At 58.1% G+C, this 460,053-nt stretch carries 419 protein-coding genes, 8 tRNA genes and 11 pseudogenes (2 of these 438 only partly in view); 253 read left to right on the forward strand and 185 right to left on the reverse strand.

Going from position 1 to position 460,053, the window contains the following annotated elements; translation table 11 throughout:
* The 10 genes from rsgA to ACSQ13_RS03785 form a co-directional block, all read right to left on the reverse strand.
* Positions 1–476, reverse strand: partial view of a ribosome small subunit-dependent GTPase A gene (gene rsgA / locus ACSQ13_RS03740; RefSeq protein ID WP_435988151.1) — the 5' end (the start) only. It extends 538 nt beyond the left edge of the window; the window shows 476 of its 1,014 coding nt (coding positions 1–476); its start codon is at positions 474–476; its stop codon lies off the left edge, out of view.
* 135 nt (positions 477–611) lie between these two features.
* Positions 612–1,085 (reverse strand): CIA30 family protein, encoded by a 474-nt coding sequence (locus ACSQ13_RS03745; RefSeq protein WP_295512555.1) that lies wholly within the window; start codon positions 1,083–1,085, stop codon positions 612–614.
* A complete protein-coding gene (locus ACSQ13_RS03750; RefSeq protein WP_176248365.1) occupies positions 1,082–1,717 on the reverse strand; it encodes a glutathione S-transferase in 636 nt (211 codons plus the stop codon). Before ACSQ13_RS03750 ends, ACSQ13_RS03745 begins: the two co-directional genes overlap by 4 nt.
* The gene (locus tag ACSQ13_RS03755; protein WP_176248364.1) at positions 1,714–2,643 is read right to left on the reverse strand and encodes an AEC family transporter; all 930 of its coding nucleotides are present in this window, start codon (positions 2,641–2,643) and stop codon (positions 1,714–1,716) included. Before ACSQ13_RS03755 ends, ACSQ13_RS03750 begins: the two co-directional genes overlap by 4 nt.
* Positions 2,644–2,725: 82 nt before the next feature.
* Positions 2,726–3,523, reverse strand: a complete 798-nt coding sequence (locus tag ACSQ13_RS03760; protein ID WP_176248363.1) for an MBL fold metallo-hydrolase — start codon at positions 3,521–3,523, stop codon at positions 2,726–2,728.
* Positions 3,523–4,329: a TatD family hydrolase gene (locus ACSQ13_RS03765; RefSeq protein WP_295512557.1), complete on the reverse strand. Its 807-nt coding sequence runs from the start codon at positions 4,327–4,329 to the stop codon at positions 3,523–3,525. Before ACSQ13_RS03765 ends, ACSQ13_RS03760 begins: the two co-directional genes overlap by 1 nt.
* A gap of 18 nt (positions 4,330–4,347) precedes the next feature.
* Positions 4,348–5,463, reverse strand: a complete 1,116-nt coding sequence (locus tag ACSQ13_RS03770; protein ID WP_176248361.1) for a DNA polymerase III subunit delta' — start codon at positions 5,461–5,463, stop codon at positions 4,348–4,350.
* Positions 5,464–5,545: 82 nt separating this feature from the next.
* Positions 5,546–6,172 (reverse strand): dTMP kinase, encoded by a 627-nt coding sequence (gene tmk, locus ACSQ13_RS03775; protein ID WP_176248360.1) that lies wholly within the window; start codon positions 6,170–6,172, stop codon positions 5,546–5,548.
* Positions 6,169–7,338 (reverse strand): D-alanyl-D-alanine carboxypeptidase family protein, encoded by a 1,170-nt coding sequence (locus ACSQ13_RS03780; protein WP_176248359.1) that lies wholly within the window; start codon positions 7,336–7,338, stop codon positions 6,169–6,171. The genes tmk and ACSQ13_RS03780 overlap by 4 nt, the downstream gene beginning before the upstream one ends.
* A gap of 23 nt (positions 7,339–7,361) precedes the next feature.
* A complete protein-coding gene (locus ACSQ13_RS03785; protein ID WP_176248358.1) occupies positions 7,362–8,219 on the reverse strand; it encodes an SPOR domain-containing protein in 858 nt (285 codons plus the stop codon).
* Between the two features lie 231 nt (positions 8,220–8,450).
* On the opposite strand from ACSQ13_RS03785, the gene ACSQ13_RS03790 reads away from it, so the two are divergent.
* The 5 genes and pseudogenes from ACSQ13_RS03790 to ACSQ13_RS03810 form a co-directional block, all read left to right on the forward strand.
* Positions 8,451–8,540 (forward strand) — tRNA-Ser (locus ACSQ13_RS03790).
* A 318-nt stretch (positions 8,541–8,858) separates the two neighbouring features.
* Positions 8,859–9,074, forward strand: coding sequence for a DUF2805 domain-containing protein (locus ACSQ13_RS03795; protein ID WP_435988243.1), 216 nt, complete (start codon positions 8,859–8,861; stop codon positions 9,072–9,074).
* A 44-nt stretch (positions 9,075–9,118) separates the two neighbouring features.
* On the forward strand, positions 9,119–9,313 hold the full coding sequence (locus ACSQ13_RS03800) for a deoxyribodipyrimidine photo-lyase (protein ID WP_435988244.1): 195 nt from the start codon (positions 9,119–9,121) through the stop codon (positions 9,311–9,313).
* Between the two features lie 63 nt (positions 9,314–9,376).
* Positions 9,377–9,515, forward strand: a pseudogene (locus ACSQ13_RS03805) (transposase); the annotation flags it as partial.
* 242 nt (positions 9,516–9,757) lie between these two features.
* Positions 9,758–10,024, forward strand: a pseudogene (locus tag ACSQ13_RS03810) (IS256 family transposase); the annotation flags it as partial.
* A 346-nt stretch (positions 10,025–10,370) separates the two neighbouring features.
* Here ACSQ13_RS03810 and ACSQ13_RS03815 read toward each other — a convergent pair.
* The 4 genes from ACSQ13_RS03815 to ACSQ13_RS03830 all read right to left on the reverse strand — a co-directional run bounded on the left by ACSQ13_RS03815 (position 10,371) and on the right by ACSQ13_RS03830 (position 13,301).
* The gene (locus ACSQ13_RS03815) at positions 10,371–11,942 is read right to left on the reverse strand and encodes a GMC family oxidoreductase (protein ID WP_435988152.1); all 1,572 of its coding nucleotides are present in this window, start codon (positions 11,940–11,942) and stop codon (positions 10,371–10,373) included.
* Positions 11,943–11,956: 14 nt separating this feature from the next.
* Positions 11,957–12,481: a twin-arginine translocation signal domain-containing protein gene (locus tag ACSQ13_RS03820; protein WP_435988153.1), complete on the reverse strand. Its 525-nt coding sequence runs from the start codon at positions 12,479–12,481 to the stop codon at positions 11,957–11,959.
* Between the two features lie 20 nt (positions 12,482–12,501).
* The gene (locus ACSQ13_RS03825; protein WP_435988154.1) at positions 12,502–12,897 is read right to left on the reverse strand and encodes a VOC family protein; all 396 of its coding nucleotides are present in this window, start codon (positions 12,895–12,897) and stop codon (positions 12,502–12,504) included.
* 110 nt (positions 12,898–13,007) lie between these two features.
* Entirely contained in the window at positions 13,008–13,301 is a 294-nt protein-coding gene (locus ACSQ13_RS03830; protein ID WP_435988155.1) for a ribbon-helix-helix domain-containing protein, read from the reverse strand.
* A gap of 114 nt (positions 13,302–13,415) precedes the next feature.
* On the opposite strand from ACSQ13_RS03830, the gene ACSQ13_RS03835 reads away from it, so the two are divergent.
* Positions 13,416–14,075 (forward strand): GntR family transcriptional regulator, encoded by a 660-nt coding sequence (locus ACSQ13_RS03835; protein WP_435988156.1) that lies wholly within the window; start codon positions 13,416–13,418, stop codon positions 14,073–14,075.
* Positions 14,076–14,174: 99 nt separating this feature from the next.
* On the opposite strand, the gene ACSQ13_RS03840 is transcribed toward ACSQ13_RS03835, so the two are convergent.
* The 4 genes from ACSQ13_RS03840 to ACSQ13_RS03855 all read right to left on the reverse strand — a co-directional run bounded on the left by ACSQ13_RS03840 (position 14,175) and on the right by ACSQ13_RS03855 (position 17,361).
* Entirely contained in the window at positions 14,175–14,573 is a 399-nt protein-coding gene (locus tag ACSQ13_RS03840) for a hypothetical protein (protein ID WP_435988157.1), read from the reverse strand.
* Positions 14,573–15,895, reverse strand: a complete 1,323-nt coding sequence (locus ACSQ13_RS03845) for a recombinase family protein (protein ID WP_435988158.1) — start codon at positions 15,893–15,895, stop codon at positions 14,573–14,575. The genes ACSQ13_RS03840 and ACSQ13_RS03845 overlap by 1 nt, the downstream gene beginning before the upstream one ends.
* On the reverse strand, positions 15,892–16,347 hold the full coding sequence (locus ACSQ13_RS03850; protein ID WP_435988159.1) for a DUF2924 domain-containing protein: 456 nt from the start codon (positions 16,345–16,347) through the stop codon (positions 15,892–15,894). Before ACSQ13_RS03850 ends, ACSQ13_RS03845 begins: the two co-directional genes overlap by 4 nt.
* Before the next feature lie 339 nt (positions 16,348–16,686).
* Positions 16,687–17,361, reverse strand: a complete 675-nt coding sequence (locus ACSQ13_RS03855) for an XRE family transcriptional regulator (protein WP_435988160.1) — start codon at positions 17,359–17,361, stop codon at positions 16,687–16,689.
* A 101-nt stretch (positions 17,362–17,462) separates the two neighbouring features.
* On the opposite strand from ACSQ13_RS03855, the gene ACSQ13_RS03860 reads away from it, so the two are divergent.
* The 18 genes from ACSQ13_RS03860 to ACSQ13_RS03945 all read left to right on the forward strand — a co-directional run bounded on the left by ACSQ13_RS03860 (position 17,463) and on the right by ACSQ13_RS03945 (position 31,580).
* On the forward strand, positions 17,463–18,134 hold the full coding sequence (locus ACSQ13_RS03860; protein WP_435988161.1) for a hypothetical protein: 672 nt from the start codon (positions 17,463–17,465) through the stop codon (positions 18,132–18,134).
* A 279-nt stretch (positions 18,135–18,413) separates the two neighbouring features.
* Positions 18,414–18,638 carry a helix-turn-helix transcriptional regulator gene (locus tag ACSQ13_RS03865; protein WP_435988162.1) on the forward strand — a complete coding sequence of 75 codons (225 nt, stop codon included), beginning with the start codon at positions 18,414–18,416 and terminating at the stop codon, positions 18,636–18,638.
* Entirely contained in the window at positions 18,635–18,964 is a 330-nt protein-coding gene (locus ACSQ13_RS03870; protein WP_435988163.1) for a hypothetical protein, read from the forward strand. Before ACSQ13_RS03865 ends, ACSQ13_RS03870 begins: the two co-directional genes overlap by 4 nt.
* 35 nt (positions 18,965–18,999) lie before the next feature.
* Positions 19,000–19,488: a hypothetical protein gene (locus ACSQ13_RS03875; RefSeq protein WP_435988164.1), complete on the forward strand. Its 489-nt coding sequence runs from the start codon at positions 19,000–19,002 to the stop codon at positions 19,486–19,488.
* A complete protein-coding gene (locus ACSQ13_RS03880) occupies positions 19,485–20,318 on the forward strand; it encodes a hypothetical protein (RefSeq protein ID WP_435988165.1) in 834 nt (277 codons plus the stop codon). Before ACSQ13_RS03875 ends, ACSQ13_RS03880 begins: the two co-directional genes overlap by 4 nt.
* Positions 20,296–20,793 (forward strand): hypothetical protein, encoded by a 498-nt coding sequence (locus ACSQ13_RS03885; RefSeq protein ID WP_435988166.1) that lies wholly within the window; start codon positions 20,296–20,298, stop codon positions 20,791–20,793. Before ACSQ13_RS03880 ends, ACSQ13_RS03885 begins: the two co-directional genes overlap by 23 nt.
* Positions 20,790–21,686: an ATP-binding protein gene (locus ACSQ13_RS03890; RefSeq protein ID WP_435988167.1), complete on the forward strand. Its 897-nt coding sequence runs from the start codon at positions 20,790–20,792 to the stop codon at positions 21,684–21,686. The genes ACSQ13_RS03885 and ACSQ13_RS03890 overlap by 4 nt, the downstream gene beginning before the upstream one ends.
* Positions 21,687–21,699: 13 nt before the next feature.
* On the forward strand, positions 21,700–22,365 hold the full coding sequence (locus tag ACSQ13_RS03895; RefSeq protein WP_435988168.1) for a hypothetical protein: 666 nt from the start codon (positions 21,700–21,702) through the stop codon (positions 22,363–22,365).
* Positions 22,366–22,376: 11 nt separating this feature from the next.
* The gene (locus tag ACSQ13_RS03900) at positions 22,377–24,068 is read left to right on the forward strand and encodes a DEAD/DEAH box helicase family protein (protein ID WP_435988169.1); all 1,692 of its coding nucleotides are present in this window, start codon (positions 22,377–22,379) and stop codon (positions 24,066–24,068) included.
* Complete coding sequence (locus tag ACSQ13_RS03905) at positions 24,065–24,493, forward strand: DUF6511 domain-containing protein (protein WP_435988170.1); 429 nt, start codon at positions 24,065–24,067, stop codon at positions 24,491–24,493. Before ACSQ13_RS03900 ends, ACSQ13_RS03905 begins: the two co-directional genes overlap by 4 nt.
* Positions 24,490–25,260 carry a hypothetical protein gene (locus ACSQ13_RS03910; RefSeq protein WP_435988171.1) on the forward strand — a complete coding sequence of 257 codons (771 nt, stop codon included), beginning with the start codon at positions 24,490–24,492 and terminating at the stop codon, positions 25,258–25,260. The genes ACSQ13_RS03905 and ACSQ13_RS03910 overlap by 4 nt, the downstream gene beginning before the upstream one ends.
* Complete coding sequence (locus tag ACSQ13_RS03915) at positions 25,257–27,674, forward strand: AAA family ATPase (RefSeq protein WP_435988172.1); 2,418 nt, start codon at positions 25,257–25,259, stop codon at positions 27,672–27,674. The genes ACSQ13_RS03910 and ACSQ13_RS03915 overlap by 4 nt, the downstream gene beginning before the upstream one ends.
* A 410-nt stretch (positions 27,675–28,084) precedes the next feature.
* A complete protein-coding gene (locus tag ACSQ13_RS03920; RefSeq protein ID WP_435988173.1) occupies positions 28,085–28,624 on the forward strand; it encodes a crossover junction endodeoxyribonuclease RuvC in 540 nt (179 codons plus the stop codon).
* Complete coding sequence (locus tag ACSQ13_RS03925; protein WP_435988174.1) at positions 28,621–29,052, forward strand: hypothetical protein; 432 nt, start codon at positions 28,621–28,623, stop codon at positions 29,050–29,052. Before ACSQ13_RS03920 ends, ACSQ13_RS03925 begins: the two co-directional genes overlap by 4 nt.
* A complete protein-coding gene (locus tag ACSQ13_RS03930) occupies positions 29,049–29,261 on the forward strand; it encodes a hypothetical protein (protein ID WP_435988175.1) in 213 nt (70 codons plus the stop codon). The genes ACSQ13_RS03925 and ACSQ13_RS03930 overlap by 4 nt, the downstream gene beginning before the upstream one ends.
* Positions 29,251–29,676 carry a DUF6362 family protein gene (locus tag ACSQ13_RS03935; protein ID WP_435988176.1) on the forward strand — a complete coding sequence of 142 codons (426 nt, stop codon included), beginning with the start codon at positions 29,251–29,253 and terminating at the stop codon, positions 29,674–29,676. Before ACSQ13_RS03930 ends, ACSQ13_RS03935 begins: the two co-directional genes overlap by 11 nt.
* A 468-nt stretch (positions 29,677–30,144) precedes the next feature.
* Positions 30,145–31,377, forward strand: a complete 1,233-nt coding sequence (locus ACSQ13_RS03940) for a DNA modification methylase (RefSeq protein WP_435988177.1) — start codon at positions 30,145–30,147, stop codon at positions 31,375–31,377.
* Positions 31,374–31,580, forward strand: coding sequence for a DUF7220 family protein (locus tag ACSQ13_RS03945; RefSeq protein ID WP_435988178.1), 207 nt, complete (start codon positions 31,374–31,376; stop codon positions 31,578–31,580). The genes ACSQ13_RS03940 and ACSQ13_RS03945 overlap by 4 nt, the downstream gene beginning before the upstream one ends.
* Positions 31,581–32,252: 672 nt before the next feature.
* Here the strand turns inward: ACSQ13_RS03945 and ACSQ13_RS03950 are convergent.
* The gene (locus tag ACSQ13_RS03950) at positions 32,253–32,471 is read right to left on the reverse strand and encodes a hypothetical protein (protein WP_435988179.1); all 219 of its coding nucleotides are present in this window, start codon (positions 32,469–32,471) and stop codon (positions 32,253–32,255) included.
* A gap of 172 nt (positions 32,472–32,643) precedes the next feature.
* On the opposite strand from ACSQ13_RS03950, the gene ACSQ13_RS03955 reads away from it, so the two are divergent.
* Both ACSQ13_RS03955 and ACSQ13_RS03960 read left to right on the forward strand, forming a co-directional pair.
* Positions 32,644–33,207: a terminase small subunit, Nu1 gene (locus tag ACSQ13_RS03955; protein WP_435988180.1), complete on the forward strand. Its 564-nt coding sequence runs from the start codon at positions 32,644–32,646 to the stop codon at positions 33,205–33,207.
* Positions 33,208–33,298: 91 nt separating this feature from the next.
* Positions 33,299–35,062 carry a phage terminase large subunit family protein gene (locus ACSQ13_RS03960; RefSeq protein WP_435988181.1) on the forward strand — a complete coding sequence of 588 codons (1,764 nt, stop codon included), beginning with the start codon at positions 33,299–33,301 and terminating at the stop codon, positions 35,060–35,062.
* Between the two features lie 38 nt (positions 35,063–35,100).
* Here ACSQ13_RS03960 and ACSQ13_RS03965 read toward each other — a convergent pair whose 3' ends face one another.
* Complete coding sequence (locus tag ACSQ13_RS03965) at positions 35,101–36,069, reverse strand: DUF1186 domain-containing protein (protein WP_435988182.1); 969 nt, start codon at positions 36,067–36,069, stop codon at positions 35,101–35,103.
* On the opposite strand from ACSQ13_RS03965, the gene ACSQ13_RS03970 reads away from it, so the two are divergent.
* From ACSQ13_RS03970 to ACSQ13_RS04015, 10 genes are all read left to right on the forward strand, one after another.
* Positions 36,060–36,275, forward strand: coding sequence for a phage head-tail joining protein (locus ACSQ13_RS03970; protein ID WP_435988183.1), 216 nt, complete (start codon positions 36,060–36,062; stop codon positions 36,273–36,275). The two genes, ACSQ13_RS03965 and ACSQ13_RS03970, sit on opposite strands and share 10 nt — an antisense overlap.
* A gap of 3 nt (positions 36,276–36,278) precedes the next feature.
* Positions 36,279–37,811 carry a phage portal protein gene (locus ACSQ13_RS03975; RefSeq protein ID WP_435988184.1) on the forward strand — a complete coding sequence of 511 codons (1,533 nt, stop codon included), beginning with the start codon at positions 36,279–36,281 and terminating at the stop codon, positions 37,809–37,811.
* Positions 37,812–37,815: 4 nt separating this feature from the next.
* On the forward strand, positions 37,816–38,904 hold the full coding sequence (locus ACSQ13_RS03980) for a head maturation protease, ClpP-related (RefSeq protein ID WP_435988185.1): 1,089 nt from the start codon (positions 37,816–37,818) through the stop codon (positions 38,902–38,904).
* Positions 38,905–38,910: 6 nt separating this feature from the next.
* Positions 38,911–39,282, forward strand: a complete 372-nt coding sequence (locus tag ACSQ13_RS03985; protein ID WP_435988186.1) for a head decoration protein — start codon at positions 38,911–38,913, stop codon at positions 39,280–39,282.
* 44 nt (positions 39,283–39,326) lie between these two features.
* Positions 39,327–40,340, forward strand: coding sequence for a major capsid protein (locus ACSQ13_RS03990; protein WP_435988187.1), 1,014 nt, complete (start codon positions 39,327–39,329; stop codon positions 40,338–40,340).
* Positions 40,340–40,651: a head-tail joining protein gene (locus tag ACSQ13_RS03995; protein WP_435988188.1), complete on the forward strand. Its 312-nt coding sequence runs from the start codon at positions 40,340–40,342 to the stop codon at positions 40,649–40,651. The genes ACSQ13_RS03990 and ACSQ13_RS03995 overlap by 1 nt, the downstream gene beginning before the upstream one ends.
* On the forward strand, positions 40,648–41,283 hold the full coding sequence (locus tag ACSQ13_RS04000) for a DUF6441 family protein (protein WP_435988189.1): 636 nt from the start codon (positions 40,648–40,650) through the stop codon (positions 41,281–41,283). The genes ACSQ13_RS03995 and ACSQ13_RS04000 overlap by 4 nt, the downstream gene beginning before the upstream one ends.
* A 594-nt stretch (positions 41,284–41,877) precedes the next feature.
* A complete protein-coding gene (locus ACSQ13_RS04005) occupies positions 41,878–42,357 on the forward strand; it encodes a hypothetical protein (RefSeq protein ID WP_435988190.1) in 480 nt (159 codons plus the stop codon).
* Positions 42,358–42,392: 35 nt separating this feature from the next.
* Positions 42,393–42,812: an acyl-CoA transferase gene (locus tag ACSQ13_RS04010; RefSeq protein ID WP_435988191.1), complete on the forward strand. Its 420-nt coding sequence runs from the start codon at positions 42,393–42,395 to the stop codon at positions 42,810–42,812.
* A 24-nt stretch (positions 42,813–42,836) separates the two neighbouring features.
* A complete protein-coding gene (locus tag ACSQ13_RS04015; RefSeq protein ID WP_435988192.1) occupies positions 42,837–43,778 on the forward strand; it encodes a phage tail tube protein in 942 nt (313 codons plus the stop codon).
* On the opposite strand, the gene ACSQ13_RS04020 is transcribed toward ACSQ13_RS04015, so the two are convergent.
* Positions 43,772–44,092, reverse strand: a complete 321-nt coding sequence (locus ACSQ13_RS04020) for a hypothetical protein (protein ID WP_435988193.1) — start codon at positions 44,090–44,092, stop codon at positions 43,772–43,774. The two genes, ACSQ13_RS04015 and ACSQ13_RS04020, sit on opposite strands and share 7 nt — an antisense overlap.
* A gap of 98 nt (positions 44,093–44,190) precedes the next feature.
* Here ACSQ13_RS04020 and ACSQ13_RS04025 point away from each other — a divergent pair, with 98 nt between their 5' ends.
* From ACSQ13_RS04025 to ACSQ13_RS04130, 22 genes and pseudogenes are all read left to right on the forward strand, one after another.
* On the forward strand, positions 44,191–44,559 hold the full coding sequence (locus tag ACSQ13_RS04025) for a hypothetical protein (RefSeq protein ID WP_435988194.1): 369 nt from the start codon (positions 44,191–44,193) through the stop codon (positions 44,557–44,559).
* A 149-nt stretch (positions 44,560–44,708) separates the two neighbouring features.
* Positions 44,709–44,885 (forward strand): DUF7697 family protein, encoded by a 177-nt coding sequence (locus ACSQ13_RS04030; RefSeq protein WP_435988195.1) that lies wholly within the window; start codon positions 44,709–44,711, stop codon positions 44,883–44,885.
* Positions 44,878–47,340 carry a phage tail tape measure C-terminal domain-containing protein gene (locus ACSQ13_RS04035; protein ID WP_435988196.1) on the forward strand — a complete coding sequence of 821 codons (2,463 nt, stop codon included), beginning with the start codon at positions 44,878–44,880 and terminating at the stop codon, positions 47,338–47,340. The genes ACSQ13_RS04030 and ACSQ13_RS04035 overlap by 8 nt, the downstream gene beginning before the upstream one ends.
* Before the next feature lie 26 nt (positions 47,341–47,366).
* Entirely contained in the window at positions 47,367–47,927 is a 561-nt protein-coding gene (locus ACSQ13_RS04040) for a hypothetical protein (protein ID WP_435988197.1), read from the forward strand.
* A 1-nt stretch (position 47,928) separates the two neighbouring features.
* Entirely contained in the window at positions 47,929–48,489 is a 561-nt protein-coding gene (locus ACSQ13_RS04045; RefSeq protein WP_435988198.1) for a hypothetical protein, read from the forward strand.
* A 311-nt stretch (positions 48,490–48,800) separates the two neighbouring features.
* Positions 48,801–49,208 carry a DUF6950 family protein gene (locus tag ACSQ13_RS04050; RefSeq protein ID WP_435988199.1) on the forward strand — a complete coding sequence of 136 codons (408 nt, stop codon included), beginning with the start codon at positions 48,801–48,803 and terminating at the stop codon, positions 49,206–49,208.
* 15 nt (positions 49,209–49,223) lie between these two features.
* The gene (locus tag ACSQ13_RS04055) at positions 49,224–51,767 is read left to right on the forward strand and encodes a phage tail protein (protein ID WP_435988200.1); all 2,544 of its coding nucleotides are present in this window, start codon (positions 49,224–49,226) and stop codon (positions 51,765–51,767) included.
* Complete coding sequence (locus tag ACSQ13_RS04060; protein WP_435988201.1) at positions 51,767–52,423, forward strand: tail fiber domain-containing protein; 657 nt, start codon at positions 51,767–51,769, stop codon at positions 52,421–52,423. The genes ACSQ13_RS04055 and ACSQ13_RS04060 overlap by 1 nt, the downstream gene beginning before the upstream one ends.
* Complete coding sequence (locus ACSQ13_RS04065) at positions 52,420–52,731, forward strand: phage holin family protein (protein WP_295513127.1); 312 nt, start codon at positions 52,420–52,422, stop codon at positions 52,729–52,731. Before ACSQ13_RS04060 ends, ACSQ13_RS04065 begins: the two co-directional genes overlap by 4 nt.
* A 75-nt stretch (positions 52,732–52,806) precedes the next feature.
* The gene (locus ACSQ13_RS04070; RefSeq protein WP_435988202.1) at positions 52,807–53,739 is read left to right on the forward strand and encodes a TIGR02594 family protein; all 933 of its coding nucleotides are present in this window, start codon (positions 52,807–52,809) and stop codon (positions 53,737–53,739) included.
* Positions 53,736–53,990: a hypothetical protein gene (locus ACSQ13_RS04075; protein WP_435988203.1), complete on the forward strand. Its 255-nt coding sequence runs from the start codon at positions 53,736–53,738 to the stop codon at positions 53,988–53,990. Before ACSQ13_RS04070 ends, ACSQ13_RS04075 begins: the two co-directional genes overlap by 4 nt.
* Positions 53,991–54,122: 132 nt before the next feature.
* Entirely contained in the window at positions 54,123–54,470 is a 348-nt protein-coding gene (locus ACSQ13_RS04080; RefSeq protein WP_435988204.1) for a hypothetical protein, read from the forward strand.
* A gap of 3 nt (positions 54,471–54,473) precedes the next feature.
* Entirely contained in the window at positions 54,474–54,701 is a 228-nt protein-coding gene (locus ACSQ13_RS04085) for a hypothetical protein (RefSeq protein WP_435988205.1), read from the forward strand.
* Positions 54,701–55,945 carry a head decoration protein gene (locus tag ACSQ13_RS04090; RefSeq protein ID WP_435988206.1) on the forward strand — a complete coding sequence of 415 codons (1,245 nt, stop codon included), beginning with the start codon at positions 54,701–54,703 and terminating at the stop codon, positions 55,943–55,945. The genes ACSQ13_RS04085 and ACSQ13_RS04090 overlap by 1 nt, the downstream gene beginning before the upstream one ends.
* A 2-nt stretch (positions 55,946–55,947) precedes the next feature.
* Positions 55,948–56,541 (forward strand): tail fiber domain-containing protein, encoded by a 594-nt coding sequence (locus tag ACSQ13_RS04095; protein WP_435988207.1) that lies wholly within the window; start codon positions 55,948–55,950, stop codon positions 56,539–56,541.
* Positions 56,538–57,440 (forward strand): hypothetical protein, encoded by a 903-nt coding sequence (locus ACSQ13_RS04100; RefSeq protein ID WP_435988208.1) that lies wholly within the window; start codon positions 56,538–56,540, stop codon positions 57,438–57,440. Before ACSQ13_RS04095 ends, ACSQ13_RS04100 begins: the two co-directional genes overlap by 4 nt.
* Positions 57,440–58,180: a hypothetical protein gene (locus ACSQ13_RS04105; RefSeq protein ID WP_295510004.1), complete on the forward strand. Its 741-nt coding sequence runs from the start codon at positions 57,440–57,442 to the stop codon at positions 58,178–58,180. Before ACSQ13_RS04100 ends, ACSQ13_RS04105 begins: the two co-directional genes overlap by 1 nt.
* Positions 58,170–58,433: a hypothetical protein gene (locus tag ACSQ13_RS04110; RefSeq protein WP_295510003.1), complete on the forward strand. Its 264-nt coding sequence runs from the start codon at positions 58,170–58,172 to the stop codon at positions 58,431–58,433. Before ACSQ13_RS04105 ends, ACSQ13_RS04110 begins: the two co-directional genes overlap by 11 nt.
* Before the next feature lie 2 nt (positions 58,434–58,435).
* Positions 58,436–59,068, forward strand: coding sequence for a hypothetical protein (locus ACSQ13_RS04115; RefSeq protein WP_435988209.1), 633 nt, complete (start codon positions 58,436–58,438; stop codon positions 59,066–59,068).
* The gene (locus tag ACSQ13_RS04120; RefSeq protein ID WP_435988210.1) at positions 59,068–60,345 is read left to right on the forward strand and encodes a radical SAM protein; all 1,278 of its coding nucleotides are present in this window, start codon (positions 59,068–59,070) and stop codon (positions 60,343–60,345) included. The genes ACSQ13_RS04115 and ACSQ13_RS04120 overlap by 1 nt, the downstream gene beginning before the upstream one ends.
* Before the next feature lie 125 nt (positions 60,346–60,470).
* Positions 60,471–60,920 (forward strand): annotated as a pseudogene (locus tag ACSQ13_RS04125) (YcbK family protein); the annotation flags it as partial.
* Complete coding sequence (locus tag ACSQ13_RS04130) at positions 60,917–61,174, forward strand: hypothetical protein (RefSeq protein WP_435988211.1); 258 nt, start codon at positions 60,917–60,919, stop codon at positions 61,172–61,174. The pseudogene ACSQ13_RS04125 and the gene ACSQ13_RS04130, both read left to right, overlap by 4 nt.
* A 341-nt stretch (positions 61,175–61,515) precedes the next feature.
* Here the strand turns inward: ACSQ13_RS04130 and ACSQ13_RS04135 are convergent, their stop codons facing one another.
* The gene (locus ACSQ13_RS04135) at positions 61,516–61,809 is read right to left on the reverse strand and encodes a very short patch repair endonuclease (RefSeq protein ID WP_435988245.1); all 294 of its coding nucleotides are present in this window, start codon (positions 61,807–61,809) and stop codon (positions 61,516–61,518) included.
* Between the two features lie 103 nt (positions 61,810–61,912).
* Here ACSQ13_RS04135 and ACSQ13_RS04140 point away from each other — a divergent pair, with 103 nt between their 5' ends.
* Entirely contained in the window at positions 61,913–63,457 is a 1,545-nt protein-coding gene (locus tag ACSQ13_RS04140; RefSeq protein ID WP_435988212.1) for a DNA cytosine methyltransferase, read from the forward strand.
* Here ACSQ13_RS04140 and ACSQ13_RS04145 read toward each other — a convergent pair.
* Genes ACSQ13_RS04145 through ACSQ13_RS04175 form a run of 7 tightly spaced genes read right to left on the reverse strand, consistent with a single transcriptional unit; the run spans position 63,454 to position 75,467 of the window.
* Positions 63,454–64,695: a hypothetical protein gene (locus ACSQ13_RS04145; RefSeq protein ID WP_435988213.1), complete on the reverse strand. Its 1,242-nt coding sequence runs from the start codon at positions 64,693–64,695 to the stop codon at positions 63,454–63,456. The genes ACSQ13_RS04140 and ACSQ13_RS04145 overlap by 4 nt on opposite strands.
* Positions 64,696–64,708: 13 nt before the next feature.
* The gene (locus ACSQ13_RS04150; protein ID WP_435988214.1) at positions 64,709–66,517 is read right to left on the reverse strand and encodes an AIPR family protein; all 1,809 of its coding nucleotides are present in this window, start codon (positions 66,515–66,517) and stop codon (positions 64,709–64,711) included.
* Between the two features lies 1 nt (position 66,518).
* On the reverse strand, positions 66,519–67,523 hold the full coding sequence (locus ACSQ13_RS04155) for a PD-(D/E)XK motif protein (RefSeq protein ID WP_435988215.1): 1,005 nt from the start codon (positions 67,521–67,523) through the stop codon (positions 66,519–66,521).
* The gene (locus ACSQ13_RS04160) at positions 67,507–70,395 is read right to left on the reverse strand and encodes a Z1 domain-containing protein (RefSeq protein WP_435988216.1); all 2,889 of its coding nucleotides are present in this window, start codon (positions 70,393–70,395) and stop codon (positions 67,507–67,509) included. Before ACSQ13_RS04160 ends, ACSQ13_RS04155 begins: the two co-directional genes overlap by 17 nt.
* On the reverse strand, positions 70,392–71,894 hold the full coding sequence (locus ACSQ13_RS04165; protein WP_435988217.1) for an ATP-binding protein: 1,503 nt from the start codon (positions 71,892–71,894) through the stop codon (positions 70,392–70,394). Before ACSQ13_RS04165 ends, ACSQ13_RS04160 begins: the two co-directional genes overlap by 4 nt.
* Positions 71,891–74,623 (reverse strand): sigma-70 family RNA polymerase sigma factor, encoded by a 2,733-nt coding sequence (locus ACSQ13_RS04170; RefSeq protein ID WP_435988218.1) that lies wholly within the window; start codon positions 74,621–74,623, stop codon positions 71,891–71,893. The genes ACSQ13_RS04165 and ACSQ13_RS04170 overlap by 4 nt, the downstream gene beginning before the upstream one ends.
* Entirely contained in the window at positions 74,607–75,467 is an 861-nt protein-coding gene (locus ACSQ13_RS04175; protein WP_435988219.1) for a WYL domain-containing protein, read from the reverse strand. The genes ACSQ13_RS04170 and ACSQ13_RS04175 overlap by 17 nt, the downstream gene beginning before the upstream one ends.
* A 345-nt stretch (positions 75,468–75,812) precedes the next feature.
* On the opposite strand from ACSQ13_RS04175, the gene ACSQ13_RS04180 reads away from it, so the two are divergent.
* The 4 genes and pseudogenes from ACSQ13_RS04180 to ACSQ13_RS04195 all read left to right on the forward strand — a co-directional run bounded on the left by ACSQ13_RS04180 (position 75,813) and on the right by ACSQ13_RS04195 (position 81,166).
* On the forward strand, positions 75,813–77,285 hold the full coding sequence (locus tag ACSQ13_RS04180) for a DUF2779 domain-containing protein (protein WP_435988220.1): 1,473 nt from the start codon (positions 75,813–75,815) through the stop codon (positions 77,283–77,285).
* A 61-nt stretch (positions 77,286–77,346) separates the two neighbouring features.
* On the forward strand, positions 77,347–77,571 hold the full coding sequence (locus ACSQ13_RS04185) for a hypothetical protein (RefSeq protein WP_435988221.1): 225 nt from the start codon (positions 77,347–77,349) through the stop codon (positions 77,569–77,571).
* A gap of 31 nt (positions 77,572–77,602) precedes the next feature.
* A pseudogene (locus ACSQ13_RS04190) lies at positions 77,603–77,851 on the forward strand (IS6 family transposase); the annotation flags it as partial.
* Between the two features lie 828 nt (positions 77,852–78,679).
* Positions 78,680–81,166, forward strand: coding sequence for a cation-translocating P-type ATPase (locus ACSQ13_RS04195; RefSeq protein WP_295512766.1), 2,487 nt, complete (start codon positions 78,680–78,682; stop codon positions 81,164–81,166).
* 167 nt (positions 81,167–81,333) lie between these two features.
* Here ACSQ13_RS04195 and ACSQ13_RS04200 read toward each other — a convergent pair whose 3' ends face one another.
* The gene (locus ACSQ13_RS04200) at positions 81,334–81,492 is read right to left on the reverse strand and encodes a hypothetical protein (RefSeq protein WP_295512765.1); all 159 of its coding nucleotides are present in this window, start codon (positions 81,490–81,492) and stop codon (positions 81,334–81,336) included.
* 160 nt (positions 81,493–81,652) lie between these two features.
* Here ACSQ13_RS04200 and ACSQ13_RS04205 point away from each other — a divergent pair, with 160 nt between their 5' ends.
* The 3 genes from ACSQ13_RS04205 to ACSQ13_RS04215 are packed head-to-tail and all read left to right on the forward strand — an operon-like array spanning position 81,653 to position 83,945.
* Positions 81,653–81,832 carry a hypothetical protein gene (locus tag ACSQ13_RS04205; protein ID WP_295512763.1) on the forward strand — a complete coding sequence of 60 codons (180 nt, stop codon included), beginning with the start codon at positions 81,653–81,655 and terminating at the stop codon, positions 81,830–81,832.
* A 17-nt stretch (positions 81,833–81,849) separates the two neighbouring features.
* Positions 81,850–82,953 carry a radical SAM protein gene (locus ACSQ13_RS04210; protein WP_295512762.1) on the forward strand — a complete coding sequence of 368 codons (1,104 nt, stop codon included), beginning with the start codon at positions 81,850–81,852 and terminating at the stop codon, positions 82,951–82,953.
* Positions 82,950–83,945, forward strand: coding sequence for a 2OG-Fe(II) oxygenase family protein (locus tag ACSQ13_RS04215; RefSeq protein WP_295512761.1), 996 nt, complete (start codon positions 82,950–82,952; stop codon positions 83,943–83,945). Before ACSQ13_RS04210 ends, ACSQ13_RS04215 begins: the two co-directional genes overlap by 4 nt.
* 110 nt (positions 83,946–84,055) lie before the next feature.
* Here the strand turns inward: ACSQ13_RS04215 and ACSQ13_RS04220 are convergent, their stop codons facing one another.
* A complete protein-coding gene (locus tag ACSQ13_RS04220; RefSeq protein WP_295512759.1) occupies positions 84,056–85,288 on the reverse strand; it encodes a hypothetical protein in 1,233 nt (410 codons plus the stop codon).
* Between the two features lie 350 nt (positions 85,289–85,638).
* Between ACSQ13_RS04220 and ACSQ13_RS04225 the strand changes: the two genes are divergently transcribed.
* Together ACSQ13_RS04225 and ACSQ13_RS04230 are read left to right on the forward strand one after the other, a co-directional pair.
* Positions 85,639–86,768 (forward strand): IS3 family transposase gene (locus ACSQ13_RS04225; protein WP_295513100.1). Its coding sequence is split into 2 segments (ribosomal slippage): positions 85,639–85,885 and positions 85,885–86,768, totalling 1,131 coding nucleotides; the frame shifts between segments, so codons are not numbered across the junction.
* A gap of 26 nt (positions 86,769–86,794) precedes the next feature.
* Positions 86,795–87,346, forward strand: a complete 552-nt coding sequence (locus ACSQ13_RS04230) for a hypothetical protein (protein ID WP_435988222.1) — start codon at positions 86,795–86,797, stop codon at positions 87,344–87,346.
* Positions 87,347–87,471: 125 nt separating this feature from the next.
* Here the strand turns inward: ACSQ13_RS04230 and ACSQ13_RS04235 are convergent.
* Positions 87,472–87,915, reverse strand: a pseudogene (locus ACSQ13_RS04235) (IS110 family transposase); the annotation flags it as partial.
* A 137-nt stretch (positions 87,916–88,052) separates the two neighbouring features.
* Here ACSQ13_RS04235 and ACSQ13_RS04240 point away from each other — a divergent pair.
* Positions 88,053–88,343, forward strand: a pseudogene (locus ACSQ13_RS04240) (integrase core domain-containing protein); the annotation flags it as partial.
* 67 nt (positions 88,344–88,410) lie between these two features.
* A pseudogene (locus ACSQ13_RS04245) lies at positions 88,411–88,809 on the forward strand (DDE-type integrase/transposase/recombinase); the annotation flags it as partial.
* A gap of 72 nt (positions 88,810–88,881) precedes the next feature.
* Here ACSQ13_RS04245 and ACSQ13_RS04250 read toward each other — a convergent pair.
* From ACSQ13_RS04250 to ACSQ13_RS04270, 5 genes are read right to left on the reverse strand one after another with little or no spacing between them, the layout of a single operon-like run.
* Positions 88,882–90,519 carry a caspase family protein gene (locus ACSQ13_RS04250; RefSeq protein ID WP_295512783.1) on the reverse strand — a complete coding sequence of 546 codons (1,638 nt, stop codon included), beginning with the start codon at positions 90,517–90,519 and terminating at the stop codon, positions 88,882–88,884.
* A 2-nt stretch (positions 90,520–90,521) separates the two neighbouring features.
* Positions 90,522–92,099 (reverse strand): caspase family protein, encoded by a 1,578-nt coding sequence (locus ACSQ13_RS04255; protein WP_295512781.1) that lies wholly within the window; start codon positions 92,097–92,099, stop codon positions 90,522–90,524.
* Positions 92,092–93,111 (reverse strand): OmpA family protein, encoded by a 1,020-nt coding sequence (locus ACSQ13_RS04260; RefSeq protein ID WP_295512780.1) that lies wholly within the window; start codon positions 93,109–93,111, stop codon positions 92,092–92,094. The genes ACSQ13_RS04255 and ACSQ13_RS04260 overlap by 8 nt, the downstream gene beginning before the upstream one ends.
* A gap of 10 nt (positions 93,112–93,121) precedes the next feature.
* Positions 93,122–96,562 (reverse strand): c-type cytochrome, encoded by a 3,441-nt coding sequence (locus tag ACSQ13_RS04265; RefSeq protein ID WP_435988223.1) that lies wholly within the window; start codon positions 96,560–96,562, stop codon positions 93,122–93,124.
* A 42-nt stretch (positions 96,563–96,604) separates the two neighbouring features.
* Positions 96,605–97,843 carry a ferredoxin reductase family protein gene (locus tag ACSQ13_RS04270; protein ID WP_295512777.1) on the reverse strand — a complete coding sequence of 413 codons (1,239 nt, stop codon included), beginning with the start codon at positions 97,841–97,843 and terminating at the stop codon, positions 96,605–96,607.
* A gap of 349 nt (positions 97,844–98,192) precedes the next feature.
* Here ACSQ13_RS04270 and ACSQ13_RS04275 point away from each other — a divergent pair, with 349 nt between their 5' ends.
* On the forward strand, positions 98,193–99,605 hold the full coding sequence (locus ACSQ13_RS04275) for a hypothetical protein (protein WP_435988224.1): 1,413 nt from the start codon (positions 98,193–98,195) through the stop codon (positions 99,603–99,605).
* A 26-nt stretch (positions 99,606–99,631) separates the two neighbouring features.
* Positions 99,632–100,843 carry a caspase family protein gene (locus tag ACSQ13_RS04280; RefSeq protein ID WP_295512775.1) on the forward strand — a complete coding sequence of 404 codons (1,212 nt, stop codon included), beginning with the start codon at positions 99,632–99,634 and terminating at the stop codon, positions 100,841–100,843.
* 13 nt (positions 100,844–100,856) lie between these two features.
* Here the strand turns inward: ACSQ13_RS04280 and ACSQ13_RS04285 are convergent, their stop codons facing one another.
* The 3 genes from ACSQ13_RS04285 to ACSQ13_RS04295 are packed head-to-tail and all read right to left on the reverse strand — an operon-like array spanning position 100,857 to position 104,464.
* Positions 100,857–102,314 (reverse strand): SH3 domain-containing protein, encoded by a 1,458-nt coding sequence (locus ACSQ13_RS04285; protein WP_295512773.1) that lies wholly within the window; start codon positions 102,312–102,314, stop codon positions 100,857–100,859.
* A 31-nt stretch (positions 102,315–102,345) separates the two neighbouring features.
* On the reverse strand, positions 102,346–102,990 hold the full coding sequence (locus ACSQ13_RS04290; protein WP_295512771.1) for an OmpA family protein: 645 nt from the start codon (positions 102,988–102,990) through the stop codon (positions 102,346–102,348).
* A 46-nt stretch (positions 102,991–103,036) separates the two neighbouring features.
* On the reverse strand, positions 103,037–104,464 hold the full coding sequence (locus ACSQ13_RS04295) for a hypothetical protein (protein WP_295512769.1): 1,428 nt from the start codon (positions 104,462–104,464) through the stop codon (positions 103,037–103,039).
* A 37-nt stretch (positions 104,465–104,501) separates the two neighbouring features.
* Here ACSQ13_RS04295 and ACSQ13_RS04300 point away from each other — a divergent pair, with 37 nt between their 5' ends.
* From ACSQ13_RS04300 to ACSQ13_RS04315, 4 genes and pseudogenes are all read left to right on the forward strand, one after another.
* Positions 104,502–104,693, forward strand: coding sequence for a hypothetical protein (locus ACSQ13_RS04300; protein WP_295512768.1), 192 nt, complete (start codon positions 104,502–104,504; stop codon positions 104,691–104,693).
* Positions 104,694–104,800: 107 nt separating this feature from the next.
* Positions 104,801–105,546: pseudogene (locus tag ACSQ13_RS04305) on the forward strand (IS6 family transposase).
* Between the two features lie 229 nt (positions 105,547–105,775).
* The gene (locus tag ACSQ13_RS04310) at positions 105,776–108,202 is read left to right on the forward strand and encodes a sulfatase-like hydrolase/transferase (protein WP_176251182.1); all 2,427 of its coding nucleotides are present in this window, start codon (positions 105,776–105,778) and stop codon (positions 108,200–108,202) included.
* Positions 108,203–108,592: 390 nt separating this feature from the next.
* Positions 108,593–109,300: pseudogene (locus ACSQ13_RS04315) on the forward strand (IS6 family transposase).
* A 55-nt stretch (positions 109,301–109,355) separates the two neighbouring features.
* Here ACSQ13_RS04315 and ACSQ13_RS04320 read toward each other — a convergent pair.
* Genes ACSQ13_RS04320 through ACSQ13_RS04360 form a run of 9 tightly spaced genes read right to left on the reverse strand, consistent with a single transcriptional unit; the run spans position 109,356 to position 119,570 of the window.
* A complete protein-coding gene (locus tag ACSQ13_RS04320) occupies positions 109,356–110,918 on the reverse strand; it encodes a flotillin family protein (protein ID WP_295512977.1) in 1,563 nt (520 codons plus the stop codon).
* 13 nt (positions 110,919–110,931) lie between these two features.
* Complete coding sequence (locus ACSQ13_RS04325; protein ID WP_295512976.1) at positions 110,932–111,738, reverse strand: coniferyl-alcohol dehydrogenase; 807 nt, start codon at positions 111,736–111,738, stop codon at positions 110,932–110,934.
* 1 nt (position 111,739) lies between these two features.
* Positions 111,740–113,206: an aldehyde dehydrogenase family protein gene (locus tag ACSQ13_RS04330; protein ID WP_176251116.1), complete on the reverse strand. Its 1,467-nt coding sequence runs from the start codon at positions 113,204–113,206 to the stop codon at positions 111,740–111,742.
* A 1-nt stretch (position 113,207) separates the two neighbouring features.
* Positions 113,208–114,353, reverse strand: coding sequence for an ABC transporter ATP-binding protein (locus ACSQ13_RS04335; protein ID WP_176251117.1), 1,146 nt, complete (start codon positions 114,351–114,353; stop codon positions 113,208–113,210).
* Positions 114,346–115,077, reverse strand: coding sequence for an ABC transporter ATP-binding protein (locus ACSQ13_RS04340; protein WP_176251118.1), 732 nt, complete (start codon positions 115,075–115,077; stop codon positions 114,346–114,348). The genes ACSQ13_RS04335 and ACSQ13_RS04340 overlap by 8 nt, the downstream gene beginning before the upstream one ends.
* A 1-nt stretch (position 115,078) precedes the next feature.
* Positions 115,079–116,014: a branched-chain amino acid ABC transporter permease gene (locus ACSQ13_RS04345; RefSeq protein ID WP_176251119.1), complete on the reverse strand. Its 936-nt coding sequence runs from the start codon at positions 116,012–116,014 to the stop codon at positions 115,079–115,081.
* Complete coding sequence (locus ACSQ13_RS04350) at positions 116,011–116,877, reverse strand: branched-chain amino acid ABC transporter permease (RefSeq protein WP_176251120.1); 867 nt, start codon at positions 116,875–116,877, stop codon at positions 116,011–116,013. The genes ACSQ13_RS04345 and ACSQ13_RS04350 overlap by 4 nt, the downstream gene beginning before the upstream one ends.
* Before the next feature lie 57 nt (positions 116,878–116,934).
* Complete coding sequence (locus tag ACSQ13_RS04355; RefSeq protein ID WP_176251121.1) at positions 116,935–118,134, reverse strand: amino acid ABC transporter substrate-binding protein; 1,200 nt, start codon at positions 118,132–118,134, stop codon at positions 116,935–116,937.
* A 50-nt stretch (positions 118,135–118,184) separates the two neighbouring features.
* Positions 118,185–119,570 (reverse strand): aldehyde dehydrogenase, encoded by a 1,386-nt coding sequence (locus ACSQ13_RS04360; protein ID WP_295512975.1) that lies wholly within the window; start codon positions 119,568–119,570, stop codon positions 118,185–118,187.
* Between the two features lie 281 nt (positions 119,571–119,851).
* On the opposite strand from ACSQ13_RS04360, the gene ACSQ13_RS04365 reads away from it, so the two are divergent.
* On the forward strand, positions 119,852–120,634 hold the full coding sequence (locus ACSQ13_RS04365; protein ID WP_295512974.1) for a helix-turn-helix domain-containing protein: 783 nt from the start codon (positions 119,852–119,854) through the stop codon (positions 120,632–120,634).
* A gap of 287 nt (positions 120,635–120,921) precedes the next feature.
* On the opposite strand, the gene rlmF is transcribed toward ACSQ13_RS04365, so the two are convergent.
* The gene (rlmF, locus tag ACSQ13_RS04370) at positions 120,922–121,848 is read right to left on the reverse strand and encodes a 23S rRNA (adenine(1618)-N(6))-methyltransferase RlmF (RefSeq protein WP_295512972.1); all 927 of its coding nucleotides are present in this window, start codon (positions 121,846–121,848) and stop codon (positions 120,922–120,924) included.
* Between the two features lie 188 nt (positions 121,849–122,036).
* Complete coding sequence (locus ACSQ13_RS04375; RefSeq protein WP_295512970.1) at positions 122,037–123,716, reverse strand: adenylate/guanylate cyclase domain-containing protein; 1,680 nt, start codon at positions 123,714–123,716, stop codon at positions 122,037–122,039.
* 233 nt (positions 123,717–123,949) lie between these two features.
* Here ACSQ13_RS04375 and ACSQ13_RS04380 point away from each other — a divergent pair, with 233 nt between their 5' ends.
* Positions 123,950–124,855 (forward strand): peptidoglycan-binding protein, encoded by a 906-nt coding sequence (locus ACSQ13_RS04380; RefSeq protein ID WP_295512969.1) that lies wholly within the window; start codon positions 123,950–123,952, stop codon positions 124,853–124,855.
* Positions 124,856–124,926: 71 nt separating this feature from the next.
* On the opposite strand, the gene ACSQ13_RS04385 is transcribed toward ACSQ13_RS04380, so the two are convergent.
* The 3 genes from ACSQ13_RS04385 to ACSQ13_RS04395 form a co-directional block, all read right to left on the reverse strand.
* A complete protein-coding gene (locus ACSQ13_RS04385; RefSeq protein WP_295512965.1) occupies positions 124,927–125,574 on the reverse strand; it encodes a pentapeptide repeat-containing protein in 648 nt (215 codons plus the stop codon).
* A gap of 134 nt (positions 125,575–125,708) precedes the next feature.
* A complete protein-coding gene (locus ACSQ13_RS04390) occupies positions 125,709–128,654 on the reverse strand; it encodes an ABC transporter transmembrane domain-containing protein (RefSeq protein WP_295512964.1) in 2,946 nt (981 codons plus the stop codon).
* 659 nt (positions 128,655–129,313) lie between these two features.
* Entirely contained in the window at positions 129,314–130,003 is a 690-nt protein-coding gene (locus tag ACSQ13_RS04395) for a response regulator (RefSeq protein WP_295512962.1), read from the reverse strand.
* 200 nt (positions 130,004–130,203) lie between these two features.
* Between ACSQ13_RS04395 and ACSQ13_RS04400 the strand changes: the two genes are divergently transcribed.
* Positions 130,204–130,896 carry a sensor histidine kinase gene (locus ACSQ13_RS04400; RefSeq protein WP_176251131.1) on the forward strand — a complete coding sequence of 231 codons (693 nt, stop codon included), beginning with the start codon at positions 130,204–130,206 and terminating at the stop codon, positions 130,894–130,896.
* Positions 130,897–131,165: 269 nt separating this feature from the next.
* On the opposite strand, the gene ACSQ13_RS04405 is transcribed toward ACSQ13_RS04400, so the two are convergent.
* Positions 131,166–132,068: a 2-dehydro-3-deoxygalactonokinase gene (locus ACSQ13_RS04405; protein WP_176251132.1), complete on the reverse strand. Its 903-nt coding sequence runs from the start codon at positions 132,066–132,068 to the stop codon at positions 131,166–131,168.
* Between the two features lie 211 nt (positions 132,069–132,279).
* On the opposite strand from ACSQ13_RS04405, the gene choX reads away from it, so the two are divergent.
* The 6 genes from choX to ACSQ13_RS04435 all read left to right on the forward strand — a co-directional run bounded on the left by choX (position 132,280) and on the right by ACSQ13_RS04435 (position 139,835).
* Positions 132,280–133,203, forward strand: coding sequence for a choline ABC transporter substrate-binding protein (gene choX, locus ACSQ13_RS04410; protein ID WP_176251133.1), 924 nt, complete (start codon positions 132,280–132,282; stop codon positions 133,201–133,203).
* 82 nt (positions 133,204–133,285) lie between these two features.
* Positions 133,286–134,119 (forward strand): choline ABC transporter permease subunit, encoded by an 834-nt coding sequence (gene choW / locus ACSQ13_RS04415; RefSeq protein WP_176251134.1) that lies wholly within the window; start codon positions 133,286–133,288, stop codon positions 134,117–134,119.
* A gap of 8 nt (positions 134,120–134,127) precedes the next feature.
* Complete coding sequence (choV, locus tag ACSQ13_RS04420) at positions 134,128–135,159, forward strand: choline ABC transporter ATP-binding protein (protein WP_295512960.1); 1,032 nt, start codon at positions 134,128–134,130, stop codon at positions 135,157–135,159.
* 196 nt (positions 135,160–135,355) lie between these two features.
* Positions 135,356–137,608 carry a pyridoxal-dependent decarboxylase gene (locus tag ACSQ13_RS04425; RefSeq protein ID WP_176251136.1) on the forward strand — a complete coding sequence of 751 codons (2,253 nt, stop codon included), beginning with the start codon at positions 135,356–135,358 and terminating at the stop codon, positions 137,606–137,608.
* Between the two features lie 211 nt (positions 137,609–137,819).
* Positions 137,820–138,974 carry an FIST signal transduction protein gene (locus ACSQ13_RS04430; RefSeq protein ID WP_176251137.1) on the forward strand — a complete coding sequence of 385 codons (1,155 nt, stop codon included), beginning with the start codon at positions 137,820–137,822 and terminating at the stop codon, positions 138,972–138,974.
* Positions 138,975–138,983: 9 nt separating this feature from the next.
* Entirely contained in the window at positions 138,984–139,835 is an 852-nt protein-coding gene (locus ACSQ13_RS04435) for an adenylate/guanylate cyclase domain-containing protein (RefSeq protein WP_176251138.1), read from the forward strand.
* On the opposite strand, the gene ACSQ13_RS04440 is transcribed toward ACSQ13_RS04435, so the two are convergent.
* Together ACSQ13_RS04440 and ACSQ13_RS04445 are read right to left on the reverse strand one after the other, a co-directional pair.
* The gene (locus tag ACSQ13_RS04440; RefSeq protein WP_295512958.1) at positions 139,825–141,036 is read right to left on the reverse strand and encodes a DUF4331 family protein; all 1,212 of its coding nucleotides are present in this window, start codon (positions 141,034–141,036) and stop codon (positions 139,825–139,827) included. The two genes, ACSQ13_RS04435 and ACSQ13_RS04440, sit on opposite strands and share 11 nt — an antisense overlap.
* Before the next feature lie 184 nt (positions 141,037–141,220).
* Positions 141,221–142,096 carry a hypothetical protein gene (locus ACSQ13_RS04445; RefSeq protein ID WP_176251140.1) on the reverse strand — a complete coding sequence of 292 codons (876 nt, stop codon included), beginning with the start codon at positions 142,094–142,096 and terminating at the stop codon, positions 141,221–141,223.
* A 129-nt stretch (positions 142,097–142,225) separates the two neighbouring features.
* On the opposite strand from ACSQ13_RS04445, the gene ACSQ13_RS04450 reads away from it, so the two are divergent.
* The 5 genes from ACSQ13_RS04450 to ACSQ13_RS04470 all read left to right on the forward strand — a co-directional run bounded on the left by ACSQ13_RS04450 (position 142,226) and on the right by ACSQ13_RS04470 (position 147,639).
* A tRNA-Thr gene (locus tag ACSQ13_RS04450) sits at positions 142,226–142,301 on the forward strand.
* A gap of 81 nt (positions 142,302–142,382) precedes the next feature.
* Complete coding sequence (locus tag ACSQ13_RS04455) at positions 142,383–143,801, forward strand: DUF6538 domain-containing protein (RefSeq protein ID WP_295512957.1); 1,419 nt, start codon at positions 142,383–142,385, stop codon at positions 143,799–143,801.
* Positions 143,791–145,104 (forward strand): hypothetical protein, encoded by a 1,314-nt coding sequence (locus ACSQ13_RS04460; protein WP_295512956.1) that lies wholly within the window; start codon positions 143,791–143,793, stop codon positions 145,102–145,104. Before ACSQ13_RS04455 ends, ACSQ13_RS04460 begins: the two co-directional genes overlap by 11 nt.
* Before the next feature lie 588 nt (positions 145,105–145,692).
* Positions 145,693–146,616 (forward strand): hypothetical protein, encoded by a 924-nt coding sequence (locus ACSQ13_RS04465; protein WP_295512955.1) that lies wholly within the window; start codon positions 145,693–145,695, stop codon positions 146,614–146,616.
* Between the two features lie 474 nt (positions 146,617–147,090).
* Complete coding sequence (locus ACSQ13_RS04470) at positions 147,091–147,639, forward strand: recombinase family protein (RefSeq protein ID WP_295512954.1); 549 nt, start codon at positions 147,091–147,093, stop codon at positions 147,637–147,639.
* A 161-nt stretch (positions 147,640–147,800) separates the two neighbouring features.
* Here ACSQ13_RS04470 and ACSQ13_RS04475 read toward each other — a convergent pair whose 3' ends face one another.
* Entirely contained in the window at positions 147,801–149,141 is a 1,341-nt protein-coding gene (locus tag ACSQ13_RS04475) for a reverse transcriptase domain-containing protein (RefSeq protein WP_295512953.1), read from the reverse strand.
* Positions 149,142–149,436: 295 nt separating this feature from the next.
* Between ACSQ13_RS04475 and ACSQ13_RS04480 the strand changes: the two genes are divergently transcribed.
* Entirely contained in the window at positions 149,437–150,369 is a 933-nt protein-coding gene (locus tag ACSQ13_RS04480) for an IS5 family transposase (RefSeq protein ID WP_435988115.1), read from the forward strand.
* Here the strand turns inward: ACSQ13_RS04480 and ACSQ13_RS04485 are convergent.
* On the reverse strand, positions 150,350–150,808 hold the full coding sequence (locus ACSQ13_RS04485; protein WP_367268345.1) for an SLATT domain-containing protein: 459 nt from the start codon (positions 150,806–150,808) through the stop codon (positions 150,350–150,352). The two genes, ACSQ13_RS04480 and ACSQ13_RS04485, sit on opposite strands and share 20 nt — an antisense overlap.
* A 615-nt stretch (positions 150,809–151,423) precedes the next feature.
* Between ACSQ13_RS04485 and ACSQ13_RS04490 the strand changes: the two genes are divergently transcribed.
* The 14 genes from ACSQ13_RS04490 (at position 151,424) to ACSQ13_RS04555 (ending at position 165,649) form a co-directional block, all read left to right on the forward strand.
* Positions 151,424–153,718: a bifunctional salicylyl-CoA 5-hydroxylase/oxidoreductase gene (locus tag ACSQ13_RS04490; protein ID WP_295510395.1), complete on the forward strand. Its 2,295-nt coding sequence runs from the start codon at positions 151,424–151,426 to the stop codon at positions 153,716–153,718.
* Positions 153,718–154,437 carry an SDR family NAD(P)-dependent oxidoreductase gene (locus tag ACSQ13_RS04495; protein ID WP_295510392.1) on the forward strand — a complete coding sequence of 240 codons (720 nt, stop codon included), beginning with the start codon at positions 153,718–153,720 and terminating at the stop codon, positions 154,435–154,437. The genes ACSQ13_RS04490 and ACSQ13_RS04495 overlap by 1 nt, the downstream gene beginning before the upstream one ends.
* Positions 154,434–154,904, forward strand: coding sequence for a MarR family winged helix-turn-helix transcriptional regulator (locus ACSQ13_RS04500; protein ID WP_176250204.1), 471 nt, complete (start codon positions 154,434–154,436; stop codon positions 154,902–154,904). The genes ACSQ13_RS04495 and ACSQ13_RS04500 overlap by 4 nt, the downstream gene beginning before the upstream one ends.
* Entirely contained in the window at positions 154,897–155,697 is an 801-nt protein-coding gene (locus tag ACSQ13_RS04505; RefSeq protein WP_176250237.1) for an enoyl-CoA hydratase family protein, read from the forward strand. The genes ACSQ13_RS04500 and ACSQ13_RS04505 overlap by 8 nt, the downstream gene beginning before the upstream one ends.
* 76 nt (positions 155,698–155,773) lie before the next feature.
* A complete protein-coding gene (locus ACSQ13_RS04510; protein WP_176250203.1) occupies positions 155,774–156,922 on the forward strand; it encodes an acyl-CoA dehydrogenase family protein in 1,149 nt (382 codons plus the stop codon).
* Positions 156,923–156,934: 12 nt separating this feature from the next.
* Positions 156,935–158,551, forward strand: a complete 1,617-nt coding sequence (locus ACSQ13_RS04515) for an AMP-binding protein (protein WP_295510388.1) — start codon at positions 156,935–156,937, stop codon at positions 158,549–158,551.
* Entirely contained in the window at positions 158,548–159,375 is an 828-nt protein-coding gene (locus tag ACSQ13_RS04520) for a tryptophan 2,3-dioxygenase (protein WP_295510386.1), read from the forward strand. Before ACSQ13_RS04515 ends, ACSQ13_RS04520 begins: the two co-directional genes overlap by 4 nt.
* The gene (gene kynU / locus ACSQ13_RS04525) at positions 159,376–160,566 is read left to right on the forward strand and encodes a kynureninase (RefSeq protein ID WP_295510383.1); all 1,191 of its coding nucleotides are present in this window, start codon (positions 159,376–159,378) and stop codon (positions 160,564–160,566) included. It begins immediately after the preceding gene.
* Positions 160,567–160,659: 93 nt separating this feature from the next.
* On the forward strand, positions 160,660–161,805 hold the full coding sequence (locus ACSQ13_RS04530; RefSeq protein ID WP_176250198.1) for an ABC transporter substrate-binding protein: 1,146 nt from the start codon (positions 160,660–160,662) through the stop codon (positions 161,803–161,805).
* A gap of 81 nt (positions 161,806–161,886) precedes the next feature.
* Entirely contained in the window at positions 161,887–162,804 is a 918-nt protein-coding gene (locus tag ACSQ13_RS04535) for a branched-chain amino acid ABC transporter permease (protein ID WP_295510381.1), read from the forward strand.
* Position 162,805: 1 nt separating this feature from the next.
* The gene (locus tag ACSQ13_RS04540) at positions 162,806–163,789 is read left to right on the forward strand and encodes a branched-chain amino acid ABC transporter permease (RefSeq protein WP_176250196.1); all 984 of its coding nucleotides are present in this window, start codon (positions 162,806–162,808) and stop codon (positions 163,787–163,789) included.
* Positions 163,782–164,537, forward strand: coding sequence for an ABC transporter ATP-binding protein (locus ACSQ13_RS04545; RefSeq protein ID WP_295510377.1), 756 nt, complete (start codon positions 163,782–163,784; stop codon positions 164,535–164,537). The genes ACSQ13_RS04540 and ACSQ13_RS04545 overlap by 8 nt, the downstream gene beginning before the upstream one ends.
* Positions 164,534–165,223: an ABC transporter ATP-binding protein gene (locus ACSQ13_RS04550; RefSeq protein ID WP_295510375.1), complete on the forward strand. Its 690-nt coding sequence runs from the start codon at positions 164,534–164,536 to the stop codon at positions 165,221–165,223. Before ACSQ13_RS04545 ends, ACSQ13_RS04550 begins: the two co-directional genes overlap by 4 nt.
* A gap of 24 nt (positions 165,224–165,247) precedes the next feature.
* Positions 165,248–165,649 carry a RidA family protein gene (locus ACSQ13_RS04555; RefSeq protein WP_176250193.1) on the forward strand — a complete coding sequence of 134 codons (402 nt, stop codon included), beginning with the start codon at positions 165,248–165,250 and terminating at the stop codon, positions 165,647–165,649.
* Here the strand turns inward: ACSQ13_RS04555 and ACSQ13_RS04560 are convergent.
* From ACSQ13_RS04560 to ACSQ13_RS04570, 3 genes are read right to left on the reverse strand one after another with little or no spacing between them, the layout of a single operon-like run.
* Entirely contained in the window at positions 165,646–166,437 is a 792-nt protein-coding gene (locus ACSQ13_RS04560; RefSeq protein ID WP_176250192.1) for an iron chelate uptake ABC transporter family permease subunit, read from the reverse strand. The two genes, ACSQ13_RS04555 and ACSQ13_RS04560, sit on opposite strands and share 4 nt — an antisense overlap.
* Positions 166,437–167,183 carry a metal ABC transporter ATP-binding protein gene (locus ACSQ13_RS04565; RefSeq protein ID WP_295510370.1) on the reverse strand — a complete coding sequence of 249 codons (747 nt, stop codon included), beginning with the start codon at positions 167,181–167,183 and terminating at the stop codon, positions 166,437–166,439. Before ACSQ13_RS04565 ends, ACSQ13_RS04560 begins: the two co-directional genes overlap by 1 nt.
* Positions 167,180–167,662 (reverse strand): transcriptional repressor, encoded by a 483-nt coding sequence (locus tag ACSQ13_RS04570; RefSeq protein ID WP_176250190.1) that lies wholly within the window; start codon positions 167,660–167,662, stop codon positions 167,180–167,182. The genes ACSQ13_RS04565 and ACSQ13_RS04570 overlap by 4 nt, the downstream gene beginning before the upstream one ends.
* An 84-nt stretch (positions 167,663–167,746) precedes the next feature.
* Between ACSQ13_RS04570 and ACSQ13_RS04575 the strand changes: the two genes are divergently transcribed.
* Entirely contained in the window at positions 167,747–168,745 is a 999-nt protein-coding gene (locus ACSQ13_RS04575) for a zinc ABC transporter substrate-binding protein (RefSeq protein WP_295510367.1), read from the forward strand.
* A 5-nt stretch (positions 168,746–168,750) separates the two neighbouring features.
* Here the strand turns inward: ACSQ13_RS04575 and ACSQ13_RS04580 are convergent, their stop codons facing one another.
* The 3 genes from ACSQ13_RS04580 to ACSQ13_RS04590 all read right to left on the reverse strand — a co-directional run bounded on the left by ACSQ13_RS04580 (position 168,751) and on the right by ACSQ13_RS04590 (position 172,294).
* Positions 168,751–169,803 (reverse strand): permease, encoded by a 1,053-nt coding sequence (locus ACSQ13_RS04580; protein ID WP_295510365.1) that lies wholly within the window; start codon positions 169,801–169,803, stop codon positions 168,751–168,753.
* The gene (locus ACSQ13_RS04585; RefSeq protein ID WP_176250187.1) at positions 169,800–170,114 is read right to left on the reverse strand and encodes an ArsR/SmtB family transcription factor; all 315 of its coding nucleotides are present in this window, start codon (positions 170,112–170,114) and stop codon (positions 169,800–169,802) included. Before ACSQ13_RS04585 ends, ACSQ13_RS04580 begins: the two co-directional genes overlap by 4 nt.
* Before the next feature lie 149 nt (positions 170,115–170,263).
* The gene (locus ACSQ13_RS04590; protein WP_295510361.1) at positions 170,264–172,294 is read right to left on the reverse strand and encodes a PhoX family protein; all 2,031 of its coding nucleotides are present in this window, start codon (positions 172,292–172,294) and stop codon (positions 170,264–170,266) included.
* 535 nt (positions 172,295–172,829) lie between these two features.
* On the opposite strand from ACSQ13_RS04590, the gene ACSQ13_RS04595 reads away from it, so the two are divergent.
* From ACSQ13_RS04595 to ACSQ13_RS04605, 3 genes are all read left to right on the forward strand, one after another.
* Entirely contained in the window at positions 172,830–173,477 is a 648-nt protein-coding gene (locus tag ACSQ13_RS04595; RefSeq protein ID WP_176250185.1) for an ATP-dependent Clp protease proteolytic subunit, read from the forward strand.
* 131 nt (positions 173,478–173,608) lie between these two features.
* On the forward strand, positions 173,609–174,874 hold the full coding sequence (gene clpX / locus ACSQ13_RS04600) for an ATP-dependent Clp protease ATP-binding subunit ClpX (RefSeq protein ID WP_176250184.1): 1,266 nt from the start codon (positions 173,609–173,611) through the stop codon (positions 174,872–174,874).
* A gap of 164 nt (positions 174,875–175,038) precedes the next feature.
* Positions 175,039–175,401 (forward strand): RidA family protein, encoded by a 363-nt coding sequence (locus ACSQ13_RS04605; RefSeq protein WP_295510356.1) that lies wholly within the window; start codon positions 175,039–175,041, stop codon positions 175,399–175,401.
* Here ACSQ13_RS04605 and ACSQ13_RS04610 read toward each other — a convergent pair.
* Positions 175,398–176,132, reverse strand: a complete 735-nt coding sequence (locus ACSQ13_RS04610) for a DUF4760 domain-containing protein (RefSeq protein ID WP_295510353.1) — start codon at positions 176,130–176,132, stop codon at positions 175,398–175,400. The two genes, ACSQ13_RS04605 and ACSQ13_RS04610, sit on opposite strands and share 4 nt — an antisense overlap.
* 283 nt (positions 176,133–176,415) lie before the next feature.
* Here ACSQ13_RS04610 and ACSQ13_RS04615 point away from each other — a divergent pair, with 283 nt between their 5' ends.
* A complete protein-coding gene (locus ACSQ13_RS04615) occupies positions 176,416–176,799 on the forward strand; it encodes an NADH:ubiquinone oxidoreductase subunit NDUFA12 (protein WP_176250181.1) in 384 nt (127 codons plus the stop codon).
* A gap of 3 nt (positions 176,800–176,802) precedes the next feature.
* Complete coding sequence (locus ACSQ13_RS04620; protein WP_176250180.1) at positions 176,803–177,156, forward strand: DUF2155 domain-containing protein; 354 nt, start codon at positions 176,803–176,805, stop codon at positions 177,154–177,156.
* Here the strand turns inward: ACSQ13_RS04620 and aat are convergent.
* The 3 genes from aat to accB are packed head-to-tail and all read right to left on the reverse strand — an operon-like array spanning position 177,120 to position 179,612.
* A complete protein-coding gene (gene aat / locus ACSQ13_RS04625; RefSeq protein WP_295510398.1) occupies positions 177,120–177,755 on the reverse strand; it encodes a leucyl/phenylalanyl-tRNA--protein transferase in 636 nt (211 codons plus the stop codon). The genes ACSQ13_RS04620 and aat overlap by 37 nt on opposite strands.
* Positions 177,748–179,100, reverse strand: coding sequence for an acetyl-CoA carboxylase biotin carboxylase subunit (accC, locus tag ACSQ13_RS04630; protein WP_176250179.1), 1,353 nt, complete (start codon positions 179,098–179,100; stop codon positions 177,748–177,750). The genes aat and accC overlap by 8 nt, the downstream gene beginning before the upstream one ends.
* Before the next feature lie 11 nt (positions 179,101–179,111).
* A complete protein-coding gene (gene accB, locus ACSQ13_RS04635; RefSeq protein WP_176250178.1) occupies positions 179,112–179,612 on the reverse strand; it encodes an acetyl-CoA carboxylase biotin carboxyl carrier protein in 501 nt (166 codons plus the stop codon).
* A gap of 149 nt (positions 179,613–179,761) precedes the next feature.
* Here accB and ACSQ13_RS04640 point away from each other — a divergent pair, with 149 nt between their 5' ends.
* On the forward strand, positions 179,762–181,267 hold the full coding sequence (locus ACSQ13_RS04640; protein WP_295510348.1) for an AMP-binding protein: 1,506 nt from the start codon (positions 179,762–179,764) through the stop codon (positions 181,265–181,267).
* Positions 181,268–181,347: 80 nt separating this feature from the next.
* On the opposite strand, the gene ACSQ13_RS04645 is transcribed toward ACSQ13_RS04640, so the two are convergent.
* The 5 genes from ACSQ13_RS04645 to ACSQ13_RS04665 form a co-directional block, all read right to left on the reverse strand.
* Complete coding sequence (locus ACSQ13_RS04645) at positions 181,348–182,103, reverse strand: ABC transporter ATP-binding protein (RefSeq protein ID WP_176250176.1); 756 nt, start codon at positions 182,101–182,103, stop codon at positions 181,348–181,350.
* A gap of 44 nt (positions 182,104–182,147) precedes the next feature.
* Positions 182,148–182,912 carry an ABC transporter ATP-binding protein gene (locus tag ACSQ13_RS04650; RefSeq protein WP_176250175.1) on the reverse strand — a complete coding sequence of 255 codons (765 nt, stop codon included), beginning with the start codon at positions 182,910–182,912 and terminating at the stop codon, positions 182,148–182,150.
* Positions 182,913–182,924: 12 nt separating this feature from the next.
* A complete protein-coding gene (locus ACSQ13_RS04655; protein ID WP_176250174.1) occupies positions 182,925–184,115 on the reverse strand; it encodes a branched-chain amino acid ABC transporter permease in 1,191 nt (396 codons plus the stop codon).
* 3 nt (positions 184,116–184,118) lie between these two features.
* On the reverse strand, positions 184,119–185,150 hold the full coding sequence (locus ACSQ13_RS04660) for a branched-chain amino acid ABC transporter permease (protein WP_176250173.1): 1,032 nt from the start codon (positions 185,148–185,150) through the stop codon (positions 184,119–184,121).
* An 89-nt stretch (positions 185,151–185,239) separates the two neighbouring features.
* A complete protein-coding gene (locus ACSQ13_RS04665) occupies positions 185,240–186,604 on the reverse strand; it encodes a substrate-binding protein (RefSeq protein ID WP_176250172.1) in 1,365 nt (454 codons plus the stop codon).
* A gap of 229 nt (positions 186,605–186,833) precedes the next feature.
* Here ACSQ13_RS04665 and ACSQ13_RS04670 point away from each other — a divergent pair, with 229 nt between their 5' ends.
* The 5 genes from ACSQ13_RS04670 (at position 186,834) to ACSQ13_RS04690 (ending at position 193,061) form a co-directional block, all read left to right on the forward strand.
* Positions 186,834–188,132 (forward strand): helix-turn-helix transcriptional regulator, encoded by a 1,299-nt coding sequence (locus ACSQ13_RS04670; protein WP_295510342.1) that lies wholly within the window; start codon positions 186,834–186,836, stop codon positions 188,130–188,132.
* Positions 188,133–188,260: 128 nt separating this feature from the next.
* Entirely contained in the window at positions 188,261–188,644 is a 384-nt protein-coding gene (locus tag ACSQ13_RS04675; RefSeq protein WP_176250170.1) for a response regulator transcription factor, read from the forward strand.
* On the forward strand, positions 188,641–188,916 hold the full coding sequence (locus ACSQ13_RS04680) for a hypothetical protein (RefSeq protein WP_176250169.1): 276 nt from the start codon (positions 188,641–188,643) through the stop codon (positions 188,914–188,916). Before ACSQ13_RS04675 ends, ACSQ13_RS04680 begins: the two co-directional genes overlap by 4 nt.
* Positions 188,916–191,642 (forward strand): ATP-binding protein, encoded by a 2,727-nt coding sequence (locus ACSQ13_RS04685; RefSeq protein ID WP_295510338.1) that lies wholly within the window; start codon positions 188,916–188,918, stop codon positions 191,640–191,642. Before ACSQ13_RS04680 ends, ACSQ13_RS04685 begins: the two co-directional genes overlap by 1 nt.
* A 66-nt stretch (positions 191,643–191,708) precedes the next feature.
* A complete protein-coding gene (locus tag ACSQ13_RS04690) occupies positions 191,709–193,061 on the forward strand; it encodes a FliM/FliN family flagellar motor switch protein (RefSeq protein WP_435988225.1) in 1,353 nt (450 codons plus the stop codon).
* 25 nt (positions 193,062–193,086) lie between these two features.
* Here the strand turns inward: ACSQ13_RS04690 and ACSQ13_RS04695 are convergent, their stop codons facing one another.
* From ACSQ13_RS04695 to ACSQ13_RS04710, 4 genes are all read right to left on the reverse strand, one after another.
* Positions 193,087–193,509: a TIGR01244 family sulfur transferase gene (locus tag ACSQ13_RS04695; protein ID WP_176250166.1), complete on the reverse strand. Its 423-nt coding sequence runs from the start codon at positions 193,507–193,509 to the stop codon at positions 193,087–193,089.
* A gap of 17 nt (positions 193,510–193,526) precedes the next feature.
* The gene (locus tag ACSQ13_RS04700) at positions 193,527–193,949 is read right to left on the reverse strand and encodes a DUF6691 family protein (protein ID WP_176250165.1); all 423 of its coding nucleotides are present in this window, start codon (positions 193,947–193,949) and stop codon (positions 193,527–193,529) included.
* A 1-nt stretch (position 193,950) separates the two neighbouring features.
* Positions 193,951–194,382, reverse strand: coding sequence for a YeeE/YedE family protein (locus tag ACSQ13_RS04705; RefSeq protein ID WP_176250164.1), 432 nt, complete (start codon positions 194,380–194,382; stop codon positions 193,951–193,953).
* Between the two features lie 106 nt (positions 194,383–194,488).
* On the reverse strand, positions 194,489–194,728 hold the full coding sequence (locus ACSQ13_RS04710) for a hypothetical protein (RefSeq protein WP_176250163.1): 240 nt from the start codon (positions 194,726–194,728) through the stop codon (positions 194,489–194,491).
* A 106-nt stretch (positions 194,729–194,834) separates the two neighbouring features.
* On the opposite strand from ACSQ13_RS04710, the gene ACSQ13_RS04715 reads away from it, so the two are divergent.
* Positions 194,835–195,119 (forward strand): DUF2312 domain-containing protein, encoded by a 285-nt coding sequence (locus ACSQ13_RS04715; protein WP_176250162.1) that lies wholly within the window; start codon positions 194,835–194,837, stop codon positions 195,117–195,119.
* Between the two features lie 146 nt (positions 195,120–195,265).
* Positions 195,266–196,597, forward strand: a complete 1,332-nt coding sequence (gene tig, locus ACSQ13_RS04720) for a trigger factor (RefSeq protein WP_176250161.1) — start codon at positions 195,266–195,268, stop codon at positions 196,595–196,597.
* Between the two features lie 119 nt (positions 196,598–196,716).
* Here tig and ACSQ13_RS04725 read toward each other — a convergent pair whose 3' ends face one another.
* From ACSQ13_RS04725 to rpsF, 4 genes are all read right to left on the reverse strand, one after another.
* Positions 196,717–197,199 (reverse strand): transglycosylase SLT domain-containing protein, encoded by a 483-nt coding sequence (locus ACSQ13_RS04725; RefSeq protein ID WP_373027917.1) that lies wholly within the window; start codon positions 197,197–197,199, stop codon positions 196,717–196,719.
* Between the two features lie 220 nt (positions 197,200–197,419).
* Positions 197,420–198,040, reverse strand: a complete 621-nt coding sequence (rplI, locus tag ACSQ13_RS04730; protein WP_176250160.1) for a 50S ribosomal protein L9 — start codon at positions 198,038–198,040, stop codon at positions 197,420–197,422.
* A gap of 11 nt (positions 198,041–198,051) precedes the next feature.
* Positions 198,052–198,279 carry a 30S ribosomal protein S18 gene (gene rpsR, locus ACSQ13_RS04735; RefSeq protein ID WP_005852865.1) on the reverse strand — a complete coding sequence of 76 codons (228 nt, stop codon included), beginning with the start codon at positions 198,277–198,279 and terminating at the stop codon, positions 198,052–198,054.
* A gap of 29 nt (positions 198,280–198,308) precedes the next feature.
* Positions 198,309–198,671, reverse strand: coding sequence for a 30S ribosomal protein S6 (rpsF, locus tag ACSQ13_RS04740; RefSeq protein WP_008228007.1), 363 nt, complete (start codon positions 198,669–198,671; stop codon positions 198,309–198,311).
* Between the two features lie 296 nt (positions 198,672–198,967).
* Here rpsF and ACSQ13_RS04745 point away from each other — a divergent pair, with 296 nt between their 5' ends.
* The gene (locus tag ACSQ13_RS04745; RefSeq protein WP_176250159.1) at positions 198,968–199,462 is read left to right on the forward strand and encodes a hypothetical protein; all 495 of its coding nucleotides are present in this window, start codon (positions 198,968–198,970) and stop codon (positions 199,460–199,462) included.
* Between the two features lie 162 nt (positions 199,463–199,624).
* Positions 199,625–200,200, forward strand: coding sequence for a YceI family protein (locus ACSQ13_RS04750; RefSeq protein WP_176250158.1), 576 nt, complete (start codon positions 199,625–199,627; stop codon positions 200,198–200,200).
* Between the two features lie 76 nt (positions 200,201–200,276).
* Here the strand turns inward: ACSQ13_RS04750 and ACSQ13_RS04755 are convergent, their stop codons facing one another.
* On the reverse strand, positions 200,277–201,485 hold the full coding sequence (locus ACSQ13_RS04755) for a cytochrome b/b6 domain-containing protein (RefSeq protein ID WP_295511946.1): 1,209 nt from the start codon (positions 201,483–201,485) through the stop codon (positions 200,277–200,279).
* A 140-nt stretch (positions 201,486–201,625) separates the two neighbouring features.
* On the opposite strand from ACSQ13_RS04755, the gene fabD reads away from it, so the two are divergent.
* The 8 genes from fabD (at position 201,626) to cysE (ending at position 210,856) form a co-directional block, all read left to right on the forward strand.
* Complete coding sequence (fabD, locus tag ACSQ13_RS04760; protein WP_176250156.1) at positions 201,626–202,558, forward strand: ACP S-malonyltransferase; 933 nt, start codon at positions 201,626–201,628, stop codon at positions 202,556–202,558.
* A gap of 11 nt (positions 202,559–202,569) precedes the next feature.
* The gene (gene fabG / locus ACSQ13_RS04765; RefSeq protein ID WP_295511943.1) at positions 202,570–203,307 is read left to right on the forward strand and encodes a 3-oxoacyl-[acyl-carrier-protein] reductase; all 738 of its coding nucleotides are present in this window, start codon (positions 202,570–202,572) and stop codon (positions 203,305–203,307) included.
* A gap of 201 nt (positions 203,308–203,508) precedes the next feature.
* Positions 203,509–203,742, forward strand: coding sequence for an acyl carrier protein (locus tag ACSQ13_RS04770; protein ID WP_005852881.1), 234 nt, complete (start codon positions 203,509–203,511; stop codon positions 203,740–203,742).
* 176 nt (positions 203,743–203,918) lie between these two features.
* Positions 203,919–204,452 carry a GNAT family N-acetyltransferase gene (locus ACSQ13_RS04775; RefSeq protein ID WP_176250154.1) on the forward strand — a complete coding sequence of 178 codons (534 nt, stop codon included), beginning with the start codon at positions 203,919–203,921 and terminating at the stop codon, positions 204,450–204,452.
* An 86-nt stretch (positions 204,453–204,538) separates the two neighbouring features.
* Positions 204,539–205,798: a beta-ketoacyl-ACP synthase II gene (gene fabF, locus ACSQ13_RS04780; protein ID WP_176250153.1), complete on the forward strand. Its 1,260-nt coding sequence runs from the start codon at positions 204,539–204,541 to the stop codon at positions 205,796–205,798.
* Complete coding sequence (mltG, locus tag ACSQ13_RS04785; protein WP_295511940.1) at positions 205,798–206,982, forward strand: endolytic transglycosylase MltG; 1,185 nt, start codon at positions 205,798–205,800, stop codon at positions 206,980–206,982. The genes fabF and mltG overlap by 1 nt, the downstream gene beginning before the upstream one ends.
* Before the next feature lie 725 nt (positions 206,983–207,707).
* Complete coding sequence (locus ACSQ13_RS04790; protein ID WP_435988246.1) at positions 207,708–209,927, forward strand: baseplate megatron protein TIM-barrel domain-containing protein; 2,220 nt, start codon at positions 207,708–207,710, stop codon at positions 209,925–209,927.
* 116 nt (positions 209,928–210,043) lie between these two features.
* The gene (gene cysE / locus ACSQ13_RS04795; RefSeq protein WP_176250137.1) at positions 210,044–210,856 is read left to right on the forward strand and encodes a serine O-acetyltransferase; all 813 of its coding nucleotides are present in this window, start codon (positions 210,044–210,046) and stop codon (positions 210,854–210,856) included.
* 167 nt (positions 210,857–211,023) lie between these two features.
* On the opposite strand, the gene ACSQ13_RS04800 is transcribed toward cysE, so the two are convergent.
* The 5 genes from ACSQ13_RS04800 to ACSQ13_RS04820 all read right to left on the reverse strand — a co-directional run bounded on the left by ACSQ13_RS04800 (position 211,024) and on the right by ACSQ13_RS04820 (position 216,546).
* Positions 211,024–212,328, reverse strand: a complete 1,305-nt coding sequence (locus ACSQ13_RS04800) for a pyruvate dehydrogenase complex dihydrolipoamide acetyltransferase (RefSeq protein WP_176250136.1) — start codon at positions 212,326–212,328, stop codon at positions 211,024–211,026.
* A 12-nt stretch (positions 212,329–212,340) separates the two neighbouring features.
* On the reverse strand, positions 212,341–213,708 hold the full coding sequence (locus tag ACSQ13_RS04805) for a pyruvate dehydrogenase complex E1 component subunit beta (protein ID WP_295511938.1): 1,368 nt from the start codon (positions 213,706–213,708) through the stop codon (positions 212,341–212,343).
* Positions 213,709–213,711: 3 nt separating this feature from the next.
* Positions 213,712–214,722: a pyruvate dehydrogenase (acetyl-transferring) E1 component subunit alpha gene (gene pdhA, locus ACSQ13_RS04810; protein WP_176250134.1), complete on the reverse strand. Its 1,011-nt coding sequence runs from the start codon at positions 214,720–214,722 to the stop codon at positions 213,712–213,714.
* Between the two features lie 171 nt (positions 214,723–214,893).
* On the reverse strand, positions 214,894–215,193 hold the full coding sequence (locus ACSQ13_RS04815; protein ID WP_295511937.1) for an FtsB family cell division protein: 300 nt from the start codon (positions 215,191–215,193) through the stop codon (positions 214,894–214,896).
* A gap of 159 nt (positions 215,194–215,352) precedes the next feature.
* Complete coding sequence (locus ACSQ13_RS04820) at positions 215,353–216,546, reverse strand: phosphoglycerate kinase (protein ID WP_176250132.1); 1,194 nt, start codon at positions 216,544–216,546, stop codon at positions 215,353–215,355.
* Positions 216,547–216,686: 140 nt separating this feature from the next.
* Between ACSQ13_RS04820 and ACSQ13_RS04825 the strand changes: the two genes are divergently transcribed.
* Both ACSQ13_RS04825 and ACSQ13_RS04830 read left to right on the forward strand, forming a co-directional pair.
* Entirely contained in the window at positions 216,687–217,193 is a 507-nt protein-coding gene (locus tag ACSQ13_RS04825; RefSeq protein ID WP_176250131.1) for a peptidylprolyl isomerase, read from the forward strand.
* Positions 217,186–217,740 (forward strand): peptidylprolyl isomerase, encoded by a 555-nt coding sequence (locus ACSQ13_RS04830; RefSeq protein ID WP_295511935.1) that lies wholly within the window; start codon positions 217,186–217,188, stop codon positions 217,738–217,740. The genes ACSQ13_RS04825 and ACSQ13_RS04830 overlap by 8 nt, the downstream gene beginning before the upstream one ends.
* Before the next feature lie 286 nt (positions 217,741–218,026).
* Here the strand turns inward: ACSQ13_RS04830 and ACSQ13_RS04835 are convergent, their stop codons facing one another.
* The 4 genes and pseudogenes from ACSQ13_RS04835 to ACSQ13_RS04850 all read right to left on the reverse strand — a co-directional run.
* Positions 218,027–219,052 carry a transketolase gene (locus ACSQ13_RS04835; protein WP_295511933.1) on the reverse strand — a complete coding sequence of 342 codons (1,026 nt, stop codon included), beginning with the start codon at positions 219,050–219,052 and terminating at the stop codon, positions 218,027–218,029.
* Between the two features lie 380 nt (positions 219,053–219,432).
* Complete coding sequence (locus ACSQ13_RS04840) at positions 219,433–219,939, reverse strand: bactofilin family protein (protein ID WP_176250129.1); 507 nt, start codon at positions 219,937–219,939, stop codon at positions 219,433–219,435.
* Positions 219,929–221,257: a M23 family metallopeptidase gene (locus ACSQ13_RS04845; RefSeq protein WP_295511932.1), complete on the reverse strand. Its 1,329-nt coding sequence runs from the start codon at positions 221,255–221,257 to the stop codon at positions 219,929–219,931. The genes ACSQ13_RS04840 and ACSQ13_RS04845 overlap by 11 nt, the downstream gene beginning before the upstream one ends.
* A gap of 212 nt (positions 221,258–221,469) precedes the next feature.
* A pseudogene (locus tag ACSQ13_RS04850) lies at positions 221,470–221,634 on the reverse strand (DUF455 family protein); the annotation flags it as partial.
* 161 nt (positions 221,635–221,795) lie between these two features.
* On the opposite strand from ACSQ13_RS04850, the gene ACSQ13_RS04855 reads away from it, so the two are divergent.
* Complete coding sequence (locus ACSQ13_RS04855; RefSeq protein WP_295511952.1) at positions 221,796–222,647, forward strand: hypothetical protein; 852 nt, start codon at positions 221,796–221,798, stop codon at positions 222,645–222,647.
* Here the strand turns inward: ACSQ13_RS04855 and ACSQ13_RS04860 are convergent.
* A protein-coding gene (locus ACSQ13_RS04860; protein ID WP_295513100.1) for an IS3 family transposase occupies positions 222,597–223,726 on the reverse strand; the annotation gives its coding sequence in 2 pieces (ribosomal slippage) (positions 222,597–223,480 and positions 223,480–223,726; 1,131 coding nt in all). The genes ACSQ13_RS04855 and ACSQ13_RS04860 overlap by 51 nt on opposite strands.
* Before the next feature lie 155 nt (positions 223,727–223,881).
* On the opposite strand from ACSQ13_RS04860, the gene ACSQ13_RS04865 reads away from it, so the two are divergent.
* The 6 genes from ACSQ13_RS04865 to ACSQ13_RS04890 are packed head-to-tail and all read left to right on the forward strand — an operon-like array spanning position 223,882 to position 231,490.
* Positions 223,882–224,457, forward strand: a complete 576-nt coding sequence (locus ACSQ13_RS04865; RefSeq protein ID WP_435988226.1) for a hypothetical protein — start codon at positions 223,882–223,884, stop codon at positions 224,455–224,457.
* Positions 224,454–226,325, forward strand: a complete 1,872-nt coding sequence (locus ACSQ13_RS04870) for a hypothetical protein (protein ID WP_295512858.1) — start codon at positions 224,454–224,456, stop codon at positions 226,323–226,325. Before ACSQ13_RS04865 ends, ACSQ13_RS04870 begins: the two co-directional genes overlap by 4 nt.
* 10 nt (positions 226,326–226,335) lie before the next feature.
* Positions 226,336–228,612 carry a hypothetical protein gene (locus ACSQ13_RS04875; protein WP_295512857.1) on the forward strand — a complete coding sequence of 759 codons (2,277 nt, stop codon included), beginning with the start codon at positions 226,336–226,338 and terminating at the stop codon, positions 228,610–228,612.
* On the forward strand, positions 228,605–229,117 hold the full coding sequence (locus tag ACSQ13_RS04880; RefSeq protein WP_295512856.1) for a hypothetical protein: 513 nt from the start codon (positions 228,605–228,607) through the stop codon (positions 229,115–229,117). Before ACSQ13_RS04875 ends, ACSQ13_RS04880 begins: the two co-directional genes overlap by 8 nt.
* On the forward strand, positions 229,077–229,565 hold the full coding sequence (locus ACSQ13_RS04885; RefSeq protein WP_295512855.1) for a hypothetical protein: 489 nt from the start codon (positions 229,077–229,079) through the stop codon (positions 229,563–229,565). The genes ACSQ13_RS04880 and ACSQ13_RS04885 overlap by 41 nt, the downstream gene beginning before the upstream one ends.
* Positions 229,562–231,490 carry an AAA family ATPase gene (locus tag ACSQ13_RS04890; protein WP_295512854.1) on the forward strand — a complete coding sequence of 643 codons (1,929 nt, stop codon included), beginning with the start codon at positions 229,562–229,564 and terminating at the stop codon, positions 231,488–231,490. The genes ACSQ13_RS04885 and ACSQ13_RS04890 overlap by 4 nt, the downstream gene beginning before the upstream one ends.
* 111 nt (positions 231,491–231,601) lie before the next feature.
* On the opposite strand, the gene ACSQ13_RS04895 is transcribed toward ACSQ13_RS04890, so the two are convergent.
* From ACSQ13_RS04895 to ACSQ13_RS04915, 5 genes are all read right to left on the reverse strand, one after another.
* Positions 231,602–234,268, reverse strand: coding sequence for a DEAD/DEAH box helicase family protein (locus tag ACSQ13_RS04895; RefSeq protein WP_295512853.1), 2,667 nt, complete (start codon positions 234,266–234,268; stop codon positions 231,602–231,604).
* Positions 234,261–236,156, reverse strand: coding sequence for a site-specific DNA-methyltransferase (locus tag ACSQ13_RS04900; protein ID WP_295512852.1), 1,896 nt, complete (start codon positions 236,154–236,156; stop codon positions 234,261–234,263). The genes ACSQ13_RS04895 and ACSQ13_RS04900 overlap by 8 nt, the downstream gene beginning before the upstream one ends.
* A 12-nt stretch (positions 236,157–236,168) precedes the next feature.
* Positions 236,169–239,057, reverse strand: a complete 2,889-nt coding sequence (locus ACSQ13_RS04905) for an ATP-dependent helicase (protein ID WP_295512851.1) — start codon at positions 239,055–239,057, stop codon at positions 236,169–236,171.
* A gap of 402 nt (positions 239,058–239,459) precedes the next feature.
* A complete protein-coding gene (locus ACSQ13_RS04910) occupies positions 239,460–241,247 on the reverse strand; it encodes an ATP-binding protein (protein ID WP_295512850.1) in 1,788 nt (595 codons plus the stop codon).
* 2 nt (positions 241,248–241,249) lie between these two features.
* On the reverse strand, positions 241,250–242,350 hold the full coding sequence (locus ACSQ13_RS04915; RefSeq protein WP_295512849.1) for an SIR2 family protein: 1,101 nt from the start codon (positions 242,348–242,350) through the stop codon (positions 241,250–241,252).
* Between the two features lie 165 nt (positions 242,351–242,515).
* Here ACSQ13_RS04915 and ACSQ13_RS04920 point away from each other — a divergent pair, with 165 nt between their 5' ends.
* Positions 242,516–242,641: a hypothetical protein gene (locus ACSQ13_RS04920; protein WP_295512848.1), complete on the forward strand. Its 126-nt coding sequence runs from the start codon at positions 242,516–242,518 to the stop codon at positions 242,639–242,641.
* A 327-nt stretch (positions 242,642–242,968) separates the two neighbouring features.
* On the opposite strand, the gene ACSQ13_RS04925 is transcribed toward ACSQ13_RS04920, so the two are convergent.
* Positions 242,969–243,226: a helix-turn-helix domain-containing protein gene (locus tag ACSQ13_RS04925; protein WP_295512847.1), complete on the reverse strand. Its 258-nt coding sequence runs from the start codon at positions 243,224–243,226 to the stop codon at positions 242,969–242,971.
* 80 nt (positions 243,227–243,306) lie between these two features.
* Between ACSQ13_RS04925 and ACSQ13_RS04930 the strand changes: the two genes are divergently transcribed.
* The 3 genes from ACSQ13_RS04930 (at position 243,307) to ACSQ13_RS04940 (ending at position 245,171) form a co-directional block, all read left to right on the forward strand.
* A complete protein-coding gene (locus tag ACSQ13_RS04930) occupies positions 243,307–243,924 on the forward strand; it encodes a hypothetical protein (RefSeq protein WP_295512846.1) in 618 nt (205 codons plus the stop codon).
* Positions 243,925–244,024: 100 nt separating this feature from the next.
* Positions 244,025–244,585, forward strand: a complete 561-nt coding sequence (locus ACSQ13_RS04935) for a hypothetical protein (protein WP_295512845.1) — start codon at positions 244,025–244,027, stop codon at positions 244,583–244,585.
* On the forward strand, positions 244,575–245,171 hold the full coding sequence (locus ACSQ13_RS04940; RefSeq protein WP_295512844.1) for a DUF433 domain-containing protein: 597 nt from the start codon (positions 244,575–244,577) through the stop codon (positions 245,169–245,171). Before ACSQ13_RS04935 ends, ACSQ13_RS04940 begins: the two co-directional genes overlap by 11 nt.
* Positions 245,172–245,758: 587 nt before the next feature.
* Here ACSQ13_RS04940 and ACSQ13_RS04945 read toward each other — a convergent pair.
* Together ACSQ13_RS04945 and ACSQ13_RS04950 are read right to left on the reverse strand one after the other, a co-directional pair.
* Positions 245,759–246,400 (reverse strand): annotated as a pseudogene (locus ACSQ13_RS04945) (ferritin-like domain-containing protein); the annotation flags it as partial.
* Positions 246,397–246,858 carry a peroxiredoxin gene (locus ACSQ13_RS04950; RefSeq protein WP_295512843.1) on the reverse strand — a complete coding sequence of 154 codons (462 nt, stop codon included), beginning with the start codon at positions 246,856–246,858 and terminating at the stop codon, positions 246,397–246,399. The pseudogene ACSQ13_RS04945 and the gene ACSQ13_RS04950, both read right to left, overlap by 4 nt.
* 97 nt (positions 246,859–246,955) lie before the next feature.
* Between ACSQ13_RS04950 and ACSQ13_RS04955 the strand changes: the two genes are divergently transcribed.
* From ACSQ13_RS04955 to uvrA, 8 genes are all read left to right on the forward strand, one after another.
* The gene (locus ACSQ13_RS04955) at positions 246,956–250,318 is read left to right on the forward strand and encodes an AsmA-like C-terminal region-containing protein (protein WP_295512842.1); all 3,363 of its coding nucleotides are present in this window, start codon (positions 246,956–246,958) and stop codon (positions 250,316–250,318) included.
* Positions 250,319–250,327: 9 nt separating this feature from the next.
* Positions 250,328–251,392 carry a tRNA preQ1(34) S-adenosylmethionine ribosyltransferase-isomerase QueA gene (queA, locus tag ACSQ13_RS04960; RefSeq protein ID WP_176250124.1) on the forward strand — a complete coding sequence of 355 codons (1,065 nt, stop codon included), beginning with the start codon at positions 250,328–250,330 and terminating at the stop codon, positions 251,390–251,392.
* A gap of 73 nt (positions 251,393–251,465) precedes the next feature.
* A complete protein-coding gene (locus ACSQ13_RS04965) occupies positions 251,466–252,725 on the forward strand; it encodes an MFS transporter (protein WP_295512841.1) in 1,260 nt (419 codons plus the stop codon).
* Between the two features lie 100 nt (positions 252,726–252,825).
* Entirely contained in the window at positions 252,826–253,404 is a 579-nt protein-coding gene (locus ACSQ13_RS04970) for a DUF924 family protein (RefSeq protein ID WP_176250122.1), read from the forward strand.
* A 99-nt stretch (positions 253,405–253,503) separates the two neighbouring features.
* Positions 253,504–254,898, forward strand: coding sequence for a dihydrolipoyl dehydrogenase (gene lpdA / locus ACSQ13_RS04975; protein ID WP_176250121.1), 1,395 nt, complete (start codon positions 253,504–253,506; stop codon positions 254,896–254,898).
* 58 nt (positions 254,899–254,956) lie between these two features.
* Positions 254,957–255,520: a class I SAM-dependent methyltransferase gene (locus tag ACSQ13_RS04980; RefSeq protein ID WP_176250120.1), complete on the forward strand. Its 564-nt coding sequence runs from the start codon at positions 254,957–254,959 to the stop codon at positions 255,518–255,520.
* Between the two features lie 18 nt (positions 255,521–255,538).
* Positions 255,539–256,693: an MFS transporter gene (locus tag ACSQ13_RS04985; protein WP_295512840.1), complete on the forward strand. Its 1,155-nt coding sequence runs from the start codon at positions 255,539–255,541 to the stop codon at positions 256,691–256,693.
* 79 nt (positions 256,694–256,772) lie between these two features.
* Positions 256,773–259,655 (forward strand): excinuclease ABC subunit UvrA, encoded by a 2,883-nt coding sequence (gene uvrA / locus ACSQ13_RS04990; RefSeq protein ID WP_435988227.1) that lies wholly within the window; start codon positions 256,773–256,775, stop codon positions 259,653–259,655.
* A gap of 75 nt (positions 259,656–259,730) precedes the next feature.
* On the opposite strand, the gene mmsB is transcribed toward uvrA, so the two are convergent.
* The 4 genes from mmsB to ACSQ13_RS05010 form a co-directional block, all read right to left on the reverse strand.
* Entirely contained in the window at positions 259,731–260,612 is an 882-nt protein-coding gene (gene mmsB, locus ACSQ13_RS04995; protein WP_295508927.1) for a 3-hydroxyisobutyrate dehydrogenase, read from the reverse strand.
* Complete coding sequence (locus ACSQ13_RS05000; protein WP_176250117.1) at positions 260,609–261,652, reverse strand: enoyl-CoA hydratase/isomerase family protein; 1,044 nt, start codon at positions 261,650–261,652, stop codon at positions 260,609–260,611. The genes mmsB and ACSQ13_RS05000 overlap by 4 nt, the downstream gene beginning before the upstream one ends.
* Entirely contained in the window at positions 261,649–262,791 is a 1,143-nt protein-coding gene (locus tag ACSQ13_RS05005; RefSeq protein WP_295508922.1) for an acyl-CoA dehydrogenase family protein, read from the reverse strand. Before ACSQ13_RS05005 ends, ACSQ13_RS05000 begins: the two co-directional genes overlap by 4 nt.
* A gap of 109 nt (positions 262,792–262,900) precedes the next feature.
* On the reverse strand, positions 262,901–264,400 hold the full coding sequence (locus tag ACSQ13_RS05010) for a CoA-acylating methylmalonate-semialdehyde dehydrogenase (RefSeq protein WP_176250115.1): 1,500 nt from the start codon (positions 264,398–264,400) through the stop codon (positions 262,901–262,903).
* Positions 264,401–264,588: 188 nt separating this feature from the next.
* Between ACSQ13_RS05010 and ACSQ13_RS05015 the strand changes: the two genes are divergently transcribed.
* From ACSQ13_RS05015 to coaD, 3 genes are all read left to right on the forward strand, one after another.
* Entirely contained in the window at positions 264,589–265,485 is an 897-nt protein-coding gene (locus ACSQ13_RS05015; RefSeq protein WP_176250114.1) for a LysR family transcriptional regulator, read from the forward strand.
* A gap of 61 nt (positions 265,486–265,546) precedes the next feature.
* Positions 265,547–265,981 carry a CBS domain-containing protein gene (locus ACSQ13_RS05020; protein ID WP_176250113.1) on the forward strand — a complete coding sequence of 145 codons (435 nt, stop codon included), beginning with the start codon at positions 265,547–265,549 and terminating at the stop codon, positions 265,979–265,981.
* A 102-nt stretch (positions 265,982–266,083) separates the two neighbouring features.
* Positions 266,084–266,581 (forward strand): pantetheine-phosphate adenylyltransferase, encoded by a 498-nt coding sequence (gene coaD, locus ACSQ13_RS05025; RefSeq protein WP_176250112.1) that lies wholly within the window; start codon positions 266,084–266,086, stop codon positions 266,579–266,581.
* 3 nt (positions 266,582–266,584) lie between these two features.
* On the opposite strand, the gene gap (ACSQ13_RS05030) is transcribed toward coaD, so the two are convergent.
* The 3 genes from gap (ACSQ13_RS05030) to gap (ACSQ13_RS05040) form a co-directional block, all read right to left on the reverse strand.
* Positions 266,585–267,586, reverse strand: a complete 1,002-nt coding sequence (gene gap, locus ACSQ13_RS05030) for a type I glyceraldehyde-3-phosphate dehydrogenase (RefSeq protein WP_176250111.1) — start codon at positions 267,584–267,586, stop codon at positions 266,585–266,587.
* A gap of 124 nt (positions 267,587–267,710) precedes the next feature.
* Positions 267,711–267,854, reverse strand: coding sequence for a hypothetical protein (locus ACSQ13_RS05035; RefSeq protein WP_176250110.1), 144 nt, complete (start codon positions 267,852–267,854; stop codon positions 267,711–267,713).
* Between the two features lie 80 nt (positions 267,855–267,934).
* Positions 267,935–268,936 carry a type I glyceraldehyde-3-phosphate dehydrogenase gene (gene gap / locus ACSQ13_RS05040; RefSeq protein ID WP_295508912.1) on the reverse strand — a complete coding sequence of 334 codons (1,002 nt, stop codon included), beginning with the start codon at positions 268,934–268,936 and terminating at the stop codon, positions 267,935–267,937.
* A 191-nt stretch (positions 268,937–269,127) separates the two neighbouring features.
* Here gap (ACSQ13_RS05040) and ACSQ13_RS05045 point away from each other — a divergent pair, with 191 nt between their 5' ends.
* Complete coding sequence (locus tag ACSQ13_RS05045) at positions 269,128–270,120, forward strand: DUF808 domain-containing protein (RefSeq protein ID WP_295508909.1); 993 nt, start codon at positions 269,128–269,130, stop codon at positions 270,118–270,120.
* 107 nt (positions 270,121–270,227) lie between these two features.
* Here the strand turns inward: ACSQ13_RS05045 and ACSQ13_RS05050 are convergent, their stop codons facing one another.
* Both ACSQ13_RS05050 and tkt read right to left on the reverse strand, forming a co-directional pair.
* Positions 270,228–270,770 carry a hypothetical protein gene (locus tag ACSQ13_RS05050; RefSeq protein WP_176250107.1) on the reverse strand — a complete coding sequence of 181 codons (543 nt, stop codon included), beginning with the start codon at positions 270,768–270,770 and terminating at the stop codon, positions 270,228–270,230.
* 384 nt (positions 270,771–271,154) lie between these two features.
* Entirely contained in the window at positions 271,155–273,170 is a 2,016-nt protein-coding gene (gene tkt / locus ACSQ13_RS05055; protein WP_176250106.1) for a transketolase, read from the reverse strand.
* Between the two features lie 236 nt (positions 273,171–273,406).
* Between tkt and ACSQ13_RS05060 the strand changes: the two genes are divergently transcribed.
* Both ACSQ13_RS05060 and ACSQ13_RS05065 read left to right on the forward strand, forming a co-directional pair.
* A complete protein-coding gene (locus ACSQ13_RS05060; protein ID WP_176250105.1) occupies positions 273,407–273,907 on the forward strand; it encodes a hypothetical protein in 501 nt (166 codons plus the stop codon).
* Positions 273,907–274,299: a cell division protein ZapA gene (locus tag ACSQ13_RS05065; RefSeq protein ID WP_176250104.1), complete on the forward strand. Its 393-nt coding sequence runs from the start codon at positions 273,907–273,909 to the stop codon at positions 274,297–274,299. The genes ACSQ13_RS05060 and ACSQ13_RS05065 overlap by 1 nt, the downstream gene beginning before the upstream one ends.
* Here the strand turns inward: ACSQ13_RS05065 and ACSQ13_RS05070 are convergent.
* From ACSQ13_RS05070 to ACSQ13_RS05085, 4 genes are all read right to left on the reverse strand, one after another.
* Positions 274,296–275,216 carry a calcium/sodium antiporter gene (locus ACSQ13_RS05070; RefSeq protein WP_176250103.1) on the reverse strand — a complete coding sequence of 307 codons (921 nt, stop codon included), beginning with the start codon at positions 275,214–275,216 and terminating at the stop codon, positions 274,296–274,298. The two genes, ACSQ13_RS05065 and ACSQ13_RS05070, sit on opposite strands and share 4 nt — an antisense overlap.
* A gap of 211 nt (positions 275,217–275,427) precedes the next feature.
* Positions 275,428–275,790, reverse strand: coding sequence for a Grx4 family monothiol glutaredoxin (grxD, locus tag ACSQ13_RS05075; RefSeq protein ID WP_176250102.1), 363 nt, complete (start codon positions 275,788–275,790; stop codon positions 275,428–275,430).
* Positions 275,787–276,035: a hypothetical protein gene (locus tag ACSQ13_RS05080; protein ID WP_176250101.1), complete on the reverse strand. Its 249-nt coding sequence runs from the start codon at positions 276,033–276,035 to the stop codon at positions 275,787–275,789. Before ACSQ13_RS05080 ends, grxD begins: the two co-directional genes overlap by 4 nt.
* 1 nt (position 276,036) lies before the next feature.
* Positions 276,037–276,273, reverse strand: coding sequence for a BolA family protein (locus tag ACSQ13_RS05085; protein WP_176250100.1), 237 nt, complete (start codon positions 276,271–276,273; stop codon positions 276,037–276,039).
* A gap of 137 nt (positions 276,274–276,410) precedes the next feature.
* Between ACSQ13_RS05085 and ACSQ13_RS05090 the strand changes: the two genes are divergently transcribed.
* The 6 genes from ACSQ13_RS05090 (at position 276,411) to ACSQ13_RS05115 (ending at position 284,388) form a co-directional block, all read left to right on the forward strand.
* Positions 276,411–277,379 carry an XdhC family protein gene (locus tag ACSQ13_RS05090; RefSeq protein ID WP_295508898.1) on the forward strand — a complete coding sequence of 323 codons (969 nt, stop codon included), beginning with the start codon at positions 276,411–276,413 and terminating at the stop codon, positions 277,377–277,379.
* Entirely contained in the window at positions 277,376–278,383 is a 1,008-nt protein-coding gene (locus ACSQ13_RS05095; RefSeq protein WP_295508896.1) for a molybdopterin-binding protein, read from the forward strand. The genes ACSQ13_RS05090 and ACSQ13_RS05095 overlap by 4 nt, the downstream gene beginning before the upstream one ends.
* A gap of 124 nt (positions 278,384–278,507) precedes the next feature.
* The gene (locus ACSQ13_RS05100) at positions 278,508–278,993 is read left to right on the forward strand and encodes a (2Fe-2S)-binding protein (RefSeq protein ID WP_176250097.1); all 486 of its coding nucleotides are present in this window, start codon (positions 278,508–278,510) and stop codon (positions 278,991–278,993) included.
* Between the two features lie 168 nt (positions 278,994–279,161).
* Positions 279,162–281,525, forward strand: a complete 2,364-nt coding sequence (locus tag ACSQ13_RS05105; RefSeq protein ID WP_295508893.1) for a xanthine dehydrogenase family protein molybdopterin-binding subunit — start codon at positions 279,162–279,164, stop codon at positions 281,523–281,525.
* 108 nt (positions 281,526–281,633) lie between these two features.
* Complete coding sequence (locus ACSQ13_RS05110) at positions 281,634–282,425, forward strand: FAD binding domain-containing protein (protein ID WP_295508890.1); 792 nt, start codon at positions 281,634–281,636, stop codon at positions 282,423–282,425.
* Positions 282,426–282,582: 157 nt separating this feature from the next.
* The gene (locus ACSQ13_RS05115; protein ID WP_295508888.1) at positions 282,583–284,388 is read left to right on the forward strand and encodes an OmpA family protein; all 1,806 of its coding nucleotides are present in this window, start codon (positions 282,583–282,585) and stop codon (positions 284,386–284,388) included.
* A gap of 75 nt (positions 284,389–284,463) precedes the next feature.
* On the opposite strand, the gene infC is transcribed toward ACSQ13_RS05115, so the two are convergent.
* Positions 284,464–285,087: a translation initiation factor IF-3 gene (gene infC, locus ACSQ13_RS05120; RefSeq protein WP_255200178.1), complete on the reverse strand. Its 624-nt coding sequence runs from the start codon at positions 285,085–285,087 to the stop codon at positions 284,464–284,466.
* Positions 285,088–285,219: 132 nt separating this feature from the next.
* Between infC and ACSQ13_RS05125 the strand changes: the two genes are divergently transcribed.
* Entirely contained in the window at positions 285,220–286,110 is an 891-nt protein-coding gene (locus ACSQ13_RS05125; RefSeq protein WP_295508884.1) for a hypothetical protein, read from the forward strand.
* Between the two features lie 82 nt (positions 286,111–286,192).
* Here ACSQ13_RS05125 and ACSQ13_RS05130 read toward each other — a convergent pair whose 3' ends face one another.
* The 6 genes from ACSQ13_RS05130 to cysG all read right to left on the reverse strand — a co-directional run bounded on the left by ACSQ13_RS05130 (position 286,193) and on the right by cysG (position 291,638).
* Positions 286,193–287,041, reverse strand: a complete 849-nt coding sequence (locus ACSQ13_RS05130) for a ferredoxin--NADP reductase (protein WP_176250229.1) — start codon at positions 287,039–287,041, stop codon at positions 286,193–286,195.
* A gap of 72 nt (positions 287,042–287,113) precedes the next feature.
* Positions 287,114–287,515: a DUF934 domain-containing protein gene (locus ACSQ13_RS05135; protein WP_295508881.1), complete on the reverse strand. Its 402-nt coding sequence runs from the start codon at positions 287,513–287,515 to the stop codon at positions 287,114–287,116.
* Complete coding sequence (locus ACSQ13_RS05140; RefSeq protein WP_176250091.1) at positions 287,512–288,297, reverse strand: phosphoadenylyl-sulfate reductase; 786 nt, start codon at positions 288,295–288,297, stop codon at positions 287,512–287,514. The genes ACSQ13_RS05135 and ACSQ13_RS05140 overlap by 4 nt, the downstream gene beginning before the upstream one ends.
* Complete coding sequence (locus ACSQ13_RS05145; protein WP_295508878.1) at positions 288,287–289,951, reverse strand: nitrite/sulfite reductase; 1,665 nt, start codon at positions 289,949–289,951, stop codon at positions 288,287–288,289. Before ACSQ13_RS05145 ends, ACSQ13_RS05140 begins: the two co-directional genes overlap by 11 nt.
* Positions 289,951–290,244, reverse strand: a complete 294-nt coding sequence (locus tag ACSQ13_RS05150; protein ID WP_295508876.1) for a DUF2849 domain-containing protein — start codon at positions 290,242–290,244, stop codon at positions 289,951–289,953. The genes ACSQ13_RS05145 and ACSQ13_RS05150 overlap by 1 nt, the downstream gene beginning before the upstream one ends.
* Positions 290,244–291,638 (reverse strand): siroheme synthase CysG, encoded by a 1,395-nt coding sequence (gene cysG / locus ACSQ13_RS05155; RefSeq protein WP_295508874.1) that lies wholly within the window; start codon positions 291,636–291,638, stop codon positions 290,244–290,246. The genes ACSQ13_RS05150 and cysG overlap by 1 nt, the downstream gene beginning before the upstream one ends.
* A 139-nt stretch (positions 291,639–291,777) precedes the next feature.
* On the opposite strand from cysG, the gene ACSQ13_RS05160 reads away from it, so the two are divergent.
* A complete protein-coding gene (locus tag ACSQ13_RS05160) occupies positions 291,778–292,239 on the forward strand; it encodes an Lrp/AsnC family transcriptional regulator (RefSeq protein WP_176250087.1) in 462 nt (153 codons plus the stop codon).
* 7 nt (positions 292,240–292,246) lie between these two features.
* Here the strand turns inward: ACSQ13_RS05160 and ACSQ13_RS05165 are convergent, their stop codons facing one another.
* A complete protein-coding gene (locus ACSQ13_RS05165) occupies positions 292,247–293,428 on the reverse strand; it encodes a cytochrome P450 (protein WP_295508871.1) in 1,182 nt (393 codons plus the stop codon).
* A gap of 60 nt (positions 293,429–293,488) precedes the next feature.
* Here ACSQ13_RS05165 and ACSQ13_RS05170 point away from each other — a divergent pair, with 60 nt between their 5' ends.
* The 5 genes from ACSQ13_RS05170 to ACSQ13_RS05190 all read left to right on the forward strand — a co-directional run bounded on the left by ACSQ13_RS05170 (position 293,489) and on the right by ACSQ13_RS05190 (position 299,885).
* Positions 293,489–295,243, forward strand: coding sequence for a sensor histidine kinase (locus ACSQ13_RS05170; RefSeq protein ID WP_176250085.1), 1,755 nt, complete (start codon positions 293,489–293,491; stop codon positions 295,241–295,243).
* Complete coding sequence (locus ACSQ13_RS05175; RefSeq protein WP_295508868.1) at positions 295,240–296,469, forward strand: sigma-54-dependent transcriptional regulator; 1,230 nt, start codon at positions 295,240–295,242, stop codon at positions 296,467–296,469. The genes ACSQ13_RS05170 and ACSQ13_RS05175 overlap by 4 nt, the downstream gene beginning before the upstream one ends.
* 247 nt (positions 296,470–296,716) lie before the next feature.
* Positions 296,717–297,718 carry a DctP family TRAP transporter solute-binding subunit gene (locus ACSQ13_RS05180; protein ID WP_176250083.1) on the forward strand — a complete coding sequence of 334 codons (1,002 nt, stop codon included), beginning with the start codon at positions 296,717–296,719 and terminating at the stop codon, positions 297,716–297,718.
* Between the two features lie 105 nt (positions 297,719–297,823).
* Complete coding sequence (locus ACSQ13_RS05185) at positions 297,824–298,504, forward strand: TRAP transporter small permease (protein WP_176250082.1); 681 nt, start codon at positions 297,824–297,826, stop codon at positions 298,502–298,504.
* 4 nt (positions 298,505–298,508) lie between these two features.
* Entirely contained in the window at positions 298,509–299,885 is a 1,377-nt protein-coding gene (locus tag ACSQ13_RS05190; RefSeq protein ID WP_176250081.1) for a TRAP transporter large permease, read from the forward strand.
* A gap of 97 nt (positions 299,886–299,982) precedes the next feature.
* Here the strand turns inward: ACSQ13_RS05190 and tpiA are convergent, their stop codons facing one another.
* The 6 genes from tpiA to ACSQ13_RS05220 form a co-directional block, all read right to left on the reverse strand.
* A complete protein-coding gene (gene tpiA / locus ACSQ13_RS05195; RefSeq protein ID WP_295508861.1) occupies positions 299,983–300,732 on the reverse strand; it encodes a triose-phosphate isomerase in 750 nt (249 codons plus the stop codon).
* A 106-nt stretch (positions 300,733–300,838) separates the two neighbouring features.
* Positions 300,839–301,183: a HesB/IscA family protein gene (locus tag ACSQ13_RS05200; RefSeq protein WP_176250228.1), complete on the reverse strand. Its 345-nt coding sequence runs from the start codon at positions 301,181–301,183 to the stop codon at positions 300,839–300,841.
* A 260-nt stretch (positions 301,184–301,443) separates the two neighbouring features.
* The gene (locus ACSQ13_RS05205; RefSeq protein WP_176250079.1) at positions 301,444–301,806 is read right to left on the reverse strand and encodes an SUF system Fe-S cluster assembly protein; all 363 of its coding nucleotides are present in this window, start codon (positions 301,804–301,806) and stop codon (positions 301,444–301,446) included.
* A gap of 75 nt (positions 301,807–301,881) precedes the next feature.
* Entirely contained in the window at positions 301,882–303,264 is a 1,383-nt protein-coding gene (gene rimK / locus ACSQ13_RS05210; protein WP_176250078.1) for a 30S ribosomal protein S6--L-glutamate ligase, read from the reverse strand.
* Between the two features lie 152 nt (positions 303,265–303,416).
* A complete protein-coding gene (locus ACSQ13_RS05215; RefSeq protein ID WP_176250077.1) occupies positions 303,417–303,695 on the reverse strand; it encodes a hypothetical protein in 279 nt (92 codons plus the stop codon).
* Positions 303,695–304,588 carry an SPFH domain-containing protein gene (locus ACSQ13_RS05220; RefSeq protein ID WP_176250076.1) on the reverse strand — a complete coding sequence of 298 codons (894 nt, stop codon included), beginning with the start codon at positions 304,586–304,588 and terminating at the stop codon, positions 303,695–303,697. Before ACSQ13_RS05220 ends, ACSQ13_RS05215 begins: the two co-directional genes overlap by 1 nt.
* Before the next feature lie 109 nt (positions 304,589–304,697).
* Here ACSQ13_RS05220 and tgt point away from each other — a divergent pair, with 109 nt between their 5' ends.
* The 4 genes from tgt to ACSQ13_RS05240 all read left to right on the forward strand — a co-directional run bounded on the left by tgt (position 304,698) and on the right by ACSQ13_RS05240 (position 310,334).
* Positions 304,698–305,825: a tRNA guanosine(34) transglycosylase Tgt gene (tgt, locus tag ACSQ13_RS05225; RefSeq protein WP_295508856.1), complete on the forward strand. Its 1,128-nt coding sequence runs from the start codon at positions 304,698–304,700 to the stop codon at positions 305,823–305,825.
* Between the two features lie 107 nt (positions 305,826–305,932).
* Positions 305,933–307,030, forward strand: coding sequence for an alkene reductase (locus tag ACSQ13_RS05230; protein ID WP_295508854.1), 1,098 nt, complete (start codon positions 305,933–305,935; stop codon positions 307,028–307,030).
* Positions 307,031–307,306: 276 nt separating this feature from the next.
* Positions 307,307–309,718, forward strand: a complete 2,412-nt coding sequence (lon, locus tag ACSQ13_RS05235) for an endopeptidase La (protein WP_176250073.1) — start codon at positions 307,307–307,309, stop codon at positions 309,716–309,718.
* Between the two features lie 178 nt (positions 309,719–309,896).
* Entirely contained in the window at positions 309,897–310,334 is a 438-nt protein-coding gene (locus ACSQ13_RS05240; protein ID WP_255200177.1) for an HU family DNA-binding protein, read from the forward strand.
* Between the two features lie 78 nt (positions 310,335–310,412).
* On the opposite strand, the gene ACSQ13_RS05245 is transcribed toward ACSQ13_RS05240, so the two are convergent.
* Positions 310,413–310,892: a hypothetical protein gene (locus ACSQ13_RS05245; RefSeq protein ID WP_255200176.1), complete on the reverse strand. Its 480-nt coding sequence runs from the start codon at positions 310,890–310,892 to the stop codon at positions 310,413–310,415.
* 209 nt (positions 310,893–311,101) lie between these two features.
* Positions 311,102–311,177 (reverse strand) — tRNA-Val (locus tag ACSQ13_RS05250).
* 269 nt (positions 311,178–311,446) lie between these two features.
* Here ACSQ13_RS05250 and ACSQ13_RS05255 point away from each other — a divergent pair.
* From ACSQ13_RS05255 to ACSQ13_RS05270, 4 genes are all read left to right on the forward strand, one after another.
* Positions 311,447–312,226, forward strand: a complete 780-nt coding sequence (locus ACSQ13_RS05255) for a transglutaminase-like domain-containing protein (RefSeq protein ID WP_176250072.1) — start codon at positions 311,447–311,449, stop codon at positions 312,224–312,226.
* Positions 312,227–312,359: 133 nt separating this feature from the next.
* The gene (locus tag ACSQ13_RS05260) at positions 312,360–313,064 is read left to right on the forward strand and encodes an ABC transporter permease (protein ID WP_295508850.1); all 705 of its coding nucleotides are present in this window, start codon (positions 312,360–312,362) and stop codon (positions 313,062–313,064) included.
* Positions 313,058–313,765 carry an ATP-binding cassette domain-containing protein gene (locus ACSQ13_RS05265; protein WP_295508847.1) on the forward strand — a complete coding sequence of 236 codons (708 nt, stop codon included), beginning with the start codon at positions 313,058–313,060 and terminating at the stop codon, positions 313,763–313,765. The genes ACSQ13_RS05260 and ACSQ13_RS05265 overlap by 7 nt, the downstream gene beginning before the upstream one ends.
* A complete protein-coding gene (locus ACSQ13_RS05270; RefSeq protein ID WP_295508844.1) occupies positions 313,762–314,562 on the forward strand; it encodes a substrate-binding domain-containing protein in 801 nt (266 codons plus the stop codon). Before ACSQ13_RS05265 ends, ACSQ13_RS05270 begins: the two co-directional genes overlap by 4 nt.
* Here the strand turns inward: ACSQ13_RS05270 and ACSQ13_RS05275 are convergent.
* From ACSQ13_RS05275 to ACSQ13_RS05290, 4 genes are read right to left on the reverse strand one after another with little or no spacing between them, the layout of a single operon-like run.
* The gene (locus ACSQ13_RS05275) at positions 314,559–315,095 is read right to left on the reverse strand and encodes a DUF6505 family protein (RefSeq protein WP_176250068.1); all 537 of its coding nucleotides are present in this window, start codon (positions 315,093–315,095) and stop codon (positions 314,559–314,561) included. The two genes, ACSQ13_RS05270 and ACSQ13_RS05275, sit on opposite strands and share 4 nt — an antisense overlap.
* Positions 315,092–315,796 carry a biotin/lipoate--protein ligase family protein gene (locus ACSQ13_RS05280; protein WP_295508842.1) on the reverse strand — a complete coding sequence of 235 codons (705 nt, stop codon included), beginning with the start codon at positions 315,794–315,796 and terminating at the stop codon, positions 315,092–315,094. Before ACSQ13_RS05280 ends, ACSQ13_RS05275 begins: the two co-directional genes overlap by 4 nt.
* Positions 315,793–316,860 (reverse strand): iron-sulfur cluster carrier protein ApbC, encoded by a 1,068-nt coding sequence (gene apbC / locus ACSQ13_RS05285; protein ID WP_176250066.1) that lies wholly within the window; start codon positions 316,858–316,860, stop codon positions 315,793–315,795. Before apbC ends, ACSQ13_RS05280 begins: the two co-directional genes overlap by 4 nt.
* Position 316,861: 1 nt before the next feature.
* Complete coding sequence (locus ACSQ13_RS05290; protein WP_176250065.1) at positions 316,862–317,056, reverse strand: DUF6494 family protein; 195 nt, start codon at positions 317,054–317,056, stop codon at positions 316,862–316,864.
* Positions 317,057–317,128: 72 nt separating this feature from the next.
* Between ACSQ13_RS05290 and ACSQ13_RS05295 the strand changes: the two genes are divergently transcribed.
* The gene (locus ACSQ13_RS05295) at positions 317,129–317,872 is read left to right on the forward strand and encodes a hypothetical protein (protein WP_295508837.1); all 744 of its coding nucleotides are present in this window, start codon (positions 317,129–317,131) and stop codon (positions 317,870–317,872) included.
* On the opposite strand, the gene ACSQ13_RS05300 is transcribed toward ACSQ13_RS05295, so the two are convergent.
* Positions 317,866–319,815: a 4Fe-4S dicluster domain-containing protein gene (locus ACSQ13_RS05300; protein WP_295508835.1), complete on the reverse strand. Its 1,950-nt coding sequence runs from the start codon at positions 319,813–319,815 to the stop codon at positions 317,866–317,868. The genes ACSQ13_RS05295 and ACSQ13_RS05300 overlap by 7 nt on opposite strands.
* 66 nt (positions 319,816–319,881) lie before the next feature.
* The gene (locus ACSQ13_RS05305; protein WP_176250062.1) at positions 319,882–320,076 is read right to left on the reverse strand and encodes a hypothetical protein; all 195 of its coding nucleotides are present in this window, start codon (positions 320,074–320,076) and stop codon (positions 319,882–319,884) included.
* A 26-nt stretch (positions 320,077–320,102) separates the two neighbouring features.
* Here ACSQ13_RS05305 and ACSQ13_RS05310 point away from each other — a divergent pair, with 26 nt between their 5' ends.
* From ACSQ13_RS05310 to ACSQ13_RS05395, 18 genes are all read left to right on the forward strand, one after another.
* Positions 320,103–320,669 carry a DUF3305 domain-containing protein gene (locus tag ACSQ13_RS05310; RefSeq protein ID WP_295508832.1) on the forward strand — a complete coding sequence of 189 codons (567 nt, stop codon included), beginning with the start codon at positions 320,103–320,105 and terminating at the stop codon, positions 320,667–320,669.
* Positions 320,666–321,301, forward strand: coding sequence for a DUF3306 domain-containing protein (locus tag ACSQ13_RS05315; RefSeq protein ID WP_295508829.1), 636 nt, complete (start codon positions 320,666–320,668; stop codon positions 321,299–321,301). Before ACSQ13_RS05310 ends, ACSQ13_RS05315 begins: the two co-directional genes overlap by 4 nt.
* The gene (locus ACSQ13_RS05320; protein ID WP_176250060.1) at positions 321,298–321,912 is read left to right on the forward strand and encodes a TorD/DmsD family molecular chaperone; all 615 of its coding nucleotides are present in this window, start codon (positions 321,298–321,300) and stop codon (positions 321,910–321,912) included. The genes ACSQ13_RS05315 and ACSQ13_RS05320 overlap by 4 nt, the downstream gene beginning before the upstream one ends.
* A 52-nt stretch (positions 321,913–321,964) precedes the next feature.
* A complete protein-coding gene (locus tag ACSQ13_RS05325; protein ID WP_176250059.1) occupies positions 321,965–322,156 on the forward strand; it encodes a twin-arginine translocation signal domain-containing protein in 192 nt (63 codons plus the stop codon).
* A gap of 90 nt (positions 322,157–322,246) precedes the next feature.
* Positions 322,247–325,252 carry a formate dehydrogenase subunit alpha gene (locus ACSQ13_RS05330; protein ID WP_176250058.1) on the forward strand — a complete coding sequence of 1,002 codons (3,006 nt, stop codon included), beginning with the start codon at positions 322,247–322,249 and terminating at the stop codon, positions 325,250–325,252.
* A gap of 12 nt (positions 325,253–325,264) precedes the next feature.
* Positions 325,265–325,858 (forward strand): formate dehydrogenase FDH3 subunit beta, encoded by a 594-nt coding sequence (fdh3B, locus tag ACSQ13_RS05335; protein ID WP_176250057.1) that lies wholly within the window; start codon positions 325,265–325,267, stop codon positions 325,856–325,858.
* Positions 325,859–325,948: 90 nt separating this feature from the next.
* A complete protein-coding gene (locus ACSQ13_RS05340; RefSeq protein WP_176250224.1) occupies positions 325,949–327,145 on the forward strand; it encodes a formate dehydrogenase subunit gamma in 1,197 nt (398 codons plus the stop codon).
* A 1-nt stretch (position 327,146) separates the two neighbouring features.
* Positions 327,147–327,278, forward strand: a complete 132-nt coding sequence (locus ACSQ13_RS05345; RefSeq protein WP_255200174.1) for a hypothetical protein — start codon at positions 327,147–327,149, stop codon at positions 327,276–327,278.
* A gap of 204 nt (positions 327,279–327,482) precedes the next feature.
* A complete protein-coding gene (locus ACSQ13_RS05350) occupies positions 327,483–327,731 on the forward strand; it encodes a hypothetical protein (RefSeq protein WP_176250056.1) in 249 nt (82 codons plus the stop codon).
* Positions 327,732–327,749: 18 nt separating this feature from the next.
* Positions 327,750–328,151: a DsbA family protein gene (locus ACSQ13_RS05355; protein WP_295508823.1), complete on the forward strand. Its 402-nt coding sequence runs from the start codon at positions 327,750–327,752 to the stop codon at positions 328,149–328,151.
* Between the two features lie 44 nt (positions 328,152–328,195).
* On the forward strand, positions 328,196–328,960 hold the full coding sequence (locus ACSQ13_RS05360) for a hypothetical protein (protein ID WP_176250054.1): 765 nt from the start codon (positions 328,196–328,198) through the stop codon (positions 328,958–328,960).
* A 286-nt stretch (positions 328,961–329,246) separates the two neighbouring features.
* A complete protein-coding gene (locus ACSQ13_RS05365) occupies positions 329,247–330,038 on the forward strand; it encodes a hypothetical protein (protein ID WP_295508818.1) in 792 nt (263 codons plus the stop codon).
* 96 nt (positions 330,039–330,134) lie between these two features.
* A complete protein-coding gene (locus tag ACSQ13_RS05370; RefSeq protein WP_295508816.1) occupies positions 330,135–330,950 on the forward strand; it encodes an outer membrane protein in 816 nt (271 codons plus the stop codon).
* A gap of 413 nt (positions 330,951–331,363) precedes the next feature.
* On the forward strand, positions 331,364–332,125 hold the full coding sequence (locus ACSQ13_RS05375) for a SapC family protein (RefSeq protein WP_295508814.1): 762 nt from the start codon (positions 331,364–331,366) through the stop codon (positions 332,123–332,125).
* Between the two features lie 200 nt (positions 332,126–332,325).
* The gene (locus ACSQ13_RS05380; RefSeq protein WP_176250050.1) at positions 332,326–332,946 is read left to right on the forward strand and encodes a hypothetical protein; all 621 of its coding nucleotides are present in this window, start codon (positions 332,326–332,328) and stop codon (positions 332,944–332,946) included.
* Positions 332,946–352,229, forward strand: a complete 19,284-nt coding sequence (locus tag ACSQ13_RS05385) for a leukotoxin LktA family filamentous adhesin (RefSeq protein WP_295508810.1) — start codon at positions 332,946–332,948, stop codon at positions 352,227–352,229. The genes ACSQ13_RS05380 and ACSQ13_RS05385 overlap by 1 nt, the downstream gene beginning before the upstream one ends.
* A 75-nt stretch (positions 352,230–352,304) precedes the next feature.
* The gene (locus ACSQ13_RS05390) at positions 352,305–353,966 is read left to right on the forward strand and encodes a ShlB/FhaC/HecB family hemolysin secretion/activation protein (protein ID WP_176250048.1); all 1,662 of its coding nucleotides are present in this window, start codon (positions 352,305–352,307) and stop codon (positions 353,964–353,966) included.
* A 215-nt stretch (positions 353,967–354,181) separates the two neighbouring features.
* Positions 354,182–354,889: a VIT1/CCC1 transporter family protein gene (locus ACSQ13_RS05395; RefSeq protein ID WP_176250047.1), complete on the forward strand. Its 708-nt coding sequence runs from the start codon at positions 354,182–354,184 to the stop codon at positions 354,887–354,889.
* Positions 354,890–354,931: 42 nt separating this feature from the next.
* Here the strand turns inward: ACSQ13_RS05395 and ACSQ13_RS05400 are convergent, their stop codons facing one another.
* The 7 genes from ACSQ13_RS05400 to ACSQ13_RS05430 all read right to left on the reverse strand — a co-directional run bounded on the left by ACSQ13_RS05400 (position 354,932) and on the right by ACSQ13_RS05430 (position 362,920).
* Positions 354,932–355,816, reverse strand: a complete 885-nt coding sequence (locus ACSQ13_RS05400; RefSeq protein ID WP_295508807.1) for a copper resistance D family protein — start codon at positions 355,814–355,816, stop codon at positions 354,932–354,934.
* Positions 355,817–355,822: 6 nt separating this feature from the next.
* On the reverse strand, positions 355,823–356,182 hold the full coding sequence (locus ACSQ13_RS05405) for a copper resistance CopC family protein (protein WP_295508805.1): 360 nt from the start codon (positions 356,180–356,182) through the stop codon (positions 355,823–355,825).
* 22 nt (positions 356,183–356,204) lie between these two features.
* The gene (locus ACSQ13_RS05410) at positions 356,205–356,630 is read right to left on the reverse strand and encodes a c-type cytochrome (RefSeq protein WP_295508803.1); all 426 of its coding nucleotides are present in this window, start codon (positions 356,628–356,630) and stop codon (positions 356,205–356,207) included.
* Positions 356,631–356,698: 68 nt separating this feature from the next.
* Positions 356,699–357,040 (reverse strand): copper-binding protein, encoded by a 342-nt coding sequence (locus ACSQ13_RS05415; protein ID WP_176250043.1) that lies wholly within the window; start codon positions 357,038–357,040, stop codon positions 356,699–356,701.
* Between the two features lie 24 nt (positions 357,041–357,064).
* A complete protein-coding gene (locus ACSQ13_RS05420) occupies positions 357,065–360,244 on the reverse strand; it encodes an efflux RND transporter permease subunit (RefSeq protein WP_295508800.1) in 3,180 nt (1,059 codons plus the stop codon).
* The gene (locus ACSQ13_RS05425; protein ID WP_308791275.1) at positions 360,241–362,472 is read right to left on the reverse strand and encodes an efflux RND transporter periplasmic adaptor subunit; all 2,232 of its coding nucleotides are present in this window, start codon (positions 362,470–362,472) and stop codon (positions 360,241–360,243) included. The genes ACSQ13_RS05420 and ACSQ13_RS05425 overlap by 4 nt, the downstream gene beginning before the upstream one ends.
* 46 nt (positions 362,473–362,518) lie before the next feature.
* Positions 362,519–362,920: a hypothetical protein gene (locus tag ACSQ13_RS05430; protein ID WP_295508798.1), complete on the reverse strand. Its 402-nt coding sequence runs from the start codon at positions 362,918–362,920 to the stop codon at positions 362,519–362,521.
* 241 nt (positions 362,921–363,161) lie between these two features.
* Here ACSQ13_RS05430 and ACSQ13_RS05435 point away from each other — a divergent pair, with 241 nt between their 5' ends.
* From ACSQ13_RS05435 to ACSQ13_RS05460, 6 genes are all read left to right on the forward strand, one after another.
* On the forward strand, positions 363,162–363,293 hold the full coding sequence (locus tag ACSQ13_RS05435; RefSeq protein WP_435988228.1) for a hypothetical protein: 132 nt from the start codon (positions 363,162–363,164) through the stop codon (positions 363,291–363,293).
* Positions 363,290–364,513, forward strand: a complete 1,224-nt coding sequence (locus ACSQ13_RS05440; RefSeq protein ID WP_295508795.1) for an HlyD family efflux transporter periplasmic adaptor subunit — start codon at positions 363,290–363,292, stop codon at positions 364,511–364,513. The genes ACSQ13_RS05435 and ACSQ13_RS05440 overlap by 4 nt, the downstream gene beginning before the upstream one ends.
* Positions 364,510–365,679 carry an FtsX-like permease family protein gene (locus ACSQ13_RS05445; protein ID WP_295508792.1) on the forward strand — a complete coding sequence of 390 codons (1,170 nt, stop codon included), beginning with the start codon at positions 364,510–364,512 and terminating at the stop codon, positions 365,677–365,679. Before ACSQ13_RS05440 ends, ACSQ13_RS05445 begins: the two co-directional genes overlap by 4 nt.
* A gap of 12 nt (positions 365,680–365,691) precedes the next feature.
* On the forward strand, positions 365,692–366,381 hold the full coding sequence (locus ACSQ13_RS05450; RefSeq protein ID WP_176250038.1) for an ATP-binding cassette domain-containing protein: 690 nt from the start codon (positions 365,692–365,694) through the stop codon (positions 366,379–366,381).
* Between the two features lie 147 nt (positions 366,382–366,528).
* Positions 366,529–367,014, forward strand: coding sequence for an Hsp20/alpha crystallin family protein (locus tag ACSQ13_RS05455; protein ID WP_176250037.1), 486 nt, complete (start codon positions 366,529–366,531; stop codon positions 367,012–367,014).
* Positions 367,015–367,195: 181 nt separating this feature from the next.
* Positions 367,196–367,723: a universal stress protein gene (locus ACSQ13_RS05460; protein ID WP_176250036.1), complete on the forward strand. Its 528-nt coding sequence runs from the start codon at positions 367,196–367,198 to the stop codon at positions 367,721–367,723.
* Positions 367,724–367,779: 56 nt separating this feature from the next.
* Here ACSQ13_RS05460 and ACSQ13_RS05465 read toward each other — a convergent pair whose 3' ends face one another.
* Positions 367,780–368,016 carry a hypothetical protein gene (locus tag ACSQ13_RS05465; protein WP_176250035.1) on the reverse strand — a complete coding sequence of 79 codons (237 nt, stop codon included), beginning with the start codon at positions 368,014–368,016 and terminating at the stop codon, positions 367,780–367,782.
* A 480-nt stretch (positions 368,017–368,496) separates the two neighbouring features.
* Between ACSQ13_RS05465 and ACSQ13_RS05470 the strand changes: the two genes are divergently transcribed.
* The gene (locus ACSQ13_RS05470; protein ID WP_295508786.1) at positions 368,497–372,969 is read left to right on the forward strand and encodes a chemotaxis protein CheB; all 4,473 of its coding nucleotides are present in this window, start codon (positions 368,497–368,499) and stop codon (positions 372,967–372,969) included.
* Positions 372,970–373,018: 49 nt separating this feature from the next.
* Here the strand turns inward: ACSQ13_RS05470 and ACSQ13_RS05475 are convergent, their stop codons facing one another.
* The 9 genes from ACSQ13_RS05475 to ACSQ13_RS05515 form a co-directional block, all read right to left on the reverse strand.
* Entirely contained in the window at positions 373,019–373,288 is a 270-nt protein-coding gene (locus ACSQ13_RS05475; RefSeq protein ID WP_295508784.1) for a hypothetical protein, read from the reverse strand.
* On the reverse strand, positions 373,261–373,830 hold the full coding sequence (locus ACSQ13_RS05480; protein ID WP_176250032.1) for a DUF2953 domain-containing protein: 570 nt from the start codon (positions 373,828–373,830) through the stop codon (positions 373,261–373,263). The genes ACSQ13_RS05475 and ACSQ13_RS05480 overlap by 28 nt, the downstream gene beginning before the upstream one ends.
* 6 nt (positions 373,831–373,836) lie before the next feature.
* The gene (locus ACSQ13_RS05485; protein WP_295508783.1) at positions 373,837–374,193 is read right to left on the reverse strand and encodes a GerW family sporulation protein; all 357 of its coding nucleotides are present in this window, start codon (positions 374,191–374,193) and stop codon (positions 373,837–373,839) included.
* Positions 374,194–374,216: 23 nt separating this feature from the next.
* Entirely contained in the window at positions 374,217–374,624 is a 408-nt protein-coding gene (locus ACSQ13_RS05490; RefSeq protein ID WP_295508781.1) for a c-type cytochrome, read from the reverse strand.
* 184 nt (positions 374,625–374,808) lie between these two features.
* On the reverse strand, positions 374,809–375,351 hold the full coding sequence (locus tag ACSQ13_RS05495) for a nucleotide exchange factor GrpE (RefSeq protein WP_295508778.1): 543 nt from the start codon (positions 375,349–375,351) through the stop codon (positions 374,809–374,811).
* A gap of 34 nt (positions 375,352–375,385) precedes the next feature.
* Positions 375,386–376,789, reverse strand: a complete 1,404-nt coding sequence (locus ACSQ13_RS05500; RefSeq protein WP_295508775.1) for a DegQ family serine endoprotease — start codon at positions 376,787–376,789, stop codon at positions 375,386–375,388.
* Between the two features lie 50 nt (positions 376,790–376,839).
* Positions 376,840–379,497: an erythromycin esterase family protein gene (locus ACSQ13_RS05505; protein ID WP_176250027.1), complete on the reverse strand. Its 2,658-nt coding sequence runs from the start codon at positions 379,495–379,497 to the stop codon at positions 376,840–376,842.
* 127 nt (positions 379,498–379,624) lie between these two features.
* The gene (locus ACSQ13_RS05510; protein WP_176250026.1) at positions 379,625–380,458 is read right to left on the reverse strand and encodes a hypothetical protein; all 834 of its coding nucleotides are present in this window, start codon (positions 380,456–380,458) and stop codon (positions 379,625–379,627) included.
* An 882-nt stretch (positions 380,459–381,340) separates the two neighbouring features.
* Positions 381,341–382,462 (reverse strand): plasmid recombination protein, encoded by a 1,122-nt coding sequence (locus ACSQ13_RS05515; RefSeq protein WP_295508772.1) that lies wholly within the window; start codon positions 382,460–382,462, stop codon positions 381,341–381,343.
* Between the two features lie 444 nt (positions 382,463–382,906).
* Here ACSQ13_RS05515 and htpX point away from each other — a divergent pair, with 444 nt between their 5' ends.
* Together htpX and ACSQ13_RS05525 are read left to right on the forward strand one after the other, a co-directional pair.
* On the forward strand, positions 382,907–383,830 hold the full coding sequence (gene htpX, locus ACSQ13_RS05520; RefSeq protein ID WP_295508769.1) for a zinc metalloprotease HtpX: 924 nt from the start codon (positions 382,907–382,909) through the stop codon (positions 383,828–383,830).
* 183 nt (positions 383,831–384,013) lie between these two features.
* Positions 384,014–384,178, forward strand: a complete 165-nt coding sequence (locus ACSQ13_RS05525; protein WP_008226708.1) for a hypothetical protein — start codon at positions 384,014–384,016, stop codon at positions 384,176–384,178.
* A gap of 323 nt (positions 384,179–384,501) precedes the next feature.
* On the opposite strand, the gene ACSQ13_RS05530 is transcribed toward ACSQ13_RS05525, so the two are convergent.
* Entirely contained in the window at positions 384,502–385,473 is a 972-nt protein-coding gene (locus ACSQ13_RS05530; protein WP_037227177.1) for an MBL fold metallo-hydrolase, read from the reverse strand.
* 359 nt (positions 385,474–385,832) lie between these two features.
* Here ACSQ13_RS05530 and ACSQ13_RS05535 point away from each other — a divergent pair, with 359 nt between their 5' ends.
* Positions 385,833–386,519: a hypothetical protein gene (locus tag ACSQ13_RS05535; protein ID WP_295508760.1), complete on the forward strand. Its 687-nt coding sequence runs from the start codon at positions 385,833–385,835 to the stop codon at positions 386,517–386,519.
* Between the two features lie 107 nt (positions 386,520–386,626).
* Here ACSQ13_RS05535 and ACSQ13_RS05540 read toward each other — a convergent pair whose 3' ends face one another.
* Positions 386,627–388,330: a site-specific integrase gene (locus tag ACSQ13_RS05540; protein ID WP_295508758.1), complete on the reverse strand. Its 1,704-nt coding sequence runs from the start codon at positions 388,328–388,330 to the stop codon at positions 386,627–386,629.
* 332 nt (positions 388,331–388,662) lie between these two features.
* Here ACSQ13_RS05540 and ACSQ13_RS05545 point away from each other — a divergent pair, with 332 nt between their 5' ends.
* The 10 genes from ACSQ13_RS05545 to ACSQ13_RS05590 all read left to right on the forward strand — a co-directional run bounded on the left by ACSQ13_RS05545 (position 388,663) and on the right by ACSQ13_RS05590 (position 396,348).
* The gene (locus ACSQ13_RS05545) at positions 388,663–389,823 is read left to right on the forward strand and encodes a tyrosine-type recombinase/integrase (protein WP_295508756.1); all 1,161 of its coding nucleotides are present in this window, start codon (positions 388,663–388,665) and stop codon (positions 389,821–389,823) included.
* Between the two features lie 187 nt (positions 389,824–390,010).
* Positions 390,011–390,256 carry a helix-turn-helix transcriptional regulator gene (locus ACSQ13_RS05550; protein ID WP_295508754.1) on the forward strand — a complete coding sequence of 82 codons (246 nt, stop codon included), beginning with the start codon at positions 390,011–390,013 and terminating at the stop codon, positions 390,254–390,256.
* Positions 390,256–391,467: a hypothetical protein gene (locus tag ACSQ13_RS05555; RefSeq protein WP_295508752.1), complete on the forward strand. Its 1,212-nt coding sequence runs from the start codon at positions 390,256–390,258 to the stop codon at positions 391,465–391,467. Before ACSQ13_RS05550 ends, ACSQ13_RS05555 begins: the two co-directional genes overlap by 1 nt.
* A gap of 1,111 nt (positions 391,468–392,578) precedes the next feature.
* On the forward strand, positions 392,579–392,842 hold the full coding sequence (locus ACSQ13_RS05560) for a hypothetical protein (RefSeq protein WP_295508750.1): 264 nt from the start codon (positions 392,579–392,581) through the stop codon (positions 392,840–392,842).
* Between the two features lie 9 nt (positions 392,843–392,851).
* Positions 392,852–393,226, forward strand: coding sequence for a hypothetical protein (locus ACSQ13_RS05565; protein ID WP_295508747.1), 375 nt, complete (start codon positions 392,852–392,854; stop codon positions 393,224–393,226).
* A gap of 169 nt (positions 393,227–393,395) precedes the next feature.
* Positions 393,396–394,031: a hypothetical protein gene (locus ACSQ13_RS05570; RefSeq protein WP_295508746.1), complete on the forward strand. Its 636-nt coding sequence runs from the start codon at positions 393,396–393,398 to the stop codon at positions 394,029–394,031.
* Between the two features lie 2 nt (positions 394,032–394,033).
* A complete protein-coding gene (locus tag ACSQ13_RS05575) occupies positions 394,034–394,612 on the forward strand; it encodes a hypothetical protein (protein ID WP_295508744.1) in 579 nt (192 codons plus the stop codon).
* On the forward strand, positions 394,609–394,851 hold the full coding sequence (locus ACSQ13_RS05580; protein WP_295508741.1) for a hypothetical protein: 243 nt from the start codon (positions 394,609–394,611) through the stop codon (positions 394,849–394,851). Before ACSQ13_RS05575 ends, ACSQ13_RS05580 begins: the two co-directional genes overlap by 4 nt.
* Positions 394,841–395,626: a terminase large subunit domain-containing protein gene (locus ACSQ13_RS05585; protein ID WP_295508738.1), complete on the forward strand. Its 786-nt coding sequence runs from the start codon at positions 394,841–394,843 to the stop codon at positions 395,624–395,626. Before ACSQ13_RS05580 ends, ACSQ13_RS05585 begins: the two co-directional genes overlap by 11 nt.
* Positions 395,611–396,348: a hypothetical protein gene (locus ACSQ13_RS05590; protein WP_295508736.1), complete on the forward strand. Its 738-nt coding sequence runs from the start codon at positions 395,611–395,613 to the stop codon at positions 396,346–396,348. The genes ACSQ13_RS05585 and ACSQ13_RS05590 overlap by 16 nt, the downstream gene beginning before the upstream one ends.
* A 147-nt stretch (positions 396,349–396,495) precedes the next feature.
* Here the strand turns inward: ACSQ13_RS05590 and ACSQ13_RS05595 are convergent, their stop codons facing one another.
* From ACSQ13_RS05595 to ACSQ13_RS05610, 4 genes are all read right to left on the reverse strand, one after another.
* Positions 396,496–397,776, reverse strand: a complete 1,281-nt coding sequence (locus ACSQ13_RS05595; RefSeq protein ID WP_295508735.1) for a glycosyltransferase family 2 protein — start codon at positions 397,774–397,776, stop codon at positions 396,496–396,498.
* Entirely contained in the window at positions 397,773–398,015 is a 243-nt protein-coding gene (locus ACSQ13_RS05600) for a hypothetical protein (RefSeq protein WP_295508733.1), read from the reverse strand. Before ACSQ13_RS05600 ends, ACSQ13_RS05595 begins: the two co-directional genes overlap by 4 nt.
* 65 nt (positions 398,016–398,080) lie before the next feature.
* Positions 398,081–398,476, reverse strand: coding sequence for a GIY-YIG nuclease family protein (locus ACSQ13_RS05605; protein WP_295508730.1), 396 nt, complete (start codon positions 398,474–398,476; stop codon positions 398,081–398,083).
* A complete protein-coding gene (locus ACSQ13_RS05610; RefSeq protein WP_295508728.1) occupies positions 398,473–399,246 on the reverse strand; it encodes a hypothetical protein in 774 nt (257 codons plus the stop codon). Before ACSQ13_RS05610 ends, ACSQ13_RS05605 begins: the two co-directional genes overlap by 4 nt.
* 189 nt (positions 399,247–399,435) lie before the next feature.
* Here ACSQ13_RS05610 and ACSQ13_RS05615 point away from each other — a divergent pair, with 189 nt between their 5' ends.
* On the forward strand, positions 399,436–400,419 hold the full coding sequence (locus ACSQ13_RS05615; RefSeq protein ID WP_295508726.1) for a BsuBI/PstI family type II restriction endonuclease: 984 nt from the start codon (positions 399,436–399,438) through the stop codon (positions 400,417–400,419).
* Here the strand turns inward: ACSQ13_RS05615 and ACSQ13_RS05620 are convergent.
* The 4 genes from ACSQ13_RS05620 to ACSQ13_RS05635 all read right to left on the reverse strand — a co-directional run bounded on the left by ACSQ13_RS05620 (position 400,416) and on the right by ACSQ13_RS05635 (position 403,608).
* Entirely contained in the window at positions 400,416–401,822 is a 1,407-nt protein-coding gene (locus tag ACSQ13_RS05620) for an Eco57I restriction-modification methylase domain-containing protein (protein ID WP_295508724.1), read from the reverse strand. The genes ACSQ13_RS05615 and ACSQ13_RS05620 overlap by 4 nt on opposite strands.
* A 104-nt stretch (positions 401,823–401,926) precedes the next feature.
* A complete protein-coding gene (locus tag ACSQ13_RS05625) occupies positions 401,927–402,160 on the reverse strand; it encodes a hypothetical protein (protein ID WP_295508722.1) in 234 nt (77 codons plus the stop codon).
* 381 nt (positions 402,161–402,541) lie between these two features.
* Positions 402,542–402,616, reverse strand: a tRNA-Asn gene (locus ACSQ13_RS05630).
* 80 nt (positions 402,617–402,696) lie between these two features.
* Positions 402,697–403,608 (reverse strand): MBL fold metallo-hydrolase, encoded by a 912-nt coding sequence (locus tag ACSQ13_RS05635; protein WP_295508720.1) that lies wholly within the window; start codon positions 403,606–403,608, stop codon positions 402,697–402,699.
* A 45-nt stretch (positions 403,609–403,653) separates the two neighbouring features.
* On the opposite strand from ACSQ13_RS05635, the gene ACSQ13_RS05640 reads away from it, so the two are divergent.
* Together ACSQ13_RS05640 and ACSQ13_RS05645 are read left to right on the forward strand one after the other, a co-directional pair.
* The gene (locus ACSQ13_RS05640; protein WP_176250024.1) at positions 403,654–404,979 is read left to right on the forward strand and encodes an ATP-binding protein; all 1,326 of its coding nucleotides are present in this window, start codon (positions 403,654–403,656) and stop codon (positions 404,977–404,979) included.
* Positions 404,980–405,370: 391 nt separating this feature from the next.
* Positions 405,371–407,431 (forward strand): ATP-binding protein, encoded by a 2,061-nt coding sequence (locus ACSQ13_RS05645; RefSeq protein ID WP_295508716.1) that lies wholly within the window; start codon positions 405,371–405,373, stop codon positions 407,429–407,431.
* Positions 407,432–407,499: 68 nt separating this feature from the next.
* Here the strand turns inward: ACSQ13_RS05645 and ACSQ13_RS05650 are convergent.
* The 4 genes from ACSQ13_RS05650 to speB all read right to left on the reverse strand — a co-directional run bounded on the left by ACSQ13_RS05650 (position 407,500) and on the right by speB (position 411,690).
* A tRNA-Gly gene (locus tag ACSQ13_RS05650) sits at positions 407,500–407,573 on the reverse strand.
* Between the two features lie 43 nt (positions 407,574–407,616).
* Positions 407,617–408,453 (reverse strand): class I SAM-dependent methyltransferase, encoded by an 837-nt coding sequence (locus ACSQ13_RS05655; RefSeq protein ID WP_295508714.1) that lies wholly within the window; start codon positions 408,451–408,453, stop codon positions 407,617–407,619.
* Between the two features lie 21 nt (positions 408,454–408,474).
* Complete coding sequence (locus ACSQ13_RS05660) at positions 408,475–410,520, reverse strand: ASKHA domain-containing protein (protein WP_176250022.1); 2,046 nt, start codon at positions 410,518–410,520, stop codon at positions 408,475–408,477.
* Between the two features lie 204 nt (positions 410,521–410,724).
* Entirely contained in the window at positions 410,725–411,690 is a 966-nt protein-coding gene (gene speB / locus ACSQ13_RS05665) for an agmatinase (protein ID WP_295508711.1), read from the reverse strand.
* A 149-nt stretch (positions 411,691–411,839) separates the two neighbouring features.
* On the opposite strand from speB, the gene guaB reads away from it, so the two are divergent.
* From guaB to ACSQ13_RS05680, 3 genes are all read left to right on the forward strand, one after another.
* Entirely contained in the window at positions 411,840–413,288 is a 1,449-nt protein-coding gene (gene guaB / locus ACSQ13_RS05670; protein WP_176250020.1) for an IMP dehydrogenase, read from the forward strand.
* A 46-nt stretch (positions 413,289–413,334) separates the two neighbouring features.
* Positions 413,335–414,492, forward strand: a complete 1,158-nt coding sequence (locus ACSQ13_RS05675) for an RsmB/NOP family class I SAM-dependent RNA methyltransferase (protein WP_295508708.1) — start codon at positions 413,335–413,337, stop codon at positions 414,490–414,492.
* 156 nt (positions 414,493–414,648) lie between these two features.
* A complete protein-coding gene (locus tag ACSQ13_RS05680; RefSeq protein WP_176250018.1) occupies positions 414,649–416,886 on the forward strand; it encodes an ATP-binding protein in 2,238 nt (745 codons plus the stop codon).
* A 14-nt stretch (positions 416,887–416,900) separates the two neighbouring features.
* On the opposite strand, the gene ACSQ13_RS05685 is transcribed toward ACSQ13_RS05680, so the two are convergent.
* Positions 416,901–417,494, reverse strand: coding sequence for a gamma-glutamyl kinase (locus ACSQ13_RS05685; protein WP_176250017.1), 594 nt, complete (start codon positions 417,492–417,494; stop codon positions 416,901–416,903).
* 206 nt (positions 417,495–417,700) lie between these two features.
* Here ACSQ13_RS05685 and recA point away from each other — a divergent pair, with 206 nt between their 5' ends.
* The 3 genes from recA (at position 417,701) to ACSQ13_RS05700 (ending at position 421,854) form a co-directional block, all read left to right on the forward strand.
* On the forward strand, positions 417,701–418,771 hold the full coding sequence (gene recA / locus ACSQ13_RS05690; protein ID WP_295508705.1) for a recombinase RecA: 1,071 nt from the start codon (positions 417,701–417,703) through the stop codon (positions 418,769–418,771).
* 133 nt (positions 418,772–418,904) lie between these two features.
* Positions 418,905–421,562: an alanine--tRNA ligase gene (gene alaS, locus ACSQ13_RS05695; protein WP_176250015.1), complete on the forward strand. Its 2,658-nt coding sequence runs from the start codon at positions 418,905–418,907 to the stop codon at positions 421,560–421,562.
* Between the two features lie 4 nt (positions 421,563–421,566).
* Positions 421,567–421,854: a DUF1330 domain-containing protein gene (locus tag ACSQ13_RS05700; protein WP_176250014.1), complete on the forward strand. Its 288-nt coding sequence runs from the start codon at positions 421,567–421,569 to the stop codon at positions 421,852–421,854.
* A 182-nt stretch (positions 421,855–422,036) separates the two neighbouring features.
* Here ACSQ13_RS05700 and typA read toward each other — a convergent pair whose 3' ends face one another.
* The 3 genes from typA to ACSQ13_RS05715 all read right to left on the reverse strand — a co-directional run bounded on the left by typA (position 422,037) and on the right by ACSQ13_RS05715 (position 424,789).
* Positions 422,037–423,857 carry a translational GTPase TypA gene (typA, locus tag ACSQ13_RS05705; protein WP_176250013.1) on the reverse strand — a complete coding sequence of 607 codons (1,821 nt, stop codon included), beginning with the start codon at positions 423,855–423,857 and terminating at the stop codon, positions 422,037–422,039.
* A gap of 128 nt (positions 423,858–423,985) precedes the next feature.
* A complete protein-coding gene (locus ACSQ13_RS05710) occupies positions 423,986–424,315 on the reverse strand; it encodes a DMT family transporter (protein ID WP_176250012.1) in 330 nt (109 codons plus the stop codon).
* Positions 424,316–424,330: 15 nt separating this feature from the next.
* Positions 424,331–424,789 carry an Lrp/AsnC family transcriptional regulator gene (locus ACSQ13_RS05715; protein WP_176250011.1) on the reverse strand — a complete coding sequence of 153 codons (459 nt, stop codon included), beginning with the start codon at positions 424,787–424,789 and terminating at the stop codon, positions 424,331–424,333.
* A gap of 120 nt (positions 424,790–424,909) precedes the next feature.
* On the opposite strand from ACSQ13_RS05715, the gene ACSQ13_RS05720 reads away from it, so the two are divergent.
* A complete protein-coding gene (locus ACSQ13_RS05720; protein ID WP_176250010.1) occupies positions 424,910–425,116 on the forward strand; it encodes a DUF6356 family protein in 207 nt (68 codons plus the stop codon).
* Positions 425,117–425,118: 2 nt separating this feature from the next.
* Here the strand turns inward: ACSQ13_RS05720 and ACSQ13_RS05725 are convergent, their stop codons facing one another.
* From ACSQ13_RS05725 to ACSQ13_RS05745, 5 genes are all read right to left on the reverse strand, one after another.
* The gene (locus tag ACSQ13_RS05725) at positions 425,119–425,727 is read right to left on the reverse strand and encodes a YitT family protein (RefSeq protein WP_176250009.1); all 609 of its coding nucleotides are present in this window, start codon (positions 425,725–425,727) and stop codon (positions 425,119–425,121) included.
* Between the two features lie 137 nt (positions 425,728–425,864).
* Positions 425,865–427,079: an NADP-dependent isocitrate dehydrogenase gene (locus ACSQ13_RS05730; protein WP_176250008.1), complete on the reverse strand. Its 1,215-nt coding sequence runs from the start codon at positions 427,077–427,079 to the stop codon at positions 425,865–425,867.
* A gap of 88 nt (positions 427,080–427,167) precedes the next feature.
* On the reverse strand, positions 427,168–427,749 hold the full coding sequence (locus ACSQ13_RS05735; RefSeq protein WP_176250007.1) for an HD domain-containing protein: 582 nt from the start codon (positions 427,747–427,749) through the stop codon (positions 427,168–427,170).
* On the reverse strand, positions 427,746–427,985 hold the full coding sequence (locus ACSQ13_RS05740) for a hypothetical protein (RefSeq protein ID WP_176250006.1): 240 nt from the start codon (positions 427,983–427,985) through the stop codon (positions 427,746–427,748). Before ACSQ13_RS05740 ends, ACSQ13_RS05735 begins: the two co-directional genes overlap by 4 nt.
* A complete protein-coding gene (locus ACSQ13_RS05745; RefSeq protein WP_176250005.1) occupies positions 427,985–428,638 on the reverse strand; it encodes an alpha/beta hydrolase in 654 nt (217 codons plus the stop codon). The genes ACSQ13_RS05740 and ACSQ13_RS05745 overlap by 1 nt, the downstream gene beginning before the upstream one ends.
* Before the next feature lie 177 nt (positions 428,639–428,815).
* Here ACSQ13_RS05745 and ACSQ13_RS05750 point away from each other — a divergent pair, with 177 nt between their 5' ends.
* The 12 genes from ACSQ13_RS05750 to ACSQ13_RS05805 all read left to right on the forward strand — a co-directional run bounded on the left by ACSQ13_RS05750 (position 428,816) and on the right by ACSQ13_RS05805 (position 437,865).
* Entirely contained in the window at positions 428,816–429,277 is a 462-nt protein-coding gene (locus ACSQ13_RS05750) for an Rrf2 family transcriptional regulator (RefSeq protein ID WP_176250004.1), read from the forward strand.
* Between the two features lie 94 nt (positions 429,278–429,371).
* Positions 429,372–430,436, forward strand: a complete 1,065-nt coding sequence (locus tag ACSQ13_RS05755; protein WP_295508692.1) for a cysteine desulfurase family protein — start codon at positions 429,372–429,374, stop codon at positions 430,434–430,436.
* 19 nt (positions 430,437–430,455) lie between these two features.
* Complete coding sequence (sufB, locus tag ACSQ13_RS05760; RefSeq protein ID WP_176250002.1) at positions 430,456–431,976, forward strand: Fe-S cluster assembly protein SufB; 1,521 nt, start codon at positions 430,456–430,458, stop codon at positions 431,974–431,976.
* 6 nt (positions 431,977–431,982) lie between these two features.
* Complete coding sequence (locus ACSQ13_RS05765) at positions 431,983–432,174, forward strand: hypothetical protein (RefSeq protein ID WP_295508690.1); 192 nt, start codon at positions 431,983–431,985, stop codon at positions 432,172–432,174.
* On the forward strand, positions 432,171–432,485 hold the full coding sequence (locus ACSQ13_RS05770; protein WP_176250000.1) for a heavy metal-binding domain-containing protein: 315 nt from the start codon (positions 432,171–432,173) through the stop codon (positions 432,483–432,485). Before ACSQ13_RS05765 ends, ACSQ13_RS05770 begins: the two co-directional genes overlap by 4 nt.
* Positions 432,485–433,291 carry a polysaccharide pyruvyl transferase family protein gene (locus tag ACSQ13_RS05775; RefSeq protein WP_295508687.1) on the forward strand — a complete coding sequence of 269 codons (807 nt, stop codon included), beginning with the start codon at positions 432,485–432,487 and terminating at the stop codon, positions 433,289–433,291. The genes ACSQ13_RS05770 and ACSQ13_RS05775 overlap by 1 nt, the downstream gene beginning before the upstream one ends.
* A gap of 91 nt (positions 433,292–433,382) precedes the next feature.
* Positions 433,383–434,138, forward strand: coding sequence for a Fe-S cluster assembly ATPase SufC (sufC, locus tag ACSQ13_RS05780; RefSeq protein ID WP_176249998.1), 756 nt, complete (start codon positions 433,383–433,385; stop codon positions 434,136–434,138).
* Positions 434,138–435,421, forward strand: coding sequence for a SufB/SufD family protein (locus ACSQ13_RS05785; RefSeq protein ID WP_176249997.1), 1,284 nt, complete (start codon positions 434,138–434,140; stop codon positions 435,419–435,421). Before sufC ends, ACSQ13_RS05785 begins: the two co-directional genes overlap by 1 nt.
* A complete protein-coding gene (locus ACSQ13_RS05790; RefSeq protein WP_295508684.1) occupies positions 435,421–435,906 on the forward strand; it encodes a YIP1 family protein in 486 nt (161 codons plus the stop codon). Before ACSQ13_RS05785 ends, ACSQ13_RS05790 begins: the two co-directional genes overlap by 1 nt.
* Positions 435,903–436,502 carry a Yip1 family protein gene (locus ACSQ13_RS05795; RefSeq protein ID WP_295508681.1) on the forward strand — a complete coding sequence of 200 codons (600 nt, stop codon included), beginning with the start codon at positions 435,903–435,905 and terminating at the stop codon, positions 436,500–436,502. The genes ACSQ13_RS05790 and ACSQ13_RS05795 overlap by 4 nt, the downstream gene beginning before the upstream one ends.
* Complete coding sequence (locus tag ACSQ13_RS05800; RefSeq protein ID WP_295508679.1) at positions 436,495–437,715, forward strand: cysteine desulfurase; 1,221 nt, start codon at positions 436,495–436,497, stop codon at positions 437,713–437,715. Before ACSQ13_RS05795 ends, ACSQ13_RS05800 begins: the two co-directional genes overlap by 8 nt.
* Positions 437,716–437,788: 73 nt before the next feature.
* Positions 437,789–437,865: transfer RNA gene (locus tag ACSQ13_RS05805), tRNA-Arg, on the forward strand.
* A 230-nt stretch (positions 437,866–438,095) separates the two neighbouring features.
* Here ACSQ13_RS05805 and ACSQ13_RS05810 read toward each other — a convergent pair.
* The 4 genes from ACSQ13_RS05810 to ACSQ13_RS05825 form a co-directional block, all read right to left on the reverse strand.
* Entirely contained in the window at positions 438,096–438,872 is a 777-nt protein-coding gene (locus tag ACSQ13_RS05810) for a hypothetical protein (RefSeq protein WP_295508677.1), read from the reverse strand.
* A 266-nt stretch (positions 438,873–439,138) separates the two neighbouring features.
* Positions 439,139–440,218 carry a dihydropteroate synthase gene (locus tag ACSQ13_RS05815; protein WP_176249992.1) on the reverse strand — a complete coding sequence of 360 codons (1,080 nt, stop codon included), beginning with the start codon at positions 440,216–440,218 and terminating at the stop codon, positions 439,139–439,141.
* A gap of 25 nt (positions 440,219–440,243) precedes the next feature.
* Positions 440,244–441,173 carry a methylenetetrahydrofolate reductase gene (locus ACSQ13_RS05820; RefSeq protein WP_295508673.1) on the reverse strand — a complete coding sequence of 310 codons (930 nt, stop codon included), beginning with the start codon at positions 441,171–441,173 and terminating at the stop codon, positions 440,244–440,246.
* A gap of 55 nt (positions 441,174–441,228) precedes the next feature.
* The gene (locus ACSQ13_RS05825; protein ID WP_176249990.1) at positions 441,229–441,525 is read right to left on the reverse strand and encodes a virulence factor; all 297 of its coding nucleotides are present in this window, start codon (positions 441,523–441,525) and stop codon (positions 441,229–441,231) included.
* Between the two features lie 263 nt (positions 441,526–441,788).
* Here ACSQ13_RS05825 and ACSQ13_RS05830 point away from each other — a divergent pair, with 263 nt between their 5' ends.
* From ACSQ13_RS05830 to ACSQ13_RS05875, 10 genes are all read left to right on the forward strand, one after another.
* A complete protein-coding gene (locus ACSQ13_RS05830) occupies positions 441,789–442,904 on the forward strand; it encodes a Ppx/GppA phosphatase family protein (RefSeq protein ID WP_176249989.1) in 1,116 nt (371 codons plus the stop codon).
* On the forward strand, positions 442,904–443,713 hold the full coding sequence (locus ACSQ13_RS05835) for an RlmE family RNA methyltransferase (protein ID WP_295508670.1): 810 nt from the start codon (positions 442,904–442,906) through the stop codon (positions 443,711–443,713). Before ACSQ13_RS05830 ends, ACSQ13_RS05835 begins: the two co-directional genes overlap by 1 nt.
* A gap of 256 nt (positions 443,714–443,969) precedes the next feature.
* Positions 443,970–446,831: a monovalent cation/H+ antiporter subunit A gene (locus tag ACSQ13_RS05840; RefSeq protein ID WP_295508668.1), complete on the forward strand. Its 2,862-nt coding sequence runs from the start codon at positions 443,970–443,972 to the stop codon at positions 446,829–446,831.
* Position 446,832: 1 nt separating this feature from the next.
* Positions 446,833–447,183, forward strand: coding sequence for a Na+/H+ antiporter subunit C (locus ACSQ13_RS05845; RefSeq protein ID WP_176249987.1), 351 nt, complete (start codon positions 446,833–446,835; stop codon positions 447,181–447,183).
* Complete coding sequence (locus tag ACSQ13_RS05850; protein WP_295508665.1) at positions 447,180–448,829, forward strand: monovalent cation/H+ antiporter subunit D; 1,650 nt, start codon at positions 447,180–447,182, stop codon at positions 448,827–448,829. Before ACSQ13_RS05845 ends, ACSQ13_RS05850 begins: the two co-directional genes overlap by 4 nt.
* A gap of 1 nt (position 448,830) precedes the next feature.
* Positions 448,831–449,322, forward strand: coding sequence for a Na+/H+ antiporter subunit E (locus ACSQ13_RS05855; RefSeq protein ID WP_176249985.1), 492 nt, complete (start codon positions 448,831–448,833; stop codon positions 449,320–449,322).
* Positions 449,319–449,588, forward strand: coding sequence for a K+/H+ antiporter subunit F (locus ACSQ13_RS05860; RefSeq protein ID WP_176249984.1), 270 nt, complete (start codon positions 449,319–449,321; stop codon positions 449,586–449,588). Before ACSQ13_RS05855 ends, ACSQ13_RS05860 begins: the two co-directional genes overlap by 4 nt.
* 7 nt (positions 449,589–449,595) lie before the next feature.
* A complete protein-coding gene (locus tag ACSQ13_RS05865) occupies positions 449,596–449,940 on the forward strand; it encodes a Na+/H+ antiporter subunit G (RefSeq protein WP_176249983.1) in 345 nt (114 codons plus the stop codon).
* Positions 449,941–450,126: 186 nt separating this feature from the next.
* Positions 450,127–450,203, forward strand: a tRNA-Asp gene (locus tag ACSQ13_RS05870).
* Between the two features lie 180 nt (positions 450,204–450,383).
* Positions 450,384–450,460, forward strand: a tRNA-Asp gene (locus ACSQ13_RS05875).
* 165 nt (positions 450,461–450,625) lie between these two features.
* On the opposite strand, the gene ACSQ13_RS05880 is transcribed toward ACSQ13_RS05875, so the two are convergent.
* The 4 genes from ACSQ13_RS05880 to ACSQ13_RS05895 form a co-directional block, all read right to left on the reverse strand.
* Positions 450,626–452,002 carry a M20/M25/M40 family metallo-hydrolase gene (locus ACSQ13_RS05880; protein ID WP_176249982.1) on the reverse strand — a complete coding sequence of 459 codons (1,377 nt, stop codon included), beginning with the start codon at positions 452,000–452,002 and terminating at the stop codon, positions 450,626–450,628.
* Between the two features lie 75 nt (positions 452,003–452,077).
* On the reverse strand, positions 452,078–452,719 hold the full coding sequence (locus tag ACSQ13_RS05885) for a TetR/AcrR family transcriptional regulator (RefSeq protein WP_255200171.1): 642 nt from the start codon (positions 452,717–452,719) through the stop codon (positions 452,078–452,080).
* A gap of 26 nt (positions 452,720–452,745) precedes the next feature.
* Complete coding sequence (locus ACSQ13_RS05890) at positions 452,746–453,546, reverse strand: DUF2145 domain-containing protein (RefSeq protein ID WP_295508656.1); 801 nt, start codon at positions 453,544–453,546, stop codon at positions 452,746–452,748.
* A complete protein-coding gene (locus ACSQ13_RS05895) occupies positions 453,543–453,887 on the reverse strand; it encodes a hypothetical protein (RefSeq protein ID WP_176249980.1) in 345 nt (114 codons plus the stop codon). The genes ACSQ13_RS05890 and ACSQ13_RS05895 overlap by 4 nt, the downstream gene beginning before the upstream one ends.
* Positions 453,888–454,191: 304 nt before the next feature.
* On the opposite strand from ACSQ13_RS05895, the gene hemA reads away from it, so the two are divergent.
* From hemA to ACSQ13_RS05920, 5 genes are all read left to right on the forward strand, one after another.
* On the forward strand, positions 454,192–455,415 hold the full coding sequence (gene hemA, locus ACSQ13_RS05900; protein WP_176249979.1) for a 5-aminolevulinate synthase: 1,224 nt from the start codon (positions 454,192–454,194) through the stop codon (positions 455,413–455,415).
* 120 nt (positions 455,416–455,535) lie between these two features.
* Entirely contained in the window at positions 455,536–456,759 is a 1,224-nt protein-coding gene (locus ACSQ13_RS05905) for a helix-turn-helix domain-containing protein (RefSeq protein ID WP_176249978.1), read from the forward strand.
* 76 nt (positions 456,760–456,835) lie between these two features.
* Complete coding sequence (ispG, locus tag ACSQ13_RS05910) at positions 456,836–457,957, forward strand: flavodoxin-dependent (E)-4-hydroxy-3-methylbut-2-enyl-diphosphate synthase (RefSeq protein WP_176249977.1); 1,122 nt, start codon at positions 456,836–456,838, stop codon at positions 457,955–457,957.
* 64 nt (positions 457,958–458,021) lie between these two features.
* Complete coding sequence (locus ACSQ13_RS05915) at positions 458,022–459,176, forward strand: DNA cytosine methyltransferase (protein WP_295508650.1); 1,155 nt, start codon at positions 458,022–458,024, stop codon at positions 459,174–459,176.
* Positions 459,173–459,712, forward strand: a complete 540-nt coding sequence (locus ACSQ13_RS05920; RefSeq protein ID WP_176249975.1) for a GIY-YIG nuclease family protein — start codon at positions 459,173–459,175, stop codon at positions 459,710–459,712. The genes ACSQ13_RS05915 and ACSQ13_RS05920 overlap by 4 nt, the downstream gene beginning before the upstream one ends.
* 1 nt (position 459,713) lies before the next feature.
* Here the strand turns inward: ACSQ13_RS05920 and ACSQ13_RS05925 are convergent, their stop codons facing one another.
* Positions 459,714–460,053, reverse strand: the 3' portion of a protein-coding gene (locus tag ACSQ13_RS05925; RefSeq protein WP_295508646.1) for a disulfide bond formation protein DsbA. Its footprint extends 143 nt past the window's final position; 340 of the gene's 483 nt are visible here — the last part of the coding sequence; its start codon lies off the right edge, out of view; the stop codon is at positions 459,714–459,716.

Here is a 460,053-nt window from a genome sequence, read left to right on the forward strand (position 1 = left end):
AGAAAACTGGCGGTATCATCGACCTTGTCGGCCTTGGTCAGAACGATCACCGGCTTGGTGCCTGCCTCGTTGGCAAGGGCAAGGTAACGTTCCAGTCGGGCTGGGTTGAAATCATCGTTGCACGAGGTGACGATAAACAAGGTATCGAGATTTGCCGCGATCAACTGTGGCACACGGCCGCCCTTGGCCGCCCGTTTCAACAGCGACTGCCGGTCGAGCCGGCGCACCAGCATGTTGTCATCGGCGGCCAGCAGCACCCAATCGCCGACCGCGAAATCGGTGGTGTTGGTTTTGGGCGGCAACAACAGCCGCACAGGCCCGTCGACAGTCTCGGCTGACATGCGCGACCGGTGCACGGTTGCAATACGCGCGGGGCGCAGGGCTGCCTCGGACGGGTCCAACTGGTCCGAGAAGAACGCGGACCAGCCTAGATCAGCCAAGCAGAGTGCGGAGGGAATATTGTTTTTCACACCCATTGGATGATCGCGCAGACGCGATGATGCAAGGGGGTCTGATCACACGGCAGAGGTTTTTCAACACGTTTCACGGATTAAAGCGCCGATACTGCTGCGCAAGGTGCGGTACTGTGGCGGTATTCGATGCCAAGCGATCTAGTAAAACCACAGATTACGCACAGCGACATCGACCTTGAACGCGCGGCCTACGGCGACGATGCCCAAGCGGCGCAACGCTTTGGGATCAAAATCCGCGTCGGTGCGGTGGGCTTCGAGATCGGCAAAGGCAAATTCCAAGGTCGTCCATTCAGCCGGTGCCGTAAATGCGCTGCGAAAGGACTGCCACGGTTTTTCCAGATCGGTGGTGCGCAGGCGCAGATCATAGCGTTCCCCGTTGCCGCAAACGTCAATCTTGATCCCTGTCCACGCGCTGGCATCAAACGCACCGCCACCTGCTGCAAAATCAAAGGCCATTTGCAAGAAACCGCCGTTGTTTTCCAATGATACTTCACCCGTCAGCCGCGTCGCGGGTGCGCCTTTGACCGGCTCTTGCGAGATTTGACCGCGCGACAGCCCGCCCATGACGGCATCGGGGACAAATTCCCAACCGGGCGTGATCTGTTGCGTCATGATCTGGGGTCTTTCACTGGAAATTGCGTGGGTGCGTCGCCGGGCACCCAAGCGGGGTACTTCATCATAGCTAGTCCGAATGCGTCAGAGGACAAGAACCGGTCGAGCCAGCCGTGCAGATCAGGCCAAGGCTGCGCATCAAACCACGGCTTGTCGATAAAGGCGAATTGACGGACGAAGGGCGCAATCGCCAGATCGGCCAGTAGGGGGCGATCAAACAGATGCGTGTCGATCCGCGCATCAAGATCAGACAGGAAACGGCAGGCATCGGCGCGGTGCCGGTCAGGATCTTGGTCGGGATAGCGGGTGGCGTATTTGGTCCGGTCCAGCGCATGTTTAAAAGGGCCGTCGCAGCGGGCAATCAAATCCCACCCCGCATCTGGCATGGCGTGCAGGCGCTGTGGATCAGACCGCAGAAACGCCCAGATCATGATATCAAGGCTTTCGTCGATCACGTGATCAGGAAGGACCAGACAGGGGACGGTCCCGCTGGGGGAGGCCTCCAGAAAAGCCTGCGGCTTGTCGCGCAAGACGATTTCGCGCAGCTCGACCTGAACGCCCGATGCCAAAAGCGCCAGCCGCGCGCGCATGGCGTAGGGGCAGCGGCGAAAGGAATAGAACGTCGGCATCATGGCAGGATCGACAGCCACATCCACGCGGTCAGAACCGAAGCCACGGTGGCGATCAGGACCGAACTGGCCGCCACACGGCGCGCACGGCCATACATATTGGCAAAGATATAGGCGTTGAACCCCGGTGCCATGGCAGCGGTCAGCACGCCCGAACGGAACAGGTCTTGGGGCAGGGCAAAGCTGGACCCCAGCAGCCAGACAATCGCCGGATGGACCAGCAAGGCAATGCCGCAGACCATTGCAATCGCCTTGAGGTCGCCTTCGGGTTTGTATTGGAACAGCACACAGCCAAGCGCGAAAAGCGCTGCCGGCAAGGCGGCGCGCACGATCAGCGACAGGGCGTCGTCAATCACGGCCGGTATAGCGACGCCGCTGAAATTGACCAAGAACCCCGCGATGATCCCGATGACCAGCGGGTTGTGGAACATCGCATTGGTGACGTTGCGCGCAAGGCTCAGCCCGGATTGCCCGCGGTTGCGCACGAATTCCATCACCGTGATGCCAAGACCGTAGCAAAACGGCGAGTGCATGGCGATGATCGCAAAGTTGCCTGTCAGCGCATCGGCCCCGTAAGCGCGTTCGGTGATCGGCAGGCCCAGCAGGACCGAGTTTGAAAAGAGGCAGCAAAACCCGATGGCCACGCAGTCTTCCCAGTCGCGTTTGAAGATGAACCTTGCGCCAAAGATACCAAGGGCAAAACAGATCGCGGCACCGGAGTAAAAGCTGAACAGAAGGCGCGGGTCGAAGGAGGCGGACAGATCAAGATTTGCGATGGACTGGAACAGCAGGCAGGGGACGGCAAAGCTTTGGGCAAAGCGCATGACGCCGTCGATGCCCGCGACCGGAAACACGCCCCGCCAGACAGAGACATATCCGAAGCCGATGACCAGAAAGACGGGGAGAATTACATCGAGGAGTGTCTGCACAACGAAAGCCTTGGGGGTTTTTGCGGATCGCTGGGGGTTTCACACCCCCAGACCCCCGTGGAGTTTATCTGGCAAAATGAAATCAGGCGGGAAAGGTCAGCGTCATGCCGTCATAGGCGGGTTGGATGTGATCGGGGGTTTCGGCGGCGACGGTGTCGTAATCCAGATCATTGTGCATATTGGTCAGCACGGCGGTTTGGGGGGCCATTTTTTCGATCCAGCCCAGGGTTTGTTCAAGGTGGCTGTGGGTCGGGTGCGGGTCGCGGCGCAGGGCGTCGACGATCCAGCAGGTGAGGTTTTCCAGATGCGGCCATGCGGCGTCGGGTATTCTGGCCACATCCGGCAGATAGGCGACATCGTTCATCCGGAAGCCAAGCGCGTCGATGCCGCCGTGGTTGACCAGAAACGGGGTGAAGTTGAGGGGGCCGCCGGGGCCGTCGATGGTGACGTCGCCGTCGATCAGGTTCATGTCCAGAATGGGCGGGTAGGACGACCCTTCGGGTTGGATGAAGACATAGCCAAAGCGGTCGAACAGGGCCTCGCGGGTAGGGATATCGGCCCAGACGGGCAGGCGTTTGCGCATGTTGATCACGATCATGCGCAGGTCGTCGACGCCGTGCACATGGTCGGCGTGCGAATGGGTATAGATCACCGCATCAAGCCGTCCGACATTGGCATCCAGCAACTGGCTGCGCATGTCGGGTGAGGTGTCGACCAGCACGGATGTGGTGCCCGTTTCGCTGATCCGTTCCACGAGGATGGAGCAGCGGCGGCGGGCATTTTTGGGGTTTGTCGGATCGCAAGCGCCCCATTGCCCGCCAAGGCGCGGCACCCCGCCCGACGAGCCGCAGCCCAGAATGGTGATCTTCATCGTTGCCATTATGCTGCCCCGGTGAAGGCCGCGACCTTGGTAAACAGGCGGTCGAAATTGGCTTGGGTCTGGGCCGCGAAATCGGCGTAGTCGAGGCCAAAGGTTTGCGCGCCGCGCCGGGCGGTATGTGCCGTATAGGCCGGTTCATTGCGTTTGCCACGGTGCGGGGGCGGGGCCAGATAGGGGCTGTCGGTCTCAACCAGTATCCGGTCGAGCGGTGCGGCCGCAAAGATGTCGCGCAAATCGCTGCTTTTGGGGAAGGCGGTGATGCCCGACATCGACAGATAGAACCCCAGATCAAGGGCGGCACGGCCCAGTTCAGCGGTGCTGGAGAAGCAATGCATCACGCAAGGAAATGCGCCGTTGCTGTATTCCTCGCGCAGGATACGGGCCATGTCGTCATCGGCGTCGCGCGAATGGATGATCAGGGGCAAGCGCGTATCGCGGGCCACGGCAATATGGGTGCGCAGCGAGGTTTGCTGGATGTCGGCCGATTCAGCGGTGTAGTGGTAATCAAGCCCGGTTTCGCCGATGCCCACCATCTTGGGATGACGGGTCAGCGCCAGCAGGTCGTCATAGCTGGCCATGGGTTCTGTTGCCACGCTCATCGGGTGGGTTCCGGCGGCGTAAAACACCGGCGCGTAGGTTTCGGCGATGGTGCGCACGGCGGGTTCGTTTTTCAGCTTGGTGCAGATGGTGACCATGCGCGTGACGCCGGCCTGCACGGCGCGGTCGATCACATCTGGCAATTCATCCTGAAAATCGGGAAAATCAAGGTGACAATGGCTGTCGGTAATGGGGTAAATGTCGCTCATGCCGGTCCCGTTTGTTGATCATCTGGGTGCGGTTTGACCCATCTTGAACAGGGTATCTAGGACCAGTGCAGCAGGGTCAAGGTTGACGGCCATCCCGTGACGCGCGCGGGTGCCGATCTCGTGGGCGGCTTCGGCCCATGCGCGGCCCTGCGCGGGGGTTGCGGACAGGCGCGCAAGCACTGCCCGCTCGTTCGGGGCGGCTTCGGTTTCGGGGGGCTGGCCTGTGGCACCGCTACGGGCAAGGCGCAGCATCAACAGGTCAATCAGGGTAAACAGCAGCGTCAGTTTTTCTTCGGCACCGCGGGTGGCGGCGGCTTCGGCCAGAGCCAGCGCGCGGGACCGGTCCATCTGGGGCAGGGTGCCCAGAATGCCGACCAGTTCGGCATACATCTTGAGGCCGCCCATCAAGGAAAGCCCGAGCGCGCCACCGACAGAGCCGCCCGACAGCGCCGCAAGGGCCGCGGGATCGCCTTGGACATCCACACCCGATTGAGCCAGCGCCTGCGCCATCTGGTCGGGCGACAAGGTGCCCAGTCGCAAGGTACGGCAGCGCGATTTGATGGTGGGCAGCAAGCCTGACGGGCGGTGGCTGATCAGCAGGATAATCGCGCGGGCAGGGGGTTCTTCAAGCATCTTGAGCAGCGCGTTGGCCGCGTTGGGGTTCATCAGGTCGGCGTCATCCACGATCACCACACGGCGGCCACCATCTGCCGCCGACATATGGAAAAAACCGTTCAGTTTGCGGATGTCATCCACAACGATCTGTTTGCGCAGACGTTTGGTTTTTTCATCCACGGTGCGGGTCACGGATTTAAGCGCCCCTTCGCCACCGGCGGCAATGCGATGCGCCACCGGGTGGTCGGGGTCGATATCCAGACTGGTCGGGGTTTCGGGGGCAAACATGCCGCCCTCATCGGGATCAGGGGTTGCCAGCAGAAATCTGGCGATGCGCCAGGCCAGGGTTGCCTTGCCCACACCCCGAGGGCCGGTCAACAGCCAGCCATGATGCAATTTACCGGAATTGAAGGCGTCCAGAAACGCGGCTTCGGCAGCCTCCTGACCGATCAGGCGGGGGGTGTCGCGCGGGTGGTGCGTGCCGTCAATGCGGTCTGGCTGGGGGGTATCGTCGCTCATGTATTGCGTTTAACACGGAATGCGTCCGTTGGAAGAGGGCGCACTGCATAATTCGCGGATGCCTGAGCGGGAAAGCGGTGGATTATGCCAGCCGCTGTCGGGTCGCGGCCAGAATATCCTGTGCAACGGCTTCGATCGCTTGCGCGCCGTCAATCACGACAAAGCGGTCGCTGAATTCCTGCGCGAGGGACAGGAACCCTTTGCGCATGGCCACTTGCAGGCTTTCGCCGAAATCCTCGAACCGTTCTTCGGCGGTGTTGCGCGACAGGGCGCGCGACAGCCCTTGGGCAGGGTCCATGTCGATCAGGATGGTCATGTCGGGTTCAATGCCGATCATCAAGTCGTGCAACTGGTCAACGGTGCTGCGCAGATCGCCACGGCTCAGCCCCTGATACATACGGGTGCTGTCGGCGAAACGGTCGCAGATCACCACCTTGCCCGCATCCAGCGCAGGCTGGATGGTGCGTTCCAGATGGTCGCGCCGGGCGGCGGTGAACAACAGGATTTCAGTATGCGCCGACCAGCGGTCCGGATCGCCCTGAAGCACCAGCGCGCGGATTTCCTCGGCCCCCGGAGACCCGCCGGGCTCGCGGGTCAGGATCACGTCATGGCCCGATGCCTCAAGCGCTTGTTTCAGCAGTTTGGTCTGGGTCGACTTGCCCGATCCGTCAATGCCCTCAAAGCTGATGAAAAACCCCTTTGCGGTCACGAAGCGTCCTCGGGGCCTTCGTTAAGGCGGTTCAGCAGATGTTGGGCGGCGGCGGTCAGTTTCACCATGAAACCACCGGGGGCCACGGCCTCGGAGGCGACAAGCTGGGCGCGGACTTCGGGCAGATCGCCACGGGTCAGAACCAGTTCGCCCACAGGGTCACCCTTGGCAACAGGGGCGCGCAACGGGCTTTTATAGACCACTTCGGCAACCACTTGGCTTCCGCCCGAAACAGGGATCAACACCGATAGATCCTTGGCCAGTTCCAACCCGACCGAGCTTGCCGATCCGATGGCAACAGGAGCCCGCGCGATTTCAGTACCCGCCGCCCCCATCGAGCGTTGCGAGAACTGCCGGAAGGCCCAGTTTACAATCGCCTCGGATTCCTGTGCACGCGCGGCGGCGGTTTCCAGCCCCGAGATCACAAAGATCACCCGGCGATTGCCCTGTTTGGCCGACCCCACCAGACCATATCCGGCCTCTTCGGTGTGGCCCGTTTTCAGACCATCGGCACCGATACCAAGACCCAGCAGCGGGTTGCGGTTGCTTTTGTTTTGCGGCGCGCGGCCGTCAAACAGAAACTCGCGTTGCGAAAACAGCGGATAATATTGCGGGTAGTCATTGATCAGGTGCATCGCCAGCAACCCCAGATCGCGCATCGACATACGCTGCCCGGCGGCGGGCCAGCCGTTTGAATTGGCAAAGGTTGAATTGGTCATCCCCATTTGCTGCGCGCGCTGTGTCATTAACCGCGCAAATCCCGCTTCGGTGCCATCAGGGCTGAGCGCTTCGGCGATCACGGCGCAGGCATCGTTGCCGGACAAGACGATAATGCCGCGCAACAGATCCTCCACCGACACGCGGTCGGTGGTATCCAGAAACATGGTCGACCCGCCATAGGACATCGCATGTTGGGACACCGGCAGCTTTTCGGTCAGATCAAGCCCGCCATTGCTTTTGCCCCGTTCGATCGCCTCGAACGCCATATAGAGCGTCATCAGCTTGGACATCGACGCGGGCGGCAAAGGCGTGTCCGCATCCTTTGCCATCAAGACGGTACCGGTGGTCTGGTCAACCACATAGGCCGCCGTCGCGCGGGTCTCGAAGGCCAGCGCGGGCAGGGATAGAAAGACCAGCGCCAGCGTGGCAGCGAAGATGCGGATCATGTTAAAGCTCCTTTGGCTTTGGATCAGTTGGACACGGCATATGCGTCCGAGAACCCTTCAGCTTTGATGGATTTCAGCAAGGCGGTCAGCTCCGTCTTGGTGGCGGCGGGGCCGACCAAAACGCGCCAGAAGGCTTTGCCGTTAATTTCACTACGTTTGATGGTGGGCAACATACCGGCGCTGCGCATCTGGTTGGCAGAGCGGTCGGCATTTGCCTCGACGCTGAAGATCCCGATCTGGACATAAGGTTTTGCCAGATTGGAGGGCTGCGTCGGCGCAGGGGCGGGGGTCGCGGGGGCGGGGGTCGCGGGGGCCGCTTCAATCGCGGCAGCCGCAGCAGTGGCCACAGGGGCAAGCGCGGTTTCGGTCACGGTTGCCGGTGCTTCGACCGTCGCCTCAGGGGCTGAATCCTCAGCCGGCGCACCCACCTCTTGGCGGCGCAATGCGGTGACATTCAGCGGGGCAGGGGCACCGGCCAGCACATTCAAGGCCGCCGCCGCATCAGATGATATTTGCAGATTTGGCCCCGGCAGATCGCGTTCACGGCGGAACAACGCACCGATCACGAATTTCCCGTTGGCCTCGTTGCGGATGATCACGCGTTCGGGGTCTGTCACATCGGGGTGGGCGACCCAGACGCCGCCCAAACTGGGCCGTCCGTCCCAAAGCCCCTGATCTGTCACGGAAAACACATCCGGCGCTTCGACATCACGCTCCACGAGCTTGGTCGAGGTGGGTGCCGATGCCGTGTCGTTCTTTTGGCCCAGTCCAAACTGGCCGTTGGCATCGCACCCCGCCAGCGCAGTCAACGCCACAAAGCCCACAGTCGCCATCAAAAGCGGCCGCGCCTGAGAGAATAAAGAAACCTTACGCCTGTCCATACCCGTCGTCCTTGCCTGCGGACCCGGCGTTTTCGCCGTTGCCCATTCGCGCCGTGAATACGGCATGTTTCACGCCCCGTTGCCGAGGTCTTGGCGTCACACTAGCCTTTGCAGCCCGCGCTGAAAAGGCTGCCGCTGCAGGATCGGCAAAATTCCCCGCCGATTGTCGTGAACTGGGTGCATTTCGAGGTTTGCAGAATCGCTGGCACCCCTCTATGCGGTCTGTGCTGCGGAGGAGTGGCAGAGTGGTCGAATGCACCGGTCTTGAAAACCGGCGTGCGTGAGAGCGTACCGTGGGTTCGAATCCCACCTCCTCCGCCACTTACACTTACCGAAACCGATGATGGGCCCTTATGGGGTCATTTTTTCTTTTGGTTTCAAAGGGGTTTAGCCGTTTCGACCGCCCTTCGGAGACTGGCTAAATACCCAAAACCGGTCTCTGAACCCGCTTTGTCTCTAACCGACCGCCCTAGGTGTTCAGAAGGACGCATTCAAAAAGTATAGTATTTTCAATGTGTTGTTGTTTTTGAGGGAGCGCCCTTTTCGAAGTCTCAAGCGGTATCGAAATACGATGCAAACCGCGGGGCGGGACTAACGATGAAAACTTGCCTTTGTATCGCTGCACTCTATCTCACATTCATGAATAATATAGACGACTTACCGCCCGAGCATGTCAGTGAGATCATACAAATGGCTTTGTCTGATCACATTAGTTTTTCGCACATTCAGGCTGAATATGGGATCAACGACAAGCAGGTCAAAACTCTGATGCGTGATACGCTAAAGAGCGGCAGCTACAGGGCTTGGCGCAAGCGTGTGCGCGACTTTGGTGACCGGCGAGAAACTTATAAGTAGGTTTTGAAATTGTGGCTCGCCATATTGAAAGCAACGTTAAAGGCATGACGCATTCACCGCGTATAGTTTGGTTCAAGCGTGACTTGCGTGTTAATGATCACGGCCCGTTACTGGCTGCGGCTCAGTCAAACGCGCCGGTCATCCCACTTTACATTGTTGAGCCTGAATATTGGCAACACCCCTTCGCATCTTGTCGCCATTGGCATTTTATTCATGACAGCCTTTGTGACCTCGACTGAAGTGGTCCGGCAAAATTGGACAGCGTGCTAAGATGTATCCAACACTGATGAATGGATACGAGAATGACGAAGCGACGGAACTTTTCAGACAAGTTTAAGGCTGCTGTGGCGCTTGAGGCGCTACGTGGCGACAAGACGGTGCAGGAGATCGCAGCGAAGCGCCAGTTGCACCCTACGCAGGTGAGCACGTGGAAACGGCAGGCGATTGAAGGCATGGCAGGGGTGTTCTCAGACAAGGTCAAGAAGGCTGAGAATAAGGACGGCGAGATCAAGGACCTGCACGCCAAGATTGGCCAGCTTGCGGTGGAGAACGATTTTTTGTCACAAGGGCTGAAGCGATGAGCCCGTCTGAACGTCGCGATATGATCCGCAAGAAGAATTCGAAGCTCAGCTTGACGCGCCAATGCAAGTTGCTGAAGGTCAGCCGGTCATCGTTGTATTACACACCCGTTCCCGGCCAAGCATTGGGGCCATCTGCGCACCTCGAATCCCATCGAGAGCGTCTTCGCAACGGTGCGGCATAGAACGGTGCGCACCAAAGGCGCACTCTTGCAAAAGACCGCAAAACTGATGGTCTTCACCCTCATCCAGTCCGCATCGAAAACATGGCTGCGCCTCAAAGGCAGAAATCAGTTGCCAAAAGTCATCGAAGGAATCAAATTCAACGACGGCGTCGAAGTGAAGAATGACGCCAAAAACCGCGCCGCCTGATGACGCGCGTCACCCAAATTCAAGCATAGCTCGATTGATACCGATGGAGATGGGATGGCGTCGCTTTCGGAGCTGTTGGTTTCTTACCCAGAACTTACGGAAGAACTATTCCGCGAAAGCCGCCGCCCATTTGAGGTGTCCGACGCCTCGGTGCGGCCCGTCGAACCAGCCATTCGCTGCGAGTACAAATTTGGAACTGGTTGAACTCTCAGTCTGCCGGACGAAGCTGCCGTTGGAGATAGAGAGAGCCAGGTCTGCGCTCGACAGCTTGCGACGCAGCATTAAACTGGCTTCACCCAGATTGACACAGATGGAATGGCGGCACCGAAAGGTGCCGCCATATTGCTTAGATATTGCCTGCGCTAATTTCGCGAGCGATGTGATCAGCCTGCCGGATCGCCAACGCCACAATAGTCAGCGTCGGATTTTCGGCAGCGCCCGTGGTGAACTGAGACCCATCCGAGATGAACAGGTTTTCGATATCATGGGTTTGACCCCATTTGTTCACCACGCCGTCCTCTGGCTTTTCCGACATGCGGTTGGTGCCCAGATTGTGGGTCGATGGATACGGTGGCGTTGGGAAGGTCCGCGTGGCTCCGACCGAATCATAGACAGCTTGGCCTTGGGTATAGGCATGCTTGCGCATGGCGACATCGTTGGGATGATCGCTAAAATGCACGTTGGCAACAGGTAGGCCATGTTGGTCTTTGACATCCATGTTCAAAGTCACACGGTTGTCGGCCTGCGGCATGTCCTCGCCTACGATCCACATGCCAGCCATGTTCTCGTATTGATCCAGAGCTGATGCGAACTCGCGTCCCCACGCGCCCGGATCAAGGAAGGCCGCCATGAATGGCAGACCCAGCGACAACGTCTCTAGCTCGTACCCACCCACAAAACCGCGCGATGGGTCGTGTTTGGATTCGTCCTGAATAATTCCAGCCATCGTTGTGCCGCGCCACATCTTCACCGGCTTGTCGAAAACCGCATAGACCGACCCGGTCATATGCCTCATGTAGTTGCGTCCTACTTGATCTGAGGAGTTGGCAAGCCCGTTCGGGAACATCTCGGAGGCCGAATTCAGCAGTAGGCGTGGGCTCTCAAACGAGTTGCCCGCAACACAGACAATCCGCGCCTTTTGCATCTGCAGGGTGCCGTCTTTGTCAAAGTATTCGACGCCGGTGACCTTGCCGTCCTCGTTGTGCAAAATTCGCGCGACATGGCTGTTGGAGCGTACTTCGAGATTGCCTGTCGCTTCGCCTTCGGGAATGTCGACGTAGCCGGCAGACCATTTCGCCCCCCATTTGCAGCCCTGAAAACAAAACCCTGTTTGCTGACACATCATACGATCACGATTTTCATCAGAATTGATCGCCATACGCCCTGTATGGACCTCTTCATAGCCCAGCTTTTTCGCGCCAGCCTCAAAGACCTTATAGTTGTTGTTGCCCGGAAGGCCGGGACGATCACCTGTGCGCGTCACGCCCAGCTTGTCCTCGGCCATTGTGTACCACGGGTCCATCTCGGCAGGCTCAATGGGCCAGTCCAAAAGGTTTGCCCCCTGCACATCGCCGTAGGTCGTAAGCGCTTTCCACTCATGGTCTTGAAAGCGCAGGGAAGCACCTGCCCAGTGCTGCGTTGTACCACCAACCGATTTCACGATCCAAGCCGGTAGACCCGAGAAGTCTTTGGCCACGCGCCAGTCACCGCTGGTCGTGCGAGGGTCGAGCCATGCGAGTTGGCCAAAGCTGTCCCATTCATCGTTGATAAAATCCTCGGGCAAGTGGCGACCACCGGCCTCCAGTGCCACAACGCTGACGCCTTTTTGCGCAAGTTCATTTGCCAGAACACCGCCGCCTGCGCCTGTGCCGATAATGACGACAACACTGTCGTCGGATAGTTCAAATGGAGCTGTCATTTGTTGTCTCCTCCTTACAGCCAGTTAATGTCGTCAAAGCCGCGCTCGATGTAGCCACCGAACTCGAACGAGGCACCTTCATACCCAAAGATCGGCCAGACGGCCTTTTGGTTATAAAGTCCGGTCACCAGACCACCGCGGATTTGCTGGAAAAACCCGTCATCTTCGATGGAACGCAAAATATCAACGCGGTCGCGCTCCCACCCAGCAGCGAGATAGCTGTCATGCCCTGCGGCCTGAGCTGCGGCATTCAGCTTGGCGATGCCCTCTTCGATACCAGGCGCTGCCTCCACCGTGTCATAGCCCTTGACTGCGATGACGTAATATTCGTCGCCCACCTGATCGTGCGGATAGATATCGCGTGCCATCTGCACCAAGCTTGCCATGGTTTCAGGTTTGAGCGCGTTTGTCGTCATCGCCCAAGCGCCATTTGGTGCAGCCAGAAAGCCCGCCCCCACCACAAAAGACGCCCCTGCAGCACTCGCGCGCGACAGAAGTTGGCGACGTGTCAGCCCCTTCGGGATCTTCGTATCGGACATCATTGTTCCTCCCTTTGATGTCATTTGAAACGACCTCCCCGTTCAAGTACCTCGATTTGGTACCCGTCGGGATCGGCAACAAAGAAGAAGCGCGCGATGGTCTTTCCAGCGGGCGCGAATTCTACAAGATTTCGGGGGTTAAGGCCTGCCGCCTCAAAACGGGCATGTTCGGCATCCAGATCGTCGACTGAAACAGCCAGATGGCCATATCCGTTGCCAAGATCATAGGCCTCGGTCGTGCCCTTGTTTATTGTCAACTCTAACTCGAACTCAGTCTCGGAGTTGCAGAGATAGACCAGTGTAAAGTCTGGAAAATCCAAACGGTCCACGATCCTGAGCCCGAAAGCTGTGTCATAGAATTGAACTGCGCGCGCCTCGTCAATGACGCGGATCATTGAGTGGATTTGTTTGGCCACTGTGTTCTCCTGAAATCATCTAATTTGGATTTCAGGGTACTTTGGAAGGCATGGTGGTCGGGTAGTATGCGCTTACTACCATCGCGGATTTTTATTTGGCAGTGTTTGAGCTACTCGGCAGCGATGCTGTTGGGTGCTCTTTGTTTGGAAATTTCCATGAATTTCATGCAGGCACATCGCAATAATGACGTGAAGTTGGCAGGCTCGCCGCGTCGCTCCAAGACCTCTGAATGCAAGGTCGAGATGAAGATCGGCGTTGTCACGCCGTCCCGTGCCGCAATGTCATCGAGTGTTGCCCAGAACGCGTTCTCAAGGCGAATCGACGTGCTTTGCCCGTTCAAACGCAGCCGCCTCGTCGTACTAGAATACCGCTCAGGGTCTTGTCCCGCAAATACTTCACACATGTTTCCCTCCCAAAGCTCTTGCAACACCGATTTCATATTTCGTATACGAAATGAGAAAGGGAGTCCAGAATTCCCGACAAACAGGCCAAAAGCAGCCACTCAAGGAGCCCGTTGATGGATGAAATTGCCCTCCCTAAATCGCTGACAGAACAGACCTACGATATCTTGCTGAATGCCATCTGCGCGGGGGAGTTCGATCCGGGCGAGCGGTTGAACCAAGATGACATTGCGGGCCGCCTCAAAGTTTCGCGACAGCCCGTCAATAGTGCGATATCCATTCTAAAGGCGAATGGATTTGTCGAAGACACTGGCAAGCGTGGCGTCGTGGTCGCGCAGATCAGTGCGGAGCAATTCAGATCAATCTATGAATTTCGCAGCGCAGTAGAACCTTTCGCAGTACGTCTGGCCCATGATCGTAAACCCGGCAACGCAGAGGCGCTTTCAAAGGAATTACTTTCGCGCGGATGGAGCGCTGTGAAGTCCGGAGATTTGAGGCTCCAGATCCAGACCGACTTTGAGTTTCACGCCATGATGTACGATTGGTCAGGCAACGAAACGATTGCCACGGCAATGCGCAATAATTGGCACCACATTCGCCGTGCTATGGGTGTCGTCGTGCGGCAAGGCATTTCCGCCGAAACTTCTTGGCAAGAGCACCAAAAAATCATCGATGCGCTTATGAGCGACGATGTCGGGTCAGCAGAGAACGCGATGAGACGTCACATAGAAAAAGCACAGCACGAGACTGCCTCAATTCTGTCGCAGATTCACTAAGCCGGACGTTCGCCTCAACGCCGAAAGTCGGTGAGAAGGGCTCTGACCCGCCATCCGCCGCAGGATGCACGAAGGTCCGCAGTGGGACGTTTGTGTGCTTCAGCCAACTTGTACAGCTTCACCAAACACCACCTCCGCCTGATCCCTCCAGGGCAAAGCGGCGCATTCCGTAATCTCCATCAGCGTCACGGCTGTGACCTCGCGCTTATAGACCAGCCGCTTCAACACATCTGGCGCGAGATAGGCCAGCCGCAACTGTCGGCTGACATGGCGCTCAGCGAGGTTCACTGCGATTGCCAAGTCCAGAACAGTCCCGAACTCACCTGCCTCCATGCGCCGCCGCCAACCCCATGCCCTGCCGATGGCGCGCAGGATGTGCGGGTCTTGGGTCTGGTCTTCGCTCGGTAAGTAATCAGCAGGCGGCAGGATTTTCGGCCGCCCGTTTTTCTTGCGGATTTTGAGCGGCACGAAGACCTGGATTGTATCGGGGGTGCCCATCACTCCGCCGCCACCAGCGGACGCGGTGTCATCATCTCTCGCATGACGCCAGCAATCCCGTCAGTGCGAAGATCAATGACGAGGCCCTCAGCGGTCACTGTGACGCGTCGGACAAGCAGCTGAATGATGCGGGCCTGCTCGCCTGGAAACAGCTGCGCCCAGAGTTCCCGAAACTGCTGCAAGGCGGCAATGGCGTCAGCCTCGGGAATGTCATCCCTGTCCAGTTTGGCAATGACCTGTGCTGTGGTTTCAGGGGTGCGAAGGACGCGGCGGATTTCGGTAATGACGGCACCCTCGATTGTATCCGCAGGCAAGCGGCGGGGGATTCCGTCATCGGGCGTCTCACGGTTTTTCAGAAGGTCCATTGATACATAATAGCGATACCGGCGCGTGCCCTTCTTCGTGCTGGAGGGCGTCATCGCAGCGCCGGTGGCTGTGAATAGCAGTCCCTTCAGGAACGCTGGCGTTTGCGTCCGGCTGTTATTGGCGCGCGTACGTGGGCTTTCGCCGATGATGTCGTGGACCTGATCCCAAAGCCGCGCGTCGATGATGGCGTCATGCTCGCCGGGATAGGAGGTGCCTTTGTGTACGGCCTCGCCGCGGTACACGCGGTTGTTGAGCAGGCGGTAGAGGTAACCTTTGTCAATCAAGGTGCCCTTTTTGCTGCGCAACCTTTCGGAGCGTAGTTCGCGCGCCAGAACGGTGGCCGAACCGACCTCTACAAAGCGGGTAAAGATGTCCACGACGGTGTCGGCTTCCTCGGCATTCACCACCAGCTTACGGTCGCGCACGTCATACCCGAGGGGTATGTTGCCGCCCATCCACATACCCTTCATACGCGAGGCTTTCACCTTGTCACGGATGCGCTCGGCGGTAACTTCTCGCTCGAACTGAGCAAAGGACAGCAGAATGTTCAGCGTCAGCCGGCCCATGGATGTGGTGGTGTTGAACGACTGCGTGACCGAGACGAAGGTGACGCCGTTGCGGTCAAAGACCTCGACCAGCTTGGAAAAGTCCATCAGCGAGCGCGACAGGCGGTCGATCTTGTAAACAACAACCACATCAACCAGCCCGTCCTCGATGTCGGCCAGTAGCTGCTTCAAGCCCGGGCGCTCAAGGGTACCACCTGAGATGCCGCCATCGTCATATTGGTCACGCACCAGCGCCCAGCCCTCTGACTTCTGGCTGGCGATAAAGGCCTCGCAGGCCTCGCGCTGCGCATGCAGACTGTTGAACTCCTGCTCGAGGCCTTCCTCGCTCGACTTGCGGGTATAGATGGCGCAGCGCAGGCGGCGGGCGGGTTTTGTGGACACGTCCTTCATGCCTCACCCCGCTTCCGCTCACGAAGTCCGAAGAAGCGATAGCCATTCCACCGCGTTCCAGTAATGGCCCGCGCTACGGCCGACAGCGACTTGTAGCGTCGGCCGCCCCATTCGAAGCCTTCCTTCAGAACCGTCACTGTGTGGGCGACGCCGTCCCATTCGCGGATCAGCTTGGTGCCCACCACAGGGTTGCGGGGGTCAGCAATCTGCGCCTTGCGCGTCAGCGTGCCCTCTACCTCATCAGCCAGCATATCCAGCATGCGACGTGTCTGCTTGTCAGGGCCGCCGTAGGACAGCTCCTGGATCCGGTAAGCGAGACGGCTTTCCAAGAACGTGCGGCTGTTGTTGGGGGCAGGGGCGTTAAACAGCACCTGCCATTCGGCCTTTAGTTCGTTGACAGACATGGCTTTCAAAGCGGCCAAGCGCGCCAAGACTGGTTCGTATGTGGTCATGCAGATATCCTCTGAGTTGGAGTTGCAGTACCGCTCTGATCGCGCGGGAAGTGTAGCGAACTGTCTCCAGAATTCTCGGATAGATGGTCGCAATCGCTCTCCATGAGGCGCACGACGGCCTTGGCCAGCAAGCCGTAGAGCTCGGTTCGGCGCTCGTGCGCCGTCATGCGGTCTGGGGGCAGGGGGTTGGGGCCCGAGCCGCTACTTTGTGGCTTGTTTCTCATGAAATGCCTCTTCGGGTTCGACCCCAATAAGACGGCTGAAAGTCCCTTTTAACAAGCTAAACCAGAAGCTTGTCGACCTATGTCGGTTTGAGTCGGTCTTTGGCGGCCGCTCCTTTCAGACGCGGCGGCCGTACCAGCGAATCCGGCCGACGATGTTGACCTCGTCCAAGAGGCATTCGTAAGGCGAGTATTTGGCATTGTCAGAGGTGACGCTAATGCGCGGTGGCTCACTGGACGGAATATGTTCGATCCGCTTGGCCATCAGCCCCATGCCGTCGTGCAACACGAATAGGCCTGGCGGATAGGGTGACTTGCGTCCCATATCGACAAGGATCGTATCGCCATCATTCAGCGTGGGCATCATGCTGTCACCGGTGACGCGCAGGATCCTGAGCTGCTTTGCGTTTGCGTCAAGCTCATTTTCAATCCAAGACTGCCGGAAATGATACATCTTACCGGCTTGCTCGTCCTCGGCGTGCACGATCGTGCCTCCACCAGCCGAGGCCTTCGCCTTCACGCCCGAAATGCCAACAAAGGTCATGTCGGGTGAGTAGATCTTGGGCTCCTCACCCTCTAGGGTGCCATCACCGTCGATCAGCCAAGCAACATCAACCCTCAAGACATCTGCAACCTTCTGAAGTTTAGACCGGGTCGGACGCACAGATTTGCCGCGGATGATGTCATAGATAAAGGAACGGTTAAGGCCCGAGGCCTCTGCAACGGCCGCGGGGGTCATGTCGAGTTGGAAAGCGCGTGCCTTCAGCCGCTGCGCGATGTTCGTGACGATCATGGTTATCCCCAGTTGGCTGTGGACTTAATAGGATATGTATTCTGTTGAAAGCGGACAGTCAAACAGATACGAACAATACATGAACAAGAGGGGTGCTGCCAGTGTTGATTTCACGAGAATATTTTACGCTGAACGAGGTTTTGGCGGACTGGGGCATCTCCGAGTCGGAGCTGGGTTACGTTGTGGAGATGGGGCAACTTACCCTGTCGGTACGCATTTATGGCTCTTTCAGCGTGGCCGATCGGAAAGATCGCCCCCCCAAACCCAATCCCGACTTCGAGGGCGTGGTCGATCTCGACAGGCGCGACGCGATGCGCGTTTTGCGCAAGCAAGCCTGCCCGGTCGCCTCCTTTGTGCTGAATGGTGGAACCGTGATGACACCAGCGGGCGGCGCAGATTGGGTCGTCTATCGAGATGCCTTGCTTGTACGCGCTGACGAACGTGAGCAATTGGAAGCCACGGCAATGGCCGCTGATGCGCCGCATGCCAATGATTATGATCGGTTTTTGGCGTTTGAGCTTCAAGGAAAGCACTACCTGTTCACGGACATGCAGGCGCGGGCTTTGAACTATTTGTTCATCTGCGCCGTCACGGGTGATCCTGAACAGCGTGGCGTGCAGATCTTGGCGGCGGCCGGGTCTGCCTCGGTAAAGCTGAGTTACCTGTTCTCCAGTCGCAAGGGGTGGCGTGACATCGTCCATCCGGTCTCAGGTCGCCGAGGTTACTACATGTTGGAGCCGTCCCTGGTTGTGAGTATGCGTCTCGGTCACTGAGGGCTGATATCTTTACGTAAACGGGCCCGCTTCGAGCGGGCTTTTTCATGTCTTGAGCGGGTCGTGATTCGCGACTGTGCCCGATCGATCATATTCATTTGGTTGGTGTTCGGTCGGTGCTTGGTTGGTGAACGGTTGGTGTTGGGTTGGAGCACCGACCGAGATTTTCCGGGACATTGAATTTCCTACAAAAATTAAAATTGATCACCGACCGTTTGTGCCACGACCTCCAACCCAAGGGTTTGGCAATTTGCCCTCATCAACTGGATGAGGACGACGATGGAGCAAGAACACACTCTACTGAGCACGAAGCTCTTGTCTCGGCGCTGGAACATTGCGCCGCGTACTTTGGAACGTTGGCGCGCTGAAGGCCGTGGGCCACAGTTCGTCCGTATTGGCCGACATGTGCGCTATCGCCAGACAGATATCCTGTCTTTCGAGGTCAAGCATATCGAGGCAACGACCGTTGAGCAGGGTTTGACTGTCGTCCGGAGCGTCGCATGAGAGCCGCTGTCTTGACCAGCGCGTCGGCTGTTTCAGAAATCACGCTGATTGCGTGGGTTGATGTCGCCGAGCCTGGTGCGCGGCTGCTTTATCACCACGGTTTTTTGGTCGTCGACACGACCCCGAACGTTTCGTTGCTTGGCAAGGAAGCCTGCGAAGGCCTGCGGGCCACGGCTGACGCTGCGTATCGGCTTTCAGAACTTGGCCGCGTCCATCTCTACCAGGAACGTCTTGGTCCTGACCGCTTTGCCTATTTCGCCATCGCCCGCCCGCAAAAGGGCGCTGTTCCCTCTGCCTCTGTGAAGCAGCTGGCCGCTGCTGCCTGACCCATTCACCCCTCACCGAACACGGAGACCCTTTCATGACTTATCCCCAAAATACCCCGAGCGTGGATGACATGCTCAATATGCAGACTGGTGACCTGGCGCAGATGCCGGTGGAATTGCTGGCCGGTCTGCAGGCTGAATTGGCCCATGCAACCAAGCAACTGCGCATGGCGAGCGCGCGGTTCAACACGGCCCTTGAAGTGCGCTATGCCGCCCGCGCGGCCGAAGCGCGCAGGGCCTGCGGCAAGGACACCGGCACGGTGCGGCTCGCGGATGGTGATTACACCGTCGTGGCAGATCTGCCCAAACGCGTCGACTGGGATCAGGAAAAGCTGGCGGCCATGGTCGCGCGCATCCGCGCTGCAGGCGACGACCCCGCCGAATATGTTGATCTCTCCTTTAAGGTGCCCGAGCGCAAATACGCGGCCTGGCCAGAGGCCATCCGGCAGGGTTTCGAGCCCGCACGCACCGTCCGGCCCGGCACGCTGAAGGTCGAGATTGTCCCGCAGGAGGGCGATCAATGACGGCACTACTTCCCGTTCCCGAAAACGATCTAAGCCTTCCCGGCCTGATCGATCGCGCGGCCAGCATGCTCTCGAATGCTAAGACTTCGGCGGAGGTTCTGGAGGCACGCGAGGCAGCGGGCCTTGTCTATGACACGGCGAAACGTGCAGCACGTTTGGGCCGGGCCAAAGCCGCGCATGACGACCTGGTTGCGGCGGCACATCGTGCACAGGCCCATGCGCTGGAAATCGAAGCTGCCGCAAAGCGACGTCTCGCTAATGAGTATGATGCTGCGCAGGCTCGTGGCGAGGTGGCGGGCCACGGCCGAAGTAAGGTTGAACCTTCCAACGTTACGACCGCTTCCGATCTCGGTCTGCGGCGAGACCAGATCCATGACGCTCGCCTGATCCGGGACGCTGAAGCCGCTGATCCTGGCTTTGTACGACGGACACTCGACGAAAAACTGCAGCGCGGGGAAGAACCCACGCGGTCTGCGGTCCGCAAAGCAGCGGAAGAGCGGCTGCAACGCTCACTTGACCGGTTGCAGCGGGTTCAGGACAGCGTCCGCCAGATCGAGGCGACAAAGCCAGCTCCGCTGACGCCCGAACAGCAGGCCATCCAAATCGCGGTGTTTGGGACCCAGGAAGATCGGGCCATTCACGAACGCCTCGTGGAAATTGTCGAGCGGATCGACGAGCAGCCGAGTCCGTCGGAGGCGGTCCGCCGCATTCCGCCAGCGTCGCGCCACGCCGTTGAGACCGCGCCCGTGCGGCGCGCGGCGGCATGGCTCACCGACTTCACCACCCTTTACGAACAGGAGGTCCAGAATGGGACATATGCGACTGAATGATGTTGTAGCCGAGATTATCGGCGACGTGATGGCAGGCCATGCGGTCAACAAGCGCGAGGCAGCTGTCAAACGTTGGGACGATATTGATGCGGATGGTCAGTATCTGGCAGGCATTGACGGCGTTGTTACGCGGATCGATCAGCGTGCGCGCAGCCTCAAACTCAAGGCGGAGAAATCCGCCGCGCCCGCGCAGGCGGCCTTGCCGTTCCATCTTCCGGCTGCGGTGGCCATGGACATTGACGGCACCAGCCTTGTCGCCACGCGCCAGCTGTCGCGCGCCGGGTTTGAGCGTGCCATCGAAATCCGCCAGCTGCAGATCGCCAACGATCAACGCGCCCTTCGCGAATGGCGTAACGCGCTGCGACAGGCCGATCGGTTCTGGGCGGACAATCCGGACTGGAGCTTTGGGAGGTGTCTTGATGCGATCCTGACGCACAGCGTCCAGACCACCCCGTGTGATCGGGTGCCGACATGACCGGTGCGCTCCCCATCATCACCGCCGACCAGCGCATGGCAGAACACCGCGGCATCAAGGGCGTGATCTTTGGCCCGTCCGGGATCGGCAAGACATCGCTGCTCTGGACACTGTTGAACTCGACCACGCTGTTCTTTGACCTCGAGGCCGGAGACCTTGCGATCGAGGGGCTGGCCATTGATGCGATCCGGCCGCGGACCTGGACGGAATGCCGGGATTTTGCAGTGTTCATCGGTGGGCCCAACCCGGCACTGCGCGCCGATCAGCCCTACAGCCAGGCGCACTTCGAGGCGATCTGCGCGAAATACGGCGACCCAGCCGTGCTGGCCAAATACGACACAGTGTTCATCGACTCGATCACCGTGGCGGGTCGGCTCTGCTTTGGCTGGTGCAAGGGTCAGCCCGAGGCACTCTCAGAAAAGACAGGCAAGCCGGACGTGCGTGGGGCCTATGGGTTGCACGGTCGCGAGATGATCGCGTGGCTCACGCATCTGCAGCATACCCGCGGCAAGAATGTCTGGTTCGTGGGCATCCTCGATCAGAAGTTGGATGACTTCAATCGCAAGATCTTCGTGCCCCAGATCGACGGCTCGAAAACCGGGCTCGAACTGCCCGGGATCGTCGACCAGGTCATCACCATGACCGACATTGCAGACGGGGACGGAGCGCCTCAGCGCGGGTTTGTCTGTCACACTCTCAATCTCTGGGGTTTCCCGGCCAAGGATCGGTCCGGGCGTCTCGACATGGTCGAACCTCCGCATCTCGGAAAGCTGATGGACAAGATCCGGGGCCCGCTCATCCCTGCGGACCGCCGCCTTTCCTATGCGGCCCCGGAACCGCTGGCACCCCCAGCGGCGCAGGCCAACACCCCCTCCAACGACACCACCAACTGAAAGGACTTCACGCATGTCTCTCTGGAACGATTTCAACGACGCGCAATCAAACAGCAATGTCATCCCGAAGGGTACGCTGGCCAAGGTACGCCTGACCCTGCGCCCAGGCGGGTATGACGACCCCAGCCAGGGCTGGACTGGCGGCTATGCCAAACGGGGCAGCACAGGGTCTGTTTATCTTGATGCCGAATATACGGTGCTCGAAGGGCCCTATGCCAAGCGCAAGATCTGGTCGCTGATCGGCCTTTACAGCCCCAATGGTCCGAACTGGGCGAATATGGGCCGCAGCCTTGTGCGGGGCATCCTCAATTCGTCGCGCGGCCTCTCGGACAAGGACAATTCCCCCGAAGCTCAGGCGCGGCGACGGATCAACGGGTTTGCTGACCTCGATGGTCTGGAATTTGTCGCGCGGATCGATGTTGGCACGGACACCAACGGGGAGGACAAGAACGAGATCAAGAGCGCTGTCATGCCCGATCACCGAGATTACGCGCCGGTGATGGGTCATGTCGCGGTGCCGGGTATTGCACCACAAATGCAGCCATCGGCCACTTCTGCGCCACAGCATCAAGCTCCGGCTGCCACTTCGCAGGCACAGGGTCATCCGGCACCGGCGTCACAGCCACAACAGAAGCCCGCCGCACCGGGCTTCTCGGGCCGTCCGAGTTGGGCCGAGTGAGGGTCTGAACCATGCGATTGCGTCCCCGCCAGAAACTCTTCGTCGAGCGCAGCCTGTCTGCGCTCGGCACCCGCGACAACACGCTCGGCATCGCGCCGACCGGAGCGGGCAAGACGATCATGCTGTCGGCGGTCACCGGCGAGAGCATTGGAAACAGCCAAGCCAAGGCCTGCGTGTTGGCGCATCGAGACGAGCTGACCGCGCAGAACCGCGACAAGTTCGGTCGGGTCAATCCCGCCATCACCACCTCGGTGGTGGATGCCACCAGCAAATCCTGGGGCGGTCAGGTGACGTTCGCCATGGTGCCCACGCTGACGCGGGAGCGCAATCTGGCGGGTATGCCGAAGCTGGACCTGCTGGTGATCGACGAGGCCCATCACGCGGTCGCGGACAGTTACCGGCGTATTATTGACCGCGTCCGCAATGCCAATCCTGATGCTCGGATCTTCGGGGTCACTGCCACGCCCAATCGCGGCGACAAGAAAGGCCTGCGCGAGGTCTTCGACAATGTCGCGGATCAGGTGCGCTTGGGTGAGCTGATCGCATCTGGTCACCTCGTGCCGCCGCGCACCTTTGTCATCGACGTCGGCGTGCAGGAGAAGCTCAAGGCGGTGCGCAAGACCGTGTCGGATTTCGACATGAGCGAGGTGGCCGAGATCATGGATCGCGCGCCGATCACGGAGGAAGTGATCCGCCACTGGCAGGAAAAGGCCGCCGATCGCCCCACGGTGGTGTTCTGCTCTACCGTGGGCCACGCCGCGCATGTCGCCGAGGCCTTCAACGCTGCGGGCATTCCGACGGGCCTGATCCATGGTGATCTGCCCGGCGAGGAACGCCGCAACATCCTCGCGGCCTTTGCCCGCGGCGAAATCCGCGTCATCACAAACGTCTCAGTGCTCACCGAGGGATTTGATCACCCGCCCGTCTCCTGCGTCGTGCAGCTGCGGCCCAGTTCTTACAAGTCCACCATGATCCAGATGGTTGGGCGGGGCCTGCGCACTGTGGATCCGATCGAGCATCCCGGCGTGGTCAAGTCCGACTGCGTGGTGCTGGATTTTGGCACCTCGAGCCTGACCCACGGCACGCTGGAGCAGGACGTCGATCTGGAGGGCAAGACCACAAGCGGCGAGGCACCCTCGAAAACCTGTCCGTCCTGCACTGCCGATATTCCGCTGGCGTCGCGCGAATGCCCGATCTGCGGGGAGGTCTTGGTCGAGGATGGGGGTGAAACACTTGAAGGGGCCCTTGGCGGTGCGCTTTCTGGCTTTCTGATGACCGAGATTGATCTGCTGAAGCGCTCAAGCTTTGAGTGGGTCGATCTTTTCGACACAGAGGATGCGCTTCTGGCGACGGGCTTTTCGGCCTGGGGTGGGATCTTCTGGCTGGAGGGCCTCTGGTACGGTGTCGGTGGCGCGCGCGGTGTGCAGCCGCAGCTGCTGGGTATTGGCGAGCGCAGCGTGTGCCTGGCGCAGGCCGATGACTGGCTGAACGATCACGAGACCGATGAGAGCGCCTTCAAGACGCGCGCCTGGCTGAACCAGCCTGCCACGGAAAAGCAGCTGCAATATCTCTCGCCTGCCGCGCGCAGCGATTATGGCCTGACCCGTTACAAGGCCTCGGCGCTGATGACCTTCGGGTTCAACAAGCGCGCCATTCGCGGGCTGATCCTGAGCGCGGCCCCGACTGCGCGGGAGGCCGCATGAGCCATGTCGCGCAAATCGCATCCGCGCCCACAGAGGCTGCGGATCGCCCGGGTTTTGATCGCCTCTGGCATCCGCGCGGCACGCTCTGCGCCGTCTGCACATCCCGCACCCGCGGCTTCGGTTGGTTCGATCCGCACCAGCCGCGCGGCAAACGCACATACCGCTGGTTCTGCTCAATGCAGTGCCAGGCAGCCTTCAACCGAAAAGCGAAAAGAGGACTGAGCATGGTCGATTTTACCGAAGACGAAACCCAAGCGCTGCCTGCCGTGATGCGCGCGCTCGGCCTGGAAATGGAACGGATCGGCTGGGACCGCCCGCTGGGGCAGTTGAACCAGAACGAAATGCACCGGCTGATCGTCATCACCGTCGAGGCCTTTCGTGCCGAGATGGCCGAGATCACCAGCCAATCGGAGGTGCCGTTTTGACCCTCGATTTCAACCACAAACCCAGCTTCTCTGAACGCATCAACGAGACCATTGATGCGGCCCTGACGTCCGAGAATGCGGCAAGGACGCCCCGTGATTACCTCGGTGGCTCCCGCCTTGGCCATGCCTGCGAACGCGCCCTGCAATTCGAGTTCACGGCTGCGCCGAAGGACGAGGGGCAGGATTTCTCCGGCCAAGTCCTGCGCATCTTCGCCATCGGGCACGAGCTGGAAGAGCTCGCTATCCGCTGGCTGCGCGGCGCAGGGTTCGAGATTTATACGCAAAAAGGCAACCATCCAGATGGCGGCCAGTTCGGCTTCTCTGTCGCGGGTGGGCGCATCCGCGGCCACGTCGACGGCATCATCGCCGCTGGACCAGAAGACTTCGACCTTGCTGTCCCCGCGCTCTGGGAATGCAAGACGATGAACGCGAAGAACTGGCGCACCTGCGTCAAGGACGGGGTGACCAAATCAAAGCCCGTCTATGCCGCCCAGATCGCCGTCTACCAGGCCTATATGGAAGCAAGCGTGCCCGGCATCAGCGCCGCGCCCGCCGTGTTCTCCGCCATCAACAAGGACACGGCAGAGATGCACCACGAGTTGGTGCCATTCGATGCCGATCTGGCGCAGCGCATGTCCGACCGCGGCGTCCGGATTCTGCAAGCTACTGACGCGGGGGAATTGCTGCCGCGCGTGGCCGCAAACCGCGACTTTTTCGAATGCCGGTTCTGCTCCTGGGCAGAGCGCTGCTGGGGGCTGCCGACATGACGGATGCCCCAAAGGACCCGCCCGACACCCGAAAAAAACCTGAGGATGCTGACATGAGTACAGACCACGACGAACCAAAAAAACCATCGGCCGACACGGAACCCTCGGATCCCCCGAAAGAAAACCTGGTCCATTTCAACCCGTGGCGGGACTTCAACGACGCGGCGCCACAGATCGACGTGTTCGGCGATGAGCCGGACCCCGAGCAGATCGCCCAGTTCATGGAGGTGGTGTTCGGCTATTGTGACGGGCTGATCCCGGTGCGCAGTTTCATCGACAAGGGGCAGGGCTTTGATGGTCGCCCGCATAACATCTGGATTGATGCCGGTGAAAATGTCACCGACAAGATGACCACCTTTTCCAATTGGGCGGCACGCGAAGGCGCAGCCGTCTATGTCATCCCCGGCACTGTAGCCGCGCCCGGACAGGCCAAGGCCGCTGACATCCTGCAGATGCAGGCTGTGGTGGTCGATATCGACACGGGCGACATTGCCGCCAAGCGGGCGCATCTCGAGCGCCATCTCGGCTCACCCACGATGGTGGTGGAAAGCGGCGGTGTGACGCCAGAGGGCCAGCGCAAGGCGCATGTGTGGTGGAAGCTGACCGAGCCTGCCGAGGGCAGCGACATCGCGCGCGTGACCCGTATCCGCGGTGACATTGCCGCCAAGGTTGGCGGAGATATGCATTTTCGCTCGGCCCACCAGCCGATCCGGGTGGCAGGTTCGGTCTACTATAAAAACAGCCTCAAGACCCAAGTGCGCATTGTTGCGCTGAACGCCGATCTCGAGCGCGATCTGGGCGAGTTCACCGAAGCTGTCACCGACATGCCGCCCGCACCGGGCGTGTCGCTGCAGCCGGATTTCGCCACGTCCGACAAGCCTGCCGTCGACGATGTGCTGGTCACCCCGGTACGCGAGAGCGCGCAGGACGACTGGTCGCGCTTCGAGGGGGCCTCGGCCGCCATCGGGTATTTCATCCGCATGGTCCATGAGGGCCGGATGTCGAAAGACGAAGGTTGGGAGGGCATCTGCGGCTACAACGCCGCGATGCTGCGGCCGCAGTGGACGGTGGAGCGGCTGAAGCGCGAGTCCGAACGGCTCTGGGCCCGCCATGTCGAAAAATACGGACCGCCCTTGATCCGTCTCGACAGCGCCGCCCCTGCGCCAAACGAAATGCCTGCCTTCACGCTTGGCGCGCTGCTGGATGACGACAGCCCTATGCCTGCTGACATCATCGCACCTCGGGTGCTGACACCCGGTGGGCTGCTGGTGCTGGGCGGCGCACCCAAGGTGGGCAAGAGCGATCTGCTGATCTCCTGGCTTGTTCACATGGCAGCGGGCGTGCCGTTTCTCGACTTCACACCACCGCGACCTCTGCGGGTGTTCTACCTGCAGGCCGAGATCCAGTACCACTATCTGCGCGAGCGGATGAAGCAAATCAGCCTGCCGAAAGAGGTTTTGACAGGCGCGCGGGACAATCTGGTGGCCACGCCAAAGCTGAACCTCTTGCTCGATGTTGAGGGCAGTGTGCGTGTCGCGGCGGCCATCCAGCGGGCATTCCCTTCAGAGCCCGTTGACATTATCTGCATCGACCCGATCCGGAACCTTTTCGACGGTGGCCCCGAGGGCGGCGGTGAAAACGACAACACCGCCATGATGTTCTTCCTCAAAGAGCGGGTCGAGGTTCTGCGCGATCACATCAATCCCGACTGCGGTGTCATTCTCGCCCACCACACCAAGAAGCTGAGCAAACAGCAGGTCAAGGACGACCCGTTTCTGGCGCTCTCAGGTGCCAGCGCTCTGCGCGGGTTCTACACCTCTGGACTGATTTTGCACCGTCCTGATGAGGATGCCCGCGAGCGCAAGCTGGAGATCGAACTGCGCAACGGGCCAGCGTTGGACCCCAAGTTGATCGACAAGGTCAAGGGCGAATGGATCGAGATCAACCCGATGAACGAGCGGCTTGTACGCCAAGAAGCTGGCGCAAAACACGACGCCGAACGGGATCGAAAGGGCGGCGTGATTGTCCAGATGCTCAGTGAGCAGGCTGAACAGGGAAAGATGTTCACGCTCAGCCAGTTCGCGGCCAGCTTCGAGAACAAAGGCAGTCTTGGGGGGCAGACCAGCATCCGTGAACGCCTGCATGTGCTCGCCACCAAGGGCCATGTGAAGTTCGTGCGCGGTGAACAGATCAAAGAGCTCGGCCTCAAACGGAACCGGTCCAAGTTCGGGTATCTCTGCGTCAAAAATATGCAACTGCGGACCGACCTGGAAGTGGTCGACACCGAGACCGGCGAGGTGTGCCCAGCCTTCATTCGGGTGCTACCGTCCGACTACATGTGCCCTCAATCTGGAGCGATCTTGCCGGTTGAGAACCCGGACGTCTGGGTCGATCAGGACGGTGATGAGGCATGAACCCGGCACCCCAAAAGAGCCTGTCCAAGAACACGGATCGTCCGTGTTCTTGCCAAAACACGGGCCGTGTTTCTGATGTCCGTGTTCTGTGTTCTGGAATTCGTGTTGTAAAATCAACGTGTTACGCAGGAACACAGAACACGGATTGCAGTCTGTCATTTTCCAATCCGTGTTCTGGAAATCTATATTTGATTTCAATGGCTTACACAGGAACACAGAACACGGAATTTCCTACCCTAAGGGGTAAGTGTTCTCCCCGCTTAAGGCGGGGGAGACACCACCCACCCCTGGGCATTTTTTTGGGGCTAAAGTTTTGGTCCCAGAACAATCCGACGACGGCGGCCGGCACCGCCAAGCATCAACCGCCGTCGTCTTCCACCCGAGCAGCCCACCAGAAGAGGAGACCACTCATGGCTGATACGACTCTCGCCGATGCCACTCTCGGCACAACCCCGAAAACGCCCATGCTGCCTGCACAAACCCCGCGCACCATCCTGGCGCTTGATCTGGGCACCACCACCGGCTGGGCCATCCGTGGCTATGACGGCCTCATCACCAGCGGCACCGTCAGCTTCAAGCCCAGCCGCTACGACGGTGGCGGCATGCGCTACCTTCGGTTCACCAACTGGCTGACGGAAATCGACAGGCTGTCAGGACCGATTGGGGCGATCTATTTCGAAGAAGTCCGTCGGCATGCCGGTACTGATGCAGCCCATGTCTTTGGTGGGCTGCTTGCTGTGCTGACCAGTTGGGGTGAGTTGCGGGGCGTGCCTTACCAGGGCGTGCCAGTTGGCACCATCAAGCGCCACGCCACCGGCCACGGCAATGCGCCCAAACTGGCCATGATCGACGCCGCCCGCGCCCGGGGCTTCAGCCCGGCTGACGACAACGAGGCGGACGCCGTCGCGATCCTGCTTTGGGCCATTGAGACGAATGGGGGTGTCGCATGAACCGCCATCGTCAAATTGGTCTGGAACAGCGCGGCGGTGATGATGTCGGCCGCGATCCGCGCTGCATGCGCACGGATGAGTTGGAACAGTTGGGCCATGCCCGTGTGTCGCCGCTGCGCGCCCTGCGCTTGCACTGTCTCGATTGCTGCAATGAGTCCGCGCAAGAGGTGCGGCTCTGTACGGCGGTCGACTGCGCGAGCTGGCCGTTTCGGTTAGGTAAGAATCCGTGGCGTAGGAAGCTTGATCCCCAGGAGCGCGCCGCCTTGCAGGCTCGACTGGTCCGCAAAGGTGCATCGGAGGCGGCGGCGGCCCAGAAAACAGGGAGCGAAATCCCAGCCTCTGATTTTGATAGGCTAAGGGTGCCTAACGAAATAGCCGTCGATTTACCCCCCACAAAACGCGGTGTCGCGGAGGGAGGTGCATCATGACTGGCATGCAGTTCACCCCCAAGGGCTACGGCGGCCACCGCCGCAACCCCGAGCAGGTCAAGCGCGATGGCTGGCATGAGCAGGGTGTGCTGGCCGTCAGCGTTGATGACGATCGTCTGACATGGCCGGAGCGCGCACTGGTCGAACAGCTCGGCGCAAAACTCTACGGCAAACGCCCGCAGGGCAGGGAGGTGCGCCATGGCAGATGACTGGACCCGTGCCATGGTGGCCGATCGTCTGGAGCTGGCGGCGGACGTGATGCGCAGCCTGCCACCGGTGCGCCCACAAGGCTATGTCAGCGCCTGGCCGGATTACGTCTCAACCTTTGCCGATCAGGTGGGGCAGGAGCCTCGGATGAAACGGCCGCTGCCATCGCCGCGGATGATCACAGAAGCGGATGAGGCGCTGCTGTGGCTGCGGTGGCTGGACAAGGACATTGGCCAGATCCTCTGGGCGCGGGCCAATCGCAAGGCCTGGAAGGGGATCACCTGGCACCACGGGATCAGCCGGGCCACAGCCAGTCGGCGTCAGGAGTACGGGTTGGCGGTGATTGTCTGGAAGCTGAATGGCAGAACCGTGCCGCGCAAACGCTCGATGGAGTATGTGATCGGGCAAACAACGTGAGCGTCGGGGCGGTCAAGTTGTTGCCGCCCTGTCAACCCAGTTCGTGCAAGTGAGACACTTTTCGGTGAGACACCGCAAGCTGTGACAGATGCCGATTGAGAGGCTATAAGAACGATAAGATGACCGTCGTGTGGCTGAGAGCGGCGTGTCGGATTGAACGGGTTTGTAGGGGCGTAAATGGTGACCGGTTTGCAGAAAAAACTGTCTCTGGTCGATTTTGTGAGGCACGTAACCGATTGAAATTGAACGGTTCCTTCCTGTTTGTAACCGTATATGGGGGGGCGCAGCGCCGCGCTTTCCTAGTGACAGCACCAAAAACACCCGTTTCGTTTCGCTTTACACGCAAACCCAAAGAAACAAGGGCCTAAGGGCCTGCTAAACCCCGCCTGAAACGAAATGGCCCTCTGACCCCATTTCGCTTCGCGGACCAGACCCATTTCGGTTCGGCGCTTTTCCAAGGACATTCCAATGGACGTTTTAGACCTGCCGCTTGAGCAGATCATTCCCTATGCGCGCAACCCGCGTAACAATGCGCAAGCCATTGCCACGGTCGCTGCGTCGATTCAGGAGTTTGGCTGGCGACAGCCCATCGTCGTCGACGAGGCGATGGTGGTTCTAGCGGGGCATACCCGGCTGGAGGCAGCGCGCAAGCTCGGCTTCAAGTCCGCACCGGTGCATGTCGCCAAGGGTTTGACCGAGGCCCAGGCACGCGCCTTCCGGATCATGGATAACCGCTCCAGCGAGAACGCCGAGTGGGACAAGGACCTACTAAACCTCGAACTGGCAGATCTGATGGATGCCGAGTTCGATCTCGGCCTGACGGGTTTTACTGATGATGAATTGAACGCGCTGATGAACAGCCTTGAGGACGGCACCGGCCCGCAGGAGGGCGAGGACGATATTCCAGACACGCCGGAGGATCCGATCAGCCGCCCGGGCGATCTGTGGATACTTGGCAACCACCGTCTGCTCTGCGGTGACAGCACGGTGGCCACGGACGTGGAAAAAGTTCTGAACGGTGTCAAACCGTTATTACTCATAAGCGATCCACCCTATGGAGTTGAGTACGACCCGGGCTGGCGCAACAAGGCAGGTGCAGCCAAAACCAAACGTACCGGCAAGGTGCTGAACGATGACCGTGCGGATTGGCGTGAGGCCTGGGCGCTGTTTCCGGGCGACGTCGCTTACGTTTGGCACGGTGCTCTGCATGCAAGGGAGGTGATCGAAAGCCTAGAGGCGGCAGGTTTCACCATTCGCTCGCAGATCATCTGGGCCAAGGAGCGGCTGGTGCTCAGCCGGGGCGATTATCACTGGCAGCATGAACCGATGATTTATGCTGTCAAAAAGACCGGCAAGGGCCACTGGGCCGGGGACCGCAAGCAGACGACGCTGTGGCAGATCGCCAACAAAGATCAGGATGCCAAGACGGTACACGGGACGCAAAAGCCCGTTGAATGCATGCGGCGACCGATCCTGAACAACTCGAGCCCTGGGCAGGCAGTCTATGAACCATTTATGGGCTCGGGCACCACGCTGATCGCGGCCGAGACCACAAGCCGCGTCTGCTACGGAATAGAGCTGAACCCGGCTTATGTCGATGTTGCGGTGGAGCGGTGGCAGGCATTTACGGGGAAAGAGGCGATGCTGGATGGCAGTGATAAGACTTACAACGCGCTTAAAGCCGAACGCGAGGGCGCATGAAACAGTCTCGCCTCATGTCGCTGATCGAGGCGATCACGATTGTCATTGTAGGCTACATATTGGCTATTGCTACGCAGATCCTAGTGTTCCCGTGGTTCGGCCTCGAGGTCGCGTTCGGAGAACATCTGGCGATAGGCATGGCCTTCGTCGCCGTCTCTCTGGCCCGCAGTTATCTGCTGCGCCGTTTGTTTGCGCTGATCTAACCGCGCTAGCACGCTCACGATTGGAGCCATGAAAATGTCATCGTCTCTATGTTTTGCGATATTTGTACCTAACATCTATGATTGCGCCAGTATCTGTCCCACGGCAAAGCCCACCCGCCGCTCACCATCGCACAATTGATATCTCCATGACGTGGCGACACGCACCATGATGCTGTGCGTTTACCTCCTGCGGAACCGTCTGATCGACATTGCAAAGGGAGACCATCTACAAGGATATGCCCATAGCGGCTGACGCCCGTCGGAGTGCCCAAAAGATCGACCAAGGCATCACGGCTAGCAATCCCGCTTGCGTTTGGGCAAGGATGTCCAGCGGAGCAGCTGCTATCTAGTTCGCGCGCCGCAATCCCTGCAAGCCGCAGCCTGGGCCCTTCACTGCACCAAACGGGGCCGTCCCCATCCCAAACATGCGTCGGCGTGCAGGTAAAGTTCTGTCCGCGCGGAATAATAGGTACGTCAGCAAACGCCGCTGATGCGAAAAAAGCAGCAATCAGTGCGCTGAAAACAGATCTGTAAACCCAGATAGTCACCGTCATCTTACCTTTCTCAGGAGTATGTCAGCGCTTAGTATCATAGGCTGCAATAATCGAGAAACCCTGAATGGGCCTTCAGCGGCGGCACTTCGAGGCTATCGGGGTAGCAATGGCAGATCAGTTAAACCAGGCCGAGGTCTTTCAGGCAGCTGGCGGTATCCATCAGCTGATGCGTGGGCACTTCAACCGTGATGGTGAAACTGTCGGCGGAGGTGCTGGCGTAAACGCCACCATCGTCCATCAGGGCCATTTCGATCTCGTCGAGCACGACTGTGATACGACTGCGGTCAAACTGTTCTGGCAGGGTATGAATGGGGAGCCGAATGCTGGTGGTTTCCATGGGGGTTACTCCGCGTCCTCTTTGTGTGGTGTGGCAGCGATGTTCATCAGGGTCATCGTGAAAGGGTCCTAAGTTGCGTCTTTCTATGACGTAAGCTTCGCTCTACGGGCGCGCACTATCCAGTATAATCGCAGCAATTACATGGCTTTAATTCAAAAGTTAGTGTCACTTTATGTCCTCAGCCACCCAGCCCATCGGCGTGATCGCCAAGCTGCTTGATCTGTCGGAGCGGCGGGTCCAGCAGCTGAGCCGGGAGGGAGTGATCCCGAAGGCGGAGCGCGGGCAGTACGATCTGATCGGCTCGGTGCGCGGCTACGTGCGTTACCTGCGCGATCAGGCCGTTAAGGCTCAAGCGGGTGCGCCAGACTATGCGGCTGAGCGTGCCCGGTTCATTCGCGCCCGGGCCGACCTCGCCGAGATGGAGGCGGAGGAAAAGCGCCGCTCACTGATTGCTGCTGACCAGATTGAGGCAGCATGGATTGCTGTGCTGGCGCTTCTTAGAACCCGTCTTTTGGGGCTGCCGGACCGGTTGGCGCCACAGATTTTTGACCAATCAACCGTCGGAGATACCCGGAACCTGATCCGTGCCGCTATCCGCGAGGTGCTTGATGATCTCGCGCAGCCAGACATTGAATTTGAGACCGACCTTGACCTTGAAAGGATCGCCGATCCTGAAGCGGACGGTTCAGAGGGCGTTAGCAGTTCTCAAACCACCGCCGGACCTGACAATAAGTGACTGGGCTGACCAAAATCGACGGCTGAGTTCAGAGGCCAGCGCCGAGCCCGGACAGTGGCGCACGAGCCGCGCGGAATATCAGCGTGGGATCATGGATGCGATCTCGGATCCGGCAGCGGAAACCGTTGTAATCATGTCGAGTAGTCAAATTGGAAAAAGTGAGTCGATCCTTAATATGGTGGGCTTCCATATTGACCATGACCCGGCACCGATAATGGTGGTCATGCCAACGGAGCGGGATGCGGAAACGTGGTCGAAGGACCGCTTCTCACCGATGGCGCGGGATACGCCGTGCCTACAAAATAAGATCGCCAATCCGAGATCTCGGGACGGCAACAACAAGATCCTGCATAAACGCTTTCCGGGCGGACATCTGACGATTGTGGGTGCCAATGCGCCTTCGGGCCTGGCAAGCCGGCCAATCCGGCTGCTGCTGTGCGACGAGGTGGACCGCTATCCGTTTAGCGCAGGGGCTGAGGGTGATCCGGTTAACCTTGCGCGCAAGCGGACGGTGACCTTCTGGAACCGCAAGATTGTGCTGGTCTCGACGCCGACGAACAAGGGCGCGAGCCGGATCGAGGCGGCGTTCGAGGAAAGTGATCAACGCCGGTTTTGGGTGCCATGCCCTGAGTGCGGAACTGAGCAGGTTCTGACCTGGAGCCAAGTCCGGTGGGATAAGGCGACTGACGGCAGCCATTTACCTGACACTGCGCGCTATCACTGCGCACAATGCGATGCGGTCTGGCGCGATGAGACAAGGTGGTCAGCTATCTCCAAAGGCCGCTGGATTGCCGAGCAACCCTTTTCGGGTACGGCTGGGTTCCACCTGAACGAGATCTATTCGCCCTGGGTTCGTTTGTACGCGATGGCCAAGACTTTCTTATCAGCGCGCGCTGGCGGTGATGAGATGATGAAAACCTTCATCAACACCTCGCTGGGCGAGACCTGGATGGAAAGCGGCGAGGCGCCTGATTGGCAGCGCCTACAGGGGCAAAAGGAAGAATGGCGCTCAGGCACGGTGCCAGCGAGCGGTCTGTTCCTCACAGCCGGTGCGGACGTGCAGAAGGACAGGATTGAGGTTGACGTTTGGGCTTGGGGCAGGGGGCTGCAAAGCTGGCTGATTGATCACATTGTCATCGACGGCGGTCCGGGGGATCCAGCGTGCTGGCAGACCCTTAGCGATCTTCTTGGGCGAACATGGGTGCATCCCAGCAGCCAGCAGCTGACCATCGCGAAGCTGGCCATTGATACCGGTTACGAGACCAGCGCCGTTTATGCCTGGGCAAGGCAGGTCGGCTTCGGCCAGGTGGCCCCAGTGAAAGGTCTGGAGGGCTTCAACCGCGCTAGCCCGGTGACGGGGCCGACTTTTGTCGACGCGACCATCGGCGGCAAGCGTCTGCGGCGCGGTGCGCGGCTCTGGTCAGTGGCAACCTCAACGTTCAAGGCGGAGACCTATCGCTTCCTGCGTCAGGACAGGCCGACGCCTGAGGAGATAATAACGGGCGCATCGTTTCCGGCAGGCTCGGTGCATCTGCCCAATTGGGCTGACAGCGAATGGCTCAAGCAGCTGACGGCGGAACAACTGGTCACGGTCAAGAACAAACGCGGATTTGCAAAGCTCGAATGGCAGAAGATGCGCGAGCGCAACGAGGCGCTGGATTGTCGGGTCTACGCCCGCGCGGCCGCTTGGATTGCTGGAGCGGACCGATGGTCCGATGCGCGGTGGACTGATCTGGAAGCACAGGTCGGGATCACGGCGGAGGACATGGCTGAGGACGGGGCGGGAAACACCACGCCCGCTTCTCGGCGCGCGGGACCACAGCGGCGAACCGTGCGCTCAAGTTACATGAGGTGAAGGGGCTGGAAACGCAGGGTCATGTTGGCCGGGCAGGTTCAGTGCAGGCAGCATTTCTTGAACTTCTTGCCGCTGCCGCAGGGACAGGGATCGTTGCGGCCAAGTTTGTCAGGTGTCTTTGTGAGGGCCTCTGTCCAGGGGGCCACACGTAAGGCGTTGTCAACTTTGCGGGTCTTCTGCTGGATGAGAAACTCATCGGTATAACAGTGCCATTTCGACAACTCATCGATGGCATTGGTGATCAGGGCCTTCTGGTAACGACGGTTTGCGGGGGAAACACCTTCGTTGAGGGAGGCCTCCAGACCCTCGAGGAAATGCCCGAAGTCGCAATACTCTTTCGGGATCAGGCCCTGGTCGAAAACCTCGCGCACGGCCTCGGACATATCCTCGAGTCCGAGGGCGGCAATAGCGTCCATCCAGCCAGTGAGGAGGTCTACGGGTGCCTTGGGACAGCGTTGGCGAAAGGTCCGGAAATAATTCTCGATCACCGGGCGTTCAGCGTGGTGCAGTTGCGCTATCAAGACGAGAGCATTCATCAAGGACAGACGCGCGAATTCGTCAGCCTTCCTGTCCTCGATCGCGTCGCACACGGGCTGCAGGTCACCGTCGAATGTTCCAGCGATGACGCGAAAGCTTGTTTCGGTGACAGCGTCCCCGAGGAGATGGTCGATGACCTTGGTAGGACGACGGAGCATCTGAACCAACGGGCGATAGGCACGAGGATCCTGCCATTCGCCCAGCATGTGGAAAATCGGAATAAAAGCCATCAGATCAGCGTCTTTCATCGCTGGGATAGGCTGATGTGCGAGGCGGGTTACGAGATCGACGAAGACTGGCGCCATTTCTTCGCGCCGGGTGCCTGCTCCGGCCATGGCAGTTTTCGGAAAAATGTCGTCGCGCGCGAGATCGCGCATGATTTCGGTCGGGGTCATGGTTTTGCCTTCACTCGGGATTCGGTTGGCTAAATGAAACATATTCGCAGGATAGGTCAATTCAGATGCCGACATTGACGGAACTCCTTAGTCGCCGCGAGACCTTGGCTGTTCAGCGTTCCTCTGGCGTGGCCCGCGTCAGCTATGACGGCAAAACCGTGGATTACCGCAGCGTGGCTGAAATTGACCGGGCCATCGAGGCACTGGACCGCGAGATCGCTGCCGCCGAGGGGCGGCGCATCGTGCGCCATGTGCGCATAACGACCTCAAAGGGGCTATGATCCATGGGCCTGTTTGACCGGTTCCGCCGACCAGCCCAAGGCGGCCCTGCAGCCGTGCGCGCGCGTCTTGAGGGTGCAATGTCCAAACGCCGGTTGCGGGGCTGGAACCCACCGCTGGAAAATATCAACTCACTGGTCGCCTCAGGTGGCCCGAGGTTGCTGGCCCGTGCCCGGGAACTGGTGGTCACCAATGGATATGCGGCGAATGCCTGCGAGGCCTTTGCGTCTAACATGGTGGGGGACGGTATCAAGCCCTCATCGCTGATCGCGGATGCCAAATTACGCGATCAGGTTCAGCAGCTTTGGCTGGCCTGGACGGATGAGGCGGATGCCGATGGCTTGACTGATTTCTACGGTCTGCAGGCCATGGTGGCGCGCGAGATGTTCGTCGCAGGCGAGTGCTTCGTGAGAATGCGCCCGCGTCGTGCTGTGGATGGCTTACTGGTGCCGCTGCAAATGCAGCTGCTGCAATCGGAAATGCTGCCGTTTGAGAAAACAGGCCCGGCCGCAAATGGCAATCGCATCCGCTGCGGCATCGAGTTTGACCTGATCGGGCGGCGCGTTGCCTATCACTTCCGCCGCAGCCACCCGGGCGACAGCACCGATCAGCGCGTGGCGGTGCCGGAAACCGTGCGTGTTCTGGCCGAGGATGTGCTGCATATCTATCGGCCCATCGATGCTGGCCAAATCCGCGGACTGCCGCATGTGGCCCCGGCCATGGTGCGTCTGTTTCTGCTTGATCAGTATGACGACGCGGAACTCGACCGCAAGAAGACGGCAGCGATGTTTGCGGGCTTCATCACCAAGACAGCACCAGAAGACCCGATGATGGGCGAGACCGAGTCCGATCTCGACGGTGCTGCGATGGCGAGCCTTGAGCCCGGCACGATGCAGGTGCTGCTGCCGGGCGAGGACGTGAAGTTCTCAAGCCCTGCCGACGTAGGCGGCGGCTATGAGGCGTTCCAGTATCGCACACTTCTGGCCGTCTCGGCCTCGCTGGGGCTGCCGTATCATCTGGTCACTGGCGATGTGCGGCAGGCCAACTATTCGAGCCTGCGCGCCGAATTGGTCGAGTTCCGCCGCCGCGTGCAGCAGTTGCAGCACGGGGTGATCGCGCATCAGCTCTGCCGACCCGTATGGGCGCGCTGGCTGGAGACGGCGCAACTGGCGGGCCGGTTGGACCTGTCTGATCCTGCGGCTGCGCGGATGGTGCAATGGATCCCGCCACGCTGGGACTGGGTCGACCCGCTCAAAGACATACAAGCGCAGGTGCTGGCCATGGAGGCTGGTATCACATCGCGGCGCAAGGTGGTCGAAGCCACGGGCTACGATGTCGAAGAGGTCGACCGTGAGAACGCAGCCGATGCCGCGCGCACGAAGCAGTTGGGGCTCAGCTACAGAACCAGCCCCGGCGAGACCCAAGGTGCGCGGGCAACACCTGCAGGGCGGCCTAATCCGAGTGACGGGGCCGCCGGCGAGAATGGCGACAATGGCGAGGATGCGGCTGCGACCGATCCCGCTACCAAACAGGAGTAACACCATGAACAGTTGGTACACGATCCGTGCCCGGGCAACGGGCGCGGAAGTGCTGATCTATGACGAAATCGGCGCCTACGGCGTTTCGGCCAAGGGGTTTCTGGCCGAGCTGGGGGCGCTGCCAGATGATGCCCCCATTGATTTGCGGCTCAACAGCCCCGGTGGTTCAGTCTTTGATGCGGTGGCCATCTACAATGCGCTGACCCGCCATTCTGGCACGATTACGGTCTGGATCGACGGCATTGCCGCCTCGGCTGCGAGCTACATTGCCATGGCGGGCGACGAGATCGTCATGCCGGAAAACGCTTTCCTGATGATCCACGATCCGAGTGGCATCGTCATGGGCACGGCCACAGACATGCGTGATATGGCAGGAACGCTGGATAAGATCGCGGCCAGCATGACGCGGGGATACGCCGCCAAGTCTGGTAAACCCGAGGATGAGATTGCAGCCCTGCTGTCGGCCGAGACCTGGTTTGACGCAAAGGACGCGCTGGAAGCAGGTCTTGCCACGCGCATGGCCGAGCCTGTGCGGATTGCGGCCAGCTTTGATATTGGCAGATTCCGCAACGCGCCGTCTGTGCTGGCGGAGCTGGTCAATGCAGAAAGTGCGGCCATTGGCGACGACATCGTTCCAGAAGGGAACGAAGTTGCAGAGGATGACGATCCTCCGAGTGCACCCGATCCTGCGACCAAAGTTCCCACCGGGAACGTTGATCCGGTGGCCACCGCCGACGATCCATCGCGTTCAAATGGGCAGAGCGAGGGTGTTGCAGACGGGAACACCCAAGCGAACGGGGCAGGGAGCTGCGTTGGGGGCGCCAACACTGCGCCGGACGCCACGGCCATCCGCGCGGAGGCGATCTCCCATGCGCGCGCCATGATCGACCTCTGCCGCCTGGCAGGTCAGCCGGAAATGGCAGGTCGGTTCCTAGAGGAGGGTGCCAGTCTCGACGCAGTGCGCACCAGCCTGCTGAACGCGAAGGTCGAGGCCACACAGCAAATCACATCGCATCACTCCCAGCCTGGGCGCCTTGAGAGCATGCGTCCCTGGGGTGATGTCATTGCCCAAACCTTCAAGCTGAAAGGATAATCTCACATGAGCATATTGACCGAAGGCCCCCATACCGGTGGCTTCCTCATCTGGGAAGTGCTGCGCGACTTTACCCGTGAAACCGTCACCCTTGCTTCTGGCACAGGCAAACTCGCACCTGGGACTGTGCTGGGCAAGCTGACCACTGGCGGTAAATACACAGGCCTTGCGCCTGCCGCTACGAACGGCAGTCAGAATGCCGCGGGCATTATCTGGGACGCAGTCGACGCCACTGATGCCGATGCGCCGGGCGTCGTGATCCTGCGCGGACCGGCCATCGTGAACCGCCATGAGATCGTCTGGCCTGATGGTGCGACGGAGGCCCAAATCGCTACCGGCACTACGGCACTGGCCACGCTTGGTCTCATTTTGCGCTGACCCAAAGCGCGGATCCCTTTCACTGAACTACAGGAGGTTGCCGCATGGCCACCATGGACATTTTTGAAGGCGACGCCTTCAGCATTACAGAGCTCACGCGGGCTTTAGAAAACATCCCCTTCAAGCCGGCGATCTTGTCGGGATCGAGCCTTTTTGGATCACGTGGGGTGCGGCAACGCACCGTCATGATCGAGAGCCGAGATGGGACGCTTTCGCTGATCCCGTTCTCAGAGCGTGGCTCAGCCTATGAGAACCAAATCCCTGAACGGCGCAATATGCGGGCGTTTGTTTGCCGTCAGTTCAAGAAGCAGGACGTGCTTTGGGCCTCGGAAATCCAAGCGATCCGCGACTTTGGCTCGGAATCTGCGACCCAGCAGGTGCAGTCTGAGGTGGCGCGTAAGATGGCGCGTTTGCGTAACGATGCGGAGGCAACGTTTGAGTTCCATCTGTTCAACGGCATTCAAGGTGTGGTGAAAGACCCACGTGATGGGGCGACTGTTGCCAACTACTACACCGAGTTTGGTATTACGCCTGCCGCGGAGATCGATTTTGATCTCGATAACCAGACACCGGGGTCTGGTGCACTGCGCAAGCGCTGCCAAGCCATGATTGAAAGTGTGGAGGACACGCTGGGTGGTTTGGCCGCGGGACAGATACAACTGCGCGCGGAATGCGGCTCTGCTTTTTTTGCTGATTTGGTAGCCCATAAAGAGGTGCGCGAGACATATCTCAATACGGCCGCCGCTGCAGATCTGCGGGGCAGGGTGGGCGAAGAGGTCAGCTTTGGCGGCATTACTTTCCGACGCTATCGTGGCGGTCTTGGCTTTGGTGTACCGACCGACAAGGCATATTTTTACCCTGAGGGTGTGGAGGGCCTGTTTGAGATCTACTACGCGCCTGCCGACACGTTCGAGACGGTAAATACGCTCGGCCTGCCGCTTTATGCGCGTATGATCCCTGACCGCGACCGAGACGAATGGGTGCGCCTTGAGATTGAAAGCAACCCGTTGCCAATCTGCACCCGGCCGCAGGTGCTGCGGACAGCGAAGCGAACCTGATGACTGCCTTTGACGAGGCGGTCGGGGTGCTGTTTGCTGACCCGAACATTGCTGTGGAAATTTGGCACCGCGACAGTGAGGGTCAGTTTACCCGTGCGCAGGGCATTTTGCGCCGGCCAGATGAGATTACTGACTTTGGGTCGTCGCGGCTTCTCTCGGATACCACCCGGATTGATGTTCGGGTCGCCGACATTCCAGACCTGCGCCCGCAGGAGCAGATCCTGATTGGGGATAAAACCTTCCTGATCCAGGGTGAACCGAGGCGTGACCGCGAGCGGTTGGTCTGGACGCTTGAGTTGTGTCCGGCATGAGGCTCGGGCTCGATATCAGTCCCGATCTCGTTTCTGTCATGGCGGCCGAGATCAAAGCTGGCGAAAAGGCCGTGAGTGCTGCGATGCGTGAGGCCGGGTCTGATCTGAAATCAGCTTGGCGCGGCCAGATCACGCAGGCGGGTCTGGGGAGGCGGTTGGCGAATTCGATCCGGAGCCAAACCTATCCGAGATCTGGCGAAAGCTTGAAAGCAGCAGCGCTGGTCTGGTCCAAGGCACCGATTATTGTCGGAGCCCACGACACCGGCCCTTCGATCCGCTCGAAGAATGGGTTCTGGCTGGCGATCCCGTTGCCCGCTGCTGGCAAGTCCCTGCGCGGCGGTCGGATCACGCCCGGCGAATGGGAGCGGCGACGCGGGTTGCGCCTGCGCTTCGTCTATCGCCGCATGGGTCCGAGCCTGCTGGTGGCAGAGGGGCGGCTGAACACGAAGGGTCAGGCGGTGGTGTCGCGCTCAAAGACTGGGCGCGGCAAAGTCACCGCGCCGATCTTCCTGCTTGTGCCGCAGGTCAAGCTGCCGAAGCGACTGAACCTTGATCGGGACGTCGAACGTGCTCTCGAAAGGGTGCCGGGGCTGGTCGTCGCGAAATGGGTGGAGGAAAAGGCCCGTCGCTAAAGTGCGAAACTCGTTGAATTTTCTCGGGCCGAACGTATGATTTTGGTGATGCTGACCTAAAGGGAACTTGCGCTTGTTGAACACGATGCTTCCTGCCCTGCTTTTTTCATGGGGGACTACAGTACTCCTCTTTCGCTGGCTACAGAGAGTGGAGTCGAATTGGTTTCGTTTTCTTTTAAGGATACTGATGTTTTTCGTAGCTTTTCTGATTGGAATGATCGGAAGCTTTTCTGTCTTTTTTCTTTCGCTTTGGGCGATGTCAGGGATGCCGTTTCCTGAATTTTTGAATGCACCAACTGGCGCTGGTCAACAGATCACATCTTGGTTTCGTCTTGGTCCATCCGGCGCTCTTTTCGGCGCCCTTATTGGCCAGTTTCGAAAGTGGAGACGAGATTGAGTCCTATCGATTCAACTTCAAGGACCGTTTTCTGGATAATTGGCACGAACAAGTACCAATCCGGTCACTGTGTGTTCCTGATACTAGGGTTGCTTGTGGGCTTACTGTTCTCGGCCGAGCATGCATGGGCCCAGCAAGAGGGAACTTGGTATCGTGACCAAGACTTACGGACAAGCTTCTACTACTCGGACAGGTTCGTGCCAGAAGACCCAGCTGAGCTGTCCACCCGCTTTGTTGTGAACTGGCGTGCGCGACAGTCACGCGGTCTTATTGCGACTTGTTACCTCAAGGCAGTACCTACAGAAGTCGATGAGCTGACTGGCAGGGAATATTTGGAAACCAATTCACAGGATTTCACTGCCTCTTGGGTGAGAAATACAGAGCGTCGTGCCAGCGCGGTTGAAGTTGTGGAGTCGAGGCCAGTCCGGATTGATGGCCTACAAGCTCTTTATGTTGTTATGGACACCCGTATAGAAAATTTTGATACGACCGATGATCTCCGTACCTTTTCATTGATCACCTTTTGGGAGGGCCATGAGGTCGTGCTGGAATGTGGGACGAGTATCAGGTCAGTTGTCTTGGGAAGCCTCCCTGATGATCAAGCAGCTGCTGCTATCTCAAACGTCGAGGCCGAAATACAAAGAACACTGAGAACACTTCACTTCCAAAGACACTGAAATCCTATCGATTTTGTATTATCGAGGTTTTGATCTTGCCCACCCCCCGCGAAACCATTCTGACCGCGCTCTACGCTCGGCTTTCTATGCTGCCGGCCAGGGCGCTGCGTGGTGATGTGTTGCCTGAACGTATCCCGACTGAGGGGCTGCTGATCTTGCGCGACGGCGAGCCGGGAGAGCCCGAGGTCACGCTGTCGCCGCTGCGCTACCACTACCAGCACCGGGCTGAGATTGAGGCGGTCGTGCAGGGCACCGACCGTGACGCCGCGTTCGACACTTTGACCGCTAGCATCGGCGTAACGATCACCGCTGACCGCACGCTGGGCGGGCTCTGCGACTGGGTCGAAGCGGAGGCACCGCGTCCGGTCGATCTGCCCATCGAGGGAGCGGCGAGCCTGAAGGCGGCCGTCATCCCGGTTGTGCTGCATTATTCCACGGCTGATCCACTCAGCTGATCCCGACAACCCGAGGAGAACACTATGGCACGAGCCCAAGGGGCGCGGGCGCAAATGGCGCTTGCGTTCGAGACTACATATGGAACCCCGCCGGTCGGCGGTTTCACGAAGATGCCTTTCGCCAGCACCTCGCTTGGCGCGGAGCAGCCGCTGCAGACATCGGAACTCTTGGGCTACGGCCGGGATCCGCAGGCCCCGATCAAGGATGCGGTGACGGCGGACGGCGATGTTGTGATCCCGATTGATGCCGAGGCCTTTGGCTTGTGGCTGAAGGCTGCTTTTGGAGCACCAACAACCAGCGGCTCCGAGGCACCCTATAGCCACGAGTACCGCTCCGGAAACTGGTCCCTGCCGTCGCTCTCGATCGAGACGGGAATGCCGGAGGTGCCACGGTTTGCGATGTATTCGGGTTGTATGGTCGATAGCCTCAGCTGGCAGATGGCGCGGTCCGGATTACTCACCGCCACCGCCAGCATCGTGGCGCAGGGCGAGACGATCGCCACGAGCAGCGCGGCAGGAACGCCCGCCAATATCGCGCTGAAGCGCTTCGGACATTTCAACGGGGCCATCACGCGGAACGGGGCCAACATAGGTAACGTTGTCTCTGCCGACCTTACCTATGCCAACAACCTCGACCGCATCGAGACGATCCGGGCCGATGGCAAGATCGATGGTGCGGACCCGTCCATCGCGGCGCTCACCGGCAATGTTGTCGTGCGCTTCGCTGACCAGACGCTCGTGACACAGGCGATCAACGGCGAGGCCTGTGAGCTCGAATTCTCCTACACGCTGCCGACGGGTGAGAGCCTGACCCTGACTGCCCACGCGGTCTACCTGCCTCGCCCGCGGATCGAAATATCAGGACCCCAAGGCGTGCAGGCGACCTTCGATTGGCAGGCTGCCAGCGACGCGGTCTTGGGGCGCATGTGCACTGTGACGCTGACCAATGATCGCGAGGTTTACTGATGGCGCGCCGTCGCATTGGGCTGAGGGGTATGGATCGGGTTCTCAAGCCGCAAGATACTCCGGCCTTCGACAAGGACTTCGGTCAAGGTTGATCTGACCGCGTGGGATGTGGCTTGCAGGCTCAGCTTGGAGAGCATGATTGTTGTTTCGTGCAAGCGTTCCTCAGCACGTTCGGCACGGAGGGTTGCGGCATGGAGCTGCGCGGCAAGCTGTTCAATTTGGTCTTTCAGGCTATCTCGCTGGAACCTGGTGATTTCCAAGGCGACTGCGGTCACCATGAAGGCCTTGTCTTCTTTGCTACTCTTCTTCGCCATGGTCCCTCCACTCGCTGCGATTGCCATTCAAACATTGAACGAACATGCCAATCTTGACCAGACAGCACGTCCATCAAGATAAAGTAGGAGACTACAATATGCTACGCCTGAACCTGTCGAACGAACCACGCTGGCTTGATCTGGGCCATGGCGTTCGACTGCTGGTTGAGTCCCTGACCACAGCGGTCATGCTCGCCGCACGCAGTGATCCCGTGATCATGGCCGCCACCGAAAACGTGCAAGGCAGTACCGGTGCGAACAATGATGATCTGGCCCTGATTGTGGCGAAAGCAGTCGCGCGCATCGTTGTGACGGATTGGGAGGGCGTCGGCGACGAAGACGGCAAAGCGCTGCCTGTCACGCCCGCAGGTATTGACGCACTCCTGGAACTCTGGCCGGTATTTGAAGCCTTCCAGACCAGATACATCGCAGGCGCGCTCATTCTGGATGCGGAAAAAAACGTCTGACCGCTCTCGCCGACTGGGAGTTCGGCGGGGGCGGTGAGTATTGCGCGGCGTGTCCTTCCATCTGCGCAGAATGCCCAAGGCAGCAGAACGCGCCACAAACTTACGAGGGCTGGCAGATATGGGATCTGGTTCAGCGCCTTGGCGGGCAAATGCGGGTTGTAGGCGGTATGAGCGGCGGTGCCGTCATCGGCTGGGACATGAGCGCGGCCCTACAGCTCGGGGCGGCCGTTGGGCTTTCGCCCCTTATTATTGCGGAACTGTTGCCCCCTATTGAGGCGGTGATGGTACGCAAAACCAACGAAGAGATCGAACACCACCATGGCTGAGAAGAAGGTATCCGTCCGCCTCTCTGCAACCGGTGGCCGCCAGGTCCGTGCCGAGTTGGAGGGCGTCGGCGAAGCTGGCAAGCGCGGCTTTGGCCGCCTGAGCCGCGAGATGGAACAGGCCAATGCGCGTATGGCCGCTTTTGCGCGCCGGGCGCGCATTGCGGCGACGGCTGCCGCCACGGCGCTCGCTGCCGCCGTCGTCTCGATGACCCGTTCGACCGTCGCTGCTGCCAACGAGATCGGTCAGCTCTCCCAGGTGGCCAATGCCAATACAGAGGTCTTCCAGCGCTGGTCGGCCGCCTCGGCCACGGTGGGCATTGAGCAGGAAAAACTCGCCGATATCCTGAAGGACGTGAACGACCGGGTCGGGGACTTCCTGCAAACAGGAGGCGGCCCAATGGCGGACTTCTTTGAGACCATCGCCCCCCGTGTGGGCGTGACCGCGGACCAGTTCGCGCGGCTTTCGGGGCCAGAGGCGTTGCAGCTTTATGTCTCCTCCCTCGAAAAAGCAGGCGTCAGCCAACAGGAGATGACTTTTTATCTCGAGGCTATGGCGTCGGATGCCACACGCCTTATCCCCTTGCTGCAAAATGGCGGGGCGGAGATGACGCGACTGGGCGCGCAAGCGCAGCGTCTCGGGGCGGTGCTCGATGCAGACGCCATAACGGCGATGCGCAGGTCAGAACTGGCCCTGGTCAGCATTGGCCAGGTGTTTACGGGCGTGCGCAACCGGATTGCGGTGGCACTGGCCCCTTCGCTTGAGGCGGTGGCAAATGCCTTTGTCGCGCTGGCCTCATCGACAAGCCCGATCAGCCGGGCGTTTGACGCGGTGCTGGCCAATCTCGACAGGCTTGCGATCCATGCCGGCACATTCGCCACCTTTATTGCGGGCCGTTGGGCGGCGGCGATGGCTGTGGCCGCGCTGTCGGTTCGGGGTCTGGCCACCACGCTGGTGGTCCTGAAAGGTGCGCTCATGCGCACCGGCATCGGCGCGCTGATCGTCGGGGCTGGCGAGTTGGTCTATTGGTTCACCCGGCTGGCGTCTGGCGCAGGCGGCTTTGGCGAGGCCATGCGTCTTTTGAAGGATGTGGCCGTTGAGGTCTGGGACAGGATCAAGATGGGGGCTTCAGCCGCTGGCGCGCGTGCCACGGCGATGTTCTATGATCTGAAAGCAGATGCCGCTACGGGCATGGCCGGGGCTATCGAGAGTGTCGTGGGATTTGGCAACACAGCGGCCAACACCTTTGAAGGCGCGTTGCTGGCCGTAAAGGAGATCTGGTCGCTCTTGCCAGCCGTGATTGGGGATCTGGTGTTCACAGCCGCCAACCGCATGCTGGACGGGATTGAGACCATGCTGAACGGCGCGATTCGCCGGATCGACGCCTTTACCGGCCGTATTCGTGACGCGCTTGCGGCTGTCGGTATCGAGACCAGCTTTGGTCAAATCGGCGATATCAACCTCGGCGACATTCCGAACCCCTTTGCCGGTGCATCAGCCGATGCGGGGACCGCAGCTGCAGATGCTTTCCGCCGCGCCTTCGAGGACAACCCGCTGACCGCGCCTGATCTTGGTTTAGACGGTATCGCCGCAGAGGCACTGGCCACGGCCAATACCTATCGGCAAGCCGCTACTGACCTTACGGCGGGTGCCACGGCCCCGCTGACCAGCTGGGGTGCGCTGCGTGATGCGGTTGCAGGCACCGGCGAAGAAGGTGCTGCCGCCCTTGATGATGCCACGACCTCGGCGGATCGTTTAGCTGATGCCATGGGACGCGCGGGCGGGGCCACTGGAAATGCGGGCACCAAGATTGTCACCGGGTGGAAGGCCGTCTCGGAAGCGCTAAAATCTTATGCCACAGATGCGTTGAACTGGGGCAAGGGCCTTGGTGAAACGCTGACGGGGGCCTTCACGGGGGCCGAGGCTGCCTTCCGCAGCTTTGTGGAAACGGGCAAGTTCGACTTCAAGGGGCTGGTGCGCTCGATCCTCGCTGATCTGGCGGTGCTCGCGTTCAAGCGGGCTGTCCTTGGTCCAATTGCCAATGCGTTATCGGGCATCTTTGGCGGCGGATCAGTAGCGGCGGCGGTCTCGCACACCGGCGGTATCGTCGGACTGTCAGGCCACACGCGGCAAGTTCCTGCACATGCCTTTGCGGGTGCGCCGCGCATGCACAGCGGTGGCACCGTGGGGCCGGTTGGTTCCTGGGCAGGTCTCCGCCCCGACGAGGTCCCAACGATCCTGCAACGTGGCGAACGTGTGTTGAACCGGCGCGAAGCCGCCAACTACGGGCGCGCGGGGACCTCAGGGGCTGGCGTGACCGTCAGCATCGATGCCCGTGGGGCACAGATGGGTGTGGCGGAACAGATCGATGCCAAACTGCGGGCGGCCATCCCGGAAATCGCCCGCATCGCAAAAGAAAGTGTCGCTGACGGGCGGCGCAGAGGTCAGGAGATCTGATGCCGATCCCGGTTTTACCACTGACATTGGTATCGTCTGTGGAACGGCGGCTGGCCACCTCTGTGGCCGAGGCCCGCTCGCCTTTTACCGGTACGTCCCAGATCCAGGATTGGGGCGCGTCCTGGTGGGAGTACCAGATTGAGATGGCGGTCACGCAAGGGGCGAATGCGCGGCGGCTTTCGGCCTTCTTCACGGCCCTTGGTGGCTTGCGGGGACGGTTCCTGTTCCCCGATCCGTCGATCGAGGTGCCCATCGCCGTCGGCAATCCTTATGTCACCGAGGCCCAGTCGGCCAGGACGTCGACGTTACAGACCGCGGGCTGGGGTATTGGGCTACGGGCGGGGGATTTCTTCCAGCTTGGGTCTGATACGACAACACGACTTTACCAGTTGACCGAGGATGTGACGGCTTTGGGCAGCGAGGCCACGCTCGCTTTTGTGCCGCCGCTCCGTACCGCAGTTCAGTTTGGTGTGCCCATCGGGCTTGATGCACCCTCGGCACTGCTGCGACTGACAGCGCCCGTGCCAACGGTCATCGCTCGCGCTGACCAGCATCGGTTTACGATCTCGGCCCGGGAGGCTTTGTGAAGTGAGCCGCGAGATCACCGCAGCATTCGCCACAGCGCTGGCTGACCAGAACCTGCGCCCCGTGATCTTCTTTGAGGGTCAGTTCGCCACCGGCTGGGTGCGGATCTGGTCTGGCTTGGGCGAGGTGAGCTGGAATGGACAGACCTGGGCCGGTGCCGGATCGCTTTTGGGCCTCGGCTCCCTTGATGAAACCGGCGAGGTTGTTGCCGGTGGCACCGCTGTATCACTCTCAGGCGTGCCGCTGGACCTTGTGCAGATGGCCATCGAGGAAGCGCGCCAGGGCTTGCCGGGCCGGATCTGGCTTGGGCTTTTGGCCGAGAATGGCAGTATCATCGCTGATCCGGTCCAGGCCTTCTCCGGCCGCCTTGATGTGCCGGAAATCAAGGATGACGCAGACACGTGCATGATCACCATCAGCTACGAGAGCCGGTTGATTGATCTGACTGTGGCGCGCTCCTGGCGCTACACCCATGAAAGCCAGCAGGTGCTTTATCCGGGCGATCTCGGGTTTGAATATGTGACCGCCATCCAGGATCGCGAAATCACCTGGGGGCGGGGATAGGTCTTGGCATTGATCAGGGCACTTTGCCGCGTGGTGTCGCGTTCATCTCGACAAGTTGTGGGTATCCAGCCCGACAGCGGCCTTGCATATTCGTTACACTTGGGCGGTTCTCGGGGCAGTCCCGAGAAATGATATCGAGCGCTGTTGGTAACTGCGTGTTGGTTCCCACGAGCTCGCAAAAACGGTCCTTGGTGTAACGTCCGAAGCGCCCGCACACGGGGCAACTGATCTCGACGTGGTCATATGGAAAATCAAATGCGCGCATGACGCAACAATGACCTGAAGGCGGGACACAGACAAGGAGTCCGAACATGGCGCGCGTGGAAAACTGGCCGCAACGTCTCATGACGCTGATTGATATGGCCCGGATCAGACCCTTCATCTGGGGCCTGCATGATTGCCCGACCTTTGCCTTTGAGACGCGGATGATCCTGACGGGTGGCGAAGATATCGCAGCATTATGGCGTGGACGCTATACCACCGCGCTCGGTGGCGAGCGTGTGATGCGGCGGTTGGGCTGGTCCTCGCTCGAGGACATGGGGCGTGCGCTCCTGGGAGAACCCCGCCCGGCAGTGCTTCTCGCTCAACGCGGCGATATCGTTCTGGCCGATACGGGCCTTGGCTTTGGCGTTTGTATTGGGTCCACGGCAGTCGGCATGGCCCCCGAGGGGCTGGTCGTGGTGCCGCTCACATCTTGCCAGCTCGCCTGGCCCATCTGATCCCGGACACATCCCATGCCTTTTATCGTGACAGCCGTCGCCGCGATTGCGGGGGCGATCAGCGGGGTTTTGGCCGCAGGTGGGATCGGCGCGGCGCTTTTACGGATCGGCGGCACGCTGCTTCTCTCCTATGCGTCCCAATCCCTGATGCCAAAACCACAGACCACACTGCAGCCGCGCACTGTGACGATCCGCGAGCCCGTGGTTCCACGCGATCTGGTTTATGGCCGCACCCGCAAGGGGGGCGTGATTGTCTTTCTCCATTCCTCAGGGGCAGACAACAAGTTCCTCGATCTGGTGATTGTGCTTGCGACCCACCGGGTCAAATCCATCGGGGCCATCTACTTTGAGGGCGAGATGGCCCTTGACGCTGCCGGCGTGGCGCAGGGCCGTTGGGCGGGAAAGGTCGCTGTCGAAAAGAACCTTGGAGAGGCCAATCAGACTGCGTTCGCTGAGCTGAAAGCAGCGCTGCCCGACAAATGGACCGAGACCCATCGGCTGAGAGGGTGCGCTGCAATCCGTCTGCGGCTCACTTATGATCAGGATGCCTATCCCGGCGGCATTCCGAACATCACGGTCGACGTTGAGGGCAAGAACGACATCTGGGACCCAAGGACCCAAACGGAAGTCTACTCGCAAAATCCTGCGCTCTGCCTGGCCGATTACATGGCGAACGGCACCTGGGGCATTGGCGCGCGCATCGGGCAGCCTGATGGAATCGATGAGCTGTCGCTCATTGAAGCTGCGAACATCTGCGACGAAACGGTACAACTGGCAGACGGTGAAACGGAGGCGCGTTACGCCTGCAATGGGGTGATCACGCTGTCCGAGGTCCCGAAGACGATCATCGAAGGGATGCTCTCGTCCTTTGCCGGGCGCTGTGCTTTCTCGGGCGGATCCTGGCGCATCCACGCAGGTGCCTGGCGCGCGCCTTCGGTGGTGCTGACCTCGGATCATGTCCGCGAGGGTGGGCTGACCTTGGCGACCCGCGTGACAATGTCTTCGAACTTCAATGGCGTGCGTGGCCGGTTTGTCAGCCCGGAGAATGACTGGCAGCCCGACGACTTCCCGGCTTATGCGTCGGATGTTTATCTCGACGAGGACGGGGGCGAGCAGAAATGGCGCGACATATCGCTTCCCTTCACGATCTCGGCGTCAATGGCGCAGCGGCTTGCGAAGATCGAGCTCGAGCGTGCGCGGCGGCAAATGACGGTGCGGCTGTCGGGGAAACTCTCGGCCTGGGCTGCCACCGTGGGCGATGTGGTTACGCTGTCTTACGCGCGTTGGGGCTTTGGCGCGAAGCCGTTCGAGGTGCATGGCGTTAGTCTTGATCTAACGTCATCAGGGGACGGTGCGCTCCTGCTTCCAGAGCTTGTCCTGCGAGAAACCTCGCCCCTTGTCTATGATTGGTCTGCCTCTGAGCAGCAGATTTATGCTGCAGCCCCGCGCACCGCATTGCCCAATGCCTATGACATTCCGGCTCCGGGGCAACCGACGGCGACTGAGGATCTCTATGTCACACGCGATGGTGGAGGGTTGAAGGTTTTGGCCCACGTTGCCTGGGAAGCCGCTCCCTCGGGCTTTGTTGCCGCCTATCAATTGCAGGCGCGGCAGGGCGCAGGGGAGTGGCTGGATTATGGCCGCACCGATGGCACCAACCTCGAGATCCGCGACATTGCCCCCGGGGCATGGCAGTTCCGCGTAAAAGCAATATCGGTCTTGGGGGTCTCGTCCGCTTGGCAGGAGGCTGCCGTGGAAATTCTTGGCCTTACTGCGCCCCCGGCCGGGTTGGAGAATATCACGCTGCAGACGGCGGGTGGTCTTGCCATCCTGAAATGGGCGCGCTCGTCTGATCCGGATGTACGGGTGGGCGGCAATATCGTGATCCGGCACTCAAAACAGGCGACGGCCACGTGGTCTGACAGCTATTCGATGGACCGGGTGTCGGGCGGCGAGGCCATTGCAGTTGTGCCGCTGAAGCCGGGCACATATCTGTTGCGGGCTGAGGACAGTGGCGGGCGCGCAGGGCCAGAGACGCGGGTCTCGACCAAGGGCGCGCAGGTGTTGGCCTTCTCGACACTGGCCTATCTGCAAGCTGATCCTGGGTTTGCCGGGGCAAAAACGGGCCTGCAGGTTGTGGGCTCAAATCTGACGCTCGCCACGACGACCAGCGGCGGCATCACCCAAGCTGCTGCGATGGAGGGCCAATATGGCTTTGCCGCCGGGCTTGATCTCGGCGCAGTGAAACGGGTGCGCTTGCGCTCGGAAATCGGTGTGGCAGCGCTTGCGCTCAATGACCGGATCGATGCGCGCACGGCGCTGATGGATACCTGGGCTGATTTTGACGGCGCGGCCGGTGCTGAAATCGATGTGCTGTTCGAGATCCGCGAAACCGATGACGATCCAGGTGGAAATCCCACCTGGGGGCCTTGGGGGCGTCTCGACAATCATGAAATCGAGGCGCGCGCGGTGCAAGCGCGGGCTTATCTTACGACGAGGGACGCATCCTACACGCCCACCGTCTCGCAACTGCGGCTTTATGCCGATGAGGTGGCATAATGACCCAAACGTCGAACTTCGTCATTGCCAACGACGCAGGCGCTGCCGTGCGGGCCCGCATCAACGAGGTGATCGCGGCGCTGCAATCGACCAGTGCGGGCGCTTCAGCTCCCTCTGCCACCGTGGCGGGTATGCTCTGGGTCGACACCTCGGTCTCGCCACCTGTTTTGCGCCGGCGCAATGCCACGAACACAGGCTGGGACGCACTTCTGGATGCTGCGGGCAATCTGGCGGGGCTGGCCAACACGGCCATGGCCCGCAGCAACCTTGGCCTGGGGACCATGGCGACCAAATCGGCCGCCGGTTACGACACCGCAATCGCGGCAAAGGCAGAGCTCGCTGGGGCGACCTTCACCGGCGTGGTGACGGCACCGAACTTCGTGTCCTCGTCGGACGCGCGATTGAAATCCGAGGTCGAGACCATCGCTGACGCTCTGACCCTTGTCTGCGCGCTGCGTGGCGTGCGCTTTACCATGGGTGGTGCGCGTCAGATCGGGGTCATCGCCCAAGAGGTCGAACCGATCCTGCCCGAGGTCGTGCACGAAGACACGGGCGGCCAGCTCTCGGTCGCTTACGGCAATATCACCGGCCTTCTGATCGAGGCTGTAAAGGAACTGACTGCCCGTGTTGTGGCGCTGGAGGAGGACCGCGCATGAACGATGGTGGATTTATCGATACGATCAATGCGGTCTTCGGCGGTGCTGTCACGACGCTGATCGGGGCCTTCACGGGCCGCCTCATGTGGCATTCCGGTGAGGTGAAACTGGGCAACCGCCGTTTCTTTGGCAAAGAACTTCTTTGGGAAATTCCTGTCGCTGTTGGCATGGCGCTCATCGGCGAGGCGGCGGCCCACTATATCGGTCTCTCTCAGCCCATCTCGACAGGGTTTGTGGCGACGCTCGCCTATCTTGGACCCCGAGGGGCCGAGGCGCTGCTTGCCGCCTGGCTCTGCCGCAAAAAATAAGCAGCCCGCCAACCAACCAGCTTCATTCACGCTGTCCCACCTGGGGCGGTGTTTTACATTATACGGGAGAATACCATGACCGCTTTCGACATCGCCCGGGGCTACATCGGTATGACCGAAGGCCCGGGCCCTGCCGACAACCCCAAAATCCTTGAGATGTATGCCTCGGTCGGTCACGACTGGGTTGAACACGATAGCGTCGCCTGGTGCGCAGCCTTCGTCGGGCACTGCCTCGAGTGGGCGGGGATCCGCTCGACCCGCAAACTGACCGCGCGATCCTATCTCGATTGGGGTGTGCCGGTCGAGGTGGCGGACGCCCTGCAAGGGGACATCGCTGTCATCCCGCGCGGCAAATCCAGCTGGCAGGGCCACGTGTTCTTCATCGACCGGATCGAGGGCGCTTGGGTCTGGGGGCTCGGAGGCAATCAGGATGATGCGGTCAGTATAAAGCGCTATCCGGTCTCAAAACTTCTCGGTATCCGGCGCGCGGGTGACGTGACCAGCAATGCAACGATGTCTGTGCGCGACGTGCAGTCGCGCTTGCGATCGCTTGGATATCATGAGGTTGGCGAGTTGGATGGCAGGATCGGCCCACGAACGCGCGCAGCCATCTTGGCCTACCGTGATGACAACAGCCTGCCACTGAATCCGATCATCGATCTCGCGCTGACAGAGGCACTGCTTGTGGCAAAGTCCCGCCCGGTCTCGCCCGAGCGGGCTGTTGGCACGCCTGAAAGCTCACGGATCGTATCTGCAGTCAATGCGCAGATTGCGCTTGGGGCCGCGGGTTCTGCCGGGCTTGCCTTGAACGATATAGCGCCTTTGATCACTAAAGCCGAAGATGGGCAGGACCTCGTGAGCCGCATCCTTAACCTTGTCGGGCTCGGGTCTTACGCAGGCATCGTCATGCCAGCTCTGGGAGCTCTGATCTTCGTCGCGGTGATCTGTTTTGCCCTGAAAGCCAGGGCGGCCCGGATTGAAGATCACCGGACCGGGAGGACACCATGATGTTGATTGCCCGGATTTTTGTGACCCTTCGCACACGCATGGCTCTATGGGGCGGCCTCATAGTGATCTTTCTTGCTGCCTTGCGTGTTGCCACGCGTCAGGGGCGGCAGGCGGCAGAGGCCGAGTTTGTTATTCGCGCAGCTGACGCCCGCATCCGGGCACTGCGCACATCCCTTGAGGTGACCCATGAGATTGAGACCCTGTCTGATGATGAGCGTAATCGCCGTCTTGATCGCTGGATGCGGGATTGAGGGGCTGCATGGCTCGGACTGTGACTGGGCCGTGCCGATCCGTCCCTCGCGAAGCGATCAGCTGACGCATGGCACCGCGCGCCAGATCCTCACCCATAATGAAACCGGCACAGCGCAATGCGGGTGGATGCCATGACCCCTTCTGAACTCCAGGAAGGCCCGGTCATCCTGATCGGCTACGAATACCGCCTTCAGCTTCAGGCAGCGGCCGACCTCTTCCCCGAGGCTGCAAGCTTCACCGGCCAATTACGCAGCGCGGTGAATGACAGCGCGATCCTTGCCACCATCTCCACTGAAAATGGCGGGGTGCTGCGCCACAACGAGCGGACAATCGAGATCGTTCTGGTCCCGACTATCACGGCAGGTCTCAGCCCCGGCAGCGTGACGCTTGATCTCGTGCGCACTGATCTCGATCCGGATCAGCATCTCGGCGTGCTTCTGGAAATCCCCGTGGTCTTGCCGGTGACACGGGGGCTTTAGGCCATGACGAATGCGCTTGATCTGCGGCCTCTCACGGGGCCGATCCGCATTGACATCAGGTCCAGCACCCGGATTGCGCTGCGCCTGTCCACTGGGCCAATCGGCATCCGCCTGCTTGGCCAGCCAGGCCCGCAGGGGTCAACCGGGCCGCAGGGCGACAAGGGTGATCAGGGGGACCCCGGCATCACAATCCTGCCCACCGACACCCCCATCAACGGAGGATTTTTCTGATGGCGAATACGATCCAATTGAAACGACGCGCCTCGGGCGTGGCGGGCGCGCCTGCGGCGCTGAAATCCGGCGAGTTGGCCCATAACGAGGTCGACGATACGCTGTATGTGGGCAAGGGCGATGACGGCGCAGGCAATGCCACTGCCATCGTGCCTCTCGGGGGCAGTGGCGGCTTTCTTGCCCTTGTCGGGACGCAGACGGTCGGTGGTGCCAAAACCTTCTCGCTGGTACCAAAGTCCAGTCAGGACGCAAGTGCTGCCACCGATCTCGTGCGCAAGTCGCAACTGGATGCTGGCCTCGCCGCGAAAGCCGCGCTCAGCCACAGCCATGCCATCGGCGATGTCACCGGTCTGCAGGCCACGCTCGACGGCAAGCTCGGTGCGTCGGCGAACGCTGTGTCTGCCAGCAAACTCGCAACGGCGCGAACGATCTCCCTGGCAGGCGACCTATCGGGTTCCGTCAGTTTCAATGGCACTGCGAATGTGACGCTCACCGCGGCCGTTGCCGATGATAGCCATGCCCATGTCATTGCCAATGTAGATGGATTGCAGGCTGCCCTTGATGCGAAGGCCTCCCTGGCCTCACCGGGGCTGACGGGAACGCCGACAGCGCCGACTGCGGCCTCCAGCACAAACACGGTTCAAATCGCAACCACAGCCTTTGTGCAGCAGGCCATCGTCGATTTTGGTCCCGGCGATATGCTGAAATCGAGCTATGACGCGGACAATGACGGCAAGGTCGATGCGGCAGAGGTGGCGGATGCAGCACCTTGGGCGGGCATCACGGGAAAGCCGACGAGCTTTACCCCTGCAAGTCACAGCCATCCGATCTCTCAGGTGACCAGTTTACAAGCTGCGCTCAATGCCAAGGCCGCTCTGGCCTCGCCTGCATTGACTGGCACGCCGACGGCTCCAACAGCCACGGCTGGCACGAACACGACGCAGATTGCGAGCACGGCCTTCGTTGCCGCCGCCATCGGCGCGCTGATCGATGCGGCACCTGGCGCGATGGATACGCTGAACGAATTAGCAGCAGCCCTCGGGGATGATCCGAACTTTGCCACCACGGTGACCAACGCCCTTGCAGGAAAATTGGCATCAGCCTCAAACCTTGCCGATCTGCCGAATAAGGTAACGGCAAGATCAAACCTTGGGCTTGGCTCCATGGCCACGCAGACGTCGAACAGCGTTGCCATCACCGGCGGTGCGATTAACGGCGTAGCGCTCGATGGCGGGACGTTCTGACCATGGCCAATACGCTTCTTGTCAAACGGACGACCGTGGCCGGGCGGGTGCCAACGACAGCGCAATTGGCTGCAGGTGAGTTGGCGGTCAACGTGACCGACGGCAAGCTATACCTTAAAAAAACCACCAGCGGGGTCGAGAGCATTGTCGATGTCACAAGCGCTGCACTTACCGACGCCGAACTCTTTGCCAAGGTCACCGCGCAAGACGGCCCGGGCTCGGGGCTTAATGCCGATTTGCTTGACGGCCACCATGCCAGCGCCTTTGCAAGGCTATCGGGGGCGACTTTCACCGGCGTGGTGACTGCCCCGAACTTTGTTTCCTCCTCGGACGCGCGGCTCAAATCCGAGATCACCCTCATTACAGATGCCCTTGCCAAGGTGCAGGCACTCTCTGGGATCACCTATCGCATGCACGGCAGCGAGGGCCGGCAGATGGGTCTGCTTGCGCAAGAGGTGCAGCGCGTCGCCCCCGAAGCGGTGATCGAGGCCGAAGGCGTGCTGCGTCTGGCTTACGGCAATCTCATCGGCCTTCTCGTTGAGGCCATCAAGGACCTTGCAACGCAGGTCGATCAGCTGAAAAGGACGACACCGTGATCGAGACCGGATTATTCTCAATCTACAACTGCGGGGTGCCGCTGCATTATGCCGTGGACATCAAGCCTGGCTATGCGGGCTTGGCTGTTTTTGAAGTGGTGACCCAAAGCACCCGGACGGACGAACTCGGGGCAATGCCTTGGGCGGACCTGCGCACCCATCTCGAGACCCCACCCAGCTTTGGTAATAACGCGGGCTTCGTTGATTTGGCCTACGATGAGGTGCTGATTTCGGATCTGCCAGGGACGGCCCATGGCGGCATCTACAAGGGGCGCTCTTACATCTTTGAGAACGGGATGCGCGGTGTTGACGAACTTGTCGACTACTCACTCATCGACATCGCGCTTGGCCACAACCGCAAACCGCTCCCCTGGCGCAACCGCTTTGCGCAATCCGCGAGAGAAAAGGTTGATCTGTCGTTCCGCCACCGGGCCCGTGCGCAGATTGCCAATGCGCTGGTGCTCTTCATGCCGGTCAAAGCAGCGTTCGATCAGGTGCGGATCGAGCTTCTCTGCGATCAGGATCCTATCCTTCTGAATGGGACAGCCATCACAGGACGGGTTGATAATGCGTCGATCCCCAAGGACGGCCAATGGTTCAAGCAGTTCTATTTCCACGCCGTCGCGACTGAGAAGATCACTGTGCCTGTGGGGGGGAGGGCAAACGTGCCGATTGCGCTAAAGTGGAACGGGAATGGTGCTTCTTGCGTCCACGCGCTGACGCTGAAGCTTGAGAGCGACGCGGGCTATCTGCCAAAGCGGCGGCTCACCACAGATGCATCTGGAACCGGTATCTTTGGTGTGGACGCATTGGGGCTCGCGGCAGGCGACCAGATTGCGGTCAAGATCAACACGGAACATTATAGCGCGATCGGCAAGATCGTCGTGGAGGTGGTGTGATGGAAATCCAGACCACAACCGAATTGCAGATGATCTACCCGGCCTTTGTGATGCACAAACATTGGGATATGCCCGAGGGCTTCAATGACCACCTTTATGGCTTGGCCGTTGAAGACGCGACAGCAAACCGGCTCCAGGACGCGGGCGATGGCCGCAATGTTGGGGATCATACCAACCATCTCGGCCATCTGCGGCATAACTTCCTGATGGATTGTCGCGATCCTGCCATTGTTCTGCTGGCGCAGATGGTCTCTGCCGCTGTGCGTGAATATCTCCAGCTGGCGTATGGCCATGATCACACCGGTGAAATCCGGATGATGTCGGATACGTTCTGGCAGCGCCGGGCTGCGCGCGAAAACCTAGGCATTCACGCCCACACTCATCATCAAACCGACATCGTCTGCACGTATTACCCGCGGGTGATGCTGGACGCCGACTGCCCGGACACGTCTCTCCATCGCGGGGCGGTGCGGTTTTACGATCCGGCCAATGTGGGCAAGCGGCTGTGGCCCTGTCGCAACCCCGAGGCCTATATCGGTGGCTGGTATGCGGTTGAGCCGCGCACAGGGTCAATGCTGGTCTTTGAAGGGCATGTGCCCCACGACAGCACCTATTTTGAGGGCGAGGAACGGATGTGTATTCCGGTGCTCTGCTCGCTCACACTTCCCAATTCCCACTGCAAGACCGGGCTCCAGGAGATCCTGGCACATCAGGCGCAAGGAGGCAGCCATGGCTTATAAGGTCGGAACCACCATCGTGATCGACGACAGCGGCAACGTGCCCTGGAGCCGGATCTCCGGGGCCCCGGCAGCGGGCTTGCCCGCGGGCGAATATACCAAGACAGCGACAGAGACCCAGTCGACGGGGTCTGGCAACATCGTCTCGACCACCTTCAAGGGGCTCGAGTTCCAGAGTGACATGACCTACCACGAAATTGTGTTGAACACCTACACCAACTGCAACTGTAACTGCGCGTGCGATTGTCGGTGCTGAAGGTGAAAACGCACATCACGTCGTTTGAGCTCTGGCCGACACGGGTTGCGATCTTCGAGGCTCCAGTGGACTGGGAGGTGAACAAGCAGTTGGCGGATGCGGCGATAACGGCCGCACATGTCACTGATGACACTGAGATTTTAACCGCCGCCAAGCGGCGTGTCCGCGGCATCCTTGATAAGACTGCAGCTGGTCAGGCGCTGAAAAGCCATCTCTTCGCCTGCGCCCGCACAATGCTCGGCCCCTGGGCATGTTATCTCGATCCCGATCATTGCGAAAACCGCGCCCTCGTCATGATGCCCGGCAGCTTCATCTCCACCCATAAGGACAGCCGCGAGGGCGATCTGACCTGCGTGCATTTCCTGACGGGGGAAGGCGGGGGGCAGCCGGTGAACAGCGCGGGCAATCCCCGCTTCGTGATCGAGGATCCCTCGCGCTACTTTGACGAGGGACGGTTGCCATTTGAGGCACGGCATGGATTCTCCGTCAATCCACGGCCGGGGCTCTCGGTCTTCTTTCCCTCCCATATTCCCCACAACCAGCACCCCCATGAGGGGCGCGCGCCCCATGTGCAGATCGTTGCGAACTTCCGCGTCAATCTGCCCGTGGCGATTGAAGAAAGGCTTTTTGACTGATGTGGTTTGATTTGACGCTAGAGGCACGCGACGGCAGCCGCCATCCCGCGCGCTACAACCCGCACACCTCCGAGGCCGAGGGCTTGGCCTTGCCGGTCAAACCCGGCACCTTCGCATCCGTCCCGCGTGTGGCCAAAGACCAGCCCCTCGGCAAGTCCCGCGCGCCGCGTGTTCTCAAAATCCAGCTTGGCCTGTCATGCAACTATGCCTGCAGCTATTGCAGCCAGGCGTTCCAGATCGCGGATGCCACTGTCTCGAAGCTGGCCGATGTCGAGCACTTCCTGACCGAACTTGATGGCTGGATTACGGAGGCCCCTGAAAAGATCGAGCTTTGGGGTGGGGAGCCGTTTCTCTATTGGGCCAAGATCAAGCGGCTGATCCCGGCGCTGTCGGAGCGCTTCCCTGGGGCGCAGTTTTTGGTGATCACAAATGGATCGCTGCTCGACACTGAAAAGTTGAAGTTCATCGCGCAATACGACATCTGTGTCGGCATCAGCCACGACGGACCCGGGCAGCATCTGCGCGGACCCGATCCGTTGGATCACCCCGAAAAGAGCCGCTGGATCAAAGCGCTTCTTGCCGAGCGTCCGGGCAAGACGTCGTTCAACGCGGTGCTGACGCGAGACCATCATGATCTGCAGGCGCTGAAGGCTTGGTTCGCCGAAAAGGCTGGCCCCGACGTTCCCGTGGGGCTCGAGGGCGTGGTGAATGTCTATGACGCTGCGACCGCCATCGGGACGGGACGGTTTGAACCCGCGAAGCTGAACAGCCTGACCTGGTCGATCTTCGAGGCCTTGGTTGAGGACCCGAACGCCTTCGGCCTCGGAGAGCGTGTCTACGAATTTTACAAATCCATCACCCGACGCAGGCCGATCGAGGCGTTGGGTCAGAAATGCGGGATGGATCGCGAAGACACCATCGCCGTCGATCTGCGCGGCAATGTCATGACCTGCCAGAATACGGGTGCCAAGGGCGCGCATAAGATCGGCCATGTCGCTGACTTCGATGCCATCGCGCTCGATACGGCGACGCATTTTGCGCACCGCAAAGAGTGCATGTCTTGCCCTGTCGTGCAGCTCTGCAAAGGGTCCTGCATGTTCCTCGAGGGAGACTTCTTCAAGCAGAGCTGCGCCAACGAGTTCGCGTTCAATATGGGCATCATGATGGCCGCAGTCTGGCATCTGACCGGGATGGTGGTGGTTGGGGTGAAAACACAGGCCGGGCAGATGTCGATGGAAGCGCCTGACGCCTCAACAGCCCGCGTGCCCAGTCTGTAATCCTCGTTTACAATGTCAAAGAACGCTTGGTAGATTCGATAGCCGACCAAAACCGTCGCACAAAGCAGACGAAAAGTCGTTGCCGGAAATGGGCACAATTGTGCACCTCGTCGTATGCGCAGGCTCGATGTCTACACATGAACGGCGCGGCCTTCGATATCGCCATGTCGAACCACGACCCAGTGACGTTTGAGGCGGCGGCGCGCGCTGTCGGCTTCCTCGGGTTCGGCTTCTATCCGCGCTCCGGGTTCATCCATGTCGATCTCGGACCCACCCGCCAATGGGGCGAGCGGTTCGCAATCCGAGCGACCGCCTTTGCCGAGGACACGCTGCCCGCGCGCGAGGTGCTGGCGAAAAGCCGCACCATGAAAGGTGGCGGGGCGGCAGGTGTTGCGACGCTGGGCGCGGCCGGGGTCGAGGTCGCGCAGAGCGTTCTTGCCGAAACTCAATCTGCCGTTCTCCCGCTGGTCCCCTATCTGGATACGCTCCGCTGGGTGTTCATCGCTGTGGCGCTCATTGGCATCGCGGTCACGATCTACGCCCGGCTCGACGATTGGAAGCGGGGACGGCGGTGATCGCCGGTCTGCTCACAGGGTTCGCCGCCATCCCGTGGATACGGACGGCGCTGCGCCACGGCGCCATCGCGCTCACAGTGCTCCTGTTCCTGTTTGCACTCCGGCGCTCCGGTGAACGCACGGGCCGCCTCGCCGAACGTCTCGAAAACTTGGAGGAAACCAATGATGTTCAACGCCGGATGCTGGAAGCGGCGGCTCGCCGTCCTCGTGATCGCAACGAGCTTGCTGACCGGCTGCGCGACGGACGTTTCTGACGCTGTGAGCCTCGGGGCTTGTCCGCCTGTCGTCGGGTACGGCAGGGAATTCCAGGCGCGCGCGGCAGAGGAGCTGGCCCTTCTGCCGGAAGGGTCGGCCGTCGTCGAGATGATGGGCGATTACGCTGTGATGCGGGATCAGGCGCGCGGCTGCAGATAGAGTCAGCGCATCTTGGTCTTCAGCGCAGTCTGCAGAGTATCGATCACTCAGAATGCTTGATATCCTTTTCGCCAATTTCAAGCTGCCTGTTGTCCGAGAGCAGCCAGGTTCTGAGAAGCCCAACCGTTGCCGCCAATTGGTCGGTCTTGCGCAGTGAACACTCCCACACCGTTGCGACCCTTCATCCTGCCTCTATCAACTGGTCCCGTATGGCGGCGTCTCGGATTACATTCGCGTCGAACTTCGCCTGCCAGAACTCGGGTCGCGTCGATGGAGTGGTTGTGTAACGACAGCCCTTATGGCGGTGCCAGAAGCAGCCATGCACGAAGACGATTGCGTGATGCTTCGGAAACACGAGGTCAGGTCGCCCCAGGACATTTTTCGAATACAGTCGGTAACGGAAGCCGCACGCATGAAGTGCCCGCCGAAGCACCAGTTCGGGCTTCGTGTCCTTCCCCTTGATCCCGGCCATCATCCGGGAGCGGGTCTGTTTGTCTACGATATCGGTCACGTGCACCCTGGTCTTCGATCTGGAACCTAGTATACACTGACTGAATGAATTTCGTCAGGAGTTTGATTTGTCAGCCACTTTCGGCATTGTCGATCTGTTCGCCGGTCCAGGCGGACTTGGCGAGGGCTTTGCCTCCCTCGTCGAGGACGGACATGCGCCGTTCCGGATCGGAATCTCGGTCGAGAAGGAGGCATCGGCCCATCGCACCCTGACGCTGCGCGCGTTCCTTCGTGAATACCAGGCTCTTCACGGCGCCTTGCCCGACGAGTTCATCGATTTCCATGCGGGGCTTGTCCCCGAGCCGGATTGGTCAGCAGTCGACGCCGAAGCGTGGCAGCTTGCCATTGATGAGGCTCGTGCACTCGAACTCGGCACTGAGGCTGCTGCGACGGCGATTGACGGTGCCATCGCGAAGCTACGCAAAAACTATGATGATACGATTTTGATCGGCGGACCGCCCTGTCAGGCTTATTCCCTGGTGGGGCGCGCCCGGGCGAAGGGCAAGATCGGCTATGTGCCTGAAGAGGATGAGCGGCACTACCTGTTCCGAGAGTACATCCGCGTGCTCGACGGGCTTCGTCCCGCGGCTTTCGTGATGGAAAACGTCAAGGGCATGCTGTCCTCGACTGTCGAAAGTCGGCTTGTCTTCGAGATGCTGATGGAAGACCTGTCGTCGCTTGGTACGGGCCAAGGTCATCACTACGATCTGCTGACGGTCCGGGTGGAAGATGGAAAAGCCAGCCTGCAAGAAGCAGGGCGACCGTCTGATTTTATCGTGCGCGCCGAGGAGTTCGGGGTACCGCAACGACGCCACAGGGTCATCATCGTCGGAATTCGGTCCGATCTTTCTGGCAAGGCTGCGCGCGCCGAGATTGCCGTCTCGGCTCTGACGCGGACGGTCAGCGACGTGATCGGGACGATGCCCGAGCTGCGCAGCGGCATTAGTCGTGGTCGGGACGATTCATCGGCGTGGCGAAAAGAGGTTGTCGAAGCGGCGAAACTTCTGGCCAAAATCCATAAGGGGAAGGAGACCGCTCCGCTTCGGGAGGCATTCTCATCCGTTACCAAGCGAATGAAGTCGGGCTCGCTGAGCCGTCGAACGGCGTCATACCTGCCGGATGGTTATGGCACTTCAAACGATGAACTGCTGCGCTGGCTTGAACGGCCAGAACTGCGCGCCATTGCCCAGCACGAAACACGCGGGCACATGCCCTCGGATCTTGGACGGTATCTGTTCGCCGCAGTGTTCGGAGCAGTGCGCGGCTACAGCCCAAAGGCTGCCGATTTTCCGCTCACGCTCAGCCCGGATCACCGGAATTGGCACAGTGGCGTCTTCAATGACCGATTTCGTGTCCAACTGGCCGACGCCGCCGCGACTACGGTAACCAGCCATATCTCCAAGGATGGGCATTACTTCATCCATCCCGATCCGATGCAGTGCCGCAGCCTGACCGTCCGCGAGGCCGCCCGGCTGCAGACCTTCCCCGATGACTACCTGTTCTTGGGCAACAGGACCCAGCAGTATGTCCAGGTCGGAAACGCAGTGCCGCCGTTTCTTGCGCGACAGATTGCTGACCTTTTGCTAACTGCATTGACAGGTCAGCGAGACTAATCTGAAACCTTCACAGATAACTTTACGCCGAGCTCGTCGGCGATTCGTGTAAGTAAATCCTTTTTATGGGAAGTACTTGAGTGCGTCATCACATAGTATCCGTCGATATTTGCAGTATTGTATCGTTCAGACGGAGTATCTGAAATCAAAGGTTCACGATTTACTTCAAGTCCGAGACTTTTTACCTGTTCAACGCCCATTTCGATTATTGCTTTTGCGAATGTCTCCGCTGCCGTCTTGCTGCTGATGACGCGACCATCATCCATGATTACGATTAAGCTCTTTCTGGGCGATTTCCTAGGTGTATCGCTTGAAACCTCATTTGAATCAAGCTCCTCCGCCTCACTGAGTATAGGGACCATTTCTGAAATCCCGCTCCAATCGGATCTAATCTCGACGACCTTCTGACGAAACGTCTGCAGCCTTCTTCCAAGCTCGGCTCTCTTCATTGCCTCTTCATACTGAGACAGACCAAATAGATGTGCGCCTTCTGTGTTGAGATGTGCAATTTCGTGTTCGAGGTCATCAATTAGTTTTTCAAGGGTGGACGTAATTTGATCGTTATGCATTCCACGCTCATCCATTTTAATTTTTCTCGTTCTTCTGTTCAATTTAGACGCAGGGGTAACCCTCGCCGCAGAACTAGCGCCTTTGTGAGTCAGGCGACGAATAGTGTCTCCCGATTGCACTAATCGGACCTCATGCTCTGACGGCAGATCACTCGGCGGAACCCAATCGGCTTCTGCGGGATCAGGGAGTAGTCCATAAACAGGAGAGAAACTTCCAGTTGCACCATTTAGAATATTGAATTCATCCTCGCCTGCGTCGATTGAAGTGACATCAGCCGTATTGGCAAGAGCGATGATGCTGGATGCGATGCGCTTCAACTCACCGGGACGTTCCGAGAACTCATTCCAAAGAATGGCTTCAAGTTGGTTGCCACGCTTGAGGCTAGTCCGACCACTTTCGGTATACAAAGGGTCATGTGCGGCGAAATTACGCAATTTCATTTCTACGGCACTGGCACTCCTCAACGGCACTACCGTGCTTGTAAGGCCGAGTGTTTGACTGACTTTGGCAATTTGTGCCACCAGATACGAAATGCCTTCCGAATTAGGTCGTGGATCTTCATTACGATGGTCAAGATAGTAGTCGAGCGCGAGGATCAACTCTTCGCGTGTCCAACTCGGGTTTCGTTTCCCATCTCTGCTTGTCATCATGGTTTTCGTTTCCTGCATCTTGAAGAATTCTTTACGAGTTCGTTCTCAGCTCGGGGATTGTTGGCGATGGTGCGGCATAGTCGGCGCTTCTGACTTTCGCCCATGTATCTGCGCGTTTCGCAACTTCCGAGAGCTGTTGGCCCGGGGCGATCCGGTTGAATTCCGCGTTGACAACCACCGCCCAGTCCCAGAGCAGGTCGCGCAGACCAACAGAAACATCCTGCCGCATCCATATCTGCTCGAGGTCTAGCCTGCTACTGAGCTTTTCCGAAACAACGGCAACGACATAGGTGGCAATGTTCACATAGCCTTGGCGAAAAATCTCCTTTGCATCTTTCGTTTTTATCATGCTTTCGATCGCCTTGAACAAGATGACCTTCGCAATCATCGCGCGAAACCACTTCGCATCGAGCGGGCTGGGAACAACATTTGGATCTTCGTCGAGTGCAGCCATAAGTGCTGCGAAATTCTTTTCGCCTCCAAGCGCGACCTGGTTGGGCTTTCCGCGCCAAGCTTCATGGTACTTGGCAATGTCGTTCTTGGTCAGTTTGCGCCTTGGCGGGATCATCTCCTTCAGCTTGCGCCGTTTGGCAGGCGTGGTGCCCTCTCTCAGCAGCATGACGTTATAGGCTCCGGCCGCCCGCTCGTAGAACCAACGAGTAGCTCCATCCGGGCACCAAGTGTCGTTCGCAAGTTTTTCGAGCTCTCGATGGAATGGGCGATTTGCCGAGAGATCGGACATTTTCACTGCGTTCTGGCTGTTGGCATAACGTGAGACGTTGCTGATCAATCGTTCACGCGCTTCGTCTTGAGACCCCTTGAGAATTATGATCTTCGCCGGAACCATGACGTGGCTCAAATCTATGGTGCGATCGTCGCGCGACGCGAAATAGATACTCGAGGTTGTCTGGCCACCGTTCACGATCTGCAGCCCCTTCAGGAATGACAGACCCAGATTGCCGTCATCGGAACGCTCGAACGCAGCTTCGTCGCAAACCAGGACAAGGCCGTTATTGAATGCGAGAAAGTGCTCCGGTTCCTTTCGTAGCGTTTCAACTATGCCCTTGTTCACCGCACGTTTGTTTCCGAGGAAAGTGCGGATGTTGGCTTCGAGCAGCGTCGTACCGAAACGAAGATAAAGATCCCGAATAAGTTGCCCGGGAATAGCCGTTAGGGCGTATTCGTAATCTGCGTCAGGGTCAGGGACGTGGACACAGGGCAGCGGTCGACCTAGCGACTGAACGAAACTGACTGCAAGTTCATCTCTTGGTTTTCCTTCGGTGTGTCGAAACAGCCGCTCGATATCCATCGCCTCGACGGCCACCATCTTCTGATGAACCTCCTTGTTCGAGAACCGCTTGGTCTTGGTTCGCCCGTCTGTGATCACGAACACCCGAAGTCGATCGATGTCGTTCCATCGGGAACGGATGGTTGCAACGAGGTCCCTGACAGGGTGGGTAGGATCAATTTTCGTGTCGAGCTGGCCGCTTGCAGCGCGAAAGAGAAAACGCACGCCTTCACTGGCGGTTCCAGTGGCATCTGAGTCGCGGAGATCGTTCAATTCGTTAGTCCCGAAATAGTGGGTCACGAACAGGTCGAGCGCCGTTTCATCTGAGCTGAGGGCATAACCGGTGATGCGCAGTCTGGCGTTGCCGACCTTACCGTTCCAATGGCAAACGGTCGGCGCGTCGCATATCCCGGTTTCCGCCACATGCTCCATCACCATTTCGGCAAAGACGAGTTCCTCCGAAGGAAAGGGGCCCTCACCATCCGCCACGCGTTCGGCGATGATCGTCTGCAGGTCAGATCGAAAATTGTGGTGAAATTCTTCAAGGCTCATGTCATTCCAGTCCAAATTCGTTGATAAGATCGGTAATGCCGACGGAGGCGACTTCCAGAGCATCGAGATCGAGCACATATGCAGCTGAACGGATGGCGACTGGCAGGGCAGCACGCGTGAGGCGCGGCATGTCACCTTCCGAGCGAAATCCCCTCGTATCCTTCAATGTCAGCGTTCGGCCATAGAGCGGCGCATGCTCGTCGAGGTACCCCATCACCATCAGCAAGGCTTCGAAGCCGCGTTGCACTCCAGCATGCTTAAATCTCTCGCGGAGTTCGGAGACGAAATCGACGAGCGAAAAACCGTCCGTGTTTTCTTCAAATCGAAACCCACAAAGAAAAATGGGCGCCCGATTACCATCCAGCTGCTCTATGCTATTGATCCGGGCAAGGAAGCTGCCGGTCCGAACCGTGCTCTTCACTTCGATCGCGCCGCCGCGTACGTGAAAATCCTGCGCTGCCCTCAATGGTCCCTGCCAGCAGTCGAGAGCACCGGCTCCCAAGGAGGTGTCCGCGAGCAATCTGAGCATCCATAATTCGCCGAGAAGGCCGATCTGTGCATCGGGTGAGAGAGGGCGGTGCGTTCGTGCCATGAACGCCTGCCACTCCCGAACCCGTTCAAGGAAGGCCTCTATCACATCACGATTGGGCGTGCCGGCTGCGGCTTCCAGTGTTCGCAAGACATCGATGACCATGATGGCGAAGATGTCCGGCGACCCTTCCGGCCGTCTCACCAAGGCGATGGCCGTCTTTCCGGCAACGACAGTCTGACCCTCGATAATGGCGACATCGAATCCCTTGCCTTCAGGCAGCCGTGCCGGGTTCACTGACCACGAGCTGGGAAAGGAGACAATCAACGCTTCTCGTCCAAGGGGAAAGTGGCAGCCTGCCTCAACCGAGACAGCGCCCATCCCGGTGAGGTGAACAAAGCGCCAGTCTTCACTGGCTTCCTGGCGCGCGAGTGCTCTCCATGCCCGTGCAAGCCCCTCTTCAGTCCACCCAGTCATTGAGGCCTCCCCAGAGAACGCTGTTGGCGATGTACCTTGAGTTAGAGACCCTTCTCTCGGAAGTGCTCGATGGGAAACTGATTGCCCAGGCTACTACGGGGTGGGCATCTGCGAGTTCTGGAACCTCAGCACCGGCAGGATCGAGCAGGTAGAGCATCAGCAGGCCGCGTTCTCGTCGAGCCGGAATACTCGCTTCAACCACGCCGTTTCCGAGAACGTGACGGATCTGCGGACCTCTGGGTTCGGACGGTGGTTCCTTACCTTCGTTTCGATCCGTATCATTACGCCAGGTTTTTCGGCTGAGTTCGAGGGCGGCCTTCCACTCTGCCTCTGTCAGATCTATGGCTTGATCGCGGGGGGAAATGAGAGTTTTGATAGAGTATCGATCCGCATGCTCAGCTGCTCTGCGGCGATCCAACATTTTGACCGACGCGCCACCAACCGACTTTTCTGTTCCGGGCTGATCTTTTCCGATCAGGGCCACGGTCCAGTTCGTAAGTTCCTGATCTTTGTTCATTTCCTCGATGAAGTCTGCGATCAGTGGGCTCATGATCCGGAAGCTGGCCGCGTGGGTCCTGTACTCACGGAGGAACGAGATCACGCTGAGTGCCGACACATCTCGCCACAGGTGACCGTTCCACTTCTGACCGTCGGGCACGAAGTGCTGGTGGTTCAGGTCCGTCGATGGGCCAAGTGCGCTGATGAAGCGATCCGCGGCATTGAAGTTTGCCGCGATGTCGTCCTTCCGATTCGGAAACACGATGGTCTGCAGCAGATCGCCGGAATAGGTTAGCTGCATCGCGCGCGCGTTTCGCATCTTTGCCCGCGATGTTACGGTCAGCACGGAGTGGGATTTCACGCGCAGGCCGAACTGCTTGGGCGTAGCACCGGCCGCAACCATATTGTCAAACTCTTGGCGTAGCTCTTCGGCTGCATCGGCGATATGGCCGAACCACTCCACCATTTCTTGGGATGTGTATAGGCGGCAGACATCGAGGTAGCCGTCACGATATCCGAACCACCGACCCATTTGCATAAGTGTGTCGTACATGCGGGCTGTTCGGAGGAAGTAGCTTGTACAGAGACCTTCGAGCGTCAGACCACGCGCCAGCTTGTCGCCTCCGATGGCGATCACCTTCAGGCCGGTTGCCTCATTCTCGGCATAATCGAGAGCGTCTTTCGCCGTGCCATTGATCTCGCGCACGCGGATGTCCGACAGAACGTCCGGCAGAACGGCACGAATGTCCGTCCAAGAGAAGTCCTCCAGCGTCTCCCCTTCGACAAGGGCATCTCGGATCCCTCGCATGCCGGGTAGGAAGGTCGCTTCATATTCCTCGCGCATGGATGCTTCGAGAGAAGAGAGTTCGATGCCGCGGGTGTATCGGCCTTTCATGTCCCTCACGTAGGTGGCTACCTGATTGAAGACTTCATTCTGCACCGAGGTGAAGCGGGTCACGTGGATGAGCATAGAGGAGTGCTTGTCGCCGTGTCCGCGCAGTTTCCGCAGGGCACAGGCATAAATGAAGGACCGGATTGCTTCCGCGAGCGAGTCCGGCACGCGATCTTCGCCCTTCCAGCGTGGCCGATGCCCATTCTTGTGCGGCTTCATTTCGGGCGACGTTGTCGACTTGCTAGGCATCCAAGGCTGGAATTCATCGTCTGATAATGTGCGCACCAGTGGCAGGTCGTCTGGCGTGCTTGAAGCGGACCCGAACACGCGCCCCGGTCCAACGTAGTTCGACGGTGCCGCAAGGTTGGTGATGAATGCCGACGGGAACAGGTCGGGGCCGTGCTCCTGCGTCTCACCTCGCTCGTGAATGAAGATGTTTGCAAAGGGTGTCGCCGTGTAGCCGACGTATGCCTTGCGTGCGAAGTGGTGCAGAATCGCCCGGATCAGCCTGTTGATAGTTTTCGGTTGATGCTCGAGATCCGGATTGCCAAAATCATCCACGACGTCTTCGCCCGTATCCACTGAACCATGATCGGACTCGTCGTCGATTACAAGAATTGGCAAATTGGTGACCAGCTTGCGACCTGTTACGGGATCGATGTGATTGGCGACGCGATTTCGGATCCAGTGTAGCAAGCGCTCCAGGACTGTCTTGTTCTTCTTGACCACGAACAGCCACGGTCGCTGTTCGGGACTGATATTCATTTTGGCGGCGACAGCCGTATTGAAGTCGCCCTTGTCACTTCGATTGGTTGCGGCATTGGGACGGACGGATGTGTCGTTGTCGATCAGCCCGACCCCGACCGCGGGAAGCTCATCGGCATCCGCGATCGTGGCAAAGCCGAGGAATCCCTCGTCGAGGCGGATCTGGGTCTGAGCTCTCAGGTTATTGTGCAGACCGGCAAGCACGATGATGATCTTGTAACCGGCGTCGGCAGCCTTGCAGATCAGACCAGTGTAGTTCCCGGTCTTTCCAGACTGCACGTGGCCGACCACCAGACCGCGACGATCCCAAGCGCCTTCACGGATCGGATCCTCGAGGTTTGACAGGACTTCATCGGTGGCAACGTCGAGGGCGTCGAGGGCCGTCCACGGGATACGCGTCTCCATGTATTCGGAGTAGCGTTGCCAGTATGTCCAGCCCCTTTTTCTTTCAGCGTCGAGCCAGGGAATATGGTTCTCTCCGCTTGAGAGGGTGGCATTCTGGCCAACGGTGCGGCTTGATCGACGGATCAATTCGTCAACGAGCGCGTCCCGATCGACGAGGGCAAAATCGTCTTCCATCATGATCGCGAGCTTGGTCAGCTCCTTTTCGATCATTTCTGGCGTGACTGGACTCTGAGCCCGCTCTGCGGCGAGGCGAAGCATATTCTGCGCCATCGAGAGTATTGAATCAAAAGCCTTCTGATTGGAAATCGTCATTGTTTATCTTTCACTTCAAGGGATGAAACCAGATCGAGGTGCCTGTCGAATGGGGGCGTGCGACCGAGCCGTTCGCGCGCCTCAGCAGGACTGAGACCACGAAATTCCACGAGTGCTTCAAACATCGAGGACAGCGTCTCCATCACTTCGTTGTCGGGTGCCCCGGCGAAGCCTGTCCTCGGCGTCTCCTTGTCTTCTGCAGTATCCAGCCAGATGCGCTGAACTGGAACTGTCTCCTCGATGAGCCTGAGAACAGCGAGGATGTCCGGCTTGAGCGATCCGGCGCGCTTCAGGATCGAGGCGACGAGGTCATGGTCACGGGCAATCCGGTAGGATGTACCTTGTGCGGAGCGCCGCACTTGCCAAGCTTCAGCAACAGCGTTCGAGCGCGTGCCCGAAACAGGCGTGATGTGACCCCGGTGGGCGAAGACCCGTCTCGCGGTATCTCGCGTTTCTGATGCCAGACGGTGAAGCTGAGACCGCAGACGTACCGGAGGACTGGCTGTCGACTTCAGGACATTGATCTTCCATTCGGCGTCCGCGCTGTTCGGTATGTCGAGACGGATTCGGGCAAGCCTGTGGGCTTCATCGCGCGGCCATGGCTTGCCTCCATCGCCCAGGCCCAGCCAGCCCCCAGCGAGAAGGAGACGCTTGTTGCGGTAGACGTAGAAACCCTCCTGCTGCGTCCAACCTCCGGGCCCAGCGGCGATTTCCTGTTCTGCGGGCCTAAGCATGTCGCGATGCGGCAGGACGTGGCATTGAACCGTCACACCCGTGGTGTGGAGGATGCGATACTCGGGGCTTTCAAGTGCCTTGCCAGGATGTCCCATCAGGTATGGGTCCCAAGGCTTCATACCTCTACCGTTGAGAAGGAGGCGAAGCTTGGGCTGCTGGCCATCCAAGAGACGATGAAATGTCATCGCAAGGTGCGCCTCGACATGATCGGCGAGCTCGATCATATCAGTGGCGGCGAAGCCATCGGTCACGATACGGTCCAGCTTCTCCCAGAGGACGATGGTGCCGTGGTCCATCTGCTCAAGCGGCGCAAGCAGATGCTCAGATCCTTGCGCAGGCCCTTCAAAGAGTGGCCATTCGGCGCCCGGCTCTTGACCAATGAGGTCAAGATCCCAGCGCAGACACACGACAGGTCCGCCATTCTGCCGACTGGCTACAGTCAGTCGTCGAGCCTGCGAGAAACTCGCTGTCTTCAGGCCCAGCCCGAAGCGCCCTAGGTCGCTGGCGGCGCGTTCTGCCCGCGGATCGCGTGCGCCGAGCCGCATCCCTGCCTCCAGAGCCGCGTCGTCCATGCCGTCGCCGTCATCAACGATCCTTACCCAGCTCTCCAGACCAGCCCATTCGAGATGAATGGCCACCTCGCCTGAGTTCGCAGCGATGGAATTGTCGACCAGATCGGCAAGTGCAGTAGGAGGCGCGTAGCCGAGCCCCCGAAGGGATTCGAGCATCGAGCCAGGATGAGGAGGAGCATTTCGCACAGTCATTGGCGTTGTTCCCTGCCGGAGTCTGCCAGACCGAGGCGGCTCAACTTACCAATTACTGCATTCCGGCTGGTTCCCCCCAGCTCCTCCGCAATCTCACTTGCACTCATGCCAGCCGCCCAAAGCTCCTCAAGACGAGCTACACGGTATCTCGTCCACGACATAAGTTGCCGCTTGCTGTTATCTGTTTCGGATGCCCCATCTTTTTCTGTGTGCTGCACAGAAGGGCCTTTCAATCCGCGACTGCTGTCGTAGCCTAGCAATTCTTGGAGACGACGCTTGCGGCCCGGATGGGAAAGACGATCGAGGGCCTTTGCCTCGATCTGTCGGATGCGCTCGCGCGTCACACCATAGATCTGGCCAATCTCCTCGAGTGTCATGTCGGAGTCGCGATCGATCCCAAAGCGCATCCGGATTATATCTGCCTCGCGCTCTGGCAGTTCCGCCAGGGCGTCTATGATAATTCTTTCATTCTCCGCCTGATCGAATGCATTCGCGTCCTCCTGTTCGGGCAATACTTCGTCCCAGTCGTCGATGCTTTCGGGATATTCGGCCGTTCGGGGGATCGAGCGAAACTGACTCACCTCGTCAGTTGTCCATTCCAGTTCAACGGCGAGATCGCTGTCGGAAACTATGCCGTCAGCCCGCACGTCGAGCCTTTCCAAAGCGAGGTCGAGCCTCGCGATTTTCTCTTTCCGATGAACGGGGATACGGATCGCTGCGCCTTCGTCAGCGCGCCATCGCATGACGGCCTGCCGCATCCAGTAGGAGGCGTAAACAACAAAGCGATAACCGCGCTCTGGATCAAAGCGCCGTGTGGAACGTTGAAGACCCATGAACGCCACTTGGAAGACGTCCTCAGGGTCTTCGCCTTCCTCCACGTTTCGAGCAGCAAAGCGCCGCACGTAAGGCAGGTGCTCGTGGATGAGGCGCTCGTTGGCGGCCTCAAAAACCGAGATCTGTGTATCCAGCCAGTTGGCATGCTCTGGGTTAGCATTGCTTTGTTCGAGCGAGCTGACGAGCTCCTTGTGGAAAGCCAGAGAGAGATCGAGCGACTCGAGCGCGGCGAGTGCCTGCCTTCGCCGTTTACCGTCCAACACGCGACCATTTGCCTGCCAGAACTTAAGGGCTTCCGCAGCTGCCATGACTTCGGCCGTCTCGGTGTGGCCGGGGCGTGAGGGGATAATGGTCTTCAGTGAGACAGAACCTGGGTCTCGGACCCCACCCCCGATGCTGTCGACGACATCGAGGATCGTTTGGACAGCAGATTCGGAGGCGAGAATTCCCAGCTGAAGCTCTTGCTTTGCCCGGATCATGGGATCCAGCAGTTGCAGTTCGTCGGACTTGTCCATGACGAAGCGTTGCGTTCCAGGCAGCCGCGTCGATCGCGTTAAGGCTGCCTCGATTGCTTCAGCCAGTTCGTCGGAGGATGTGTCCGATCTGGCGTCCCAGAGCCCGACAATATGCCCGGAACTCTGATCGACCGGGTCAAAACCTGCAGCCTCCAGATTGCGCAAGAGGTTGGTGCGTAATTCCTCGAGATCGCCATTGCCTTCGCAAAGTGCGACGAGGCTCTCGATATCGCTGAATGAGCACCACCCCTTTGCCAAAGTTTCCTCGGCCCAAGTGATGCAAATCTCCGGATCGATCGACAGTCGCGTGCCGGTCTGAACGACGGCGCGCTTGACCGATTGGCGCCCGCGGTTGCGGACCTTCAGGAAGTCATGCTCTGCGCCAAGATCCGTGGTTACGGCGGCGGCACCGATGCCTTCTCCGGCAATCGATGCAGGTGAAAGGTCAAGATCCCAATCTCCGTCCTCATCGTCCGAAACCACAGGTGCCGGACTGACGAGCGCCACGAATGTCCCCGAAACCGTTTCGCTCGCGGACTCGCCGAAGAACTCCTCTGGCTCTTCCTCGGCCTCGAAACCAAGCAAATCGTCAAGGTCATCCAGCTGGTTGGGTGCCGGCGCAGTTTGCGCAATTTCCGGGCTAGGCCGTTGCTCTGGCCCCGCAGAGAGCTGCGCAGCAACATTCGGGGGTACTTCGCTAGTTGTTTCGGAGCTGCTAGTTTCCGCACCCTCCTTTTCCCACAAGCCGAGACGAAGCGCCTTGCTCAGCACTGCATTACGGCTTACCCCGCCTAATTCCCTCGATATCTGGTTCGCGCTCTGGCCCTCGAACCACATCCGTGTCAGAAGCTCGACCCGGTCGTCAGTCCAAGAAGTGTCCGCACTCATCTCTTGGCGACGCCGACCAACGTCATCCGGCTCTGTCTCATTGACTACTGAGAGATGAGTTGGGGGAATGGCCTCAATCATGTCCGCAGTAGTCTCGAGGATTGGGTTCTCCTCGCGCGCTTCGAGGCTTTCGAACTCCCGCGAGTTCGTAACTAGCGAAGACAGAAGCTGCGATGCTAGCCTATGGCCCTCTGCATGCGCCACGTCAGCGGGTGTCTGCCGTTCATGGTTCAGTGCATCGGGATCGGCGCCAGAGCGAATGAAGAGATCACAAAGCGCAAGATTTCCCATCCGTGCTGCCAAGTGAAGTGGAGTATCTCCCTTCGGGTCGGTCGCACGCAGGCGAACGGACGCGGCGAAATCGGCAAGTTTCTCGAGCTTTCCTTCGGCAATCAGCCGAATTTCGAAAGGGTTGAGAAATTGGATTTCAGGCTCACTCATCGGCTGGTCACGACTGCCGAGTATACGGGACAATTTATCCAGGATTTTCATGAACGGCCTCCCTGTTGAGAAGCACGATCTGCTGATCCTGCGGCTTTCTTGCGTCGGGATCAATATCCAGCCCGAGACGCCTGAGCGCATAATAGAGCAGCGCGCGCCGGACCATGATCTTCGCCTTGCCCGCACGCATCCCGTAATCGAGCGCGATGACCTTGGCCTGGGTTCCTGAAAGCGCGGGGTGTGGACCGATCTCCAGTGTGATCTTTGTGTTCCAGTCGCGATCTTCTTCCGCCGACACGCTGCTCTCTTGCGATCCACGAATTTCAAGCATCCGTGAGAGCAGGAAGTCCTTGAAGGCTTCGTCGGTCAAGCAAAATGCCCGCGTGTGCCAGCGAAAGCCATCGAACCCGATGGCATGCGGAGCAATCCAGCGCCAACGCGGCTCCGGGCTCGAGAGGGATTGGTATTTCACCTCGATGGCCTCTGAACGGCGGATGGCTCCGACAACTGATCGCAGTGTGACAGGGTTCACACCGCGTGCGGGCGTTGGCGCAGCGTCATAGGATGGCAGTGCGGAAATCCAGGTATCGTCGTTGTCCATAATGCCATCCGCCAGAGACCGCAGCTGTGCGAGGTAGCGGCTGGCATCAGGTTTCAGGAATTGGGCGGAATACTCTGGGCCACGGACATAAGTCCGCGCGCTCTTGTTGTAGACCATGTTGTCTGGAGCGAAGCCGATGTAGCGGTTCAGGTCGGCGGACGCCTGGTTCACCGATAGCCCGAACTGCTCCATCAAATCGCTGCGGTTCACATGCCCCTCCCAAAACAATCGAAACTCGATGAACTCGAGGCGCTGCGCGACTCCCCAACGAAGCTCCGACTTGTCGTTATCCACTTTGCACTCCCAGCTCGGCGCGTTTGATTAATATGCGCGCCCATTTTTTGTGCTGATTGCACGCTAGCGGGGAGTCCTGTAGGGTTCAATCGAAATGCTTCAAAAGATTGTCTTTTGTGCCGTTCCACCGTCTTGGGAGGGGCGACTGCTTTATCCCTCGGCTGGTTGCGCCTCCATGGAACTCTAGACTTCACGTTCGAATATCTGCTGACCCACAGTTCTTATCGCGCGGCGAACAGAACAAAATGCAGTGAATGGACGCTTCGATTGCTGATCCATCAGGGCTTGGTTCACCAACGACACCCGTGCATACTCCTTCGAAGCCAACACAAATGAATATTTCGCATGCAACTTTCTAAATCAGACTACATGCTGTTTCTAAAGCATCCTGCCTGGCTCTGGATTAAGAAGCATGCAAAGCATCTTCTTCCGCCGATCGACCCGGCTCTTCAAGCTCGTTTTGATGAGGGGCACGCGTTTGAACCTCACGCTGAGGCGCTTTTCCCTGACCTTGTTCGCCTCGGATTTTCGGATTTTGCGGGCTATCGATCTCTGACGTCTCTGACATCTAAAACTTGGCAGGAGGGGGCGAAAGCGGTCGCACAGGGCCGGTATGAGGATGGCCCGATCACATGTATCACTGACATCGTGAGTTGGGATGGCGACGGCTACGTTCTGACAGAGATTAAGAGCAGCACTTCAGCCAAACCTGAGCACACATTCGATCTAGCATTTCAGCGTGTTGTCCTCGAGGGCGCTGGCTTGCCTATCTCGCGCTGCGAGGTAGCACACGTGAATCGCGACTACGTCAGAGATGGCCAGATTGATCCAAAGGATTTGGTCGCCATCACTAATATCACAGAAGCAGTTGCCGGTCAGATCGAAAACACGCGTACGTGGATAGACCATGCATTAAAAGTGGCTGCTAGTGATACGATGCCAGATGCGGCCCCAGAACGGGCACGCTTGAAATCCTACGATGAATGGCTGGAAATCCGCGAGAAGCTTGATCCACCTCTAGCGCCAGACAGCATCCATCGTCTTCCGTTCATCAATGCGGAAAAATCCTCCGCTTTGATCGAGGCTGGGATCACTTCGATCGATGCAATTGACGATCCATCTGTCTTGGGAAAATCGACCCGGCGATACTTGGCTGCGCGGGCCCAAGGGTCACGGACCATTGACCGTGACGCGCTGGATCGATTCTTGGGCGGGATAGTCTATCCAGTTTATTACTTCGACTACGAGACAACACAGAGCCTGCTGCCACCGTGGAACGGAACACGTCCGTACCAGCAAGTACCGTTTCAGTATTCCCTGCATATTCAACATGAACCCGGCGGCGATATCGAGCACAGAGAATATTTGCACCGTGATGAGAGCAACCCGATGCCAGCGCTTCTAAAAAGGATTAGAGAGGATGTCGGTGACGTAGGCTCCGTGTTGGTGTGGTACGAACCCTTCGAGAAGAGTCGCAATACTGAGATGGCTGCAGCTTTTCCGGAGCACGCAGCGTTTCTGAGTAACTTGAACGCGCGTGTGATCGACCTCATGCAGCCGTTTTCGGACGAGACCATCACCGATCCTGCGTTCATGGGCAGTGCTTCGATAAAGAAGGTCCTTGCGGCTCTGGTTCCTGAACTTGCATACGACGACCTCGACATCAAGGAAGGTGCAAGTGCATCCCGTCTGTGGAAAGATGTTACGCTGACCAATCCAGAAGCCACGGAACGTGATAAGGTTTATGCTGATCTAGTTGCTTATTGCACTCGTGACACCTGGGCGATGGTTGCAATTCATAGGGCGTTGATGGCGTAGTAAAAGTCATCAGGCGCCTATTTGCGGTCCAATATAGCTTAGTAAACACGGAATGAGTTTTATGCGCAGAGAAATTCTTAAATTTCATGACAGTAACATGGCCAGGCAGGAATGGAATTGGACTTGCTTCATGGAGCGATGTGAAAACGGATCCTTTTCCCTAACATTGAAGCAAGAACTAATTGAACCGGAAGACGCTGATGAAGCATTCGCCATCGACCCAGCACTTGGGTTGAAAAGAGGAGCAGATATCTATCAAGGGCACTGTCAAAAGAAACTGACTTGAACAGGGTAGGGCGGTTTCGTAGCATTTGCGGATGACAAAACCTTCGCCATTTCGCTATTTCAAAACATCACCAGAGATCATCCGCCTTGCGGTGATGATGTATGTTCGGTTCCCGCTGTCGCTCCGGAACGTGGAGGATCTTATGTCCGAACGCGGCATCGACATCAGCCATGAAACGGTTCGATTTTGGTGGAACCGCTTTGGTCCGTTGTTTGCTGCGGAGATCCGTCGGAGACGGGTGGACCGAATGCGTTCGGGGACACATTGGCAATGGCACCTTCCTTTTTATGCGTGCGATCACGATATGGCCGGCCACCGACCAGCAATGTACCCGTGCTGATCACTCGAAGCCTGCGCGTGAGTTGGCTGCCAGACCCGCTCGAACCGAATAACTCGCGAACACAATTCTACATAAATGATTTCAATGGGTTACGATGAGAGAGAGTTGGGTGCCAGGTTGGCTTCCTCCGCCACAAACCATTCGCGAACCCGAGACGAGGCCCGAGCGAGGGCCTTTTTTCTTTTTGGCTCAAAGGGGTTTAGCGAAGCCATCCGACTTTCGGAGACTGGCCGTTGGCCCGAAATTGGTCTCCGAACGCCCCGCGTCTCTTTTCACCCGCCCTTCACCGAAATCGAGACGCATTCAAAAATGCGCGTTATTTCAGGTGCTTGCCAAAAATGGATTGCGCCGCAGTTGAGGTCGGTTGAACCGCTATCGAAACGAGCAGAGACACCCGAGGGCGGCGTGGTTGTGCGGGGTGATGTGGGGGGTTGCGCAACGAACTCAAAATAGGTCACCCGGGAAGTTGCACCTCACCCTCATTCAACGGACGCAAGAGGTCGAATATCTGGTTCCGAACCCAGGTGTGAAGCGCGTTCTTGCTTGATTTCTGATGCCACGCCCCGATGATCAGCGACGGTTCAACATGCATCGGTGGGACAAAGATATCGAGCCCCAGTCCGTTTGCCAGCTTTAGCGCCAATTGCCGGGGACCAAGCGCGATCAGGTCGCTTTCGCTATGTAGTGAATCGTCGGCCAGGCTGCTATGGATCGAGACACCAAAACGTATTTCGACAGACTCTTCAGACCTTATGACGGGAATAACAATTGAATCGTAGCGCGCCTGTCGAACGTCTTCACGACTTGTGGAACAATACCAACGGACTCGATGCTGCACAGGTGGTCGAACGGCGCGCGACTTTCGGGCCAAACAGCATCGTCGCAGAGAGTTCTTCAGGTTGGCTGGAAATCGTTCGCAGCACAGTTAGCGATCCGATGATCTGGTTTCTCATCGGCACTGCCATACTGTTTATCTGGCTCGGAGATTTGACAGAGGCGGCTGTCCTTGGGGCGGCCCTTATTCCAATCGCCGGCATGGACGCTTACCTGCACAGACGCACGCAGGCATCGACTGAGGGGCTGCGGGCGCGGCTGGCCTCTCAGGCCCGGGTTCTGCGGGAGGGGCGTGAGCAGGATGTGCCTTCGGAAGACCTCGTTCCGGGCGATCTCGTGATCGTGTCGGCGGGCGCCTACTTCCCGGCAGACGGGCTTATTCAGTCCGGTGATGCCCTGCAGGCTGACGAGTCGACTCTTACGGGCGAAGCGCTCCCCGTTCGCAAGACTCCGCTGGCTCCCCGGCCGGTCGGAACCGGAAGCGTGAAGATCGACGGGGAGCATTGGGGCATGGCCGGAACCCGTCTTCTGACGGGCGAGGCCCGCGTGGTCATCGCGCTGACCGGGACCGAGACGCTTTATGGAGAGATCGCGCGGCTTTCCCGCGCAACCCAAGTCGATCGGACGCCACTTCAGGACGCGATCGCCCGGCTGGTGCAGATCCTGCTTGTCGTCGCATTGCTCCTCTGCGTCATACTTGCAGGGATCCGCTACGCTCAGGGTTATGGCGCGGTAGATGCACTTCTGAGCGCGGTCACCCTCGCTATCGCCGCGCTGCCCGAGGAGTTCCCGGTCGTCTTCTCGTTCTTCCTAGGCCTTGGCGTCTACCGCCTCGCCAGAAAGCAGGCACTTGTCCGACGCGCTGTCGTCGTCGAGAATATCGGTCGGATTTCCTGTATTTGCACGGACAAGACCGGAACGCTGACCGAGGGGCAGCTGACGCTGCATAAAGCACACCCCACCGAGGGGCGTAGCGGTGACGAACTGCTTTCGATCGCCGCGACGGCCTCCCGCGCGGAAACCGCCGACCCACTGGACCTGATCCTTCTTGAAAGCGCACGGCCCCGGGATGGCAAGGTCGATGCCATCTTCCCCTTTACCGAGGACAGACTGCGCGAGGTTGCCGTCCTGCGCTCACCTGAGGGCAACTGGATCGCCGCGATGAAAGGCGCACCCGAGACAGTGATCGGAATGACCACACTGTCGGAGGAAGAACGCGACCTGTGGCGCCAACACACACAGGAGCTGGCTGCCTCCGGCCACAAGGTGATCGGGGTCGCCAGCAGGTCGCTTCACGATTGGTCGGGGGAAGAGCCCGAGACCGACTTCGACTTTGCCGGCCTGCTCGCCTTCTCCGATCCGGTACGGCCGGGTGTCGCCGATGCGGTGCGCGAAGCGCAAGATGCGGGTATCCGCGTCATCATGATCACCGGAGACTATGCGCGCACAGCCGCAGCTATCGCCAAAGAGATTGGCATCGGGGCGGTGGACCCACGGGTGATCGATGGAAAGGACCTGGCGACGCATCTTGACGGGCAAGAGGCAGAGATCGATTTCGATGTCGTCGCCCGATGCACACCGTCGCAGAAGCTTGCCTTGGTTCAGGCGCTGCGCGCCAAGGGAGAGATGGTCGCGGTGACTGGCGACGGGGTCAACGACGCGCCAGCCCTTCGCGGCGCGGATGTCGGGATCGCAATGGGTGAGCGAGGCACGCGGTCGGCGCGCGAGGTCGCTTCTATCGTACTTCTGGATGACAACTTCGCCACGATCGTTGGTGCTATCGCCGAAGGACGCCAGCTGTTCACGAACCTCCGCCTCAGCTTCGCCTATCTGCTCATGCTGCACGCGCCGCTCGTTGCGACTGCAGCACTCATCCCGCTCATGGGATATCCGCTGCTGTACCTACCGATCCACATCATCTGGATCGAACTCATCCTCCATCCGACGGCCTTGCTGGTGTTCCAGAACCTGCCGTCGCAAGGAGCGCTTTCGCGCCGGAGCAAAGGAAATCGACTGAGCTTCTTCGCTCCGCGGGAATGGGTAACGATCGGCCTTGTCGGTGCCGTCGCAAGCGCGGTCATCCTCGGAGGATACATCCTCAATCTCGGCGAGACTGTCGATGTCCCTCACGCGCGATCGATGGCAATGGCTTCCCTCATCATCGCAGGTTCGGCCATTACTGCGGCCCTGACCCGGCTTCGTTCCAGATCCGCCTGGATCGCGACGGTGGCTCCTGTCCTGTCGGCCTTTGGAGCGATTCAGATCGAACCAGTCGCAAGTGTTCTCCACCTTTCCCCGCTCCATCCCGTGGACTGGGTAATCGCGGTGTTCGGAGGGGTGATCATCAGCGCTGGTGCCGCTTTTCTCAATCAGCGGCAGGATCGTGGCACGCCAGATGCCAAATTGCATAAAGAAGGGTAATCTCGCTCGTCAATGCCGACCCTTAAGGGTAGTATTTCAGACCAAAGTTTGTACTGCGGCATCCGGTAGAGAGGGCTCTGACCGGCCATTTGCTGCAGAAAGTACGAACGTCCGCTCTATCTGGAACAGGCGCGGCGCAAGCTTCGTTGAAGCTCAGAAGTCAGCGGTCAATCGAACACGCGCTGTTCTTGTTCCAGCCAAGCATCACCGGCTAGAAAGCACAGATCATAAAGGCTGACCGCCGTTGCCTCGCGCCCGCATGTCAGCTGTTTCAGCACCTCCGGCGCGAGATAGGCGAGCCGCAACTGTCGGCTGGAAATGGTCATAGACCCCTGAAGGCGGCGTGGTTGTGCGGAGTTTTGCGTAAGAACTACCGCACCGAGAAGTACACCTCCGCCGGAAGGCTGCCCTCAAAATAGAAATTGCCCCCTTCGTTGGGTTTAGGCTAAAGGTAGGTTGTAGAACTACACTAGGAGATGAGCCAAAATGCCCGATGGTACAAACGATTTCGAACTTCAAATTTCGCCGGAGTTCCTGGCAAAAGCCGAAAAAGATCTGATGAAAAGCATCGAAATGTATGGCGACTCCAAAGTCTTCGAGGCTTACAATCGCGGTGGTGGACCAAAAGGCGCATATGATCGACACTACGACAAGAGCACTCGCTGACAATTGAGTGGTCATCGTTGGAACAAGTACCTGAAATAGGAAGCTTGATCGTCAAGCTAGCGTCGCGCTGTAATCTTGATTGTGACTATTGTTATATCTATCACGGTCATGACCAATCATGGCGTGACATGCCGTTCCGGATGAATGACTCTACTCAAGCTGACCTTGTAGATGCAATTGAGTATCTTTACCGGCACCAAAATCACCCTCCACTCGTGGCTTTTCATGGCGGAGAGCCTTTGCTGATCGGCGTAACTCGCTTCTTGTCGCTTGTAGAACGGATTTTGGACAGAGTGCCTGATGCAAGATTGACGATTCAGACCAACGGGACGATCTTTAGTCCCCAACTGGAAGAGGCCTTACGGCAGTTTAGTCAAAATCTGACGTTCTCCATATCTGTTGATGGTTTTGTAACTGAAAATGACCGTCACCGTCTCGACCTCAGAGGTCGAAGTCGCTACGCACAAATTGAAAAAACGATTGTTTCAGCTCGCCAAGCCGAGGTGCTCGATAGCATCTTGATGGTGTTGGATATTAAAAACGCACCTGAAGAAACTTTTTCCTTTATGAAGTGGGCTGGTGCAAAATCTTACAATTTGATTTTGCGCGATGGCGACCATGAGGCCCTGCCTGAGGGAAAGACTTCCGTTCAATCGACAGAGGTGGGGCAATGGGTTCTCAGATTCGCTGGATTGTATTTCCAACATAAACAGGCATTTCGCGTTCAGTTGCTCGACGACATCTTGGGGGCACTTCTTGCGCGACAGTTTCACTCTGAAATGCAAGCTCATCGCCGATCAAAAATTGACCTAACGATCGAGACCGATGGTGAGATCAAACTCGTAGATACTTTGCGCGTGAATGCTGCAGGAAAAGACTGGGCTGGTGGCTTTAAGGTCTCGGCCGCGGGCTTGGAAGATTCTCTCCACTCTTTGGAGGTTGGTGCTCATATTGCCGAAGAAGCACGCTATGCAAGTGAATGCCTATCTTGCACCTATTTCGATCTTTGCGGCGGTGGTTATTTGCAGCATCGATGGGGCGGCGGCTCCTACAAGAATCCTTCGGTTTATTGTGAAGATTACAAACTGTTGTTCCGCGCGGTTGAAGGAGCCGCAGCATGATGAACCCAATTCTAGTAAACCTGCCTGAGGGTGGACGCTTTGGATCTGCGATAACCCAGGTGTTCTCTCCAGAAATTTACGACAGCCTTCATAGGGAGGTTCGAAAAATCGAATGGGAAGAAGCGCAACAGTATTTCTATAGACAGAGAGAACGCAATCTTGCAGAAATGCCCGTCTTTCAGGACATTTTTGATAGAAAATTCCGCTCACAGGTTGCAAGTACGGTCGGAGCATACTTTGCCGAAGTAGTAGATGAGGATTTTGATGTCGCCGCGCACAAGATGATTGCAGGTGACTATATCGGTGTGCACACGGACGAGAACGATCTAGGCGAAACATTTAGAATGACGGTAACGCTTAACGAAAACTGGAAAAAGGAGGATGGTGGTATCCTTCTCACATTAAAGAGCGGGAAAGTCACGGATGTCGATGGTGCTTGGTTGCCTTCTCGGAACAATGGGTTCATTTTTGGTATCTCTGAAGTTTCACACCACGCCGTTACGCCCATATCTGCGGATAAACCACGCTACAGTTTGATCTTCACTTTCAAGCGCGCATTCGGTAGATCTGCTTTAAGTGTATGGAACTTTTGGTATCCATTCCCTTTAAAATCGGACATTGATGAGGCTCGATACACTGCCGGAAAGATGAATATTTCCGTAAAAACCTTCGATAGTCCGTATTCATGTTATGTGTTTGGCGATAGCCGAGAACTTAGCGCCTTCATGGATGGTAATCTGAGAAATGCCCCGCGGGGCTTCACCTATGCGGATAGTACATCACGTAACGTTGACGAGTTTGGCGAGCAGCCTCGGGGCACAGATAAGCAGAGAATCGAGAAGATCTCGAAATTCAAGCGGCTGCCTCCGATCTGTTTAGTCCGCCGCCACTCCAGTGAGTACATTCTCGTGAACGGTAGCCATAGATTGAGCCACGCGGTTGATAGCTCTAACCCAATATGCGCTATCGTATTCGATGAGTTGTTAGAATAAACGGCTTCAATGGAAGCCAGGCAAATCAGAGTGTTGCAGATTGCAAAGTGCGCGTGACGGTTCGACTGCATCCTGAATGGTTCCACCGAGCAACAAGCAAGGCTCAGTAATTAAATCTTCACGGAGACATCTAGGTCGTTTGACATAATCTGCCCATCTGCGATTAAAAAGCGGATCAGCCTATTTGACTTAACAACGTCGAAGTCATGGTATTCAGCAAAACGATCGTTACTCAGAATGTATGTATTCTTGCCGTTCTCTGCTAATTTTAGCAGGTATTCATCGGCACCTGTCTTGGTCGGCGCGACGTGGGTTTTTACCAAATTCCCCAAACCCTGCTCGACCCCTTGATTGTCGGTTTTCAACAAGGAACGAATGGATGCATCGAACACCACAGTGGTCTTGTAACGGTCACCTAGCGCCGCCAGTAAAGCAGAAATTCCCCTGAGGCCTATAAACGATTGGCCCTCATAACATGCGTTGTTGCCGTCGATGAGAAGGTGGCCAATCTGTCTGTCGGATTTTCGAAGTTCGTCATGAATTCGGCGCTCCAGCTTTGGCAAGTTCCTCTCAAGGCTGCTGATCTTACTTCGTCTGTCGTAAATCACCTTTCCAGGACTTCCTAAGCCAAATTTGGCTTCGCATTCTGCATGAATTATCGCACGCCCTCTCTTGTCAGATGCCGCACTGAGTTTTTTGTCAAAGCGATTTGCAGCGTCTATCTCATCGTTCAATTTGGAGAGTGCAGACTGTAAACGTTCATATTCCTCAATGTGAGGACGAATACTATCTTCGATTAGCTTTAGATTTTCACTGGCGGCAGAATGCTCGGACTGGGCCCGTTCAATTTCTGGCCCGAGTGCTGAAATTTTCTTTTCTGAGCTTTCAATATTGAAGTTCTCATTTTCTGCAAGCCGCTTCCTAGCGACACTTGCGTCCGAGCGTGCCTTGGACTGCGCTTCTTGATCCTCATTGAGGCGCTTTTCGATCAAGGATATGTTTCGGAAAAGGCGGTTCGCTTCTTTTCGAACTTGCCTTTGCTCGGCGGTAAATAACTTCCAAAAAATGAGTGGATTGCTTTTTTCTGAGCTAACCTCGTGGAGGTCGTGTGCCAGCTTGGATTTCCGTTCCTGAGCTTCTGAAATCTCTTGGGATAGGTTCGAGGCTGCATCATCAAGATTGCGGATTTTTTCCTTCTCAAGTTCAGGTACGAAGGATTTATGATTATCCACGGCGCGTCGGAGCTCGCGCTGGTTCTTCCGAAGAGCCTCGACTTGATCGGCTAATTTGGACAAACGCACACGTCGTTGTTGAAGCGGGGCAAGAAAGTCTTTTGTCATCATGTGTTCAATTTATTAATGTGGTCTTCTCGGTGCAAACGATTTCGCGGGAGCCGTGCGAACTCAGTGGTGATTGATACCTGCTTTGCTGACTTCAAAAGCACCTATCACTCAATGTTTGGGCGCACATGTTCAAAAATACAAGCTATCAGCCCGCTAGGTTTCAAAAACTTTTCCCATCTGCTCCCTCCAAGCCTTCCCCGCCAGAAGGCACAGATCGTAGAGGCTGCCCGACGAAGGCTCACGCCCGCAGGTCAGCCGCTTCCGGACCTCCGGCGCAAGGTCGGCAATGGTCTTGCCCCGTTTTAGTTCCGGTCTCTTTCGAGCAATGTTTGCTATGAAGGAGATAAGGAATGGCAAAGCGATACACAGACGAGTTTCGGCGTGATGCTGTGCGAATGGCGACGACCAGCGGCTTAACGCGCCCGCAGCTTTCATCGGATTTAGGGGTTGGCGTCTCCACGCTGAACAAGTGGGTTCAGCAACATCAGCACGACGATCTGATGTCTGGGCCGCATGAGGATGTTGAGAAGGAAAACATCCGCCTTCGCAAAGAAGTCCGGCTACTGCGCGAGGAGAGGGAAGTGCTAAAAAAGGCGGCAATCTTCTTTGCAGGCGAAAGCCGGTGAGGTTCGCCTTCATCGACGCCTGGAAGGAAGCTTGGCCCGTAGAATTTCTCTGCCGTATCATGCAGGTCACGTCTCGTGGGTTTCGTGCGTGGCGGATACGCCCAATGAGCCAACGGCAGCGAGATGATATGGTACTTCTCGCCCACATCCGTGAGCAGCATCGGCTTAGCCTGCAAAGCTACGGACGCCCACGGATGACTGAAGAACTGCAAGAACTGGGGCTGAGCGTCGGCCACGGGCGTGTGGGCCGTTTGATGCGCGAGAACGGCATCAAGGTCGTCAGGACCCAAAAATATAAGGTCACAACAGATAGCGATCACACGTTCAACATCGCGCCCAACCTGCTGGATCAGGACTTCACTGCGGATGGCCCGAACCAGAAATGGGCCGGTGATATAAGTTACATCTGGACCAGCGAAGGCTGGCTATATCTGGCTGTCATCCTCGACCTCTACTCTCGCCGCGTCATCGGCTGGGCTGTCAGCAACCGCATGAAACGGGATTTGGCGATCCGGGCGTTGGACATGGCTGTGGCGCTACGGCAACCGCCCGAAGGCTGCATTCACCATACGGATCGCGGGTCGCAATACTGTTCCAACGAGTATCAGCGCCGCCTGTCAAAGCACGGCTTCAAGGTCTCGATGAGCGGCAAGGGCAATTGTTACGACAATGCGATGGTTGAGACATTCTTCAAATCCATCAAGGCAGAGCTGATCTGGCGCAATCGTTGGGACACACGCCGCCAGGCAGAAGGCGCGATATTCCAGTATATCAATGGCTTCTATAATCCACGCCGACGTCACTCATCGCTCGGCGGGAAAAGCCCCTTGGCATTCGAACGAAAGGCCGCATAAATGAGTTGAGAGACCGGAACGTAACCGTGACAAGACCAGTGCGGCTCCAGCCTTACAAATACGACAGTCGAGTTTTCGTGGATGTCCAGCAGATCATCCCGCTCCCGGAGATGGCGGAATACCAGGTCCGAGTAACCGAGAAGAAGCGTAAGGAGCGAGAGGCGCGCTCGGACACCCGAGACTGGACCAGCTACGATATAATTCTCGGTGAACGTAAGATATCTGGGTTGCGCAAGCGGCATGCCATCTATCAAACGTTCCGCTACCTCGTCGAGCAAGGCGTCGCCCCGAAGAAGGTTGCAGAACACCTTGGGCGGTCTATTGATCGTGCTCTCGTTTCAGTCAATGGCAAAGTGAGTGCGAACGAATTCTATCTCCTTGCACAAGAAAAGCGGCAAAAGATGGGACGTAGTTTTGATCGCACCCGGTTTTTCTGTGGCGATGAGGAACTCCTCCACTTCGAGAATTGCACTTACGCTTTTATTAATCAGTGGGGCGGATCAAATTGGCTTCAGGCAATGAAAAACCTTCGTGACGCATTCCCTGATCAGAGAATCCAGTTCGCACCATCCGAATAGTAGCGACAACCGTTTGCCTCTTCGATGGGTTGACTTACGGCCCTTATATTTTGCTTAAGTGAATGTCCGGTTTGACGGACCGTACCGCAGCATAGTCTGTTGTGATTACATGTCTCCTTTGGACCGATATCGTGGGTTTTGGACAGCTCTTGGATGTCGTTTGTGCCGCACACCAGAGGGTCGTGGTAATATTGCTCGTTCCCGATCTCCATCATGTGCAGGATCACTTGCGCGTCCTTTGGGTCATTCTTATCCCAGCTGTTATTGAGGGCTTCGCGCGTACGCGCCAAAGCCACTGAGGACACCAGCTTCACCTCAAAGCCTGCGGTTGCCAGATGGTACGCCAAGGCACGGTGATAGTTGCCGGTCGCCTCAAAGGCTACACGAACTGGGCGTCCGTATTCCTTAAGTGCGGTGACGAGGCGGTTGAAGTCGGCGAGTTCGTTCAAAACAGTTGAGCGACGTCGCCGTTTCTTATCTGGAATAGCAATCAAAACTTCATGCCGGGCCTTGGCGATGTCGATGGCCACCAAAACAGGGGCATCTTGTGCAACAATCATCTTGGTCATAGTCGGTCTCCTTTACGGTGTGGTTTGTGCAAAACCACTGTAGGGACCCGAGACCCGGCTATGACCACCTGCTGCGCTATTTGAAGGCTGCGCAGGCGGTCATAGCCTCTCAATCAGCGTTATTCCGAAGGTGTTACGGCACTGAGTTCACCAGCATGACAATCCTCAAATGGGTTCAGGAGACAGGCATCGACTGGCACTATATCGCGCCAGGAAAGCCTCAGCAGAACGGCTTCATCGAAAGCTTCAACGGCAAATTACGGGACGAATGCCTCAATGAAACGCTTTTTGGCACATTAGGTGACGCACGCGAAACGCTCGAAGACTGGCAGGAGGATTACAATTGGCGCAGGCCACATTCAGCATTAGGCAACCTGACGCCAATGGAATTCTTGCAGCGAAAGACGATGGACAAAATGGCCGCCTAAGGTCACAGATTTAGCCCCAAGGACTCCGCGCAAAGCTGGAGGGAACTTGGGGCACAGGTCAAATGGTCAAGGGGAAGTCCTGGAAAGCTTTGTCACAAAGCGCCGAAATCGCAGAGCCGCATTGAAATTCCTTAGAAAAACGATGAAACGCCATGGTCGCCCACATATCTTCGTCACCGACAAGTTACGTTCCTACGGCGCGGCGATTAAGGAGATCGGCAACGCTGAACGGCAAGAAACCGGCCGCTGGCTCAACAATCGAGCCGAGAATTCGCACCAGTCATTTTGAAGGCGAGAACGGGCCATGCTTCGCTTTAGACGGATGCGAACCTTGCAAAAATTTGTCGCCGCCCACGCCTCAGTCCACAATCATTTCAACGCGGAGCGCCACCTTTACAGCCGATCAAATTTCAAGCTGAACCGCGCCGCCGCTCTGGCCGAGTGGCGCGGTCTCTGCGCAGCCTGATAGATTGAGGTTGCTGAAGAACAGAGACCGGTTCGCATTTGTCTGACAGTACCGGTCTATGGCACCGTTGGGTCAGGGCTGTGGGTTGCGCCCTGACGTATCGGCCAGATATTTTCCATAGGCCCAACCGGAAATGCCCTGCCATTGCAGCGCGCACCAAGGTTTGGAAAACCCTCTTTGCATTTGGCAATCCGCGACGGTGACGCCCACGGCCGTCGGGGGCAGCTCTGCGATAACGGCGTATTTTGTGCTGGGGCCTGATCTGACGTTCAGCTTTTGATCAAGCGGGTGGTTCACGACATGATACTGCCCAGCATATCTGGATTGGCTATGCCCGCCGGTACCACGGCGCAGATATTTCTCGAATGAATAGCCGCTGATGCAGCCATAGGTCACCGCACACCATCCAGAAGAAGAGCACGACCCAAGGTTCACCCCGTTTGCATTATAGGGCAGCTCTCCGACCACGGGGAAATTTTTGCCCCCCTCGGCACGCACAAAAAGCGTGTCATTGGTGCGGATACTTTGGACGGATGCGCCTGCGTTTAACGCAGGGCAGGACGTCCGAATGCCGCTCATTTGCGGGTTGGGTTGCGGCGCGGGTGGGGCCGGTTTAGGGGTTGGTTTCGGCGCTGCGGCAAGTTCAAGCACCTGTTTGCGCGCCTTGGCGCGGGCCGCGAACTGGCCATTGGAAAAGGCAAGGATATAGGTGTTATAGGCGCTGATCGTGTCTTGCTGCTTTGTCACTTCCCAGAATTCGCGGTCCGCAATATCAAACAGCAATTTTTTCGCATCGGCGGTTTTCGCGTGGTTTGGATAGCGCGCGATAAAGTCTTCTAACGCGCTGCGGGTCTGGCTTTGAACGGCGGCCAGATAGACGATCAAGGGGTCTTCTTGGCGGGGTTGCGGTGCTTCGGGTGCTAGAATGGTGGGCGGGGGCACATAGGCGGCATCCTGCGGGACAAGATACACCAGATCCTCTGGGGGTTGGATGCGGTACATCGGCTTTTGACGCCCGCCTGTCTTGTCTTTGACAACTTTGGTCACCCGTTGGAATAACGCGCCGACCTCAAGACCGGGTTGATCAAGCAGCTCAAGCAGTGCTTCGGTATAGGGGCTGTGCATGCCGGTGCCGTCATCTGCGGTATCGCCAGCCTGTGCTGCAAAGCTGACCAATGTGCCTGCTTCGCCGTCCAAAGACACAGGGGCCAGCCCGCGTGAAACCGCGCGGGTGCCGTTTTTGCGGGTCATCGTGTTGGCAAAGGGATTGTCGCGGCAGGCATCCAGCATGATCAAACCCAGCTTGCCTGCATTGCGCACGGTCGTCAGCACACTGTCCAGCGACAGGGCCTCGAACTGGGCGGTGGCCTCGCTCGTCATTTTGGCATCAATGGGAATAAGATAGTTGCGCCCGCCCATTTCGATGCCATGGCCCGCATAAAACACCACCGCCAGATCGGCGCGCAGGGCTTCTTCGGCAAAAGCGCCCAGTGCGACCCGGAAATCCTGCCCGCCTAGGTTTTCATGCAGGAACACGTCAAAGCCAAGCGTGGTTAATTTGGCGCTGATCGCTTTGGCGTCGTTTTGCGGATTGGGCAGGCGGGTGGCGTGCTGATAGTCGGAATTGCCGATCACCATGGCCACTCTGCGTTCTGCCAAGGCCGGATTTGCGCCTATAAAAATAATAATAATCAGGGCGATACGCAGCATATTTAATCCTCTCGGGTGAACAGGCCGGTCAGACCGGTCTGGCATTCACCTTGGCTAAGGGCCAAAGACAAACGGGTGTCTTGGGGGGCTGTTTTACTGTTCAACTCTCGCAGCAGGGCTTGCAGGTCAAGTGGCGGGCGGGTGCAAAAAACCGCCACCAGCTGATCTGCACCCACAGGTGGTGCCACCCGAAACCTGACGGGAAACCCCTGCGCGCCCACATCGACGTTCTGACTGTCGCGCAAGGGATGCAAATATTGCACGGCCCCATCCGAGGCGATGTTGAACAAGGTTAAAAACCCCATGTCGGGCCGGGGCGGGGCAAAGGTAAAGCCGACGATTTCGCCCACTCGGTGGGCGGTACTGCTTTGAGCGGTTTGAATATTAACATTTGCCACAGCGGGGCGCTTGGAGGCGCGGATGCTTTGCAAGGCGCGGGCACGGGCGATCATGCGGTCGGCATCGCCTTGGATCGTCGTGATCCGGTCGCCGGTGTGGTTCAACACATCCCAGCCAAAGGCATGTTGCTCAAAGGTTAACACCGCATTGCTTTGCACCGCGACAAAGCTGTTGTCGACCAAACCGGGCGGCACCGACCCGATAATGCGAATGGGCAATTTGCGACTTAGGTCTTGGGGCGCAGGGGGTGGTGCGATTGCGCCGATCGAAAAGGCTTGCGTGCTGTCGCCACGGGGCAGGATGCGGGGTTGCTGGGTTTGGTTCATGTGGTCAAACACACGGTCTTGCAAGAAACCGGACAGCTCGCTCCGGGTAACGATCCCATCTTGGTTAATATCTGCCGCGCCGTCCAAGGCTTGGGCAAAAAACCACGACAGCGCGCCATGTGCTTTACCGTCAAAACGTGTTTCCGTCACCAAACGGTCTTCGGACGCGGTGGCCAGAATTTGGGTCACATTTGGCAATTCATCGGTGTCGCCACCATCGACCAAAGGCTGGATTTCGGTCTCAATGGGATCAACTGGGATGTCCCACACACCGCCGCTTCTGGTCAGACCCATATGCGATGTTTTCACGTTCCGCGTGAGGCCAGCGGAATGACAGCTGTCCATGACCCAGATGATATTAAACGCAGGCGATTGGGATAGCAGCGCGTGCAACTGGTCATCGGATAACCGACCAATCCGGCTGTTTTGGGGATCAAATTCGTGAAACATGATCGTCTCGTCCAGCCCGTCCGAGGTTTCGTCGAACGGTTCGGAGACTTCTTTTTCTTGCCCGCCATGGCCGGAAAAGCTGACGATAATCGTATCACCGGCGGTGGCTTGGGCAGTCATTTCCTCCCATCTGGCCAAAAAGTTGGAGACTGTCGCCTGATCGTCGATCAACACGCGCCTGTCAGGCAGGTCAATGCCCGCACTGCGCATGGATTTTGCGATCAATTGTGCGTCATTTACCGCGCCTTCGAGGTCAGACAATTCGCCGGGGGGCGGCGGAAAGGGCTGGAAATGCAAATAGTCATCAACCCCCACCACCATCCCAAATTGCGCCGCAGCAACGGGCAGGGCGCAAAGACAGCTGACCACGGCGGCCAAGCAACTGGGAACCAACAGGTTATTCATGCAAAACCAGCTCGACCCGGCGTGCGATCTTGCGCCGTTCTTCGTCGGAATAGATCGTGTAATCAACCAAAACCGGCGGCTCGCTTTCGCCCTTTCCCGCGACGGCGATATAGGCCTGAACGCCTTTTTGCTCTAAGAACCGTTTGACCGTTTGCGCGCGGCGCAGCGACAGATCCAGATTTGACGCCTCGGATCCGATTTCATCAGTGTGGCCCACAACCGTCAGACGGTAGACGTTGTTTGAGCGCAGAAAACTGGCAAGGGTTTCGGCCTCGCGCCGTCCATCCCCGTCGATCTGGTCAGAGCCGAATGCGAAACGGATCGGCAGATATACTGTCTCGACCGACCCCGCGACGGCATCCGCGACCGCATAGGTTTCTTTCGGTGCATTGGCGTAAATATCCGCCTTGGGGGCCACGGCTGGATCGGCTTTGGGGGCGGTGCCGGCCTTTTCGATCTGAATGCCGCGCATAGCAGATTTCAACACACCCGATGCCTGCCCGCCGCGGGTGACACTGGATGACATACTGCCCGAAAGCATCATGTTCTCTTGGGCCAATTGGGAAATCCGCTTGGCCACAGGGACCAGCCGCCCATCAGGGGGGGTGAGCGTCGGATCGGTGATCGTGTCGAGTGCGGTGCCGTACATCTGTGCGGCTTGTGCGCGGTCTCCACGTTTGGCGGCCAGATCGCCACGCACGGCCTGAATGGCCCAATGCAGTGTAGGAGCTTGGGCCAATGTCTGCTCGGCTTGAGGCAGATCTCCTGCGCCCATCTGCCGTTGGGCAATCCCGGCCATGGCTGCGGATGCTTGGGCTAATGCAGCGCTTTCGGTGGGGCGATTACATCCAGCGGCTTTTATCTGGCTCACGGCATCCACGAGGGCGGGCAGGGTGCCCATACCGATCTGGTTTTTCAACTGTACCAAGGCGTCTTGGCAGGTGGCGGCAAAGCCACCTCCGGGCCAAAGCACCAAGGCAAGGGCGATGATCGAGGTTGGGGTCCGGTTCATTTTTCTGCCCCTATTTCAAGACGTTAAAGGTAACGTGATTGGTTGCACTTGCGCCATTGTCTTGGGCAACCTGTGCGGCGGCCTCGATCGAAATGCCGCGTGTCAGGGGCAGCGAACGCTCTTGAGAAAATCGCAGCACTTGTGCCTGATCCATGCGTTGTCCTGCCAGCCCGCCTTCGCGGCAAAAGGCCAGCATTGTCTCGCCCGTGCCGGGGCTGTCAAAGCGGATTTGCAGGCCTGACTGCTGGTAGGGGATGCGGCGTTGCTCTCCGGCCTCAAGAAACTGCGGCCCGAGTATCGCCTGGGGTAGCTCTTCGATGTTTTTAGCCTCTTCAACATAAAAGATCTGCAATTCGCAGCGCTTGTTTGCCCGCACATCGAATTCCAGAAGATCGTTGACATAAACCGTGGTCGCCGGAACCGATAGCGCAAGGGTCAGAGGGTCTTGGGGGCGGCTGGGGGTCGGGTCATAGGTCAGAGGTGCTGTTTCTGCCGCACTATAGGGGTTTTGCGATTTGGCCACCGCTTGGCCCACGGCCTGTTCCAGACTGGCGGCAAAGCTTTGCTCGGGTTGCGCTGCTGCGACTGCGCCGCCGTCATAGCGATAGGGGCGCAGGTCGGTCAGGCGGGGCAAGATTTCGGCGTAGTAGGTTTCGATCTCAGAGCGGTGTATTTTGGCCCCGCCGTCCAAGCGCCCCAACCAATCGGCCAGCACAACGGTCAAGCGCGGGTCACCCAAACGGCCCGCACGGGCGCGCAGGGTTTGCACATCCAGATGGAATTCGCGGGCAAGCCCGTTCAGGTCAATTGCGTTAAAATGCTGATCCGCCAGATAGGTAAAGATTTCCCCACCACCCACACTTGCAGGCGCAGCAAGGCTGGTCAGACGCCCTGTTGGGGATTTTTCGGTCGCGTTAAGCTGGGACAAAGCCCTGAGAAACGTCTGACTGTCGGTTTTGTAGATTTCGCTGAGTTTCCCATTCTCGACATACATGTCCAGCAAGACATTCATTTCATCGCGGCCATAGCGCTGCGATGACATCAAAACATCCCGCAGCTGGTCTTGTTTGGCGATCATGCCATTGGCATGGCAGTCAAAACAGGACCGGGCATTTTCGATCTCGACGCCTTTGCCGATGGGTTTGGTGCGGAACGACACAATAGAGGCAGGCCCCACCAACAAACGGTCCCCCTTGTTGGTAGACAAGTAATAGCCCTGCAGCCCATTGGCCAAAGAAAAGATCATCTCGCCGCCATCATGTTCAAAGGCTTCGGTGCCCGATGCGGTGCGCGACATGCCCTCTGGCCCGTCCGGGTGTAGCGTCAAGGATTGGCGCCCGCCATCCCCGGCAAAGTCATAGGATTTCCAGTAATACCTGCCTCGCGGCAGATCGAACCGTTCCAGCATCCGGTTGTGATCCGACACGCCCGATGCACCGGGCAGCATGGCGGCACGGATAACGCGGCGTGCTTGGATTTCGCGGTCGACGTCAAGGCCGATGCGCGTTTCCAGATCCTTAATCTGGGATGTCAGCCCCAAGAACATGTCGTAATAAGGGGCCTCTGATCCGAAATGGGTAAACCAATCCGCCCGCATGATCGGCACGGAGGCAGCGGTGGCCTGCGCGACAATTCCCAGCAAGGGATCGGTGCGCGGATCAATGCCATAAGGGTAGGTAACGGCCAGATCGTCCCACGCGGCTTGCGTGAAATCAGAGCGGCGCGCCGTATCGGTATAAACCCCGGTCGAGATTGCGTTCCAGATTTCTGGGGTCCAGCCATAGTCGCGCATGTCGACGCGCACAATCGTCCCTTCGGTTCCCTCCAGCGGGGTGACGGGCACGACGCGCGGCCCGGTCGAGACCGAGTTGACGAATTTGTTGAATGCCGCATGAAGATAGAAAACCGGGTTACGCTTGGCACCGGTCACGTCGCAATCAACGGCGGCCAACGGCGTGTTGGCAAAGCTAAAGTAGCGATAAAAGGCGCGGTCACGTTCGTCTATCGCGGAAATATCGGCCACAATTGCCAGCATGCGTTCATTGCGCGTGCCCCCCGCAAACAGTGGCATCTCGATATTGGCGTTCATTGCAGGGGCGGCCACGGCTGCCACGGTGATTGGGGTAGGTGCCGCAGCGCCAAGCCCGTCAATCCAGCGTTTGAGCACATCAACCTCTTGGGCGTTCATTTTCTGCCCCAAAGGCATGCGGTTCGATGCAATGGATTCGTACAATGGCGAGGCTTCGGCATTGCCGGGGATCACAATCCGTTTGTCAAACGGCATGTCCGCGATATCCCCCGTGGGAAAGACCGCGCCATAGGTTTTTCCCGGTGCGTGACAGGACCGGCAATAGGTTTCGATGACCTGATCCGCCTGTGCGGTCAGTTCCGGGCTGGCACCGCTGGGGCGCGATTCCGCGGGCGGGGTCACGGCGGCAACGGGGGTAGGCGATTGCGCCTCGCAATAGGCGTCAATGCGCGAGACAAGCGATTTCGCTTGGGTCAGATCAACCAGCCCGTCGCTCTCTTGGCTGCCGGCGACCGCATCGGTGGCAAGCCCCGTGTCGGCCTGTGCGATCTGAACCGGCGCGGTTCGCGCAAATTGCGACGCATCCACCGGTTCCCCCGTGAGATAGGCATACATCGCGGCACGATCAGATGCGTCCAGCTGGCGGGTCAAACGCGCAATCCGGCGCATGGATTTCGCCGCCATCGGTTTTCCGTTCAGCTTGCGCGCCTCGGTCATGGCACCAACGACAAAGGCTTCGGCCCCGAAAACCTTCAGCCGCTCGGCCGAGATATCGGGCGCAAAATCCCCCAATAATCCGACTTCGCCCTGATAGGCGCGCGAGGCGTCGATCTCATATTTGAACCCAAGGCTGGTATCGCGCGGCGTATGGCATTCGGCGCAATGGCCCACGGCCTCGACCAGATATTGCCCGCGCTGCATTTGCGGATCACTCATCGGGGTTAAATCGGCGCGCGCGCTCGTCCAGAAATCAAGGATTGTCTGGCTAAGATAGCTGATATTATGGTCTTTAGACGGCGTATCAGAGGGGGCAAGGGTCGCCAAATGCGCCCGCAGATCCAACACGTCTTCGGGGGTCATCCGCGCGTAAGAGCCAAAAGGAAACACCGCCCCAAAATAGGTCCGCCCCTCGGGAGAGACACCTTTGGTCACCGCATTCAGGAAATCGGCATTTGTCCACGCACCGATGCCGTGGGTTGGGTCTGCGGTGATATTAGGCGGGTAGAGATCCCCGAATTTGGTTTGAATGGCCTCACCTCCGGCCAAAATGGTATCGTCGCCGTCGACCCCATGGCAGGTGGCGCACCCTCCGGCGGCAAAGATCACGGCCCCGTTTGCCAGATCGGGTTGATAATCAGCATAGGCTGTTTGATCGTAAATTTCGGTCGCAGCAGCATGGAACGGCGCGAGGGCACTTGTCATAACTGCCGCTAGAAAAAGGGATTTCGGGCGCATCTTGGCCTCCTATCTAAACTCAAATTCTTCGAAATTGACCGAAGAGGGCGCTTTGCCTATGGCCTTCAGATCCTGGATAATTGATCGGCGCATTGGCGCGGGGCCGCAAAACCAAAAGCCGGTTTTGGGCATCTCAAGCTTTGTTGTCTCGACCAGCTTGGCCGCATCCATGCGCCCGTCCTCAGAGCTGACATGCAGATGCAGCCGGAACAGGTCACTGCGTGATTGGGCGGCTTGCAGACGCTCAAGACCGACAGCTTCTTGTGGTTTTCCAACGCAATAGACCAATGTGATGTTACGGGTGTTTTGCGCCGTCAGGCTGTCGGCAAAGGCCAGAAACGGGGTGATCCCGATGCCGCCCGCCAGCCAAAGCTGTGTTTCTTCGCCGCGCTGGTAGTCAAAATTGCCATAGCCGGCCTCGATCGACATCCGGTCCCCCACAGCAACCGCATCACGCAGGTGCGCGGTATAATCGCCAAGGGCGCGAATGGAAAACTGCAGGCTGCCATCCGCGCCGATCCGCGAAATCGTAAAGGGGTGCGGTTCGCGCAACCCCTTTTTAGCAAAGGAAATCACCGCAAAGCCGCCTGATCTAAGCTTGGCAAAGCCGCGCCCCTTTGGGGTCGCATCAATGATCGTGGCCGCGGCATGTTTTTCAACCCGCGAAATGGTGAATTTGCGGGGCCGAAAGGGGGCAAAAAACTGGGTATAGAGAAAGGAGCCAATGCCAATCACCGCAGCCAGATTCAGATATTGGGCCGCGACTGAATTTGCGTTGAACGGCACCGCAACAAAAAGCTGATGCAAGCTGAGTGCGATGAATACCACCCCCATCAGCCTATGGGCAATGCGCCAGATGTGATAGGGGATCAGATCGCGCCGCATGCGGGGCAGTTTCTTGATCCAGCTCAGCAGCAAAAGCGGTACCAGCACAAGGAACGCTATTTTGGCGATGTCGACGGCCGTCTTGGCAAGGCCCGAGGCCACGATCTGCCCCTCAAGGTCCATGCCGACAAATTTGTGAAACAACACCAGCGGCAACAGCGAGATGCCAATCCATTTATGCGCTTTGTAAAGTCGGTCCAAACCGCCCACCGCGCGTTCGACGAATTTTGGTCGGGTGGCCAAAAACAGTGCGGCCGCCATCAAGGAAAAGGCCGACGCCCCGGCACAAAGCGCCATCACGCTTTGGGTGTTGGAATTGCCCGCGCCAAGCACAATCAAAAGGGACGGGATCAGAACCGCCAATGTAAAAATTATCGTTGCAAAAATCAAAACCAGCCGCCCTCATTTCCGAATTTTAAATAGCGCATTCAAACCATCAAAATAGATGTCCGGCTTTCTCTTAGGATAACGAAGGGGGAGTATATCTCAAGCAGAATTCATTTTCCCCCGCTCCCAAAGGGCCTTGATCGGGTTTGGGCCGCGTTAATCAATCGGGGTCAAATGGTTGACGGATGGCCAGATTACTGGCGTACTAAGGGGCATCACATTTTTAAACATCCAACATTCAGACAGAAATAGCGAAGGATTATGCGTGTTTATAAATGAGCTAAAATATCGATTTCTTTCACTTTTGGCGGTTGCAACATTTTGCGTGGGCGTGGATGATGCACGGGCGGGCACATTGACCAAGGTCGGATCGCAGGCCTGCGATTACCTGTTTTCCGGCCCGATTGAGACCGGCGATGCCGCGCAGTTCGAAGGCATTGGCCGCACGTATAGCGGGGAAAAAATCTGCTTTGACAGTGAGGGCGGCAGCCTTTTGGAAGGTCAGCGGATTTTCGACCGGATTTGGGAATATCAGCTGGTCACCCGCGTAGAGGCGGGGCAGAAATGTCTGTCAGCCTGCGCGATTGCGTTTTTGGGCGGCAGCCTGACCCAAGGCACGGCAGTGATCCATTTTATGGACCGCAAGATTTCTCCGGGCGCGCAGCTGGGGTTTCACGCGCCATCGCTAGGGCTCGATACCCAAAACAGCTATAACAGTGCGCAGGTCAACAAGGCCTTCGAGATCGCGCTTTCTGCTGCCGAGGGTCTGTTTCGCATCAAGGCGACCGAGCTGCATAGCGTCGAGCCGATGTCGGATTTTCTTTATTACCAGATCCTGCGCACACGGCCGGATGACATGTATTACATTGATACAATTGGCCGGGCTGTAATGGCGAACATCCCTTTGCAAAACATTAGCTACCCCACAAAAGTGACCGAGCGGATGATCGGGAACATTTGCGATTCCGCCTATCTTTATCACGTGGAAGGGCTGGTTTCTGATCTGTCTATCGAGGCCCATTATCAGAAGACCCGCGAGGGTAATTACGGCGGACCCCGCGTCCTGTTGCAGCGAAAGGGCGACAGGTATCTGGGCGTTGTGCGGGATTATCAAACGGAGGCCAAGTTTTACGAGCGGGTTTGCAAGGTTGAGATCGACAGCGATGGCATGAGAAGCACGTATGATTTCCCCGAAGATAAATTCAACGTCTCTTTTGGTTTCCTGCAATCGGTTGAGGATGTTGCAGAATACGCCAACGTAGATTGGGCCCGCGAGTTTGGACCCGACAGCCTGAGAGTAAGCGTGCCGGCGTGGTACATGCTTGATCCTGAGGCGTCGATTGCATCATTGGAAAAAGGCGGCGTACAGCGGCGCGCCGCCGCCGTGAACGATACCAGCCGCGGGCAATGCGTTGTTTTCTCGGGCGGGCGCATGATCGACAGCGAGCCGTGCCAGCGGATCAAATCCGCCTTTGAGGGCGATGCGTCGCATGTTGTGTCGACATTCATCTGGCCCTCGGGCAGCAAAACTGTGGCAGAGGCGATCACGCGTCGCGGCATCCACAAGATTAACGGGGCCGAAACCACGATCAAGCGCGTTGCCGCAAACGACACCACCCATCCTTTTCATGCCAGCTTTATCGGCGAAATGCGCCGCAGCAGCGCCCAAAGCTTTGAGGCCGACTGCTGGACGAACCCGTCTTCTGGCAACATCTTTTGCTTTCAGCTCATGCGTTAAGGGCACTCACCGATAAAGGATCCACTATGCAGCTAATTCCCTCCCTAAAAAGGATCCTGTCCACCTTGGCCCTGATCGGGTTCGCCTCGGCTTGTTTTGCGGAACAAAGGGTCGCTTTGGTGATCGGCAATTCAGGCTATCAAACGATTGGGCGGCTGCAAAATGCGGGCAATGACGCCAGATTGATCTCCGACAGTCTGGGGCGCATGGGGTTTGATGTCTCTGTGCATCTTGACCTTGGCGAAGACGCGATGGGGGCTGCGATTGACGCCTTTGCCGAGGCGGCGCAATATGCCGATGTGGCGGCGGTGTATTTCGCCGGGCACGGTCTGCAAAAGGATGGCGAAAACTATTTGATGCCCACCGATGCCGTGCTGCGGTCCGAGGCCTCGATTGCCCGCGAGGGGATTTCATTGGCGTCGCTTCTTGAGGTCCTTGAGACTGTCCCGATCGGGTTGCTGTTTCTGGATGCATGCCGCAACAATCCTTTTGCCGAACAGGTTCTAAGCCAAGCGCGCGCCGAGGGGCGCAGTGCAGGGATCAGCCGGGGGTTGGCCGTGGTGCGCCCCTTAGGGGATACTTTGGTGACTTTTGCGACCTTGCCGAACACAACTGCATCTGACGGGGCGGGGCGCAATTCGCCGTTTGCAACCGCCTTGGCCCGCCACATACAAGTGCCCGATACCGAAGTGTCGGTCTTGATGAAACGCGTCACACGCGATGTGATGGAGGCCACCAACGGCGAACAACGCCCGCAACAGCTGTCTCAGATGCAATCGGAATTCTATTTTGCCCGCAGCGATACCGGCGCAGGTGAAACTGATGATTTGCGATCTTTGCTGACGGTTTATCCAAACCGGGTCACGGTCGATCAATCGGTCTCTATTGTCGCGGACCTGCCGCGCAGCTGCGTGCCCTTCTTTTTCAACTTATCGCCTGCCCGCAAACTGACCCCGATCCCGCGCCAGTTCTTTAAAGTGGTGGAAATGCAAAACGGGTTGTTCCGGTTCGAGATTTCACCCGTGGCCGACAATCGCCTGACGGTCGAGGCTTCAGATACCAAAGGCACCAACCGTTTGGGCTATTTCTGCGAACCCGCAGAAAAGATGGAGAATGACCAAATCGCGCAAACCTTGCGCGCTGTGATTTCCCAAATCGAAAGCGGGGTCGAGGACGGCATCGTCGCCCCCTTGGGCAGCGACATCCAGTTTCAGGCGCGTGGCTATATCATCGAATGACCGGCGGCGTGGGTTATGGGCCGGTAAAGGGGCGCATTTCCGCGTTGAATTCAGTTGCGAACCGCGCGCTGATCCAGCCGGACCCTGTGCTGTGGCGGATGCGGTACCACACGCCCTGACCGTCATCGACCAACTGGCACCCTGCCACCTTGACCTCTGCGCCAGCGGGCAGGCCGGTAACCACCTCTGCCTTGAGGCTGGGGCTGCGCCGCATGTTCACATCCGTCACAATCGTACGCTGCCAGTTTGACAGATCGTCAAACGGATCATCGTCATACCCCGTGCTAAAGTCTGATTCCCATGTTACAAACTTGGTTTGTAATTCGCCGGAATTGCACATCAAACTATCTGCCAGCAATCCTATGGTGATCAACCCCGCAGGCTCGCGGTCGGTAGCGCACCATGCCTGATTGTTGAACTCATCTGCTTTTGTGCCTATGCAATCTCTTTTCTGGCTGCTGTCTGCGACGCTGATCAAAACGGTTTTATCAGGGCGCTGCGCCACATAGCAGCTTTCCCCCGATGCCATGAACCCCGCGATCGTCCGTGAGCCGCGCAATTCTATCATTTCATCAAGGCTGATTTCACGGCCCGTCGGCCCATCGCCGTTGATGAACAGATAGCTATAGGTCACAAGCGTTTTTGGCAGCCGTGTTGACATGATCAAGGTCCGGCAAACTGCATCTACTGTGCGCATATCCATCGCATAGCTGTAAACCGGTGCCGACAGGATCGAACGAGATACCGGGGTGAACCCCATGCTAAGACTGCGCTGCGCCCCGCGAAGATAAAAGAAACTGTCTGCCTCACGATGTGCCAACGCTTTTTCAAGCAGCAGGGGCGGGTTAATATTGCCCTTGATCAGCTTGGTATAGACCGCCACGACGCTATAGGTCAGGTTCATGATTGTTTTGACATTTGCGGTTTGCGCGGCCTGATCCTCGGGCAAGGCCCCCATATGAAAGCCCAGCTCGGCCCCGTCTTCGATAAAACGGCTGTCGTAGTTATAAGCCCCCACATCCCGCGTTGCCGCCGCGAGCGAAAAAGCCAAAGCGCAGGCGGACAAACAACTTTGTCCTTTCAGTACATAGACCCCGGCGAGGCTGGGATCTTGGGAGGACAAATTATATTGCAGCATCTCGCCCATCTTGATCCCTTCGAGGAAATTACCCCCCGGACTGTTAAAGACGATGCGCACCCCCGGATAACCTGCGGAGGCCATGAGGCTTTCTAATTTATCTGCGTCACCCTTTTCGATCACGCCCGACACGGTGATGTTTTTGAGCGTTCCCGAGGGGCCATCAAAGTCATTTTCTGACTGGTCCGCTGGCGGGTAGGGCAGATAAATTTCCTGCAAACTATCAAGATAGGCACCCAATTCAGGGCGAAATTCGATTGTGGCGGCAGTAGCGGCCGGCAGACCGATAAGGGCCGCAAAACCGGCGGCAATGGCGCGTCTGATAAATGACATGGCGGGCTCCTGCTGGGGATCAGAGGGGGGGCTATTTGGGGACAAGAACCAGTTGCACCCTGCGGTTTTGCGGCCCCAAAGGGTCTGCCGGGTCTTTCAGGCGCGAAAAGCCGATGCCAGAGGCGGCAAAATTCTCTTGGGACAGGCGGGCGCTGGCTTGAACTAAATTCGCCACCGATTTTGCCCGCCGTGCCGACAGTTCTTGATTGTAAGCGGCCGATCCTTTGGCATCGCTATGGCCGACAAAGAGGAACGTATAATCCGCAAAGCGTTCGTCCCTGAGCACTTCGGCCAATTCAAACAGTCGGGTCATCTGATCGGGGCGCACATCGTCGGAATTATAGTCGAACAGAATTTCCATATCGATCGACGGCAACGGTCCAGCGCTTTGGGATGTGGTGGTTGCGGGCAAAATGGCGGTGCCGGCATTGCTTTCAACCTTGAGGTTCACAACATCTTCCAGTGAAAAATCAGACCCGGCCTTGAGGTCCGAATTCGCGCATCCCGCTGCATCCAGCAAACACTCACCAAAGCTGGCGGACCTGGCTTTAGGGGCTGCGGTAGCCGTTGGCGCAGGCTCTCCCAGATCAAATTCCTCTAGGGAAATTGTCGATTGGGCATGCAGGCTGGTGGCAAGGAAACATGCAGTCAGGCCAAGGATAATCGGGTGTCGCATTTTATACCTCATCATAGTTCAAAATCTGCATGCCCATAGCAGGGTGTCACTGGTAGAAACTTTGGAAAAATTCGGTCTTATTCATGGGTTTTTCATCCAAAAAGCAGAAACGGTTTCCGCTTGCGGGGTTTTTCCAGCACGCGATCAACGGGTCATTGTTACCCATATTGCGCGCTATCCGGTCGATGATATTGCGATGCGCCACATCATCCTTTGAAAAAAACACTTCTCTTTTGGTCTCAAGCCCGTTGAGCAGGTGCACAGCACGCCCATCTTTGGTGGCCCCGTTTTCAACCACGGTTTTTGCCCCCGATGGCCAGACATAAATATCTGTTTGGTGCTCGTTCAGGGTAATGTCGTCGAGCTTTGCGCTGCGCGACAATGTGCAAGGGTCGTTGTCGAGCAAGCTGGTTTCCTTGAGAACAATGCAGCGTCCGCTCAGAAGCTGGCTGCGTTCTCGTGTGGTGTCGCTGCGCAGCTCGACCTTGTTGTCGTCAGCCAGCGCAAGGCTGGCGATCTTAACGTTTGGATCATAGGTTTGGTAGGGCCAGATATGAACGTAATTTGCGGTAATGCTGCCATATCCCGACGGGGTGCTGCGCCCTTTGTCACCGGGCTTTAGCGGGTGGAATGTCGCTGTGCAGCCCGTAGTACCTTCTTGCTGAAAGCCGTCTTGCATCGTGCCGATCCAGTGGTCGTTATATCCCCGTTCAAATGAAATCTCGCTGCTCGAGGGCATGGAATACCATGCTTTGTCATCTGCGGCGTTATCAATATGGGCACAAACCGTGGCCAACCCCGCCTTGGTCAAGCGAGCCGGTTCAATTACCGGGGCAATTGCAATCCGCCAGCGGGCAGCCTCATCAATTGTATCAATCAGGTACATATCCTGCGCAGGCGTGCCCAACATTACGGTGGCCAGCGAGGTTGGGAAATTCACCTCCAAAGACATGTCCAACACCGCCGCAACGCTTTTGACCGCGATCAGATAGGCCCGTTTGACGGTGCTTTCGTCATATTCGCCTTGAGGCACGCCCAGATCAGGTGCGTGAAATCCCAGTTTTCCCAAAGGATGCACCACCCGGTTGGGCTGATCGGCCATATCATTTTCATAGCTGGCCAAGCCCCCCATGAAGGCAATAGCACAGGCCGAAAGGCAAGATTTTCCGCGCCCCACTGCCGATCCGATCTGGTTGTCATGCAGCAGTTTGGCAAGTGCGACACCTTCGATCAATGAGCCACCAGGGCTGTCAAAGCATACGCGAGCCTTGCCGGCTGACAGATCATCATTACCGTCTTGAAACTGGGTAGAATAGCGATTTTGCTCGATCAAAGGGCGCAGTTTTTCAACATCACCTTTCTCAATCGTGCCAGATAGCTGCGCAATACACCCCATAACCGGTTCTGGCTGCGCGCTGACGGTCGCCGCTTGGGCATTGATGCCGCCAAAACACAAAGCGACAGTCAGGGACATCAATTTGCAAAGGCGGTGTAGGGGGGGCATATCCGTCATGAAGGCTCAACAATTTGCAAAACAATACCATAAGCATTGGGAATTCTCGCAAATATTGCAAGGTTTAGATGATTTGCGGGGATTTGCCCGCCACAGCCACGCAAATAAAACTGGCGCAAAGGCTGTTTATGATGACTTTTTTGATGGCGTGGATGCCCCCAACTACCGGCATCTTGATATGCCATTATGAGGCACTGTCAGAAGAAAACTTGTGAGGCGGGCAGCGCGAGCACTTAGCTTGGCGCTGTCAGAAGAAAATTTGCTGAGGCGGGCAGGGCGAGAAATTAACGTCGCTGGATGACAAAATGCTCCCCCTTTCGGTACTTCAAGACGAGCCCCGAGATCATCCGTCTGGCCGTGATGATGTATGTTCGGTTTCCGCTTTCGCTTCGGAACGTGGAGGTTCTTTTGCACGAGCGCGGCACCGACATCAGTCACGAGACGGTTCGATTTTGATGGAACAGATTTGCCCGATATTTGCCGCTGAAATTCGCAAGAATAGGGCTGGCCAGATGCGCGCATATTCAAACTGGCAGTGGCACCTGGACGAGGTGTTCGTGAAGATCAACGGCGAGACGCACTATCTTTGGCGGGCCGTGGATCACGAAGGGGAAGTTCTGGAAAGCTTTGTCACGAAGCGCCGTGATCGCAAGGCAGCATTGAAATTTCTCAGGAAAATCATGAAACGCCGTGGTCACGCACATATCTTCGTCACCGACAAGTTACGTTCCTACGGCGCGGCGATGAAGGAGATCGGCAACGCTGATCGGCAAGAAACCGGCCGCTGGCTCAACAACCGGGCGGAGAATTCACACCAGCCATTTTGAAGGCGAGAACGGGCCATGCTTCGCTTTAGACGGATGCGAACCTTGCAAAAATTTGTCGCCGTCCACGCCTCAGTCCACAACCATTTCAACGTCGAGCGCCACCTTTACAGCCGATCCAATTTCAAGCTGAACCGTGCTGCCGCTCTGGACGAGGTCTCTGCACCGCCTGACAGATTGAGGGTGCTAAAGAACAGAGACTGGTTCGCATTTGTATGACAGCACCACCCAGATTGCTCTACTGCACACTCTGCGTGTGCGGCTGCCGATGCTAGTGCGCAGAACATGGCGTCTCAACAACGTCAACTAGGGTGTACCCGAGATTCAAACACATTGATATGTATCAATATCATCTAGTAAAGACGTTGATATGTGTCAAAGTTGCCGAGTTAAGGTGACGCTATATCCATAGCCCTAGGCCCAAGTTGGACAAAGGATTCTGCTCTGAATGACACAAATGCGGACCGCGCTGATGGACCATCTGCTCCAAGGTTGGCAGACATGTCGCGCTCAGCGCAGCCTTATGCTTGGTGCGGCGCTGCTTCTGGCGGTTTTTGTGACCCTATTTCGCGGGTGGGTCCTGTCCGGTGACATCCCTGAGGGTGGCCCCATCTGGTGCCTTCTTTGGCTTCTGGCTGCAACCCACGAGGACTATCTTGTCGTTGGCCTCTTGCTTGCGGCGGGGGTGATCGTCGGACCTGTTTTGCCCAATGGGACGGCGCGCCGGATCTGGGGCTGGATATGGGTGACATTGGCCCTTGGGCTTCTGGTTCTCGGCTTTACGAACATTTTTGCCGTGCAGATCCTGGGAGGGCCAGTGATCCGGGACTGGATCGTGTATTCCGACATTGGCAACACCGATGTGATCCTGGATTCGGTGTTCTTCATCGCCACGTCGTCCCGGATTTCGACCCTCGTGGCGATAACAATCGTTTTTCTATTGGGTGCATACGGGTTGCGAGCCAACTTCGTCGCAACGCAGAACTGGCTTGTTTTGCCCGTTGTCTGGATCGCGCTTCTTGGCCTGCCGATTTTGATGCCGACAGTGGCGATGGGCGTGGGGGGCGGCAAGTTGGCCAACCCGCTTCTGGCCCTCGTCGGATCGTATCTGGGTGCGTCCGACACGCCTCTCCTAGGCTTATCGGACGCGGCGCGGCGGCAAGATCCACCCGATCTCGGGATTGCCGATCCGATCACGCGCCCCGAAGTCGCCAGCGGTACGATCCGCAATGTCGTCGTCATCGCCATTGATGCGGTCTCGACCCGCTATGTTCAGGGATTTGAGGGGACCTATCCGAACACGCCGAATATCCTGCGCTACCAATCCGAGGGGATGCGGTTCGTGAACGCCTACGCCCATGTGCCAGCGTCAAACTTCTTTCTCGTGACATTGCTGGCCGGTATTGTGCCCGAGCTGTCGCGCGAGAGCATGACCTTTGAGCAAAGCGCGCTGGATCTGCACACGCTGTCCCAGGCCGTCTCGGCACAAGGGTACAGAACGGGCTTCTTCAACTCGAGCGACAACCGGTTTCAAAATACCGAGGCGTTCGTGAAAGATGCCGGGTTTGATCTTGTCCAGGATTATCGGAACTGGACCTGTGAACAAGGTGTTTATGAAACGAAGGAATTTGCGCAGCAATTCCTGAACACGTCGAACGATCATTGCACGATCAATGCGCTAACAAACTGGATTGGCAGCGATCCCGGCAGCCCGTTCTTCGCCGTCATGCGGACGGGGATGTCACACTACCCCTATTATCCTGGCGACGATCCGCAGCGTTTTGTCGAGGACACTAACCGGAACAATTACATCAACGCCATTCGAGTGAGCGATGCGGCGTTCGGACAGCTGATGGCGTTTCTGGAAGAGGAAGGACTGGCGGAGTCCACGCTCGTGATCGTTCTGGGTGATCATGGCGAGGCCTTTGGCGAACACGGCACGGCGGGGCATGCTTCTGGCATCTATGAGGAAAACGTGCATGTGCCTTTGCTTTTCGTGAACCCGGTCGCATTCAGCGGTGAACAGATCAAGCAGATTGTTGGTCTTTCCGAACTGGCACCGACCATCGCCGATCTGCTCGGGATGCCGCCATCCCCCTATTGGCAGGCCCGGAGTGTGTTCGCCCACGGCAGAGCCGATGGTGTGTTCTTTTTCTCGCCCTGGAACGGGTTTCCCATCGGTTTCCGGCAAGGCAGTCGCAAGTTCATCTACAGCGCCAATACCGAACAGAGCTCGCTGTACGATCTTGAACAAGACCCGGGCGAAACCGTCGACCTCTCCCTTCAAGACCCCGATGCAGATGCCGAGGCGCGGCAACTTGTGGCCGAGTGGATCTCTTATCACACAGGCTGGATCGAACGCGCTGTCCGGGAGCGATCCGCCTTGGCGGGTACAAGTGCGGTGCCCGAAGGGCCAGGGCAATTGGTTCTCTATGCCTCGGGTACGTCCTACCTGTCGCCGCCACAAGCCGACATCTATCTTGACGGGGCGTATCTGGGTCGGGCGACCGTCACGCGTGCGCCCTCGAATGCGGAAAACGCTGTCCCTGTCGAGCAGGTGGCAGCCGCGGTCTCGACCTTCCGATTTGACGTTCCTGAAATCCGGTGCTCCAGCCAGATCGAGATCCGGTTCGTCAACGATGAATGGGAAGGCGAAGGACAGACCGGCGATACCGATTTCTATGTCGCGGGGCTTGAGTTCGCCGGCCGAAGTTATGCGCCTGGCGAGTTGCATGCCCTGGCTGAACGTGTCGGAGGATTACGGCAAGGGTATTTCACCTTTTGGCGCAACGGGGCCGCCAAACTTGATGTGTTCCTGCCAGCTGCATGCGTCAGCGAACAGCTTGCCGACACCAATGTAGTATCTACGGAGTGACCCGGAAGGTCTTGTTAGTTAAAACCAGCTTGAGGCAAGCTGATCGGTTTCGTGGCGTAATCGGGTGACAAAACGCTCCCATTTTCGCTCCATCTGAGCTTGGCTCAGCCAATATAAATTACTCATCAAGCCCCCTTTGGTTCGGGGACAGTGAATCATGCAGGTCGCGTAGCCTCAAGCCGACTAATGGGTCCTGAGCCTAGCTCAAAAGTACCATCTTGAGCGGCACGTCGCATGCGGTTCCGCCGCAGCTTGACTACAGAATACGGGTTGAATGCCAATCCAATTGGCTAGTGTTCATTCCCATTTGCGGCATTAGGCTATCCTCAGGCAGGCACTGTCAGAGCAAAATCGGTTGAGGCGGGCAGGGCGAGAAATTAACGTCGCTGGATGATAAAACGCTCCCCCTTTCGCTGTTTCAAGACGAGCCCCGAGATCATCCGTCTGGCCGTGATGATGTATGTTCGGTTTCCGCTTTCGCTTCGGAACGTGGAGGTTCTTTTGCACGAGCGCGGCACCGACATCAGTCACGAGACGGTTCGATTTTGATGGAACAGATTTGGCCCGATATTTGCCGCTGAAATTCGCAAGAATAGGGCTGGCCAGATGCGCGCATATTCAAACTGGCAGTGGCACCTGGACGAGGTGTTCGTGAAGATCAACGGCGAGACGCACTATCTTTGGCGGGCCGTGGATCACGAAGGGGAAGTTCTGGAAAGCTTTGTCACGAAGCGCCGTGATCGCAAGGCAGCATTGGAATTCCTCAGGAAAATCATGAAACGCCGTGGTCGCCCACATATTTTCGTCACCGACATGCTACGTTCCTATGGCGCGGCGCTGAAGATCATCGGCAATGTCGACAAACAGGAAACCGGCCGCTGGCTCAACAATCGAGCCGAGAATTCGCACCAGTCATTCAGACGAAGAGAGCGGGCCATGCTTCGCTTTAGACGGATGCGAACCTTGCAAAAATTTGTCGCCGTTCACGGCTCAGTCCACAACCATTTCAACGTCGAGCGCCACCTTTACAGCCGATCAAATTTCAAGCTGAACCGCGCCGCTGCTCTGGCCGAGTGGCGCGGTCTCTGCACCGCCTGACAGATTGAGGTTGCTGAAGAACGGAGACCGGTTCGCATTTGCCTGACAGCACCATTTAGCGATCATTTTCTGGCTTTTGGTCTGTCTTTGACAAGGTCGCATCTACATTGACGCCTATACGTTCTCCAAGTTTCTGTAAGGCGGGCAGGGAAACAGCCATATCCATGATAGCCTCAACGGTTTGATTGATCGGCGAGGTCGCGCCTGCGCCGGCTGTACGCTCAAAGCCGCTCATCTGGTTGATTGAAATCCCGGTGATCTTTTCCGCAGGCTTGACCATTTCGGCCAAAATTTTGGGGAGCGCTTGAAGCCTTGCGAGTTCCAACTCCATCGCAACTTGCGCCTCGGAACGCGCGTTTTCTGCATTGATCTGGGCAAGGCTCGCTTCTGTTTCGGCCAGCTTCACTGCCTTGAGCGCCTCTGCTTCTTCGCGTTTGGCAGCCGCCTTGTCAGCCGCTGTCGCCTTGTCACTGGCGGCCATGATTTTTGCGCGGGCGGCTGAGGCTTCTGCCTGCTCCTGCGCTGCAATCAAGGCCAGCGCCTTGCGCCTTTCGGCTTCGGCCATTTGGCGCGCGGTCTGCACAGCCTCGGCTGCTTTCACGGCATCGATACGGGCAGAGTCTGCTTCGGCATGCGCGCGGCTTTCTTCTTGGGACTTTGCAGCAAGGGAAATTGCACGGTCTTGTTCGGCCATTTCAATAGCGAGCGCCTGAGAGATTTCGGCAGTTCGCAAAGTCTGTTCCTTGGCAATATCTGCCGAGGCAATATCCTGCTCCATCTGAATGCGCGAATGCGCGGAAGCGCGTTCGCTGTCTGCTTTGCGTGCCGCGATTTCCGAAAGCTGCGCGGCGACAAGGGTCTCTATCTCTTGGGTCTGGGCGATTTCAGCACGGCGTTGATCAAGGTTGATCTCAAGTTTGCGCCGCTCGGAAACCATAGCCGCGCGTGCGACGCTAACCTGACTGTCGCCTTCGATTTCGGCCCGTTCCTTTTTGGACTTTGCGATCACTTCGGCCAGTTTGCGCATACCGACGGCATTGAATGCGTTGTTTTCGTCAAGCGCTGCAAAAGGGGTCTGGTCCAGCGCCGTCAGGGATACGGAATCAAGCTGCAAGCCGAAGTTTGCCAGGGTGTCTGTCAAGGCCTCGCGCACCTGTTTGACAAAGCTGGCGCGGTTTTCGTGCAGTTCGTCCATTGTCATTTGGGCGGCCACAGACCGCAGTGCATCAATCATCATGCCATCTATAAGACCTTTGAGCTGGTCGGGCTGAAAAACCCTTTTGCCCAAGGTTTGTGCCGCACGGGTCACGGCATCATCATTTGGTGTGACGCTTGCATAGAACTCGGCCCCGACATCGACGCGCAGGCGGTCTTTGGTGATCAGCGAGGATTCACCGGATCGGGCAACGTCCATGCGCAGGGTTTGCATGTTCACGCGGTTGATCTCGTGGAAGAAAGGGACCGCGAGCGTGCCGCCGTCGATGATGACGCGCCTGCCACCAAGGCCGGTGCGCACAAGTGCGACTTCGTTTGTTGCGCGTTCGTAAAAGGACGCCGCCAGGGCGATGATGACCGCCGCAACAATGAGAATGATGATGATCCAAGCCAGTGCAGACATGAGTTGGCCTCCCTTATGATGACAGCCCGTGCATGTCGCACAGGATGTTTGATGACATACCGCCGTCGGCGGGAATATTGGTGCCGCGGATCCATGTTGTCATGTCAGACAGCAGGAATGCGACGATTGGTGCAAGATCTTGTGGTGTGCCGGGGCGGTCCATGATGCGCGCATCTTCTTCGGCGCGTGCCCCCAGGGTTTCCAGAAAATCGCCCAGGATGGGTGTATCGACCGGACCAGGGCTGACGGTGTTCATCCGGATGCCCCGATCCCGCCAGGTCCAGCGGTTTTGCATGGTCCATGCGATCAGCGCTTCTTTGGAGAAGAAGTAGCTGCGCCCGCCTGCGTTGGTGATTTGGTGGTCCGACGCGAAGCGTGCCGCGTCGTCAACATGGACGGTCTCGCTGGCGCGGATCGCAGGAATGGCATCCGGCCAGCCAAACCCCGCAAGCGAGGCAAGGTTTACGATGCTGGCCCCGTCGTTCAGTTTTGGCAGGAGCCCAAGCGTCAGATGTTTGAGGCCGAACAGGTTCACCGCGAGCACCTTGTCAGCCGGGGCTGTTGGCGGCAGGCCTGCGATATTCGCGATCCCGTCAATGCCTTTTGGCAGGACATCAATCAGCGCATCAATTGTCGCGCCGTCTGACAAATCAGCACGGTAGAATTCTTCGACATGGTCAAACCGTTTGGTCAGATCAATGCCCAAGACCTTCGCGCCCATCGCGGTGCAAACCCGCGCTGTCTCTAATCCGATGCCGGAGGCGGATCCGGTCACAACAATCGTTTTTCTCTTCAACAAGGGTGCGCGTTCCCAGCTCATCTTAAAATACCGGCGGGAAGGGGCGACCGCCACGGTCAAGCGTGATCCAGCGCGTTTCGGTGAAGGTTTCCATCGACCATTTGCCCCCGTGTTTGCCCACGCCAGACGCTTTGCTGCCGCCGAAAGGCACATGCGGTTCGTCGTTCACAGAGGAACAATTGACATGGCACATGCCCGTTTCCAACTTGCGCGACATCTCGAGCGCACGGTTCTCGTCGGCGGTGATAATGCCGGAACTCAGGCCATATTCGGTGTCGTTGTTCAGCGCGATGGCTTCTGCATCGGTCCGGAACGGCACAACGACGGCCACAGGGCCAAAGGTTTCATCCTGCCAGACTGCCATATCAGGGGTCACATTCGTCAAGATGGTAGGTTCGACGAACCGGTCCCAGACGCGACCGCCCAGCACAGCTTTGGCACCCTTGGCGAGGGCGTCTTCGATCTGGAACTTTACGCGTTCAACTTGCCGGTCATTGATGAGCGGACCGATTACGTTGGATTTGTCCGCCGTATCGCCTGTCTTCAGCTTTGCTGCGCGGGCGACGAACTGGCGGAGGAAGTCCGGGTAGATGCTTTCATGGACGAGAACCTTTTCGACGGACATGCAGATCTGGCCTTGGTGCATGAAGCTGCCGAAGCTCGCCGCAGATGTCGCGCGATCCATGTCGGCGTCTTCCAGCACGATGAGGCTGTCCTTGCCGCCGAGTTCGACGCAGGCTTTCTTGAGATGCGCGCCAGCTTTGGCCGCAATTTGGCGACCTACAGGGGTGGACCCGGTGAAGGAAATACCTTTGACCTTTGGGTTCTCGACCAGTTCATCCCCCATTTCAGAGACCCGGTCACGCGAGCAGGTCACAACGTTGAAAACGCCCTTCGGGATGCCAGCCTCTTCCATGACCTCGGCAAAGAAAAGGCCGCCTGCATAGGGCGTGTCTTCGGAGGGTTTCAGGACAATTGTGTTGCCCGCAGCGAGCGGGAAAGCAAAGCCACGGGCGGTCAGAATGCCGGGCATGTTCCATGGGCTGATCACGCTGACGACGCCCATGGGCACACGTTCGACCATTGAGACCTTGCCATGTTGCGAGGGCAGCATCTCACCGATGGCATTGTAGCACATAGCGGCAGCAGCCCGGAAAACATCCGGCACATAGCCCGCCTCGAACATCCCTTTGCCGAACCAGCCGCCGCCTTCGGCTTGGGCGGCAGCGACGTAGTCCATCTTGCGTGCTTCCCACACGTCGGCGGCCTTTAGCAATATCCTCGCGCGATCCTGAAAATGCAAAGCCGCCCATGCGGGAAAGGCGGTTTGGGCTGCGGCAATGGCTTCGCGTGCCTCAAGGCGTCCGCCTTCGGGGATGCGGGCCCAGACGTCGCCTGTGGACGGGTTGATGTCATCGAACGTAGGGCCGGACGACACCCAATTTCCACCAATGAACATCCCTTTTATCTGCGTCTGGGAATCAAGCATCCTATTTCCTTTCAAAGCCACTGCCATCGGGCTGGCGGCGATACACTTCAACGCGCGGGGCGCGGTAGACTTCGATGACGGGGCGCGCTTTGGGCTTTGGCGCGTGGTCCGGTGCTGAAGGCGCACCATAGCGGTTTTGCAGTGGTTCCACTTTCGGGCGCTTGCGGGCGTCGCGCGCGCCGCGCTCAATCTCTGCAAGGGTTGCCGCCAGACGATCCTGCGGGATTTCAGCGTCTATCGGACGCGTCGGGTCAGGGCGCTTTTGCGCTGCGACAGTCACACTTTGACGGCTGGCTGCGGCAACAAGATCAGCCACGGAGCGACCCAAAATCACGTCAGCCGATTGCGTTTGCTGACTGCGGGGGCGGATCGTAAATGCCTCTGTCACCGTTTGGGGCATATCTGTCGCGGGTTCTGGTGTGGTCGCTTCTTCGCTGCTGCCGACGCCGAGATAGGCAGCCTGCACTGCCGGATCACGCATCAGGTTTGCGGCGCTGTCTTGATGCACAACATGGGCGTTCTCGATCAAATAGCCCCGATCCGCGATCGCCAGCGATTGCTTGGCATTTTGTTCGACCATCAGCACCCCGATGCCAAGGTCGCGAACCCGCGCAAGGTTTTGAAACAGCTCTTTGGACAAAAGCGGCGACAGCCCAAGCGAGGGTTCATCCAGCGTCAGGATTGTCGGATTAGACATCATTGCGCGCCCGATGGCGACCATTTGCTGTTCGCCGCCTGACATGGTTCCGACGATCTGGCCGGAACGCTCGGCGAGCTTGGGAAACAAGCTATGGACACGTTCAAGCGTCATCTTTTCATCATCGCGTGCCCGCGCCGTATAGGCTCCGAGGGTGAGGTTCTCACGCACAGTCAGATCAGGAAAGACACCGCGGCCCTCGGGGACAAGCGCAAGGCCCGCATCAACGATCTTATTGGCGGCAAGCCCTGCAAGATTGGTTCCATCAAGACGAATGTCACCGGCAACGACCCCCTCACAAATGCCGCTGGCGGCCTTGAGCAGTGTTGATTTGCCCGCCCCGTTGGCCCCAAGGATGACGACGATTTCACCCTTGGCGACGTTGACGGACGCATTTTCCAAAGCGCGGTGCTGGCCATAGCGGACGGTTACGTTTGACAGTTCAAGCATCGTCGTCCCCCAGATAGGCGCGAATGACCTCTTTGTCGGACAGGACTTGCGCGGGCGTGCCTTCCGCGATCTTGGTGCCTGCCGCCATGACGACACAGCGATCACATAAAGACCGGATTGCATCCATGACGTGTTCAACCAGAATAATCGTTCGGCCTTCGTTGCGTAGTGACTTGATCAGGGTAATGCCGATCTGCAGTTCGGTCGGGTTCAGACCCGCGAGCCATTCATCCAGCAGCAACACTTTGGGATCGCCGGCGAGGGTTCGAGCAAGCTCGACCCGTTTGGTGTCGATATACGTGAGCTGGCCAAGCGACATGTCGCCTTTTCCGCCAAGCCCTACCTTTTCGAGTAGTTGTTCCGCATGGTCCTGCGCATCCTGTCCCCACCGGCGACGGTGGCCGAACACCGCCCCCGCCACAACGTTCTCGCGGACATTCATGGATGGCAACAATCGGACCAATTGGAAGGTCCGGCTGACACCTTTGCGGTTGATGGTTTGGGCCGGAAGGCCCGATATCCGGTTCCCCCAAAGTGATATGTTGCCCGAAGTCAGCGGCAGCAGGCCTGATACAAGGTTCAATGTGGTGGATTTACCAGAGCCGTTCGGCCCCAACAAACCGACGACCTCGTGTTCGGCGACATCGAAGTCCATGGCGTTGACAGCAACAAGGCCGCCAAAGCGTTTGGTCACACCGCGCAAAGAGAGGACAGGTGTTGCCATGTTATGACCGCTCCTTTGCGTTGACACGATACATGATTTTGTCGAGCAATCCCACGAAGCCACCCGGCAGCAGATAGACGATGACCAGGAAGGCGACGCCGATTACCAATGTGGTTTGATTTGGAAAATTGGAGGAAACCGCCTCAAGCAAGAACGTGAAAGGGATCACGCCGACCAATGGACCCCAAAGCCGGGATGCCCCCCCCAGAAGCGCCATGATCACCACCTGGAACGAAAGGATCGGCGCAAAGGCAAGCGATGGTTCGATGTAGACATAGCGCGGCGCAAGGATCGCGCCGGTCATGGCCGCGACGGCTCCGGGCACCATAAAGAGCAACACTTTGGCGCGGGCGGTATTGATGCCTGAATGGTCTGCGACGGTTTCGTCATCACCGATGATGCGCAGGGCAAACCCAAGGCGCGAGCGTCCGATCAGCCAACCTGTCAGAAACACAACCGCAGCAAGACCCAGAAGCCACCAATAGATGCCTGCTTCGTCGAGGTCCGTCAGGACGTAGAGACCTTTCTGGCCGGTATTGTTCTGCACCCATGTGATGACCTGCCGGACCAGTTCTGCCAGCCCGAGCGTGAAGATCACAAAATACACGCCGGAGAGGCGCAGCGTCGCGAGACCGACGAGTGCGGCCAGCACCGCACCGATCAGGCCCGCAAGCCCCACCAGAGACCAAAAGGGGAGGGTTTCGATGCCCAATCCGGTCACATAGGTGCCCACCCCAAAAAAGGCGGCAGTGGCCAGGCTGATGTAATGGGTCGGGCCTGAGAACAGCGCCCATGACGTCGCAAGCGTCGTGAACATCGCAATCGTCACGCCAAGCCCCAGCCAATAGCCGTTGTCGCCAAACGGCAGGAGCGCGCAGATCGCAAAGGCCAGTGTGGCAAAGCAGAGGTTGCGAATATCGGTTCCGGTCAGGCTCATGTCCGCTTCTTTCCGAACAGGCCCTGTGGGCGGAACAACAGGATGCCCAAGAACATGACATAGGCGGCGGCGAGGGTCAGACCGGGGTCAAGGAGGCTGGCGACGATCGTTTCAAGAATGCCAAGCAGCAAAGCGGCGATGATCGTGCCGCGCACGTCGCCGACGCCCCCCATGATCACGATGATCAGGGCTTTGAGGGTGAAGACCACACCCGTCGACGCATCAAGCGTCAAATAGGTCGAGATGAGTGCGCCGCCCACGGCTGTTACTGCGCCGCCAAGGGCAAAGGCGAGTGCCGAAAGGTTCTTGACGTCAATCCCGACCAAACGGGCCGACGCCGGGGCCGTAGCAATGGCGCGGATCGACAAACCGGGGCGCGAATGGTTGAGCCAAAGATAGAGCGCGCCGCAGATCAAAACCGCCATGACAAAGGACAGCACACGGTTCGCGCCGTAGGTATTCCCAAGAAGTTCAACAGGCACGGCCATAAAGCTGTAAGAAAAATAGTCGCCGCCGAAAAAGCTCAGCATCAAGCCGACGCCGATAAAAGATAGGCCAAAGGTCGCAAGGATACTGTCGGTCTCTAACTGCCCCCGGTTCTTGGCGCGATTGACCAAAGGTTGCAGCATCACACGGTAGATCAGCCAGTTCAGCGCAAACGCCAGCGGGGCGACCAGAAAGATCGTCAGGATCGGGCTCAGCTGCGTGGAGGTATAGGCGATAAAGGCGAAATAGCCGCCTGCCACCAGAATTTCACCGTTGGCCAGATTCATGATCCGCGCAACACCGTATTGCAGATTCAGGCCCATCGCAATCAGCGCATAGGTGCCGCCCAGCAAGATACCTGTGATCAGAATGTCCAAGGGGATGTTCCTTTGTTGATCGGTTTGGGGCGGCGCACAGGCCGCCCCGTTTGGGGATTACTCCCAGCCTTCTTTCAGGATGACAGGCACAGTGCCGTCGCGACCGCGCGAGGCGACGCCTTTGAACACACCACCTTGCCACTGACCCACGGTCCAGAAATCAGGGTTCGAGTTGTTTTCGTCGAAGCTGATCGGACCAAGGATCGTGTCAAACGTGCTGTCCTTGAGGTGGGCTGTCACAGCTGCGCGGTCCAGACCAACAGCTTCGATTGATTGCGCCAAAATCTCAAGCGATGCGTATGTCGTCGCAGAGGCCCAATAGTCGGGCTTTGATCCGGTCACGGCCTCATGCGCCGCCGCGTATTCCATGAAAGCCGGGCTTTCAGGGTTTACACCACCAGCACCCAAAACACCTTCGGCAGCAGCGCCAAAACGGGCACCATATCCCGGGAACGGGGTGGCCACGGCAGTATAGAACGCCTTGACGTCAAGGTTTTCGATCATCGCTTGTTCGGTCAGCCCAAAAGTATCCGGCGGATAGGACCATGCGATAAAGGCATCGGGTTCAGCCGCTGCCGCACCTTTGATGACAGGCGACAAATCCTGTGTGCCAAGCGGATAGGATGTTTCATAGACGATTTCGAAACCAGCCTCTTCGAACAGCGGTTTGGCGGCAGTCGCCAATTCGATCCCGAACGCATCGGCCACGTTGACCATGGCCACTTTGTCACCCATCTGACCCGCATCGCGCATTTCGCCGAGAACTTTGACGACATCGGCGGCAAGTGCGGTGGTTGTGCCCAGTGTGAAGAACATATTCGGGAACTTCGCGGACAGGTCCGCCTGCTGGTCGGTAATGGCCGACACCGCGATCTGTGGATAGCCGTAGCGATCAAACAGCGGGGCAGCAGCAAGGTTCAAACCAGTCCCATAGGGTGCGATAATAAAATGTGCGTCGTCTTGTGTTGCCAGACGCTGCACGGCTTTGATCGTCTCGCCGGGGTTGGTCTGATCGTCATATTCGATCAGTTCGATCATCATTTTTTCGCCATCAACGGTCAGGCCGCCGGCTTTGTTGATCTGGTCGACCCATAGATAGATCGAAGGCCACTGCGTGACTGTCGCGCCACCAGCAAGCGGGCCGGTTTTAGGCGCAACGGCACCAATGCGAATTGTATCTGCGCTGGCAGCACTTGCCGCAAAGGCGCTTGCGATTGTCAAAGCACTGACAAGTTTCAAAAATGGTCTGCGGTTCATTGCGTATCCTCCATTTTGCAATTGATCGTTTGGGCAGGTGCCCGTCTTCTTCAAAGTGTTGGTGTCTGTCCTTCTTGATGGGTGGCGATCCAACGCAGTTCAGTAAATTCGTTGATTGCCTGTTCGCCGCCAAAGCGGCCATACCCACTGTTTTTCATGCCCCCAAACGGCATTGACGGATCATCATGCACGGTCGGTCCATTGATTTGGACAACGCCGTATTCGAGCCGGCCGGCGATTGCCTGCGCGTGATCAAGGTCTGTGGTAAAGACTGCTGCGTTCAAGCCGAACTCTGAATCATTGGCGATCGATACGGCTTCTTCGGCGTCATGGACCCGCATGATGCTGGCCAACGGCCCAAATGTTTCTTCTCTGAAAATGCGCATATTCGCGGCAATCCCATCCAGTAATGCGGGCTGCATGACACAGCCATCGATCTGGCCACCCACCAAAAGCCGCGCACCTTTTGATACTGCGTCTTCGATTAACCCCTTCACCCGTTGGGCAGCGTCTGCAGAAATCATGCGGCCCAGAACGGTCACCTCCTGCACCGGATCAGCAGCTTTGATTTGCTGTGTTCGGGCCTGCAGTTTTGCCACAAAGGCGTCGGACACTGACTTCACGACAATGATCCAGTCCGTAGACATACAAATCTGGCCCTGGTTAAAGAAGGCACCAAAACAGGCGGCTTCGACAGCGGCATCCAGATCGGCATCGTCCAATACGATCAACGGCGCTTTGCCAGATAATTCAAGCAAAGCAGGTTTGAGATAGCGCGCCGCCTCCATGGCGACATCGCGCCCGACACGCGTGGATCCGGTAAAGTTGATCCGCCGAATACACGGGTGGGCAATAAGCTGCACCATTGTGTCGTGGGCGTCTTCGGCGTGGTTGACGATGCACGTCAAAACGCCGCCAGGCAATCCGGCGCTGTTGAGGATTTCAACCAGATGTTTGTGCGTCTTTGGGCAGTGCTCCGAGCCCTTCATCACGACAGTATTGCCGCAGATCAACGCACCTGCGACCGCCCGCACCCCAAGCGCTATGGGGGCGTTCCAAGGCACCATTCCCAGCACCACACCCGCCGCTTGCCGGCGTAAGATAGAGTGTTTCCCCGTCAGCGGATCCACAAGCTCGCGATCCTCAAGCATCGGAGCGAGGCCCGCAACATGCGCAAGCATCCCGATTGCGAGATCGATGTTGAATTCGGTCCATGAGCGCGACGCGCCAACCTCTTCAGCGGCGAGGGCGACAAAGTCGTCACGATGCGCATCAAGTGCTGCCATCATTTTCTGCAAGGCCACGGCACGCTCTGTGACGGGCCAACGCGACCAAATTGGAAACGCAGACGCGGCAGCATTCACCGCAGCGTTGACCGCCAAGGTCGTCTCACTTGTGCCAGTTATCACACCAAGCTTGGAAGCCGGACGCTGCATTTGATTCTCCCCCCCTCAGCCCACGTGAACGAACCTCCATAAGTTCACGCAGCCGGCCCGCATGTGCGGCGCTAAATCAAACATAGACGAAAGGAGCAGTGAAAAAATATTGATATCCGGTCTTTTATTGTCAATATCTGGTTATGAAAAACAGGTTCAACGCATCTGCACCCCTGAGTGCACATCAAACGACGGTCCATGCTGAGGTTTTCCGCAGCGGGCTGGACGATCGGTTTTTGGGTGGATTGGTCAATTTCCCTGGCCGGACATCCCAATGTATTATGGTTCTGTCCGGCAGTGCTGTCCGTCTTACACCGGACGGCGAAGAGACGATCATCGGGCCTGTCATCAATTGGGGCCCTAAATCGCCCGATACGCGTGTCAAGGCACGGGCGGGCAGTCACGGCATTATCATGACCCTTGGTGATGCGACCTTGAGCAACGCCATCGGGCATAAACCCGAAGCCGCAGCATTGCGACTGATGTCCGCGCGCGAATTCACGCTCAGCTTGAACGCAAAGCCTGAAATCTCGCAAACGATCACAACCTGCTTTGATGCGATTTTCAAAGAACTGGATGCGGGGCAAACAGGGATGGAGACAGTGATCGAGGCCCAAATCAGGATCATGCTTGTGTCACTCTGGCGGGCTGGCGTGAATGAAATGATCGAAGATCAAAGCTACAAAGCGACAAATCTGACGCTCGAGAGGTTCCGCCATCTGGTTGAGGCACATTTGCGCGAACGCTGGCCGGTCCATCGGTTTGCCGCCGAATTGGATGTGTCACCGGACCGGTTGCACGACATTTGCACGCGGACATTGGGAAAGCCGCCACAACGTCTTATCCGCGACCGCCTGACTTTTGAAGCGCAGGCCTTGCTCCAGCGCTCGCATCAAACACTTGATCAGATCGCCGACCATCTTGGGTTTTGCAGCACTTCGCAATTCAGCGCGTTCTTCAAAGCCGAGGCAGGTGTTCCCCCGGGGTCATTTCGACGGGCAAGCACACAGCAAGGCGGCAACGCAAAATATACCCAAGTAGGCAGCTATGCCGATTGGCCGTAGGGGTAGAAACAAGCCAATGCCGCGCAGGACGCGCTTGTCCAAACTGACGACGGAGAATATGAAATCCGAACCCGCAAACTCTCGTTATGAACGAGGGAGCCTCGGAGGGCAGGTCATGGACTTTGTCACGGTCAGCAGCGGGTGGCGTTTGAAGCGCATTTCAACCCTGCTCTCTAGAGCCAGTCAAGCGAGCAGGGGCAGCGGGAATTTGATCAGGCGCTTGCCACCCTCTATGGCGTGGTCTTGTTAGGGTTGGAAGTTGCACCGATCACCGCGACCACCTCTCTCTATTTTTTCGCGCCATTCATGTAGAGAGAATGCTGGCTTTTCTTAATGTAAGTCCACGCAATAAAACGACTTGTTTTCTGCCCCTGTGCCATATCGACGACTTTGAAATCAGCAACCTTGGCCTTTCTCAAAATTCTGGAGAGCGGCTGGAGGTTGTCTTTTTTCGACACCAGGGAGCTGAACCAAAGGCACTGGTCGGCGAACTCTTTGCTTTGCTCAACCATGGTCGCGATGAACTTTATCTCGCCACCCGGACACCAAAGTTCGGCGTTCTGACCGCCGAAATTGAGCTTTGTCGAAGCGCCCTTGCCAAGGTTGCTCCACTTGCGTTGCGTGCCTTTATTGGCTTTTTCGATGGAGGCATGGAAGGGCGGGTTGCACAGGGTGATGTGAAACGCATCTTGCGGCGCGATTACCCCGCGAAAGATATTCTCGCGCATGTTTTGCTGTCTGAGGGTGATCTTCAGCTTGTTGAGTTCGCAAATCTGCCGGGCCGACGTGATCGCGGCGGGGTCAATATCGGTGCCGGTAAAGTCCCAGCCGTATTCGCTCTGGCCGGTGAGCGGGTAGACCAGGCTCGCTCCTGTGCCGATGTCCAACGCCTTGATACCGGGCCCGCGCGGGATTTCGTTATTGTTGCTGCTGGCCAGCAAATCCGCGAGATAGTGGATATAGTCGACACGACCGGGGATCGGTGGGCAAAGATAATTTGCAGGGATATCCCAGAAATTGATAGTGTAATGCGTCTTGAGCAGGGCCCGATTAAGCATACGAACCGCGGCTGCGTCTTGAAAATCAACAGTCGTCTGACCGACAGGGTTAGGGATCGTGAATGGCTCAAGCTCGGGTGAATCCGCCACGAGACGCCCGAAATCGTACCCTTCTTTGTGTTGATTGCGGGGATGCAGATTGGTTTTGGTGGCCATGGGGAAGCCTTCTTTGAGGTTGCTGTACGTGACTGGCCAGGCCGTTCGTTCGTCTTAATCCCTTAAGCGGAAATAGTAAAATTGTTAGGGGGTGACCGGCGGCGGGGTGCTGACGCGACAACGGGGCGGGGGCTTCAGACCAACCTTTTCAACACGGGGCGGGGTCTTCGCATGCGTCTGACAGCACGCTATTCGGGCATTCCGGCCATCCGCAGACCGTCAAGATACCGGTTGGTGCTGACGGATTCGAAGAATATGTTGCGCGCATTGATCGCGGTGATCGAATCCCTTGGATTAAGCGCCAACGCCGTCGCAACAGAGTGCTGTGCGGCCACGGTTTGCCCTTGATGGGCATATGCGGCGGCCAAAATCCTGTGCAAGGTCGAATAGCTGGCCGTCACCGTCAGACCCTGTTTTGCATATCCGATTGCCCCCACATCATCCCCGGCCTGAAGCGAAGCCAGTGCAAGCCCGCCCTGAATGGACAAGGCCCACGGGCTTTGCCCGCCCAGCTTGCGCGCCTTGTGAAGGCAATCCAGCGCCGCAGAATAGTCGCCGATCCAGATATAGGCCCAACCGCTTAAGGTCAGCGTGACGAAATCCGAAGACGATTGGCGCAACGCTTGCTCGCAGATGATGCGCAAGGCGGTCGGATCACTGCTTTGGGAATAGGTTGTGACCCCCAAGGCCAAATTCAGCAACGGATGATCTGCCGCCAGTGGTGCCGCGGCCTTGCACCATCCGGGAACGCAGGCGGCATAGGGCTGGCTTACTTCGTCATAGCCCATCACAACGGCAGACAGATACGCCACCAGCGCCAATGCCAGTGCCGTTGGCTGATCGGCATCCTTTTCAATCGCCGCATTCGAATATTTCAAGGCCGAGGCAAAGGCGTCGGGGTCCAGCCGGTCAATGGCCAACTGGCCGCGCAATTCGCATTCACTGGCGGTCATCTGGTCAATCGACAACTTGTCCAGCTTGCGGCGCTCGGCGTCAAACGTCGTGGCCAGCACGCGCCCTACCACCGTCGCGCAGGCCCGATCCTGCCAGTCAAAGACGTCATCCAAGGTGCCGTCAATCTTGTCTGACCACATCTCGAGCCCCGAAGGATCAATGAACTTTACCTCAAGCCGGAACCGCGTGCCTTGGGTGCGAATACGACCGCTGAGCACATAGGCCGGCGTGCAGACATCACCCGTACTGACCGACAGCCAATGGGTCGCGTTGAGAAAGGTCACCAGATCACCGGTCAGCGCATCGGCAAGTTCGGGAAACGCGATGCGTTCATCAGATGTCTCCAGCGGGCGCACCACGATACGCAGCCCGTCCCGTGCAGGCAGTGTCGACTGTGCCGGGGCGTGCAACGAACCGCTGGTCCAGATCCGGATAGGCTTGGCGATATTCTTGAGCGCGCGTTCACCCGCATCATCGAAAGACGGCCTGAGCGTGCCGTCAAGAATACCGAATACCGCATCCGAAATCGCAATGCTGCCGGGGTTTGCAAGTTGTTCAAGCCGCGACGCGATGTTTACGCCGTCGCCATAGATGTCATGTTCGTCCTCGACGACATCGCCCAGATGAACACCCAGCCGCAGGCGGATTTCAGGCCCCCCCTGAAGCTGGCTGACGGTCTGCAATTGCTGGATCTGCAAGGCACAGGCCGCGGCATCGCTGGCGGCCCCGAACAGGACGATCCAGCCATCCCCCATGTTCTTGACCACGCGCCCGCGTCTGGACGCGACAACGGGGGCGAAAATCTCGGCGCGCAAGCGTTTCAGGGCAACCAGCGTCGATTTGGCGTCATCCCCCATCAGCTTTGAGTAACCTACGACATCTGCAGCTAATACAGCGACAAGATTGCTGTTCATCGGGTATCCTCTCGGGCAGAACGCCTGCCTATGATAAATTTGCGGGCCAAAAATATGGCCGCTGAAATAGTTACGTGACCCGATCTGCAAAATAGCAGAGGCTTTTCCCTGATTTTTCGACCATATGTGTATAGTATTTAATAGACCAGCAGCTTTGCGCGGGTCGTTCGGATTATTAAAGTCGCCCGCCCGCATCTCCAAAAAATTTAGATGACCAAAGGAATTTTTCACCCATGTCGAAAACCAGTTGGAGAAGCATTCAACGGCAGTTGAAGAATTTGCGGTACGAGCCGGGACCGATTGACGGCGTGCAGGGGGCCAAGACCGTTACTGCGGTCAAAGCGTTCCAAAGCGTCAAGGGACTTGTCGCGGACGGGATCGTCGGGCCCAAGACCCGCGATGCCCTGTTCGGTGCCGCGGGGGTGATCGACCATTCCGTCATGACATGCGCGAGGCTGGCTGAAATCGCCTATACGCTCAGACCCAGGCAGACGACGCCGGGCGATTGGAAGCTGGAGAAAGAACACAAGCTTACGGTCGTGAAAAGTTGCCCTCATGCCAATGTCGAAGCCTATATGCTCAGCAACGGCTGTCTGTTGATACCGGGCAGCAATTCCTTTGCCGATTATGTGTGGTTCAATCTGCGCGTCAAAAATGCAGGGTCCAAGAAGCTGAGCCTGAGCTATATGCATGCCAAGAACGACGTGTTTTCCGCAGGCTCCAAGCAAGGGGCGTCGCGCACGTTCTGGCATCAGGGGTTTCTGGCCCATGCCAATATTATCTATAAATGGATCGGAAATGACCCCGCCAATTGGCCCAGACTGATCATCGGCCATTCACTGGGGGCGGCATCGGCGCAAATCCTGTCAAAGACATTTGTGACGCCGGCGATCGGCTTTGCGGCCCCAAGGTTGCGGAAAACGGCCGGGGCGGTCAAACACGACAACCTGTCGCTGTCGATCTGTCGCGATGATGACATCGTGTGCAGTTTGCCGACAGGTTTCCATCATACGGGGCAGACAAAGGTTCTGTACCACAAGAACCGCAAAAGCGGCCTGAACCACAAGATGGAATGCTATATTGATGCGTTGGAAAACCAAAAGTCCGGCCTTTCGGTGCCCTCAGTCTGGAACCCATGAAGGTACCGTTTTCCCCAAGCCCGCCGTTTTCCCCACGCCCGTCGTGTCAGCCCAAGCCGTCCTGACCGCCCTCAGCACCCGCTGAGGTCAGACGTGCCATCCGGCATCATTGTCCTGCACAATCGGGCATCGTCAAAAGATACCCCGGCAAGGTTCGCACCAAGAAACACGGCCCCCTCCAGCTCGGCCCCCGCAAGCACCGCGCCGCTCAGGTTGGCCGAAATCAGGTTTGCCTTTGTCAGGTCGGCTCCGGTGATGTTGGCACCCGCAAGGCTGGCCAACTCAAGATAGGCCTCGGCCAGGGTGGCCCCTGAAAGGTTGGACATGTCCAGATTTGCCTGCGTCAGGATCGCGCCCGAAAATTTCGCACCCGACAGGTCGGCCCCGCCAAGGTTTGTACCCGTCAGATACGCCCCCGAAAGATTGGCGTTCGCCAGATTGGCCCCGGTCAAATCTGCTGTACCAAGGCTGGCCCCCTCAAGGTTAACGCCGCTCAGGTCAGCGCCGCCAAGATTGGCCGCCCAGAGCTTTGCCCCCGACAGATTTGCCCCCGCAAGATTGGCACCTGCAAGATCGACCCGCTTGAGGTCGACCCCCGACAGGTCGCATTGCTGGCACTGTTTGGTTTCCAGCAGTTGCCCGACATCGGCCTCGTCGAAAGCCGCCGCCTGTATTGGAAGTAACGCCACCACAGCCGCCGCCAAATATAATCCCTTCATCGCGTTTCCCTCCATCTGTTCACCTAGATAACCATATGGGCGAGGGGGGCGTTAGTGTTTTGACCTGGGTCAAGCGGGCCGGTTATTATCACAGGTCGCCGGATATCCCGGCCCCAAGCCCCACCAGCAAAGCGTTAAGATATGTAGCCCGCGACCGCCTGCAACAGTTTATAGGCGGTGCGCGCGTCATGGCCGACAACATCCAGAAAGGCATCTGCCCCGATGCGCAGACAGGTCAGATCGGTCGCCGCCCGCATGTCCAATGCGCGCGGTTCATTGCGGATCAGGCCCAGTTCGCCCACCAGTTTGCCGGGACCGGATGTCGTGACGAGCAGATCATCGTCATCCCCCGGACCGGGCAGCAGCAACTCCGCCGTGCCTTCGGTGATCAAAAACGCCCCGCTCGACGGACCGTCGTCTTTGTGAAACACATATTCCCCCGCCTTGGCGGTGTACCAGCGCGCGCTAAAGGCCAGCAGGCGCAGTTGTTTGCGTTCAAGCCCCGAAAACAGGTCCGTCTGTTCAAGCGCGCGCAGCTTGCGGGCCAGATCTGCGCTGACGGTGTCATCCTCTTGGGGGGTCACATCGCTGCCGATCGTGGAAATGCGCCCCTGTTGCAGAACGAATTGTGCGTCAAATCCGCTGACCTCGTCAAAGCTGGGCTGGAGGCAGATGATGGTCGTCTGGGGCAACAGGCCGCGTAAACGGGTGTGCAGGTCTGCGCGGATGGGGGCGTCAAAACTGGTTAATACATCGTCGAGGATCAGCACATCAGGGCGCTTGATCGTGGCGCGGCTGATGGCCAGCGTTTCCGTCAGCAGCGCAGGCAGATTGGTGCCCCCCAACGTCAGCGGAATGTCAAAGATCAGATCCAGAACCAGCCCTTCAAGCTCTGCTTCATAAAGCGCATCCACTGCGACGCGCCGCAAGGCATCGCCCTTTCCGCCGGCGGCTTCGGTCATCTTGCCAAACAGCACGTTTTCCAAAACGGTCAAACCGGCGACGGGGCCATCAATGGTGATCGCGCTCATCAATTCAGACAGGCTTTCCTGAAGCGCCGGGGAATGGGCGCGGCGTATTTCCAGCACCCTGTTGATGATCTTGTCCGGAAAGGCAGAGCCCAGCTTTTCAACGGAAATCGCAAAAGTCACGGCCAGCAAGGACGCTTTGTCCGCCACGCTCAGGACGGCACCTTCAAGTTGCTTCACCCTCAGGTCAACGGCGGCCTCATAGGTCGCGATATCAAGGCCAAGCTTGCGAAAAAGTGGATGATCAGACCCGTCGACGCCAAAGGTCTGGCGCAGAATATCGACCGTATCGACGGCAATTTGCAGCAGGTCATGTTCGATATTCAGGGTGGTCAGCAGGGTGATGAAATCCGTCTGACCTGCCAAGAGGGCAGGGGTGATGCGGGTTTTGGGCGTTGCAAAGATCAGGTTTTCAGCGACAGGCAAGGTGGGATTAAAGCTGTCTTTGTCAAAGCTATGAACATATCTGTCCAGCTTGGCCGCTTTCAGTTTTTCGGCAACGCCCGATCGCAAATCCACCACTGCGGCTGCCAAAAAAGGGTAGGCTTTGGCGTCAAAACGCTGGTCCAGCCCCCGCGAAAACAGCGCCTTGTCAATTTGCATCCCCTTGATCAGCGCCAGCCACCATATGCGCAGCTCCCCCTCGTTTTCCATCTGAAGATCCGCCAGATCGAACCACAGGGCGTCCGAAGCATCGGTGCTGTTGCCCGCTTTCGCGCTTTCGATCGCCACGGGGGCCAAAGGGGTGCCGGTGTGGGGCCGCAAGCGAAGCGGGAGGATGACGTTATCACTGAAGCTGCCCAAAAACATCACCGGGCGGGAGGTCGCATAGCCCACGCGCTTTGCAATCGTCGCCTGGTGCAGTTGTGATAGCGGTTGACCTGCAAGGCTGATCGCCCCTGCCGAGGGCATCACCTCGCGCGTCAACACATCGGCAAAAGCACGGCGGTCCTCGTCGCTGGGCGCGGTGATTGCAACGGTACTGCTGGGGGCAAAGGTCACGTTGATCTCTTTCAGCACGACATTTCCGTCGGCGTCTTCAACGCTGATGTTGTTAAAACTGACTTCGCCAACCAGTGACGGAATTTCACCGGGATCGGCCGTAAACAATTCGGGGTCAATCATGCCGTTCGGCGCAAACCGTTCGGTAATTGTTTGCCAACGCAGCGCCATATCCTGCGATTGGTTGTAATAGGTCAGCAATTCTTTCCACGGGCTCGACAGGTCTTTGTAGGCGGCAAGTGCGGCGACCAGCGCCCCGACGGAGATCTGCCCTTTGATCGCCAGATAGCCCCCGATGGAATAGAAAAAGAACGGCGTCAGCTGGCCGATGAAGTTGTTGATAAACTTCATGAAAAACTTCTTTTGAAAAATCTCGAACCGGATCGCGTACAAGCGCCCCAGCCGTTCCGAGATCAGCGCAAGCCGGTACCGCCAGCCGCCATTGACGCGCAAGGTGCCGGCACCTGCCGCCCCTTCGCCAATCTCGGCCGCCAGCGCGCGGATCTGGATCACCCGTTTTTTGTTCAAAAGGTTAATCTGTTGTTGCAACCTTGGGATCACCCATGCCTGCAACGGGATCAGCGCGCAGGCCGCAATGCCAAAAGCAAAGCTTTGCATGAACAAAAACGCTAAAATCGTCAGCATTTGCCCGGCCTGCAACACGGGTTGCGCGATGGCATCCCCCATCAGCCCGCCCATGGGTTCAGATTCCGACGTGACCATCGACACCAGTTCGCCCTGACTGGTGCGTTCGAAATAGGGCGCTGGAAAGCGCAGGATGCGGGCGATCAGCGTATACCGCAAACGCCGCAAGAGCCGTTCAGCCAGCACTCCCTTCATGGTGTTTATGCGCATTTTCATCAGGCCATGGGCAAAGACCGATACCAAGAAAACCCCGCACAGGATCAGCAGAAACGTGATCTGGCCCAGGTCTATGCCAAAGAAATTGACGGTGTCGGCAGATGCCCCAATCGCATCGTTGATGATGCGTTTGGGCAGTTCAAGCGTGAGGAACAAGAGCGGGAATAATGTCAGCGTAACGGTCAGCAAGATCAGTTGATCCCGCTTTGAGTATTTCCAAATGAAAGAAAATAAAGATTGTTCGATATGAAATATCCAATCTCGAGCAGGATAGACGCGCAGGTCACCAGTAAAATTACTATAGCTTAATTTTGGCTTCTTCGTAAGGGGCAGACATTCTGCGGGTCATGCGGTCGCGTGAGGATATGGAACCGCGGCCCTTCGGGCGGCTTTGCAGCGTTCTGGCGGCAATTTGAGCGCAACATCGCGCAAGGCGGGCAGGGCAGGCGGTGCGCGCTGCGGGCGGTGAACTCGCGGGCCCTATCGCTATTCCAAGGAGCACCTCAAGACCAACGTCTGGCTTTGTTCATGTCCCGCATTCGCGTCGAAACGCTAACGGCTTACCGCCCTAACGCGGCATCGGGATCAGCCACAAGGCGGTCGGGTTCTGGTGCAGCAGATGTGGCTATCGTGTACAGCTTGGATTTGCGGCGGCATGTTTGACCGAATGTGGCAGGCACCACATGGGCAATGGTGTCAGGGGGTGGTGTTCATGAAGATGAACGGCAAGATGCAGTACCCGTGGCGGGCGGTTGCTAAGGACGGTGTGATGCCGGACAGCGATGTCGCGAAGGCCGTAATTGATGCAGTCAAAGGAGCGGCAAAAAACCGTTCCAGGTTTCGAGCGTTCAACATCCGTTTCTTGTCAGTGCGGTAAAGTCAAAAGAATCCAGCCGCTCTTTTTCAAAAAGCGATGTTATGTCGGGCATTTTTTGCAACATGGGAACGCCATCCACATAGGTCACCTGCTGCAAGGCGCGCAGAAAAAGCGCGATAATCCGGTCGTCGCTAAGTTCGCTTTGCATGATGTGCTTCATCGCGGTGATTGTCTTGTCATGGACCGCATCCATTTCGCTTTGCAGCACTTTTGTGGCGTGTTTTTCCAACCGCTTGGTTGCCGATTTCATCATCATTTCCAGCGACATGGCATCCAGATCGGCCTTGTCGACATAGTCTTTGCAACCGTTCTTAATGGCTGAGACCGCGATCTCGTGGGAAACGTCGCCGGTGATCATGATCGTGGCCGCTTGCGCATTGTCGGGATGTTCGCTGATGACATGCCTGGCCTGCAGGCCCGTCTCGTTGGCAAGATGGTAATCAACGAAAATTACATCATATTTTCGCCGGTCAAGCGCCTTGCGCATTTGCTCCACATCACTGGCAGTGTCGATGGAAAGAAAAAGGCTCGTGCGGCGGCATTGTCGCTTGATATTTTCGCAATCAAACGCTGAATCATCCACGATCAGAACCTTAAGCTCCTTACTTGCGTGGGGGAGGGTGTCGGCCTGTCCTCCTTCGCCGTCTTGACCGGTATTCATGCGAGCCCTTCAATGATTATTCTCAAACTTCCTGCAAGCTGACCCAATACCGTTAATAGATTATCACCAATCGTTGTGTTTCTCAAAATTGGTTGGTCGAATTTTATCTATAGGTCCGGGATGCATTAAAGTTTTGGTAATCTGGAGACCGTAGCGTTCACGACAGGTGTCAGGAGAAGTGAATTTAGGTGTTGGATTTAATGTCAGATGTGCGGGGGCTTCAGATTTCAGGGGCGACGTTTGTATCGCATTTCGTTCATGATCTTAGGGCCTGTTTCAGGGCGATTGAAACCTTGCCCGACTGGATCGAAGAGGATCTTGAATCTGTGCAAGAACAGGTTCCGGACGATGTGTTCCAGTACCTGAAAGAGATCAAGGTAAACGCACGGCGTGCCGACCGGTTGATCAATGATATGAGGGAGTTATGCGAAGTTGACACCCGAGCCGAGGCTTGCGTTGATCTGGAACTGGGGACAGCGATCCGGGCATATCTGCTTGAGAACCCCATGCCTGACGGCTTTGAAGTGAAACTGGATTTGGCGGATCAAAAACTGAACCTGCCGAAAGCGGGTTTTGACAGCGTTTTGGCTGCATTGTTGGGAAATGCTGTCAAACATTACGGGGCTGATCGCGGGACGCTCTATATTTCCAACACCAACACCCATGGCGCTTTGGTGGTCGGGGATGATGGCGTCGGAGTGGCGCATGATTTCAGGAGCCGGATTTTTGACCCGTTTACAATGCTCAGACCGCGCGATGTTGTCGAAGGGAGCGGCCTTGGCCTGACGATTGCGCGGCGCAGGGTCGAAGGCTGGGGCGGAACCCTGCGCGCCGTCGATCATCCGGTGATCAAAGGTGCCGTATTTGAAATCAGATTTATGGATCTGACCTAGTGTGGAGGATATTCAGTGCAAAAAGTGGAGGTTTTTAGCGCATCGGACCCATATTAACGGAGCAATATCGTGACCTGACCAGGTGCTTGGAGCCAAAAGACCGGAACAGCCCGGATCGACATGTCTAAAGGCTGGCCCGCTTTCTATCGGGCATATTATTTCAGCCCTGAATCAAGCGTCTTGGTTGGTCCATGTCATAAGTCTCTTTTGCTGCGGGAGGATCTTTGGCGAGATAGGTTCGGATCGCCATTAAAGTGATGAAAGGAACATTAACGATCTGGCAAATCACGGCTCATCAAATCACCCTCCATATGCGCCCAAGCCGACCGCAGGCCTGCAAGCAACTGGGCGTCGCGTGATATCAATTGCGGCTGCAAACCCTGCCCAACAAGGGCGGCCTTGTACAGATCAGAGAGTATCCCATCGCCCAAAACCACAACATTCTGGCCCAGCCAATAGGGGCGGGCACCCGACAGTTCCAGCCCGATCAGCGCCCCCATCAGGCGCGACCAACCCGCGCTGTTTGCCGCGCCGTTTAACGCTGCATCCGCTGAGATATGTGCCAGGTTCGCAGCGAAATTTTGCGGGCGCGCCATGATGTCCTCAACCGCCTGGCCGAACGCCGCTTCGTCCAACGGCCCCTGAGATGCGCAACCGGAAAAAGGGAGGTTCTTGACGAGAGTATCGGCCAGAGCGGGCGTTAGAAAACTTTGAAAGCTGACGATCTCGCCGGCGCTGACATGGGACCAGCGGGCGTGGGATGCGACAGTGCAAACCACACCGTCGAATTTGGGGTCCTGCAACAGCATCCCGGCTATGGCCGTTTCGCAGCCCGACATCAGATCCGCCGGCTTGGCCTGGCGCAGGCCCGGGACGACATGCAGCACCAAACGGGGATCAGCGACTTCAATCTGGAACGTTCCGTCCATTGGCACAGCCGGCACAGACCGAAGCAGGTCAACCGGCATATCGGGCAGCCCCGCACAGAATACAGGGGTGGGGTGGGCCAGCGACAGATAGGGGGCAAGAAACTCGGCCAATGTGGAAAGGGTATTATAGGCAAGGTCCACCGGCCCTGCATGTTGCGCGATAATTTTTCCATCCACACCGACGACCGATACCAGTGGATACTCCGCCCCCCATGTCAGGCCGATCCATTCTGTCTTGCGCATCTTTGCGAACCTTTGCTGTTGGGGCGCGGTACCCGTGATATTTGAGGGCCACTTGGCAGCGCGCCCATGGTTGACCCTTGGCTAACCCCCGCGCGATCCCGGTGCAAGGCTTGGAGCCACAGGTTGGATAGCCCAGAAATCGGGTTGCATCGGATGGGATGTTAGCGCTCTAATGCGCCATCAAATATCACATCACTGGGAGTGACCCGTCATGAAAATTCTCGCCGCCACCACCGCGCTTACGCTTAGCCTTGCCACCAGCCTGTCAGCTTCGGGCTGCGAGGAAGTTACTTTTTCAGACGTGGGCTGGACCGACATCACGGCCACGACTGCCGCGACAACCGTTGTTTTGCAGGCCTTGGGCTATGAAACCGATATCAAGATTCTGTCCGTTCCGGTGACCTATACCGCGATGGCCGCCGGAGACGTCGACGTGTTTCTGGGCAACTGGATGCCGACAATGGAAGCCGACATCGCCCCTTACCGCGAGGCGGGCACCGTTGATACCGTGCGTGCCAACCTGAACGGCGCGAAATACACATTGGCCGTCAACAAGGCCGCCGCCGATATGGGCATCAAGACTTTTGCCGATATCGCCGCCAATGCCGACACGCTGGACGCCACGATCTATGGCATCGAGCCGGGCAATGACGGCAACCGCCTGATCCAGTCGATGATCGACGGAAATGCGTTTGAACTGAAGGATTTCAAGGTCAAGGAATCGTCAGAGCAGGGCATGTTGGCACAGGTCAAACGCGCCACAGCCAAAGGCGAACCGATTGTATTTCTTGGTTGGGAACCGCACCCGATGAACGCGAATTTCGAGCTGACCTATCTTGAAGGTGGCGATGATTTCTTTGGCCCCAACCTGGGCGGCGCATCGGTCTTTACCAACACGCGCGCAGGCTATGTCGAAGAATGCCCCAATGTTGGCAAGCTGTTGAACAACATGGAATTTACGCTGGCCATGGAAAACGAAATCATGGGCGCAATTCTGGATGAGGGCCAGGAACCTGCGGATGCCGCAACCGCATGGATCAAGGCAAACCCCGCCGTGCTGGACGCCTGGCTGACAGGCGTCACCACGAAAGACGGTGGCGATGCGATGATGGCCGCCAAGACAATCGTCGAGTAATGCGCCGCACATGATCACAAAGGGCCTGCCGCCGGGTGGGCCCTTTTTCGTATAGATTACCCCCCTTTCGCGGAGACACCCGATGAACTGGCTCACCGACAATAAAATCCCGATCGACGACGCAGCAGAGGCGGCATTTGACTGGCTGCTGATCAACGCAGGCTGGTTGTTTGATGGTCTTTCTGTCGCGATGGAATGGTTGATTGATGCCATTTTATGGGTGCTGCAAACGCCGCATCCTTTGGTGATCATCGCGGCTTTTGCGGCCGTGACGTGGTTGATCCAGCGCAACTGGAAAACCCCGTTGATGATCGTTATGGGCTTCTTGTTCATCCTGAACCAAGATTACTGGGAGGAAACCACGGAAAGCCTGACACTGGTCCTGTCGGCCTGTGTGGTCTGTATGGGCGTGGGCGTGCCGATCGGTATAGCCGCCGCGCACCGCCCGAAACTTTACCGCTATATGGCCCCGGTGCTGGATCTGATGCAGACCTTGCCGACCTTTGTGTACCTGATCCCCGCGATTGTGTTTTTCGGCATCGGCATGGTGCCGGGCCTGATTGCAACGGTGATTTTCGTGCTGCCCGCGCCGATCCGTCTGACCCAGCTTGGCATCGCGTCGACGCCGAAACCGCTGCTTGAGGCCGCGCAAGCCTTTGGCGCGAAGCCCAGCCAGACCTTGTGGAAAATCGAATTGCCCTATGCCCTGCCGCAGATCATGACGGGGTTGAACCAGACCATCATGCTGTCGCTGTCCATGGTTGTGATCGCGGCGCTTGTGGGGGCGGATGGATTGGGCGTGCCGGTTGTGCGGGCGCTTAATTCCGTGAACACGGGGCTTGGGTTTGAATCCGGGCTGATTATTGTGGTCGTGGCAATCATGCTGGACCGTATGCTGCGGGTGACACGGAAATGAGCGCTGACATGAAAACCGCCCCGCAAAATGCCGTTGAATTTGACAATGTATCCATCGTTTTTGGCGATAAACCCGAACGGGCGTTGCCTTTGATGGACGCTGGCAAAGACCGCGCCGAAATCGAGGTCGCAACCGGTCAGGTGTTGGGGGTCCACAACTGTTCGCTGGATGTGAAATCGGGCGAAATCCTTGTTCTGATGGGGCTTTCCGGCTCTGGTAAGTCGACGTTGCTGCGGGCGGTCAACGGGTTGAACCCGATGGCGCGCGGGACGGTGCGGGTCAATGATGGCAGTTGGTCTTGCGATATTGCCGCCAGTTCGGCCACTGATCTGCGCCGCGTGCGCCGCGAATGTGTGTCGATGGTGTTTCAGCAATTCGGCCTGCTGCCGTGGCGGTCTGTGCGCGACAACGTGGCATTGGGGTTGGAACTGGCCGATGTTCCCAAGGCCGAACGCTATGAACGTGCCGACAGGCAGCTTGCCCTTGTGGGGCTGTCCGATTGGGCCGACCGCAAGGTTGGCGATCTGTCGGGCGGGATGCAGCAACGTGTGGGTCTGGCCCGCGCCTTTGCGACCGAGGCTCCGATTTTGCTGATGGATGAACCGTTTTCGGCGCTTGATCCGCTGATCCGCACGCGCCTGCAAGACGAGCTGCTGGATTTGCAACGCGAATTGAAGCGCACGATCATTTTCGTTAGCCACGATCTGGACGAGGCGTTCAAACTGGGCGGGCGCATCGCGATCATGGAAGGCGGGCGTATCGTGCAATGCGGCACCCCTCGCGAGATTTTTTCGAACCCCGCATCGCCCTATGTCGCGGAATTTGTTGCGAATATGAATCCGCTTGGCGTTTTGACCGCACGCGATGTGATGGGCCCCGTGGGCGGGGAAGGTGCCCAGACAGTTGCCGCCGAAACGCCGGTGGATGATTTGATCCACCAGCTGGGCGACACCGTGGCAGAAATCGCGGTCGAGGAAGACGGCAAGACCATCGGCACCGTGACAGCCGCCAGCATCATCGAAAGACTGCAAACGCGCTGACCCCTCGATAGGCCTTTGGCCTACCTAAACAGAGCACAGCCTTAAAGCCTGCGGTCATTTTTTTTGACCGCAGGGCCAAAAAATTTGTTAGTATACCATTAATACAGGTAACGATTTTTCCGGTTTTTTTCCCGGCAGGGCATCGCAGTTTTCGCGGCCCTTTATTGTATTCTTAATTATTAGGGGGCCTTCTTTTATGGCAACGCATGATAGCAAAACGCATTTCGCCAAAGTCGTATCTGCGCTTCACGCGCAGGCGCAGACGAACAACCGCTTGGATTTATTGAATGAAACGGGGACGCCGTCCCTGGCAGGCTGGTTCATTGGCCCGATGGGCGAAAATGAATCCGTGATGCAGCAGATGGTCGGCAAAGCGGTCGCGGCCAATGCGGGCGCGCGGCGCGAATATGGCCAGCAGTTTCGCGATCCGGTCTATGTGACCGACGAAATCAAAGCATCAGCCGACTATAAAACCACCATCGAGGCGCTGGAAACCCAGCTTGATCACATGTTGCACGCCTTGCACGGCTCAATTCCGCTGTCGAGCTATCGCAACCAGTCGCATATGTATTGGGATTGCACGATGCCCGGTTTCATCGGCTATTTCGCCGCGATGCTGTACAATCAAAACAACGTCGCAGCCGAAGCGTCGCCCGTGACCACCTTGCTGGAAATCGAGGTCGGCAAGGATTTGGCGCGGATGTTGGGCTATACCGTTCCCGAAGCCGAGACCGTGCCGCCGGGCACCATCGTCCCTTGGGCCCATATCACCTGTGACGGGTCGGTCGCCAACGCAGAAAGCATGTGGGCCGCGCGCAATCTGACCTATCTGCCGGTATCGCTGGCCAATGCGATCAAGCGTGAACCGTCGATGGCCGCAGCCAAGGATTTGACGGTCACGCTGGTCCAAGGCGGCAGCGCCAAACTGATCGAACTGGACAATTGGACGCTGATGAACCTTGGCGTGGACGAGGTGATTGGCCTGTCCCCCCGGCTGCAATCCGATTGCGGAATTTCGGCGGATACCATCAAGGACGTGTTGGACAAATATTCGGTGCAAAACATCGGGCTGGCCGATATGCACCGCACCTATCTCAAGGACGTGACCCAACTGCCGGTGATCATGGCCCCCAGCACGCGGCACTATTCGTGGCCCAAAGGGGCGGCGCTGTTGGGCTTGGGGGCGAACCACGTTCAAAACACCCATGTCGATCTGGATGGCCGTATGCGGATGGATCATCTGCGCGAACAGATCGAAACCTGCTATCAAAACCGCCGCCCCGTGCTCGAGGTGGTCGCCGTTCTTGGCACGACCGAGGAAAGCTCGGTTGATCCGCTGGCCGATATCGTGGCCCTGCGCGAGGAATACCGCAAAAAAGGGATGGAGTTCACCATTCACGTGGATGGCGCATGGGGCGGGTATTTCGCGTCAATCCTGCGCAAACCGCGCAATCCGTGGCCCAGCAACGAACAAGGCGCGCTGGAACACACCCCCGCACTGGTGATGAGCGACTATGTCACGCGCCAATACGAAGCGTTGCAACATGCCGACACGCAAACCGTTGATCCGCACAAGGCGGGTTTCATTCCCTATCCGGCGGGGGCCATGTGCTATCGCAACGGGGCGATGCGCGATCTGATCGCCTTTACCGCGCCGGTGGTGTTTCACGGCGGTGTCGATCCCACGGTGGGGGTCTATGGCATTGAGGGGTCCAAACCCGGCGCGGCGGCGGCGGGTGTGTATCTGTCGCACGCGATCATCCGGCCCGATCAATCGGGCTACGGCAAATTGCTGGGAAAATGTATCTTTAATTCCAAACGCTTCTACGCGCAGTTGATGGCCGTCGCGGGCGAAGATGAATGTTTCAAGGTGGTGCCGTTCCAACGTCTGCCCGCCGAAAAGCAAGGCAAGTCCAAGGCCGAAATCGCCGCCCAGCTTGCCCTGATCCGCGATGAAATCGTGCCGCGTGAAAATGACGATCTGCTGGCCTATTTTGCCGACAATCCCGATGCTCAAACACTGTTCCGCGAGATGGGGTCGGATCAGAACATCGTCACCTATGCGTTGAATTTCCGCACTGCGGACGGCTGGAACACCGATGTGGCACTGGCCAATGATTTCAACACCGCGATGTTTCAGGCGCTCAGCATCGGGGCCTATAACGGGGGCGAGGTGCCGAGCCAGCCGATGTTCGTCACCTCCTCCAGCTTCGAGGTCGGGGATTACGGGCAGGAGTTTGTCGATGCCTTTGGCGCGCGGCTGTCGCTGGCCCCCACGAACGGGTCGGGGATCAACTTTCTGGTGTCCACAACCCAGGACCCTTGGGTCACGGCCACGGAAAAAGGCAATTGGCTGCCCATGGTGCTTGAAGCGCTCAAAGAAACGGCGCTTGAGCAGACAAAATTGATCGTGGCCAAAAACAACCTGCAACCATGGGCGGGGGGCTGAATAACGAGGTTTGCGGCATGAAACCAAGGGGTGTCCGGTGCACCGTTGGGGGTGCATTGATTGCCAAGCCATGGAAGGGTTGGCCCGAAGAAACGATTAAGGGTTTCCACAGGGCCGAACATCCGGCACATCATGAGGCAGATTAACGGCTATGGGGTAGCATTAGCTAGGGTAAACAGATCAGTACAGTTCAACTGGGGAGAGTGGGAACATGTTAAAGATTGCAACTGGTGCAAGTGAGGAAGTCGATACGATCGACGCTGTCGAAGAGGCGCTCGAGATCGCATTGGCGGGTATGGACGGGGTTCAGCCCAAGGCCGGGCTTGCATTTATCGGCATCGACGTCGACGCCGACGTGCTGGTCAAAGCCTTCGCAAAAGCGCTGCCCGGGGTGGAGCTGGCTGGATGTACCACCGATGGCGAGGTTGCCGGCCCTGACGGGTTTTTGGAAGACAGCGTTGTCATCACCCTGTTCGGGTCTGACGAGGTCGATTTCACCGTTGGCATTGGCCATGGCGCATCGGCTGACCCGAAAAAAGCAACGGCAACCGCCGTGGCAGATGCCCTTTCAAAGACCGATAAAAAGCCCGCGCTTTGCGTGGCAATGCCCGAAGGCATCGGCCCTGACATCAGCGAAATCGTTGGCGGGTTGCGCGCGGCCTTGGGCGAAGATTTCCCGATTGTTGGCGGGGCATCGGGCGACCAGATGCGCTTTCAGGGGACCAAGCAGTTTTGCAATACCGATGTCGCGTCAGATTCAGTGGCTGTGCTGATCATGTCCGGCCCGCTGGTGTATTCTTGTGGTGTGGCAACGGGCTATGTGGCGCTTGGCAATCCTCACAAGGTGACCAAGGCTGAAGGATCGACAATCTACGAGATCGACGGCAAGCCCGCGATCAACCTGTACAAGGAATATGTGCAGGCGCAATCGGTGCACTTTCCCTTGGCGGTGTACAGCGACGAGCGGGATGATTTCCTGTTGTCGTCGCCTCAGGCCTTTGACGAGGCAAGCGGTGCGGTCACCTTTGTGAACCCTGTCGCGGTCGACAAGGATGTGCAGCTTGCGACGGCATCGCGCGACGAGATTGTCGCGGCCGCCCGGACCGCTGTGGAAAGCGCTTTCAAGGGGTTCCCCAAACAAAAGCCGGACGCCGCGCTGTTTTTCTCTTGTGCGGGCCGCCGTGCTGCATTGGGAACGCGGACCAAGGAAGAATACGAAAGCTTTGAAACCATCATCGGCGGGGCCTTTCCGACCGCAGGTTTCTATACCTACGGCGAAATCGGTCCAGCGGGCAATCAGGGCAGGGCGCTCCAACATACCAACGCATTTCTCGCGGTGCTGTTGGGTACCGCGCCTTCGACCTGATCTTCGTGCATGACGTCCGATGTCCAACACCGAAAGGGTTCCGACCCTGAAAAACTGCTGCGGCGGTTGGAAAAGCGGCTTGCGAAGTCGGAAAAGGACCGCGCCGAGCTTGAGGAGCTGATGGATGGGTCGCAGGCTTTCCAGCGCCGTGTGATCATGGATATCGAGGCCCAGAAGAACCAGATCGAGCAGCTATATGCATCGCTTGAGGCTGAAAAAGAACGGACGGAGCATTTGCTCCGTTCGATCATGCCCGAAACCATCGCCGAAGAACTGAAAGCCAGCGGAAAGGTGCGCCCGCGCCACATCCAGTCTGCCACAGTGATGTTCACGGATTTTGTGGATTTCACCAAAAAAACAGAATCGATGGACCCTGTCGCGCTGGTGGGGATGCTAGACCGTTATTACGGGGCGTTTGATGATATCGTGGCCCGGCATGGTGTCGAAAAGGTTAAAACCATCGGTGACGCCTATATGACCGTGGCCGGTGATCTGAACGGATCGGGCGAGATCGACCACGTCGCCGCAACCTGTGCCGCCGCGACGGCGATTTTGGCCTATGTGCAAAACAATCTCGATCAAACCGCCAAGGACGAAGTCGCCGGTTGGGGGGTGCGTATCGGGATTCACACAGGCCCCATTTCCAGCGGGGTGGTGGGGACCAAGCGGTTGAGCTTTGATATCTGGGGCGACACGGTGAACACGGCCGCCCGCATGGTCAGCGCGTGCCATGTGAACACGGTATTTCTGTCAGCCGATACCGCCGCGCTGCTGAAAGCCCCCGAAAGGGTCGTGCGCGGCGGCGATATCGAGGCCAAGGGCAAAGGCACCTTGCAAGCCTATCGGTTGCTTACTTCATGAAGATCGGGAAAACCGGTTCAATCTGGTTGCCCGGTTTGAACGCCTGATTGATGGAAGGTGCGACATAGGGAAAGCGGTCGCTCATCCGTTGGGTGCCGATATGGGGCAGTTCGACCCCGTCGGCGGGCTCCATGAACGGGTTCAGGTCATAAAGCGTCCAGAAAATCGCATCTTCGCGCAGGTTGCGCCCGTTCGGATAGCCCGGTGCCGCTGACGGATCCCATTGGATCATATCGGGCAAGTAAAACGCGACCTTTTCGGCCAGCTTGTCTTGGCTGACCTCAAGCTGTTGGAACCGGTAGGTAAATTGTTCGCCGTAATTGGCCCCGTCCTGATCGGGCGTGGACGCATTATAGGCGTTGTTCAGATCGCCAATGGTGGGATATTTCGCGGCATTGCGCGGGGTGTAATATTCAGGGTTATACCCCGTTGGCGCATCCACCAGATAGATGCCCTGAATGCCCGCGCGGCCCATGCGGTCCACCGTATTGCCGGTCCCGTCCGCGACCGTCACCCAGTAATTCAACGGGTCTTTGCCCAGATCGGGCACCTCAAGCACGATCAGCGTCATATCGGTGCGCCCGAATGCCAGCTCGGATGACCCTTCGGCGGGCAGATGGTCACCCCCGGCCAATGCCTCTTTGATGGCCAGTGCGACAGGGGCATCCACGGTCAGGAAATCGAAAAAGAACGGATCACGCCGCGGCCCGACGAACAGCAATTCATCCATCTTGCCACTGACCACCTGGAGGTCCTGGTTCAGGGCCGTGGTCTGGCCGCTGCCATGCACGGTGCCGGTCCATTTGGCGTCCTGTGCCTCGGCTCCGATGGCCCTGCGCAGTTCAACCGGTTGCTGTTGACCATTGGTCGGCTGGCCCACCTTGATCTTATAGGCGATGTCGGCCTTGGCATCGCCGTCCGTGTCGAGGTTGAAAATATAGATCAGGTCCGGCGACAATGTGATCTTGTCAGAGGGCAGGGTGCCATCGGCCCCCGAACCTGACAGCGGATTAAGCGTCATCACCATGGCAAGCCCGCCGGTTTGCGGGCCCTGAAACAGGAAAGTGTCGCCAATATCGGCCTGCGGGTTTTGCTGGGTAAAAGGTGAATCGCGGTGGTCCGAGGCCAGCGCAGGGCCGCAAAGCGCCGCAAGGGCCGTCGCGTAAATGAAATGTCGGGTGGGTGGGGCTACAAATCTCATCGGCTAATCTCTTCCAAAATAAATAAGGATCGCAGAAGTGCCCATAGGTTAACAAATATTAACAGACCTGCCTATAGCGCCGCTGCGGGATCGGCACAGGCCGGCCTAAGGCCCGTTTGATGGCGATGGAAGTCCGGGCAGCCGCAGCCCGACCCTTTGGCCCCCGTTAGCCTGCGCGCCGCGGCTAGGGCAGGATCATCCGGATGCCGGGGATCTGCTGGATGCGCAGCACATCCTGATCATAGTTCTCGGTCATTTCTTCGACCAGATCATCGGTCCAGCCGACCATGTCCAACTCTTCCTCGATCGCGTCTTCCATGGCAAACTTGTCAAGAAACGCGGAAATCACCCGCTGCTCCTGAGCCCCCGAAATCTCTGGATGCGCCTCCATATAGGACCGGAACCGTTTCATGCCTTCGGTGGTCATGATCGTTTCAAGCAGGTCGAATTCGTTCTTCATCTTGGCCGCTTCGGGCAAGCCGGCCATTTCGTGCATGATCTTGCCCCAGATCAGCGGCGCATCTTCGTTACACCAGACCGTCACGGCAATTTCAGGGGCCGAATCGTGCAACAGCTCCAAAGTTTCCGACCACCGCACATCCGCCGGGTCCCTGTTGCCCCAGAAATGCGCATCGGAATTATCTAACGACACCCCATGCAAAATCGGCAGCAAGGTCGCAGGATTGCGAATCCCTATGAAAAGCTCGATCTGATCATTCGGGAACAGCTGAACCATACGCATCATCCGCACCGGTGCGGCCGGATAGAGCATGCCTTCGACCATCGCGGTTGCGGGGGTGCGGAAAAAATTCGCATCCGACAAAATCACGCGCTTTGCTTCGGTGTCTTCCAACACCGCATCCAGCAACACATCCCGCGCGCCTTCGGCAACAGAAGACTTGTACATCGCATTCAAAGTATCGCGAAACAGGCCGCGATAGGTGCTGGGCCCCGGTACAAATGTTCCGTTTTTGGACAATGTTTCGGCATTTGCCAGCAAACTTTTCAGCAAACGTTCTTCTTCGGTGTAATGCGCACCTGCGTGCAAAACCAACTGCATGGATATTAAGCTCAACTTCTATGGTGTACCCAAGCCAATACCCGTTCTTGCCCGATCTGTAAAACTGCAAAATATCTGCAATTTCCCCTCTTGCGCCCCGTTCAGCAATCTTCTAAACGAACGCCCAGTGCCCCTATAGCTCAGCTGGTAGAGCAATTGATTTGTAATCAATAGGTCCGCGGTTCGAGTCCGTGTGGGGGCACCAGAAAATCTTCAAAAGTCGCATATATTACAACGCGTTAGAAGTCTTTTGGTTGCTTTCTAGGTGACACAAAGGGTAACACACATGTCCGTTGTAGTCTTAGAATTTGGAGCCTTGACCGTTATGGCCAAGTACATCTTTCAGAAGAGTGGGGGTGGACCTTGGTATTTCAGGCGACGACTGCCCGATGACATCCTTAAGCACTACCCAGCCAAGAAGAACGGCTACCTCATCTTTTCCCTACAAACGAAGGATGCGGCTAAAGCGGCCCAGCTAGCCCATCGGCAAGCCTTGGAGCAGGATGCACTTTGGGCAAAACTTCGAGATGGATCAGTCGCTGAGGGACCGGATTTGGTCCGCGCAGCAAATGCCTTACTGAGTTCCTTTGGCCTTAAGGCAGGTCAGTACGTCGAATACGATAAGGCTGGGCTTGAGCCGGACAAGTTTTTAGACGATTTGCGCTATCAGGCAGACGCAAGAGAGCCGGAAAGCAACACCGCAAGTTGGGCTGATGATCTTCCCCCACTGCATCGGTTGGCAGCGGATTTGTTTTACGGGAAGAAGCAACCTGTATTTTTGTCATCTGCGATCAAGGAGTTTCAGGAACTGAAGGGTGAAGATCCTGCTTCAAGAGCGGGTGCACTCAGGCGACGGGTAGTGTCAGAATTCATTGCTGAGTTTGGTGATCTTTCAATTGACCATTACACCAGAGAGAACGCCAACGACTTTGTAAAGTTTCTGGCGAAGAAGGGAAACAAGACTGCCACGATCAAGAGGCGTCTTAATTCGATTCGGCCAGTCTTTCGCCAAATGTCCCGAGAGCGGGAACTTGATGACAGACGGATATTCGAAGCCATCAATATTCCGAACGAAGGTGACGATAAGGTTGACCGACTTCCTTTTTCGAAAGACGAGATCAGCCTGATCCAGAGAGCCTGTCTGGAAAAGGATGATGAGATGAGATGGGTGGTCGGATTGCTTTCGGACACGGGACTGAGGCTGGCAGAAGCCATCGGGCTTAGAGAAGAGGATATACACCTTGCCGCACCCGATCCTTACATTTCAATCCGCCCAAATGAGGCGAGACGGCTTAAGACGAAGGGGTCAGAGCGGAAGGTGCCTCTGGTTGGGGTATCCCTATGGGCAGTGAAGAGGGCAGTCGCGCACGCTTCCGACGGGTATGTCTTCCCTAGGTACATCGACTTTGGGAAGAAGCCTTTGGCCAACAAAAGTACCCATGCCTCCAACTCTTTGTCGAAGTGGCTACGAACGCTCCGGATTGCAGATAGCGACCGAAAGAGCACCCATTCATTCAGGCATAGCCTTCAGGACAGGCTGAAGGAGGTCCAGACCCCGCAAGAGTTGCGCAATGCAATAGGTGGTTGGACGAACAAGGGGATCGGGGAGGGCTACGGTACTGGTTACACGGTCGCGGTCCTTTCTGAACACATGAAAAAGATTGTGGTTGTAGACACAGCGGAGACAACAACTCATGGGCGCTGAAGCAAAGCCGAAGATCGATCCTGAAGTTCTGCGTGAAGCAGAGTTTGCTGAGCTAGAACTGATTCCGCATTCTGACGAAGCAATGGCGCTGGAGCGTGCTTTGAGCAACCAGACCCAAACCTACCTGTTCTCAGAGGGCATCAGGAAGAGGAAGTTCAAAGAGGATGCTCTCGCACGGTTCAAAAGCACATTGTCTGCACTCGTCGCTGATCTGCTTGTTGCAGCGCTTAACGAAGAGGCCGATGGATTTTGTTTTAGGCCCAGCAATCGGGCTGGCTTCAAGGATACCGTTGCCGAAAGCCGTCACTATGAAACCCTCAAGTCAGCTTGGTCAGACCTCGGACTGATTGAGGTGATTGACGGCTTCAGGGGCAGCAGCGATTTTGACAGTGAAAGATACCATCCCGAAACCTCCTCCTTCATGTGGGCAACTAGACTGAGGGCGAAGCCTCTCCTTCTGGAGATGATGTCTGGATACGGCATATCGCCAACAACTGTGGGTCAGCACTACAAGATTGCACAGGCTCAATTTGCCCCGATCATTGTGAAGGCCGAAAAGTCTCAGGGTGAGAAAAGCGGTAAGGTGCTTGATCCAGACGACACGGCTAAGCTGTGCCAACTCAGAGCCGACGTAAATGAGATCAATGAATTTCTGTCCGCTTGGCAGTTTAACTTCGGCCCAGCGCCCTTACTCCATCGGATATACAACGATGGCAATCTGTACGACTTCGACTGGAACTATGGTGGGCGATTTTACGGACCGCGTTATTGCTACCTGAATTGGCCTTCCGATCTAAGAAAGGATATCACCATCAACGGTGAACCAGTCTATGAAATCGACATATCAGCATGCCAACTAACGTTGATCTATGGCCTCCTAAAAGAGCCGTTGGACTTGACCTTGGACCTTTATCAAATCGAAGGATTGGCTAGGGATGACGTAAAGAAGACAATCAATCTGATCATCGGCCTTGGAGAGGTGCCAAGCGATGACTGGGGCAAGTATGACAATACCAAGTTCAACCAGATCAAGCATGCGGTATTGGGCAAGCACCCGATATTGACGAAGCTAGAAGACAGTCAGCTAAGTTCCATACGGCTACAGGCTGTTGAGTCAGACATAATTTCCGATGCAATGCTTGCCCTTGCTAGGGATCACCTTATTCCGGCCTTGCCTGTGCATGACTGCTTGATCGTAAGGCGGACCGATGCAGCAACGGCGGCAAGGGTAATCTCAGACTCGTTTGCGAAGATTGCCGGTATCAAGCCCAGACTCAGCCATCCCGTTTTGGCTATTGGTTGAAGGGCGTCCCTTAGGTGTTCCTAGGTTGATACCTTGATTAGGAATCTGATTGAATACAGCGTCAACGTTCCCTGAAGGTTGGTCCTTGGACATTACGCCATAACTATGAACGCTAATTTTTGAAAGTTCATGTATTTGGTCAGAGGCCTCAGACGAATTGTCTATCTGTCTGCATTCATGTGACCGAATAATCAGTTGCCTCCCATGGACTGATCCAAAGCAGAAACCACAGGCCCAAGGCGCTGGGCGATAGTGATGATCTTTGACGGATAAAACGTCATTTCACGATTCATACAGAGCTGTTAAAGGGGTTAGCCTGCAACACCCCCATGGATACATGAGAGCGCACTCTAAGGCCCCTTAGAGAGTCCTTGTGGGCATACCTTTGCCGACTCAGGTCTTTCAATGCTGGCCAACGAGAAACGGCGACAAGAACAACAGCAATAACCCCTCTTTTTGAAGTCGATTTTGGCAGACCCCCAGCCCTTCGTCTGAATTGTTGGTTTTGTCTTGGGTCTGCCCAGCGCTTTTGAGACTTCTCCCTAATCGAGCTGGAGGACTTGGTGGGTGCTAGTCAAGAAGTCTACTATGCGGAAAAGCCTGCGAACAACTCATTGGCTGGGAACCAAATTACTTTTGCAAACAGAAGATTACCTGCTACGATATTTTATGGAAATTCTCGAACAATTAGCAATGGTCGCGCCACAAAAATTGGATGAACTGGCAGCGCTGCATTGGTTCACTCAGTCTGAGAGGATTGATTATGATGAAATCTTGACTTGCGAAAGCGGGCTTGTGGCAGAGGAGCGCCCCGACTTTCGATTGCGAATTGGTAACAAGACTGTAGGCCTTGAAATTACAGTCGCCCAGCGGCCAATTGCCGAAGGAAAATTTTCTGCACAACAGATCGAGGCAGCACAGAACGACTTTGCCAAGGCTCTTGAGCAAGCAATGCGGCCCGCACTTCCGGTCATCGTTACCCTAGCGTTCAATGACGAAATAGCGGTTGTGCCTAAGAAATCTAAAGCGGCACTTCCTGTGATTGTCGATAAAATCGAAGAGTTAACGCGCTCTATGGAGCCTCGATCAGGCGTCATGCTCGTACGCATTGAGGATAAAGTCGCGCACTATCCGAATGCACACGTGTGTCCTGAAATCCCTGAGTTCTTGCAAAATATCGGCTTTTACAATGACGGACAGAATTTTTCAGCCGTTACAGCCTCGCGGGGCGGTATTACCGAGCCCTTTACGGAAGCAGATTTAAACCCAATACTCCAAAAGAAACACGAAGCGCTGAAGGGCTACAGACGGTGCGATGAGCATTGGCTTGTCATTGTTTCGGGCATGGTGCCGCCTATATTTCCAACGAAGGAGCGCCCAACGATCCTTTTGCCGTCTTCCGCGACAAATTTTGCAGATGCGGAAATCGTAAGGCCAATTCGCTCCGACTTTGATAGAGTGTATTTTTTCAGGAGCCCGACCCACGCATTGAATCTTACTGAGGCACCTTAGTAGGCCAGTGGCTTCCCTTGGGCCCGAGGAATGAGCAATCGAAGACGGCGTGAACTCCTTAAGTTGTTGCTTTGACTAAATAAATTGAGATTCATAGAGGGCTTTCCAACGCCCAATCCTAGCAACCTTACCTCAAAGCCTGACATACCCGTCTGGCGGCCCTCCCGAAGCCTCTCAGGGCCATCTATGGATTTGACTGGAGCTCATAAACGCAGTCGGTGAAAATCGACATTAATAACAACACCAATAGCCCCCGTTTTTGAAGTCGGTATTGCTGGACCCCCAGCCCTTCGCAAATGAAGGGCGTTTTGATAATGGGTTTCGCCCAGCGCCTTCACGTCTGCCAATAGACCATGCCCATGTGTCAGGCCCCAATGGTGTCGCTTTGTACTGACAATGGAGTTGGTTTTAGCTTTTGGCAGGTGGTCTGCCTCAACTCCTTAAACCCTATTGTCAGTTAAGGAGAACATCACGATGATGATCGGATACGCACGCACATCAACACTAGAGCAGAACGCATCCCTAGAGGCTCAGACAGAGTCACTGAAGGCCATCCCGTGTGATCGGGTGTACGAGGAGCAAGTCAGCTCTGTGGGCCTCAGGGAGCAGCTTAGGGCTGCTGTCGACTACACCCGTGAAGGGGACACCTTAGTCGTTACAAAGCTGGATCGTTTGGCCAGATCAATCAAACATTTGGGGGAGATCCTTGAGGAGCTTGAGGGCAAGGGTGTTGGCCTTAGGATACTGGCCCTTGGCTTAGACTCAACCAATGCAACTGGAAAGCTGATGCTGAACGTTTTGGGGTCTGTGGCCCAATTCGAACGGGAGATGATGCTGGAGAGGCAGCTTGAAGGCATCGCTAGGGCGAAGGCGCTGGGCAAGTACAAGGGAAGGAAGCCAACGGCGATGATTCAGAAGGAGAGTGTTCTGGAATTGCTGGCTCAGGGTCTAGGGAAACGAGAAGCTGCCGAACGGCTTGGGGTTTCTGAAAGATCAGTCTACCGGATCGTCAAGGGTACCTGAGTGTTTTAGTGGGATTGATGGAATGAACAAGGAGGTGTTATAAGGTGTGAATAGCCTTTTAATATAGCGCTAGCTCCGAAATCGATTGCATCTTCACAGAAGCCCAATTCTTTAAAGTATTATTAGAGATATTAGTTTTATAATTTCTCTAATACTATACGTTATGAAAAGCTTCCAAGAGTGTCTCTTTCCATCTCTCTCACCTCACGAGAAACAAAGCGATTAAATATCCGTCTAATCTCAGCGTCTGATTTTCTGTCCAAGTTTCTAAATCTATCTGGAAAAACGCGATTTAACAAAGAAACAATATCTTCTCGCGAAAAAATATCAAAGTTCTGAAAGTACTTACTCTGTTTGTGGTTATATTTTACTTCGTGATAGGATTTTATCAGTTTCTTGCAGCGATCATAAGTCGAGCTCCCAAATTTAATATTGATCGCCTTTTTTACTTGGGCGTCAATTCGAGAAAGTAGCTGCTTGTCATTTATTTGAGAAAAGTAAAACATCCAACCAACATTACTTTCATTCAGTCGACATCCAGATACCCGAAGATTCAATCTCCAAATTGATCTCTCCAAGCTGTCTTCCGTGGCGGAGGCAATTATACGCATTAGGCTGCTAAGCAATTTCTTTTCGGTGCTTTTTCGGACAGATATTTTTGTCCCACAAAAATCATATCCCAAATACACCATACTTTCCAAAACGGAGGTGATCTCCGATTTTCCGCTGCCGATTGGGTGGGTATTTAACTTCTTTTTTCGCTTCAAGTCCTTAGCTATTAATGCAGCAAAGTGCTCTGCTTCAATCTCTGAAGTTATGCAAAGAATATCATCAACGTAACGGTGGTAGCTTAAGCCAAGGATATTGCCAAATTTCTCATCTATGCTCTTCAAATAGATTGACGCTAGTATATTGGAGATACTTAAGCCCTGAGGCACTCCAACTTTGTTTACCTTTGCCTCAGCTATTGCTGCACCAGTTGGCGTTTTAATTGCAGCTTCAATCAGCATTAGCGGGGCTTCGGATCGAACTCTGTTTCGAATATTCTGCATCAATATTTTATGGTCAATTTTATCGTAAAATGACTGTATATCAAGCTTTACAAATTTGTCGGTTGCTATTGAAGTCTGGGCAGACTTGATAGCTGAAGAAATTACTTGATGTGAGTGTTGAGGGCGAGCGCCATTAAAGCACTCTGCCAGAAAATTGTTGAGTGCGCGTAGTGTTAACTTATCCCTTATAGTTGGAATGGAGACCTGACGTGGCGGGCTTTCAGCATTTTTTATTATCAGTTTCTGCCGAAAAGGTGAGAATTTATACTGTCCACTCAACGCTCGGATCGAGATAAGGGCTACTTCACTTTCTCGATTTTCGTAAAACCGATCATAATTTGTTCCATCAACACCCCGTGCGCTGCTAGTGTTCAAATGGGTGTCTATTAGTTCAAGCAGCATCTCTCTTGAGAAATGACTTTCAAAAATATTTTGAGAAGTAATGTTCATTGTCCGCTTTCATAATTTAGCTATTAACAGGTTAATGCATCAATGAAAACGTGGCTAAAGCTACTGGCGTCAGAGCGAAGGCGGATGCAAAAAGGCGTGATGTAATCCATGAGGTAGCATATTTAATACGAAAAAAAATGGAAAATTCAATATTATTTCCATTGGGGTCTGTAAGGTTTTGTTTTCGGCTAAATATACTTGAAACTGCAATAGATAAGTAGTCTGATGTGGGGCTTTGTTGCACAAATCCTCGGATGGGATTCACTGTATGAATCCAGCGTGATAACTGGAAGGCATGAGCAGTTGGACCCCTACCAAATATAAGACCACGAATTGGTCATCCTACAATGACAGCTTGAAGCAACGTGGATCGTTGTCGATCTGGTTTGATCCAGAGATGGTTTGGACGCCGCCGCCAAGCGGCAAGCGCGGTCGGCAGCAACAATTCAGTGACGCCGCCATTCAGACCTGCTTGACGCTGAAAGTCCTGTTTGGCCTGCCGCTTCGACAGACAACTGGGTTCGTCCAGAGCCTGCTGCGACTGGTCGGGCTGGATTGGGCCGCGCCGGATTTCAGCACCTTATGTCGACGTCAGAAAACACTGAACGTGAGCTTGCCGTATCGCGGGTCCAAAGGACCGCTGAACCTGCTCATCGACAGCACCGGTATCAAAGCCGAAGGAGAGGGCGAATGGAATGCCCGTAAGCATGGTGTCTCCAAACGACGCATCTGGCGCAAGATTCATATTGGAATCGATGAGGAAACACTGGAGGTTCGGACGGTTGAGGTCACCAGCAGCAACGTCGGAGACGCTCCCATTCTGCCCGAACTTCTGAACCAAATCCCGCCCGATCAAGACATCGGCAGCGTCACCGCAGATGGGGCGTATGACACGCGTAAATGCCACGAGGCGATTGCCGCCAGAGAGGCCCATGCAGTGATCCCGCCACGCAAGAATGCCAAGCCCTGGAAACCGACGAGCGCCGGAGCTATTGCCCGAAATGACGCGGTCAGTGCGCAGCGATACTTGGGTCGCACTCTGTGGCGACGCTGGAGTGGATACCATCGCCGAAGCCGCGTCGAAACGAAGATGCATTGTATAAAACTACTCGGCCAATCGCTAATGGCCAGGGACTTCGAAAGGCAGGTCGCGGAAATCCAAGTCCGTATCGCCGTCCTCAACCGCTACACCGCTCTTGGCATACCCATCACTGAGCCTGTAAGCTAAGTCCGTCTGGGGGAAGGGGAAAAACGTCCTTCACCCGATTTGTGCAACAAAGCCCTGATGTGGAGTGATTTGGGTAATAACTCAATGTGTTGATATATCTAGCATTAAGGCTGCCCTCCGTGCCTGAATCTTCAATGCGGAGCCTTTGCAAGTCGAGGTAGCATGAGCGATGTTGAGCGGCAACTTCTCCAAAGCTGAATCCGAATATTAGAAGCGATATTGAAAGGGTGCAGATAGTTGTAAAAGTTAATATGTTTTCGAAGCTGGAAACATTGGTTTCATTCTGGAATAGCGCAATAAAAATAGATGATAATGCAAATAAAGCTAGGGTAATGTGAAAGTAATATTCCAAATATCTGTTTCGGATCTCAGCGTTCATATGGCAACGTTCAGTGATCCAAATACGGTTCCTCAGTTTGTCTATTTGATCTTTTTCCATTTAGTCTCCAGATTTGGACGTGCGGGCGCAACAATTCATAGATTTGATCCTCTTGCGAAGATAGATGAGACATGAGCCCCAACCAGTTTTCACTGTTTACTTACAAAGACTACACGAAGGTAGCCGAGCCATAGGCTACCCGCCCGCACGAAATTCAACGCTAGTTAAGTAATTGGTTGTTTTCAATAGGCATACTGCTACTTTTGCGAGTTTTTGTCGTGGTCGAGTACATCTTAAACAGCTTCCGATGCAGAGCGGCTACTGAGGACTGTATGCCCATTCAGGCTATGTTGTTAGCTCATCATGCGCGGGGCCTTGAAGGTAACACATTAAGTTACACGGAGGAAAATGGTGGCTTGAAGTTATCCTTACTATCAGTAGCTTAGGGGAATGAACATCTTCACCACTCGCCGTGTGGGGGCACCACTCATCTTAAAATTTCGCTTAACAAACAACGCATAGAAGCGTTTCTGCAGCCTTCGTGTTGGTGCACGGTTCGGCTTGCGCGTCCGGACGCTCTGCGACTAGGTATTTTAGGATTAAAATATATATGCTTGAAGAAAAAAGCGACTCACTCTACCGTCACGGTTAACGACACCAATCGGGAGAGACGGGATGCGTGCAATATGTCTGGGGGGCGGGCCTGCGGGGCTGTATTTTGCGATCTCGCTCAAACTGCGCCAACCGAATGCAGATGTCACCGTTCTGGAACGCAACAAGCCTGATGACACCTTTGGCTGGGGTGTGGTTCTGTCAGATGAAACGCTTGATAACCTTGAACAAAACGATCCTGTCAGTGCTGCTGAAATCCGCAGCCATTTCGCCTATTGGGATGATATTGCGCTCCATCACAAAGGGCAGGTGATCACGTCCTCCGGTCACGGGTTTTGCGGGATCGGGCGCAAAAAGCTACTGCTGATCTTGCAAGACCGCGCCCGTGCCCTTGGCGTTAACCTGCAGTTCGAAACCGAAGTGAAATCGGCATCCGCCTATATGGATGACTATGATCTGGTCGTGGCCTGCGACGGGTTGAATTCAAAAACACGGCTTGAATTTGAGGACACATTCAAGCCCGATATCGATGTGCGCCGCTGTCCCTTTGTCTGGATGGGCACGCATCAGAAATTCGACGACGCCTTTACCTTTATCTTCGAGAAGACGGACAAAGGCTGGGTCTGGGTTCATGCCTATCAATTCGATCCCGATACGGCGACTTTCATCGTGGAATGCTCGCAGAAAACCTATGATGCCTACGGCTTTGGCGAGATGACCCAGCAGGAATCGATCGCCACCTGCGAGGAAATCTTCAAGGACCATCTGGGCGGTCACAAGCTGATGACCAACGCGGGGCATATTCGCGGGTCGGCCTGGATCAAATTCCCCCGTGTGTTGTGTGAAAAATGGAGCCACGAGAATGTCGTTCTGCTGGGCGATGCTTCGGCTACGGCGCATTTTTCCATCGGGTCGGGCACGAAACTGGCCTTGGAATCCGCAATCTCGCTGGCGAAACATGTGACGGATGATGCGGATCTGGCGACCGCCTTTGAAAAATACGAGGCCGCGCGCCGTTTGGAAGTGCTGCGCCTGCAATCGGCCGCGCGCAATTCGGTCGAGTGGTTCGAGGACGTGGAACGCTATCTTGATCTTGATCCGGTGCAGTTGAACTATTCGATGCTGACCCGCAGCCAACGCATCAGCCATGAAAACCTGCGCGCCCGCGATCCGAAATGGCTGGGCGGGGCAGAGGCGTGGTTCATGAAGCAAGCGGGCGCAGGCACCAATCTGCCCGCCCGCGCGCCGATGTTCGCACCCTTCCAATTGCGCGATATGACACTGGAAAACCGCATCGTGGTATCGCCCATGGCGCAGTACAAGGCGGTCGATGGCGCGCCGACCGACTGGCATCTGATCCACTACGGCGAACGCGCAAAAGGCGGGGCGGGGCTGGTTTATACCGAAATGACCTGCGTATCGGCGGACGGGCGGATCACGCCGGGTTGTCCGGGGCTGTATGCACCATCGCACGAGGCCGCATGGAAGCGGCTGACCGATTTCGTCCATGCTGAAACAGATGCGAAAATATGTTGCCAGATCGGCCATGCGGGCCGCAAAGGATCGACGCAGGTCGGTTGGGAAAAGATGGATGCGCCCTTGCCGTCGGGCAATTGGCCGTTGCTGTCAGCCTCGGCGATCCCGTGGTCGGATGAAAACGCGGTGCCAAAGGCAATGACCCGTGCGGATATGGACGCCGTGACGGCACAGTTTGTCGCCGCAGCCGAAATGGCCGACCGCGCAGGGTTCGATATGATCGAACTGCACGCGGCGCACGGCTATCTGGTCTCGTCCTTTATCTCTCCGCTCTCGAATACGCGTGATGATGACTATGGCGGCAGCCTTGAAAACCGGATGCGCTATCCGTTGGAGGTCTTTGCCGCGATGCGTGCTGTCTGGCCCGCAGGCAAACCGATGGCGGTGCGTATTTCGGCCAATGACTGGGCGGGCGATGACGGGGTAACCCCTGAAGAAGCCGTTGAAATCGCAGCGTTGTTTGACGCGGCAGGGGCGGATATCATTGACGTTTCAGCCGGACAGACCTCGACCCAAGCCAAGCCAGTCTATGGCCGCATGTTCCAAACCCCGTTCTCGGACCGGATCCGCAACGATGGCGGGATCAAGACGATGGCGGTCGGCAATATATTCGAGGCCGATCACGTGAATTCAATCCTCATGGCGGGGCGGGCCGATCTGGTCTGCCTTGCGCGGGCGCATCTGGCCGATCCCTATTGGACCTTGCATCAGGGGGCCGCAATTGGCGACCGTCAGGCGGTCTGGCCAAAACCCTATGAGGCGGGACGAGATCAGGCGTGGCGCAATGCCGACCGCGCCGCAGAAATGGAAGGGCGTGTCTGATGGTTAGAGTACTTGTCACAGGGGGCGGATCGGGCATCGGGCGCGCCATCGCACGGCATTTCGCGCAGGACGGTGCACATGTCACCATCGTGGGCCGCCGGATGGACGCGCTTGAGGAAACCGACGGGGGCCGCGGCATGACGTGCCGCATCCTGGATGTAACCGACGAGGCATCGGTTCAGGCGCTGTTCGACGCGCCCTATGATATCGTGATCGCCAATGCAGGTGCCGGTAAACCCGCCAAGCTGCGCGACATGACGCTGGCCGACTGGCAATCGACGCTGGACGTGAACCTGACCGGCACCTTCCTGACCTTCCGCGCCGCCTTGGCAGGGATGCAGGCAGGAGGGCGTCTGATTGCCATCGCCTCGACCGCCGGTTTGCAGGGCGGGCCCAATATCTCGGCCTATGTGGCGGCAAAACACGGGGTGATCGGGCTGGTGCGCGCACTGGCCAAGGAAGTCGCCCGTGACGGCATCACCTGCAACGCGGTCTGCCCGGGTTTCGTGGATACCGATATGGGGCAGGCGGCGGTGAACAACGTGATGACCCGCTTTGATATCCCCCGCGAAAAGGCGGAAAAACTGGTTGTCGGCGGCAACCCGATGCGGCGCATGATCACCACCGACGAAGTGGTGGCGGCTGTGGCATTTCTTGCCTCATCCGGCGCGTCGATGGTCAATGGCCATGCGCTGTCGGTATCGGGCGGCGAGATATGAGCAGCCCGTCGAAAGATCGGCTGCGCCTGTGGTTGCGGTTGCTGCGGCTGACCCGCCACGTGGACGGGCACCTGCGCGACAAACTGCGGGTCGATTTCAAGACCACCCTGCCGCGCTTTGACGTGATGGCCGCCCTGTCGCGCCACCCCGAAGGCCTGAAGATGAGCCAGCTTTCAGGTGTGTTGCGGGTGTCCAACGGTAATGTCACCGGTATCGCGGATCGTTTGGCCGACGAAGGGCTGGTAGAACGGGTTCCTGTCCCGGGGGACCGCCGCGCGATGACCTTGCGGCTGACACCGGCAGGCAATGTGGAATTCGCACGCCAGGCCAACGCCCACGAGGGCTGGATCAACGAGATGCTTAGCGGGATCAGCGCGGCAGATGCCCGCGCCATGGCCGCGCAATTAATTGTGGTGGCGCAAGCTGCTGAAAATAAGGAAAAAATAAATGACCCAAGCCATGCGTAGCGACGTGAAACACTTTCTCTGCGAAATCAAGGACGGCATCGCCACGGTCCGTCTGGACCGCCCAGACCGCAAGAACCCGCTGACCTTTGACAGCTACGCCGAACTGCGCGACTGGTTCCGTGATCTGGTCTATGCCGATGACGTGGATGTGGTGATTTTTGGGTCGAACGGCGGGAATTTCAGCTCGGGCGGAGATGTGCATGACATCATCGGGCCGCTGACGCGCATGAACATGAAAGACATGCTGCGCTTTACCCGTATGACCGGCGATCTGGTCAAGGCCATCGTGAACTGCGGCAAACCGGTGATCGCCGCCGTGGATGGTATTTGTGTGGGCGCAGGCGCGATCATCGCCATGGCATCCGACCTGCGGCTGGCCACGCCCGAGGCAAAGACGGCGTTTTTGTTCACCCGTGTCGGGCTTGCGGGCTGTGACATGGGGGCCTGCGCGATCCTGCCGCGCATCATCGGCCAGACCCGCGCGGCAGAGTTGCTCTATACCGGGCGGTCCATGTCGGCGGAGGAGGGCGAACGCTGGGGCTTTTTCAACCGTCTTGTGGCAGGCGATGCATTGGAGGCTGACGCGCTGGCGCTGGCGCAGCAAATCCAGTCGGGTCCAAACTTTGCCCATATGATGACCAAGACGATGCTGGCGCAGGAATGGTCGATGTCGATCGAACAGGCGATCGAGGCCGAGGCGCAGGCGCAGGCGATCTGCATGCAAACCGGCGATTTCGAGCGCGCCTATAACGCTTTTGTCGCCAAGCAGCGGCCCGTGTTCGAGGGGAATTGAGCGGTGGTGTTTGATGTGAGGACGGGAGCCTCCGGCGGGAGTTTATCTGGCAAAATGAACAGGGGGGCGGGGCGTCATGTCTGACCGCAGTTTTCTGGATTGGCCGTTTTTTGAGGACCGGCATCGGGCGTTGGCCGATGATTTGGATGTCTGGTCCGCGGGGGCTTTGGCCGGCGTGGATCATAGCGATACGGATGCGGCGTGTCGGTCGCTGGTGGCGATGTTGGGCGGGGGCGGTTGGTTACGCTATTCCGGTGCGCAGGGCGGTGAGGCGCTGGATGTGCGCAGCCTGTGCCTGATCCGCGAAACCCTGGCGCGGCATGACGGGTTGGCCGATTTTGCCTTTGCCATGCAGGGGCTTGGGACCGGTGCGATCAGTCTGTTCGGGACCCCTGAACAGCAGGCCGAGTGGTTGCCCAAGACGCGGTCGGGCGCGGCGATTTCTGCCTTTGCCCTGACCGAGCCGCAGTCCGGTTCCGATGTCGCGAATTCTACCATGACGGCGACGCGGGATGGGGATGACTATGTTCTGAATGGCGAGAAGACCTGGATTTCCAATGGTGGGATCGCAGATGTTTACACGCTTTTTGCGCGGACCGGAGAAGCGCCGGGCGCGCGGGGGCTTTCTGCCTTTATCCTGCCCGCCGCTTTGCCGGGGTTCGAGATTGCCGAGCGCTTGCAGGTGATTGCGCCGCATCCTTTGGCGACCTTGCGTTTCACCGATTGCCGCGTGCCTGCGTCCGCCATGCTGGGCGCACCGGGGCAGGGGTTTGCCATTGCGATGTCGGTCTTGGATGTGTTCCGCTCGACGGTTGCCGCGGCCGCTTTGGGTTTTGCCCGCCGGGCGCTGGACGAGGCATTGCAGCGTGTGACAACGCGCGAGGTGCAGGGCAAGCCGCTGGCGGATTTGCAGATGGTACAGGGCCATATCGCGGATATGGCTGTGGATGTGGATGCCTCGGCCTTGCTGATTTACCGCGCCGCCTGGCTAAAGGATCAGGGCGCGCCGAGGGTCACCCGCGAGGCGGCGATGGCCAAGCTGTTTGCCACGGATCACGCGCAACTGGTGATCGACAAGGCGGTTCAGCTGTTTGGTGGTGACGGGGTCCGTCACGGGATGATGGTGGAAAGCCTGTACCGCGAAATTCGTGCGCTGCGCATCTATGAGGGTGCATCGGACGTGCAGCGGGTTGTTATCGCACGCCAGACCATTGGCGCGATGTAGGGAGAGGTGGACATGCAGCCGTCAGGACATTTCGATAGGTTTTCACGCGACAACCTGCCGCCCAAGGACAGTTGGCCGGACCTGCTGCTTGACGGGTTCGACTATTCCGATCGCTTGAATATCGGTGTGGAACTTACTGATTCAATGGTGGAAAAAGGGTTCGGTGATCACACTGCGCTGATCGGAAATGGCCGCCGCCGGACGTATAAGGAACTGACGGACTGGACCAACAAGCTGGCGCGCGCGATGGTCGAGAACCTGGAGCTGAAACCCGGCAACCGCGTGTTGATCCGGTCGGCGAACAACCCTGCGATGGTGGCCTGTTGGCTGGCGGCGACCAAAGCGGGGGCGGTGGTGGTAAACACCATGCCCATGCTGCGCGCCGGAGAGTTAACGGCGATTGTCGACAAGGCCCAGATCAGCCACGCGATTTGTGATACGCGGTTGATGGATGAAATGACGGCCTGCGCCAAGGGGTCTCAATACTTGAAATCGGTTGTGGGGTTTGACGGCACCAGCAACCATGACGCCGAACTGGACCGGCTGGCGCTTGAGAAACCCGTTCAGTTTCACGCGGTTGATACGGCTGTCGATGATGTGGCGCTGCTTGGGTTTACCTCGGGTACGACGGGCAGCCCCAAGGCGACGATGCATTTTCACCGCGATTTGTTGATCATCGCTGACGGCTATGCCCGCGAGGTTTTGCAGGTCACACCGAGCGATGTGTTCGTAGGATCGCCGCCGCTGGCGTTTACCTTTGGCCTGGGGGGGCTGGCGATCTTTCCTTTGCGCTTCGGTGCGGCAGCGACCTTGCTGGAAAACGCGTCACCGCCGAATATGATCGAGATCATCGAGAAATATAAGGCGACTGTGTGTTTCACGGCCCCCACCGCCTATCGCGCGATGTTGGCGGCGATGGACCGTGGTGCCGATCTGTCAAGCCTTCGGGCGGCCGTCAGTGCGGGCGAAACCTTGCCCGCGCCTGTTTACCACGATTGGCAGGAAAAAACCGGCAAGCCGATGCTGGACGGGATCGGCGCGACCGAGATGCTGCATATCTTTATCTCGAACCGGTTTGACGATCACCGCGCGGCCTGCACCGGCAAGCCCGTCGCCGGATACGAGGCCAAGGTAATTGGCGAAGATGGTGCGGAGCTGCCGCGCGGAGAGGTCGGGCGGCTTGCCGTGCGGGGGCCGACAGGGTGCCGCTATCTGGCCGATGGCCGGCAGGCGGTTTACGTCCAGAACGGGTGGAACATCACCGGTGACAGTTTCAGCATGGACGCCGATGGATACCTGCATTTTGCCGCGCGCAACGATGATATGATCATCTCGTCCGGGTATAATATTGCGGGTCCCGAGGTCGAGGCGGCATTGCTGTCGCATCCTTTTGTAGCGGAATGTGCCGTGGTCGCGAAGCCGGACGAGCAGCGCGGCTCCATCGTGCAGGCGCATGTCGTTTTGACCAAAGGCGCACCAAAAGATACAAGCACAATCAAGCTGTTGCAGGATCATGTTAAAGCGACCATTGCGCCGTTTAAATATCCACGGGACATCCGTTTTATTGATGTTCTGCCGAAAACCGCGACAGGGAAAATACAGCGTTTCGCGCTGAGGGAAAAAGAATGAGCAGTTTTGAAGAGGCCTCAAAAGGGGCAAGAATGGATTTTGCCAAGGACATGTCCTATGGCGATTATCTGGGGCTGGATGCGATTTTATCCTCGCAGCATCCGCTAAGTGATGCCCATGACGAGATGTTGTTTATCGTGCAGCACCAGACGTCCGAGCTGTGGATGCGGCTGGCCATTCATGAATTGCAGGCGGCCCGCAGGGTGATGCTGTCGGATGATCTGGCGTCGGCCTTCAAGATGCTGTCGCGCGTGGCGCGGATATTTGAACAGCTTAACAGCGCGTGGGATGTGTTGCGCACGATGACCCCCAGCGAATACACCGCGTTCCGGCCGTCTTTGGGCAACTCCAGCGGGTTCCAGTCGCACCAATACCGGCTGGTCGAATATCTGCTGGGCAACCGCAACGGCGCTTTGATGCAGGTGCATAAACATAAACCCGATGCGCTCAAGGCGTTGCAAGACGAACTGGCGCAACCCAGTCTGTATCAGGTCGCAATTGCGCATCTTTGCAAGGGGTTAGACCATGCGCCCCTTGCCGGCGATCCCGGCACCACAAACTGGGAGGCCCGCCCGGCGGTTCAGGATCTGTGGCAGCAAGTCTATGAAAACCCGTCGAAACATTGGGCGCTTTACGAATTGGCGGAAAAGCTCGTTGATCTTGAAGATTACTTTCGCCGCTGGCGTTTTAACCATGTCACGACCGTAGAGCGGATCATCGGTTTCAAACGCGGGACGGGGGGGACCAATGGTGTAGCCTATCTGCGCAAGATGCTCGAAGTCGAACTTTTCCCTGAATTATGGCACGTAAGAGGAGCGCTTTAAGTGGCTGATATACTGAATAAAGAGGCGTTTTTCCTGCCCGGGGGCGTGATCTATCTGGATGGAAATTCGCTGGGGCCGCTGCCGCGCGCCGTGCCTGCACGGGTGCAGGCGATGATGGCGGATGAATGGGGCGAAATGCTGATCCGCGGCTGGAACAAGGCCAACTGGATGGAGCAGCCTTCCCGCGTCGGCAATATGGTCGCGCGCATCATCGGCGCGCCGGACGGGTCCGTCGTCATGGGCGACACGCTGTCGATCAAGGTGTTTCAGGCGTTGTCATCGGGGCTGAAGCTGCGCAAGGACCGCCGCGTGATCCTGAGCGACACGGGCAACTTTCCGTCTGATCTGTACATGGCCGAGGGGCTGGTGAAGCTGCTGGAGCAGGGCTATGAGTTGCGCACCGTGGCCCCGGAAGAGGTGGCGGATGCGATCAGCGAAGACATCGCCGTGGTGATGTTGACCGAGGTGGATTACCGCACGGGGCGCAAACACGACATGAAGGCGATGACCAATCTGGCGCATGCAAAGGGCGCTGTGATGGTCTGGGATCTGGCCCATTCGGCTGGGGCTTTGCCGGTGGATATGGCTGGATCGAATGCTGAATTTGCTGTGGGCTGTACCTATAAATACCTCAATGGCGGCCCCGGCGCGCCCGGTTTCATCTATGTCCGGCCCGATCTGGCGGATAGCGTTGAACCTGCGTTGGCCGGATGGTTGGGACACCGTCAACCCTTTGAATTTGATCTTAATTACGCCCCCGGTAACGGGATCGAGCGGATGCGCGTGGGCACGCCCCCTGTGATCCAGCTGACCGCCCTCGAGGTCGCGATGGAGCTTTGGGCGAATGTGGACATGAACGATCTGCGCGCCGCGTCGATCGCGCTGCAAGAGCAGTTCATCGCCGAGATCGAACGTGATGTGCCTGCGCTGACGCTGGCCAGCCCCCGTGATCCGGCGATCCGGGGCAGTCAGGTGTCTTGGCGCTTTGAACAAGGCTATGCCGCGATGCAGGCCGTCATTGACCGTGGTGTGATCGGCGATTTTCGCGCGCCTGATATCATGCGCTTTGGCTTTACCCCGCTTTATATCGACAGCGCCGACGTGACTGCGGCGGTCAAGATCGTCGCCGATGTCATGAACAACAATCTGTGGGACGACGATAAATATAAAGTAAAGTCGCGGGTTACTTAAGCCCGCACTGCTTGACGGCCAGCCCGCAAACGTCACTGTGAAACGACCAAACGAGCCCGTCTAAAGAGGCTCAACACTTCAACGGAGAGAGTTATGAAACTGAAATCACTGATTGCAGCGGCCTCGATTGCCGCATTAAGCGCCGGGATGGCCTATGCCGAAGCCCATGGCGGCAAGGTCAAGGTCGGGATGATCACGACCCTGTCAGGCGGCGGTGCGGGCCTTGGGCTCGACGTGCGCGACGGCTTTGTGCTGGCGGCCAAGGGCAATGAAAACCTGGAGCTTGTGATCGAAGACGACCAGCGCAAGCCGGATATCGCGGTGCAACTGGCCGACAAGCTGATCCAGTCCGAAAAGGTCGATGTGATGACCGGTATCATCTGGTCCAACCTTGCGATGGCCGTGGTGCCAGCGGTCACCGCACAGGGCAAATTCTATCTGTCACCAAACGCGGGTCCGTCGGCGCTGGCCGGCAAGGGCTGTAGCCCCTTCTACTTTAACGTGGCGTGGCAGAATGATGCGTTTTACGAGGCAAGCGGGTCATGGGCCAGCGAGAATGGCATCGAAAAAGTATTCCTGATGGCACCCAACTATCCTGCGGGGACCGATGGCATGACCGGGTTCAAACGCACCTTCACAGGTGAGGTCGTTGACGAGGTTTATACCAAATTGGGCCAGACAGACTATGCCGCAGAGATTGCACAAATACGCGCATCAGATGCCGATACGGTCTATTTCTTCCTGCCTGGGGGCATGGGAATTTCATTTATGAAACAATATGCCGGATCCGGTGTGGATAAGAAAGTAATGGGCCCTGCGTTCAGTTTTGATCAGGGAATCTTGGGCGCGATCGGTGATGCGGCCTTGGGTGTCAAGAACACATCGCACTGGTCCAAGGACATCGACAACGAGGCGAACAAGAAATTCGTTGCCGATTTCCAGGCAGAGTATGGCCGTTTGCCGTCGCTTTATGCGGCACAGGGCTATGACACGGCGTTGTTGTTGCAAAGCGCGATGGGCAAAGCCGATGTGAAAGACGCCGCCGCCTTTCAGGCCGCATTGGAAGAGGCTGATTTCGCATCGGTACGTGGTGCGTTTGCCTTTGCACCAAACCACCATCCGATCCAGGATATCTACATGCGCGAAGTCGTCAAAGAGGGTGACATCGTGACCAACAAGATCATCGGGGTCGCGGCCAGCAACCATCAAGATGTCTATGGTGCAGACTGCAAAATGTAATCCAACGTGCTGCGCCGCTCTGTCGGCGCAGCACATTTTGACAGGTCGATGCCTGCAATATTCACCTGAGGAACGACCTATATGTCCCTGATATTATTGATCGAACAGGTTCTGAGCGGACTTCAGTTCGGGGTAATGCTATTCTTGATGGCTGCCGGTTTGACGTTGATTTTTGGCGTCATGGGGTTGATCAATCTGGCCCACGGATCGCTCTATATGGTCGGTGCCTTTGCCGCTGCTGCGGTGGCGGGCTGGACCGGTTCCTTTGCGCTGGCCTTGGTCGCCGCACTTGCTGCCGCCGCTGCTGCTGGTGCGCTGGTCGAACTGCTGGTGATCCGCCGCCTTTATGAACGCGACCATTTGGACCAAGTGCTGGCCACCTTTGCGTTGATCCTTATTTTCTCGGAAGGGACGCGCTGGCTTTTCGGCTCCTTTCCGCTGTTCCTTGATGTGCCTGCGGCGCTGGCCGGACCGGTGATGTTGCCGGGGGGCATTCTGTACCCGCTGTACCGGCTGGTGATTATCGGCGTGGGCTTGCTGGTGGCCTTGGGGCTGTTCTGGCTGATCGCCAAAACCCGCATCGGCGTCCAGATCCGCGCAGGAGAGGCCGACCGCGAGATGATTGCCGCATTGGGCGTTGATATCTCAAAGCTTTATACCTTGGTGTTTGCCCTTGGTGCCGCGCTTGCCGGGCTTGCCGGTGCGTTGGTCGGCGCGATCCAGTCGGTGCAGGTCGGCATGGGCGAACCTGTGTTGATCCTTGCCTTTGTGGTGATCGTGATCGGCGGCATCGGGTCGATCAAGGGCGCGCTGGTCGGATCGTTGCTGGTGGGCCTGACCGATACCTTGGGGGGCGTGCTGCTGCCGCCGCTTCTGGGGATATTCATGCAGGCATCATCGGCCACGTCCGTCGGGTCGGCTGTCGCCTCCATGGCGATTTACATCTTGATGGTGGGGGTGTTGCTGTTCAAACCCTCCGGCCTGTTTGGAGGGACGTAACATGACCCGCGAAACCTTTCTGAACGTCATTCTATTCGCGATCCTGCCCGTTACCGCACTGGCCGCCTTTGCGCTGGACGAGCCGTTTATCATCACCCTGGCCACCAAGGCCGCAATCCTTGCCTTGGCGGGGGTTGGCCTCAACATCGCACTGGGTCTGGGCGGTCTGGTCAGTTTCGGCCATGCTGCCTTTTTCGGGCTGGGGGGCTATGCGATGGGCATCCTTGCCAGCCACGCCCAAAGCTATACGCCCCTGATGGAAACCCCGTTTCTGATCGAAGGCACCAAATCGATGCTGGTGATCTGGGGCGTGGCCATCATCGCAGCAGCGCTTGCCGCCCTCGCGATTGGCGCGCTGAGCCTGCGCACCACGGGCGTTTACTTTATCATGATCACGCTCGCCTTTGGGCAGATGCTGTATTATTTCGCGATTTCATGGCCAGCCTACGGCGGTGAAGACGGGCTATCTATCTATATTCGCAACGATTTTCCGGGGTTGAACACCCTTGACCCGATCCAGTTTTTTGCCATCGCTTTCGGGGTCCTGGCCATTGTCCTGTTCGGCGCGGGCCGTCTGGCCAAGGCCCCCTTTGGGCTGGCGCTATCGGCTGCGCGGCAAAACGCGGAACGGGTCGAAACCGTGGGCCTTACGCCGTTTCGTATCCGGCTGGTGGCCTTTGTGATATCGGGGGCTGTGACGGGGCTGGCGGGGGCGCTGTTTGCTGATCTTAACCGTTTCGTCAGCCCCACGATGTTCAGCTGGCACACCAGCGGGGAAATCATGATCTTTGTCATTCTGGGCGGGGTGGGGCGGTTGTTCGGCCCTGTGGCCGGGGCCGCGCTGTTTATTTTGCTGGAACATACATTGGGCGGCATTAGCGAATTCTGGCAGGTCTATCTGGGGCTGTTGTTGCTGGGGGTCGTGCTGTTTGCGCGCGGTGGTCTGATCGGCACGATTGCCGGACGCGAGGTGGCACATGACTGATCCTTTGCTGAAATTATCCGACCTTAACAAAAGCTTTGGCGCGCTGAAGGCGACGGATAATGTGTCGCTGACCCTGATGCCGGGCGAAATCCACGCCCTGATCGGCCCGAACGGGGCTGGCAAGTCAACGCTGATCAAACAGGTTGCGGGCGGGCTGCGGTCTGACAGCGGTACGGTGGAATTTGCAGGCCGCGACGTGACCCCTTTGGGGACAGTGGCGCGGGCGCGGGCAGGGCTGGGTCGCACCTTCCAGATCTCGTCGCTCGCCATGGAATATACGGTGCTGCAAAACACTGTGCTGGGCGCATTGGGCCATGACGGGGCTGTCATGCGGTTTTTCCGACCCGTGATGAAAGACCGCGCGCTGGTCGATCGCGGCATGGCAGCGTTGGAGCGGGTGGGGCTGGCCGATCAGGCCGCCAAACGCACCGCCGATCTGTCCCACGGTCAACGCCGCCTGCTTGAGGTCGCTGTCGCCCTGACGCTGGACCCCAAGGTGTTCTTGATGGATGAACCGATGGCGGGGCTGGGGGCTTCGGGGTCGAAACGGCTGACGGGGTTTTTGGATGATTTGCGCGCACAGGCCCCGATCTTGCTGGTTGAACATGATATGGACGCGGTTTTCGCCCTTGCTGACCGGATCAGCGTTTTGGTCTACGGGCAGGTGATCGCCACGGGCACTGCCGATGAAATCAAACGCGACGCGGCCGTGCGCGAGGCCTATCTGGGTGCGGAGGATGCGGCATGAGCTTGTTGGAACTTAAGGGAATCACGGCGTCTTATGGCCCGTCCCAAGCCTTGTTCGGCGTCGATCTGGCCCTTGAGGCAGGCGAGGTTTGCGCGCTGATGGGGCGCAATGGCATGGGTAAATCCACCACGATCAAGGTGATCTGCCGGATGCTGAAACAGTCAGGCGGCACGGTGCATTTCAATGGCCGCGATATAGGCCCGTTGCCCAGCTACAAGGCTGCGCAGGCGGGTCTGGGTCTGGTCCCCGAAGGGCGGCGGTGCTTTGGCCCGCTGACCGTTTACGAAAACCTGATCGCCGCCGCGCGCCCCGGCCCGTGGGATTTCGAGAAAGTCTGCGCCCTGTTTCCCCGTCTGGGCGAACGCTGTGACCAGATTGCGGGGTCGTTGTCGGGGGGCGAACAGCAAATGCTGGCGATTGGCCGTGCGTTGATGACCAACCCCACGCTGCTGCTGCTGGACGAGGCGACCGAGGGGCTGGCCCCTGTGGTGCGTCAGGAAATCTGGGCCGCTGTTGCCACGCTCAAGTGTGACGCGGGACTGGCCTTGCTGGTTGTCGATAAATCACTGGCCGAACTGCGACAGATCGCGGATCGCGCTGTCATTCTGGAACGCGGTGCCTCTGTCTGGTCGGGGCGCATGGATGCCCTCGATAGCAGTGTGGCCGATCAATATCTTGGCGTCTAAGCGCCTGTCTGAAAAGGAAATTCAATGTCTCATCAAGTGATCCAGCCCGAAGGATGGGCACCGGCCAAAGGCTATGCCAACGGAATGCTTAGCGCGGACGGGCATCTGTTTGTGGGCGGGCAAATCGGCTGGACTGCCGATCAGAAGTTCGAGGCGCATGATTTCATCGGGCAGATGAAACAGGCGTTGCGGAACATCCGCGCGGTGGTCGAGGCCGCAGGCGGCGTGCCCGAAGATATCATGCGCCTGACCTGGTATGTGACCGACAAGGCCGAATATCTGGCCGCCCAAGCCGAGGTGGGCCGCGCCTACCGCGAGGTGATGGGGCGGCATTTTCCCGCCATGGCGATGGTTGTGGTCGCGGGCCTGATCGAGGATGAAGCCCGCGTCGAGATCGAGGCGACCGCCGTTATTTCAAAGGCCTAGCGCCGGAATACAGGTGCCAGACCGGCCGAGAGGGCAAAAAGCAGCGCCGCGACGCTGACCATGCTTGGCCCTGTCGGCGTGTCAAAGGCAAAGGACGCAGCCAGCCCGCCCAAGGTTGCGATCATGCCGATGATCGCTGCCATGATCGCCATCGTCTCGGGCGTGCGCGAAAACGGGCGCGCAGCGGCGGCGGGGATGATCAGCATTGCAGCGATCAGCAGCGCCCCCACGACCTTGAGCGCCACGGCAACCGTCAGGGCCAGCGCCAGTGTCAGGATCAGCTGTTCGCGTTTGGGGTTCAGCCCGCTGGCCGTGGCCAGATCGGGGTTGAGTGTGGCCGATAGCAGCGCCTGCCAACGCCAGACCAGCAGCGCGATGGAAACCGCAGCACCGCCCCAGATCACGGCTAGGTCGCCCTTGGTCACGGCCAGAATTTCCCCGAACAGATAAGCACTTAGGTCAACGCGCTGGTTCGGCAGCAAGGACACCGCGACCAAACCGATGGCCAGCGCACCATGTGCCAGCACCCCCAGCAAGGCGTCGGTGCTGACATTGCGCCCGTTCAGCCCGGCCACAATCAGCGCCATCGCCAGCGCCACAACCAGAACGCCACCAAAGATCGGCAGATCCAGTGACAAGGCCAGCGCCACGCCCAGCAGGGCCGCGTGCGATGTTGCATCCCCGAAATAGGCCATGCGCCGCCAGACCACAAAACACCCCAACGGGGCAGCGGCCAGCGCCACGCCAACGCCCGCAAGGGCTGCGCGCAGTACGAAATCATCCAACATCAATGGGCCCCGTCGCAATTGCTGTGATCATGGGTGTGATCATGGGAATGGGTGTGTTCATGCCGGTACAGTGCCAAGGCCCCTTGGGTGCCGGTCCCGAACAGGGCGCGGTATTCGGGGGCATCGGCGACGATCTCGGGCGTGCCTTCGCAGCAGACATGCCCGTTCAGGCACAACACGCGGTCCGATGCGGCCATCACCACATGCAAATCATGGCTGACCATCAAAACCGCACATCCCATCTCGCGGCGGACCTCTTCGATCTGGCGATAGAAGGCAGCAGCACCGGGCTGGTCCAGCCCTTGGGTCGCTTCGTCGAGGATCAGGATGTCGGGGGCATTCAACAAGGCGCGGGCCAGCAGCACCCGCTGGAACTGCCCGCCCGACAGATCAGCCATCTGCCGTTTTGCCAGATCGCCCACACCCGCCTTGTGAAGCGCGTCATTCACGACGGTACGAGGGTGGCGGTGGGGCAGGTTCAGAAACCCCTGAACGGTCAGGGGCAGAGTCGCGTCAATTTGCAGCTTTTGCGGCACATAGCCGATGCGCAGCCCGTCGGCGCGGGTGACTGACCCGCTGGCAGGTTTCAGCGCCCCGATCAGCGCGCGCAGCAAGCTGGATTTGCCGGACCCGTTCGGCCCGACGATGGTGACGATCTCGCCTTTTTCGATGGCGATGTTCACGTTTTCCAGAACGGTTTGCCCGTCCAGAACAAGGGTCAGGTTCTGCGTTGAAATCAGGCTCATGCGGCGTCCTGCGGTTGGCAGGCGGGGCACAGGCCCTGCGCTTCGACGACGGTGTGTTCGATCTGGAAACCGGCGGCGCGGGCGGCATCACCCAGACGGCCTTGGGTCAGGGCCGTGCCGCTTTCGGCAACAGACTGGCAACTGCGGCAGATCAGAAAAGCGGGGGCGTGGTCTTTGCCCAGATGGGTGCAGGCGATATAGGCATTCAACGCTTCGATCCGGTGGGCAAAGCCGGCCTTGACCAGAAAATCCAGCGCGCGATAGGCGACAGGGGGCTGGGTGCCCAACCCTTCGGCGGACAGATGCCCCAGAATATCATAGGCCCCAAGCGCGCGGTGCTCGGCCAGCAGCAGTTCCAGCACCCGGCGACGCACGGGCGTCAGACGCAGGTCCTGGGCGGCGCAACGGCTTTCCGCCTTGGCCATGGTTTCGCTGACACAGGCGTGGTGGTCGTGGGTCTCAAAGCCGATGGTGGTCATTTTGCCTCCGCTACAGGGTGGGGTATTGATATGTTATAACATCTGATCTAACAAGCGTTATATTATAACATTTGGAGTGCCGCCATGCGCCGTCTACTGCCCGTATCCTTCTTGCTTTTGTCGACAGCCGCCTGGGCGGATGTGCCGCGCGTGGCGACCGATATTGCGCCGGTACATTCGTTGGTGGCGCAGGTGATGGCAGGGCTGGGCACGCCTGACCTGACGATCCCGCCGGGCGCATCCCCGCACAGCTATGCCATGCGCCCGTCCGAGGCGCGCGCGCTGGCAGGGGCAGATCTGGTGGTCTGGGTCGGCCCGTCGCTGACGGCGTGGCTGGGCGATCCGATCGAGACTTTGGCCGCCGATGCGCTGCATCTTGAGCTGGAGGATGTCGCAGGGACGTTTGTGTTGGAGAACCGCACAGGGGTCGCGTTCGAGGTCCATGATCACGCGGATGACGACGCGGGGCATGACGATCAGGCGGACGACGCGGGGCATGACGATCACGCGGATGAGGCAGCCCACGATACACATGATACCCAAGAGGGCCACGACCACGCCGCCGGTGCCATTGATCCGCATCTCTGGCTTGATCCGGTCAATGCCTCCCTGTGGCTGGGGGCGATTTCAGATGCGCTTGGCCAGATTGACCCCGACAATGCCCAGACCTATGCCGCCAATGCCGCCAAAGGGCAGGCCGAACTGGCCGGATTGCAAACCCGTATTCAGGCCCAGCTTGCCCCGGTGCAGGGGCGTCCTTTTGCGGTCTTCCACGATGCCTATCACTATTTCGAGGCGCGTTTCGGGGTGGAGGCCAGCGCCGCGTTGTCGCTGAGTGACGGCAGTGCCCCCAGTGCCGCGCGCCTCGACGATGTGCGCGATGTGGTTCAATCGATCAACGCCGTCTGCGTCTTTACCGAACCGCAGTTCAATCCCGGCCTTGTCGCTGCGCTGGCCGACGGGCGCAGTCTGAAATCCGCGCCGCTTGATCCTTTGGGGGCCGGGCAGGCCCCGGGGCCTGCGCTCTATGGCGAGGTGATCCAGGGGCTGGCGGCCGCCTTTACCGGTTGTCTGGCCGAGTAAGGCACCTAGACGGACATCCAAAGCTGGAACAGGACGCCTGACGTCAGTGACCCGACCAGTGCGATTGCGATGTACAGGAAAAACACGGGCCGTTTGACCAGGGCCCAGACGGCGATGGCGGCGGGCAGGGATGTCACGCCGCCTGCCACCAAGAACGCCAGACCCGCCCCGGGTGCCATGCCTTGGCCGATCAATCCGCCCACCAGTGGCAGCGCCGCATAGCCGTTGAGATAGGCCGGCACCCCAACCAATGTGGCCACGCCGATGGGGGCAAAGCCGGTACCGCCCAACATATTTGTGATCAGCTCTGCCGGAACCCAAGCCAGCATCAGGCTTTCCAGCAAGAACGCCAGTGTGAGCCATTTAGCCAAGAACAACGTGGTTTTCACCGCCTCGCGCCAGAACTTGGTGACACGGGTGTTGTCTTGCCAGAACGTCCAGACCACAGGCTGCACGCTGCGCACCTTTGACGCGCCGCAGCCGCCATTGCCGACGCCGTCGCGCAAGGGGTCGGTCAGGCCGCCCGCTTTGGACATGACATGCACCACGATGCCCCCAAAGACGCCCAAGCCAACGGCGGCCAGCGTCTTGGCCACGGCAAATTCGACCCCCAGCACGCCGGTGGTCAGTATGAACATTGACGGGTCCATCACCGGTGATGCCAGCCAGAACGCCATGACGGCGGACAGCGGCACACCCATCGCCAGCAAGGCCGCGATCAACGGGATCACCCCGCAGGAACAAAACGGTGAAAGCCCGCCCGCAATTGCGGCAATCATGATCATAACGGCGGGCGATCCGGTAAAGGCCCGCGCAATCAACCCGTCGGCCCCGGTCGCCCCAGCATAGGCGGCGATCCCGATTGACAGGATCAGAAACGGCGCGACATTCAACAGGTTGTTGGCGGCGAACTGCGCGCTGGTGACGGCCTGTGGCGGGTTCACAAGGAACAACATTGCCAGCAGGGCCGCGCAAAACAGCCAGACCCGTTCGTTTGTCCAGATGCGGTGCAGCAGATCGACGCCACGGTTGCGCGGGGGAAGGGTGATATCGCTCATGCGGCTTGATCCTTGCTGAGGGTGACACCGACGCAGCATTCTGACGTCAGGAAGGCCACGGTTTCTTGCATCGCGTCGAAATCCACGCGGTTGACGATCTGCCGCCCCTGACGGGTCTGGAGCACCAGCCCCGCATCCACCAATGTGCTCAGGTGATGGGCAAGGGTGGACGGTGCGGCCCCAAGATGCTGGCCGATCTCGCCCACGTTCAACCCCTCATGGCCTGCACGCACCAGCAGGCGAAAGACGGTCAAACGGGTTTCATGGCCAAGGGCGGCAAGAGCGCGGGCGGTTTTGATGTGATTTGTCATGGGATCAAATAAAACTATAAAACTAGTTTTGTAAAGATGATTCGATACGTTGTTCTCCGCATCCATCCGCCACAAGAAAAACGCCCGAAGCGGGGGCTTCGGGCGTTACTCCTGCTTAAATGGGGGGCCTTCCTAAGCGTAAGGGGCAGTTATACCGCGATTTTTCCGCCCCCTTGTTTGGTGATAACCACCACCGCAGGGCGCGGCGGCATGGCGGGGTCGAAATCGGGCCAGCGGGTTGCCGGGTCTTCAAAGGTGCTGTTGCGTTCAAACCCGGCAAGGTTCTTGGTGCCATCGGTGCCCGGATGCTGCACCGCGACAAACAGGGTTTCGCCGTCATCGGTAAAATAGGGGCCGCACATCTCGCCGCCCACGGGACAGCGGAAGAACAGCTTGGACGTGCCGCGCGCCTCGCCTTCGGTTTCGACCGCATAAAGCCCGTCGGATTTGCCGGTCTTGTTCCAGCTGCCGCCCTGATCGGTGCTGACCCAAAGCCGCCCGTCCGCGTCAATGGCACAGTTGTCGGGGCTGCCGAACCAGCCGTTTTCCGATGTTTCAGGGTTCCACTGCGCGCCGACTTCGGCCAGCGATGGATCGCCGCATTTCACCAGGATCGACCATGTGCCAGCGGTTGCCGCGTGGTTGCCGCCGTCTTCCTTGATCTCGATGATGTGGCCAAAGCTGCTTTTGGCGCGGGGGTTAGCAGCGTTCACATCGTCTTGCCCGCGTTTGGAGTTGTTGGTCAGCATGATATAGGCCGTGCCATCGCCGCGCGGTTGCGCGTCTTCGGGACGGTCCATCGGGGTGGCACCCAACAGATCGGCGGCGATGCGCGTGTCAATCATCACGTCGCCTTGGTCGTCAAAGCCGTTTTCTGCGGTCAACGGACCTTCACCGTGGATCAGGGGCAACCAGACAACGGTGCCGTCTTCGTCAAAGCGCGCCACATAGAGCGTGCCGTCGCTGAGCAGTTTGGAATTGGCGGCGCGGTCGTCCGATACCTTGCCACCCGAGACGTATTTATACTGATAATCAAAACGGTTGTCGTCGCCCATATAGACCACCAGACGGCCATCGCTGCTGACAGTCGTTTCGGCACCTTCATGGCGGAAACGGCCCAATGCAGTGTGCTTGATCGGGGTCGAGGTCGGGTCCATCGGGTCGACTTCGACAACCCAGCCGAATTTATTTGGCGCGTGGGGTTCTTTATCGATGTTGAAGCGGTCGTATTTCTGGCCCCAAGCATACCACATCCCCGGCACGCCATAGCGTTTCTGCGAGGCAGCTTCGCGGCTGGCGGGATCAATCACCGGCTTGCCGTCGGCATCCAGATTGTCGGTCCAGTAATAGCCGTGGAAGTTTTCTTCGGCCATCAGCCATGTGCCCCAAGGGGTCAGACCGCCGGCGCAATTGTTCAGCGTGCCGATGACCTTGGTGCCTGTGGGATCGTCGTTGGTTTGCAGACGCTTGTGCCCTGCGGCGGGGCCGTCCAGCGTCATTTCGGTATCCAGCGGGGTGATGCGGCGGTTCATCTTGCCGTCGCGCACAACCTGCCACGTGCCGGAAGCATCCTTGGCGATTTCGACAACCGACCCGCCATGCGCGGCCATTTCGATGTCGATCAGCTCGGGCGTCATGCCGGAGAACTCAACGCTGTCCTGACGGCCCAGACCGGGGAACATGACCTCTTCGTTGGTGTATTCGTGGTTCACACATAGCAAACCCCGGCGGCCATCGTCAGTGAGCGGCACAAAGCCGACATAGTCGTTGTTATAGCCGAACTGTTTCAACTGCGCGGCGGCGGTCTGGTTCATCACGTCGAATTCAGGTGCATCGGCGGTGATCGGATCGCCCCACCGCAGCAAGACCTGCGCGTCATAGCCATCGGCGACGTGGTGGTTTTCGTCGTTGCCCCATGTCAATTCGTCAAAGGCATAGCGGCTGCCGTGGCCGGCGGCGTTTGCCTGATGCGGGGCCACCAACGCCGAGGTGCCGAACAGCGTGGTCGTCGCCGTCACGCCCAGCATCCCGCGCAAAATCTCGCGGCGGCCATAGCGGGCGTTGATCACATCGCCAATCGTGCGCTCAAGGTTGGGGTTTGTGGGGATGTCGTCAAAGGCTTCAAAAGCCTCGGCCTTGTTGCCGATAGACGGGTCTTCAAGGATATCATGGCGTGTCATGGCTGCTCCTGCATGTGTGCTTTGATCTCCCGCGGAACATCGGCGTGTTTTGTCACAGGGATATGCATGTCCGATGAAAGTTTTGTGACAGGATGCGCGGGTTCGGGTCAAGGCCGCGAGCACGGCGGTTCAAAGCGGCGGCGATGCGGAAGGTGCTGCAAGAAAAAAAATGCGTCCAATTGTCATATGATTTTCAACATAAGGATCGGGATCGGCGCAAACCCCGCGCGAGCGTTGTGACCGCTTTGGCGGCAAACCCCAAACAGCCGCGGAATCACCGTTGGGGCGTAAAAAACCCATCCCACGCCATATTTTTGCCCGCCTTTGGGGGCAAACCGCCGCAAACAGTCGAATGCGGCGGCGCAGCCCGGTGGAAACGGAGAATACAGATTTGTCATGCCCGCCGCCCGGCCCAAGGCGGCGCGGGGGTAACTGGATGGGACACCCCCCCTTGAACCCCAAGTAGGGCGAGACTAATCTGTGGGTAACGGTTTCGCGGGTATGGTCCTGCGGACAGCACAATCAGGCAGGCTTTATGAACGATCCATATGATACCTACATGAACACGCTTGTCCCGATGGTGGTCGAACAGACCAGCCGGGGCGAACGCGCTTACGACATCTTCTCGCGTCTGCTGAAAGAGCGGATTATTTTCCTGTCGGGCCCTGTGCATGATGGCATGTCCTCGCTGATCGTGGCGCAGTTGTTGCACCTTGAGGCGGAAAATCCGTCGAAAGAAATCTCCATGTACATCAACAGCCCCGGCGGCGTTGTGACATCGGGCCTGTCGATCTATGACACCATGCAATACATCAAACCCAAGGTGTCCACGCTCGTTATCGGGCAGGCCGCTTCCATGGGGTCTCTGTTGTTGCAGGCGGGCGAGCCGGGCATGCGTTTCTCGTTGCCCAACAGCCGCGTCATGGTCCACCAGCCCTCTGGCGGGTATCAGGGGCAGGCCACAGATATCATGATTCACGCGCAAGAAACCCAAAAGTTGAAAACGCGCCTGAACGAGATCTACGTCAAGCACACCGGCCAGACCCTCGAGAAAGTCGAAGCCGCCCTTGAGCGGGACAACTTCATGTCCCCCGAAGAGGCAAAAGACTGGGGTTTGATCGACGAAATCGTCGAAAACCGCGGCAAAATGGACGACCCGGACGCCGATAAAAAAGGCAAGTAAATAAGGCGTGCGCGGTACATGATTTTGCGATTGTGGACCGCGCATCGCTAGCCTAAGCTGTTCCGGAGCAAAAAATAAACTGCACTGCCGACAGGCGGGCAAGATCACAAGACAGGCCTGAAAGGGTTGAAATGGCTAATACGACCAGCGGCGATAGCAAAAACACTCTCTACTGCAGCTTTTGTGGTAAAAGCCAGCACGAGGTGCGCAAGCTGATTGCGGGGCCGACCGTATTCATCTGTGATGAATGCGTTGAGCTGTGCATGGACATCATCCGCGAGGAAACAAAGGCATCCGGCCTGAAAGCCACCGATGGCGTGCCGACTCCCAAAGACATTTGTGACGTGCTGGATGACTATGTCATCGGTCAGGCGATGGCCAAAAAGGTGCTGTCTGTTGCCGTGCACAACCACTACAAACGCTTGAACCACGCCCAAAAAGGCGGCGATATCGAGCTGGCGAAATCCAACATCCTGCTGATCGGGCCAACCGGCTGCGGCAAGACGCTGCTGGCGCAAACGCTGGCGCGTATTCTGGATGTTCCGTTCACAATGGCCGACGCGACCACCCTGACCGAAGCCGGTTATGTGGGCGAAGACGTTGAGAACATTATCCTGAAACTGCTGCAATCGTCCGAATATAACGTTGAGCGCGCACAGCGCGGCATCGTCTATATCGACGAAGTCGATAAAATTACGCGGAAATCCGAGAACCCGTCGATCACCCGTGACGTATCGGGCGAGGGCGTACAGCAGGCACTGCTCAAGCTGATGGAAGGCACGGTTGCATCCGTTCCACCACAAGGCGGCCGCAAGCACCCGCAGCAGGAATTCCTGCAAGTGGACACGACCAACATCCTGTTCATCTGTGGCGGTGCTTTTGCCGGACTTGACCGGATCATTGCCGCACGTGGCAAAGGGTCGGCCATGGGCTTTGGTGCGGATGTGCGTGACAAGGATGCCCGCGGCGTCGGCGAGATTTTCACCGATCTGGAACCCGAAGATCTGTTGAAGTTCGGTTTGATCCCGGAATTCGTTGGCCGTCTGCCGGTATTGGCAACGCTCGAAGATCTGGATGAAGACGCGCTTGTTACCATTCTGACCAAGCCCAAGAACGCGCTGGTCAAGCAGTACCAACGCCTGTTCGAGATCGAAAACACGCAGCTGACCTTTACCGAGGATGCGCTGGCGGCAATCGCCAAACGTGCGATCCAACGTAAAACCGGTGCGCGCGGTCTGCGCTCCATCCTCGAAGACATCCTGCTTGATACGATGTTCGACCTGCCCGGCATGGACACCGTGACAGAGGTTGTGGTGAACGAAGAGGCCGTGATGTCTGACGCGGCACCGCTGATGATCCACGCCGACGCGGAAAAAGAACCGGCATCAGCCAGCTAAGCCAACCGGCCAGAAACCGCATAAAGATTGAACAAAGCGCGCCCTGACGGGTGCGCTTTTTTCGTTTGACGGCGGGTGTTTGGCGGGCTTTTGTATTTGGCATCTTGACGGCAGATCGGCTATTGGGTCTGACTGGCCTGCATATGTTTCACAAAGGACAAACCATGACACAGCGTATCTTTTCGGGTGGCGAATTCGAGGCCAAGATCGGCTATTGCCGCGCGGTCGTTGCAGGCGGGTTTGTGCATGTTGCAGGCACCGTGGGGCAGGGCGACACGGTCACCGACCAATGCCGCGCCGCTTTGGCCACGATTACGGGCGCGTTGAAAGAAGCGGGCTGTTCCATGGCCGATGTCGTGCGCGTGAACTATTACCTGCCGGACCGTGCTGAATTTGAGCCCTGCTGGCCGATCCTTGCGGAAACCTTTGGTGCCACACCGCCCGCAGCCACGATGATCGAATGCGGCCTGATCGACGACAAATACCGCATCGAAATCGAAGTCACCGCACTGGTCCCAACCGCTTAACCCAGACTTGGAATGGGGCGCTCGTTCGGGCTGCCGTTAATGTCGCGGGCATTATGCTTGCGCCATTGACCATAAAGGGCCGTCAGATGCTCGTATGTGTTGGGGTTAACCTGTTGCATGCCGGCAATCAGATGTCTGGAATCATCCACCAGATTGCACATGATGGATCGATAAGTCTTAAACAGCATCTCTTGATCTAGTTCTCCCTCTACCAAGCAGACCGCTAGAAATTCGTAAAAGTTGAGTATCCCAACAACCGCTGAGGCGCTGTTTCGGCATCTTTCAGCCTCATCCACTTCTGCTTGATCAAATGGGTTCGTGGCATAAGCCAACCTTGCCGTATTCCAGTTTTCAAAAGTAATATCGGTGTATTCTGGAAAAGAATGTTGCCGGTTTTTAAGCATTGCAACAAACTCCCCATTAAACCGAGCGTTCATAAGTAATGTAACAGTATGATGTCTACGTTGGGAAATTTTGGATGCGCGTGCGGTCAAAATATAGGTGGTGATCGCGGCAGCCAGCGCTATCGCCGCAACGGATAGGCTTGATACCTGTAAGAAGTCTGAAAATAATAGTCCCGATTTTAATGGGAACATACTGTATAAATCTGAAATGACATCTACGCCAACAGAGGCCAATAAAATTGCAAAAATCACAAAAATGGCGGACGCTAGCATAAGGAATACGGCCGCGAAGACGAGATAACCGAGGCTTTTGGGTGAATATCTCATAGTAGGATCGCTTTCCTTCTTTAGGGGATTTTAGCAAGATTGTGTTAAAAGAAATATCTTAATGAGGCAGATTTATTAAAACTTGATGCAACTGTTCGTAAAATAGCCAAAATTCAAGCCCTAGTCGAAAATAGCTACACTAATGTTTCTGCGCTAGAGTTCCAACATGAACATGCTAAAATTGTTAATGCATCTGAGCCAAGTTCGTTGCTTAGAAACCTACGCGGACTAGACGTTGCCCCACCAATCGGGCATAGACAAAACAAAGCTTCAGGAGACCTAAATGGGCATTCTATCTTCTTTCTTGCGCTGCGTTACTTGGTGGAACGGCCAGACGCTGAACACGCAGCTCTTTACGTGGCGCAAGGGCATCAAGGTGGGTGACGATGCCCAAGGCAATATTTACTACCGTAACGCCGATGACAGCAAACGCTGGGTGATCTTCAACGGAGAGATCGAGGCGTCGCGCGTGAACCCCGATTGGCACGGCTGGCTGCACCACACATGGGATCAAACCCCTGTCGACCGCCCGCTGGTGCACAAGGCATGGGAAAAGTCGCATCAGGAAAACCTGACCGGCACGCCACTGGCCTATGCGCCAGCAGGGTCGATCCGTCAGGCAAAACCGGCAGATCGGGGCGATTACGAGGCCTGGAGCCCGGAATAATCCATGCGCAAGATTCTGATTATGTTGGCGCTGCTGGCCGCCCCGGTTCAGGCGCAGCAGGTGACCAGCGCCAATGGTGCCGTCCTGCGGGCCCTGGACAAGATATCGGGCACCACGAAAGACTACGAGATGGTGCGCGGCCAGATCATCCGTGTCGGCAACCTCGAAGTTCAGATGAATGATTGCCGCTTTCCGTCTGGCAACCCTGCGGGCGATGCCTTTGCAGAGCTTGAGATTAGGGAAGAAGCAAGCGAGAACCGGCTGTTTTCAGGCTGGATGATCGCGTCTGCCCCGGCATTGTCGGCGCTTGAACACCCGCGTTACGACATTTGGGTCATCCGCTGCACGACCTCCTGAGGGGTCGCAGGGGCGGGGCCGCTAAAATCTGCTTCAAGCTGCTGTGCGGCGTCGAGTTGGCGGTGATAGGCATCGCGGGTGATCTCTATCGCGCCAAGTGATGCAAGATGCGGCGTCAGGAACTGCGTATCAAACAGCGTGAACCCACCCCGTTTCAGCCGGTCGATCAGGCAGGCCAAGGCGATTTTTGACGCGTTATCGCGGCGCGAAAACATGCTTTCCCCGAAAAACGCGGCCCCCAGCGTGACCCCGTACACCCCGCCGACCAGTTCATCACCGTCCCACACCTCAAGGGAATGGGCCGCCCCGCGGTCATGGAGCGCTTGGTACAGGGTGAAAATCTCGGCGTTGATCCATGTGTCTTCGCGGTCGGCACAACCGCGCACCACATCGGCAAAGGCGGTATCAATGGTGACGGTGAATTTGGTGCGGCGCATGGCGCGCGCCAGACTGCGCGAGATGTGAAATCCGTCGATGGGAAACACCCCGCGCAGCCGCGGATCGACCCAGAAAATATCCGGGTCGTCGCGGTGTTCTGCCATGGGGAAAATCCCCACGGAATAGCCTTTTAACAGCAGGTCCGGCGTCAGGTCAGGCATTGCCCAGGTTGGTTTCAAGCCAATGTTCCAGCCAGTGGATGTTGTAATCCCCTGTCAGCACATCTTTTTCTTCCAACAGCGCGTGAAACAACGGGATCGTCGTATCGACGCCATCCACGATCAATTCACCCAAGGCACGTTTCAGGCGCGCCAGCGCTTCGGGGCGGTCACGGCCATGCACGATCAGCTTGCCAATCAAACTGTCGTAATAGGGCGGGATCGAATAGCCGTCATACAGCGCACTGTCCATCCGCACACCAAGGCCACCGGGGGCATGGTACTGCGTGATCTTACCGGGGCAGGGCGAGAAGTTCGGCAGTTTTTCGGCGTTGATACGCACTTCGATCGCGTGGCCGTTGATCTTGAGGTCTTCTTGCTTGAACGACATGTCCATGCCGGAAGCCACACGGATTTGTTCGCGCACCAGATCGACGCCAAAGATGGCTTCGGTGACAGGGTGTTCCACCTGCAAACGGGTGTTCATCTCGATGAAATAGAACTCGCCGTTCTCGTACAGGAATTCGATGGTACCCGCACCGATATAGTTGATGTTGGCCATCGCGTCGGCACAGACCTTGCCGATACGGTCGCGCTCGGCTTGGCTGATCGAAGGGCCGGGGGCTTCCTCGAATACCTTTTGGTGACGCCTTTGCAGCGAACAATCGCGTTCACCCAGATGCACAGCGCGGCCTTTGCCATCGCCGAACACCTGAATTTCGATGTGGCGCGGGGTGGTCAGATATTTCTCGATGTAGACTTCGTCATTGCCAAAGTTCGATTTGCCTTCGGCGCGGGCGGTCATAAAGGCGCGTTCCATGTCGGCCGCGGTTTGCGCGACTTTCATGCCCTTGCCACCACCACCAGCCGTGGCCTTGATGATAACAGGATAGCCGATTTCTGCGCCGATGCGCTTGGCGTCATCCAGTGTCGGCACACCACCGTCAGAGCCGGGCACGCAAGGCACGCCGAGTTCTTTCATGGTATCCTTGGCAGTGATCTTGTCGCCCATGATGCGGATATGCGCGGCTGTTGGGCCGATAAAGGTCAGGCCGTGGTCTTCGAGAATCTGCACAAAACCGGCGTTTTCAGACAGAAAGCCATAGCCGGGGTGGATCGCTTCGGCACCGGTGATTTCGCAGGCAGCCACGATCGACGGGATCGACAGATAGGATTGCTGGGACGACGGCGGGCCGATGCAGACAGATTCGTCGGCCATGCGCACATGCATCGCGTCGCTATCCGCAGTCGAATGGACGGCGACCGAACCGATGCCCATTTCGCGCGCGGCGCGGATCACGCGCAACGCGATCTCGCCCCGGTTGGCGATAAGGATTTTCTTGAACATGGGTTTTCGCCTTATTCCAGGATCACCAAAGGTGCGCCAAATTCCACGGCTGCACCATCATCGACCAAGATACGCTTGACCGTGCCCGCACGCGGGGCGGGGATGTGGTTCATTGTTTTCATGGCTTCCACGATCAACAACGTGTCCCCTTCGGCGACGGTTGTCCCGACGCTGATAAAGGAAGGGGCACCGGGTTCGGCTTGCATATAGATCGTACCAACCATCGGCGACACAACCGCACCCGGATCGGAGGCCGGGTCCATGTTTTCGGGGGACGCAGGCGCAGGTGACGCCATTGCAGCCGGTGCCGGAGACGCCATCAGTGCAGGGGCCGCATGCATCTGCTGCGGGGCCACGATCTGCTGAGGCGGCTTGCGGCTGACCCGCACATTCAGGCTGTCGTCTTCTGCATAATCACGTTTGACTTGAAGCTCGGTCAGGTCGTTTTCGTTCAACAACTCTGCAAGCGCACGGATAAATGCCACATCTGCGTCATGGGTGTTTTTAGTCATTTTGTTCCTCAGCCAGTATATAACGCGGGGCGCGAATGCCTGTGCCCCAAAGTTGACGTCTTATAGGACATGGGCGCGGTTATGGAAAGCTACCAGTTGCCTAAGGGGCAGGGCCTTGCCAAACTGCGCAAAACGAGGGGGCATCGGGTATGAACTTGGCACATTGGCTGGCGCGCAGCGCGCAGACGGGCGGGGATCGCCCTGCGCTGTTTCAGGGGGAAACCTGTGTTGCAAGCTATGCGGAATTTGACGCGCGTGCGCGGGCGGTGGCGGGTTGGTTGCGCGGGCAGGGCGTGACCCCCGGCGACCGCGTGGCGATCTTTATGAAGAACACGCCGGACTATCTGATCGTGTTCTACGGGATCTGGTATGCTGGGGCCGCCGTTGTGCCGATCAACGCCAAGCTGCACAGCCGCGAGGCGGACTTCATCCTTGCCGATTCCGGCGCGCGCGTGGTCTTTGCCAGTGCCGGACTGGCCGAGGGTTTGGGCGAGGGTTCGGGTCTAAGCAGCGATGTGATTGTCACCCCTTCGGCGCGTTATGATGAAATTCTGACATCCGCGCCGGTTGACGCGGTGGCGAGCCGTGGTGCGGATGATCTGGCATGGCTGTTTTACACCTCGGGTACGACGGGCAAACCCAAGGGCGTGATCATCACCCACGGCATGGCCCTGTCGATGGCGCTTTGCTACGGCGTGGATGTGGATCAGGTTTCGGGCGATGATACAGCGCTTTATGCCGCCCCGATGAGCCACGGCGCGGGGCTGTACAATCTGATGCATGTGCAGGCCGGCGCGCGCCATGTCTGCCCCGCTTCGGGCGGATTTGAGGTGTCGGAGATTCTGGATTTGGCAGCACACTTTGGGCGGGTTCACATGTTTGCAGCCCCCACGATGGTGAAACGGCTGACCGACGGGGCGCGGGAATTGGGGCGTGACGGCACGGGGCTGCGCACGATCGTCTATGCGGGCGGGCCGATGTACAACGCCGATATCATTGATGCGGTTGATTATTTCGGGCCGGTCTTCGTGCAGATTTACGGGCAGGGCGAATGCCCCATGGGCATCACGGCACTGCCGCGCGCGGCTGTTTCGGATCGCACGCACCCCGGATGGCGGGCAAGGCTGGGGTCGGTCGGGCGCGCGCAATCGGCGGTGGAGGTGCGGATCGGCGATGCGGATGGCAGGCCCGTCGCCGATGGCACCGCGGGCGAAATCATGGTGCGCGGGCAGACGGTGATGCCGGGCTATTGGAACAATCCGGCCGCCACAGATGCAACGCTGCAAGACGGCTGGCTGATGACGGGGGACGTGGGGATGATGGACGGCGAAGGCTATGTCACCCTGCAAGACCGCAGCAAGGATGTGATCATCACCGGCGGCTCGAACGTCTACCCCCGCGAGGTCGAGGAAATCCTGCTGGAACATGGCGGGGTGATTGAAGCATCGGTTGTGGGGCGTGCCCATGCTGATTGGGGCGAGGAAGTGGTGGCCTTCATTGTGGGAACGGCACCTGAGGGCGAGCTTGACGCGTTGTGCCTTGACCGCATTGCGCGGTTCAAACGGCCCAAAACCTATGTCCGGGTCGATAGCCTGCCGAAAAACAACTATGGCAAGGTGCTAAAGACGGAACTGCGGTTGCTGTTGAAACCCTAAAGGGGCAACGGGGGCGGAAAATTTCGAATTTTCCGGACCGGAATTTCGAAAAATTCCGCCGCCCCCCGCTGCCGGTCGCTTTAGATGGCGAGGTATTCGGCCCGCAATTCGGCATTGTTCAACACTTCTTCGGCGGAGCCGTCAAAGACCACGCTGCCGGTGTCCATGATCACCGCACGGTCCGCCAGTTTCAGCGCGCGCACGGCGTTTTGTTCCACCAGAATGGTCGTGATCCCTTGGGATTTGATCAAGCTTAGTGTCTTTTCGATCTCGTCCACAATCACCGGGGCCAGACCCTCGTAAGGTTCATCCAGCAGCAGCACCTTGATGTCACGCGCCAATGCGCGGGCGATGGCGAGCATCTGCTGTTCACCCCCCGACAATGTCACGCCTTCTTGTTTGCGGCGTTCTTTCAGGCGGGGGAAAAGTTCATAGATGCGTTCCAGCGACCAGCCGATGGGTGGGGCGATCTGCGCAAGTTGCAGGTTTTCCTCGACCGTCAGGCCGGCGATGATCCTGCGGTCTTCGGGGACCAGTGCCATGCCGTTGGCTGCGGCCTCGTGGCTGGCCATCTTGTGCAGCGGTTTGTGATCCAGCCACACTTCGCCCTTGCGCAATTCCGGGTCGCCGATCTGCGCGATGGTGCGCAACGTCGATGTCTTGCCCGCGCCGTTGCGCCCCAGAAGGGCGAGAATTTCGCCTTCGTGAACGTTAAAGCTGACACCTTGCACGATATAGCTTTCGCCATAATAGGCATGGATATCCCACACCGACAGATAGGCGGGGGCGGTCGCCGCGTGGTTGGCGCTATTGGAAAAATCGGGGGTCGTGTTCATAATTCTATCCTTACGAGGGGTGCGGGTCCGAGCCCCGCCCAACGTCATGCAGCGTCTTGAGATTCGCCCAGATATGCTTCGCGGACCTTGGGGTGGCCCTTGATGTTATCGGGGGTGTCTTCGACAAGGGGCGTGCCTTGGGCCAGCACGGTGATCCGTTCGGCCAGCGAGAACACCACATGCATGTCATGTTCGATGATGGCGATGGTGATGTCGCGCTCCTCTTTGATCTGTTTGAGCAGATCAATGGTGTTGTTGGTATCGGCGCGCGCCATGCCGGCTGTCGGTTCATCCAGCAGCAACAGGCGGGGGTCTTGCGCCAGACACATCGCGATCTCGAGCCGGCGTTTGTCACCACGCGACATGGAAGCCGCGTGCATGTGACGTTTATCCGCCAGTTTCATCTCGACCAGCATTTCCTCGGCTTTGTCGATCACATCGCGTTGGCTGCCGACAGAGCCGTAGCCGTTCAACGCAAAAGCCCCGTCACGTTTGGCAAAACACGGGATCAACATGTTTTCCTGCACGCTGAGATCGCCAAAGATTTCGGGCGTCTGGAAAACGCGGGAAATGCCCATCTGGTTGATCTCGTAGGGTTTGCGCCCCAGCACCGACCGCCCGTCGAACATAACCGATCCGGTATCGGGGATCAGTTTGCCGACAAGGCAGTTGAGCAGGGTGGATTTGCCCGCGCCGTTCGGTCCGATGATCGCATGGACCGTGTTTTCGGCAACATTCAGGTTCACATTGCCTAGCGCTTGCAGACCACCAAAGCGCTTGTTGACGTTTTTGACTTCAAGAATATTCATCGCGTCCGCTCCTTATTCTGCAGGGGTTTTTGTGCCGTCAGGCGTGTTGGTATCCGCTTTCTTGCGGCGGAACAGGCGACCGATGCGTTGACCGCCCTCGACCAGACCACCGGGCAGGAAGATCACAACCAGCATGAACAACAGACCCAGTGTCAGGTGCCAGCCTTTGCCCACGAAGGGGTGGATAATCGTGATGATAAAGTCCTCGATCCCGTCAGGCATGAAGGAAAACCAGCCATGCAGAACGTTGTCGTTGATCTTGGAGAAGATGTTTTCAAAGTACTTGATAAAGCCCGCGCCCAATACTGGCCCCAAAAGGGTACCGGCACCGCCAAGGATCGTCATCAGAACCACTTCGCCCGAGGCCGTCCACTGCATCCGTTCGGCCCCGGCTAGCGGGTCCATCGCGGCCAGCAAACCACCGGCAAGACCGGCATACATGCCCGAGATGACAAAGGCCGCCAATGTGTAGGGCTTGGTGTTCAGGCCGGTGTAGTTCATGCGCTGCTGGTTCGATTTCACGGCACGCAGCATCAACCCGAAAGGCGAGCGGAAGATGCGGATCGAGATATAGAAGGCAACGAGCATGAGCAGGGCACACAGGTAGTAGCCAACGGAGAAGGTGAAGGACCAGCTGCCAACATCAATGGTGGCCGCGGAGTTCATCTGCGCCCCGAAGAGGTTGGGGTAGCTTGGTGCATTGGCCCCGTCCAGAATGCGCGGATCACTGAGCGAGATTTGCAGGCCGGTTTCACCATTGGTGATCGGTGTCAGCACCGAATAGGCCAGGTTGAACGACATTTGCGCAAAGGCCAGCGTCAGGATCGAGAAGTAGATCCCCGAACGGCGCAGCGACACATAGCCGATCACGACCGAGAACAGGCCCGCCACGATCACCGACAACAGGATCGCTGGGATCACGTTCATCGACAAAAGCTTCATCATCCAGACGGCGGAGTAGCTTCCCACACCCAGAAAGGCGGCGTGGCCGAAGCTGAGATAGCCGGTCAGGCCAAACAGGATGTTATAGCCGATGGCGAAAATCCCGAAGATCACAAAGCGTTGCATCAGGTCGGGATAGCCCGCGTTGAATTGCGCCATGCCGGAATCAGCCGGAAAGGGGTTGAGCAGGATCGGTGCGGCCATGGCAAGAAGAGCCACCAGCAACAATACCCCAAGGTCTTTTTTGTTCAGTCCAAGCATGGCTTATTCCTCCATCACGCCTTTGCGGCCCATCAGGCCCCGTGGGCGTGTCAGCAAGATGATAATCGCGACAACATAAATGATGATCTGGTCGATACCCGGCAGGATATTCTTGACTTCGTTCATCGAGGCAAAGGATTCCAGGATACCCAGAAGGAAGCCCGCCAGCACCGCACCGGGCAAAGAGCCCATGCCGCCGACAACAACCACAACAAAGCTGAGAACCAGAAAATCCATGCCCATATGATAGTTGGGCGAGTTAATCGGCGCGTACATGACACCTGCCAATCCCGCGACTGCGGCGGCGATGCCAAACATGATGGTAAAGCGCTTGTCGATGTTGATCCCCAAAAGGCCGACGGTTTCGCGGTCTGCCATACCGGCGCGCACAACCATCCCGAAGGTGGTGAACTGCAAGAAGGCAAAGACGCCACCGATGATCACGGCCGAGAAGGCGAAATAGATCAGGCGCCAGTAGGGGTAGATGATCGCGTTGGGATCAAAGCCCAGCAGCACGCCGAAATCGAACGACCCGCGGAACGCCTCGGGGGCGGCGGTGGGGATCGGGTTTGCACCGTAGAAATACTTGATCACTTCCTGAAGCACGATCGCCAGACCAAAGGTCACAAGGATCTGATCGGCGTGAGGGCGCTTGTAGAAGTGTTTGATCAGACCGCGCTCCATGATGAAGCCGATGGCGATCATCACAGGGATGGCAAACAGGATGGACAGCGGAACGGACCAGTCGAGCATCCATGCACCGGCGCTCTCGCCGAACCATTCTTTGATATAAAGGACATCGTCGTACTTGGGCTTGCCCAAGAAATCAGTGCCTGACGGCTCGGAGGCCAGATGGCTCAAGCTGAAGATTTTGCTAAGTGTAACAGCACAGAATGCGCCGATCATAAAGATCGCGCCGTGTGCAAAGTTGACCACACCCAGCGTGCCGAAGATCAGGGTCAGACCAAGCGCGATGAGCGCATAGGCTGAGCCTTTGTCCAACCCGTTTAGAAGTTGCAAAAGAATGGCGTCCATCGCGGGGCCCTCGAATTTTTAATGAGTGAAAGGCGGATCAGACCGCCTGCAAGAAAAGGCGGAGGTATCCCTCCGCCTTAGACTTGTACTTACGCGCCTGGGTTACAGTTGCCCAATTCGCCACCCGCAAACATCGGGTGATCGACATCATAGGTAACCTGCTCGGCTGGTGTTGCTTCAACGATTTCCACCAGATCGTATTCGTTTTCTGGGTTCTCTTTACCCTTCACAACGACAACGTCCTTAAAGCACTGGTGATCGCCGGCACGGTACAGCGTCGGGCCGTTGCCCAGACCGTCGAATTCAAAGCCTTCAAGAGCTTCGACAACGGCACATGGGTTGAACGAACCAGCGCGGGCAACCGCATCAGCATAAAGCAGCGTCTGTGCATAGCAGGTCTGAGCAGCCTGGCTTGGCGGGAAGCCGTACTTGGTACCGAACGACTGAACAAAGGCGTTTGTACCTGTGTAGCGTGCGCCCAGCTGGTCTTCGAGCTTCCAATCCCAGTTCTGCGAACCAACGATACCGGCAATGTTTTTGCCTGCACCACGAGCCATCAGCTCGGAGTAGAGTGGAACAACGATTTCGAAGTTCTTGCCGTTAACCTGCTTGTCGCGCAGACCGAACTGAACAGCGTTGGTCAACGAGTTAACCATGTTCCCGCCGTAGTGGTTCAGAACCAGAACATCGGCACCGGAGTTCAGAACAGGTGCGATATAGGAGGAGAAGTCAGTCGCGGCGAGCGGTGTGCGCACGTCGTTGATGGTTTCCCAACCCATTGCCTCGGTTGCGGCCTGGATCGATTCCTGCTGTGTCCAGCCCCATGTGTAGTCGGCTGTCAGGCTGTAGACCTTGCGGTCGTCGCCATAGAGGTTCTTGAGAACCGGTGCCAGAGCGGCAGCAGACATGTAGGCGTTAAAGAAGTGACGGAAACCGTTGGCCTTCTTGTCTTTGCCTGTTGTGTCGTTGGAGTGGGTCAGACCCGCCATGAAGATCACGCCGGCTTCTTGGCACAGGCCCTGAACAGCAACAGCCACACCGGAGGACGAGCCACCGGAGATCATGATTGCGCCGTCTTTCTGGATCATCGACTGCGCCGAAGCACGTGCCGCGTCGGATTTTGTCTGTGTGTCACCGGTAACGAACTGGACTTTCTTGCCCATGATACCGTTGCCTTCAAGCGCCTTGGAGCTGAAGGTTTGCAGCATGCCGCCGTCGCCGCCACCGTTCAGGTGCTCGACCGCGAGCTCGAATGCGCGCAGTTCGTCTGCGCCCTCATCCGCGTAGGGGCCCGATTGTGGAACGTTAAAGCCCAGCGTGACCGTGTCGCCCTGTGGCGCGTTGGTAAAGCCGGAATGCGACGCAGCGCTAAGATACGTCGGCAGTGCAAGGCCAGCGCCGGCAACGGCACCGGTCTTCATAAGACCACGACGTGTCAAATTCGAAAATGACATGTATTTCCTCCCAATTGTTGAAACCGCGTCATGGTTATTTTCCATGTACACGATGCACAGAGGTGCAAAGACGATATGAGGGGAAAACTGAAAACCAATCAATAAGCCCCTTGATAAAAACACTTATTCTGTAAATATATTCGCAAACAAGGCGAGGAAGTTGTAAACTTTATGATGTTGCATTGCAGAAAGCCGTTGAAATTGCGCGCTAATTCGGGATCTACAGCCTTTGTCGCGTGAGGCGTTGACCGGCAGCCGTATTCGCGAGCGGCGGATCATGGCGGGGCAGAAGCAAGCCGACCTTGCCAATGTCATCGGAATCTCGGCCAGCTATCTGAATCTGATCGAACACAACCGCCGCAGAATCGGCGGCAAGCTGTTGTTGAACATCGCCGCAGCACTTGGGGTCGAGCCGACGGCCCTCACAGAAGGGGCCGAAGCCGCGCTGATTGGCACCCTGCGCGAGGCGGCGGTTGATGCAGGGCTCAGCGGCCCCGAGGTCGGGCGCGCGGATGAATTCGCCGGGCGTTTTCCCGGCTGGGCGGATGTGCTGGCCAACACCCAACGGCGCATTGCAACGCTTGAGCGGACCATCGAAACCCTGACCGACCGTCTGGCCCATGACCCCCATCTTGCGGCCTCCATGCATGAATTGCTGACCACGGCGGCGGCGATCCGGTCCACGGCGTCGATCCTGGCGGATACCAAGACGCTTGAACCCGAATGGCGCGACCGTTTTCACATCAACATTGACCAGGACAGCCGCCGTCTGGCCGACAGTGCGCAGGCTTTGGTCGGTTATCTTGAGGCGGACCCCGAAACCACACCCGCCGCCAGTTCCCCCCAAGAAGAGGTCGAGGCCTTTCTGGCGGCGCACCGGTTCCAGTTTGCCGTGTTGGAGCAAGCCGGCCATGACGAGACCGCGATCGAGGCGCTGGCCCAGGCCGCGCCCGAATTGAAAAGCGTCGCGGCCCGCCATATCGCGCGCACGGTCTTGCAACAGGTCGCTGTGGATGCGGATGCCTTGCCGATTGCGCGGCTCGCAGAGCTGATGGAGAGCCTTGGCCGTGACCCGATGGCCTTGGCGCAGCAGCTGCATCAACCGGTCGGCCGCGTGCTGCGGCGGATGGCCGCAATGCCCGATCTGGGGGCCGGTTTGCTGGTCTGCGACCGGTCCGGAACGGTAATTTTCCGCAAATCCATCGAAGGTTTCGTGGTGCCGCGTTTTGGCGCGGGCTGCCCGCTGTGGCCGCTGTTTGCGGTGTTGGGAAACCCCGGCGTCGTGGTCAAGGAACGGCTGGCGCAATTGGGCCGCAGTCACGCTGAATTCGACTGTATTGCCGCCTGCGAAGTCCAATCCGCGCACAGCTATAATGCGCAGCCCTTGGTGCAGTCGGTGATGTTGATTTTGCCCGCGCAGGGGCTGGCGGCGGGGCCCAGGCTGGATGTGGGGGCGACCTGCCGGGTCTGTCCGCGCGACCACTGTCCGGCACGGCGCGAACCATCGATCCTGAACGACGGCGTCTAGTATCCCGTGTATCGGCGATGTTAGCGCCAACAGTGTTTTGACAGTCCCGGCAATAAGGTGCATCCTTCAAACCGGTGTCAAAGATCGCTTTTCAAAGCGGCAGGCACCTTCAGGGGAGGGATATGTCGATGGCAAAGCACGTGGTGCTCGTCGAGGATGAAACAAACATTGCAGAGGCGATCCGCTTTTTGCTGGGCCGCGAGGGCTGGCGGGTCGAAACATTGGCCAATGGTGCGACGGCAGTCGATGTGATCCGCAAGGCCCGCCCCGATCTGGTGATGCTTGACGTGATGTTACCCGGCAAAAGCGGGTTCGAGATTTTAAAGGAATTGCGCGCCGATCCGGGATTTGCCGATCTGCCGATCCTGATGCTGACCGCGCGCGGGCAGGCCCGTGACCGCGAGATGGCCGAAGGTGCCGGTGTCAGCCGCTTTATGACGAAACCGTTTTCGAATGCAGAAATGCTTGAGGCGGTCCAGTCGCTTACCACGGCGACGCCGACCCCGTCATGACCACCAACCGGCCCGGATCGCCCCTGTTTCTGGCACGGCGCAGCTACCGGTTTCGCCGCTTGATGGATGCCGTGCGGCTGCTGCCGGTTCTGGCGCTGGCCTTTTGGCTGGTGCCGCTTTTGTGGCCGGTCCCTGATCAGGCGTCCGATCCGGCGGTGACCACGTCTCATGCGCTGCGCTATATCTTTGGGGTCTGGTTGGGCATGATTGTGCTGGGCGTGTTTCTGTGGCGGCGGACCGCGCGCCAGATTGCCCGGGAAAACCAAAGCTGATGGTGTCCCTGAACCAACTGATTGCGGTTTGCCTGCTGTATGTTGTCGGGTTGTTTGCAGTTGCCTTTGCGGCTGAACGGGCGGCGGTCAAAGGGCGGGGCGACTGGCTGTTGCGCTCGCCTTTGGTCTATACCTTGTCGTTGTCGATTTATTGCACCGGCTGGACGTTCTACGGCGCGGTTGGCTATGCCGCGCGGTCGGGGCTGGAATATGTGACGATCTATCTGGGCCCCAGTCTTGTGATGATCGGCTGGTGGTGGCTGCTGCGCCGCCTTGTGCGCATCGGGCGGTCCCACCGCGTGACATCGGTCGCGGATCTGATTTCATCGCGCTATGGCAAGTCGAACCTGTTGGCTATTCTAGTGACGGTGATGGCCGTGATCGGCGTGACCCCTTATATTGCCTTGCAATTGCAGTCGGTTACCTTGTCCCTGTCGATATTTGCCGCCCCGCCAAACCTGACCGGAGGGGCCGGCGACCCGATCAACACCGCGCAGGCCGCGTTTTGGGTGGCGGTGGGGCTGGGGCTGTTTACCGTCCTGTTCGGCACCCGCAACCTGAACGTCAACGAACGCCACCACGGCGTTGTCATCGCCATCGCGGTCGAAGCCATCGTAAAGCTGCTGGCGCTGATTGCCGTCGGTATCTTTGTGGTCTGGGGCCTTGCCGGCGGCGTGACCGAGGCGATGGCACAGATCGACCGGTCTGACATCGGAACATGGCAGGTGGATGGCGGGCGGTGGGCGACGCTGACCTTGCTGGCGGCCGCCGCGCTGATCTGTTTGCCGCGGATGTTTCAGGTTCTGGTCGTTGAAAACGACGACGAACGCCATCTGCAAATCGCCAGCTGGGCCTTTCCGCTGTATCTGATGATGATGAGCCTGTTCGTCGTGCCGATCGCGGTGGTCGGGCTTGACCTGCTGCCCGAAGGGTCGAACCCCGATTTGTTCGTGCTGAGCCTGCCGTTAAGCCAGGGGCAGAACAATCTGGCGATGCTGGCGTTTCTGGGCGGGTTCTCATCAGCGACGTCGATGGTGATTGTGGCGACCCTCGCGCTGTCCACAATGGTCAGCAACCACATCGTGATGCCGATCTGGCTGGCCTTCGGGCAGGGCACCGTGCAGCAGTCGGGGGACGTGCGCCATGTGGTGATCCTGTCGCGGCGGCTGTCGATCCTGTTTATCATCGCACTTGGCTATTTCTATTACCGCGCTTCGGGGGGCAGTGGCGCGCTGGCGGCCATCGGGACGATTTCCTTTGGCGGGGTGGCGCAGTTTCTGCCGGTTTTGCTGGGCGGTGTGTTCTGGCGCGGGGCAACCCGTACGGGGGCGGTTTTCGGCCTGTGCATCGGCTTTTCCGTGTGGGTGTTCACCATGCTCTTGCCCAGCTTTGGCCCCGACGGAGCGCTGTCTGCACAGACCTTTGAGCAGGGGTTGTGGGGGCTGGCATGGCTGCGCCCCGAGGCGATGTTCGGCGTCAGCGGGCTGGACCCGACCGTGCATGCCGTGGTCTGGAGCCTGTCGCTCAACACGCTGGCTTTCATTTTTGGATCACTGGTCAGTTTCCCCTCTCCGGTGGAGCGGTTGCAGGGCGCGCAATTCGTCAACATCTTTGACCATTCAAGCCCGACACGCGGCTGGACCGCCTCCGAGGCCGGAACCGAAGACCTGATGATCATGGCGCAACGCATTCTGGGGCCGGTCGAGGCACAGGCGTTTTTTCGCGCTCAGGCGCAGTTGCAGGAAAAAGCCGAAGGATTGCCGGAACCCACGCCGCGCTTTGTTCAGGCGCTGGAGCGCGAGCTTGCGGCATCGGTGGGGGCCGCAACGGCCCATGCGATGGTGGCGCAACTGGTGGGGGGCACATCGGTATCGGTGCGCGACCTGCTGGCGGTTGCCGACGAATCCGCACAGATGCTGGAATATTCCAGCCAACTCGAGATCAAGTCGCGTGAATTGTCGGATACGGCGGAAAAACTGCGCAGCGCCAATGACAAGCTGACCCAGTTGTCGCATCAAAAAGACAGTTTTCTCAGCCAGATCAGCCATGAATTGCGCACGCCCATGACGTCAATCCGGTCGTTCTCGGAAATCTTGCGCGATGCCGAAGCATTAAGCCCCGAGGAAAAGACCCGCTATGCGTCGATCATCCATTCCGAGACGATCCGCCTGACGCGGCTGTTGGACGATCTGCTGGGGTTGTCGGTTCTGGAAAACGGGGCCGTCACGTTGAACCGGCAAAAGGGCGCATTGCGCGGGGTGCTTGACCTTGCCGTGACCACGGCACAGGCGGCAAATACCCGCACGATCAAGATCATTCGAAACCCCGCCGACGAAGACGTGATGCTCGAGACCGATCTGGACCGGCTTGCGCAGGTGTTCATCAATCTGATCACCAATGCGCAGAAATATTGTGTCTCTGACACGCCGGAACTGGGGATCAACGTCATGCTGCAAGGCGATCAGGTTGCGATTGATTTTATTGACAACGGCAGCGGCATTGAAGTGGCATCGCGTGCGTTGATCTTTGAGAAATTTGCCCGCGTTCCGGGACAGGGCGGCGAAGGGGCGGGTTTGGGCCTTGCGATCTGCCGTGAAATTATCACGCGTTTGCAGGGGAATATCACCTATTTGCCCGATGCGCAGGGCACCGGTTTTCGCGTGACTTTGCCTGCGGTGCCGCGCAGCGGTGCCAGTGATAATATTGATGCCGCCGCATCTGCATAAAGGTCATCTTTACCATTAACCGTCTAGACCTGACCTAATGGGGTTTTGAGTCCGGCGGAGTATCCAGTGACGGAGCAGCAACAATCAGTGATGCGGCGCAAGGCGCATGCGGGGCGGGCTTTGCACCAGTCGCGCACTGTTTCCGTGCTCAAGGCGCTGCGGCTGACCCTGTCCAAAGTCGGCAATGATCTGTTTTCGCTGCCCGTGGCCACATTGGGGGCGACGCAGGAGATTATTGAAAACGATGCCTGTGTCGACGTGTTTCAGGACGATCATTTGCTGATCCTGCTGGATGGCCCGGCCGGTGCACGCGGGGCGGTCATGGTTGCCCCGGCGCTGGTCGGGGGGCTGATCCAGCAGCAAACAATGGGAGAAGTGCATCCGGTCAAGGGGGACGGACCCGCGCGCGCCATGACGGCCACGGATGCATCGCTGATCGAGCCCTTGATCAACAGCCTGTTGGAACGCGCGGCCCCTTTGCCCGAAACCGAAGAAGAACAGCGGATGCTGACGGGGTTCCGGTTCGGAGCCAAGGCGCAGGATGTGCGCTTGCTGATGCTGGCGCTGGATGCCCATGAATTTCATATCCTGCGTTTTACGCTGGATTTGTGCAAAGGGGCGCGGCAGGGCGAAATGCTGTTCTGTCTGCCGGTACCTGCGCCACCGCCCAAGGTCGAACAGACTGACCCGGACGGTGAAGACGGTGCCGTGTCGGGCACAAGAAAAACCCTGTGCGAGAATGTCTTGGGCCTGAAGGCTGATTTGATCGTGTCACTGACGCAGATCAAGATGTCGATCCGGGCGGCAGGGGCATTGCAGGTCGGGCAGGTGCTTGATCTGGGCCATGTCAGTTTTGACACGGCACAGGTGCGCACACGGCAGGGGCGGATATTGGGAGAAGGCGTGCTGGGCCAGAAGGATGGCCAGCGCGCATTGCGTTTGAAACACCGTGCGAAAAAACAGGATGCGCCAAGACGAAGGGAGACTGACGGCAATGCATTGCGCGACGAAGGCGCACTAGATGCACAATTCGAAGATTTCTATAGCGTGCAAGACCTGCCTGCATTGCCTGAGCATCCGCAGATGCCCGATGCCGGCTTGCCAGACTTCGGATTGCCGACATCAGGTTTCCCGACGTCAGGAATGCCAGACAAAGGGATGCCAATGTCAGGCATGCCGGATCTGCCAACGTCAGGGTTGCCTGATATGCCAATGTCAGGAATGCCGGATCTGCCATCGTCAGGAATGCCGGATCTGCCATCGTCAGGAATGCCGGATCTGCCATCGTCAGGGTTGCCTGATCCTGAAATGGGCTTTGCCAACGCCCCGATGCCCGACATGTCGGACCTGCCGGGTTTCGAGGATGAGGAGGGGGAAGGAAATGACGCAAACCCGATCAGCCAGTTTCAGACCGGCTGATCGAAAAATTATGCGTGCTAGTCGCTTAGGCGTATGACGCGCTTAGGACGCCGCGCATGTGGGACAGATCATAGCCCCCCGCACGCGCGGCTTCGATCAGCTCGTCGGCAGGAACTTCGCCAGCCTGACCAAGCGCCCAAGCAATGGTAGAGCGTGTCCCTGACGCGCAATAGGCCAGCACGGTTTCGTCCAGTGCCGTGCTGATCGCGCGGTTATTGGCGATGACATCAGGTGTCATCGTCTGATGGGTCAGCGGCTGATACGCAAATTTGATCCCCGCAGCCTCGGCGGCGGCTTTGATGGCCTCGTGCTGATGGCTTGGGGGCACTTCCGCATCCGGGCGGTTGCACAGGATCAAGGTGATACCTGCCTCGGCGATCGCGGCCATGTCGGACGGATCAATCTGAGGCGAAGCAAAGAAGCGGGGGGTGATTTTGCGCATATCCATAGCTTGATTTAACCAGCTCAGCCTTTGCTGTCCAGCAGTGGTGACACTTTGGGGGCAATCAACATGCCCGCCAGCATCGCGACCAGAAAGACCAACCCTGCAACGCCGCCAAAGCTCAGCGATGCGACAGCCGGACCTGGGCAAAGCCCGACCAGACCCCAGCCCATACCGAACAGAATGGCACCGATGATCAGCTTGCGGTCAAACTTTGCCGGCGCGGGCGCAGGGAATTCGCCGCCAATCACGGGTTTGCGGTTGCGTGTCAAAACCCAGGCAACGGCCATTGGCAAGATCGCGCCGCCCATAACAAAGGCCAAAGTCGGATCCCAATTACCGAAGAAATCAAGGTACCCCTGAACTTTGACCGTGTTGGTCATATCGGCAAGGTACAGGCCAATGCCGAACAGGGCACCGGACAAAATGGCAAACATATTCCGCATCTTACAGTGCTCCTGTCATGGCGCGCAGGGCAGCAACCATCACCGCGCCCGCAAAGATATAGATCAAGGTCGACACGATCCCGCGTGGGGACAGCCGCGAAATACCGCAGACCCCGTGGCCGGAGGTACAGCCGCCGCCGATCCGTGTACCGACACCGACCAAAAGGCCGCCAATCACGATCAAGGCATAGTTATCGGTCACGTTGGTTTCCCCAGGAACTCCCGTAAACAGGATCAGTACCGCAGGGGCGATAAGCAGCGCCGCGACGAAACATACCCGCTCGATCCAGTTGCTGCGGCCCGACCCGTCAACCAGACCACCGATAATGCCGCTGGCCCCCATGATGCGCCCGTTGCCCAGCAAATAGACGGCACCGCCGCAGCCGATGATGAGGCCGCCAATCAGGCCCCAGATCCAATCCATCTCAATCATATTTTATTCCGATCACACGTTAAGAAAGGGCGCAAAGCGGCCCGCGTCGCCATAATACATAAAGTTTTTTGAATGTGTGGCAAGAAGCAAATCACAAAGACTGCGATTAGCCCAGCATGATCCCGATCACGACCATCATCAGCCCGATCACCGACAGAAACAGCGCGCCAAGGTTTAGCGGCAGCGCTTTTTGCAAGACCAGCCGCATGTCATCCTCGGGCAGATTGGCGCGTTTTGCGCGCATCACGGTGACGATACACCAAACAAGGCCAAAGAATCCCACCAGCGAGATCAGCGCGCCGGCCCAGATCAAGATGTCGAACAGAGAAGTTGATGCATTTTCCATGAGGCGCGGGCTACCTCAATTGGCAAGGTATCGCAAGTGTGGCTTGCGGCAGGGCAGGTGCGGCGTTAGTCAGGGCGCTGACCCTTTCCAGACACAGGACCCCGCAATGAGCGACAGTGCCACCAACCCCGAATCCGCCGACGTCGTTGGCGATGCGACCTACCGCGTCACTGCAAACGAGCTTCGCCAGTTCGTTGAACGGATCGAACGCCTTGATTCCGAAAAGAAAGATCTGGCAGAGCAGCAAAAAGAGGTCATGGCCGAGGCGAAGTCCCGCGGCTATGACACCAAAGTGCTGCGCAAGGTGATTGCCCTGCGCAAACGCGACAAGGACGATATCGCCGAAGAAGAAGCGGTGTTGGAGATGTATAAAGAAGCCTTGGGCATGTGATGTGCCAACGGGGGGGGGGGTGGAAAACGACCCGCCCTGACACGCCAGAGCCAAATCCGCTTGCGCCCAAGCGCAGGCCCAAATAGAAGAGCGGAAATTTTTCCGCCCGCGCCAATAATCGCGCGGCCTTACCCTATGGAGCAAACATGCAGGTCAACGAGACGCTGAACGAAGGTCTGAAACGCGGCTATGCCATCACTGTGACAGCAGCTGAACTGGAGGCCAAGGTCAACGAGAAGCTGGCCGAAGCACAGCCCGAAGTCGAAATGAAGGGCTTTCGCAAAGGTAAAGTACCTATGGCGCTGCTGAAAAAGCAGTTCGGCCAAAAGGTTATGGGCGAAGCCATGCAGGAAGCCATTGATGGCGCCATGCAAGAGCACTTTGAAAAATCCGGCGATCGCCCTGCGATGCAGCCTGATGTAAAGATGGCCAACGAAGACTGGAAAGAAGGCGACGATGTCGAGGTCACAATGACCTACGAAGCACTGCCCGAGATCCCCGAAGTTGATCTGACCTCCATCACGCTTGATAAAATGGTTGTCAAAGCTGACGATGCGGCCGTTGACGAAGCGCTGGCAAACCTTGCCGAAACCGCACAGGATTTCAAATCGCGCAAAGCTGGCGTGAAATCCAAAGACGGCGACCAGATCGTGTTCGACTTCCTTGGTAAGGTTGACGGCGTTGCGTTCGACGGTGGTGCCGCCGAGGATTATCCTTTGGTTCTGGGCTCCAACTCCTTTATCCCCGGTTTCGAAGAGCAGCTGGTCGGTGTTGTTGCGGATGAGGAAAAGAACGTTACCGTTTCTTTCCCAGACGATTACCAAGCGCCTCACCTTGCTGGCAAAGAAGCCGTGTTTGAGTGCAAAATCAAAGACGTCAAGAAGCCTGTTGCCGCCAAGATCGACGACGAGCTGGCCACCAAATTCGGTGCCGAAGACCTTGCTGGCCTGAAAGGTCAGATCGCCGAGCGTCTGGAAGCCGAATACATGGGCGCATCGCGCGCTGTCATGAAACGTGGTTTGCTGGACGCGCTGGACAAGCTGGTCAGCTTTGACTTGCCACCGTCCTTGCTGGATGCCGAAGCGGGCCAGATTGCGCATCAGCTGTGGCACGAAGAGAACCCTGATGTTCAGGGCCACGACCACCCGGAAATCGAAACCACAGAAGAGCACAAGACTTTGGCCACACGTCGCGTTCGTCTTGGCCTGCTGTTGGCAGAGCTGGGTCAGAAGGCCGAAGTTCAGGTAACAGACGCCGAAATGACCCAAGCGATCATGAACCAGGCGCGCCAGTACCCGGGCCAAGAGCGTCAGTTCTTTGAATTCGTTCAGCAAAACCAGCAAATGCAGCAGCAGCTGCGTGCGCCATTGTTTGAAGACAAAGTCGTTGACTATGTGTTCGAGCAGGCAACTTTGAACGAAAAAGAAGTGTCCAAAGAAGATCTGCAAAAAGCCGTTGAAGCACTGGAAGACGAATAAGTCTTACCGCTTTGATACGCTGAATTAGAAAAGGGCCATCCGGTTGGGTGGCCCTTTTGCTATTTGGCGGGGGCGGAATTTTTCAAAAATTCCGGGCCGGAAAATTTGAAATTTTCCGGTCAGCCTTTGCGCAGGCCGGTCTCTACCAGCATGTTTCGCCGTTTTGCTTCGTAATAGTAGCCGCGGGCGTACCATTTGATTGCGGTCGCGTGATCGCCGTCTGCCAGCAGCCATGCACCGCGCAGATATTTGACACCGTATTTCAGGTTTAGGTCTGGGTTCAGCAAGTCGTCAGCGCTGCCCTGAAACCCCATCCCTCGGGCTGTGGCAGGCAGGATCTGCAACAGCCCGAAATAGGGCCCGTTGCGCGCCTCAGGGCGGTGTGTGCTTTCGCGGATGGCCAGCTTGTGGACCAGCGGGCGGGGCACGTCGTAGAAGTCGGCCCATTTGTTGATCAGGCTGCGCAGTTCAGGCGTCTCGTTCGGATAGAGCTGCATTTGCGGGGCCGGGGCGGGGGGCGCTGGTGGCGTAGTGGCACAAGCAGCAACGCCTGTGCTGCATATGAGCATCAGGCACAAAAGACGGCGAGAGATGTTTGGCATTTGAAAACTCTGGTTTTTGCTTTGGAGACCCTACATCGGTTGACGTGCGCTGCAACCTTGGCGGTTTGCATGGGCAAATGGTCGCCGAAACTGCCCCTGAATGAGCGTAGAAGCGCAGATGGGTGAGCCAAGAGGGCAGGCCCTACGAGGGGCGGCCAAAAGAAAACGCCGCCCCCGAGTGATCGGGAGCGGCGTCAATTTTTCTTGGACGGGGAGAGACTTAAGCTTTCGCTTCGTCGTCTTCCTGCGCTTCAACAGCTTCGGCCAGATCTTCGTCATCATTCGCGGCAGAGCCGATATCGTCGAACAATTCAGAGATTTCGAACTCTGCTGCGGCTTCTTCTTCCGCGGCCAGTTCCTGGATCGATTTGCCTGCGGCCTGAAGTTCGGCCTCTTCAACGGAACGTGCGACGTTCAGCTGAATGGTGGCTTCGACTTCGGGGTGCAGATTGACTGTTACATCGTGCAGGCCCAGATCTTTGATCGGGTTGCGCAGAACGACCTGCTTGCGGTCGACTGTGAAACCTTCGGCTGTTGCAACGTCGGCTGCGTCACGTGTTGTAACCGAACCGTACAAAGCACCCGAATCGGAAGCGGAACGGATCACAACGAACTGCTGACCGTTCAGCTTGTCCGCCATGGATTCGGCTTCTTTTTTGGTCTCGAGGTTTTGCGCCTCAAGCTGTGCTTTCTGGCCTTCAAAGGCTTCGATGTTGGCTTTGGAAGCCGACAGCGCTTTGCCTTGTGGCAGCAGATAGTTGCGTGCGTAGCCTGGCTTTACGTCCACGACTTCGCCCATTTGACCAAGCTTGGCCACACGTTCCAGAAGGATAACTTGCATGTGCTTTCTCCTTACTTAACGGCGTAGGGCAGCAAGGCGAGGAAGCGGGCGCGTTTGATGGCACGGGCCAATTCACGCTGCTTTTTCGCAGAGACTGCTGTGATGCGGGATGGTACGATTTTGCCGCGCTCAGAGATGTAGCGCTGCAGAAGACGTGTGTCTTTGTAATCGATTGCCGGTGCGTTGTCGCCCGAGAAGGGGCAGACTTTACGACGGCGGAAAAATGGTTTTGCGGCCATGGTTTATGTCCTTTCTTTCAAGCTGATGATCAACGGCGCTCGCGGCGTTCGCCGCGCTCGGGGCGTTCGTCACGTTTTTGCATTTGAACGGATGGCAGTTCCTTATGCTCATCAACTTTGATGGTCAGAACGCGCATTACGTCGTCGTGCAAACGCATCAGACGCTCCATTTCCTGAATTGCGGTCGCAGGGGCGTCCGAACGCAGGAAGGCATAGTGGCCCTTGCGGTTTTTGTTGATCTTATAGGCCATCGTTTTGACGCCCCAGTATTCGCTGTCGACGAGCTTGCCGTCGTTGTCAGCCAAAACTGTGCCAAAATGTTCGATAAGGCCTTCTGCTTGCGTGTTGGACAAGTCCTGACGCGCAATCATAACATGCTCATAAAGCGGCATGTGCACTCCTATTTATATCAAGGCGCATTTCATAGGCGAGGCAAGAGCGTTTTGCGGCCTCACCACGAGAGTCTGCGCGGTTCAAAAGATGATGCAAAACGAAGGGTCGATATACACGGTTTCGCGTGCGGGGCAAGGGGCAATACAGACGGCCAGGCGGGCGGGCTTGCGCATTTCGTGCAATTGCCCGGTGTCTGACACGATGCTTCCTTTTTACGGCCTTATTTTGCCGCGATCTCTGGACCTAAGGAAAGGTCGCATCGGACAGGTGGCCAACAAGAGGCAAAGGGTAACATATGTCAGCAACATCCGATTTCATGACCGGCAGCGCAAGCTATCCGGGGGCAAACGGGTCTTCGGACGGGCTTCGGACCATTGTTTGCATGTTGCAACGGCTCTTGGGTATTTCGATGATTGCGGCGGCATCGGGGCTTTGGGTGTTGCCGGGCGCGGATTTCAGCGGCGATGTGATGCTGATGAAGATGGGCCTGTCGACAATTGCGCTGCTTTTGGGGTTCTGGCTGGTCTTCGCAGTCCGGCCCACCGCCCAGACCGAGGTCGAACTGGATGTGTCGCGGTCCGAACTGCGCATTCTGCGGCCCGGTGCGATGGGGGCCATGTTGGTGGTGTATAGCAGCAGATTTGATCAATTGGGCCGGGTCGAGAACTCCGAGAATGTGTTGAAGTTCTGGGATCAGCAGGGCGAATTTCTGGCTGATGTGCATGTGACCGAACCGAAAACCATGGATTTTCTGGTTTCGGGTCTGCTTGACGCAGGGGTCAGGCTTTAGAAACGGCACCAGGTCTATGCGGCCAAAAACCGCGCGAAACCTGCGCCGTGTTGTACCCTGACTGTTCATTCCTGCGCAGACAGTGTTTGACCTTGATGGATTGTTTACGTGACCATAAGTCGCAATTGTGGGTCATACATAATTGCAACCTGGAGTATCGCCATGACTTTCAAATCCGTTCTTCTTGCCTCTGCGCTCGCGTTTGGGGCCACATCTGCATTCGCTGCCGAGAAATACGTTCTTGACGCCAGCCACAGCCAGATCGTTTTCACCTATAACCACCTTGGTTTTTCCACCACCACATCCATGTTCAGCGGATTTGACGGCGAAATCATGATGGACGCGGCAGAGCCTGCGAATTCTTCCGTGTCGGTATCGTTTCCCGTGATGGACATGATCACCGGCTGGCAGGCCCGCACCGATCACTTCATGTCCGATGACTTCTTTGGCGCAGCCGACGGCGACATGGTGACATTCGCATCGACCGGTATCGAAGTAACTGGCGAGACGACCGGCCTGATCACTGGCGACCTGACCATGAACGGCGTGACCAAATCGGTTGTTCTGGACGCAAAGCTGAACCAGATGGGCGACCACCCGATGGCGGGCAAGCCTTGGGCCGGTTTTGATGCCACAGCGACTGTTCTGCGCTCTGACTTCAACCTTGGCAAATTCGCGCCATTCGTCAGCGACGAAGTGCAAATCGACATCTCGATCGAGGCAATGAAGGCTGAGTAAGCCTTACTACGATCGTTGAAATTGAAAACGCCGGGGCAATGACCCCGGCGTTTTTATGTCTGGATGGTAGGTGTTGTTATTGCGCGGGGCGGGTGGCGGTCAGTCTGATCTCGATTGTGACCTCAAACCCCAAGGTTGCCGTGTCGGTCACATCCTGACCGATCGCAAAGGCGCGGCGGTCCAATGTGGTGGTGCCGCGCATCACCGCCCGGTCGTCACTGACCGACAGGGTAAAGGGCAGGGACACCGGCACCGACTGGTCCTTGATGGTGAGCGTGCCATCGGCCAGATAGCTGTCGGAGGCGACATTGATATCGGCCTCAAACGTGGCAGTTGGGAAGTTGTCGGCGTTAAAGAAATCAGGGCCCATCGCCTGACCGGTGACCGACCCCATGGTGAGTGACGGGATGGAAATGGTCGTCGTGACCGTGCCCGCCTTGCCGATTTGCACGGTTTCGTCAAAGGCGATGGCCGAGGTCCAGTCAGCAAAGCTGCCTTCGACGGTTGAGCCGAACTGGCTGACGGAAATGGTGATTGTGCCGTCCTCCACCGTCCATTCGGAGGCCACCTGTTCCAATGCCGGTGCCTGGGATGCCTCTGCGCCTTGCTTGTCGCCCGCAATGCCCAGGCCGAACCCGACAACCAGGGCCGCGACCCAGATCGCAAGGGCGGTCAGGAAGGGCGCGCTGCTGTGGTGTTGTGCGGGCATGGGGCCGATGGGCGGCTCTCCGGGGAGCATGCGGCGCAGGGTCGAATCGCGGTCGATCACGTGATGCTTGAGCGCGCCTGCGACATGCAGGACGACTGCGCCAATCAGGACCTTGCCTGAAATTACATGCACCGCGCCAAACAGATGTTCGATGGAGGTGCTTTTGGGGACCAGCGGCAGGTTCTGGCCAAACGGCCACCAGATCGGCGCGAAACCTGACGCCGCGGCGTGGCTGATCCAACCGGCAAGCGGCACAATCACGATCGAGCCATAAAGCACCCAATGCACGGTTTCAGCCAGCCAGCGTTCCAGCTTTTTATCGGCGTTCAACAGGCCGGGTTTGGGTTGGCTGATGGCCCAGATGATCCGCAGCAAGGCCACGAAAAACACCGTGACGCCCATGGTTTTATGCAGGGAAAAGAACCACGCTTTCTGGGTCAGCTGGATCTGTGTTTCATGGGGGAGATCCTCGGCGAACATGCCGGATGCAATCAGCGACAGGATCAGCAGGGCGGTCAGCCAGTGAAAGAATTTCGTAACGCCGCCGTAGCGGATTGCTGTGTTGCTAAGGGCCATCTTGGTCTCCGGTTTCATTCGGGTTCACTGTAATTGATTCCAGGTGCCAGACAATCTGGATATCCGCACAGGGGCGGTGCAGGCTTGTTTGCGCGCAGCCCACGCGGTAAAGCCGTTCCAATGAAAAACGGGGGGACCTTATGAGCATTGCATTCGTATATCCGGGCCAAGGCGCGCAAACCATCGGTATGGGCCGCGATCTGGCAGACGCCTATCCGGCAGCCAAGGCTGTCTTTGACGAGGTCGACGAGGCGCTTGGCGAGAAGCTGTCGACATTGATCTGGGAAGGTGACGCCGAGGCGCTGACCCTGACCCAAAACGCGCAACCTGCGTTGATGGCCACATCGATGGCGGCAATGGCCGCGTTGAACGCCGAAGGGATCACGGTCGAGAAAGCCGCCTATGTTGCGGGCCATTCCTTGGGGGAATATGCAGCACTTTGTGCGGCGGGCACGTTTTCGCTGGCCGATACCGCGCGGTTGCTGCGCATCCGTGGGCGCGCCATGCAGGCCGCTGTGCCGGTCGGGCAGGGGGCAATGGCCGCGTTGCTGGGGCTTAGCTTTGAGCAGGCCGAACAGGTCGCAGCCGAGGCCGCCCAAGGCGAAGTCTGTCAGGTCGCCAACCAGAATGATCCCGCGCAGAATGTTGTATCGGGCAGCAAGGCCGCCGTTGAACGCGCGCTTGATCTGGCCAAGGCGGCAGGGGCAAAGCGGGCCTTGTTGTTGCCTGTCTCTGCACCGTTTCACTGTGCGTTGATGGCCCCCGCAGCCGAGGAAATGGCCGGCGCGCTGGCCGATGTGACCATGCACGCGCCAAAGGTGCCGGTGGTTGCGAATGTGATCGCGCAAGCTGTCAGCGACCCGGACCAGATTCGCAAATTGCTGATCGAACAGGTCACCGGGCAGGTGCGCTGGTTGTCGTCGGTTGAATGGATGGGCGCGCAGGGCGTGACCGAGATTTGGGAGATCGGCGCGGGCAAGGCCTTGTCCGGCATGATCCGCCGCATCAACAAAGACATCGCTTGCGTGAATGTTGGCACCGCGGCAGATGCCGCTGCGATGAACCAGAAATAAAGGACGGGTATATGTTTGATCTGACAGGAAAAAATGCGCTTATCACAGGTGCGTCCGGTGGCATTGGTGCGGATATCGCACGCAGTTTGCATGCGCAGGGTGCGACCGTCGGGCTGTCTGGCACACGGACAGAGCCGCTGGAGGCGCTCAAGGCCGAGTTGGGCGAGCGCGCCCATGTGCTGCCCTGTAACCTGAGCGATATGGACGCGGTCGAAGCCCTGCCCAAGCAGGCGATCGAGGCGATGGGATCGGTTGATATTCTGGTCAACAACGCCGGTATCACCCGCGACAACCTGTTCATGCGCATGTCGGATGATGAATGGAATTCGGTGATCAACGTCAACCTGACCGCGACCTTCAAGCTGTGCAAAGGCGTGATGCGCGGCATGATGAAATCGCGTTGGGGCCGGATCGTGAACATCTCGAGCATCGTGGGGGCGACGGGCAACCCCGGTCAGGCCAATTATGCCGCGTCCAAGGCGGGCATGGTGGGGATGTCGAAATCACTGGCCTATGAGGTCGCCAGCCGTGGGATCACGGTCAACGCGATTGCGCCGGGGTTCATCACAACGGCGATGACCGAAAAGTTGACCGATGATCAGAAAGCGGGAATCATGGCGCAGATTCCGGCGGCCCGCATGGGCGAGCCATCCGAAATTGCTGCCGCTGTCGTTTATCTTGCCAGTACGGAAGCCGCCTATGTCACAGGAACGACCTTGCATGTGAACGGTGGTATGGCCATGTTGTGACCTCGCGCTGCAAAGCGTTTGCCAAAGCTGCGTCTTATGCTAAAGGAGGCGCAGATTTGAATTTGGGAAGGCTTGATTGCCCCCCATGCCTTGTGTCAACAAGGACCATAGCCGCCCTTCGGGGCACGATCCAAACGGGCCTTTCGGCTTTGGGCGGAAACAGAAGAGGGCAAGAGTTGCCCGAATGAATGAGGACTGATTATGAGCGACGTCGCAGACCGCGTAAAGAAGATCGTTGTAGAGCACTTGGGTGTTGAAGAAGACAAAGTTGTCGAGAACGCATCGTTCATCGACGATCTAGGCGCAGACAGCCTCGACACTGTTGAGCTGGTGATGGCGTTCGAAGAAGAATTCGGCATCGAAATTCCTGATGATGCGGCTGAAAACATCCAGACTTTCGGCGACGCCGTAAAGTTCATCAAAGAAGCTTCCTAAGCTTTGCGCCGTTGACCCGCCTGGCGGGTTGGTCGGCAGAATAATTCTGAAACGGCGTTCTTCCACAGCGGAAGGGCGCCGTTTTTCATTTGCGCGGTTGGTTCTTGCTTGTCTCAGGGGGCGGGCTTGGGTGACAGTGGGGGCACAAAACAATCAGCGTGAAAGCAATTCACCATATGTCCCGAGCTGTCCCGACGATCAACACTGCCAGACTGACCTTGCGGGCCATGCGCTCAGAAGACTTCGCGCGCTATGCCGAAATCTGGGCCACGCCCGAGGTTGTCACCCATATCAGCGGCAAACCCTGGCCCAAGGCGCGGTCTTGGGACGCGTTTTTGCGCAATGCGGGGCATTGGCAGATTGTCGGATTCGGGCAATGGGCGATCCAGCCGCATGGCACCCGCGAAATGGCCGGGCAAACCGGATTTTTCTTTGGGTCGCGCGGATTCGGGGATGATTTCGACCCTTTCCCCGAGGCCGGTTGGGTCTTGGCCCCCGATGCGCAAGGCTGCGGATTGGGGCTGGAGGCTGCGAAAGCTGCCCATGACTGGTTTGATCGCGTGGTCACGGGGCGCACGGTTTGCATGATTGATGTGCAGAACAAAGTGTCGCTGCATCTGGCGCAGGCCTTGGGTTATGTCGCGCTGCGCGAAGTTGCGGTCGAGGGCACGGATGTGTGCCTGATGACGCGCAAAGGCCCGCCCGTCTGAAATCGAAGCGATGCATCGCGTCTTGAAATTCGACACGCTGCCAAGGTATAGCCGGTTAACGCACAAAAACACCAAGGGGCTTGGATATGCGCAGAGTAGTGGTGACAGGTTTGGGGCTAGTGACGCCGTTGGCCGATGGGGTCGAGGCCAGCTGGTCCAGAATTTTGGACGGTCAATCGGGCGCAGGGCCGATCACGGGCTTTGATGCCAGTCGTTTGGTCACGCAATACGCTTGCGAGGTTCCTCTTGGTGATGGCACCGACGGCACGTTCAATGCCGACAAATACATGGAGCCGAAAGAGCAGCGCAAGGTTGATACGTTCATCATGTTCGGTGTTGCCGCTGCCCAGCAGGCGATCGAGGATTCAGGTTGGTTGCCCACCGACCGCGAAGATCAGGAACGCACCGGTGTTCTGATCGGGTCGGGCATTGGTGGTCTGAATTCCATCGCCAACACGGCCATCATGATGCATGAAAAAGGCCCGCGCCGCGTCAGCCCGTTCTTTGTGCCCGGCGCGTTGATCAACCTGATCTCGGGGCAGGTGTCGATTCGCTATGGCTTCCGTGGTCCGAACCATTCGGTTGTGACGGCCTGTTCCACCGGGGCCCATGCCATCGGCGACGCAAGCCGTTTGATCATGCATGGCGACGCCGATGTGATGATTGCAGGCGGGGCCGAGGCCGCGATTTGCGAAATCGGTATTGCCGGCTTTAACGCGTGCAAGGCCTTGTCGACCAAACGTGGCGACGACCCCAAGAAAGCCAGCCGTCCCTATGATGCGGACCGTGACGGTTTCGTCATGGGCGAAGGGGCGGGCATTGTGGTGCTGGAAGAATACGAGCACGCCAAAGCGCGCGGTGCCAAGATTTACGCCGAAGTGCTGGGCTATGGTCTGTCTGGCGACGCTTATCACATCACTGCACCTGCCGAAGATGGTGACGGCGCTGAACGGTCCATGCGCAGTGCCTTGCGCGGTGCGGGGCTTGAGCCAAAAGACATCGACTATATCAACGCGCATGGCACATCGACCATGGCGGATGTGATCGAGCTGGGCGCGGTCGAGCGGATGTTGGGGGATGCTGTCGGCGGCGTCACCATGTCTTCGACCAAATCCGCCACGGGGCACCTGCTGGGGGCCGCCGGCGCGATCGAGGCGATTTTCTCGATCCTTGCGATCCGTGATCAGGTGGCACCGCCCACCATCAACCTGGACAATCCTGCGGTCGAGACAAAGATTGATCTGGCACCGAACAAGAAGGTCGAGCGCAAGATTGATGTCGCGCTGAGCAACTCGTTCGGGTTTGGCGGCACCAACGCGAGCGTGTTGTTCGGAAAGATTTCCTAATGTGGAGACATATTGCGTCTAACGCAGTGACGTTCCTGATTTTGGCGCTGTTCCTTTTGGGGGGCGTCATTATCTGGGGCCGGGGGCAGTATGACGCGCCCGGACCGCTGTCGCAGGCGATTTGTTTGCAGGTCGAGCGTGGATCGAACATGCGGGCTGTCGGCGATAACCTTGCCGAGCAGGGCGCGGTGCGTTCGGCGTCGATTTTCCGGCTTGGGTCCAAGTATGAAGAAAAGACCAATGATCTGAAGTTCGGCAGCTATCTGATCGAGCCCGAAGCCAGCATGAAAGAGATCGTGGACACGGTCACACGGGGCGGGGCCAGCACCTGCGGTACCGAAGTCGTGTACCGCATCGGGATCAACCGGATCAGCACGCAGGTGCGCGAATTGGATCCGGCAACCAGCCGTTTCGTGGAGCGGGCCGAGTTCACACCCGGTGTGGATGAGGTGCCCGAGGTTTACACCCAGACCAAAGCCCAGGCCGACACGCGGTACCGTATCGCCATGGCAGAAGGTGTGACCAGCTGGCAGGTGGTCGAGGCGTTGAAGTCGATTGATTTGCTGGAAGGCTCCGTTGATGCGGTGCCTGCTGAGGGGACGTTGGCACCGGACAGCTATGAGGTGCGGCAAGGTCAGGATCGCACTACGGTTTTGGCGGCGATGCAAGCCTCGCAAGAGCAGCGTTTGGCAGAGGCATGGGAAGCGCGCGACCCCGGTCTGCCGATTGAAACCCCCGAAGAAATGCTGATTTTGGCGTCGATCATCGAAAAAGAGACTGGTGTGCCCGAAGAACGTCGGCAGGTGGCAAGTGTGTTCATCAACCGTTTGAACCAAGGGATGCGGTTGCAGACCGACCCCACGGTGATCTACGGGATCACCAAGGGCGAGGGTATTCTGGGCCGTGGTTTGCGCCGCAGCGAGCTGCGTGCAGAGACGCCGTATAACACCTATGTCATTCCGGCATTGCCGCCCACGCCGATTGCAAACCCCGGTCTTGCGAGCCTGATGGCGGCGGCGCAACCCGTTGAAGAAAAATATGTTTTCTTTGTTGCGGACGGCACGGGCGGACATGCTTTTGCGGTGACGCTGGAGGAGCATAACCGCAATGTCGCAGCCTGGCGCGTGATTGAAGCCGAGCGTGGTGCAGCAGCGGCGGGCAACGCATCAACGGGGGGAGACTGACCTTGGGGTTGGCCTTGTGAGTGGGGTGGGGATTTTAAGAATTCCTTAACCATCGTAAGGGGTTGGAAGGTTTCGGTAACTTTGTTTTCCTTGACTTTGCGACCGCTCTGACGTAGATATCTAGGCATGCTAGACGAAATGGGCAAACGGCCCCGGATTAATTTCCGGTGGCCGTTTTTTCGTGTTCGCTCGGATTTGGAGGTTCCAAACGAGAGGTAAGAGCAAAATGACTATGATTACCCCGGAGCAAGAGATTGCGACGAGCGAAGAGCATTTCAAAGCGCTTCAATCGGCAATCCGCGACCTGCGTCGTGAAATCGAGAGCCTGAGAGAACAGGCCACATCCGGGGAGGAACTGAACGAAACTGCGGCGTCAAAGGCACTGGGTAAAGCCAGCGGCATGGTGGCGACCTGCGTCAAAGTGGAGAGTTATCTGAATGACTGTAGGAACAGACAAGCGGGCATTGCTCGAGGGGGGTATGCCCTTGATCTTGACCGGGCACGGGCTGAGATCGGGTGCAAGCTGGATCGGCTCCGCCGATGCGGCGCTGCAAGACCAGTTTCTGAATGAACTGGATGAGGGAGAGCTTATGGCTCTCCCTTTTTTATTCGAGTTCTGGGCGATGCCGCATCAGCTGCCGCCCGAAGGCGCGTGGCGGTCTTGGGTGATCTTGGGCGGGCGGGGTGCGGGCAAAACCCGTGCCGGTGCCGAATGGGTAAGGTCGATGGTCGAAGGTGCGCGGCCCCTGGATGCGGGGCGGTGCCGCCGCGTGGCGCTGGTGGGCGAGACGATCGAGCAGGTGCGCGAGGTGATGATCTTTGGGGATAGCGGCATTCTGGCCTGTTCGCCTGCGGACCGCCGGCCTGATTGGGAGGCGACACGCAAGCGGCTGGTCTGGCCCAATGGTGCGGTGGCGACGGTGCATACGGCCCATGACCCCGAAGGCTTGCGCGGGCCACAGTTTGACGGGGCCTGGGTTGACGAATACGGTTGTGCCGCGATAGACAAGGGCACCAACCAGCCGAATAAATTTCTGGACCTCAAAAGCTCGGAGAGCAGCCTGCCGCACCATTCGACCGGCGCGCGGGACGATCTGCTGCAAATGCAATATCTGCGCGCCTTTACCGACTATTGGTCGGACCCCGCGCATAATCCGGTTTCGACAGAATATGGCGCACCGATGATTGATATGTCGCGTGCATTTGTCTGGGCTTGGGATACGCGGCCCTATCCGTATTTTCCCAACAACCGCAATCTATGGAGCGACGGGCAGAATTATGCGCGGGGGCACTGGCTGAACGGGCGGTCGTCCTCGCAACCGCTGTCGGCGGTGGTCGCGCAAATCTGTCGCCGTGCGGGGCTTGAGGCGTTTGATACGTCGGCGCTTTATGGTGTTGTGCGGGGCTATGCCGTGGATCAGGTCAGCGATGCGCGGGCAAGCCTGCAACCGCTGATGTTGCGCTATGGGTTTGACGCGGTAGAGCGGGGCGGTGTGCTGCAATTTGTGATGCGCGACGGGTTGAATGCTGTGCGTCTGGATCGGACCTTGCTGGCGGTCAGCAATGATTTGAACGGTAGCATGGAGCAGACCCGCGAAGCACAGGCCGAAATCGCCGGCCGTGTACGTCTGCGGTTTGTGCAGGCCGACGGGAATTTCGACACCCTCGCAGAGGAAGCGGTTCTGGCGCAGGACGCAACCCACGCAATCGCCGCGTCCGAATTCAACATGGCCCTGACCCGTGCAGAGGGGCGTCAGGTGATCGAACGTTGGTTGACCGAGGCGCGGGTGTCGCGCGAAACGGTCCGGCTGGCCTTGCCGCCCTCGATGCTGTCCGTCGGGGCTGGGGATGTGATCGAACTGCCCGCCGACGGGGAGGAAGCCGACGCGCTGTACCGCATCGACCGTGTCGAGCAGGGCGAGCTGCAATTGGTCGAGGCGGTGCGGATTGAACCCGAAGTCTATGATCCCGCCCCGTTTGATGACGAACTTGCCGCGCTCAGGCCGTTTTCAGCGCCTGTGCCGGTCACCGCATTGTTCATGGATCTGCCGTTGCTGCGCGGGGACGAGGTGCCACACGCGCCCTATGTCGCCACAACTGCGCAGCCTTGGCCGGGCAGTGTCGCGGTTTACGGGGCTGCTACGGACGAAAATTATCAATTGAACAAAGTCCTGCCAATCCGCGCGACAATGGGCGTCACCGAAACCGATATGGCCGCATCGCGTGCGGGGGTTTTGGATCATGGCAGCGTCTTGCAAGTGCGGCTGACCAGTGGCGCGCTGGAAAGCGTTGATATCCCGGCCTTGCTTGGCGGTGCAAATCTGGCGGCGATCGGGGATGGAACGGCGGACAACTGGGAGGTTTTCCAGTTTGGCGAGGCGGACCTGGTAGCCCCGAACACCTATTGGTTGACCAAACGGCTGCGCGGGCAGGCGGGGTCTGATGCGCTGATGCCGCCTGTCTGGCCTGTGGGATCGCAATTCGTTTTGCTGAACGGCGTGCCCTCGCAACTGGCCCTAAGCCCCAATTTGCGGCGCATTGTCCAGAATTACCGGATTGGCCCTGCGCGGCGCGGCTATGATGATCCGTCTTATATCCACCGTTCCCAAGCCTTTGATGGCAATGGGTTGCGGCCACTGCGCCCCTGTCACCTGCGCTGCACGACGACCCAAAGCGGCAAGACCTTTGACTGGATCAGGCGCACCCGCATAGACGGGGACGGGTGGGACACGATTGAGGTGCCCTTGGGCGAAGAAACCGAGCAATACCTTATCCGTGTGTCGCAAAACGGGCAGGTCATCCGCGAGACCCGAACCAATGGCCCGACCTGGCATTATGATGATTCCGTGCAACTGGCCGATGGTCTGGCGGGGGCGGCCCTGATTTCGGTTGCGCAGGTGTCGGCCAGCTATGGCATAGGGCCCGCGGCGTCGGTGGTGATCTGATGTCGTCCCAAGGGAGGCGGGGTTTGGATCATGGATATTGATACGGGTGATCAAGGCTTTGCGTTTGGCACTTTGCGCGGAAATGATATATTGTCAGGACAAAGAAGGATATTGTCATGGCAGAACCGCGCAGAAATATTGCATCCGTTGACCCTGTTTGGGATCAGATCCTGACCGAAGCGCAGAAGGCTGTGCGCGATGAGCCGTTGATGGGCGGCTTTGTCCATGCGTGTATTTTGCACCATAAATCCATCGAAAAAGCACTGTCCTACCGAATTGCGGCCAAGCTGGCATCGAATGAAATGTCGATGATGGTTGTGCGTGAAATGGTGCAGGAAGCCTATGCAAGTGATCCATCGCTGATCAAAGCGGCCCGTGCCGATCTGGTCGCGATCTATGAGCGCGATCCTGCGTGCCACCGTTTGTTGCAGCCGATCTTGTATTTCAAGGGCTATCAGGCTGTTCAGGCCTACCGGGTCGGGCATCACCTGTGGATGAAGGGCCAGTATGATCTGGCGTATTTTGTTCAGATGCGGGTCAGCGAGATTTTCGGCGTCGACATTCACCCGGCTGCCAAAATCGGCAAGGGCATCATGATCGACCATGCGCATTCTGTGGTGATCGGGGAAACCGCTGTGGTGGGCGACAATGTGTCGATGCTGCATTCGGTGACGCTGGGCGGGACGGGCAAAGAGGAACAGGACAGGCATCCCAAGATCGGAGATGGTGTGTTGATCGGTGCCGGGGCCAAGGTTCTGGGCAATATCACCGTCGGGCATTGCAGCCGGATCGCAGCGGGTTCAGTGGTGCTTGAGGCCGTGCCGCCATGCAAAACCGTTGCCGGCATTCCGGCGCGTGTCGTAGGCGAGGCGGGCTGTGACCAACCTTCGATCTTGATGGACCATATCATCGGCCCGCAAGGCGACTGAGGTTTTTACCGATCCGCTGTAAGAAAATGGAAAAGCCGGGATCAGATGATCCCGGCTTTGTTTCTATTATAAGAGGGGGGCTGTCTGCCCCATCCCTTTGAAAAGAAGAAGGGGGGCTGTCTGCCCCCCAAGCCCCCCCGAGGATTTTGGTCCATTTGGATTTGGGGTCAGGCCAGCATGGTCATGGGGTTCTCAAGGTTGTCCTTGATTGCCGTCAACAGCTGCGCGCCGAGGGCCCCGTCGATAACGCGGTGATCTACTGACAAGGTGACCGACATCACGGTGGCCACTGCCAGTTCGCCATCTTTTCCGACGACAGGTTTTTTCACGCCCGCGCCAACGGCGAGGATCGCGCCATGGGGCGGGTTGATGACCGCATCGAAGTTATCAATGCCGAACATGCCAAGGTTGGAGATCGCAAAGCTGCCGCCCTGATATTCATGCGGTGCAAGTTTGCGGTCGCGGGCACGGGTGGCGAGGTCTTTCATTTCAGCCGAGAGGGCCGAGAGCGATTTATTCTCGGAATCTTTCAGCACAGGGGTGAACAGCCCGCCGTCGATGGCCACAGCCACAGCCACATCTGACGGTTTCAGTTTCAGAATGCGGTCACCGGCCCAGACTGCATTGGCATCGGGCACGGCTTGCAGCGCCAGGGCGCAGGCCTTGATGATGAAGTCATTGACCGACAGTTTCACGCCGCGGGTTTCGAGTTGTTTGTTCAGGTCAGCCCGGAACGCCATCAGGGCATCCAGCTGGATGTCCCGGCGCAGATAGAAATGCGGGATGGATTGTTTGGCTTCGGTCAGGCGCGACGCGATGGTTTTGCGCATGCCGTTGAGGGTGATTTCCTCATACGCGCGGCCTTCGTACATTTTCATGACGGCGTCGGCGGATGGGCCTGCGGCGAGCGCGGGTTTGGCGGCTGCTGCGGCTGCGGCCGGGGCTGCTGCTGCGGCTTTCGGGGCGTCGGATTTGGACAGGCCTTCGACATCGGCTTTGACGATGCGGCCATGGGGGCCGGAGCCTGTGACTTGGGACAGGTCCAACCCTTTGTCCGCAGCGATGCGCCGCGCCAACGGGGTTGCGAAAATGCGGGTGCCGTCGCCTGACTTAGGTGCCGCAGGCGCAGTAGGTGCCGCAGGGGCAGGCGCGGATGCCGCTTGCGACGCAGGGGCAGGGGCGGATGCGGCGGCGGGGGCAGAGGCTGCACTGATGTCGCTCGCGCTTTCGCCGTCTTCCAGCAGCACAGCAATCGGCGTGTTCACTTTCACGCCTTCGGTGCCATCCGCGACCAGGATCTTGCCGATGACACCTTCGTCGGTGGCCTCGAACTCCATCGTGGCCTTATCGGTTTCGATTTCGCACATCACATCGCCAGAGGACACGGTGTCGCCCTCTTTGACCAGCCATTTGGCCAATGTGCCTTCTTCCATTGTGGGGCTGAGGGCGGGCATGAGGATTTCTATGGGCATGTGGTCCGCTCCTTATTTGTAAGTGACTTTTTTGACCGCTGCGATCACGTCATCCGTGGTCAGCAGGGCCAGCTTTTCAAGGTTCGCTGCATAGGGCATGGGCACGTCCTTGCCTGTGCAGTTGATCACCGGCGCGTCCAGATAATCGAACGCTTCTTGCATGATCACGCTGGTGATGTAGTTGCCAACAGAGCCTTGCGGCCAGCCTTCCTCGACGGTGACGCAGCGGTTGGTCTTCATCACCGATTTGATGATGCTGGCGGTGTCCATCGGGCGCAGGGTGCGCAGGTCAAGGACTTCGGCGTCGATGCCTTCGGCGGCCAGTTTCTCAGCGGCTTCAAGCGCATAGGTCATGCCGATGCCAAAGCTGACGATGGTCACATCGCTGCCTTCGCGCCAGATGCGGGCCTTGCCGAACGGGACGGTGTAGTCTTCGACATCGGGGACATCAAAGCTCTTGCCGTACATGATCTCGTTTTCAAGGAACACGACGGGGTTCGGATCGCGGATCGCGGATTTCATCAGGCCTTTGGCATCGGATGCGGAGTAGGGCATCGCCACCTTGAGGCCGGGGATTTGCATGTACCATGCCGCGTAATCCTGGCTGTGCTGTGCGCCAACACGCGCCGCAGCACCGTTGGGGCCACGGAACACCATGGGCGCACCCATCTGGCCACCGGACATATACAGCGTCTTGGCGGCAGAGTTCAGGATGTGGTCAATCGCCTGCATGGCGAAGTTCCAGGTCATGAATTCCACGATCGGACGCAGGCCACCAAAGGCCGCACCCACACCAATACCGGCAAAACCATGTTCCGTGATCGGGGTGTCAATGACGCGCTTGGCACCAAATTCATCCAGCAACCCTTGGGAGATTTTGTAAGCGCCCTGATATTCGGCAACTTCCTCGCCCATCAGGAACACGTTTTCGTCGCGGCGCATTTCTTCGGCCATACCGTCACGCAAGGCTTCGCGCACGGTCTGCTTTTTCAGCTTGGTACCTTCGGGCCAATCGGGGGTGGTGTCGGTTTCGGGCGCGGCGGGCGCTTTGGCCTCTGCGGGTTTGCTTGGCGCTGAGGGGGCAGGGGCCGCCGCTGGCGCATCAGATGAAACGCTGTCAGCGGCAGAGGCATCTTCGCCTTCTTCCAGCAGCACGGCAATCGCGGTGTTCACCTTGACGCCTTCGGTGCCTTCGGCGATCAGGATCTTGCCGATCACACCTTCATCGACGGCCTCGAACTCCATCGTGGCCTTGTCGGTTTCAATCTCGCACATGACGTCACCAGAGGACACGGTATCGCCCTCTTTAACCAGCCATTTGGCCAGCGTGCCTTCTTCCATGGTCGGGCTCAGGGCGGGCATAAGAATTTCGGTTGCCATTTATTATGCCTCCTGCGGGACTTCAGTTGCGTAAATATCTGTCCAGAGCTCTTCCGGGGCGGGCTCGGGGCTGGTCTTGGCGAATTCGGCGCTGTCGTTGACGATCTTCTTGATCTCTTTGTCGATCGCCTTCAGATCGTCTTCGCTTGCGTATTTATTCTCGAGCAGGATGTTGCGGACCTGTTCGATCGGGTCACGCTCGTCGCGCATTTTCTGCACTTCTTCGCGGGTGCGATACTTGGCCGGGTCCGACATCGAATGGCCACGGTAGCGGTATGTCTTGATCTCGAGGATATAGGGGCCGTCGCCGCTGCGCGCGTGTTTCACAGCACGTTCGCCGGCATCCTTGACCGCCAGCACATCCATGCCATCGACCGCTTCGCCGGGGATGCCAAAGGCCTTGCCACGTTCCCAGATTTCCGCGCTCGAGGTCGAGCGTTGCTGAGAGGTGCCCATGGCGTATTGGTTGTTCTCGATCACGAAGATCACCGGCAGCTTCCAAAGGGCCGCCATGTTGAACGTCTCGTAGACCTGACCCTGGTTCGCGGCACCGTCGCCGAAATAGGTAAAGGTGACGTTGTCATTGCCTTTGTACTTGTCGGCAAAGGCAACACCCGCGCCCAAGGGCACGTTCGCGCCCACGATGCCGTGGCCGCCGTAAAACTTTTTCTCTTTCGAGAACATGTGCATGGAACCGCCCTTGCCGCGCGAATAGCCACCTTCGCGGCCCGTCAGCTCGGCCATGACGCCGTCAGGGTTCATGCCACAGGCCAGCATGTGACCGTGGTCGCGGTAGGTGGTGATGCGGCTGTCACCTTCTTTGGTGGTGGCCTCAAGGCCGACAACAACGGCTTCCTGCCCGATATAAAGGTGGCAAAAGCCGCCGATCAGACCCATGCCATAAAGCTGGCCCGCCTTTTCCTCGAACCGCCGGATCAGCAGCATGGTCTTGTAATAGGCCTTCAGCTCATCGGCACTGGCATTGGTTTTCTTGGTCGGTTTCTTGGCAGCCATGAGGCAAATCCTCCGTAACGTTGTCCCGCGCACGCGCAAATTAGTTTAGCGTTAAACTATCTAATAACGGATTCGAACATTGATAGCGAGAGGCTTTTGCCCGGAACCTTAAAACTGTGCTGTCAGGCACATTTGATTGGCACGATCACGGGCGGTGCAAAAGACGGGGGGTTAGCGGATGACGATCTCGTCGGTGCGGATCATGCCCAGAACCTTGCGGGTCTGTTCGTCCAGCAAATCAAGGTCGAGATAATCGTCCGACAGGCGCGCGGTCAGGTTTTCCATGCGCGTCACATCGGTCTGGACCTGGGTCAATTGCAGCTTGAGGTCTTGCGCGTCGGCCACGATCTCGGCGCGGCGAAACAGGCCGAAATTACCCTGCACGGCGGCGAATGCGAAATACAACGCCAGCCCGAAAGCGATCGAGAAAAACAATAGGGTGCCGAATGCGGGGCGGGGGGGTCGGTTCATCTGGGTCTGCCTCAAACCGTCTCTTGGTGGACGTGGCACCAGTATGACACAGGCGATTCGCAAAGGGAATCCCCTGATTCGCTGTTAGCGGAATTCTGTTCACATCGGGGTGCCGGAATTTTCAAAAAATTCCGGCCCGTTTTCTTTGAAAGAAAACGGCTAGCCCCCCAAAGCGGCCACACCCGGCAAGGTCTTGCCTTCCATCCATTCCAGAAACGCGCCACCGGCGGTCGAGATATAGGTGAAATCATCCGCTGCACCGGCTTGGTTCAGCGCCGCGACCGTGTCGCCGCCGCCCGCGACCGAAATCAACGCGCCATCGCGGGTCAGTCGTGCTGCCGCCTGTGCCGCCGCCACGGTCGCGGTATCAAAGGGCGCGATCTCGAAGGCACCCATGGGGCCGTTCCAGATCAGCGTTTTCAATCCGGCAAAGGCGTTCTGGACCAGTTCAACAGTATCGGGTCCGGCGTCCAACACCATCTGGTCGTCGTCGAGCACGGTATCGGGGCCCAGCTGGACCACCTCGTGATCCGCACCCGCCGCAAATTCGCGTGCGACCAGCCCGTCCACAGGAAGCAAGACGCGGCATCCGGCTTTGTCGGCTTGCGCCATGATGTCTTTGGCGGTGTCGAAAAAATCAGGCTCCGACAAGGATTTACCAAGCTGCGCACCCATTGCGGCCAGAAACGTATTCGCCATGCCGCCGCCGATCACCAGCAGGTCGAGCCGGTTCACGAGGTTTTCCAGCAACTCGATCTTGGTCGACACCTTGGCCCCGCCCACCACGGCACCCACGGGGCGTTCGGGCTTGGCCAATGCCGCCTCAAGCGCGGAAAGTTCGGCTTGCATCAGGCGACCTGCACAGGCGGGCAGCAACCGCGCCAGTCCTTCGGTCGAGGCATGGGCGCGGTGCGCCGCCGAAAACGCGTCGTTGCAATAGACATCGCCCAGACCCGCCAGACGTTGCGCGAATTCGGGATCATTGGCGGTCTCGCCGGGGTGAAAGCGGATGTTTTCCAGCAAAACCACATCGGCGGCCGCGATTTCCTCGGTGCCGGTCTCGGCTGCTTCGAGCGTTTCGGCCAGCACCACCTTGCGGGCAAGGGCAGCCTCAAGCGCGGGTTTCACAACCAGCAGGCTCAGGTCTTGCACGCGTTTGCCCTTGGGGCGGCCAAAATGCGCCAGCAGCAGCGGTTTGCCGCCTTTCGCCAGAATGTCATGCACCGTGGGCACGATCCGCTGGATGCGCGTGTCATCGGTGACCCGTCCGTTTTCGACCGGTACATTGATATCAACCCGCACCAGAACCCGCTTGCCGCGCAGGTCCATGTCATCCAGTGTTTTCCAGCTCATCTGTTTTCCCAATCCAATCCGCAGTTGGCCCTGTGTTTTGCCGTTATCACGCGCGGGGTCAATGCACCTGCTTGGCAATTGCTGCAAGTCGTCTTAGGTAACAGGCAACGATTTACCAAATTTACGGATAGGAGAGCGGCATGGCCGAGATCAAAGACCCAGAAAACACGATCCTGATGGAACTCAAGGGCGGGACCGTCACAATTCAACTGCTGCCGGACCTTGCGCCAAAGCATGTCGAGCGCATGAAAGAACTGGCCCGCGCGGGCAAGTATGACAACGTGGCCTTCCACCGCGTCATCGAAGGGTTCATGGCGCAGACAGGCGACGTGGCCAATGGCAACATGGAAGACAACTTCAACCTGCGTGCCGCGGGCACGGGCGGGTCGGATTTGCCAAACGTACCGGCTGAATTCTCCAAGGTGCCCCATGCGCGTGGCAGTATCGGTGCCGCACGTTCCGCGAACCCCGACAGCGCGAACAGCCAGTTTTTCATCAACTTCAAGGACAATGACTTCCTGAACGGTCAGTACACCGTTTACGGTCAGGTCATTTCCGGCATGGAACATGTTGATGCGATCACACGCGGCGAGCCGCCTGCGAACCCTGACCGCATGATCAGCGTGAAAGTTGCCGCAGATGCGTAAGCTATTTGCAGCAGCTGTCACCACCGTCCTGATGGGCAGCGCGGCAGTCGCCAGCGGGCTTGAAATCACCGTCGATGGCGAAGCGCAGGGCGTGATCAGGATTGACCTGCTCGAAGACGTGGCCCCCCAGCATGCGGCCCGCCTGACGGCATTGGCAGCAGCAGGGGCCTATGATGGCGTGGTGTTTCACCGCGTGATCGACGGCTTCATGGCGCAAACCGGCGATGTCGAATTCGGCAAGGCCGGTGGCGACACCGGGCGTGCAGGTATGGGTGGCTCTGACATGGACGATCTGCCGGCCGAATTTTCGGACCTGCCGTTTGACCGTGGCATTGTCGGAATGGCGCGCAGCCAGAACCCTGATTCCGCGAACTCGCAGTTCTTTATCATGTTCGACGAAGGTCACTTCCTGAACGGGCAGTACACCGTTGTGGGTAAGGTTACCGAAGGGTTGGACGTGCTGGACGCGATAAAGCGTGGCACAGGCGGCAATGGCGCTGTCGTGGGCACCCCTGATATGATGAAAACAGTCACCGTTACCGACTGAGATCATCGTTAGAACGATTTGATGGGGCGGGCTGCAAAGTCCGCCCTTTTTCGTTTATCCGAGGCTTTGGAGGCCGGAAACGAAAACGGCCCGATTGGCGCGGAGCGCTGATTACCCAGAAGAGAAGACTTTGTTCGCGTCAATGTCAGTTCTAGAAACGCGGCGATACAAACAGACGCTCGGGTGATGGCCAAGGATAAGCCAAGGGTCATCGCAAGACCGTATCTAAATCCGAAAAAAAGGGGCCGCATAAAGCAGCCCCCTTCAAAATTAATATGGCAGCAGATCAGAAGATGGCGCGTGCGATACGGATCAACTGCAAAGTTTCAAATGCGCTGTCCTGCAAAGTCACCAACTCACCATTCACCACGGCATAGTTGTAACCCGGCGCAAGCTCCGGCAGCTTGTAGGTTTGACGCAATTCGCTTTGGGTCAGCGCGGCGGTAGGTGCCACACGCAGCCCAGCAGGAAGGTTTTCAACCCGCGCCATATCATTGATCCGCAGCAGCGACGTGTAATCTTTGTCACTCAGCAAAACCGGTTTGCCGTCTATCAAAGCATAGCGATTACCTGCTGGTGCGGGACGAAGCCCGTAGAGCGATGCAATCTGGTCGGAACTGAGGAGCAGGTTATTGTCATCAAGAGACCCGTATGGCTCCAAGTAGTCTCCTCGCTGCTCAAGATAGAGTTCGTCAAGCCGATCAGCGTCATACGCTACCCATTCGTCATAGGTCACGCCTTTCTTGGCAAGCCCGGGAGGCACGCACGGTGGGTCCTTCTTCGCGAGCCCCGGGGGGCAGTTGCGATAGGTCAGGAGTTGCTCGTCCGTGACATCGGGGAAGCTGATTTGGGAACCCAACAGCACAAGCGGTGCGGCACCAAGAAGCACGGTCATGTCACGGCTCTTGGGGGCAGGCACCTGCAGGATTTCATTCGAAATCCGCACACGGTCTTCTTTCGACCGTTTGACTTTAGCTACGATCTTGTCGGGCTTGTTTGCTTTGTCGGGCGTATTGGATTTTTCGGCTTTTTGATTGTTCGGCTTGGCTTTTTTCGATGTCGAGTTGGGTTCTTTGGGCTTTTTAGGTTCTTTCGGCTTTTTGGGTTTGTTCCCGTTAGACTTGTTCTGATCCTTATCAGCCTTGTCGTTTTTGACTTGGACGATCTGGTCGTTCAGGGCTGAGTGCAAGGTCACAACGGAAACTTCAGAAGCTGAGGAAAGCGCAGAAACTGGAAGCGCAACACTGGCCGCAAGAGCGGGGGTGGTTGCGCATGCAAAGATTGTTGCAAAAGCGAGGGGAGCGTATTTCATTGAAAGTCCTTCATACTCGGTGTGCTGGATCAAACAGATTATTCTGATCCTCAAGACTTTGACTGTCGAGGCGAACAGGGCCGATGTTCCATTCTACCACACCAACGAATGCTGCGGCGTAATAGTTCCACCGTATCTAGCACGCTGACGAAATTGACCCACTGACGTAAGTCAAAATCCGGCAGATAGCCGGACCTGTTCATGCCACGGTATGTTGACCATTCACCCTATTTCCTCCGCGTAGTGATGCCATTGGAAGAAGACGCGGGAGCGGTCAATCACGGCTCGAACGCGCCCTTCGCTAAGGATGGCCCCCCCAAAAAGAAAACGGGCACCGCAGTTGCCTGCGATGCCCGTGAAAATCTTGTCAGCGTGAAAGCTTAGGAAGCCGGGTTCGGCTTTTGTACCGGGGCGGATTTCGAACCGGGGTTCAACGGATCGTCCTGACGCTGAACGGAGCCTTCGAAATGCGCACCGCTTTCGATCGCGATGGTCTTGTGGATGATGTCGCCCTCGACCCGTGCGGTCGATGTCAGGCGGACCTTGAGGCCACGCACACGGCCAACGATACGACCGTTGATCACAACATCATCGGCAATCACTTCGCCTTTGATGGTGGCGGTTTCACCGATGGTCAACAGATGCGCGCGAATGTCGCCCTCAACAGTGCCTTCGACCTGAATGTCGCCGGTTGTCTTCATGTTGCCGGTCACGTGCAGATCGGACGACAGGATAGACGCGGGCGGCTTGGCCTTTGGTGCGCTTGCTTTGAATTCATTCGCCTTGGGTACGGCAGGTGCCGCTGGCGCAGAAGAAGATGCCGACGTGCCGGACGCTGGTGCGTCTTGCTTTGGGGCGGGATCGTTGATTTTGCTTTTAGAAAACATCGTTTGCAGCCTTGATAAAGATCATGGGATTTACAGCCTTGCCACCAATACGAACTTCATAGTGAAGGTGAACACCGGTTACCCGTCCTGAGGCCCCCATATCACCTATATGCTGTCCGCGCGATACCCTTTGGCCAACTTTCACACGCAATTTTGACAAATGCGCATATCGTGTCTCGACGCCGAACTCATGCTGTATCTTGACGAGCCGGCCATATCCTGAGCCCCAGCCTGCATGTGTTACAACACCGTCCGCCGTTGAGTAAAGCGGTGTGCCCGAACTTGCGGCAAAGTCTACGCCGCTGTGCATGCGGCGTCCGCCGGTCTTTGGATCGCGGCGAAAGCCGAACTGGCTGGTAAAGCGGAATGCGTTTTTCACAGGGTTCGCAAAGGGCGCTTTTTGCGCCGCGATCCGGTACATGTTCAGCCGGTCCATCTGGTTCAGCAGACGGTTGGCACGCAGCGTATCGGCTGTTTGTTCTTCGCCACGGGTGGAAAAACTAAGCGGCATCAAAGGGCCACCCTGACCGGAATATCCCCGGCGCACGGTTTCCAGCATCCGGTCTGTGGGCATTCCGGCACTGCGGAACATCTTGTCCAGCGGGGCCACGGAAACGGTCATGGCTTCCTCGAGCTGGCGGAAAATCGCATCGTTCTGGTCACGCATCACGGCCAGCTTCTGGGTCAGGTCCTCGGCCTGGATCAGTGCGTCCTGGGCATCAATCACGACCTGATCGCGTTCCGCGGCGGTGCGGGCAAGGGCATCTGCAAGAATGCTGATCGGCGCGGAAGACCCCGAACTCTGTGCGACCGCAGTGCCACCTTCGGCGACGCTGCCCTCGATGGCGGCCAGTTTCACACGGGCCTCTTCGCGTTGTTTCATTGTGTCGCGCAAGGTGGATTGGATCACTTCGATCCCGGTCTCAAGCTCGCGGCGGTGTGTTTCGGAGGCCAGCAATTCCGATTGCATGACCGAAATCTGTTTCAGCGCGGCGTTGAAACGTTCCTGCGCGGCCACCGCTTCTTCGGCGCGGCCGTTGCGCTGTGCGGAGAGATCGGACAGGCGGGCCTGATAGGTGCTTTGATCGCGTTTCGCCTGTTCGCGGAAATTACCCGACCCGATGCTATCCATCAGCAGGATCGCCGTGGCGATGATCGCCCAGGCAACCAGGGCGGTACATCCGGCAAAGGCGACAAGTTGGGTTCCGGGTCTAAGGCGAATAAAACGGGTATCGGTGTCTGATTTCAGAAAGACGCGTCGCTCTGGAAAATAATTTTCCAGAACCGAATGGATTTTAATCGCCAACCTCGTTCGCACGTTTTGGTATCCCTTGTTCCGTCCTTGTTCCATGCTTCAGCGCTCTCGCCTGCCGGGGCCGGCGCTGTTAGCATCAGGTGTGCTTAGCCAAGGGTGTCCAATCGGGCAAGCCTGTTACCCCTGAATGGGCGCCTTTTGAATTATTTGTCCGCAAGGGTGGCGAAAATCCGCCTATTCAATGACTTGTTCAGCACCATTCATTCGAATTCGGGTCATGCGGTTTCGGTGAGGGGCCAGTAGAAATCGGGCGGGATACCCGCTTCGGCACGCTTTTCCTCGTTGAACGGGGGTTTCAACAGCCCGTGGAAATACTTCCGGACCAGCGCGTGAAAGGCGTCTTTCGGGTCCATCTCGTGGCGGCCGCACAGAAAATGAAACCTTATGCGAACTATTGTATGAAGGTATACAGAAAGACAAGGATTGCTGATTTTTCAATTAGTTACGGTATCCAATTTCACACAGCCTATTCTGTGGCCTTTTCTATTTGGCTTGAACTAATAATGCATATACAGTTTACCGAATTACTTAGGTTTTACATATGATTAATGACTATGGATTGGTTAGCATAGTGAAGACGCCAGGCTCAGCCTTCCCACGCTTCACGTTGGCGGAGGCGGACTACGACAGTGATCGGTCCGGTTACTTCGTGTTGGGCGGTTTCGCGGTTCGAAACAACAATGGCGTAGTTCTGGGCCCGAGCATGTTCCTTCGCGCTACCTCGAAGGATCGTCTGACTTGGAAGTCGGCGCGATCGTGGGCGACTGACATCAAGCAATGGGTGCGGTTCGTTGAGTTCGTACAGGTGGGTCAAAAAGACCCCCCCTACGAATTTGACCTAATGAACGTCGACGAAAATACGCTCAAACGCTATGGTGAGTTCTTGATCAGATATGCAAAGTCGCGGGCAGGCCGTCAATTGTCGACCGCTACCGTACGCAACAAGCTCTGGCGTGTTTGCGCCATGCAGCAATGGTTTGCGGAGAATAGGTGGTTTTATGGGAATCTCGGGCCACGAGTCGAGGCCAAGGCCTTTTCGCGATCTGCGCGCCCCACTGGATTTCTCGCTCATGTTCATAGACGAAAGGCGATTGGGCCGTCAAAAATGGGGCATATGGGCTCTCAGTTCGCGCTTAGTGTAGAGGCGCGGCAACCCGATCATCTGCCGAGGGCGCTTACGCAAAGCGATCTGCGAGCTGTTGAAGGCGCGCTCAAGGCTCGCTTCAGAGCGGTTGCGGAGCTTTCTCCTCGGTATGACCAGTGTGTTCGTGACGAGCTTATATTCAATATCAGCCGGTTCGTCGTGGTCTTGTCACGGTTACGTTCCGGTCTCTCAACTCATTTATGCGGCCTTTCGTTCGAATGCCAAGGGGCTTTTCCCGCCGAGCGATGAGTGACGTCGGCGTGGATTATAGAAGCCATTGATATACTGGAATATCGCGCCTTCTGCCTGGCGGCGTGTGTCCCAACGATTGCGCCAGATCAGCTCTGCCTTGATGGATTTGAAGAATGTCTCAACCATCGCATTGTCGTAACAATTGCCCTTGCCGCTCATCGAGACCTTGAAGCCGTGCTTTGACAGGCGGCGCTGATACTCGTTGGAACAGTATTGCGACCCGCGATCCGTATGGTGAATGCAGCCTTCGGGCGGTTGCCGTAGCGCCACAGCCATGTCCAACGCCCGGATCGCCAAATCCCGTTTCATGCGGTTGCTGACAGCCCAGCCGATGACGCGGCGAGAGTAGAGGTCGAGGATGACAGCCAGATATAGCCAGCCTTCGCTGGTCCAGATGTAACTTATATCACCGGCCCATTTCTGGTTCGGGCCATCCGCAGTGAAGTCCTGATCCAGCAGGTTGGGCGCGATGTTGAACGTGTGATCGCTATCTGTTGTGACCTTATATTTTTGGGTCCTGACGACCTTGATGCCGTTCTCGCGCATCAAACGGCCCACACGCCCGTGGCCGACGCTCAGCCCCAGTTCTTGCAGTTCTTCAGTCATCCGTGGGCGTCCGTAGCTTTGCAGGCTAAGCCGATGCTGCTCACGGATGTGGGCGAGAAGTACCATATCATCTCGCTGCCGTTGGCTCATTGGGCGTATCCGCCACGCACGAAACCCACGAGACGTGACCTGCATGATACGGCAGAGAAATTCTACGGGCCAAGCTTCCTTCCAGGCGTCGATGAAGGCGAACCTCACCGGCTTTCGCCTGCAAAGAAGATTGCCGCCTTTTTTAGCACTTCCCTCTCCTCGCGCAGTAGCCGGACTTCTTTGCGAAGGCGGATGTTTTCCTTCTCAACATCCTCATGCGGCCCAGACATCAGATCGTCGTGCTGATGTTGCTGAACCCACTTGTTCAGCGTGGAGACGCCAACCCCTAAATCCGATGAAAGCTGCGGGCGCGTTAAGCCGCTGGTCGTCGCCATTCGCACAGCATCACGCCGAAACTCGTCTGTGTATCGCTTTGCCATTCCTTATCTCCTTCATAGCAAACATTGCTCGAAAGAGACCGGAACTAAAACGGGGCAAGACCATCGGGCTTCGGGTCGAGAATCTACCTGATCTCCAGGCTGGTAAGATATTGGCACTCAGGCTGAGCCACCTGCGAGATACTGATACGATAGCAATGCCACTGATCGGAAAGGGTCGCCGCAAGATCTCTCCTCCTTTCCCTGTAGCCCTTCTTCGGCAGATGCAGGCATATGCTGAAACAGCGCGAGACCGTGCAGTGAAGCGAGGAAAGGAGAAGGACCGCGGTCAACTCTTGGTGGCGCATGTCGGCTCAAGGACCGGTGCAGCGATTGGTATTCGAGCGATCCAGAAAGCCGTGAGTACTCTTTTTGTGGAGGCCGGGCTTTCCAAGCCAGAACTGATGCGCAAGGACGATGGTGCAGCGGTTAAGGACGATCAGGGGAGGTCTGTATATCTGGCAAAGTCACTGTATTCCATCCATGCATTGCGACACACATGCGCCATGCAAGTCTACTATTCGTATTACGCGGCCACAGGAGATCGCAAGAAGGCCATGAGCGCCGTACAGGGCCAGCTCTGCCATGCTGATATTGCAACGACCGAAATGAAATATGCAGAGCTTAGTCGCCGTTTCTCAACGTGGAGCTCGTTTTCCGACGGGCTGGATAGAGAGCGATCCGCGACTGAATCTTTTATGGCGGACGCGGACTATCTGGAGTTGTTGGAATGAGTGACCGTCAATTCGAAGCGGGTTTAACCAAACTGAACGAAGAGCAGCAGAGCCGGAAAAATACGAAGGACACCGCCCCCTCTTGGGAGAATGCGCGGATATTAAGAAAACCGGGACTCCAGCTTGCTGTTCGCAATCCGGAAGGCAGCGCCAATCCATACACCATAATCAAAATATCTTTCATCTCCGATTTGGGCCTCCAAGGCGTTTTGGAGAAAGGGGTTTTGCAACTTGCGAGCACGAAGAAGCTATCCTCTGTGTCGCAGAACTTGCGGGACTTGAAGAGCGGTTTCTGCGCGTTCCTAAAGCAAGAAATTAATGGCTCGAATGCAACCCGGGAGTTTTTTGGGGCGGCTAAATTTGCTGCAGATGACCTCACGAAGTTTGCGCAATACTTGCGATCTGCCGAGCTGAGCAATTCATCGCGTGATGGTCGAGCGCATGCGTTCAAGAACGTGATAAAAGCATACTTGACGGTAGCTTCCTACTCTGACCCTGACTTCCTCGCGATCGAGGCGCTCTCGAAGACGCCCGCCTTCAAGTCCCTGCCAAAAGACGCAAAGTCCAACACGGGTAGCATAAAGAGCAAGGCAAAGGACGCCGAGAAGTTTTTGTCGTATGACCAGATGATAGCCATTCATGATGCGGCGGAGGCTGAAGTCAGGAAAGTGACGCTGGAATGGCGGCACATGCAAGGACTTATCCGCCAGGGGAATACTCTTCTTGACGGCGGGCGTTCATGGGAAGCTTCTGACCTGAAGACCAACCTCCCTTTACTGCTCGCCGTCACCGGGCGAGAGTTCCCAACATTACTCCCCCCCCTAAAGGAAATTCGGAAGACACACCCGCATATAGAAGCGGCACTAAGGAGTTTGAGCAATAGCGAGATCACTGGGTTGGCTTTTGCCAAGAGAGCCCTTTATGCGGGGGCATCTCAGCTGCTTCCGTTTTTCATTCTGCTCCTGTTTATTACCCGATACAACAAGGGCGTCCTGGACAACCTTAGTTGGTCCGATATAGCCGATCGTGGCGACGTCTTCGCGTTCGCGCCATTTAAGCCACGAGCTCATTCCTTCCAGACTCGATCTGAACTTGCGGGCGATGCAATTGATCCACTATCGCTGCGGTCGATGCTGAGCGTTATCAGTTCTATGACCGAACGCCTCAGGCGAGCGTCCCCGAACGCGGAAAGTGATCGGGTGTTCCTATACATGCCAGATAAAAGTTCGGTGGTTTCCGCTGGCCTCGGAGGTGTACTCAATCAAAGGGAAATGGGAACCTTTCGGACATTTCTAAAGAGGAATTCGCTCGATGACTTCACCATTTCGAGTATTCGAGCCACGTTGCTGGATGCCATCACAAATGGAGGTGGAGGGATCAATGAGGCAGCCAGAGAGGGTAACCATTCCGAAACGATAACCACACTTCGACACTACACTTCTATCCGGACCGCCGAAGGCCGCCGCATAACGCTCGCCGAATCGACACTCCAAATGGAAAGGTGGGCAGACACAAAAGGCAAGATGGACCCACGGCACCTTACCAGCAAGGCTGACCTAAAATCAGCAACGCCAGGATTTGGATGCCTTAACCCTTACGAAAGTCCGCTCGCCGACGAAACGGTCGGGCGCCTCTGTCAATTAGAAGGCCACTGCGCCAGATGCCCGAATGCGATTCTCCGGAGCGATAACCCAACTCTTATCGCGTACGTCGTTGCGTACGCCGAGGCGGCAGCCAAGGCGACCCATTTGTCGCCCATAGTATTCGATGAGCTGCTGAATGGATACAAGCAGCTGTTCAAAGAGGTTCCTGGCGAAGTTTTGAAGATGGCACTGCAGTTGCCGAAGCCAGAAGCACAGGTCAAGTAGGGGAATTGCGATGCAGAGTTCACTACTTTTGAAGCCGTTGGATCGAGAAATCCTAAGGCGGATTGACGCTGTTCACCAAGACAACGTGCCTGTCAAAGACTGGCGGATTTCATCGACGTCTGTATTTGGGGACGATGAGTGGATCATGGAGGGTACTGCACCGCTAAATGAAAGAAAGGTGCGGTTCGCCTCTGCTTTGCCCTTAAATCAACCCGCGCTTACTGAACCAGGTTATGAAGGCCTCTTGCTTGACGCCAAGCTGTTAATTTGGAACGCTGCGGTAAAAGAGAATGGCTTCTCGTCTGGAACTAAGCCTGGTTCCACCTTGCGCTACCTGCGAGCGATTTTCGCGTGGATGATGCGGGAGAACCTCCCGGATTTTAGCTATGTTACACGCGACCGGGTGTGGGCTGCCGGCGTAATTGATAACCCGCGCACATTCGCAGGCTCACTTCTCGAACACATCGGCGGAGACCCGGAGCAAATCGTTCCCTCGACGCCCACAAACTACTTGAATATGTTTGCCATGATTTTCAGGCAATTCGACATACTCCAGGCGTTCGACAGGCCATGTCTACCTGAACATCCTTTTGACACTGGGGAGAGTTCTTTGGTGGCTAACGAAATTGGGCGAAAGGAAATGGATGAATGGCGTCCTGTCCCTGACGAAGTTCTCATTCCTTTACTGAACGCATCCGGAGATTGGCTCGGGCAAAGAGCTGAAGATGTGATCGAGGTCACGGACATTTTTTTGACCGCTAAACGGTATCATGCCGGTCGCGGTGTAGGTGGTCAGTATGCAACCTCAATCGCTAAGAAGGATCTGGCCAAATTTCAGTTTTCGGAGATTGATGGCGTTCCGTGGCATAAACCTCTCGACAATAATCGTGACGAAAAAACAGAACTGGACAAGGATACCAGTGTTCTACAGCTCGGACGGTTAGTCCGCCGTGTTCAGGCCGCGGCGATGATTGCAATTCAACAGAGTTCCGGAGTGCGCGCAGGGGAATTGCTCGAACTTCCTTCGGATATCCGAGAAGATGGTACTGCCGCTTGTATCGAGGAGCGACCAGTCGCCTCAGGTGCGAAGACTCTCGTAATCCTTCATTCGATAACCACCAAGATTAACGAAGGCATACCAGAAGCTCATGAATGGATTGTTGGCGTCAAACCGAACTTGCCATTTGATAAGCCCCCAGATGTTCGGGCACAGCGTGCAGTGGATATTCTCGTTCGGATAGGGAACCTACTCAAGACGCCCAATACTAATCCGGAGGTGTCGAAATCTCTTATGGTAACTTGGAGAAATTCAGGCTTACCACCTGACGGTTCAAACCTGTGGAAAACGACGAACGCAGGCCTTAACGATGCCATCCGTCAATTTCTTGCTCACACATGCAAGGATGAATTGGCGGCGCTTCCGGACGACTCGCCGAAGCTGGTGCAGGATGGTTGGCTCGGAGAATGGCGGGACTCAGGTGGAAGCTTGCTCCACAGTCATCAGTTGCGCAAGGCCTTTGCCAACTTCGCGTATTCAATGGAGCCCAGCCTGAAAGAAGAGATCCGGATCCAGTATGGTCACATGTCCATTGCGATGACGGGGCGATATACGAACAACGAACACCAGATAAGGCAAATGAACGAGATGGAGGCGCAGCTTGCCGCTGAACATATCGTTGCTGCTCTTTCTGAAACAGCATTGGCAGGAAAAGGTGCTGAAGAGATCAAGCATAGAGGCGATTGGCAAGAACTGCGCGATCACTTCGATCAGGCCAATCCGGAAGACCGACATCAAGTAGTCGCAAAATGGTTGCTCGAAACACGTCGTTTGATGGACGAAGAATACCGGGTTGTTATCGATGGAAAGCGCGAACTAAGGAAGGCCAAGCGCAGTGCGGTTTCAAATGCCGCTCACGGGCTCTGCGCTGCGGTTTCTATTCGATCAGACGATATGGAGTGTAGGAAAGATGGCTGTTCGACGCACAGCATATTGGATGGGTTGGGGGCAGATAAACGGTATCGGACACCAAGCAGATGTCTCGGCTGCATAAACTACCTCGTTTTGCCTAAGCATCGTCCTTTCTGGGAGGATAGGTTCCGGAGATCTCAGGAAAGCGTAGCGTTCATGAAGGCCCAGAAACATCCTCTGTCGATGTATCAAACACAGCAGAACGCTGCCAAGCAATCGCATGCGTGGCTCAAGCAAATCGGAGCGACTGACGAGGAACTCAAAAAGATCACCGAGGAATGTGTCGAGTTAGCTCGGAGGAAAGTCACCAATGATTAAGCGCACTCGCAAGAAAAGCGTTAAGCCGGAAGCCGTCAAAGCCGATTTTCATGCGGCCTTGGACCGTCTGATCGAGGGGAAGCCCAAGTCGAAAGATTTGAGAGCCCAGGCAGCATTGGGCAGATTAAAGATCAACACTACCAATCTGGCGAAGGAGGCAGGGCGATCCGCGGCACTGATTTGGCGTGATAATTATGCAGATGTAAAAGAGCGGCTGGAAAGTCTGTCCGCACCGAACCGAAGCATAGACGTTCCTCCAACAGTGTCAGCAATCCGTGAGTTGCGAGAAGCGCTCAAGCAGCAGGTGGATGAGGCGAAACGCCACTGGGTCGATACCGTAGAATTGCACGCGAGACTGGCGGAGCAAGAAACTGTTATTGAGACGTACCGATTGGATATCGAACGGATCTCGAAGGATGCACACGAGTTGCGTGTCGAGAATGCTAAGCTGCGAGGACAGATTCATGGGAAAAACGTCTCAGCCTTCCCAAGCAAGAAAAAGTAACCGCTCGGCGGGCCGTGAAGCCGCTGAACGTGTTCGCTTGCTGATCGACAAATGCGCTGCCCAGGGGGGAATTTTGCCCGTCAAAAACGGAGCGCTTTGGCATGCCGAAATCAAGCGGCAAGCCAATTTGAGCAATGGTCAGATTGACGGCAACAGCGAAATCAAAGCGATGCTGCAAGCGCACGCTGACCTACATGAAGTGCAGTATTCTCGTCGTGGTCGTGTTGCCCCTGAAGAAGACACTCCACGTGAAGTAGCTGATGCTACCTTGATGGTACCCATCGAGCGTCTGCGCGATGCGCAAATGCGTCTTTCGGCGGCTGAGCGAAAAAATGCGGAATTGAGGGCAGAGAATGCACGCCTTCGTAGCCAGCTTATGCGGGGCGACGAAGTTGCAGAGTTAATTGCTTTGGGCGGTCGCATCGAGCCAGGAGAGCTTGATCTTTGACATTCCAACCGATCAGTTTAGCAACCGGACTTCCTGCGCGCCCCTCCCTGTTCGCAGAGTATCTGGCTCGGGACCGAGCTTTCGAATACATCGGTCCGGCTCGCGCGAGCGCGCTATTCGAAACTCTCGGATCGGATTTGCGAGAGGCCATTCTTTCGATAGATGACCGTGTTGTTGACATCATCGGTGAGGCGCCGGCGATCAATGCTGCGGCGGTTTTGGAGACGCGACTGCCTGAGGCAGAGTTTCTGACATGGCTGACAAGCGTCGGGGCAGACATCCCTATCTACAAGGCCATAAGCATAGCGAGAGCATGGGGCAAACAGGGCACAGAGGCCGTAAGGCAGAACCCATACCTGCTGCTTGCTGTGAGTGATTGGAAAACCGTCGACCGAGTTGCAACAAGCGCAGGGGTCTCAAAGCAAGACCCGCGCCGTCAGATTGCCGCCATAGAGGCAGCTCTGATGGGGCAGGGCGGATTGAGTAGCGGGTCTACACTCATGACTATGGAGCGCGCTCTACGACGCGCTCAGAGGCTTTCTAAGCACAGGATCGATCCAGAGATCATAGACCGTGCTGTCGACGCAGGAGCTGCTGTTGCACTTGGAGGGGCGCTCCAGCCACCAGGTGCAGCACACATGGAGGCTGAGTGTGCACTCTTGCTGGCGAAGATTGCCCCCCAGGCACCGTGCTCTGGCATCACGGAGGCAGACGCGCTGGAAAGACTCGTGGATGTATGTGAGGCAGGGCAGCCATTCCCCCTTACAGAAGCTCAGCGCGAGGCTGTCAGAATGTCTCACCGGCATCGCTTGTTGGTCCTGGCAGGCTATGCAGGGTCAGGTAAGACAACAGTTCTAAAGGGCATTTGCAATACGCAGGAGTCGATTGGCAAGGTACCGCTGATCATTACCCTGTCGGGACGTGCTGCGCAGCGCGCATCTGAGGCGACTGGACGGCGGGCGATAACCGTAGCCCGTTTTCTCATCGAAATGAAAAAATCGAACGGCCCGTTGGGGCCGGACCACGTCCTGATCGCTGACGAGGCGAGTATGCTTGGGGTCGTTGAGCTATGGCGTATGCTTCGGCGGATTGGTGAAGGTTCGCTCGTCCTTTGCGGCGATCCTGCCCAGCTGCCGCCTGTATCTCCAGGCGTTGTGTTCCACCATCTCGCGGCCGATCCACATATCCGGAAGGTTGTCCTCGATCGGGTCCACCGGCAGGATCAAAGTTCGGGAATTCCTTCGCTCGCAGAAGGAGTCCGAAATGGCTCCATCGCAGACCTGCCATCCTTCAAGGGACCTGAGCCTGGCGTTTCTTTCCAGCCATGCGCCCGAGAGGTTTTCTGTGATGAAATCCTGCGGATTGGCATGGAGCTTTCGGGCGGTGGGGATAAGCGCTCTACTATGCAGATCATTGCGCCGACGAACCGGGAAATCGGACAAATCAATGCCTATTTTCACAAGAGAATACTTCGGAGGAAACCAAATCTATGGCCAAAAACTCGGCATATTGCTGAGGGCGAACCGGTCATTTGGACGCAAAACGATCCAAAGCGGGGTCTGACGAATGGCGCTTTGGGCCGCATCATCATGATCGATGGGGATGTGATTCATGCGAAGATCGACGGCGCCATGCATGAACTTCAGCAGCAAGATGGACAGTTTCTCCAGCTCGCTTGGGCCATCAGCGTTCACAAGGCGCAGGGAAGTCAGTGGTCACGCGTGATCATCCCAGTTTACCAAAGCATGATCGTGGATCGCTCCCTGATCTACACGGCGCTCACGCGGGCGCAGGAGCAAGTAATTTTTGTGGGATCTTTCTCTGCAACTCGCGGTGCTGTTGAACGCAGACCGACGGCAGAGAAGCGCAACTGTGGGTTTGCTGCATGGCTGAAATTGGCACGAGGGTCGTCCGACTGCCGGTAGCCGGAGGCTTTCACAGACGCCTTTCCACTGGGCATATCATATGCTGCAAGTGGCCCGTCAAACCTCCCGCTCGTTGCGGGAGTTTTGGGGCCGAGTCCACACGAGCTCCTGTCAGGTGTCGAGCATAGCATCAGGTTGATACTGGTCCCAGCCATCCGGTGCTAAGAAGCCATCAAACTGTTCCTTGGTGACCAGTGCGTACTCGAACTGGTTGCCGACTGCCAAGAGTTCGGCAGCCTCTTTCTTTGCTAACACGACTGGATCATCTTTCTTCCAGTTAGACTTCACCTCAATTAGGTGTGCCTTGCCATCATCCCGGTAAACCAGAAAATCGGGATGGTAGTTGCAAACTGTGTGGGACTCTGGGTGGATGTAGTAGACCTGAAAACCGGACTGGCCATGCACGAGCATGCCAGTGAAGTAAATCTTGTCGGTCCGCTCATCCTTAATCACCCGCTCGAAGAACTCGACTTCGGGGGCGCTATCAAAGCAGTATGCATCCAAGTGGAACGATTTTGATCTTGTTCCATCAAACTTGGGATAGTCGCGTCGTTGAACCAAGTGCTCCTGAGCTTTGAAAGTGAACTCTGGCAACCTGTTGGAAGCATCGTTGTAGCCACGGATCAATTCTACTTCTTCTTCGACAGACTTCTGGAACTTTTCCACCTCGAAGAACGCATGGAACAGATGGGGCACCAAGATATCGTAGATGACATCATTAGCGGTGTTGACCGCTGTCAGCACCGCATCCAAGCCATCTTTTGTACTTTCCAGCGCGTCCTCGATGTCAAACGCCGAGATGGCGTCGCCGGAGAAGTAGCGGGCCAACTCACCGACCAGGGTCAGGCGTGAATAGGCTTTGTGAGACTGGCGGTCTGTAATGTCTTCAACCGATGTCGGCTTGTCTTTCAGGTGGGTGCGTCGCTCGACCTTGATCCGAAACTGTTCCATCGCGTCTTCTGACAGATCAATCTCAAGCGCATCCGGTTCGTCCTTCTTTACGGTGCTATACAGTTCCCGATGTCGCTTCATCTTGATGACGACTGGGGGCGGCACGGCGGTAATCTCAACCGTCACTGACGTGTCGTCCTTCTTCGGGCCAAGCTCATCCGTTGTGACACGGAAGTTTTGCTGAAGCTCGTCATCCAGGATCGCCTGGTTTTCGGCAGACAGATAGATGCGCCCTGTTTCCTGATGTGGACCGATGGCTCGAAGGCAGCGCATTGTGGATTGTAGAACAAAGATGCGCGACTTTGGCTTGCGGTAAAGCGCCACGCCGAAAAGTGAACGACAATTCCACCCTTCACCACCTTTGCCGACCAGCAGGATGAACTGTTTGTTTGATCCTTCAGTATCCAGGCGATTGAACTCACGAATGTCTTCGTTGGTGGTCAGACGAGAATCCCCAACGTTCCGCAGGATTTTATCGGAAGATACACCAAGGTCTGCCAGGACCTTCTCAATTGCCGGCTGGAGGTCTTTTTCCAGCTCCTCAATAGTCGATGCGAACAATGCCAGCTTGGGCAACATGCCTTCATGGCGAGTTTCACCAAGTTCGGTCCAGAAGTCCGTGATGACCTCACGCACAAAATCGTCTGACTTGATCGAACCCGTGTACGAAAAGAAATCCGGCTGCTTGAGGTATTTGTTGTCGATGGCAGGCTTCAGCCCATAAGCATAGACCACCTCCGGCATGATGCGGTCTTTGACGTATGGCGTACCTGTGAAGTTGTAGCAGCCTACCACGCTGCTCTTCCGGGCCTCCAGGGCCCTTGCAAGCTCGTCAATCGTTGTCCGCAACGCAGACGGCTGTCTGGCCTGCCCAAGGTCCTTTTCCAATGAAGCCCCCATCGAATGGTGGGCCTCGTCCACGTAGATACCAAGTTGCGGCAACCTGGCGATACGCTGGAACCTTGCATTCACAGCAAGGTCTGCGTCGGTTTCAGGGGCGTCCTCACCCAGCATCTCGTAAAGGTCACCATAAACTTCGGACAAGGTGCCCTTCTTCTCTGCAAACAGTTTGTCGGTGGCAGTTGGTTTGGCCGTCTTCCGCTTCAGGATGATCTTCTGTGTGTTCGAAATGATGATATTGAACGATGATCCATCCTGGGCTCCAATGGTCGAAGCTGTGTCATCCAAGAAATGGAACTTGAGGTTGGTGCGCAGGAAGTTGGCGTACTCCGGGGGGACCACCAGCGACAGGTCGAAGGTCTGTATTTCCTTGAGGGATTGGAGCACCGTCTTGTCCGGTGCGAACACCAGGGCGTTCCGGCAATACTTTGTGTCCTTGCCGAACTTGTTGGCCAGCAGGAACTCATAGAAGATCGTCGTCGCCATGAGGATGGTTTTCCCCAGGCCCATAGTCAGCGCGAAGATGTAGTTGGGGTAGCTCCTGGCCCGTTCACTCATCTTTGCGAACAGCGCGTCGTACTGATCTTCCCCGATGATCTCTTCGAAGCCGAGCAGCATTCCCTGACCCTGCTTGGACCCATCGGCCTTCACCAGCCCGTCGAAGATACCTTCGCCCTTGGCCCACTCTTTGAACAACTGGTGGACGTGGCGGTTCTCGCCGAACTCCTTGAGGAAGACATACATCTCCAAAGCTTCGAACTGGGGGCGGCGCAGATAGGCATCCGTGCGCAGGTCGGGGTCGTTGAAGTCCAACAGGTGCTTTGACAGCTTACGATACTTCTGCCGCACCCGCCCTTTGTTGGTCTGCACAAAGTGGTAGAGGGCATTGAAGAACGCGAAGTCCTGGTTGATTTTCTTCTTAGCCATTTTCGATCTCGCCTTCCCAGGATTCTGAAAGAAGGTCGGTGATCTTCACACGGATGGTCGATGCGTCTTCGGGGATCGGATAGCGGCCCGTGACCAATGCATCCTTCTCCGGCGCATCAATGAGTTCGGGGCTGAGGACGGCACCGTCATAGTTCCAATCCACCTTGATTGTCTCAACCAATTGCCGCCAGTCTTCGACCGCATCGGTGTCCATCGACAGCTTCTGGAGTAGGTTGAGGGGGTAGAAACCTGCAATCTCAAGGTGACCGTCTTTGATGACCAGCTTGGCATCTGACTGGCGTTTGAAGTGCAGGTTGGCCTTGTCACGGATCAGGTCAACGACCTCGACCTCGATGTTGAAGGGTTTGGCGGCTTTGACAAGTTCTGGGCCGATGTCCGGCTCGTGGCCCATACAGACCAGCATGATCCGATCCACTATCTTGGACGGGGCCTCGGCCTGACGGCGTTCATAGGCTTTGAAGTCCATACCATTGATGACCTCGTTAAGGTCCTGACGGGTGGCAATCCGGTTTACGGGCATGATCTTGACCAGGAACTGATCGCGCTGACCATCAAAGACACTGCTGGTGGGCAGCGGCTGAAGCTCCATGGCTTCCTTGATCAGTTCTTTCGCCTCAACAGGGTTGCGAAAAATGTCATAGTTGTTGACGTTGTAGACTTCGAAACCCGTATAGTGTCTGGGCACGTCTTGCGCATCAAGTAGATCGGCTTGCCCCGATTCAATTTCTTCGCGTCGTTTGTTCAGCCTGTGGACTGTGGTCTCAACCGCTCCCAAGTTGATATCAGCTCCGATGAACTTCCGGCCTAACTTCATTGCGGCGGCTTGGGTAGTACCGGACCCCATGAAGCAATCGAACACCAAGTCGCCTGGATTCGTTGTGGAGTGGATAATCCGCTCTAAAAGTTCTTCCGGCTTTTGGGTGGGGTAGGAAGTGTTTTCACCAGACCATGAGTCGACAAATTGTAGGTTTGTCCAAAGTGAACTGATTGGCAAGCCAGGCATCTCGTCGAGATATTGCTTGTAACGCGGCATGCCATTTTCAGTATAATATAAGCGACCATCGTCATGCAATTTTTGCATGTTTACTTCCGTGTATCGCCATGCCCTTGTATGACCATTCCAGTCATAACTCGGGCCGCGCCCCCCGGGTGCTGTTGTTGAACGAGAAAGCCATTTTCTTCCATCATCATCTGAATAGCGGTAATATGTTGAGATGTAATCTTCGGAATAGGGCTCGTAGGTCGGATTCCAAGTGCCTTCATTTCCTTTGCAGAAGACAAGAATGGTATCATGAACTGTCCCCAAAGTCTTAGCGTCGCCATGACCATGGCGGCGCTTAAAGATAATCTCATGCTTGAAAGCTGATGGAGAAAATACTTCTTCCAGCAGTGACCTGACATGATGGATTTTACGTTGATCCAGATGAACGAAGAGGTAGCCATTGTCTTTGAGCAATTCACGCAGCAATATGGCCCGCTCGTAGATGAACTGGAGATAATTGTCATTGGACCAGATATCTCCATACTGCTTCTCTTCAAACGCAGAGTGATCTCCTTTCGCATTCGCAGACTTCAATTTCACCGGCTTTTTGTAATCTGCTTTACTATCAAACGGCGGGTCGATGTATGCCAAAGAGATCGATCCACGAAAATCACGCAATAGATGTGACATGACTTGGAGATTGTCGCCCCAGTATAGCTTATTACTCCATCCATCAGATGAATCACCATAAGTCTCTTTACGTTGCGCTGGAAAATACTGCGTTCCGGTGAATGGACGTTTCCCAGTCCAACGCAACTCAGGAAAGCCTCTTATGGGTTGAAGATCAAATTCAAAGCTCTCAAATGATTCCTGCTTATCGGCCATTGCCAAAATCCCCTACGCTTTACAAAACGTCATGTCACAGAACGCCTGAAAGTCACAATTTTTGCAGAGCCGTTCTGGCCGCTCTGATATGCCGTAGTTCTTTTCCACGATGTTGTGGATGACGGAATCAACTTTGGCAATTGTGCCTTCAACATCAGTGGTCTCGCGGTTGAACGTTATCCGTGGGTTCCCTGCCTCTTCACCCGTGTAATACAGCGTCATTCGGCTGACCTCTACCTGGCGTTTCTCTTCCAGCAGGTGGGCATAAATTTGAAGCTGGCGGCGATAGCGGCTGAGCCGATCCGCCTCATCAATCAGGTCCGGTTTCTTCTCTGACTTGAAGTCGATGATCTCATACGACCCATCATCGGCCTGAACAAGGTCCACGGTTCCCGTCAGAATGTAGTCGTCCTTGAGCAACGACAATTCTACCTCTGCATCCCGCAGCCGGTGCCAGTGTGCCCGTTCCCGATCCACATAGCTGGTCACGTGGCGCTTGGCGATCCTGAGCACGGGTTCGGCGAGGTAAACCCGTTCCTTCTTGGTCAGGTTGGCATAGTTCACATCAAACCAGGACGTGATCTGGTCTGACGTTACCTTGCCTTCCTCGCCCCGCAGGACGGCCTTGTGGATGTCTTCGATGGTCTGGTGAACCAGTGTGCCAAACAGGATCGCGTTGGTTCGCACAGGGGCAAATTCGAGGTCTTTGAACAGGCGGTACTGTTGGGGGCACCCCTCGAACACCAACACGTCGGATGTGAACGAATAGCTCTGCTTGATGTCCACCTCTTTGACCTCGGCCAGGTCGATGGTGGCAGGGTCAAACGTCAGCGTATTCCAGGGCTTCAGGTCGTCGTACACGGGCCGGAAATAGGCGGCAGGCACATTGCGCTGCCCACGGCCCTTGGGAGTGTTCTCTTGGCATGTCAGGACCAGCATGTTCTGGGCACGGGAGAACGCGGTGTAGAACAGTCGCCAGAAGTCGAAGGTCTTGATCCGGTCCATGGGCTCGAATGGGTCGCGCCCGCTGAACTCCTGTTCCAGCATGACCTCCATGTCGGTGTATTGCTTGCGGGGTACAGCATCCAACGATCCGACGATGACAATCGGGAACTCCAGCCCCTTGGACTGGTGGATGGTCATGAACGATACACAGCCTGATGGGGCGTATTCACTCTCATCCTCATATTCTTCGATGCCGCCATCCCAGAGGAACCGGAAGAAATAGTTGAAGAGCATTAGTAGGTCACGCTCCAGGCGGTCAGGCCGGATCACGATGACGTTGTAGAGATATTCGTACTTGTTCAGGAGGCGCGAAAGTTTGGAGAGGTTCCTCGCTGGCCTGCTGTCCCTTACGCCACTATGGGCGATGCCTTCATCCAAGAAGCGACTGAAGGTGGGGAACTGCATCAGGTCGTAGAAGAGGCCGGAGAACGGGTAGTTCGTGTTTTCGGACAACGACAGGTGCGACTTTGCCATACCTGCTGCCCATGCCATGATCTGTGGGTCATCGCCCGACTTCAACTGCGCGATGAAATCGCCAAGGCAGGCGTCATAGAACTCCCAGACTTGCAGGGTCATGCCTTCACGGGTTTGCCGGATCGATCCGTATTGCGGAAACAAGAACAGAAGTGCCCCTATCAATAGGCGCACTTCCGTCCGTTCAAAGAACATGTTCGAGCGCGGCGCATAGATCGGGATGCCAGCGACTTCCAGATCGTTGGCAAAGGCAACAACCTTGGCATTACGCACCGAACGGAACAGGAATGCGACCTGGTTCCAATCCTTGATAATCCCTTTGGAACGCATTTCTTTTAGGAAGCCAAGCGTTTCATCCGCCCAGTTATCGCCCCCGTCATCTCCTGAAACCTTGAAGACAGTTGGATGGGCTGGTTGCGCATTTTTGGCAGGCTCGATGGTCTTGTCGAACCGGAAACTTGTATCGCCTTCTGACCAGTCCGCCATATCCATCCACTTGTTGTAGAAGTCGATGATGGGTGGCTCTGATCGGTAGTTCTTTGTCAGCCTCACCTGCTTGCAAAGGCCAACTGGAAATCGTGAAGGAAACTCCAGGATGTTGCGGATCGATGCCCCGCGAAACCTATAGAGCGCTTGATCATCGTCCCCGACGACACAGAGGTTCCGGTGCCCCTCCGCAAGTTTGAGAACGATGCGTTCCTGAATGGTGTTTGTGTCCTGGTATTCATCGATCATCAGGTAGTCGAAACGTCCCTGGATTTGCTCGCAGACTTCGGGCTCATCAAGCAGGCGCAGCATTTCGACCTGGATTGTCGAGAAGTCCAGGTAATTGTATTCTGACAGGAGACGTTGGTAGATCTTGTAAGCTTCGCCAGACGCCTTCATCTCCGGCGTTTCACTTGCAGCAAGGCTTTCAGAGGTAATGCCTTCTTCACTGATTTTGTTGAGCCATGCCATCAACACGCCAGCGAAGCGCCAGGACGACTGTGGCCCCCTGAGTCCCAAGGCTTCTTCAATCCCATCAATGCCACGGAACTCGCCCGCTTGCTGAAACAAGAAGTATTGCTGATCGAACTGATCGAGAACCGTATAGTTCTTCTGGATACGCGTGTAGGCTCTGAACTCTTCTATCAGCTTCAGAAAGATCGAATGAAGTGTGCCGACAGTCAGGTCGAGTGGATTGCCCAGGTTCTCGATGCCACCCAGCCGTGATGTGATACGGGTGACCAGTTCCTTCGCTGCTTTCTCTGTGAAGGTTGATACCAAAACCCGTTCTGGCTCGATTTTTTTGGTACGCAGGATGTTTGCAACTCTCTCAACCAGACAAAAGGTCTTCCCGGAGCCAGGTCCAGCAACTACCAGCAAAGGCCCATCAAGTTCATCAATGACTTGAGTCTGTTCAAGGTTGGGAGCTGTTCTCATGGCAAACGGTCCTCATGCTTTCGTGACCCAATATTCAACGGCTTGACGTCCCATTCCAATGGCTCAGAACATACGCTCTCGAAAAAATATTCTGCATTTATGATTTGATGGCCTGTCAGGAAAATGGGAAGTGAGCACTGGTATCTCTCAATGTGGATCGCCTCAGGTAGAAGAACTGGTGCGGCCAAGTGTTTTCAACCCAAGATTTCAACATTGGCCTCAAGGACAACGGTTGGTTCTCCTCTGGGACCTAAAGATTGTAGCTGGATAACGACTGTAGACACTACTTGCCTAATGGGATCAAGATGCCTTCATGTCGGTCGATGGAGGCTATCCTTCTTCAAAATATGCCATATTGGACAATTTCGCAGTATGCACCTAACGGCTAACTGGCTGAATCCTTCAATCAGCCTGGCCGCCCCACAGTTCAAAAAGATCGACATCACTGCTATCTGGTTCTTGCTTCTTTGAAAGTTTGTCAATTTGCATAAGCATAGGAATTTCAAAACTGGTACCCGTCACGACGCAGGCACCTTGTGGGAGTGTCGGTATCTGCCCACGAGAGAGGCTATCCAGGGTCGATATCGTATTTTCCAAAAGCGCCAGGTCTCGATCATTTACAAGGCGATGTATGAAGTAGTTATGGAGTTGAGAAACAACAGTTGGTGAGATATCTGCCGGGCGTTGACTGGCAAGCGTCAGAAATACTCCGAATTTCCGACCCTCTTTGATAATTTCCTCGAATAACTCAAGGCGATAGTCTTTCCAACTTTCTGCTTCGCGGTTCGATTGCTGAGAAAGTATGTTGTGTGCCTCATCGATGATCAAATGAAGGGTAGTCGAGGGTGGACTCGTCACAATGTTTCTATGCTGCTCATAGTAGTGCTTCGCGATAAGAATGGGCAGGATTTTCTTCACGTCCTGCTTGCATTCCCGCAGAGAAATAACGGTTACGAGCTTACTATTATCATCGCCGACTTCACCAACTGAAATGACTCTCGAAAACTCTTCTTTAAGGGCATCGATTCTCCGCAAGAGCGGTTGGATGTGTTCGTATTGCGCAGAGCCGAATTGGGCGTCGTTAATCAACTGAAGACCCGCGCGAACCTGCAGTTCCGAGAACCCTTTGAGGTCATGCAAATTAAGCTGAGAAATTTTCGGCGCGAAGATTTGGCTGAAATGCAGTTCGTTATCCGGGTACCGAGTGCCTTCTTCCAGGATAATATAAAAACTACGATTAGTATTGTTCCAGCCTACCTTGCCTATTAACTGAGCAAAATCCTCGGCATCGGGTATGTGCCTAACAAGAGATTTAATTTGTTCAAGCGCCTCAACGCTGGGATCCGTTGAACGCAGGACCTGTGTTATTGTTTTTTGAGCATAGTTCGTTAAGCTATCATGAAAGTCGATGAACCTCGCGCGCCCAGATATAGTCCGCTTCAGAAATGGTTTTTGCGTGTTAGTCGTGGCTTGAAAGAGAATACCAAGCGTTTCGGCATCCCAAAACTCATCATCGTGAATCCTAAATCGGTCCCCATCGCGATGGCGCGTTGTTAATCGTATAACTTTCTTGTGGTCTGCTCCAACAAGTTGTCCCTGGGTATATTCCCCGTTGAAATCAAGGAACACAAACTTGCTGGTGTCCCCAATGCTTTCCGTCCTGTTCGCGAAGAGTACAGTGAACAGCTTTGTTAACGTATTCGATTTCCCGCTACCTGTATTTCCGAAAATGCCTAAATGTGACTTGAAAATTTTTTGCCAGGGAAGAGAAACCGGTAAATCTTCTTTCAACAGCTTTCCTATGATGTAACTGTCGGAGGGGTCCTTTTCGAATATGCTGCTGACCTGTTGTTCAGATAAAAGTCGAGCAATATCTCCAATCTTGGGGAGGTATTTTATACCATCCTTGAAGTGATCATCCTCAAAATAACCAATTGGGCGGAGTTTTAACTTTCGTGTGTATATTTTCTCGCTGGCTTCAGTTTCAAAATGCCGCTCATCCAAGTACTCACCTTCGACAGTGCAGACAATCTCGCGAAATCCATGTGAAATAGATACGAACTCCCTGATAGAGACGCCTTTGAACCTTTTGCCTTGGTAAAAATGGGTCTCATGATTTGAATTTTCGAAAGCTCTAATGGAAACTTCGACTCCCATTACTGCAACGACTTCGCCGATTTCAATGCTCATGATTATACACTCGGTGATTTAGTTGTGAAAACTTCATCGTTGAATGCTGTGAAGTTAAGATCACCATCTAAAAGTACCAACTCTACGTTCGCAAAGCCGAGGAACTTCTGTTCCATCGAGTCTTTTTCTGCGGCGTCGAAGCAACAAACGTACATATGAAGGGATGGGTTCGAGAGTGATCTCTTTACGAGGTTAAGGATGTGCTCATCTGCAAACGAAAACCCGAATGCTATGAAAACAGTATCTGGCTTCTCAAGCTCATAGCTTAGCAGCCTCAACATTTGGTAATAGTGTTCTTCGAAAACTGTTTCGTGAAACTTCCATTTCGTCGGGTTTACAATCGGAAGCGCCTTGTACGATTTTGCAAAGTTTTCATTTTCGGTGCCAACGATCTCCGCATGAGGGTTGAGGTCAGTATCGCACTTGGTTCCATCCATCAAACAATCGCAAAAATTTTCGTCCAACCGAAGTGGAACGCCTTCTACCCGCTTCCTGGCTCTCTCGACGTTGTAGTCTACCTCGATTTTGTCGCCATCTTTGTACCAGTAAACGCTACCATGTAGCTCAATAAGGTTTATTTGAGGGACGCTTTTAGAATGACGGTCGAAGACCCCGTGGTCTTGAAAGTACCTACTGAAATTTCGAGCATTCAGGGTGCGTTTGACGAATCCATCAGTGCCGTTGTTAAGGTGGAAATCAAACGAACCTTGCCTCAAGAGTGCTTCTGCGGTGTGGGCAATCATCCCATCGTAATTGGTAGTGAAGATGTTGGCGCGCTTCTTAACACTCTTCTTGCTTAGTATACTCAAAATCGTTTCAAGAAACTGGCTATAGTTTCTCGTTGTAGTGTTTGGCGTTATTCTCTGGTGGTCGTAAGCTGCGGCAGGAAGAATGACTTGGTGTACATACCAAGAAAATAGATGTGCGAGAAAATCGTCATTTCCTTCGTACATAGTTGCCAGCGTCTCTACGGTATGCGCTGCCTCGGAACCATGCTGCTTAATCTCCAGAGAAAGGGTAGGCAGCAAGCCGTAGGATGCCCCAGAACCAACTAAAAAATTCAGGTTCTTCTCGTAGATATCTGATTTATTGATCTTCGACAAAATGAATCGCCCTTTGTTTATCGCAGATAGAACAGCATTTTTGAGAAGTGACAGCACGCGCTTTCAGGCGAGCTATAGCGGAAAGTCGATTTTGCCCGTGAGAGGTAGCATATCATAGTGTGTTTCACGCCGCCGCAATCTTCTTCTGAGAAGAGGAAATGTCACATGACAAAGACTACTGTCACGGCTTTGTCCTATCAGCAAGGATTTACAGCTGTTCCTTTGACCGATATCCTGCTTACCGGTGTGTGGGATTTAATCCAAGATGCACCTGCGGAGCGCCAGCATTAACGGTGTCCCAGAGCAGTTTAGATAACGTGTTTATCGCGTGTGCAGTTGTATCCTCTCTGGGGGAAGGTGTCGGCTTGCTTCCCAGGATGAACTATTCGATGCGACTTCCCGTTGCGAGGTTCCAGTAGCCGTTGGCTTCATCCGGAACAGATCTGAGTATCCTGATGCACCAGCGGCTTCATGGCATGTTCGAACGTCGCGCGCTTGCGGTATACTCACATGAATACCGGTATAGAGGTTCAAATACTGAAACATACCGGATTTTTGCCGTAATTATAATCGCCTAAAGGTTGTGTGGCGAGTATAGAAACAGGCCGAGCCCAGATGTCACAGCCGGTGGTCCGGTTCGACGAACTTTGCTACTTTATTCAGCATTTCGTCCGCTCTACACCCGATGGCTCGGCAAAGAACAATCAACTCCACAACATCGATCCGGCGCTCTCCACTCTCGATCCTGGCGATCAGCGACTGATGACAGCGGAGCTTCTTTGCCAAATCACTCTGTGTCAGGCCAGCCGCCTGTCTTTCTGAAATGAGTTTTTTGCAGAGCGCTTGCTGCCCTGAGCTACGGATCGTGCCTGACACATGGGTGTTCCTTGTTGACGAGGAAGCACTAATCCGCGAAAGATGATTATCTAAAATTCAGATAATCATGAGGACTCAGGATGCACAGCCAAAGTGGAAAAAACGACGTGTTGATCAACGCCTCCATCGCTGCCCGACGAGCCCGCGACCAAGAGCTGGAAAAAGGACTAAAGGACCAGTCACTGGTAGAGCTCTTTAATGCAATTCTCGACCACGCCTTCCTGTTGCCGCTCATGGAGCTGAAGCTCAACAAATGCACCTCGTTCCAAGGGGGGCAAATCCTAACGCTACAAAACCTGGCCCTACCCTACTGCTTCAGCAGCACGACGCCGCTTATTTTTGGGAAAACTTTCATTGCTTTGGAACTGACTGAGATAGGTGAAAACGAATTTAGACATGCATTCGAGCATCTGCCAAATGGCCGACATTTGGCGTATTTTGAGGAGACGCTCTCGTCCTATTCATGCGTCGACGCCGGGACGGGAATTTGTGGAACACAGTCCTTCGTCGAGCGCGCGATCACATCAGCAGATCAAGCTTTGATTGAGCGGATGGTCGATGCTGAGACCGGAGCGCATTACTTCCCCTCCGATGAGCTTGCCAAGCTGTCGGGAATGTTTGGTCCCATGCGTGAAGCTGGCCATCCGTCGGCGGCAAGGAGCGGGGTTGTCGATTTGGCCAGCAAGAGAATTCTATAATCAGTGGTCGCTCTGTGCCGCCACCATAGCTCGACAACGGCGGCGTCTGAAGCCGTGATCACCAGCCAGGCAAACCAGGCCGACAGAGTCAGGACATTGAATGACTTCGAAAGATATTGAGAAATTTGCGGTGCTTGATTTCGAAGCATCCAGCCTTTCCGACAAAAGTTGGCCGATCGAAGTCGGTATATCCTGGATTGCCGAAGGAAAGGTCCAGACGTGGTCCTCATTAATCCAGCCGGATCCCAAATGGGACCTCTCAGACTGGTCACCCCAGAGCGAGGCGGTCCACAACATTCCGTTCCTGAGCCTTAAGAAAGCACCCAAAGCCGATCGTGTGGCAATGGATCTAATCGAAAGAGCTACGGGGCGCACTCTAATCTCTGACGCCCCGCGATTGGAACAGTACTGGCTGGAACAACTTCTCGGCAAGGACGCCGAAGCACCATCCCACCTGATCGAAGATTACCATGCGGTCAGCTTCGCTTTGTTCGACGGCTTTGCTTTGGATGTTCTGTACGAAAAGCTTGAACGGACAACAGTACCGCATCGCGCCGGACCCGATAGCGCCAGACTGGCTTCTGGATGGCTGAGAGCTTGTGAGCTTCAAAGACCGCGAGAAAGGGCCGATACTTCAGGAAGACCGCCGAATGGCCTCTGATTATATGACATTTGCCGACTTGCCGGTATCCATCTTGCGTCCACTCACATTGCCGGAGGTCTCAGCCATCGTTAATGCCAAACGCGGCACCATTGCTCGTATGATTAGTAGCGGATTTATCCCAAAGTCTGCTCTGACGAGACCTAAGAAAAATAGTCCTCGAACTGCGGCACCGCTGCTCAAGCCAATCGCGTGTCCAGTGGCCTATTTTGGCCTTACAACAGGCCGTTTTCTGAGCGAAAAGATGCGCCATCGGATGATACGAGAGATCGGTGGAATTGCGAGTGGCCGTTGTGTCAATCGTCCCTTTGAGGAAGGCGTACTGCGCATCGACTTGCCGAAATCGATCTCGGAAACGGTGTTAAAGATGGTCGACTTGGCCGCTGCAGAAGCAAACGTCGTGTTCGATCCTGAAATGCGAGGAGGGATGCCAGTCTTACGGGGAACACGGATTGGGGTTTATGAAATTGCTGATCTTAGCACAGTCGATCCAATTCATAACATTTTGGTGAATTTTCCGAGCCTCACTGAAAAGCACCTGGAACAAGCGATCCTGTATGCAAAAGCGCACCCACTCAAGGCATAAACAAGCTGGCTTTTCGACCTCAAGGCATCGCCAGATACGCCATCACCAGATTAATGCGGCTGAAGATCATTTTTGCGTGATCGTTCAGTTCGGCACCGAATATACACGGCCTGGTCGAAGGACTGCTTTTTTGAGTGGCTGCGGTTTCCTTCTCGGAGAGCGCGTCAACACGCTAAGAAGGGCATTCTCAATCAAGTGCCACAAATGATCTGGTTCAACTCGATCAGGACTTTAGGTCCTGCCGAGGCGGATTACATATTTATCACGGCAGTACTGACGATCAGGACCGTGCTCAACACGATCATAACCGAACACCTGGCCTCAGTCTTCCGCTAATGTGGCGCTGGCGTTCGGGCTCATGCGGCTAATCAGATGGAACATCAGACGACGGCTTTCGCCGCAATGAGGGCCGACCGCTCTCTTCAAAAAGGGCCGTAGGGCGGTCCTCATTGCATGCCGCGGCAGCGGCATCACTCAGGCGTATACAGGTTGACCATATACAGATGTATTTATTGACGTGCTATAAGTATTTGATATGCTACAGAAATTGTTCATACATATACAAAAGTGTTTCGTATAAGCAATCACTTCGACCCATAGGCCACATGGGCCACTTCCTCGGCATAGATCGTCTCGAGCGCCTCGACGGCCTGGGTGGCTTTGGCCTGTTTGAAAATCTTGATCATGTTGGGCGTCACATCCAGCCCGCGCGCCTCGAGGACCATCGGCACAACGGCCAGGCGGCCCATGAAATCATCCGCCGTATCTTCGGCTGCGCGCCACATGCCAGCATGGGCGGGCAAGGCCCCGTAATGGCTGCCCAAGGCCTCAAGGCAATCGCACATCAGATTGAAATGCTTGGATTCTTCATCCGCAGATTTGACCCAGTCATCATAAAAACCGATGGGCATTTTGATGTCCGTAAACCGCGCGATGATGTCCCAATGCAGGTCCACGGCGTTCAATTCGATATGGGCCACAGCATGCAACAAGGCGATGCGCCCCTCGGGGGAGCCGGGCTTGCGGTGGGGCACGTCGCGGGGCGACAGCAGTTCGGGCTTTTCGGGCCGTGCGGGCTGCATCGGCGGGTTGGCCGTGCCGATTTCGGGCTTTTCACCCGTGGCGCGGGCCGCACGCCACTGGGCCGCAAACTGATGCGACAGGGCGGTCTTCTCGCGGCCATCTGCGGTGCTCAAGACGGCTTCGGCCATTTGTGCCAGCGGCATCATAGCGCGCGCACCGCTTCCAACACTTCTTCGACGTGACCGGGCACTTTGACCTTGCGCCAGATCCGCGCGATGTTGCCTTGCGCATCAATCAGATAGGTCGCGCGTTCGATCCCCATGGATTTCTTGCCATACATGTTCTTTTCAACCCAGACGCCATAGCTTTCGGTCAGCGTGCCATCGTCATCGGTCAGCAACGGCACGGTCAGTTCATGTTTGGCGGTGAATTTGTCATGCTTGGCCATCGTGTCGCGCGACACGCCGAAAACCTCGGCTCCGGCGTCCTTGAACGCTTGCAGGTGCTCGGAAAAGCCGACGGCCTCTTTGGTGCAGCCGGGGGTGTCGTCGCGGGGATAAAAGTACAAAACAACGGCTTTGCCCTTGAGCGCCGACAGGGTCACCTCGCCGCCGCCGGTGACGGGGGCTGTAAAATCGGGGGCGGGCTGGGATATTTCTGACATGGGTCACTTTCTATTGTCTTGGAAGCCTTATCTTAGGGTGGCATAGTAGAACGGCTTGGCGGAACTTAAAGCCCCAGAGCCCTGAAAACGGACGATCATGTCAGACGAAACCGCCAGCACACCGGCAAAAAAAACCAAACGGCTGTGGCAGGCGACCAAATGGTCGTTGTTGTTCATCGTGATTTGCGTGGCTGCCGTGGCGGGAACGGCGCTGTATCTGATCCGCAGTCCCATAATTGTGCCGCAATGGGTCGAGACCCGGATCGAGGCGCGGCTGGCGCAAGATTTGCCGACAGCGCGGGTCAGATTTGGCGAGATGGTGTTGATCGTGGATGACGGCTGGCGGCCCCGCATCCGGTTGCAGGATGTGTCGGTCACAAATCCCGAAGGGGCCGAACTGGCCGCCTTCCGCGAGGTGCGCGCCAGTTTTTCAACCCGCGCCTTGATGGAAGGGCAGATCAAACTGCGCGATCTGGCGCTGTCGGGCATCGTTGCGGATTTGCGCCGTGATCAGGATGGCCGCGTCGCCTTGCGGGCAAGTGCGGGCCAGGCCCCGGCCGAGCGGCGCGCCGCCACCATGCCGCAGCTGATCGGTCAATTGGATCAGGCGCTGCTGATGCCCGCGCTCAGCCGGTTGCGGTCGATCGACGTGCGTGCCTTGACCCTCAGCTATACCGATCTGCAATCCTCGCGGGTCTGGACAGCGGATGGCGGGCGTCTGCGGATGACCCGCGACGGCGATATCCTGAGCGTGACCGCCGATCTTGCGGTGTTGGGGGGCGGCGCAAACGTGGCCACGCTGGCGGCGAATTACACCAGCGTCCTGGGCGATACCGCCGCGCAATTCGGCGTGACCTTTGATGGCGTCGATGCCGCAGACATCGCGGTGCAAAGCCCGGCCTTTGCGTGGTTGAACGTCTTGCGCGCGTCGATTTCGGGGTCGGTGCGCAGCAGCATCGACGACGACGGTGCCTTCGAGCCGCTGAACGCCACCTTGCAGATCGGCAGCGGCGTGGTGCAGCCCAATGCCAATGCAACGCCGATCCCCTTTGACGGGGTGCGCAGCTATTTCAGCTATCACCCCGACCAAAAGCTGCTGCAATTTGATGAACTGTCGGTCCAGAGCCAATGGGTGTCGGGGCGCATCGAAGGCGAAGCAACCATCGGCGCGTTGAAGAACGGCAAGCTCAGTGATCTGACCGCGCAAATCCGACTGCGGGATCTGGTGGCCAATCCGGCCGAAGTTTACGCCCAGCCCATCAGCATCGACGGGGCCGATCTGGACCTTCAGATCAAGCTCAACCCGTTTCACCTGACCCTCGGGCGCATGGATATCCACGACGCCGATACAACGCTGAACGTCAGGGGTGATTTAACCGCAGGGCCGGACGGCTGGCAGGTCGCACTCGATGCCGGTCTGAACGAAATCTCGCCCGAGCGGGTCATGGAACTGTGGCCCGAGAAGGCCAAGGTCAAGACCCGCAAATGGGTGGCGGAGAATGTCTATGCGGGCAAGCTCAGGAACGTCGATGTGGCCTTTCGATTGCAGCCGGACGCGCGGCCGCAGACCTATCTGGCGTTTGATTTTCTGGAGACCGAGGCGCGGTTCTTGCGCAGCATGCCCAATATCACCAAGGCCAGCGGCCATGCCAGCCTGCTGAAAAACCGCTTTGTCGCAAGTGTGGACAGTGGCCGGATCACTGCCCCCCAAGGCGGCGAGATCGCGATCAGCGCCTCGTCTTTCATCATGCCTGACGTGACGATCAAGGACGCGCCGCCCGGCATTGTCCGGCTGAACACCCAATCCTCGATCACCTCGGTGCTGTCCTTGCTGAACCTGCCGCCGCTGAGCATCATGGACAAAGCCAACCAGCCGGTGACTTTGGCCCAAGGGACGGCGGACCTGTCCGGCACGATTGCCTTTCCGATGAAAAAAGGATCGGACCCCAAGCTGACCGTCTTTGACATCAGCGGCGATCTGCTGGACCTGCGCAGCGATGTTCTGGTCAAGGACCGGACCCTTGCTGCGGAAAAAATGAACGTGGTGGTGTCAAACAGCAACATCACGATCAAAGGGCCGGGCAATATTGACGGTGTGGCGTTTGACGGCGGCTGGTCACAGCCCCTGGGCCGCGCCGGTGCCCCCAGCGAAGTGCGCGCCGATATCGTGCTGAACCAAAAAGCGCTTGATACCTTTAACATCAAACTGCCCCCCGGCAGTGTGTCGGGCCAAGGGCGCGGCTGGTTTGCGCTGGATCTGGCCAAGGGGCGCGCGCCTTCGTTTTCAATCACTTCGGATATGAAAGGGTTGCAGCTGAACGTGCCGCAACTGGGGTGGAGTAAACCCGCCGCGGCCACGGGATCGCTGCTGGTGGCAGGCAAGCTGGGGCCGGTCCCCCAAGTTGATCTGATCGAGGCGAAAGCCGCAGGGCTGGCGGCCAAGGGGTCGGTCAAGCTGGCCAGTGGCGGCGCATTGGAGCGGGTGCGCTTTGACACGCTGACTGTCGGACGCTGGCTGAACATGCCGGTCGATCTGTTGGGGCAGGGGCCAAACGCGCCCGTGCAGGTCGTCGTGCGGGGCGGCAGCCTTGATCTGCGCAAGGCCGAATTTGGCACATCGAAGCCCAGCGGCATCAAAGGCCCGCCGATGCTGGTGCAGCTTGACCGGCTTCAGGTCACCGACAAGATCGCGCTGACCAATATGCGCGGCCAGTTTGATATGGCCTGGGGGCTTGACGGGCGGTTTACCGCGAACCTGAACGGCGGCACCCCTGTGTCGGGGCGCGTGGTGCCGCAAAACGGGCGCAGCGCGATCCAGCTGAATTCGGCGGATGCGGGCGGGGTCTTGCGCTCGGCGAATATGCTGACACAGGTGCGCGGCGGAAACCTGTCGCTGACCCTGGTGCCGGTCGGGTCGGGCGGCGCGTTCGACGGGCGCGCCCAGATCACCGATGTCAGGATCAAGGACGCCCCCGCGATTGCGGCCTTGGTCAATGCGGTGTCGGTTGTCGGGCTGGTGAATGAATTGAATGGCGATGGCATCTATTTCGATACGGTCGAGGCCGGGTTTCGCATGACCCCGAACCGCATCACCCTGGCGGAGGCAAGCGCCACGGGCGCATCGCTGGGCATTTCGATGGATGGCGTCTTTGCCACCGATACGGGTCGCATGGCCCTGCAAGGGGTGATTTCCCCGGTGTATCTGCTCAACGGGATCGGCAGCTTTCTGACCCGCAAAGGCGAAGGCTTGCTGGGGTTCAACTATACTCTCGGCGGCACGCCCCAAGATCCGCAAGTGTCGGTAAACCCGCTCTCTGCACTGGCCCCCGGTTTCCTGCGCGAGATCTTTCGTGCGCCGCCCCCCGATTTGCCGCCGGTCGACGGGGTCAGCGGGTTGACCTTGCCCGCCACACCTGCTGCGCCGGAAAAACCGGTTGTAGCACCTTATGAGGGGCGCTAAGCGGCTGCCATGAAACTAAGCGATTTTGATTTTGATCTGCCCGACGCGCTGATTGCCACGCGCCCCGCAGTCCCGCGCACCTCTGCACGTTTGCTGGTGGCCGAGGGCCCCGTGCTGCATGATAAAACAGTCAGCGATCTGCCCGACTGGCTGCGCGCGGGCGACCGGCTGGTGCTGAATGACACCCGCGTTATTCCCGCACGCCTGAACGGGCTGCGCCACCGCGCCAGCGCCCAAGGGCCGGTGCAGGCCCGTATCGAGGTCACCCTGCTTGAGCCGCGTGCCGAAGGGACCTGGGCCGCTCTGATCAAGCCGTTGAAAAAGCTGAAGATCGGCGAAGAGGTCGTGTTCAGCGATGATCTGCGGGCGACGCTTGAGGCGATCGAAGACGGGCAGGGGCATCTGCGGTTCAACTGCGCGGGCGATGATTTCGACGCGGCGCTGAATGCCGCCGGTGCCATGCCGTTACCGCCCTATATTGCCGCCAAACGCCCCGCCGATGCGCAGGACATGACCGATTACCAAACGGTTTTCGCCCGCAACAAAGGGGCCGTGGCCGCCCCAACCGCATCGCTGCATTTTGACGACGCGCTGCTGGCGCAGCTGGCGGCGATGGGGGTCGACTTCACCCATGTCACGCTGCATGTCGGCGCGGGTACGTTCCTGCCGGTCAAGGTAGACGATATATCTGACCACAAGATGCACAGCGAATGGGGGCAGGTCAGTGCTCAAGCCGCCTCCGAGATTGCAGCCACCAAAGCGGCGGGCGGTCGGATCATTCCCGTGGGCACCACGGCGCTGCGCCTGATCGAAACAGCAGGCCGCAGCGGGGCGATCCAGCCGTGGGAAGGCGATACCGATATCTTCATCACGCCGGGGTTCACCTTTAATGTCGCCGATGCGCTGATGACAAATTTCCATCTGCCGAAATCCACATTGATGATGCTGGTCGCGGCTTTGATGGGGCAGGACGCGATAAAAAACATCTATTCCCACGCAATTGATTCAAATTACCGGTTCTTTTCCTACGGTGACGCATCATTGCTTTTGCCCGAGGCGCAAAAACCCGCCTGAGTGTCGTACAAGGGGATGACATATCCCTCGAACAGGATCAGGGAGGGACAGAACGGAAGATGGGATTCGATAGATGCTAAAGGTTTTCGCAAGCGTATGGGCGCTGTTGCTGGGTATGTGCTTGCTGATGATCGGCAACGGCATGCAAGGCACACTATTGGGTATCCGCGGCGGCATCGAAGATTTCTCGACCTTGCAGATGTCGATCGTTATGTCGGCCTATTTCGCGGGCTTCCTTGGCGGGTCGCGCATGGCCCCCGGCATGATCCGGCGCGTCGGTCACGTGCGGGTGTTTGCCGCTGTTGCGTCGATGATTTCGGCAGTGATGATCCTCTATCCCACATTCCCCAACATCATCGTCTGGTCCTTTGGCCGCGTGCTGATCGGGTTCTGCTTTTCGGTGGTCTATGTCACGGCAGAAAGCTGGCTGAACAACGCGGCCACCAATGAAAACCGCGGGCAGGCGCTGTCGCTTTATATGATCGTGCAAACCGCAGGCATCGTGATCGCCCAGGCCTTGCTGCTGACAGCGGACCCGTCCGGCTTTGTCTTGTTTGTTATTCCATCGGTGCTGGTCAGCCTTGCCGTGACGCCGATCTTGCTGGCCGTCAGCCCGACACCTGCATTTGACACCACCAAACCCATGAGCCTGCGCAGCCTGATGACCGCTTCACCGCTGGGCTGTGTGGGGATGTTCCTGCTGGGCGGCGTGTTCTCGGCGCAATTTGGCATGGCCTCCGTTTACGGGGCCGAAGCTGGGCTGAGCGTCGCGCAGATTTCGGTCTTTGTGGCGGTGTTTTTCATCGGGTCGATGCTGCTGCAATATCCGATCGGATGGGTGTCCGACCGTATGGACCGCCGCCTGCTGATCGTCATCACATCGGTTGTCGGGTTTCTGGGGTCTGTTCTGGGCATGATGATGGGCCATATGTTCCCTGTTTTGCTGTTGTCGGCGTTTATCGTCGGGGGGATGTCGAACCCGCTGTATTCGCTGCTGATCGCCCACACGAATGACTTTCTTGACCTCGAAGACATGGCGGCCGCATCCGGCGGGATGTTGTTTATCAATGGCTTGGGGGCGATCATGGGGCCGATTATCACCGGTTGGATGATGGGCACAGCACTTGGGCCGGGGGGCTTTTATCTGTTTACGGCCGTCTTGTTCGCAGTGCTTGCCGTTTATGCGTTCTACCGTGCCACTGTACGGCCCACAGTCGCTACCGATGAAACCAGCCAATACGTCCCGTTTTCGGCCGCCACAACCGCCCTGGCGGTCGAGGTTGCGCATGAATACGCCGTCGAAAGCGACCAAGCCGAAGAAAGTGCCGCCTAAGAGTTGGTTTTGTGACGTTTTTGTTGCAAAACTTGTGTTTCAAAGTTGTTATATTTCTCATTACCTATGTTCAGGGAACGGCTAGGCAAAGGAACGCAATGTGATTGGCCCCGATGATATTCTGAAATTCTGGCTTGATGATGCCGGACCAGACAAATGGTACATCGTTGACGAGGATTTCGACCAAGTCATCCGTGACAAGTTTCTTGAGACATGGGAAGCCGCCTGCGAGGGCAAGTTCTCACTTTGGCTCACCTATCCGGCGGGGGCCTTGGCCTATATCATCCTGACCGACCAGTTTCCCCGCAACATGTTCCGCGGGCAGGGCCGTGCCTTTGCATCGGACCGTGCGGCGCTGGCTGTCGCCAAATCATCGATCCACAAGGGCTGGGACATGCGCATTGACCCGCCCGCGCGGCAGTTCTTTTACCTGCCGATGATGCATTCTGAAAACCTGATCGATCAGGACCGCTGCGTGCGTCTGATGTGCGAACGGATGCCGCACAGTTCCAGCAACCTGCTGCACGCCCGCGCCCACCGCAAAGTGATCCGCGAGTTTGGCCGCTTTCCTTACCGCAATGACGCGCTGGACCGCCCCTACACGGCGCTGGAACAATCCTATATTGCCAATGGCGGCTATGGCAGCACCGTGCGCGCGCTGGAAAACGAAGCTGCCTGACGCCTCTGATCGGGGGCATCGGAATCTCGCGGTTGCTGTGCGGGAAAATATAGTTTACCGCTAAACTATATTTTCTCTCCCATGCTGCGAGGTTTCCCTATGGCTGAAAAATCCTTTGATCTGATTGTGATCGGTGCAGGGCCCGGCGGCTATGTCGCTGCGATCCGCGGCGCACAATTGGGGCTGTCGGTCGCAATCGTCGAACGCGAACATCTGGGGGGCATCTGTCTGAACTGGGGCTGCATCCCGACCAAGGCGCTGCTGCGGTCTTCCGAAGTGTTCCACCTGATGCACCGCGCGGCCGAATTCGGGTTGAAGGCGGATAACATCGGCTATGATCTGGATGCTGTTGTGAAACGGTCGCGCAAGGTTGCGGGGCAATTGTCGGGCGGCATCGGCCATCTGATGAAAAAGAACAAGGTCACCGTGTTCATGGGCGCGGCCAAACTGGCCGGCAAGGGCAAGGTTTCGGTCAAGACCGACAAGGGCAGCGAAGATCTGACGGCCAAGAACATCGTGCTGGCCACGGGGGCGCGCGCACGCAACCTGCCGGGCCTTGAGGCCGACGGCAAACGCGTCTGGATGTACAAGGACGCGCTGCAACCGCCGCATATGCCGAAAAAGCTGCTGGTCATCGGATCGGGTGCCATCGGCATTGAATTCGCCAGTTTTTACAACACCTTGGGTGCTGACACCACGGTCGTCGAAGTGATGGACCGCATCCTGCCCGTCGAGGATGAGGAGATCAGCAAATTCGCGAAAAAGCAGTTTGAAAAGCAGGGCATGAAGATCATGCAAAAGGCTGTCGTCAAACAGCTGGACCGCGCGGCTGACAAGGTCACTGCCCATATCGAAGTGGGCGGCAAGATCGAGAAGCAAGAATTCGATACCGTGATCTCCGCCGTGGGCATCGTCGGCAACGTCGAGGATCTGGGTCTTGAGGAAATGGGCGTCAAAGTCGACCGCACCCATGTTGTCACCGATGAATATTGCCGGACCGGCGTTGACGGGCTTTATGCCATTGGCGACATCGCGGGGGCCCCGTGGCTGGCGCATAAGGCGTCGCACGAAGGTGTCATGGTGGCCGAACTGATCGCGGGCAAACACGCGCATCCTGTGAAACCTGAATCCATCGCGGGCTGTACCTATTGCCACCCGCAAATCGCGTCCGTAGGCTATACCGAAGCCAAGGCCAAGGAACTGGGTTTCGACGTCAAAGTAGGCCGCTTCCCCTTTATCGGCAACGGCAAGGCGATTGCCTTGGGCGAACCCGAGGGCATGATCAAAACCGTGTTCGACGCAAAAACCGGCGAATTGCTGGGCGCGCACATGGTTGGGGCCGAAGTGACCGAACTGATCCAGGGCTATGTCGTTGGCCGTCAGCTTGAGACAACCGAGGAAGACCTGATGAACACCGTCTTCCCGCATCCGACCCTGTCCGAGATGATGCACGAGGCCGTTCTCGACGCTTACGGCAAAGTCATCCACATGTAAAAACGACCCGCGCCATTCCGTTCTGGACGGAGTGGCGCACCCCTGCCATAGATTGCATATGGTAAGTCTAAATCGCGTCGTCATGGGCCCGGCATCCCGCCGGATGATCCAGAACCTCATCCCGCAGCAGCTTGATGTTGCTGAGATTTCGGGCAAATGGGGCGAGATGTTCGATTTCAAATCCTACGAACAATTCCGCTATCCCGAATATGACATCTGCGCCGGTCCGATCATGGACAATCCGCAGGACCGCCCCCGCAAATTTGATCTGATCCTTGCCAATCAGGTGTGGGAACATCTGGACCGTCCCTATGCCGCCACAAAAAACGTCCGCCGGATGTTGAAAAAGGGCGGCCATTTCTGGGTTGCCGTGCCGTTTTTCGTGCCATTTCACGCGGCCCCTGCGGATAATTCGCGCTGGTCTGCGCGGGGGCTGAAGAACCTGCTGATCGAATGCGGGTTCGACGAAGACGCCATTCAATCCAGCCAATGGGGCAACCGCAACGCCGCCCTGCGCAACATGGAAGAAAAATGGCCCCCCGAATATGACGAGGCCACGGATGATATCTCCAACGACCCGGATATGCCGATCTGCGCATGGGCCTTGGCGCAAAAGACCTGAAGCGGCGGTGGTCGTCTCGTGAAAACACCATTTCCGTTGATATTCGCCCTATGGGGCGCGGGTCTGGGTGCCGCTGCGCAATATGGCAAGGTCAGCGTAGTTTTCGACGCGCTGCCTGCGGTCTATCCGGGGGCAGGGGCCGCGTTGGGTTTTGTGGTGTCGCTGGTGGGGCTGGTCGGCATCGTCTTTGGCGTGGTGGCGGGGTTGGTCGTGGCGCGGGTGCGCTACCGGCGGGCCTTGATCAGCGCGCTTTGGATCGGGGCGGGGGTGTCGGCGTTTCAGGCGCTTTTGCCCGACCTGCCGCTGCTGCTGGCCAGCCGCGTGATTGAGGGCGCGTCGCATCTGGCCATTGTTGTCGCGGCCCCCACCTTGATCGCGCAACTCAGCGCGCCCAAGGATCGCGGGTTGACCCTTTCGCTCTGGGGGACGTTCTTTGGGGTGGCCTTTGCCGTGTTGTCGCTGCTGGGGCGGCCCTTGGTTGCGGGCTGGGGAATACCGGCATTATTTGCAGCGCATTCGGCGTATATGGCTGTTTTCGCGGTGCTTTTGTCCGGCTGGCTCAAACGGCTTCCGCCCGAAGGGCCGCAACCCTTCCTGAACCTGCGCCAGATCATGCGCGATCACGGCACGATCTACCGCTCACCTTATATCAGCGCACCGGCTGCCGGTTGGCTGTTCTATACCTTTTGCTTTGTGTCGATCCTGACCGTCCTGCCGCCCTATCTGACCCCGGAGTTGCGCAACCTGATCCTTGCCGCCATGCCGATTGTCAGCATCATCGTCTCCATGACGATGGGTGTGTGGCTGCTGCGCCATGTGTCAGCCGTGCGCGTGGTCGAACTGGGCTTTGCCGGGTCGGCGCTGTGTCTGGCGTGGCTATGGGCGGTTCCCGGCGCGCCTTTGGCCTGTCTTGCCCTTGCCGCGGCATTGGGGCTGATCCAGGGGGCCAGCTTTGCCGCGGTTCCGCAGTTAAACGATACTGCGGCCGCCCAAGCCCAAGCGAACGGGGCCATGGCGCAAATGGGCAATCTGGGCAATACGCTGGGAACGCCGGTCATCGCCTCGGTGCTGTTAAGCTTTGGCTATGCTGGCATGCCGGTGGTCGCGGGTCTGGCCTGTATCGGCGGGCTCTGTGCGCACCTGATTTTGGGCAGGCTGCGCAACCGCATGTAACGTTCCCGATGTGTTCTGATTTTTCCATTGGAGAATCCGCAACGCGCCCCTATGTACAGAGTCTTAACGGGGGTGTCTGATGGCTGAGCTGAAATACATCGAAGTGCGCGGCGCGCGCGAACATAATCTAAAGAACATCGACGTGGATATTCCGCGCGATCAGTTGGTGGTGATCACGGGCCTGTCAGGTTCCGGTAAATCTTCGCTCGCTTTTGACACGATATATGCCGAAGGGCAGCGCCGCTATGTCGAAAGCCTAAGCGCCTATGCCCGCCAATTCCTTGATATGATGCAGAAACCTGATGTGGACCACATCAGCGGCCTGTCGCCGGCAATCTCGATCGAACAGAAAACCACGTCGAAAAACCCCCGTTCGACCGTCGGCACGGTGACCGAGATTTACGATTACATGCGTCTGCTGTTCGCCCGTGTCGGCACGCCCTATAGCCCCGCCACCGGCAAACCCATCGAGGCGCAGCAGGTGCAGGACATGGTCGACCGCATCATGATGATGGAGGAGGGCACCCGTGCCTATCTGCTGGCCCCCATCGTGCGCGACCGCAAAGGCGAATACCGCAAGGAATTCCTCGAGCTCCGCAAGCAGGGGTTCCAGCGGGTCAAGGTAAACGGCGAATTCTTTGAACTGGACGAACTTCCGACGCTGGACAAGAAATTCCGCCATGACATCGACGTGGTCGTGGACCGCCTTGTCGTGCGCGAGGGGCTGGAAACACGTCTGGCCGACAGCTTGCGCACAGCGCTTGATCTGGCCGATGGCATTGCGATCCTCGAAACCGCGCCCGCCGAAGGCGACCCCGAACGCCAGACCTTCAGCGAGAAATTCGCCTGTCCCGTCAGCGGCTTCACCATCCCCGAGATCGAACCGCGCCTGTTTTCCTTTAACGCGCCCTTTGGGGCCTGCCCGTCCTGTGACGGTTTGGGCAAGGAGCTGTTCTTTGACGAACGGCTGGTCGTGCCGGATCAGAATCTCAAGATTTATGACGGCGCGTTGGCCCCGTGGCGCAAGGGCAAGTCGCCCTATTTCCTGCAAACCATCGAAGCCATCGCCAAACATTACGAATTCAACAAAAGCACCAAGTGGAAAGACCTGCCCGAAAAGGTGCAGCAGGTGTTTTTGCACGGCTCCGGCAAGGAAGAGATCAAGTTCCGCTACGATGAAGGGGGCCGCGTCTACGAGGTCAGCCGTGTCTTTGAAGGGGTGATCCCCAACATGGAACGCCGCTACCGCGAGACCGACAGCAACTGGATCCGCGAAGAGTTCGAGCGCTACCAGAACAACCGCCCCTGCGGCACCTGCGAAGGCTACCGACTGCGCCCCGAAGCGCTGGCCGTCAAGATCGGCCCCGTCGATGGCACCCCCGACCAGCGTCTGCACGCAGGTCAGGTTGTGCAGATGTCGATCCGCGAGGCATTCGACTGGTGCAATGCCGTTCCCGACCAGCTGAGCAAGCAAAAGAACGAGATCGCCCGCGCCATTCTCAAGGAAATTCGCGAGCGGCTCGGATTCCTGAATAACGTGGGATTAGAATACCTTACGCTGGCACGTTCAAGTGGAACGCTCAGCGGTGGGGAAAGCCAGCGCATCCGTCTTGCCTCGCAAATCGGGTCGGGGCTGACGGGGGTTCTCTATGTCCTTGATGAACCCTCCATCGGCTTGCACCAGCGCGACAACGACCGTCTGCTGCTGACGCTGAAGAACCTGCGCGACCAGGGCAACACCGTGATTGTCGTCGAACATGACGAAGAAGCGATCCGCGAGGCCGATTATGTTTTCGACATCGGTCCGGGGGCCGGTGTGCATGGCGGTCAGGTGGTCAGCCACGGCACGCCCGAACATGTGGCCAACGACCCGAACTCTTTGACCGGTCAATACCTGACCGGCAAACGCGAAATCTCGGTGCCGGCCAAGCGGCGCAAGGGCAACAAGAAAAAGATCAAGGTCGTCAAAGCCACGGGCAACAACCTGCAAGACGTCACCGTTGACTTCCCCTTGGGGCAGTTTGTCTGCGTCACTGGTGTGTCGGGCGGCGGCAAATCGACCCTGACCATCGAAACCCTGTTCAAAACCGCGTCGATGAACCTGAACGGGGCCCGCCAGACGCCCGCACCCTGCGAAACGATCAAGGGGTTGGAGCATCTGGACAAGGTGATCGACATCGACCAACGCCCCATCGGGCGCACCCCACGGTCGAACCCTGCAACCTATACCGGGGCTTTCACGCCGATCCGCGACTGGTTCGCGGGCCTTCCCGAAGCCAAGGCGCGCGGCTACAAGCCCGGTCGCTTCAGCTTTAACGTCAAGGGCGGGCGCTGCGAGGCGTGCCAGGGGGACGGCGTCATCAAGATCGAGATGCATTTCCTGCCGGATGTCTATGTCGAATGCGAAACCTGCAAGGGCAAGCGCTATAACCGCGAAACGCTCGAGGTGAAGTTCAAGGGCAAATCCATCGCCGACGTGCTGGATATGACCGTGGAAGACGCGCAGACCTTCTTTCAGGCCGTCCCCTCCATCCGCGAGAAAATGGATGCGCTGATGCGCGTGGGACTTGGCTACATCAAGGTGGGCCAGCAGGCGACGACCCTGTCCGGCGGCGAGGCGCAGCGCGTCAAGCTGTCAAAGGAACTGAGCAAACGGTCCACGGGGCGGACGCTGTATATTCTGGATGAACCCACCACCGGCCTGCATTTCGAAGACGTGCGCAAGCTGTTGGAAGTGCTGCATGAATTGGTCGATCAGGGAAATTCGGTCGTGGTGATCGAACACAACCTCGACGTGGTGAAAACCGCCGACTACATCATCGACATCGGGCCCGAAGGCGGCGATGGCGGGGGCCGTGTGGTGGCGACAGGCACCCCCGAACAGGTCGCCGAGGTCGCGGAAAGCCACACAGGCCACTACCTCAAACCGATGCTGGCCCCGCGCAAGGTTGCCGCCGAATAAAGGCACCGTTCATTTTGCCAGATAAACTCCACGGGGGTCCGGGGGTGTGAAACCCCCGGCCTTCCCCTCAGAAACTCATCCCCGATTGCGTTTCTCGAAACGCGGCAGCATGGCCGAGAAATCCTTGCCCTTGCCATCTTCATCCTCGACGAATTGGGCATAAAGCGCGCGGGCCAGTTCACCCATCGGCGTGTCGGCATTGGCCATCTCGGCGGCCTGTTGTGACAATCCCAGATCCTTGAGCATCAGTTCAGCCGCGAACCCCGGCGCATAGCCGTTATCGGCGGGCGACGTCGGGCCGACACCGGGGGCAGGGCAATAGGCATTCATCGACCAGCTGTACCCCGACGACGTGCTGACCACGTCGAACATTTTTTGCCGGTCCAGCCCCAGCTTGTCTGCCAGCGCAAAGGCCTCGCAGGTGGCGATCATGGTGACGCCAAGGATCATGTTGTTGCAGATTTTCGCAGCCTGACCGGCACCCGCATCACCGCAATGCACGGCCTTCTGACCCATGATATCAAACAGCGGCTTTGCCTTGGCAAAGGCTGCTTCGGTGCCGCCTGCCATAAAGGTCAACGTGCCGCCAGCCGCCCCGCCGATGCCGCCTGATACCGGAGCGTCAACTGCCAGAATACCCGCATTTTCAGCGGCTTCCGAGGTGTTCTTCGCGCTTTCCACATCCACGGTGGAGCAATCAATAAACAGCGACCCCTTGGTCATATGCGGGATTGCCTGCGCTGCCACCTGCCGCAGGATCGACCCGTTCGGCAGCATGGTGATCACCACATCCATGCCTGCGACAGCACCTTCCAGATCACTGGCCACGGCAACGCCCTCAGCCTTGGTGCCGGCAACGTCGAACCCGGTAACCGTGTGCCCGGCCTTGGCCAGATTGGACGCCATCGGCGCACCCATATTTCCCAACCCGATGAAACCGATATTTAACGTGCTCATGTCATTTTCTCCAGTTTAAGGGCGTCTTTGCCCAAGGGTTGCAGCATCTTGGCGACTGCGGCTGTGGGAACATTCATATCCGCAAACTGCCAGCTTGGATTGCGGTCTTTGTCGATGATTGCCGCGCGGATCCCCTCAAGGAAATCGCCATGCTCCATCGCGCGGAAGGTAAAGCGGTATTCAAGATCGAGGGCTTTCTCGATGCTCAGGGACGGGCCGCGCAGGCGGTGCAGGGCCTCTATGGTGCTGGCCATGGCAAGCGGGCTCATCCGGCCCATCTTCTTGAGGGATTCTTGCGCAAAGGGGCTGTCCTTGACGTGCAGATTGGTCAGGATATCGCTCAGCGTTTCGCCATCAAAAAGCACGTCAATTTCGTCTTGCTGTGCGGCCAGCGGCGACGCGGGCGGATCGATTTTGGCCGCATCAAGTGCCGCGATATCGCCTGTGCTCTCCAGGGTTTCAGTGACCTTTTGCCAGTTTAACTCCGGGATGTAACTATCTGCAAAACCGGCAAAAATGGCGTCTGCGCCGGACATGCGTGTGGCGGTCGTGCCCAGATATTCGCCAATGCGCCCCGGTGCCAGGGCCAGCATCAAGGTGCCGCCAACATCGGGCAGCAACCCGATGCCGCATTCGGGCATGGCGATCTGGCTGGTTTCGCCCACAATGCGGTGCGACCCGTGGCACCCAAGGCCAACGCCACCGCCCATGGTGAACCCTTGCAGGAACGACACGACAGGCTTGGGATAGGCGAAAATCTTGGCGTTCAGGCGGTATTCATCGGCCCAGAACTTTTGCCCATAGGCATAATCGCCCTTGGTGCCGGTGGCATAGAGTTCGGCAATATCCCCCCCCGAACAAAAGGCACGGTCGCCAATCGCGTCCAGCACGATCAGATCAACCGCGTCATTGTCGCGCCACGCGTCAAAGGCGTCTTCGATGGCCAGACACATCTCGTAGGTCATGGCGTTCAACGCATGGGGGCGGGTCAGGGTGATCCGACCAGCGCGACCCGTGATGCGGATAGAGATATCGCTCATTTGTTTTTCAACATGTCACGGGCGACAATGACGCGCATGATCTCGTTTGTGCCTTCAAGGATCTGGTGAACGCGCAGGTCACGGACGAGCTTTTCGATACCGTAATCGGCTAAATATCCATATCCGCCATGCAGTTGCAGGCATTGGTCAACGACCTTGCTGCCGACCTCGGTCACGAATTTCTTGGCCATGGCGCAGAACTTGGTCGCGTCAGGCGCGCCGTTATCCAGCTTCCATGCGGCTTGGCGCAGGAAGGTGCGGGCGGCTTGCAGCTCGATCTCCATATCCGCCAGACGCCATTGCAGCCCCTGGAACTGGTCGATGGACTTCCCGAACGCCTTGCGATCGCCCATGTAATGCAGGGTCGAGGTCAGGGCAGTCTGTGCAGCACCCAGTGAACAGGCGGCGATGTTCAAACGGCCACCATCCAGCCCCATCATCGCATATTTGAAACCTTTACCCTCTTCGCCTACCAGATTTCCGGCAGGAATGTTGCAATTGTCAAACTGCACTTGGGCGGTTGGCTGGCTGCGCCAGCCCATTTTATCCTCGAGACCGCCAAAAGACAGGCCGGCTGTGCCGTCTTCGACATAGACCGTGGACACACCCGCTGCACCGTCATCCGACGTGCGGACCATGGCGACATAGGCGTCGGAATATCCGCCACCCGAGATAAACGCTTTGGTCCCGTTCAGGGTGTAGCCGTCATTGGTGCGGTCGCATTTCGTCTTGAGCGCGGCAGCATCCGATCCGGAGCCTGGTTCGGTCAGGCAATAGCTAAGCACGGTGTTCATCGACAAGACGTCGTCCATGATCCGCGCCTTCAGTTCATCGCTGGCAAAGCTGTCCAGCATCTTGGCGCACATGTTGTGGATCGACAGGAAGGCCGCAACGGAGGGGCAGGCCATGCTGAGCGCCTCGAACACCAATGTGGCATCAAGCCGCGTCAGACCGGAACCGCCGGCCTCCTCGGAGACATAGAGGCCGCCAAAGCCAAGCTCGGCGATCTTGGGCCAGATTTCCTTGGGGATGGTTTCGTCTTTTTCCCATTGGCGCGCGAAGGGGGCGATATGTTCCTGGCCAAAGCCATAAGCCATATCGAAAATGGCGGATTGTTCTTCTGAAAGTGCGAAATCCATAGCGATGATCCCTCCCAAGACCTGTCGAATTGAACATATGTTTAATTATAACGAGGGCTGCGCAGGGCGCAAGCGGTCTGCGGGGGCCGAAACCCCCGCAGAAGATGGATTATTCCATCGGTTTGAAGTTGAACTCGCCGCCTTCTTTAATTCCGCTCGGCCAGCGCGAGGTCACGGTTTTGGTGCGTGTGTAGAATTTGAACGCATCGGGGCCGTGCTGGTTAAGATCTCCAAAGACGGATTTCTTCCAGCCGCCAAAGGTGTGATAGGCCAGCGGCACAGGGATTGGCACGTTGATGCCGATCATGCCCACGTTGATGCGGTTCGCGAAATCGCGCGCCGCATCCCCGTCACGGGTAAAGATCGCGGTGCCGTTGCCCATCTCGTGATCCATCGCAAGGCCAAGCGCCTCTTCGTAGGTTTTGGCACGCACAGTGGACAACACGGGGCCGAAAATCTCGTGCTTGTAGATGTCCATGTCTTTGGTGACGTTATCAAACAGGTGCGGCCCGACAAAAAAACCGTCCTCGTAGCCCTGCAACTTAAAGTCACGCCCGTCGACAACCAAGGTCGCGCCTTGGTCGATGCCGGTTTGAACCAGACGTTCGATGTTGGCCTTGGCCGCCGCTGTCACCACAGGGCCGTAATCGACATCCTTGCCCGATGTGTATGGCCCGACTTTCAGCTTTTCGATGCGCGGGATCAGTTTTTCGATCAAACGGTCGGCTGTTTCATCGCCCACAGGCACGGCCACGGAAATCGCCATGCAGCGTTCGCCGGCAGCACCGTAACCGGCACCGATCAGCGCATCTGCCGCTTGGTCCAGATCGGCGTCCGGCATGATGATCATGTGGTTCTTGGCACCGCCAAAGCATTGAACGCGCTTACCATTCGCGCAACCCGTGCCATAGATATATTCGGCAATCGGGGTGGAGCCGACAAAGCCCACGGATTGAATGACAGGGTGGTGCAGGATCGCGTCGACCGCTTCCTTGTCGCCGTTGACGACCTGAATGATACCTTTGGGCAGGCCTGCTTCTTCCAGCAGTTCGGCCAGCATCAACGGAACGGACGGGTCACGCTCGGATGGCTTGAGGATAAACGCGTTGCCGCAGACGATGGCAGGGGCAAACATCCACATCGGGATCATCGCGGGGAAGTTGAACGGCGTGATGCCGGCGGAGACACCCAAAGGCTGGCGCATGGAATACATGTCGATGCCGGGGCCGGCGCTGTCGGTGTAGTCGCCTTTGAGCAATTCAGGCGCGCCGATGCAGTATTCGACCACTTCAAGGCCGCGCTGTACGTCGCCAGCGGCATCGGGCAGGGTCTTGCCATGCTCACGGGAAAGCGCTTCGGCCAGTTTGTCCATGTCGCGGTTCAGCAGATCGACGAATTTCATCATCACGCGGGCGCGGCGCTGCGGGTTCACGGCGGCCCAGGCAGGTTGTGCGGCCATGGCGTATTTCACGGCCTGGTCCATCTCGGCTTCGTTGGCGAGGGGGCATTTGGCCTGAACTTCGCCTGTCGCAGGGTTGAAAACATCGGCAAAACGGCCTGACGTGCCTTTGACATGTTCGCCGTTCAGATAATGGGTGAGCTCTTGCATGGGAATCCTCCGGTTATGTTTGTGGGCACGATAGGCTTGCAAAAATGATTGGGAAAGGGGCATGAAGTCAAAACTGTTTTGCATTTTTGCAAGACGGCCCTGCGGGATTTGACGGCGGAAGGGGGCCAGCCCCCGTCCTTCGGACTCCCCCGGAGTTTGTTTGGCAAAATGAAAAGGGAGAAGCGGCGATGTTGGGGAATTGGGATGACTTGCGTCTGTTTCTGGCCGTTGCGCGCGAACAAAGCCTGTCGGGGGCGGGCAAGATCTTGCGGCTTGATCCGGCGACCCTGGGGCGGCGCATGGCGCGGGTGGAAAAGGGATTGGGGGTGGTTCTATTTGTGAAATCGCCCACCGGATATGCCTTGACCGAGGCCGGGGTGCAGTTGTTGGAGCGGGCAGAGGCGGCCGAGCAGGCCATGCGCGTGGCCACAGCCGAGGTGGCCGAGCCGTCCGACAGGTTGCGGGGGCAGATCCGGATCGGGGCGCCGGATGGCTGCGCGAACTACCTGTTGCCGCAGGTCTGTGCACGGCTGATTGCGGCTAATCCCGAATTGGATATCCAGATTGTTGCCTTGCCGCGGGTGTTCAACCTGTCGCGGCGTGAGGCCGATATGGCGATCGGGGTCAGCGCCCCCACGGCGGGGCGGTTGGTGGTGCAAAAGATCACCGATTATCAACTGCATCTGGCCGCATCCCGGACCTATCTGGATGCAAGCGCTCCGATCCGGACCCCCGCCGATCTGCAGGGGCACCGGTTGGTCGGCTATATCCCCGACATGATTTTCGACCGCGAGTTGGATTATCTGACCGAATTGGGCATGACCCGCGTTCCCTTGGCGTCCAATTCGGTGTCGGTGCAGGTGAATATGATCCGGCAGGGCGGGGGCGTTGGAATCGTTCATGATTTCTGCCTGCCTGCCACCCCCGGCGTGACGCGTATTCTGACATCCGAAGTCAGATTAAGCCGCGCATTTTACCTGATCCGGCATGAGGATGACCGCCGGAATCAACGGTTGAGCCGCTTTGCAGAGGAGTTGGCGCAAGGGGTGCGGGCAGAAGTGGTAAGACTTGAGGCAAATACTTGACAGGCAACAGTATTAAAGGGAACCTAGGGTCCAGAGCAATAATATTGCGGAGGGTTCCAAAATGCTTGTGTCTCAAATCCTGAAAACCAAGGCGGATGACAGTGTTACAACGGTCAAGCCGGATATGCTGATCGCGGAGGCTGCCAAGATGCTGTCGGACAAGCGGATCGGTACGTTGGTCATCTCGAGCGATGGCAAATCACCCGATGGCATTCTATCCGAGCGCGATATTGTACGCGAGCTGGGGCGTCAGGGTGGGTCCTGTCTGAATATGACCGTTGAGAGCCTGATGACACGCAAGCTGGTGACCTGCACCAAGGACGAGCGGTCGGACGCTATCCTGAGCAAAATGACCGAAGGGCGGTTCCGGCATATGCCGGTTTTGGAAGACGGCGCGTTGATCGGGCTGATTTCGCTGGGGGACGTGGTCAAGGCCCGTTTGATGGAGCTGTCGATGGAAAAAGACGCCCTTGAGGGGATGATCATGGGGCATTAGCCCCTACGTCTCTTTCCCATTATCCAAATAGGCCGTTGCATTTCAGGCGCTTAAGTGTTTGCCTGCCGCGGAAATTACGACACAAGAAGACTGGATTTCCCTATGCGCGTTGGCCTTTATCCCGGCACCTTTGACCCGATCACCCTGGGCCACCTTGATATCATCCGTCGTGCCGCGACATTGGTCGACAAGCTGGTCATCGGCGTTGCGATCAACCGTGACAAAGGCCCGTTGTTCGAGCTGGAAGAGCGCGTTGCCTTGATCAATTCGGAATGTGCGGCCCTGTCAAAAGAGACCGGCACCGACATTGTGGTGCACCCGTTCGAGAACCTGCTGATTGATTGCGCCCGTGATGTCGGCGCGCAGATGATCATTCGCGGGCTGCGGGCTGTCGCTGATTTTGAATATGAATATCAGATGGTTGGCATGAACCGTAAGCTGGATGACAGCATCGAGACGGTGTTCCTGATGGCCGAGGCAGAACATCAGGCGATTGCAAGCAAGCTGGTCAAGGAAATTGCCCGGCTTGGCGGGGACGTCAGCAAATTTGTGACGCCCGCCGTCAATGCCGAGCTGAAGAATCGTTTCTCCAGGGGGTAGCCCCTAGAGGAATTTCGCGATCACGCGGGATGTATCCAGCATCCGGTTCGAAAAGCCCCATTCGTTATCATACCACGCCAGAACGCGCAGCTGTGTGCCGTTTTGAACCGAGGTCTGGTCGGTCGCTACGACGCAGGAATGGCTGTCGTGGTTCAGGTCGATGGACACCAGCGGTTTGTCGACCATGCCCATGATGCCCTTGAGGGCACCTTCGGATGCGCTGCGCAGCACCTGGTTCACTTCTTCCACAGTCACCTTGCGCGCAACTTCGATCACCAGATCGACGCAGGACACGTTCGGTGTCGGCACGCGGATCGCGGTGCCGCCGATCAGACCGTCAAGTTCCGGCAGAACCTTGCCCAAAGTCTTGGCCGCACCGGTGGTGGTGGGGATCATCGACAGGGATGCAGCACGGGCGCGGTACAGATCGCTATGGGCTGTGTCATGGGTGGGCTGGTCGCCGGTAAAAGCGTGGATCGTTGTCATGTGGCCATGCACAATGCCGAAGGCGTCGTTCAGCGTTTTGGTCAGCGGGGCCATGCAGTTGGTGGTGCAGGATGCGTTGCTCATGACCGTGTCATCGGCATCAAGAATGTCGTGGTTCACACCGTAAACAATTGTTTTCATGGCGTCTTTTCCGGGGGCCGAGATCAGGACCCGTTTCGATCCGTTCGCAAGATGCTTGGCGGCACCGTCGCGGGTCACAAAAATGCCGGTGCATTCCAGCGCGATGTCCACATCGCCCCAGGGCAGGGCTGCGGGGTCACGCTCTGCTGTGACGCGGATCGGCCCTTGGCCCACATCCATGGTCCCGTCGCCCAAGGTTACCGGACGGCCATAGCGGCCATGAACGGAATCGAATTCAAACAGATGTGCGTTTGTCTCAAGCGGGGCCAGATCGTTGATTGCGACCACTTGCAGGTCGTCGCCCCCTTGTTCCATCAAGGCGCGCAGCACGTTGCGGCCAATGCGGCCAAAGCCATTGATTGCGAGTTTCGTAGCCATTGGGGCGTCCTCCTGAGTGTGATAGCGCTAACATCGCGATAAAACACTGAAAGTCAACCGAAGCGGGGATAATCAGGGACGGGATTGTTGAAAAGACGGGTAAATGCGGGACGCAAGTTTCCGATTAGCGCCAGAAAGCGACCCATTCGATCAGGTCCATGAACTTTTTCGTCAGAAAGATCAGGTGTTCAGTGCCGAAATAAAACGTGTCCACAACCAAACCGATGGTCAGCAACGCCGCCAAAACCAGGGTGATCGGGGTGTTCATTTTGCATCTTCCTTGCGCGGGGCCCTGACTTTAAACGACAGGACCCCAGATATGACAGGGCAAGGCGGGTGCTGCAAGACTTAGCCAAGTTTGCCCATGGCGACGGCAACATCGGCCATGCGCACAGAGAAACCCCATTCGTTATCGTACCACGCCAGCACGCGCACCATGCGGTCTGCGACGACCATGGTTTGATCGGGGGCAAAGATTGAACTTTCTTCGGTGTGGTTAAAGTCGATGGAGACTTTCTTTTCGGGGTCATAGCCCAGCACGCGCTTCATCGGCCCTTCGGCGGCGGCACGCATGGCGGCGTTGACTTCGTCGACGGTAACATCGCGCGAGGCACGGAAAGTCAGGTCAACCGCGCTGACATTGGGGGTGGGCACGCGCATGGCGGTACCGTCCAGCTTGCCCTTGAGCGCGGGCAGAACTTCGCCCAAGGCAGCCGCCGCACCGGTGGAGGTGGGGATCAACGCCATGGCCGCCGCGCGGGCGCGGTACAGGTCATCATGGCGGCGGTCCAGCGTGGGCTGGTCGCCGGTATAGCTGTGGATCGTGGTCATGATGCCATATTCGATGCCGAATGCATCCTGCAAAACCTTGGCCATCGGTGCCAGGCAGTTGGTGGTGCAGGACCCGTTTGAAATCATCGTGTCCGAGGCCCGCAATTCATGGTCGTTCACGCCGTAAACGATTGTGCGGTCGACGTTTTTGCCCGGTGCCGACAGCAGTACACGTTTTGCGCCGCGCTCAAGATGCACCTTGGCCTTTTCACCGTCGTTGAATTTGCCGGTACATTCCAGAACCACATCGCAGCCGTCCCAGTTCAGCTCTTCCATCTTGTAGGTCGACATGACCTCCATCGGGCCACGGCCCAGATCAAGCGTGCCGTTGCCGACTTTTACCTCGTTTGGAAAGCGACCATGGACGGAATCGTATTTGATCAGATGCGCTGCTGTCTCGAGCGGGCCTGTTGCGTTGATGCGAACCACTTCGATGTCATCGCGGCCCGACGCTGCGATATGAGACAGGGTGCAACGGCCAATCCGGCCAAATCCGTTAATACCGACTTTGATGGTCATGGGGCGTCCTTTGAAAAATACGGGTGACGTTGCGCGCTCTATAACGGCAGCTAGGCCGTGACTGAAAGGGTAAAAGCTTATAATTTCCGTATGTTAGCGTTAACCAGGGATGTTAGCGGTAAATGTCACAGGGTGTTTGCCTTCGCGGGCGACTGGGTTAAGTTTACACCTGACTGAATTGGAGAATTTTGATGAGTGGTTTACTGGCGCTGTTGGACGATGTCGCAGCGATTGCCAAGGTGGCGGCGGCAAGCGTCGATGATGTGTTCGGCCAGGCTGCCAAAGCCAGCGCCAAAGCTGCGGGCGCGGTGATCGACGATGCGGCCGTGACGCCGAAATATGTGCACGGTTTCGAGGCCAAGCGTGAATTGCCGATCATCTGGCGGATCACCAAGGGATCGTTGAAAAACAAGTTGGTGTTTTTGCTGCCGGCAGGTTTGCTGCTGTCGAATTTCGCGCCTTGGGCCATTCCGCCGCTGCTGATGTTGGGCGGTGCCTATCTGTGCTTTGAGGGGGCCGAGAAAGTCGCCCATGCCTTGGGGGTTGGCGGGGCAGGGCACGAGGAATACCCCGGCAAGGAAGAAACGATAGAAGACCCCGCTCATCTCGAAGAACAAAAGGCCCAAGGTGCGATCAAGACCGATTTCATCCTGTCGGCCGAGATCATGACGATTATCCTGTCCAACCTTGCAGTCACGAATTTCTGGATGGAAGCGGCGGCACTGGCTGCGGCTGCGGTGATGATTACCGTGGCGGTCTACGGGTCGGTGGCGCTGATCGTTAAGGCCGATGATGTGGGGCTCTACATGGCGAAAAACGGCAACCTTGGCCCGACGCGGGTCATTGGCCGTGCGGTGGTGCGCGGTATGCCGAAATTCCTGACCACCCTGACCATTGTCGGCACTGCGGCGATGCTGTGGGTGGGCGGTTCGATCATCATCCACGGCATGGAGGTGTTGGGCTTTGACACGTTGGGCCACCTGATCCATGACGCGGCTGCCTATGTCGGCCACCTGGTACCCGCGAACTATACCGGCGCTGTCGAATGGATCGCCAAGGCCGCGATGGACGGCGTGTTCGGGCTGGCCCTTGGCCTGATCCTGATCCCCGTGGGCGAGAAAATCGTCACCCCCCTGTGGCGCACTGTGTTCAGCGGCAAAAAGAAAGACCCCGCAGCGGTCTAGCCTTCTGCGGGGAGTGGTGGGTGTGGGGAACGGCGGGGGTGAGCCGAATGCAGACCTTGATCGTTTGGTGTTTTCGGCCAGGGTTTCGGCAGATAGACGCAACAATACTAGATGAGGTCAGTTACTCCGAAGATCAAAATGCAACCGCTGGCGGTCCCTAGCCAAAACAGGGCAACCAAGGCTACCCGCCATGGTTTCGATCTGACACCCGAAACAATCAGACAAGAAGGTATGTACCAAAGGACCGAGAGAAGCGCCCCGAGAAAGACGAACAGTACAAAAAACAAAAAGGACTCAGGCAGTAGTGCAATCGCGAGGCCGATAGGAACAATCGGCATAAACTCTGCATTCCATATGTGCATGGTAAAACCCAGAAATGCTGCAACAATCAGCCGGCCCCGGTTGGGTTTCAAAACCGACCCCATTCGGCGGCGGTTCGCCATGAAAAGGACAAGGATCGCCGAGACCGCCAGCCCGAAAGTCAGTGATAGGAGTGCCGCGCTAAGAGGTTCAGGAACGAAGAACATTCTTGGAAGATTGCTAAGCCGTGGCATCCGATAGAAAACGTAGACGAACCAGACGGGCAGGCCGATTGCGAGAGACAACAGGATCGCTCGTTGCACTGGCTTCAAGGGTGCGCGTCTGTCCATGAGTCTGCAGCTCCCAATGGGCGTGACCAACATGGTCTGGCACTTTTAATCCTAGTTTAATTAGCTGACAGAGGACAGAATATTCATCTTGTCGCCGCAATGATCGCGAAAGTCCGTTTGGACAACTCAGCAAGGGTCTTTGATGAACTGACTAGTTCGGTAGGCAGCTTTGTCCGCTCACCAGACATAGACAGGCTCCGCGAAACCTCTTGCGTGCACACTCCCGAAGAACTCTGTGAAAGCTTCACGTCCTCTGCGATCCTTTGCAGAATAGGGCTGCGTGTTGCAACTGCACCATTTAATGCGCAGCGGTCTAGAACAACCTGAAAACGCAAAAGGGGGCCATCGCGGCCCCCTTTTTTAATCTCTGAACGCGAGGCCGGGTTACAGCAGCGCCTTGGCTTTGTCGGCGACGTTCTGTGGCGTGATGCCGAACTTTTCGAACAGCTCTTCTGCGGGGGCAGAGGCACCGAAGCGGTCCATGCCGACGAAATCGGCCTTGTTCCATTTGCCGCGCTCGCCTGTGAGCCATTGATCCCAACCCTGACGCACGGCAGCTTCGACGCCGACACGCACCGGGCCTGCGGGCAGAACCTTGCGGCGGTAGGCTTCATCTTGCTCGGCGAACAGTTCCATGCAGGGCATGGACACAACGCGGGTGCCGATGCCTTGCTCTTGCAAGATATCACGCGCTTTGAGGGCGATTTCGACTTCGGAACCTGTGGCGATCAGGATGACCTGACGTTTGCCTTCGGCATCGGCCAGCACATAAGCACCCTGTTCGGTGAGGTTCTTGTTCTTATGCTCAAGACGCACGGTCGGCAGGCCCTGACGGGTCAGCGACAGCACCGATGGGGTCTCTTTCGACGTCAGCGCGATTTCCCATGCTTCGGCGGTTTCAACCGTGTCGGCGGGGCGGAATACATAGGTGTTGGGTGTCGCGCGGCTGATCGCCAGATGCTCAACGGGCTGGTGTGTCGGGCCGTCTTCGCCCAGACCGATGCTGTCATGGGTCATGACAAAAACGGTTGGTATTTTCATCAACGCGGCCAGACGCATGGCAGGGCGCGCATAGTCAGTGAAACACATGAACGTGCCGCCGTAAGGGCGCACGCCGCCATGCAGCGCCATGCCGTTCATCGCCGATGCCATGCCATGTTCGCGGACACCCCAATAGACGTAACGCCCACCACGGTTGTCGATGTCGAACACGCCCAGATCGGCGGTCTTGGTGTTGTTGGACCCGGTCAGGTCAGCCGAACCGCCCACGGTTTCGGTGTACAGCGGGTTCAACACCTCGAGCGTCTTTTCGCTGCTGGCGCGGGTGGCCAGTTTGGGGGCGGAATCGGAGATCTGCTTTTTGAACGCCTTGATGGTGGCGGACAGTTTCTTGGGCGCGTCACCGGCCAAGGCGCGGTTGAATTCCTCGCGCTTGGTGCGGGACATGGCGTCGAAGCGCTCTTCCCAGTCTTTGCGTGTCTGCGCCCCGCGCGATCCGATGGCTTCCCATGCGGATTTCACATCGGCGGGCACTTCGAACGGGCCGGTTGTCCAGCCATAGGCGGCTTTGGCAGCGGCCATCTGGTCGGCATCGGTCAGGGCACCGTGGCCCTTGGAGGTATCTTGTGCCGCGTGACCCAAGGCGATGTGGGTTTTGCAGGCGATCATCGATGGCAGATCGGAAGCGCGCGCCTCGGTCAGGGCGGCGTCGATTTCGGCGGGGTTGTGGCCGTCGATTTCGACGACATGCCAACCGGCGGCCTTGAAACGGGCCACCTGATCCACGGTGTCGGACAGGGTGACGGGGCCATCGATGGTGATGTTGTTATTGTCCCACATCACGATCAGTTTGCCCAGCTTGTGACGGCCGGCCAGCGCGATTGCCTCGTGGCTGATGCCTTCCATCAGGCAGCCGTCGCCAGCGATCACATAGGTAAAGTGATCGACGATTTTCTTGCCGTATTGGGCGCGCTGGATTTCTTCGGCCATTGCAAAGCCCACGGAATTCGCAATCCCCTGACCCAAGGGGCCGGTGGTTGTTTCAATCGCATCGGCCAGGAAATTCTCAGGGTGGCCCGCAGTGCGCGCGCCCATCTGGCGGAAATTCTTGATCTCTTCGAGGGGGAATTGCGCATCGCCCACCAGGTACAGCAGCGAATAGATCAGCATCGATCCGTGGCCTGCCGACAGGATGAAACGGTCACGATCCGGCCACAGCGGGTTGGAGGCATCGAATTTCAGGTGCTTTTCAAACAAGACGGTCGCGACGTCCGCCATGCCCATCGGCATACCAGAGTGGCCGGAATTGGCGGCGGCAACGGCGTCCAATGTCAGGGCGCGAATGGCGGTCGCTTTGGACCAATGCTCAGGATTTGCTTTCGCAAGTGCGTTCAAGTCCACGGTGGCTGCTTCCTTATCAGGGGGAGGTTTGAGGTTGCCGGATCAATACCAGCCACCCCGCAAAGATCAAGGGCAACCGCCCTTGCTATTTTCCCGCATGAAAAGCCTGCCGCAAGGTGTTGTTCTTAAAGGGGCAGTATTTCATCCAGCGTTTGGGTAGGATTAGCTGCAACAGCGTTGACCACCGATTCGATGGTTGGCAAACTGCGACAATTGATTTGCGAGGGACATTGGGCATGAGCGACATAGAAGAATTGCAGGGCCGAATTCTGGCTGCGATGGAACGTGCGTCGCGCGGATTGGAGAAACTTGGCACGGCCAAGGAAGGCATCCCCGACCTGTCACAAGAACTGGAAGACGAACGCCTTGCCAATGCGCAGCTGACCGAGCGTGTCAAAATCCTCAAGCAGCGGCTCGTGACCGAAACCGCAGAGGTGCAGGCCACGCTGGACGCCGCACAGGCCCAGCTGGCACAAACGGAGGAGGTCCAAGCCCGCATGGCCAAGCTGGATGTCGAATTGCAGCGGGTGCGCCGGGCCAATGCGAAATTATCCGCAGCCTGCGCGGCCTTGCGTGATGCAAACCAGGAAGGCGTCGGCGATCCTCATCTGATCAACAAGGCCATGCTTGCCGAACTGGACGCCCTGCGCGCCGCCCGCACCGCCGAAATCGCAGAGGCAGACGCAATCCTGTCTGCCCTTACCCCTCTCGTTGAAGCCGCGCAGGAGAACGCCTGATGCCCGAAGTCACTATTTCCATCGGCGGTCGCCAGTTCGAAGTCGCGTGCCAGGAGGGCGAGGAAAGCTATCTGCACGCCGCCGCCAAGATGCTGGACGACGAGGCACAGGTCTTGTCCGATCAGGTCGGGCGGATGCCCGAGGCGCGGATGTTGTTGATGGCAGGCCTGTTGCTGGCCGATAAAACCGCCAGCGTCGAAGACCAGATCAGCGAAGTTCGCGCGGAACTGGCTGAACGCGAAGCCGAACTCGAAGGTTTGCGCAATGTGGTGGTCGAACCCGAACGCATCGAGGTGCCGGTCATTCCGCAATCCGTAAACGACGGGCTGGCCGAAATGGCCGCCCGCGCCGAAGCATTAGCCCAAGAGATTGAGGACAAGGCTGCGGGTTAACCCTGAGCCAGCACCACATAGGCGGCATAGCCCAACAGCAAAACCGCGCCTGTCCGCCGCCCGATCACCGCCCGCTTGAGCAGCAGCGCGGTGATCAGCAGCGACACCGCGATCATCACGGGCAGATCGAAGCTCACGAAACGATCGGCAACGGGGATCGGCTTGATCACAGCGGTGACGCCCAGAATACCCAAGACGTTAAAGATGTTGGACCCGATCACATTGCCGATCGCGATTTCTGACTGACGGCGGAACGCGGCGACAACGGATGTGGCCAATTCGGGCAGGGACGTGCCAACCGCCACGATCGTCAGCCCGATAAACGCCTCGGACAGGCCCGCGTCACGGGCGATGGAAACCGCCCCGTCGACCAGAAACCGCGCCCCCAAAACCAGCGCGACGAGCCCGGCAATGATCCAGATGACCGACAGGATGGCGTTGGGTTTCGGGCTGTCGTTGCCGATATCTTCCGCCACATCACCGGGCTGTAGATAGGCCCAAACCAGATACCCGATCAGCCCGGCCAGCAGCCCTGTACCCGCGACCCGGCCAATTTCCCCCATCAGGAAAACCGGCACCAAGGCAAGAGTTGCAGCGATCATCACACCGGTATCGCGGCGCATCGTGGCACCGGACACACGGATCGGCCAGACCAGCGCCGTGACCCCCATAATAAGCGCGATATTGGCGATGTTGGACCCGACAATATTGCCCACGGCGATATCAGGCACGCCACGCCACGCGGCATTCACAGACACCAGCAATTCAGGGGTCGAGGTACCAAACCCCACCACGGTCAGACCGATCAGCAGGGGCGACATTGCCAGCCTTAGCGCGATACCGACGCTGCCGCGCACCAATGCGTCGCCGCCCAGAAACAGGCACACAAGCCCGGCCGCAACATAGATGTAATCCAAAATGACAATTCCCGGGGCAATCCATCCGCCCGCAATTCAGATAAGGATCGGCGGGCCATGGGTACAAGGGGGGGAATGGGGGTGGCCAAAATAATTATCGCCACGGCAAAGCGCGGTAACACGCTGCAAGTTTTTTTGGGGGGGCAGATTGGGGGGGCCAGAAAAGTGGAAAAAAAGGGCCGGCGCGTCTGTCGCGCCGGCCCCCGTAAAATCAGCCGTTGGCTTCGCGGATTTTATCGGCGGCGTCCTGGTCGAACTTGATACCGCTTTCGGTAAACAATGCGTCCAATTCGCCGGACAGGGTCATTTCGGTGATGATGTCACACCCGCCGACGAATTCGCCTTTGACGTAAAGCTGTGGCACGGTGGGCCAGTCGGAAAAATCCTTGATGCCCTGGCGCAACGCTTCGTCGGCCAGCACGTTCACATCGGCAAATTCGACTTCCATATAATTCAGCACACCTGCAACGCGGGACGAAAACCCGCATTGCGGCATCGACTTGGTGCCCTTCATGAACAAGACAACGTCATTGGCTGTGATGGTTTCTTTGATCTGGGTAACTGTGTCGGTCATTTCGATTTGTCCTTTGGTATAAAGCGTTTGGCGTATTCTTGCGGGTCGCGGGGGATGCGGTAACTGGTTTGATGTCCGCCCCCGCCACCGCCAGAGTGATAGGTTGTTTCGATCTCGTGATAGCCCGTGCCGGGTTTCGATCCGCGTTCGGTGCCGCGGGTGTGACGCAATGCCTGAAGGCCGCGCAGCACCGCCACGATCAGCACCAGAACGCTGAGAATGACCACAAGGACCGGGTCTACCATATCAGTCAGGTGCCTTGGTGGTCAGGGCCAGCGCGTGCAGATCGCCGCTGGGGCCATCCATCTTGCCCTTGAGCGCGGCATAGACGGCACGTTGCTGCTGCACGCGGTTTTTCCCGCGAAAGCTTTCGTCGATGACCATCGCAGCCATATGCACCCCGTCGTTGCCTTCGACTTCGATTTCGGCATTTGGAAAGGTTTTGCGCAGAAGGTCTTTGATTTCACTGGCTTGCATCGGCATTGGTGCGGCTCCGTTCGGTTATGATTGCCAAGATGTAGTAGTGCGGGCGGCGGCGTGCAAGTTATCTGATTGAGCGATGGGCCGTCGCGCAGTACATATGTGGAACTGCACCGCATCGCAAAACCGGAGACAGGCCAATGGATATCTTTGAAGACGCACCAGAACGGGCCTATGCATGGGCCCAGGCGGGCCGGGGTGCCGCGCTGGCCACGGTTGTTGAAACCTGGGGGTCTGCCCCGCGCCGTGTGGGCGCACAGCTGGCGATTTCCGGCGATGGCAAAATGCAGGGCTCGGTGTCGGGCGGTTGCGTCGAAGGGGCCGTGGTGATCGAGGCGCTTGAGGCGATCGAGGAGGGTGCATCGCGGCTGCTGGAATATGGCGTGAGCGATGGCGATGCCTTTGCCGTGGGGCTGGCCTGCGGCGGAAAAATCCGCGTGCTGGTCGAACCGATTGGCAATGACGGCATGCCGTTTGATGTTTTGTCCGATCTGGTCAAGGCACGCGCGGCGCGCCAGCCTGTCGGATACGAGGTGTCACTGTCGGGGGGCAGTGCGCGTCTGGTGCGCGACGGCTATGAAGCCCGTTTCCGCATGGATCGTTCCGGCGTCGCTGAAGACGGTGATACCTTTATTGCGATCCACAACCCGCCGCTGCGGCTGGTCATCGTGGGGGCGGTGCATATCGCGCAGGCCCTTGCCCCGATGGCGCAGATTGCAGGGTTTGACGTGGTGGTCATCGACCCGCGCGAGGCTTTCGGCTCGCAAGCCCGCTTCCCCGAGGCCCGCGTGATCAACGACTGGCCCGATGCCGCGTTGAAACAGGTCGGCGTCGATTCCCGCAGCGCCGTTGTGCTGCTGACCCATGACCCGAAACTGGATGATCCCGCCTTGCACATCGCGCTGCGGTCTGATGCGTTTTACATCGGTGCGCTCGGGTCCACACGCACCCATGCGTCGCGCGTCGACCGGCTGTCTGCGGCAGGGTTCAGCGCCGAGGATATCGCGCGGATTGCAGGGCCTGTGGGTCTTGATATCGGCGCATCCGGCCCGCCCGAGATCGCGGTGTCGATTTTGGCGCAGATGGTCCAGAGCCTGAGAAAACCGTGAAGTTCGGCGCAACCCCCACAACCGATGCCAAAGGTGCCTTCCTCGCCCATTCCGTGGCCCTGCCCAAGGGGCGGCTGCGCAAGGGTGTTCTGCTTGAGGATCACCACATTGCCGATCTGCTGGGCGCTGGCATCGACCGGATCACGGTGGCACGGCTGGCCGCCACGGATGTGGATGAAAACACCGCCGCCGCGCAACTGGCGCAGGCCTTGCTGGCCGATGCGCCCGATCTGGACGGGAATCTAGACCGGCATCTGGAGATGACCAACGCCTTTACCGGCCGGGTAAACCTGCTGGCCAAAGGGCCGGGGGTGGCTGTTCTGGATGTCCCCGCACTGGAGGCCGCGAACGCCGTGCATCCGATGATCACGCTCGCCACAGTGCCGCCGTTTCAGCAGATGGCGGATGGCGGCATGGTCGCCACGATCAAGATCATCTCCTACGGGGTCGATCAGGCCGACCTGACCCGCGCCTGCGCAGCGGCCCGCGGGGCCATCCGTCTGGCCCCCCCGAAGCTGCAAGATGCGACATTGATCATCACCGAGATAGAGGGCGGGGCAGGGGACAAGGGCCGCGAGGCCATCGCCAACCGGCTTGTCGCGCTGAATGTCGCGCTGAAGAATGTGGTGATGGTGCCCCATCAGACCGACGCGTTACGCGCGGCGATCACGGCGGCCGACACTGAGTTGGTGCTGATCCTGACCGGATCGGCGACCTCTGACATCGACGATGTGGCCCCGTCTGCCCTGCGTGCGGCAGGGGGTAAGGTTGCGCGGTTCGGGATGCCGGTTGATCCGGGCAATCTGCTGTTTCTGGGCAATCTGGGTGACCGGCAGGTGATCGGTTTGCCCGGCTGCGCACGATCTCCTGCCTTGAACGGGGCGGATTGGGTCTTGTCACGGATCGTCTGCGGCATTGCGGTCACGGACCGCGATATCGCGGGCATGGGCGTTGGTGGGTTGCTCAAGGAAATCGTGACGCGACCGCAACCGCGTCGCGGCTAAGTCTTACCGAAGACGTGCAAAATTGTGCATGTTTTCAAGCGTCGCGAAAATTTTGGTTCTCAACCGCGTGGGGGCGTGCTTAACTCGGTACAACGAGAACAAGAATACCTAAGGGAGGAACTCTATGACACAGGTCAAAATGACCGTTAACGGCAAAGCCGCGTCTGGCGACGTCGAAGGCCGGACCTTGCTGGCGTCGTTTCTGCGCGACAACCTGAAACTGACTGGCACCCATATCGGCTGTGATACCAGCCAATGCGGTGCCTGTGTGGTGCATGTGAACGGCGAAGCGGTCAAAGCCTGCACCATGCTGGCGGTTGAAGCCGACGGCGCTGACGTCAAGACGATCGAATCCATGGCAAACGCAGACGGATCGCTGAACACGATCCAGCAGGCGTTTCAGGATCACCACGGCTTGCAATGCGGTTTCTGTACGCCGGGTATGGTCATGTCTGCATCTGCCTTGCTGAAAGACAATCCAAAGCCGACCGTCGCCGAAGTGCGCCATTATCTGGACGGCAACATCTGCCGCTGCACCGGCTACCATAATATCGTCAAAGCGATCATGGCCGCATCCGGTCAGGACGTCAGCGCATTGGCGGCTGAATAAACCGAATAAAAAGCGGCGCATCTGCACCTGCGAGGAGGCAGGGGCAGGCACATAAGCCGCATCAAAAAGGCGTATCCCTGTGGTTCTGGGTGGCGCCACACCAACAGAATAAACCTGCAAACGCGATGGTGCCCGACACAAAGTGGCACCCCATAGGGAGGATTTACTATGCCAAAGGATGGCGGAATTGGTGCCAGCAGCAAGCGGCGCGAAGACATCCGGTTTCTGACCGGAGAAGGTAACTATACGGACGATATCAACCTGCACGGTCAGGCCTATGTGTTCTTTCTGCGCTCGGATATCGCGCATGGGATCCTGAACTCGGTTGATACATCGGCGGCGGAAACCATGCCCGGCGTCGTCAAGATTTTCACCGGTGCGGATTTCGAAGCGGTGGGGTCGATCCCTTGTGGCTGGCAGATCACGGACAAGCATGGCGAAGTCATGCAAGAACCGCGCCACCCTGTTCTGGCCCATGGCAAGGTGCGCCATGTTGGTGAACCGATTGCCGCTGTTGTGGCTGAAAGCTTGGCCGAAGCACGCGATGCCGCCGAAGCAATCGTGCTCGACATCACCGATCTGCCCGCCGTCATCGACATGAAGGAAGCCGTCAAGGAAGGCGCGACCAAGGTCCATGACGATCTGACGTCGAACCTGTGTTACGACTGGGGTTTCGTCGAGGAAAACAAGGGTGCCGTTGATAAGGCGTTCGAAGAAGCCCACCACGTGACCACGCTGGAACTGGTCAACAACCGTCTGGTCGCGAACCCGATGGAGCCGCGCGTGGCCGTTGGCGACTATGCCCGTGGCACCGGCGATCACACGCTATATACCACCTCGCAAAACCCCCACGTCATCCGTTTGTTGATGGGTGCATTCGTGTTGGGCATCCCCGAACACAAACTGCGCGTTGTCGCCCCCGATGTGGGCGGCGGTTTTGGCACGAAAATCTTCCACTATCAGGAAGAAGCGTTCTGTACCTTCGCCGCCAAGGCCTGCAACCGTCCGGTCAAATGGACCTCCAGCCGGTCGGAAGCCTTCATGTCGGATGCCCATGGCCGCGACCACGTGACCAAGATCCAGATGGCGCTGGACAAGGACAACAACTTTACCGCTTTGCGCACAGATACTTACGCCAACATGGGTGCCTATCTGTCGACCTTCGCACCAAGCGTTCCCACATGGCTGCACGGCACCTTGATGGCGGGCAACTATAAAACGCCGCTGATCTATGTGAACGTAAAGGCCGTGTTCACCAACACCGTGCCTGTCGATGCGTACCGCGGCGCGGGCCGCCCCGAAGCAACCTATCAGTTGGAACGTCTGGTCGATAAATGCGCGCATGAACTGGGCGTCGATCCGATTGCCCTGCGCCGTCAGAACTTTATCACCGAATTCCCCTATGCCACGCCCGTGGCGGTGGAATATGACACCGGCGATTACGTGGCGACCATGGACAAGCTGGAAGAGATTTCCGACATGGCCGGTTTCGCCGCCCGCCGCAAAGCCTCCGAGGCCAAAGGCAAGCTGCGCGGTTTCGGCGTGAACTGCTATATCGAGGCCTGCGGCATCGCGCCGTCGAACCTTGTGGGGCAACTGGGTGCGCGCGCCGGTCTGTACGAATCCGCCACCGTGCGGGTGAATGCAACCGGTGGTCTGGTGGTCATGACCGGATCGCACAGCCACGGCCAGGGCCACGAGACCTCCTTTCCGCAGGTGATCGCGGAAATGATCGGCATCCCCGAGGATATGATCGAGATCGTGCATGGCGATACGGCCAATACGCCAATGGGGATGGGGACTTACGGGTCGCGTTCCCTTGCGGTGGGCGGTTCGGCCATGGTGCGGGCAACGGAAAAGATCATCGCCAAGGCGAAAAAGATCGCATCCCACCTGCTGGAAGCCTCCGAGGGTGATATCGAGCTGAAGGACGGTGCGTTCAGCGTCGCAGGCACGGATAAATCCGTGGCCTGGGGTGATGTGACTTTGGCGGCTTACGTGCCGCATAACTACCCGCTCGAAGACATCGAGCCGGGTCTGGAAGAGACGGCATTCTATGATCCGTCCAACTTTACCTATCCATCCGGTGCCTATGCCTGCGAAGTTGAGTTGGACCCTGAAACAGGTCATGTCACCATCGAGCGGTTCTCGGCGGCAGATGACTTTGGCAATATCGTCAATCCGATGATCGTGACGGGTCAGGTTCATGGCGGGTTGGCACAAGGCATCGGTCAGGCGTTGATGGAAAACTGTACCTATGACAGCGATGGCCAGCTGCTGAGCGCGTCCTATATGGATTACGCAATGCCGCGCGCCAGTGACCTGCCGTTCTATACGGTGGATCATTCCTGCCAGACGCCTTGCACGCACAACCCCTTGGGCGTGAAAGGCTGCGGCGAGGCAGGGGCGATCGGATCGCCACCAGCGGTGGTCAATGCGGTGCTGGATGCGATGCGATCGGGGGGCAAGGATGTGGGGCACATCGACATGCCCGTGACGCCCGCGCGTGTATGGGCAGCGATGAACAGCTGATTTGAGAGGACGGGAGTGGGGGCCAGCCCCCACACCCCCGGAGTTTACTTGGCAAAATGAAGAGGGGAGTAAGGGCTATGGCGCGCTCTCTGATTGGAAGGACGGAAGATGTATAATTTCGACGTAGAAAAGCCGACCAGCATCGCGGATGCGGTCAAGGCCTTGGGGCGTGAAGAAGCGCAGCCGATGAGTGGCGGGCAGACCTTGATCCCGACGCTTAAGGCGCGTTTGGCGATGCCGTCGGTTCTGGTGTCGCTGAAAGGCATTGCAGAGATGCAGGGCATTTGCACCGATGATGCGGGGCGTATTTGCATTGGCGGGGGCACTGTGCATGCGGTTGTCGCCAAGGAAGCGGCCGCGCAATACCCCGCCCTTGCGGGGCTTGCGGCGCGGATTGGCGACCCTGCCGTTCGCAACCGTGGCACAATCGGCGGGTCGGTTGCCAATAATGATCCCTCTGCCTGCTATCCGGCGGCGGTTCTGGCCAGTGGTGCCACCATCGTCACCAATGCGCGTGAAATCGCTGCGGATGATTTTTTTGAGGGGATGTTTGCCACCGCTTTGGACGAGGGCGAGATCATCACCGAGGTGAAGTTCCCGATCCCTGAAAAGGCGCATTACGAGAAGTTCATCCAGCCCGCGTCGCGGTTTCCTTTGGTTGCGGTCTATGTTGCCAAGTTTGCGGATGGTGTGCGTGTGGCGGTTACCGGTGCATCGGAAAACGGGGTGTTCCGTTGGACCGAGGCGGAGGACGCTTTGTCTGGCAATTTTAGTGCCGATGCGGTTGCCAATTTGAAGATCGACGGGTCAGGCATGATCGGTGATCTGCACGGGACCGGTGATTACCGCGCCCATTTGATTGGTGTCATGACGAAGCGGGCCGTGGCTGCGCTGGCCTGAACCTGCTGGTGATGTGATTTGGGAAAGCCGTCTTTGAGCGATCAAAGGCGGCTTTCCGCTGTCTTGCAAATATCCGCTGGAACCAAATGGCCGGACATGTGTTTTACAACAAGCGCTGCCCGAACGGCGTTCGAGTGTAATTCCGTAAGGATATGAAATGTTTAGACTTCTTAAATCAACGACCTCTTTGACGATGTGCGTGGCGCTCGCGTTGCCCACGGGCGGGTTCGCGCAATCAACGTCTGCTGCATGTGCGGCCGAAGGCAGCGAAGCCGTGTTCCCCTGTGTTCTGCCGGATGGCACCGAAGTGCTGGATGCGCAGCAGTTGAGCGATCAGCTCCAAGGCACCGTTTCTGGCGTTCTGGACACGACTGGCGCGGTAGAAACCCCCGCCGCAGAGGCTGAAGTATCGGCGCAAGCGCAGGCAGAGGCAGATGCACAAGCCGCCGCAGAGGCTCAGGCTGCTGCGGATGAACAGGCCGCCGCGGAGGCTCGGGCGGCTGCTGAAAAAGCGCAAGCGGATGCGGATGCTGCCGCGGCGGCAGCGCAGGAAGAAGCCATTGCGGCGCAGATCGCAGCCGATGCAGAGGCGAAGGCCGCTGCCGATCAGGCTGCAGCAGATCAGGCGGCGGCACAGGAAGCGGCACCTGCTGCTGACCCTGCACCTGCAGCCGAGGCCGAAGTGACCACAGAGGCGCAGGCCGAGCCTGCACCTGAGACACAAGCTGAAGTCGTGGTAACCCCAGAACCGGCGGCTGAGGCCGAAGCAACGCAAGCGCCTGCTGCTGAAGTGGCACCCGCCGCACAAGCCGAAGCAACACCGACCGAGGCTGCGCCAACCGAAGAGCAGATCGCAGCCGAACTGGCCGCGCAGCAAGCTGCCGAGGAAGCACGCCAGGAACAGCGCGCCGCTGAAGCTGCTGCTGCTGCCGAAGCTGCCGCCGCCGCAGACAGTGGTCAGGCCGAAGCGCAGGTAGAGACAGAAGAAGTCACTGCCGAGCAGACCCGCAGCTCTGACGAGGAGTTTTCAACACAGGTGACAGGGCAGGCGGCAGCACAAGCTGCTCCGCAAGAAGACAAAGGCCTGAGCAAGTTTGAAAAGGCGCTTTTGCTGGGTCTCGGGGCTGTTGCCGTTGGCGCGGTGTTGAAAAACGGGTCCAAGGTTGTGAGCAATTCGGGTGACCGTCTGGTTGTCGAAGATGCCAATGGCGATCTGCGCGTGTTGAAAGACGACGATGCGCTGGTTCGTCAGGCCGGGGACGAAGTGCGCCGCGAGACGTTTAACGACGGGTCCGCCCGCACAACCGTGATCAAGCCCGATGGCAGCCAGGTCGTGACCATTCTGGGCCGTGACGGCACTGTCTTGCGCCGCATCAACATCGACCCGCAGGGCAATGAATATTTGCTGTTCGACGATACCCGCACCGAGCGTCGCATCGTGGTGAACGAACTGCCAAAGGTCGAGCAAAGATACAGCCTTGCCAGCGAGCAGAACGAAGAAGCCTTGCGTTTGGCGCTGGAAACCCAGATACGCGGCGAGCAAGCGCAGCGGTTCTCCTTGCGGCAGGTGCGTGACATCCAGCAGGTGCGCGCGCTGGCACCGGAAATCGAACTGGACGCCGTGCGCTTTGCCACCGGGTCAGCCGCGATCTTGCCAGAGCAAGCCAAAGCATTGGCCAAGATCGGGACCGCGATCAGCAACGCCATTCGCAATGATCCACGCACGGTGATTCTGGTCGAAGGGCACACCGATGCGGTGGGCAGCGAGAGCTATAACCTTGCCCTGTCCGACCGTCGTGCGGAAACCGTTGCCTTGGCACTGACCGAGTATTTCAACGTGCCGCCAGCGAACCTGATCACCCAAGGCTACGGTGAAAGCGCGCTGAAAGTGCGCACGCTGGACGCGGAACCTGCGAACCGTCGCGCGGTCGTGCGGAACATCACCAGCCTGCTTCAGCAGTAAGCGGCAGCTTAGAAACGAAAAATACCCCCGCGAGAAATCGCGGGGGTATTTGCGTTTTGATACCAAAAATAGGGGTTACTTGCTGGGCAAGGGGCCGATCAGCATAACCATCTGGCGGCCTTCCATCTTTGGAAAGTTCTCGACGCGGCCGACTTCTTTGGTGTCTTCGGCAACACGTTCCAGCAATTCGCGACCCAGGTTCTGGTGGGCCATCTCACGACCGCGGAACCGCAGCGTGATCTTTACCTTGTCACCATTGTCCAGAAACTTGAACACGTTACGCATTTTGACCTGATAGTCATTGGTATCTGTGTTCGGTCTGAACTTGACCTCTTTGATCTCGATGATCTTTTGCTTTTTGCGGGCTTCCGCTTCGCGCTTTTGGGTCTCGTATTTGAATTTGCCGAAATCCATGATCTTGCACACGGGCGGATTGGCATTGGGAGAGATCTCGACCAAGTCCAAACCCGCTTCCTCGGCCATTTCCATGGCGCGACCGGGCGTGACAACCCCGACGTTTTCGCCGTCGGCACCAATCAGGCGGATTTCGTTAGAGCGGATATTTTCGTTAATGCGCGGGCCTGTGTCTCTTTGTGGCGGCGCGTTATGGGGTCTGCGAGCGATGATGAACGTCCTTTGATTGTTCCTAATTCTCGAAGTCAGAAGGTAAACGCGCCACCGTCCTTCTTCAAGCCGCAAAATGCGCTATAGTTGCGCAAAAATAGCCAATTACGCTTGCAACTAGGCATTCCAAGCCCCATTTGACGCGACAAGCACGCTTTTAGCGTGTGCGTGGAAAAAACCGCTATTTTTAAAGGGACACCAAACATCATGAAAAATCTAGTCTGGATCATCATTGCGGCCTTGATCGCAATCGGGGGGTACATGCTGTATTCCGGCCGTTCGGTTCAAGAAATCGCAACCGAAGCCGCCGACGCGGTCAACGCACCCGCCGCTTTGGAAAGCGCAACATCCGCCGTTGGCGAAGCTGTTGAAGCAACCGAAGGTGCCGTTGCCGAGGCAGTAGATGCCACAGCGCAAGCCGCTGATGCCGTAACAGAGGCCGCATCCGATGCCGCCACTGTGATCGCCGACACTGCAACAGCTGCAACCGAAGCCGCAGCCGAAGCGGCATCCGATGCCGCAACTGCTGTGACCGAGACTGCAAAAGCAGCAACTGACGCCGCCGCTGACGCCGCATCCGATGCCGCGACAGCAATCGCCGACACTGCAACAGCAGCAACCGAAGCCGCAGCCGAAGCGGCATCCGATGCCGCAACAGCCGTGACCGAGACTGCAACCGACGCGGCACAAGCCACTTCCGAGGCAGCCTCTGACGCGATGGAAACCACAGAAAACGCGGTCGACGCCTCTGCAACCGCAACCTCCGATGCCGCAGCCGAGGCGACAACCGCAGCTGAAAACACTGCCGCTGACGCCGCAGAAGCAACAGCCGAGGCAGCCCAAGCTGTTGAGGCCGCAGCAGAAACTGCCGCTGTCAACGCCGAAGCCGCTGCCTCTGCCGAGGTGGCCGTTGCGACACCGGACGCGCTGACAACTGTCGCAGGTTTCGACCTTGACGAGGTTCAGGCGCTTGTTGATCAATCGTCCTTGTCAGAGTTGCACAAGACAATGCTCAAGCGTGGCCTGATTGCTGCCCAAGACGACCCCCAAGCATTGGAAGCGATCCTGGGTCGTATCCGCACTGCCTTGAACATGTGATCTGAACCGATCAGCTGAAAACAACAAAACCGCGCCTTCGCAAGAGGGCGCGGTTTTTTCTTCTCTGCAAAGGGGGGGGCTTTTAGCCGACAAAGGCCTTTTCCACCACGTAATGCTTGGGATCGGAATTGGCCCCTTCCTCAAGGCCGAACCCTTCGAGGACTTCCTTGATATCCTTGTTGAACCCCAGACTGCCGCACACCATGCCACGGTCGGTTTCGGCATTGATGCCGTCAATTCCAAGGTCCGCAAACACGGTGCCGTCTTGCAGCAAGGTCGTGATGCGGCCCATTTTGGGGCTCTGCTCGCGGGTGGTGGTGGGGTAATAGACGATCTTGGCCAGATTATCCTTGCCGATCAGCTCGTGCATCATCTCGTCGTTCTGGATTTCGTCGATCAGGCTGCGGCTGTACTCCAGTTCGGCCACATCGCGGGTGGTGTGGGTCACGATGACCTGATCAAAGTTTTCATAGGTTTCAGGTTCGCGCAGCAGCGATGCAAAAGGCGCAAAGCCGGTGCCGGTCGCAAAGAGCCACAGGCGCTTGCCGGGCAACAGCGCGTCATGCACCAACGTGCCAACGGGCTTGGGGCGCAGGATGATCTCGTCACCGGGCTGGATGTGCTGCAATTTCGAGGTCAGCGGACCGTCTTGCACCTTGATCGAATAGAACTCCAGCTCTTCGTCCCAAGACGGGGAGGCGATGGAATAGGCGCGCAGCAACGGCTTTTGCTTGCCGGTCTTGGGGTCGGGATCGCCCATCAGCCCGATCATCACGAATTCACCCGACCGAAAGCGCAGTGACGCAGGGCGTGTCACGCGGAACGAGAACAGGCGGTCCGTCCAATGTTTGACGGAAGTAACGGTTTGGGCGTCTGGCAAGGTCGGAACGGGTTTTGCGTCAGTTTGGGTCAAGGCTGTCTGCTCGGTCATGATTTCATCGACAGGCATCTGGCCCGCCGTCCTTTGTATAGGGGCAAGTGGGGGGGAGGGAAAAGGCCGGTCTTAGCTGCGCAGCCGCGACTGATAGTCATGGTCGCGCCAATTGGCACGGGCCAGCCACTGATCCTGCGGCTGACGCGCGGCCAGATCATCGGGGATCTCGACCTCGTCAAATCCGGCGCGGCGCGCCATCGCATATTGATCGGCCAAGACATGACCACGGGCGCGCAGCCGTCCGGTATAGCCGCGCAACCGCAGGTTCCGCGCGATCGTAAAGCCGCGCCCGTCCGCCGAGCTGGGGAAATCGATCCGCACCATTTGCAAGCTTGAGCTGATCTGGATGTCTTCGGGACGGGCGTCGGACGGCACATCAAGCGAGGTCGCATCATTGGCGCATCCCAACGCGGTGAAACCGGCTGCCCAGTCGTCTGTGATAAAGCCGTTATCGGTTACCAGTTGTGTCATGTCTTTGCTCCTATCCGCACCATTTTACCGTCGACAAAATGGATGCCGCATTCTTCTTTTTCTGTGTTGCGCCAACGCCCTGCGCGGGGGTCTTCGCCCGGCTTTACCTTTGATGTGCAGGGCGCGCAGCCGATGCTGGGATAGCCTTGGGCGACCAGCGGGTGTCGCGGCAGGCGGTTTTCGTCAATGTAGTCGGACACGTCCGAGGCCTGCCAATGGGCCAGCGGGTTCACCTTGATCCGGGCCGGCGCGTTTGGCGGGGTTTCGACCTCGAAAAACGGCAGAGACGCGCGGGTGCCCGACTGGAACCGTTTGCGCCCCGTGATCCAGCCGTCATATTCCTTGAGGGCGGATTGCAAAGGCACCGTCTTGCGAAACGCACAGCAGGCATCCGTATCGCGCAGATGCAAGGTGCCGTCGGGGTCTTTCTCGGCGATATCGGCGGCCCGGATGGTCTGGATGTTGCGCAGGCCCAACCGTTCCGCCAGCTCTTGCTGGTAGACGAGGGTTTCTGCGAACAGCATCTCGGTGTCGATGAACACGACCGGCAAGTCGCGTTTCACCATGGCCGCCACATGCAGCAAGGCCACCGATTCCGCGCCAAAGCTGGAGACCAGAGCGAGCTTTGGCACGTTTTCAATCGCCGCGCGCAGCACGTCTGTGGCGCTGTGATGGCGCATGCTGTCGTTCAGCACACCAACTTTGGCGGTCAGCTGCGCGACGCGATCCGGCCCTTCGGGGAGGATTTTTTGTCCATTTGGAACAAGGGTGTCACGCGGCATTGGCACGGGCTTCCGGATAAAGGGCGGCCTTGAAAGGGGCCAACCCGAGACGGCGGTAGGTTTGCAGGAAGGTTTCCGCAGGGTCGCTGCGCAAATCCAAATAGCCGAGGACCAGACGTTCGATGGCGGGAATGATCTGGTCAGCCGAGAATCCGGGACCGGCGCGTTCGCCAAGGGTTGCGTCTTGGGTGCCGTCGCCACCAAGAGTGATCTGGTAGTTTTCGACGCCCGCACGGTCGAGGCCGAGGATGCCGATATGGCCCACGTGGTGGTGACCACAAGCATTGATGCAGCCCGAGATCTTGATCTTGAGCGGGCCGATTTCGTGTTCCAGCTTGAGTGCGTCAAAGCGGGTCGCGATTTCCTGGGCGATGGGGATCGAACGGGCTGTGGCCAGCGCGCAGTAATCCATGCCGGGGCAGGCGATGATATCGCTGATCAGGCCGATGTTGGCGGTGGCGAGTTTGGCGTCTTTCAGCGCGGCGTGCAGGGCCGGCAGATCATTGCGGTGTACATGGGGCAGGATCACGTTCTGCTCGTGGCTGATGCGCAGTTCGTCATGGCCGTATTGCGCGGCAAGATCGGCCATCACATGCATCTGGTGCGAGGAGGCATCGCCGGGGGTGGCACCATGCGCCTTGAGGCTGATCGACACGATGGCATAGCCCGGCGCGTGGTGGTCTGATAGGTTCGTATCGGCCCAGCTGCGGAAGACCGGATCGCTGTCATAGGCTTGGGTATAAGCGTCCAGTGGGGCGGTCTTGAAGGTCGGTTTGGCGAAATCCGCCTCGATCCGCGCAAGCATCTGCTGGTCGACGCCGGTAAACTGCGGGCGGATCAGCGCATAGCGTGCGTCGACGCGGGCGCGGATGTCGTCGATGCCATTTTCATGGACGGTGATCTTGATCCGGGCTTTGTATTTATTATCGCGGCGGCCCAGCAGGTTATAGACCGAAACCACGGCTTCGAGGGTGGGCAGCAGGTCTTCGGAGGCGACGAAATCATAGAGCACCTTGCCGATCATCGGGGTGCGGCCAAGGCCACCGCCGACGATCACCTGAAAGCCGAGCACGCCGTTCTGTTCGACGATCTGCAGCCCGATATCATGCGCTTTGATCACGGCACGGTCATGCGGTGCGCCTGACACGGCGACCTTGAATTTGCGCGGCAGGAACTGGAATTCGGGGTGATCGGTGGACCATTGGCGGATCAGTTCGGCCACGGGGCGCGGGTCCGCGACCTCGTCTGCGGCGGCACCGGCAAAGTGGTCCGCAGTCACGTTGCGGATGGTGTTGCCGGAGGTCTGGATCGCGTGCATGTTCACCTCGGCCAGCGCATCCAGCATGTCGGGGACGTCGCGCAGTTGCGGCCAGTTGTACTGGATGTTCTGGCGCGTGGTGAAGTGGCCATAGCCCTTGTCCCATTTATCCGCGATATCGGCCAGCTTGTGCATCTGCGCGCCGTTCAGCGTGCCGTAGGGGATCGCCACGCGCAGCATATAGGCGTGCAGTTGCAGATAGAGACCGTTCATCAGGCGCAGCGGCTTGAATTCATCCTCGGTCAACGATCCGTCAATGCGGCGTTCAACCTGTGCGCGGAATTGCGCGTTGCGTTCGGCCAGAAAGGCATCGTCGAATTCGGTATAGCTGTACATTACAGGGCCTCCTGTTTGCCGTGGGCATAGTTTGACGGGCCTTTCGCGCGGAACGCTTCGCGGAAATGCACGGGCTTGGGGGCGGCGCTGGCATCGACATCGGCCAGATAGACGCCGACGACCAGACCGGTCTGCTGGCTGGCATCGATCATGCGCAGATCGGCATCGGCCTCGTCGGTCAGCACCTCGGCATGGGCCAGATCGCGGGTCCAGCCGGTGGCGGTTTGATAGATCACGTCGCCTTCAAGCAGGGCGTTTGCGGTGACAACTTTGGGGGTGAAGGGCTTGGCCATTATGCCATCTCCTCTTGCAGGATTTCCGTTGAGGCCAGTGCCGCCGCGCGCGGGGCAAGGCCGTAGAATGTGAGCGCGGGGCCGTTCATGTCCGCGTCTGTCAGATCGACGGGCAAGCGGCCCAGCGTGGTTTCCAGAATGCGTTGCTCGGGCCGCGAGGCGTTTTCGATGACGGTGACGGGCGTGGTGCGGTCGGCACCGTGCATGATCAGGCGACCCTGGATAAAGCGGGCGGATTTTTTGCCCATATAGATCGCAGCGACTTCGCCCGGGCGCGCCAAAGTGGCCCAGTCGTGATCGGCAAAGCCTTTCATGTCGTGGCCGGTCAGGAACCGGACGGATGCGTTGCGGTTGCGTTTGGTCAGGCTTTGCCCGATGGCGGCGACGGCAGCCGAGGCTGATGTGATACCGGGCACGATGTGCCAGCCGATGTTATGTGCATCAACTGCGTCGATTTCTTCGTCAAGACGGCCAAACACGGTGGCATCGCCGGATTTCAAACGCACAACTTGCGCGCCGTTTTGGGCATGTTCCACCAGCAGATCATTGATGGTTTCCTGCGATGTGGAGGGGCCAAAGCCCTCCTTGCCGACGTCGATCATCAGCGCCTCGCGGCGGGCGAGTTCGAGGATTTCGGGGCTGATCAGTCGGTCGTAGATAACGACATCGGCCTCGTCCAAGGCGCGGCGGGCCTTGAGCGTCAGCAATTCCGGATCACCGGGGCCACCGCCGACAAAGGCGATATGGCCGGCGCGCGCGGCACGGGTCAGGTGGTCGGCCAGCAGGGTATCAAGCGCTTCGCCAACAGCCGCTTCGCCGTCAGCCACGGCACGGGGGCCTGCGTTAAAGTAATAGTCGCGCCAGAAATCACGGCGGGGGCGGCCAAAGGGCAGGGCATCTGCCATCTTGCGAAACCCTTTGCCGATGCGCGCCAGCGTGCCCAGCGTCGCAGGAAGGCGTTCCTCAAGATCGGCCTTGATCGCGCGGGCCAGCACAGGGGCCGCCCCTTCGGTGCCGATGGCGATGGTGACGGGGTCACGGTCAACAATGGCGGGGGTGATAAAGGCGCTGTCGTGCAGGTTGTCGACGATGTTCACCAACGCGCCCTCGGCCCGCGCGATGGCGGCGGTGCGGGCGTCTTCTATCGCGTCTTCGTCGGCGGCATAGAACAGTTTCGCGCACAGAACATCGCCAAGGCGCAGCGCGCGTTTGTGCAACGTGATGCGGCCAGCCTCTGCCCATTGCACCAACTCGGGCGCAGGGTCGGCGGCATAAACGCTGATCTTGGCCTGGGACTTCATCAACAGGCGCAGCTTGGCCAGCGCGGCCTCGCCGCCGCCTGACAACACAATGCGTTGCCCCTTGGTCGATAGGAAGATTGGGAAATGATCCATGGTACTGTCCTTGCGCTTGGCTTGCGGTATATATAGGAAATAATTCCGATATGGCGCTAGATGTCTGGACACATAAGAACATACGTTCTATTTCATCAGCCAATCAGAACAGAAGACCACAAACCAAAGGATAGGCAGAATGGACGTTCGTATAGACGAGGTAGATCGGAAGATTTTGGCGCAGCTTCAACGGGATGCGAGCCAGTCTTTGGACGATATTGCCCGTGAAGTCGGGTCTTCCAAGACGCCTGTCTGGAACCGGATTCGCAAATTACGCGAGGCAGGTGTGATCGGGCAGCACACTGTCGTGCTGGATGCGGAGGCCTTGGGCTTTGAGGCGTGTTTCTTTGTCCTGATCCGCACGTCAGAGCATGAAGCCGACTGGCAGGCGAAATTCCTCAAGGCGCTGCAAGACCGCCCCGAGGTGCAGGAAGCACACCGTCTGGCGGGCGATATCGACTATATCCTCAAGGTGCGGGTCAAAAACGCGCGGGCCTATGACGCGTTTTATCAGGCGCTGATTTCAGAGGTGCGGGTGCATAACGTCACAGCGCTTTTGTCGATGGAGCAGATTAAGTCCACGACGATGCTGCCGCTGTAACGCGCGGCTAAATTTCTACCATCAAACGTTCAAGTTTGTGGAAATGATAGCTGTCTGCATAGCGCGGCGGTTCGGTCAGGCGCAACTGTGGCGCGTGGTCGAACAACGCGCGCAGGCCAATCTGCATTTCAAGCCGTGCCAGCGGGGCACCGACGCAGAAATGCAGGCCCCCGCCAAAGGCCGCATGGGGCTTCACGGGCCGCGCGGGATCAACGCGGTCAGGGTCGGGATAGACCGCAGGATCACGCCCCGCAGCCCCCAGCACCAACGCGATTTTCTTGCCTTTTTCCAAGGGGATGCCGCCTAGGTTTATGTCTTCGTAGGCAAAGCGTTCGAACACATGCAGCGGCGGGTCATAGCGCAGGATTTCTTCGGTCGTGGCGGCGATGGTATCGGTCTGAAACGCCGCCAGCGGCGTTTGATGGGTCAGCGCGCAGGCGACCCCGTTGCCAAGCGCATGGACGGTCGCCTCGTGGCCCGCATTCAGCAGCAAGATGCAGGTGCCGATCAGCGCGTCGGTGCTGAGCTTTTCGCCTGCTTCCTCGGCGGCGATCAACTGGGTGATCAGATCATCGCGCGGGTCGTGACGGCGCTGGTCGACATAGCCGCGCAGGAAATCGCTGAAATCTGCGGCGGCCTGATTGGCGGCGTCTTCGACAGCGCGGGTGCGGCCGACCTGATAGATCGCGACCATCGCATTGGACCAGCGCAAAAGATCGGGCCACATGGCTTCGGGTACGCCCAACAGCCGCGCGATGATACGCACGGGCAGTTGCGTGCAAAAGGCGGGGATCAGATCAAACGGCCCTTGGGGCAGATCGGCCAGCAATTGCGCGGCGACCGCTTCGATTTCGGGGGCCAGTCCGGCAATCCGGCGCGAGGTAAAGGCGCGCAGCACAAGGCCGCGTAAACGGGTGTGTGTGGGGGGCTCAAGCTCCAGCATCGAATGCTGGTCGACCGCGTGAAAATCGGCCAGATGCGCAGGGACGGGTTGGCGTTGATCGGCAGGAATTTCACGCCCCAACCGTCTGTCGCGCAGCAACGCCTGAACCGTGGCGGCATCAAAAGCGGCCAGCATGTTATAGTCTTCCCAATACAGCACCGGGCCTTCGCTGCGGGCGCGGGCATAGGCGGCATAGGGATTTTGCACGAAATCAGGGTCTTGCGGGGATTGGCGAAAGGTTTTCATGATCCGCAGGAATACTGCGCCCTCTGGTCTTTGCAAGCGTGTCTGTGCCAAATTACCAAGATGAACACCGGATTTGGTCGCCGCTTTGCGACATGGCTGATATTTTTGACAATTGTTGCGGCCCTGTCTGCGGGGGTCTGGCGCTATGCCTATTGGCAAGGGCTGGACCAGCTCAGCGCACGGGGGCGGGCCGATTTGTCGCTCGCCAGTGACCGTCTGGTCGGGCAATTGCAACGCTATCGCGATCTGGCGGTGTTTCTGGCGGATCACCCTCAGGTCAACGATGTTTTGGCCGATAAACTGCCCGGCGCTGCACGTGATTTCCTGCAGGATGTGGCGGATAAATCGGCAGCACTTGATGTGCGTGTGGTCGATGCCAACGGGCGGGTTATGGCATCCCCGCAAAGCCCCCCCGGAGAGGTCTTGCGCGACCAGCCCTTTGTGCGCCGTGCGTTGCGCGGGGCGCTTGGCTGGGGGCATGGGCCAAGTCTGCCGCTGACCGATCGCGCTTATTTTCATGCGGCACCGGTGTTTGACGATGCGGGTCTGGTCAAAGGCGCGGTGGTGGTAACGACCGACCTGAACGGCATCGACTATGACTGGCGCGGCAGTAATCCGGCTGCGTTTTTCACCGATGAGGATGGCGTCGTGCAGATCGCGAACCGGTCGGAAATGCTGTTTTGGCAGCGCCCCGCGGGCAAACCGGGCCTGATCCCCCCTGACGGTTCCGTTCCGGCGTTCGAGGCCGGGTGGATCAAGGGCCATGAAATCTGGAAAATGGGGTGGGGGCCGTATCTCCCGGATGAAGCGCTGCATCTGACCATGCCCTTGCCGGTTGTGGGTTTCATTGGCGAGGTGTTGCTTGATGTGGCCCCGGCGCGGCGCTTGGCGGCGTCGCAGGCAGCCGCAGTGGCTGCTTTGTGTCTGGCCTTCGGGGCGTTGTTGTTTCTGGCCACCGAACGCCGCCGCGCCCTGTCGCAGGCAAATGCACGGCTGGAACGGCGGGTCGCCAAACGCACCGCTGCGTTGAACGCCAGCAACACCGAATTGCGCCGCGAGGCGGCAGAGCGCGAAGAGGCGCAGGCGGCGCTCAAGCGGGCGCAGGCCGATCTGGTGCAGGCGGGCAAGCTGTCGGCTTTGGGGCAGATGTCGGCGGGGATCAGCCACGAGCTGAACCAGCCGTTGATGGCGATCCGGTCATTTGCGGAAAACGCAGGTCAGTTTATGGCCCGTGACAAGCCCGAGCGCGTGGCCGAAAACCTGTCGCGGATTTCGCAGATGGCCGAGCGTATGGCGCGGATCATCCAGAACCTGCGGGCCTTTGCGCGACAAGAAAGCGTGCCCCAAACCCAAGTGGACGTGACGCGGGTCATTGCCAGTGCGATTGAGCTGACCGAAACCTATCTGGCCAAGGCGGATGTGTCGCTTGAATATCGCGCGCCTGAAAATCCGGTGTGGGTGCGCGGCGGCGAGGTACGGCTTGGTCAGGTGTTTGTGAACCTGATAACCAACGCGGCAGACGCCATGACGGGGGCACAGACCCGCAAATTGACGATCCGGATCGAGCTGGACGACGCCGTGTCGGTGCAGTTTCGCGACACCGGTCCGGGCATAGAGATGCCGGACAAGATGTTCGACCCGTTCTATACCACTAAATCTGTTGGCGGCAGCAGCGGCATGGGGCTTGGCCTGTCGATCAGCTATGGCATCGTGCAAAGCTTTGGCGGGCAAATTCGCGGCAGGAACCTTGACGAAGGCGGGGCAATGTTTTCTGTGCGGCTTGAACGTGCAGACATGATCGAGGATGCGGCATGAGCAGAACCGTTTTGCTGGTTGATGATGATTCCCATGTCCGCGAGGCCTTGGCGCAGACGCTGGAACTGGCCGATATCGACGTCATCGTGGCGGGGTCTTTTGTCGCGGCAAAAGACCGGATTACCGCTTCGTTTGACGGCATTATCCTGTCAGACATGCGGATGCCGGGGCGCGACGGGTTTCATTTACTCGATTACGCGCAGAATAAAGACCCCGATCTGCCGGTGATCTTGCTGACCGGCGAAGGCGACATCCCCATGGCCGTGCGCGCGATGGAGGCGGGGGCCTTTGATTTTCTGGAAAAACCCTGTGCGCCCGTCGCCCTGCTGGCGGTGATCGAGCGGGCGTTGAAAACCCGGATGCTGGTGTTGGAAAACCGGCGTCTGCTGCAAATGGTCGAAAGCGGCGATCCGGCAGCGCGGCTGATCTTTGGCAGCTCGACCCTTGCGGAAACCTTGCGGGGCAAGGTGCGCCGTGCCGCCGCCACCGATGCCGAGGTGCTGGTGATCGGCCCCTATGGATCGGGCATTTCCAAGATCGCCGAGGTCATTCACCTGTCTTCCGCGCGCTCAAAAGCCCCGTTTGTCAAACGTGCAGGGGGCGGGCTGGCCCCTGCCGATCTGACCGATGCGCTTGCCACAGCGGCGGGTGGCAGTCTGTTTCTGGACGAGGTGACACAATTGCCCGCGCAGACCCAGTTGACCCTGATCGAAGCGCTGGAAGGCGGGACCGAGATGCGGCTGATCGCGGGCAGCACCCATGATTTGTCCGCGTTGGTCGGCGAGGGACGGTTTCACGCCGATCTGTACTACCGGCTTGAGGTGATGCCGGTGCGGATACCGTCACTGGCAGAGCGGCCCGAGGATATTCCGATCCTGTTCCGGCGCTATGTGGATCAGGCGGCGGAACAATCCGGCCTTGCCGTCCCGCCGATCTCGCCTCAGGTGATTGCGGATCTGATGGCGCAGGACTGGCCGGGCAATGCGCGCGCCCTGATGTCGGCGGCGATGCGGTTTGTCATGGGGGTGGCCGAGGATACGGCACCGGATGCGGAACTGGGACTGGCCGAACAGATGGCGCAGGTCGAACAGTCGCTGCTGCGGGCCGCGCTCAAGCGGGCGGGGGGGCAGGCCAGTGCCGCGGCCCTGACGCTGAAACTGCCGCGCAAGACATTCTATGACAAGCTGACACGCTACGGGATTCGCGCCGAGGATTACCGCACCTGAGTTTGTGCGGTTTTCCGCACAACCGCCAAAAGCACCGTGCGGCTTTTCGCACATCGCCAGATCGCCATTCTGCCGGCCAATCGGCGAAAATCCGCTAAGCGGCGAAAAACATTGCGCTTTCCCGGTTGAAAATCTGGCCGCCTCGACAGGCTTGTACGGGTCGCGGTTTGGCGTTCTACTCTTTCCATCGCAGTCGGTCACCCGATTGCCGAGACCCTAAAATCAGTTCTCTGGGAGGAGACACCACATGAAATTTCTGACAACAGCCGCAGTTGCGCTGACCCTTTCCGTGAGCGCAGGTGCCGTATCTGCCGCATGTGACGACGGCGAAATCCTGATCAAGTTCAGCCACGTGACAAACACCGACAAGCACCCAAAAGGCATCGCTGCCACCCTGCTTGCCGAGCGCGTAAACACAGAGATGAACGGCAAAGCCTGCATGGAAGTGTTCCCGAACTCGACATTGTACAACGATGATCAGGTTCTCGAAGCCATGCTGCAAGGCGATGTTCAACTGGCCGCACCTTCGCTGTCCAAATTCGAACAGTTCACCAAGCAATTCCGCATCTTCGACCTTCCGTTCATGTTCAAGAACATCGAAGCGGTGGACGAGTTCCAGAACTCCGAAACAGGTCAGGCGATGAAAGCCTCGATGGAGCGTCGCGGTCTGTCCGGTCTGCAATTCTGGCACAACGGCATGAAGCAGATGTCTGCCAACAAGCCACTGAACACACCATCCGATGCAAACGGTCTGAAATTCCGCGTTCAGGCATCTGACGTGATCAAGGCACAGATGGAAGCGATCGGCGTTTCCCCGCAGCCAATGGCGTTCTCCGAAGTATATGGCGCGCTGCAAACCGGCGTTGTGGACGGTCAGGAAAACACCTGGTCCAACATCTACGGCCAGAAGTTCTTTGAAGTTCAGGACGGTATCACCGAAACCAACCACGGTATCATCGACTATATGGTCGTGACATCGACCGATTGGTGGAACGGCCTGCCAGACGACGTGCGCACACAGCTTGCCACAATTCTGGAAGAAGTCACCGTAGCGCGTAACGCGGCCGTGGGCGAAGTCGACAGCAACGCACGCCAGGCGGTTCTGGATGCCGGTTCGACCATCATCGAGCTGGACGCAGATGCACGCCAGGTCTGGGTTGATGCGATGATGCCGGTTTGGTCCGAGTTCCAGGCAGATGTTGGCCAGGAAAACATCGACGCTGCCCAAGCGATCAACGCAAAACACTAAACGTTTAAATGAATGTCCCGCCTGTAATGGGCGGGGCATTTTTTCATCTGGCCGCCAGGGCACCCTGCACACCTGCCAGCTTTCTGCATTTCAGCGGAGTTTTTCATGTCATCTGGATATCAACCCACATCGGCCTTGGGCCGGATCGTGCACGAGTTCGAGGAAACGGCGATTGCCGTGATCTTGGGCCTGATGACGATCATCACCTTCATCAACGTCGTCTTGCGCTACGGTTTCAACACCGGCCTGATCTGGGGCCTCGAAGCGGTGACCTTTCTATTCGCCTGGCTGGTTCTTTTCGGAATGAGCTATGCGGTGAAAGTCACAGGCCATCTGGGCGTCGACGCCGTTATCAACCTGTTCTCATCCCCTGTACGCCGAGTGCTGGCCTTGATCGCTTCGGTCGTCTGCATCTTCTACGCGATGCTGTTGCTGAAAGGCGCATGGGATTACTGGGCACCGTTTGCGGGGCTTGATGCCACATCGGGCCGCTGGTTCCCCACCGGGTTTGAAAACAGCCGCGATCAGGCGTGGTATTCGACCGTCGATATGCCGATGCCCGACTGGCTGCGCTTTATCGAGGCGTCGATGAACCAGGGCGAAGCCTATGAAAAACTGCCGCGTTTTATCCCCTATGCGATGCTGCCCTTGGGCATGGCGTTGCTGCTGTTCCGTTTTATTCAGGCGGGCGTGCGGATTTTCACCGGAGTCTCAACCAGCCTGATCGTCAGCCACGAGGCCGAGGACGATATCGAGGCCGTCAAACATATGAACGCGGGAGATTAACCGGATGGAAGTCCTCATTCTATTTCTGATGATTGTCGGCTTGATGCTGCTGGGTTTGCCCATCGCTGTCAGCCTCGGCTTTTCATCCATCATATTCCTGCTGGTGCTGTCGGATTCGTCGCTGGCGTCGATTGCACAGACCTTCTTTCAGGCGATGGCGGGGCACTATACCCTGCTGGCGATCCCGTTCTTCGTGCTGGCCTCGTCCTTCATGTCGACCGGGGGGGTGGCGAAACGGATCATCCGGTTCTCCATCGCGCTGGTCGGGCATTTCCCGGGCGGTCTGGCGATTGCGGGTGTTTTCGCCTGTATGATGTTTGCGGCCCTGTCCGGGTCGTCGCCCGCCACCGTGGTTGCCATCGGGTCCATCGTGATCGCAGGTATGCGTGAAACCGGCTATACCAAGGAATTCGCGGCAGGCGTGATCGCCAACGCGGGCACCTTGGGCATCCTGATCCCACCCTCCATCGTGATGGTTGTCTATGCATCGGCCACAGATGTATCCGTGGGCCGTATGTTCCTGGCGGGTGTGATCCCCGGCTTGATGGCTGGCTTCATGCTGATGCTGACGATCTACATCATGGCGCGGGTCAAGAAACTGCCACAGGGTGAATGGCGCGGCTGGGGCGAAGTCTTTGCCTCGGGGCGTGAAGCGGGCTGGGGCCTGATGCTGATCGTGATCATTCTGGGCGGCATCTATGGCGGTATCTTTACCCCCACCGAAGCCGCCGCTGTGGCCGCTGTCTATGCGTTCTTTATCGCCTGTTTCGTCTATCGCGACATGGGGCCGTTGCACACCAAAGGCGAGGGCAGCAATACGTCACTGCTGCGCAAACCGCTGGCGCTGGTCACTGTGTTCTTTCACCGCGATGTTCGCGATACCCTGTTCGAGGCCGGCAAACTGACCGTCACGCTGATGTTCATCATCGCCAACGCGCTGATCCTGAAACATGTTCTGACCGACGAACAAATCCCGCAGCAGATCTCGGCCGCGATGCTGAGCGCGGGCTTTGGACCGATCATGTTCCTGATCATCGTCAACGTGATCTTGTTGATCGGCGGCCAGTTCATGGAGCCGTCGGGCCTGTTGATCATCGTTGCACCGCTGGTGTTCCCCATCGCGATGGAGCTGGGCATCGACCCGATCCATCTGGGCATCATCATGGTTGTGAACATGGAAATCGGGATGATTACCCCCCCCGTTGGTCTGAACCTCTTCGTGACCTCGGGCGTGGCGAACATGCCGATGATGAATGTGGTCAAGGCAGCACTGCCCTTTACCGCCGTCCTGTTCGTGTTCCTGATCATGATCACCTACATCCCGATCATTTCGACCTGGTTGCCGACGTTGATGATGGGGCCAGAGGTTCTGGTCCGCTAGCAAGCAGCGGATTGAAAACAGAAAAATGGCGGCATGTCAGATCGACGTGCCGCCATTTTGCGTCTGTGGTGCCGTGAGTTTATTTAGCAAAATGAAATCAGGCCCGGGAGAGGGCCTTGATGATCGGGGCGAAATCAGCGGCCTTGAGGCTGGCACCGCCAACAAGGGCCCCATCGACATTTTCAGCGGTAAAGATTTCGGCGGCATTGTCGGGTTTGACCGAGCCGCCATAGAGCAGGCGGATCGCATCACCGGTTTGCTGGCCAAATCGGCCGGTCAGGCGGGCGCGGATGAAATCATGCACCTCGATGATTTGATCGAGGGTCGGGGTCTTGCCCGTGCCGATGGCCCAGATGGGTTCATAGGCGATCACGGTATTTTCGCCCGTGGCATGATCGGGCAGGGAGCCTGCCAATTGGCCAGCGATAACATCCAGGGTCCTGTCCGCCGTGCGGTCTTCGCCGCTTTCGCCGATGCAAATAATGGCGGTCAGCCCTGCGCCCCATGCCGCGCCCGCCTTGGCGGCGACATCGGCGTCTGTTTCAGCGTGCAGATCGCGGCGTTCCGAATGGCCAAGGATCACGTAAGTCGCCCCGGTATCCGCCACCATCCCTGCCGAAATATCACCGGTAAAGGCTCCGGCGGGTTGCGCGTGGCAATCTTGGGCACCAATCGCGATGGCAGTGCCGCGCAGTTTGTCACAGGCGGGATAAAGCAGGGGGGCAGGCGGGCAAATCAGGGTTTCGGCATCGGCCGGGGTCACCTGCCGGGCCAGTTCAACCAGTTCGGACAGCGCGGCAGCCGTGCCATTCATCTTCCAGTTTCCGGCGGCAAGTTTACGACGCATGACGATATCCCTTTTGTTCTTTTACAACGGGATAGCAGCGGGGCCGGAACGGGGCAACGACTAGGGTGTCTGTGACAGCGCTAACACTGCATCAGTTGCAGGGCGATCAGCCGAATTTGATTGATTCACCGCAGCCGCAGGCTTCGGTCACGTTGGGGTTGCGGAATTTGAAGCCGGATTCCAGCAGCGAGGTTTCGTAATCAATCTCGGTGCCAAAAAGGAACATCTGCGCCATCGGGGCGATCAGCACCCGCGCGCCGTCCTGTTCGACGACCTCGTCATTGGCGTCGGGTTCGTTGACGTATTCCATGGTGTATTCCATGCCCGCGCAGCCGCCCTTTTTGATGCCAATGCGCAGCCCTGCATGGCCTGCCTGCGTCATCAGCTTGCTGATTTGCGTGGCGGCTTTCGGGGTGATTGTGACAGCTTGCTTACCGGGGATCGCGAACATCATTGATACTCCTGTTACGGCAAAGATAGGGGGTTGTGGGCGCATTCTCAAGCGGTAGCGGTGAAATTGACCAAAGCCGCGCTGCATTTCGGAGGCGCGGGTGAGAGGCGGCGTGGCGGGAGGCCGCTGCAATTGCCTCAAACCGCCTGCAATTGTGGTCCGCAGGTCGGGTGCCCTGGAATTGAAAACATCCGGGAGCTGTGTTGCTGCCGGATGTTGACATCATGCGATGGTGCTGTGAGGGGCCTGCAAAGCGGATCTTACATGAACCCAAGCTCGAGACGGGCTTCGTCAGACATCATGTCCATGCCCCATGGTGGCTCCCAGACCAGTTCGACATCGACGGTTTTGACGCCGGGCAGGGGTTCGACCGCATCGGCAACCCAACCTGGCATTTCACCGGCAACAGGGCAGCCCGGCGCTGTCAACGACATCTTGATGTTCACTTCGCTTTCGGGATTTATATCAATGGTATAAATCAATCCCAGCTCGTAAATATTGACCGGAATCTCAGGGTCATAGACCGTGCGGCAGGCCTCGACGATCTGCTCGTACAGCGGATGGTCGGTGGTAGAGGGCGCAATCAACGGTGCCCCTTCAAGGGGTTGGGTGCTGTCGGTCATCGGGGGCCTCGCTTCTATTTCTGACACTTTATATAGGGATTACTGGGCCCAGCGTCCAGAGGGGCAAATCCCTAATCATCCCTTGCGTTTGCGCACCGGTTGCGGCTTCACGCGGGCCTCGATCATACCATAAAGCATCCCGACGATATCCTTGCCGGTCGCTTTCTCGATTCCCTCGAAACCGGGTGATGAATTCACCTCAAGCACCTTTGGCCCGGTTTCGGAGCGCAGCAGGTCAACGCCCGCCTTGCCCAAGCCGAACGCCCGCGCCGCCCGCAGGGCCGTATCGCGTTCCTGCTTGGTGATCCGGACCACTTTGGCCGATCCGCCCCGGTGCAGGTTCGATCTGAAATCGCCCTCCGCGCCGGTGCGTTTCATCGCGGCGACGACCTTGCCGTCAATCACCAGACAGCGGATGTCTTCGCCGGCGGCTTCCTTGACGAAATCCTGCACCAGAAAATTCGCCTTGAGGCCGCGAAAGGCGTCGATCACGGATTCGGCGGCTTTCTTGGTTTCTGCCAGAACGACACCTTTGCCTTGGGTCGATTCCAGCAGTTTCACGATCAGCGGCGCGGTGCCGACAAGCGCCATCAGGTTCGACGTGTCCTTGGGCGAGGCGGCGAATGCAGTGGTGGGCATGCCGATCTTCTTGGAGGCCAACACCTGATGGGCATGCAGCTTGTCGCGGCTGGCCAGAATGCCGGCTGATCCGTTCACACAATAGGTGCCGATGGTTTCGAACTGGCGGATTACTGCACAGCCATAGGGCGTCACAGACGCACCGATACGCGGGATCACGGCATCATATCGGGGCAGGCGTTTGCCGTCATAATGCACTTCGGGGGCCATCGCGTTTATCGCCATATAGCAGCGCGTGGTGTCAATCACCTCAACCGTGTGACCGCGCGCCTCGCCAACCTCGACCAGACGGCGGGTCGAGTAATTCTCGGCCTCACGGCTTAGAACGGCGATGCGTAGCGCGCGTTTGGGGGCGGTGTGGCGCACGGCCGCAGAATGGTAAACGTCATAGCTCAGCTCGGGCTGAAGGCGCTTTTCTGTGGCGGAAATGGTGATGTGATCGGTCAGCGCCTGCCGGCCCAGCAACATCCGGCTGGCCATGCCTGCGCGATTGGTCAGGGTGATATCAATCGGCCAGCTTTGCCCGGCAACATCCAACGTGGTCGAAATCACATAGCGCAATTCGGATTCGCCATTCGACGAAGTCACCTCGCGGCGGTCGATGATGGGGGCAGAGCAGGTGATGACGATATCTTCGTTGCCGGCAACCGGATGCACATTGAACCGCACCTTTGGTTTGGCGTCCGAACCGAAGACTTCGATATCATGGGCATGCAGCGACGATGTCTTGGCACCGGTGTCGATCTTGGCTTTGATCGCAGGCAGGCCAAGGGATGGCAGGGCAATCCATTCTTCCCAGCCGAAATTCAACTCTTCCATACCACATACTCCGCCACCGATGAATCAATGCTGCCGCCTAGCAGGTCACCTGGCGCTTCTCAAGGCGTGACGCGGTGCTTCCAAATGGTAAATCATCCCGGGGTTCGGGGCAGAGCCCCGGGACGCTGGCAAAACATGATACCGACGATGGTCTAACCTTCGTTAATATCGCGTGTCACAATCCGCGCCCCGCTGGATTGTTTGCGAAACACCAGCCGCAGGGCGATCCAGCACAGCAGCGACAGCCCTGCAAAGGCGGCCAGCAGCAGCGATGTGCCTGCCTCAGGCAGCAGGAAAACAACAGGTACCATCGCCAACGCCCCAAGGGCAAAGCCTAAGAAAATATTGCCGGGCAGCAGGATTTCGATCAGCCCCAGCAACAGCGCGATGGAAACCCAGACCCACCAGAATGTCAGATAATCGACCAGCATCAGCCGCGCCCTTTCAGCAGTTTGAACGCATCGCCAAAGGCTTCAAGCGCTTGGGCGGGAACAACAATCGTCTGGTTGCCCGCACCGGCCCCAAGCGCGTTCAACGCCTCGACCTGTTTCAGGGCGATCTGGTATTGCGCGGCCTCCAGCCCGTTTTCGCCAATGGCTGTGGCCACGACCTGCGTGGCATAGGCTTCGGCGTCGGCCAACACGCGGCGGGCCTTGGCGGTTTGTTCGGAGGCATAAAGCTCCGCATCGGCGGCCAGCTCCACCGCGCGTTTCTTGCCTTCGGCTTCGGTCACCTGCGCGCGCCGCGCGCGTTCGGCGTTCAGCTGTTGCATCATCGCGGCGCGGGTGGCGGCATCCAGATTCACATCCAGAATTTCGGCACGGGTGACTTCGATCCCCCAGTTATCCACGGCATCTTCGACCAGCAGCTTGATCGTGGTGATCAAGGCGGTGCGGTTCGATTGCACCTCGTCCAGATCCATCTTGCCGATCTCGGCGCGCACGATGCCTGCAACGGTGGTGGCGATGGCGGAATCGATATCGCGGATACGGTAGACGGTCTTTTCGGGTTCGATGATGCGGTAGAATACCGAGGTATCGACCTGCAGCAACACGTTGTCGCGGGTGATCGCGTCCTGGCTGGCGGTGGGCAATTGCCGTTCCAGAATTGAAATCTTATGCGCGATCTTGTCGATGAACGGCACGATCATATTGATGCCCGGCCCCATCACCGCCCGCAGCCGCCCGAACCGTTCAACCACATGTTGTTCGGATTGCGGGACGATCTTTACCCCTTTAACAACCAGAATAATCAGCAAAAGTGCCAGAAGAACCAGCGGAAGGTTGCTTTGCAGCAGATTGATAAGGATGTCTTCGATGGGCACGGGATGCTCTCCTTTAAGATGCGCGTGGGGGCAGTTTCCGCGATCTTGCCACAAAAGCAAAGCGCCATCGTGATTGCACGCGATTGCGCGACATCTTATAGGCGCTGTCATGGAAAAATTCTCATTTGATCTTCAGGCGCGCGACGGGTCAGCCCGGACCGGCGTCATTTCGACCCCGCGGGGCGATATTCGCACACCTGCGTTCATGCCCGTGGGCACGGCCGCCACCGTCAAGGCGATGATGCCCGAAAGCGTGGCCGCCACCGGTGCCGATATCCTGCTGGGCAATACCTATCATTTGATGCTGCGCCCCACGGCCGAACGCATTGACCGGTTGGGTGGGCTGCACAAATTCATGAACTGGCACAAACCGATCCTCACGGATTCTGGCGGCTTTCAGGTGATGAGCCTGGCCGACCTGCGCAAGCTGACCGAAAAAGGTGTGACCTTCAAAAGCCACATCGACGGGTCCAAGCATGAATTGACCCCTGAACGCTCGATGGAAATTCAAAAGCTGCTCGGGTCCGACATCGTGATGTGTTTTGACGAATGCCCTGCCTTGCCCGCCGACCGCGACCGGATCGCTGACTCCATGCGCCTGTCGATGCGGTGGGCCGCGCGCAGCCGTGATGCCTTTGGCGACCGGCCCGGTCATGCGTTGTTCGGCATCCAGCAAGGCGGGCTGGAACAGGATTTCCGCGAGGAAAGCGCCAAGGCCTTGGTGGACATCGGATTTGACGGTTATGCCGTGGGCGGTCTGGCGGTGGGTGAAGGGCAGGAGGCGATGTTCGGCTGCCTTGATTTTGCGACTGACATGCTGCCTGTGGACCGTCCGCGTTATCTGATGGGGGTGGGCAAGCCTGACGACATTGTGGGGGCTGTGGCCCGTGGCATCGACATGATGGACTGCGTTTTGCCGTCCCGTTCTGGCCGGACGGGGCAGGCGTTCACGCGGCACGGTGTTGTGAACATCAAAAACGCCCGCCACGCCGACGACCCGCGCCCGCTGGACGAAGACTGCACATGCCCGGCCTGTTCGAACTACAGCCGCGCCTATCTGCACCACGTGTTCCGCAGTCAGGAGATGATTTCGGGGATGCTGCTGACATGGCACAACCTGCATTACTTTCAGGAACTCATGGCCGGTATGCGCGGGGCGATTGCCGCAGGCACGTTTGACGCATGGCAGGCGGGTTTTCATGCGCAAAGGGCGCAGGGCGATATAGAGCCGCTTTGAAACTTCAACCGGTCGGGTGAAAAATAAACATGTGAACCGGTCCTTGTCGTTGCGCGTCTGTTGGTTAGTTGTTGAAGACAAGAAATGACAAGGAAGGGACATATCCCATGACGCAAAAGCTTTTCACCCCGCTCAAGGTTGGCGCGATCGAGGCCAAGAACCGTATCGTAATGGCCCCGCTGACCCGCAGCCGCGCCGACAATGACACCGGCGAAGTCGGCGATCTGCATGTCGAATATTACGCCCAACGTGCGGGTGCCGGCATTATCATCACCGAAGCCGCCCAGATCAGCCCCGAAGGCAAAGGCTATATCAAGACCCCCGGTATTTATACCGAAGGTCAGGTCGCGGCATGGAAGAAGGTTACTGATGCGGTGCACAAGGCGGGCGGCAAGATCGTTATCCAGCTGTGGCATGTTGGCCGGATCAGCCATGTCGACATCCAGCCCGACGGTCAGAAACCTGTCGCCCCATCCGCCATTGCCGCGAATATGAAGACCTTCACCGGCGAAGGCATGGTGCCAACCTCCGAACCGCGCGCCTTGGAACTGGACGAGATGCCGCGCATTGTCGCCGATTATGTTCACGCGACCAAGATGGCGAAAAAGGCCGGTTTTGACGGGGTCGAGGTGCATGGTGCCAATGGCTATCTGCTCGACCAGTTCATGAAGACCTCAAGCAACAAGCGTGACGATGCCTATGGCGGATCGGTCGAGAACCGCGCGCGTCTGCTGCTCGAAGTGCTGGAAGGCGTGACAAATGCCTGGGACGGGGCCCATGTCGGCCTGCGCCTGTCGCCGTTTTCGCCCGCCAATGACATTGCCGATGAAAACCCCCAAGAGACGTTCGAATATGTGATCCGCGCGTTGAACAAGTTCGGATTGGCCTATTTGCACATGGTCGAAGGATCGACCGGCCAGTCGCGCGACGTCAAGGAAGGCGAGGATATCGCCAAGCTGCGCCAACTGTTTGACGGCGTGTATATGGCCAACAACCTGTATGACCGCGATATGGCGATCGAGGCGGTTGAACAGGGCAAGGCCGATCTGGTCGCCTTTGGCCGTCCCTATATCGCCAACCCCGATCTTGCCAAACGGCTTGAGCTGAACGCGCCGCTGAACGAAGGCGACACCAAGACATTCTATGCCGGTGGCAAGGAGGGATATACCGACTATCCCTTTCTGGAAGAAACCACCGCAGAATAATGCCCTGATTTCCGGCCTGATGCTTTTTCAGGCCGGAAACACCTTTGCAAAGACCCTTTTGACCGGAAATTAACTGATCCGTGCTTGTCTGTCCGCCGATGGCGGTTCATTCTGGCAAAAAACCCCAAATCAGATGGCCCTGCCTCACGCGGTCATGGCAGAATGGGGATTGAAACAGGCGGGTAGGGTCCCCAAATACCCTACCTAGAACAGGAGACGATCAAACGGTTGCCTAGCTTAGGGGCCAGTATCGTCTTGCAGTAAAAGGAAAAGAGCATGTTAGAGCCTCTGAACGCATCGTATCCCGTGTTGCCCCTGCGCGACATCGTGGTGTTCCCTCATATGATTGTCCCGCTTTTCGTGGGCCGCGAAAAATCGGTGCGTGCGCTGGAAGAAGTCATGGCCGACGACAAGCAGATTCTGCTGTCCAGTCAGGTTGACCCCGGCATTGACGACCCTGATGCAGACGGTATTTTTCAGACAGGTGTGTTGGCCAATGTGCTGCAACTGCTGAAACTTCCCGATGGCACCGTCAAGGTGCTGGTCGAAGGGCAAGCCCGCGTCCGCATCACAGAATACCTTGATAACGATAGTTTTTTCGAGGCAACGGCTGAGTATCTGAGCGAAATCCCCGGTGATGAAACCACCACACGGGCGCTGATCAAGACCGTCGCCGAAGAATTCGAACGCTACGCCAAGGTCAAGAAAAACATCCCCGAAGAAGCGCTGGCCGCCGTGTCGGAAGCGACTGAACCTGCGCGGCTTGCCGATCTGGTTGCCGGACACCTGGGCATTGAAGTCGAACAAAAGCAGGATCTGCTTGAAACGCTTTCCGTGTCCGAGCGTCTTGAGAAGGTTTACGGCCTGATGCAGGGCGAAATGTCTGTCTTGCAGGTCGAGAAAAAGATCAAGACCCGCGTGAAATCCCAGATGGAGAAGACACAGCGCGAGTATTATCTGAATGAGCAGATGAAGGCCATTCAGACCGAGCTGGGCGATGGCGAGGACGGCAAAAGCGAACTGGCCGAGCTGGAAGCGCGCATTGCGAACACCAAGCTCAGCAAGGAAGCCAAAGAAAAGGTCGATGCCGAGCTGAAAAAGCTCAAGAACATGTCGCCCATGTCTGCGGAAGCCACCGTTGTGCGCAACTATCTCGACTGGATCTTGTCGATCCCGTGGAACGTCAAATCGCGCACCAAAAAGGACCTGGTCAAAGCACAGCAGGTGCTCGACGATGATCACTATGGCCTTGAAAAGGTTAAAGAACGCATCGTGGAATACCTTGCCGTGCAGCAGCGGTCTTCCAAGCTGAAAGGCCCGATCATGTGCCTTGTCGGCCCTCCTGGTGTGGGTAAGACGTCGCTTGGTAAATCCGTTGCCAAAGCCACGGGTCGCGAATTCATTCGCATCAGCCTTGGTGGTGTGCGTGACGAATCCGAGATCCGCGGTCACCGCCGGACCTATATCGGCTCCATGCCCGGTAAGATCATTCAGGCGCTGAAAAAGGCGAAAACCAACAACCCGCTGATCTTGCTCGATGAAATCGACAAGATGGGTCAGGATTTCCGCGGCGATCCCGCGTCGGCAATGCTCGAGGTGCTTGATCCGGAACAGAACTCCACATTTGTGGATCACTACCTTGAGGTCGAATATGACCTTTCAAACGTGATGTTCCTGACCACGTCCAACAGCTACAACATGCCGGGCCCGTTGCTTGACCGGATGGAGATTATCCCGCTGTCGGGCTATACCGAGGAAGAAAAGCGCGAGATTGCCAAACAGCATCTTGTGCCCAAGCAGATCAAGAACCACGGCCTCAAGGCAAAGGAATTTGCCATTGATGACAGTGCCTTGACCAGCATGATACGGTATTACACCCGCGAGGCAGGCGTGCGGAACCTTGAGCGTGAAATCGCGAAAGTGGCCCGTAAATCGCTGACCAAGATCGTCAAGAAAGAAGCCGAGAGCATCACGGTAACGGGTGACAATATCGAGGATTTCCTTGGAGTTAAGAAGTACCGCTATGGTCTGGCGGAGCTTGAGGATCAGGTCGGTGTCGTGACCGGGTTGGCCTATACGTCGGTTGGTGGCGAATTGCTGCAAATCGAGGCATTGCGCCTGCCGGGCAAGGGTCGGATGAAAACCACAGGCAAGCTGGGCGATGTGATGAAGGAATCCATCGATGCGGCCAGCAGCTATGTGCGGTCGATCAGCCCGTCAATCGGGGTGAAGCCAACAAAGTTCGACACGATCGACATCCACGTGCACGTGCCCGATGGCGCAACGCCCAAGGATGGTCCGTCGGCTGGTCTGGCGATGGTGACGTCGATTGTTTCCGTGCTGACACAGATCCCCGTGCGCCGCGACATCGCCATGACAGGCGAGGTGTCGCTGCGTGGCAATGCAATGCCGATCGGTGGTTTGAAGGAAAAACTGCTTGCTGCATTGCGCGGCGGGATCACGACCGTTCTGATCCCCGAAGAGAACGAAAAGGATCTGCCGGATATCCCGGACAACGTGAAGGAAGGCCTGAAAATCATTCCGGTCAAACATGTGTCCGAGGTGCTTCAGCACGCATTGGTCCGGCAGCCCGAACCCATCGAATGGGATCAGGAAGCCGAAGACGCAGCGGCCGCCGCTGCCTTGGCCAAGAAATCCCAAAACGGGGACAATGCAACCGCGCATTGAACCCTTTGATATGGTCCCGAAAGCCGCCCCTGATCACAGGGGCGGCTTTTTGCGTTAAGGCAGGGCGAAAGGCCTAAATATGGTGTTACACGTGGCGTTAACCGCAAGGATTGCTGGCTTTTGCAGCGCGATCACGCTATGAAATGGTATCTTAACCAATAAGGCAGTGGAAATTCCCATGAGCAGCGCAGTGAAATCGACGAAAGTGAAATCAGCCTCGGCCAAGCCGTCTGACGCTTCGAACGTGAAAGCCGACAAATCGCCAAAGGCACAGGCTGCCGCCAACGCGCGCCCCGATGGCACCACAAACGCCGATGCCCCGCACGCTGTGATCATCGGCCCCGTCATGCGCAAGAAAGAACTGATCGACGCTGTCGTGGAACGGTCCGGCGTCAAGAAAAAAGACGCCAAGCCCGTTGTCGAGGCGATGCTGGAAATTCTGGGCGAAGCCTTGGCCGATAACCGCGAGCTGAACCTTTTGCCGATGGGGAAATTCAAGGTCGTGAACGAGAAAGACCTTGGGAATGGTAAAATGATGCGCGTGAAAGTGCGTCAGGTGACCCCGACGGACAAGCCAAAGGACGCGGATGCAGCCACGGATGAAACCGATATTTAGGCCGCGCTGCCGATCTTTCGATTTTGAAAGCCCTCGGTTCTGCCGGGGGCTTTTTGCGTTTGCGCGTCCCGTGCGGCCCTACGGCATCAGAACCGATGCCCGCGCGTAGGTTGCGCTGTCCATGCCCAGATCGTCATAGACGACTTGCACCTTGACCGAACTGACCGACCCCAAGGGAAAGCGCATATAGGGCAGGCCGTCGCTTTGCAGAATGGCGGCGGGCGCTGCGCTGTCCAGATGGCAGGCGGGCAGGGGCCAATCCGCCAAAGGCGCATCGTTCACAGACAAGGCCAGCGCAGACAGGCCGCAGCGCCAGGCCCATAAATGGGTAACATAGACAAGGTCCTGACCGTCGTATTCCCTGACAGCCACCCAACTCCCCTTGGTCGCGGTCAAGATCGGCCGCACCTCGGTCGCGGTCAGGAAGTTGCCACTGGGGGCCTGATCCTGCGCGACCAGACCGTCCGGCACAACGGACATGTCGAATTCCTGCGCAAGCACAAGGTCTGGCATCCCCGTGACCAGCGCGACCAAAGCAAAACTTGATAAATATCTCATGAACACCTCCCCATCTGCGCGAAAAACCATAGGCAAGGACAAGGCTACAGGCGGCAGGGCCCGCAGGCTAGCAAAACCGAGGGCGGGATGTGCTATGCTTGCCAAGCGGGTGTGCGGGGGGGGGCAAGGCTTGTCACCGGACGCAGATCAAACGCGCGTAAAACACAGGCTGGATCAATAGGTTACGAGATTTTGGGAGGGGGGAGGAATGGTGGGTCGTGAGAGACTCGAACTCCCGACATCTTCGGTGTAAACGAAGCGCTCTACCAACTGAGCTAACGACCCGTGAGCGTTCTACTATCCAAGCCCAACTGGTGTTTCAACCCCATTAATACGCTGATTTGAAATTTTCTGTAAAACTTTGTCACTTTGTCTGTGCAGGGGCAGGATTGGCAGGACGGGCGATATATTTTCGGCAATCTGCTGCCAATTGCACGCAGGCGATCTATGTTGCTGAGCGGGGGGCATTGGCGTACTGCGGTCTTCTGGCTTTAGCGCCAAAATCCCCTTAACGGCGGCAGTGACACCGGTAATTTTGCTTGGAAAGCCTTGTGATGATCCTCGATATTGATGTGCAGCTTGACTATCAAATCAACATGGCGACCGATCTGATCCTGCAGATTCAGGCATCCGGCTTTGCCGATCAGACTCTGCTGCGCGAAAGCTTCCGGCTCAGCGACACACTTCAAAAGGTGCATATCCCGGGCGAGGCCAATCTGGGCGAGCGGATGTTGATCCGGACGGACCGGAATTTGACGTGCAGCTATCAGGCGCGGTTCCAGGTGAACCGCCCGACCTTGGCGATCGAAAACCTGCCCGCAACGCCGCCCCACCAACTGCCCAGCGATGCGGTGCGGTATTTGATGCCATCGCGCTACTGCCAGTCGGACGAGTTTCAGAACTTTATCGCGGCGGAATATGGACACCTGAGCGGCGGGGCCCTTATCGGGACCTTGCGTGACTGGATATTCGAGCGGTTTCAATATGTTCCGGGATCAAGCACCGGTTTGACAACGGCGCTGGATACTTTTGTGCAACGCCAGGGCGTGTGCCGTGATTTTGCCCATGTGATCATTGCGCTGGCGCGCGCGGCGGCGATCCCGGCGCGTTTCGCCAGCGTTTATGCGCCTTATGTGACGCCGCAGGATTTCCATGCCGTCGCCGAGGTGTTTCTGGATGGCACATGGCATCTGGTTGATGCCACGGGGATGGCCGCCCCCAATCAGATCGTGCGCATCGGTGTGGGCATGGACGCCGCCGAGGTGCCGTTTCTGAGCAGTTTCGGACCCGCCTATATGAGGGTGCAGACCGTCGATGTTCAGGTCGTGCAATAGCCAACGCGATCATGGTGTCGGCAGCGTGGGAAATCCGCGTATGATCTTGTGATCTGTCCAGTTTCTGCTTGTCATTCGGGCCGGAAAACCCGACCGTTCCTGCCAGGGACGGGGAACGGGAACGCGCAGCTTTATGGTTGATATTTGGGATGGGTTTAGCGCTGCGTTTTGGTTGATCGCGAGTTTTGATGCCGAGTTGTGGGAGATCAGCCTGAGGTCGCTTCGGGTGACCCTGACCGCGCTGGTGATCGCCTCGGTTATCGCCATCCCCTTGGGCACCTATCTGGCCGTGCAGCGGTTCCGTTATCGGCGTTTCGTGATTTCGATGATCAATGCGCTGATGGGGCTGCCTCCGGTGGTGGTGGGGCTGGTCGTGTACATCTTGTTGTCGCGGGCTGGCCCGTTCGGGGTGCTGAACCTTTTGTTTACTCCGACGGCGATGATCATCGCGCAGGTGGTAATTATCACGCCCGTGATTGCGTCCATCGCCCATCAATCCATGCGTGAACTATGGGCCGAATATCATGATTTGCTGATCTCGCTGAACACGTCGAAATGGCAACGTATTGTGACGTTGATGCGGGACGGGCGGCGCAATTTGCTTACGGCTGCGCTGGCCGGTTTTGGCCGCGCCATAGGCGAGGTCGGCGCGATCATGATTGTGGGCGGCAACATTGATCATGTGACCCGCGTGCTGACTACCGCCATTGCGCTTGAGACCGGGAAAGGTGATTTTGCCTTGGCTCTGGGCTTGGGCTTTGTTCTGATTGGTCTGGCGATTGTGGTGAACCTCGCGATCCACACCCTGTCGCGCACAGAGCGGGAGGGGCAGTGGTGAGCGTATTATTTCCCCTGACGTTACAAGGTGTTGCGGTGCGCAGGCAGGGCAAGCGGATCATCGGGCCGATTGATCTGGTGCTGAACCCGCAAGGGCCGACAATCGTGATCGGGCCAAACGGATCTGGCAAAACCACCTTGCTGCGCGTCATGCACGGGGTCGAGCGGATCAATGCGGGGTCGGTGAGCTGGGCCGCGCAAGACCGGTCGAAACATGCGTTTGTGTTCCAGTCGCCGATTGTCTTGCGGCGGTCGGTGGCTGAAAACCTTGCCTATCCCTTGCGGCTGGTCAGAACGCCCGCCGCGCAGATCAGGGAAACCGTTGCATATTGGCTGGACCGGATCGGGCTGGGATCGGTGCAAAACAGCCCCGCGACCCGTTTGTCAGGAGGCGAGCGGCAGAAACTGGCCATTGCCCGTGCCTTGGTGCGCAAGCCCGATGTGCTGTTTCTGGACGAACCCTGTGCGAACCTTGACGGCCATGCCACCCACGAGATCGAGACCCTGCTGCAAGAGATTTCAGCGGCTGGAACGCAGTTGGTGATGGCCACCCATGACATGGGGCAGGCACGGCGGCTGGCGCGGGATCTGGTGTTTGTGCTGGACGGCAAAATTCACGAAACCGGGCTTGCATCGGAGAAATTTGCAGCCCCGCAAACCGCCGCGCTTGCCGCGTTCCTCAGAGGAGATATCGTAAGATGAAACGGCTGTTAACAACGGTTGCCATGCTGCTATGGGCGCAGACCTCTGGTGCCGAAGAAATGCGCATGGCGGTCACGACATCCTTTGATAACTCGGGCCTTGCGGATGTTTTGCTGCCTGCGATCAAGGCCGATCTTGATCTGGATGTGCGGTTGTTGGTGGTGGGTACCGGACAGGCGCTGCGCCTTGGCGAAGCGGGGGATGTTGATGCGGTGTTGGTCCATTCCAAGGCCGCCGAGGAAGAATTCGTGGCCGCAGGTCACGGCACCCACCGTCGCGAGATCATGTATAATGATTTCGTGTTTGTCGGCCCGAAGGCTGATCCGGCTGCAATCGTGGACGCCGCCAGCGCCGCCGATGCGGTACAGCGGATCGAGGCGGCGCAAGCCCCCTTTGTCAGCCGTGGTGACGACAGTGGCACCCACAAAGCCGAACAGAAAATCTGGGCCAGCGCAGGCTTGGACATTGCAGGGTTTGGCGATTGGTACCGTCCGGTCGGGGCAGGGATGGGGGCGGCGTTGAACACGGCGTCGGGCATGAACGCCTATATCGTGTCAGACCGGGCCAGCTGGTTGAACTTTGGCAACAAGGGCGATCTGGCGCTGCTCTATTCCGGTGATCCGGCCCTGTTCAACCAATATGCGCTGCTACCCGTTAATCCTGATAAAAATGACAGTATTCGCAATGACTTGGCGGTCAAACTTGAAGCATGGCTGACCAGCCCGCGCGCAGCGGCACTGATCAACGGCTACAAGATCAACGGCGAGGCGTTGTTCGTGTTTAACGCAACGCCTTAATGGTCGTGATCGTGATGATGATGCCCGTGATCGTGTCCATGATCATGGGGTTCATCTTCGTCCAGCGACCCGTGGACGGCGAATTGCATGATGTCCGCCTCTTGCGCGGCGATGGCGCGGTAGGTTTCCTTGACCCCTGCGGGGGTCAATTCGCGCGACACGGTCAGCAGGGTATTGGGCGCGTGATCCTCTGCCAGTTCGGCCATCTGCGCGATTTCTTCGAGCGCGACGTTTTTGGCCGCCTCAAGGCTTGGCGCGCCATAGATATCGACGAAATGCTGGGCCAGCAGATTGGCAAGCACATCCTTTTCGTGGGGTTCAACCTGCGTCACCGCGACAAAACTGACCCTGCCAAAGGTTTCGATCCCCATCCAGCCGTTGGCAAAGGCCTGCCGCGCCTTGCCGACCAGATCGCCTTCGCCCCAGTTCGAAAATTCGAACCCGCCGGAAACGCACCATTCACCGGTGCGGGCAGGGTTGTGAAAAACACGGGTGTCGCTTTCGTCAAAATGGATCGCGCGGGCTAGTTTCATGCGGGCCTCGTCAAGGTTGCGGTCAGCGGTATCAATACGGTTTTGCTGTCGATTTTCAACAGCAGGCCCAGATTTTCATCAAGCCCGATATAAGTGCCGGTGCGGCCTGCCACGGTCATTTCGCCCTCAAGGCCATGGGCAATGCCGGACCAGTCGGAATGCAGCTTGGCCATGCCACCATCGGCCCAGTTGTTGATACCCACAAGCGTATGGCGCACCCAGGCTTCAAGCAACTGATCAGGGGCCACATCGGCGCAGCCTTCGGCATAAAGCGCGGTCTGGTCAGGGGTCAGGCCGGTATCATCGCTATCGGGCCAGAGCGACAGGGTCAGGGCGACCACCAGCCAGTCGGGCTCGATACCAGTGTCGCTACCGGATGCCGCCATGGCTAGGTGACCCGCACGCCCGCCGTTAAGGTAAACGCCACCGTCCCAGCCCAGATGTACGCCGACCTCGGGCGGGGCCAAAGCGCCAAGCGCATTTTGAAAGCCCACGCCGCACACCGGCAGCATCGCCGCCGCATCGGCAAGTGGAACGTCCGGGGCAAAGACGATGGCAGCCCGCAGGGTGGTAGCCCCCAGATCAAAGATCACCAGCCCCGCATCGCAGCCCACTTCCGCCGCCGCACAGGCCAGCGCAAAGGGATCGCCGCCCTCTGCGTCCTGACCGGAAAACAGCGGTGGAAATTCAGGCCGGGTCATGCATGGCCTTGCGCGATAAGGTCTTTCGCCACCTTGCGGAACGCCATGGCTTGGGTGCTTTCGGGTTTGGACACCACAATCGGCGCGCCGCCATCCGCCGCCAGACGGATGTCGATATGCAGCGGGATTTCAGCCAGCAAGGGCACGTTCAGCTTTTCCGCTTCCTTGGCGACACCCCCATGGCCGAACAGATGTTCTTCGTGACCGCAGGCCGAACAGATATGGGTCGACATGTTTTCGATCATACCGATCAGGGGCGTGCCAAGCTGGTTGAACATGTCGATGCCTTTGCGGGCGTCCAGCAGGGCGATGTCCTGCGGGGTCGACACGATGATCGCGCCGTTCAGTTCGGCCTTTTGGGCAAGGGTCATCTGCACGTCGCCGGTGCCGGGGGGCAGATCGACGATCAGCACATCCAGCGCGCCCCATTGCACCTGCGTCAACATCTGCTGCAAGGCACCCATCAACATCGGCCCGCGCCAGACAACGGCCTGATCGTCATTGGTCATCAGCCCCAGCGACATCATGGTCACGCCGTAATTGCGCATCGGCAAAATCGTTTTGCCATCCGGCGATGCGGGCCGGCCCGACACCCCCAGCATGCGCGGCTGTGACGGCCCGTATACATCGGCGTCCAGCAATCCGACGCGGCGGCCTTCGGCGGCCAGCGCGCAGGCCAGATTGGCCGCGACCGTGGATTTGCCCACGCCGCCCTTGCCCGATGCCACTGCGATGATCCGGTCAATGCCCGGTATCTTTTGCGGGCCCGACGGGGTCGAACTGCGCGATGCCTTGAGGTCGGGCGGCGCTTTGGGCGTGCTATGGGCCGTCAACACGATCGACACCGATTTAACGCCGTCCAGCGCCTTGATCTGGGCCTCGCCCGCGTCCTTGAGCGCGGTATAGGCCGCCGCGTGCTCGCCGCTGACCTCCATCACGAAACGCACCACCCCGTCATCGACGGTCAGTGCCTTGACGATACCGGCCTCGACAATGGAGGAGCCGCTGATCGGATCGGTAAGGTCTGCCAATATGGCCAGAACCTGTTCTCTTGTAACTGCCACCTCAGGATTGTCCTTCGATTTTGCCGGTGACGACATGTTCCATGTCCAGCCCGTCGATGGTCAACACCATCTTGGCCTCAAAGCTTTTGCCCGTGGTGTCACCGGCCTTGCGCAGCGCCTCTTCGATGGCTTGCTGGGATGTGACGCCAACCTGCTTGAGGAATTTGCGCATCGACATGTTGAAATCTTCGCTCATCTGGATGTCTCCTGTATCCTTGACCGCATTGCTTCGGGCCGCTTAGGCTGGCGCGAGCGCGGGGGTGGGGTGATGATTGTGAAACGGTTTTTCTGGTTGGTTCTGTGCCTGTTGTCCCTGGCCACTGTGCCCATAAAGGTCTTGGCGCAGGATCGCGGATTTACCCTGTCTGCGCCAGACGAAATCACTCAGACAGGTTTTCTGGACTATCTGCTGCCGCGTTTCGCGCTCAAGCACGGGGTGAGGGTGACACAGGTTGACGGCGGGGCGGATGCCGTGATCGGCGACGCTGGTGTCGCGGTTTTCCAAGCGGGGGATCGGGTCTGGCATCTGGCCGACACCGGCGCGGAAGGCCCCGCGCTTTTTGCCAGCTGGCTGCTGTCGGATATTGGCAAACGCACGATTGAGGGGTTCAGGATCGACGGCACGCCGGTTTTCACGGCGGTCACTGAACAGGCAGTCCAAACCACGCGCAGCTATGACGGTGACCCTGTCGCGGGCGAAGACCTGTCGCTGGTGCATTGTGGACGGTGCCACGTGGTCAACCATGCCAACCGGATGAAGGGGATGGGACAGACGCCATCCTTTGCCGTGATGCGCAGTTTCAGCGACTGGCAGGATCGTTTCGCCAGTTTCTATGTGCTCAACCCGCATCCCAGCTTTACCCAGGTCAAGGGCATCACCCAGCCCTTTAGCGCCGGTCTGCCGCCCGCGATTGTCCCGGTCGAGATGACCCAAGGCGATCTTGAGTCGATCATCGCCTATGTCGCGACGGTCAAGCCTGCGGATCTGGGCGCAGCTTTGCAAAATCAGTGATCCTTGCGCTTTGACAGGTAATCATCGGTGGTGCGGGGGCGGGGGCGTTCCTTGCCTGCAAAGGGGTTGTTTTGCGAATGATACTGCGCATTGATCCGGCAGCCGTCACACATCTGGATCATCCGCGCGGTTTCGGGATTGGCGAACATCGCATGTTTGCCGGCCAGTTTCTCGACGATCTTTTCGACCGTTGATTTGACCCCGAACAGCGTCCCGCATTCCACACAGCCAAAGGGTTCTTCTTCGTTCAACACCACCTGTTGCAGGGCCATATCGGTCAGGTTCAACTGCGGTTCCAGCGTGATGGCGCTTTCGGGGCAGACGTTGGTGCACAGGCCGCATTGCAGGCAGGCGTCTTCCTGAAAGCGCAATTGCGGCATGTCGGGATTGTCGCCAAGCGCCCCTGAAGGGCACAGCGACACACAGGCCAGACACATCGTACAGGCATCGGTATCCACCACAACTGCGCCGTAAGGGGCACCTTGGGGCAGGGCCAGAACCCCCAGATCGGGGTTCAGCGCCTTGGCGGCCAGACGGGCGACCTGACGGCGGCTGCCGATGGGCAGGATCGGGTCGGTCGTGGCGGGGGTTGGGGTTTGGCCGAACAGATGATCCGACAGCGCATCGGGGTCGGTGATGTCCAGCAAGGCGGATTGATCCGGTGCAATCGCATTGGCCAGCGCAAGCTGCGGGTCAAGGGCGTCGCGTTCGGTCTTGGGGCCCAGCAGGATATCGACACGGGAAAAACCGCTGGCCAGGGCGGCGAGCATTTCGGCATGGCCAAAGCCGGACAGCGCGCTGACCTCCATCGGGATCACATGGGCGGGCAGGCCGCGGCCAAAGCGGGCGGCAAGGCTGATCATTTCGGCACCGTGATCGTCATGCACCAAAAGCGCTGCGTCTTTGCCACCCGAGGTCCGATAGGTCCGGGCCAGCGCGCTGATCCGGCGGAACATGTGGTCGGGCGGCGGCACGTCATAGCTGATCGCACCGGACGGGCACACCGCAGCACAGGCACCGCAGCCGGCACAGATCATCGGGTCGATGGTAACGGTTTCGCCGGCCGACAGGATCGCCCCGGTGGGGCACACGTTCAGGCAGTTCGAACAGGCGGGCTTTTCCGCGCGCGAATGGGCACATAGCGTCGGTTCCATCCGGACATAAAGCGGCTTTTCAAAGGTGCCCACCATCTGGCTGGCGGTGAAAATCGCATCCGCAACGGCAGTCTGGCTGCCCGGATCCGCACGCAGATACCCATCGCGTTTTTCGGGGGCAGGGAACATCGCCAGCCCGCCCGACAGATCAAGGATGATGTCGCATTCAGACCGGGCACCGTTTTGCGGGGCGGTCAGGGCAGGGGTGCCACGGCCACCGGTCAGGCTTTGCTGGAAATTGTTAATTCGGACTTCGAACCGGCCCAAGGTGCCTGTGGCTTTGTCCAGGCTGCCGGTGACGACATCATAGGCAGAGGTTGGCAGAAAGTCGGTGCCCGGGGTCAGCAGCACGGTCACCGCCAGCGTATCGGAAAGCTTTTGCGCCGCGGCGATGGCGGTCTCTTCGGCACCGATGATCAGGCAGGTGCCTTCGGTGATGACATCCACAGATTTCGGCGAAGGCGGGGCAAGCAGGGCATCCTTGATCAGCGCCGCCATCTTTGCCGTGGCCGAGGCGCTGTCGTCTGACCAACCGGCCCGGTCGCGAATATCGACGCATATCGGCTCTGGCGCATCCAGCTCTTCTGCAAGGGCGGTGAAACGGTGCGCTTCTTGTGCGCAGGCAATCACCACATCCCCCGCTTTGATGGCTTTGGCTGCGGTTTCGATCTGCGTTGTACACAGGCTTGTATGGCACCCCGAACAGGAGGTGCCGGTCAATTCGCCCAAGGCGTTGAAGTCGACGTGTTGTGAGCCAAGGCAATCACAAACCAACAATGTCTTTGTCATGATATCCCTTTTCGCTGGACGCGGATTGCTGCTCAGCTAGTCAGGAAATGACTGGACAGTAAACCGCTAATCGGGGTCACAACTGCCTGTGATTGAGTTGCAGATGCAGCAATTCATCGGGGAAATAACATTGTCATGCAAGCGTTTAGTCGGAAAGCCCTTTAAACGTGGGCGCAGGGTCATGCGGCGGTGCAGCATGGCGGTCTGGTGGCGTAAAATAACAAAAAAAGCTTTGTTGTTTTTTCGATCTTGCGCCATCATGATCCCAGCCAACCGAGGAGAGATACTTGTCGCGTAGCTACCCAAACTCAGTAACCATTCCCGTGGGCGTCGTCGTGCGGCGCACGCCGGGCGTTACGCGTTGGGCCAAATACGCCTGGGCTGTAACGGATGTTTTGCCGGGTGCCGCAGCTGCGGATTGGAAGGTTCTCAGGACCGAAGGCGATGTTACCGAATACCACGCAGCCACCTTGCCCCTGACGCTTTATGTCTCGGATGCCGAAGCCTATGCGCATGAGCTGCAAGCGCGGGTGCCCTCCATTTACACGGTGCTGCGCCCGAACGAACAAAGCGGGGGCCTGCCGTGGTCCGTCGCCCTTGTGACCGCATCCCCCTACGAGGCGCAGGATTACTGCGATCCGGCCGAAGAACTGGTCGAGAAGCTGCCGCTGCCGCACGGGCTGTTGGCCTGGGTCGTCGAATTCGTGGAAAAGCATTACGAGGAAGAAGCCTTTGTCAAACGCCGCCGCAAGAACGCGCGGGTTGACCAGACCGATGACGGGGTGGGCGATGCGCGCATCCGGCAGGCCACCGATGTCTATCGCGCCCCGCGCCGCCGCGAGGTGATCAATTGAGCGCGGCACTTTCATCCTGGTCACGCAGGCGCGCCGCTGTTGCCGCAGAGGCCGAAGCGCTGAAACGCGAGGCCGAAGACGCCGTTGTCGCAGAGCAGCAGGCGGAGCTGGCCGAAAAGACCGATGCGGAAATCCTTGAGGAACTGGGCCTGCCTGACCCTGATGCCTTGGTGATGGGCGATGATTTCAAGGCGTTCATGGTCAAAACCGTCCCCCAACATCTGCGCAAACGGGCCTTGCGGTCGCTTTGGCGCAGCAATCCGGTGCTGGCCTGTGTGGACGGGCTGAACGATTATGACGACGATTACCTGACCGGCAGCACGGGGCAGGGGCCGATCAAGACCAGCTATCAGGTCGGCAAGGGCATGTTGTATCATTTGCTTGAAATGGAACGGCAGGCGGCTAGTTCGAATACCGAAGACACAGCCGTTGATGCAGGTGGCGAAGACCTTGATGAAATCGAAGACATCGAAGAACTGCCAATGGGTGATGACGGGGTATTTGTCGCGGCTGACGCTGGCTTTGACGCAGATATGACCGACGCCGAGACAAGTATTGAAGAAGACGAAATGGAATTCGCGGCACCGGCCCCCCGGCGCATGCAATTCCGTATCGAAGGAAAAACCGCATGAATGTTGCCGCACCTTTGCCAGATGTGACCCAAGAGGATCGTCTGCGCGCGGATTTGTATAATTACCTTGGGGTGATGCTGGCAGGTCCGCCGGACCAGATGTTGCTGGACCAGACCGCAGGTCTTGAGGGGGACGACACCCCGTTGGGGCAGGCCATTCAGGGTCTGGCGCGTGTGGCAAAGGTGTCCAAGCCGAAATCGGTCAGCACGGAATTCAATGCCTTGTTCATCGGTCTGGGCCGCGGGGAACTGCTGCCCTATGCCAGCTATTACCTGACCGGATTTCTGAACGAAAAGCCGCTGGCGAATTTGCGCAGAACCATGGCCAGCCTCGGCATGACCCGCGCCAAAGACGTGTTCGAACCCGAAGACAACATCGCCTCCTTGATGGAGATGATGGCGGGCATGATCGTGGGGCGCTTTGGCCGGGTCGCGACACTTGACCAACAACAACAGTTTTTTAACGCTCATATCGGAAGCTGGGCCGCACATTACTTTGCCGACCTGCAAGCGGCCAAATCGTCGGTTCTGTATGGATCTGTCGGTGCCGTCGGGGCTGCCTTTATGGATATCGAACGCGAAGCATTCCGCATGGCCGCCACGGATCGGTGATGCACAACACTGGTGGGGACGCCCACCGAACAACAGGAAGGGAAGACATCCAATGACGGACAAGACCAAAGGCGCAAGCCGCCGCGACTTTCTGAAATTTGCTGGTACAGCGGCCCCCGCCGCCGTTGCCGTGATTGCAGCCGGTGGGGCAACCCAGGCCGAAGCGCAACCCGCAGACCTGTCATCCGAGACCATGCAAGATACGGCACACACCCGCGCCTATCTTGAAAGCACGCGTTTCTAATAGCCAATTTCACACCGGCACCCGGCCAATGTGCCTGCACGGTGAGCGACATAGAATGATCCGGCAAAGGCCGAAAAAGGGAGGAATACCATGCTGAGGAAAAAGACCAACGGGTATACCCGCAGATCAGGCCGCGCGCCGATCGTGGTAAATAACGGCAAAAACACCATCGACAGACGGGGGTTCTTGCGCGGATCGGGCCTTGCCATTGGCGGGTTGACGGCCATCGCGGCCACCGGCGGCTCCGTCTCCAAAGCCACCGCGCAAACCGCCGCCACCCGCGCGGTTGAAACGGTAAAATCGATTTGTACCCACTGTTCGGTCGGCTGTACGGTTATCGCCGAAGTCGACAACGGCGTCTGGACCGGGCAGGAGCCCGGTTGGGACAGCCCGTTCAACCTCGGGGCACATTGTGCCAAAGGGGCTGCTGTTCGTGAACACGCCCATGGCGAACGCCGCCTGAAATACCCGATGAAGAAAGAAAACGGCGAATGGGTGCGCATCAGCTGGGAGACCGCGATCAACGAGATCGGCGACGGCATGATGAAAATCCGCGAGGAAAGCGGGCCGGATTCAGTTTACTGGCTGGGCAGCGCCAAGCATAACAACGAACAGGCCTATCTGTTCCGCAAGTTTGCCGCCTATTGGGGCACCAACAACGTCGACCATCAGGCGCGTATCTGTCACTCCACCACGGTTGCGGGTGTGGCAAACACATGGGGCTACGGCGCCATGACCAACAGCTACAACGACATCCACAACAGCAAGGCGATCTTTGTGATCGGTGGCAACCCTGCCGAGGCGCATCCGGTGTCCTTGCTGCACTTGCTGAAAGCCAAGGAACAAAACAACGCGCCGCTGATCGTCTGTGACCCGCGCTTTACCCGCACGGCGGCCCATGCTGACGAATATGTCCGCTTCCGCCCCGGTTCTGACGTGGCCCTCGTTTGGGGCATCTTGTGGCACATCTTTGAAAACGGCTGGGAAGACAAGGAATTCATCCGTACCCGTGTTTGGGGCATGGAAGAGATCAAGACCGAAGTGTCCAAGTGGACGCCAGAGGAGGTCGAGCGTGTGACCGGTGCCCCCGGTACCCAGCTTGAACGCGTGGCGCGCACCCTGGCGAACAACCGCCCCGGCACCGTGATCTGGTGTATGGGTGGCACGCAGCACACCAATGGCAACAACAACACCCGCGCGTACTGCATCTTGCAGCTGGCCCTTGGCAACATGGGGACAGCAGGCGGCGGCACCAACATCTTCCGCGGTCACGACAACGTGCAGGGTGCGACCGACCTTGGCGTTCTGGCCGATACATTGCCGGGCTACTACGGTCTGTCAGCGGGCGCTTGGGCACATTGGGCCCGCGTTTGGGAAGAAGACCTTGAGTATCTCAAGGGACGTTTCAGCCCGGAAACCATTGGCGACACGCCGATGATGAACCTGACCGGCATTCCGGTAAGCCGTTGGATTGACGGCGTTTTGGAAGACAAGGAAAACCTCGACCAGCCCGATAACACCCGGGCGATGGTTCTGTGGGGCCACGCGCCCAACTCTCAGACCCGTCAAAAGGAAATGAAGACGGCGATGGAAAAGCTCGACATGCTTGTCGTGGTCGATCCGTACCCGACTGTTTCGGCTGTTTTGCAAGACCGCACCGACGGGGTTTACCTGTTGCCGGCCTGTACGCAATTCGAAACGCGCGGGTCCGTCACAGCGTCCAACCGGTCGCTGCAATGGCGCGACAAAGTGGTTGATCCACTGTTTGAATCGCTGCCGGATCACAAGATCATCGCCATGTTCGCCGAGAAATTCGGCTTTCATGACAAGATCTTCCGCAACATCGGGATGGACGAGGGCGGCGAGCCGAATATCGAGGACATCACCCGCGAATTCAACCGCGGCATGTGGACCATCGGCTATACGGGCCAAAGCCCCGAGCGGATGAAAACCCACATGGCCAACCAGCATACGTTCGACCGCACAACCCTGCGCGCGGTTGGTGGCCCGGCTGACGGCGATTACTATGGTCTGCCTTGGCCATCCTGGGGCACCCCCGAGATGAACCACCCCGGTACTGCGAACCTCTATGATATGTCGCTGCCGGTGGCCGAAGGCGGCCTGACCTTCCGCGCCCGTTTCGGTGTGGAACGTGAAGGTGAAAACCTGCTGGCCGAAGGCGTATTTTCCGCCGGTTCCGAGATCGAGGACGGTTACCCCGAATTCACCATGCAAATGCTGCGTGATCTGGGCTGGGATGGCGACCTGACCGATGCGGAACGCGCGTCAATCAACTTTGTTGCGGGTTTCCCTGATGGTGACCCAAGCATCGGTGCCGCATCCGATGACGGCGGCAGCACCGCCAACCAGGAAGTCGGTGAAACCTCGCAGACCGGTGCAATCCAGTCGGATTACGCACAAAAGACCGGTGGCGTGAACTGGAAGACCGACCTTTCGGGCGGTATCCAGCGTGTCGCGATCAAGCATGGTTGCGCCCCGTTCGGCAACGCCAAGGCCCGCGCCGTGGTCTGGACCTTCCCGGATCCGGTGCCAATCCACCGCGAACCGCTGTATTCCAGCCGCCGCGATCTGGTCGCCGATTATCCAACCTACGAGGACAAGAAGTTCTGGCGCGTACCCACCATGTACGCCTCGATCCAGGAAAAGGACTTCTCGAAGGACTATCCGATCATCCTGACTTCTGGCCGTTTGGTCGAATACGAGGGTGGGGGCGACGAGTCGCGTTCGAACCCGTGGCTGGCCGAATTGCAGCAAGACATGTTTGTCGAAATCAACACACGCGACGCCAATAATCTGGGCGTGCGTGACGGGCAGCAGGTCTGGGTCGAAGGCCCCGAAGGCGGCAAGGTCAAAGTTATGGCCATGGTCACCGAACGGGTCGGCGAAGGCGTGGCATTCATGCCGTTCCACTTTGGCGGGCACATGGAAGGCGTTGATCTTAGGGATAAATATCCTGAAGGTGCCGATCCTTATGTCTTGGGCGAAAGCACCAATACTGCACAAACCTATGGCTATGACAGCGTAACCCAGATGCAAGAGACCAAGGCTACTCTTTGCAAAATCTGGACAGCGTAAGGGAGAGATAAGATGGGAAGAGCAAAGTTCCTCTGCGACGCTGAACGCTGCATCGAATGCAACGCTTGTGTCACCGCATGTAAAAACGAACACGAAGTGCCTTGGGGCATCAACCGCCGCAAGGTCGTCACCATCAATGACGGCAAACCAGGCGAACGGTCGATTTCGGTCGCTTGTATGCACTGTTCGGACGCGCCTTGTATGGCCGTTTGTCCGACCGACTGTTTTTACCAGACAGCCGACGGCGTGGTCCTGCACTCCAAAGATCTGTGTATTGGCTGCGGTTACTGCTTTTACGCGTGCCCCTTTGGCGCGCCGCAGTATCCGCAGGCGGGCAACTTTGGTTCGCGCGGCAAAATGGACAAATGTACCTTCTGTGCCGGTGGCCCAGAAGAAAACAACTCCACCGCGGAATTCCAGAAATACGGCCGCAACCGTATCGCGGAAGGCAAGCTGCCGATCTGCGCCGAGATGTGTTCAACCAAGGCGCTGCTTGCCGGTGACGGCGATGTCGTATCGGGCATCTACCGCGAACGGGTTGTGGCACGTGGCTTTGGCTCCGGCGCATGGGGCTGGGGCACGGCCTATGATCAAAAGGGCGGCTAACCGCTTGTTTTGATATGACTATCAAAGGGGCGGCCTGCTACGGGACCGCCCCTATTTGTACCCTCGAATGGGAAAGAAAGGGATATGATGATGCAGCGCCTTTTTGCCGTTTTAATGATTTATCTGTCCATCGCGTCCGGGGCCCTGGCCCAGGACAACGTGCCACCGCAGACAAGCACTGTTGATACCAACCCCGCAGTTTCCACCCTCGAGGATATCTTGCGCCGTCAGGAAGGTCTGAAAACTTCTGATGACGCCATCCGGTCGCACGAAATTGGCGACCCTGCCAACGCCAAGCCCGGCATCGACCAGCTTGGCACGCTTGGGGGTGCGTCTGACGCCGATCTGTGGCGCGCCTACCGCTTTGGCGAGGCTGACATAACCACCCAGGCACGGGTACCAGCGGCCACGACCCTAATTCAGGACGGCGGCATGTGGTGGCTGGATTTCCGTCGCGGGCCATTGCAGACCATTGCGATTTACCTTTTGGGCGGCACCCTGCTGGCGCTGGCCTTGTTCTATCTGATCCGGGGGCGCATCCGGATCGACGGCGAAAAGACCGGGCGCACGCTGCTGCGGTTCAAGGCCTTTGAACGCTTTGGCCACTGGATGCTGGCGTCGTCCTTTATACTGCTTGGTCTGACCGGCCTGATTACATTGTTCGGGCGCAAGGTGATCATCCCCGCCTTTGGTCACGAGGCGTTTTCCTCTGTCGCGATCGTCAGTAAGTGGGTGCATAACAACGTCTCCTGGGCCTTTATGATCGCGCTTGTTTTCGTGTTTGCCATCTGGGTCATCCACAATATTCCCGACCGCACCGACCTGCGCTGGCTGGCCAAAGGTGGCGGCCTTTTGGGCGGCGGGCATCCCCCTGCGAAAAAGTTCAACGCGGGCCAGAAACTGATTTTCTGGGCGGTGATCCTGTTGGGCGGGTCGATTTCCCTGTCCGGTTTGTCTCTGCTGTTTCCGTTTGAATTCAACCTGTTCGGCCATACATTTTCGTTGCTGAATGGCTGGGGTGTGCCGGGCTGGTTCGGTTATGCCGATCTGCCGTACCCGCTCGCTCCGCAAGAGGAAATGCAATACGCACAGCTCTGGCATGCGCTTGTCAGCCTGATCCTGACCGCGATCATTCTTGCACATATCTATCTTGGGTCTATCGGCATGGAAGGCGCGTTTGACGCGATGGGCAAGGGCGAAGTCGAGGAACAATGGGCCCGCGAACATCACAGCATTTGGGCCGAGGAAATCGTCGGTCCAACGTCGACAACCCGGAAGGAGCCGTAGGATGAAAGCGTTTCTGATCTCGCTCGTGGCCCTTGTGGTCATTACCGTCGGGGCCAACCGGATTTTGCAGGTTGTGGGCTTTTCCAGCGCGACGGCGGCTACGTCATCGCAAAACGTGCGCCTGTCGGACTAGGACCGTCAAAGGCGGGCTGGCTGTCCGGTTGATCTGGTTCCCAATCCGGGTTGTGCGCGCCTTTGCCAAAGAGGGGATGGTCGTTTGCCTTGTGCGCAGGTCACGCCATGCAGATGCGCTCGAGGCATAGGCGCAGCCCATCCGCGATGATGGGGGCGCTGCGATTGCCATGCCCGCGAACGCGCGCGACGCGCACAAGACAAGATGGTCACCCAGATCGACCGCATCGAAACCGATGTCGCCCCGCAGGAATTTGCGGTGTTCGACATCGGGGCAAACGTCCGGTTCACGGTCACCGACACCACTGCGCGGGTGTATCGCAAGGTCTGTGAGATGGCCTGTTTCACCGGTTTTCTGACGGGGCGCGAAGTGGCGGGCAAAATGCGGACAGGGGGGCGGGGCAGGATCATCTTTACCGGCGCATCCGCCAGACTGCGCCCCTTGCCGAAATAAGGCTGGGGAGGGTCTAGCATGACCAAGACCTTGGATTTCCTCTTTGATTTCGGCAGCCCCGATGCCTACCTTGCCCCTAAGGTCCTGCCGCAGATCGCCGAACGGACCGGCGCGCGCGTGAATTATATCCCGTGTTTGCTGGGCGGCATTTTCAAAGGCGCGGACACCCAGTCGCCCATGCAGGCCGATGCCAATATCCCCGCCAAAATGCAGTATGAACGCCTTGAGATGCAGCGTTTCATCACCCAGCATGACCTGTGGCGGTTTGCGTTCAATCCCGACCTTCCGGTGAACACGTTGCCCCTGATGCGCAGCACCGGCGCACAAGACCCGTTTTCAGCACCCCAAAAATGTTTCTTTTCGCGGCCTGCGAAAAACATATTCAAATTGACTTATATCAATTCCGCGAGTCGCCCCTGAGGGTAATTGTTCTTCATAAATTAACGTGAAGTGGAGAACTGCACATGAAAATTCTTAAGTCATTGAAGTCGACATCAACCGGACTTGCTTCAGGCGTTTCGGCGTTTGCGGTTGCTGCCGCGCTGACCGTAATCGTTCCGATCACATTTCCTTCGGAAACAGGTGCCTTCGCATTTGCCCAGCAAAGCGGACAAGGCGGCGGCAATGGTCAAGGCGCTGGCGGCTCTGGTAGTGGTGCCGGTGGTCAAGGTGCAGGCGGATCTGGCAGCGGTCAGGGTGAACCGGATTCTGACTCTGAAGGCAAAGGCCCGAAGGCGGGCAGCTCTGGCGGGTCACAAGGCGGCAAGCCTGTCTGGGCGCAAGAGGGTATTCCAGAGGTTGAACTGGGCCGGTTGAATGTGGCGCGTTCGCCCGATCGTATTCTGGCAAAGGCGGTCGAGGAAGAGATCTCTAAACTGACGCCCGAAGCGATTGCGTTCTATTCGATGTCGCTGGACCAAATGATCACGGCGCTGAAGACCGATTTTGACAATGTGACGATGATCGACTCTCCGGTTGCGAACCTTGGTCTGCTGAAAGACGTGATGGACGGCACTTCCTCGCTGACCGCCGAAGGGGTGGTAAACACAGCTGATGTTCTCGCTGCCGTGTTCTTGGGCTCTGCCTCGGACAAGACGGTCGAAATCACTGCGGATACAGCAAGCGCTGTCGCCACGATCCTTGGATACAACCTTTCTGACGCACAGGCTGAATCGCTTGCCGCTGATGCAGAGGCCATTCGCGAAGCGATCCTTGAAGGTCACGGTTAAGCCGAGAGGCTTGTAAATGGCGCGCCGGGCTGGACTAGTCAGTCCGGCGCGCCTTCACTGCGCTTGTCGCGGTCCGGATTTGCACGAAATAAAGTCGAGAGTGTCGCGTCGTCCTGACGCCATGCTGAGCGCCTTTTTCGCATGTCACATCGCCGTTGAAACGATGCACATCAAAACCGCATTCCGGGACAGGCCCGGTCACTAATGAACAAACTAAGGGTATAATATCATGCAGAAATCCTGGACTAATAACCAAACGCGTTGCTCCGTTGTCAGGGGTGTTTCAATGGTAGCGATTGCTGCCGTGTTAGGCGTTGCACTGCCGATGACATTCCCAGACGGAACAGGGTCGGTTGCCTTCGCCGCAGAGAGCGGCAGTGGTGGTCATGGTGCCGGAGCCAGTGGTGGCGGGCATAGCGGGTCTGACGGTCATAGTGACGAAAGTCATGAAGACAGCGACGGCCATAGCGATACCGGGGAAGATTCCGAGGGTCATAGCAGTGGTGGCAAAGGCAAAAAAGGCACTGCCGGTGCTCAAGGCAAGGGCGGACCTAGCGCTGACTCTGACGGCAAGGGCCCAAGGGCTGGCACTTCGGGTGGGTCGCAAGGGGGCAGGCCGGTTTGGGCCAAAGAGGGCATTCCAGAGGTTGAACTGGGCCGCTTGAATGTGTCGCGTTCGCCCGATCGTATTCTGGCCAAGGCGGCTGCCGAAGAAATCTCGAAGCTGACACCTGAAACGGTCGCGTTCTATTCGATGTCGCTGGACCAGATGATTACGGCGCTGAAGACCGATTTCGACAATGTGTCGATGATCGACTCTCCGGTGGCGAACCTTGGTCTGCTGCGGGACGTCTTGGACGGTTCGTCAGATCTGACCGCGCAAGGGGTGGTGAATACGCCTGATGTTCTTGCCGCTGTGTTCTTGGGGGCGGCCTCTGATAAAACGATCTCGATCTCTCCCGAGACGGCATATGCCGTGTCAACAATCCTCGGGTTTGAACTAAGTGAAGCCCAATCCCAGGCTTTGGCGAAAGATGCCGAAGATATCAGGGCAGCGATACTTGAAGGACACGGTTGAGAATAAATCGTCGTCTAAAAGAAGGCCAAGCTTGCGTTTTGCTGGCTTGGTCATATCGTGATACGTGATTTTGATTGTTTGAAACTGGGAAGTATAATGAAGTTATCGCTAGGAGTGATGGCCTTTGTGGCTATGGTGACGGTTGCGCAAACTGCGACGGCGCAGCAAGAACTCAAAGCCTCGCCCCTTTATGGTGGCGCTTGGTTGACTGGTCCTACGAATGCCTATCTTCGCCTTGGTGTCGGGGTTGATCAATCAGGCATTCATGACGGCCAATGGTCGCCTCCGGGTGCCGCGCCGGTTGGGTCAGACCCGGTCGTCTTCTTTGATCTGTCAGAGCCTGATGGCGTTGCCGCTACCATCGCGGTCGGACGGCAGTTGCGTCTTGGTGTCAGAGGCGAGATCGCGCTGACAGCATTTGGCAGCAGAGATATTTCGGGGCCATGGGCCTTTACCGTGCCCGCGACTGCAGGCCCGCATGCGGACGTTGCGACGACCGTTAAATCGACTGCGCTGATGGCCAACGTTGCCTATGATATCCCCAACATGGGCAAGGGGCGTTTTGAATTTCAGCCCTATCTTATGGCGGGTGTGGGTCTGGCAACCAATAAGATGGGCAACTGGACACGGACCAACGCGGCCGCAACCCAGCCTTCACGTAGCTTCGAAGGGGATAGTAAGACCAATCTGGCATGGAGCCTGGGTGCCGGTGTTTCATGGAATGTCGGGAAAAACGCGAATGGCCCGATCAAGATGGACCTGACCTACCAGTATTTCGCGCTTGGGAACGCGCAAGGCGGCGGCACGCCCCTTGCGGGAAGCGGTACGGAGTCTCCGGTTAATCCGTTGGAGTTTGACATCAGCTCTCAGGTTGTTTCGGTCGGGGTGCGCATCCCTTTGAACCTTAGATAAAAAAAGCGCCTTCCGTCTTTGCACGGGGGGCATCGCCATCCCGGAAAGATGTGAATTTCTGCGCCCTCACGAGGGTGTCTTGGGAGGGGCGGGGGCATCATGGCTGCATGATTTGCGGCGCGAGTGATACCCGCTCCATCCAAATGCACAAAGCGACCACTTCGATGCGATCCTCGCTTTTTATGCAGATCCCATCCATGTCTTGACCTTTGCAGATCCGAATTCGGCCTTGAGCGATGGCTGATTTACGGCTGTTCGGGGGCTGCATACCAAGGAATAAAAGCGCTTCAATCTATGGTGGTGGGCGGGTGCATGCGCTCGTGCCACGATCTAAATTGTTGCTATACTTATAAAACCTTACTAACGTTTCCTCAATTAATTGTGATTTTACTGTTTTTAGGGAACTAAACTTCATGCCCAACCCGTTATTTTATAAGAACGTTATACCACTTAGCACCGAAATCCATAAAAACCTGAAGTTTTCGACCAAGTCGCAGCCATTGGGATTTGCACGGGACGCGAACCTGATTCCCGCACTTGTGGATGAATTCGATCTGGCGCTTGACGACCTTCCGATCGCTTTTCTGCCCGCCGCTGACGTTCCGTCCGCCGTATTTGTCACCGGCCTGAAGCCGGGAATGAATGTTTTCATCTCCAAAGACGGTCTGTGGGACGGGAAATATGCGCCGGCCTATTTGCGCCGCTACCCGTTCATCATCGGTGACGTCGAAGGTGGCGATCCGATCTTGTGTGTCGACGACACCTATGAAGGTCTGAACGAGAAAGAGGGCGAGCCGTTTTTCACAAAAACCGGAGAGTCCGAGGAGACGCTGCTACGCGCGCTGTCGATTTCGCAAAGCTATAAAACCTCTGCGGACCGCACCGATGCCTTTACCAAGATGCTGCACGAGATGGGGCTGTTCCAGTCGATCTCATTGGATGCGGTGATGCCCGATGGCGAAAAAACCAGCGTGCATGGCCTGATGGTCGTTAGCGAACAAGCATTGGCCGCATTGTCTGATGCAGATTTGGGCAAGCTGAACGCTGCCGGATTTTTGAAACCTATTTACAGCCACTTGTTGAGCCTGAGATCTATTTCGAGATTGGGACAACAGTTGGATATGCCTTCGGTAGCTGCGGAAGAGTCCGTGCCTGCGGGAGAAACAGTTCAATAATTTTGAGCTAAGTTTATTTTAAAGCTGATGAGTACCGCCTTATTTTTCAGGCGGTTTTAGATTTGTACGTCGTGGTTGCCGTCTTGTTGGGGAGTTCACGAGACGATTTTTGCCACGGTGTTTTTTAGGGGAAGATTATGGTGCATTTCTGCGTTTTGGCAAAGTGGGCGCGTGTCTCGCTTGGTGCTTTGGCAGTTGGGATGGCTTTTGCGTCCGTTGGGTATGCTGCAACTGAAACTGACAGCGCAGCAGCCCAGCAGGCAGAGCAAGCGCCCGTTGCCATTAACGGCTTTCGCTCCGCCACATTCGGCATGGACAAGGCGGCGGTTATCGCGGCAATCACCAAGGATTTTGGCCTCACCGAAGCCGATATCGCGCAAGGCCAGAACACAGTCGAACGCACAGAGCTGTTGACCGTGAAGGTGCCAGACCTGCTGGAAGGCGGGGGCACGGCCCAGGTGTCCTATATTTTCGGCTACACCAGCAAAGCGCTGATCCAGGTCGGCGCATCGTGGAATGCCACAATCGACCCCGCCATGACCGACGCCCAACTGGTTGCCAACTCTGACGTTCTGGGCAGCCATTTTGCCGCCGGTAATTACGCACCCGGTTCGCTGACAGCCGCAACGGCGGTCGAAAACGGAATCTTGCTGTTCCGTGGGCTCGATCCCGAAGGGCGTTCCGCAATTCTGTTGCTTCAGGGCAATTACGAAGAAGACACAAACGGGCGCAATGCGCTGAAGCCTACGGGGCTCGCGCTGCTGTATTCGGTCAATCCGGACACACCCGATATTTTCCGCATTAAGGATGGTAATTTCTGATGGACCAGTTTTTCAAAGTTTCCAAGCAGACCATTCACCCCCTCAGGAAAACCAAGACAGTAGGGTCCAAGCTGGCCAGGCTCATGGCGGGGGCCAGTCCCATTGTCCTTGGCGCGGTTGTCACCGCGGTTCTGCCAAGCGGCGCGCGCGCTCAGGCGGTGAATGTCGGGGGATTGACGTCGAACAATATTGTTGCCGACGGGCGAACCAAGACAACGATCAAGGTCACCGGCAACCACACGAAAATCAGAACCGACACGGTGTCAGCCGGTGTCGGTTTTAACACGTTTTCGGACTTCCAAGAAGCGGCAGGCCAGCGGGTTGATCTTTATGTGCCGGATCGGGCGGGAAGCCTGGTTAACATCGTGTCCAACGGGGCGGTTGTTATCAATGGCGAATTGAATTCCTACAAAGACGGTAAAATCGGCGGCAATATTTTCTTCTCCAACTCGAACGGCTTTATTGTTGGCCAGTCGGGTCGGGTGAACGTCGGCTCTCTGACGGTGAACACACCGACTAAAGCCTTCCTTGATACCATTGTGCGCGCAGACGGGTCGATCAACAACGCGGTCGCAAACCAGCTGATGCGCGGCGAAATTCCGATCTCGCCGAACGGGGTGATTTCGATTGCGGGCCAAGTGACCGCCGAGGGCGGCATTACCTTGCAAGGCCATACGGTGATGGTCAACGGGCGCACCGGACCGCTGACAGGCGACGACCTTGGGCAGCGCATGATCTTTGGCGCGACCGTCAATTCTACCGGTATGGAAGAGGGCGGCGCATTGGTGTCGCGTGGCGGCCAGATTTCGATCATTGCAGCGGGTGACGCGACAATTGGCGGGCGTGCTTCGGTATCGGCAGAAACCAGCGGTCGCGGCGGGAATATCTCGGTGAAATCCGGCGGCAACACGCTGGTTCAGGCCACGGCCGAGCTGAGCGCGGATGGTGCCGGGCTTGACGGCGACGGCGGTGATATCGTGTTCATGGCAGGCCATAGCCTCAAGACGGAAAGCGGCGCATCCTTCAGCGCGCGCGGTGCGGGCTTTGGCAATGGCGGCTTTATCGAACTCAGCGGCAAATTCGCCGAGATCGGCGCAGGGCGCTTTGACCTTGGGTCGGATTTCGGCAAAGCCGGTGACCTGTTGTTTGACCCGATTGATCTGGTCATCGACGGCGCGGGCAGCATCCTGAGCTTCGGGGCGACGATCACCCTTCAGGCAGACGAATCCATCACCATCGCCTCGGCGGGTATCTTGGATTCCACCGGTGGCGGCGGTGCGGCGGGCAGTATCACGCTTGAGGCACCCAAGATCACCTTGGCCAACGGGTCCACGGTCACTGCCGGGACAACAGGCGACGTGACCCTGACGGCGGTCCGCACAGGCGGCGGCACGGCTGAGATCATCATTGGTGACGGGGCAGGTGCAGCGCCGATCCTGCACGGCAACAACATTACCCTGAACGCGACATCGACGGTCGACAACTTTGCGCTTTTGGTGGCTGTTCCAACCGCCACGGCAAAGATCACGATCAACAGCGGTGACATCGTGGCGACCGGTGCGCTAAACGCAAATGCAACGGCAACCGCGAATGGCGACCTGTCCACCGTCGCACTGCCGGTCGGGGTGGTTGTGACCAATTCCGCCGCCACGGTCGAGGTCGGCGGCACCAGCGACATCACAGCCGACAGCGTAGCTTTGTCTGCAAAATCGACCGTCACATCGAACATCCCGACTGAATCATTGGCACCGGCCAACAGTGCCGCAGATGGGGCAGTGGCCGTATCGACCATCAACAGCACCGCGATTGCGCGCATCACCGGCGATGCAAAGGTCAAGGCGACCAATGCCATTGATGTGACGGCAATGAACAAGATCCTCTCGGTCGCCAATGCAACGCCGCAAGCGGCGGCATTCGGTGCCAGTGTCGGGGTCAGTGTCATCAACGCGATCACCACAACCGAGCTGAGCGGCAATGCAAATGTTACGGCCGGCAGCCTGAACCTTGATGCCTCCACGGGCGTTGATGTCACGGTCAAAGCCGTCGCAGGGGCAGGCGGTGCGACAGAGCCGTCAACAGGATCGCAAGCCGCGACATTCCTGTCCGGTGCCAAATACGGTGATGACGCCAGCACAAGCGAGGGCAAGCTTTCGGTCGCCGGCGCATTGGCGATTTCCGATCTGACCTCGACCACAAAATCTGCTTACGATTCAACGACATCTGCCACGATTTCGGGTGATCTTCGGGTTGCCAGCAGTTCCGAAAACAACGTCGACGTAACAGCCGATGGCACGGCGGTTAAATCGGCAAACGGGGTTGGCGTCGCGATCGGCATCAACATTGCCAAAGTCAAAAATGACGCGATCATTGCAAGTGCGGTTTCAGCGGGCAGCATTCATTTGTCGGCGCTGTCCGACAATCCGCTTACCTCAAAGATCGGAAATTCGTTCAAGACGTCTTCCACCTCGGGTGCGGGGTCTTCGAATGTCGGGGTTGCAGGGTCTTTCGCGCTGAATTTGATCGACACGCAAACCACGGCAACCATCGGCGCGGGCGTTGCGGTGAACATCACCGGTGGCGGCGCTGTCGAGGCGACGACCGACAACAAAACGGATTCCGAAGTCGCGGCGACACCCGCCAGCGGCGGTGCCACAGGCGACACGCTGGGCCTTGGTGCTTCGGTCGGATTGAACATTATTGCCAACCGGTCGCGGGCCGAAGTGGCCGATGGGGCAACGGTTACAGGGGCAGGCGCACTGACGCTGTCGGCATCGGCAACCCATGATATTATCACCACAGCCGAGGCAGGCGGATCGGGTGGCTTTGCGTTGACGCCTGTCTTGGCGCTGTCGATGGTCAACAATTCGACCACCGCACGGTTGGGCACGGGGTCCGGCCTGTCAACAACTGGCGCAGTGTCGGTTGCAGCGGCGCAAAACGCGTCCACAACCACCACGGCCAAGGCCGATGCCGCCGGTGCAAAAGCAGCCGTTGGTTTGTCCTTGGCGCTGGCGCTGGTTGACGATCAGGTGCTGTCCACGACCGACCGCAATGTCACGACCACGGGTGCAGGCGGCACCGTCACGTTCAGCGCCATCGGTGCGTCCACCTCCGAAGTCACCTCTGCAGCCAGCGCCCAAGGGGCCGCCGCGGCCGACGATTCAGGCGCAGCGCCTGCGGGCGGCGAAGCCGATGTAGACAGTGCTGCGACCACGCAATTGACCTCGGCCTCGAACAAGCAAAAAAGCAAGGGCGTTGGCGACACCAAGCAACGCGGTGCCACGGATACGGCTCTGGCGGATGGCGACAGCCGGTCTGCCTCGACCAGCGAAGGCAAGATTTCCGTCGCGGCGGGCGTGGCGATTAACGTGCAAAATGCGACCGTGTCGGCCATCGTGCCGGATGCCACGGTGATTTCGACAGCGGGCATGTTGACCCTGCGCAGCGCCAGCAATGCAACAGGCAAAACCACAGCAACTGGTGCCGCCGTTGGCCAGAAAGATGCGGCGGGCAACACGCCTGACCCGTCCAAGGTTGGCATCGGTGCCGCAGTCGCGGTGAATTCGGTCAAGGTCAAGAACGACGCGACCTTGGGTGTCGCAGCCCACACCGTGGGTGGCTTGACGGTCGAGGCGCTGAGCCTTGATGTGGCCAAACTGATGGCGAACCCTGCCAGCACAGACACGAAGTCGGATGAATTCCTTGCCAGCGCCACGTCGGGTGCGGGCGGAAGCAAAGTCGGGGTTGCCGGATCGCTGGCGCTGAACCTGATTGATACGCAAAGCACCGCCCGGATTTCGAGTGCGGCCAGTGTTGCCATCACCGGTGCGGGCGCTGTTACATTGAAAGCAGATAACCAAACCACAACCACCGCCGAAGCCAAACCCGTTGGCGGCGGCGCATCGGGGTCTTCCTTTGGGATCGGTGCATCGGTTGGTCTGAACATCATCGCAAACCGGTCCGTTGCCGAATTGTCTGATTCCGCCACTGTAACAGGGGCCGGTGCGGTGTCTGTTGACGCCTCCGCGAAACATACCGTCACCACAACCGCCGAAGCAGGGTCGTCCGGGGGCTTCTCTTTGACGCCTGTTCTGGCGCTGTCTTTGGTAAATAACACAACCACCGCGCGTTTGGGCACGGGGGCAACCCTTGCAACCACCGGCGCGGTTTCGGTTTCCGCCACACAGGATTCAACCGTCACGACAACGGCCAAGGCCGCTGCGGCAGGCACCAAAGCGGCCATCGGCGCATCGCTGGCGCTGGCCCTGATTGATGATCGGGTATTGGCGACAACCGACCGTGATGTCAGCGCAGCAGGCGCGGCAAGCTCGGTGACGTTCAACGCGATCGGTGTGTCTTCCTCGACGCTCTCGGCCACGGCAACAGCTTCGGGTGCCAAAGAGGGCGATGATGCCAATGCCGCCCCCACCAGCACCGGCGACAGTGTCGATAAAACAGCCACGACCAAGCTGACCTCGGCTTCTGACAAGCAGGGCAAGGCCAAGGTCGGTTCGACCGATCAACGCAGCGCCACATCGACTGAGGCTGGCAATGAAAGCGGGCGTTCGGCCAAAACATCCGAAGGCAAGGTTTCAGCGGCCGCGGCAGTTGCCGTCAACGTCCAGAAATCTTCTGTCACAGCGGTCACGAATGACGGGGTGAACATTACCTCTGGCGGGTCGCTCAATATTTCATCGGCCAGCAACGCCAACGGCTCTGCAACCTCGGACGGGTCTGCGGTCAAGGGCGCGGATGGTGGTCAGTCAAAGGTCGGTATCGGCGTGGCCGTGTCGGTCAACGTGATTACGGCCAAGAATACCGCGAAACTCGGGCAGGGGACCCATAGCGCTGCGGGCGTGAATATCGCCGCATTGCAAGGTGCAGCGACCCCGACCGACACGATATTCGCCAAGGCGACATCGGGTGCAGGCGGCAGCAAGGTCGGGATCGCAGGATCGCTGGCCTTGAACATCGTCAATGTGGAGACGACTGCCTCCATTTCAGGCGCTGCAAGTGTTGACGCCAAGACAGGGACGTCCAGCATCAAGGCCGAAGAAAAAATGCTGGCGACAGCAATCGCGGCCCCCAGCGACAAGGGCGGCGCGGGCGCGTCGGTCGGGGTTGGCGCATCGGTTGCGTTGAACCTGATCACAACCAACACCACGGCCGAACTGCAAGACGGTGCGACATTCACCAACGGGACAGGCCTTGAGGTTGACGCCAACACCGACATCGACACGGTCACGGACGCCTCTGCCGGGGCGGCGGGCGGTATCGCGGTGGATGCATCGGTGGCATTGGCCATGTTGGACGAACGCACAACCGCACGGGTTGGCACGGGCAACGGTCTGGGCATGGGCGCGGGGGCGGTTACGATTTCTGCCACCAACACGGGCGAAAACACGGCCAAATCCAAGGGTGAAAACAAATCCTCCAAGGTCAGCGTTGGTGCATCTGCGGCCCTTATTCTGGGCAACGGCGCATCTGATGGCGCGCTCGAGAACACCTCTTTGACCAGCGCTGTTCTGGCGCGCGACCTGACGGCGGGATCATTGGCGATTTCGGCAACTTCGGCCCGCACCTATGACGCCACAGCAAGCGCCACGGCCGAAGGCGGCAAGTTCAACCAGACGGACGAGAAAAAGAACGAGACCACAGGCGGCACGTCAACATCCGCAAACACAATGGACAAAACCAAAGGATCGCAGCGCGATTCAAAGGGTAAGTCAAGCGGCTCCAAGCTGACCGTCGCCGCCGCCGCAGGGATCGCGGCCGCGCAGGACAACGTGTCGGCAACATTGGGCGACGTGACCTTGAATGTGGGCGGGGCGGTGTCCGTCACGGCCAGCAACCAGATTGGCATGGCAACATCCGGCAGTGGTCTTGCTGCAAATCCCAAAAGCGACACCGGCATCGGCATCGGTGTGGGGCTGGGGATCATCAACAATAAAACCGCCGCGACCGTCAGCGACGGGGCCACAATCAATTCCCCCGGCAGCGTATCGATTTCTGCGACATCGCGCGAAAATGCGGATGACGGATATGGCGCGAAACTGACCGCACTTGGCATCGCTGGTGCTACCGGCAAGAAGGTGTCCATTGCAGGGGCTATGGCGGTCGGCATTTCGACCGGCGAAACCAAGGCGGCGATTGGCAACAACGTCAAAATCACCAATGGCGGCGCGGTTTCGGTCAAGACCGAGAACACCAGCCATCTGGCCGCCAAGGCGCTTGCGGGCGCTGTCGGGTCCAGCGGGACAGGGATCGGTGCATCCATCGCAGTTGTGGTTGCCGACAAGGATTACACGGCCTCGATCGGGACGGGCAGCGACATCACGGCCAGCGGCCTAAGCGTCAAGGCGTTGAATCATAAGATCGATTCCCCAACGCTGTTCAAATTCACCGATCTTGACGATCTGAAAACCAAACTGACCACGGGCCAGTTGCTGGGTGAAAACAACTATTACGTCGAGGCGATCGGCGGGTCTGCGGGCAGCAAGACATCTATCACCGGATCCTTTGCGGTGATGGTGTTCAGCGATGATGTGTCAGCCACAATCGGCAGCGGTGCCATCAATGCGCGCAACAATGATGTAACCCTTCAGGCGGATAACAAATTCCTCGCCAAAGCCCTGTCCGGCGCGATTTCGGCCAGTGGCGGCACAGGTGTTGGCGTTGCAGGATCGGTCATCGTCAGTTCCGGAACGACCATCAGCAAACTTGGCGATAATGCGGTTGTGACAAACGCCGCGCGCTTTACCAACAGCGCGATTGCAGCCCAGGACATTCAGGCCTTTGGCGTGTCGGTCGCCGCGGCGGCAAACAATGCCGTGAATGGTGTGGCCACCGTGATCACCTCGCAAAACCGCGCCGAGGCCCTGATGGGGGTTGGCGCGCGTGTGACCGCGTCCGGGGCGGTCAACCTGATTGCCGACAATGATTTCAGCATGTTCAGCCTTGCAGGCGGGGCCGCCGGTGGCGGATCGAACGGGGTTGGGGCATCCGCAGCCGTGGTCACGATCAATAACGTGACACGCGCGGCGATGGCCGCTGGCACAAGCGTTGCCAACCGCGCCGAGATCAACACAGGCGGCGCGATTGCCATTTCGGCGACCGCAAATGAAACCGGCACGGTGATTGCCGCAGCGGGTGCCGCAGGCGGCAGCAATGCCGTGGGTGCAGGTGCAGCCGTTTACGTTCTGGATACCACAACCGAAGCGTTGGTCGGTGCCTTTGGCAAAGTGGGCAATGCCCATAACGCCGGATCGCTTGATATGACCGCGCGTGATGTATCGACCTTGCTGTCGATCGGTGGTGCGGCCTCTGGTGGGGGCAGTGCGGGTGCCGGTGCCGGTGTCGGCGTTGGTGTGATCGGCAAAAAGACAGCCGCCAAGATCGGCGCGTCTTCGGTTGTTGCTTCGGGCAATGTCGTGCTGGATGCCAAGAACGTGGAAGACCTGTCCGCTATTACGGTTGGCGTGGGGATCGGCGGGTCTGCGGGCCTTGCCGGCGCGATTGCGGTCTATGCGGTGACCACAGAAACAACTGCCGAAATCGGCGATACGGCCAGCGTTTATGCCGATGGCAACGTCGCGGTGCTGGCGGATGATCAGGTCAGCATCGATATGCTGGATGGTGCAATTGCGGGCGGCGGATCGGCGGGCATTGGTGCGTCGGTCGGTGTCACGGTCATTGATGCCACAACCCTTGCAAAAGTCGCGGATAACGCGCGGGTCACGGCCCTTGGCAATGGCGGCACGCAACAGTTCACCACCGGCTACCGGGGTGATTTCCAGGCCTATGGTGGGTCGGGTGGGTTCCAGTCGGCTGATGTCGGCACACGCACGGCATCTGCCGGAGCAAGCCAGACAGGTTTCGATCTGCTGACCAAAGAACGCAAATCGGTTGCCATTCTGGATGCGGCAAAGGGCGTTATCGTAAACGCCTCCGGTGTCAGTTCTGTACGCTCGATGGCGGTTGCCGGTACGGCGGCGGGCAGCGTTGCCGTGTCGATTTCGGCAAGCGTTCCGGTCATCACCATGAGCACCCAAGCGGTGATCGGCCTGAACGCCCAGATCAACAAAATGGCCGGTGTTGCGGATGCCTTGCAATCGGTTTCGGTTGCGGCGGCCAGCGATGTCTATGCGCTCGGTTTCTCGGGGGCGGTTGCGATTGGCGGGTCCGTCGGCGGCGGCGCGGGCGTGAACGCGATGATCGTGAACACAACCACCAAAGCCACAGTTGGCGGCGGTACATCCGATATTGCCGCGATGGATGATATTCTGGTGTCGGCCAAAGCCACCGAAGACTTCGGGATCTGGGCGATTGCGGGCAGTGGCGGCGGCGTTGCTGCGATTGCGGGCAGCGGGTCGGCGCTTGACCTGACCACCGAGACGACAGCGACACTGGGCGGCAAAGCCGTGGCGCAGGGCAATGTTGACGTTCTGGCACAAGATATCACCCGCACCGGCATGATGGCCGGTTCCGTTGCAATTGGTGGCACCGCCGGCGTTGGTGCCGCAGTGGGGGTCATCCTTGTCGACAAGACCGTGACCGCGTCGATCGCCAGCAGTGCAGATGTGTCGGCCTATGGCGGCAATGGCACGCGCGATGTGTTCAACGGCAGTGGATTTGGCGCAAAAACCGCGTCACGTGGTCTGAATGTCCAGGCGGAGTCCGAGCAATCTGCACTGGCGCTTGTCGTGTCGGGCGCAGGCGGGCTGTATGCAGGGATCGCGGGTGTTCTGTCGCTTGATCTGGTCACCGTGAAAACAGCGGCCTTTATCGGGGCCAACAGCAAGATCAACGTGGCGAACGGCAGCGGTCATGCGGCCCAGGACGTCGTGATCGCAGCGCGCGATTCAACCACGTCTTCGGTGGCGGCAGGGGCCGTTTCGGGTGGGCTTGTCGGGCTTTCGGGTGCGATTGACGTTGGCGTGTTCAAGACAACCACAGCCGGTTATGTCGAAGACGGTGTATCGATCAATGCCAAGAACGACGTGCTGATCAGTGGTTTGTCCAACAAGGCAGGCGACTCCAAAGTGGTCAGCGGATCGGGCGGCGTCTTTGCCCTTGCTGTGGGTCTTTCGGTCTATAGCTACGGCGATGGCGTGGCTTCGGGTGGCGAAGCGGATAAGCAATTGAGCGACTCCAGTGATGGTGCCGCGGACATGGATAAGGTCAACACACAGGCACAGGATCAGGCCAAGAACGATGTGGTGTTCGACCTTCTGAAATCGTCGGATGATGACCGGGTCAAGGCAATCAACGCCTCGGCCAAGGCCAAGCGTGACACGATTGATGTGGCCAGTGCGGCCTCGACCCTTGCGGTACCGGGTGGCACTTCGGCAAGTGTTGGCAATGTGCTGATCAATGCGGGTGGTGACGTTTCGCTGAACAGCTCGGATGAGCTGGAAGTCGACATCACCACGGGCGGCTTTGCTGCTGGCGGCGGCGCGGTTGGCGCGGGTATTGCGGTGTTGAACGTGAATACCGGCAGCACGGCACAGGCCGTTGGAACCGGTGCTGATGTACACGGAATCCTGCCGCGCATTACGGCGGGCGGTGGCGTGAACATCAACGCCTTCTCCAGCCATATGTTGACCGGCGACAGCTATGCCGGGACCATTGCAGGGACGGTCGCGCTCAGCGCGGATGTTATCGTGGTCAATGACACATCACGCACCAAAGCCTTTGCAGACGGGCAGAAAATGACCGTTGGCGGCTTGGTCAATGTGGGTGCCGATGCCAAACGCACGGCCAAGCTCAAGGGCTTTGGCGCGGCGGTCAGCCTGTTCGGGGTTGGCGCTGGTGCATCTGTGGCAACCGCAACGATTGGCGGCGCGATTGATGCTTATATCAAGAATTCGGACATCGGGGCAGGGGCCGTCACGGTGAGTGCATCTTCCGATGACAAAGCCACCGCAGAAGCGATTGCCGCAAGTGGTGGCCTGGGTGCCGCGATTTCCGGGGCTGCGACGATTGCAACGATCGACCCGACTGTCACGGCGACAGTCGATAATGCCATTCTGACGGCCGGCAATGCCGTTGAGGTGCTTGCAACCGCCAAATCCGAGGCCAGCACAGATTCCATTGGTGTGGCTGTCGCGGGCGGTCTGGCCGTTGGCGGATCGGGTGCCGACACGACAATCGCCACAAAGGCCAAAGCGTCGATCATCAACGGCGCAAACATCACCGCAGGCAGCATCAAGGTTGCCGCACTTACCTCCACCCCAAGCGCCAAAGCGAAATCGCTGGGCGCGGCAGGGGCGCTGGTCGGGCTTACGGCAACTGTATCGACCGCAGAAAACAAGGCTGAAACCCTTGCGAATGTGACAGGCAGCACGCTGAAAGCCACGGGCCTTGTGAATGTCGATGCCACGTCTTCGACGCTTCAGAATGCCGATGCATCTGGCCTTGCGCTTGGCTTTGTCGCCGCCGGTTTCAACGATTCAACGGCGAAATCCAATACAAAAACCCAAGCCACCTTGACCGGTCTGACCTCGCTCAAGGCGGGTTCCTTGACCGTGAACGCCAATGGCACGGATGATAACACGGCTGTGGTTGTCGCGGGCAGTGGCGGCCTTGTGGCGGGGTCCGCCGCATCTGGCACGACACGTGCGGATAGCAATACCAAGGCGGCCATTGACGGTACCTTTACCGCCGATATCACGGGCGGTGACGCGCAGCTAAGCGCCGCACACCTCAGCAAATTCGGCGGCACTGTCGACAGCACGCAAGCCTCCCTTATTGGGGGCAGCGGTGCTGCGATGAAACATACGGTTGTCAGCGATGTCGACGCGCATCTTGGCGACGGGATGAGGCTGTATGCGGCGAACCTGACCATTGATGCACAAAACCGGACGGTGAACCCTTTCGCAGCCGGTGGTGCCTTTAACGTCAATTCCGCGTCGGGCGGTCTTGCCAATCTTCCGGCGGGCGGCGCCACGGTTACGATCCATCACAACACCACAAATGCGTCGATTGGCGCAAATAGCGCGGTCCATCTGATGACCTCGGGCGCGTCGGCCCTGTCGACGCTCAAGATGAGCGCGATGAGCGATATTGTCTCCCAGCAGAAGGTCAAGATCGACTCGGGTGGTGCGATTGCATTGGCCAATGCCGACATCAAGACCGGTGTGATATCGAACACCTCGCTGAGCGTTGGTGATAAGGCGCAGGTGATCGTCGATAAGGGCGACGTGGTGATGAACGCCTGGAGTGCGGCCGACATCGACAACCGCGCGGCGGCCACGACATACGGCCTTGCCGGGGCACCATCGGGCGACATTGACGTCAACTATACCGGCGACAACAAAGTCACCATCGGTGCAAACGCGCTGCTCGAGGTCTCTGACGGGGTGAACCCTGTGGATGGCACGGCACCGAGCCACGGCACCATCGCGATCACGGCAGGGCAGGATGAAGCGGGCGTTGATGGCCAGCTGAATTTCAACGCGGTTCTGGATATCTTTAACAAGACCGCGATCCCAATTCCGGCATCCCCGAACCCGGTTGTGACCGTAAGTTCGACCGGCACCGTGGATATCCTGAAAAGTGACCCGACCCTGACCGAAGGCGTGCGCGCCGCAGGCGATATCACGGTCAGCGCAAGCCGTGGGGAAATTGATGCCAAGGCAGTTGGCACGGGCAAGGATATCTACCGTGAAGCACTGGCAAAAGTGGCAAGCGCTGTTTCCAACGCGTTCGGCGGCGGCGATGTGACCTTTGATTACCATGGCGGCACGACCCATACGAATGCAGGCAAATCGCAGATCACCGCCGATGGTGTGATCCAGACCGGTATCCAGCGTTACAAAACACTCACCTTGCGCTATGTGGACACATCATGTGATGCGGATGCATCGGCCTGTCTTGCTGCGGACCCCGGATCGAATATTACCTATAAAGCCCCCGTCAGCGCGCCAGTGGGCACCAATATTCTGGATCGGGTTGCCGAACTGGATGCACTGCTGACAGACTACGCTTCCGATCCGATTGCAAAAGCGGCCTATCAAAGCGAAATCACCTTCTTGCAAAGCAAGCTGGTGGATATCGGGCTGGGTGAATTTGACGGAACTGGCAAATACATTCCCGGTGATTACGCCGGCCCGTCTCCAAAAGCTGCGCGCCTCAAGGAAGTTGCGATTATTGACGACAACATCTCGCTTGTGCGCAACGACCTAAGCGCCGCAGCCTATCTTGGTATTGAGGGTGATTATGTTGATAACGCCAATCTCACCAGCACAAGCTATGATGACGCAAATTTCGGTCTGACCAAAAACGGCGCAACGACGCTGACCACAATCAGCACCATCACGACCTATACTGGGACGGGCAGCCAGGCCACGTTCGTGAACAACACAAACACAGCCTTGACCCAAGGCAAGGCCGCAGCAGACAAGATTGCAACGGCCAAGGCCAATAGCGTCGCGGCGCAAGGCATCATCACCGCCAAGACAACCGAGATCAGCCAGCAACAGGCAGCTTTGGCAGCGGCGTTGATTGTGGGCGATACCACTGCGGCTACGGCGGCAAGCCTTGCCATTGGCAATGCCAAGAATGTCATCAAGTCAAACCTTGATACGATCACTGCCAACAACCTTATCGTGTCGGCGCAATCAGTGATTACCAAAGACCGCGCGGCGACGGCACAATCTAATCTGACCTCGTTGTTGAACACGACAATTACTGCATCTGCCAACAACCTCGCGGCAGCCGAAACGAACCTGACAACGGTAAATGCAGCTGCTGGATCGACGGCAGCCCAGAAGACAGACGCGTTGAATGCCAGAAATACGGCTCAGGCAAACCACGACGCTAACCTTGCCAAGCAGACAGCCCTGTTGCAAGAAAGCGCCACAGTGCCGACGCAAAACGGCGCGCTGACACGGGTGAACAAGGCCGCAGCAGGCATGGTCGGTGTTCAGACCGTTTTGAACACGGCCGTGACGGCCGTTAACGGCAAGGTATCGACGCTGAACGCGGTCACTGCGACCCCGGCAGATGCGACGACACCGAACAAGTCGCTGACGCAATATATTACGGTTTGGAACGGTCTATCCGCCGATTATGCGGTCAAATCCAACGAGGCCGCGACCGCGTCGAATTCAAGCGGCACGCCGACGGCGTTTACCATTGAGATCAACGATGCAGCCGCACGTTTGGGCAACCTGTCGTTCAATGCGGATGTCTTGAAATCTACCGCAACTTCCGCTGCCAGCAGCACGGGATATCTGAACGCGCCAGGTGACGCCAAGATCGTGATCCGCAACCAGACGTCCAACACGCTGAAGCTGAACAACCTGATCATTCCTGATTACGACGCTGGCAATGTGCGTCTGAATGGCGTGTTGGTCTATGACAATGACGATATCACCCGCCTGAACGCCGGTGGCGTCGCAGGCAATTTCAAGAACATCGAAACATCGCGCAATTCCAGCCGCGGTGCCGTCGAGATCTATTCGGAATACAACACCGAGGATTCCGATTACTACGTACCGGGGTCCGCCAAGGCCCAGCTTGCCAACAAGCGCCTTGCACCGGATATCATCCTGAAGACAGGTGCCGTGATCGAGAACACCCGCGGTGCGGTGAAAATCGACAGCGCATCGGGCAACATCTATATCCGCGGCAAGATCAACGCGGGCTCGGTCGATATTCTGGCCAGAAACGGTGATTTCGTCTCCAGCTATGTCAACGGGTTCAACCATATCGGCGGCGACCCGGCCAGTTTTTCGGACCCCAAAGACGCAACCGAAGCAGGCAAGGGCATCACCGCAAATGGCTCGGTATCGATTGCGGCGCGGTATCTGAACATCAACAGCACCATCCAAAGCGGCATTGCCAATTGGAAGCTTGATCTGGACGGGGCACCGAAATTGACGGGCGCACCCGAATTGGTCGGGCGCACGCAGGCGGAAATTAACGCGCTTGTCACCGCAAACAAAAACGCGACCGTCAAGGAACTGAGCAAAGATCTGGGTGGCGGGCTGATCCTTAGCTTTGTCCCTGTCGGGATCGACCCCGAAGAACTGGCCTTGGTCAACGCGCAATATGAGGGTGAACTGGCCAAGAACCCGGACGCGTCGCCTGTGCGGACGCTGACAATCGGCGGTGTGGCCACACAGGTCAACATCAAGGATTACCTGTCAGGCCAGATCGAAGGCCGTCTGGAATTCGACAAGACCTTTGCCGATAACTACACCGCAGCCAATGGCGGCGACGGCATCTTCTCGGTGATTTCGACCAGACCGGACAACAACATCGGCGCGTCTTATGACGCCAAGAACAAACAGTACCTTGTGAACGGGGCCAGTGTACGCGGCGGCTATATCCAGCTGTTCGGCCAGATCATGAACACCTCGGATGGTGCCGGTAAGCTGAATGTTCTGGATGGTTTCGGCAAAATTGATATCACCAACACTGGGAATATTCCTGTTGTGCTGAAATCGCTTAGCACGGGCGAAGACCCAGCCGGCGATCTGCGGGGCACCAAAGGCAAGATCGAGATCACCGATGTCATCGGGGTTAATGTTACGGACCCTACCAATCCGGTCGTGTCGATCCGCAAGACGACCTATGAGCGGGAATATACGCCTGGCGCAACGGGCGGTGTCGTAAAAAGCGTGTCGCAGACCGGCACGATCAACAATGCAACGGGCGCATTGGTATTCACGGGCGGCGTCGTCGCAAAAGACGGCACAGATCGCGATGCGACCTTTAATCCCGAAGCCAACCAACGCTATGTCTGGACCACAGGCGAGACTTTCTCGAAAACCTCGAACTACTCCAAAACCTCGACCGAGTTGTTCGGCTCGTCGGATCTGACGGTGGCGAGCATCAATAGCCTTACCCTCGATAGTAACCCGGCCCGCTTGAGCATTGCCCGGCTGGAGGATGGTACCTATGTCACGACCGTCAATACGAAAACCGGTGGGGGACTGACCAATAAGAACGGTGCCTATTTCCAAGAGCCGCCATCTACCATCTCAAAAAATACCGACCTGGCCAATGCAGGGACCCAGTATACCACAGCGAACGACACCACCTTTACAAAGAACGAGTTCGAAAACACCGGCTCCAGCTCACGCAGCTGTAACTGGTGGACACTGTGTATCGTGTCCGAAAAGACATATTATGCAAAGCTGACGCAGGAATATACGACCATCACCACGGAGTCGCTCAGAGCGGATTACCCGATCGCGGTCGAATTCATCGGTCAGGACCAAGGTTCGATCAACATCACCTCCGGCAGCGATGTCATCCTCGACGGCAACCTGACCAACGTTGCGGGCACCACCACGATCACGGCAAACGGAACGGAAAGCTCAATCATTCAGGGCACGAAAAACTCCCTGCTGAGCGCGCAAACCGCGATCCTGAATGCAAGCGGGTCTGTGGGTGGCATCAAGAAGCCAACCGATCCGGTAAATGCACCCGGTTTGGCACTGGCGGTGAACCTAACAGGCGCAAGCGCCGGTAACGGGTATTTCACGGCCAATGCTGGCAACGGCAACGTCTCGGCGATCAGCCGCGGCGACATTATTGCGGGCCATATCACGGCGGCAGGCACGGCAACCCTGGACGAGGCCACCTCGCGCGGGAATGTCAGCCTTGTGTCCTTCGGGTCGATCCTTGCCAGCACATCCCCGGCACTTGCTGGTGCTGGCGGGTCGCTTGTGCAGGGCTGGCGCGCCAATCTGACGGCCTTGGGCGGATCTATCGGTGAAACCCCCGACTATGATCCCGCCACATGGGACGCGGCAAAAGAAAGCAAGCTGCTGCGCGTGAACACCGGCTTTACCAGCGACCAGTCTTTCCGTCCGTTCAGCGAAACACCTCAAAATGCGGTGCTGGGTCTGACGGCTGTTGCAACTGGCGACATCGGTATCCGTTCAGGAAGCTGGGCCGGCAATACGGATGGTTCGACGACTGACGGTACCATGCTGGTCAATCAGGCCTTGTCGCTGGGGGGCAATGTCACCCTCGCGTCCAAGGGTCAGATCCTTGACAACAATCCGGTCGAAACCATTGATACCCGCACTTACAACCAGTTGTTGGGGTATTGGGATAGCCTTGGCTTGCTGGATAAATCCACCGGTCGTACAGTAACGGACGGTGCCGGCGTTGTTCAAAGCGTCGATGCCATCGGCAATAATAACGCGCTCAAGCAAGAGCAGACCATCAAAGCGTTCGAAAACGTCAAAACCAAGCAATACCATCAATATTGGGAAATCCGCCAAACCCAGGCTGACCCAACGGTATTTGATGCCGCGTTCACCGTAAAAGTCGACCCGACATCAGCCCAGCACAAGGCGCTGACCAGCTATTACGGCGACCAGATCAAGGCGGCCAATCCGGCCTATACAACGGCGCAAGTCGATGCCGAAGTCGCGTTGAAGATCAGCGCCTATGAAACCGAACAAACCGAGAGCTACCGCAAACTGGACGCCACGGTCGGCTCCGAAACCGGCGGTGTCTATGTCGAGGGGCACAAGGTAGGTGCCACCACGGATGAACGGGCGCAATTGACCAGCGGGTCGGTCTGGACCGAGCGCGAATTGGCGTTCTCCATCGCGCCGGGTGCCTTGAAAACGGTCACGGGGACGAACCCGGTGATCAAGGATCCAAACGTTTCGGGTCGGACAGTCACGATCCTTGCCAAAAAGGGCATTGGTGAAACCGTCAAAGACAGCACAGGCAATCTGGGTGTCTCCATCCGGTCCAGCCTTGATCCGGCGCTTTTGACGCCAGATCAAAAAGTCGCTTTGGCTGCCGCAGAACGTACCGACCTGCTGCTGACCATCACCACGGCGGGCGGCGATGTCGAAATTCCGCTTTGGGAAGATTACGACACCCTTAGCGCAACGCAGAAAGCAGCATTTGATGCGGCGGCTGCGGGGCAGGTGTCGCCTGAAAACACCTTGCTGACCGTGCTGAGCAAACGTCCGTTGAACTTTGCTGCGGCCGAAAAGCTGAACCTCGATGTGGCAACCGCCGCGGGGACCGACGTGAAAAGCGACATCGGCAAGGCCTTCCTTGCGTCGCGCAGCGGTGCCTTGTTGGGGGCCGTGACCACAAAAGGCGAAACCCGCATCAAGGTGCGCAACGGCATCACAAACGCGGCAAGCGGCAGCATGATTTCGACAGGCAACCTGATCCTGGAATCGTCACAAGGTGGTATCGGGACTGACACCGTTCCGGTACGGCTTGCATTGAACGCCGGTGCCACAACTACGGCACGGGCGCAAAACTCCGTGAACCTCGAGTTTGCAAACGGTGGTGCCATCGACACGATCTATTCGCCACAGAATGTGAAACTGAACGCCTTGAACGGATCACTGACCAATGCGAACGGCGATCTGCTGATCAACATTCTGGGCACCGAAGTCGAATTGACGGCGGCCAACGGGACCATCGGTGCGCCGGGCAATGCCTTGAACGTCGGGGTGAACCCAAAAGGCAAGATCACCGCAAATGCCCAAGGCAGCATTGATCTGAACGGGCCGTCGGGATCGAAATTTATCGTGACCGAAGCCAAATCAACAAATGGCGGCGATATCACGCTGAGTGCTGCGGGCGAAAGCGTCATCGACGGTGTCGTTGACACAGCAGGTGCGATCATCCTGACAGCGGGCGGGCGTCAAGTTCTGGGTCAGAACGCGCAAGTCACATCCGGTGCGGGGGCAGCGTCTGTTGACGCGGAGTCGCTCAAGATGTTGAACGGTGCGGCGCTAACAGCCGCAGGCAAGGTCGCCATCACCACGGTCGGGGATGCGCAACTTACTGCGGTCAAATCCTCCAGCGGTGCGACGGATGCGGTCAATATTGATGCAGGGGGGCAGGTCTTTGCCGGTACCCTTGCGGGACGTGCCTTTGACATCAGCGCCACAACAGCGGGCGCAGGGGTCAAGATCGTCGCGGGTCAGGGTATTGGCGACAAAACCCGTGCCAATGAAACAGCCGATGATGACACGGTTACAGATGTTGCAAATCCATTGCGTATCGTCACCGGTCTGCTTGACGCTTCGGCGGCAAACGGATCGATCAGTGTTGACGCGCTGAGCGATATCAAACTGACCGCGCTGACCGCAAACCAAGGCGGGATCACGGTCACAGGTACAGGCGCGATGGATATCGTTGATGCGACCGCTGGCGGAAGCCAGAGCTTTGTCGCGCAAGACGCTGTAACCTTTACGAAATTGACAGCGGCTGGCCTGCCAACTGATGTTGGAAACATCGGCGTGACGTCGGTCAACGGGTCGGTCACCGGTGGTGATATCGATGCCAACGGGTCAAGTGTCATCAACGGCAATGGCGTGGTCTTTGACACCATCATGGCAGGGGGCGATTCCACCATCACCTCCAAGGCCGGGGCGGTCAGCGGCACGGACATCACCACAACCGGATCAAGCGAGATCACGGGCGACGGTGTGACCTTTAACGCCATCCGGACAGGGGTTGATTCAACAATCACATCGACCGGCGATATCACGGGCGATACCGAAATCGCGATTGGCGATGTGACCAATACCGCAGGGGCAGGCGGTTTGCCCGGATCGTTGAACATCCGGGTGATCGGCGGGCGCAATCTGTATCTGCAAGCCACCAATGAATTGAACCTCACCGATGTTCAGGTGGCCGACACGATCGAGCTGCGCGCAGACAAGATTAGCGCGGCGGTCACACAGACCCCAAGCGGCCCAAGCCCGTTGAACATGTCATTGACGGGGGCGAATGACACGGTCGGCACCTCTGCCGCCGTGACGGTTGATGCACCTGCCGGCATTATCGTGGATGACCTCAAAGTGGTCGATACAACCTTGATGACAACGGCAACACGCACCGAGATCAAGAATGCCTATGTGCCGGGATCATTGCTGCTGACATCGCCGATCCAGACGATCAAGGTTGATAATCGCACGCCAGTGCCGCAATCGGGCAGTAACGTGCAGGTCTTTGTGCCGTCCTTCGGCTTTGGGTTGACCCTTGATGACAACACGACCTCAACAAACGGCATCGTGGTTCAGTATGACACAACATCAAAACTGATCGACGTCTTGCCAACACCACTGGGCGGCATCAGTTTGATCCGCGATACGGTTCGCAATATCCAACAAGCGGATGATCCTTTGATCCGTTCCTTTGGGTCCGTCGCCGTTGATGAGGAAGATACATTGGATCTGGCGCAGTTTGACGGCGAAGTCGTCGTTATCAACGGCGTAGAGTACATGATCTTTGTGCGCGGCTCGGGTCCGGCAGTCATGCTGCGGGTCCAGTAACGGATGAAGAAAATGAAACATAAAACAATCGAGCATAATCAAAAAACGTCTCTAAAACCCAAAGAAGGTTACTTCATGCAAAATAGCATCCGTACCATTCTCTTTCATGCATCCGCAGCGGCCCTGATCGGTGGGGGGATGGCTTTGCCAACGCCCGTATCCGCCCAGGTTACCGCGCAGCAAGCCAACATCCAAAGCCGGATTGCCGATGAAAACCGCCGCCGTCTTGAACAGGAAGACGCAGGTTCGAGCACGCGGCAGTCGGGGCCGGGGGTTATTACAGACGAGATCAACCGCCGCGATCTACCGCCGAGCGGCGGGCCAACCGTATTGCTGCGCAGCGTGACCATCGGGCCCGAGTCTGCCTTTCTGACACAGGAAGAACTGGCACCGATCGCGGCGAAATACCGTGGCAAGCGGGTGGATTTCTCGCAGATTTCCGAACTGGTCCGGGATGTTAACGATCTATACGCCGAAAAGGGTATCGTCACCGCGGCCGCGATCTTGCCGCCGCAGAACCTGAATGCAGGCAACCTCGAGATCCGGTTGGTCGAAGGGCAGTTGGGCAATGTGGCTTTGGTCGGTGAACGCACGTCGACAGATGAATTTGTCTTTGACCGTGTGACCCTTGCCAAAGGCACCACCGTTGATGTGCCCACCGCCAGCAAGGACATTGAACTTTTCAACGCGACCAACCGCGCCCAGCTGCGGCTTTTGTTGCAGCCCGGAGCCGAGTTTGGCTATACCGATCTGCTGCTTGGCATCACGGAGCCGCCCAAAACCGAGCTCGAGGTTTACGTGGATAACCAAGGCGTTACCTCCACGGGAGAAGTCCAGCTGTCGGCGCTTTACCGTCGCTATGGCATCATGGGCAATGACGATACGTTCCTGACCTATCTGTCCTTCAGCGAAGGCAGCTCTTCGGGCACTTTGCGCTACGAGTTTCCGATCAACACCTATGGCACACGTCTGGCCGCAAGCGTCACGGCGTCCAACATTGCTGTTGTTGCAGGGCCGACCACGGTGCTTGATATCAGGGGCAAATCCAAATCGGCAGACCTGAGCCTGTCGCACCCGTTGTTCATCAATGACCGCTGGACGGTGCTTGGCACGGCATCGGCCTTTGCCGGAACCAGCACATCTGCATCCGCAGGGGTGCCGCTTGTGGACAGCAAGACCGTCAAATACGCGCCCGGCGTCACCCTGTCCTATCGCGGGGATAACGGGTCGGTTGCCACACAAATTCAGGGCGTATTCGCCAAATCAACGGATAATATCGCCAGCACCGACCGCGATATCTTTCTGCTGGCGGGGTCGTTCAACGGACAATACCGTTTTGCCAACGGGCTGACCTATGTGGGCTCCGGGGCATGGCAACATTCCAACGACAAGCTGTTGCCCGGCAACCTGCTGTTCCAGATCGGCGGCCCGACAACGGTGCGCGGCTATCCGGCAGATGGTGTTGCGGGCGATAGCGGCTATTACGTCAGCTCGGAACTGCACAAACAGTTCGAGGTGAAGGGCAAGCCCTTGGACGGGTTTGTCTTTGCCGATTTCGGCGAGGTCTATTCAACCTTCCCAAGCCACACCACATTGATCTCGGCAGGGCTTGGCGTGAACTACAGCTTCAGCAAATACGCAAGCGGCACCTTGTCGATTGCGGCCCCGATCAAAGAGTCGCTGACCAACCAGTCCGACTATGTGATCTCGGGGATGCTGACGCTTAGCGCCTTCTAATCGTCTAACCACAGTTTGCATGTTGCGGGCTTGGTCAAACCCGCTGTGGCCCGATCGCCGCCATTACCCCCGTCGCTGTCGCCAGCGGCGGGGTGTGCGTTTCTGGCCCTCGTTTTGGGCGGATCAAGGGTTGCGTTGGACATCCCTGTGCCTGACACGTTATTCTCGGATCATGCTCCAATCGTGTTGCAGCCAGCTTTTCAAAGGAGATCACCATGAACCTACCTTACGAATCCGCCCATGAAGAATTGCATTACATCAATCGCTCGGGCTGGTTACGGGCATCTGTTTTGGGGGCCAATGACGGCATCGTATCGGTTTCATCCCTGATCGTCGGTGTTGCGGCGGCGGACCCAAGCCCGAATGCGATTTTGGTGGCCGGGGCGGCGGGGCTTGCGGCGGGTGCAATGTCTATGGCGGCTGGCGAATATGTGTCGGTCAGTTCGCAATCGGATGTGGAGCGCGCCGATATCGCGCGTGAAAAGCAGGCCCTGATCGACACGCCGGAAGCCGAAGAAGCAGAGCTGGCTTCGATCTATCATGCCCGTGGACTGTCGCTTGAAACAGCCAAATTGGTGGCACGCGAACTGACCGAAAAAGACGCGCTCGGCGCGCATATCCGCGACGAGCTTGGCCTGTCCGATGTCCATGCGGCCAATCCGATGCAAGCGGCACTTGCGTCGGGCTTCACCTTTACCATCGCCGCGGCGCTGCCGCTTATCGCAGCCATTCTGGCACCTAGTGACAAGATTATCCCGACCGTGGTGATCGCGACCTTGATCTGTCTTGCCGGTCTGGGTGCTTTGGGCGCACAAGTCGGCGGCGCGCCCAAGCTGCGCGCGACGGCCCGCGTCTTGTTTTGGGGGGCCGCTGCCATGGCCATCACGGCCGCTGTGGGGCATCTCTTTGGGGTCAGCGTTTAAGGGCGGCAATCGGGGGGCGGTAAACCCGATCAGACCGCCCCTTCAGATCCCCGCTGGGGCAGTCACCGTTGTCAGCGTTGCGGTGGTTAGAAGGATAAGCGCGACAAGGACGGCTTCGATCGCGATGGAACGGCGCAGTTTTACCGCGGCGTCCTGATCCTGGCGCAGCAACGCGGGTGTCAAAAGCAGCTTGTTCCAAGCCGCCAACCCCAGCAGCGCCGTAAAACTGCCGATCTTGAGGATGAAAAGCTGCCCGTAAGCTGTGGTGATCGCGGTCAGGGGGTTGCCCGTCAAAAGCCATAAGGTGACCACGCCCGACACCGCAATTACCCCGACAAACCAGACGGCAGATTGGCCGAAACGATGGGCAAGCATCCCCGCAGTTGCCCGATCCGTCCCCGCAAGCCGGTAAAGCGGCGCAAAGGCTCCGATCCAGAACGCCACGGTCACAATGTGCAGGGTGATCAGCAGGCCAAGTACGATGCGCGGTTCGGCCAGCGCGTGCCCCCGAAACGCAAAGGACGCGGCAACCAGCACTGCGCCGATCACCGACAGGGCAGTTCCGATGCGCGCGGGGATCAGCAGCGCCAGAACAAGCGCCAGCCCGAGGAGGCGCAGGGCAATGCTTGTCCCCAGCGGGCTTTGCGCGACCATTGTCAAAATCATCGGGTCAAAAGCACCCTCCCAGGTGCCGCCCATCAAAAAGCTGGCCCGCAGGGGCAGCCGCGCGACTGACAAAACCGCCGCGGCAAGCGCGCAGAACACCGCAAGGCGCACAAGCCACCCGCGCTCAACGGCGGGCAGGGGGCGCAATGAGACGTAGGACAACACGGACCCCGCCGCAGTCAGGGACGTGGCATAGACCAGCGCCTTGACGCAGATCGCGATCCAGATCAGCGCGTCGGCCCCTGCTATTGCATCCAACATGGCCTTCTACTCGGCGATGTTAAAGCTGAACTGGCCCTGCATGGGATGCCCGTCCGCTGCCAGACCGCGCCATTCCACCGTGTATGCACCCGCCGAAAGCGCGGGCGGTGTGGCGGCAAAATCGCTGACGGGTTGCATGTTATCGCTGCGTGTCAACGCGTGGTCCGTACCGTCTTGGTCGCGCAAGGAAATCAGGGTCACGCGAAGGGGCATGTCAAAGGTCATGGCGATGGTTTCGGGCGATATTGCGAGGACCGCACCATCCGCTGGCACCGTCGCCTGCTTTTTGGAATGTGCGGCGGTCTGGCCCGCTGCAAAGGTCAGGGCAAACAGGAAAACCGCGGCAAGTGTTATGGGGCGTCTCATGGCAAATTCCTTTTAAAACAGTCTAGTTGATACCGTTAGCACGTTGCACCGCGCGAACATATGCCACGATTGTGCCGATGTCTGCGGCGGTCAGCCCCTTGACCGGGGCCATGTCGCCGAAAGTCCAGTGGTGCGATTTTACCCCGTACAGGGCGGCCCGCTCAAAGGATATATCGCCGTGATGACCGGGTTCGTAAATCTTGTGGATCAGCGGCGGGGCGATGCCGTCACGTCCGGCACCGTTGGTGCCATGGCAATCCGCGCAGCTGGCGTTGAATGCGGTTTCGCCCATCTTCTCGCGCGTGCTCAGTGATGCAGGCAGGGTTACGGTGACCATAGGACCGCCCGGCGTGGTTTCGGCCACCGGTTCTGACGCTGTCGGCCATAAAAGCCACAGGCCCCCAAGGGTCGCAACGGCGGCGGTGATCACGGCGATTTTGATGCGCATTGTGCTGTCTTCCATTTCACTCAAAGGGGCGCTGGCCGGAGAATAACCCCGGCCAGCCGCGTGTTTGTTTATTCCGGCATCATGGCGTTGACGGCATACATGCCATCCGCGCCCTTGATCAGCATCAAGATGACCTCATCGCCTTGCGCAACACCGTCGATGACGGCGTCGGGGGTCAGGGCCATGTCCATCGTCATCGCAGGCCAGCCGATTTCGGGGATCGGTTCGTGGCTGACATTGACGGTGCCGTCACCGATGGCATTGACGATGGCCTTGGCGTGAACCGCGCCTTCGATCTGTGCGTCGCTCATCGGCATGTTGGAATGGTCCATGGTCGAATGGTTTGTTTGCGCCATCGCCATGGGCGCGGTCAGGGTCAGTGCAGAAATCAAGAGAGAGAGGGTTTTCATAAATCGTCCTTTCGGGTTGGGGTGTTATTCGGCGGGGTGGGCAGCTGCGGCGATGCCGTCTGGCTGCAACAAACTGCGGTTGACCCGTTTCAGGGCCAGCCGCTTCCAGATCACAAAGATCGACGGAATGACGAAAAGCGTAAGCAGCGTGGCGGTTGCCATACCGCCCAGCATCGGGGCTGCGATGCGTTGCATGATTTCCGATCCGGTGCCGGTGCCGTACATGATGGGGATCAACCCGGCAAAGATCGTGGCAACGGTCATCACCTTTGGGCGCACACGCAGCAATGCGCCCTCAAAGACAACTTCCTCGACGTCCAGCGGGGTCATCGCCCGCGCTTCGGCTGCGGCCAGTTTGCGGCGCTTTTCCCATGACAGGTTGAGGTAGAGCAGCATGACGATAGCGGTCTCGACCGCGACACCGGCAAGGGCGATGAACCCCACCAGAACGGCGACCGAGATGTCAAAGCTCAGATACCACAAGAACCACACGCCCCCCGCCAATGCGACGGGCAGGGCGGCCAGAATGATGCCGACTTCGATCACACGGTTGAATGCCATGAACAGCATCAATGTGATAATCAGCAAGGTTGCAGGCGCGACCAGCTTGAGCCGCTCTTGCATGCGCTGGATGTATTCATACTGCCCCGACCACGTGATCGAATAGCCGGCCGGCAATGTGACACCGGCGGCCACGGCGGCGCGGGCTTCGTCGACATAGCCACCCAGATCGCGGCCCGCGATGTCGATGAACACAAACCCCGTGCGCCGTGCGTTTTCGGACCGGATCATGCCGGGACCGTCAACGATGCTGATCTCGGCCAGGGCCCCCAGAGGGACATGCGCCCCCGACGGCGTGACCACCGGCAGATCGCGCAAGCGTTCGGGGCTGTCGCGCCAGTCTTGCGGATAGCGCAGATTGATCGGAAAGCGTTCCAGCCCCTCGACAGATTCAGACACCTGCATGCCCCCGATCGCGGTTTGCACCACGTCCTGAATGTCGCGCACGCTCATCATAAAACGGGCGGCGGCGTCGCGGTTGGGGTTGATCTCGATGAACCGCCCGCCGATGGGACGTTCGGCATAGGCCGAGGTCGTGCCGTCAATTTTGGACGTGATGCGTTCGACCTCGATCCCGATCTGTTCGATCACGCCAAGGTCGGCACCAGATATTTTCACCCCCACCGGTGTTTTGATGCCCGTGGCCAGCATGTCGATCCGGTTCTTGATCGGCTGTATCCACACATTGGTCACACCGGGGATCTGCACGACGCGGTCCAATTCGGCGCGGATCTTGTCCATCGTCATGCCCGCGCGCCATTGCGCTTCGGGTTTCAGCTGGATCGTCGTCTCGATCATGGTCAAGGGGGCCGGATCGGTGGCGGTATCGGCGCGGCCCAGTTTGCCATGCACGGTCAGCACCTCGGGCACGGTCGCGATCAGGCGGTCGGTCTGTTGCAGCACCTCACGCGCCTTGCCAATCGACACACCGGGGTAAAGCGAGGGCATGTACAGAAAATCACCCTCGTTCAGCTCGGGCATGAATTCGGTCCCGATGCGCTGCAAGGGCCACGCCATCGACGCCACCAGCACACCTGCCAGAACGGTCGTCGCCCACGGCCACGCAACCGCTGCATCCAGAAAGGGGCGGTAGACCCAGATCACCAGCCGGTTGAGCGGGTTCTTGCGTTCGGGGATGATCCGGCCGCGCACGAAATACCCCATCAGCACCGGCACCAGCGTGATCGACAGGATCGCGGCAGCGGCCATGGCATAGGTCTTGGTAAAGGCGAGCGGTTTGAACAGCCGGCCTTCCTGGCTTTCCAGCACAAACACCGGCAGAAAGCTGACCGCGATAATGGCGAGCGAAAAGAACAGCGCGGGGCCGACTTCCTCGCAACACTCGGTCACGATGCGCCAGCGGTTCTTGTTGGTCAGCTTTTCGGTCTCAAGCCTTCGGTGCATGGCTTCGATCATCACAATCGCCGCATCCACCATTGCGCCAATCGCGATGGCAATGCCGCCCAGCGACATGATATTGGCATTCACCCCTTGCAGCTTCATGATGATAAACGCCGCAAAGATACCCAAGGGCAGCGACAGCAGGATCACCAGCGATGATCGCAAATGCAGCAAGAACGCAGCGCAAACCAGCACAACCACGATGAATTCTTCGGTCAGCTTGTGTTGCAGGTTTTCAATCGCGCGCTCAATCACGCCTGCGCGGTTATAGGTCGTCACGATCTCCACGCCCTCGGGCAGGCTGGCGCGCAAGACGTCTATGCGCGCCTCGACGGCCTTGATCGTGGTCAGCGCATTGCCGCCCCACCGCAGGATCACCACGCCGCCCACGGCATCGCCTTCGCCCTCGAATTCACCCACACCGCGTCGCATTTCCGGCCCAAGCCGGATGTCGGCCACATCGCCCAGCGTGATGGCGGCACCGCGCGCGTTCACGATCAACGGCGCTTTGGCGATGTCGGCCAATTCGTCAACATAGCCGGTCGAGCGGACCATGAATTCGGCCTCTCCCATCTCGATCACGCTGCCGCCTGTTTCGCGGTTTGCGCCCTGGATGGCGGCCCTGACCTGTGCCAGCGGGATGTCATAGGCGCGCAGTTTGTTGGGGTCGACCACGACCTGATATTGCTTGACCATGCCGCCGATCGTGGCCACCTCGGAGACACCATCGACGGTCTGTAATTCGTATTTGAGGAACCAGTCCTGAAGCGTGCGCAGTTCAGCCAGATCATGCCCGCCGCTGCGGTCGATCAGGGCATATTGATAGATCCAACCCACACCGGTCGCATCCGGCCCAAGCTGGGGGGCCACCCCTTCGGGCAGATTGGCGGTGATCTGGCCCAGATATTCCAGCACCCGCGTCCGCGCCCAATACAGATCGGTGCCGTCTTCAAAGACGACGTAAACATAGCTGTCGCCAAAGAACGAAAAGCCGCGCACGTCGCTTGCCCCCGGCACGGCGAGCATCGCGGTGGTAATGGGATAGGTGATCTGGTCCTCGACGACCTGCGGGGCCTGACCGGCATAGGACGTGCGCACAATCACCTGCACGTCCGACAGATCGGGGATCGCATCCACAGGGGTCGTGCGGATGGCCCAGACCCCCGCCACAGCCATCATAAGCGCCAAGGCAATCACGATCACCCGGTTCGCGATAGAGGCGCGGATCAGGGCGGCGATCATTGGGTCGCCCCCGACAGTTTGGCGAACCCGACCAGCGTCATCGAGAAATCAGGATTGCGGCTGAGAAGCAGGTTGATTTCCTGACCCAGCGGCAGGCTGGCCAGATCGACCAAAGGATCAACGGCAAAACCCATCGTCATGCCGGGCATCCCGATATCCATCATCGGCCCATGGGTGATGTTCGCCATCCTTGCGGCCGGATCAACGGTATTGATCGTGCCTGTCACCTCGATTGGCGGGGCGGCAGGGTCGGCTGCCGACAGGATCATGGTCATGCCATCAGGGCGCGCGAATGTCAGGGTCATTTTCTGGCCGATGGCCAGAGCAGCCGTATCCAGCGCGGGGTCCACGGCGAAGCCCATCGTCATGCCCGGCATGCCGATCTGGGTCATGGGGCCATGGGTGATCGTCGCCATTCCGGTGGCGGGGTCTATTGCATCAATCGTGCCGGAAACCACGATGGGTGGGGCCGCAGGTTCAGGCGTTGGTTCAGCCACGGCTTCAGGCATCGCGTCGCTGCGCAGGGCAACAATGGTGAACAACCCGTCTTCGCCCTTGGACAGGTCGAATTCCACAGGCTGGTCAAGCGGCACATCGGCGGCATCAATTCCCGCGACATCCATGTCCATCTGCATCGCAGGCCAGCCCAAGGCGGGAATGGGGTCATGGGCCATCGTCAGTTTGCCGTCGCTTGTCACGGCCAGAACACGCCCCATGCCAGTGGCAGCAATGCCATCGTCGCTGCCAAGGGCGATCAGGCTGAGCAGGCCATCGGCACCGCGCGCGGCCTGAAAGGCAACGTCCTGACCCGCCGCAAGCCGATCAAGGGCTAGGTCGGCACGGATGGCAAAGCGCGATGTCATGGCAGGCCAGTCCAGCGCCTCGAGCGCGCCGTGGCGGATCGTGGCGACCCGCGTCTTGGCGTCAAGCGCCACCAATGTGCCGGTGCCGCGTGCAGGTGTTGCATCGGTCGGGGCCATGCGCATCAATCCCGCATTCAGCGCGCTTTCGCTGTCGATCAGGAATTGCGCAGAGGCCACAACCTCTTCTCCGGCGGCAAGACCCTGTACAACTTCGGTCCGGCCCCCTTCGCCGAAACTGTCGCGCAGGCCGGTGGTGATCAGGCGGGGTTTGAACGTGCCTTCGCCGGTTTTCAGGATCACGCGTTCGGCCGACCCTGTGCGGATAATCGCTTCGGTCGGGACGGTCAGCGCCATGCGCGACTGGTTCGGTGTCAGGGTGACGGTGCCAAACATATTGGGACGCAGCAGGCCATTTGCATTGTCAAAGCGCAGACGCACCGGCAAGGTCCGCGTCTTTGCGTCAAGTTCGGGATAGATATAATCGACTTTGCCCTCAAAGACCTGCCCGTGCAGATGTTCGAACTGCGCCACTGCCTGCATGTTATCGGTCAACCGCGCGATATCGCGTTCAAACACATCAACGACCAGCCAAACCGCACTGGTATCGGTCAGCGACATCGCCCTCACGCCGGGTTGCAAATACATGCCCTCTGCGGCCTCGAGCGAAATGACAACACCGTCCTGCGGGGCAAGCACTTGGATATTTCGGGCGATTTCGCGGCTGGCTTCAACCTTTTTGATCTGCTGTTCGGACATGCCCAGACTGCCGAGCTTGCTGCGGGCGGCGTCAACAATGCGGCGGTCACCGGCCTCGAGCGCGCGGATCAGATCCCCCGAGGACGACCCGATCACCTGCGAGAACATCTCGAACAGCACATCGCCTTTGCGCACCGGATCGCCAACAGCACGCAGGTTCAGCTTTTCGATCCAGCCGTCAACGCGGGTGTGAACATGGCTGGTCAGGTGTTCGTCATAGCGCACAAAGCCCACGGTTTCGATGCGCGGCGAGATTTCAGCGGTCTGTGCAATCGCCGTGCGCACCCCGATGGCGTTGATCTCGGCGCGCGACAGCGTCACTTCTGCGGGATCGCCCGACGGTTCCTGCCCCGCCATCACAGGGATCAGATCCATCCCCATCGGTGATTTCCCGGGGCCGGGTTGCCGGAAATTCGGGTCCATCGGGGCGACCCAATACAAGATTTCATCCGCTCCGTTTCCGGCCATTTCGGACGGGTTCAGATACAGTCTTTCCAGAAATACGCCACCTGCCACACCGACAGAGAGTGCAAGAACACTCAGGGCTGAATATCGTCCACGCATGGTCACCTCGACACCGGCCTCGTTCGCGAAGCCGTGTTTGATCAATCACAAATGTGCTGCCCGCAAAGCAGGGGCAGTCACCCGAAATTCATCAAATCTGTTGAGGAGGGCGGTCTTTTGTCTCGCGGGGGAATGAGGGCAGGCCGCTGTGATAATCACACGGCTGGCCATTCGTGAGGAATGCGTCTGACGCGACCGAGGCGACAGGCAGCGAGGCTTCCTGGAAGCAGCAGACCGAGGACATGCAATGCACCGGATTTTCGTGATCGCTGTGGTCTGGTATCGTACTCTGCGCGGCAGGTGCCATCGACGAATGATCCATCGCCGAATGATCCATCGGACCGGATGCCATCTGGTGCAGCGTTGGCGCGTCCTGCGAAGCCACAGCGGCGCTTGGCAAAATGGCATTCATCAGCAAGGCAAGGACAAGGACCAACGATCCTATCCCGCGCAGCTTGGACCAAGGTCCTGATTTGTGCAAATCACCATTCATGCGCTCTTAATCTCTTTGGCGCGCGCGGAATTCAAGTGAGAACTTTGTGATCAAAGGCGGCGGGGGTGAAACATTTCGCGCGATAGGCAGCATTTTTCCGGCCAAGTTGATCTGTGTCAAAGACAAATTCAGATGGGCGAATGTATTTGGCGCATCAATCAAGGGACGTCGGAGACGTTCAAAGGGCCTTGGCACAGAGCAAAGCCGCGCCTGATCCACCCCCGTCCCAAAGGACACCGAGATGAAACATACTTTCGCTGTGAACCTTGGCCCCGCCAAAGCCGCGTCGGGAATTCTGTCAGGACCATCAGCGTTTCGCCCGGTTTTTCATGAATTTGCGGGGCGATTGCCCAGCCGACGAGGCATGGAATGAGCGATAAAAGCGATACAGGACTGCCCTTGGAAATCATCAATCATAACGGGGGCAGCCCCGCAGGCGTCGCGGCACGTGGCTGGTTTCGCAAACGCTATCTGCTGGTGCTGCTGGTGCCGGTGTTTCTGTTTACCGGTGCGGTGATCGGGATGTATTTCCAGCCGCCGGGCCTGCAAAAATTCTATGCGCTGACAGGGTTGCAGCCGGGCGGCGGGTCTGCGTCCCCGATCGCGCTGCCGCCCGACATTGATCTGCCTCAGGACATGGTCGAAACCATGCGCGTGACCGATGTGGTGGGGCTTGCGCGGCTGATGCCACGCGGCGATGTGTCGGTCGTGGCGGCTCCGTTTGGTGCGGGCGATGCAAGGGTGGCGGAACTGCTGGTGGCCGAAGGCGACAGGGTCGAAAAAGGCACGCCGGTGGCGCGGCTGGACAATCACGACGTGCTGGCCGGTGCGGTTCTGCTGGCCGAGGCCACGGTTGCCATCCGCGAGGCCGCGCTGGTGCAGACCCGTGCAAGTGTCCAAAACAGCCGTGACGAAGCGCAGGCGGCGCTGGATCAGGCCCGCAGCGCGGCAACCGAGGCGGAAACCGATCTGGCCCGCACCCGCGCGCTGTTTGACCGCGGTGTTGCCACCCGCAGCACATTGGATGCGGCATCGGCGGCCAGCCAGCAGGCATCGCTTGCGGTTGCCAAAGCCCAAGCGACCCTTGCGCGTTTTGCCGCCGTGGCGGTGGACCAGCAACCCGATGTGATCGTGGCGGCGCGCAATCTGGATGCGGTCAAGGCCGATCTGACCCGCGTGCGGCGTGATCTGGCACGCGCTGATGTGCTGGCCCCGATCAAGGGGACGGTGTTGAACATCCACGCCACAGCGGGGCAACGCCCGCCCGCAGACGGCATCATGGAAATCGGCGATACCGATCACATGATGGCCGAGGCCGAGATTTATCAGGACCGGATCGTTCAGGTTCAAAAGGGCCAACCGGTGGAGCTGGTCTCGACTGCGCTTGGCCGGACATTTCAGGGGCGGGTCAGCTTTATCGGGCTGACGGTCGGACGGCAGGGGTTGGTGTCGGATGATACGGCGGCCAATACCGATGCACGGGTGATCCGCGTGTTGATCGAACTGGATGCGGCGTCATCCCTGCTGGCATCGCGCTTTACCAATCTTGAGGTCATCGCCCGTATCGACACCCACGCGGCCGTGGTGAAATGAAACGTCTGTTGCGCGCGATCCTGGGACGTTTGCCGATTGGCTGGCTGCAATTGACCCACAGCCGCCCGCGCTTTGCCGCCGCCCTTGCCGGTGTGGCCTTCGCCAATGTGCTGGTGTTTGTGCAACTGGGGATCATGAATTCGATGGCGACCGCGACCATGAAGCCTTACGGATTTTTCAACGCCGACATCATGATATCGTCTGGGGATGCGAATTCCATGACCGAGGGCGGCAATGTCGCACGGCAATGGTTGCTTCAGGCGCTTGGCGATCCGCAGGTGGTTTCGGGCGCGGGGCTCTTTGTCGGAAACGTATCATGGCAACGCCCGACCAAGACGCTGGGCCTGACGACCTATGGGCTTGACCCGACGATCGGTTTTTTTGCCCCCGCAATCGCTGGCAAAGCGGCGGTTTTGCAATTGCCGGGGGCGGGGTTGCTGGACCGGTTCAGCCGTGGCCTGCCCAAAGACGTGGCCGCCGCGATCCGCCCCCAGACCCCGCTGTCCTTTGAGGTGTCGGGCGAAACATTGACCCTGTTCGACACATTCGCAGGGGGCGGGGGCTTTGGCGGTGACGGCTATATGATGCTGTCCGACCAAAGTTTTTTGCGGCTTTTTCCGGCGCGCACCTCAGCGGCCCCCGATCATATCTTGTTGCGCATCGCTGCGGGGGCTGATCCCGACACGGTTGCCGCGCGTTTGGCGGGGCTGATCTCGGACAAGAGCTTGCGGGTGCGCAGCTTTGCCGCCGCCGCGCAGGAAGACCTGTCCTACCAGCAAACCAAACGGCCCACGGGGATCATATTCGGCTTTGGCGTGATCATCGGCATTCTGGTGGGGATCGTGATCGTCTATCAGGTGCTGTCCACTGATGTGTCCGACCACATGCGCGAATACGCGACCTTCAAGGCGATGGGATACAGCCATCGTTTCTTCCTTGGCATCGTGCTGGAGGAAGCGCTGATCCTTGGGGTGTTGGGGTTTATCCCGGGTTTCCTTGTGGGAACGGCGATCCTGACCGGCATGGCGGCGGCGACCACGCTGCCTTTGCAGATGACCTTTGGCATGGCCGCATCGGTGTTTGTGGGCACCGTGATCGCCTGCACCTTGTCGGGGGCCATCGCCACGCGGCGGTTGGTGCGCGCTGATCCCGCCGATCTGTTCTGATGGGGTATCGCAATGGGCAGCAATGATCCGATCGCCGTCACGGGGCTGAACCACTGGTTCGGCACAGGCGAGGCCCGCAAACAGGCGGTTTTCGATGTGAACCTGACCGTGGCGCGCGGCAGCCTGACGGTTCTTGTGGGGCCATCGGGGTCTGGCAAGACCACCGTGCTGACGCTGCTGGGGTGCCTGCGCGAGGTGCAGGACGGGTCGGTGCATCTGTTGGGGCATGAATTGCACGGCGCGCATCCGACGCTGCTGACGAGCCTGCGCCGAAGGCTCGGGTTCATCTTTCAGGCGCATAACCTGCACGAAAGCCTGACCGCGCAGCAAAACGTGATTATGGGGCTGGATGTTCATGGCAGATTGTCCGCCGGTCAGGCCGAAGCTGCGGCGGACCATGTGCTGGACCTGGTCGGGCTGGGGGACCGTCTGGCGTATCTGCCCGCCAATTTGTCAGGCGGCCAGAAACAACGGGTCGCCGTGGCGCGTGCCTTGGTGGGCAACCCCGATGTGATCTTTGCCGATGAACCCACAGCCGCGCTGGACCGTGAAAGCGGCGCGAATGTCGTGGCGATGATCAAGCGCCTTGGCCATGAACGCGGCACCACCACGGTCATGGTCACCCACGACAACCGCATCCTTGATCAGGCCGACAGGGTCATCACCCTGGAGGACGGGCGCATTGTGGATGATACGCTTTAGGGTTTTGTGATGCCGCCAATTCATTCCCCCGGCCTGCGGGCGGATGAATTTTACCCGAATGGATTGCGTTTTTTGATTTTGCTCAATCGGCGCGACGTCTCGCTTGTTAGACGATGAAGAGCCTAGCCAGTAATAAGGAGACTTCACATGTCCTACCAAGACTTTCTTCCTGCAAATTGGATCAGGAACCAGAACCCCGCCGTTAACCCCTTTTTCGCCCTGCGCAAAGAAGTCGACAGCCTGTTTGACGATTTTGGCGACGGCATTTTCACCGGTGCGAACAAGGTGTTGGTGCGCTCGAACGTCAGCGAGACCGATAAGGAATTCACCATCACCGCCGAATTGCCCGGTCTGACCGAAGAAGATGTCGATGTGTCCGTGACCGGCGACCGCATCGTCATCAAGGGCGAAAAGAAAACCGAGAAAGAAGAGAAAGGCGACGAGGAAGGCCGCGCCTATCATCGCATTGAACGCACCTCGGGATCGTTCGAGCGCATGATGACATTGCCGTTCACGATCGACCCCGACAAGGTCGAGGCCGTGGTGAAAGACGGCGTTTTAAAGGTCACAATTGCCAAGCCGCCGGAAGCCGTCACAAAGACCAAGAAAATCAATGTGGGCTACGACAAGTAGATTTCCGGGGGTGGCTGCGCAGGGGCGGGGCCACCCTAATTCAAGGACAATGCTACAGGTCGGGCATGGGTCGGCAGAGAGTTGCATTCTGCCAAGGGCCACACGCACGGCCTGCAACCGGCGGTTTGGTGTCGCAGCGCAACCATGCTGAACACCCCGATTTTCACAAAGGAACGGACCCATGTTTCACAATATCCTTCTGGCATATGACGGCTCTGACAACGGGCGGCGGGCTTTGGAAACGGCTTGCGAGTTTTCCAAAAAACTCGGGGCTGACCTGAAGATCGTTCACGTCCTGATGCACGGTCGCCCGCCGCAGGAACTGGTCCGGATGGCCGAGGTCGAACATCTGGTCAAGCAGGTTCAAACCAGCCCATCGCTCCAGCTTGTGCTGCCCGACGGGCGGCCCGCCGAGATGCTGCGGCAGGGTGCCTTGGATGGTGGGTCAGCGCGGGTGATCTCGGCGTTGGGGGACCAGTTGGTCGCCAATGCAAAAGAGCGCTGCAAAACACTGGGTGCGCAAAACGTCACCGGATCGGTGCGGTTGGGCGACCATGCCGAAGAAATTCTGGATGCCGCGAACGAGGCGGGGGCCGATATGATTGTGATCGGTTCCAGAGGGTTGGGGAAAATCAGAAGCGCTGTTTTGGGAAGTGTTTCGCAAAAGGTAATTCACAACGCCACGCAGACGGTTGTGGTGGTCAAGTAACCCGATTTCGGGCGCGCGCCCGGGGTCGGGTGGTCAACGCAAGGGGTCTCGGCTAATCAGTGGATGCGCCAGATTTTGCGCAGCTTGCTGACGCTGGTTTCGGGAATTTTGAAATAGCGCGCGATTTCGCCATCCGACAAACCCAGATCAACAAAGGTTTCCAAAACCCGTCTTGGCATTGCGCCAAGCTCGGCGATATGCGGGCAGATCCTGGGCGGTACTTGTGCATGCGGCGATGGGGCCGCATTGCCGGATTCCAGTCTAGAAATATGGGAAGTGTCTTTATCATTCATGTGCAGGTCCCACGGCAGCCATAATCAGGATACAAATTGCAGTGAATCCTGTCTGCGGAATGATCAGCATCAAAAGCCTGGAATTTCGCGCGGGCAAAGGCAGGATATTGCCGACGATCTTCAACGCAATTGGCAAAAACCGGCGCGTTTTGCGGAGATATGCCCTTGGGCGGGGGCTTTGGACGCGGTTATGCCCCATTGATCGCGAAATGGTCCTCAAGCTGTTGAGGCGCGGATGCGCGGGGGCTGGCCAGAGTTGCCAAAGCAGCACCCCGGACCACAAAGGGATTGGCTGACAGGCACGCAGAGTGGTCGACAAGCGGCTGATATCTAGTTAAAATATCCGGTAACCTAGACTTCTCGGAATTGATGCCTGTCAATCGATATGCGCGTGTTCCAAGCCTCCACTTTACCGTGTCCTGGTTTTTCGAGATAGTGTAGCAAAGCAGCACGATGCCCTTGGCAGGAGTTTGGGAAGTTATGGCGCGAAAGTCCAAGCAAACAGGAGCGCAGGGCCAATCGACGCCTGCGCGTCCGGCTGTTGCCAAAGCCGTGGCAAAACCGGATGCGCGCACCACGATCCCTGTGGTGGGCTTGGGGGCCTCTGCCGGGGCGTTGCAAGCTTACAGCGCGTTTTTTGACGTTATTCCTGCCGACACAGGCGCGGCCTATGTTCTGGTCCATCATGTCGACCCGGATCACAAAAGCCTGATGGCTGATCTTTTGACAAAACACACCAAGATGCCCGTGGTGCTGGCCGAGGACCAAAGCCCCATTCAGGCAGATCATGTCTATGTCATTCCGCCCAACAATTACCTCGAGATCAGGCAAGGCGTGCTGCATCTTTCGGAACCCACGGACCGTCGCGGCACGCGGTTGCCGATCGACCTGTTTCTGAAATCACTTGCCAAAGACCTTGGCAAAAACGCCATCGCTGTCATTCTATCGGGAACGGGCAGTGACGGGTCGGCGGCCATTCGCGAGATCAAGGAACACGGCGGCATCGTCTTGGTGCAAGACCCCGTCGAGGCCGCGCTTGACGGGATGCCGCGCAGCGCGATGGCGACCGGGGCGCCCGATTATATTGTCGAGATCGACAAGATGCCCGACATTATCACCAATTACATCCGTCATCCCTTTGTCCAAAAGGATAAGGCGCAAAAAGCCCTTGGCGACAATGCCAAAGGGTCGTTGGGCCAGATCATCAAGGTTCTGCAAGCCCATTCGCCGATTGATTTCAACGTCTACAAGGATGGCACCTTGCTGCGCCGGATCGAGCGGCGCATGGCGCTCAGGCATATTACGGATTCAGAAGAATACCTCGCGCTTTTAAAGGAATCCTCGGAAGAGGCGCAGGGCCTGTGCGCGGATCTTTTGATCAGCGTGACCTCGTTTTTCAGGGGCAAAGACGCCTTTGACTACATCGAAAAAACCCTGCTTGACGGGCTGCTTCGGTCGCACGAGGCGGGAAAGCCGCTGCGGATATGGGTGCCAGCCTGCGCCACGGGCGAAGAGGCATATTCACTGGCGATGCTAGTGATCGAAAAAGCGTCGGCATTGCGCAAGGATGTGAAGTTGCAGATTTTTGCGACGGATGTCGATGAACGCGCCCTCACAACAGCCCGCAACGGGGTGTATCCGGATTCCATCGCTGATGATGTATCAGCGGCCCGGCTAAAACGGTTTTTCACCAAGGAAGACCACAGCTACCGCGTGTCGCCAGAGCTGCGCGATGCAGTCGTTTTTGCCAATCACAACATCCTGTCTGACGCACCTTTTTCGCGGCTTGATCTGGTGTCGTGCCGGAATTTGATGATCTATCTGACGCCCGGTGCGCAGGAACGCGTCATCAAGATGTTTCATTTCGCGTTGAATGACGGCGGTATCCTGTTTCTGGGGATGTCCGAGACAACGGGCAGTCAGGACGCCTTGTTCGAGCCGATGTCGAATAAATACCGTGTCTATATTCGGGTAGGCCACGGGCGCAGGCGCGGCGTCGATCTGCCGATTGTGCAACGCTCTTTTCACAGTGGCGTATTTGCCCAGAAACGGAACCTCGTCCCCGTCGGGGGCGATAAGCTGTCTGAGCTAAGCCGCAACCTTCTGGTCGAGCAATATGCCCCCGCGGCCGTTCTTATCAACGCCCAGTCCGAGGCGCTGTATTTCGAGGGGTCAATGGATGAGTACCTTCGGGTGCCATCGGGCGAAATAAGCCGTGATTTGTTGGCGATGGCGCGGCAGGGGCTGCGCGCCTCCTTGAACAACGCCATCCGGACGGCGCGCACAGACGGCACAGCGGCCAAGGAAAGCGGCACAATCACACGGGGCAACAAAAGGATAGGGGTCACGATCCAGGTCCATCCTGTGACTTTGGACGATACCACGCTGTTTCTGGTGACCTTTGCCGACCAACCCAAACGCCCCCTTGCGCCCCCCCCTGACGAACGCAACGCAGAGGCTTTTCGCAGGGTCGAGCAAGAGCTTGAAACCACCCGTTCAGAGCTGCGCACAACCATCCGCGATTACGAGCTGTCCACCGAAGAGTTGAAGGCTGCCCACGAAGAGGCAATGTCGATGAACGAGGAGTTCCAGTCGACCAACGAAGAGCTGGAAACCTCGAAGGAAGAGCTGCAATCGCGGAACGAAGAGTTGACTGCGCTGAACACCCAGCTTCAGGAAAAGATCGACGACGAACGGCGGGCATCGGACGATCTGAACAATCTGTTGTCCAGTTCGGGCATTGCAACGCTGTTTCTGGACACTGACTTTAACATCATGCTGTTCACGCCTGCGACGCGCGAATTGTTCAACCTGATCAGCAAAGACACCGGGCGTTTGTTCAGTGACATCACTGCCAAGGTCAAGGATCCCGATCTGCTCAAGGATGCCGAGAAAGTTCTCGAAACACTGATCCCCGCCGAACGCGAAGTCGAAAGCGATGACGGGCGGTGGTACGTGCGGCGCATCCATCCCTATCGGACACAAAGCGGCAAGATCAGTGGCGTCGCGGTGACCTTTTCCGAAGTGTCCGACCTCAAGGCCTTGCAGCGCGAATCCATGGCCGCCCGCGAGTTTTCCGAAAGCATCATCAGCACCGTGCGTGAACCAATGCTGGTGCTTGACAGCGGCCTGAATATCCTTGCTGCCAGCCGTGCGTTCAACCGTGTGTTTGCCACCAGACCGGCTGATATTATCGGGAAAAATCTGTTTTCCATCCAGGACCGGCAATGGGATGCGCCAAAGCTGCGTCAACTGATGGAAAACGTCCTGCCCCAGAAAACGACGGTAGAGGCCTTTGAACTGGCGTTGAATGTCGGTGATCTTGGAAGACGCGAGATGATCCTGAACGCGCGCAAGGTGGTGGGATCCCCTGCGGAGGAGGCGGCGATCCTGCTCGCCGTCGAAGACGTCACCGAGAAGCGATCCAACGAACAGGCCATTCTGGATCGCGAGGCACGGCTGAGCGCCATTCTTGATGCGGCCCCCGAGGCGATCCTGACAATCGACGAGCAGGGCATTGTCGGCACTTTCAGCACCGGAGCGGAGGGTATTTTCGGCTTCAAGGCCTCGGAGGTGCTGGGCCGGAACGTCAAGATGCTGATGCCAGAGCCCGACCGCAGCGATCATGACGGTTATCTGGAGCGCTATGTCAAATCCGGAGAAAAGCAGACCGTCAGGTTAGGTCGCGAGATGGATGCCCAACGCAAGGACGGCACGCGGGTTCCGATCCGGCTGACCGTGTCCGAACTGAAGATTGACGGTGCGCGCCATTTTCTGGGGATCATCCATGATCTGACAACCGAAAGAAAACGCCAGGCCGAATTGCAGCGCGCTCAGAAGATGGAGGCCGTGGGCCAGTTGACGGGCGGTCTGGCCCATGACTTCAACAATCTGTTGACGGTCGTCATTGGCAATCTCGAACTTCTTGAGATGCGCATAGATGACCCTAAGCTGCATGAGCTGGTGAAAGAGGCGTTGGAGGCATCAAATATGGGGGCTGCCCTGACCAGCCAGTTGCTGTCTTTCGCGAAAAAGCAGTTGCTTGCGCCGGAAAATATCGCGCTGAACGAACTGATCAAAAACATGCTGCCGATCCTCACAAGGACGCTGGATGAAAAGATCGAGATCAAAAAGCGGCTTGCCAATGATCTGGCTGCGACGGTGGCGGACCCCGGTCAGATCGAAAGCGTGATCTTGAACCTTGCGCTCAATGCGCGCGATGCGATGCCCGATGGCGGGACACTTACCATTGAGACAAGCAATGTCACGCTGGATGAATCCGATGCCGCAACGCAGGTCGATGTGACGCCGGGTGATTACGTCTGCCTGTCTGTGACCGATACGGGCGTCGGGATGACACCGGAAACACAGTCGCATGTGTTCGAACCCTTCTTTACCACAAAGGGCCCCGGTGCCGGGTCCGGGCTGGGGTTGAGCATGGTATATGGTTTTGCACAACAGTCGGGCGGGCATGTCACGATCCAAAGCAAGATCGGCGAGGGCGCGACCTTCAAGCTGTTTCTGCCCGCCACCGACGGCCCTGCGGCCGATATGGAAACCCATCCTTTCCAGCAAGCTTCGCAAACCGGGACCGAGACAATTCTTGTGGTTGAAGATGACAAAAACGTCCGCCGCCTGACCGTGACCCGCCTTGAGGAATTGAACTACAAGGTGATTGCGGCCCCGGACGGACCAAAGGCCATCGAGATATTGAACAAGCGCGATGATATCGATCTGGTCTTGTCCGATGTTGTCATGCCGGGCGGGATGACGGGCTTTGACGTCGCCAAGCAGGCTTTGGCTTTGCGGCCCGGCATCAAGATTTTGCTGACCACCGGCTATGAAAAAGGGATTGAACCGAACGGGGAAAGCGGCGGAATTGACCATCCGATATTGCGTAAACCCTACGCTTTGCATGAACTGGGCCGTACATTGCGCGAGCTTCTGGACTGAAGCGAGGATCGTCGTGGCTGCGCGTGTGGGGGCAGGGGTATCGGGGCACTTAGGGTGTGAGGGCTGATTGCCACGCGCCGGCGCACATGCTTTCGATTTCTGCGCGCGACATGGGTCTCCCCTCGGGCCCGAAGGCCGCCAGTTTCGCATCCTGCTTGATCAGAAACGCAACGGGCCGTTTCTGTGCGGAAACGAAAACAGCGCCCTTCGCGTGGCCAGTCATGACGCGACATTCGGCCAGCACAGATATCCGCAACGGGCCCAGTGTCATCGTCTGATCCAGAACCACAGTCATCGGCGTGGCCCGTATATCTGCCACGCGAACCCCAGGATCGGAACGCATAGGGCCGCCAACGTGACGCGAAAAACCGTCGTGAGGCAACCGGACAGGCAGGTTTCGGTGAAATCCGGCCGCAAGTCCAGCGACACCGATCGGGGCAAAAGACCTGAATATTTCAGGGGCATTAACAGCCCGTAAACCTGCCCGGTATCGGCAGGGTCGCCAAGACCAAACTCTGCATCGACGTGAAGTTCTACCAGATGGATGCGCCGTAAAATATCCCTTATCAACAACGGGATGTGCCGGATTGCGGCGCGATTTGCGCGCCCGAATTCCGGCCTTTTATGATGCTTTGACCTGGCCGGTTTCGCAGCCGTTTCGACGGCCATGGCTTTTGGCAGCCCCCCGGTGAGCCGGATGCGGGGGGCCAACCCGGCCAAGGCCCGCAGCTCTACCCGGTAGGACAGGTGCGGCGATGTGGTCAGATGCACGCTGGCCAAGACCGGGGTGACCACGGCCAGAACGACCAGAACCAGCATCACCAGCACGAGCCATAGGATGATCGTGATCAGCGACGCCATGGCGGGTCAACTGGCGTCCGGCTTGCCTTTTGAGGTCGCCATCTTGCCCAAAACATCGGTGGCGGCCTCGGCGGCGATCTGGGTGATATTGGTCAATGCATCTTTCACGGATTCAACACGGGCACCGTCTTGGTCAAAGATGATCGCACCAAGGGGTTTGATCCCGCCACCTGCACCCGTTCCCGCCGAGCTGCCCGATTTCTGGGTGGCACTGCCGCCCGCGCCAAACCCAAAGCCATAGCTGACAATCGGGATAACCGTCGCGCCTTCGCGCTCTATGGGGTCACCAAGAACGTTTTTCGCATTGAGCAGTTGGTCCAACTCCTGGACCGTGTTTTTCAACAGTTTTTCAACGTCTTCCATCAGCCTCTCCTTTGTAATTTTTCCTATTCTTCCTGCAATTCTTCGAGATAAAGGGCGAGCGACAACATCTGGCCGCGCACGATGACTTCGCTGCCGTACATCCCGCCATCATCAACGGCGTCGGCTTTAAACAGGTTGCCCCAGAACGGCATTTCCGACCCGTGCGCCCGAATACCCGAACGCCCGTCAATGGTCTGGATGACTTCGAGCATCGGATAGATACCGTCGTTTCTCTGGCTCAGTTGACGCAGGTTGGGAACGGGAACATTCATGAATTCGGCCAGCGACCCGTCTCCGGCGGCTGTTGTGCCATGACAGACCGCGCAGGCGTTCATGTACAATGCCTCGCCGGATTCATCTTGGGCCACGGCACCGGTGGTGGCGGCCATTCCCAGAACAACCGCTGTGATTAAAGCATTTCTGACTCTCATCGGGGTTTCCTCCTTGTGATGGTTTGTGCCGGTTTCGAGTCTGTGCAGATGGTCGAATAGGTCCGTTTTCCGGGGCGTCTGCTACCAAGGCGCAAGGCAAACTGCGCCTTGGTAAAAACTAGCCCGTCTGCGGATCGACGCGATTGACATACATCAAACGCGTCGGCGTGATCCGCTAGGGGTATTACTCCTTTGGCGGAGTGCCGGGGCGCGCGCTGACAGTCACATGCGCCGGCCGGATAAGCCGCTGCCCCATCGCAAATCCGTGACGATGCAAAAGCAGAACCTGACCCGGCTCGGTCTTGTCGCTTTCTTCCATTTGCAGGGCCTCATGCAGCACCGGATCGAAGGGGGTGTTTTTGGGGGCAATCTGCCGGACGCCAAGCGCCCTGAGGCCGGTTTCGAAGGCGGCCTTGGTTCTGTTCAGACCCTCCAGCTGTGCCGATCCCTGCGGTGTGTCGGCATCGGGGCTGGCGCGTGCGGCCTCGATCGCCATGCAGATGTCGTCATAGGCGGGGGCAAGGGCTTCGACGGCAAGGGCAACGCCATGTTCGCGGCCATCCATTCGGGCCGCGTCGGCGCGCTTGCGGGCATTTTCTGCATCGGCAAGGGCACGCTTCCACTTGTCCGTCAGCTCCGCGATTTCTGCCGCGTGATCGGGAGTGGCGGCATGGGATGTACCTGACGCAGATGTGTCAGTGGTCGGGGTGTTTGTGTTCTTTGCCATAGCGGGTTCCTATCGTGATTTTGGGATGTGCAGATCAGCGGATAAGCAGAAATAGACGGGCCGATCCGCGTTGAATGGTAAGGGCAAGCGCGCCGTCGATGGACGCAAGTTGCTGGCGCAAGGCGGCAACTGACGCGACGGGGACCTGATTGGCCGCCAGAATGATATCGCCTGCTTCCAGCCCCGAGCGGTCCGCGCGGCTGTCGACGTCGACTTGCATGACAACAACACCGGAAACATCGCCATAAAGCGGATCGCCTGATTGCAGGTCACGCAATTTGGCCCCGGAAAGCCGCCCCGTCGCAGGTTCACCAAACTTTGGCCCGAATTGCGGGCCTTTGTGCAATGCCGCTTGCAGGGTCAGCAGTTCGCCGTTGCGCAGGATGCCGATTTCGATGCGCCGACCCAACCGTTTGAGCCCGATCTGGCTGCGCAGATCGGCAGAGCTGGCCACGGGGCGACCATCGACAGACACGATCACATCACCGGGTTGCACGCCCGCCGCTTCGGCGGGGCTGTCGGGTTCGACCTGCGTGACCACGGCACCGGCACCGGCATCCACGCCCAAGGCCTCGGCCAGATCGGGGGTGAAATCCTGGATCATCACGCCAAGCTGGCCACGCTGGACCTCGCCGAATTCGATAAGCTGGCTGACGACGGCATTGACCATGTTTGCAGGCACCGCGAAACCGATCCCGACATTGCCGCCCGACGGCGCGATGATCGCCGTGTTGATCCCGACCAGCCGACCGTCCAGCGTCACCAAGGCCCCGCCCGAATTGCCCGGATTGATCGAGGCGTCGGTCTGGATAAAGTCTTCGTAGCCTTCGATGTTCAGCCCGCTGCGCCCCAAGGCACTGACGATCCCCGATGTCACCGTCTGGCCAAGGCCAAAGGGGTTTCCGATCGCAAGGACGTAATCGCCCACTTGCAGCCGGTCGCTGTCGCCCATCTCAAGCGCGCTCAGCCCTGCCGCTTCGATCCTCAGCAGGGCGATATCGGTGCCGGGGTCGCTGCCGATCAGTTCTGCATCGACCTGGCGTCGGTCCTTGAGGGTCACGGTGATCCGTTCCCCGTTTTCCACGACATGGTGGTTGGTCAGCACATAGCCTTTGGCGGCATCAAAGATCACCCCGGAACCCGCGCTCATTTGCCGGCGCATCTGCGGCTGTTGCGGCAAAGGCTGCAAATCGAAAAACCGCCGGAAAAACGGATCGTTGAAAAGCGGGTTCTGATCGGTTGATTGCTGGCTTTCCACCGAAATATTGACGACCGCAGGGGTTACCTTGGCCAGCAAGGGGGCCAGCGTCGGCAGCCCCTGGTCATTGCGGTAAAGCGGGAGATCTGCGGTTTGTGACAGCGCTGGCGCGGCAAGGCCCGAGGTGAAAATGCACAGTGCCAGCGCGATGGGGCCAAGCCGGGAAAGTCGAACAGGCATTGCGTTTCTCCTTTGATATTCCAGTCTGTGGTCCAGCAGGATGCGGACCATCACAGGCCAAAAGGATAGGTTTCGTCTTCGGTTGTGTTTGTCAGGGCGGGCAGCGGGCTGAGGGCCTGGGTTTTGTCAAACCACACAAAGGCGTCATATTGATCGGGCAGGGACGCGGGGCTGTAATGGCTCGCGCGTTCGGTTTCGGGGCGGTAGATCACGCCGATATAGCGCTCCAGCCGCGGGGTGCTGAGCAGCCGGTAAAACGCGCCGGACCGGTCTTTTGCGAAGTCCCACAAGAAGCGCTCGTGACCCACGTCATGGCACAGCGCCTCGTAGCTGTCGCCACGGGGCGGGCGTATGGTCTTGATCTCCATCGGGGAGTCCCATTCGGATGCGGCAGCAACCGTGCCGGTGGCGGTTCCGAAACCGATCAGGGCGGCATCGCTGCCATATGCCTCGCGGCACAGCTGACCGATGTTCAATTCGCCCCGGCTGCGGCCCATGTCCGAATACCGCGCATCGCCGATGTGGGAATTATGCGCCCAGACCACGATCTTTTTATCGGCTCCGGCATGGGCCTGAATTTGGCGCAGGGTCTGGTACATATGCTGGTCGCGCAGGTTCCAGGACACTTGCGATCCGTAATACATCGCGCGGTAATACCGTTCGGCATTGGCCACCAGCCGCGCGTTTTGCGCCGCATCAAAGAACTGGTCCCCGTCTTTGGCACTGTAGTCCAACTGCTTTTTCAACAGATCGACCAGAATCTGCGTCACGGGTTTTTCGCACATGGAAAACCCCGGCGTCAGGGCCGCCCTGCCATAGGCGGAGGGGTTATGCGACCAGGCAGACAGGCATGAATAGCGCGAGCGGGCAATCTCGGCGGCCCCTTCGTCGACGCGGTCAAGATAGCTCAGCACCTCAGCCATCGAGGCGTTCATGTTGTACAGATCAAGCCCATAGAACGCGACCTGATCCTTGGCGTCCTTGGTGCCGTTATACTGGTGCAGATAGCGGGTGAAGGCGTCGAATTCGATGTTGCGCCACATCCACGTGGGAAAGCGCGCGAATGCCCCGCTTTTGATGGGCTGGTGGCTTTTGTGGCGGATATAGCGGTTGACCACGGCGGCATCGGGCCAGTCGGCTTCGACGGCAACGATGGAAAACCCGTGTTCTTCGATCAGCCGCCGGGTGATGGCGGTGCGGGCGCGGTAGAATTCAGATGTGCCATGGGATGCCTCGCCCAAAAGCACGACGCGTTTTGATCCGAAGCGGTCGAAGGCCTTGGCGAAATCGGGGTCGTTGATCGGGGGCAGGGGCTCTGCTGCGGCGGCAAGGATGGCCGGTGCGGACGCCGGTTGTAGCGGGGGTGGCGGCGCGGGCCGTTTTGCCACCTCTGCCCCAAGATGGGTCTTGAACCACAAGGCCGCATGATCAACGGCAAGGTCCAGCGTGCCCTGCTCTTCGAACAGATGGCTCGCACCCGGCACGATCTCCAGCCTTTTCGTACAGATCAGCGCGGCAAGAGCCTGCTGGTTCAGCTTGATGACATCATGGTCCAGACTGCCCACAACCAGCAACGTCGGGCTGATGACTTGCGGCAGGAAATCCGAGGCCAGATCAGGCCGGCCGCCGCGTGATACCACCGCAGACACCCGCCCCTTGAGCTCGGCCGCCGCGACAAGGGCCGCACCACCGCCGGTGCTTGCTCCGAAAAGGCCAAGCGGCAAATCTTCGAGGTCGGGTTCAGAGGTGATCCAGATCGACGCTTCGACCACGCGGTCCGCCAGCAGCGGAATGTCGAACACATTGCGGCGGTCTTGTTCTTCCTCAGGGGTCAGCAGGTCGAACAAGACGGTGGCAAACCCATTTTCGTTCAGCTTTTCAGCCACATATCGGTTGCGCGGGCTGTGTCGGCTAGACCCGCTGCCATGGGCAAACAACACGATGCCACGCGGATTTTTCGGGACCGTCAGATCACCGGGCAACCCAAGCGGCGGGATGGCCACCTGCCGTTTGTGCATCGGGGCTGCGGCGGGCTGCGGGTTGTTTTTCAGGTTGGTCGATGCCTGTGCCAGCAGGGCCACCGTTTCGTCGTCGGTCAGTTGGTGAAAGTCGCGGTAAAAGCCGCCAACCCCCTGAAAGACCGTGGCAGGATGCAGGCAAATGATGTCGTCGGCCTGATCCGATATGTCATCCAGCGCCTCTGTCGGGGCGACAGGTAGGGCAACGACGATCCGCGCCGGTTTGCTGCGTTTCAGCCCGATCAGCGCGGCCTTCATCGTGGCACCGGTCGCCAGCCCGTCATCGACGACAACAATTGTGCGCCCCGTCGGGTCCAGCCTTGCGCGGTCACCTAGATACCGGTTTTTCCGGCGGTCCAGTTCGGCGCGTTGCTGGGCGACGGCCTCGGTCAGATAGGCATCGCTGGCACCGGACAGGCGCTTGACCTCTTCGTTGATCACGATTTCCTCGGTGGCCCCTTCGACGATCGCACCAAGGGCGACTTCGGGGTTTCGCGGGGCACCGATCTTGCGCACCAGTATCAGATCCAGCGGCGCGTGAAGCCATTTCGCGACCTCGACGGCGACAGGCACACCGCCACGGGGCAGGGCATAGATCAGCGGGTGATCAAGCTCCATCGCGTCCAAAACCTTGGCCAGTTGGCGACCTGCGTCAGTGCGATCCGTGAATGTGCGGGCAATATGTTCCATTTTACCGAGTCTAAGACAAGAACTGCCGCTCGGGATTGAGTTAGATCAATCGACAGGATCGCTGGAAACGCCCGTCTGCACGGGGCGCAAGCCAGTGGTCGGCACTCTTGCACGGGCCCGTCAGAGGCTATTGCCCTTCGAGCCAAAGCCGGTGGGCGAAACTGCCCTCGGGGGGCGTTTCTGCTGCGCGATGGCGGATTTCGTTATTCCAAAGATGCACGCCAAAGGTCCGGGGCGAAAAGAAATCGGCGCAGTCGACCGCCGGATCGAACATCTTTTCAATATCGGCCACGGTAATCGGGTAAAACCGGTCGCGGCCCAGAATATGTTCCTCAAGCCCGTGACGCCAGATCAGTGCAGTCAGCGCTTTGGGGCCAAAGCTGCCCCAGGGCAGGTAACTTGGGTGAACATCCTCACTGCCCCATTGCTTGGCCAGGCGCGCGCGGTGGTCTTGGAACACCCATGGCGGAATGGAATAGGGGGGCTGATAGAGTTTGATCAGATCGGCCAATATCCGGCTGTCTTTGGGCAGTTTCAGAACGGCAGTATTCACGGCACCGTCGATTGTCCGGTTGTGCTGATAGCCGAACACAAAGGGCATTCTGGAAAAGCGAAACGGCTTGAGGCAGTAAAAATCACAATCGACCCATAACCCTTTGCCCAACCGCTGCAATTCGTACCGAAACAGGTTTGAGAATAGCGCGGGCGTGCCTTTGGCCTCGGGCAGATCATCCCCTTGATAGGTGATAATGGCAGTCTCGGGCAGAATTTCGGCGGCATCCTCCAGCTGGACCCCGTCCGGAACGCCATCCAACTCCCCGTAGGCGTAAAGGCGGAATTTTATCCCCTTGTCCAGAAAGGAACGCATGCAGGCCCGCTCGATCCAGGTCAAACGGCCGCCATGCCAGAACGAGTTGACGATGCCGTCCCGCCGGTTCCATTTCACTTGGATTCTTCGCAACTGTGGTCTCCTATTCAAAGGGATCATGTGCGATCACCCTAGCAGATTTCTTCAGACGCACGCCCGCCAAGTGTTTCAACAGCTTAGCGGGTCTTCACAAGTGAAAAAGGAAGAGCCGCGCGGCTGGGGTGTTTTATTAGTAGACTTGCCTTGATGGCCTTTGACGTAGGGCAATTTTCAAGGTGCCCGACAGACAGGGTTGGATCGATGCGTTTCGGAAAAAGCGCCGCGATGAGCCGCAGTGCCGGTTGGTGGGTGTGACCAGATTTTAAGGTCTTTTCCAGCGGATCAAAGGAGATGATGGTGAGCGTGACACACAAAAGACAGCCCTAGTCAGCTTAGCCGGTAGCTTATCCGGCGATAAGGAACGGTTACGTGTCCATCTCGAAACCGAGACCAGGCGCTATTCTGGACCGATCAGTCCTTGCGGCATAGTGGGGGCCTTGGCCTTGATCTTTGGCCTTGGCGTTATTGTGCACAGGAAAATGTCAGGAAGGTCGTCCGGGAGGGCGGCGTTTCCTTTTTGAATGGAGCGGAAACGCCTGCGTAACCAAAAAATAAAAGGGCTTAGCGAATAATCGCTAAGCCCTTGAATTAATTGGCTCCGACGGTAGGGATCGGAGCCATTTGCAAGCCCCTCATAAGCCTCTGGTTTCCAAGGCTTAAAGTTGCGCCCATCCGACGGTGGTGCCGCAGTCTGGTGTAGCACTTTTAGGAAAGTTTGAGGTCGAAAACAAGCCAAACCGGGCAGGGGGAAGAGTGCACTTTCCCGACCTTCCCTTTAGTCTTCTTTTTTATGGCACCGTGGTGGAGCGGCGGAACGCTCCGGACAGCAGAGTTTTTCTGTATCTTCAATTCAGGGGGTTAATGCCAAGTATCGATCTACCCGAATGACGGCCCGTCGTCACCCAACTCATTCCGGGCGGAGATCAGTCGATCACGAATGGCACGAATTGATCTTCCTACGCCAAGCTTATCGGCAACCTCGCCGACAAGCTTGGCTATATCATCTACAAGTCGATCAAGAATGTTCTCGCGCCGAACCACATCTTGTTCACGCGCACGCAGATCCTTTTCCTGGCAATCGATCTCTTCTTCACGCGCATCCATCTTTTCTTCGACCTGATCAAGGACACGTTCTTTGACTTTCAAGGCAGCGTCATATTGGCTGACCTGTTCAAACTTGGCGTTCAGCGCTGACTTGGCCGCATTGTATTCCTTTATCCTTGCTGCAAGCCTACTTTGATAAGTGGTTAACCTTTTGGCTTCCGCCTCGTTCAGCTTTTCTTTCTGTTCCAACTTATCCACACGTGCTCTCATCTCCATGACACGAGCATCGAACTGCGCCAGTTCTTGGCGCTTGGCCTCAAGTTCAAGCGGTAAGTCTTGGTGCAATTGCTTCACTGAACGGTTGTAGATTTGGCTGGGCTTATCCCCACGAGCAATACGCACAGATTTGAGGACCCCTCGTTCGATGCCGGGTGCGTGTTTTTCCATGACTTCAGCCGCAATATCTTGAAGTCGTGATCCCTTCATGACCCTCGACATTGGCACACCATCTTGATCGCGGCAGTCCCAAACGGCGTGCGCATGCGGCGCTGTTTCATCGGCGTGAACGACCAAGCCGCGAATGGTTGTGCCGTATTCGTCAGCAATACGCTGGGCTATTTCGAGATATGCGGCATCTTGTTGTTCTATCAAAAGCGCTTCAAAAATTGGTTGAGCGGCGTGGCCAAAGGTGATGATGCCAATGGTCGCCACGGCTGCGTCAGCCCGCATCGCGCGGCTTGGGCCGGTTTTCTCGCGCAGCTCCTTTGCCCGCTTGGTGATAGCCGCTGGCATTGGCAGGTCAATCAATATCCGGTTCAGATGCGAACGATCGCTTTCGACGTAACTTGGTTGTTGACCGAGGCGCAGATCATGACGGCGCTGGTTCTTGTATCTGGATCGATGTGCATGCTTTACGCGAATGGAAATGGCTTTTGATTTTTCTTCGGCGGTCATGATCAGGCACCTTTGATTGGATTGTCTTTAGAATCCGTCAAGTGCGTGAAAACTCAAAAACAGTTTTTTTGATTTATAACCTACTAGCAGTAACCACCCCGATGGGATGCTTACTGCTCTCCGGTAAAGGGGCGCGTTGCCCCCTTTTGAAACCCCAAACCAAGGGCGCTTCGCCCCTTTGGAAACCCAGATATTGGCCGGTCCTGATGCTTAAAGTTGAGCGTTATTGAAGTGGTTTTCTGGCACCAAGGAAGCTAATTTGCTCAGTTCTAGATGACACGGGGGGCAAGACCACGGGGGATACCGTGCGCGACGTCACAAATGGCCCAAACCGTTCACCCCGCCACGCCTCTAAGAAGACCACGATCTTTTAAGCGCCTTGCAGATGCCGCGAACCTCCCCATATTTTCTGAATTACCTCAGTGTGGAGTTCGGAAGACCGAGATGGGTTATATTAAGACAGCGGTGCTGATGGCCGCAATGACCGCGCTTTTCATGGGCGTAGGCTACCTGATTGGTGGCACAGGGGGCGCAGTTATCGCCCTTGTCGTAGCAGCTTTAATGAACGTGTTTACCTGGTGGAACTCGGACCGCATGGTCTTACGCATGCACAACGCCCAGCCGGTGACACCGGGCGATCGGCTGGGCCTACACGCATTGACCGCCGAACTTGCAAAGAAGGCAGGCCTGCCTGAGCCCAAAGTCTATCTGATCGACACGCCCCAGCCCAATGCCTTCGCTACAGGGCGCAACCCAGCGAACGCGGCCGTGGCAGTGACCTTGGGCCTTCTGCGCAGCTTGACGCGTGACGAACTGGCCGGGGTGATTGCCCATGAGCTGGCGCACATCCGTAATCACGACACCGCAATCATGACAGTCACCGCGACCTTCGCCGGTGCCATTTCGATGCTGGCCAACTTTGCGCTTTTCTTCGGAGGCTCTCGCGAGCGGCTGGGGCTGATCGGCACACTTATGATGATGTTCCTCGCCCCCATGGCAGCAGCGCTGGTGCAGATGGCGATCAGTCGGACACGGGAATATGCCGCTGACAAGGCAGGGGCCGAGATCTGCGGGCAGCCTCTCTGGCTGGCCTCTGCGTTGGAGAAGATCGCGATGGGCGCGGCCCAGATCGACAACCAAGCGGCAGAGCGCAACCCGGCGACGGCACATATGTTCATCATCAACCCGTTGCACGCGCACAAACACGATAGACTCTTCGCGACGCATCCTGCGACCGAGAACCGCGTTGCCGCACTTCGGGCGATGGCCCCGCAACCAAGACGACCTTCGGGTGCCGCAGATCAGCAAATCTCCGCCAGTCGTGTTCCCAAAACTAAGAAGCACAGGCGAGCAGGTCCTTGGACCTGAACAAGGCCTTGTCATGAGTGATCAGCGGCGTCTCCAACCAACTTGGACATGCCACAGCAATAATCTCATTTCCAACCGCCTCGGTCTGCTCTCGGCCCATTGCTGCCTTTCATCGACCGTTTAGATGCCGCGGCGCGGCCCGTCGAATCTGCCGTTCGCTGTGACTGCATAATCTCCGGGGTAGTGAACTCACGTTCTGCGGACGAAGCTGCGGTTCGCGTCACCAATTCGATTGTCCGCTTCGGCAATGACAATGCCAATGATTTCCTCGCCAATATGGAACCGGCTCAAAAAGAAAAGATCATGGCGATGACAAGATCCCAGGCACGGCTCTCTACACCTCATTGAGGTCCGACGGGATGACGAAAATCCAGGCTGGATCAAAGAGAGGCGGCGCAATGTGCTGCCTTGTTTTCGTGAATTTGAAAAATCTGACATCTCTGACAGGGCATTTTCTCGTGCCCGAACCCTTCGGAACCAATCGCGCGGGTTGTCAGCATGATGTCGCCCTGGTAGCGCTGTCGGACAAATTGGAATTGGTCCGACAGCGCCATTCAGCACGCGTAGCGTGTCCGGTTCGTCATCTTCGTCTAGGTGCTTTACTAGCTACCTAAGTGTAACAACCGGTCCGAAAATCCGCGACCAACTCTCAGCTTGGCGGGACGACTGCTTTATATGTGCTGCCATTCTTCTGGAACCCAAGCGAAGGCCCCGTCTTTTTCTTCGACATGACCGATACCAGGGAACGGCAAATGGGTGCCCGCAACGGCGATCTTGTCGGCAACCACCATATCCAAGACGCGGCGGCGCGTCTCGGCGGCCTGCACGCCATCTGCGTCAAAGGCGATACCGGCATCAGGGTGGCTAAACTGCAGCGACGCCAAAGCTGTGCTGTCTCCCCATATGACCAACTGATCAGAGCCATCCGACACACGGACCCCACTGTGTCCTGGGGTATGCCCCGGCATTGCCAACGTGGTGAGGCCGCCACCAAGATCGGTATTGTCGCCAAACATTTCAGTTCGCTGAGTGTAGGCCTCGCTGACAGCACGTGCCAGGGCAAAGAAACCTTGGGACGACTCCGGCGCACCCGACGCGATCGTCTCGTCCGTCCAGAAGGCATGATCGGTTTCGCTGACATGCAACGATGCATTCGGGAAGACCGGGCCATTATCTCCGATCAATCCCCCGATGTGATCCGGGTGCATGTGGGTCAACACAATGCGCGTCACGTCTTCAGGTGCAACGCCAAGCGACTCCAGCGATGTGAGCAACCGGCCTGCTGATGGTCCAAAGGCACCGCCAGCACCAGCATCGATCAAGCTAACCTGGTCTCCTTGGCGAATGACGTGAGTACTGATTGCCAGCGGAATCGGATTCGCGGGGTCAAGATAGGCCGCCTTCATTCCTTCCGCGATTTGCTCGTCCCCGAGGTTCGTGACAAGATTCTGATCGAGCTTGAAATACCCGTCCAGCAATGTCGTCACGCGCAGATTGCCGACCATACGATCATAGAAGGTTGGAAGTGGTGCCGTTGCATGGGCCGCGGCTTGCAGGGGGTGTGGGCGTCCGGCGGCAAGAAGGGCGGCCCCACCCGCGGCACCCAGAATCAATCCACGGCGCGAAAGGTCGAAAGAAGTCATGAGTTATTCCTTGTTTCATATGCAGAACTTCAATTCTGCGTTTCGTTGCTTTTAATCAAATAGGTCTAAATTTCAGATGACCACCCACCGAGAGCATGGACTGACCAACGGCCCTCGGACGAACAGCGGACATCTTACGGATTTGCGGCACACCACAACTCGGGCTCACTGCCGCCATTCGCCGCATTTGCACAACAGAAAAACGGGCTGATGCCCCTAGCGCCCGCATTCTTCGCGCTGCTCTTTAGATCTTGCACTTGCAGCGAATGGCCGCAATCCGCCGCTTGTGCCGGGGGAACACGAACGGCCCACTGCGGACCTTCGTACATGATGCAGCGAACGGCAGGTCTGAGCCCATCTTGCAATTTTTCCGCAGCGCAGCGAATGTCCGCGCATTATTAAAAGGCGAACCGATGTTTAGGATACGAAAGAACCGGGAGTTTGAACGAGCTCTGCGAAAGTCATTGCCAGAAGGCTTCGAATTGCCTGACGAGATATGGCATCTCATTGAGTGGCTGGAAGACAAAAAACAGAATTTCCGATATCGGAATACCAACTCGCTGTTCATGCCCACCATGCCTGTGGAAAGCATGGATCAACTTTGGTCGCACCTTGCCTTCGTCATAGAACCCGACCTAGTTCGCCACTGGTTCGGAAAAAGTGGCCTAGAAGAGTTTCTTGTGCCTTTCGTCAAATGCGGGGCGGATGGTAGTCACTTTGCTGTTTGGAAGAATGGCGAATATTTTGAGTTCGTGTTTTTGGGTTCGGAGGGTGAAGCCTTCAAAATAACGAGTCGTGTTCAGGAATTCATCGTTCTCATAACCATGGGCTATTTCAGCATAGAAGATAGAAACTCTCTGGCTTCCACCCCTGCAGACAACTACGCTGAGTTTTTCGATAGTGAGTGGCCTGACCCCGTTGAGATCAAACGGCATATTCAGTCGAAGTACGGCGTCAGCTATCCTGAGACTGGAAGTGGCGTGATGGCCATTGACGAAGATGATCCGTTTCAAAAGTGGGTAGAACACACGCTTAGTGGCCTCTGACGCAAACCGGTCATTGGCGCAGCCGCAGCGAAAGCACACTAAGTCCGCACAGCTGACCTCAATGCATAGTGCAGCGAAAGTCCGGTTTCCGCCCATCTTTGAGGGCGCTAGCATTTGCACGGAATAGTAACATTGGGAATAGCCTCAATCGCCCTCGAAAGCTCAATCGTCGGCGATCCCTTGCGGTAAAACTTGTCATGCACGTCTTTGCCTTCATGCCCGATGAGATCCCGGACAACTTTGTCCTCAACGCCTGCGTGATCAAGTTCGTTCTGCACGTAGTGCCGGAGGCTGTGAAACGAAAGTTTTGTGCCGTCCGCACCCAGTTCCTGATCGACAATTTGCCGCATACGACGGCCAACCTTGCGCCCAAAGGCATCGTTCCCAGCTTCATAAAGATCCGGAAAGAGACTGTTTTGCTTTGCATTTCTTGCTTTTTGAACATGATCCAAAAAACCGAGATTGATCAAGTGGGAGTGGATAGGGATCAATCGACGTGAAGACAGGTTCTTGATCCGGCGCAGTTCGGAATCCTCGATGGAGAAGCATGGAATACCGTCGGCATCGACAATATCCGATGGGGAAAGGCCTGCGATTTCCTCGCGACGTGCGCCCGTGTATGCGTCAATGAGCGGGCACCAGTAGATCCCATTCTTGAAGATATCGCGCCCCGTTTCGGTCTGGTGGCGTTCTGACCGTGATCCTGTCCAGACGGGGTTGCAAAAGACCTTACGGAGCTGCTCGACGGAGAAGGCATCGCGTTTGTCACGGGCGCGCACCGTTTCCTTGCGGCGCAGTTTGGTGGGTTTCAGGTTCGGATCGACCGGCAGATTGTCGTCGCGTGCCCATTCCGCGATTTGGTTCAAATGGTCTAGATGCCGGTTAATTGTGCCAACCGAAAGTCCAACCTTTTCAGGAGGAAGCGATGCAGCCTTTGCCATGACCTCATCCCGGGTCATCGCCTGATCCTTGGGGCTTTTGCCCCAGCTTTTAGGCATTGTGGCCAGGCCAGCGCGGAAGGATTTCACATCGGGCTGGTGAATTTCGGTGATGTCATCCAGCCCTGTCAGCATCGTGAAGAGAGCAGCAAAGCTCTGATACTGGCGCAGAGTCTTTTCCTCGATGCCTTCCGTGCGCTTGATGGCGTTCATACGCTCGACCACGGCTGTGAGGGCAGGGGAGGGTAAATCGGTTGCGGTCGGCCCGTCCGGCGCGAGCTTGGGCTTTGGGGCCGCTTCCAGGGCTTCTCCGGCCCATGCTTTTGCCTTCGCTGATACAAAGAGGTCCTTCAACATGGCATAATCCAAGGCCGAGAGCGTTTCTTGCCCTGTTTGCTCTTTAAGGACACGCAGCAGCGCCTGCCTGCGTGCTTCGCTGCCCAAGTCCTTTCTGATCAGGTCAATGTTGTTGCGCACCAGATCGGACGCATCTGCCGGAACCATGTGGTTCAGGCCATCGGTGGAGACGCGCGCCCAAGCCTCTGCCATGGCCGCATCGTGGCGAGCGTCGTCCGTGGGATCAAGGCTATCCACGCGGCTGAGCATGGTCAGCTGCGCGATCTTCGCCCGTTCCTGGCGAATGACCTCAGACAAGAACGCCCGACCATGTTCCGGCGTGATGCGGCTTCCGACAATATGCTCCATGATCCTGTCACTCTCTGCGCTGACTTTCCGGGCCAAGATAAGCGCATGCCGACGATCCGTCGTCCCCAGGGAGAGCTTGATATCAATGATTTCTGTGGAAAACCGCCGGGTTTTACGACGCCATTGATAAACATCGCCGCGTTTTGACAGGTGAGGTTGCGTGTTCATTTTCGTTCCGTTCTTTGTAAACGGATGGGACGCAACTGGCTGAGGTGGTGGAGCACTGCGGTGCCGCAGTTAAAAACCATTTCCCTCAAAAGATCTTATAAAACAAGTTCTTATGAGGGAAATGGCTCCGACGGTAGGGATCGAACCTACGACCAATTGATTAACAGTCAAGCGACGATATTTATTCACTTGGTGCACGTTGCTGCGGTTCATCAGTAAAAACAGTAGTTTGCACCCACTTTGCAACGATAATCAATCGGTTGACAGTGCGCCAGAATGCGCCTTAGTGACGTAGTGCGTTGCAAAACGTTGCAAAAATTGGAGCACGACAGATGACCACCGCAATCGACTTCACCAAGCCCGCACGCCTGTTGAAAATACCACCGGGCATGTATCGACACGACGGCGACCGCTTTCCGGGCCTCTACCTGAACGTTGGCAAGACCAAGAGCACTTGGTACATCAAACGCCGCGTCGATGGGAAAACGAAGTCGATCAAGATCGGCGCGTTCCCGGCGATGGACGCCCCCACGGCCTTCAAGCAGGGCGACACCAAGACCGGGGTTGCCAAGAGCGACATTCAGACGGTGCGCGATGGCTGGCGGTTCTGGTGTGACACGTCGCAGGCGCAGGGCGGGATGTCCGATGCACACCGGGAGCGCATGACCCGCCAGCTTGAGATGCACGCGAAGGAGATCATGGACAGCAACGTGGCCGACGTGACCTCGGCCAATGTGCAGGCTGTCCTCAACCGATTGATGGCTGACGGCAAGAAGGCGACAGCGCGGGCGGTGCGCATCGGCATTGGTAATGCCTTCAACTTCGCGCCCGTCGTGAACCCAGTCGGCCAGAAGAAGACGCGCGTCGCCAAGAGCGACGAGACAGAGGCGCAGTGGACGGCGGTCGCGCGGCAGCATGACCTCGACGCGGACGACTGGTCGGTGATCTGGGAGGCGATCATGGTGCGGCGGGAACAGAACGTCATTGTCGGCACGGCGGTCGCCGTCATGTTCCTGACGGGCATTAGGTCCGAGAACGTCTGCTCGTTGTCGTGGGATCAGGTCGATCTACAGAACAAGACGATCCACCTGACCAAGATGAAGAACAAGCTGGCCCGCACATTGCCCGTCATGGATACGGTGATCGACCTGCTCAAGGCGATCCGTCAGTCAGGCAGCGAGTGGGTGTTCCCGGCGTCGTCGGCCACGGGCTACATCACGGACCCCAAGGGCACGTTTGCGACTGTAGGCGACGAGCGCGTCCGCGTGTTCCTGCCCCATGACGGGCGGCGTCACTTCATGCAGGCGTCAGCCGAGGCGTTCTTGCCCGACTACGTCGCCCACTTCCTGCGCGGCGACAAGAAGGCGGGCGAGGGCAGCGACATGCTGATGAAATACCTCAAGCGGATGGGCAACCGCCGCGCCGTCGAGGACATTGAAAAGGTCTACTTCGAGCGGATTAAGGTAGAACCTTCTTTCGATATTGTTTGTTAACCGCTCCTGCACTAAGTTGAAGGTGCACCAATGCAACGTCGTGAGACGTCGCGCGCCATAACGGCGGGTGCCAGCATATTGCTCAGGGGATCGGCGCCTGAGCATGAGGGCTAAGCCGAAATATCAACGGGCGCGAAGAGCGCAACATGGCCCACCTGTTCACGACCGGACAGCAGGAACCGTTGATATGTCTAAGGACCAACTGTGCGCAATCGAGTCGCGCCTTGAAGAACTCGAAACCCGACTAACCCATCCCCGCATGATGACCCCACTCCAAGTTTGCGACTTCCTGCAAATCTCGGAACGGGCGCTCTATGACATGAAGGAGCGCGGCGACGCGCCGCCGGCCATCTACTTCAGCCAGCGGACAGTGCGCTACGACCTGCACGAGGTCATGGCGTGGGCGAAGCAAAAAGAAGTGGGGCATGGGTGATGGCGACGAAAGCAGATACCGTCGTCTTCGCTCAAGCGGAAGCAATACGGCAATTCACGCTGGGCCAGAACAAGCGCGTGGAGGCGTGGCTGGCCGATAACTGGGAGCGTGTTGGGCTGACAGGCCCTATCAACAAGAGCACCGTGTCAAAGGCGCTGTCGTCGATGCCTGTGGTCAAGCCGGTCGCTGACGCGCTGGACGTGCTGTTCAGCGAATTGCGCGACGATCCGTGGGCATGGTGTCAGCCGCCTACGCAGATCGAAGACATGCCGCGCTATGCGCCGCTGAACTGGTGGTTCAAAACCCTACGCCTCAAGGATGGTCTGTCATGGACGCGCTTTGAGCGGATGCCGTCGAAGCCGCTGACGGATGAAGATCGCTCGTGGGTGCAGGAGCGCCTCGACGAATGGTCAGATCGGCTCAAGGCTGCCTGCGATCAGTTCAAGATCGACCGGGCGCTCGTTCGCGCGCTCGAGGCTGACGAAGACCCGGAGTTCCAAAACTGGCACAAGATCGACGGCGAGTGGCGGATGGGTAAGAAACCACCGCGCGAAACTGCCGAGAAGGACTTACGACGACGCGTCGGCAATGCGGGCCTTTACGGGCGATCAGAGGACGAGATCGGGCTGGCATGGGCGCTCGCAGATGCGACGATCACACTGCCGGATATAGTCGAGGCGAAGCTGACATACTCGAGGCCTCGTGTGGTGTCTGGTGTCACGCATTTCTCGGAGCCAATTGAGCCGTGGAATGGTCAGGAGTTCGATGGCGTCGAGATTGCAGAGTTCGTTTACGACAAACCATATACGGACACCGAGGCCTACACGATCAAGCACAGGGTTCGCTTCTACTGGGCTGGTGATCGCTACAAGGTCGAAGACGTGGAACCGTTCGCGGAGGTCAAAGCTGTCGATGGCTGGCGGGCCACGACGGCGCAAGAGCGCGACCTGTTCATGACGGGGATCAAACGCAAGCACCTGACGCGCGGCGAGATCGACTCTATGCGGGATGAATGGATCGAACGGACATGGGAAGTGCAAAAAGCGGAGCCGTCTTTGCGCGAGCAGTTCCCAGATGGCGTTCCGCGATCTTTCACTGAGGAGGCGTTCAAGCGCGTCTTTAGAGAGATCGACGAAGAAGCGGCAGCCGACGAGCAACGCGAGGTCGCTCGTCAGCGGATGGCGTTCATGCGGCAACTGCGCCGAAGGTAGGGAATAGCTCATCCACGAGTTGGCGACGCGTCGCGTCGTTCACGCGATCCCGCAGCCAAGTGTCACAGGTTGCGGGGTCGTTCAGTGCGTTCGCACGGGCGAGGCGGTTGATCAGGCGCGGATGGGCGCTTGGGGGGAAGTCGAAAGGCATGGTCGGGTCTCCTTGCCGTTGCTGTGCAATGATCATACGCGCCGCAGCGATGCTTCTTCGACCGCGATTGCAGGTAATACCTATAACTTGCTTGGGAGACGGCACTGCGTCTTGGGTTATCGCACGCACTGGCGCGTGCGCGCGTGAAACAACGACGGTGGTGTAGATGTTACACCGACGTTTTTGCACGAGGGGCATTGAGGGGAGGCCTGTGCAGGGTGCAGGGTGTGCAGGGTCGTCATGAAAGCAAGAGAGTTGAGGGGCAGAAGGCTTGCAGGGCTGATGCAGGGAACGGCGTTCTTCGGGAGTGATCACTCCAATTCGATGATGTTGGTTCGCGCGCGCACGCGTGTGTATAGCCTTGGCAAATATCAACCGGTCGAGGATGGTATTTCTTGGGTCGCCTGCATTTCCTTGGCCCTGCCTATCTCCCCTCGAAATCTCCGACTGCTTGTTGCGAGCTAGTCGCAACTGAACCTCGCGAAACAGACCGATTGATCCTTAATCAAGTGTCAGCGCGCGAATATCACTGGAATTACAAGCGGATGATCTGCTGCGCCGCAGTTTTTGCAACGCGCTTTGCAACATAGGCGAAAGACCGACCGAAAAGGTCACTGGAATATCCGCAGATCAACCGCGCCAACGCACATGCAGCCAACGCTATTGCCCGACACCGTGCCAGAGCCGCGATCTGCTGAGGCACACGCGGTCGTCTCGGTCAATTCCGACACAGTGTGCCCGACGACCGATAGCGTGCGTCTCTGAGGCGCTGCTGCGGTGTTATCGTTGAACGCTTTTCAGCACCTAACATTCCCCCAACAACACCTCGTTCTGTCCGCATCCGCCCCAAAGCGACGTGATACGCATCATCTGTCGGACCCTGTGATGAAACCGCGCGCCCGAGGGTGGTCCGACGTTTCCTGCTCCCCTTGGGCGCGCATCATCGCAGAAGGACCAGCCATGCAGATCACCGCAGCAATCGACGACGGCACAGCCACGTTGACCGTCACGACCGTTTCCAACAGTTCGCTCTTGCAGGTCAACGATGCCGAACACTTGGCCGACGACCTCGAGCAGTTCCTGACCGACCCCGATGCCGACGCCATCGACCGTCACTATCGCGTCGTGCCGCGCGACTTCGGCGTGAGCGTCCAGACCGACAAAGGCCGCTTCATGCTGCCGTGGCGGCACATCATGACGGCGGTGAACGGCCTGCGCGCCTGACGCCCTGCGATGCTGCCCGACCTCCCCCGCACGCCCGAAGCGGCCTTGGTCACGGCGATCCTGATGCAGGCCTATCGCGACATGTTCGTGACCGTCCGCACGGAGAGCAACGCGTCCTTCACGACGCAGTCGGATCAGGATCAGGCGATCACCTTCCTGACCGACCGCGCGGGCGCATACGCGCAGCATCGGAACGCCCTCTGCGCCCTGATCGGCTGGGACGGCGATGTGCTGGCCGCGCGCATCCGTGCGATGATGGACGGCGACGACTTCGCCCCTCCCACGCCCGACGCAACCCCTGCCACGGTCGAACGCCACGCCGCCGCTGTCGAACGCCTGCGGGAACGCTGGCACGCCCTCAAGCACCCCCGCCGCGCCGCCTAGCGAGACCTGAAATACACGACCAGCACCTTGTTCTGGCGGTCTACAAGCCCCGGCAGCACCAATAAATTGATCTCACGAGCGCAGCGGTGCGTCGCTCCTTCTGTCCAAACCGGATTGAGCGCGGCGTCCCGACACCGCGCTCAATTTCGGATGGACATAGGAGCACCAGATGCCTGACGACACGACCGCCGCCCTGCAAGCCCTCATGCAGCAAGTCACCAAACTCACCGAAACCGTCACCGATCAGGCAAAGCGCCTCGACGATCTGCACGCCTTCAACAGCCGCGTGCTGGACGAAAAGAAGGACGTGCAACGCCAGCTTGACGCCCAACCGCCCAAGAAGACCCTGATCGACGTGGTGAACGAGGAAACCCGCGAGCGGAAGATGCGCGCGGCCAATCTCGAAAAGGGCGACGACGGCAACTGGTATCCCAAAGGCGTGCGCCCAGCCCACAGCCTGACCCGCGAGGACGCACGCGACCCGCGCAAGTACGCAGCGGCAAAGGAGGCAGCGCAGAAGGCTGGCGCGACGCTGACCGTGATCGACGACGGCGATGATCCGACGATCCGCAACACAGGCCAGGGCGATGTGGTTCAGTCGAAGACGTTCACCTTCGACGATACCCACGAGCGCGTCCGCTACATCCGCGCCGACATGGAAACGGGCAAGGGCATCGTCGGTCGCCGTATGCGGGCAGAGCAGGACGGCTACACGATCAAGACCTTCCGCACAGCGGACGACCTGCCGCCCCATGCCCGGACCAAGTTCGAGTTGATGGAGAAAGCCGCGAACGCGGAATCCTGATCATGGCACAAGGCGGAAACAAGTTCTCCGGGCGCAAAGCGATCATCGACATGCGCTCGGACAAGAACGAGATCATCAAGGACATTGTTCTGGAGCGTCGGCCATTGGCCGAGATCGCCCGCCGCCTTGGCGTCGATTACTCGACGGTGCAGCGGTATCGGGACGACAAGATCACGGAAGAAATGCGCCGCTCGATCCTCGCGGAATCGCGGATCGACACCATCAAGGCCGACACCGAAGTGATCAATCAGGACCGCATGGACGTCGCCATGACCTACGAGTCCTTGGCGAAGCGGGTCGAACGGCTGATCACGAAGGCAGAGCAGAACGAAGACGATGCCTTCGCGCTGACGGCGATGGAGGGGCTGCGTAAGGTGCTGCGCGACATTGCCACTATGCAGGGTAAGCTGGCGACCAATCTAACCGTCAACGTGTCCCTCGCGGAATCGAAAGAGTGGGTCACGCTGCGCCGCATCCTGAATGAGGTCGTCGAAGAAGTCCCGGAGGCCCGCGAACCGCTCCTGCGTCGGATGCGCCACGAAGTCCTGTCCGTCACGCGCGAAGAAGGGGGCGTCCTGTGACCCATCGCCAATTCGAAGGCTGGCACTCCTACGGTCGTCGCGTCGCCGCTGCAACGAAAGCTGCCAATCGCGACTGGGTGCGCCTGCCGTATTGTCGGAGTGTCATGCTGGCCGAAGGCGGCAAGCTGTTCTTCACGGGTAAGGCGTGTAAACGCGGACACGTCTCGCCGCGCAACGAGCACGGTGATTGCACGCAATGCCACCTCATGCGCCTCGCGGAGCGCCGCGATGCCTTTTGACGCCCTTCACGACTGGTGCAGCCTCGTTGAACGCGACCTCGATCCCGGCGCGGAAATGCTTCACTTCCTGCGGCAAGAAATACCTGACGCTAAGCAGGTCGATCCTTGGCAGATCGAGGCCATCACGTCGAACGCGCAGACGGTCGCGCTGCTCGTGTGCCGTCAGGCAGGCAAGTCCTGCGTCCTCGCAACGCGCGGCGTCCGCGAGTTGAAGAACGGCGGCACGACGATCTGCCTTGCCCCTGCCGAACGTCAGACGCGCGAGATCACCCGCAAGGTGCAGCACTACCTGCGCGCCACTGACCTCGTGGTCGAGCGGGCGACGCAGACCGAGATTGAATGCTCGAACGGCGGGCGGTTCATCGCCGTGCCTGCGTCGGGCGCGACAATCCGGGGCTATACGGCGGACCTGCTGCTCGTGGACGAGATGGCGTATCTGCCGGGGGCAAACGGCGGCGAGGATGTCGTGGTCGCCCTCCTTCCGATGCTCAAGGACAACGGGCAGACCTTCTACGCGAGCACCCCGGCAGGCAAAGCCAATCTGTTCGCCAGCCTGTTCCTCGAACCCAAGGACAACGTGCATCGCATCAAGGTGCCCGGAACGTCGATCCCACGCCTTGCATCGCGCGTCGAACGCCTGCGGTCGCAACTGTCGGCCACGCGCTTCCGTCAGGAGGTTCTCTGTGAGTTCTTGAGCGACGGGCTGTCGTACTTCGACTTGAGCGCGATTGAGAACGCCACATCACAGGAGGCCGCGATATGCCCGAGATTCTGAGTGACGAAAACGCTCAACTTAACCTTGTCCACATGCCCGATGGGCGCGTGATCAATGAGACCAACATGGACCCGGCCATCGAGAGAGTGACGGGATTTGTCAGATACTTCGTCGGGGCAGACCTTGGGCAAGCGAACGACTTCTCATCTGCCGTGGTCTTGAAGGATCAGCAGTTGCCCATCTATAACGGCACGCGCGTCGTCCTTGGGCCGCGCGAGCGCACGGTCGTCTTCGCGGACAAGTTCCGGGGCGTGTCCTACGTCGATGTGGTCGATTACCTGATCCGACTGCGCAACGCGCCGCCATTCGGTGGAAAGTCGGAGCTGATCATCGACGGAACATCAATCGGGCGGGTCGTGTCGGACATGATGTTTGAGCAATCCGTCGATCATACAGCCGTCCAGATGACGGGCGGTCAGGAGTGGCGGCGCTCGGGCCGATACGTCAACGCCTCCAAGACCCTGATGATCGAGAACCTCGCCGTCCTGTTCGCATCCGGCGACCTCAAGTTTGCCCACGACCTGCCGCTGCGCTCCGAGATCGAGGAAGACCTGGCCTCGTTCACGACGCAGACCACAGCCGCCGGGAACCAGATCATCACGCAGTCGCGGAACGCCTCCGGTCACGGCGACACAGGGATTGCCCTGATCGTCGCGGCCTTCGCCTCGCAGTATCTCGTGCGCCAGAATATCCGCGTCTCGACCCTGAAAGGCTGGTTCTAACCTGCGCTGTCGTCGCGCTCGTGGCCTTCGCGCCTGCCGTTGCCCGACGAAGCGCACGAGACGCGGGCAAACACCCCCGAAAAATCGCCCGCTGACGGGCGTCTCGGTTTTTTGGGCATCATTGCGCCTGCCAGCCTGCAACACGCCTTAGACGCGCGCTGCTGGGCGGTGGATCAAACCGTGGGTCGTCTTGCGCCAGAGCGACGGGGCGACGATCAACTCGACAACGGCAATCATCAGCGCGACGACGTGCAGGCAGCAGTAGACAGGCATCGCCATCGCATCACGGACGCTGCGACCTGACCGATAGGCCGCTACCATGAAGGTGATGATGGTCAGCGCGTAGCCCACAAACAGCATGACGGCGAGCGGACCATCTGGGTTCGAGATCATGACGGCAAGGCCGATGGGGTGCGACGCGATGCACAGCAGTTGAACGGGCAGTTGCAGCGCGAAGGCCAGCCTTGCCCGCCACGGCAAATCGTCGTTCCAGTGAACCATCGTCGTTTGGCAGAACCCTTTGAGCCAGCGCGACCGCTGCTTGACCCAGCTTGTGACCGTCACGGGCGCTTCCTCACCTGTCGCAGACATGACGGTGTGGAACGTGTAGTTGCGAGCCAGTCGCAAAGACAGGTCGGCGTCTTCGGTGACGTTGTGGGCATCGAACGCGCCGACCTCCATCAAGGCATCGCGGCGCAGATACTGCGACGTTCCACCAAGGAGGAACGGCAGGCCAAGCCAGTCGAGCATTGGCAGGACGCCGCGAAACAGAACGGCATACTCGAGCGCCCAGAGCCTCGCGATCAACGGGCCATCATGGTCACAGGCGAGGACAGCCTGCACGACGGCACAGTCGGGGTCAGCGACCATCCGCGCGACGGCGCGCCTTGGTTGATCTGGCGCGGGCCTGTCTTCGGCATCGAAGATCACCACCACGTCGCCGCGCGTGTGAAGCAGGCCGTAGTTCACGGCGCGAGGTTTCGTGCGCGGCTTGCCATCCGGGACGACGAGGACGCGATACGGCCAGAAGTCGAGAACCGCGCGCGTCTCGCGGTCGTCCGCCTCGACGAGCAGCACGATCTCGGGCGACGGGTAGTCGAGCGCGCGCATCGCGCGGGCGAGTTCTGGAATCACCGACGGCTCGCGATAGACGGGCAGCAGGATCGTCAGGGACGGCCAGCGGTCAGGCTCTGGGTTGTGGTGATCCCGCCACGCGACGAAGGCCCCAAGACGCAGGAGCAGCATTGACGCGAACAGGGGCGCAAGCAGCCAAGCCGCAGGCTCCCAGATCAGCGGTAGCGCGGCGACGATGAAGATGGACACGGCAACCCACGGCTCCTTGATCGAACGCGCGGAGTGATGCTCTGGAACGGAAGAAGCCGCCCAGTGGGCGGCTTCGTCGGTCTCTTGGAATGTCTGGTGCTTCATCCTGTCCACACCTCGCCAAGGTCGGACACGTCGCGGATGGTGCGCTGATCACCGGGGCGCAGACGTCGCGGACGTGACGACACAGCCACCCGCTTCATCTCTGACCGCGTGCGCGCCCGTGCCGCGATCTGGAGGGCCTGCGAGTAGGAGGTGCAGCGAATGCAGTAGAGCGCGCGACCGTTTCTCGCCTCGCCCCAGCCGGACAGGAACGAGTCCTGCATGTTGACGAACCACGTCATGAGGTTTCTCCGTTGCTAGAATCAGAAGGCCCGCCAACTCGGCGGGCCTTGGGTCTGGTTTGCTGTCAGCCTGCGGCGAGAAGCAGGAGCGTCAGCCAGCCGACGCCTTCGACGAGGCCGCGGAACACGCGCCAGAGGCGGCGCAGCCACGATGGGCGGGCAGCCGTCTGCTTGTCTCGACCCAGCGCCTTGATGGCTTGCGGCACAGACACGCGGAACCACTCGCGCTGATCGCTGACACGGTAGCGGGCAAGGACCGTATGAGCGTCGCGCTCAGCCGCCCGCACGTCGTCAACGGGCCATGCCTTCGCGACGGTGTAGGGCGCGGGTGATCCCGTATCGTGCAGTTCGGCTGCGCGTTCCTCTGGGGTTCGCGTCGTCATGCCAATCTTGCAGAGGTCGGGCATCGCCGGGTTGGTCAGGATGTATAACCAACCCGGCTCGATCACGCGGACGCTCATTTGCAAGCAGCCACGAGTGCGGCGGCGCGGTTCGTGTCCGCATCGTGCGCCGGGATGCGCTTCACGCCCTTGGGCATCAGCAGATAGTATTTGCCCGCCTTGCGCTCGACGCCGAGGCCGAGTGCGCCCATGTCGGTGCGCAAGGCCGACGACACGGTGTCCTTGTTCCAGCCAAGCGTTTCCATCAGTTCCTCGATGGTCGCGCCCTTCTTGAGCGCCTCGGCCATCAGATGCCGCTTCGATCCCGCCTTCGTGGCTTTCACGTCTTCGGGCTTGCCCGGTTCGATCATCACGCGGTCAGCGAGAACGCGGGGCTTGGGCGCGGCTTTGGGCGCAGCTTTCGCCTCAATGCCTTCGGCCATCAGATCGAACGCAACGCGGATGCCGTCGTCGGCCAGCACCTGTTGCACAGGGCCTTCGCCGTTCACGCCCTCGTCGGTAATCACGATCAGGGCCTTCGTCGAGAGCGAGGCAATCACGCCTTGCACCTGCTTCTGGGTCAGACCCGTGCGCTGCGCGATCTCCGGCACGTCGCCCCACGTCATGTTGTCCGCGAGCATGTCGTCCAGCGTCTCGGCACCATTCGCGTCGATCCCAGCGTCTAGGTAAGCCACGAGAACGCGCTTCTCCACCTTGGTCAACTTAGGCGGCTGCGCCTCGATCATTGCGACGAGGTCGGCCTTCGCGGTCTTCTTGAGTGCGGAGGCCGTCAGCGGCTTCGCCAGCATGTCGTTGAGGGCGGTCTTGGTCTGGGTGTTGAGGTCGGTCATGTCTGTCACTCCGTTGATGTGTTCCCGAAACGTTCCGGGCATAACTGAGTTATCGGACCTGTCCCCGGCGCTGCTCAACCGGAGATTGTGGCGCTATCCGTTGTTTGTTTGAGACACCGCTTGGCAATCGACTCCCGAAAGGTCGCGCAGTAGGGTGCCCAAAACGAATTGTTGAGGGGTTACAGGCGGATGGCACTACTGCATGACAAGGTGGCGCAGCTTCGGGCGCAACGAGGGCCGATGCCCGACGCGTTGCAGGGCGTGACGAAAGATAGGATTCGGGCCGTCCTGCAATACCTCGACCTTGGGTCGAACGCCGACCTAGTCGATTGCACCTTCGCGATGCTCGACGACGAGACGGACAGTTGGTTCACCAAGGCACCCGCCGGGGCGAAGGTCGCTGACGGCGCATCGACTGCACACCTCGCCTGCCATATCGGTATCCTTCAACGTGGTAGCGGCAAGCTGGACCGAGAGGGGCGCGACTACTGGATCAAGCCGCTCCGCGAGTTGGGCGGCTTCGAAGCGATCACGCTTGAGAAAGGCGAGTTCATCCCCGGACACGTCAAGGCAAAGTCGCCCAACTCGTGCTACCGTCTCGACGAGGCGCTAAAGGCTGTCCTGAAGGCCCCTGACGACGCATGGCGGGAAATGCTGGCGCAATGGGCGCGGGACGACGTGTCGCGCGAGCGCCGCGCCTTCCAAGCTGAGATGGCCGAGGCCGCGCGCAAACTGATCGACTCCGGGCACGCGCATCTGATCAAGGCAAGCGTCGAGAATTACGCGCCGCGCTTCCTCCCTGGCTACCAACTGCTCTACGTCGATGATGCAGACGGCGACCGCGTATCCGATGCGGAACGCGCGAAGATGGCAGAAGCCGGGGTTGGCCTGACTTTGGAGGACGCGATGCCCGACGCGCTGCTCTGGAACCCGGACACGGACCATCTGTGGGTGATCGAGGCGGTGACGAGCGACGGCGAGGTGGACGCGCACAAGGTCGCGCAGATGAACAGGCTGGCCGAACGCTGCGGCAAGTCGGGCATCGGATTCACGACGACCTACCGGACGTGGAAGGAGGCTGCTGCGCGCCAAGGCACGCATCAGAACATCGCCTACGACACGTTCATCTGGATTCAGGGCGACCCGGCCAAGCAGTTCAAGGTGACGGGTTAGAGCAGGTCGTCCATCGTCGTTTCGCCACGGCCCAGCGCCTCAAGCTGGTCTCGGCTCGGATAATGCAGGTTGCGCAGGTCAGTCGCGTTGACCTGCGTATGCCCCGAGAAGATGCGGAAATACTGGTCCACGGCCTCCGAGTTCAGGAAGGCGGCGAGGCCTTTGGCAAGGTCAAGCGGTAGGCCTTCGCCGCCCTCGTGGAAGTAGTTCAAGTGGTTCTCGAACCCAGCGCGCCCGCCGTCATAGATGGAAGCTACAAGGCGGCGCTTTTCTTCCTTGGCCGTGAAACGCTTGGTCAGGACGTAGATGCCTGCGGGCGTGATCAGCTTCGCCGTGTCGTCGTTGTCGGCCAGCGCGTTGTGCTTGCGGAAGTCGGGTATCGGCCAGCGGATGCCCCCGTCATGGAAGTGCTGCGGGTAGATCAGCGGCACCGTGTCGTCGCCCGGCTCCTTGCGCAGGTTGTCCCGCGTGCGGAAATCGACGACGCGCCCGGTCGATACCTTGATACCAAGGTCCGCAAGGATGCAGGGGAGAGTCTGAACGCTGTCCGCAAGGTCGTTGCCCGACACAGGCAACCGGATGAAGGCATGGCGATCAGAGGGGCGCACGATGTCCGTGAACGGCACGGCGCGCGGGTCGGTGAGGTCAGTCGAGAGCGAAACGTCGCCTTGCGCGCAGCCCTTGCGCACGCGGAAGATCATGTTCTCCTGCAACACGTCGTCATCCTTGAAGGAGGATCGACGGGACTCGAAGACATGCAGGTTTGAGATTGCGGACCCGCCCAGCAGCAGGCGGCGGAACGCCTCATAGTAGGACCCGTTACAGAAGGAGCGCGGCGTGATGGCGACGATCTCGCCGCCGTCGTCCATCTGCTGCAAGGCGACGGCGACGAAGGCAGTGTAGAGGTTCACTGTCTCGATCCCAAGGGAGCGCAGACCCAGCCGCCATTCCGAGGTCTGATTGATCTTGCCGTAGGGCGGGTTGAGGATGGCGCAGTTATAGGTGCGCTGCGCCTGTAGCAGCGGCTCCGACGATTGCAGGATGTAGTCGCCGCGTATGACCTCGCTCGTGAACTTGATGCCTGCCGCCGCGCACTGCTCAGCGCAGGCGTCAAGCGTGCCGTCGAGAATCGACGCAAGCTGGTCGTCCACCTCGTAGCAGGTCACGTCAATCGACTTGGGTGGGGTATCGCGGGAAAGTGCCTCCGCGACGAAAGCGGCGGTAAGAGCGCCCATGCCTGCGCCCGCATCGAGCAAGCGCACGTCGGGCGGCACATCGAACATTCCGGCCATGAAGGACGCGATGCGACCGGGCGTCATGAACTGCCCGAGTTTCGAGCGGCGCTTTGGGTCGAGCGTGGGAGATACTTCGAGGCGGGTCTGGTCGATAGATTCTAGGAGCAATTGTTCTTCCTTTGTTTTCGCCCATCATCGCATCAACGTGCGAGTCTGCCAACCAAAAGGAAAAGCCCGCGACCGTGAAGTCGCGGGTATTGGATCACGCAGCTTTAAGCCGCATTGGCAGCATCGTTGATGCTCATGCCGAGCGAGTGGATATGCTCGTCTAGCTGATCCTTGTAATACGTGATGATTTTGACGTGAGCTTCGCGGCTCAATCCCTCGAATACTCGGTCTGGGATGACTTCTCCTTGGAACCGGAAGGTTCCGTCGCCGTCGATTGAGAAGCTATCGACATCGTGGCAGAGAATGTCGTCGAGCGCTGCGATAGTAAGATCCCGCATAGGGGTCTCCCGTGGTGGCGAGTGAATATAGAGGGGAGCACCTGCCACCTGCGGAGCCCACGCCTCATCCGACCGCTTGCGCGATAGAATTCGTCATGTCTGGAACTCCGTTGATAGGCAGTCGCGAGCATTGCCCATCGACTGCACGAACCAACTACTACAGATTCGGCACGGTGGTCAACATCTAAGTTGCTGAAAAGACAGGGCGTTTAAACGGGCAGTGTTCCTGCCGCATGGCTTACTCCGGTGCTTGCGGCGAACCCGGTGGGCGGTTTCGAGGCTGGTGTGCCCGATCATCGCCCGCGTTGCAAAATCGTTGCAAAAACGAAAAAAGGCGATCCCGGAGGATCGCCGTTTTTTGTTTACAACCAAGTGGTTGATTGGCTCCGACGGTAGGGATCGAACCTACGACCAATTGATTAACAGTCAACTGCTCTACCGCTGAGCTACGTCGGAACGGTCTGGGCGATATAGCAGTGGTATTTTGTGGCGTCCAGTGGGTTTCGGCAGTTTTTTCAGCTTTTTCCAAATTGATTTCAAATCAGTCGAAATTTGGCGTCTCCTGACAAGGCACCGACAGGGGAAACGCGGTTTTTTCCGGTAAGATCAACAAGATGCGCAAGGACGTTGCGGGACGCGGCCCCCAGCAGCGCGGGGGGCGTTTCGGTGTAGATGAGCGTGGCCAGCATATGGGCCGTGGCGGGGCCGGCGGTGAGGGCGGCCAGAATATCGGCCTCCCGGGATTGGCGATGTGCGACGAGCCAGGCCAGACGGTCATGGGGGGTATCAACAGGGGCTCCGTGGCCCGGATAGAACACCCGCCAGCTTTGTTCATTCAGCCTTGTGCAGGAGGCCATGAAATCGGTCAGATCGCCATCAGGTGGCGACACAAGCGAGCTGGCCCAGCCCATAACGTGATCTGCGGTGAAACACGCGTCTCTCCAGCCCAGACTGATGTGATTGCCGATATGTCCGGGGGTGTGGATCACGTCCAGCGACCATGTATCGCCCTCGATCTGGTCCTTGTCAGCCACGATCCGGTCCGCGCGAAAATCGACGTCGATGCCTTCGCCGCCGCCAATCTGTGCGCCTTGGGCCAGTTGCGCCATGACGGCAGAGCGCCCGGCGGTCGCATCGCCAAAGGCAATAACCGGCGCGCCGCTGGCTTGGGACAGATCGCGCGCCAGGGGGGAATGGTCCAGATGGGTATGGGTGACGATGATATGGCTGATGTGCTGGCCTGGCTCGATGGCGGCCAGAATCGCGGCCAGATGGCGCGGCGACGCGGGGCCCGGGTCGATCACAGCCAGACCGCGCGTGCCGACAAGATAGGTGTTTGTCCCGCGATAGGTCATCGGCGAGGGGTTATCCGCCACAATCCGGCGCAAACCGGGTTCCAGACTCTGGGCAACGCCTATGGGTGGGTCAAATTCGTCGGGGGGGAGCATGGTTTGGCCTTTCGCGGCGGGAGGGGGCTGGCTAAGGTCTACAACATGTTCTTTGTCTGGCTCAAACGATATATGCCCCGTGGCATCTATGGGCGCGCTGCCCTGATCCTGCTGTTGCCTGTGGTGATTTTGCAGCTGGTGGTGACCGTGATTTTTGCGCAGCGCAATTACGAAGGTGTGACCACGCAAATGACCATCACCGTGCTGCGCGAGGTGGCATTGGTTCTGAACGTCGCCGCAGATGCACCATCGGCGGATCAGATTGCCCCGATGGTCCGACAACGGCTTTCCCCTTTGATGATGCAGGTGGAACCGGTCATGCCGGAGGAGCAGGTGCAGCAGAACCAGCTGTCCTGGTATGATTATTCGGGCCGCGTCATGATCGGCTTGTTTCAGGAACGCCTTGCTGAGTTCCGCACGCTGGATCTGACCGATCCGGGGCGGGTGCATCTATTTGCCGACACAGACCATGGCCCGATCCAGATCAGCTTTGACCGCGGGCGCATTTCAGCGTCCAATCCGCATCAGCTGTTTGTCTATACGTTTTCCTTCGGGTTCTTGATGACGCTGATTGCATTCCTCTATCTGCGCAATCAATTGCGTCCGATCAAACGGTTGGCCCGTGCTGCCGAAGCCTTTGGTAGGGGCCGCCACATCCCTTATACCCCTGCCGGCGCGGTTGAATTGCGCGCAGCCGGCAGTGCGTTTTTGGACATGCGCGCCCGGATCGAGCGGCACATCGAACAGCGTACGCTGATGTTGTCGGGGGTCAGCCACGATCTGCGCACCCCCCTGACGCGGATGCGGCTGAGCCTGTCGATGATGGAGGACCCCGAAGCCGGGCCCTTGCTGCAGGATGTCGAAGACATGCAGCGGATGCTGGATGAATTCCTTGATTTCGCCAAAGGGGCTGCCGAGGGCGAGTTCGAAAAGCTTGATCCCCACGCCTTGCTGAAATCTGCCGTAGCCGAGGCCCAGCGGGCAGGGCGCAACGTGACCCTGTTATCACCCCAAGGTGACGGATCAGGCACCGTGCGGCTGCGCAAAGGCGCGATTTTGCGGGCGGTGGACAACCTGATCTCCAATGCTGTGCGCTATGGTGCAAAGGCCGAGGTGTCGGTGCTGCTGACAGACAAGACCTTGCGCATCCGCGTAGAGGATGACGGCCCCGGTATCCCCGAAGACCGCAGGCTGGATGCGGTGCGTCCGTTTTCGCGGCTTGATCCCGCCCGAAACCAGAACAAGGGCGGTGGCGTCGGGCTTGGGCTTGCCATTGCCACGGACATCGCGCGCGCCCATGGCGGTGTGTTGCGGTTGGGGGTGTCCGAGGATCTGGGCGGGTTGCGCGCCGACATTGTTATCGCACGCTGACAGCCGGTGCCGAACGCGCTGACCCGAAGCCCGCGTGACGTATCCATCCTGTGACTTGTGGAAAACAACCAATGGATGTGTGATTCTGGGGGCGTCAACCCTTGGGGGTTTCAACCAAAGCTGATAAATACCCCCCTGAACAGGGAATATCCTTTTATATTTTCACAGATTAGCGCAATTTTCCTCACGATGGGCTGCACTAAGTATTTAATAAAATCAGATACTTAAGGGGTCACTCGTGCCCGCCCGATGGAAAGACACAAAATTGCCGATTTTACGCCCGCAATTCGTCTTGCGCCTGCTAAAGAGTGACCTTGAGGAACCTGAACCCATTAGCAGCCCGTCAATTTGGACGGCGATACTTTAGCAGGTCTCCCGGAGGGTCTTACACGTGATCAATAATTTCAGAGACTATATTTCATCAAAGGCATTCATTCTGGTTGCCGCTGTGGTCATGCTGAGCGTGTCCGGGATCGGGTATTCGATCATCAAAATGGACCACGACAGCCACTTATCCTCGGTCAAACGCGATGTGGAGCAAGGGCTTTACGCTGCCACCGAACAAATCCAGCTTCGGTTCTTCGAGACCGTTCTGGTCGCGAAAAACGTCGAAAGTATCCTGAGCATGTCCGGCGGGATTGTGGAAACCCACATTTCGCGGGTAGTGGAAGAATTCCAAAGACATAATCCGGCAATCATCGCTGTCGCCTTGGCCCCCGGCTTGGAGATCACGCACAGCTTTCCACAAACCCAAAACAGAAAGTCGATCGGTCTGAAATATTGGCAAGTGCCCGCCCAGATGACCAGCGTGGCAAAAGCCTACCGGACCCAAAGCTCCGTTGTGTCCGGGCCTGTTGCACTTGTACAGGGCGGCACCGGTTACATCCTGCGCTATCCTGTATTCTTGCAAAGCCCTGCTTTGAAGTCCGACAAGTTTTGGGGTATCATTTCAATCGTCATTAACGCGGACGGGCTGCTGAACGCCAACCAGCATGATTTCGGCAATGCCGAGAAATACGTCTTCGAACTGAATGAACTGCGCACGCCGCCGGAGGTCTTGTCGTCGCTTGATGTTGCGAAAACTCCGATGCGGTTCCAACCGGTTGTGACCGAATTCAGCATACTTGGCAGCAAGTGGAGAGCGACAGCGATTCCTGCGAACGGTTGGCCCGCCTATTCGCCAGAAAGCCGCTATTTGGTGGGGTCCGCATTCTTCTCTGCGCTGGTTCTGCTGGTGGTTCTTTTGGCCTATCGCAAACTTGCGGTGAAGAAAGAAAATGCACATTCCTTGCTGGCCGAAGCCGTGGGTTGCATCAACGAAGGCTTTATCGCCTTTGATGACAAGGAACGGCTGATGATCGTGAACCAGAAGTATCTGGATTACCATACCGATATCGCCGATCATGTGGTTACCGGAATGACGATGGAGAGCCTCGTAAGGCTGGCCGTCGAAAATCAGGATATTCTTCATGATATGGAGGATAAAGAAGCATGGGTTGCGCAGCGCTTGGAGGACTTCCGCAATCCGGGCGATTCATTCCTGCAAACAATCGGGAACGGGTATTGCCTTAAGGTGACTGAGGCAAAGACACCACATGGTTATACCGTGGGCATCTGGACAGACGTGACTGCTGAAAAACGCGCCCAAGAGGCCGCAGAGGCCGCCGACCGCGAGAAAACAGATTTCCTTAACAACGTCTCGCATGAATTGCGCACACCTTTGACCGTGATTTTCGGGCGCGCGACATTCATGCGCAACAGCGAAAAACTGCCCCATGCCAAGCGGCTGTTGAGCGCAATCGAGGCGGAGGGCACCACGCCCGAAGAATTGGCCAACGCGGTTACGAATTATCAACGCTTCGTATCTGACCAGGGTGCAGGGATCGCAGATTCGGCCCAGCACATGATCCGTCTTGTCGAAGACCTGCTTGATTGGACAAAGGTTGCCCGCGGCAAGCTGGACCTGGATATGGAGCGTCTGCAACTGGATGAGCTGTCAAGTTCCGTGGTGCAGGATCTGAAACCCAACGCCGAGGCGAAAGGGCTGTCGCTGACCTATTCCGGTGACTGGACCGCCGAAGCCATGGCCGACAAAGTACGGTTGAAGCAAATCTTGTACAACCTGATCAACAACGCGGTCAAATTCACCGACAAGGGCAGCATTCACCTGTCGATGGAAAAAGAGAACGGCTTTGTCGTGTTCAATGTGACGGACACGGGCCATGGCATCTCCGAGGAAAACCTCGAACGGGTCTTCCAGCGTTTCCAACAGGTTGATGGCTCCATGACGCGTCAAAGCGGGGGGCTGGGCCTTGGTCTTGCGATTTCCGAACAACTCGCAGCACTGCACGGCGGCACGCTTTCGCTGACCAGCACATTGGGTAAGGGCAGCACCTTTAGCCTAAGATTGCCAAGCGCCGAAGCCGACGTCAGCCTTGAGAAAGTCGCATGAAAGTCGCGTAAAACGGGCGCGGCTTTGCAAAGCGCAAGGTTGGTGTCTGTTATGAAGATTATTGTGGCTGGAGCGGGTAACGAGAATCGAACTCGTAACTAAAGCTTGGGAAGCTGCCGTGATACCTTTTCACCATACCCGCGCGCCATGACCCTGATTTAGGTTGTGGCGCGCAGAGCGTCAAGTCAGGACTTGGTGGCGGTGAAAAAGTTAATCTCGGCGGGGATGGCATGACCGTCAAATTGCGCAAATGCATCCGTCATGGCCGCTTGAATGCGGGATTTCGCAGGCGCGTCTGCATCGAAATGTTTGATCGTCCCGGCAGCAGGGCCGACATGCATCGACAGCGCCGCGATTTCGTGGGCTCCGCCGGGCAGGGTAAAGGCCATGTTTTCGGCGACACCCATTACATCGTTGAACCCCGCGCGCGCCAGCATGGCGCATGTCCGGTCGATGTCGCGCAACGCAAAAGGGCCGGGGGCATCGGGATCAGATTTTGGCGGCGCGCCCAGTTCGGCCTTGGCGATCTGCGCGGGCAGGGTGAACCATGGATTCGCGGGGATCTGGCCCCATGTGGCAAAGCTGAGCCCGCCGCCGGGTTTGATCGCCCGGCCGATGTTTTCAAACGCCGCAGCGGTATCGGCAAAAAACATCACCCCAAACCGCGAGATGACGTGATCGAATTGCGGCATCTGAAACGGGTGATCCGCCGCATCGGTCAGTTCAATACGGACCCAAGGCTGTGCCGCTGTCCGTTCTTTTGCGCGTGCAACCATGGTGGCCGAGATATCAACCGCCATGACATGACCATCGGGGCCCACAGCATCGCCCGCAAGCAGCGCCGACCCGCCGGTGCCGCAGCCGATATCCAGAACCCCATGGCCGTTTTGCACCCCTGCACGGCCAAGAACCCCGTCCAGAACCGGTGCCAGAAACGCATCCAAGGGGGCCTCGTAGGCGACCCATGTTGGCCCGGCATTATTGGTCCAGAAGTCTTCTTGGTCGTGATTTGCCTGTGACATGGGGTGCTTTCTGTAGCTGTTTTATCCGCGCCGGCGACGACGCCCGCCGCCCGCACCATCGCCGCCACTGCCGCCGGTGTTAAAGGTGGCCGTGGGCAGGGTCACGATGCTGTTAAGGATCGGGAAAGGTTCAACCGCGTTCGGAATCGCCGATGCGTTCACAAAATGCTCCTGAAAACGCGGCTCGATTGCGGTCTCGATCTTGTGGATATTGCGCACGGTCTCCTCGATCTCGGCCCGTGTGGTGCTATTGAGCAGGGCAATCCGCGCGCCGGTTCCTGCGGCATTCCCCGCCGAGGTGACCTTGTCCAGCGGCGCATCGGGGATCATGCCCAACACCATCGCGTGTTTGGTGCTGATATGCGCCCCAAAAGCACCGGCCAGCACGATACGGTCCACCTTGTCGACGCCGAACTTGTCCATCAGCAGGCGCGCACCGGAATACAGCGCGGCCTTGGCCATCTGGATTTCGCGGATATCGCGATTGGTCACGGTGATTTTCGGCCCGCCATTGGCCGTGCCGTCATAAACCAGATAGGAATTGGTGCGCCCGTCAGCAAAGACCATCGGCGATCCGGTTTGTTCGGCCGTGCCAATCAGGCCGGGGGCATCCACGATGCCGTGAATGCGCATCTCGGCCACCATCTCGATGATGCCGGACCCGCAAATGCCAGTCACACCGCTTGCGCCAATCGCGGCGTCAAAGCCCGGATCGTCAGACCACAAATCGCTGCCGATCACCTTGAACCGTGCGATCTTGGTCACGGGGTCAATCTCGACCCGCTCGATCGCGCCGGGGGCGGCACGCTGGCCGCTGCTGATCTGCGCACCCTCAAAGGCTGGTCCGGTGGGCGATGAACAGGCCAGCACCTTGTCGCGGTTGCCCAGCAGGATTTCGGCATTGGTGCCCACATCGACGATCAAGACCAGATCGTCGGATTTATCCGGTGCCTCTGACAGCGCAACGGCAGCGGCATCCGCCCCGACATGGCCTGCGATACAGGGCAGGAAATATATCCGCGCTGACGGGTGAATGGTCAGGTCCAGCTCGACCGCGCGCATCCGCAAGGCATTGGACGTCGCAAGGGCAAAAGGCGCTTGGCCCAGCTCGAACGGGTCGATGCCCAGAAACAGGTGGTGCATGACGGGGTTGCAAACAAAAACCGCATCCACGATCAGGCCTTTATCAACGCCACCTTCGGCGCAAATCTCGTCAAACAGGGTGTTCATGCCCGCACGCACCGAACGGGTCATCTCCTCCGCGCCACCCTCGTTCATCATGGAATAGCTGACCCGGCTCATCAGGTCTTCGCCAAAGCGGATCTGCGGGTTCATTACGCCTGACGACGCCACGACATCGCCGGTTTGCAAATCGCACAGATGCGCCGCGATGGTGGTAGACCCCAGATCGACAGCCAGCCCATAGACAGTCCCCTCGTAGAAACCCGGCCACAGATGCATGATGCGCGGCGGGTTCTCGTCATCGCCCAGATGCACGGCAACAGTGACCTTCCAGCCGCCCTTGCGCAGAATCTTCTGCATCACCTGCAAGATCTGCAAATCCGCTTTCACATTCTCAAGCTGCCATTGCTCTTTCAACGCCGCGCATAGCCGCTCCAGATCGCCCGAGGGGTCATGCATGTCGGGCTCTTGCACTTCGACGTAAAACAGCTTGGTTGACGGGTTCAGCACAATGTCACGGGCCTCGGCGCGCTTGCGCACCACTTGCTTGTGCACCTGGCTTTCGGCGGGCACGTCAATCACGACATCGCCCATCACCTGTGCCTGACAGCCCAGCCGCCGCCCGTCGATCAAACCGCGCTTGTCCTTATAGCGCTGCTCGACCGAGTTCCATTCGCTCAGCGCATCATCCTGAACCGTCACACCATGCTTGGGAAACTGTCCATACCCCGGCGACACCTGACATTTCGAACAAATGCCGCGCCCGCCACAGACCGAATCCAGATCGACCCCCAACTGGCGCGCCGCCGTCAGAATGGGGGTTCCTTTTGGAAAATGCCCGCGCTTGCCCGAAGGCGTGAATACCACCAGTGGATCGTTGCTCATCAAATCTGTCCTCAAAACCTTTGCCGCAACATAGCGAAGGCTGCGCCAGACGAAAGCCAAGATACGTCGCAAAATGCCGCATCCGCGCCCTCGCTTCTCTGGCTCTTAAATATCCTGGGGGTCGACCCAAAGGGTCGCCCCTTGATCACGGCGCGCCTTTGGCGCAACGGGCAGAGCCCCAACCGCCTGCAATCGAAACAAACCCTAAATGTCCCGCGCACCACGTGCATGAAATATGAACCCCAGAAAGTTCAACAACACCTGCGCCGCCAGAATGCTGGTCGATCCCGTCGGGTCATAATCCGGTGCCACCTCGACCAGATCAATGCCCACGATCTCGTGGCGCTTGGCTGCGGCCTGCAACAGTTCCAACACTTCGTAATACAGGAACCCACCGTGGGAAGGCGTGCCCGTGCCGGGCGCAATCGACGGGCAAAACGCATCAATGTCGACTGTCACATACAGCCGCGCGCCCTCTGGCACATGTGCCAAGACGCCCAATGTGCCCATCTTGCGCGCCTGCCGGACCGAAATAATATCCGACCCCATGGCGCGGGCATCATCATAGCCTTCGCGGGCGGTCGAGCTGACATTGCGGATGCCGACCTGCGTCAGCCCCGTCACATAGTCCTGCTCGGCGGCGCGGCGCATCGGGTTGCCGTGGCCATGGCGCACACCGTGGCGTTCATCGACGAAATCCAGATGCGCGTCGATTTGCAGGATATGAATGTCGCCTTGCCCGTCGAATGCACGGATACACGGGATATTGATCGAATGATCGCCGCCAATCACCACGGGCAGGGCACCGGCATCCAGAATGGCCCGCACGCCGGCTTCGATATTGGCATGGCTTTGTTCTGTATCGGTATGCACGATATCCGCATCGCCGATATCAACGATGTTCACATCCCCCGGCAGATACACCGCATCGTCTTCGTGATCATAGGCCCCCGCGTGGCCAAAGCTGAACAGGGTGGACGCCTCGCGCACCCCGCGCGGGCCAAACCGCGCACCCGCCCGCCATTGGGTGCCCGCATCAAACGGGGCCCCCAGTATCGCGACATCGGCATCCAAGGCCGCCCAATCGGGCTGATATGGGCGCTTGCCAAAGGTCGAAATGCCCACAAAAGGCAGATCAAGCCTGCCGCCCTCATATCCGTGATTTGCCATTCTGACGCTCCTTTGAAACCGGTTTGGCCCAGCTTTGACCGGGCTATGCGGTTTTGCAATGGTGCTGCGCGGCAAATGGCCCTTTCCAATCGGTACTATCCGTGAAATAGGAAACCGCCAAATGAACCCATGCAACCCGAGGTGCAATTATGGAGATTCGTGAGGCTCTGACCTTTGATGATGTACTACTGGTGCCAGCGGCATCGAGCGTGTTGCCGTCGACGGCTGACACACGCACATATGTGACAAATTCGATCGCTTTGAACATCCCGCTGCTCAGCTCGGCGATGGACACAGTGACCGAAAGCCGCATGGCGATTGCCATGGCCCAGGCGGGCGGCATGGGCGTGGTGCATCGCAACCTGACCATCGCCGAACAGGCCGAACAGGTGCGCCGCGTCAAACGGTTTGAAAGCGGGATCGTTTACAACCCGATCACCCTGCGGGCCAACCAGACCCTTGCGGACGCCAAAGCATTGCAGCAGCGCTATAACGTCACCGGTTTTCCGGTGGTGGATGAAAAGGGCCGCGTCGTGGGCATTGTGACCAACCGCGACATGCGTTTCGCCACTGCCGATGACACACCGGTGCATCTGATGATGACCGTCGACAAACTGGCCATCTTGCACGAACCCGCCGACCGCGAAGAAGCGATCAGCCTGATGAAGGCCCGCCGGATCGAGAAATTGCTGGTGACCGACGGGGAGGGCAAATTGACGGGTCTTCTGACCCTCAAGGACACCGAACAGGCGGTTCTGAACCCCACCGCGTGCAAGGACGGTCTGGGCCGTTTGCGCGTGGCCGCAGCAACCACCACGGGCGATGCCGGTTTTGAACGGTCGCAAGCGCTGGTCGATGCGGGCGTGGATATGATCGTGATCGACACTGCGCACGGGCATTCCGAAGGCGTGGCCATCGCGGTCGAGCGCGCCAAAAAGCTAAGCAACGAAGTACAGGTTGTGGCGGGCAACGTCGCAACGGGCGAGGCGACCCGTGCCCTGATCGGTTCGGGGGCGGACGCGGTCAAGGTTGGCATCGGGCCGGGCTCTATCTGCACCACACGGATGGTGGCGGGCGTTGGCGTTCCACAGCTGACGGCGATCATGGATTGTGCAAAAGCAGCCGGTGATATTCCGGTGATTGCCGATGGCGGCATCAAGTTCTCGGGTGATTTTGCCAAGGCAATCGCGGCGGGTGCGTCTTGTGCCATGGTCGGCTCGATGATCGCCGGCACGGACGAATCCCCCGGCGAAGTTATTCTGTATCAAGGGCGTAGCTTCAAAAGCTATCGTGGCATGGGGTCGCTTGGTGCGATGGCCAGCGGCTCTGCCGATCGGTATTTCCAGAAAGATGCGGCCAGCGACAAACTGGTCCCCGAAGGGATCGAGGGTCAGGTCGCCTATAAAGGCTCTGCCGCGGCAGTGGTGCATCAAATGGTCGGCGGTTTGCGCGCGGCGATGGGATATACCGGCTGTGCGACCGTGGACGAGATGCGCAAGAATTGCTCTTTCGTGAAGATCACCGGCGCGGGCCTGAAAGAGAGCCACGTCCACGACGTGCAAATCACCCGTGAGAGCCCGAACTATCGGGTTGGCTAATGGCTCACCGGTCTCGCTTTGAAAGGCAACTAAACGTGGCAGTTACATGACCCCCGGCGCGCGCGTCGCAGCGGCGATCGAAATCTTGAACGCGATGGCCGATGGCCAACCGGCCGAGCAATCCCTGACCCGTTGGGGCAGGGGCAATCGCTTTGCGGGCTCCAAGGATCGCGCGGCAATCCGGGATCATGTCTTTGCCGTGTTGCGCCAGCGCCGCACCGCTGCCCAACTGGGCGGAGGCGAGACTGGACGCGCCTTGATGATCGGCATTTTGCGGGCGCAAGGCACTGATCTTTCTGCGCTTTTCAACGGTGTCGGCCATGCGCCACAGCCCTTGACCGATGCAGAGCAGGGTATCGAAACCGAGGCTGACGAAGCAATCGAGTGGAACCTGCCGGACTGGATTATCCCCCAGTTCAAGGCGTCGCTCGGCCCCCGCGCCGAAGCCGTGGCATTGGCCCTTCAGGCCCGTGCCCCGATCACCTTGCGGGTGAATACAGCCAATATCACGCCCTCTGCCGCTGTGGTAGAACTGGCCGAACAGGGCATTCAAACGCGCGCTAATCCTCTGGCCGAAACTGCATTGACCGTCACCGAAGGCGAGCGGAAAATCCGCAACTCTGTCAGTTACTTGGAGGGCAATGTGGAGCTTCAGGACGCGTCCAGCCAGGCGGTTGTCGCGGCGATTTCCGGCACAGGCCGGATCTTGGATTACTGTGCGGGCGGCGGCGGCAAGGCGCTGGCCTTGGCAGTTGACCCGGCTGCGACGGTGATGGCCCATGATATCGACCCGCGCCGGATGCAGGATTTGCCCGCCCGTGCCGACCGCGCAGGCAGGACGATCCGCCAGATTGAAGCCGACATGCTGGCGAACGAGGCCCCGTTTGATGTGGTCTTGTGCGATGCGCCCTGTTCGGGCAGCGGGGCCTGGCGCCGGTCGCCAGAAGGCAAATGGACCCTGTCCGCGTCACGTCTGGACGAGTTAACTCAAATTCAAGACAATATTCTAGACGCCGCAACGGCATTGACGGCCAAGAACGGCGTTCTGGTCTACGCGACCTGTTCCGTTCTGGCATGCGAAAACGAAGACCGTATCGCCGCATTCCTGGCACGCAACAGCGGCTGGTCTGTCGGGTTCCAAAAACGTTTTGACCCGAATGACGACGGTGACGGGTTTTTCACGGCACACTTGAAAAGAGATTGATGAGGTATATGATCAACCTGAACGTGTTTATCGGGTTGAGCTTCATTAATTGACGGTACCTTAACCTTCCTGGACGTAAACCGTTTGTATGTTTATGCGAGGGGAGGGTCGTTTTTGTCAAAATTGAACAGCGTTACCTTAGTCAGACGCAGGCGGATGCTGGTCGTCTTTATCGCTGCCATTTTGACCTTTGTTGCGGCCTTTGTGGCGCAGCAACCCTATCTGACGCGCGTTTTCATCTCTGCCGGTGCGGCGCTTGGATGTGTCGCGGGGATAGGTTTTATTGCTGATATCCTGACGGAAAAACGGATCGGTCGGGATGTGCAGGCTGTCTCCGACTTTATCGCAAATGACGCCAGCCCCAGTGTTTTCGCGACCGAAGACGGGCTTGTCACCGCGCAAAATCCAGCAGCGTCCCTCCTGTGCAAGGCGAACCCGACCACGACTGTCGCTGCCTTTCTGTCAAGCCTGCTTGCAAGCCCCTCGGCGCATGTGTTCCGTCTTCAGGACCGCGCGGAAATAGACGGAGCGGCACGTGAAGATATCATGACCCGCACTGGCCCGATGCGCCTTTCGACCCACCGCGTGGCAACCGGTTATTTGTGGCGCCTTGAAGCCGTTCAGGAAAAAGGCCCCGCGCGGTCGCGTGACTTTGAACAGTCCTTGCCGATGTTGATGGTTGGCCGGTCGGGTGCCGTTTTGTTCATGAACGAAGCGTCCCGCGCCCTTATCGGTACCCGGGTGAAAACACTGGATCGTTTGTTCAAATCATTGCCTGTCGCCCATGGCGATCTGGCCGAGGTGACGACGACACAGGGCGAAACAAAGATGCTGGTCGCGGAACTGGATGCGGGGGCAGGGCGTAAGGCATTGTATTTGCTTCCCGCTTACGCACCGCGCGCTCAGGATTCAGGGTGGAACGTGTTTCAGGAACTGCCCATACCCTTGGTCAAGATTGCCCCGAACGGCGCAGTGCTGTCCTATAATCAGCTGGCCGCAAAGCTTGTTGGCCCGGGGTTGCAGCCCGATGCGCTTTTGGCATCGCTCATGGAAGGGCTGGGTCGGTCGATCAATGATTGGCTGACCGACACCTTGGAAGGCAGGTTGATCCAGAAATCGGAATTCCTGCGGTTGAAACGCGACGATCGAGAGACTTTCGTGCAGGTCACCCTGAACCTGGTGACCGATCAGGGGGCCCCCGCGCTGATCGCGGTCCTCAACGATGCAACCGAATTGAAAACGCTTGAGGCGCAATTTGTGCAAAGCCAGAAAATGCAAGCTATCGGGCAGTTGGCCGGCGGTGTTGCCCATGATTTCAACAACCTTTTGACAGCGATTTCAGGGCATTGCGATCTGTTACTGTTGCGCCATGATCAGGGGGATCCTGATTTCAGCGATCTTGTCCAGATCGACCAGAATGCCAACCGCGCCGCCGCTTTGGTGGGGCAACTGCTGGCGTTTTCGCGCAAACAAACCCTGCGGCCCGAAACATTGAATCTGCGCGACACGCTGGCAGACCTGACACATTTGTTGAACAGGTTGGTCGGGGAAAAGGTGACTTTGACGCTCAGCCATGATCCGGTTTTGAAACCCATTCGGGCTGATAAAAGGCAGCTGGAACAGGTTCTTATGAACCTGGTGGTCAATGCGCGCGACGCAATGCGGGAAGGCGGGGAGATCAAGATCACCACCGAATGCGTCAAGTTGCAAAGCCCGTTAAGGCGCGACCGCGCCACCGTTCCGGCCGGGCAATATGTGACCTTGCAAGTGTCGGACGAAGGTGTCGGTATTCCCGAAGATAAACTGCAAAAGGTGTTCGAGCCGTTTTTCACCACCAAACGCACTGGCGAGGGGACAGGGCTGGGCCTGTCGACAGCCTATGGCATTATCAAACAATCTGGCGGGTTCATTTTTATCGACAGCACCGTCGGAGTCGGCACCATATTTACCCTTTATTTCCCGGTTATGGCCAATAGTCTGACCACACCGGCCAAGCCCGCCGTCGTGTCGGCACCACCAGCCGGTTTCGACGACGGGATCATCCTGCTGGTCGAGGACGAAGCCCCCGTGCGGGCCTTTGCCAGCCGTGCACTGCGGATGCGCGGCTATACCGTGCTCGAGGCTGAATCTGCCGAAGCTGCGCTTAAGACACTTGAGGATGAGACGCTGAACATCGATGTCTTCGTCACCGATGTCATCATGCCGGGCATGGACGGGCCCAGCTGGATTCGCAAAGCGCTGATAGACCGGCCCGGTGTTCCTGTCGTTTTCGTATCGGGCTATGCCGAAGACAGCTTTGGTGCCGAACAGACAACAATCCCTAATTCGGTGTTTTTGCCAAAGCCGTTTTCACTGACCGATTTAACAACAACCGTACATAATCAAATGCGGTGACCGGCAAATCGCAACTAGGCGATAGAATCGTAAAGCGCGAATTCGTCCTCGAATTTGCGGCGAAACCGTTCTTCTATATCCGGCGACAGCGTCAATTCCATCTCGGGAGAGACGTTTTCACGTTTAAGATCAAGGGTTACGCCAAGCCGATCAGATAAAAACTGCTGTAGTCTGGGTTGATCTTCATAGCGGAAATAATGGGTGATCCCGGTGCCATTCGGTTGTGCGGCCATAAAGTTCAGCTGACTGCCGACATCGGCGAATCCGGGTTTTTTGCCTTTCATATAGGCCAGAATAAACTCGTCAAAGGTGACATCAAACGTCGCATTGGGTTTGCCTTGCATGAACGGCCGGCGGCGGTACCGGTACCAACTGCCCAGCCAGCTGATCGGCTCGCGCATGACGGCCATCAGCTCCAGTTCTGCATCGCACACCTTTAAAAACATCGGCCGGATGAATCGGTTGTAGCGGTAGACAGGGGCATGTTTCAGCATCGGCGGTTCGGAAATCACCATATCTGCACGCGGGGCCAAGGCAGTTTCATAGGCCGTCGTCCCGGTCTTGGGGACGGATAGAAAGGCAAGGCGTTCTTTAAAGAAAACAAGCATATAGACGATATTCCAAACTCAATTCAGCCGATCTTGTCCCAGTAAACCACATGTTAATCACTTCGGATAAAAGATGGAACATGAAACAAAACGATTGAAATGTTCTGCTTTTGGTCCCATACGGAACATATAAGGAACAAAACCCAGGTGGCACAGGCAACGATTGCGGCTTGATGACCACTGTGACAGTAAAGGGATACCCTAAAATGGCAACGGCAGATCTTTTGACAATGGACAACAAGAAACAAGCTGAAAAGCAAAAGGCCCTTGATAGCGCGCTGGCACAGATTGAACGCCAGTTCGGCAAAGGGTCGATCATGAAACTTGGTGCCGAAGGTGCCATTCAGGACATTAAATCAAGCTCAACCGGCTCGCTTGGCCTTGATATCGCATTGGGAATCGGTGGTTTGCCGATGGGCCGGATCATCGAGATCTACGGCCCCGAAAGCTCGGGCAAGACCACGTTGACGCTGCATTGCGTTGCCGAGCAGCAAAAACAGGGCGGTGTCTGTGCATTCGTTGACGCGGAACACGCGCTTGATCCGCAATATGCGAAAAAACTGGGCGTCGATATTGACGAATTGCTGATCTCGCAGCCCGACACGGGCGAGCAAGCCCTTGAAATCGTTGATACTTTGGTGCGTTCTGGTGCCGTGAACATGGTTATCATCGATTCGGTTGCGGCGCTGACGCCGAAATCGGAACTCGAAGGCGACATGGGCGACAGTTCAGTCGGTGTTCAGGCGCGGCTGATGTCACAGGCGATGCGGAAACTGACCGGGTCGATCTCTCGCTCGAACTGCATGGTGATCTTTATCAACCAGATCCGGATGAAGATCGGCGTTATGTTCGGTTCTCCCGAAACGACATCGGGCGGTAATGCGCTGAAATTCTATTCCTCGGTACGGCTTGATATCCGCCGCATCGGTGCGCTTAAGGATCGTGACGAAGTTGTCGGCAACGCCACGCGCGTCAAGGTCGTGAAAAACAAGGTCGCAGCGCCGTTCAAACAGGTTGAATTCGACATCATGTATGGCGAAGGCATTTCGAAAATGGGCGAACTGCTCGATCTGGGCGTCAATGCCGGCGTGGTTGATAAATCGGGATCATGGTTCAGCTATGGCGACGAACGCATCGGGCAGGGGCGCGAGAACGCCAAAACCTTCCTGAAAGAGAATGAAGCCATGGCGCTGGATATCGAAGATAAAATCCGCGCCGCCCACGGGCTTGATTTCGCGGGTTCAGACAAGGATGACATCGACATTCTTGAGGCATAATTGCCCCAAAACTGGATTTCAGACTGGGCGTGCCAACCGGCGCGCCCTTTTTCGTGGGATGGGCCTGTGGACAGTGCCCCGCCGCAGGGTTATTTGAATGCAACGCATTTTTGCCCCTCGAAAGGCCCCGCATATGAAGACGCTTAACGATATCCGATCAACGTTTCTTGGCTACTTTGAAAAGAACGGCCACACGGTGCTGCCCTCCAGCCCGCTGGTACCGCGCAACGATCCCACTTTGATGTTTGCGAACTCTGGCATGGTGCAGTTCAAAAACCTGTTCACCGGTGTCGAAACCCGCGATTACAAACGTGCCACAACAGCGCAAAAATGCGTGCGCGCTGGCGGAAAGCACAATGATCTGGACAATGTCGGATATACCGCGCGCCACCATACCTTCTTTGAAATGTTGGGGAATTTCAGCTTTGGCGACTATTTCAAAGCCGACGCAATTGCGTTTTCCTGGGAGCTGATCACCAAAGAACTCGGGATCGACCCCAACCGGCTTTATGTCACGGTCTACCATACCGATGACGAGGCCGCGAACATTTGGAAGAAAGTCGCAGGTTTGCCTGACGACCGCATTATCCGCATCGCAACGGATGACAACTTTTGGATGATGGGCCCGACCGGCCCCTGTGGCCCGTGTTCGGAAATCTTTTATGACCACGGCGACCACATCTGGGGTGGCCCTCCCGGCTCTCCGGAGGAGGACGGCGACCGGTTTGTGGAAATCTGGAACCTGGTTTTCATGCAATACGAGCAGTTGGAGGATGGCACCCGAAAGCCGTTGCCGAACCAGTCGATCGACACAGGTATGGGCATCGAACGGGTTGCCGCGCTGTTGCAGGGCACCAACGACAACTATGCCACCGACCTGATGCGCAACCTGATCGTCGCAAGCGCCAATGCGTCCAATACCGACCCCGACGGCCCCGGCAAGACGCATCATCGCGTGATCGCGGATCACCTGCGCTCCACCTCTTTCCTGATCGCGGATGGCGTGATGCCGGCAAGCGACGGGCGTGGCTATGTCTTGCGCCGGATCATGCGCCGCGCCATGCGTCACGCGCATTTGCTGGGCATTCAGGACCCGCTGATGCACCGTTTGGTGCCTGAACTGGTGCGCCAAATGGGCGGTGCCTATCCCGAACTGGGGCAGGCCCAAGCGCTGATCACGGAAACACTTCTGCTTGAAGAAACCCGTTTCAAAAAGACGCTCGATCGCGGCCTCAAGCTGCTGGACGATGAATTGCGTGATCTGCCCGAAGGCGCAAACCTGTCCGGCGATGTCGCGTTCAAACTCTACGACACCTATGGTTTCCCGGTCGACCTGACCCAGGACGCTCTGCGTGAAAAAGACCGCGGCGTTGATCTGGACGGCTTTAACGCCGCGATGGGCAAGCAAAAGGCGCAGGCCCGCGCCGCGTGGTCCGGTTCGGGTGAAGCCGCTGATGCGACCGTCTGGTTTGACGTGGCCGAGGCCGCGGGGACGACTGATTTCCTTGGCTATGACACGGAAACCGCTGAAGGTCAGATTGTGGCGCTGGTTCAGGATGGCGAACAGGTCAAGACCGCCAAAGCGGGTGACAAGGTGCAGATCGCCCTGAACCAAACGCCGTTTTATGCCGAAAGCGGTGGTCAGGTGGGCGATACCGGTCTGATCAAGACGGAAACCGGCAGCGTCACGGTCACGGATACGCGTAAAACGGCCGGTGTATTCATTCACTTTGGCGATGTGACCGAGGGCACGGTTTCCCCCGGGCAGGCGGCTGTGCTTGACGTTGATCATGCCCGCCGCACCGCCATTCGCGCCAACCACTCTGCAACGCACTTGCTGCACGAGGCCCTGCGCAACGCGCTTGGTGACAACGTGGCACAGCGCGGGTCCTTGAACGCGGCAGACCGTCTGCGTTTTGATTACAGCCACAACCACGCCATGACCGCCGACCAGATCGCGCAGGTCGAACAGGAAGTGAACGCCTATATCCGGCAGAACGCGCCGGTCGAGACGCGGATCATGACCCCGGATGACGCCCGTGCCTTGGGCGCGCAGGCGCTGTTCAGCGAAAAATATGGCGACGAGGTGCGTGTTGTGTCGATGGGCCGTGAGGCCGGATCGGGCAAGGGCGCGGACAAGGCGACCTATTCGCTGGAGCTTTGCGGCGGCACCCATGTGCGCCAGACCGGCGACATCGGCGCGTTTGTTGTGTTGGGCGACAGCTCCAGCAGTTCTGGCATCCGTCGGATCGAAGCCCTGACCGGCAACGAGGCGCTGACCTGGCTACGTGCCCAGGAAGCCGCATTGTCGCGCGTGGCATCCGAGCTGAAAACCTCGACCGCCGATGTGCCAGACCGGGTGCGGGCGCTGATCGATGAACGCAAGCAACTCAGCAATGAGGTCGCGCAATTGCGCCGCGAGCTGGCGATGTCCGGTGGCGGCGCTTCCGCCCCTGAAACACGCGATGTGAACGGCATGACGTTTATGGCGCAGGTTCTGTCCGGTGTAACGGGCAAGGATCTTCCGGCTCTGGTCGACGAATACAAAGCCAAGCTTGGCAGCGGCGTCGTGCTGTTGATCGCTGACGCGGACGGCAAGGCGGCCGTTGCCGCAGGGGTGACCGCCGATCTGACCGGGCAGGCCTCGGCCGTGGATATCGTCAAGGCCGTTGTCGCGCAATTGGGCGGCAAAGGCGGCGGTGGCCGTCCTGATATGGCCCAAGGCGGGGCGAAAGACGTTGCAAACGCAGACGCGGCCATCGCGGCGGCCGAAGCCATCTTGAAAGGATAACCCCATGCCAGCACTCTGGATCGCCCATGTCACCGTCACCGACGAAGACGCCTACGGCAAATACGCCAAACTAGCAGGCCCCGCGATTGCGGATCACGGCGGCAAGTTTCTGGCCCGCGCTGCGCGTTTTGTGCAGCTCGAAGGCAAGGAACGCCCACGCAACGTCGTGGCCCGCTTCCCCTCGCTGGAAGAGGCCGTGGCCTGCTACAACTCGCCCGCCTACCAAGAGGCGCTAAGCCATGCCAAAGGGGCGTCTGAACGCGAACTGATGGTTGTCGAGATCGAAGACTGATCCCAAACCACCCCAGTTTATAAAAATACAATAGGCCCGCTTTGGCGGGCCTAATTGCTTTTCCGACACCCCAATTTCAACACCTCACCAACCACAATAAAAAAGGAGGGCCGCAAAGCCCCCCTTCCGAATGGTCTGAAATCCCGGGGGTCCGGGGGCTGGCCCCCGGTCCGGTGATTAAATCATGCAGACTTCGACATCCGCTTGCGCTCGTGCGGGTCAAGGTAGCGCTTGCGCAGACGTACCGCGTTTGGCGTCACCTCCACCAGCTCGTCGTCATCGATATAGGCAATCGCCTGTTCCAGTGACAGCGTGACAGGCGTTGTCAGACGCACGGCTTCATCGGTACCCGACGCCCGGACGTTGGTCAGCTGCTTGCCCTTCAACGGGTTCACTTCCAGATCGTTGTCACGGCTGTGTTCGCCGATGATCATGCCCTGATAAACGGCTTCTTGTGCGCCGATAAAGAACTTGCCGCGGTCTTCCAGTTTCCAAAGCGCATAGGAAACCGATGTGCCATTCTCCATCGAAATCAGAACACCGGCGCGACGGCCCGGGATCGGACCTTTATGCGGGGCCCAGTCGTGGAAAACACGGTTCAACACACCGGTCCCGCGGGTATCGGTCAGGAATTCACCGTGATAGCCGATCAGGCCACGCGATGGCACCAGGGCGATGATGCGGGTTTTACCGGCACCGGCTGGTTTCATCTCTGACAGTTCGCCCTTGCGCGGACCGGTCAGTTTTTCGATCACAGCACCCGAATATTCGTCGTCCACGTCGATGGTGACTTCTTCGATGGGCTCAAGACGCTCGCCGTTCTCGCCTTCGCGGAACAGAACCTGAGGGCGCGATACCGACAGTTCAAACCCTTCGCGGCGCATGTTTTCGATCAGAACACCCATCTGAAGTTCGCCACGACCGGCGACTTCGAAGGCTTCGCCACCGGGGGTGTCGGTGACTTTGATCGCAACGTTGGATTCGGCTTCTTTCATCAGGCGGTCACGGATGACGCGGGACTGAACTTTCTTGCCGTCACGACCCGCCAGCGGGCTGTCGTTGATGCCGAATGTGATGGTGATTGTGGGCGGATCGATCGGCTGTGCGGGCAGGGCGGTGTCCACGGATGTGGCCACGATGGAATCAGCCACGGTCGCTTTGGTCATGCCTGCGATCGATACGATATCACCGGCTTCGGCAACGTCGATGGGCTGCTGGCTCAGGCCGCGGAACGCCATGATCTTGGTGACGCGGAAGTTCTCGATCAGCTTGCCGTCACGCGACAGCGCCTTGACCTGCTCGCCTGTTTTCAACTGGCCGGTTTCAACGCGGCCTGTCAGCATCCGGCCAATGAACGCGTCCGCGCCCAAAGTGGTTGCCAGCATGGTAAACGGCTTGTCGATGTCTTTCAGCTGCTTTGGCGCAGGTACGTGCTTGACGATCAGGTCGAACAGCGCCGACAGATCCTTGCGCGGGCCGTCCAGTTCCATGTCGGCCCAGCCATTGCGGCCCGACGCGTACATATGCGGGAAGTCGAGCTGTTCGTCATTCGCACCAAGGCTGGCGAAAAGGTCGAAACATTCGTCCAGCGCGCGGTCGGGTTCGGCATCGCCCTTGTCGACCTTGTTGAGGACAACAATAGGGTTCAGGCCCAGTGCCAGCGCCTTGGAGGTCACGAATTTGGTCTGTGGCATCGGGCCCTCGGCCGCGTCAACCAGCAACACAACACCGTCAACCATCGACAGGATCCGTTCGACTTCGCCACCGAAATCGGCGTGGCCGGGGGTGTCAACGATGTTGATGCGCAGGCCCTTCCACTCGACCGAGGTCGGCTTGGCGAAAATCGTGATGCCGCGCTCGCGCTCCAGATCGTTGCTGTCCATGGCGCGTTCTGTGGTCGCCTGGTTTTCGCGGTAGGTACCGGATTGTTTCAGAAGTTCGTCCACCAGCGTCGTTTTGCCGTGGTCAACGTGAGCGATAATTGCGATGTTGCGCATGTCCATTGGGGTATGCCTTTGATAGGAAAGAGGGCCGCGCGCACTGTTGCACCGCAGCATTTGCGCCGCGCATACCGTGGTGCGCGCCAGAAAGCCAGCCCTAATACCAAACCAAAGGCGCGCTTCGGCAGGATTCAGTGCGTTGTGGTGTTTGAAAACAGGTGGATCACCAAAATTCCGGCAATGATCATGAACAGACCCACCAGCGCAGGCAGATCCAGCTTCTGCCCGAAAATCACATAACCGATGCCCGCAATGCACACGATGCCCAGACCGGACCAGATCGCATAGACGATGCCGACGGGCATCACCTTGAGCGCCAGCGCCATAAAGTAGAACGAGATCAAATAGAAGATCACCACCCCGACCGAGGGCCACAAACGGGTGAACTGCTGCGAGGCCTGAAGCGCCGTGGTGCCCATCGTTTCTGACACAATCGCGATAAACAGCCAGAGGTAATGCATTGTTCTAAAACCTTTTCAAAGGGGCAGGGCCGTGGTCTCCTTGATCTCTTCCATCACGAAACTGGCGGAAACATCAACAAGCGATACGCGCCGGATCAGCGATTGATACAAACGATCATACCCCGCCATATCCGCAACGCGCGCCCGGATCAAATAATCCAGATCACCGGTCATGCGGTACACGCCCTGAATTTCGGGCATGGCTTTTGTGGCCTTGGAGAATGCGTCGAGCCAGCCGGGTTCATGGGCATTGGTGCGGATCTGCATGAACACGGTCAGCCCCAGCCCCAGTTTTGCGGCATCCAGCAGGGCCACCCGTGCGGTAATGACGCCGCTTTCCTCAAGGGTGCGAATGCGCCGCCAGCAGGCATTGCGCGACAGGGCGACGCTTTCGCTGATCTGGTCAAGCGATTGATCCGCGTTACGTTGCAATTCACCCAGGATACGGCGGTCTATGTCATCAAATGTCCTCATGGGGGCATCATTAATGTGAAAATATCCCACGACAAGGGGATTTTCAGTGATCTTTGGGATAAATGCACGGGGTGTTTTGGGTATCTTCCTCAAAAGCCGGTAAGCAACAGGAACATCCCCATGATCTCACGCATCTTTCTTGAACATCCCGCCAAGGTCGACGAAACATTTCTGGAGCATATGGCCTTTGCGCTGAAATTTGCGGGTCTGCTGTTTGCAGCGGCAGGCGCGGCCTTGGTTCATGCGCTTGTGCCATGCCTCTTCGAAAAGACCGCCAGCGGGATCATCGCAAAGCTTTATGCCAAGACCCATAATCGCGGGGCCTGAGATCAGGTCGCGATATAGCGGTCCCTGCGGTGGTTGAAGGTGATGATCATGTTCAGCACCACAGCCCCCAGCAGCGAATAAAACACCACCGAAGCCGGAAACAGGAACATCGCGGCGGTGAAAATCACCGCGTCGGTGATCAGTTGCACCCAGCCCGCCTTGAACCCTGTGGTATCTTGTACCAGCAGCGCAATGACACCCAGCCCACCAAGTGATCCGTTGTGACGGAACATCGCCAGCAGCCCAAGACCCACGAGTGATCCGAAAATCACCGCACCCAAGGCAGGATCAAGTGACTGGATCGTGAAGCCCAAGGGCAGCAGCGTGGTGACAACAGACAAAAGCGTAACTGAAATCAGCGATTTGATCGTGAACGCCGCCCCAAGCCGTTTATAGGCCAGAAAATAGAACGGCAGGTTGATCGCGAAAAACACGACGCCAAAGGAGGTGCCCGTCAGATAGGCGATAATCACCGCCAGACCCGCCGTCTGCCCCGTGATCAACCCCACGGAGGTCAGAACATGAATGCCAAGCCCGCACAAAAACACCCCAAGGCTCAGTCCTTGGATATCGTCGACCAGATTGTGATGGGGGCTCAGAGGTTTCTTCATCCTCTTGAGGTAGGACAGCTATGTTGACCTGTCTAGGGGGTGTCCCGCAGAATTTGCGGCAGCGCAGCGAAACCTCGCGTCATATGGAAGTTCTGCACAAAAAAAGGGCCACCCCGATCGGAGCGGCCCTTGTGATCTTATCCCTTCAAGGCCTTGTTCAGGTTCTCGTCCACCTTCTCAAGGAAACCCATCGTGGTCAGCCAACCCTGATCGGGGCCAACCAGCAGCGCCAGATCCTTGGTCATGTGGCCCGATTCCACCGTATCAACGACGGTTTTTTCCAATGTCTCGGCGAAACTGGTCAACGCCGCATTGCCGTCCAGTTTGCCGCGATGCTTGAGACCACCGGTCCAGGCATAGATCGACGCGATGGAGTTGGTCGAGGTTTCCTCGCCCTTCTGGTGCTGGCGGTAGTGGCGGGTGACGGTGCCATGGGCGGCCTCGGCCTCGACCGTCTGGCCATCGGGGGTCATCAGAACCGAGGTCATCAACCCAAGCGAGCCAAAGCCCTGAGCCACAGTATCGGACTGCACATCGCCATCGTAGTTCTTGCAGGCCCAGACATAACCGCCGTTCCATTTCATCGCGCAAGCGACCATGTCGTCGATCAGGCGGTGTTCATAGGTAATGCCAGCCGCCTTGAATTTGTCTTGGAATTCAGTCTCGTAGATGTGCTGGAACAGTTCGAGGAACCGTCCGTCATATTGTTTGAGGATCGTGTTCTTGGTGCTCAGATAGACCGGCCAGCCAAGGTTCAGACCATAGTTCATCGACGCGCGGGCGAAATCGATGATGGATTTATCAAGGTTGTACATCGCCATCACAACGCCTGAATCCGGTGCGTCAAACACCTCGCGTTCGATCTCCGTGCCGTCTTCACCGACGAATTTCAACGTAAGTTTGCCCTTGCCGGGGAATTTGAAATCAGTGGCTTTGTACTGGTCGCCATATGCGTGGCGGCCCACGACGATCGGCTTGGTCCAGCCGGGCACAAGGCGCGGCACGTTCTTGCATATGATCGGCTGGCGGAAAATCACACCACCCAGAATGTTGCGGATCGTCCCGTTGGGCGAGCGCCACATCTCTTTCAGGCCGAATTCTTCGACGCGCGCCTCGTCCGGGGTGATGGTCGCACATTTGACGCCAACGCCGTATTGCTTGATCGCATTGGCCGCATCGATGGTGATCTGGTCGTTGGTCTCGTCGCGGACCTCCATCCCCAGATCGTAATATTTCAGATCAATGTCGAGATAGGGCAGGATCAGCTTTTTCTTGATAAAATCCCACATGATGCGGGTCATTTCATCACCGTCGAGTTCGACAATCGGGTTGTCTACCTTGATCTTGGTCATCGCAAGAGGTTCCTTTGGCTTGGCTGTCTTGGGGCTGGGTCACCCCCTCTGCTTTGCAGCATCAGGGTAAACGCAGCGTGAATTTCAATTATGTATGTGCGGCAAACCAGGCGGAAACCCGTGTGCGGGCATAGTCCCACAAGCCCGGTGCGCCTGTATTGATCTTGGTTCCGACCTTTTCGATGAACTGGTCATGGGTCACCTGATATTCGATCCAGCTGCCGCCGCCCGACGCGAGGTTTTGCATCGGTGGCTGAAAGCGGTCAAGCGACTTGGCGAATTGTGCGGTCGGGGTCTGATTGGCCTCGAATTCCTCCCAGGCTGCGCGAAGATCGTCGCCCAAGTCCTTGGGAAGCAGCCCGAATATCCGATCAGCCGCCGCTTGTTCCTGCGCTTCCATGTCAGTGGTATCATAGCTGCCAAAGATCGGATTATCGCCCGCGTCGATTTCGACCAGATCATGAAGGATCAGCATTTTGATCACCCGGATCATGTCCACCTCGGGGCCGGCCTGATCGGACAGAACCAGGGCATAAAGCGTCAGATGCCAGCTGTGTTCGGCGGAATTTTCCGACCGCGACCCGTCACACAGCAGGGTGCCGCGCATGACCGACTTGAGCTTGTCCGCCTCGTTCAGAAAGGCGATTTGCTGCTCAAGCCGCCTCGTCATTCCTGCGCGGCTTTCGCCTTATGGGCCGCAAGCGCTTTTTCCATAAACGCACGGCCCTGAAACGTCGCCATCCGGGTGCGGATCGCTGTAACAAAGGCTTCTTCCATGGTCTGGGAGGACGCCCCGAGAACGGAAGCGACCTCCATAAACAGGCGTTCGTTTCCGGTCTCGCGTTGAACAGCCAGACATTCTTCGGCCAGTTGGTTGGCCATATCCGTGACGTTCTGGTCGGCCATTAGCGTGTCGTCTCGGTCAGGCGGCGTTTCACGTAATCGGTGGTCGAGGTGATCAGCGTCTCCATATGCGGCTCTTCAAAGAAGTGGCCGGCACCCTCGATCTGTTGATGGGTGATGGTGATGCCTTTTTGCTCGTGCAGCTTGTTGACCAGATTAACGGTGTCAGCAGGCGGTGCCACGCGGTCAGCCGTCCCGTTGATCACCAGACCCGAAGCCGGGCAGGGCGCAAGGAAGCTGAAGTCATACATGTTCGCAGGGGGGGCGACCGAGATGAAGCCGGTGATTTCGGGCCGGCGCATCAAAAGCTGCATACCGATCCAGGCACCGAACGAGAAACCTGCAACCCAGCAATGCTTGGAGTTGTTGTTCATCGATTGCAGATAGTCGAGCGCCGACGCGGCATCGGACAATTCGCCGATACCCTGATCATATTCGCCCTGGCTGCGGCCAACGCCACGGAAATTGAACCGCAGGACCGTGAAGCCCATTTTATAGAAGGCATAGTGCAGATTATACACGACCTTGTGGTTCATGTTCCCGCCAAACTGCGGGTGCGGATGCAGCAAAATCGCAATTGGCGCGTCGCGCTCTTTTTGCGGGTGGTAGCGGCCTTCGAGGCGGCCTTCGGGTCCGGGAAAAATTACCTCGGGCATGGGCGTCCCTACATTGGGTTCTAAAGATCCAGCGGAATAGTTGACGAATTCCCTAAGACATCTTAGAACGGTTCTAACTTGTCTGATCCCAGCTTTTCTGGGGGTCAGGCACTGCACTTAGGCATTTAAGGCGTCGCCGTCAATCAAACAGGCGATTTTGGCAAAGGAATCATTGCGATGAAGCTGTCGACCAAGGGGCGTTATGCCATGGTGGCGCTGACCGATATTGCGCTGCAACCCGCCGGCGCATTGGTGTCACTGGGTGATATCGCGGATCGCCAGTCGATTTCGCTGCCCTATCTTGAGCAGCTTTTCGTCAAGCTGCGCCGCGCCGAGCTGGTTGCATCCGTGCGCGGCCCCGGTGGCGGCTACCGGCTGGGCCGGCCTGCGTCGGATATTCGTGTGGTCGATATTCTGGCGGCCGTCGATGAAAAGGTCGATGCGATGCATGTGGGCGCAGGGGCATCGGGCGGGTCGTCGGGCAGCCGGGCGCAATCCTTGACCAACCGCTTGTGGGAAGGGCTGAGCGCGCAGGTCTATGTGTATTTGCACCAGACGCGTTTGTCGGATGTGGTGGCCAACGAGCTGGCCCCATGCCCTGCGGTGCCGAACCTGTTTGCGGTGGTGGATGAGGAATGAGGGCGATGGCCGCGCAAGCGCGATTTCTTTTGTTAAGGAATGAGGGACGCTGTCCCTCAAACTCCCTGGGATTTTTGACCATTTGGAATGGGCAGTGAGGGTATATCTGGATCATAATGCGACCACGCATTTGCGGGCCGAGGCGCGGGCTGCGATGATTGCGGCGATGGATGTGGTTGGTAATCCGTCCAGCGTCCATTCCGAGGGGCGTGCGGCCAAGATGCTGGTCGAGCGGGCGCGGGCGCAGGTGGCGCAGCTGGTCGGGTGTAAAACCACGCAGGTGATCTTTACCAGCAGTGCGACCGAGGCGGCGGCTTTGGCTGTGGCGCAGAAGGGGCGGCACGGCGGTGTTTTCGGCGCGCTTGCAACAGAGCATGATTGTCTGGGCGTCTGGAGCGAGGTCGCGGTTGATCCGGCTTTGGGTGCGGCGGGGGCCGGGTTGGTTGCGGTTTCAGCGGCCAATAGCGAAACCGGACTTCTGGGGGATGCGGGCCGGGTGATTGGCAGCACTGATGCGTATTCGACCATTTGCGATATCACGCAATTGGCTGGCAAGATGCCGGTGATCTATCAAGACGTGACCCCGTCCTATGCGATTTTATCGGCCCATAAGATGGGCGGGCCGAAAGGCGTGGGGGCGTTGATCAACTTTACCGCCCATGACCCCGAACCGATTTTGCGCGGCGGGGGGCAGGAAATGAACCGCCGGTCGGGCACCGAGAATGTCATCGGGATTGCCGGTTTTGGTGCCGCTGCCGAGGCGGCGGGCCGTGATGTGGCTGCGGGACGGTGGGACGAAGTGGCCGAGTTCAGAAATATACTGGAAAACGCTATTGCGGCTGCCTCTGATCAGACTATTTTTGTCGGGAATGACATGCCGCGTCTGCCGAACACCACCTGCATGCTGACCCCCGGCTGGAAGGGCGAGACCCAGGTGATGCAGATGGATCTGGCGGGATTTGCTGTTTCGGCCGGGTCGGCCTGTTCAAGCGGCAAGGTGAAAGCCAGCAAGGTCTTGCAGGCGATGGGCTATTGCGACGGCGATGCGGCAAGTGCGATCCGCGTGTCGCTTGGCCTTGAGACAACACAAGAAGATGTACAGCGCTTTGCACAAGCCTGGGCAGTGAAATTCGAGAAACACAAGATGCGGGCGGCGTGATGCCCGAAGCGAGAGGAATATGAGCGTGGACACTACGATAGTAAAAGACGGCGTCGATCAGGAAACCGTTGATGCGGTGCGCGAAGTTGGCGGTGCCTATAAGCACGGCTGGTCCACCGACATCGAGATGGATTATGCCCCTTTGGGTCTGAACACCGATATCGTCAAGCTGATCTCGGAGAAGAACGAGGAGCCGGAGTGGATGACGCAGTGGCGTCTGGACGCCTATGAGGTGTGGTTGACCAAGAAAGAGCCCGATTGGGCGATGGTCGATTACCCCGAAATCGATTTCCAGAACCAGTATTACTATGCGCGCCCCAAATCCATGGCGGTCAAGCCCAAGTCGCTGGATGATGTGGACCCGAAGTTGCTAGCGACCTATAAAAAGCTTGGCATTCCGTTGAAAGAGCAAGCGCTTTTGGCGGGCGTTGAGGGGGCAGAGGAGCTGACCGATGCGCCGCGCAAGGTGGCCGTGGATGCGGTGTTCGATTCCGTATCCGTCGGCACAACCTTTCAGAAGGAGCTTAAGGCGGCGGGGGTGATCTTTTGTTCGATCTCCGAGGCGATCCGCGAGCATCCCGAGTTGGTCAAGAAATACCTCGGCTCGGTCGTGCCGGTGAATGACAATTTCTATGCCACGCTGAATTCGGCGGTATTTTCCGACGGATCGTTCGTTTACGTGCCGCCGGGCGTGCGCTGCCCGATGGAGCTGTCGACCTATTTCCGCATCAATGCTGAAAACACCGGCCAGTTCGAACGCACGCTGATCATCGCCGACAAGGGGTCTTATGTGTCCTACCTTGAGGGCTGTACCGCACCGCAGCGCGACGAATCGCAGCTGCATGCTGCCGTGGTCGAGATCATCATCGAGGAAGACGCCGAGGTGAAATATTCGACCGTTCAGAACTGGTACCCCGGTGATGAAAACGGCAAGGGCGGGATTTACAACTTTGTGACCAAGCGTGCCGATTGTCGGGGTGACCGGGCCAAGGTGATGTGGACGCAGGTTGAAACCGGCTCTGCCGTGACGTGGAAATACCCGTCTTGCATCCTGCGCGGCGACGACAGCCAGGGCGAGTTCTATTCCATCGCCATCGCCAACAACATGCAGCAGGCCGATACCGGCACCAAGATGATCCATCTGGGCAAGCGCACCAAGTCGCGGATCGTGTCCAAGGGGATCAGTGCGGGCAAGGCGCAGAATACCTATCGCGGGCTGGTGTCGATGCACCCCAAGGCCAAGGAATCGCGCAATTATACCCAATGCGACAGCTTGCTGATCGGCTCTCAATGCGGGGCGCATACCGTGCCTTATATCGAGGTCAAGAATAACAGCAGCCGTGTTGAACACGAGGCGACCACATCCAAGGTGGATGACGACCAGCTGTTCTATTGCCGCAGCCGTGGCATGGACGAGGAAGAGGCCGTTGCCCTGGTTGTCAACGGGTTCTGCAAGGACGTGTTGCAAGCGTTGCCAATGGAATTCGCGATGGAAGCGCAGGCGCTCGTTGCGATCTCCCTTGAAGGATCGGTGGGGTAAATCGGGATGATGCGCAAACTGACATGGGACGTGGCGATTGCTGCACTGGTGTTCTGGGTGTTGATCACCTTTTTCAGGGCGGATGGCCTGTCGTTGGAAGCGTTTAAATCGACGCTGCCGTCGGTGCTGATCTTTACGATGATCTATGCCGCGATCCGTGTCGCGCTGGTCGTGTTGCGCAAGGGGAAAGACGAATGATCCTGACCACAACGCCAACCATCGAAGGGCGCAGCATTGCGGCCTATCAGGGCATTGTCGTCGGCGAGACGATCATGGGGGCCAATATCGTGCGCGACATGTTTGCGCGAGTCACTGATATCGTCGGCGGACGTTCCGGCCAGTATGAAAACAAGCTGCGCCACGCCCGCGAGGCCGCGATGGCAGAGCTTGAGCAAGAGGCGCGTGCCAAAGGGGCGGATGCGGTTGTGGGCATTGATATCGACTATGAAATCATCGGCGACAGCATGATGATGGTGTCTGTATCGGGTACGGCGGTGCGGCTGGCCTGATGACTGTTGCTGTCGATACCAACCCTTTGTCCCTGCATTGGTGGAAGGCGGTCCCGAATTTCGGGGACGCGATCAGCCCTGTGGTGCTGGCCCATGTGTCGGGCCGCAAGGTGGTTCATGCCGGTGTGAACAAGGCCGAGGTCTGGGGTGTCGGATCGCTGTTGCAGGTGGTCAAACGCAGCTATACCGCCAAGAAAGACATGCGCCCGACGATCTGGGGGACGGGGCTTTTGCATCCGGTTCATGGCACCAAGTTTACCAAACACGTGAATATCGCGCTGGTGCGCGGCCCGATTACGGCGGCCCTGCTGGATCTTGAGGTGTCGCGCTTTGGCGATCCGGGGCTGTTGATCAGCGATGTCTGGCCACAGGATCGGGTGCCGAACGGCAAGATCGGGATCGTCCCGCATCACACGCTGATGGAGGATCTTGTGCTGGCGGCCCTGTTGGACAGCGACCCGAAATACCAGCTGATTGACCCGCGCGGCCCTGCGCAAGACGTTTGTGCGGCAATTGCGGCCTGCGACCATGTCTTTGCCTCGTCCCTGCACGGGTTGATTGTGGCGGATGCTTACGGCGTGCCGAACACCTGGCTGGCACCAACCGGGCAGTCGCGCCTGAAATATCTGGATTATGCGGCATCGGTCGGGCGGGTCATGGCCGCCCCTGTGATGATCGAAGATATCCCCATGCTGGATTTGCCAAAACCGGACGCAAAACCACCCTATCAGGCAGGAATTGATGCCTGCCGAGACGCTCTTTATGCCAGCTTTCCCAAAGCCTTGCGGGCCGGAGTTGATGCATGAAACCGATCAACGAAACGACCGCAAGCGCGGGCTTTTCATTCACCAAATTCGCTGTCATTGCAGCGCCAACCTATAAGTAAAGGAACCTCCCATGCTGAGCATCAAAGGCCTGAAGGTCAAACTGGAAGACGAAGACAAGCAAATCCTGAAAGGTGTCGATCTGGAGATCGAAGCCGGCAAGGTGCATGCGATCATGGGCCCGAACGGGTCGGGTAAATCGACGCTGTCCTATGTGCTGTCGGGCAAAGACGGCTACGAAGTGACCGGCGGCTCTGCCACCCTCGAAGGGGTTGATCTGCTGGACATGGAACCCGAAGACCGCGCCGCTGCCGGTCTGTTTCTGGCGTTCCAATACCCCGTGGAAATTCCCGGTGTGGGCAACATGACATTCCTGCGGACGGCGGTGAACGCACAGCGCAAATCGCGCGGCGAAGAAGAAATGACCGCTGCCGAGTTCCTCAAGGTCGTGCGCGCCCGCGCGAAAGAGTTGAAGATCGACGCGGAAATGCTCAAGCGTCCGGTCAATGTCGGCTTTTCGGGTGGCGAGAAGAAGCGCAATGAAATCCTTCAGATGGCCATGCTCGAGCCAAAGATGTGCATTCTGGATGAAACCGATTCCGGTCTGGACGTTGATGCGATGAAACTGGTTGCCGAAGGTGTGAATGCCTTGCGCACCGAAGGCCGCGGTTTTCTGGTCATCACCCACTACCAGCGTCTGCTGGACCACATCAAACCGGACGTTGTGCATATCATGGCGGATGGCCGGATCATCAAAACCGGTGGTCCCGAACTGGCGCTCGAAGTTGAAAACAACGGATATGCGGATATCCTTGCCGAGGTGGCGTAATGGCCGAAGCAGCAGTAAAACAAACCCCGACCGACGCGATGATTGCGACGCTCGACATGCCGCAAGGCGGGTGGTCGGATGCCGCACGCCGCGACGCCTTGGCGCGGGTCCAAACGATGGGCCTGCCCGGACGCCGCGACGAATACTGGAAATACACACGGCCTGATACGCTGGTTCAGGCGCAAGCACTTCCGGCTGCCTTGCGCGATGGCGATGACACCGTTTTGTTCGACACGGTTGACCGGCTAAAGATCGTCTTTGTCGATGGCGTTTTTGACGCGGAAGCTTCCGATGATCTTTCCCTGGACGGGATCACGATCGAACGGCTTGCCGATGCGACATCCGATCTGCATTGGGCGCGTGACGTTTATGGCGTGTTGGAAAACAACGGTCAAAATCCGGTGCCGCGCCCCTTGGCCGCGCTGAACACGGCCTTTGCCGCCGATGGTGTGCTGATCCACGTGACGGGCAAACCGTCCAAGCCGGTCAACATTATTTATCGCCGGACATCGACCACAGCCGACGCGATGCTGCATAACTGCATCAAGCTGGATGCCGGTGCCGAAATGACTTTGCTGGAAAACGGCCCTGTTGCCGCGCGCTTTAACGGTGTGCTTGAGGTCGAAGTGGCGGATAAGGCGGCGTTCCACCACGTGCGCGCCCAAGGTCGTGACCATGAACAACGCGCTGCGACCCACATCTTTACCCGTCTTGGCGCGGAATCGACCTTCAAGTCGTTTACCCTGACTGCCAACGGCGTGATGACGCGCAACGACTGCGTGATCGAGCTGACCGGCGATGATGCGAATGCGACAGTCGCAGGGGCCTGCGTCGGCGATGGCGGAGATTTCCACCACGACGACACGGTTTTCATCACCCATGACGCAGTGAATTGCGAAAGCCGTCAGGTTTTCAAAAAGGTGCTGCGCAACGGGGCGACGGGCGTTTTTCAGGGCAAGATTCTGGTCAAGGCCGGCGCACAAAAGACTGATGGCTACCAGATCAGCCAATCTTTGCTGCTGGACGAAGACAGCCAGTTCCTCGCCAAGCCCGAGCTTGAAATTTACGCCGATGATGTGGCCTGTTCGCACGGCTCGACCTCAGGGGCGATCGACGAGGACGCGTTGTTTTATCTGCGCTCGCGCGGCGTGCCCCACGGCGCGGCAACCGATCTGCTGACCTTGGCATTCCTGGCCGAAGCGGTGTTGGAAGTCGAAGACGAAGCCCTGCGCGAAGAAGTCACAGCCCGGCTTGCGTCATGGCTTGAGCGGCACGCAGCCTAATGGCCGCGACGCGCGAAATCGTTGCAAGCTATCGCAACCCGGCAGCCGTCATCGTACGGCTGCTGGGGCAGGGTACCCGCGAGGACCGCAACCTGATCTATCTCATGGTGGCGTGCCTGATCTTTTTCGTGGCCCAGACACCGCGCCTTGCCCGGGAATCTTTTATCGACGGCACTGAACTGAACATGCTGCTGGGGGCATCCCTGATGGCATGGCTGTTTGTGGCGCCGTTGATGTTGTACGGGCTGGCCGGTGTCACCTTTGTGATACTGAAAATTTTGCGCGGCAACCCGACGGGATACGCCACACGTCTGGCGCTGTTCTGGGCCTTGCTGGCCTCCAGCCCCGTTTTGCTGTTGCACGGGCTGACGGCGGGCTTCGTCGGGCCGGGGATAGAGCTTCAGATCGTGGGGCTGATCTGGTTTTGCATCTTTTCGTGGTTCTGGATCAGTGGCCTGCGCGTCGCATATAGGCAATCAAAATGAATAATACCGACCTGCGTCAGTTGCTGACCAATCTTGTGGTTCTGTCCTTGCGTGAACCGCGCAAGGCGGCTGAACAAATCATTGGCTGGCAGCTTAACCGTGAAACGCTGTGGACCGCGCTGGCGCTGGCTGCGGCCGTCAACACGCTGATCTTTTCGGTCTCTGTTGTCTTGCAGCCCTCTGCCGCGATGCCCGCGTTTTTCACCAGCCCGCTGGCCATGTTCGTCCTGCTTGCAGGGGTGCTGGTTGTCACGACCCACGGCCTGTACTGGACGGGCCGCGCCATTGGCGGGACCGGTGATCTGGGCGACATGCTGTCGCTGGTCGTGTTCCTGCAAGTGCTGCGGATATTGGCGCAGATCGTGATATTCGTGGTGATGTTCGTAGCACCGGGCCTGTCGCTGCTGCTGTCTTTGGCAACGGGGATCATCGGGCTTTGGATACTGGTGAATTTCATCGCCGCTGCCCACCGTTTTACCAGCATGGGCCGCGCCATTGGCACCTTGCTGATCGCCATGGCCGCGATTGTTCTGGGCCTTAGCTTTCTGTTGTCGATCGTCGGCATCGCCGCACAAGGAGTAGTGCCAAATGTATGACGTAAGCAAAATCCGCAGCGACTTTCCGATCCTGTCGCGTACTGTGAACGACAAGCCGCTGGTGTATCTGGATAACGGTGCCTCAGCGCAAAAACCGCAGGTCGTGATCGACGCAATCAGCCATGCCTATTCCCATGAGTATTCCAATGTTCACCGTGGCTTGCACTACCTTTCTAATCTTGCGACCGACCGTTATGAATCCGTGCGCGGCACCATCGCCAAATTCCTGAATGCCGGTGACGAAGACGAGATCGTGTTCACCTCGGGCACCACCGAAGGCATCAATCTGGTGGCTTACGGCTGGGCCATGCCGAACCTTCAGGCGGGCGACGAGATCATCCTGTCGGTGATGGAACACCACGCAAATATCGTGCCCTGGCATTTCCTGCGCGAACGTCAGGGCGTGGTGATCAAATGGGTCGATGTCGATGCCTCCGGCGCGCTGGACCCGCAGGCGGTGATTGACGCGATCACCCCCAAGACCAAGCTGGTGGCGGTCACCCATGTGTCGAACGTGCTGGGCACTGTCGTGGATGTCAAAGCGATCACCGCAGGGGCCCATGCCAAGGGCGTGCCGGTGCTGGTGGACGGCTCACAAGCGACTGTGCACATGCCCGTGGATGTCCAAGACATCGGCTGCGATTTCTACGCGATTACCGGTCACAAACTCTATGGCCCGTCGGGATCCGGTGCGATCTATATCAAGAAATCCCGCATGGCGCAGATGCGTCCGTTTCTGGGCGGCGGTGACATGATCCGCGAAGTGACCAAGGACAGCGTGACCTATAACGACCCCCCGATGAAGTTCGAGGCCGGCACCCCCGGCATCGTCCAGACCATCGGCCTTGGTGTCGCGCTGGATTACATGATGGGCATCGGGATGGAGAACATCGCCGCCCACGAGGCCACCTTGCGCGATTACACGGTGGAACGGCTTGCCGGTCTGAACTGGGTGCAGGTGCAGGGCACCACGCCCAACAAGGCCGCGATCTTCAGCTTTACGCTGGACGGGGCGGGGCATGCCCATGACATCTCAACCATTCTAGATAAAAAAGGCGTGGCCGTGCGGGCAGGGCAGCATTGCTGCGGCCCGCTGATGGACCATCTGGGCCAAACCGCCACCTGCCGCGCGTCTTTCGGCATGTATAACACGACCGCCGAAGTCGACACGCTGATCGAGGCGTTGGAACTGGCCCATGATCTGTTCGCGTGACGCGTCGCTGATTTGATCAGGGTCGATTTTGTAATTGCAGGGGGCGGCGTGGCTGGCTATACCGCCCCCAGACGGACCCATAGCTCAGCTGGATAGAGCGCTGCCCTCCGAAGGCAGAGGTCGCTGGTTCGAATCCAGCTGGGTTCACCATTTTCCTGATATTTTGTAAGATTTGCGTCTGTTGGGGCTTTGCTTTTGATCGCGTATTATTTGCAAAGTGGACATATGTGTAGGCGTGTTTTGATCTGCGCACGTAGAAAGAAGCTCTAGGTCCGCTTTGAGTCCATATCCACCGGAGCTTCACATCAAATAGGAAGTTTTGCGAAGCATCAGGGATGTTTTGGATACTGAAGTGGCGTCACACCCTCACGAATCTGGCATCATCTGCACGTACTAGGCCGAACCGTTCCGGTTTTTAACAGATCATTAATTGGAGCCGGAACGTGGGGGTATTGGGACGTAAGAACTTTGCGTCTCATCGGAATAATGCCCCTGATATTGCTAAGCTTGCTCCAGGCTATCTTTTGAGTTTTGATGTAGTCTGCGTGATGGTCCTGATCGTCTCTCATAAACTCCCGCGCTAGTAGATAGCTTCCATTATGTGTTTGAGAAAGTTCTTCAAATGCGTCTATTGCAGGCATCATCTGAGATGTTTTCTTGAAAAGGTCATAATACATGTTGCCGAGCATTCGATCTGGGAGTTGCCTGCTTTGATTAAATCGATCCCAGTAAGGCTGAGGCAGCGATATGGAAGGTGAAATGAAGGACGCATAGACGCTCATAAAACCTTGGGATTTAATTAGGCTTTCTGCTTCAAGGATTCCTTCTGCAGCTTCATCAATGATCCGCTTGAAATCGTATATGCCCTTTGATGCAGCCATGTGCCTGCAGATGAAATTCACATCTACAGTGCCAAAGTTAAGAATAACATTTGCTTCGCGAGGTATTGGTTCAAGTATCTTGGTAAGGTACTGCTTATGCTTGTCTTTTCCGAGTGAACGGGCGCTCCACCCGCTGGCCCAGTAGGGGAAATAATTGGGTGCATCTCCAAATATATAGTCGAACACTTCTGAACTGCTCGATCCCAAGACAACCAAGGGCTGCCCAGTTCTTTCGCCCCCTAAAGAAAAATTCTTAAATATTTTCTTGAGCATCATAGTGATGTCCTTAGCTGCTCCCAAGTTTGATACTGACAATGGGAATGAATCTCAACACGGTTCGAAAGGCTGCGCCGACAACGGCCTGAGTTCATTCGCAATGGTATTATCTGTTGAGACGACACGTTTGAAAGCATCCAGCCGGTCGTGGAGGGCCACTAAGGCCTGCATAGCCGCCCTCAAAAAACCCACACACCGTCAAAGAAAAAGCCCCTGAAGGACCATCGTCCTCAGGGGCTTCAACTCAAATCGCGGTAAGTTAGACCTTACCCCCGACGGCGTCCGCCGACACGGCCTGCGCGGCCGCGGCCTTCTTGGCCGGCTTTGGGCGCGACTTTGTTGAACTTGATCCATTCGGTGCCGTTCGGGTCGCGGTCATAGAGGAAGTTGGCAGCGCGGATGGCTTCCATTTCCTTGCCCGGGGTCGCTTTGGTGGACCCCAGGCCGAACAGGGTCACGAATGTCTCGTCGTCGATATCCTCGGGCAGGATGATGCCAGCGGCCATGATCAGCGCCTTGTGTTCGGCGATTTTGGTCTGATTTACGGGCAGGGTGATCGGGTTCATGATCGCCGATGTCATGCCGGCCCCCATGGCCATGGGCAGGAACGCGTTGTTGATGCCGTGACGGTTGGGCAGGCCAAAGCTGATGTTGGAGGCACCGCAGGTGGTGTTCACGCCCAATTCCTCGCGCAGGCGGCGCACAAGGGTGAATACCTGATGACCAGCCGTTGCCATGGCACCGATGGGCATGACCAGCGGGTCAACCACGATATCATGGGCGGGAATGCCGAAATCAGCGGCGCGTTCCACGATCTTTTTGGCGACGTTGAAGCGTACATCGGGGTCTTCGGAAATACCGGTGTCATCGTTAGAAATCGCCACAACCGGCACGTTGTATTTCTTGACCAGCGGCAACACCAGCTCAAGGCGCTCTTCTTCGCCGGTGACCGAGTTCAGCAGCGGGCGCCCTTCGGCAGCGGCAAGGCCGTTTTCCAGCGCGCCGGGGACCGAGCTGTCGATGCACAGCGGGATGTCGACCACACGCTGCACGACTTCGATCAACTGGCGCATCAACGTGGGTTCGACAAAGTTGTTATCCGCATAGCGGGGGTCTTCGGCCATCTTGTTTGAGAACACAGCGCCGGAGTTCACATCGAGGATGTTGGCACCCGCAGCCGCTTGGGCAATGGCGTCTGCCTCGACACGGCTGAAATCATCGCGCTCCAGTTCTTCGGCCAGAATTTTGCGACCCGTGGGGTTGATGCGTTCCCCGATGACGCAGAAAGGCTCGTCAAAGCCGATGATCGCTGATTTGGTTTTGGATTCGACGACGGTTCTGGTCATGGTTGTTCTTTCTGTAAGACGGAAATTATACGGCGTTGGCAGGTTGCGCTGCGGTACCGCCATTTTCAATGGCCCAGTTTGCATTGGCTTTGATCCCGCCCAGCGGGAAGAAATGCACATGGGTCACGTTAAAGTCGGGGTTGGCGGCTTTGTGGGCGGCCAGTTGGGTGATCACATCTGTCGGCTCGTAGGGCAACAGCAGTTTCGTCACATCCATCGCGCGTTTTTGCAGCACCTTGAGCGACGGGCCGACACCGCAGGCGATGGCGAATTTGATCAGGGTTTGCAGCTTGGCCGGGCCTGCGATGCCGATGTGGATCGGCAGGTCGATCCCTGCGTGTTTCAGGCTGTCGGCCCATTCGATGATCGGCTGTGCGTCAAAGGCGAATTGGGTGGCGATGGCCATTTTTGCATCTGTGCGTTCGGAAAACCCCTGTTTCCAGCGCAGCGCATCATCGACGCGCAGGCGGCCTCCGTCGGTGTCGATGTCGCGGTTGCCTTCGGGGTGGCCCGCGATGTGCAGCCGTTCAAACCCGTGCTTGTCGAACAATCCGGTGTCCATCAGCTGCATGCTGTCGCTGAAATCACCATGCGGCGTCGTAACGCCACCGGCCAGCAGCAACGCCTGTTTTACGTCGGCCTCGCCCTGATACATGGCGATCCAGTTTTCCAGCGTGGCCTTGTCCTTGATGATCCGCGCGGGCATGTGCGGCATCACCTTAAACCCGTCCGCATTCAGACGCGCGGCGGTGGCGACCATATCCTCAATGGGCGTGCCCTCGATATGGGCGATATAGACACGGGTGCCCGCGGGCAGCAGATCGCGAAAGTTTTCAACCTTCTCGGCGGTGCGCGGCATCACTTCGATGGAGTAATCCTGCAAGAACGCCTCGACCTCCCGGTTGGGCATGTCGGGGGCAGGGGCTTCTTTGCGTCGAAAATTGAGAAGAGCCATGAGCGTGTCTTTCATGAAGGGGATCAACTTTGGAACTCGGGTCGGGGCATGGGGGTCAGGCCCAGCCGTCTTTTGCAATCAGCGCCTTGATGCGGTCGCGGTCGTATTCGGCATCAATGCGGGCGGCTTCGGCATCGGCAACGGCATCCGGTTCACCCTCGACAGTGTAAGGGTCCGCCTTGCGCCATTCCGCCAGATAGGCATCGGAATCTTCGGCACCGATTTTCATGGCGGCGCGGTCAATCGCTTGTTCGAACCGTTCGGGCAGCGCCCGTTTCGATCCGCGACGGCCTTTGCCGACAATCACCTGCGCTGGAATATCACGCCAATAAACGATGGTAACTTCTGGCATGATCGATTCCCTTGATTGCACTAGAGTTTTTCTAGCGTTTGTTGATCTGTCCCCGTCGCCGTTTTTCGACACTCAAAACGGCGTCTGCGACGTAGCCACAGTACACCGGCATGTCCCAGGGGGCGAGGGGACGAAGCCCTCATAATTCTCAAGATGGTTGTGAGGTGCATCACATGCAGGCGCTACAAACTTGGTGTTTCCCGCTTGCTCATGGGCGTGGGAAACACTACCTTAAGGGCAACTCGTAATGAAAGGCGCAAACCATGGCGCCACAGCGTCCCAAAGGTGCGGGCGCGCTCGATATACCGCCGGCTCTGAGCCCCGCGCCAGTTCCGCCCAGATCGACCGAACTCTATGCGGCCCTTGATCTGGGCACAAATAGTTGTCGCATGTTGATCGCTCAACCTAAGGGGAGCGGTTTTCATGTCGTCGACAGTTTCTCGAAGTCCGTCCAGCTTGGGGCGGGGCTTGAGAAGACCGGGCGATTGTCGCGCGGATCGATGACGCGTACCATTCAGGCATTGCGCATCTGTCAGCAGAAACTGCGCCGCAACAAAGTGCGCCGGATGCGTCTGGTCGCAACCGAAGCCTGTCGCCGTGCCAGCAATGGTGCGGAGTTCATGGCGCGGATCCAGCGTGAAACCGGCCTGAAGCTGGACATCATCAAACCCGAGGAAGAAGCCCAACTGGCGGTGATTTCCTGTGCGCCGCTGGTGAACCGCAAAACCCACAACCTGCTCGTCGTCGATATCGGCGGCGGATCGACGGAACTGGTCTGGATCGACATCTCAAAGGTGCCTAAGGCAGACCGCGCGCGGTCGATTATGCGGCTGCATGGCGGGTTCAATCAGGCCAAGACCGGCATCCCCGAGGCCCGCGTGGTTGACTGGATCAGCGTGCCCTTGGGCGTCGCCACCTTGCGTGACCAGTTTTCCGATGTTGAAGACGACGCGGCACGTTTCGCCTTGATGAGCTGGTTCTTCGAGGAAAACCTGCAAAGCTTTACCCCCTATCAATCCACCCAGTCGCAGGATCATTTCCAGATCGTTGGCACATCGGGCACGGTCACCACTGTTGCTGCCAGCCATTTGGGGCTAAAGCGCTATGACCGGACCAAGGTCGACGGCCTGCGGATGAGCAGTGCGCAGATCGACAAGGTCATTCATTCCTATCTGGCGATGGGGCCGGGGGGGCGACGTGCCGACCCGCGTATCGGACAAGACCGTCAGGCGTTGATCATGTCGGGGGCTGCGATCTTGCAGGCCTTGATGCGGTGCTGGCCGACCAATAGATTAAGTGTTGCAGACCGTGGTCTGCGCGAGGGGCTGCTGTATGCCCAGATGAGCGCGGATGGCGTTTTGGAAGAAGGACCAAACTGATGGACAAGACACCAAGCGGCAAGACGCCAACCGGAAAGACACCGACAGGCAAGACATCAGGTGGCAAAACCCCAACCGGCAAGAACACCTCGGGGCGCGGTCAGCGTGACCTGAAGGTCAAGGTGAAGTCGGCCCGTGGCCGCAAGCTGAGCTCGACCCGCTGGTTGCAGCGTCAGTTGAACGACCCCTATGTGAAACGCGCCAATGCCGAAGGCTATCGTGGCCGCGCGGCCTATAAGATCATGGAACTGGATGACAAATTCCGCTTTCTGGTTCCCGGTGCGCGCATCGTCGATCTGGGGGCTGCCCCCGGCGGGTGGTGTCAGGTCGCGGTGAAACGTTGCAACGTCTTGGGCGAAAAGAAGGGCAAGAACGTCGGCACCATTCTGGGCATCGACCTGCAAGAGATGGAGCCGATTGCGGGCTGTGAATTGCACGTGCTTGATTTCATGGAGGACGATGCCGACCAGATCGTCAAAGGCTGGCTGGGTGGCAAGGCCGATGTGGTCATGTCCGACATGGCGGCGTCCAGTTCGGGCCACAAACAGACCGACCACAACCGGATCATCGCCCTATGCGAGGCCGCGGCCTATTTCGCTTTTGATGTGCTGGAAGAAGGCGGCACCTTTGTTGCCAAGGTTTTGGCCGGTGGTGCCGAGGGCGATTTGCAAAAGCTGCTGAAACGCCGCTTTACCAAGGTCTTGAACATCAAGCCGCCCGCAAGCCGTCAGGACAGTTCCGAGAAATTTGTCGTGGCGACCGGTTTCAAGGGGCCTTTGACCGATGACGAGGAACCGGGGCAGGGGTGAATCACCTGACGCCCGACCGGATTTCGTGCTGATCCGTGGTGCGGACAAATTGTCCGGTTTCGCGAATTTTCACCCCATAGGCGCGATCACCCCTTTATTCCGCAAGCCGTAGTACTATCTCAGACGATCGGCTGTTCGGCGCAGGGTGATCGCCGCGTATTTCCTGCGGGAAAATCATTGAAAAAGCGGTCGTTTCGGCGAAAATTCGGAAATTAAGGGCTGGTTGTTTTCGCACTGCTCGCCGATAGTTGCGGCCATGTCTTTATTTTTGATTATTGCCCTCCCGTTTCTTGGCGCATTGCTGCCCGGTCTGATGATTCAGGCCGGCCGTCAAAGCTGCTTTATCATCACATTTCTGGTGACCGCCTCTGCGGCGATCGGGCTTGCGACCCACGCGCCCGCCGTTCTGGCAGGGGAGGTCGTGACCGCCCAGTTGAACTGGTTGCCGTCGCTTGGGCTGAACGTGAACCTGTTCCTTGATCCGTTGGGCCTGATGTTCGCGGGGTTGATCCTGGGGATCGGGCTGCTGATCATCACCTATGCGCGGTTCTATCTGTCGCGTGACGACAATATGGGCGAGTTTTACACCTATCTGCTGCTGTTTCAGGGCGCGATGGTCGGGATCGTTCTGTCTGACAACATCTTGATGTTGCTGATTTTCTGGGAACTGACGTCGCTGTCGTCCTTCCTGCTGATCGGATTTTGGAAACATACTGCCGACGGGCGCCAAGGGGCGCGTATGGCGCTGACGGTGACCGGCATGGGCGGGCTGGCCTTGATCGGTGGCATGATGCTTCTGGGGCAGATCGCGGGCAGCTACGACCTGACCACGATCCTTGAAAGCCGCGATCTGATCCAGGCCTCGCCGCTTTATGTGCCGGCGCTGATCCTGATCCTGATCGGCTGTTTCACCAAATCCGCGCAATTCCCGTTCCATTTCTGGCTGCCCCACGCGATGGCGGCCCCGACACCGGTTTCGGCCTATCTGCATTCGGCCACCATGGTGAAGGCGGGGTTGTTCCTGATGGCGCGGCTGTGGCCTGTTCTGTCTGGCACTGACATCTGGGTGATTTTGGTTTGCTCTGCCGGTTTGATCACGATGGTCCTAGGCGCGGTGATTGCTCTGTTCAAAGACGATCTCAAGGCGCTGCTGGCGTTCTCGACCGTGTCGCATCTGGGGTTGATCACCTTCCTTTTGGGGACGGGGACCGCCTTTGGCGCGATGGCGGCGGTGTTTCACATCCTGAACCACGCCAGCTTTAAGGCCGCCTTGTTCATGTCGGCGGGCATCGTTGATCACGCCCTGCACACACGCGATATGAAACGGCTGGGCGGCTTGCGCCGCTTGATGCCGCTGACTTTTGCCGTGGCCACGATTGCCGCGCTGTCGATGGCGGGCATCCCGCTGCTGAACGGGTTCCTGTCCAAGGAAATGATGCTGGAAGAGGCGTATCACACCACGCTTTTCGGCTCGCCTTATCTGGTGGCCGCCGTGGCGACACTGGGCGCGCTGTTCTCGGCGGCCTATAGCTTTCGCTTTATTGCCCATACGTTTTTGGGCCCCGTGCGCGATGATTACCCCCACGCGCCCCATGATCCGCAGGTCGGTTTGCTGCTGCCGCCAGCCTTGTTGATCATTCCGGTGATCGCCATCGGTGTTGCACCGTTTCTGGCAGAACCCTTTGTGAAGACCGTGACCCAAGCGGTGATCGGCAATGCCGCCGAATTGCCTGATGCGCATTTCAAGATCTGGCATGGTCTGGTGCCTGCGCTTTGGATGTCGGTGATTGCTGTGGTCGGTGGTCTGATCCTGCTGGCGGCATTTGCCCCGCTGGCAAAGCTCTGGGCTGCCACGCCGCGCCCCGAGGCCAAGGCGATCTTTGACCGGATCATCGCTGCCGCTGTTGCCTTTGCGGATGTCTTTGCGGACCGGCTGCACAACAGTTCCTTTACCCGCTACGCCGCCATATTCACCACATCCGTGATCGCCGTTGCGACCCATGCGTGGTTTACCGGCGTCAACGCGGCACCCACCCGCGAAATGCTGGCGATCACGCCGGTTGCCTTTGCGGGGTGGCTGATGCTGATCCTTGCCACCGGATTTCTGGTCACCGTCCATCGCAACCGCCTTGCGACGCTGATCCTGATGGGGATCGTCGGGTTGATGGTGTCAGTCGGGTTCAACTATTTCTCGGCCCCCGATCTGGCGCTCACGCAAATCTCGGTCGAGGTGGTGACGATTGTGCTGTTGCTGCTGGCGTTGAACTTTTTGCCCAACGTCACGCCGATTGAATCGACAGTGGCACACCGCACCCGCGATATCGTGTTGTCGCTGGCAGGGGGCATCGCGGCAACGGGGCTGATCTATACGATGCTGATGTCCGATTTCCCGATCGCCTCGATCTCGGAATACCATCTGGCCAATTCCTATAAGGGCGGTGGCGGTACCAATGTGGTGAACGTGATCCTCGTTGATTTCCGTGGCTTTGATACCTTTGGCGAAATCATCGTGCTGGGGATTGCAGCGCTGGTGATCTATGCCCTGACAGAAGCCTTGCTGGCGGGGCCTGTGCGCGCGCGGTTGCTGAACCGTGGCTATGAAGAAGCCCGCGCAGGCGATGCGCACCCGTTGATGATGGTTGTCTTGACCCGCGTGTTGATGCCCGTGGTGTTGATGGTCGGTGTCTTTATCTTCCTGCGCGGCCACAACGAACCGGGTGGCGGGTTCATCGCCGGACTGGTCGTGGCGATTGCGGTCTTGATGCAATATATGGCCAGCGGGTTCAGCTGGGCGGACCGGCGCCAGCGCTATCCCTATCACGGGATCATCGGGGCAGGGGTGCTGTGTGCGGGTCTGACCGGTATCGGCGCATGGTTTGCCGGCGCGCCGTTCCTGTCCTCGGCCTTTGGTTATTTCCGCATCCCCCCGATGGAGAAATTCGAACTGGCAACCGCGATGGGCTTTGATCTGGGTGTCTTCCTGGCCGTGGTCGGTGCGGTGATGCTCTCGCTGGAAAGCTTCTCGCGGCTGGGACGTCGTGCCGGGATCGAAGAAAGCGACTATGCGATGGATATCGACCCGTCCCGTACCGAAACCTTAACGGGAGGGGAGAGCTGATATGGAGCTTTTGCTAGCAACAGCGATCGGCGCTTTGACGGCTGCGGGTATCTATATGATCCTGCGTTTGCGCAGCTTTCCTGTGATTATCGGGACATCCTTGCTTAGCTATGCGGTGAATGTGTTCCTGTTCGCGTCGGGACGGTTGGCGTTGAATGCGCCGCCTGTTCTGCGCGACGGCGTCGAAGTCTACACCGATCCGCTGCCCCAGGCCCTGGTACTGACGGCGATTGTGATTTCCTTTGGCATGACGGCCGTGATCGTGATGATCGCTGTCGGGTCTTACCTCAGCTCGGATGATGATCTGGTGAACGACCCCGACGCGGATCACAAGAAGGGAGATGCGGCATGACCCATTGGCTGATCCTTCCGATCCTTGTGCCTGCCATGCTGGCCGCGATGCTGGTGCTGGTGGCGCGCTATCACCTGACGATCCAGCGGGTGTTCTCGGTTGCGGGGGCACTGGTGTTGCTGGGGCTGGCGCTTGGTCTGTTCTGGCAGGCGTCTGACGGCACCGTCAGCCTGTATTTGCTGGGCAACTGGTCTGCGCCCTTTGGCATCGTGCTGGTCGCTGACCGTCTGTCTACCTTGATGGTGCTGCTGACCTGCGTGCTGGCCTTGCCTGTCTTGCTTTATGCCATCGGGTCGGGCTGGGACGAACGCGGGCAGCACTTTCACCCGCTGTTCCAGTTCCAGCTGATGGGCATTATCGGGGCTTTCCTGACCGGCGACATCTTTAACCTTTTCGTATTTTTCGAGGTTCTGCTGATCGCGTCCTACGGGTTGATGATCCATGCGGGCGGGCCAAAGCGGCTGCGGGCAGGGACGCAATATGTGCTGTATAACCTGTTGGGATCGACCCTGTTCCTGTTTGCGCTTGGCACGCTTTATGCGGAAACCGGCACGTTGAATATGGCCGATCTGGCGGTGCGTGTGGCGACGCTGGATGCGGCCAATAGCGCGGGCATTCGTGTGGCCGCCGTGATGTTGCTGATGGTCTTTGCGGTCAAGGCCGCGATCCTGCCGCTGCATTTCTGGCTGCCTGCCAGCTATTCCGAGGCACCTGCGCCCGTGGCCGCCCTGTTTGCGATCATGACCAAGGTGGGGGCCTATTGCATCATCCGCATCTTCACGCTGGTCTTCCCCCCCGATCTTGAGATCACCCAAGGGCTGTTCGATCTATGGCTGATCCCTGCTGCCTTGCTGACCGTCGCGTTGGGCATGTTGGGCGTGTTGGGGGCCAAACGCGTTGACCGCATGGTCGCGTTTTCGGTGATCGGGTCAATGGGGATGCTGCTGGCTGCGGTGGCGGTGTTCACGCCCACGGGTGTCACGGCCGCGCTTTATTATGCGATCCATTCCACCTTTGCCGCTGCGGCGTTGTTCTTGCTGGTCGATGTGATCCGGTCGCGTCGCGGTGCTGCCGGTGTCAGCTTTGACGTGGCCCCCCCGATTGTGGGCGGTGCACTGGTGGCGGGCATGTTCTTTGTCGCGGCGATTGGCATGACGGGTCTGCCGCCGCTGTCGGGGTTCATCGGCAAGCTGCTGATCCTGGATGCGGCGCGGGCGTCTGACCTGATGTGGTGGATCTGGGGCACAATTCTGGTCGGCTCGCTGGTCGCGGTGGTCGGGTTTGCCCGTGCAGGCAGCGTGGTGTTCTGGAAGGCCCATCAACCGGTTGATACGGCCGAGGAAATGGCCGAACCCGAAGCCGTGCCAGCCTCCGTATTGCCGATGGTGTCGATCGGGGCCTTGCTGGCTTTGCTGATGGCGCTGACTGTTGCCGCGGGGCCGGTGACGCGGGTGTTGCAAGCGACCTCGGCGCAGCTGTTCAACCCCGAGGCCTATATCGCTGTGGTGCTGACCACGCCGGGCAAGCAGATCAACGATGACCACGGGGGCGAAAAACACGGGGGCGATGACCATGGGGCCGAAGAACCCAAGCCCGCCGACAATGCCGATGCCATAGCCCCGGCAGCCGCGAAAAAGGATCACTGATATGCGCGCACGTCTGTTTCCGCATCCCCTGTTGACCGTGTTGCTGGCGATTGTCTGGTGCCTGCTGGTGAACGAGGTAAAGCTGGGCACGGTTGTGTTCGGCATCCTCCTTGGTCTGCTGATCCCGATTGTGACCGCTGCCTATTGGCCTGACCGCCCGCCGGTCGGACGGCCGATCAAACTGCTGTCCTATCTAGTGCTGGTGATCTGGGATATTCTGGTCGCCAATGTCGTGGTGGCGATGATCGTGCTGTTCAAAAGCAACAAGAACATGCGCCCGCAATGGGTCGTGATCCCCCTTGATCTGCGCACCCCCGAGGCGATTACGATGCTCGCGGGCACCATCACGCTGACACCGGGCACCGTCAGCGCAGACCTGTCCGATGACGGCAGGGCGTTGCTGGTCCATGCGCTGGATGCCGAAGACCCCGACGCGGTGCGCGATGACATCAAACAGCGCTACGAGCGCCGACTAAAGGAGATTTTCGAATGATCCTGATGGCTTTGAACTTTGCATTTGTTGCCGTGGCATTGTCACAGCTTTTGGCGATGCTGCGCCTTGTCAAAGGGCCCTCGACCGGGGACAGGATTTTGGCGCTGGATACGATGGTGATCAACGCAATCGCGCTGATTATCCTGCTTGGGATGCGTCTTGGCACCCAGGTCTATTTTGAAAGCGCGTTGATCATTGCGATGCTGGGTTTTGTATCCACCGTCGCCATCGCGCGATTTGTTTTGCGGGGTGATATCATTGAATGATCTTGGCATGATAACCGAAGCCATCATTGCCGCATTGCTGGTGATTGGCGCGTTCTTTACCTTGGTTGGCTCCATCGGGCTGATCAAGCTGGACAATTGCATGTCGCGCCTGCACGGGCCCACCAAGGCCTCGACACTGGGGGTCGGGGCGCTTTTGCTGGCGTCGGTGGTCTATTCCTTCAACACCGCCGACGGGTCCGTCCACGAGATTCTGGTGATGGCGTTCCTGTTCGTCACAGCGCCGATTTCGGGCAATTTCATCGCCAAGGTGAACATGCACAGCCTGCGCGGCAAACAGGCCCTGCCACCGCCGCCCGATGACCATGTCTGGGGCACCTATTCAGAAAAATAACCATCAGCCCGCGCAGAAATGTGCGGGCTTTTTTGCAGGCTGTCGGCGTGCTGTTGGCCTTTGGTTGGTGGGGCTGAAATTATTTTCACCAAAACCCGACATCTTGTCAAAACCATGCTTGACGGGCGCAGGGCCAGACCCTATGACCACCCAACGCTTTGAAGTTTACGACAAAGCGTGCAGTGGGCGGTTGTAGCTCAGTTGGTTAGAGTACCGGCCTGTCACGCCGGGGGTCGCGGGTTCGAGCCCCGTCAACCGCGCCACCGCTGCATTTTTCAAAACATGCGCAGTCAGTTCACCCCCTCACGGGGTGCTGGCCGCGTGCGTTTCGACTGTTTGCTGGCCCTGAAAATACATCCGCAGCCTGCATGAATTTATTCCTGACATTTAGCGCGTTAATCGCTTGACCCCTGCGCGGGCTTGGCCTATTCCGCCCTCATCGCGCGGTTGTAGCTCAGCTGGTTAGAGTACCGGCCTGTCACGCCGGGGGTCGCGGGTTCGAGCCCCGTCAACCGCGCCACTATCTTCCCCTTCATTGGGTGCGAAACGGACCACCCATCGGGTGGTCTTTTTCGTTTGTGGGGTGGGGGTCGCATTCAGCCGATATAGCGCAGCACCTGCCTGATTTGGGGCGCGGCATCGCATAGGGGCGGCGCGGTAAACCGGCACCGCCCCAAGCGTCGTTTTACGTCAAGGCGTCCAGAATCCGCGCCCAGCTGCGGATGCCTTTGTGGAAGCTCTCCATATCGTATTTTTCATTCGGAGAATGGATCGCGTCGTCGTCCTTGCCAAAGCCGATCAGAACCGGCGTGGTGTTCACGAGTTTTTGGAAATGCCCGGCAATCGGGATCGATCCGCCGCAACCGACATAGGCTGCGGGGATTTTCCATTCGTCGGTCAGCGCGTGGCGGGCTTTCTCAAAGGCGGGGTCGGTGGTTTCGAACACCGATCCGCCGCTGGCCCCGTGCGCGTGAAAGCTGACTTTGCAATCGGCGGGGATCATATCGGTGACCATTTTGCGGAAACTTTCGCGGATGGCGTGGGGGTCTTGATCGCCCACCAGACGGAAGCTGATTTTCGCATGGGCCTCGGAGGGCAGCACGGTCTTGAAACCCGCGCCGGTATAGCCGCTCCACATGCCGTTGACCTCGCAGGTGGGGCGCGACCAGATCATCTCGATCGGCATGCGGTCTTGTTCGCCGGCGGGCTGTGACAGGCCCACATCGCCCAGGAATGTGGCATGGTCAAAGGCAAGGCCCTGCCACTGCGCCTGAATGTCATCGGGCAGTTCGGGCACGCCGTCATAGAAACCGGGCACCGTGATGCGGCCCGTGTCGTCATGCAAGGACGCGATGATCTTTGCCAGGACGCGGGCAGGGTTCATCGCCACGCCGCCATACATGCCCGAATGCAGGTCCAGATCGGGGCCGGTGATGGTGATTTCCTCGCCCAGCAGACCGCGCAGCATGGTCACAATCGACGGCGTTTTGGACTGGAACATGCCGGTGTCGCAGATCATCGCATAATCGGCTGTCAGCTCGGCCGCGTTTTCTTTCATGAACGGGATCAGCGACGGGGACCCTGATTCTTCCTCGCCCTCAAGGAACATGGTGATGCGGCAGGGGAAATCGCCGTTGGTGGCCTTCCATGCGCGCAATGCCTCGACGATGGTCATCAACTGGCCCTTGTCATCCGCCGCACCGCGGCCCCGGATCACGCGACCTTTGGCGGTGTCTTCGATGGCGGGGTCGAACGGGTCGCGCTTCCACAGGTTCAGCGGGTCAACGGGCTGCACATCATAGTGGCCGTAAAACAGGATATGCGGCTTGTCGGCGGGACCGTCCACATGGCCCACCACCATCGGGTGGCCAGGGGTGGGGCGTTTGGTCGTTTCAATGCCGATGCTGTTGAGGTCTTCGACCAGCCAGTCGGCGGCGCGGTCACAATCAGCTTTGTAGGCGGGATCGGTCGAAATCGACGGGATGCGCAGCAGATCAAGCAGGCGATCGGTGGCGGCATCCAGATCGGTGTCGATCCGGGACAGAACTTCGCTAAGGGACATGGGGGAAACCTTTCATAAACATGGATTTTGCCGCGACCGTATCAGGGGCGCGCGCCATGTCTAGGGGTGCCCGTGTCAGTCGGCAGGAAAGCGGGTCAGCGCGGAATCGACCAGATCGGTGATGTATTTCTTGGCCAGTTCGGGCCGGATCGCGATGATCGTGGGCCGCGTGGCCAGCGACACAACCCCGTGCACCGACGCCCACAGCACCAAAAAGAACTGGCGGTGGATGTCCAATTTCGGGTCCGCTTCGCCAGCGGCGATCAGCATGTCCAGCAGCCCGCCCTGAAAATCACGGGCCTTGTCGTCTATTTCAAGCTCGGCGCGATATTCGAACATCAGCGACCAGCGGCGCGGTTCGGCCATGGCAAAGTCGAAATAGGCCTCGCCCAACGCAACAACGCGGGACCGTTTGTCGGGGGCCGCAGTATCAACCGCCGCCATCAGGCTGGAGGCCAGCATTTCGGCGCTGCGCGCGATGACAGACCGGATCACCTGATGCAGATCACCAAAGGCGTTATAAAGGGAGCCGACCGACACCTTGAGCTCTTGTGCCAGACGGCGCGCCGACAGGCCTTCAACCCCTTCGGCCAGAATAATCTGTTCCGCGATCAGCGTCGCGCGCGCGCGGATATCGGCAAGGTTGCGTTCGCGTCTGGATAGGGTGGGGGTGGGTTTTGGTGACATGGGGCGGGTGTGGAACAGGTCGGGCCCCATGTCAATTTGCTTGGATGCCAATTTGCCTAGATCCCGACGGCACGGGTCGGGGACAGGGTGTAGGATTTCGCCACCAGCTTGTTTTGTTTCATAAAGCGCAGGATTGATCCAAAGGTGGCGGTCCGGATTTGGGGGCCGTGGTCCTCGGTTGTCAGCGCCTTGGAGGCGAGCGGCGCGAAGCTCCGTTTCAGACCGCCAATCTTGATCACCTGCGGGGTGAAATGGGCGGTGATGTTCGATTTGATCTGCGCGGCATCACCAGTGTTGTAAAGCGCGGCCATCAGCACATCCAAGGTGTGTTCCGTACAGTTCTGGAACTGCCGCGTCTGGGGGTTGGACAGAACAGAATAGGATGTGTTGTGGAGCTTGCGATAGGTCGGGCTGGCGATCACCTTAAGCAATTTGCGTTGCAAGCGCGGATCGGGGATGATGATGCCGGCCTCAAGCGCATGGGCACCGGCAAAGAAGTCGGCAGGGCCATCTTGCACCAGACTGCTGCGCATTGGCCTATCGGCGTCTTGATACAGGTTATAGACACGGTAGCCCTGATAGCTGGACCCGTCCGCGCGCTTGATCTGCGAGAACACCCAGAATGCCACATGGGTATAGGTCACCCCTTGGGGAAGTTCGGAGGCACGGCGGCCTTTGCGGGCGACGATGGCGACACTGGCACCGCGGGCAGCCAGATCGACCTGCACCTTGTCTGAAAACGCGGCGACCTGTTCGGCTGGCAGTAGCGGCTTGCCCGCCTGACTGCTGCCCGCATCAACCGCTGCGGGCTGAACCGCGCACAGCGTCAGGGCCAGCGCCGTGACAAGCGCCTTCATCGTTTTGCCCCATATGTGCCGTCGAGCGTCGGGGGGCCATCAGGGGCGGGGGCCAATGTAACGGGTGTATCCAGGCTTTCGATTATTTGCGATCCGGCAGTCATTGCACCGTTGCCCGCACTTTGCAGGGCTGCGCCCGACAGGGACAATGTCGCGCCCACGACCATAAGCGGGACCGCAGCAACAGTTGCCGCACCAGAGACCACGGCCGCAGAGCCATGGCTGGCGGCGGCGGCGCTGTGGTTGGATGCCCGCGCGCTGTGTTGGGTGCTGCTGCCAGCAATCGCCATCGTGCCTGAAAGGGTCAGGGCGGTGGCGATCTGTACGATTTTCTTGAACATGTGATTCTCCAATTCATGAACAACGTTCACAAGTGATAGGGGGTAAAATCGGCCCTGACAAAGGAAAAATGAACACTGTTCATAAAAATGATGAACGGCGCACAAACTTGATCTCGATCAAGGCATGAAAGGAGGAGGGGGCATATTACCGCCAAATTCGCCGGGGTTAAGGAACCCCTGCGACAATGCGGACAGATTAAAGCATTGAACCGAGGGTGTTAGAACTGTATTCATTCTAAAACACGAATATGGCGATTGGATCCTACGCCTTTAAGGTTCAGTCGAGCGTGAGGAGGAAGGCGCGATGGATTATACCAAACAGCTTGATCAGGCGATTGATCGTCTGCACGAGGAAGGGCGGTATCGCACCTTTATCGACATCGAGCGTCGCAAGGGCCAGTTCCCTCATGCGGTATGGACCCAGCCTGATGGTTCCGAAAAAGACATTACTGTTTGGTGTGGCAACGACTACCTTGGCATGGGTCAAAACCCTGTGGTTCTGGCCGCCATGCACGAAGCCCTTGATGCCACAGGCGCAGGGTCGGGCGGTACGCGCAATATTTCCGGCACCACCGTTTACCATAAACGCCTTGAGGCCGAGATCGCTGATCTTCATGGCAAGGAAGCGGCCCTGCTGTTCACCAGCGCCTATATCGCCAATGACGCGACGCTCAGCACCTTGCCCAAGCTGTTTCCGGGGCTGATCATCTATTCAGACGCGCTGAACCATGCGTCGATGATCGAAGGCGTGCGGCGCAATGGCGGCGCAAAGCGCATATTCCGTCACAACGATGTCGACCACCTGCGCGAATTGATCGCGGCTGACGATCCTGCTGCACCAAAGTTGATTGCATTTGAATCGATTTATTCGATGGACGGCGATTTCGGCCCGATCGAAGCGATTTGCGACCTTGCTGACGACGTCGGCGCATTGACCTATATCGACGAAGTCCACGCCGTTGGCATGTATGGCCCGCGCGGTGGCGGCGTTGCCGAACGCGACAACCTGATGCACCGTCTGGACATCATCAACGGCACATTGGCCAAGGCGTATGGCGTGATGGGCGGCTATATCGCCGGCTCTGCAAAAATGTGCGATGCGATCCGTTCCTATGCGCCCGGCTTTATCTTTACCACCTCCTTGCCTCCGGCTGTGGCGGCAGGGGCGGCGGCATCCGTCGCCTTTCTGAAAACCGCGCCGGAGCTGCGTGAAAAGCATCAGGAACAGGCAAAAATACTCAAGCTGCGGTTGAAAGGGTTGGGCCTGCCCATCATCGATCACGGCAGCCATATTGTGCCGGTGATTGTCGGCAATCCCGTCCACACCAAGATTTTGTCCGACATGTTGCTAGAGCAATATGGCATTTACGTGCAGCCGATCAACTTCCCGACTGTGCCGCGCGGCACGGAGCGTTTGCGCTTTACCCCGTCGCCCGTACATGGCCCGCGGGAAATGGACGGATTGGTCCACGCGATGGACGGGCTCTGGTCCCACTGTGCGCTGAATCGTGCCGAATTGGCGGGGTAACTACGTTTTTTCTTCATAGCCCGTTGATTTATGTTAAAGATAAAGAAAGAAACAGCACAGCTCGAATCGTGAAAACGGCCCGGGTAAGTGTAGCAGGCACGTAAGCGACGGGGCAAACATATGATCGGGCGTTGGATTTCCAAGGCGAATACGGACGAGCAAGTTGAAGCCCGTGGCTTTGATGCGTATGATTTGCGATTGGGTGATCTGATGCGGGGCGAACGCGCCACATTGGGCAAATCGCTGCTTGATGTTCAGCGCGAACTGCGGATCAAAGCCTCTTATATTGCTGCCATCGAAAATTCCGACCCTGATGCATTTGACACCCCCGGTTTCATCGCCGGTTACGTGCGGTCCTATGCGCGTTATCTGAACATGGATCCCGATCAGGCGTTTTCGTCTTTTTGCCGCGAATCCGGTTTCGCTGTTGCGCATGGCATGTCTGCCGAAGCATCCGTAATTAAAAAACCGACCCGCGAAGAACGGATGACACGTTCCGCCGACAATGATATTTTCAAGCGCCCCTCGACCCCGTTTACCCCCGTGGGGGACAGCCTGCTCAGCCGGATTGAACCGGGTGCCTTGGGGTCTGTGCTGGTTTTGGTCGCGTTGATCGGTGCCATCGGTTTCGGCGGGTGGAGCGTGCTGAAAGAAGTGCAGCGCGTACAGGTTTCGCCCGTTGATGAGACACCTGTTGTTTTGTCCGACCTTGATCCTTTGGCAGGGGCGTTGAACCCTGCGCCTCAGGCATCCTCGAACACAGTGACTGCCGAGAACATGGCCATCCCGCGCACGGATACGCTGGACCGTCTCTACCGCCCTGCGGCGTTGGATGTGCCGGTTCTGGTCGCGCGTGATGCGCCGATCGCGTCAATTGATCCGCATAGCGTCGGCAGCTTTGGCGCGCCGACTTTCGACAGCCAGCGGATTGCATCGGTTACAACGTCAACCGATACACCCGACAGCACGATTGCCGTGCCGCAGGTTGTTGAAGGCCCGGCACCGGAATTGCGTTTGGTCGCGGCATACCCGTCCTGGGTCCGTATCCGCGCAGCGGATGGCAAAGTGATCTTTGAAGGGATCATGAACAAGGGCGACAGCTGGGATGTTCCTGCCACGCAAGAACCCCCAACCTTGCGCACTGGCGAATCCGGCGCGTTGTATTTCGCCATGGACGGCCAGTATTACGGCCCCGTTGGCGATCGCGGTTCTGTGACGTCGAACCTGCCGTTGCAGCGTCAGGCCTTGGCCGAAGTGTATGAACCGGCATTGCTGGAAGAAAACTCGGCGCTTGCGACCATGGTTGCCGAACTTCAAAACACCGCGACAAGCCCGACAGAATAAGCCAGATGCCATTGCAAGCAGGGCCGCGCCTGAATAGGTTGCGGGCAACGCTGATCTATTGCCAAAGGTGCTGCCCATGTCGCTGAATCACATCCGTCCTTGGCGTAATATCTACCGCCGCAAATCCCGCCAGATCATGGTGGGCAATGTGCCGGTGGGGGGCGATGCACCGATTACCGTGCAGACCATGACCAACACCCTGACCACCGATATCAAAGGCACGATCGCACAGATTCAGGCGGCTGCTGAGGCGGGTGCCGATATCGTGCGGGTGTCCGTCCCGGACGAGGCATCCTCAAAGGCGCTCAAGGAAATTGTGCGCGAAGTATCGGTGCCCATCGTGGCCGACATCCATTTCCATTACAAACGCGGGATCGAAGCCGCCGAAGCAGGGGCCGCCTGTCTGCGGATCAACCCCGGTAACATCGGCGACGAAAAGCGCGTCAAGGAAGTCATCAAAGCCGCGCGCGATCACAATTGTTCGATCCGTATTGGCGTCAACGCAGGGTCGCTGGAACGGCACCTGCTCGAGAAATACGGCGAACCTTGCCCCGATGCGATGGTCGAAAGCGGGCTGGATCACATCAAGATCCTGCAAGACAATGATTTCCACGAATTCAAGATCAGCTGCAAAGCATCCGATGTGTTCATGGCTGCCGCCGCCTATCAGCAACTGGCCGAAGCCACGGACGCGCCGATCCATCTGGGCATTACCGAAGCGGGCGGGCTGATCAGCGGCACGGTCAAATCCGCGATTGGCATGGGCAACCTGCTGTGGATGGGCATTGGCGACACGATCCGCGTCAGCCTGTCTGCCGATCCCGTCGAAGAAGTCAAAATGGGCTTCGAGATCCTCAAATCCCTTGGCCTGCGGCATCGCGGTGTGAACATCATCAGCTGTCCGTCCTGTGCGCGGCAGGGGTTTGACGTGATCAAAACCGTCGAGGCGCTGGAAAAGCGGCTGGAACACATCAAAACCCCGATGAGCCTGAGCATCATCGGCTGTGTGGTCAACGGGCCGGGCGAGGCGCTGATGACGGATGTCGGCTTTACCGGCGGCGGCAACGGGTCGGGCATGGTGTATCTGGCGGGCAAGCAAAGCCATAAGCTGGGCAATGAGGGCATGATCGAACATATCGTCGAACAGGTCGAAGCCCGCGCCGCCGTGATCGAGGCCGAAGAGCAAGCGGCAGAGTGATGCGGCACCTGCGTTTCGGTGAATTAGCCATCGACACGCAAAACCGCATTTCATACTAATAGCCATGGCTGAAACCCCCGATCACACCCCCAAATACGCCGAGTTTTTTTGCGGTGGCGGGATGGTGCGTGCCGCCTTGCACGACCGGTGGAATTGCGTGCTGGCCAATGACATTGATGCGATGAAATGCAAGGTTTACGGGCAGAATTGGGGCGTTCAAGGGCTGCACGAAGGCGATATCGCCGCCCTTGATGATGACCTTTTGCGCGAACAGATTGATCTGTACTGGGCCTCCAGCCCCTGTCAGGATTTCAGCCTTGCGGGCAAGGGGCGCGGGTTGTCGGGCGCGCGCAGCGGCGTATTCGCCCATTGGGCCGACAAAATCACCGTTGCGATCAAGGCGGGGTTTGCGCCGCGTATCATTGCTTTCGAAAACGTGGTCGGGCTGGTCTCACGCAATGCAGGGGCAGACCTGAACACGGTCCTCGCGACCTTTGTGCGCCTTGGCTACAAGGTTGGCGCGCTCGAGATCGACGCGCGGCGTTTCCTGCCCCAAAGCCGCCCGCGGTTGTTTGTGGTCTGTGTGCGCAACGATATCGACATTACCGGTCTGACGGTGCCCAAGCCGTCTCATGCGTTTCACGGCAAGAAGCTGCAAAAGTTTCTGGGGGCGGCCTCGCGGCCTGTGCGGTCGAACTGGCTGTGGTGGAAACTGGATGATGCCCCCGCTGCCGATCATCTGCTGGATGATGTGCTGGAAAAACGCACACCGATGCCGTGGTTTTCCGAAGCCGACACGGATCGCTTGTTAACTCTGATGTCGCCGCCCAGTCTGGAACGGTTGCGCGTGGCCCGCAAGGCGGGGCGCACGGTGGTTGGCACAATCTACAAACGCGGGCGGCCCGATGTGGATGGCAATGTGCGTCAACGTGCTGAACTGCGCACCGACGGGTTGGCAGGCTGCCTGCGCACGCCTGCTGGTGGATCATCGCGGCAAATTCTGTTGTTTATCAAGGGCAACCGCACCCGTGCGCGGCTTGTTTCCTCGCGCGAGGTGGCACGATTGATGGGGCTGCCTGACAGCTACCGGATGCCCGACACCTATAACAACGCCTACCGCGTGGCGGGTGACGGGGTGGCGGTGCCGGTGGTGCGCTATCTGGATCAGGTGTTATTCGCGCCGATCCTTGCCCGCCGCAGCCTAGAGGCCGTTGCATGACAACCGCGCAGAGCTTTCGCGGCACGGCGCTTAGCGCGCTGACCAACCAGATCGGGGTCTATGCGCTGTGCGATCTGGACCAGCAACCGATTTATGTGGGGCAATCGGTGGATGGCATTCGCACGCGGGTGCGCAGGCATCTGACCTCGGCCCGTTCGGATGTGATTGCCAACCGTCAGATTGATGTCTGGGAAATCGCCTTTGTCTGGGCCTGGCCCGTGGACAGCGCCGATCAGGTCGAACCGCTGGAGCGGTCCATTTTCGCCCATTACGATGCCGAACTGCCCTTGATGAACGGCAAGGCGATGGTGCCGGGCGAGGGGGATGTCATCTGGCCGGAAAAGCAGGTCGCTCAGGTGATCGAGGAAGAGGAACGCCAGTCGCGCCTGACCCCGTCCAACCGGTTGCCCCGCCAGATCAAGCAGTATGATCTGTTGGTCGATTATATCCTGACGGTGAAAGAGGCCCCGCACCTCAAGCGGTCGCTGGATGCGCATTTCGCGCGGCTGGTGCGGTATCACCAGAAATTCCTGTGACCTAGCGCGTCAGATATTTCCGCAAAACGATATCAGGCATATGCCCGCGCAGGATCATGTCAGGCATCACGTAAAACGGGGCCTCGACCATACCCAGCTTGGCTGACAGGGCAGCACCATCAAGGGATGACATGTTGTGATGAGTGAAGGTCGTGCCGGAACTAACTGATAACGCTTGCAATTCTTGCAGTGCCTGATCGCAGGTCGGGCAATCGGGTGCCGTGAAGATCGCGATGTTAGCGCCCTGCAACACCTGATCTTCCAACGCGCGCAAAAGTGCGATATCGGCGGCGGCCTCATCCTGATAGCCGGCGGTGGCATAGTCGGGGGGCGTCATCGCT

Source organism: Sulfitobacter sp. SH22, from assembly GCF_965641905.1.
Taxonomy (GTDB): Bacteria; Pseudomonadota; Alphaproteobacteria; order Rhodobacterales; family Rhodobacteraceae; genus Sulfitobacter.

Coding starts and splice junctions, on each gene's coding strand:
- ACSQ13_RS03745 (WP_295512555.1), bottom strand. CDS start 1,085: ATGACGCAACAGATCACGCCCGGTTGGGAATTTGTCCCCGATGCCGTC.
- ACSQ13_RS03750 (WP_176248365.1), bottom strand. CDS start 1,717: ATGATGCCGACGTTCTATTCCTTTCGCCGCTGCCCCTACGCCATGCGC.
- ACSQ13_RS03760 (WP_176248363.1), bottom strand. CDS start 3,523: ATGGCAACGATGAAGATCACCATTCTGGGCTGCGGCTCGTCGGGCGGG.
- ACSQ13_RS03765 (WP_295512557.1), bottom strand. CDS start 4,329: ATGAGCGACATTTACCCCATTACCGACAGCCATTGTCACCTTGATTTT.
- ACSQ13_RS03770 (WP_176248361.1), bottom strand. CDS start 5,463: ATGAGCGACGATACCCCCCAGCCAGACCGCATTGACGGCACGCACCAC.
- ACSQ13_RS03780 (WP_176248359.1), bottom strand. CDS start 7,338: ATGATCCGCATCTTCGCTGCCACGCTGGCGCTGGTCTTTCTATCCCTG.
- ACSQ13_RS03785 (WP_176248358.1), bottom strand. CDS start 8,219: ATGGACAGGCGTAAGGTTTCTTTATTCTCTCAGGCGCGGCCGCTTTTG.
- ACSQ13_RS03795 (WP_435988243.1), top strand. CDS start 8,859: ATGAATAATATAGACGACTTACCGCCCGAGCATGTCAGTGAGATCATA.
- ACSQ13_RS03800 (WP_435988244.1), top strand. CDS start 9,119: ATGACGCATTCACCGCGTATAGTTTGGTTCAAGCGTGACTTGCGTGTT.
- ACSQ13_RS03815 (WP_435988152.1), bottom strand. CDS start 11,942: ATGACAGCTCCATTTGAACTATCCGACGACAGTGTTGTCGTCATTATC.
- ACSQ13_RS03820 (WP_435988153.1), bottom strand. CDS start 12,481: ATGTCCGATACGAAGATCCCGAAGGGGCTGACACGTCGCCAACTTCTG.
- ACSQ13_RS03830 (WP_435988155.1), bottom strand. CDS start 13,301: ATGTGTGAAGTATTTGCGGGACAAGACCCTGAGCGGTATTCTAGTACG.
- ACSQ13_RS03835 (WP_435988156.1), top strand. CDS start 13,416: ATGGATGAAATTGCCCTCCCTAAATCGCTGACAGAACAGACCTACGAT.
- ACSQ13_RS03840 (WP_435988157.1), bottom strand. CDS start 14,573: ATGGGCACCCCCGATACAATCCAGGTCTTCGTGCCGCTCAAAATCCGC.
- ACSQ13_RS03845 (WP_435988158.1), bottom strand. CDS start 15,895: ATGAAGGACGTGTCCACAAAACCCGCCCGCCGCCTGCGCTGCGCCATC.
- ACSQ13_RS03850 (WP_435988159.1), bottom strand. CDS start 16,347: ATGACCACATACGAACCAGTCTTGGCGCGCTTGGCCGCTTTGAAAGCC.
- ACSQ13_RS03855 (WP_435988160.1), bottom strand. CDS start 17,361: ATGATCGTCACGAACATCGCGCAGCGGCTGAAGGCACGCGCTTTCCAA.
- ACSQ13_RS03865 (WP_435988162.1), top strand. CDS start 18,414: ATGGAGCAAGAACACACTCTACTGAGCACGAAGCTCTTGTCTCGGCGC.
- ACSQ13_RS03870 (WP_435988163.1), top strand. CDS start 18,635: ATGAGAGCCGCTGTCTTGACCAGCGCGTCGGCTGTTTCAGAAATCACG.
- ACSQ13_RS03875 (WP_435988164.1), top strand. CDS start 19,000: ATGACTTATCCCCAAAATACCCCGAGCGTGGATGACATGCTCAATATG.
- ACSQ13_RS03880 (WP_435988165.1), top strand. CDS start 19,485: ATGACGGCACTACTTCCCGTTCCCGAAAACGATCTAAGCCTTCCCGGC.
- ACSQ13_RS03885 (WP_435988166.1), top strand. CDS start 20,296: ATGGGACATATGCGACTGAATGATGTTGTAGCCGAGATTATCGGCGAC.
- ACSQ13_RS03890 (WP_435988167.1), top strand. CDS start 20,790: ATGACCGGTGCGCTCCCCATCATCACCGCCGACCAGCGCATGGCAGAA.
- ACSQ13_RS03895 (WP_435988168.1), top strand. CDS start 21,700: ATGTCTCTCTGGAACGATTTCAACGACGCGCAATCAAACAGCAATGTC.
- ACSQ13_RS03900 (WP_435988169.1), top strand. CDS start 22,377: ATGCGATTGCGTCCCCGCCAGAAACTCTTCGTCGAGCGCAGCCTGTCT.
- ACSQ13_RS03905 (WP_435988170.1), top strand. CDS start 24,065: ATGAGCCATGTCGCGCAAATCGCATCCGCGCCCACAGAGGCTGCGGAT.
- ACSQ13_RS03915 (WP_435988172.1), top strand. CDS start 25,257: ATGACGGATGCCCCAAAGGACCCGCCCGACACCCGAAAAAAACCTGAG.
- ACSQ13_RS03920 (WP_435988173.1), top strand. CDS start 28,085: ATGGCTGATACGACTCTCGCCGATGCCACTCTCGGCACAACCCCGAAA.
- ACSQ13_RS03925 (WP_435988174.1), top strand. CDS start 28,621: ATGAACCGCCATCGTCAAATTGGTCTGGAACAGCGCGGCGGTGATGAT.
- ACSQ13_RS03930 (WP_435988175.1), top strand. CDS start 29,049: ATGACTGGCATGCAGTTCACCCCCAAGGGCTACGGCGGCCACCGCCGC.
- ACSQ13_RS03935 (WP_435988176.1), top strand. CDS start 29,251: ATGGCAGATGACTGGACCCGTGCCATGGTGGCCGATCGTCTGGAGCTG.
- ACSQ13_RS03940 (WP_435988177.1), top strand. CDS start 30,145: ATGGACGTTTTAGACCTGCCGCTTGAGCAGATCATTCCCTATGCGCGC.
- ACSQ13_RS03945 (WP_435988178.1), top strand. CDS start 31,374: ATGAAACAGTCTCGCCTCATGTCGCTGATCGAGGCGATCACGATTGTC.
- ACSQ13_RS03950 (WP_435988179.1), bottom strand. CDS start 32,471: ATGGAAACCACCAGCATTCGGCTCCCCATTCATACCCTGCCAGAACAG.
- ACSQ13_RS03955 (WP_435988180.1), top strand. CDS start 32,644: ATGTCCTCAGCCACCCAGCCCATCGGCGTGATCGCCAAGCTGCTTGAT.
- ACSQ13_RS03960 (WP_435988181.1), top strand. CDS start 33,299: ATGGATGCGATCTCGGATCCGGCAGCGGAAACCGTTGTAATCATGTCG.
- ACSQ13_RS03970 (WP_435988183.1), top strand. CDS start 36,060: ATGCCGACATTGACGGAACTCCTTAGTCGCCGCGAGACCTTGGCTGTT.
- ACSQ13_RS03965 (WP_435988182.1), bottom strand. CDS start 36,069: ATGTCGGCATCTGAATTGACCTATCCTGCGAATATGTTTCATTTAGCC.
- ACSQ13_RS03975 (WP_435988184.1), top strand. CDS start 36,279: ATGGGCCTGTTTGACCGGTTCCGCCGACCAGCCCAAGGCGGCCCTGCA.
- ACSQ13_RS03980 (WP_435988185.1), top strand. CDS start 37,816: ATGAACAGTTGGTACACGATCCGTGCCCGGGCAACGGGCGCGGAAGTG.
- ACSQ13_RS03985 (WP_435988186.1), top strand. CDS start 38,911: ATGAGCATATTGACCGAAGGCCCCCATACCGGTGGCTTCCTCATCTGG.
- ACSQ13_RS03990 (WP_435988187.1), top strand. CDS start 39,327: ATGGCCACCATGGACATTTTTGAAGGCGACGCCTTCAGCATTACAGAG.
- ACSQ13_RS03995 (WP_435988188.1), top strand. CDS start 40,340: ATGACTGCCTTTGACGAGGCGGTCGGGGTGCTGTTTGCTGACCCGAAC.
- ACSQ13_RS04000 (WP_435988189.1), top strand. CDS start 40,648: ATGAGGCTCGGGCTCGATATCAGTCCCGATCTCGTTTCTGTCATGGCG.
- ACSQ13_RS04015 (WP_435988192.1), top strand. CDS start 42,837: ATGGCACGAGCCCAAGGGGCGCGGGCGCAAATGGCGCTTGCGTTCGAG.
- ACSQ13_RS04020 (WP_435988193.1), bottom strand. CDS start 44,092: ATGGCGAAGAAGAGTAGCAAAGAAGACAAGGCCTTCATGGTGACCGCA.
- ACSQ13_RS04025 (WP_435988194.1), top strand. CDS start 44,191: ATGCTACGCCTGAACCTGTCGAACGAACCACGCTGGCTTGATCTGGGC.
- ACSQ13_RS04030 (WP_435988195.1), top strand. CDS start 44,709: ATGCGGGTTGTAGGCGGTATGAGCGGCGGTGCCGTCATCGGCTGGGAC.
- ACSQ13_RS04035 (WP_435988196.1), top strand. CDS start 44,878: ATGGCTGAGAAGAAGGTATCCGTCCGCCTCTCTGCAACCGGTGGCCGC.
- ACSQ13_RS04050 (WP_435988199.1), top strand. CDS start 48,801: ATGGCGCGCGTGGAAAACTGGCCGCAACGTCTCATGACGCTGATTGAT.
- ACSQ13_RS04055 (WP_435988200.1), top strand. CDS start 49,224: ATGCCTTTTATCGTGACAGCCGTCGCCGCGATTGCGGGGGCGATCAGC.
- ACSQ13_RS04060 (WP_435988201.1), top strand. CDS start 51,767: ATGACCCAAACGTCGAACTTCGTCATTGCCAACGACGCAGGCGCTGCC.
- ACSQ13_RS04065 (WP_295513127.1), top strand. CDS start 52,420: ATGAACGATGGTGGATTTATCGATACGATCAATGCGGTCTTCGGCGGT.
- ACSQ13_RS04070 (WP_435988202.1), top strand. CDS start 52,807: ATGACCGCTTTCGACATCGCCCGGGGCTACATCGGTATGACCGAAGGC.
- ACSQ13_RS04075 (WP_435988203.1), top strand. CDS start 53,736: ATGATGTTGATTGCCCGGATTTTTGTGACCCTTCGCACACGCATGGCT.
- ACSQ13_RS04080 (WP_435988204.1), top strand. CDS start 54,123: ATGACCCCTTCTGAACTCCAGGAAGGCCCGGTCATCCTGATCGGCTAC.
- ACSQ13_RS04085 (WP_435988205.1), top strand. CDS start 54,474: ATGACGAATGCGCTTGATCTGCGGCCTCTCACGGGGCCGATCCGCATT.
- ACSQ13_RS04090 (WP_435988206.1), top strand. CDS start 54,701: ATGGCGAATACGATCCAATTGAAACGACGCGCCTCGGGCGTGGCGGGC.
- ACSQ13_RS04095 (WP_435988207.1), top strand. CDS start 55,948: ATGGCCAATACGCTTCTTGTCAAACGGACGACCGTGGCCGGGCGGGTG.
- ACSQ13_RS04105 (WP_295510004.1), top strand. CDS start 57,440: ATGGAAATCCAGACCACAACCGAATTGCAGATGATCTACCCGGCCTTT.
- ACSQ13_RS04110 (WP_295510003.1), top strand. CDS start 58,170: ATGGCTTATAAGGTCGGAACCACCATCGTGATCGACGACAGCGGCAAC.
- ACSQ13_RS04120 (WP_435988210.1), top strand. CDS start 59,068: ATGTGGTTTGATTTGACGCTAGAGGCACGCGACGGCAGCCGCCATCCC.
- ACSQ13_RS04135 (WP_435988245.1), bottom strand. CDS start 61,809: ATGATGGCCGGGATCAAGGGGAAGGACACGAAGCCCGAACTGGTGCTT.
- ACSQ13_RS04145 (WP_435988213.1), bottom strand. CDS start 64,695: ATGCAGGAAACGAAAACCATGATGACAAGCAGAGATGGGAAACGAAAC.
- ACSQ13_RS04150 (WP_435988214.1), bottom strand. CDS start 66,517: ATGAGCCTTGAAGAATTTCACCACAATTTTCGATCTGACCTGCAGACG.
- ACSQ13_RS04155 (WP_435988215.1), bottom strand. CDS start 67,523: ATGACTGGGTGGACTGAAGAGGGGCTTGCACGGGCATGGAGAGCACTC.
- ACSQ13_RS04160 (WP_435988216.1), bottom strand. CDS start 70,395: ATGACGATTTCCAATCAGAAGGCTTTTGATTCAATACTCTCGATGGCG.
- ACSQ13_RS04165 (WP_435988217.1), bottom strand. CDS start 71,894: ATGACTGTGCGAAATGCTCCTCCTCATCCTGGCTCGATGCTCGAATCC.
- ACSQ13_RS04170 (WP_435988218.1), bottom strand. CDS start 74,623: ATGAAAATCCTGGATAAATTGTCCCGTATACTCGGCAGTCGTGACCAG.
- ACSQ13_RS04180 (WP_435988220.1), top strand. CDS start 75,813: ATGCAACTTTCTAAATCAGACTACATGCTGTTTCTAAAGCATCCTGCC.
- ACSQ13_RS04185 (WP_435988221.1), top strand. CDS start 77,347: ATGCGCAGAGAAATTCTTAAATTTCATGACAGTAACATGGCCAGGCAG.
- ACSQ13_RS04200 (WP_295512765.1), bottom strand. CDS start 81,492: ATGACCATTTCCAGCCGACAGTTGCGGCTCGCCTATCTCGCGCCGGAG.
- ACSQ13_RS04205 (WP_295512763.1), top strand. CDS start 81,653: ATGCCCGATGGTACAAACGATTTCGAACTTCAAATTTCGCCGGAGTTC.
- ACSQ13_RS04215 (WP_295512761.1), top strand. CDS start 82,950: ATGATGAACCCAATTCTAGTAAACCTGCCTGAGGGTGGACGCTTTGGA.
- ACSQ13_RS04220 (WP_295512759.1), bottom strand. CDS start 85,288: ATGATGACAAAAGACTTTCTTGCCCCGCTTCAACAACGACGTGTGCGT.
- ACSQ13_RS04250 (WP_295512783.1), bottom strand. CDS start 90,519: ATGCTGCGTATCGCCCTGATTATTATTATTTTTATAGGCGCAAATCCG.
- ACSQ13_RS04255 (WP_295512781.1), bottom strand. CDS start 92,099: ATGAATAACCTGTTGGTTCCCAGTTGCTTGGCCGCCGTGGTCAGCTGT.
- ACSQ13_RS04260 (WP_295512780.1), bottom strand. CDS start 93,111: ATGAACCGGACCCCAACCTCGATCATCGCCCTTGCCTTGGTGCTTTGG.
- ACSQ13_RS04265 (WP_435988223.1), bottom strand. CDS start 96,562: ATGACAAGTGCCCTCGCGCCGTTCCATGCTGCTGCGACCGAAATTTAC.
- ACSQ13_RS04280 (WP_295512775.1), top strand. CDS start 99,632: ATGCAGCTAATTCCCTCCCTAAAAAGGATCCTGTCCACCTTGGCCCTG.
- ACSQ13_RS04285 (WP_295512773.1), bottom strand. CDS start 102,314: ATGTCATTTATCAGACGCGCCATTGCCGCCGGTTTTGCGGCCCTTATC.
- ACSQ13_RS04290 (WP_295512771.1), bottom strand. CDS start 102,990: ATGCGACACCCGATTATCCTTGGCCTGACTGCATGTTTCCTTGCCACC.
- ACSQ13_RS04295 (WP_295512769.1), bottom strand. CDS start 104,464: ATGTCCCTGACTGTCGCTTTGTGTTTTGGCGGCATCAATGCCCAAGCG.
- ACSQ13_RS04300 (WP_295512768.1), top strand. CDS start 104,502: ATGAAGGCTCAACAATTTGCAAAACAATACCATAAGCATTGGGAATTC.
- ACSQ13_RS04310 (WP_176251182.1), top strand. CDS start 105,776: ATGACACAAATGCGGACCGCGCTGATGGACCATCTGCTCCAAGGTTGG.
- ACSQ13_RS04320 (WP_295512977.1), bottom strand. CDS start 110,918: ATGTCTGCACTGGCTTGGATCATCATCATTCTCATTGTTGCGGCGGTC.
- ACSQ13_RS04325 (WP_295512976.1), bottom strand. CDS start 111,738: ATGAGCTGGGAACGCGCACCCTTGTTGAAGAGAAAAACGATTGTTGTG.
- ACSQ13_RS04330 (WP_176251116.1), bottom strand. CDS start 113,206: ATGCTTGATTCCCAGACGCAGATAAAAGGGATGTTCATTGGTGGAAAT.
- ACSQ13_RS04335 (WP_176251117.1), bottom strand. CDS start 114,353: ATGCTTGAACTGTCAAACGTAACCGTCCGCTATGGCCAGCACCGCGCT.
- ACSQ13_RS04340 (WP_176251118.1), bottom strand. CDS start 115,077: ATGGCAACACCTGTCCTCTCTTTGCGCGGTGTGACCAAACGCTTTGGC.
- ACSQ13_RS04345 (WP_176251119.1), bottom strand. CDS start 116,014: ATGAGCCTGACCGGAACCGATATTCGCAACCTCTGCTTTGCCACACTG.
- ACSQ13_RS04355 (WP_176251121.1), bottom strand. CDS start 118,134: ATGAACCGCAGACCATTTTTGAAACTTGTCAGTGCTTTGACAATCGCA.
- ACSQ13_RS04360 (WP_295512975.1), bottom strand. CDS start 119,570: ATGCAGCGTCCGGCTTCCAAGCTTGGTGTGATAACTGGCACAAGTGAG.
- ACSQ13_RS04365 (WP_295512974.1), top strand. CDS start 119,852: ATGGTTCTGTCCGGCAGTGCTGTCCGTCTTACACCGGACGGCGAAGAG.
- rlmF (WP_295512972.1), bottom strand. CDS start 121,848: ATGGCCACCAAAACCAATCTGCATCCCCGCAATCAACACAAAGAAGGG.
- ACSQ13_RS04375 (WP_295512970.1), bottom strand. CDS start 123,716: ATGAACAGCAATCTTGTCGCTGTATTAGCTGCAGATGTCGTAGGTTAC.
- ACSQ13_RS04380 (WP_295512969.1), top strand. CDS start 123,950: ATGTCGAAAACCAGTTGGAGAAGCATTCAACGGCAGTTGAAGAATTTG.
- ACSQ13_RS04385 (WP_295512965.1), bottom strand. CDS start 125,574: ATGAAGGGATTATATTTGGCGGCGGCTGTGGTGGCGTTACTTCCAATA.
- ACSQ13_RS04395 (WP_295512962.1), bottom strand. CDS start 130,003: ATGAATACCGGTCAAGACGGCGAAGGAGGACAGGCCGACACCCTCCCC.
- ACSQ13_RS04400 (WP_176251131.1), top strand. CDS start 130,204: ATGTCAGATGTGCGGGGGCTTCAGATTTCAGGGGCGACGTTTGTATCG.
- ACSQ13_RS04405 (WP_176251132.1), bottom strand. CDS start 132,068: ATGCGCAAGACAGAATGGATCGGCCTGACATGGGGGGCGGAGTATCCA.
- choX (WP_176251133.1), top strand. CDS start 132,280: ATGAAAATTCTCGCCGCCACCACCGCGCTTACGCTTAGCCTTGCCACC.
- choW (WP_176251134.1), top strand. CDS start 133,286: ATGAACTGGCTCACCGACAATAAAATCCCGATCGACGACGCAGCAGAG.
- choV (WP_295512960.1), top strand. CDS start 134,128: ATGAAAACCGCCCCGCAAAATGCCGTTGAATTTGACAATGTATCCATC.
- ACSQ13_RS04425 (WP_176251136.1), top strand. CDS start 135,356: ATGGCAACGCATGATAGCAAAACGCATTTCGCCAAAGTCGTATCTGCG.
- ACSQ13_RS04430 (WP_176251137.1), top strand. CDS start 137,820: ATGTTAAAGATTGCAACTGGTGCAAGTGAGGAAGTCGATACGATCGAC.
- ACSQ13_RS04435 (WP_176251138.1), top strand. CDS start 138,984: ATGACGTCCGATGTCCAACACCGAAAGGGTTCCGACCCTGAAAAACTG.
- ACSQ13_RS04440 (WP_295512958.1), bottom strand. CDS start 141,036: ATGAGATTTGTAGCCCCACCCACCCGACATTTCATTTACGCGACGGCC.
- ACSQ13_RS04445 (WP_176251140.1), bottom strand. CDS start 142,096: ATGCAGTTGGTTTTGCACGCAGGTGCGCATTACACCGAAGAAGAACGT.
- ACSQ13_RS04455 (WP_295512957.1), top strand. CDS start 142,383: ATGTCCGTTGTAGTCTTAGAATTTGGAGCCTTGACCGTTATGGCCAAG.
- ACSQ13_RS04460 (WP_295512956.1), top strand. CDS start 143,791: ATGGGCGCTGAAGCAAAGCCGAAGATCGATCCTGAAGTTCTGCGTGAA.
- ACSQ13_RS04465 (WP_295512955.1), top strand. CDS start 145,693: ATGCGGAAAAGCCTGCGAACAACTCATTGGCTGGGAACCAAATTACTT.
- ACSQ13_RS04470 (WP_295512954.1), top strand. CDS start 147,091: ATGATGATCGGATACGCACGCACATCAACACTAGAGCAGAACGCATCC.
- ACSQ13_RS04475 (WP_295512953.1), bottom strand. CDS start 149,141: ATGAACATTACTTCTCAAAATATTTTTGAAAGTCATTTCTCAAGAGAG.
- ACSQ13_RS04480 (WP_435988115.1), top strand. CDS start 149,437: ATGAGCAGTTGGACCCCTACCAAATATAAGACCACGAATTGGTCATCC.
- ACSQ13_RS04485 (WP_367268345.1), bottom strand. CDS start 150,808: ATGGAAAAAGATCAAATAGACAAACTGAGGAACCGTATTTGGATCACT.
- ACSQ13_RS04490 (WP_295510395.1), top strand. CDS start 151,424: ATGCGTGCAATATGTCTGGGGGGCGGGCCTGCGGGGCTGTATTTTGCG.
- ACSQ13_RS04495 (WP_295510392.1), top strand. CDS start 153,718: ATGGTTAGAGTACTTGTCACAGGGGGCGGATCGGGCATCGGGCGCGCC.
- ACSQ13_RS04500 (WP_176250204.1), top strand. CDS start 154,434: ATGAGCAGCCCGTCGAAAGATCGGCTGCGCCTGTGGTTGCGGTTGCTG.
- ACSQ13_RS04505 (WP_176250237.1), top strand. CDS start 154,897: ATGCGTAGCGACGTGAAACACTTTCTCTGCGAAATCAAGGACGGCATC.
- ACSQ13_RS04510 (WP_176250203.1), top strand. CDS start 155,774: ATGTCTGACCGCAGTTTTCTGGATTGGCCGTTTTTTGAGGACCGGCAT.
- ACSQ13_RS04515 (WP_295510388.1), top strand. CDS start 156,935: ATGCAGCCGTCAGGACATTTCGATAGGTTTTCACGCGACAACCTGCCG.
- ACSQ13_RS04520 (WP_295510386.1), top strand. CDS start 158,548: ATGAGCAGTTTTGAAGAGGCCTCAAAAGGGGCAAGAATGGATTTTGCC.
- ACSQ13_RS04530 (WP_176250198.1), top strand. CDS start 160,660: ATGAAACTGAAATCACTGATTGCAGCGGCCTCGATTGCCGCATTAAGC.
- ACSQ13_RS04535 (WP_295510381.1), top strand. CDS start 161,887: ATGTCCCTGATATTATTGATCGAACAGGTTCTGAGCGGACTTCAGTTC.
- ACSQ13_RS04540 (WP_176250196.1), top strand. CDS start 162,806: ATGACCCGCGAAACCTTTCTGAACGTCATTCTATTCGCGATCCTGCCC.
- ACSQ13_RS04545 (WP_295510377.1), top strand. CDS start 163,782: ATGACTGATCCTTTGCTGAAATTATCCGACCTTAACAAAAGCTTTGGC.
- ACSQ13_RS04550 (WP_295510375.1), top strand. CDS start 164,534: ATGAGCTTGTTGGAACTTAAGGGAATCACGGCGTCTTATGGCCCGTCC.
- ACSQ13_RS04555 (WP_176250193.1), top strand. CDS start 165,248: ATGTCTCATCAAGTGATCCAGCCCGAAGGATGGGCACCGGCCAAAGGC.
- ACSQ13_RS04560 (WP_176250192.1), bottom strand. CDS start 166,437: ATGTTGGATGATTTCGTACTGCGCGCAGCCCTTGCGGGCGTTGGCGTG.
- ACSQ13_RS04565 (WP_295510370.1), bottom strand. CDS start 167,183: ATGAGCCTGATTTCAACGCAGAACCTGACCCTTGTTCTGGACGGGCAA.
- ACSQ13_RS04570 (WP_176250190.1), bottom strand. CDS start 167,662: ATGACCACCATCGGCTTTGAGACCCACGACCACCACGCCTGTGTCAGC.
- ACSQ13_RS04575 (WP_295510367.1), top strand. CDS start 167,747: ATGCGCCGTCTACTGCCCGTATCCTTCTTGCTTTTGTCGACAGCCGCC.
- ACSQ13_RS04580 (WP_295510365.1), bottom strand. CDS start 169,803: ATGAGCGATATCACCCTTCCCCCGCGCAACCGTGGCGTCGATCTGCTG.
- ACSQ13_RS04585 (WP_176250187.1), bottom strand. CDS start 170,114: ATGACAAATCACATCAAAACCGCCCGCGCTCTTGCCGCCCTTGGCCAT.
- ACSQ13_RS04590 (WP_295510361.1), bottom strand. CDS start 172,294: ATGACACGCCATGATATCCTTGAAGACCCGTCTATCGGCAACAAGGCC.
- ACSQ13_RS04595 (WP_176250185.1), top strand. CDS start 172,830: ATGAACGATCCATATGATACCTACATGAACACGCTTGTCCCGATGGTG.
- clpX (WP_176250184.1), top strand. CDS start 173,609: ATGGCTAATACGACCAGCGGCGATAGCAAAAACACTCTCTACTGCAGC.
- ACSQ13_RS04605 (WP_295510356.1), top strand. CDS start 175,039: ATGACACAGCGTATCTTTTCGGGTGGCGAATTCGAGGCCAAGATCGGC.
- ACSQ13_RS04610 (WP_295510353.1), bottom strand. CDS start 176,132: ATGAGATATTCACCCAAAAGCCTCGGTTATCTCGTCTTCGCGGCCGTA.
- ACSQ13_RS04615 (WP_176250181.1), top strand. CDS start 176,416: ATGGGCATTCTATCTTCTTTCTTGCGCTGCGTTACTTGGTGGAACGGC.
- ACSQ13_RS04620 (WP_176250180.1), top strand. CDS start 176,803: ATGCGCAAGATTCTGATTATGTTGGCGCTGCTGGCCGCCCCGGTTCAG.
- aat (WP_295510398.1), bottom strand. CDS start 177,755: ATGCCTGACCTGACGCCGGACCTGCTGTTAAAAGGCTATTCCGTGGGG.
- accC (WP_176250179.1), bottom strand. CDS start 179,100: ATGTTCAAGAAAATCCTTATCGCCAACCGGGGCGAGATCGCGTTGCGC.
- accB (WP_176250178.1), bottom strand. CDS start 179,612: ATGACTAAAAACACCCATGACGCAGATGTGGCATTTATCCGTGCGCTT.
- ACSQ13_RS04640 (WP_295510348.1), top strand. CDS start 179,762: ATGAACTTGGCACATTGGCTGGCGCGCAGCGCGCAGACGGGCGGGGAT.
- ACSQ13_RS04645 (WP_176250176.1), bottom strand. CDS start 182,103: ATGAACACGACCCCCGATTTTTCCAATAGCGCCAACCACGCGGCGACC.
- ACSQ13_RS04650 (WP_176250175.1), bottom strand. CDS start 182,912: ATGAATATTCTTGAAGTCAAAAACGTCAACAAGCGCTTTGGTGGTCTG.
- ACSQ13_RS04655 (WP_176250174.1), bottom strand. CDS start 184,115: ATGCTTGGACTGAACAAAAAAGACCTTGGGGTATTGTTGCTGGTGGCT.
- ACSQ13_RS04660 (WP_176250173.1), bottom strand. CDS start 185,150: ATGGACGCCATTCTTTTGCAACTTCTAAACGGGTTGGACAAAGGCTCA.
- ACSQ13_RS04665 (WP_176250172.1), bottom strand. CDS start 186,604: ATGTCATTTTCGAATTTGACACGTCGTGGTCTTATGAAGACCGGTGCC.
- ACSQ13_RS04675 (WP_176250170.1), top strand. CDS start 188,261: ATGGCAAAGCACGTGGTGCTCGTCGAGGATGAAACAAACATTGCAGAG.
- ACSQ13_RS04680 (WP_176250169.1), top strand. CDS start 188,641: ATGACCACCAACCGGCCCGGATCGCCCCTGTTTCTGGCACGGCGCAGC.
- ACSQ13_RS04685 (WP_295510338.1), top strand. CDS start 188,916: ATGGTGTCCCTGAACCAACTGATTGCGGTTTGCCTGCTGTATGTTGTC.
- ACSQ13_RS04695 (WP_176250166.1), bottom strand. CDS start 193,509: ATGGATATGCGCAAAATCACCCCCCGCTTCTTTGCTTCGCCTCAGATT.
- ACSQ13_RS04700 (WP_176250165.1), bottom strand. CDS start 193,949: ATGCGGAATATGTTTGCCATTTTGTCCGGTGCCCTGTTCGGCATTGGC.
- ACSQ13_RS04705 (WP_176250164.1), bottom strand. CDS start 194,382: ATGATTGAGATGGATTGGATCTGGGGCCTGATTGGCGGCCTCATCATC.
- ACSQ13_RS04710 (WP_176250163.1), bottom strand. CDS start 194,728: ATGGAAAATGCATCAACTTCTCTGTTCGACATCTTGATCTGGGCCGGC.
- ACSQ13_RS04715 (WP_176250162.1), top strand. CDS start 194,835: ATGAGCGACAGTGCCACCAACCCCGAATCCGCCGACGTCGTTGGCGAT.
- tig (WP_176250161.1), top strand. CDS start 195,266: ATGCAGGTCAACGAGACGCTGAACGAAGGTCTGAAACGCGGCTATGCC.
- ACSQ13_RS04725 (WP_373027917.1), bottom strand. CDS start 197,199: ATGCCAAACATCTCTCGCCGTCTTTTGTGCCTGATGCTCATATGCAGC.
- rplI (WP_176250160.1), bottom strand. CDS start 198,040: ATGCAAGTTATCCTTCTGGAACGTGTGGCCAAGCTTGGTCAAATGGGC.
- rpsR (WP_005852865.1), bottom strand. CDS start 198,279: ATGGCCGCAAAACCATTTTTCCGCCGTCGTAAAGTCTGCCCCTTCTCG.
- rpsF (WP_008228007.1), bottom strand. CDS start 198,671: ATGCCGCTTTATGAGCATGTTATGATTGCGCGTCAGGACTTGTCCAAC.
- ACSQ13_RS04745 (WP_176250159.1), top strand. CDS start 198,968: ATGTCAGCAACATCCGATTTCATGACCGGCAGCGCAAGCTATCCGGGG.
- ACSQ13_RS04750 (WP_176250158.1), top strand. CDS start 199,625: ATGACTTTCAAATCCGTTCTTCTTGCCTCTGCGCTCGCGTTTGGGGCC.
- ACSQ13_RS04755 (WP_295511946.1), bottom strand. CDS start 201,485: ATGGCCCTTAGCAACACAGCAATCCGCTACGGCGGCGTTACGAAATTC.
- fabD (WP_176250156.1), top strand. CDS start 201,626: ATGAGCATTGCATTCGTATATCCGGGCCAAGGCGCGCAAACCATCGGT.
- fabG (WP_295511943.1), top strand. CDS start 202,570: ATGTTTGATCTGACAGGAAAAAATGCGCTTATCACAGGTGCGTCCGGT.
- ACSQ13_RS04770 (WP_005852881.1), top strand. CDS start 203,509: ATGAGCGACGTCGCAGACCGCGTAAAGAAGATCGTTGTAGAGCACTTG.
- ACSQ13_RS04775 (WP_176250154.1), top strand. CDS start 203,919: ATGTCCCGAGCTGTCCCGACGATCAACACTGCCAGACTGACCTTGCGG.
- fabF (WP_176250153.1), top strand. CDS start 204,539: ATGCGCAGAGTAGTGGTGACAGGTTTGGGGCTAGTGACGCCGTTGGCC.
- mltG (WP_295511940.1), top strand. CDS start 205,798: ATGTGGAGACATATTGCGTCTAACGCAGTGACGTTCCTGATTTTGGCG.
- ACSQ13_RS04790 (WP_435988246.1), top strand. CDS start 207,708: ATGGTCGAAGGTGCGCGGCCCCTGGATGCGGGGCGGTGCCGCCGCGTG.
- cysE (WP_176250137.1), top strand. CDS start 210,044: ATGGCAGAACCGCGCAGAAATATTGCATCCGTTGACCCTGTTTGGGAT.
- ACSQ13_RS04800 (WP_176250136.1), bottom strand. CDS start 212,328: ATGCCCATAGAAATCCTCATGCCCGCCCTCAGCCCCACAATGGAAGAA.
- ACSQ13_RS04805 (WP_295511938.1), bottom strand. CDS start 213,708: ATGGCAACCGAAATTCTTATGCCCGCCCTGAGCCCGACCATGGAAGAA.
- pdhA (WP_176250134.1), bottom strand. CDS start 214,722: ATGGCTGCCAAGAAACCGACCAAGAAAACCAATGCCAGTGCCGATGAG.
- ACSQ13_RS04815 (WP_295511937.1), bottom strand. CDS start 215,193: ATGAACCGACCCCCCCGCCCCGCATTCGGCACCCTATTGTTTTTCTCG.
- ACSQ13_RS04820 (WP_176250132.1), bottom strand. CDS start 216,546: ATGAGCTGGAAAACACTGGATGACATGGACCTGCGCGGCAAGCGGGTT.
- ACSQ13_RS04825 (WP_176250131.1), top strand. CDS start 216,687: ATGGCCGAGATCAAAGACCCAGAAAACACGATCCTGATGGAACTCAAG.
- ACSQ13_RS04830 (WP_295511935.1), top strand. CDS start 217,186: ATGCGTAAGCTATTTGCAGCAGCTGTCACCACCGTCCTGATGGGCAGC.
- ACSQ13_RS04835 (WP_295511933.1), bottom strand. CDS start 219,052: ATGAAATACGCTCCCCTCGCTTTTGCAACAATCTTTGCATGCGCAACC.
- ACSQ13_RS04840 (WP_176250129.1), bottom strand. CDS start 219,939: ATGTTTTCTAAAAGCAAAATCAACGATCCCGCCCCAAAGCAAGACGCA.
- ACSQ13_RS04855 (WP_295511952.1), top strand. CDS start 221,796: ATGATTAATGACTATGGATTGGTTAGCATAGTGAAGACGCCAGGCTCA.
- ACSQ13_RS04865 (WP_435988226.1), top strand. CDS start 223,882: ATGCCACTGATCGGAAAGGGTCGCCGCAAGATCTCTCCTCCTTTCCCT.
- ACSQ13_RS04870 (WP_295512858.1), top strand. CDS start 224,454: ATGAGTGACCGTCAATTCGAAGCGGGTTTAACCAAACTGAACGAAGAG.
- ACSQ13_RS04875 (WP_295512857.1), top strand. CDS start 226,336: ATGCAGAGTTCACTACTTTTGAAGCCGTTGGATCGAGAAATCCTAAGG.
- ACSQ13_RS04880 (WP_295512856.1), top strand. CDS start 228,605: ATGATTAAGCGCACTCGCAAGAAAAGCGTTAAGCCGGAAGCCGTCAAA.
- ACSQ13_RS04885 (WP_295512855.1), top strand. CDS start 229,077: ATGGGAAAAACGTCTCAGCCTTCCCAAGCAAGAAAAAGTAACCGCTCG.
- ACSQ13_RS04895 (WP_295512853.1), bottom strand. CDS start 234,268: ATGGCTAAGAAGAAAATCAACCAGGACTTCGCGTTCTTCAATGCCCTC.
- ACSQ13_RS04900 (WP_295512852.1), bottom strand. CDS start 236,156: ATGGCCGATAAGCAGGAATCATTTGAGAGCTTTGAATTTGATCTTCAA.
- ACSQ13_RS04905 (WP_295512851.1), bottom strand. CDS start 239,057: ATGAGAACAGCTCCCAACCTTGAACAGACTCAAGTCATTGATGAACTT.
- ACSQ13_RS04910 (WP_295512850.1), bottom strand. CDS start 241,247: ATGAGCATTGAAATCGGCGAAGTCGTTGCAGTAATGGGAGTCGAAGTT.
- ACSQ13_RS04920 (WP_295512848.1), top strand. CDS start 242,516: ATGACAAAGACTACTGTCACGGCTTTGTCCTATCAGCAAGGATTTACA.
- ACSQ13_RS04930 (WP_295512846.1), top strand. CDS start 243,307: ATGCACAGCCAAAGTGGAAAAAACGACGTGTTGATCAACGCCTCCATC.
- ACSQ13_RS04935 (WP_295512845.1), top strand. CDS start 244,025: ATGACTTCGAAAGATATTGAGAAATTTGCGGTGCTTGATTTCGAAGCA.
- ACSQ13_RS04940 (WP_295512844.1), top strand. CDS start 244,575: ATGGCCTCTGATTATATGACATTTGCCGACTTGCCGGTATCCATCTTG.
- ACSQ13_RS04950 (WP_295512843.1), bottom strand. CDS start 246,858: ATGTCAGAAATATCCCAGCCCGCCCCCGATTTTACAGCCCCCGTCACC.
- ACSQ13_RS04955 (WP_295512842.1), top strand. CDS start 246,956: ATGTCAGACGAAACCGCCAGCACACCGGCAAAAAAAACCAAACGGCTG.
- queA (WP_176250124.1), top strand. CDS start 250,328: ATGAAACTAAGCGATTTTGATTTTGATCTGCCCGACGCGCTGATTGCC.
- ACSQ13_RS04965 (WP_295512841.1), top strand. CDS start 251,466: ATGCTAAAGGTTTTCGCAAGCGTATGGGCGCTGTTGCTGGGTATGTGC.
- lpdA (WP_176250121.1), top strand. CDS start 253,504: ATGGCTGAAAAATCCTTTGATCTGATTGTGATCGGTGCAGGGCCCGGC.
- ACSQ13_RS04980 (WP_176250120.1), top strand. CDS start 254,957: ATGGTAAGTCTAAATCGCGTCGTCATGGGCCCGGCATCCCGCCGGATG.
- uvrA (WP_435988227.1), top strand. CDS start 256,773: ATGGCTGAGCTGAAATACATCGAAGTGCGCGGCGCGCGCGAACATAAT.
- mmsB (WP_295508927.1), bottom strand. CDS start 260,612: ATGAGCACGTTAAATATCGGTTTCATCGGGTTGGGAAATATGGGTGCG.
- ACSQ13_RS05000 (WP_176250117.1), bottom strand. CDS start 261,652: ATGAGCGATATCTCTATCCGCATCACGGGTCGCGCTGGTCGGATCACC.
- ACSQ13_RS05005 (WP_295508922.1), bottom strand. CDS start 262,791: ATGGATTTCGCACTTTCAGAAGAACAATCCGCCATTTTCGATATGGCT.
- ACSQ13_RS05010 (WP_176250115.1), bottom strand. CDS start 264,400: ATGCAAGAGCTCACCCATTATCTGAACGGCGAACATGTCAAAGGCACG.
- ACSQ13_RS05015 (WP_176250114.1), top strand. CDS start 264,589: ATGTTGGGGAATTGGGATGACTTGCGTCTGTTTCTGGCCGTTGCGCGC.
- ACSQ13_RS05020 (WP_176250113.1), top strand. CDS start 265,547: ATGCTTGTGTCTCAAATCCTGAAAACCAAGGCGGATGACAGTGTTACA.
- coaD (WP_176250112.1), top strand. CDS start 266,084: ATGCGCGTTGGCCTTTATCCCGGCACCTTTGACCCGATCACCCTGGGC.
- gap (WP_176250111.1), bottom strand. CDS start 267,586: ATGGCTACGAAACTCGCAATCAATGGCTTTGGCCGCATTGGCCGCAAC.
- ACSQ13_RS05035 (WP_176250110.1), bottom strand. CDS start 267,854: ATGAACACCCCGATCACCCTGGTTTTGGCGGCGTTGCTGACCATCGGT.
- gap (WP_295508912.1), bottom strand. CDS start 268,936: ATGACCATCAAAGTCGGTATTAACGGATTTGGCCGGATTGGCCGTTGC.
- ACSQ13_RS05045 (WP_295508909.1), top strand. CDS start 269,128: ATGAGTGGTTTACTGGCGCTGTTGGACGATGTCGCAGCGATTGCCAAG.
- ACSQ13_RS05050 (WP_176250107.1), bottom strand. CDS start 270,770: ATGGACAGACGCGCACCCTTGAAGCCAGTGCAACGAGCGATCCTGTTG.
- ACSQ13_RS05060 (WP_176250105.1), top strand. CDS start 273,407: ATGAGCGACATAGAAGAATTGCAGGGCCGAATTCTGGCTGCGATGGAA.
- ACSQ13_RS05065 (WP_176250104.1), top strand. CDS start 273,907: ATGCCCGAAGTCACTATTTCCATCGGCGGTCGCCAGTTCGAAGTCGCG.
- grxD (WP_176250102.1), bottom strand. CDS start 275,790: ATGACCGACACAGTTACCCAGATCAAAGAAACCATCACAGCCAATGAC.
- ACSQ13_RS05080 (WP_176250101.1), bottom strand. CDS start 276,035: ATGGTAGACCCGGTCCTTGTGGTCATTCTCAGCGTTCTGGTGCTGATC.
- ACSQ13_RS05085 (WP_176250100.1), bottom strand. CDS start 276,273: ATGCCGATGCAAGCCAGTGAAATCAAAGACCTTCTGCGCAAAACCTTT.
- ACSQ13_RS05090 (WP_295508898.1), top strand. CDS start 276,411: ATGGATATCTTTGAAGACGCACCAGAACGGGCCTATGCATGGGCCCAG.
- ACSQ13_RS05100 (WP_176250097.1), top strand. CDS start 278,508: ATGACACAGGTCAAAATGACCGTTAACGGCAAAGCCGCGTCTGGCGAC.
- ACSQ13_RS05105 (WP_295508893.1), top strand. CDS start 279,162: ATGCCAAAGGATGGCGGAATTGGTGCCAGCAGCAAGCGGCGCGAAGAC.
- ACSQ13_RS05110 (WP_295508890.1), top strand. CDS start 281,634: ATGTATAATTTCGACGTAGAAAAGCCGACCAGCATCGCGGATGCGGTC.
- ACSQ13_RS05115 (WP_295508888.1), top strand. CDS start 282,583: ATGTTTAGACTTCTTAAATCAACGACCTCTTTGACGATGTGCGTGGCG.
- ACSQ13_RS05125 (WP_295508884.1), top strand. CDS start 285,220: ATGAAAAATCTAGTCTGGATCATCATTGCGGCCTTGATCGCAATCGGG.
- ACSQ13_RS05130 (WP_176250229.1), bottom strand. CDS start 287,041: ATGACCGAGCAGACAGCCTTGACCCAAACTGACGCAAAACCCGTTCCG.
- ACSQ13_RS05135 (WP_295508881.1), bottom strand. CDS start 287,515: ATGACACAACTGGTAACCGATAACGGCTTTATCACAGACGACTGGGCA.
- ACSQ13_RS05140 (WP_176250091.1), bottom strand. CDS start 288,297: ATGCCGCGTGACACCCTTGTTCCAAATGGACAAAAAATCCTCCCCGAA.
- ACSQ13_RS05145 (WP_295508878.1), bottom strand. CDS start 289,951: ATGTACAGCTATACCGAATTCGACGATGCCTTTCTGGCCGAACGCAAC.
- ACSQ13_RS05150 (WP_295508876.1), bottom strand. CDS start 290,244: ATGGCCAAGCCCTTCACCCCCAAAGTTGTCACCGCAAACGCCCTGCTT.
- cysG (WP_295508874.1), bottom strand. CDS start 291,638: ATGGATCATTTCCCAATCTTCCTATCGACCAAGGGGCAACGCATTGTG.
- ACSQ13_RS05160 (WP_176250087.1), top strand. CDS start 291,778: ATGGACGTTCGTATAGACGAGGTAGATCGGAAGATTTTGGCGCAGCTT.
- ACSQ13_RS05165 (WP_295508871.1), bottom strand. CDS start 293,428: ATGAAAACCTTTCGCCAATCCCCGCAAGACCCTGATTTCGTGCAAAAT.
- ACSQ13_RS05170 (WP_176250085.1), top strand. CDS start 293,489: ATGAACACCGGATTTGGTCGCCGCTTTGCGACATGGCTGATATTTTTG.
- ACSQ13_RS05175 (WP_295508868.1), top strand. CDS start 295,240: ATGAGCAGAACCGTTTTGCTGGTTGATGATGATTCCCATGTCCGCGAG.
- ACSQ13_RS05180 (WP_176250083.1), top strand. CDS start 296,717: ATGAAATTTCTGACAACAGCCGCAGTTGCGCTGACCCTTTCCGTGAGC.
- ACSQ13_RS05185 (WP_176250082.1), top strand. CDS start 297,824: ATGTCATCTGGATATCAACCCACATCGGCCTTGGGCCGGATCGTGCAC.
- ACSQ13_RS05190 (WP_176250081.1), top strand. CDS start 298,509: ATGGAAGTCCTCATTCTATTTCTGATGATTGTCGGCTTGATGCTGCTG.
- tpiA (WP_295508861.1), bottom strand. CDS start 300,732: ATGCGTCGTAAACTTGCCGCCGGAAACTGGAAGATGAATGGCACGGCT.
- ACSQ13_RS05200 (WP_176250228.1), bottom strand. CDS start 301,183: ATGTTCGCGATCCCCGGTAAGCAAGCTGTCACAATCACCCCGAAAGCC.
- ACSQ13_RS05205 (WP_176250079.1), bottom strand. CDS start 301,806: ATGACCGACAGCACCCAACCCCTTGAAGGGGCACCGTTGATTGCGCCC.
- rimK (WP_176250078.1), bottom strand. CDS start 303,264: ATGGAAGAGTTGAATTTCGGCTGGGAAGAATGGATTGCCCTGCCATCC.
- ACSQ13_RS05215 (WP_176250077.1), bottom strand. CDS start 303,695: ATGCTGGTCGATTATCTGACATTCTGGTGGGTCTGGGTTTCCATCGCG.
- tgt (WP_295508856.1), top strand. CDS start 304,698: ATGGAAAAATTCTCATTTGATCTTCAGGCGCGCGACGGGTCAGCCCGG.
- ACSQ13_RS05230 (WP_295508854.1), top strand. CDS start 305,933: ATGACGCAAAAGCTTTTCACCCCGCTCAAGGTTGGCGCGATCGAGGCC.
- lon (WP_176250073.1), top strand. CDS start 307,307: ATGTTAGAGCCTCTGAACGCATCGTATCCCGTGTTGCCCCTGCGCGAC.
- ACSQ13_RS05240 (WP_255200177.1), top strand. CDS start 309,897: ATGAGCAGCGCAGTGAAATCGACGAAAGTGAAATCAGCCTCGGCCAAG.
- ACSQ13_RS05245 (WP_255200176.1), bottom strand. CDS start 310,892: ATGAGATATTTATCAAGTTTTGCTTTGGTCGCGCTGGTCACGGGGATG.
- ACSQ13_RS05255 (WP_176250072.1), top strand. CDS start 311,447: ATGATCCTCGATATTGATGTGCAGCTTGACTATCAAATCAACATGGCG.
- ACSQ13_RS05260 (WP_295508850.1), top strand. CDS start 312,360: ATGGTTGATATTTGGGATGGGTTTAGCGCTGCGTTTTGGTTGATCGCG.
- ACSQ13_RS05270 (WP_295508844.1), top strand. CDS start 313,762: ATGAAACGGCTGTTAACAACGGTTGCCATGCTGCTATGGGCGCAGACC.
- ACSQ13_RS05275 (WP_176250068.1), bottom strand. CDS start 315,095: ATGAAACTAGCCCGCGCGATCCATTTTGACGAAAGCGACACCCGTGTT.
- ACSQ13_RS05280 (WP_295508842.1), bottom strand. CDS start 315,796: ATGACCCGGCCTGAATTTCCACCGCTGTTTTCCGGTCAGGACGCAGAG.
- ACSQ13_RS05290 (WP_176250065.1), bottom strand. CDS start 317,056: ATGAGCGAAGATTTCAACATGTCGATGCGCAAATTCCTCAAGCAGGTT.
- ACSQ13_RS05295 (WP_295508837.1), top strand. CDS start 317,129: ATGATTGTGAAACGGTTTTTCTGGTTGGTTCTGTGCCTGTTGTCCCTG.
- ACSQ13_RS05300 (WP_295508835.1), bottom strand. CDS start 319,815: ATGACAAAGACATTGTTGGTTTGTGATTGCCTTGGCTCACAACACGTC.
- ACSQ13_RS05305 (WP_176250062.1), bottom strand. CDS start 320,076: ATGATGGCGCAAGATCGAAAAAACAACAAAGCTTTTTTTGTTATTTTA.
- ACSQ13_RS05320 (WP_176250060.1), top strand. CDS start 321,298: ATGAATGTTGCCGCACCTTTGCCAGATGTGACCCAAGAGGATCGTCTG.
- ACSQ13_RS05325 (WP_176250059.1), top strand. CDS start 321,965: ATGACGGACAAGACCAAAGGCGCAAGCCGCCGCGACTTTCTGAAATTT.
- ACSQ13_RS05330 (WP_176250058.1), top strand. CDS start 322,247: ATGCTGAGGAAAAAGACCAACGGGTATACCCGCAGATCAGGCCGCGCG.
- fdh3B (WP_176250057.1), top strand. CDS start 325,265: ATGGGAAGAGCAAAGTTCCTCTGCGACGCTGAACGCTGCATCGAATGC.
- ACSQ13_RS05340 (WP_176250224.1), top strand. CDS start 325,949: ATGCAGCGCCTTTTTGCCGTTTTAATGATTTATCTGTCCATCGCGTCC.
- ACSQ13_RS05345 (WP_255200174.1), top strand. CDS start 327,147: ATGAAAGCGTTTCTGATCTCGCTCGTGGCCCTTGTGGTCATTACCGTC.
- ACSQ13_RS05350 (WP_176250056.1), top strand. CDS start 327,483: ATGGTCACCCAGATCGACCGCATCGAAACCGATGTCGCCCCGCAGGAA.
- ACSQ13_RS05355 (WP_295508823.1), top strand. CDS start 327,750: ATGACCAAGACCTTGGATTTCCTCTTTGATTTCGGCAGCCCCGATGCC.
- ACSQ13_RS05360 (WP_176250054.1), top strand. CDS start 328,196: ATGAAAATTCTTAAGTCATTGAAGTCGACATCAACCGGACTTGCTTCA.
- ACSQ13_RS05365 (WP_295508818.1), top strand. CDS start 329,247: ATGGTAGCGATTGCTGCCGTGTTAGGCGTTGCACTGCCGATGACATTC.
- ACSQ13_RS05370 (WP_295508816.1), top strand. CDS start 330,135: ATGAAGTTATCGCTAGGAGTGATGGCCTTTGTGGCTATGGTGACGGTT.
- ACSQ13_RS05375 (WP_295508814.1), top strand. CDS start 331,364: ATGCCCAACCCGTTATTTTATAAGAACGTTATACCACTTAGCACCGAA.
- ACSQ13_RS05380 (WP_176250050.1), top strand. CDS start 332,326: ATGGCTTTTGCGTCCGTTGGGTATGCTGCAACTGAAACTGACAGCGCA.
- ACSQ13_RS05385 (WP_295508810.1), top strand. CDS start 332,946: ATGGACCAGTTTTTCAAAGTTTCCAAGCAGACCATTCACCCCCTCAGG.
- ACSQ13_RS05390 (WP_176250048.1), top strand. CDS start 352,305: ATGCAAAATAGCATCCGTACCATTCTCTTTCATGCATCCGCAGCGGCC.
- ACSQ13_RS05395 (WP_176250047.1), top strand. CDS start 354,182: ATGAACCTACCTTACGAATCCGCCCATGAAGAATTGCATTACATCAAT.
- ACSQ13_RS05400 (WP_295508807.1), bottom strand. CDS start 355,816: ATGTTGGATGCAATAGCAGGGGCCGACGCGCTGATCTGGATCGCGATC.
- ACSQ13_RS05405 (WP_295508805.1), bottom strand. CDS start 356,182: ATGAGACGCCCCATAACACTTGCCGCGGTTTTCCTGTTTGCCCTGACC.
- ACSQ13_RS05410 (WP_295508803.1), bottom strand. CDS start 356,630: ATGCGCATCAAAATCGCCGTGATCACCGCCGCCGTTGCGACCCTTGGG.
- ACSQ13_RS05415 (WP_176250043.1), bottom strand. CDS start 357,040: ATGAAAACCCTCTCTCTCTTGATTTCTGCACTGACCCTGACCGCGCCC.
- ACSQ13_RS05420 (WP_295508800.1), bottom strand. CDS start 360,244: ATGATCGCCGCCCTGATCCGCGCCTCTATCGCGAACCGGGTGATCGTG.
- ACSQ13_RS05430 (WP_295508798.1), bottom strand. CDS start 362,920: ATGAATGGTGATTTGCACAAATCAGGACCTTGGTCCAAGCTGCGCGGG.
- ACSQ13_RS05435 (WP_435988228.1), top strand. CDS start 363,162: ATGAAACATACTTTCGCTGTGAACCTTGGCCCCGCCAAAGCCGCGTCG.
- ACSQ13_RS05440 (WP_295508795.1), top strand. CDS start 363,290: ATGAGCGATAAAAGCGATACAGGACTGCCCTTGGAAATCATCAATCAT.
- ACSQ13_RS05445 (WP_295508792.1), top strand. CDS start 364,510: ATGAAACGTCTGTTGCGCGCGATCCTGGGACGTTTGCCGATTGGCTGG.
- ACSQ13_RS05450 (WP_176250038.1), top strand. CDS start 365,692: ATGGGCAGCAATGATCCGATCGCCGTCACGGGGCTGAACCACTGGTTC.
- ACSQ13_RS05455 (WP_176250037.1), top strand. CDS start 366,529: ATGTCCTACCAAGACTTTCTTCCTGCAAATTGGATCAGGAACCAGAAC.
- ACSQ13_RS05460 (WP_176250036.1), top strand. CDS start 367,196: ATGTTTCACAATATCCTTCTGGCATATGACGGCTCTGACAACGGGCGG.
- ACSQ13_RS05465 (WP_176250035.1), bottom strand. CDS start 368,016: ATGAATGATAAAGACACTTCCCATATTTCTAGACTGGAATCCGGCAAT.
- ACSQ13_RS05470 (WP_295508786.1), top strand. CDS start 368,497: ATGGCGCGAAAGTCCAAGCAAACAGGAGCGCAGGGCCAATCGACGCCT.
- ACSQ13_RS05480 (WP_176250032.1), bottom strand. CDS start 373,830: ATGGCGTCGCTGATCACGATCATCCTATGGCTCGTGCTGGTGATGCTG.
- ACSQ13_RS05485 (WP_295508783.1), bottom strand. CDS start 374,193: ATGGAAGACGTTGAAAAACTGTTGAAAAACACGGTCCAGGAGTTGGAC.
- ACSQ13_RS05490 (WP_295508781.1), bottom strand. CDS start 374,624: ATGAGAGTCAGAAATGCTTTAATCACAGCGGTTGTTCTGGGAATGGCC.
- ACSQ13_RS05495 (WP_295508778.1), bottom strand. CDS start 375,351: ATGGCAAAGAACACAAACACCCCGACCACTGACACATCTGCGTCAGGT.
- ACSQ13_RS05500 (WP_295508775.1), bottom strand. CDS start 376,789: ATGCCTGTTCGACTTTCCCGGCTTGGCCCCATCGCGCTGGCACTGTGC.
- ACSQ13_RS05505 (WP_176250027.1), bottom strand. CDS start 379,497: ATGGAACATATTGCCCGCACATTCACGGATCGCACTGACGCAGGTCGC.
- ACSQ13_RS05515 (WP_295508772.1), bottom strand. CDS start 382,462: ATGACCGCCGAAGAAAAATCAAAAGCCATTTCCATTCGCGTAAAGCAT.
- htpX (WP_295508769.1), top strand. CDS start 382,907: ATGGGTTATATTAAGACAGCGGTGCTGATGGCCGCAATGACCGCGCTT.
- ACSQ13_RS05530 (WP_037227177.1), bottom strand. CDS start 385,473: ATGACTTCTTTCGACCTTTCGCGCCGTGGATTGATTCTGGGTGCCGCG.
- ACSQ13_RS05540 (WP_295508758.1), bottom strand. CDS start 388,330: ATGAACACGCAACCTCACCTGTCAAAACGCGGCGATGTTTATCAATGG.
- ACSQ13_RS05545 (WP_295508756.1), top strand. CDS start 388,663: ATGACCACCGCAATCGACTTCACCAAGCCCGCACGCCTGTTGAAAATA.
- ACSQ13_RS05550 (WP_295508754.1), top strand. CDS start 390,011: ATGTCTAAGGACCAACTGTGCGCAATCGAGTCGCGCCTTGAAGAACTC.
- ACSQ13_RS05555 (WP_295508752.1), top strand. CDS start 390,256: ATGGCGACGAAAGCAGATACCGTCGTCTTCGCTCAAGCGGAAGCAATA.
- ACSQ13_RS05560 (WP_295508750.1), top strand. CDS start 392,579: ATGCAGATCACCGCAGCAATCGACGACGGCACAGCCACGTTGACCGTC.
- ACSQ13_RS05565 (WP_295508747.1), top strand. CDS start 392,852: ATGCTGCCCGACCTCCCCCGCACGCCCGAAGCGGCCTTGGTCACGGCG.
- ACSQ13_RS05570 (WP_295508746.1), top strand. CDS start 393,396: ATGCCTGACGACACGACCGCCGCCCTGCAAGCCCTCATGCAGCAAGTC.
- ACSQ13_RS05575 (WP_295508744.1), top strand. CDS start 394,034: ATGGCACAAGGCGGAAACAAGTTCTCCGGGCGCAAAGCGATCATCGAC.
- ACSQ13_RS05585 (WP_295508738.1), top strand. CDS start 394,841: ATGCCTTTTGACGCCCTTCACGACTGGTGCAGCCTCGTTGAACGCGAC.
- ACSQ13_RS05590 (WP_295508736.1), top strand. CDS start 395,611: ATGCCCGAGATTCTGAGTGACGAAAACGCTCAACTTAACCTTGTCCAC.
- ACSQ13_RS05595 (WP_295508735.1), bottom strand. CDS start 397,776: ATGAAGCACCAGACATTCCAAGAGACCGACGAAGCCGCCCACTGGGCG.
- ACSQ13_RS05600 (WP_295508733.1), bottom strand. CDS start 398,015: ATGACGTGGTTCGTCAACATGCAGGACTCGTTCCTGTCCGGCTGGGGC.
- ACSQ13_RS05605 (WP_295508730.1), bottom strand. CDS start 398,476: ATGAGCGTCCGCGTGATCGAGCCGGGTTGGTTATACATCCTGACCAAC.
- ACSQ13_RS05610 (WP_295508728.1), bottom strand. CDS start 399,246: ATGACCGACCTCAACACCCAGACCAAGACCGCCCTCAACGACATGCTG.
- ACSQ13_RS05615 (WP_295508726.1), top strand. CDS start 399,436: ATGGCACTACTGCATGACAAGGTGGCGCAGCTTCGGGCGCAACGAGGG.
- ACSQ13_RS05625 (WP_295508722.1), bottom strand. CDS start 402,160: ATGCGGGATCTTACTATCGCAGCGCTCGACGACATTCTCTGCCACGAT.
- ACSQ13_RS05635 (WP_295508720.1), bottom strand. CDS start 403,608: ATGCTCCCCCCCGACGAATTTGACCCACCCATAGGCGTTGCCCAGAGT.
- ACSQ13_RS05640 (WP_176250024.1), top strand. CDS start 403,654: ATGTTCTTTGTCTGGCTCAAACGATATATGCCCCGTGGCATCTATGGG.
- ACSQ13_RS05655 (WP_295508714.1), bottom strand. CDS start 408,453: ATGTCACAGGCAAATCACGACCAAGAAGACTTCTGGACCAATAATGCC.
- ACSQ13_RS05660 (WP_176250022.1), bottom strand. CDS start 410,520: ATGAGCAACGATCCACTGGTGGTATTCACGCCTTCGGGCAAGCGCGGG.
- speB (WP_295508711.1), bottom strand. CDS start 411,690: ATGGCAAATCACGGATATGAGGGCGGCAGGCTTGATCTGCCTTTTGTG.
- guaB (WP_176250020.1), top strand. CDS start 411,840: ATGGAGATTCGTGAGGCTCTGACCTTTGATGATGTACTACTGGTGCCA.
- ACSQ13_RS05675 (WP_295508708.1), top strand. CDS start 413,335: ATGACCCCCGGCGCGCGCGTCGCAGCGGCGATCGAAATCTTGAACGCG.
- ACSQ13_RS05680 (WP_176250018.1), top strand. CDS start 414,649: ATGCTGGTCGTCTTTATCGCTGCCATTTTGACCTTTGTTGCGGCCTTT.
- ACSQ13_RS05685 (WP_176250017.1), bottom strand. CDS start 417,494: ATGCTTGTTTTCTTTAAAGAACGCCTTGCCTTTCTATCCGTCCCCAAG.
- recA (WP_295508705.1), top strand. CDS start 417,701: ATGGCAACGGCAGATCTTTTGACAATGGACAACAAGAAACAAGCTGAA.
- alaS (WP_176250015.1), top strand. CDS start 418,905: ATGAAGACGCTTAACGATATCCGATCAACGTTTCTTGGCTACTTTGAA.
- ACSQ13_RS05700 (WP_176250014.1), top strand. CDS start 421,567: ATGCCAGCACTCTGGATCGCCCATGTCACCGTCACCGACGAAGACGCC.
- typA (WP_176250013.1), bottom strand. CDS start 423,857: ATGGACATGCGCAACATCGCAATTATCGCTCACGTTGACCACGGCAAA.
- ACSQ13_RS05710 (WP_176250012.1), bottom strand. CDS start 424,315: ATGCATTACCTCTGGCTGTTTATCGCGATTGTGTCAGAAACGATGGGC.
- ACSQ13_RS05715 (WP_176250011.1), bottom strand. CDS start 424,789: ATGAGGACATTTGATGACATAGACCGCCGTATCCTGGGTGAATTGCAA.
- ACSQ13_RS05720 (WP_176250010.1), top strand. CDS start 424,910: ATGATCTCACGCATCTTTCTTGAACATCCCGCCAAGGTCGACGAAACA.
- ACSQ13_RS05725 (WP_176250009.1), bottom strand. CDS start 425,727: ATGAAGAAACCTCTGAGCCCCCATCACAATCTGGTCGACGATATCCAA.
- ACSQ13_RS05730 (WP_176250008.1), bottom strand. CDS start 427,079: ATGACCAAGATCAAGGTAGACAACCCGATTGTCGAACTCGACGGTGAT.
- ACSQ13_RS05735 (WP_176250007.1), bottom strand. CDS start 427,749: ATGACGAGGCGGCTTGAGCAGCAAATCGCCTTTCTGAACGAGGCGGAC.
- ACSQ13_RS05740 (WP_176250006.1), bottom strand. CDS start 427,985: ATGGCCGACCAGAACGTCACGGATATGGCCAACCAACTGGCCGAAGAA.
- ACSQ13_RS05745 (WP_176250005.1), bottom strand. CDS start 428,638: ATGCCCGAGGTAATTTTTCCCGGACCCGAAGGCCGCCTCGAAGGCCGC.
- ACSQ13_RS05750 (WP_176250004.1), top strand. CDS start 428,816: ATGAAGCTGTCGACCAAGGGGCGTTATGCCATGGTGGCGCTGACCGAT.
- sufB (WP_176250002.1), top strand. CDS start 430,456: ATGAGCGTGGACACTACGATAGTAAAAGACGGCGTCGATCAGGAAACC.
- ACSQ13_RS05765 (WP_295508690.1), top strand. CDS start 431,983: ATGATGCGCAAACTGACATGGGACGTGGCGATTGCTGCACTGGTGTTC.
- ACSQ13_RS05770 (WP_176250000.1), top strand. CDS start 432,171: ATGATCCTGACCACAACGCCAACCATCGAAGGGCGCAGCATTGCGGCC.
- ACSQ13_RS05775 (WP_295508687.1), top strand. CDS start 432,485: ATGACTGTTGCTGTCGATACCAACCCTTTGTCCCTGCATTGGTGGAAG.
- sufC (WP_176249998.1), top strand. CDS start 433,383: ATGCTGAGCATCAAAGGCCTGAAGGTCAAACTGGAAGACGAAGACAAG.
- ACSQ13_RS05785 (WP_176249997.1), top strand. CDS start 434,138: ATGGCCGAAGCAGCAGTAAAACAAACCCCGACCGACGCGATGATTGCG.
- ACSQ13_RS05790 (WP_295508684.1), top strand. CDS start 435,421: ATGGCCGCGACGCGCGAAATCGTTGCAAGCTATCGCAACCCGGCAGCC.
- ACSQ13_RS05795 (WP_295508681.1), top strand. CDS start 435,903: ATGAATAATACCGACCTGCGTCAGTTGCTGACCAATCTTGTGGTTCTG.
- ACSQ13_RS05800 (WP_295508679.1), top strand. CDS start 436,495: ATGTATGACGTAAGCAAAATCCGCAGCGACTTTCCGATCCTGTCGCGT.
- ACSQ13_RS05810 (WP_295508677.1), bottom strand. CDS start 438,872: ATGATGCTCAAGAAAATATTTAAGAATTTTTCTTTAGGGGGCGAAAGA.
- ACSQ13_RS05815 (WP_176249992.1), bottom strand. CDS start 440,218: ATGACCAGAACCGTCGTCGAATCCAAAACCAAATCAGCGATCATCGGC.
- ACSQ13_RS05820 (WP_295508673.1), bottom strand. CDS start 441,173: ATGGCTCTTCTCAATTTTCGACGCAAAGAAGCCCCTGCCCCCGACATG.
- ACSQ13_RS05825 (WP_176249990.1), bottom strand. CDS start 441,525: ATGCCAGAAGTTACCATCGTTTATTGGCGTGATATTCCAGCGCAGGTG.
- ACSQ13_RS05830 (WP_176249989.1), top strand. CDS start 441,789: ATGGCGCCACAGCGTCCCAAAGGTGCGGGCGCGCTCGATATACCGCCG.
- ACSQ13_RS05835 (WP_295508670.1), top strand. CDS start 442,904: ATGGACAAGACACCAAGCGGCAAGACGCCAACCGGAAAGACACCGACA.
- ACSQ13_RS05840 (WP_295508668.1), top strand. CDS start 443,970: ATGTCTTTATTTTTGATTATTGCCCTCCCGTTTCTTGGCGCATTGCTG.
- ACSQ13_RS05845 (WP_176249987.1), top strand. CDS start 446,833: ATGGAGCTTTTGCTAGCAACAGCGATCGGCGCTTTGACGGCTGCGGGT.
- ACSQ13_RS05850 (WP_295508665.1), top strand. CDS start 447,180: ATGACCCATTGGCTGATCCTTCCGATCCTTGTGCCTGCCATGCTGGCC.
- ACSQ13_RS05855 (WP_176249985.1), top strand. CDS start 448,831: ATGCGCGCACGTCTGTTTCCGCATCCCCTGTTGACCGTGTTGCTGGCG.
- ACSQ13_RS05860 (WP_176249984.1), top strand. CDS start 449,319: ATGATCCTGATGGCTTTGAACTTTGCATTTGTTGCCGTGGCATTGTCA.
- ACSQ13_RS05865 (WP_176249983.1), top strand. CDS start 449,596: ATGATAACCGAAGCCATCATTGCCGCATTGCTGGTGATTGGCGCGTTC.
- ACSQ13_RS05880 (WP_176249982.1), bottom strand. CDS start 452,002: ATGTCCCTTAGCGAAGTTCTGTCCCGGATCGACACCGATCTGGATGCC.
- ACSQ13_RS05885 (WP_255200171.1), bottom strand. CDS start 452,719: ATGGGGCCCGACCTGTTCCACACCCGCCCCATGTCACCAAAACCCACC.
- ACSQ13_RS05890 (WP_295508656.1), bottom strand. CDS start 453,546: ATGAAGGCGCTTGTCACGGCGCTGGCCCTGACGCTGTGCGCGGTTCAG.
- ACSQ13_RS05895 (WP_176249980.1), bottom strand. CDS start 453,887: ATGTTCAAGAAAATCGTACAGATCGCCACCGCCCTGACCCTTTCAGGC.
- hemA (WP_176249979.1), top strand. CDS start 454,192: ATGGATTATACCAAACAGCTTGATCAGGCGATTGATCGTCTGCACGAG.
- ACSQ13_RS05905 (WP_176249978.1), top strand. CDS start 455,536: ATGATCGGGCGTTGGATTTCCAAGGCGAATACGGACGAGCAAGTTGAA.
- ispG (WP_176249977.1), top strand. CDS start 456,836: ATGTCGCTGAATCACATCCGTCCTTGGCGTAATATCTACCGCCGCAAA.
- ACSQ13_RS05915 (WP_295508650.1), top strand. CDS start 458,022: ATGGCTGAAACCCCCGATCACACCCCCAAATACGCCGAGTTTTTTTGC.
- ACSQ13_RS05920 (WP_176249975.1), top strand. CDS start 459,173: ATGACAACCGCGCAGAGCTTTCGCGGCACGGCGCTTAGCGCGCTGACC.